Below are 461,373 nucleotides of genomic sequence, written 5' to 3' on the forward strand. Positions count from 1 at the left end.
GATGGTGCTTTTGGTCGCCTGTATTGGGTTGACGTTTTACGCCCAGTTTAAGGTGAAAAGAAACTACAAAAAATGGTCTGAAGTGGCGGCTTCTTCCGGGTTGACCGGCGAACAAGTAGCGCGGCAAATTTTAGATCAAAATGGGCTGTACGACGTGCCAGTCGAACCGGTGAAAGGCACGTTATCGGACCACTACGATCCGCTCAACCGTGCCGTTCGGTTGTCCGAAGATAACTTTTACGGCCATTCGATCGCGGCGATCTCTGTCGCTGCACACGAAGTTGGACACGCCATTCAGCATAAAGAAGATTACAGCATGCTCGTTTTGCGACATCGCATGTTCCCGCTCGTGAACTTCACGTCGGGAATTGCCCCGTACTTAATTCTTGCTGGATTTATTTTCAGCTACTTTAAGTTAGCGACCGTCGGCGTGGTATTTTTCTCCTTTGCCGTTGCCTTCCAATTGGTGACTCTGCCGGTAGAATTTAACGCCAGCAGTCGGGCAAAAACGATCATGGTAAAGAACGGTTTTATTCGCAATAACGAGGAGTACGGTGTCAATAAGGTGTTAGGTGCAGCCGCTTTTACGTACGTCGCTGCGGCATTACTCGCCGTTGTCGAATTGCTGCGCTTTATCCTCATGCTCGTGCTCTCGAGTGACGATTGATTCGCTCACGCTTTAACCCCCCTTAGCTCAGCTGAGGGGGGTTTTTTGTATAATTCCTCCGCATTCGCTCACACTAACAGCGACATTCACTAAAGGAGGAATGCACCTATGAATAGCAGGAAATATGTGTGGCTCTGTTTCGCACTCGCAATTGTCTTTGTCGCTACCACGGTTGCTGGGTGTGGGATGACCAATCGACCGAATCGCTCCGTAACCCCGGCGCCAGCGCCGACGCGGACGCCTGATGGCAATTTAGGCGTCAGCGATTACCGGGCGAATGACAACCGCAATCTTAACCGCAATTTCGGTATGAACCGTGCCCGTCCGAGCAACACGATGCGCTTGGCTGACGATGTCGCTGACAAAGTGGCAGACATGCGTGAAGTGAAGTCGGCGACGGTCATGTTGATGGGTAACACCGCATATGTCGCTGTCGATATGCCGGCTCGAGAGCAAGGGCGCTTGACGAACCGGTTGAAAGACCGCATCGGCGACGTCGTACGCCGTGCAGACAGCCGCATTGACAACGTCTACGTGTCTGCGGACGCAGATTTCTTCCAGCGCATGGGCGGTTATGCGCGCGACATTCGCGGTGGCAAACCGATCCGCGGTATGGTGAACGAAATCACGGAGACGTTTCGTCGCACCTTTCCAACCGCGCATTAACACATCCCACACTAAACATAGTCACCATTTCGGGGGTTCACAAAAAGCCCCCTTTTTTTGTGCTTTAAATGGACAAATATGTGAACTTATACGATATAATTAAATAAGGAAAAGACAGTTCCGTTTACGTTAAGGGGGGTACTGGATGAAACGGTTAACGCCAATCGATATATTCAATAAAGACTTTAAATATGCGCTTCGTGGCTACGAGGTCGACGAAGTGAACGAGTTTTTGGACTTAGTCATTAAAAATTTCGAGGCGCTCATCGAAGAGAACCGGCAGTTAAAAGAACAGTTGAAGACGGTTCAGGAAGCAGCTGTTTCCGATACTGGTGACGATGCAGTACTGAAGGACATCATGCGTCGCATCGAGCGGCTAGAAGAGCGCGTATACCGTAACCATTCGTAAAAGTGGACCTACAATGTAACGATACAGGATGGGAGAGTTGGCTTTTTTATGTCGGCTTTTAAACGTTTTTTTAGTGGGGTAACCGACACCGGGGATAAAGTGAGGGACAAACGATTCCGCACGCGTTATTATCGAGCAGAGCGCAAAAAGGTGTGCAGCGAACTGGCTAAATTTTTTCAGCGAGAAAAAGATATAGAGCTCGTTCACGAAAGTTTAGAACGCGGTGAGATCATGATCGAGTATCGCAACGGGATCGGCATGACTCACGATCTCGTCGTCACGGTCTTACCGGTTACGCCTGTACAGGCTTCGGTCGATATGCACGCAGCTGTACGCAGCCGCTTCTTCGATTTTGGCACGAACGGCAAAATGATTACGCGTATTTATCGTTTTTTGGATAAACAGTTTACGACTGTGGAATGAAAAGACAGTGGAGGGAAGGACTTCCGCTAACGAACGGAATGGCCCGGGTGAGCGGAAAGTCCTTCTTTGTTATTTTGTACGCGAGAGAGAACGCGCTTTGTACACGCGGTAACCGACATACGCAAGGATGATCGCTACGACGAGCGCGATCGAGACGACGCCGAGATACTCGTCGATCAGTTTCACGGCGTACTGGCCAAAGGCGAGGATGGCTACTGCCTCTAACATAAAGCGCGCACCGCGGCCGAGCAAGGACCACCAAATGAGGTCGTTTAGTTTCACTTTCGACATTCCGGAAGCGATTGTAAACACTTTGTACGGAATAGGCGTAAAGCCGGCAATGGCTAACGCGGCACCGCCGTATTTCTGAAAGTACTGCTCCACTTTTTCGATTTTATCGGCGGAAAAAAATTTATTCATTAACGGGCGTCCCGCTCTTTTACCGATCCACCATCCGAATACTGCGCCTAATACGGAAGAGGCGGTCGTTAAGACGCCGTACCAGAGCGCCAACTCCCGATTGGCCAACGCAAGTGGAATGAGTAGCACATCCGGTATGACCGGGAAAAAGGAACTTTCGATAAAGGAGACGATGATTAGTCCCCAGACCCCGTACTGTAGAAAAAAATCTGCTAACGCCGCAATCATTTCGCGAATGAGATCCATATTGTGTGTGTTCCCCTTACTGTTTATTGTGAGCTTATCGCTGGAATAATGTCCTAATCATCTTATCACGATGTGAACGACATCGCCATGATTTTTCCATTTAGATCATCTCAAATGGCTTAGATCATACATATGCGTAAACAGGATATACTCATGCATGAGGTGGTCAAAACTGCCAATATAGATCTTACCCGAGAGACCATACTAACGGTACACCTTTGTAAAGGAGGGTTGCCGTGTGGCGGAAGACGAACGGCGCGATCTCGGAAACGATCGAGGGCAAGGGAGTGGACGAAAAGTCGTCCCGTATACGCAAAGGACCGGCCTGACAAATAAACGAACGGCCGCTGATGTGACGGAAAAACGCATGGCCACTGAATGGGGGCCGGCAAATGCCAAGATCGACGACCCGATTGAAGGAGGCGATGACGCGCCTCTTCGTAACCTCGATGCGAACGATATTTGGGCGAGTGCGAATGACGTCCGCGGATACGGGACGCCGGCTACTCGTGATGAAAACGACCGAAGCGATGACAACAATCGCCACCCTTTAGACGATGTCGGTCTAAGTAAAGACGATTTTAGGTCACTTGTGAGCGATGTCGACGATGTTGAAACTGCACAAGAGTTAACGGCGAACGATGCACCCGTCGACGGGACAGAGGAAAAAACAGGCGGGAACGGCCTAGGCGTAACTGGGCTTATCCTTTCGCTCGTTAGCATCTTTATCTATCCCATCATTTTTGCTCCGGCAGGGATGATTGTCGGTTATTTCGCGTTCCGCTCGGGCGCGCGAACGAGTGGCATGTGGGCGATCGCCATCAGCGCGCTCGCACTGCTAATGGCCGTCTGGATCTTACCCGCATTTTACCGCTAACGACTGTTATTGTTTTGAATCGCAATCAGGAAATAGGAGATCCCGCGCGGGGTCTCCTTTGTCAATGCGAATGGCTCGTTTTTGACAACAGTCGTTTATTTCCTTCCCGTCGCGTCACACCTTCTCGGTCCATCAGTTCGAGTAACGGCACTAAATGTTTGCGCGACAAGTGTAGTAAGTCGCGTGCATCTTGTAATGTCAGTTCACCGTGTGTCGTTAAAAAGTCGACGATCTTTCGCTCGGCGTCGCGGAAATAGGCTGAGTGAATGACCTGATTGCCGTCAGTCGTGTACAACGTGCCGTTATTAACGAAATAGGTGAGCAGGTCGACGCTCGTTTGTTCGTCGAGCTGTACGTCGTCAGAGGTGGTGAGTTCCCGCCAAGGGGTCGCTTCTCCCCCGCGTTGTTTAACGGCGGCGAGTAGCTGTTCGCTTTTTTTCTGTAAATTTTTCGGAATAGCTGTCTGGAAGGAACGAGTCGCAATGTGTTCCCCGCGCGCTGTCAAGTGGTCGGACCACAGCTGAAAGAGTGCCGCAACTGTCTTTGGCGGCGTCTGAGGTAAAAAGCGGGTGACCCATTCGGCGCGTGACGGCCCCTGACGCAGCGGGAAGTCGTCGTGATAGCGCGCCACCCACGCCTGGCCCTCCCGGAGGACGCGTGCCAACCGTTCCGTCAAAGCGATCTCTGAAGGTAACACCTCTTGAATTTCGCGCTTTTTACTTAGGAGGGACAGGGCGTGGCGAACGTTGGCCTCGGACTCGCCGAGTCGTTGCGCGATGTAGGCGATGCTCTGCACGATGGGCCCTTTAGTCAACACATCGCGTAGGCGCTCTGCGTCATCCCCGGTGTGGAGTTGTTGCAAATAGGTCGCTGAGGCGGCCGCATATTTCATTTTTTGGCCATAAGGACGGATCACTTCGCCCCCTCCGAGTGTCGTCGCCGGACTCGGGCGACGAAAAATAAAGCGATCGTCGCGGCTAGCTACCGTACGTTCTCGCAAGCGAAACGTCACATATGCCTCGTCATCTGCACGCAGGACGGAACGGTCGTACAAAATAATCTGTGCGGTACATTCGGCACTTCCGATGTATACGTTAACAGACGCTTGGTGTTTCACGTCGGGCGCATCTGGTAAGGTGCGAATGAAGGCGTCAATGCGGTCGGTCGGAAACAAGTGCCCACGAGCAGCGAGGACGGAGCCGCGCGCGAGGTCACTCTTCTTAACTTGTGCTAAGTTGAGCGCGGCTCGCTCGCCAGCGTAAGCTGTGTCGACGTCTGTTCCGTGCACTTGGACGTGCCGCACTTTTGCCGTTTGTCCGTCAGGCAAAAGATCGACCTCGTCTCCAGGTTGGACGTGCCCTGCATAAACCGTTCCAGTGACGACTGTGCCAACGCCTTTGAGCGAAAAGACGCGGTCGACCGGTAAGCGAAAAGGTGCATCGTGAGAGCGGGCGGGAACGGTCGCGAGTTGCCGCTCAATTTCGCGTTTTAAGTTCGGGATTCCTTCCCCGGTAACAGTAGATGTTTCGCATATGGGGGCATTTGCTAAAAACGTGCCGCGCACCGTTTGCGCGACGTCTTCCCGCACTAGGGTGAGAAATAGTTCGTCGACGAGGTCGGTTTTTGTGAGCACGATTATTCCGCGGGAAATACCGAGCAAGCTTAATATGTGCAAATGTTCCACCGTTTGTGGCATGACACCTTCATCCGCAGCTACGACGAACAGTACGAGGTCGATGCCAGCGACGCCGGCGACCATTTGGCGAATAAACCGTTCGTGCCCAGGTACGTCGATGAGCGATATGTGCGCGCCCGAAGGGAGGAAAAAGGGAGCAAACCCGGGTTCGATCGAAATGTTGCGCGCTTTTTCTTCTTGTAGGCGGTCCGTATCTACATTTGTTAAGCATTTTGTCAACGACGTTTTTCCGTGGTCGATGTGACCGGCAGTGCCTATCGTGTAATAACTCATCGATAAACGTCCTTCCCCAAACGATTTAATGATTTGTATGTATTTATCATAGCGAACGGGGCGTGCTGTCGGCAAGTCGGTGCCGGTCCATCTCCAGAGGCTGCCGCGGATCCTTGGCATGGTGCCTACATGTGGTCTCATGTGATATTGTGCACAAGTTATTATATAATAGAATGTGGTTACGTAGTAAAGAAAACGAATAGCGTTCGTGTGGTAGAAGAGGAGAACGACTAATGATTAAATGTATTGTCACTGATCTCGACGGCACGTTATTGAATGAGCGCATCGAGATTCAACCCAGCGATATAACAGCGTTACTGTCAGCAGCGCAAGCTGGTTTCGAACTTTGCTTCGCGACGGGCAGGGCATACGGGGAAATTCAGCAGATTATGCAAAAAGTCGGGGTGAGTGGTTACGCAGTCAGTCAAAACGGTGCATGGACGTATACGAAGGACGGTGCTTTACTGCATGCCGCGACGTTCGCCGCGGAAACCGCGCAGCAAATCATTGACATACTGTCCTCTTACGACGTCGTCACGCTGTTATGTGATGCGGATCGCTACTATATTGCAGAGAAAACGGATCGTTCGCGCGAGTACGTCGAGCGGCTCATCATTCCGTGTGAACAAGTAGGGCCGTTGCGCGAGGCTGTCGGTGGACGGATCCAGACGAGTAAAATTAACGCGTTCGGAAAACCGGAGCGGTTAAAGGAGGCTACAGACGCGATCGCGCATGCACTCAGTGATGTCGTCGATACGTATATAGTGAACGAGGATTGTTTAGATATTATGCCGACAGGTGTGACAAAGGGGAAGGGATTGTCACAGTTGTTGGACCATATTGGGATGCAAGTAGACGAGATGGCGTGTATCGGGGACTCGTATAACGATGTACCGATGTTCGCTTTGACTCCGCACAGCTTTGCCATGGCGAACGGCCCCGAGGACGTACGGAAAAAGGCGGCTCACACCGTCGCCTCCGTCGCCGAAGCAGTCGAACGCATCGTCGATCAATGTCGGGCTCGCTGAACGTGTGTCTGGCGTACTAAATGAATGGATCGATATCATGGATCGATCACAAGGTGAATGTACGGAAATTGTGTAGGGGGACGCTATTCTCTCAAGTGGGATGGGAATGTTTGTCCCCCCGCCCATATGTAAACTGCGTATGCGAAGTTATGCTTCGCGGTACGTCGCACGCTTCTCTGCAGAGAAGTTCGTTGCGGCACGATGACAATCGTATGTGTAACATTTCTCTCGAAGGGTTTTAGCAGGAATTTGGAGGGAGAATATAGAAAAGGAAGACCTAAATAGTACTCCTAACCACCACGAAAGGAGAGGTCTTCCTTGAAAACCATTATACCAGAAATCGCTACTATCTTGGAACAGTCTACAGATATGTTGTCGTTTTGGGAAAGCTTACGTATTCGCCTGATGGAAGTGATGGCTGATCTGTTCGGAGAATTTTTGGAGCAGCTCGATCAGATGATGACGACGCATTACAAGGAAAAATACGGTTGGAAAAGTGAGCGATTGGACAGCCGGGAGTTCACCAGTTTTTTTGGGACAGTGTCCTATAAACGCCACTTGATGTACGACCGAAACGGAAACGCACATTACCCTGTCGATGAGGCAATCGGTTTAAAACGCCGTAAAAGATACAGCCCAGACCTTATGATGCTCGGAGCAGAGTTAGCTGCAGCGCCGGGAATGACCTACCGCCTCGCCTCAGAGGTCACGCAAAAACTTGCCGGTATAACGATCAGCCATACGACGTTTCAGCGCTTAGTAAAAGAAGCAGGTGAAGCTCAAGCTGTCATGGATGCTGAAAAAAGGGATCGAATTTTTGAGGATACGGTAATTCCTAACTCTCCGTCCGTTAAGCACTTATATTGCGAAGCAGATGGCTTATACGTCAAAGGGAGAGGCAAAGGAATAGAGATCAAAAATATGCTTGCCTATACCGGGTGGGAGCAAAACGGACAGCGTGTCTCGTTAACAGATCGTCACGTCTTTTCTACCGTTGAATCGGTGGATGACTTTTGGGAAATAGGTTATGCAGCGATTCGACATCGTTGGGATCTCTCACATACACATGTGGCGACTAATGCGGATGCGGCTTCATGGATCTCTGAGGAACGCGTTCAAAATACCTTTTCTGAAGCGACATCGGTTGTCCGCCAATTGGATCCTTTTCACGTAAAGAGGAGTATTCGTCGCGGGTTGAGCCGCCAGCCAAGGCTCATTCCTCAAATTGAAAAGGCAATATCCGAAAAAAATAAGGATAGGTTTAAAGCGGTGATTGATACGGCACAGGGAAATGCAGAGACGGAGCGAGAGGAAAAGCGTATCGAGAACATGCAGAAGTATCTTGAAGGGCACTGGGAGATCCTCTGCGACTGGCGTGAGGTTAGTCCAGACGTGCCAAAAAATGCTCGTAGGATGGGATGCATGGAATCGAACCAGAGACGTCTGGCATACCGCATGAAACGTCGTGGCATGTACTGGAGTGAAGAAGGGGCTCAAGCCATCGCCAAAGTACAACAAGGCGTTACCAATGGGACGTTGAGACAGGCATTATTAACTGTCTGGCCCAACCGCCAAGTGACACAAAAACTAAAACGCCATGCGAGGCGAATAGGTAAGTCGGATCACATTGGGGTTCAAGTTGGCAGGATTCAAGTAGGTGCCGCATCAGCTTCAAGTGCAATTGGGTATTTGGATAAGGTGGTTAATCGCCGTCCTTGAAATTCCTCAAGGGCGAACAACAAGTGAACGTTAGGGAATGACATATTTAGGTCCTTAAATCCTTGATCCTGTAAGGTCGTCGAGTAAAGCTTGACACATACATGACAATCGCAACGCTTGTCAAAGTTGGGTCGATGTGCTATACTAGTTATTGTAGTGAACAACGTCGTACGCGCGCGTTATATTTTGCGGATGTAGTTCAATGGTAGAACGCTAGCTTCCCAAGCTCGTAATGCGGGTTCGATTCCCGTCATCCGCTCCAAACGTAACTCCTTGCACAGCAAGGGGTTTTTTGTTTTTTTGATCCTTTTTCAACTGACCTTCGTCTATTAGGTGAAACAAGTTGGCTACCAGATCCATTGAGTCGCTCGTCTGAAAGAATGAACGGAATGGGTTGCGGTGCTTAATGGACCTAATAAATTATTTGGGGTTCCTTAATACTTTTTAAACAGGTTTTGAAAAGGATTTGAGGATTGCGTTGTAGTGTAAAGGTATTAGGTTGTCAGACAACCCCAAAACGACACTAGGAGGCTACTTATGAAGAAGAATTTGTTGATCCTATACGGAGGAAAGTCGGCAGAACACGAAGTATCTTTGACGACAGCGACAACCGTCATAAACGCCGTCGACAAAGCGAAGTATAATATTTTTCCCGTTTACATTACAAAACAGGGAACGTGGCGCAGTTGCGGTCAACTACGCGGGGACGCGTGTCAATTGCAATTTGACGGCGAGAGTGAAGACATTGCGCAATCGCTTGGCGACATCTTGTTGCGTTACTTTTCTACAACCGAAAAGACGGTCGTCTTTCCCGTCATTCACGGTCCGAACGGTGAAGATGGGACGTTGCAAGGGTTACTAGAGCTGTTGAATGTACCTTATGTCGGGAACGGCGTGCAAGCGTCCGCGATCGGCATTGACAAAGTAACGACGAAAGAGTTATTTACTACAGCAGGGCTGCCACAATGCGATTACGTCGCGTTCAAACACCACGAATGGGAGGCGGATGAGGAGGCAGTAGAGGTACGAATCGAGCAGACGATTGGCTACCCTTGTTACGTCAAACCGGCGCAAATGGGTTCCAGTGTCGGTATCAACTGGTGCGCCGATCGCGCCGCGCTAAGGCGAGCTATTCGCGAGGCGTTCCTGTACGACCGCAAAATCGTCGTTGAGCAAGAAGTCGTTGGGCGCGAGGTTCAAGTGGCCGTCATCGGCAATGACCACCCGATCAGTTCGATTGCTGGTGAGTTTGTAAAAGAAAAAGCGTTTTTTGACTACGGGACGAAGTATGGTCAAGGGAAGTTATTTAAACAAATTCCGGCAAACATTACGGAGGATACACATAGCGCCGTGCGGGAATTAGCTGTAAAAGCATTTCAAACGATTAACGGCTCCGGACTCATGCGCGTCGACTTCTTTGTGACCGACGCGGGCGACATTTTTCTAAATGAGGTGAACACGTTGCCGGGATGTACCGCATTCAGTATGTTTCCCGTCCTGTGGGAACAAACGAACGGCACCACCTACCCGCAGCTCATCGACCGCTTAATCGAGCTCGCGCTGGAACGTCACGCCCAAAAACAACAAATTTGTCATACGAGGGTCACCGTATGATTAGGCGCACGTTCACGCAAATTGCACACATGGTGGGCGGAATCGGGCGGCACGTGGACGAGAGCGAGCGACACATAGACGAGAGCGGGCGGCACGTGGACGAGGGTGAATGCCTTGCGGGCGAGGAAGGACCGCAGGCTGGTGGGTCTGGCCGACACGATGGCGTTCGCGACAGCGAGCAGGTGCTTGAGGTGCACGGCGTTTCGATCGATACGCGCACGATTCAACCTGGCAACTTGTTTATCCCGATCGTCGGAGAGCGGTTTAACGGGCACGCCTTTGTGCGTCAAGCGCTGGCAAGCGGCGCGGTGGCGGCGTTGTGGAACAAGCGAGAGCCGGAGCCGCCGCCGAATGTCCCGCTCATTTTCGTCGACGACACGACCGCTGCGCTCCAACGGTTGGCACAGGCATACCGGCAACAGCTAGGCGTAAAAGTTATCGGTATTACCGGGAGTAACGGGAAAACGTCGACGAAAGACATTTTAGCCGCCTTGTTAGCCACGACATATAATACCCAGAAAACGCGTGGTAATTTAAACAACCATTTTGGCGTGCCTTTGACGTTATTAGCGTTAGCCGAACATACGGAGGTCGCTGTCGTGGAGATGGGGATGTCTGGCCTAGGTGAAATCGAACAGTTGACATCGCTCGCCCGTCCAGATGTCGCGGTGATTACGAACGTCGGTGAATGCCACTTGTCCGATCTCGGGTCGCGTGAGCGGATTGCGCAAGCGAAAATGGAGATTTTAACGGGCTTGAGCGAAGACGGACTCTTCGTTTACAACGGTGACGATGCGCGTCTAATACAACATGTGCAGAGGGTCAGGCGTAGCGGGATGTTACCGTACCAAACCGTGACATTTGGCCAGTCGTCGTTTAATTCCTTCTATCCACAGCGATTTACTTGGACGGAATCGGGTATTTCTTTCACCCTTGCTCATGCTAATTGCCCGCCGTTATTTCTGCCGCTACTCGGTCAGCACCAACTGATGAATGGGATTTGTGCCATCACCGTTGCTGCCCACCTGGGCGTTCCATACACGCGGATGGTGCAAGGGCTGTTACAGGTAGAAGCTTCGCATATGCGCAACGAGCTTACGCGGGTCGGCAATGTAACGATTATGAACGACACATACAAATCGAATCCGACGAGTCTGCGCGCTGCCTTAGACACGATGTACGGGTTGAAAAAGTATCAGAAAAAAATCGCTGTTCTCGGCGACATGCTCGACATGGGTGACGAGGCGGTTCGTCTGCATCAAGAGATTGGCTCACAGATTGACTTAGAGCAAATTGATGCCTTATTGACGATTGGTCCGTTAGCAGCTCACATCGCAGCGGCTGCGAAGCAGCGCGCTCCCGGGCGTCAAATAATGGCTTTCACGACAAAAGAGGATCTCATTTCGGCACTTAAGGAGGTGGCTGAAGACGGATGTCTTATTTTGGTCAAAGGTTCGCGCGACTTACGACTAGAGGAAGTGGTCGCTGCGTTAGCTCCTTAATCCACCGGCACACGTGGGCGGAAGTGCGTTTGGATCGCATCGCACATAACATTAAGCAAATTCGCCAACGAATCGGTCCAAGGGTCCAATTTATGGCTGCGGTAAAAGCTGACGCCTACGGACACGGTGACGTGCAAGTCGCCGAAGTGGCCCTAAAAAGCGGTGTCGATGCTTTTGCCGTCGCTCTGTTAAGTGAAGCGATCCATTTGCGCCAGAACGGCATTCGGGCACCGATTTTAGTGCTCACTCCAATCGTGCCTCAAGATATTGACATAGCGGTCGCTAACGACCTTGCCTTAACCGTTAGCGACGCCACTTGGTTACAGGAGATGCGGAGGTACAAAACGTCGAAAGATCGCGTGCGCGTGCACGTGAAGTGTGACACGGGATTAGGGCGGCTAGGCCTTCGCGAGCGCGCGGAGTTGGGGGCACTTGCGCCACTATTGCGCGCGGACGATATCGCCGTCGAAGGGCTGTACACCCATTTCGCGTCGGCAAATCAGCCAGATACGACTTATTACAACGAGCAGTATCAGCGCTTTTTGGCGATGCAGGAATCGTTTAAGGCCGAAGGGTTTCCCGATGTGACCGTGCATTGTGCCAATAGTGCGGCGGCGCTGCGAGATCCGGACAACACCTTTGACATGGTTAGAATCGGGGCAGCCCTATACGGGATAGACCCTGTCCCGGGGGAGGTCAGCCGTGTTTCCTTACAACCTGCTCTCTCGCTACACACGCGAGTGACGCACGTCAAACGATTGAAAAAAGGGTGTTTCGTCGGTTACGACATGTCCTACCGAACCGTAGGAGACGAATGGATCGCAACCGTTCCGATCGGTTATGCCGACGGCTGGTCCCATTGTTTTCAAGGTTTTCACACACTGGTCGGTGGGCGAGAAGCGCCGATCGTCGGTAAAATATGTATGGATCAACAGATGATTTGCTTACCCGCATATTACCCTCCAGGCACGAAGGTCACATTGCTCGGCGCACAAGGTAAACGGCGGATTCTCCTGTCCGATTTAGGCCAGCATGTCGGTGGTGCACCGCAAGAAGTATCGACGATGATTACGGACCGCGTACCGCGCGTGTACTTGTACGATGGTGAAGTCGTCGGGGTCTACGAAGAACGTTCGCGAATGGCAGCGAGGGATCCGGTAGTCGTCGGTTAGTATCACAGACATCCTGTATCATTCGTATAAAGAACGTGCAGTACCATTTGCGTGGCATACATGCTATACCCGCTCATAAAAGGACGTTGTGTACCACTTGCCTAACGGATCGTTGAACGGACTGTAGGATATCCCGAATGCGTTCGGGATATCCTTATTTGGCGTTGAAACGCGATCCTTACTATTCTAGCAATTACTGCCTGAAAATCGTACGCTAGTATTGTACGTTGTTAAAGGTAGTAGTGAAGGCGCTCCTCCAACTCACGTCCGCGTTCTATTGCTATTTGTTTTAGTAGTCGTTCTTTTTTCCAAGCACGGTGCAATTCCGCTGCCTTTAGGCAGTGGCGCGAAATTGTCACGCAAAACGGTCCGATTCTCAACATCATTCGATATCCTCCCACTATAAATTAGTTTTATCTCGTGTTTCCTCACTCATTCACCGTATTTCAGCCCTTGACATTTGAGTGTGATGGATAATAAGTGCATAACTGTGTTTTTATGGGATCGGGGTTTGGTGCGGGAACAGAGAAATAACACTAAATTCCATATTCCCCCAGTCATTATGCGATGATCGCACCCTGGATCTCCACTTTCACCCTTGCGGTTTACCCTCCCATGTCACACGGGGTCTATTGCCCTTACATTCCTTCGTTCTACCTCTCAAGGGGTGGAGGCCGCTTCTTGCTCCCTTACTGGGTCGTTGCCCTTATGGAAATTGTACTGCGGCTACTCCGTGCTTCAGTTGTCTTTGCCTTCCCTACGGAAAAACTTAAGGTCACACGACGATTGGCTAATTCGTTTTAAGCAGCCATCTGTAACTGTTGCTGGCGCACTGGACCCAGAACATCCTTCGCATCATACGCAATCTGCCTCGTACCGAGCGTATGCAGAACTTTGATCAGTTTGCAGCATAGGGCAATAAGCGATTGCTTCTTTTTCAGGGGATTGTGACGACGTGTCGTGTAGTAACGATGCATCGCTTTAAACTCGGCATTTTTAGCGACCATCGGGAGGACACATCGGAATAGCAGGGCACGTAACCTTGCACGTCCTCGTTTACTAATACTCGCTTTCCCCTTCTTCTTGCCTGAGCTATTCTCTTTGAGATTCAACCCCGCCAAGCGGATGATTTGTTGCCCGTGGTCGTAGTCATTTAAATCACCCACTTCTGCTAGAAAACCAGCGAGTGTGACAATGCCCACACCGGGAATGGTCATCATTGCTTCGGTACCGGGGATTTTCTCAAGCAGTTGCTCCACTTGCCGCATGATCTCTTCTAGTTGGTCAGCTAACAAGGTGTACTGATCTAGCAGCATCGAACATTCAATCTTCGCGGCATACATGCCTTCTGTAAGCCCGATAGAAGTTGTCGCTACTTTCACCAACTTCTCGGCGCGCTTTATCCCGACAGCCCGCTTCACTTCCGATTTCCAATGCTTGAGAATGGCTTCGGCGCCTAAAGCGACAATCTCATTGGGCATTGGAAATTCACGCAAGGTCATTAGCGATGCTTTGCCTTCCCAGTCTTTAAACACTTGATGGTACTCAGGGAAGAAGCGGTCTAGCCAGTTCTGAATACGCAGTTTTGCTTGATTAAAGTTCACCATTACTTTTTCTCGCAGGTTCATGATGATCCGTAAATCGGCATAAACCTGTGTCGGGAACTTCGGTTCAGCGTAGTGACCGTTGCGGATAAGATCCGCGATCACTTTGGCATCTTTGTAGTCGTTTTTCGTCGGTGAGTTGTCTTCCAACTCTTTACTTCGGTTGACATGATGTGGGTTAACCACAACGACTTTGATGCCTTCTTCTTTTAAAAATGCCGCTAAAGGAAACCAATAGTGTCCAGTTGGTTCAACGCCAAACAGCACATCTGTTTTGTTGTGAACCTGTTTTAAGTCCTTCATCCACTTCACCAGTTTGGTTAGCCCTTGGTGCGTATTCTCGAACACGCAGTCTTTTCCGAGTTCGATCCCCCGAAAGTCGATCGCACGAGCGACGTGTGTCTGCTTGGCAATGTCTGCCCCAACGATTAAGGTTTTTTCGGTCATGCGTAAAATGCGTTGATTTTTCTTCTGTTTCATCTTATACTTCATGTGAGTGTCTCCTTTTGCCTTGGGATGAATGAGTGTAGCGCTACATTCTAACCCAAGCTTACTGGAGGCACTTTTTTTGTGCAAACCTCAAATTAATTCATTACAGGAATGGCTCCTTAAGACATTCTTTCTAGCATATGAATGTGACAATGAAAATGCGACAACGGTTTTCATGGATCGACACCTCCTTAGCATATGAGTGCTCTTGCTTTTTATGATAAAAAGAATGGTGAAGACCGTTCGACATCTTGTGGTATGATGTGATATAAACGAATGTAAGCGCTATATTACAGAATTAATTTTCTTGTGAAAGGGCGGATGTGTATGTTGAAGCGGTTAGCAGCAGCAGCGAACAAAATGATGCAACGTTATTTGCCGGATCCGTTTTTATTCGCCGTTATTTTATCCCTCGTTGTCTTTGTGGCGGCAATTGTCGTGACGAGGAGTACACCGCAAGACGTTGTCGCCTATTGGGGAAATGGCTTTTGGGGGCTATTAGAGTTTACGATGCAAATGGTGCTCATTCTCGTCACTGGCCACGTCATGGCCAGTAGCTCTTTTTTTGAGCGCTTACTTGCGAGGTTGGCGCGGAGTGCGAAGACAGGCGGTCAGGCAATCCTACTCGTGACACTCATTTCGCTTCTTGCCAGTTGGATCAACTGGGGGTTCGGCCTCGTCATCGGGGCACTGTTTGCAAAGCAACTGGCGCGGTACGTGCAAAAAATTGATTACCGCCTACTGATTGCAAGTGCGTACAGTGGCTTTATCGTCTGGCACGGGGGTTTGGCGGGCTCTGTGCCGTTGACAATCGCCACGGAGGGACATTTTGCCCAAAACCTCATTGGCGTCATTCCGACGGATGACACCATTTTTGCTCCGTTTAACTTAGTGATCGTCGCGACCCTTTTTGTTGTCGTGCCGATCGTGAACCGTCTCATGTTAAACCCGCAAGAAGCGGTCTACGTCGACCCGCAGTTGTTAACTGGTTCAATGGAAGCGGCTACAGTGGAAGATGAGCCGATGACGCCAGCAACGCGCCTCGAAAACAGTCAGTGGCTGTCTCTCGTCGTCGGACTGTTAGGGATCGCTTATATTATGTATTATTTGTGGACGAACGGATTTAATTTGAACCTAAATATCGTCAACTTTACGTTCTTATTTGTAGGTATTCTTTTGCACCGCACGCCGCGCCGTTTTCTCGTCGCTGTGCAGCAAGCAGTTAAAGGAGCAGGTGGCATTATTATTCAGTTCCCTTTTTACGCCGGTTTAATGGGAATTATGGTCGACTCTGGGTTGGCGAAGGTCGTGTCGGAAGCGTTCGTCGCCATCTCGAACGAAGTGACGTTTCCGCTATTCTCATTCTTAAGTGCGGGATTCGTCAACATTTTTGTCCCTTCGGGCGGCGGTCAGTGGGCCGTACAGGGACCAATTATGTTGGCGGCGGGCAACGAACTCGGAGTGAGTGCGGCAAAGACGGCGATGGCTGTCGCTTGGGGGGACGCTTGGACGAACATGATCCAGCCGTTTTGGGCGTTGCCGGCCCTGGCGATCGCCGGTTTAAAAGCGCGGGACATTATGGGCTTTTGTCTCATTACGTTGTTTATTAGCGGGGCGATTATTGGCCTGGGGTTGCTGTTGCTGTAGCTTACGGCTATGTCGTGGCCATGTCATCTAGACTTTCATATGGCCACGCTTTGGCTTTGTCATGTCTATGTCCTATCGCGTTAACTGATATAAGAGGTGTTTTGTTGCAAGAGATTTCATGAGGTTATAGAAAGAAATGTGGTTGGGGGCGATCGTTATTTCTCGTGCCAAATTGGAAACATGTTTAAGTGAAGCAGCGCGGCGGTACGGTGGTGACAGGTGTGGGATGCGGTTGTTAGGCGGTTTCTCCAACAATGTTTACGGGTTGGAACGAAACGGTGAGACGATTGTCCTTAAGTTTACACCGGCGTCCGCGAGCAACGAAGAACTTCTTACGAGTGAACGCGAGTGGGTGGACTATTTGGCGGCAAACGGGGTGAACGTCACGCGAGCGGTTACCTCTTCCCGCGGGGAGTGGTTGGAACGAATCGCGGCAGACGGGGAAGGTGACTATTTCGTCGTCGCGTATGAGCAGGCCGCGGGAAATATCGTTGCCGTAACGGATCGCGAACAGTTTAACGACCGGTTGTTTCGAAAATGGGGCGCAGTCATGGGAAAGATGCACGCGCTTGCGAAAGTTTACCAGCCTGTAAGGGCGGTGCAGCATAGGCAGTGGGACGAGGAGGACATGTTTCGACACTTCCCTGACCACGTCAGTCGTGCGGTTAAGGAGAGGTGGCGCGATTACACACAAACATTGTGTGAGTTGCCCAAAGATCGGGAGTGTTACGGGATCGTACATCACGACCTTCATCCCGGGAATTTTTTTATCCATAAGGGCGACCTCGTTTTGTTTGATTTTGGTGATTCGCTGTATCATTGGTTTGCGTACGACATTGCCATTTCGCTTTACCACGCGGTACAAACGGTTCCGCGAAGTGAGCCAGGGCGACGGCAGGCGTTTGCCAAACGTTTTTTCGTGGCCTTTTTTGAAGGGTATGCTAGGGAAAACACGATTGGCCGTGAATGGATCGAGAAACTGCCATTCTTTTTGTCTTACCGACAGCTCTATTCATACGTATACTTCGAAACGTTTTTGAATGTGAATGAGCTAAGCGAAAACGAAAGAGGAGCCATCAGGCGCATGAGGGAAAGTGTGGAACAGGGCGTCCCGTTTATTGACGGCATTGATGTGATAACTGCTTTAACATAGGCGGCAGTGAAAAAAAGATGTCGACAGGGAGTATATTATTGTATTTGCTGGTAAACTAATATATACTTACACTAGGATGAAAAAAGGGGGAGTTTGTACCCATGTCTTCCCGAATCGACGTTTGCGACTTTTGCGATGAATTAAAGGAAGTAACGCCACATGGTTTTTCGGGCAGGGACGAAAGTGAAGGGACAGCTTCCTTGATATGTAAAGAATGTCTCGAATTGAAAATTAACGAGTACACGCAAATGTTAAAGGAATTTGATCAGATGTATTAAGCTGCGTGGGGGCGGGTGAGTAGCTGGTGCGCTCCCTGGTCTTCAAAACCATGCGAGGGGCCGGTTCGGTCCTTGGTGGGTTCGATTCCCACACGCTCCCGCCAATATGTACTTGCGAATGCAGCTCAATCTGATCGTAAATGTGCTCGCGAATGTACGAATGTGCAAAAAACAGGACCCGGTTGCGGGTCTTTTTTTATCGTGCGACATTTTTATAAAAACTGCAGCTTCAGCCATGCGTAGTATCAAAAGTTTCATGCGCAGTATCAAAGTTTTCGTAGTTAAGGGATGTTAGGGGGATACCACGTGTTTTCCGGTAAAGTGATCGTCATTACAGGTGCGAGTAGCGGCATTGGCGCTGAGCTAGCGAAGAGTTGTGCAGCACGCGGGGCAAAGGTCGTGCTCGTCGCGCGTTCGCATCAGAAGTTGGCCACCGCCAGGCTTGCGCTCGAGGTGGAGTGCAAAGATCGTGTACCTCTTGCGGGTTGTGTGGATGGCGCGAGCAGCTTAGTCATTCCTACCGATGTGACACAAGAAAATGACGTACAGGCGATGGTCGCGCGGGTCATCGGGACGTACGGGCGGATCGACGTCCTCGTCAACAATGCCGGATACGGCGTGTTTGACCGCTTCGCTGAAGCTGAAATCGCGGACATGCGCGGGATGATGGACGTTAACTACATGGGGACCGTGTTGTGTACGAAGTACGTATTGCCACATATGCTCGCACAGGGTGAAGGGCACGTCATTAACATCGCTTCTGTGGCGGGAAAAATTGCGACTGCCAAGTCCACGGGCTATGCCGCCTCCAAGTTTGCCGTGATCGGGTTCACCGACAGTTTGCGCTTGGAACTCACGAATACAGGGGTGTTTGTGACGGCGGTTTGCCCCGGCCCGGTCGACACGCCGTTTTTCGAGCGTGCAGACCGCAGCGGGGACTACGTGCGCAATGTAAAGAAGTTCATGATTAAGCCACAAGATGTCGTACGAGCAGTCGTAAATGTGATCCGCCGTCCGCGCGACGAGGTCGTCCTGCCGTCTTTTATGCGCGCGGCGGTAAGGTTACAACAGTTGTTTCCACGCCTGATTAAAAAAGTGGGGAAGAAGTGGTTTACGCAAAAATGACGGGCTGTGCACCGCATGAACCGTTCGGTATACGGTGGTTCATGAAATATTCCTGTGACAACAGGTGATCCATCATACGTGACAACTCTCTTGCATACGTGACAACTCTCTTGCGTTCTATTTGTAATAACTGGTCAACACGAAATTGAGAAATAGATGGTGGAAATAGATGGGACAGCTGTGAGGCTGTCCCTGGGTGCATTGTGTTACAGTGAACCATCCATTATTTACTCTGTTCCTGCTTATGTGCATTGATCGGAGTAGGGCACCGATCTCCGGCAAACGCTATTAATGGTATAACTAAAAGAGCGACGACGATGACTGAAGCAAACAGTTTTTTCAACGGCAATTACCTCCTACGAGTAATGGACTCTATGTTAAACATATTTTCTGTTTCATGGAGAAATGCTTCACGGTCGCCGATTCTATTGTGGTAATTCGCCAGCACGAAATGAAAGTCCTTCTTTTTGTTGAGCAACTTGCTCCTTTCGGCTAACTGCATTCCTTTTTCGCAAATTGCCTTTACCTCATCGGAATTCTTCCCTGACGCGATCTGTGCCCTTAGTAACAACAGCGGTAAATATTCTGAGGTTAGGTTGAACTTTTGCGCAAGCTTGGTTGCTTTGTTTGCATACTCCTCTGCCTTATCATACTGCTTAGTCTCGTAGTAAACTTCGCCGTATGAATAATACAAGGTTGCCCGCTGATGTTCATCATTCGTTTTCCGACACAAATTATACGATATGTCGTAATAACGCAAGGCCTGATCGTACATTTTTTTGTGAAAGTGAGCATCTCCCAAATTGAGATACAGCACACTCCCTATCCACGGTTCGGCACAGCACTTGCGTGCTAGGTCAACCGCTTGTTGAAACACTGTAAACGCCTGATCGTACAAGTGTTGGCGCTTGAGGACGAGCGCCTCTAAGTTGTAGGTTAACAGAAGATTTTTGACGTCGTGGCTCGATTCACACGCTTCTCTTGCCTCCATCGCATACCGAAACGCCTCGGCGTATTGTTCAAGGTAAAAGTAGTAGGCACCTTTACCGTATAGAATTTGTCCTTTAAGATGCGTTTCCTCGCCGTCCTCGCAAAATTCTGCCAGCGCCTTGTCAGAGTATGCAATGCCTTGTTCATAGTCTTGGTCACCGAGGACGAATATAAGCGCCAAGTTGAAATACGCCTCGGCAGCAAGGTTGGTCGCATCATCGAGGTCATCTTCCTGCAGTAGCCGCAACACTTGGTGTAGTGCTTTCTTGGCACGATCCCACTGCCCTTGTTTCCGTAACACAATCCCTTTAAGTAGCTGGGCAGTCGCCGCAAAAAGCGGAAACTCGTTCAGTCTCTCGTCCCGTTCGAGTGCGCTCACCTCTTTGCGCGCCTCATCGTACAGCTCCAGTTCGCCCAAGTGGCGGATGAACGATATCTGACGGGCGAAACACTCCTGCTCGACTTCCGTCTTTTGCAACATTTTTTCTACCATCTCGTCAGTTAAGCCGAGTTTCTCGCGAATGTAGGCAACCTTATCGCTAATGACGTTGCCAGTGATGCCGCGTTCGATGTTGCTGATCGTCGGCACCGAGATGTTTTCGTTGGCCAAGTCGTTCAAGGTCAAACCAAGCTCCTTGCGGCGTTGACGGATGAGTGACCCGAGTAAAATAGGATCGAGTGTCATGTTAATTCCCCTCCCTCTTTTGATCTGCGATCTCTGTCGTCGTCTAAGTTGTTATGGAAGTTATTCTACAGAAATTGCCGAATTCCTGCTAAGTGAGCAAAATTTTTTTATGATTTATTTGAGGCCGTGTCGTGGCGATTCGCGCGGTTGTCATTACAACGGTCGCGTTGGTTTACTTATGGATAAAAAAAGATAGGGGAATCATTCGGGTGTGATCGTTTACGCATAAAATAAAGGACAAAAGGATACACAACTGATGCGGTGCACCCTTTTGTCCGTTGACTAGATTTTAGCGACTAAGCCTTTAAACTTCGCGTGATTGACCTTCACCCCGTCGTCGAGTTCAATCACGATCTGCTGTTCGGCCATGTTGTGCAACAGCTCGTCGTATGCCTTCAGCTCATCGATTGTTAGGTGCGCGCTTCCCCGTGTGGCACGGGTGAGCGGCGTTCAGAAACGAGAATGCCGCATAAGATTAGGGCAACGCCGACCCATTGCCAGCCTGTCACCTGTTCGTGTAGTATGAGCCGGGAAGCGATCACGGCGACAGGCAGTTCGGCCGAGCCAAGGATGGTCGCTAAGCCCGATCCGATCTGCGGAATGCCAGCTGTGAAGCATAAAATCGGGATAAATGACCCGAACAGTCCAGTAAGAAGCCCGTATGGCCACAATCCGTTTGTGAGCGATCCGTCGAACAAAAAAGTGGGCGGATAGACGCAAAAGATGAGCACGAGGGAGCCGGTTACCATCAGCGGGCTGCGAATCCACGGACTCACTTCGGTCGCGATGCGGCCGCTGAAGAAAAGAAACAGCGCGTAACTGAGCGCGGACCCCAAACCAAACAACAGGCCGATTGGCGACACGTTTTCACTGAACATGGTGGACACGTCGGCTGCGAGTACGGTTCCGATGAGGACGATGACGAGCGCGATCACTTTATAGCGGTGAGGTGGCTTGCGCTCGGCGATCCACTCGATTAAAATGCCGATCCACACGAACTGGAACAAGAGGACGATGGCGAAAGAAGCGGGCAAGTAGGACGCCGCCATATAATAAAAAATGCCCGTTAAGCCGGAAAAAGAGCCGAAGAGCAGCAGTTTCCCGAACGATTTTAACGTTAAGGTACGAAACTTACGCAAGTGGAACAACGCGGGGATCCAAAGCAAAACGGTGCCAAAGGCGATCTGCGCGCCGGTTAACTGCGCCGGGGTAAAGCCGCTCGCATACCCTAGTTTGACAAAAATGACGGGTAGCCCGAAGCTCGCCCCGCCGAGAAATACGAGAAGTATTGAAAGCCAATAGTTCATGAAATAGCCCTTCCTACAGTTAAAAGTAAGCGTGTAAAGCACAACTATTATAGCACAAAAGTAGCTGTTACGGCCGATGTGCGCGATAGAGAAACGCGTGTTTTGAAAGCCCTGACGACGCACATGCAGTGAAGCTCTAGCGGTAAAGGAGTGGGACAGTCTACAAATATCCGGAGGATGTGTACGACTGTACCTGTTAATGTGGACAATATTTTGGTATTGTTAGACGAAAAGGAGGCGGTACGAGACGATGTCCAACGAAACGACGCGCATTCTCGCCATATCCGACATTCACGGGCAGTATAACATGCTCACTCGGTTACTCAACAAAGTAAAGTACCGTCCAGAAACCGACAAACTCGTTTTTTTAGGTGATTACATTGATCGCGGCAAGTGTTCCAAAGAGGTCGTTGCGACTGTCAAGCGGTTGGTTGAAGAGGATGGAGCGATCGCGATTCGCGGCAACCACGATCAAATATTGCTTAGTATGTTGGACGATGACTGGTCTTGGAACAATTGGGTCATTAACGGTGGTATGGCGACGTTGGAAAGTTATCTCGGGCGGACGGTGACTGCAGAAGACGACGTGGCTAATCATTTGCAAGCGATGCGCGAACAGTATCACGATCACCTCGATTTTCTGGCCTCGTTGCCCCTTTATTGGGAAGATGAGCGGCACATTTTTATTCACGCAGGCATCGACCCCGAATTGGACGACTGGAGACAAACGCCGGCGAAAACGATGCTGTGGATTCGGGAGAAATTTTATCGCGCCCAGCTAGACACGGGAAAAACGGTCGTCTTTGGGCATACGCCGACGGCGAAATTACACGTCATGCGCGCGTCAATCGGCGTGTGCGGTGAAGACGACATGCACAGGTTAAACGGTAGGGGTGGGTTACACGGTTTAGAGAGGTTAAACGGTAGGGATGGGTTACACGGTATAGAGAGGATAAACGGTAGGGATGGGTCACACGGTGTAAACAGGATAAACGGTAGGGATGGGTCACACGGTGTAAACAGGATAAACGATAAGGATGGGACACACGGTGTGCACGAGGTAGGCGGTAGGGACGATCTGCGCGAGGTTGAAGAAATGTTTGCCCCGTGGTTTGAGCGGGACAACTCTGGCGCGTTCACTAAAATCGGCATTGACGGCGGCGCGGCTTACGGTCGCCAATTAAACTGTCTGATCATCACAGGTGGTACGTACGATTATGTGTATGTAACGAATGATGTGAACGGTGCGTCGGGCGATTCCTTAGAGGCCGTTCGTACGATAACGTCATCCATACGGTAACGTTAGCCGATGGCGAAGCATCGAGCGGATGAGTGACAGGGTGAAAGGATAGAGGTGAAAGAGGGGCGTCGTAACGGTTAGGCGCAAAAGGTGAAAAGTGGGCAAAATCGAAAGACACGCTATGGATCATATAGCGTGTCGCCGACCGTTCGGATTTGTGCGTTCGGATTGGTGTAGGAAGAAACGCAACTTTTTTAGCGTTACAGTTCGCTCATCGTTTCCGCTAGTTTCTGTAATTCCTCAAGGGTGACTTTTGGATCTTCCAGCATGATCGAGTAAGTCATGCCGTTTTCTTCCCACGATAAGAAGCGGAATCCTTCTTCATCGACGAACTCACCTTCGTGGCTGCGAACTTTCACCTTTTTTGTGTTCATGCCGAGGTCGCTGGCGCCGCCTTTGTCCTCGTCACTTGCCTTGAGGACAGTTAGGCTGATGTACGGTTGGTCTTCTTTCGCGTAAGAAATAATCAATTCCTTATGCTCGAAGGCAGTTGCTTCTACTTTTTCCACCTTTTCGACCTTGAGCCCATCTTGTTCCGGGAAGTACATAACTGGCTTGTCAAACAGCTTCCGCGCTTCGTCGATCGTCACCTTTTCACCGACATCGTCCGTGTCGATTGTCTTCATCTTTACGTTGTCCGGTAAATCGAGCACAAATAGCGACTGTTCGAGCGGCTTGTTCACCTCGACTTTTTTATATTCCATTTCGGAACGGATATCCCCTGTGTGGCTAATGCTTTTGAGCACGATCCAGTTCTTCTTATCGATCCAGATGTCCATATCACCACCGAAAGAATTTTTCCTTTTTGCTTTTGCCTCGATGTGGAAGGCGTCGCGATTCGCCACTTTTTCTTCACCGACAAGTTCTGCATCGTGCGTTTTTTTAATGTGCTGCAGCAGTGTTTGCGACGAATCTTGCGGCGATTGTTCGCTCAGTGAGAGCAACTCGGGATCGTCAATAACGTGTGCGGTATCGTCACCTTTCGTATAGGAAATGATTTTCTTCCCGTCCTTTACCGACGTCACTTGTTCGTCCTTACTATCGATTTCAGTACGACGCTTGTTTTCCTTAAAATCGACCCATTCTTTAATCGCGAATTGCTCCGACTTTTTGTCGTTCACATACGTCACTAAGTCTGCTTCGCCATACAAAGTGTCAATGCTTTTACTCTGTTCCAGCGTCTTTTGCACGATCGTCTCCGGACTGTACGCGTTAGCTTCTTGCATCGAACATCCGGCAGCGATTAACGAAAATGCACTGAGCGAGAGAATAAACCCGTGAACTTTACCCGATTTTTTTTCCTGCGCACTTGCTTGGTTAGTTTGTCGTTTCACGATAAAACCCTCCTTATGGTCATTTCTAACATTTTACTAGTGATCATTTCCTTGAACCGTGTATTCGCTAGAAATTAGTGGTATTCCGGAAAGGTACAGACGACACATGTGCCGCTTTCCGGTGCGGAAGAAAGGCGGATGGAACCGTCGTGTTTTTCCATAATGCGTTTGGCGATACTGAGTCCGAGTCCAGTGCCCGTGTCGCCGCGCCGACTGCGCGCATCGTCCGTTTGATACAGTGGTTGAAAAACCCGCTGAAGTTGTTCTTCGTTCAAACCAGGCCCTTCGTTTTGCACGAGGAGGACGATTCCGCTCGCTGGCCAGACGATGTGTGGTCGCAAAGCTGGGAGGATCCACGCGGGAAGTCCGAAACTGGCGTCGATGGCCGCGAGCCAAATCTGCCCCTCTTCGGGTGTATGGCGAATGGCGTTGTGCATCAAATTGTCGACGACGCGAATAAGTTGCTTAGCATTGACGCGGCACGCGGCAGTCACTTCATTAGTGACAGCTAGCTGTATGTGCTTTGCTTGACACATTTCTTCGTACCCAGACAGCAACATCTCAAAAAATTCACTGCCGTCAACCTCGACTAACGCCATCTCATACGTCGGCGACTGCAACAGCGTGTACGTCGTTAAATCGTCCAACATGCTGTGCATGTAGTCGATTTTGTCAAAAATGACCGATTGGTATTCTTGTTTTTCTTGTGCCGTTAACGCGCGCTCTGCGCTTAGTGCTTCACTATAGGCGCGGATCGACGTCAGCGGTGTCTTTAAATCGTGAGAGATCGTCGCCACCATGTATTCTTTCTCACGTTGTTGCTGCGCGATTTCTCGTTGTGCGCGCTCGATTTGCTGCTTCATTGTTTCAAAGCGGGTCGTTAATTCGCCAATTTCATCGTTGCGCTGGGGAAGCTTTTTACTCTTTTTACCTTTAGCGAAGGCACTCATGTTCTCCATAAGCTGTTTGAGCGGTCGGTTCAGTTTGCGGTTCAACAGCGAGACGACGACGCCGTACGTGGCGATGAAAACGGCTAACCATACGACTAGCGTAAGTGCGCTGCGCTGTTTAACACCTTGATCCCAATCGGTGCGCAGCGCTGTAATCTCGTAAAAACCAAGCAACTCGCTGTCTTGAAAAACCGGTTTTTTCAGCGTGTACGTTTTGTAGCCAACCTGTAAGTCGTACAAGTCTTTGTACAGCTGTTCTTTACCGATTGAGCGGATGGTTAATGTCTCCGGTAAGGAGTTGTACAACATGAGGCCATCGGGTGAGTACAAGACGAGGGCGAGCTGTTCGTTCGTCCACTTGTCGAGTTGTTTGCGCGCAGTTTCCGACTGAAAAAAGGCCGGGCGGTCGATCTTTTGTTCAAGTTTGTGCATGTCGTTCGTCTTTTGCACGTAGTCGGTGACGCTCCGTTGTTCGTCGTATTGACTAACCCAGAGGAACAGGCCATAGCCGGCGACGAGCGGTAAACACATGACGACAAAGTAGGAAATAATTAACCACGTTTTCAGTTTCATCGGATGCGTTCACCTATGAAGCGGTACCCTTGACCCCACACCGTTTGGATAAAGCGAGGCTCTTTCGTGCGATCGCCGAGTTTTTGGCGCAAGCTTTTAATGTGGACAGTAACGGTGTTGTTGCCACCTAAGTCTCTCTGCTGCCAGATGTGTTCGTACAGCTCTGTCTTGGAAAAAGTGTGCAGCGGGTTTTCCGCGAGCACTTGCAACAGATCGAGCTCTTTGCCAGTAAGTGCCACGTCTTCGCCGTGTAAGGTGACGATGCGCTTTTCCCAATCAGTCGCTAAACCGTGCGCGTAATGCATGACGGCGGGCTGGCGATTCCCTTGCGCGTACCAGTAGGAGCGGCGGATTAACGAGTTGACCCGTGCCGTTAATTCGCCTAGGCTGAACGGCTTGGCGAGGTAGTCGTCGGCTCCGATATTTAAGCCGTGCACTTTATCGCGATCCTCTTGTTTGGCGCTAATGATGAGGAGCGGGACGTTGCTCTTCAAGCGAATGTTTTTACACAAGGTGTAACCGTCCATTTCCGGTAACATTAAGTCGACGAGGACGAGGGCGTACGTGTCAATGCCCTCCGCGCAAAAGTCTTCCCACCCTTCCTGACCAGTCGAGGCCCAACTGACGGTGTAACCTTCTTCCTGCAACGTCCGTTGAATGACGCGCGCAATTTCCGGGTCGTCTTCGACAAGTAACAAACGGCGATTCACTTTCCAAACCTCCTACACGTTCAGCATACTATTTGCCGGATGTTAGACGTGTTTTTTAATAGTTTCTTTATAAACGTTAGTTAGTCGTTACCTAGCGGTGCGTATAAGGAAGCGTACTTGTTGTTCTTAGAAAAAGGAGACCCTGGCGAGTTCACCATTTTAGGTGTGTACCAGGGTAAGATCCCCTTATCGTCGAAAGGGTTCCAGTTTAAGGCTGAAGACGATGATGAACTCAAGGAGTACGAGCATTTCGTCCAAGAAGCCAAACAGAAGTACAAGTAACGAAACAAACGTTTATAACGTTAACGCAACGCTTGCATCGCTTCTCGTAACAAGGGAGCGATTTTTTCTCGTTCACCTGCTTGCAGTGTGCGCGGGTCGAGCCACAAGGCGTCGTCGAACAGGCGCCCGATGAGCGGCTTCGAGGTGAAGCGTAAGGCGCGCTCTAAATGGTGCGCTTTTCCGGTGCGCGGTACGAGGCGTACGCTGTAACTCGGCAGTTCCACGCCGGGCAAGGAGCCGCCGCCGACTTCGGCCGTCGTCGGGTGGACAGACGCGTCGAGCGCTGGGGCTAACTTAGAGCGAATGTCCGCCGCTAAAGCTTCCGCCTCCCGTCGCACCTCTTGTTCCTCCATTAAAATGGCGCGGAGCACGGGGATTTCCTCGCGGGCGCGTTCCGGCTGTAAATACGTCTCGAGCGTACTCGTCAGCGCGGCGATGGACAACTTGTCGATGCGGACGGCGCGGGCGAGTTGGTTTTTTTTCAACCGTTCGATATAGCGCTTTTTGCCGACGATCAGTCCTGCCTGCGGTCCGCCAAGCAGTTTGTCGCCGCTGAAGCTGACGACGTCGACGCCTGCGCGCACGCTTTCGGCGACGGTCGGTTCGTTGCCGATGTGGTGCCGTTTCAAATCGTACAGCATACCGCTTCCTAAATCTTCGTAGAGCGGGATGTCGTGCGTTGTGGCTAAAGTCGCCAGCTCCTCCCGCGACACTTCGTGGTGAAAACCGACGAAAGCGAAGTTACTCGTGTGCACTTTTAGGAGTAACGCGGTATCTTCGTCAATCGCACGACTGTAGTCGTGGAGGTGGGTTTTGTTCGTCGTGCCGACTTCGCGTAACAGTGCCCCGCTTTCGGCCATAATTTCCGAGACGCGAAAGGAGCCACCGATTTCGACGAGTTGACCCCGTGAAACGACGACTTCTTTGCCTCGTGCCAACTCGCGCAAGGTGAGCCAGACGGCTGCTGCATTGTTGTTAACGACCATCGCTGCTTCGGCGCCGGTGAGACGGCAGAGCAACTGTTCGACGTACGTATGGCGGGAACCGCGTGCACCGGAGGCGAGGTCGTATTCGAGGTTGGAGTATGTGGCAGCTGTGTCGCGCATGCGCGTAACCGCTGCGTCACTTAAGACGGCGCGGCCTAAGTTCGTATGTAAGACGACTCCTGTCGCATTGATGACCGGTTGCAAGCGGAGCCGCTCCCACGCCTCGAGAGCAGCGACGACGCGCGCGGCGATTTCGGTGGGTGAAAGTACCTGAGGTGTAGCAGCCTGACGGTAGTTAATCCGTATTTGTGCCAGCGTGTCTTGTACGATTTTTGTTAACAAAGACTGCGGAAAACGGCCTGCGTACAGCTTCAGTTCTGGACTGTGTAATAGTTGGTCTACGGCAGGGAGGCTGCGCAGCGCTTCCTCCTTAGTAACAGACATAATGATCGACCTTTCATCTTTAAATAAAAACGTAATGTATTCATTGTACCGTCTGGCGGCGCGCGTCACAAATAAATGCAAACTTCGTCCAAGTTGATCGACAGACTAATGCTAGCTGTTTATAGAAATTTCGTGCAGTTGGGCGGTTTGCCAAATATTACCCGATTGGAGAAACGGCTCCTTCGCATATTTTGTCCGCTACCACCCAATTGTGGTATGATCGAAAATGACCTTTATAACCACCATTTTCTCACGGGTGCACAAGCACCATTTCCAAGGGAGCAAACTTGCGATGATTTACTTAGATAACAGTGCGACGACGGCGCCGTTTAAAGAAGTGGTCGACGTCGCGGCCGACGTGATGACAAACGTTTACGGCAATCCGTCAGCCGAACATGGGCTCGGGCTGAAAGCGGAGCGGCTACTCAGTCAAGCCCGCCATGTCGCCGCTACACAGTTAGGGGTGCAGGACGAGGAAGTGATCTTCACCTCCGGCGGCACGGAAAGTATTAACTTAGCGATAAAAGGGGCGGCGTGGCAATACCGCACGCGGGGCCGCCATATTGTGACGACGGCGGTTGAGCACGCCGCTGCTTATGAGGCGTTCAAGCAGTTGCAGGGATGTGGTTTTTCCGTCACGTACGTACCGACGGATGCTACGGGACGAGTGCCAACGGAACGAATTGCCACGGCACTACGCGACGATACGATTCTCGTGTCGGTCATTTATGTGAACAACGAAGTGGGGACGATCCAGCCGCTAGAACCCCTCCTCCGCTTGCTGCAGAATCGACCGAAAACATTGTTGCACGTCGATGCGGTACAAGCTTTTGCCAAAGTGCCGTTACCCCACGCGTTAGACGGGATCGATCTGTTATCGCTATCCGGCCACAAGTTTCACGCGCCGAAAGGGACTGGTCTGCTCTTCGTTCGCGAAGGGGTAACCCTTCATCCACTGCTCGCTGGCGGAGGACAGGAAAATGGACGGCGCGCGGGTACGGAAAACGTACCGGGCGCGGTCGGCTTAGCGCGGGCGATGCAGCTCAGCTTGCGGCAAATGGACGCCAAGCGGCAACAGTGGGCGCAGTGGAAGCAGTTGTTTGTCGACGAGTTAAGCAAGCTCCCCGCGGTAAAAATAAACGGTGACACGACGCCGGAAGGCGGGGCGCCGCACATCGTCAGCGTATCCTTCAGCGGATTAAAAGGGGAAGTGCTGATGAACGCACTCGGAGAACGAGGCGTGTACGTCTCGACGAAATCGGCGTGCTCGACGAAGCGCCACGTAGCGAGCCGCGTGCTGGCGGCCTGTGGACTGAACGAGGAGGAAGCAGAAGGGACGATCCGCATCAGCATGGGCATCTATACGAGGGAGCAGGACGTGCAGCGGGCGATCGATATCATTAGCGAGACGGCGACGAAGTTGCGCCGCGACACAGGGTGGTACGAAAAATGACCTACGATATTTTACTCATTAAATACGGGGAATTAACGTTAAAAGGACGTAACCGTAACGTCTTTGTCGACCAACTCATTAGGAACATACGCCATAAATTGGCCGCTTTTCCGAGCGTTAAGTTTGAAAAGACGCACGGACGGCTGTTTATCCATTTGCACGACGCTGCTGCCGAACCGGTCATCGAGGCATTGCAACAAGTGTTTGGCATCGTCGGCATTAGTCCAGTCCTGCGCACCGAGCTGCAGATGCAGGAAATCGAGGCAGCTGCTGCGGCGTTGATGGCGACGCAGGACAAGGTGGGGCGGACGTTTAAAGTGGAGACGAAGCGGCCGAACAAGCGGTTCCCGCTCACGTCGCAAGACATTAACCGCCAAGTCGGCAGTTTCGTGTTGCGCCAGAGCGAGTACCTCAGTGTCGACGTTCACCAGCCAGACGTGTGGTTGTCGGTTGAAGTGCGCGCACACGGCGCCTATGTGTACTGTGAGAGCTACCCCGGGTTAGGCGGGTTTCCCGTCGGGGTGAGTGGCAAAGTGATGCTGTTGTTGTCGGGCGGCATCGATAGTCCGGTGGCCGGCTACTTAACGATGAAGCGGGGCGTTGAAGTTGAAGCGGTCCACTTTCACAGTTATCCGTACACGAGTGAGCGCGCCTTACAAAAAGTGGAAGACTTAGCGGAACAGTTGTCTGCGTACAGTGGGCGCATTGCGTTACACGTCGTGCCGTTTACTGAGATTCAGACGAAAATTCGCGAAACGTGCCAAGACAGTTACTCGATTACGGTGATGCGGCGCTTTATGTTGCGGATTGCTGAGGCATTGGCGGAAAAACGCGGCGCGTTAGCGCTGGCGACCGGGGAAAGTTTGGGTCAAGTTGCCAGTCAGACACTGGAAAGTATGCGGGCGATTAACGACGTCGTGGCACTTCCCGTACTGCGCCCACTGATCAGTATGGACAAGCAAGAAATTATTGCTGTGGCGAAGCAAATCGATACGTATGAGACGTCGATTTTGCCTTACGAAGACTGCTGCACCGTCTTCGTCCCGAAGTCGCCGCAGACGCGCCCTAACTTAGAGCGGACGCGGGCCCAAGAAAAAGGGCTCGACATTGACGCTCTCGTCGCAGCAGCCGTAGCCGATACGGAAACGAAGATGTTGTCACTCGGTTCCAAGGAGGAATTTGCGTCTTACTTCGATTGAGTCGCGATAGAGCTTACTTTACTGGCGCATCCTTGGAACCTTACTGAAGAACCGTATCCACCGTCAGCACCCTTTCGCCATTACAATGGGCGGCACTTTTGCCATAAGTCTATAAGTTTAATCGACGGCATATGCCAACAAACTTCTTGACCATTAATTCCCGCCTCATACGTCTATTTACGTTGGAGGCGGGTTTTCTTTATCTTTTTTGGCATATGTCCGGCGTCCTCAAACGTAAGATGTATGATAAGGACACTCGTTTTAAATAATAAAGATCAACAGCACATTAAAGTTTGGTATGAACGATTAGAGGTGACACTAATAAATGAACGAAGCCTTATTGATGGCGTGGCGTACGTGGGATTTTTTATACTACCACTGCACGCGCCTTCATTACGTCGATAAGGAAAACAATAACATTTTTCGCATCGTCGTAAAAAAATATCGGGGAAATCCGCTAACGATTGGCGAGGAAACGATTGTTGCTCCCGGGGATTACTATGTAAAACTACACATTCACAACTATCAGTTAGCGTATTGTTTACGTGGCAAGACGGGTGACTTACGCTTAGGGCTCTTAGCGCTAAAGCAAGTAAAAACTTCCCTTCCCGCCTTAGCGCGCGCCGTCGCCGCACACCCGTACGCCGACCGCATTAAAGGGGTTGTCGGCACGACCATTTTACACCAAGGGGCCGAACGCTTAGGATTTAGCGTACAAGCTATCGATACGGCCATTTTTCGTGTGTTTAAAACGGTCTTTTTTAAATGGATTTTATGTTTATGCCATCCTGAAGGAATTAAACGCGTGCGCCGACACTCGCGTAAAAAAATTACGGCTAAGCGCGTCTTTATGTCAAAAGAGCAATTATTGCGTGCGTATCAAGGGGACTAACCATGAACAAAGTGATGATCTTTACCGAGACGATTGCCGGAGACGGCCATTACAGTGCTGCTAGATCTTTAGAAAAAGCGATAAAAACGTTAGCTCCTTCTGTCGAGGTTACCCTCGTCTGTGGGATTGCGCACATTAGCAGTAAATTGGAACGCGCCATACGTCTGGCGTATTTACAGGCATTGCGCTACACCCCAAAGTTGTGGGGAAAAGCGTACGCACAAGAAAGTAAATGGAGTGTCTGGCTGCAGCAGCCACTCGGGGCACTGTTCGCGAATTACTTACACAAAATAGTTTGCAGCGAAAAGCCCGACGTCGTCGTCTGCACGCACGCGTTCTGTTTAAGTGCCGTTGCCCGCTTGAAGGAGATATTTTCGTTTCGATTAGGGGCTATTATTACTGATTTTTCAATTAACAGTTTTTGGATAAATCCGGCGGTCGAATTTTACTTTGTCGGTCACGAGGCGTTGCGGGACAAGCTTAAGCAGATGGGGGTGCAGCGTGCCAATGTCTTCGCTACGGGCATCCCCATCGATCCCTTGTTTGCCGAAGTGGTACACCTTCCGAAACGAGAAGCTAAGCGTTCCGTCGGTGTCGATGACGGGCGACCGTCGATTTTACTCATGGGCGGCGGGCTGGGACACGGTCCGATCAAACAAGTGATCGAGCACATTGACGCGGCCTTCGGCGATGCGGTTCAGCTAACGGTCGTCACCGGTAATAACGAATTACTGCGCAATAAGTGCGAGCAAATGTTTGGTGAGGCACCCCATATCCGTATTCTAGGCTATGTCGATCATTTGGGCCGATATTTAGCCTCCGCCGACCTCCTCATTACAAAACCTGGCGGCTTGACGACATCGGAAGCGCTCGCCTTAGGTATCCCGATGCTCATCGTGGCACCGATCCCCGGGCACGAAGAACGGAACAGCCATTTTCTCGAGTCGCAACAACTCGCGCTTAGGGCACACGATTTAGATGACATCGTACGTGTTGTCCGGCCACTGTTGCACAATCTAAGTTATTATGAACGCCTCGCCGAACGCGCCAAGCTGTGCGGAAAGCCTGAAGCAGCGACAGCAGCAGCCTCCCACATATTGCAGATGCTATCTTACGCCTACGACTAAACGCATAGTTGTCTTAAAGCATACATACAGTTGTTGCAAATCGCTGCAACCGCTAACTCCATGCACCTAGCGGTCATCTGTGGTGACTGTTACATTTTTGTTACCTAAGACAACTTGGTAAATGGTATACTTTACGTATAAACGGAAGCTAGTTGCAAAAGCACAGCGACACTTTTCTACATACACGACGGAAAGAAAAAATTTAGGCGGTTTTTCTAGAGAGGAAGCGTCACGGCGGGTAGGTGGTTGACAATATGGGGAAAATACTCGTCCTCGAAGACGAGGAGTCGATTCGCAGTTTTATCGTCATTAATTTGAAACGGGCCGGTTACGACGTCGTCGAAGCAGTCACGGGGGAGGAAGCGATCGCGCTTACCGACGCCGAGCGGATCGATGTCGCGTTGCTCGATGTGATGCTCCCGGGGATTGACGGCTTTGGCGTGTGTCGGCACATTCGCGAACATCACGACAACGTCGGAATTATTATGTTAACGGCTAAAGCGCAAGAAGCGGATAAAGTACACGGTTTGACGATCGGCGCGGACGACTACGTATTGAAGCCGTTCAGTCCAGTAGAGCTCGTTGCGAGAGTCGGTTCGCTCATGCGGCGCATCGGGCGTACAGTCCGGGATACACAAAAAGAAGCGGTGATCGAGGCTGAACCGTTCCGGCTTTTTCTAGATAAAGAGTGTATTACGAAAGACGGAGTCGTTCTCGAATTGACACCACTCGAATATTCCTTGGCCAAACATATGCTCATGCACAAAAACACGCCACTTTCACGCCATGAGTTGCTCGATAACGTCTGGGGAGAAACATACGTCGGCGATCCGAAAATTGTCGATGTGAATATCCGCCGCTTGCGGCGCAAAGTTGAAGATAATCCCTCTAAACCGAAATATATTGAGACGTTTTGGGGGCGTGGTTATATGTGGCACGTCGGGGAAAAGTAAAATCTTATACACATCGCCAACACATCGTACGCGAAAAAAGTTGAACGAGAGAGCAGGCGCGCGTAAGAACTCTTGCGAATAACGGTCACTCACATCGCAAAACCTGCTTAACTGGCGCGCCTGACTGCTCCTAACGTGTGTACGGTAATTTCCGGCCGCGAGCGCAACCGAATGTTGATCCCCGTTTGTCCTAATCCCTCACTAATATAAAATGCTTTCCGATCGTAAAAATGCAAGCCTTTAATTATTTTTTGCTTCGGCAAGTCACTCATTCGGTTCAAATGGTAAGCTTTCGGGTACAAAATTTGTCCCCCGTGGAAGTGTCCCGAGAGCAAGTAATCAAAATTGTACGCATGCATTTTTAAGACAATTGTCGGGTCGTGTGTGAGTACTAAGTTAACCCCGTCTCCGACGTTGCGATACGCTCGTGCGAGATCGCTGTGTCCGCTGTAATAGTCGTCAATACCGATAATGTTGAGCTTTTTCCCCGCGACTTTAATCGTGTGGTGGTCGTTGACGAGTACGTGGCAACCGCGTGTTTCCATTTCTCGCTTTAGCTGAGGCAAGTGTGGTTCAATGCAATAATCGTGGTTACCAAACACGGCGTAAACGCCGTAACGCGGTTTTAGCTGCACGATTTCGTCCAAGTAGTTTAAAAACGGCTCAATACTTTCCACCCGATCGAGAAAATCTCCGGTTAGGGCGATAAGATCGATTGGCTTGCCGTTCACTTTCGCCAGTAGATCGTCGGCTGAAATAGACAAGCGTTCCACGTGCAAGTCTGACAGGTGCAAAATGGAAAGGCCGTTGTCGCCTAACGAATCTTTTAAATCGAGGTTGATCTCGTTTAAAACAGCGCGGTACGTATTGCGCCTCGCCATACGCCAAAGGGCGAACAGCGCCAAACTAACCACGCAGGCAAATATCCATAGCATTGTTTCACCTCTTTCCAAAAAAGTACGCAAAAAAGCACGCAAAAAAGTACGCGACATTATTAATCCTAACGAAGAAAACAGAAAAAGTCCATGCCAATATATAGTATGTCCATACGATTTACTATGCGATCACACACTAGAAATAGTATATCGGTAACATAAACATCAATGAATGCGCTATCCTAGCGGTTACGGGAACGTATACAGAAATACAGAATCCCTGTCCTCACACATTCATTAATTTTAGTGACGACTTCCGGTACGAGAAGTGTGGACTTCCAGCACCACTAATTCAGAAAAAAATGAGCAGCCGTAGTATCATATTTACGACCGATGTGTCTAACCGATAGGACTTCTTAATTTAAAAAAGACGATTAATGTCACTTATAGTAACGAAAACTAAAAAGGTAATGAACAGAAAATGTCGAATGGTGTAGTCGAATGGTGTTTACTGTGGGAATTACTGTGGGAAAAGAAGTTAACAATGGAGGAGGTTGCTGTGAACGGGACGACTTTCGTTCCTAATATGTTGAAAAGGGCAGTCGAGGCTAGAGCGAGTGACATTCACATCGAACCTGGACAGGAGGGACTTTGTATCCGGTTTCGCGTTGATGGACAGTTGCAACTTTACCGTACGCTGCCGAGCGGACGCCATGCGAATTTATTATCGCAACTAAAATTAATGGCAAACTTGGACATCGGAGAGAAGCGTTTGCCGCAAGATGGGCGAATGAGTGGGGAACAATTCGAAGCGAGAGTAGCGACGATCCCGACGGTCAATGGCGAGAAGATGGTCGTACGCATTCTTCAGTCACAAAATCCTTTTTCTAACGTACGCGAGCTCGGGATGCAGCCAGAGCAAGGCGAGGAAGTAGGGGAGTGGATACAGCAACCGACGGGACTTCTCCTCGTCACTGGCCCGACCGGATCAGGGAAAACGACAACCGTTTACGTGCTAATAAACGAGCTAAACAATGTGGCACGAAATATCGTCACTTTGGAAGATCCGGTCGAAATCCGCTTACCCGGCGTCAACCAAGTACAAATTAACGAAAAAACAGGGTTGACGTTCGCGCGCGGCCTGCGCGCTGTCGTGCGCCAAGATCCGGATGTGATTATGATTGGAGAAATTAGGGATAAAGAGACGGCGGATATGGCGGTGCGCGCCGCGTTAACTGGCCACCTCGTTCTGACGAGTTTGCACACGGGCGATGCCGCAAGTGCACTGACGCGGCTGTTGGACATGGGGATTCCTCCGTATTTGCTCGCCTCTTCGGTCACGGGGATTGTGGCTCAGCGGTTGGTGCGGAAGTTATGTTATCGCTGTCGCGGCGCAGGCGGGACGTGTTCGACGTGTCGGGGCAGCGGCTATTACGGGCGGGTCGGTGTGTTTGAAGTGTTGACGGTCGACGAGGAATTGCAAGCACTCGTCACACAGCGGCCGTCAGTCAATCAGTTGCGGCAACATATTTACAGGCGGGGGCTGCTTCCACTGCGCGAGCGGATCGAGGCGCTAACGGCGTCGCCAAGGCGTGCGTTAGTGGAGGGTGAACGGGCGGTGGGACGCGATGCTTAAACGGCTGAAGCGGGGTGCGAAGTTACGGGCAAAAGATTACGCGCTGTTTTGTCGTCAGCTGGTCCGCTTACTCGAACGGGGTGTGACGCTGCGCCCAGCCTTGTTACTCCTGAGTGAAGCAGAACAGAACGGCTTAAGTAAGCGACTCGTCGGTATCGTCACGCTGCTCGACCGAGGGACAAGCTTAGGGGAGGCATTGTCTTACCACCGCTTTCCACCTTTACTCACATCGTTTGTCATTGCCGGGGAGCAGCATGACGGTTTAGTGCACGCTTTAAGAAAGTGCGAGCGCTACTATCGGCACAAACACGACGTGCGACAGAAGTTGTTGAAAGCGCTCACTTACCCGCTGCTCGTCGCGACGCTAATGGCAATCGCTCTAATCGTGTTACAGACGACTGTACTGCCGCGGTTTGCCGCACTGTACGAAGGGATGGGTATGTCATTGCCGTGGTATACGCAGTTGATCTTAACGTTCAACGTCGCGAGTTTAAAATTTGCGGCTCTTGGGCTATGCGTCGGTGCGGCGTTACTGTTTTTCATAGTAAAAAAACGATGGGGCGTTTGGTCGCGGCTCGCGCGGTTCAGTTTACGGTTTCCGTTCGTGCGTGAGGCGTTGCAGTTGCGGACGACGGCAGTTTTTTCGTGGCAGCTAGGCTTGTTACTCCAAGCGGGGATCCCATTGCTACAAGCGTTCGAAACAATTTTGGCATCGTGGCCGTGGGAAGGCGGGAGGCGCGCCATGTTGCGCATTCAAGACCGCTTAGAAAGCGGTTTTGGCTTGGAGGCGTCGTTTGCACCGGAAGCGGGGAAGAGTTTTCATACGTTTTTACCGCAGCAGTTAGCCGTGGGCGAAACGAGCGGTTTAGTTGCTGAAACGCTATTGTACAGCGGGGAAATAGCTGACGAAGAGCTGCAAGAACGCCTTCAGTGGCTCACACAATTGTGGGAGCCTCTCTTAATCGTATGCGTTGGCGGGGCGCTCGCTGTCATCGTCTTAACGCTGTTCATGCCGATGCTGTCCATCGTTCAGGGAATTTGAGGCAACGGTGTGCCAAGCATTTAAGGCAATCGTGTTCCGCCAATTTGAGGAAACAGCATATAGAAGATTTAAGGTAACGAACGGTAGGAGGGCAGGGGAACGTTTTTTTAAAACGTCATAAGGGGAGTGTGCATAGTGATGGAAAAAACAGTAAGCTACTTGAGGAAACATGACGTAGGCGGAGCAGCGAGAAGCGTTCTCCGCAGTGACAAAGGATTCACCTTAATCGAGATGTTAGTCGTCTTGTTCGTCATCGGGGTCATTATCGCGATCGTGCTGCCGAACTTGTCGAAAACAGGGACGGCCGCGCAGGAGAAAGCAGAGGAAGCGAATAAGCGCATGCTACTGTCACAGGCGGAAAATTATCGCCTGGCCGAAAACAGCTATCCGCGAACGGTCGCCCAGTTGAAGGAAAAAGGTTACATTACTGAGATCCCTAAGTGCCGGGACAAAGACAAACAATTTACGTTTCGCGAAGAGGGTGGCACACTAACCGTCACCTGCGAGTAGTGACTAATGACTTATGACTTTAGGGGATGACGTATTGTGATTGAAAGTGAGGGGGCTTGAGTGGCATGGGGGATTAGAGCGAGGCGTTGGCGGTCGAACGGTACGGCAAGGGAACAACGTATAGAGAACAGTCTTCGCACCGAGAGGGAACACAGTTATTTAAGAGACGCGTCTGGGTTTACGCTCATTGAACTGCTCGTTACGCTGTTTATGATCGTCACGCTAACGGGGGTTGTGCTTCCGGTGGCAGGGGACGCGGTGGCCAAGATCGCGGACCGGTCGCTCGTGCAAGAGATGGAGGCAGACGTTGTATACGCGCAAAAACGTGCCGTGGCGACAGAGCGAACGGTGCAGTTGGACATACCTGCTCGTGGGCGCACTTATAAAATTGTTGAGCAGCAAGGGAGTGGCTCGCGAGAACTGAAAGCCGTTTCCGTCCCTGAACGGCTCGCGATCACGGAAGGTGTCGTCCTAACGTTTCATCCGGATCAGTCGTTTCCCGGCCACGCGAACGGTGGCACGGTTAGCATCCAACGAAACGGTGTAGCATTTGCCGAGTTGATCATTACGCCAATTTCCGTACGGACGCGGGTCGTATGGCATGAGTAGTCGATCGCTTACGCGGGTGGGAAGGTGGCTAGACTCGCAACGTAAGTGGCTATACCCGATCAGAGGGCAAGACGGATGGACGTACGTTGAATTGATCGTCGCTATGGCCATTTTTACGTTATTGATCGCTGCCGTCTATCCGGTACTGACGGTATTTAAGACGGCGGATGTTGAAAAGAAAGCGCGACTTTACGCTCTGTGGCTCGGGCAGGACGTGATAGAGCGGCACATTGCCGACGTACCGGGCGAACAGACGGGAGAAGAGACGGTACAAGCGGAACAGATCACTTTTAACGTCAAATGGGAGCGAACGCCGACAAAAGGCGATGTCGAAAAAGTGGATGTGACGGTTTCATGGAAAATTGCCGAAAAAAAAGAGCGCATGCTATTTTTCGAACGGTACGTCGTACCGTAGCGCGGGCTGACGGGTTTACTTACATTGAGTTGTTAGTGAGCTTTAGTTTGACTGTTTTCATTCTCGGAACTGTCGTGGCTCTTGCTGGGGAAATGGTGCACAACAGTGCCAAAAGCAGCGATGAACGCGATTTACAGCGGGAAGCGAGTGCCCTCCAGTTTATGTTGCTGAACGAACTAAAACGTGGCTACGATTTTCACCTACGGGACAGTGACTTGCTATTCCGAGTAAGTGCCGCAGAAGTGATCCGTCTCAACGAGCAGCAACGGCAACTCGGGCGCCGTGTTAAACGGGGGAACGGCACCTACAAAGGGTACGTGTTACTTAGCCGTTACGTCGAACAAGCCGTTTTTACACCAGACAGCGACGGACAAGGGGTTGCGATACAAATCCAGCTGCAGAAAGGTGAGGCGAAGTTATCGGTTCAAACATACGTGCGGAGCCGCATTGAGCGAAAAGAAGAAGTGTCGCAAACGGAGCTAAGGCACCGGTCGGAAAAGTTGTCGCAGACGGGGGATAAGGGCAGAGCGAAAGTCAAATCGCATGTAGGCGAAAGTCGACAAGGCGATCGGCGACGAACGGGTGATGTGTCGTGAAAAAAGGGTACACACAGGACGAGCGCGGGGCGGCGTACATTTCCGTCATTTTAACCATTTCGCTGTTGTTCGTCTGGCTGACCTTCCAACTGGAACAGCTTATCCAAAATCAACAAACGATTGCGTACGACGAAAAGTTAGTGCAGGCGCAGTATTTAGCCGAGAGTGGCATTGAAAGGTGGCGTGCCGCAAGGCGGGTAGATGATGCGTTTGCCGGTCGACTCGCATTTCACTTACAGACTGGGAGCGTAGAAGTAAAAGTCGTCCGTCGAAGGCCGCTACAGGTGCAAGCGATCGGAAAAGTTGCACCGGACGTCCAGCAGACGATCGTCGTCGAACTCGATACCGACACGCTACAGACGCTAAAGTGGTCGCGGCGCCAACTGCCGTAAGGTGCGCGAGTGTGTACGAGAGGATGCCCTCTCTTTAGTACCGCCCCACCGATTTGATATAATCGGACCAAAACGTCTGAAGGAAGGGATCGCGGTGCAGCGGCACATTGTATTAATAGGGTTTATGGGTACGGGGAAGTCGACGGTCGGTAAGCTGATAGCCGAACGGTTACAGTGGGAAACGGTCGATACCGACGATTATGTCGAAGGACGGTACGGTATGCGAATTGCAGACATGTTTCGGGTGCGCGGTGAACGATATTTTCGCGAGCGGGAGCATGAAGCGCTCATGCAACTTATGCAGCGTGAGCGCCCCCTCGTCGTGACGACTGGAGGCGGAATCGTCTTGCGCGCCGACAATGTCGCCCAAATGATGGACAACGGGTGGGTCGTCGCTTTAACCGCCACACGGGACGTTCTCGTGCAGCGCTTAAAAAACGATACAACGCGTCCGCTGCTCGCCGGCGACGTCGAAGCGAAAGTTACGGCAATATGGGGCGAGCGTCGTACGGCTTACGACTTTGCCCATTTAAAGGTCGATACGTCGCACAGATCGCCGGAAGCAATTGCGGCACACATCGTTACGACATTCAAAGCATCGTGCGCAGATTTCGAGTAACTCATTAAAAAACCTCCTGTTTATTTTGGACTTGAACCGTTAACACTACGGTTAAGGATCAAAGGATCACGTCTTGTTTGGCGAAAAAAGGGGGGTAACAGAGGTGTCTGCGGACGATTACGTGCAATATTTGACGAAGCGTTTTATGACGTATTTAGATACGCCGAAAGAAGAGCGAATCAAACGGCGGTCAGCGAAGGGAAAAGAACCGTGGCACATTCACTGGTTTGGCGACGCGGCCCTCAGTATGCAAATATTTTGGAGACGACAAAAAGAACGGTATGGGTCGCGGTTTAAACACAAAATGTAATTTTTTCGAACTTGTAAACCATAAGAGTAAGGAGGGAAGTCGTTTGCCTAAGCGGATTGCTGTAGAAGAAGGATTAACGCCGGTACGCGAATACTTACAAGAGAACGGCTACGATGTCGTCGATTTAAATGAGCGCGTACAAGCTGAGGACTGCGATTGCTGCGTCGTCTCCGGCGGGGATGTCAACGTGATGGGCATGCAGGACATAGTGACTGACGTGCCAATCATCGATGCCCGTGGCATGACATCGGAAGAAGTGTACCAAAAAGTGCAGGAACGGATTGGTTATTAAACGTTTACTGTGTGACACGTCGCACGCACCCCTTTTTGGCAAAGGTGCGTGCTATTTACTGTGAATACCGATGAATATACAGAGGACACCACATACAACCCAAGTGATTTTTCCGAAGGAAACGCGGTCGACTAGTCCGGTTAAGCCGATCGTCATCGTTGTAATGAGGACGAGCGGACCGATTAAAGCGAGTGACGCATTAATGAGGATGGATTTTTCTAAATCGTTGTACCGCAACATTAAGAGACCAGCCATCATTTCGATAAATCCAGATAAAAGCCTGAGGACAGCCATCGCTAAGACGGCTTTTTCAAAAATAAACCACATGCTGCCGTTCCTCCCTGCGTTGAGGTGAATCCGTAAGAGACAAAAGGTCTGTCCTTAAGAAAATATGTATGCGAGAGGGGCAGCAGTTTGTACACTTTTTTCTCACCTTCGTAGGCTCATGCTAAGTAGAACAGCCCGGCATTGACGGTGGTGATGTCGATGCGCGGTTCGTATTGCCACTTTGCTTCCCGCACGCGTTGCGCATACTCTTCGTCGATTGTCGTGCTTTCTGTACGTGTGACGCGGCGGTCGTTCGGTTGCTCGTCACGTGCAACTTGTAGGGGATTTGTAGACGTATCTGCTTCCTTCCGCTTATGGCCTACTTCTTCGTAGTAAAGGGCGAGGCGGGCGAGTTCTTCTTCCATGCGGGCCCGCGCCTTTTGTGCCCACGCGTCATCGTGGGTGTCTAAGTAACCTTGCAAGTAAAACTCTAGCTGAGCGATCGCGTCCGGTAGCGACAGTTTTGCTTGTGTGACGAAGCGGTGATTTGGCAGGCGCGGTGTCCATTTACGCGGAGCAAGTTGTTGGTGATAAAAGTTGTTCTCGATCGTCCCGTCGATTAGTTGTATACCGAGTGAATGCACTTCACTGCGCGACTGTTCACACAACCATTCAATTTTGTAGGTGATTGCAAGCCACGGGGTATACGGGCGCGAACCGCGCGGGCTGCTGAGCGACAACGGGACATTTTCGTACAAACGCACAAACTGTCCATGGCGTCGTGCCGAGTGAAAAATTTGCTGCAGGCGAGGAGATCCGAACGTCACGTGTTCACCCCGCACATCGGCGGGTACAAGTTCGCTGTTAAAAACGAGCGACAACGTGACTGGCTGCGGTTCGATGCCGAGCTGCTCGACATACGACCAATAATACGGGCGATTCACCAAATCTTTATCCGCCTGTTCAGATAAGCGTACTTCGATATGGCCATCGCTCGCGGTTATGATGTGACATTCCATCGCTTGTAAAAACGTGTTGACGTAGTTCTGCACTTCTACTTGATCCATCTGTTGCCGCTCCTTTAGCTGCATCGATCGGTCGGGCGGTTACTAACGACAATATGTCGCGAACGGGGATGAGTCGGCTTCCTTTTAAAACGGAAGAGACGCCGCATCGGAAGAGGCGTTACTTCAGGATACTGTCTAACAGATTAGCTCCCTGTGCCGTTCGCTGCCGTGCCGTGGACAACGATTCCCCTAAGTGGGAAAGGCGCTCCTCCACTTCGCGATCGTCGCCCGCTTCTAAGACGATTCGCATAATCTTCTTTTCGAGCGCACCTGCAGACGATTTACCTTGTTCCAAAATCGTGTCTAGTTCCCCGACGACGAGCTGGAACAAGTTGATTTTTTCGTGCAGCAGACGAATAATGTGTGCTTCGATCGTCCCTTCGGTACACAAATTGTAGATAGTGACGTCGTTTTGCTGTCCGAGGCGGTGCACGCGTCCGATCCGTTGCTCCACGCGCATCGGGTTCCACGGCATGTCGTAGTTGATGACGTGATGGCAAAACTGCAAGTTGATCCCTTCGCCTCCCGCTTCCGTTGCGACCATCACTTGTGCGCGCCGCTGAAACAACTCGCGCATCCAATCTTTCTTATTGCGTCCGAAGTTACCCCGGTACGGTACGGCAGTGATGCCGTTTTGTTGCAACGTTTTAAGGAGCATGTCTTGTGTGGCGCGGTATTCGGTGAAGACGATCACTTTGGCGTCGTCGATGCCGCGAATGAGATCGAGCGTTTGCTCTGCCTTCGTCTGCCGCTTAATCTGTTTCAAAAGGGCAATCACATGTTGAACGTCCGGCGGTAACTGCTGTTTGCCGCCCGCTTCTTTTTTAAACATTTTAAACAAAGTGAGAAACGTCGCTTCCCGACTGCTGCACGCTTCCCGTTGCAACGTGACGAGTGAAAGCAAGCTTTTAAGTGTGCCGTCCCCCATGCGGTAACGCGTGCGGACAAAATCGGTGATGCCGTCGTACAAGGCGCGTTCCTCTGGCGTTAACTGTAAGGTGACGGTGTGCACGTGGCGCTCAGGAAAGGTGATGGGGCTCGACTTACGCTCGTTGCGGATCATCACTTTGCGGATTTCTTCTTTGAGCAGCGCTTCGTTTTTCACTTGCCGCTTACCAGCGACGTATTGGTTCGCAAACGTGTGCTTACCGCCGAGCTGGCCGGGCTTCAGCAAGGTGACGAGATTGTACAGCTCTTTAATGTCGTTTTGCATAGGTGTCGCTGTGAGCAGTAAACAATATTTTTTACGCAATTGGTTGACGAACTGCCAATTGCGCGTGCGGCGGTTTTTTAGTTTGTGTGCTTCGTCGATGATTAAGAGATCGTAGTCGCGGCTGAGCACTTGATCGCGGTGCGGGTCACGCTTGGCCGTATCGAGCGAGGCGACGAGAATATCGTATTTTCCCCACATCCACTCTTTTTTTTGCGCCATGGCCGGGATGGCAAATTTCTCGTTTAGTTCCCGCGTCCACTGGGAAACGAGCGAAGCGGGAACGAGGATTAAGGCGCTAGTGACGAGGCCGCGCAACATATATTCTTTTAAAATGAGTCCAGCTTCAATCGTTTTGCCGAGACCGACTTCGTCGGCGAGAATGGCGCGGCCGTGCAATTCGGTTAACACAGTGCGCGCCGTATCCATTTGGTGCGGGAGCGGTTCGAACGCGGTCAATTGCGACAAGCAGCGCAAGTCGTCAAAGCGCGGGACAGCTAGCCGTTCTTCCGCCTCTATGGCGAGGCAAAACAACTCCCACGCATCCCACGGGCCATCTTGTTCGACTTTCTCAGAAAAATCGTTCCACCAGTTGCGTGCGAAGTGGATGGGGATGTCACTCATGATCATACTCCTCTCAAAAGCGAAGAAGGACGTCGCTTCGCGATGATCGCTACTTGCTAGTATGGACGGAAGCGGGCTAGAATATGAAGAACGACGAAGCGCTACTTGGTGCGGCAATGTCGTGAACGCCAGCCGCCGCCGTAGATACATTTGCTAAAACAGCTACATATTAGTTACAATAGTACTGCTCGAATAATCGTGGATACATAATTGACATCACAAGTGGATGAAGGCAAGGGGAGAGACTGTCGCGAGTGACAGCGCCGAAGGAGCAAGCCGAAGGGGTGAATCTCTCAGGCAAAAAGACTCTTGCTCGACACAACTCTGGAGAGTGTCACGAGAGTGACCACCCAAGGGGTAACTTTCTTCACGGCAAAGCTGCAAGTGGCAGTGGTCGCAAGTGGAAGGGAAACTCTCAGGTTAAAGGACAGAGCAAAGCCGTGAGGACGGATTGTCTGTCCTTTTGTCGTCTTATTGTTCTCTGTCGTTTTTTTACGATTCTCAATAGGAGGTGAGGAGCATGGCTTCTCTAAAACGGACACCGCTTTACCCGCTGTACAAAGGCGAAGCAAAACTCATTCCGTTCGGCGGGTGGGAGTTGCCTGTCCAGTTCACAAGTATTAAGGAAGAACATCGGGCTGTGCGCGAAGCGGCCGGGCTGTTCGATGTGTCACATATGGGCGAAGTGACGGTCAGCGGACCAGATGCGACGGATTATTTACAGCGGCTGACGACGAACGACGTCAGTAAGCTTAACGTTAACCAGGCGCACTACACGACGATGTGTTATCCGGACGGCGGGACGGTCGACGATTTTCTCCTGTACAAAAAAGGAGACAACGACTACTTGCTCGTCGTGAACGCGGCGAACACGGAAAAAGACGTCGAGTGGATGCACAAACAAACAGTGGGCGACGTACACATTGCAGACGTATCGGATGAGACGGCGCTCCTGGCCCTGCAAGGGCCGCGGGCGACGCACATTTTACAGCAACTGACGGATTGTGATTTGTCGGACATTCGCTTCTTCCGCTTCCTCCCGGACGTGGAAGTTGCCGGGGTGAAGGTGTTAGTTTCGCGCAGCGGCTACACGGGTGAAAACGGGTTTGAACTGTATTTAGCGCCGGAAGACGCGCCGACGTTGTGGCGCGAATTACTCGCGGCAGGGGAGGCGGACGGTTTAAAACCGTGCGGACTCGGCGCGCGCGATACGTTGCGTTTCGAAGCGGGGCTGCTCTTGTACGGACAAGAACTGTCGGCGAGCGTCAGTCCGTTAGAGGCGGGGATCAGTTTTGCCGTGAAGTTGAATAAAAGTGACTTTATTGGGAAAAGTGTCCTTGTCGCGCAAAAAGAAGGCGGTCTCAAGCGACGTCTCGTCGGCATAGAGATGGTCGGACGGGGCATCCCGCGCACGCACTATCCAGTATATGCTGGAGGCGAAGAGATCGGCGAAGTGACGAGCGGTACACAGTCGCCGACGCTGGGCAAAAACCTCGGGCTCGCGCTCGTCGCGAGTGATTACAGCGCGTTAGGACAAGAAGTAGAAATCGACATTCGCGGCCGCCGCGTGGCGGCGAAAGTGGTGACGACGCCTTTTTACAAGCGGTCATAACCACGTTGCAAACTGAACCGAGCGCTTTAACCGCTATGCTCCTAACAGCACGTCAATAAACCGAATGCGACGCAATAGCACGCCAATTAACAAAGTGTGCTGTCAATAGCACGTCAACCGTGCGAATAAGAAGAGCAAAGTGATCAAGGGATGTCACAAGGGATGTCACAAGAGATGTCACAAGAGATGTAACAAGAGATGTAACAAGAGATGTAAAATGAGGAGGTGCGTTAGCGCCATGACATTTCGTTATTTACCGATGACTGACGCCGATCGGCAAGCGATGTTACAGGCGTTAGGGTGCGGCAGTGTCGACGAACTGTTCGCTGACATACCGGAAAGTGTGCGCTTTAATGGGGAATTAAATATTCCTGAGGGAATGTCCGAACTGGAGCTTTCTCGCCACATGCAACGCTTAGCAAACGAAAACAAAAACTTGCAACAAGTTGTGTCGTTTTTAGGGGCGGGAACGTACGAACACTATATTCCGAGTGTCGTCGGTCACGTCATCGGTCGATCGGAGTTTTTTACGGCTTACACGCCGTACCAACCGGAAATTAGTCAAGGTGAATTGCAGGCGATTTTTGAATTTCAGTCGATGATTTGTGAGCTTACGGGGATGGATGTCGCCAACTCGTCGATGTACGACGGCCCAACTGCGCTCGCCGAAGCGGCCACACTCGCCGCTGCCGCAAGCCGTAAGCAGAAAGTGCTCGTCTCTCGTGCCGTACATCCGGAAGCGCGCGACATTTTGCGCACGTATGCGCGCGGCGGGCAAGGGATTGAAGTCGTAGAAGTTGCCGCGGACGCCGGGGTGACGGACGTGGAGAAGTTAGCGGAGTTAGCTGATACCGATACGGCGGCCGTGATCGTGCAGTCGCCTAACTTCTTCGGTAACCTCGAAGACTTAGCAGCGATCGAAAAGATTGCCCACCGACACAAAGGGCTATTCGTCGTCAGTACGAACCCACTGTCGCTCGGGATTGTCCAGCCACCGGGGGCATTCGGCGCCGACATCGTCGTCGGGGACGCGCAGCCGCTCGGCATTCCGACACAGTTCGGTGGCCCGCACTGCGGCTTTTTTGCTACGACGAAAAAACTGATGCGTCGCATTCCGGGACGCATCGTCGGACAGACAGTCGACGAGGAAGGAACGCGCGGTTTTGTGCTGACGCTGCAAGCGCGGGAGCAACACATTCGCCGCGAAAAAGCGACGTCTAACATTTGCTCCAACCAAGCGCTGAACGCGTTAGCCGCAGGAGTATACATGAGTGCGATGGGCAAGCAGGGGCTCACCGACGTAGCGCAGCAAAACGTACAAAAAGCACACTACGCCCAGCGGCAGTTGCGTAAGCTCCCCGGCGTGGAACCGCTGTTTGACGCACCGTTTTTCAACGAATTCGCTTTGCGCTTGCCGCGACCTGCCAGCGAGCTGCAAGCGGCGCTGCTCGAAAAAGGAATGCTAGCCGGTTACGATTTGTCGCGGGACTATCCGGAACTGGGGAACGCCGTGCTGCTCGCAGTGACGGAAATGCGCACGCGCACAGAAATTGACCAGTTAGTACAAGCTGTGGAGGGATGGTTATGAGCCGGGAACAAGCACTCATTTTTGAAATTAGTCGGCCGGGACGCGTCGCTTATAGCCTTCCAGCACTCGACGTGGAAGAACAATCGGTTGCGGAAATGCTGCCGGAAGGGATGGTGCGCACGGATGCGGCTGACCTGCCGGAAGTGTCGGAACTCGACCTCGTGCGCCACTACACGGCGTTGTCGCGGCGCAACCACGGGGTCGATTCCGGATTTTATCCGCTCGGGTCGTGCACGATGAAATACAACCCGAAAATTAACGAAGACGTGGCGCGTTACCCCGGCTTACAACACATTCATCCGTATCAGCCGGAGGAGACAGTGCAAGGGGCGTTACAGTTGTTGTACGAACTGCAGCGCGATTTGGCAGAAATTACGGGAATGGACGAAGTGACGCTGCAATCGGCCGCCGGGGCGCAAGGTGAGTGGGCCGGCCTAATGATTATTCGCGCTTACCACGAAAGCCGCGGCGAGCAACAGCGCACGAAAGTGATCATTCCCGATTCGGCACACGGGACGAACCCGGCGAGTGCTGCGGTCGCGGGGTTAGACGTTGTAACGGTCGGGTCAAATGCAGACGGACTCGTCGACGTCGAAGCGCTGCGGGGACTCGTCGGCGGCGACACGGCGGCACTCATGTTGACGAACCCGAACACGCTCGGCTTGTTTGAAGAACAAATCGCGGAAATGGCCGACATCGTACATGAAGCGGGCGGCTTGTTGTACTACGACGGAGCGAACGCTAACGCCATTTTGGGCAAAACGCGGCCCGGGGACATGGGCTTTGACGTCGTGCACCTCAACTTACACAAAACGTTCAGCACGCCGCACGGCGGCGGTGGACCAGGAGCCGGCCCCGTCGGCGTCAAACGGAATTTGGCCCAGTTTTTGCCGCATCCGATGGTACGGCACGAGGAAGCGGACGACCGGTACTATCTCGATGCCGACATGCCGCAGTCGATCGGGCGGATTAAAGGGTACTACGGGAACTTCGGTATTCTCGTGCGCGCGTACACCTATATTCGCACGATGGGACCAGATGGCTTGAAACGCGTGTCGGAAGACGCCGTCCTCAATGCAAACTACTTGTTCAAACGGTTAGCGCCGTACTTCGACGTGCCCTTTGCCGATTGGTGTAAACACGAATTTGTCCTTTCCGGGAAGCGGCAGAAGAAACTCGGGGTACGCACACTCGACATCGCCAAGCGGTTACTAGACTTCGGTGTGCATCCGCCCACGATTTACTTCCCGCTCATCGTCGAGGAGTGCCTCATGATCGAACCGACGGAAACGGAGAGTAAAGAGACGTTGGACGCCTTTGCGGACGTGCTCATTCGTATCGCCAAAGAAGTAGAAGAAGATCCCGAACAGGTGCAAGAAGCGCCACACCATACGGTCGTCAAGCGGATGGACGAAGTTACCGCAGCGCGCAAGCCGGTGCTGCGCTACGAACGAGGCGAGTAAACAAATACGGTACTTTGCTGTGTACACAAAAACACCCTCGCATGTGGCGGAGGGTGTTTTTGTGTACCGTATGTAGTCCTAAATATAATAAGAACCCAGTGCGTATTGAGCGACGGAGCCCTTAATGCTTGTCATTGTAACAGACGCAAAACGAGCGGTGAACGACAATATTCGACAAATTTGTGACGGTTTAATGACAGGCTCCCGTGGACTTGCTAATGTGTGCGCATTTTGCTAAAAATAGAAACATCACACAAGTGATTCCCGCTTTAATCCTACGAGATACGGAAAGGACGGATCGCAAAATGGCAACGATTGACGATTGGAACAAACTCGACATTCGCGTCGGCGAAGTGATCGACGTGAAAGATTTTCCGGAAGCGCGGAAGCCAGCGTTTCAGTTGTGGGTCGACTTCGGCCCAGAGCTCGGGGTCAAACAGTCAAGTGCCCAGCTGACAGAACTGTATACGAAAGATACGCTCCTTGGACGACAAGTAGTCGCTGTCGTCAACTTTCCGCCGCTCCGGGTAGCCGGTTTTAAGTCGGAAATCCTCGTGCTCGGCATTTATGCAGAAGAAGGAGTTGTGTTACTACAGCCGGATCGCCCCGTACAAAAAGGCGACAAGATCGGATAAGATCGGTTGACACCCTCTGGCGGAAATGTCGGCTCCCGGCCCCTGTTTCTGTACGACAGTACTATTTCCATATTGGGAATGATTGCATCTGTGTGAATACGAGTACACATTGTGTCGGTGATGGTTTTTATTGTCAAGGATAGTTATAATTATCCTTGAAGAACAATTGTCGGCCCGACACGTTATTAATATTGAAGGGCTAGCCCTTTATTTTTTTATGGCACACTCACGCAAAACAATGTCGTTTTTATGGGGGATCTGACATGCTCAAATCTGGAGAAAAGAAATTCATTGATGAAACAGGCATCTTTTACGAACAGGTCGGATTGCCGCGGGCAGCGGGACGCATCTTCATGTACTTGTTAATCGCCGATCAGCCCGTTCACTCCACGCACGAGATTATGCAAGCTCTGTACTTAAGTAAAGGTTCGGTACATACGACGACGCGACTTTTGATGCAGAAAAAACTGATTGAGAAGGTTGAAGCCACGGAGACGGGGCAGGAGTGCTACCGGATTAAACCGGGTGTCGGCAAACGCATTGTCGAGATGCAAATGCCACTGCTCCAAGCGGTGATTCAATTGACGACGCGAAGTTTAGAGTTAGTGGAGGATACGCACGCAGCAGACGAGCCGCGCATGCACGACTTACACGCTTTCTACCGCCTAGTGGCGCAAGATTTGCCGGCAATGCTCGCGCGCTGGGAACAAGACTGTTACGATACGTCGCACAGTGACGCGGAGATGGCGGAGAATGAGGCGGACGTCGATCAGTGAGTTAAAGCCCGAAAGCATACACACTTTCGGGCTTTAACATTGCGATATATTTGTTTAAGTGTTACATTTTGGAGTATGGTCGTCACGGGTAATCGCAACAGGACGCATTCGCACAAACTATGGCGGAGAAACTATCATGTAAACGGAGATGAAGATTAGTGGACAGTGGCACAAATTTTCGCGTAGAGAAAGACTTTTTAGGAGAAAAACAGGTACCGCAAGCGGCGTATTACGGCGTACAGACGCTACGGGCCGTCGACAACTTCCCGATTACGGGCTACCGTTTAGAACCAGCGTTAATTAAAGCAATTGCGATCGTAAAAAAAGCGGCGGCGCTCGCCAACCGCGAAGTCGGTCAGCTTGCGCCGCATTTGGCAGAGGTAATCGTCGCTGCCGCCGACGAAGTAATCGCCGGCCAGCTGCACGATCAGTTTATCGTCGATCCGATCCAAGGGGGAGCCGGCACATCGATTAACATGAATGCGAACGAAGTGCTCGCTAACCGGGCGTTGGAACTATTAGGAGAGGAAAAAGGCGACTATTTGAAGTTGAGCCCGAACACACACGTCAATATGTCCCAGTCGACGAACGATGCGTTTCCGACAGCGGTCCGCATCGCCGTGTTGCACGCCTTGGACGACTTACTGGAGGAAATGGACGAGTTAGCAGCATCTTTTGCTAACAAAGCGAAGCAGTTTGACGGACTGATCAAAATGGGGCGGACCCACTTGCAAGATGCAGTGCCGATCCGGCTCGGGCAAGAGTTTGCGGCGTACGAGCGCGTACTAAGGCGCGATCTCGTGCGGGTGCGGGAGTCGCGCAAGCACTTGTACACGGTAAACATGGGGGCGACCGCTGTCGGTACCGGTTTGAACGCCGACCCGGCGTACATCGAACACGTCGTGGCACATTTGCAAGTCATTAGCGGTTATCCTTTGGAACGAGCTGCTCACCTCGTCGACGCGACGCAAAACACAGACGGTTTGCTCGAAGTGTCGGCGACACTAAAAATATGTATGATGAACATGTCGAAAATGGCGAACGACTTGCGCTTGATGGCGTCTGGCCCGCGGACCGGACTGGGCGAACTGTTACTGCCGGCGCGGCAGCCTGGTTCGTCGATCATGCCGGGCAAAGTGAATCCGGTCATGGCGGAAGTACTTAACCAAGTCGCCTTCCAAGTGATCGGCAACGACCATACGATATGTTTAGCTTCCGAAGCTGGACAATTTGAACTAAACGTAATGGAGCCGGTACTCGTCTTTAACTTATTGCAATCGATAAAAATTATGACGAACGTGTTTCACGTGTTCCGGAAGCACTGTTTAGACGGTATCGAAGCGAATGCCGCGAAAATGAAGCAGTACGTCGAAAACAGTGTTGGCATTATTACGGCGATCAATCCACACGTCGGTTACGAAGTGGCCTCGTCGATCGCGGGCGAAGCACTCGCGACTGGCAAGACAGTACGCGAAATTTGCTTAGAGCGGAACGTGTTGACGGAGGAAGAGTTAGACCTCATTTTAGACCCGTATGAAATGACCGACCCCGGTATTTCGGGTAAGGAATTGTTAGGGAAATAAAGTGAAGGTTGCATGGCCACTCTTACATGGCTCCCCTGTTGGAACGCTAGCAGCGCCTCCTCTCCCGTTAAGTGGCGTATAAGTTGTGAATAAGTTGCGAATAAGTTGCGCTTCTTTCCTTGACCGTACTATTAGAAACACGTATACTCTGGGGGAGCGCACCATAACCAATACATGCGAGGGGAGCAAAACGATGCGCAAACGAAAGCTGGTCACTCTGACGAGTGCGGTCTTGATCTTACTTCTTACGGTCACAGCGTGCGGCAAGTTGGAAGCATCCGACGTCATCGAACAATCCGCAGAAACAATGAAAGAAATGAAAGGGTACAAATGGAAGATGGACGTCAAGAACAAGATGACGCTTCCGGAAGAAAAGATGACGGTGTCGTCAAAAATGGACGTCGAATACATAAATAATAAGACGTTTGCGGCTAATGCCGACACGAAGATGGACGGAATGGAAGATGTTCAGAAGATAGCCATTTACTTTTTAGATGATACGCTGTACATACACGAGCAGTCGGTAGATGAGTGGGTTAAATTGAAGGCTGACAGTGATTCGATTCCCGAGGCCGCACAAGTCGATCAACAAGTTGTCGATCCGAAGAATACGTTCAAGGCGCTGAAAAAAGCAGGCGACAAAGTAAAAATGAATGAAGAAGACGGTAAATACCTGTTAGAAGTGTCGTTGTCCGATGCGAAAGACATTAAGCCGTTCATGAAATATGCGCTGCAAAGTTTAGAACAGACGCCGATGAATGCCGATGAAGTAACGTTTAAAAAATTGAACATAAAGATTTGGGTAGACAAAAAGTCACTTGAATATGAAAAATTGGAGCAAACGGTGACGATGGAGATGCCGTTTCAAGAAGATGCGACGATGAAAGTTCAGACAACGACGAAGATGACGTTTAATGGTGAAGTGAAAGAGATTAAGCTGCCAAAAGAGGCGAAAGAAGCAGAAGAAATAGAACGTTAATGATTGTTGCGATGGAGAGGTTGGCCATACGGTTAACCTCTTTTTTTAAATAATTTATAAAAATGTGAGTGGGGTTATTTCGGATGAATTCATACGAACGACTAATGACATACGCCGAGCGGCGGGAGCATTTACTCATCGGCTTAATGTCGGGGACGTCGCTCGACGGCATCGATGCCGCTTTAGTCGCCATTGCAACGAACGAGGCTGGGGAAATTGCTGACGTTTCATTGAAACACTTTTGTTACTTGCCGTATTCGGATGAACTGAGGGAGCGCATCTTGTCGCTATGTGCGGTAGAAACAGCGACGCTCGATCAGCTCGTGCTGGCGAACGCCGGCTTGTCGGAATGGTATGCCGCTGCGGTGGCCCGAGTCCTTGCCGAGGCGGGCGTGAGGGCGGAACAAGTCGATGCGGTCTGTTCCCACGGGCAAACCGTTTGGCACGCGCCACACGAAGCAGCGTTTCCCGGTCCAGACGGTGAGCTCCGCGTGCGTTCCACGCTGCAAATTGGGGAATTGTCGGTACTGGCGGAGCGGTGCGGCATCCCGGTCGTCGGAAACTTCCGCCCGCGCGATTTGGCAGCTGGCGGGGAAGGTGCGCCGCTCGTGCCGTACGTTGACTACATGCTGTTTAAGTCGCCGCACAAAGGGCGCATCTTACAAAACATCGGCGGGATCGGCAATGCGACGGTCGTGCCGAAAGGTAGGGCGATCGACGATGTGTACGCCTTCGATACGGGGCCGGGCAACATGATTATGGATGCGCTCGTTAAACAGGAAACGAATGGGGCGGAGCGGTTTGACGAAGGGGGTAAACGGGCGGCGGCCGGACGGGTGAGCGAAGAACTGTTGCAACTGTATTTGCAAGATCCGTATTACAGGCGCAAGCCACCGAAGAGTACGGGGCGCGAAGTTTACGGGCTCTCCTTTACCGAGCAGTTTCGCGCCGACGGGGAGCAGAGGCAGTTGTCGTTTGCCGATATTTTGGCGACGGCGACGATGCTGACGGCGCGGACGATCGTGCAAGCGTACGAACACTTTATTTTTCCGACGGCAGCGATCGACGAAGTGATCGCCTCAGGGGGCGGTGCGCACAACGAGACGCTGCTGGCGATGATTCGCCAGCAGTTGCCGGACGGGGTAAAGCTTACGACGGCCGAAGCGTTCGGTATCCCCGATGACGCCAAAGAAGCACTTGCCTTTACTGTCCTCGGACACGAGACGCTCATGGGCCGCCCGAGCAACGTACCGGCCGTGACCGGTGCTTCTAAGCCAGTTGTTTTAGGTAACGTCTGCTGGTAAGGATGAGCGGTGAGTTGCCAGGGAATGCCGGTCATGCGCGTGAATGCTGCTAATGCGCGTGAATGCTGTGAATATCAGTGGATGATTATAGAATGAAGCGGAAGATCTAAAAAAATCCTACCGGGGAGAGTGCTCCCGGTAGGAGAAGACGACACAAAAAAACGGACTCCTCTTTTACCGCTGTTATGTAAACGGTTGGCAACCTTTTTTGGCAATCTTGTATGCAAAATGCCCCTAACTATGTTATTATTGTGAATGTAATCGGATACATTCGAGCGATTGAGGAGGGGTAGCGTTGAGTCCATGGTTAACGACAGTTGGTGCACTCCTTTTGTTCTATTTAGGGTACCGTTTTTATGCCAATTTTTTAGCGGTGAAAGTATTTAAGCTCGATTCCGGGTTTCGGACACCAGCACACGAATTTCGCGACGGGGTCGACTACGTGGCGACGAATAAGTTCGTGCTGTGGGGACACCACTTTAGTTCAATCGCCGGTGCAGCGCCGATCGTCGGACCGGCGATCGCGATGATTTGGGGCTGGGGGCCAGCGCTCATCTGGGTCGTGTTCGGGACGATCTTTTTTGCCGGGATGCACGACTTTGGCACGTTGTGGGCGTCGATTCGCCATAAAGGGCGTTCGGTCGGGGTCATTACGAACAGCGTGATCGGGACACGGGCGAAAGGATTGTTTTTGCTCGTTATCTTTTTCTTGTTACTGTTAGTGAACGCCGTCTTCGCGGTCACGATCGCGAATTTGTTTACGGCGTTTCCGGAAAGTGTGCTGCCGTACTGGTTGCAAATCCCGGTCGCCATCGCCATCGGCTGTCTCGTGTACAAGCGGGGCGTCGGTCTGTTTTGGCCGTCGATTATCGGATTGGTACTTTTATTTTCGTTTATTTTTATTGGGGCAAACGCACCGATTTCGTTGCCCGATTCGATGGGCGGATTGTCGGCGACGGCTTGGTGGGTCATTATTATGCTCGTTTACGGCGCCGTCGCTTCGCGGCTTCCGGTGTGGACGTTATTGCAGCCGCGCGACTACATTAACTCGCACATGTTGTTTCTAGGGTTGATTGTCCTATACGTCGGGATGTTTATCGGACGGCCGGAATTTGTGGCGCCGATGTTTAATACGAATGTACCCGCTGGCACACCGCCGCTACTCCCGCTCCTGTTCGTCACGGTAGCGTGCGGTGCCATTTCCGGTTTTCACGGGCTCGTCGGTTCGGGGACGTCGGCGAAGCAAATCGATAAGGAGACGGACGCTAAATTTGTCGGCTACTTTGGGGCAGTTGGCGAAGGAATGCTAGCTCTCGTCGCGGTTATGGCCACTGCAGCAGGTTTTGCTAACTTTAGCGAATGGCGCGCTCATTATGACTCGTGGGCAGCAGCGAGCGCAGGTGGGACACCGGCGTTTGTGAAAGGTGCAGGGAGCTTTTTGAGCAACTTGGATATTCCGGAAGTCGTCGGGACGACGTTCATTTCGATTATGGTCGTCGCCTTCGCCGCGACGACGCTCGATACGTCGATGCGCTTGCAACGGTTTATCTTAGCGGAAATTGGGGAGCAGTACCGCGTATCTGCGTTGAAAAACGTCGATTTTAGTACGGTTATTGCCTTTTTATCGTGTGTTGCCTTGGCGTTTTTGGCCGACCCGGCCAATCCGGGCGCCGGTGGGATGGTGTTGTGGCCGCTGTTCGGCACAACGAACCAGTTGACGGCTGGTTTGTCGCTCCTCGTGTTGACGTTACTTTTGTGGCGTTGGGGGCGCAATTACGTGTACGCACTCATTCCGCTCCTGTTCGTCGTCACGATGACGACGTGGAGTATGGTGCTGAACATTATCGACTACTTTAAACAGGGCAATACGATGTTAGTCATCGTCGGGACTTTGGTTCTCGCTTTGAATGTGTGGCTTATTTTAGAAGGCTTGCTAGCGGTGCGACGGGTTAAGAGAAACCCGGACTTATCGAAAGGACATTCGGCCTAACGTGACGGGACACGCCGTCTAATTTAAACCAACAAGGAGCATACCACTCGCTTCGGTACCTTAAACAATGTCAAGGGTCGTATGTGAATATGAATAGCGTCCGATTCATCTGACAAGAAGCGGCGCACGACTAAAGCGAAGGAGGCATGCGCATGGACCGTCAACTGCGGGAATTCGTACAGCAGGCGAAACGCGTCTGGCAACAGGTACAACAATTTTACGATGAGATGTACTTTGTCCCTTACCGGCAAACGATGCGGCGGAACATTCAAAACGAAGAAGATGTGTTTAAACTGCTGGCGCTGTCAGAAATGCTCGGCATTCCGAACCCTGTCGCTTACTACACACTCGAACTGTTGCCGTTTATGCTAGAAGACTTTCATGAGTGGCACGTTCGGATGGGCATGGAAAAATCGCCGTTGGACGGGTTTCGATGCTGTTAAAAAAGTGGCTGCGTCCTTCGCGCGATGCACATGTGAGGAAAGGGAAGGGCGACGTTGCGGGGATCGAGGCAGCGGCGACGGAAGCCGGACGGCAGGGTAAATTGCGCATCACTTTTTTCGGCGGCAAAGGGGGCGTCGGTAAAACGACGTGTTCGAGTGCGTACGCGTTAGCATTGGCGCAAGCCGGCTATCGGACGCTACTCGTTTCGACGGACCCCGCCCATTCGGTGGGCGATCTGTTGCAGTTGGCGTTAAAGAAAAAAGAACAGTTCGTCCGGGAAAACTTATACGTGACAGAGATCGATCCGGAAGCGGCCGCCGAACGGTATATGCAAGAAGTGAAAACGAACGTACGCGGCTTGGTCGCCCCTAACTTGTGGAAAGAAGTGGAGCGGCAAATGCACATTGCCGCTGCTTCTCCCGGAGCAGATAAGGCGGCTCTGTTTGATGAAATGGTGGCGACGATGCTACGCGCCCAAACGGCTTACGACCACCTCGTGTTCGATACGGCGCCGACCGGTCATACGTTGCGCTTGTTGTCGTTACCGGAACTGATGGGCGTGTGGATTGAAGGGATGATCGCGCGGCGCGAGAAGACACAAGAGATGCATCGAATGCTACACAACATCGTCGGCACGACGGACCGGCCGCGCGATCAGGTGTACGACATTTTGCAACGGCGCAAAAACCGCTTCGCCGCAGCGCGTACGCTCTTGCTGGACGATTCGGTTACATCGTTTTACTTTGTCCTGAATCCGGAGCGGCTGCCGATCGTCGAAACGGCGAAAGCGGTCGACGCATTAACGGCGCACGATATCCCGATCGGCGGCTTTGTCGTCAACCGCGTACTCCCGCCGGACGCGGACGGGAACTTCCTGCAAGAACGTCGGGAACAGGAACAACAATACTTGCGCGACATTGCGGAACGATTTGCCGCGTGGAATCGTTTGTACATCCCACTAAAACCACACGACATTCGCGGTTTAAGCGGCTTGGCGACGATTGTGCCGCTTTTTAGAGAAATTGCGTTAAAAGAAGTTAAAAGAATCGGTTAGTCGGTTAAAGGGGTAATTCAAAGGTGAAGAAGGAAAATTAATCAAGCAGCCTTCGTCCGGAGGGCTACTTTTCTTTTCACTTGTATATATTTTCACCACACTTTTTGTGGTAAACTACAAATATGAGTGTTTATCCCCGCATAATCGGTTTGCGGTATTTTTTTCGGCTTATATCAGCCCATATCAGCCCGTATCGGTTCATATCGACGGTATAAATTAAGATGTCATCTCATCTTGGGTAGGGACGACTCGCGAGGGCACGACTTGTGAGGGTAGGTGTTGGTTTGCCTTTTTTTTCAGATAGTGCGATCTTGTTGTTTGCAGTTCTCTTGATTATCGGTGTGTTGGCCGCTAAGTTTTCGCTGCGGATCGGGTTACCTTCTTTGACTTTTTTTATTGCCGTCGGGATGATCCTCAATCGTTTCATTTATTTTGACAATGCATCACTGACGCAATTCTTCGGTACGATTGCCTTGACGATTATTTTGTTTGAAGGTGGCTTGCAAACGAAGTGGGTGGACATGCGCCCGGTGCTAAAGCCGTCCGCTACACTGGCGACAGTCGGCGTCGCACTGACGACGGTCGTTACCGGCGTGTGTGCCAAGTTTATTCTCGGTGTCTCTTGGCTCGAGGGGATGCTGTTCGGGGCGATTGTCGGTTCGACGGACGCGGCCGCCGTATTTATGGTTTTGGGCGAGATGAATATTAAAAAGAGGCTCACCTCTACGTTGGAGGCGGAATCTGGCTCTAACGACCCGATGGCCGTCATTTTGACCATTTCGTTCATCCAACTGATCCAAACGCCTGACGCAAGTTATTGGTCCCTCCTGTTGACGTTTGTCTTGCAAATGGGCATCGGACTAGCTTTAGGGTTCGTCATCGGCAAACTGTCGGTGTGGGCAATTAATAAAATTAATCTCGATTCCTCGGGACTATACCCGGTGCTGTCACTCGCTTGTGCCATTTTGACGTACAGTTTTACCGCGCTCGTCGGGGGCAGTGGGTTTCTCGCCGTGTACATTGCCGGAATTATCGTCGGCAATGCCGATTTAACGTTTCGGCAGCCGATTTTGCGCTTTAACGAAGGTTTGGCTTGGATGATGCAAATCCTGATGTTTATTTTGCTCGGTTTGCTCGTCTTCCCGCAAGATTTGCTGGAAGTGACGTGGCACGGGCTAGCGTTGTCTGCCCTCCTCATGTTCGTCGCCCGGCCGATCGCCGTCTATTTGAGTACGCTACGGATGGGATTTTCGTTCAAGGAGAAGGTCGTACTATCGTGGGCCGGGTTGCGCGGTGCAGTGCCCGTCGTATTAGGTACATATCCACTCGCCGCTGGACTGGAACACGGGCAGCTGTTTTTTAATGTCGTCTTTTTTGTCGTGTTTACGTCCGCTCTCGTGCAAGGGGCTTCTTTGTCCAAAGTTGCGGCGAAGTTAGGACTCGTGGAAGATAAAAAACCGACCGCGCCACACAGTCTCGAGCTCGTGTCGATCGGGCAAACGAATGCGGAAATGATGCAGATTCACCTCGATGAAGGGAGGGCAGTTAGTGAAAAAACGCTCAGTGAGTTGGATTTATCGGAAAACACGCTCGTGACGGCAGTCGTTCGCGGCGAGCGCCTTATTACGCCGCACGGGAATACGACGCTTAAAGCAGGAGATATTTTATATGTACTCGTCGCTAAAGATCAGCGCGAGCGGGTGAAAAATATTTTTTTAGCGGAAAAGGAAGAGCGAGAAGTAGTAGAAGAGCCGACTTGATGCGAAATAATGCAAAAAATAATTCTTCCTTTTGGTAGCAAATCTGGTAGAATGTCATTAATCAACTGTTGATTAACATATAGCGAATATAGCGAGTGGAGAAAAACAATGCTGAAGGAGTGACCGTCATGCGGGAAGTGAAAAAGTTTAACAAAATACTCGTCGCCAACCGCGGAGAAATAGCGATCCGCATTTTCCGCGCTTGTACCGAGCTCGGCATTCGCACGGTGGCGATTTACGCTGACGAAGACAAGACGTCGCTGCATCGTTTCAAAGCGGATGAAGCGTATCTCGTCGGCGAAGGAAAAGGGCCGATCCAAGCGTATTTAGATATTGAAGGCATTATTGACCTCGCGAAGCGGCACGACGTCGACGCGATTCACCCCGGGTACGGGTTTCTGGCGGAGAACGCCCAGTTTGCTCGCCGTTGTCGCGAGGAAGGGATTGTGTTTATCGGTCCGGACGCGGAGCAAATCGACACGTTCGGCGATAAAGTGAACGCGCGCCAGTTGGCGATTCGCGCCGGTATTCCCGTCGTGCCCGGGACGGAAGACCCGACAGATCATTTGCAAGACGTGATGCGCTTCACGAAAGCACACGGCTACCCGATCATCATTAAGGCGGCGGCTGGCGGCGGCGGACGGGGGATGCGCATCGTGCGCTCCGCGGAGGAACTGGAAGAAATGTTTAACCGCGCCCGTTCGGAAGCTCTGTCCGCCTTCGGCGACGCGAAAGTATACGTGGAAAAGCTCATCGAAAATCCGAAGCACGTCGAGGTGCAAGTGTTGGCCGACCGCTACGGAAAAGCGGTGCATTTGTACGAACGCGACTGTTCGGTACAGCGGCGGCACCAAAAGGTGGTCGAAGTCGCTCCGAGCTTATCACTGACGGAACAGTTCCGGCAAGACATTTGTCAGGCGGCACTCCGATTGATGCAAGAGGCCAATTACGTCAATGCGGGAACGGTCGAATTTCTCGTCACACCGGACAATCAGTTTTACTTCATCGAAGTGAACCCGCGCATTCAGGTGGAACATACGATTACAGAACTCATTACCGGCATCGACATCGTTCAGGCGCAAATCGGCATCGCGCAAGGTTATGCGCTAAGTGACCTAGAAGTGGGGATCCCGGCACAGGAGGAGATCGAGCGGCGCGGTTACGCCATTCAGTGCCGCATCACGACCGAAGATCCGTTGAACGGCTTTATGCCTGACACCGGACGCATTCTCGCCTACCGCACGGGCGGCGGCTTCGGGATTCGCCTCGACGCGGGCAACGGGTTCGCCGGAGCGACGATTACGCCGCACTACGATTCGATGTTAGTGAAGGTGTCGTCGTGGGCGATGACGTTCGAAAAAGCGGCGACGAAGATGATCCGCACGTTAAAAGAATTCCGCATCCGCGGCGTGAAAACGAACATACCTTTCCTGGAAAAAGTCGTCGACCATCCGCGCTTTTTAAGCGGCGATTACGACACGTCGTTTATCGACACGACGCCGGAGTTGTTCAAGTTCCCGAAAAAGCACGACCGCGGCACAAAGTTGCTCACTTATATCGGTAATAGGGTCGTCAACGGTTTTCCCGATTTGCCACACAGGGAGAAAAAACCGTGTTTCGATAAGCCGCGCCTGCCGCAAACCCCGTACGACACGCCGTATGCGAACGGGACAAAACAGTTGCTGAACGAGCTTGGCGCAGAAGGACTGGCGAAATGGGTGCAGGAACAGCAAAACGTGCTCGTCACCGATACGACGTTCCGCGACGCGCACCAATCGCTGTTTGCGACGCGGGTCAGAACGTACGATCTCCTGCAAATTGCCGAAGCGGTTGGCAAGCTGGCGCCGGAGTTGTTCTCTTTAGAAATGTGGGGCGGGGCGACGTTTGACACGAGCATGCGCTTTTTAAAAGAGTGTCCGTGGGAACGGCTAGCCAAATTGCGGCAGCAAGTGCCGAACGTGCTTTTTCAAATGTTGTTGCGCGGCGCAAACGCCGTCGGCTACACAAACTACCCCGACAACGTCATTAAAGAGTTTGTAAAGACGTCGGCGGAGGCGGGGATTGACGTGTTCCGCATTTTCGACAGTTTAAACTGGCTCGACGGGATGAAAGTGGCCATCGAAGCGGTGCGCGAGAGTGGCAAAGTTGCCGAAGCGGCCATTTGCTACACGGGCGACATTCTCGATCCGTCCCGCCCGAAGTACAACCTCGACTACTACGTCCGCCTCGCACGCGACTTGGAGAGCGCCGGCGCTCACATTTTAGGTATTAAAGACATGGCTGGCCTACTCAAGCCTTACGCCGCATACGAGCTCATCTCGGCGTTAAAACAAGAGGTGAACATCCCGATTCACTTGCACACACACGATACGAGCGGCAACGGGGGCGCGATGTTGCTAAAGGCGATCGAAGCGGGCGTCGACATCGTCGATGCGGCAATTGGCGCCATGTCGGGGCAGACGTCGCAGCCGAGTTTGAATGCCCTCGTCGCGGCGACAGAACAAAGTGAGCGTCCGACCGGGCTCGACTTAAACAACTTGCAAAAACTGAACGATTACTGGGAAGACGTGCGCAAATATTACGCGGGCTTTGAAAGCGGCTTGTTAGGCAGTAGTGCGGAAATATATACGCACGAGATGCCCGGGGGACAGTACAGTAACTTACAGCAGCAAGCGAAAGCGGTCGGACTCGGCGAGCGTTGGGAAGAAGTTAAAAACATGTACAGTACCGTGAACCGGATGTTCGGCGACATCGTCAAAGTGACGCCGTCGTCGAAAGTCGTCGGCGACATGGCGCTGTTCATGGTGCAGAACGATTTAGATGAAACGAATATATACGAGCGGGGCAAATCGATAAACTTCCCCGATTCGGTCACACAGTTTTTCCAAGGGTACTTAGGGCAACCGTACCGAGGTTTTCCGCAAAAGTTGCAGGAAGTTATTTTGAAAGGGCGCGAGCCACTCACGTGCCGCCCAGGTGAATTGCTGCCTTCGGTCGACTTGGCGGCGACGGCCGAGGAGCTGTACGAAAAAATTAAGCGGCCGGTGACGAAGTGGGACGTCATGTCGTACATTATGTACCCGCAAGTGTTTTTAGATAAATCTAAGCACCGCGCCGAGTACGGCGACGTTTCTGTGCTCGACACGCCGACTTTCTTTTACGGGTTGCGCCCGGGCGAAGAAATTGCTGTCGAAATCGAGCAAGGCAAAACGTTAATTGTGAAGCTCGTTTCCGTTGGACCGATCCGCTCGGACGGGACGCGCACCGTTTATTTTGAATTGAACGGGCAACCGCGCGAAGTGGCCATTCCGGACGAAGAGGCACAAGTGACGCTCGTGAAAAAAGCGAAGGCGGAGGCGGGGAACGAGAACCACATCGGGGCGACAATGCCGGGCAAAGTGTTGAAAGTGATGGTCGCGGCGGGCGACCGCATCGCGAAGGGCGAACATTTAATCGTCACCGAGGCGATGAAGATGGAAACGACGATTCAGGCGCCGTGCGACGCGACGGTGAAACACGTGTACGTCCACGAAGGCGAGACGATCGAGACGAACGATTTACTCGTCGAATTGGAGTAGCGGGGATGGCGTCGCGTATGCGGCGCCGCGTGAGCACCCGTGAAGACGTTAAGTGGATGCAACGGCAATGTGCAGAGGGGACGTCTAGCGAGCGGGGAGTCCTTCGTCACTGTATAGCGCGCGCAGTGCGTCTTCGCACTGCGCGCGCAACACGTGTGCTTCGATTTGGCACTCTGTCATCTGTCCGCGATGTCGGTACAAGATGTAGTAGTGGTGCTTCCCGACGGCCCGTTCGCTTAAGATGCGACAACGTTCGCGGTGTAGCGCTTCGAGTACTGGCCCCAGGGCGTCTGTAACGCGGCGCACGGCGTCGGCGAGGACAAACGGGTAGGCTCGCCGCAGTTTTAAGGTGCTACTCTCGACTGCGCGCTGGTCGTACAGTAGCGACTTGTACACGTTTTGTAAGACGGCGTAGCGGCAGACGAGGTCGTAAACGTCACTGTCGCGCATCGCTAGCTACTTCTCACTCGTCTGGCGCGATGTGTAACACGGTGTCTAGCGGCAGTGATCGACTAGCTACTTCCCCGTGCGCGCGCAGTTGTAAGGTGCGGTTGAGCTGATCGACGTGTAGCAACTGACCCCTCGCTTCGACGGTGCCTTGCGGGTGCCACAGAACGATTCGCGCACGGCGGTGCGGGTCTTGCAAAATGTGTCCTAAGGCCCGCTCCATCTGTTCGTACTGTTGTTCGTCTAACGTCGGTTTGGCGATGTGCGCGTCGGCCGCCATGCGTTCGCATAGTAGTTGGCGGTGTTCCGGAAGTATCATGCGCGAGCCGGCGAACAGTTTGTTTCCGCGTGCTTTCATTTATAGTGACCTCCAATTTTGGCGGTGCGGTCGTAAACCATACCAGCGTCGGTTAGCGAAGCGGCACGGATGACGGCGGCACCGCCGAAGCGATTTTTTAGTTGGTCGACGGTATGTGCGAGTGCGCGCTGCTTCACTTTGTCCTGAAACAGTTCGAGCTGCAGCCGATCCGGCGCGAGGTTGGACAGTCCGATAGAGACAGCGCGCACCGGTTGACCGTTCCAATGTTCGTCGAACAGCGCAAACGCCGTCTCACAGACGTCTTCCGACAAGTTGGAAGGGTGCGCGATCGAGCGAGAACGGTGAAAACCGGAATTTAAGTCGAAATGGCGTACGCTAAGGGAAACGGTGCGCCCCGCTTTGCCTTGCGTGCGGGCGCGGCGGCACACTTCGTCGCCCAGTTCACGGATGACGACAGCGATGCTGCGCCGGTCGCGGTAGTCTTGTGGCAAAGTCATTCCGTGGCTGATGCCCTTCATTTCCTCTTGAAACGTCCCAGGACAGACTGGGCTGTCGTCGATGCCGTTGGCGAGCTCGTGATACACTCGACCCATAATGCCGAAGTGGCGTTCGAGCCACTCGACCGGGTAGTGCGCCAAATCGCCGATCGTGTAAATGCCTAACCGCTGAAAATTGCGCGTCATACGCGAGGCAACCATGTACATTTTTTCGATCGGCATCGGCCACATTTTACGCTTGACGTCAGCCGGATGCCAGGCGGCGATTTGTTGCGGCGCTTTTTTAGCTTCGTGGTCGAGGCACATTTTACTCATAAATTTGTTGTGCGAAATAGCGATACAGCACTCGACGCCGACCTCGCGTTTGATTCGCTGCCGCAGTTTGCGGGCGATTTCCCACGGCGAGCCGAACAGTGCTTTACATCCGGAGACGTCGAGCCACATTTCGTCGATGGAAAACACTTCGACGAGAGGGGTAAAGGAGTAGGCAATGTCGCGGATGCGCAGCGCAAAGTCGATATACGTCTGCATTTGCGGCCGCACGATGACGGCTTCCGGACAAGCTTCCAGTACCTGCCAGCAAGCCATTGCCGTCTTCACGCCTCGCCGCTTCGCTTCGGGACTCGCGGCGAGGCAAATACCGCTCCGCCGCGTCGGATCGCCGCAGACCGCGACGGGCAGGCCGCGCAACTTCGGGTTTAAGGCGATTTCCACTGAAGCGTAAAAGCTGCGCATGTCGGCCATGAGGATCGTTTGCGCCATCCAGACACCTCCTGTTTCAGTTTAAGAACTATACAGTTTGCGAGTCATACGTTCGCCGGAAACGTATGTTCGCATCACTATTATACATAATCAGCCGCAAAAGAAACATGGTATTTCGCGGAAAAAGAAAAAACCACCGGATCAGGTGGTCGCCAGTCACTTAATGAATGACAGATATGAATGGCTTGCATTTACTTGCGCGGGAAGAAGAACATGACACGGCCGTTAAACAGGTGCAATTCGGCTTGGAACTGCTTCGCTAAATACTTGGCGAACTCGTTGCCTTTCGCCTTGTCGCCGTGCAAAGCGCCATCAGGGAGGACGATTTGGATAAAGTGGCGCACGTTTTGCGGCGGTTGTTCCATTTCCGCCTGTTCCCGTTTGGTCGACGTTACAGCTTCGGTGTTAGTCACGTCGTCCACGTCGAGGGGTTCGCTGCCGATGCCGACGATCATTCCTTTGTACAACTGAGGGTCTTTACCTTTTAAGTAAAACCACACCCCTTCTCCTTCCGGCTTGTGTTCGATCGTGTAAGGGAAGGCGTGGTCCGAGTAGTCCCAGTTTAACTGCTTGCCGGTATGGCCGGTTTGCTCGATATAGCGGGAAAATTTTTGTTCGACATCGTCTAACGTGAGTGACTGTTGCGTCGATTGGGCAACTAATTTAACATAAGCACTTTGTGGCAAAATATTCACTCCCACACCGAGTATCGTATGTCGCCATCTTAGCACGTTGAAAGCGGTTTTTCAACTAACCCGCCTTTGGCGATTCGACGGGGGCAAGGGACGGGGTGAAGTCGCTTTTCTTAAGTGGACGAACGGCAGTGAGAATGATAGGATGAACAGCAGAGGAGGTAATGGCTACACGATGATAGACGTACAAAATGTTGCAGCTCGCGTAGCTGATCATATAGCGTATACGGACCTGAACTTTCACGTCGCTTCCGGGGAAGCGTACGGCATATTGGGGGACGCAGGTTCAGGAAAAACAGAACTTATTCAACTGTTGTCCGGTGTGCGTTCTCCCGAGAGCGGTAAGGTAACAGTCGCTAATAACCGCGTGTACCCGAATATTTTGGAAGCACAGCAATACATTGGCGTCGTCACCCGTTCGCTTGCCCTTTTTCGCTCGATGACTGTGGAGGATAATTTGATGTTCTGGGGGCGGTTGCTCGATTTAAAAGCACGCCACTCGAGTGAGAGGATCGAGCAGCGGCTGGAACAAGTGGGCTTTACGGGGAAACGCGACGACACCGTTAAGTCGCTTCCGTTATTAGAGCAAAAAAAAGTGCACCTCGCCGCGGCACTGTTACACGATCCAAAAGTGCTTATGTTGGATCAACCGACTGAGCGCATGCGACCGAAAGAGAGGGAGTCCTTCTTACAGGTCGTATCCACCTTGCAGCAAGGAGGCTTGACGTTACTGTACGCCACTGACCGCGTCGACGAAGTGCAGCGGGTTGCAAGGCGCGTCGCTATTATGGACGGCGGGAAAATTTTGGCGGAAGGCACAGTAGAGGAGTTGCGCGGCTCGTTAGGCGGGCAGTCGCAAGTGATCGTCCGCAGTCGCCCGCTGGAAGCGTTAATTAGTTATGTCGAGCAACAGGCACTCGTACACACGGTCGACCGCGAGGAGGATGCGATACGCATTTGGACAAGCCAACCGAAGCAATTGCTGTTACAAATGTTTTCCGAGTGGCAGCAAACGGGCGTAGTTACCGAATCGGTGAAAGTGGTTGAGCCAACGCTGGCAGGGGTCTACTTACACTTGACAGGCAAGTCGCTCGACGGCTGTTGACAAAACTATTTTTGTCAGCAGTCATTTTTTTATGGTCATTTAGTCATTTCTTTAGTCGTTTTTTGATCTAAGTCAAAGAAACATAACGGGCGAACGCTTATGATGAAAGTGAACCAAAAAACGAGGAGGTTTCACTCATGCTGAAAAAAACATTTCAATTAGAAGCGTTGACGTGCCCGAGTTGTATCCAAAACATTGAAACGGTGTTAGCGCGAACGAAAGGTGTACGAGAAGTAAAGGTGCTATTCCACTCCAGCAAAGTAAAGGTTTCATTCGACGAACATGTCGTCTCTGGGGACACTATCAAACAAACGCTAGGTGACCTCGGCTATGAAGTAATAGGCGTCCCGTCTTAAACGAATCGCATCGGGAGGTAAACGACGTGTTGAATCGAAAACAGATAGTCATTCTCTCCGGAAGTGCTATCGTCCTAGCGCTCGCACTGCGTTACTTTGAGATTACCCCGTTAGTGGCTGATGGGCTCTTCGTCTTCGCGACTGTTCTCGCCGGTGATCCGATCGCCCGCAAAGCGATCCAGCTCGTGCGCTTTAAAGTAGTCGGGATCGAAGCGCTAGTAACCGGCGCCGTGACAGGGGCGCTCTTCATCGGAGAATTTTGGGAAGCGGCAGCCGTTACCTTTTTGTTTATCTTCGGGTCTTACCTCGAAGAGCGTTCACTAGAAAAAACGCGGTCGTCCTTACAAAATTTATTAGCCCTCTCTCCTACCGAGGCTAGAGTCATACGCGACGGTGTCGAGCAAAACATCTCCCCCTCTGAAGTCGTCAAGGGGGAGAATGTATTCATTCGTCCAGGGGAAAAGATCCCGATCGACGGAACAGTCGTTGCCGGGCATGCTTCCGTCAACCAAGCTGCCATTACTGGAGAATCCGAACCTGTTCGCTGTGAGCCCGGAGACGACGTGTACAGCGGTACGGTACTTGAAACCGGCTATTTAGAAGTGCAAGCCGAACAAGTTGGGGAAGACACGACTTTCGCCCGCATCGTGCAAATGGTGGAAGAAGCGCAAGAAACGAAAGCGTCGTCCCAGCGGTTTCTCGAACGCTTCTCCCGCTACTACACCCCGGCAATTATGGTGTTGGCCGTGCTCGTTTACTTTGTCACTTGGGATGTTAGACTGACATTGACCTTGCTCGTCATTTCCTGTCCGGGGGCACTCGTCATTTCCGTTCCCGTGTCGATCGTCGCCGGGATCGGAAATGCGGCGAAGAACGGCATCCTCATCAAAGGTGGCGACTATTTAGAAAAGGCGGGGAAAGTGGACGTCGTCGCTTTTGACAAGACGGGGACGTTGACGGTAGGCAAACCGCATGTTACAGGGGTTCGCGCCTACGAAGGAACAGAAGCGCACATTCTCGCTTTGGCCGCTGGGGCGGAGACGCACTCTGAGCACCACTTGGCGCGAGCGATCATCACCAAAGCGCGGGACGAGCTGGAAGACAGTGACATTCCTGCGGCAAAAGACTTTCAAGTTTTTCCCGGTCAAGGGGTGAAAGCAGTCCTTCAAGGGCGACACATATTGCTAGGGAACCGTACCTTGATGAAAAATAACGGTGTGGCCATTTCCACGGCGATCGAGGATGATTTACAGAGAGAAGAAAGGCGTAGACAGACAGCTGTCCTTCTCGCTGACGAGAGCAGGGGCATTATCGGGCGCCTGTCGATCGCCGACGTCGTCCGCGATGACGCGGCTCACATCGTGCAGCAATTAAAACGCGAAGGTATTGCGAAAGTCGTCATGCTCACGGGAGACAATCAGCGCACGGCTGACGCTGTCGCTGAACAACTAGGAGTTACGACTGTGTATGCCGATTTAATGCCTGAAGATAAGGTGCGCGTCATCGAACAACTGCAACAGCGCGGGAAAACTGTGGCGATGGCGGGGGACGGTATTAACGACGCGCCTGCCTTGGCGACAGCGGACCTCGGCATCGCGATGGGAGTTGCCGGTACGGACGTCGCCATGGAAACGGCCGATGTCGTCTTAATGACAGACAATTTGCGGCAAATACAGTACGCCTTCGCACTGAGCCGTGCGGCAGTGCGCAATATTCGCCAGAACATCGTCTTCTCCGTCAGTGTCGTTATCCTTCTCATGCTCGGGGTGTTGTTCAATAAAATATTTATGGCCTCAGGGATGCTAATCCATGAATTAAGCGTGATCCTCGTAATCCTTAATGCAATCCGCTTACTAAGGATTAAACCAGAACAGAAAAGGTTAAAGCCATCTTCTAAAGTCAAGGCGGAAAGAATGTTAAACGTTGGAAACTAGTGCATGTCGCCATAACAGTAGCGCTGCTTTGTGCGTTAGCAAAGTGCCGATTTTTAACCATTTGACAGCCGACGAGATGGCGACAATCGCCACTTGTACACACTATGCATCTGTAAATAAAGGTGAATCGTTAGCGACAGCGGGTGAGCTCCTCGATCAATTGTTTATCGTTCACCGCGGGAAAGTGAAAATTTACCGTTTATCGCCAATAGGAAAAGAACAAATTGTACGCATATTGACGCCGGGGGATTTTTTCGGGGAATACGGTCTGTTTGACGATCAACCGCAAGACAACTATGCGGAAGCTTTGGAGCAGACCGAGGTGTGTGTGATCCGCGGCGAGGACTTTCAACGCTTGCTGGAGCAGTTTCCGCAAATGGCGCTCAAGCTGTTACGGGAAATGAGTAAGCGGCTCGCCATGAGTGAACGCTTAATCGAACAACTTAGCTTGCACAGTGTCGAGCAACGTCTCGCAGCGACATTGCTGGAATTAGCGCACACGACGGCAGACACGGGACAAACATTGACGCTAGACATTAGTAAAGGAGAACTGTCCAACTACTTAGGTATGTCCCAAGAAACGCTAAGTCGCACGTTGTCTTCTTTCCAACAGCGAGGCTGGATTCAATTAGTCGGCAGGCGCCAAATGGTCATCCTTAATGAGGAGCGGCTAAAAGAGGTGATCCACGCTTCCTAAGGAACGGGTGGGAGTACGGGGTGGTCATTAAGGAGGATCGGGGGGCACGGGTGTACTGTGCCCCGTGCGTCGTTTTAGGGCTTTTCTCCATCTGTTAACGTCTCACTGTGTGTCCCTTTCGCTTCGTAAGCGATGAGTACAATGTCCCGCGACGCACTTGCGCGCAGTTCCCGCTCGAGCGATTGCACTTTATGCAACAGCTCAGAGCTTAAGTTCGCTGTTTCGTAGTTTTGGGAGATCACGATTAGACATCCTCCAATTTTTGTTTATCATCTTGCCCATTATTGGACAACTTTATGTCACTAACATGTCACGTGCACGTTGTGTCTAACCCACGTTGTGTCACATTGCTTCTATTTCACATTTGTGTTACAATAAATATTTATAAGATAAAGGAAAATAAGGATTAGGGCAAAAAAGGACGAGGAGGATGAAACAGATGGCAGCTTACGAGCGATTGTACGATGAATCCGAACAAGCACACGTGCGATACGTCGGTTTTTTGACGGAAAAGAATCGTTACGATTTAGGGATCGTGTACACGAGTATGTTTTTCGGAAAGACGTTAGTGGTCGACATGCAAACTGGGCGCTCGGCACTTTTGTGCGAAGAAGAAGTTGACCAGCTGTCGCAGCTGCAGAAGCTATTTAACCTCGACGATTTACAGGAGGCAGAACAACTTGCGAGTTTTCTCAAAGTTGCCCTGCCGAAACAAACGCCGGAAAATCAGTATTAATTGTATTATTGTATTCCTTTACAAGTATGGCCTTCTAATCAACGGTTATCGCACAATAATATGACACAATCATACCCATTGACATAAACAGTATGGCGCATTAAAATAAATACAACACAATAATTGAAGCGCTTAAATAGGAGGCGTATGACAGTGGGGATCATTTTGTGCCAGTTTTGCGGTGAAGTGATTGAGTACGTGCAACAGGAGAAAGTGGCAAAAGTATACGCGTCATGCCACGAATGCGCCGATGGTGCAACCTGTCAAGGCGAGGAAGACTAAACGCCACGGCGAAAAGCGGAACGGAACAAAAAGAAAAATGACGAAAAACCGCCTAGCGACCAGGCGGTTTTTTGGTGTAGCTATTTGACAACCTGTAGGTGACGCATTGTCTCGTCTTCCGGACCTTGTACGGGCAAGCCAGCGTCGAGGTGCTTCTCGATGTAGGCTAAATTGTCTGCTGTTACCACCTCGCCGGGCAATAAGACGGGAATACCCGGTGGGTAAATCATCACGAATTCGGCGGTGACACGACCTGCGGCCTCGCGGAACGGTACCGACTCTTTAGGTGCGTAAAACGCTTCGCGCGGCGACAGGGCGAGCTGCGGAATTTGCGGTACTTGCACGGTAATCGGGCTTTTGACGCGCGGTGAGTAGTAATGGTTGGACAGTTTCGTTAATCCTTGCACGAGTGCCGCGATCGACTGCGCGTCGTCCCCAGTCGTCACGAGGCACAACACGTTGTACAGATCACTTAGCTCGACCTCGATGTTACACTGTTCGCGCAACCACGTTTCCGCTTGGAAACCGCTAATTCCTAATTCTTTGACGTGAATAATTAATTTACTCTCATCCATATCGTACGTCGCTTCCGTACGCAAAATTTCTCGCCCGACGCAAGACAATCCGGGGAGTTCGTTAATGCGGCGCCGTGCTTTTTCCGCTAATTGCAGCGTGTCGGCGATGCGCGCGTGCCCCGACGTCGCCAAATAGCGGCGCGCGGCGTCGAGTGAGGCGAGCAGCACGTACGACGTCGACGTCGTTGTCAACATACTAATCGCCGTCTGCACGCGGCCGAGGTCGATCCGGTCGGTGCGGACGTTGAGCACAGACGATTGCGTGAGCGAGCCGCCCAATTTGTGTACACTCGTCGCCGCCATGTCGGCGCCAGCTTGCATCGCTGACAGCGGCAACGACTCGTGAAAGTGCGTATGGACGCCGTGAGCTTCGTCGACGAGGACCGGTATGTCAAAGCGGTGTGTGAGGCGTACGATCTCCTCTAAATTGGCGGCGATGCCGTAATATGTTGGATTAATGACGAGAACGGCGCGCACGTCCGGGTGTTTGCGTAACACTTTTTCCACGGCGGATACGGTGATGCCGTGCGCGATGCCGATGTTTTCATCCATTTCCGGATGGAGAAATAGCGGGTGTGCCCCGGCATAAATGATCGCTGTCAACACTGATTTATGCACGTTGCGCGGCACGACAATTTTGTCGCCCGGTTTGCATACAGCCATGACCATCGTCATAATTGCGCCGCTCGTTCCTTGCACCGAAAAAAAAGTCGCATCGGCCCCGAACGCTTCTGCTGCGAGTTGCTGCGCCTCGTAGATGGCGCCGTGTGGATGGTGCAAGTCATCCAGTGGCGCGATGTTAATTAAATCGATCGCGAGCGCATTGCGACCGATAAAAGCGGCAAATTCAGGATCCATGCCGGCGCCTTTTTTATGCCCGGGAATGTGAAATTGCCACGGGTCGCGGGCAGCATGGCGTTTGAGGCAATCGAATAAGGGCGTTCGCTTTTGCCGTTCGTTCATTGTCGTCAACTCTTCTCTAAAAGATCGTATCCGAGGCTGAGTATAGCAGAAAATGTACGAAATGGGAATGTGTTGAAAGCGGTAACACTGTTATATATCAGGGTGATAGTATAATTATAACAAAAATAATAAAGCGCTTTATCATATATGTTAATAGCTTATTTATGATTATAACAGATAAAAAAATACGCAGGAACAGTTTTCATTTCCCAACGTTGTTGGTACAATGTTTTTATATGGAGGAACCATAACGGCTAAGGTCGATCTCATGAGGTGGGGTGAGTAGTGTGTTTGACAGTTTAACGTGGAAGGTTGGGGGGACCCAAGGAGAAGGTATTGACAGTACAGGGGAGATTTTTGCGACGACTCTCAATCGCCGCGGCCACTATATATTCGCGTACCGCCATTTCATGTCCTTAATTAAAGGGGGACATACGAATTTCAAAGTGCGCGTCAGTACACATAAAGTTGGCTATCACGGAGACGGTCTCGACGTCTTAATCGCCTTTGACCAGACGACGATTGATCACAATTGGCACGAACTGAATGAAGATGCTGTCCTTATTTACGATGCGAGCAAATTGAAAAAACCAGTGATTCCGACGGACAAACCAGGTGTTCATTTATGTCCGGTGCCAGTGACGGATATGGCGAAAGACGTCGGCAGTGCGATTATGAAAAACATGGTCGCCTGCGGGGTGTCGGCGGCAATCGTCGGGCTGTCTAGTGACATTTTTAATACGCTCATTGAAGAGCGTTTTGAGAAAAAAGGGGAAAAAGTGGTCGCAAGCAACAAGGCAGCGATTCAAGCAGGTTTTGACTATGCGCTCGAGGCGTATGGAGTCTTAAAGTCGGTACCGGCGCCCGCGTCGGAAACGGACGCAGGCGGACACGTGTACATTTCGGGCAACGAAGCCGTCAGTATGGGGGCGCTGTTCGCCGGGTGTCGCCTCCTCGCCGCCTACCCGATTACGCCCGCGACAGAAATCATGTATTGGGCGCTCGCCAACTGGCCGAAGTACGGCGGCAAAGTCGTGCAAGCCGAAGATGAGATCGCCGCGTGCATGATGGCGATCGGTGCTAACTACGCAGGGACACGGGCGATGACGTCGACGTCTGGACCGGGGTTTTCGCTCATGCAAGAAGCGATCGGCTTGGCCGGCATTTCCGAAACGCCACTCGTCGTCGTCGATGTCATGCGCGGCGGGCCGGCGACTGGTTTGCCGACGAAGACGGAACAATCCGACCTAAACGAACTGCTGTACGGGTCACATGGGGAGATCCCGCGCATCGTGCTCGCCCCGTCGACGGTTGAAGAATGTTTTTACTACACGATCGAAGCGTTCAACTTGGCGGAGCAGTACCAATGTCCGGTCATCGTCGCCTCCGACTTGTTCCTCGGCATGTCCAAACAGTCACTCGCCCTCGGCGACATCGATCCGGATAAAGTAACGATCGACCGCGGTGCCCTGCTCAGCGACGACGCGCTCGCTGAACTACCGGCACGGACGTATGCGCGGTATAAAGTGACGGATTCGGGCGTTTCGCCACGCGCGATCCCCGGGCAGAAAAACGGTATGTTTACCGCCCTGTCGAACGAGCACGGGGAAAGCAGTCCAGTCGAGATCGAAGACCCGGAAACGCGCGTGCTCATGATGGATAAGCGGATGAAAAAGTTAACGACCTTCGATTTCGGCGAGCGGGCCTACGCGTACGACGGTCCGGTAGAGACGGACATCACGTTAGCTGGCTTCGGTTCGACCGTGTCGCAAATGAAAGAAGTGGCCGCCGTGCTGCGGGCACAAGGCGTGAAGGTCGGCGTCCTCACCGTCAAAGTACTGACGCCGTTCCCGGATGCCCCCGTCAGCGACATTCTCGCTGGCGCCGGAAAAATCGTCGTCGTCGAAAATAACGCGACGGGACAGTTTGCCGCTTTACTGAAACAGCGGGTCGGTTTCCACAGCAAAATGTCGTCCTGCCTCAAATACAGCGGTGATCCGTTCACCGTGCAAGAAATTCTCGCGCATTGTGCGCAAGTGAAAGGGGTGGCAATCTAATGGCGACGATCAAGGACTTTCGCGTAACGGAAAGACCGACGTGGTGCCCCGGCTGCGGCGATTTCGCCGTCCTCGCCGCACTGCAGAAGGCGTGTGCCAATTTAGGCCTCGAGCCGGAAAACGTCGCACTCATCACCGGCATCGGCTGCTCGGGAAAACTCGTGCAACACTTCGGCGCTTACGGCTTCCACACGTTACACGGCCGTTCGCTGCCGCTGGCACAAGGGGTGAAGTTGGGCAACCAAGATCTCACCGTTATCGCCGCCGGCGGAGACGGCGACGGCTACGGGATCGGTATGGGACACCTCGTGCACAGCATCCGGCGCAACGTCGACATGACGTACATCGTGATGGACAACCACATTTACGGCCTGACGACGGGACAAATGTCGCCGACGAGTAAACGCGGCTTCAAATCGAAAACATCGCCGCAAGGTTCGGCAGAGGAACCGGTGAGGGCAGTAGAAACGGCGATCGTCAACGGCGCCAGCTTCGTCGCGCAAGGTTTTTCCGGCGACGTCAAGCACTTGACGCAGCTTTATGAACAGGCGATTGCGCACAAAGGGTTTGCCCTCGTAAACACCTTCAGCCCTTGCGTCACTTTTAACAAGGTAAACACGTACGACTGGTTCCGCGAAGGGTTAGTCAAACTGGACGGACAGGGCGACTATGACCCGACCGACCGCCAAGCAGCACTGCACGCGCTGCACGAGGCGGACGGGATGGTTTACGGAGTTATTTACAAAAAAGAGCGCCCCGTCTACAACGAAGTCGTGTTAGGCGCTTCGGAGACGGCGGCGGCGAAGATGGACCTCCACATCGCGGGCGAAGAGAAACGTACCCTCCTCGCCAATTTTCGCTAAGTGAATAAATACTAGAGAAGCGAGCGGTTGTTTAATGCTAGAGAGCGTTAAGACCGCTCATTTTTTTGTCCACTATTTTTACCCTTGGGCGCATTTTTTGTCCCTTCTGACGGCGCATTCGTGTTATGATAGAAACACGTTGGGTAAATTGCCTAGTAATTAAAACTTTTCGTCGTTCCCTCAATAAAAATAAGACGAATATGCTAAAGACTACATAGGAGAATACGGGAGGGGATATCGGTTTGACCAGAGCGGCAAGACGAAGTACAACGCTCGTGCTCGCGGTGATCTTTTTGTTTGGAGTAGGTATTTCTACCGCGTATGCCGACGTCCGCATCGCCGATCAGGCGGAGCTGTTCGACGATGAGACTGTCGAAGAGATAAGATCGAAATTATCATCTATAGATGTTGATTTTTACATATTAACGGTTAAGAGCACGAAGGGTGAAGACATCGACGAGATCGGTGTGCGCACCTTTCGAGAGCACGAGTTCAATGAAGGCGACGTCTTATTGACGATCGCTGTCAAAGAGCGCCAGGCGGATCTAATTGCTCCGTCAAAGATCGACGATCCGCAAAAAGTGCTCGAGGAGCACTTTTCGCCTCACGCTGAGAACGACGACTATGTGACTGGCATCGTGAAAGTAGCGGAATACATTGACGAATATAATACTATTGGGGGTTACATTTTAGAAGGGATATTTGATTTCATATTATTATTAATTATTAATGCGCCAGCAGTCCTCGCCATCGTCTTTATTATATTGCTTTTATTGCACCCTACTGGACAATCTTTGCTCCTCATTCTTTTTAGCCCGATTATTTGGGGTGTGCCAGCGATGATCCGCCGCGGGAAGATGAGAAAACAGCGCAACACCTTGCTCACGTCCAGTCGGGAAGCGTTAACAGACATTAACCGCTTAAAGCGGAAGGTCCAGAAACGCCTGGCGAAAAGTGACGGACAGACGGCGAAAGCACTCGCCAAAATCGAAAAGGAAGTCGCGCCGCTACAAGAAAAGCTGGGAACACTTACGAAAGCGATCTTTGGAATGAAGATCCCGGTGCGAAAAAAAAAGAAACCGACCTTCGACAAGTTGCACAAAAAGTACAAGGCGGAATTAAAAAAGCACCGCACGGCAATAAAAAAACAGACAGAGGCGTGGCAAAAAATCGTCAGCGCCGACAAAGCCGTGCGTACGACGACGGCACAGCTAGAGAAACAGTTAGCTGAAACGCGGCATAACTTTCAAGCTCTCCAGAACGACTTTTTATACACTTTTGAAAAACTTGCCCAGCGCGTCGAAGCGGTGCCGACAGCGCTCGCACAAGCTAACGCCTTGCAGACATCTGACCCGCTCACTGCACATAAACGGCTGAAAGATGTCGCGAAAATGTTGCAAGACATTTCCCAGTCGTTTGCGCTCGTTCCGGCTCACGAAGCGGCGCTCAACGAATGGGCGCAAAAGATCGCGCAGCAGCGCGAAGAGCTCGCCGCAATCGCAAAGCGCGAGAAGTTGCAACTTGTTGACAGCGCGCCATTTGCCAACTTTGACCGTGCGCTTGAGCAGCTTAAGCCGTTAGCAGAGGCGATTCAAGCCGGCGATACGAAAGCGTCGCTCGCGACGTTGGAAGCCATCGACGCACGCGTCACCGATGCGTTTCGCCAAGTGGAGACTCTCGTTCGTTTGCGCGAGCAGAACCGTGATGCTTTAGGCGAAATTGAACAGACGCTCTTCGCATATACGTCCGGCGTCGACGATGCGTTTACGGAAGTGATGCAGCGAACGGAAGCTTTATTCGTAGAAACTCATTGGCGACACGTGCCGGAGCTGTTTAAGCAAATGAAGCGAAAAACGGCCGACGTGCGGGAAATGTTGCTTCAAGTGAAACGGGCAAACGATCCGGACGTACAACAGTATAAAAAGGCAGAGGAACAAATTGTCGCGATGCGGGCGGCGCTTAAAGAAGCGGCCACACTTAAAGACGAATGTCTATCGATTTACGGGACGCTCATCGAGCGACGGGACAGCCTACAAATCGCGCGGGCAAACAGCCTACAGAAGTACCGCGCCGCACAGAAAAAACTCGACTCCGGCGGCATCTTGAGCAGCGGGATCCCGCAGCCGGAAAAACTAGCAGAAAAGAAAAAACTCATTCAATTGGGCAGCGAAGAGACTGAGGCGCTACTCGACACGGTACCGTACGACCTCGACACTGCAGAAGAGGCGGTACAGCGTCTCGCTTCCCGTGTGACCTCGTTCACAAAAGAAGCGAAACGGTTGACCGAGGCAAAGCAAAAGAGGCGAAAAAAAGAGTCAGAAGACGAACGAGAAGAGTGAGTAGAAGTAGAGTGAGTAGAAGTAGAATGAGTAGAAGTAGCATGCGCAAAAGAAATGTAGCTAGACCAATGAAAAGAAACGTGAGAGGGGGAGGGCGTTGACAGTTAACTTACGCCGCCTGACAACAGTCCTTATTTTTTTGTGTGTGTTGTTAAGCAGTACGACCGCGTTTGCCCACGTCGTCGTGGAAGATGCAGCCAAAATGTTCGACAAAGAGGACGTTGCGCATATTAAAGCTGAGTTGAAGAATAAAAAGTACAATTATTACATCGTGACGCTGAAACAGTTGAAAGGGGAAAACATCGACAGCGTCGGGAAGCGCATCGCGAGCAAAAAGCGGCTCGGCAAAAGCGACGTCTTACTGACACTGGCCAAAGAAGAGCGCGAGGTCAACTTAAACGTCCCGCCGGCGCTCGACATTAATCCGAAAAGCGTGCTCGACGAATATTTCGTGCCCCACGCGGCGGACGGCGACTTTGTTGCTGGCGTCGTCGATGTCGCTGCCTATTTACACGAACCGCCCGGCTTTTGGGGAAGAGCGTTAAAGTCGATCACAGAAATCGTAAAGGAAAATTTGTTCGTCGTTATCGCTTTAGCTTTTTTCACCCTTCCGGTCGTGTTCGTTGTTGTCTCCAAGTTTTTCAAACTTATTTTCAGCCCCGTTACGGGGACGATTGGCCTCTTTAAACGGCACCGTCTGGCGCGGCAGAAGCACGCGCAATTACTCGCTGCCAGCCGCGAGCAGTTGGCGAAAACAGGCCGCGCCAGCGACAAGCTGGCGAAACGTTTAATTTACAGTGACGGGGAGACGAAAACGAAGCTCACCGATATCGAACAGCAACTGACACAGCTGCTGGAAAAAAACGTTGCACTAACGGAAGCGATCGCGAAGCTGTCGATCCCTTGGCGCAAAAAAAATCAAACGTTTGACAAACTGTATAAAAAGTACAATGAAAACTTGAAAAAGTTGCGCAAATCGTTAAAGAAACAGACGACCGCTTTGCAAAAAATTGTCGCCGTCGACGACGCCATCCGCCCGGCGATTGATCAGTCGGAGCAGCAGTTAGCACAGATCAAGCAAAGTTTTCGCGACTTGCGCGCCAACTATTTGTTCTCATTCGACAGTCTTGAACAGCGCATTCGCGCGGCACAAACGCTCATCGCTAAGGCCGATGACTTAGAAGAATTTGACCCGCTCGCAGCTGAGAAGCCGCTCAAAGAAGTGGCTGGCATGTTGCAAGAAATTGAACAATCGCTGTCGCTCGTCACCGCCCACGAAACGGCGTACACCACATTGCCGCAAAAAGTCGAGCAGCGGCGGGCACAAATTAGGGACATTGTGCAGCGTGAGCAGTTGAAACTCGTCGACATCGCGCCCTTTGCGAACATTTCCCGCGCCGAAGAGCAGTTACAATCACTGGAGCACTATATTCAAATTGGGGATACAAAAGCGTCGACCGATACATTGGAAAATATCGACTCCTTGCTCGAAGACGCGCTCGCCCAAGTACGGGACGTCATTCGCACGCGGGAGGCGAACGGCGCGGCGCTGCACGAAATCGAACAATCATTGACGACGTATTCACCGGCTGTCGACGCTGCGTTTGCGGAAGAGATACGGCGGGTAGAAGGTGTTTTTGCGGAAAAGCATTGGCGACACATCCCCGAGCAGTATGAACAAATGAAGCAAAAAGTAGAGGATGTTTACACCGCGTTACCTCCAGCGAAAACAGCGAACGATCCGGAAGTGCAAGAGTATAAGCAGGCGAAAGCACAAGTTACTGCGATGCAGACGGCACTCAAAGAAGCCGCGGAACTACAAGATCACTGTTTATCGCTTTACGGGATGCTCATGAAGCGGCGGGACGGCCTGCAAATCGCACGTGAAAATACGTTGGCGAAATACCGCAAGGCGAAGAAAAGTTTGGAAGTTAACGACATCTCCCTCACGAAAAAATTAAAAGAGATGCAAACTGCAGTTGAAACGAGCGACGAAGAGGCAAAGTCATTACTTGCCGCCGTGCCGTACGACCTCGACGCCTCAGAAGAACAGCTAAAGCGACTCGAGCCGCACGTGGCAACGTTCGCGAAGGAAGCGAAACGGCTTACTGAGGAAAAGAAGAAGGTGGAAAAACAGTGGCGAGAGGCGCAAGCGAAATTTGCTAACGCGCGTACGCGTTACGGTAAAAAAATTAAACTTAAGACATATACGGCGAAGTATAACGCGCTCGACAAAGAGATTGCGGCGTTCATTAAAGCTGTCTCGTTCAAAAAGGCGGCCGACAAGGTGAAGGAGATGAAGAAGCTAGCCAGTGAGATGAAAAAAGCGTACAACCGCGTCCTCGAAGCGGAGCGCAGGGCAGAAGAGCGCAAACGCGAACGGTACGAATACTCTAGTAGTAGTCGCAGTAGCGGCAGTTCGTCTTGGGGCGGGAGCAGTAGCAGCTCGTCGTACGACCGCAACAGCGGTAGCTCTTCATGGTAGCCCCGTGACACAAACGCTCGCTTAGAAACCCATTGATACGGACGGATCCTCATCAAATAGAGTGGAGATTCCTCACAGTAGATCTGTGGGCCTATGGTCAGTTGTTTAACAATCTTGTGAGCGAAGAAACTTTATTGTCGCTCGCGCGTATTAAACGGTAGGGTCTTGCGAAGGGTTGTGCGCTATTTGTTACATACAACTCGCTTTACGCAGACGAAGGGAGATCTTACGTTGTTAAAAAAATCTATCGTCGGGCTTTTGTGCGCACTCATTTTTTTCATAAGCGCGCCGGTCGTCTTCGCCGATGCGATTGTATCCGACTCCGCGAATATATTTTCCGTCGCCGACGTCGAGCGCATGACGAAACAATTGGCCGATCAAACGTACAATTTCCACGTCGTTACCGTCCGCAGTTTGGACGGGGAAGCGATCGAGGACGTTTCTGACAGGCTGTTAACGCAAAAGAGGCTCGGGAAAAAAGATATATTACTTACGATTGCCGCCGATGAGCGGGAAGTGTTTTTGGAAGTACCACGTGGTTCGGCATTGGATCGGGCGATTACTGAGCCAATACGGTCGCTGTTAGATGACTTTTTTATCCTTTATGCGGCTGATGGAGATTTTGCCGGCGGCGTGTTGGCGTTGGCTGATCATTTGTTAGCACGTGATGCCGAACAGGCGAAGGAACATAAAAAGGCGCACGCACCGCCAGCCTCTGACCCCGGCCATTCCACAGCTGCTGCGGCAGAAAGCATAGACGTTGAGGACAGTGGGTGGATCGGCGGCTTAATTGCGCTACTAGTCATCGCGGCCCCGGTTGTCTTCTTTTTGCGGCGCAAAGCGCGCACGAGCCATCGACGGGTTGTCGTTTTAAGTGAAAATCTGCTCAAATCGATCGCTGCGGCGATGGAACAATTAAACGAGTACTTGCCGTACAGTCAAGGGACGACAGGCGAGATGTTGCAAGAAGTGGAGCAATCGCTCAACGAGCTAATTCAACAGGCGAATGACCTAGAGCAGCAAATTTTAGCCGTTAAGCTGCCGCGATTTGGTATGAACAAAAAGCTCAAACAGCAGTTAAAGCAGCAGTATGCGCACATTAAAACGCTCGGAGAGCAGCTGACGAAAAATAAGGAAACAATCACTCGCGTCGCCGAAGTCGATCGACAGATGAAACAGTCGTTACAAACGGCTAGGGCGCGCTGGGAGCAGGTTACAGCTCAATTTAAAAAACTGTGTGGCGATTACATGTTTTCATTCGCCCATTTGCGGGAGCAAATCGACGAGATTGGCGTGCTCATCGAAACGTCCGACGACTTAGAGGAGTTTGACCCGATCGAAGCAAAGAAGGACTTAGACGAAGGGGTGCAAATTCTCGAGCGCGTCGAACAGTCGATGCAGCTCGTCCAACAACACATTGACGTATATGCGGCGCTGCCGGAAAAAATCGCAAGCAGACAACGGCAAATCGACGCGATCGTCACGGACGAAAACTTGAAACTCGTCGATACAGACCCTTATAAAAATTTCGCGCAAGGGAATGAGCTGTTAGCCGAGATGCATCAAGCGATCAAGTTGGGGCGCACCGACGCGTCGACCAAAGCACTCAACGACATTGACGCATTGCTCGAAGACGCCCTCGATCAAGTGCGGGAGTTAATCGAGATTAGGGACGGCAACCGAAAAAACATTCACACGCTCGAGGAAGGATTAGAGACTTATACGGCGCGTTTAGACGAAGCGTTCGCGCGCGCCTTGCAGCGGGCGGAAATGTCCTTCCCGGAAAAACATTGGCGTCACTTGCCGCGCGACTTTGCCGCGATGCAACAAAAAATAGAGACGATCCGTGCGGAGTTGCCGGAAGTTAAGACGATGAACGACGATGGCGTGCAGGAGTACAAACGCGCTCAACCGCAAATCGACACCTTACTTTCCTTACTCGCGGAAGCTGACGAGACGAAGAATGCATGCCTCGACGTATTCGAACGACTCATGGCGCAGAGGGCTGCCCTCGCCGACCGCCTGCGCAGCCTAGATAACGAGAACGTTAAACTGAGGACGAGTTTGGAGCATCATCGCATCCCGTTAACCGACTCGTTACACGACGCGTATTCCCGCATACAGGTGTGTATAGCGACCGTTTACGAGCTGCTCGACAAGGAGCCGTACGCGCTCGACTTCATCGACGGCGAGTTACGGGACCTCGATGCGCGCGTTAAAGCGTTCGCCCGCGATGTCGAGCAAACGATTGCGAGGAAGCGAGAGGTAGAGCGGTTATTCAGGGATGCGCAATCGGATTTTTCACGCAGTCATACCCGCTATGAGCGGCTCATAAGTACGTCACATTACCGGCGTCAGTTTCGCGATTCCGGTAGTGAGGTCGAGCGGCTGATCGCCCGCGGCTTATTTGTGGAAGCTGCCGCGCAAATTACCGGTTTACGGCGCCTCATGGAGGAAATGGCTCACGACTACAGGCGTGCCCGCGATGCGGAAGAAGAGCAAATGCGACGGCGAGCAGCGGCGCGTCAGAACAGTGATAACGATTCGTTTTGGGGCGGTCGGTCGTCGTGGGGTGGCGGTCACCGCAGGGGCGACTCCTCGTGGGGCGGCGGACACCGGGGCGGACGTTCGTCGTGGGGCGGCGGACAGCGTAGTCGTAGTCACCGCGGGAGCGGGTCGCGGTGGGGAGGTAGCGGGAATTTATAGCGGCGCGGAAGCGGATGTCGTAGTCACCGCGGAAGTGGGTCGTCGTGGGGAGGTAGCGGGAATTCATCGCGGCGCGGAAGCGGATCGTCCCGGCGCGGCGGGGGCTCCTCTCACCGCGGTGGCGGAAGCAAGTGGTAACCCTTTAGATGAGGCGACTTGGGCGACAAGCGTCGTTTAGTGACAAAAACAGATCAAACGGGAAGAAGGAGAGAAATCATTCGTGGAAATAACGAATCACCCGAACAACCATAGGGAAGTGAGCTTGCCGAGCGGGCAATTGCACGTGTTTGCCAACGACGAAGTGTTTGACTCACTCGGAGAGCGCGTCTTCGCGATGGCGGAGAACAATTTGCGCATTCCGCGCAATCGGTATATGAGCTACACGCCGGACGCGCACGTCGGCATCGGCACGTGTATCGGCACGACAGCCGTGTGGGAGATGAAGGACGGTTTCGTCTCGCCGTCGATCGTCGGCGTCGACATCGGGTGCGGTATGCGCGTCCACCTGACGAACGTGCACAAAGACGACTTGCGCGATAAGTCGCTAAAGAGAAGTATCATCGAGGCGATTGAACGGTACGTGCCGACGAATGAACGCGTCAACTCGCACTATGCGGACATTGCGCTGGAAGACGTCGTCACGGACGGCATCGAAGGGCTCCCGAAGCAATACGTCGAAGATTACCGCTCGGTGACCCACGTCGAACAGGCGAAGTTTAAGTTCGACACAACACAACTCGAACATTTGCGGCGCAAAATATGGCGGACCGCGCACGGGCAGCTAGGGACACTCGGCGGCGGGAACCACTTTATCGAAGTGCAACACCTCGCGATCGATGAAGGGAAGCGCGACGTCGCGGAGCAGTGGGGCTTGTTCGACGGACAAGTCGTCGTCATGATTCACAGTGGCAGCCGTGCCTGGGGAGCGATGTTGGGTCAAGTGTACACGAAAAGTATTAAACAGGCGATGTACAATTGGGGCGTGCAAACTGCTGATCCAAACCTCGTGTATGCCCCGATTAATAGCCCGGAAGGGCAGCAGTACTTGCACTTAATGCACTCGGCCTTAAACTTTGCCGTTGTGAACCGGCACATGATCGCTTACGGTGTGCAGGAAGGGTTTCGCGACGTATTCGGGAGCGATTTTGTCATGCCGGTGCTGTACGACCTCATGCACAATTACGCGTTAACCGAATTTCACCAAAACAAAGGCATGCTCGTCCACCGCAAAGGCGCGACAAAAGCACTGCCGCGGAAGCACTTTGCCAATCCAGTGCCGTATAAAAATACCGGTCACCCGGCGCTCATTCCCGGCAGTATGGGGACGTCGTCATACATTATGGTTGGAGAAAAACAAGGAGCGAAAAACTACTACTCAATCTGCCACGGCGCCGGTCGCGTGCGTTCGCGGCGAGCGACGAAGGAACTCGTCAGTGTGGACGAATTTTCCAGCGCGCTCAAGGTCGGCGAGGAAGATGAAATATTAGTGAACCACCGCACGCTCAATAAAATTCTCGACGAGTGCCCGCAGGCGTACAAAGACGTGGACCAAGTGATCGACAGCGTCGTCGGTGCTGGCTTAGCTTCGGTCGTCGCTAAATGCCACCCAATGATGGTCGTTAAAGGGGTGTGAACGGGAAGGGGGCGTCACCCCTTCCAATCACCTCGGCAAACATAAAATCGATACATGCCTCAAAATGTTGTACCGTAAGGCGCAAAACTTCGACAACTATTCGACAACTATTCGACAACGAAGGGGAGGTGCCGTGACAACAAGTAATAGGTGCGAGTATTGTATAGAAAGCATCAATCGCCTTCCGTCCTGATGACATTTACGCGTTGCAATTTTGAATGGGTAGCAATTATTTTATGGGTTTAAGTCATTTCGTAAAAGGGCATGCTGTGATTATACATTCTTTCGCAACCAAATATTGGCTACATCGGTTTACTATGGAAAATGCGGAAGATCATTTAGGGAAAGAGGTGCAGCGTGACCGTGGAAGACGTCATTAAAGCCTTTAAGTCGAAGGATTCAGAAAAGAGGATCCCGGTGTTGAGGATGGAAATTGACTACGAATTGGCCGAACTGTATGAGGCGATCCAAGAAAAAAACACACATCGCATCGACCAGTGTAAAGCGCGTCTAACCGAATTACGGCGGGAAATGTTGTTATTAGAGGCGATTTAACGTGTACACATTAACTGATCTGACAATGTAGCATCTACCGTCGTGTAGATTCTTAAAGAGTGTATCCTTAAAGAAGGATACATTTTTTTTGTGAAAAAAGACGTGCGGCTGCTCGGAACATTGCACAGTTTGTAAAACGCGTGATAAGATAAGACACAGTACTTTTACGATAGAGGAGTCGTTTTACCGTGGAGTGGATTTATGAAACGTTGGATCGTTTTTGGCTCGCCTACGCTGTCATTTTTATTTTGACAGGCATTGTATACAAAGTCGCGTTTGCGCGGCGCTTACCCGTGTTAAAAGCACTGATCATATATTTATTTCTCGCTGCCGGCTGTTATCTTTTTACAATTATGCACTTTTTGCGCTTCCCCGTCGTACTCGCGCTGGCAGGGACCGTCGTGCTAATCATCATTGCCCGCTTACGCATGACCGCTACAAACCGCAAGCGCGAAGACGCATCATAATTTTCTGCTGCTTTATATTTCCAATTGTGTAAGGGGGGACGGACCGTGCGTATGGAAGATGCGCTGTTTAACTGGTTACAAATACATATCGTGGCGAAAGCGCGTCCAGAAGACAGGGCGGCACAAGAGACGGCTGATTTTTTTTACGAGATTGTAAGCGAAGACCATTTGCTGAAAGAACTCACTTACGAGGTGGACGATACGTCGTACACCGTCAAGTACACGCTTGACGGGACGTCGCATGGCAAGCGCTTTGATCGGATCGCGGTAGAACAGTTGTTGCGGCAGATCGAATCTGAACCACGCTACAACCAGTAGTTGTGCTGTACAATGAGTTGTGCTGGACAATGTGTATTGATCGTCCGTATGTGTAAGGGTACACCTACACCGCCTTTTAGTATTTACAGAATTGCCGCTGAAATCCCACGGATTTAATCGCAGCAGCTAGCCCAGACGAAAAGCGTCTGGGCTTTTTAGCGACTTGTTACCGCTGTTTTGGCGCTTTTCGGCGCGGCTCTTGCGGGTTAGGCGTCTGATTGATCCGTTGCTGTTCGGTTTTACTCGGTGGTTGCTCCTTTTTTTCCACGCCGCGCGAAGGTTGCGGTGCGAGGCGTCCCGTAAGAGCGGCAAGTTCATCCATAAAACCGTTAATCGGTCGGCCACGGCGAATGTCGGCGTTTATTTCGCGCAGACGCTGCACGATGTCCGCGTCGGCTGTTACTAACACGTTGGCGCCGTGCGGATCTTTTTTGACTGCTTGTGCGACCGTGTATTTAATCGTGCCGACGCGGCTGCGATCGAGTTCCGCACCGACGTCAATGCCGATAAAAGCGACCTTACCGGCGACGACCGCCGTCGCGTCGCGTACGTTTGGTACTTGTGTCGCCAAATTTGCCAAACGATCCGCTTTTTCCTGCGCCGAGAGTGTTTGTCGCGGTTCCGGCGTTGTCTGCTGGACTTTTGGGGCGGTTCGCCTAGCCGGTGTCGGTGCTGCTTCGTTAGCGGGCGGTTTGTTCGCCGTCTGACAACCTAACAACAGTAAAAAGCCGAACAAAACGATGACTATTTTTCGCATTGTACACCTTTCCTTCCTTTCCGTAAGTCGTTTCGTTACGATAGTGTAACCGCCCCTAGTGCACATCATGCGCGTGTTTTTGTTTTCAATAACAAAATCGAATCTACCAAAATGGGGGTTATGTGTTGAATTTTAGTAGGCTGTATGTCATGATAGACTCATATATACATAAAACTTGGGGAATGGAGGAATTGTACGTTTGCGAAAAAAACTACTACCGATCGTCCTGTCTGGCGCATTGACGTTGACACTGGCGCTGCCGCCGTACACGGCCCATGCGAATGCAGACATTGACTTGCAAATCTCGGAACTGCGGGAGAAAATTAGGCAGGGAGAGGGAAAGCAAGTTGAAGCGCAGAAGAAGTTAGACGAAAACCGAAGCAAACAAGAGGCGGAGAAGCAAGAGCTTTCGCGCATAGAAGGCGAATTGAAGAAGACGAAAGAAAAAATTCGCGAATTAAACGATAAGATTTCTAAGACTGAGAAGAATTTGGAAAAGGCGAAGCGCGACTTAGCGGCGGCAAAAAAACGCGTCGCCGAGCGCGAGCAGTTTTTGAACGAACGCGTGCGGCTCATTTACGAAAAAGGGGAAGTCTCTTATTTAGAAGTGTTGCTGCAATCGACAAGTTTTAGCGATTTTTTAGCGCGATTTGAAGCGTTACGCGCCGTTTCAGAACAAGATTACCAGATGTTAGAAGATAACCGGCGCGATCATGAAAAAATTAAAACGGCAAAAGCTAAAATCGAAAAGTCGTTAGTCGCTTTAGGCGAATTGCGTAAAGAAGTGAAGGCGGAACGCAGTATACTCGCCAAACAAGAAAAAGAGCACCAAGCGACGCTCGCTTCCTTGCAGAAAGAAGGGCGACACCTCGATCATATGAATGCTCAAGAAGCTGCGGCGATGAGCCAGCTAGTCGATCAACTGGCTAAGGCGGAAGCGGCGAAAGCAGAGTGGCAACAGCGCGAAGAGCAGCGCAAACGCGAAGAGGCCGAACAAAAGCGGCAAGAAGCTGAGCGGCAAAAACGTGGGGCTGAACAGCCGCAACAACAAGAACAGCAACAAGATAAACAGGAGCAACCACAGCAGGAGCAACAGCAGCAACCACAGCAAGAGCAACAGCAGCCGAACAAAAAAGTGGCGAAGAACCCACCGGCTAACCCGCCTCAACAAGCGCCGTCCAAACCTGCGCCGTCAAAACCAGCTCCGGCACCAGCTCCGGCACCGAAGCCGAGCCCACCAGCGGGAGGACAGTTTGGTTGGGCAGTGCCGGGATACCACCACGTCAGTTCGGGATTTGGCTGGCGTTGGGGAGCACCGCACAATGGGATTGACATTCCCGCGCCGATCGGTACGCCGATCGTAGCGATTGCCGACGGTACAGTGACGGCAGCGGGACCGGCGAGCGGTTTCGGCAACTGGGTTGTCATTTACCACGGTAACGGCTACTCAAGTGTGTACGGGCATATGAGGGGTTCATCGATCAAAGTGCGCGCCGGCCAGCGCGTCTCGCGCGGGCAACATATCGCCGGTGTCGGGAACGAAGGGTTTTCGACCGGGCCGCACTTACACTTGGAGATTCACCAAAACGGTAGGCCTCTTAACCCCATGCGGTTCTATTAAGGACAACGAAAGCGAAAATATCGAGCCAGTGAGCAAATGAACGCTCCTGGCTCGTTTTTTTATGTGTTACCGCGCGCGCCAAGCGACAGGGGCGATGTGCGCTTTGGCCGTCAACAAAATAAAAATGACAATCATCGCCATCGTGATGAGAAAGGCGACGAAATAAGGGGAGACGAGTGTACGCAACGATCCCGCGATGAGCGGTCCGATGACGAAACCGCTTGACATGAGTGCGGAGTGTACGCCGAAGACGGTGCCGTATCGATCGCGACCGGCGCCGCCGAGCATGATCGTCGTCTTCGCTGGAAATAATAGCCCGTGGGCGGCACCTTTTAAAAACAGAAGCAAGGCGAGCGGGAGCGCGAGCTTGAGCGCGAGGGTGTAGAATACGGCTGCGATCGCCAGTAAGCCGAAAAAACAGCGGTCGTACGGAGAGTAGCGGTTCAACCAGCCTTGGCTTAAGGTCGTCAATTGGCCCAGTCCCATCATTGTTAGCAAGAAGCCGGTGGCCGTGCTCGATTCGCCCTGTTGCACCATCGTATACGGCACTTCGTACATTAAAATGCCTTGCCCTAGTGTCGTCGTAAGCGCAGTAAATAGCGCGGGTAACAACGCGGGACTCGTCAAAATGGCGGCAACCGTCCGCATGCCGTCTGAGGCGGTCAACGACTGTCGCCTGCTCTGCGCGTTGCGGCGTTTGCGGTGCGGTGTTTGCCGTAGACTCCGTTCTGTCGTCGCTACGCGTTGACCGAGTGCTGCCGTTCGCTCGCCTTCGACGCACTGCCAACCGATGAACGCGCCGAAGACGAGAACGGTGCCGAGAATCCAGAACGTGACGTTAAACCCGAATTTGTCGGCGAGTACGCCGCCGACGAGGGGCGAAATGAGCGAAGCGAGCGTCAGCATCATCCCGTTTTTGGCCATAATGCGCCCTTGTTCTTCGATCCCTTCCCCTTGCTTTCCGAGTAGGGCAAAGCAAGCCGGGGTGAGGAAGGCGATGGCGAAGCCCGTCGTGAGGCGTAAGGAAAAAACGACTGCCAGATCTGCTACGAGACCTTGCAGAAACAGTAACAAACCGGCCAATAACAAACTGATGACGATAAACGGTTTGCTGCCAAAGCGGTCGATGAGTGGGCCGGCAACGATGTTTCCGCCCATACTCGCTGCCGAGTAACCGGATAAAATGAATCCGAGCATGGCGGCAGACGAGCCTAGCGACACTAAAAAAGAGGGGAGAATCGGATTGAGTGCGTGTAAGTCAAAAAAAGCCAAAAAAAGCAACGGATACAGCCAGTTGATGCGTTTTTTCACGTCATAACTACCCTTTCTAAAGCCTTGTGCGGCGATAAGCTAAGGCATCGCAGAGGTTCCGTGTCAACAGACAGAGGCGTCGAAACTGGAATAACGGACGTCGTTGCCAACGTATGTGCGCCCAAGTTGGCGCCTGAGCCGCGATAACTCTATTATGCGCGGTAAGGATTTGCCAGTTGAACGAGACGCTGTTATACCAATATACGGGACAGGTTCACGTTCTAGAACGGCACAAAAAAAAGGGACACTACGTCGTTGTCGTGTCCTTATTTAGTCGCTCAGCGTTCTAATAGCACGAACAATTCTTTTGCCGCGTTGCGGCTCAGCGGAATTTTCGTCTTTATAGGAGCTTTAAGCAATAAATTGTAGGCGCCGTTAAACCACGGCGTAATTTCTTGGACGTATTCGAGATTGACCAAATAGCTGCGGTGTGGGCGAAAAAAGGGGTAGCCGACTAATTTTTGTTCCAGTTGCCGCAGAGCCATTTTCGCTTTGACGACGTCGTCAGCTGTCGTATGAATGTGCACAAAGCGATCGTTGCGGACGGCGTAGACGATGTTGTTAGGGTCGAGGATGACCATTTTTTCTCCCTCTTCGATGAGTAAGCGCCCTTTCGGCCTAGGGGTGGTCGTTCCGGCGACTGCTGGTGCCGCCAGCATCCGCGCCTGCGCGCCTATTTTGGCCTCAACTCCTCTCACCCGTGTCTTTGCGTTAACGCCTTCAACATCAACTTCTCCTATGTCAACTTCTGTCGCCGAGTCCGGGTCTCCTGGCGAACGCGCGACTGAAGGTGAGTCTGCGGAAACAGGGGCGATCGCCTGTGTCTGTGCCAATTGTTTGCGCACTCGGGTGAGAGCGGTGCGGAAACGGGCGGCATCGTACGGCTTTAACAAGTAATCGACTGCCTCTAAACCGAACGCGTCGACGGCATATTCATCGTAAGCTGTGGTAAAGACGAATAGTGGGGCGTGCGCCTCCTGCGCCATTTTTTGTGCTGCGTCCATGCCGGAGAGGATTGGCATGTCGATATCTAAAAAAATGACGTCCGGCAAGTGCTGTTTAGCGAGACTTAGCAATTGTTCGCCGTTTTCAGCATGCGGACAGAAGGTGACGTCTGCTTCTTGTGCCAGTAAGTAGGCGAGCTCGTCGCGGGCGAGGCGTTCATCTTCGGCGATCATCACACGAATGTTCACGACACATCTCTCCTTTCTGTTGCTAACGGGATTTGAAAGGTCACGGTACAGCCACCGCCCGGCTTATTTTGAAAGTGCAGCTGGGCGCTAGTACCGAAGAAGCCGGTGAGGCGCTGATTGACATTGTATACACCGATACCGTTACCTTTGTCCCGCTGTAGCGGTTCCTGGCCGAGCTTGGCGAGCAGCTGCTCCGGAATACCGCAGCCGTTATCGGAAATCGCACAGTGGATCGCCGTAGCGCGCTGCGTGATTGCGATTTCGAGCCGACCGTTGCCCGCGGTACGCCTTAAGCCGTGCTTAAGGCTATTTTCGGCGAGCGGTTGCAACGTAAACGGGGGGATGAGTGCGGTTCCAATCCCGTCGTCACACGCAAATGACACTGTTAGTCGATCGGTAAATCGCACCTTGACGATTTCTAAATACGCGTTAAAATGTTCGATCTCTTGTGTAAGCGGAATGAGCGGTTCGTCTGTCATTTTCAAATTCATGCGCATTAAATGCCCCAGTTGCACGGTAATGTGACGCGCTAAACGGGGGTTCACGCGAATTAAGGCTGCAATGAGGTGTAACGTGTTAAAGAGGAAGTGTGGATTAATTTGCGCTTGCAAATGGCGCATTTCCGCTTCCTGCAACAACTGTTTCATCTTTTCGGCGGCGATGACGTCCAATTGGTCAGACATCAGTTTGCCGATGCCTTGGGCTAAGGCAATTTCGACGGTGCGAATTTGTTGGGCGCGCCGAAAAAAGAGCGTAATTAAGCCGATTGCTTCACCCGACTGGCAGAGCGGGATGGCAATCGCCGTTTGCAGCGGACATTTTTTATATCGGCACTGAATGTGTTCGCGGCTATACGCAACTTGCACCCGATTCGTCTGTAGCGCTAGCTTAGCGACGCGCGTCAACAGTGGTTCGCGCGGGCGGTGATGTTCTGTCCCGAGGCCGATGTGGGCGAGTACGCAGTCTTTGTTTGCAATTGACACGGCAGCAATGTGTAATTCTGCGTACAGCAGCCCAGCGATTGCTCGCGCTGTTTGAGCGTTCATCCCACGGCGCAAGTGGGGGAGGGCTTGTTCGGCAATTTTAAGGGCGCGTTCAGTTGCGAGCGCCGCTTCTCGTTCTCTTTCCCCTAAAGCGATGCGGATCATCGTCGTAAATATGGCGATGCCGACGCTGTTCGTCAAAACTAGGGGGATCCCGACCGCGTTGACGAGTTTGATCGTCTCTTCCGGCCCATCGGTAAACATAAGGAGCAAACACATGTGCAAAATAGGGGCAAACATGCCGATAAACAGCGCTTTTGTCGGAGCAATGACGCGCTCGTGTGAGAAAAAACGCGCCGTAAAGCCAGCGAGTAAGCCTGTCAGGAGAACGGTCAGGACGTTGGCGACAACTGCCTCGCCGCCTAACGTGTACGCGTAAGCGCCGGTAATGATGCCTGCACCTAAGCCGACATAAGGGCCACCTAACAAACCGGCGATGACGACCGCGACTAATCCGGATCCGACGAGCGTCTCTCCCGGTGCCAGCTGTGCCACCCATATGTGGGGTACAATCTGTCCCCCGCTAACGAGGACGCCTGCTTGCGTGGCGGCGATGCCGTAGAGCCCGAAAAAACAGGCGTACGCCGCGACCGAACGTACACTTAACTCTCGGTCTAACAGGTGGCGAAACGTCGGTAGACGAGTCATGAGAAAGGCGATTAACAACAGCAGGCCAAGTCGTTCAAACAGTTGAATCGTCAATACTTCCATCCTGTCACCTCTTTGTTCAGGTCCGGCGGGTACATCCCCGTTTGCCCCTGCAGCGCCAACGTGTCAAAGTGTGCTTCGTCCACTTGGCCGCGGGACAGCCACGCCCCGAGGGCGGCGCCGAGAAAACCGCAGGGGATGGCGACGATGCCGGGGTTGTACAACGGAATCTTCCCGAGTAAGTGTGGCCCGTACAGGACAAAAAGTAAGGAGACGCACAGCCCGCTCAGCATGCCCGTGACGACGCCGGTAGCGGTAAAACGCTTCCAGTAAAAGGTCATTAACAATACCGGTAAGTTCGTCGAGGCGGCGACGACGAATGTTAGCCCGACGAGAAAGGCGACGTTCACACTTTCTAGCCCGAGCGAAAGTACCGTTGACACAAAACCGATCGTCACTGCGGTCAGCTTAGCTACCCGCAGTTGCTCGCGTTCTGTGGCGGAACCGTTTTTCAGGACGCAATTGTACACATCGTGTGCAAACGACGACGTCGCCGATAGGAGTAGCCCTGTGACGACTGCTAAAATCGTCGTAAACGCCACGGCGGCGATAAAGGCCATCAGGAAGTCGCCACCGACCGTTAACGCGAGTAGGGGGGCGGTTAAGTTGCCCGTCGGGTCGACGGAGACGATCTGTTGCCAACCGACGAGTGCGACCGCGCCAAAACCTAAAAGGAGCGTGAGCAAGTAAAAAGAACCGATAATGCCGATCGCCGTGACGACTGACTGCCGCACGGCCGGGGCGTCTTTAACCGTAAAAAAGCGGATGAGGATGTGTGGTAAGCCTGCCGTACCTAAAATGAGTGCCAAGCTTAACGAAAACGCTTCGAGTGGATCGGTAAATAAGTTTCCCGGGTAAAAAAAATGGTCCTTAAGCGGGGTCCCCCGACTGACCGTTTCTAACAGCGACGGCAAGTGCCACTGGAAGCGGGCGAGGACGATGAGTGTCAGTAGCAGGGTACCTGCCATGAGTAGCACCGTTTTCACGATTTGCACCCACGATGTGGCAATCATGCCCCCAAAGACGACATACACCGTCATGAGGCTGCCGATGACGAATACGGAAGCCGCGTAGTCGGTCCCTAACAAGAGCCGGATGAGTAGCCCCGAGGCGACGAGTTGCGGGATAATATAGAGGATCGTAATAATTAACGTACTCGACGCAATGAAGAGGCGCATTTTTTTGCCGGGAAAGCGACGGGCGATCACATCGCCGAGCGTAAACTGTCCTAAGTTGCGGACCGGTTCAGCGATGACGAATAATAGTAACAAATACGAGACGAGGAAACCAATCGAATAAAGGAAACCGTCGAAACCTCGCAAGGCAATTGCCCCCGTCGTCCCTAAAAAGGAGGCGGCGCTCATATAGTCGCCAGAGATGGCTAACCCGTTTTGAAAACCGGTTAATTGCCCTGCGGCCGAATAGTATTGGTGTGTCGTCGTCCCCCGTTTGGCTGCCCAATGAGTAATAATGAGCGTACCGGACAAAATTGCTAGAAAAAAGATGAAGTAAGTGAAGTTCATCGCCCGCCTCCTCAAGCGTATGTTTATCGGATCGGCTCTTCCAACGTACCCGAGAAACGACCGCGAAACGCGTTTAGCTCAACTATCTTCCTTCTTGTCACGTAGGAGGGTACGGATCCGCCAATCAAACCGTTTCGCCACGCGCACGTAAATGAGCGCAAGTGCCCCCGTCATCACGAATTGCGCAAAGGCGAACAACCATCCGACATTTAAAAAGACGAGGACGGGTGTACTTACCACCCGCGGAAAAAAGGTAATAGAAAGCGGTAACAATAAGTAGAAACAAATAAAAAATGCGCACGACACCCATATAAACTGCTGTTTTTGTTGCAGTAGCCGCCTTAGTGCCGCATCCGTTGCCGCCTGCTGCTGCATGGGAAGCCCACCTTCGTAAAAGCATACTTATTTGTTGCTTATATTACAACAACTATACCATTATTACCAACTCTATTTTTTAACAGGGGGAGTTCGCGATTTTGCCACACGTGTGCGTTTGTCAATTTGCACAAAACTGTGCTATCCTTGCATAAGGTTATCTTTGCAAACGCCCTCGTTTAAGGATGAGGTTACTTGAACCCTCAGTGTGCTAAAGTGTCATAGAAGGAGTTATTTTAGAATGAAGAATAGAAGGTTCCGCTATTGGTTGCGCACGAGTATTCTTACCGTAGTAGTTGTGTTACTCGGTTTTACCCTCTATAAAACATTTGTTAGCAGCAGCGAAAAAGTACTGCACGAAGGTGAACAAGCTGCTGACTTTACCTTGGAATCCCTTGAAGGTAAAAAGGTGCGACTGTCGGAGGAGCTGCAAGGGAAGGCCGTCATGCTCAACTTTTGGGGGACGTGGTGCGTGCCGTGTAAAACGGAAATGCCCGCCATCGAACGGCGCTATCAAAAATATAAGGACCAAGGCTTTACGGTGTTAGCAATCAACGCCGCCGGCGAATCGAAGCTCGCTGTGCACAGCTTTGTCGAAGACTATGAACTGACGTTTCCCGTGTTGCTCGATCCGGAGAAAGAAGTGACGCGAGACTTGTACAAAGTGATCCCGCTGCCGACGTCCGTGTTCATTAAGCCGGACGGCACAATACACAAAATCGCGCAGTATGAACTTAACGATACTTCCTTGGAGACGTTCATTAAAGAAATAATGCCATAACTACCACTTACTTCGTCAGCCGTTTGACGACTTCCATCAGTTCGGCGATCGCTTCTTCCGCGCCGTTCGTCTGCACGGCGCGGCTGACGCAGTGGCGGGTATGGTCTTCCATTAAGGCGATGGCGACAGCGTTCATCGCCGACTTCACAGCAGCAACTTGAAATAAAATGTCGACACAGTAGCGATCTTCTTCGATCATACGTTGAATGCCTCGCACCTGGCCTTCAATGCGCTTTAAGCGGTTCTGTAATTTTTCTTTGTTCGGTTGGACGACTTTTTTATTATTGTGTGTCACGAGCATGCCTCACTTTCTCGTTAAAAATACGTATACCGGGTATTTGACCTATCAATATTTTAGCAATGCCGAATACGTTCGTCAACCAGTTGGACAGGTCACCGCCGACCGCGAAGGACGAGCTATTGGCGAACGGAATGGGTAAAAAAAGCCACCCTAGAGCGAATGGCTCGGGTGGCTTTTTTAATGGGGCGCAGCGGGCACGATACAGGGAAGTCGCCATGACGCGTCGCCACGCTTGGTTTAACTTTCCTTAGTCACGCGTTAAGCGTTTTTTAGGAAGTTGCGTAAGACGAGTTGCAAGATGCCGCCATTGCGGTAGTAGTCGATTTCGACTTGGCTGTCGAGACGAGCGAGTACGTCGAATGCGAAGGTGGAACCGTCCGCTTTCGTCGCCTTCACTTTTAGCGTCGCGCCAGGCTGAATATCGTCGCTCAAGCCGACGATATCAAACGTTTCTTCGCCCGTAATACCGAGGTTTTTCCAGCTGTCCGCGTCGGCGAACTGCAGCGGCAGTACACCCATGCCGACGAGGTTGCTGCGGTGGATCCGTTCGAAGCTTTCGGCGATGACCGCTTTTACCCCGAGCAAGTTCGTACCTTTGGCTGCCCAGTCGCGCGAGCTACCGGTGCCGTACTCTTTACCGGCAAAGACGACGAGCGGTTGCTCCGCTTCTCCGTACTTCATGGCCGCATCGTAAATCGGCATCACTTCGCCGTCTGCCAAGTACTTCGTCACGCCGCCTTCCGTGCCCGGAGCCATTTGGTTGCGGATGCGGATGTTGGCGAACGTGCCGCGCATCATCACTTCGTGGTTACCGCGGCGGGAACCGTAAGAGTTGAAGTCTTTCAGCGCAACTCCGTGATCGAGTAAATATTTTCCTGCCGGGCTATTCTTGGCGATCGCACCAGCGGGGGAGATATGGTCCGTCGTCACCGAATCGCCGAGCAGCGCTAACACTTTTGCCTCAATAATATCATCGATCGTTCCTGCTTCGGCTGCGAGACCTTGGAAGAAGGGCGGCTCTTGAATGTACGTCGAGTCTGCATCCCATTCGTACAGTTCGCCTTGCGGTACTTCCATGGCGTTCCATTGTTCGTTGCTGTCAAATACGCGGGCGTATTCTTCTTTAAACGCTTCTGGTGTCACCGCTTGCGCAATCGCGTCTTCCACTTCTTGCGACGACGGCCAAATGTCGTGCAAATAAACCGGTTGGCCTTTGTCGTCGTGGCCGAGCGGGTCGTTCTTCAGGTCGATGTTCACTGTACCCGCGAGTGCGTAAGCGATGACGAGTGGCGGTGAGGCCAAGTAGTTCGCCTTCACGAGCGGGTGGATGCGTCCTTCGAAGTTACGGTTACCGCTTAGGACGGAAGCGACGGTTAAGTTGTTTTCGTCAATCGCTTTTTCAAACTCGTCCTTCAGCGGGCCGCTGTTGCCGATACACGTCGTGCAGCCATAACCGACGAGGCTAAAGCCGAGCTGTTCCAGTGCAGGCATTAAGCCAGCTTTCTCCAAGTATTGTGTGACGACTTTGGAACCAGGAGCTAAGCTCGTTTTGACGAACGCCGGTGTTTTTAGTCCGCGTTCGACTGCTTTTTTCGCCACGAGGCCTGCGCCGATCATGACCGACGGGTTCGACGTGTTCGTACAACTCGTAATCGCGGCAATCGCTACGGCACCCGTGCCCATTTCCGTCTTCGTCCCGTCGGCGAGAGTTACGTCTACTTTTCGGTCTAACTCTGCGGCAGGAAGGCCAAAACCGCCTTTGTCGACAGGTGTTTGAATGACTTGTTGGAACGCTTGTTGCATGTTTGTCAGTTCGATGCGGTCTTGCGGGCGCTTCGGACCTGCAAGCGACGGGGTGACCGTGCTGAGATCCAACTCGATCGTATCGGTAAATTCGAGTTCCGGTGTGTCTGCCGTACGGAACAGACCTTGTGCTTTCAAATATTTTTCAACGCGCTCGATTTGTTCTTCGTCGCGTCCGGTTAACCGCAAGTATTTGAGCGTTTCGTCGTCGACGGGGAAGAAGCCCATCGTCGCACCGTATTCTGGCGCCATGTTCGCCACCGTCGCGCGGTCTGCGAGACTGATGTTGTCCAAACCTGAACCGTAAAACTCGACGAATTTACCGACGACGCCTTTTTTGCGCAACATGTTCGTGACGGTTAACGCCAAGTCCGTCGCGGTTGCCCCTTCGGCGAGCTTTCCGGTTAATTTGAAGCCGATCACTTCCGGTTCCAACATGTAGAGTGGTTGTCCGAGCATACCAGCTTCTGCTTCGATTCCACCGACGCCCCAGCCGACGACTCCGATGCCGTTAATCATCGTCGTGTGCGAGTCTGTACCGACGAGCGAATCGGGGAACAGGTACGTTTCGCCGTCTACTTGTTTTTGCTGCACGACGCTTGCCAAGTACTCCAAGTTTACTTGGTGTACAATCCCGGTTGCAGGAGGGACAACTTGGAAGTTTTCGAATGCCTGTTCCGCCCACTTCAGTAAGCGGTAGCGTTCCGCGTTTCGTTCAAACTCCAAGTTCATGTTAAACTCCAGTGCTTCCTTCGACGCGTAGCGGTCGACTTGTACCGAGTGGTCTATGACGAGGTCGACCGGTACGAGCGGGTTAATGCGATCCGGGTTGCCGTTCATGCGCTGGATCGCGCTGCGCAGGGCGGCTAAGTCGACGACAGCGGGGACGCCGGTAAAGTCTTGGAGGACGATCCGTGCCGGTTTGAAAGGAACTTCCTTCTTGGCCGGTGCTTTGGCGTTCCAGTTAGCCAACTGTTTCACGTGTTCGTCTGTGATCGCGCGCCCGTCCCACTGCCTGAGGACAGCTTCGAGCAGCACGCGAATCGAGAAGGGGAGGCGCGAGATGTTGGCGATCCCTTGCTCTTCCAGTGCTTGCAAACGGTGATAGTAGTACGTTTTGTTGCCGATTGTTAGCGGCGTCTTTGTTTGAAATGGATGTTGATTAGTCAAGTTTGCTTCACCTCACAAATAATCTCCTCAATACTTTATTTTACCACGCCATTTAATACTCTACCACTTTTTGCGCTTTTTGGGTATGGGCTAGTCGTCGTTCACGTTTTTCGCCTTTACTTTTGATAAGCGGCGCCACCACTGCCACGCGAGTAGGGAGATGGCGACTAAGGCGATCACAACCCATAGCGAGTTATAAACGACGGCGGTGAAGGCGCGCCAATGTTGTCCCAAAAAAACCCCCAGCGTTAAAAAGGTCGCGACCCAAATGAAGCCTCCCGGAATCGCGTACAGGAGGAACGTGCCGAACGACCATTTGCTAATCGCCGCCAAATAGGCCGTCACATGGCGAAAACCGGGAAAAAAATAACCGACAGTGACGGTCATTTTCCCGAAACGGTGGAACCACGCTTCCATTTTATGTAACTTTTCCGGGGTTATATGTACCTTTTTTCCATACTTAACTAAAAAGGGCAATCCGAGCTTACGCCCGACAAAAAAACTGACGGACATACCCGTAATGCTCCCTAAAAAAGCGATAATCAGAGTGTATAAGTATTGAAAACTGCCTTTTGAAACTAGGAATCCCGCAAACGCCATCAACACTTCGTCTGGTATGGGAATGCCTATAATGCCGAGCATGAGTGCTAAATATATGCCGACATACCCGTACTGGGCGATGTATTGTAGAATAGTATCTTCCAAAAGCGGGTTCCTCCTTAAAAATGCACACAAAAACTCGTCCAGTTCAGCTAGGTGGCTCACGGCTCCCGGTTGCCTGTCGTTGTTGGCCGAGTATATACAGTGTAAAATAACGGTGACACCATTGCAAACCGAGAGAGGAAGGATCATTATGCCTATCAAACGACAATCATTCGTTCTCGGACCGGTTATGACGAACGCGTACGTGTTGTGGAACGAGGAGACGTCACACGGTATCGTCGTCGATCCCGGCAGCAACCCCGCGCCACTGACGGCGGCGATTAACGATAAGGGGCTGACGATTGAAGCGATTTTACTGACGCACGCGCATTTTGACCATATCGGTGGCGTCGAGGAGGTGCGTAAGCTAACCGGGGCGCCAGTGTACGTGCACGAGAACGAAGCGGACTGGTTGACAGACCCTCGTGCGAACGGCTCGCTGCGCTTCGGTATCGGAGACATTCGCACTGCGGCAGCGGAAAAGACGCTATCCGGGGGCGAGACGCTAATACTCTGCGGGAAGAAGTGTCAAGTCATTTTTACTCCCGGACATTCGCCCGGGAGTGTGAGTTACTATTTTGCCGACGAAGAGTTGCTGCTCAGTGGCGACGTATTATTCCAAGGTTCGATCGGCCGAACCGACTTGACCGGCGGCGACTATGCGACGCTTATGGCCAGTATCGACACGCTGCTCGAACTGCCCGCCGAGACGCGAGTATGCGCCGGGCACGGTCCAGAGACGACGTTAGCGCGGGAGCAGCAAAGCAATCCGTTCATTAGCGGGCGGTAACAGCGTGTCCAAAGGCACAAATGAACAGGTGGTGACAGGCGGCTCCCTGCCATTTTATTAGCAGCGGTAACGGTCTAACCGTTAACTTGGGTGACTTACATCGGTGCTGCAGATTGACTATCGTCTTTGTCAAAAGAAAGGTCCACTTGTTCGCGCTGCGGCTTAGTTTCGCCGACAGGTACGGCGTTCTTGTTCGTTTTTACCGACTGTACGAATTGTTCGTGCCAGCGGGAAAAAATGTAGAGTGCCCAAATCTTGCGGCTGTGGTCGAACTTGCCGGCTTTATGCTCGTCGAGAAGACGGGTGGCGGCGCTTTGGTCGATCCACGTCGCAATGGCGGTACTCGCGAGGACGTCGCGGACCGGTTCGTAGAGCGGACCGGTCAACCATTTTTTCAGGGGTACCGGGAAACCGAGTTTCGGGCGGTTCACGACGGAATCGGGAATGATCCCTTTCATCGCCTCGCGCAGCACGTACTTCGTCGTATGTTTCGTCACACGCATATGGGCCGGGATTTTCGCAGCAAACTCTGCGATTTTCACGTCTAAGATCGGCATGCGTACTTCTAGCGAATGGGCCATACTCATTTTGTCCGCCTTGAGCAAAATGTTGCCCGGCATCCAGTGCATAATGTCCGTATACTGCATTTGGCTGAGTGGGTCCCACGTCTTACTTTCTTCGTACGCCCCGGCGACGACGTCAAACGGCGTGCGGTAATGGGCGAGCGTTTCGCCGGACAGCGAGACGATACGCCGTTTTTCTGCCTCGTCAAATAAAAAGGCATTCCCGACGAAGCGCTCGTTCAGCGGCGTATTCGCTCGCAGCAAGTAACTGCGTCCGTACATACCGACAGGTAGTTTAGCGGCGAAGCCGCGGATCACTTTTTTTAAACCGGCGGGGACGTGGCGGAATGGGGCAATCGCCCGCGTTTCGCCGTAAATCGGGTAACCGCCGAACAGTTCGTCCGCTCCTTCGCCTGAGAGCGCCATTGTGACGTGTTCCCGTGCGAGTTGCATTAAGTAGTACAACGGGATGGCAGACGGGTCGGCCATAGGCTCGTCCATATGTCTGACGACGTGCGGAATGGCGGCTAAGTAATCGTCAGCCGTCAGCGCGCGCGAGAAAAAGTTGATCCCGATTTCGTCGGCTGTCTGTTTTGCATGCTCGACTTCGTTCACCGGGTAATCGGCAAACCCGACACTGAACGAAGAGAGCGGTTTGGCGCTTTTGGCGGCGACGAGGCTCGTTACGGCGGTCGAGTCGATGCCGCTCGAAAGAAACGTGCCGTACGGTACGTCGCATTGTAAATGTAGGTCGACCGACTCGCGAAACTGTTCGCGCAGCTCTTCGATAAACGAGTCGAGCGAGCGATTTTCTTCTGGCTCGAACGACAGCTGCCAATAGCGCTCGATGTGGCACTCGCCGTTTGCCGCTACCGTCATGCAGTGTGCGGGGAGCAGTTTATGGATGTTTTGGAACATGGTCATTTCTTGTGGCGGGTACTGAAACGTTAAGTAATTTAGGAAAGCCGTTGAATCAACGGACGCATTGACCGCGCCACTGGCCAATAGTGCTTTAATTTCCGAGGAGAAAACGAACGAGTTTTTTTGTTTTGTGTAATAAAAAGGTTTCATGCCAAAGTGATCGCGGGCGCAAAACAGTTCTTGCCGCTTCCGATCCCAAATTGCGAAAGCGAACATCCCGCGAAATTTTTGCACACACGCCTTGCCCCATTCTTCGTAGGCGTGGACGATCACTTCGCTATCTGTTTTCGTGTAAAACGTATGTCCGCGCGCCGTTAGTTCGTCTAGCAGTTCGCGGTAGTTGTATATTTCACCGTTAAAAATTAACCAACACGTTTTATCTTCATTGTGCAGCGGTTGGCGACCCGTCTCTAAATCGATCATCGCGAGGCGGCGGAAGCCGAGGGCTAGTCGCTCTTCTTCGTGCACGCCGTCACTATCTGGGCCACGGTGCGCGATCGCTTCGTTCATCTGCCGAATGCGACCTAGTTCTATCGGACTGTCATCCCAAGTTAAAATACCGTTGATTCCACACATGTGTCAACTATCCTCTCCCAAGTGGTCTAACGATGCGGTGTTCAGCTTTATTTGTATTTTAAGCCATTCTTGCCATCCGTATAAGGGGTGCACGGAAAAAACACCGTTACATTGTACCAGAATTACGGTACCTGTGGTACGTAGCATGCAAGATAAAGGTGAGGCATGCTTTTTTCATTCGGCTACGGTACAATGAGTGCGAGTAAGTAAACCGCCAACAACGCAATCATGCGATGACGAGGAGGAGGTCACTTGACGACGGCTACACCGCTAGCAAAGTGGATTCGCGCGCAGTTACAGAACCGCGCGAGTAAGCGCGTCACCTTCGCACAGTTTATGGCATGGACTTTATACCATCCTACATTAGGTTATTATACACGACCCGTTACAAAGATAGGAAGAAAAGGTGACTTTTTTACTAACTCGTCTGTCAGCACAGTGTTTGGGGAAACGTTAGCACCGTTTTTGCAAAAACTTAGCAAGACGTTCGCTAGCGACAGTTGGGCCATTCTCGAAGTAGGTGGCGGCGACGGCAAGCTCGCTAGCGATTTGTTGCGCGCGCTGCCTGTACGAGGCACGTTACCCCGCGAAGGAGAGCAACTTGCGCCAGACGCGTTACAAGGACAAAAGACGTTCCCCCCGCAGCGTTGTGCGAAACCGTTACAGACGTATTATATGCTGGAGGCGAGCCCGTACCACCGCGCTCGCGTACGAGAGCGAGTCGGCAGTGACGCGAGACTGCACTTTATCGAGAAGCTTGACGAACTTGACGCGGTTGACACCTTCACGCGGCAGGAGCCGGTGATTGTCCTCGCGAATGAACTGTTTGATGCGCTACCGGTACACCGCCTCCGCTATTCCGACGGGAAGTGGCAAGAAATTTACGTCGCGTGGGATGGGCGAACAGACGCCTTTACCGAATGTTTGGACGACGTTTCGGTGTCGCGGCTGGCGCAATATGTGCGGGAAGAACAGCCGCCCGAACGACAGGGACAAACGATTGAAGTTAACTTAGAGGCCGAACGCATGCTCCAGCGTCTCGCGGCAGTCATCCCGCGGGGCTACCTACTGACGATCGATTACGGGGACGTCAGTGACACCTTGTGGGAACCGGCACGCAGGGATGGCACGCTCCGCTGTTATTATCGGCACGGTGCGCACGACGATCCTTACGTTCGTGTGGGCGAGCAAGATCTAACGGCGCACGTCAATTTTACTTCGTTACAGCGTTGGGGGGGTGCGTGTGGTTGGGAGACGCAACTGTTTGCACCGCAAGGAGAGTTTTTACAGCAGATCGGTATTTTGCAGCAGCTCGTGGCGCACAGCGATCCGAACCCGTTTAGCGCCGCCTCGAAGCGCAATCGAGCGATCCGCCAACTGATTGCGCCAGGAGGCATGGGTAGTACGTTTAACGTGCTCCTGCAGGCGCGGGGAAACGGGGCGGCCGATGTACAAGCAAAAACAATGTCGTCGATGTGACAGCAGTGGCGTAGGAGAAGAAGAGCGACCGCTGCCTAGGGTGCTATTTAAGATAGCAAAAAAAAAGGCACCGAATGACCGGTGCCTTTTTTCCTACAGTGCGGGTCGCTTATGTACCCGTGCAGCAGCCTGCTTATGCAGCAGCACCGCCGCCGACGCCAACGAAAAACGACCAAAAAACGATGCCGACGAATGCTACGACCATGTACCCGCCGAATATGTACATGTAGCCCCGCTCGGTAATGGGGAGGTAGCTAACGATTAAGAAGAATGCTGTTTGCGCGAAAAATAGCATGGCAGTAACAGTCATTCCGCCAGCTAAAAACATGAGCGCGATGATGAACACCCAGAATGCTAATACGCGGAACATGCGATCCATTCCCATATCGACAAACATTCCTTTCTCTACAACGTAAGTGCTGCGCGTACAGTTTTAACGTATCCCACGACTAAGGATTCCATACTTTATTATAAACAAACACCTCTAAACTGTAAATGTCTGATTGGCTAGTCTACATAATTTTGTTGACGTTTGCAGCGCAAAGCATACGTTGAGTAAAAAATGCTCAAAACGGGTTGCCTCTTAAATGTGACCGCGGGAAGTGTCACGTTTTTATTTCTGCACGTATAATATCATACGAAATGGGTTATACAAGATTCTATGAAGTCTATGAGTTGCATACAGATAGATCAAGTTAGTTATTTCTGTAGCTATTTTGGACAGGAGGGAAGAAAATGACAACGTTACGCCAAGACGCGTGGACAGAAGATGACGATTTGTTATTGGCTGAAGTAACGCTTCGCCATATTCGGGAAGGAAGTACTCAGTTGGCGGCGTTTGAAGAAGTCGGCGAAAAACTTGGCCGAACCCCGGCGGCTTGCGGTTTTAGATGGAACAGTGTCGTGCGAAAAAATTACATCCCAGCGATTCAAATCGCCAAATCGCAGCGGCAAGGAAACAAAAAAAGGAGAAACACCCCTGTTACTTTGAACGAAGACTTGGATAAACAAGGTGATTCTACCGTCTCACTGACAGCGGTGATCCGTTTCTTAAGGCAGCACAAGCACGAATACAGTGAGATGAGCAAACAGGTGCGACATTTGGAAAAAAAGCTAGCCGAACGCGATGCGGAATATTTGCGGCTCGAGGCCGAGTACAACGAATTAAAAAAGCGCGTCGATCATACGCAAGCTGACTACCAAACAATTAACGACGATTATAAAACGCTCATAAAGATTATGGATCGTGCGAGAAAGTTAGCTATACTTAACGAGGACGAAGTAGAAGAAAAGCCGAAATTCAAAATGGACATAAACGGCAACTTAGAGCGCGTCGATAAGTAGAGAAAAACCCCCATCAGGGGGTTTTTCTCCTCTATATACTAACTACAATCACGCGCCGTTAAGATTCTTTACTCTTGCAACGAAATCCCCTCCGGCATCCACACGTACGGGTTTTCCCCGCGGTCGCGGGTCGGGTTGTACGTGACAGGACTGAAACCCATTTTTAACCAAAACTCGTCGGCGCGGCAGCGAGAGTTCGTTTTAATAGGCAACCCCAAACTTTTTGCGTAGTTGACGAGCGCCGTGCCGTAATCGCGATTGCGGTACTGCGGCAGAACTTCTAACTTCCACAGTTCATAGTAATCTTGAGCAGGTGCAAAATAGTGGTCGTATTTCGAGTCGATGCGGTACAAACTCATGCGTGCGATGAGCGCACCGTCGACATAAATACCATAAAAAGGTGAATTGCTATCGTTTTCGATTATATTTTCCCGTAGGTCGTCAAGCATCGAAAGCTCTTCAAGGCCGTATTCGCGGAACTTCTGAAACTCCTCTAACGTTTTATAGTTAATTTGTAAGCGCTCAATATTCGGCTCAGGCATGCTTTGTATCCCCTTTCATTACACACTTACACCCATTATACAACAAACGCAGTGCATGTGTGGGGCGATTTTTTCGCTAATCTTTAAGGAAGCTAAATCTCATTATTTCAGTTATACTACATGTATAGGAACTGGAAAATTAAGCTTCTGAAAACAAATGTGTGAAACACAATAATTATATCGTATGACGATGTCACATTCATACACATTAGAAAGGGGCATGTGACATGCGGAGACGCTCTCCCAAAAAGTTAACCGTCGCATTATTAATCGCGCTGTTATTGTGCGGGCTCGATCCGTTTATGACAGTTACTGCCTTGACGAGTATTATTCAAGAGTGGCGATTGCCTTATCAGCTGGCGGTCTGGATCATGACCTTATATTTCCTAGCGTTCGGTGTCAGCATCCCGGTGATGAAACATTTATCCGAACGCTTCGGACGACAGTACATAATAGCCGTCTCTCTGGCTGTATGCGGCACTGGCGCGCTCGTCAGCAGCATAGCGCCGAACTATCTTCTCCTTTTTGCCGGTCGCTTGCTACAAGGGGTCGGTGCGGGGGGATTGTTTCCGCCAGTTGTCGCTGTCATAAAAAACTATAACGGGTGGAAAAAAACGTTACTCATCGTCGGGTCGGCGCTCGCACCGCTTATTGCTAGCTTCGGTGTCAGTGCTGTCCATTGGCGCAGCGTCTTCTTTATGCAAGTGCCGTTCGCCTTTTTCGCTTGCCTGCTCCTTTACCGCCGCCCGTACCAACAGCGGCAACCTGTTGCACCGTTCGATGTGCTCGGTATTCTACTGTTCACAGGCATTGCGGTCAACTTAATGACCGGGTTAATATACGTTGAACCGGAACGGTTTTGGCAGTCGTTTTTAGGGCCGGAAGTGTTTCCGTTCGTCGTGGTGGCGAGTGGCTTAATCGTGCCGCTGGCGATGGTCGAACGGCAGCATCGCGCACCGCTCGTTCCGCCGCGCAACTTTCTCACGCAGCGCACCGTATACCCGCTGTTGACGCGCACATTTGCCGGCATGTGCTGGGCGACACTCATGTTTGTCCCGACGTTCGCCGAAGTGTTGTTGCGGCATCAAACAGGCAGTGGTGGTTATTTAGCCGCGTTACTTGCGGTTACTGCGATTGTCGCGATTTTCCTGTCGCGCGATCTCATCGAGCGGTACGGTGAGCAAGTCGTCACTGCAGCAGGCTTCTTGCTCATCGCCTGTGGATATTTGTTGTTAGCGACAGTTGCACTGCGACAGTGGAGTTTTGTGTTAGTCGTAGCCTTGCTCGGGTTAGGCCTTGGGCTGACCCTCATCGCACCGATCGGGGACGCGTTCACTCTCGCTTCCAGAGAAGATAAAGCGAAACCGCGCGTCCTACAGGAAAATTTATTTCAGATGGTCGGCATGGCGGTGGGACCGTCGTTAGTCGTCACTTTTTTAACGCAGCGCGTGGCAGAGCTTCCGGCGCGCGTTAGCGAATCGCTAATGGTGGCGCCGACGGGGGCTGGGGAGCTTGCGGGCGGTACGTTTGCCGAGTTAGTGCAAGGTATTGCCGAGTTGCCGATCGTCGACGAAGTCGCGCTGCGTGAGCTTATTCCCGACGATATTGCGGTGACGACGCAAGAACTCATTTTGCGCCAAACGATGAATGTGATGCGGAACGGACTCGTCGAGGGGTATCAAGATTTGTTTTTAGCGGCGACTGTCTTTGCCTTGTGCGGCTTTACGTTTCTACTGGCGATGTGGCGTTTGGAACAGGACGAGCGATTAAAGCAGTAAACCATATGGCACGCCTTTCGTCAGGAAGGCCCCCGCTTTACGAGGTAGTGCAAGTGTGCGAATCAATCTTTCGCCGCACGAAACAGTCGTGTATACTAAGGGGGAGGTACGATCGCTATTGAAGTGGCCTTTCGATGCGAGGTAGCTACTTAAAGCAGATCGAATCTTACAAGGTGGAAAGTATGCACCGCTACTAGAGCGGCCGAAGGTAAAAAAGGGGATCGAATAGAGTTGAACAATATTCATGCGCTCGAGATACATTCGCAAGGGACGATTGCCGATACGTACATAACATCGTACGGCGAAGTGTCGTCGCTGTACGCCTATCCCCCGTATGAACAAAACAGCTATGCCGCGCGTTTACGGGACCTACAAGCAGTAGACAACGCGCTCGACCGCGACGTGTTGACGACAGCGTTATCCGCTTATAACGAACGGGTGAATCCTCACGAGGCCGTAAGAGACAACATTGCGCTACTTAAGAGAAAAGACAGTGTCGTCGTCATCGGAGGGCAGCAGGCAGGGATTTTGACGGGGCCGCTGTACACGATTCATAAAGCGATTTCGATCTTGCAATTGGCCCGCGAACAACAAGAAAAATTAGGTGTGCCCGTCGTGCCCGTCTTTTGGATTGCTGGCGAAGACCACGATTTAGCGGAAGTGAACCACTTGTGGATCCCGAGTGGAGCGGGACAACCGCGTAAATTGGCACTAGGACGAGACGACGGGCGCAAGCTGTCGATTGGCCGGCGCCCGCTGGCTGAAGACGACGTCGCCACGTTTATGCGGCACGTCGCCGACGCACACCCCGACACAACGTATAAGGGCAAGTGGACTGCACACGTCCAACAGCTCGCGGTGGGCGCTGAGACGTGGAGCGATTGGTTTGCGCGTATTTTTCACGCGTTGTTTGCGCGCGAAGGACTCGTGCTCATCGATCTAGCAGCAGCGGAGTTTAACGGTGTAGCGGCACCGTTGTATACGCAAATCATCGCACAAAACGAAGCACTGGACGAGGCGGTATGCGCCGGGACAAACCGGCTAACCAGCCACGGCTACGAGCCGCTCGTCGACGTTTTTCCGGGGCAAGCGCACTTGTTTATCGAGCGGGAGGGCGAGCGGTCGCTGCTTTTGCGCGAAGGGGATACGTTCGTCACGAAAGACGGGCAAGCGTCCTACTCACCGAGTGAACTCATTGACATCGCCCACAGCGGCGAGCCGCGGCTTAGCAGTAACGTCGTGACGCGCCCACTCGTGCAGGAGTACTTATTTCCCGTATTGGCGGCGGTGCTCGGTCCGGGAGAAATCGCCTATTGGGGGCAATATAGCGCCGCATTTTCCCTATTCAATTGGCGGATGCCGATCTTGTACCCGCGGCTCGGCTTTACGCTCGTCGAACGGGACGTCGCAAAATATATCGAGGACTTTCACTTATCGCCGGAAGAGGCGATGTTCCGGATGGCTGACAAGCGCACGAACTGGTTACGCGCCCAAGACGTGCTCGATTTAGATTCGTTGTTTCGCGCCTTTAAGCGCGAGCTGGCGACACTTCACGAACAGAAGCTGCAGCAACTTGCACCGCTCTTCGGAGACGCCACACACATTGTCGAAAAAAACCGCACGCGGATGTTGCGCGAAGTGGATTACTTGGAGCGTCAGGCCCACCGCTTGTTCCGCCGTAAACACGACGTGCCGCTCAAGCAGCTTAAGCGCATCGAAGCGAGCCTCACCCCGCAAGGATTCTTGCAGGAACGCGTGCACAATGTCTTTTCGTATGTGAATCAGTACGGCTGGCAATGGCTTCATTCGTTAGTGAACGAACCGTTAGATTTAACGCAGCAGCATTATATGGTACATTTGTAACGAATATTTGCATTAAAAAGGAGGCGTCACTGTGAACGTCCAGCAAAAGAGTGAAATCTTCGATATCGGTTTAGCAAAAGAAGGGCATCAAAAAATCGACTGGGTACGCGCGCACATGCCCGTGTTAAACCGCGTGCGCGAAAAATTTGCCGCGGAAAAGCCGTTTGCCGGTTTAAAAGTGGCCATCTCGCTACATTTGGAGGCAAAAACGGCTTATTTAGCGAAAGTTGTGCAAGCGGGTGGGGCTGACGTGACGATTACGGGGAGTAATCCGCTGTCTACGCAAGACGACGTCTGCGCGGCGCTCGTCGAAGACGGGATTACTGTATTTGCCCGCTACAACCCGCGTCCGGACGAGTACAAAGAGCACCTCATCCAAACGTTGGAGACGAAGCCGGAGTTAATCATCGACGACGGCGGCGACTTAGTGTCGATCTTGCACGCCGAGCGCCCCGATTTGCTGGCACAAGTGCGCGGTGGCGCCGAAGAGACGACGACGGGCATTTTACGCCTGAAAGCATTGGAAAAAAGCGGCCAGCTCGCTTTTCCAATGGTTGCTGTCAACGATGCCTACTGTAAATATTTGTTTGACAACCGTTACGGTACCGGTCAGTCGGTTTGGGACGGGATTAACCGTACGACGAACCTCGTCGTCGCTGGCAAAACAGTCGTCGTCACCGGGTACGGCTGGTGTGGCCGCGGGGTGGCGATGCGGGCGAAAGGGCTCGGCGCCGACGTGATCGTGACGGAAGTGGACGCAATTAAAGCGGTGGAAGCGCACATGGACGGGTTTGCGGTCATGTCGATGGAGGACGCAGCGGCGCACGGTGATTATTTCATTACCGTCACAGGTAACCACGGAGTGATTGATAGGGATCATTTTGCGCGCATGAAGAACGGCGCTATTCTCGCTAATGCCGGGCACTTCGACGTCGAAATCGATAAAGTTGCGTTAGAAGAGATGGCCACATCCAAACGGACGGTACGCAAAAATATCGAGGAGTATACGCTAGAAGATGGCCGCAAGTTGTACCTGTTAGCTGAAGGGCGCCTCGTCAACTTAGCCGCTGGAGACGGACACCCGGCAGAAATTATGGACATGACGTTTGCCTTGCAGGCGCTGTCACTAGCGTACGTCAATAAAAACGACGAGACGCTTGCGAACGCTGTGCACTCCGTGCCGTACGACTTGGACGAACAAGTCGCCCGCTACAAACTTGAAGCGTTAGGCATCGGCATCGATACGTTGAACGAGGAGCAACGAAAGTATTTAGATAGCTGGAAGTGGTAGCGTCGATTCAAAGGATGAAATGGCTCCTCGTCGTATTTCACGTGTACGATACGAGAAGCACACGATGAAAAAGCGTTCTACCTTCCTGGCCGTTGAAGTAGAACGCTTTTTTTTTCATACCAAAAAAATAGATCGTTAATCGAACAATCGTTAAGTCCGGATGCTCGAAAACCGATGTAAATTCTGCTAAGATGAAACCGATTAATTGATCGACAAGGAGGATGTTTACTATGACAAATAGTGCAGAAAAACGCGTCATTCGCGCACCTCGAGGCAATCAATTAACTTGTAAAGGTTGGCAGCAAGAAGCAGCCCTTCGCATGCTCATGAACAACTTAGATCCAGAAGTCGCAGAAGATCCGGACAACCTAGTCGTTTACGGTGGAATCGGGAAAGCAGCGCGCAACTGGGCAGCGTACGATGCGATTGTCGCGTCATTAAAGGAATTGGAAAACGACGAAACATTACTCGTTCAGTCAGGCAAACCTGTCGGCGTATTCCGTACCCATGAGATGGCACCACGCGTCTTACTGGCGAACTCAAACATTGTTCCAGCGTGGGCGAACTGGGATACATTTTATGACCTTGAAGAAAAGGGCCTAATGATGTACGGTCAAATGACAGCGGGAAGCTGGATTTACATCGGAGCACAAGGTATTCTACAAGGCACGTACTTAAGTTTCGTTGAAGCAGGTAAAAAAGTGTTTGGAACGCCAGACTTAACAGGCAAATTAATCGTCACAGGTGGAATGGGCGGTATGAGTGGCGCTCAACCACTAGCAGGTAAAATGGCGAAAGCAGTCATCTTAGTTGTAGAAGTCGACCGTCGCCGGATCGAACGTAAAATCGAGGAAGGTTACTGCGACTACATCGCCGAAAACTTAGACGAAGCGTTAGCAATGGTCGATAAGTTCCGCAAAGAAGGAACGCCTGCATCGATCGGTCTCGTTGGCAACTGTGCTGCAGTATACCCAGAAATGTTAAAACGCAACATCATTCCAGACATCGTCACAGACCAAACGAGTGCGCACGACCCGTTGAACGGATACGTGCCACACGGCATGACCTTTGAAGCAGCACTTGAATTACGCAAATCAGATCCAGCGACATACGAGCGTAAAGCAAAAGAGTCCATGGCTGTACATGTACAAGCGATGCTCGCCTTCCAAGGGAAAGGTGCAGAAACATTTGACTACGGGAACAACATCCGTAAATACGCGAAAGAAATGGGTGTTGAAAACGCCTTCGACTTCCCGGGGTTTGTTCCCGCCTACTTACGTCCACTTTTCTGTGAAGGAAAAGGCCCTTTCCGTTGGGCAGCACTTTCCGGCGATCCAGAGGATATTTACAAAACAGACGCACTAGCGAAAGAAATGTTCGGTCACGACGAAGCCCTCGTCAACTGGATCGACATGGCACAAGCAGTGGTCAAATGGCAAGGTCTACCGTCACGTATTTTCTGGCTCGGTTACGGCGAGCGACATAAATTCGCGAGCCGCGTCAACGAAATGGTCGCAAGCGGCGACATTTCCGCGCCGATCGTCTTCGGTCGCGACCATTTAGACTCAGGGTCAGTCGCCTCACCGAACCGTGAGACAGAAGCGATGAAAGACGGTTCAGATGCGATCGCAGACTGGCCGATCTTAAACGCCCTCATCAATACAGCAGGTGGAGCGAGCTGGGTGAGTGTTCACCACGGCGGTGGAGTGGGGATGGGTTACTCATTACATGCGGGTCAAGTGCTCGTCGCCGACGGTTCAGATGAAGCGAGACAGCGTATTGAACGCGTGTTAATTTCTGATCCGGGAATGGGTGTGATTCGTCACGCGGATGCAGGATATGAGCGTGCCATCGAAGTTGCGAAAGAGCGTCGCATACGCATGCCTATGCTTGAGCAATGAGGAAGATAAACGATGACAACACTATTCATTAAAAACGCATCACAACTTGCAACCCTCGCATCAGGTACGAAAGGCCCACGCAAAAAAGAGCAAATGTCACAATTAAACATTATCGAAAATGGGGCAGTGTACGTTGAAGACGGCAAAATTCGCGATGTCGGGACGACAGATGAACTCGCCTCCCGTTACGAGGCGGACACGGATGAAGTCGTCGACGCCGAGGGGCGACTCGTCACACCGGGACTCGTCGATGCGCATACGCACGTCGTTTTCGGTGGAAGCCGTGCGCATGAATTTGAACGTCGTTTACAAGGTGCGACGTATATGGAAATTATGAACGAAGGCGGGGGCATTCACGCGACGACTCGCATGACGCGTGAAGCGACAGAAGAAGAGCTGATCGCTCAAACGAAGCGCCGTCTCGATTCATTTTTAAAACATGGGGTAACGACAGTAGAAAGTAAAAGTGGATACGGCATGAACTGGGAAACAGAATTGAAACAGCTTCGCGTCATGCAAGAGTTGCAAAAAGAACACCCGATCGACCTCGTGCCGACATTTATGGGGGCACACGCGGTGCCACCGGAGTATAAAGGACGCGAAGAGGTATTCGTCCAACACGTTATCGACGATATGTTACCGATCGTCGCAGAAGAAAAATTAGCGAAATTTAACGATGTCTTTTGTGAAAAAGATGTGTTTACACCTGATCAGTCGGAACGCATTTTAGAAGCGGGTAAACGATTAGGCCTCGTGCCGAAAATTCACGCGGACGAAATCGAATCGTACGGCGGTGCAGAACTCGCGGCGAAAGTGGAAGCTGTATCTGCAGAACATTTATTGAAAGCGTCAGACGAAGGGATTAAAGCGATGGCAGCAGCGAATGTCATTGCATGCTTACTCCCAGCGACAGCGCTTTACTTACGCGAAGATGCGGCGCGAGGACGTAAAATGATCGACGCAGGAGTCGCAGTAGCGATTTCAACGGACAACAACCCAGGTTCGTCACCGACGACGTCGCTGCCACTCGTCATGAACTTAGCGTGCATTTTGATGCGTATGACGCCAGCAGAAGCGTTAACAGCGGCGACATACAACGGTGCATGTGCCATTCAAATGGAAGACGAAGTCGGCTCGATCGAAGTCGGCAAAAAAGGCGACATCGTTTTATGGGATGTCCAGTCGTATCAAGAATTACAATATTTATTCGGCGTCAATCACGTCGCATCTGTTTGGAAAGAAGGCGTAAAAGTCGTATAAGGAGGCGCATTTAATGAAGTGAGGGCTAACATACAGTGACTGCGTGAGGAAACTCAAGGGAATCTAACGTTATAGTCGGAGGCGATGAAAGCCATGTCTGGAACAGCATTTTGTTGGGAAGGACGAAGGGATAGTACGACGGATCGATCGGCTTTTCGATACCATCAAGTCGTCAACCGAGAACGACGGCAACCATCATTCGTACAACTGATCGGCTTCGAAAGTGATGAAGGGGTACGACGGAATTGCGGTCGCCTCGGCGCGAAAGAAGCACCGAATGCTATCCGTCGTCAATTGTCGAGTATTCCGTGGAAATTGCGTGGCGTGTCGATCGAAGACTACGGCAATCTTGCGTGCATCGGAACAGACTTAGAACGCGCACAAGAGCAACTAGGGCAAGCCGTTGCGAATGTGCTGAAAGAAGACGGGCTCGTCATCGTACTCGGTGGGGGACATGAAACGACGTACGGACACTATTTAGGTGTGCGTGAAGCGCTCGGTCCAGATGCGAAGCTCGGCATCATTAATATCGACGCCCATTTCGACATGAGGCCATACGATAAACAACGCTCTTCTGGGACGATGTTTTTACAAATTAAAGAACAAGACCTTCATGCATCTTATTTTGCCCTCGGCATTCAGCCCTTCGGCAATACGATCGCACTGTATGAAACTGCTGCAAGTCACGACGTGAAGGTGCTAGAAGCAGAGGAAGTAGCCGTTCACAATTGGACGACGATACGAGAACAATTACGTCATTTTATCGATGCAAACGATGCGGTCTATTTAACATTGTGTACCGATGTACTGAATACAGCATACGCGCCTGGTGTGAGTGCAACGACACCATTTGGGATCGATCCACTTATTACGAGAAAGATCATTCAGTTGGTCATGGGCGACGCAAAAGCAACCTCTTTTGATATTTGTGAAGTGAACCCATCCCTAGATATTGATGAGAGAACAGCGAAACTCGGCGCATACTTTGTGAATGAAGCTATTTATGCACATTTTAACGCATGAAATCATTTGAGAAGGCGCTTTGGCATTGGTCAAGGAGTTTATAGCAAGCAATCCCCTGTAAAAATTTCCTGCACATTTGTGCAGGATTTTTTTTGTCGTTGTTGTATACTATAAGTGTGGTGGAAAGTGGGGGATAGTGGGGGGAAGGGGGACGATTGGTATGTTCATGGGAGAATATCGCCACACGATCGACGATAAAGGGCGTATCATTATCCCGGCTAAGTTTCGCGACGACTTAGGTGAGACGTTCGTTGTGACGCGTGGCTTAGACAACTGCCTTTTCGTTTACCCTGCAACAGAATGGACCCAGCTTGAGCAGAAACTGAAAACACTGCCGTTTACGCGCAGTGATGCGAGAGCTTTTACGCGTTTTTTCTTCTCCGGTGCGACTGAAGTCGGATTGGACAAGCAAGGGCGTATCCACTTGCCTCTTAATTTGCGCACATACGCCAAACTGAGCAAGGAGTGCGTCGTGATCGGCGTATCTAACCGAGTAGAGGTTTGGGACAAGCACATTTGGGAAAACTATTTTGCCGCCTCGGAACAATCGTTTAACGATATTGCCGAAAAGATCGTCGATTTCGATTTGTAAGAGGGGTAGTAGAGGAAGCCTAAAAAGGACTGAACAGACGTGAGTGACGAATTTCGACATATTCCCGTGTTGTTGGAGGAAACAATGACTGGGCTACACATTCGTGAGGATGGGACCTACGTCGATTGTACGCTAGGCGGTGGCGGGCACAGTGCACGCATCGCCGAGGCACTCGGCCCGACAGGAACGCTCGTCGGCCTCGACCAAGACGACACAGCGCTCGCCGCAGCAACGACACGGTTAGCGCCATACCCGTGCCGCAAGCACTTCGTGCGCAGCAACTTCCGCCATTTAGCTGACGTGTTAGACGACTTGCGCATTGAGAAAGTAGATGGTGTGCTTTTTGATATCGGGGTCTCCTCGCCGCAATTAGACGAGGCGTCGCGCGGCTTTAGTTACCACCACGACGCCCCGCTCGATATGCGCATGGACCGTTCCCAGTCGCTAACAGCGTACGACGTCGTGAACGCGTGGGACACAAAGGCGTTAGCCCGCATGATTCGCACGTACGGCGAAGAGCGGTTTGCGCAAAAAATTGCCCGGGCAATTGTACAAAGTCGGGCCGCGCAGCCGATTGAAAGGACCGTGCAGCTAGCAGCGATTATAAAAGAGGCGATTCCCGCCCCCGCGCGGCGCGAAGGACCCCATCCGGCGAAACGTACCTTTCAGGCGATTCGCATCGCCGTGAACGACGAGCTCGGCGCCCTAGAACAAGGTCTAGCCGCAGCGATTGCACGCACTGCCCGCGGTGGGCGCATCGCCGTCATTACGTTTCACTCGTTAGAGGATCGTATCGTCAAGCAAATGTTTAAACGGGAAGCAGAGACGTGTACGTGCCCCCCGGATTTTCCGGTCTGCGTCTGTGGGAACGAGCGCTCGCTCAAACTGGTAACCCGCAAACCTGTCAAGGCGTCGACGCAGGAATTGACATATAATCCACGGGCGCGGTCAGCCAAATTGCGGGTGGCCGAAAAAATGGTCGAGTAAATGGAGGTGGAGTAAGTTGCGGAACTACGGAAATCTCGCCACGACTCTCGGAAGAAAACCGAAGCAGCGACAGGTGAAGCGGACATTCATTCGCCGCAGGGGACTCCCGCCGAAGGAAAAACTGTTGTACTTAGGGACGGTACTCCTGTTTGCGGTTATTGCCACCTTTATCATTATGCAGCACGTGAAACTGTCAGAGATTAACCAGCAAGTACACGCAGTCGAACGACAAGTTACGAAGATGGATGAGAAAAACAGCTCCTTGCAGTTAAAAATAACGGAACTAAAAGATCCCGAACGGATCAAACGCGAAGCGGAAAAGATGGGACTTAAAGAAGACCCAAACCGCGTACGCAAACAAACGTTAGGCGAATAAAGAATGATTAATTGAGTAGGGAGAGAACCGATCATGAGGCGTCCTACGAAAGAAGCCCGCTTGCGTTCACTACTTATCGGGTTGGTTCTCACCGTCTTATTGACCGTCATCGTCCTGCGCCTATTTTGGATCCAAGGGGTAAAAGCCGAGGAATACACGAAACGGGCGAAACAGATGTGGGAACGAGAAGAAGTGTTAAAACCGAAGCGCGGCAACATATTAGACCGCAACAACAAATTGCTGGCAATGGACGGCCCAGCTTTTACGATCGCGGTTTATTTGCCGACATTTCGCCAAGGGGCGGTGACACCAAAACAGGCGGCGGAAAAGTTGGCTCCACTTTTAAAAATGGAAAAAAAAGATCTCGTTAAGCGGCTGTCACAAAAAGACGTCGAACAAGTTGAACTAAAAACGTCCGGTTATAGTTATAAAATAACCGAAGAAGTGAAAGACAAAGTGATCGCTTTAAATATTCCGGGCGTACACGCAATTCCGACGACGAAACGGCTGTATTTAGACGGCACGCTAGCCGCCCACGTGCTCGGGTTTTTAAACAACGAAAGTAACCCGATCAAAGGTGTGGAGGCGACGTTCAACGATGAACTTCACGGGAAATCGGGGGAACTCCATTTCAGCCAAGACGGCGGTGGGACTGCTGTGCCGAACCGCGATAAATTGTTTAAACCGCCCAAACCGGGTAAAGATATCGTGTTAACGATCGATTGGCGCTTGCAGAAAGTCATCGAGAACGTGCTGGATCAAGCAGTGAAGACGCAAACGTTCAAAGGTGCTACCGCCATCATCATGAACCCGAAGAACGGAGATATTTTGGCACTGGCCAATCGACCGACCTTCGACCCAAACGCTTTTTACGACGCGACCGAAAAACAACTGACGAACTTTGCGACAGAAAGTGCGTTTGAACCGGGTTCGACATTCAAGACGCTGATGCTCGCAGCGGCGATCGAGGAAGGGAAGTTTCATCCGGATGAACGCTTTAAGTCGGGCAAGATCAAAGTCTCTGACCAGATGTTATACGACTGGGACCGAAACGGTTGGGGAACGATCAGTTACGCTGAGGGCGTCCAGTTGTCCAGTAACGTTTTATTTGTGAAGCTAGAGCAACAGTTAGGCAAAGAAATGGATCGCTACATCGAACGCTTCGGTTTCGGCAAGTACGGGAAAGCGGTCGAAGGCACCCCGACAGGGATTGAACTGCCGGAAGCAAAAGGTTTGCTCCCTAACCCGGACAAATTAGGCGATATTGAACGCGCGACGACCTCTTACGGACACGGCTTTGCGGTGACGCCCATCCAACTCATAACGGCTACCTCGGCGGCAATCAATGGAGGCACGCTCTATCGGCCACAGTTAATTAAAGAAGTACGCGATGCAGAGACAGGGGAAGTCGTGGAAAAACGGGAACCGTCCGTTACGCGCAAGCACGTCATCTCCGAAGAAACGTCGCGGCAAGTGCGCGATCTATTGCACAGTGTCGTCGCCGGTAAGAAAGGGACGGGACGCGCGGCGCAAGTACCGGGGTACAGCATCGGCGGTAAAACCGGAACGGCAACGAAGTACGACTCACCATACTCATACGTTTCTTTCGTCGGCTTCGCTCCCGTCGACGACCCGGAAGTCGTCCTTTTACTCGCCGTCGATGAGCCAGTAAGTCGAGATGCGACAGGCGGGCAGTCCGTAGCGCCGATGGCTGGTGACATGCTCGCGCAAATTTTGCCACTCTTACATGTGGAGAAAAATGAGAAAAGCGATCCGGAGGAAGAACGTGATGCTACCAAAATAAACGAAACTGAACAGATGCGTATCACGTTGCCGAATCTCGTCGATGCCTCGGCTGTTACAGCTGAGCGAACGTTAGCCGATCAATCGCTCCACACTGTCGTCCTCGGTGCAGGTGAACGGGTCATCGACCAACTGCCGCAACCGGGGAAAGTCGACGCGGAGCAAACGGTATACTTGTTAACAGAAAAGGCGTCCGCCGTGCCGATGCCCGATTTACGCTCGTTGTCGATGCGAGAAGCATGGGCGTTGTGTGACATGCTCGGGCTCGATGTCCAGCTCGAAGGGGAAGGGTATGTGTACGCACAAAGTATCGCACCGGGTGAGCGTCTATTCGATGTGAAGGAAGTCAAACTGGTGCTAAAGCCAGGTAAAGCGCCAGACAGAAGAAAAAAGACACCTAATGAAGCCACTCAAGATCGCACGGCACAAGGCGAGGAGGAGAACGAAGCTGATGCGGCTGGCGATCCGGCGACTCAGTCGACCGATGGGAGCGGGGCCGAATCTAATGGAGCCGATCACTGAGCAGACGAAGAAGACAATTAACATAGCAGCCCGCCCCTAGCAAGTAGCCAACTGCAACGTGTCCCGCTCCGCGAAGAAGCGCGGACGCGTTGCCCGCCTTTCGTGCGACGAAACCGCGAGATGACACCGGGTGCGGCTAGACGTTGCCAGCAGTGCACTGAGGCGGCCACCTGAGTGAGAGCTACGCATGTTGTGGCCGTCCCGCGCTACCGCCTTGCTCTACCGCGTTGCGCGGCCGCCTTGCTCTACCGTGTTGCACGGCCGCTTTGTTCTAATAGGCGGACAAGGTGAATAGGGTGTTTGTAAGAAGGAACACCTTATTTTAGCTGGTAGCTAGGGGGAGAACGAGCATGCGATTTTCTACCGTAACTGTTAGGAAACGCATTTTTTTTACGTTTTGTGTGGCGGTGTTATTTTTCGCCGCCCTGGTCGGTCGTCTCGCTTATGTGCAACTCGTACAAGGCGAGTGGCTGGCGGAGCAAGCGGACGATTTGTGGTCGCGCAACATTCCGTTCGAAGGGAAGCGCGGGGAAATTCTCGATCGGCACGGCAAACGGTTGGCGTATAACATTTCTGCCCCTTCCGTTATGGCTGTCCCGAGTCAAGTGAAAGACCCGAAGCAGACAGCGGAAACACTCGCAACTGTTTTACAGGCCGATGCAAAAAAAATATATAAACAGTTGACTAAAAAAGAGTACATCGTTCGCATCACACCAGAAGGGCGTAAAATATCGGAAAAGCTTGCGCGCGAGATTTACACGCGCGATTTGCCTGGCGTGTACATTGCTGAAGACAGTAAGCGGCACTATCCGAAAGGGGCGTTCGCGGCGCACGTGCTCGGTTTTACCGGCATCGACAACCAAGGGCTTAGCGGCTTAGAAAGTGTGTACGACAAAAAAATGCGCGGGACGCGCGGTCACGTGTCGTTTGAAGCGAAGGCGAGCGGGGAGAAAATACCTGGTGGCATCGAGCGCTTTACCCCGCCAAAGGACGGGTTAACGCTGAAGACGACGATCGACGCCGAGTTGCAAGCAATTATGGAGCGCGAATTGGATCAGGCACAGGCACAATTCCAACCGGAAGGCATCATCGCGATCGCTATGGATCCGAAGACAGGTGAAGTACTGGCGATGGCGAGCCGCCCGACGTACAATCCGGAAAAGTTTCGCGATTACGACCCAGACATTTACAATCGAAACACGCCGATTTGGCGTACGTATGAACCCGGTTCGACGTTTAAAATAATTACTCTGGCTGCGGCGCTGGAAGAAAAAGCGATCTCGCTTGACGACCACTTTCACGACCCTGGGTATATCGAAGTGAGCGGTGTGCATTTGCACTGCTGGCGGCGCGGTGGGCACGGGTCAGAGACAATGCTCGAGGTCGTGCAAAATTCGTGTAACCCCGGGTTCGTGAAAATGGGGCAAGTACTCGGCGAGGAGAAGCTGTTCAAGTACATTCGCGCCTTCGGGTTTGGCGACAAGACGGGGATTGACTTACCGGGAGAGGCGACTGGCATTCTGTTTAAACCGGAACAAGTCGGCCCGGTAGAATTAGGCACGACATCTTTCGGGCAAGGTGTGTCGGTGACACCGCTACAACAAGTCGCCGCCGTCTCCTCTGCCGTAAACGGCGGTAAAAAGGTGCAACCGCACGTGGCCAAAGAATGGGTTCATCCGGAGACGGGGAAAACGGTTGAACGCGTGCAATTAGCGCAGAAAAAACGCGTCATTTCCGAAGAGACGTCAGCGAAAGTGCGCCACGCGCTAGAAAGTGTCGTCGCGCAAGGGACAGGGCGGCGTGCCTTTATCGACGGATACCGCATGGGCGGCAAGACGGGAACAGCGCAAAAAGTTGGGCCAAACGGACGCTACTTAGAAAACAACCACATCGTGTCATTCGTCGGGTTCGCGCCAGCCGACGACCCAGAGCTCGTCGTCTACGTCGCGGTCGACAACCCGCAAGGCGTACAGTTCGGCGGGGTCGTGTCCGCGCCGATCGTCAAGCGCATCATGGCCGATAGCTTACGTAGCTTAGGCGTAAAACCGCGCAAAGACCAATTGGAGCCGGAAGTGCTTTATCCGGAGCAGCCGTTAGTGGAAGTGCCAAACTTAGTGAACTTAAAACCGAGCGAACTGCAAACTAGCCTGTACAGTTTCCAACTGCACGCGGTCGGGAAGGGCAACCGCGTCGTAGAACAGTCGCCTGCTCCCGGTACGCGGGTGAAACAAGGTGCGACAATCCGCGTTTACTTAGGTGAGGAAACGCCGTGACGGTCGTACTATTTTTGCAAAAGATTGTATAAGACGCGCGTCTTTAAGATGTGGTAAAATAAGAGAGGTTTACGTGTGCCAGGGAAACCTGGCATTTCGATTTTGACTGTGTGTTGCACGCCGAGTCGCTGGAAATAATGCGGGCTAAAGCTGCATAAAAAAGCTAGTGCCATACAACAATGGTTCTAGTGCCCATACAACAACGGTTTTTGTTTATTTTTCTTAGGGGGAGATGTTTGGTGCGACTGTCTGACATCAGCGAATGGCTTGTCCCCGTGCACGTAGTGGGCGAGCAAGATATAAAAATAGAAAACATCGCGTGTGATTCGCGGAAAGTGTCTGCCGGCGACTTGTTCATTTGTTTGCGCGGTTTTACGGTCGACGGGCACGATTTTGCCGCACAAGCGGTGGCACAAGGGGCGGTGGCGCTCGTCGTCGAAGAGAAACTAGCCGTAGACGTGCCGCAACTTGTCGTTCCAGATACGCGACGAGCGATGGCTGTCATTAGCAGCCGCTTTTTCGATTTTCCAAGCAATAAATTTAAGCTCATTGGCGTAACAGGAACGAACGGAAAGACAACAACCACTCACCTTATTTATCATATAATGACAGCGTGGGGAAAAAAGGCGGGGTTAATTGGCACAATTAACCGACGCATCGGCGATCAAGTCGTAGAAATGAAAAACACGACACCGGAAGCACTCGATTTGCAACGTTATTTGCACGACATGCACAGAGAGGGCGCTGATTACGTGGCGATGGAAGTTTCTTCGCACGCGCTCGATCTCGGTCGCGTGCGCGGGTGCCAGTTTCGTACCGCTGTCTTTACAAACTTGACCCAGGATCACCTCGACTACCACGAGACGATGGAAAACTACCTAGCGGCAAAAGAGCTTTTGTTTACTCAGTTAGGGAACACTTACAGCTGTAAGCAGGCAGCGTACGCTGTGTTAAACGCCGACGATGCGGCGAGCGATTATTTGTTGAAGCGGACAGCGGCGCAAGTTGTTACATACGGGATTGACCAAGCGGCTGACGTGCGGGCGACGAACATTCGCTTTAGCGGACAAGGTGTTTCTTTTGATGTGGAGACATTCCGCGGTAACGGGCACCTCGACCTGCAGTTGACAGGCAAGTTCAGTGTGTACAACGCACTCGCTGCCCTTGCGACCTGCTTGCTGGAAGGTGTACCGTTCACTGTTATTAAGGACAGTCTCGAACAGGTCGCGGGTGTCGACGGACGGTTTGAACGCGTCAACGCGGGGCAACCGTTCACCGTGCTCGTCGATTATGCCCACACACCGGACAGTTTAGAAAATGTGCTGAAGACGGTGCAAGAATTTGTGAGCGGACGCGTTTACTGTGTCGTCGGCTGCGGCGGCGACCGCGACCGTGCAAAACGCCCGCTCATGGCACAAATCGCTGTGCAGCACAGTGACGTTGCCGTGTTGACGTCCGACAATCCGCGCACGGAAGATCCGGAGCGCATTTTGCAAGATATGGTGGATGGCGTCAGCGGCGTCGACCGTGCACGCTTCACGGAAATTATCGATCGGCGCGAGGCTATTCAATTTGCGATTGACGCTGCGGAGCCGGGCGACGTCGTGCTAATCGCTGGTAAAGGGCACGAAACGTATCAAGAAATTAACGGCAAACGGTACGATTTTGACGACCGTTCGGTGGCGCGCGCGGCAATTGCGGCGAACGGGTTCGCAAAGGAAAGAGAGAGGATTGAGTAGACAGATGCGGACGACTTTTGATCAAGTAGTGACATGGCTAGGTGAGGAAGTAACGGACGTACGCGGGGTAGGCACTTACAGTGGCGGGGGAGATAGTCACAATAACGAAGCGGGCATTAGCGATCGCACGGGGGGCACTTACGGTAGCGAAGGGGGCGCCAACGGTGCTACGGACGCTACGGACGCTACGGGCGCTAACGGCAGAGAGGTGACCATTGACGGCGTCTCGACCGATACGCGCACACTCGCCCCGGGGAACTTGTACATTCCGATCGTCGGGGAACGGTTCGACGGACACGCCTTTATCGAGCAAGCGGTACAGGCGGGAGCGGCAGCGGTCGTCTGTCAGTCCGACCACACCGCAGTTGACGTGCCGCTCGGATGTCCAGTCGTTTACGTCGGCGACACACTCCGCGCCTTGCAGAAGCTCGCTCACGCGTATCGGCGTCATACCGACGCGCGTATCGTGGCCGTTACCGGTTCGAACGGGAAGACGACGACGAAAGATTTACTCGCCGCCGTCTTACGTACGACGTTTAACGTACATAAGACAGCGGGCAACTTAAACAACCACATCGGGTTGCCCCTCACAATACTTGCGATGCCGGAGGAGACAGACGTCGCTGTGTTAGAGATGGGGATGAATCACCCGGGCGAAATCTCCTTGCTCTCGCGACTGGCGGAACCCGACATCGCCGTCATTACGAATATCGGCGATGCCCACATCGAGTTTTTGGGCGAGCGGCGGGGGATTGCGCGCGCGAAGTTAGAAATCGTGGATGGGTTGGCGGCTGGTGGCGTACTCTTTATTAACGGCGATGACGACTTGTTGCCGGAAGAGACGGCGGAGCTCAAGAACCCTGTCTATAAAGTCGGTCTAGAAGAGCAGTCGAAGGTGTCAGCTTCCGAGACAGAGGAGACAGAGGAGACGGTGGAGTCCGACGCGGGGACAGCTTATGGAGAAGCTCCTATAACGAATGAGAGGAGACGTTTTGGCGCAGGTACCCAAAAACAGGGCGGCGGTTTCGCATGGACGGCGCGAGAGCTGGAGACGTTAGGTACGCGTGGGACGCGCTTCACGACGAGTGACGGCTGTCACTATGAGCTGCCGCTACTCGGCGCGCACAACGTGCGTAACGCGTTACTCGCCTTAGCCGTCGGACGCTATATGGGCGTGACGCGCGAGGCGCTGCAGGAAGGGCTCAGGACGGCGAGCACTAGCGGCGGGAGGCTGCAGTTAGTGGAAAGTACGAGTGGCATGTGGGTCATCGACGATTCGTATAACGCGAATCCGACCGCCGTGCGGGCGGCGATCGACACGTTAGTCGGCCTGCCGGGGAAAGAGGAAAAATGGGCGTTACTCGGCGATATATTTGAACTCGGGGCACACGAAGAAGCGTTGCACCGCGAACTTGGCGCCTACGCGTGTGACAGAGGCGTGGATCGCCTGTTTACCGTCGGTATGCGCGGTCGCTGGATTTACGATGCGGCGAAAGAGGCAAAGGGAGATTCGACGATGATTGCGCATTTTGATACAGTAGACGAAGCGATCCACGCGATCAGCGAGTTACAAAGTGCGCGTGCTGCGTTGCTCGTGAAAGCGTCGCGCGGTATGGCACTCGAACGAGTCGTGAAGCAGCTGTGCAATCCGGCTACATCGCGATAGAAAGGGGGAGTTTTTGTATGGAAATTAGAGAAATTGTTATTCCGATTATCGTTGCTTTTTTAATGACCGTCATTATTGCGCCGTTGTTCATTCCCGTCTTGAAGCGAATGAAATTTGGGCAAGAAATTCGCGAAGAAGGTCCGAAAGCGCACTACAAAAAAGCGGGTACGCCGACGATGGGCGGCATCATTTTTTTGTTGTCTTTAACGCTAGTCAGTGTGACGTTCGCCCCGCGCAATGTGGAACTGTTTATGCTTCTGTTTGCAACGCTCGGCTACGGCTTGCTCGGTTTTTTGGACGATTTTATTAAAGTAGCCTACAAGCGGAACCTCGGGCTGACTGCGAAACAAAAACTGTTTGGGCAACTCGTCATCGCTGGCGTGTTGTACTGGGTACTCGTCCAAAGCGGTCTGTCGACGACGCTCCACGTGCCCGGCACGAATTGGTCTGTCGACCTCGGATGGCTCTACTTGCCGTTCCTCATTCTCATTATGTTAGCTTCGACGAATGCCACTAACTTGACCGACGGAATCGACGGCTTACTGTCGGGGACCGCATCGATCGCCTTCGGCGCTTTTGCGCTTATCGGGCTGTACTACAGCAACTATACGGTCACGCTGTTCTCGGTCGCAGTGATCGGCGCCCTGCTCGGTTTTCTCGTCTTTAACGCGCATCCGGCGCGCGTCTTTATGGGTGACACCGGCTCGCTCGCCCTCGGCGGCGGCTTGGCCATGGCGGCCGTACTCACGAAGACGGAGCTAGCGCTCGTCGTCATAGGCGGCGTGTTCGTGATCGAGACACTATCCGTTATGCTGCAGGTGCTGTCGTTCAAACTGCGCGGTAAACGCATTTTCCGCATGAGCCCGATTCATCACCACTTTGAGCTCGTCGGGTGGTCAGAATGGCGCGTCGTAACGACGTTCTGGTCGATCGGATTCCTATTTGCCGCGCTCGGCTTGCTGTGGATTGGGGTGAGAATGTAATGGATGGAACGTTGCGCGATGCCCCTCGCGATCCCACCGCGTGGACAGGTAAACGCGTGCTCGTGCTCGGGTTGGCTAAAAGTGGCGTCGCCGTGGCGAAGTTGTTGCACCGCCTCGGCGCACACGTGACAGTGAACGACCGGAAACCGCGCGAGGAAGCGCCGGAAGCAGCTGTTCTGGAAGCGCTCGGGATCCGCGTCGTCTGTGGCGGTCACCCGGAAGGCATCGTAAACGACAGCCTTGACCTCGTCGTCAAAAACCCGGGTATTCCGTACCGCGTCGTGCCGGTACAAGCAGCGATTGCTCTTAACTTGCCGATCGTGACCGAGGTGGAGATCGCCTACCGCTTGAGCAAAGCGCCGTTCGTCGGTATTACTGGCTCCAACGGAAAGACGACGACAACGACGTTAGTGGGGCAAATGCTCGCGGCGGGAAAAGTGCCGAATGTCGTCGCCGGCAACATCGGGCGGGCACTCACTGACGTCGCTGCCTCCCTCGACCGCTCGTCTTGGCTCGTAGCCGAACTGAGCAGCTTTCAATTGAAAGGGACGGTGGCGTTTCGTCCGCGCGTGGCGGCGCTACTGAACATTATTCCTGCTCATTTGGACTATCACGAGACGATGGACGACTACGTCCAGTCAAAGCAAAAGCTGCTCAGCAATCAGACGGCGGACGAGATTGCGATCGTCAATGCCGACTGCGCGCACAGTATGCGCCTTGCGGCCGAGGCGAAGAGCCGCGTGTGGCGGTTTTCGCGTACGCAAGAGGTGGCTGTCGGCACCGATGTCAGAGATGGCTGGATTTGCTTCCACGGGAAGGTGGGTCAGACAGAGCAAATCGTACCTGTCGCCGAAATTGCCCTCATCGGACAACACAACTTGGAGAATGCCTTAGCTGCGGTGGCGATCGCCAAAGCGTGTGGCGTTCAGACAGCGGCGATTGCCGACGTCTTGCGCCAGTTCCCGGGCATCGAACACCGGCTCGAGTTCGTGCGGGAGCTCGATGGCGTCCGCTATTACAATGACTCGAAAGCGACGAATCCGGTTGCGCTCGCACGCGCCCTCGAATCGTTTACGGCGCCCGTCGTACTAATCGCCGGTGGTCTGGACCGCGGCATCGATTTTCGCGAACTCGTGCCGCTGTTTAAGGAACGGCTGCACGGATTAGTCGTTTACGGACAAGTGCGGGACGTGTTAGCGCAGCGGGGACGCGAAGCGGGAGTACCAGTTGTCGCCGCGGCCGCACATTTGCGCGATGCCGTCGTCAAGGCGCGGGGCATGGCTCGCACTTCCGACGTCGTGCTCCTTTCGCCGGCTTGTGCCAGTTGGGATCAATTTGCTTCTTTTGAAGAGCGGGGAGGTATTTTTAAACAAGCCGTGCATAGCTTGTAACAAGGACGTTCACCCGGTGAAGGGGGCCTTGTTATGGCGAAGGACAGAGGGGCGGCAGATCCGTGGCTGACTGCTGCCGTCTGGCTACTATTGTGCGTGGGCGTGCTGATGGTGTACAGCGCAAGCGCCGTGCTTTCTTACCACAAGTTTGACGACTCGCTCTACTACGCAAAACGGCAGCTGCTGTTTGCCGTATTGGGCGTGTTTTTAATGTTGTGGCTGGCGCGCCTCGATTACGACACGTGGCAGAAATGGTCGCGCACCGGTCTCATTGCTTGTTTCGTCTTACTCGCCGTCGTGCTCATTCCCGGCGCCGGTATTTTGCGCAACGGGGCGCGCAGTTGGCTCGGCCTCGGCGCGTTCAGCATTCAACCATCCGAGTTTACAAAATTAGCGCTGATCGTCTTTTTAGCGCATTGGCTACCTACCCGCAAACAAAACTTAACCCGGTTCACGACTGGATTATTGCCGCCGCTCGCGCTTTTAGCCGCAGCGTTTGGACTCATTATGGCGCAACCCGACTTAGGGACGGGGACCGTTTTGTTTGCGACCGGTATGTTGATTATTTTTGTCGCCGGGATGCGCATCAAGCACTTAATGGCGATGGTTGCTTTAGGCTTGGCGGGTTTTACTGCGCTCGTCGCTTCGGCACCGTATCGGATCGACCGCATTACTGCGTTTCTCGATCCGTGGCAAGATCGGCTCGGTTCGGGATACCAGATCATCCAGTCACTGTTTGCGATTGGCCCGGGCCGCTTAATGGGGGTTGGCTACGGCTTAAGTAAACAAAAACATTTGTACTTGCCTGAGCCACAGACGGACTTTATCTTTTCGGTAACGGCGGAGGAGCTCGGTTTTATCGGAGCAGCAACGGTCGTCGTCCTCTTTCTCATTGTCGTCTGGCGCGGCGTGCATATCGCCTTTCGCGCGCCGGATTTGCCGGGGACACTCATGGCGGTCGGAATTACCGGGATGATCGGCATTCAGGCGTTGATGAATATCGGTGTCGTTACCGGGATGCTGCCGGTGACCGGGATTACGTTACCTTTTTTAAGTTACGGCGGCTCCTCGCTCACGCTCACACTTGTCGCAGTCGGTATTTTATTGAACATTTCCCGCTACGCCCGCTAACGCAGTTGGGCGATTGTCACGTTCTAAAAGCAGCGGGCATAAACTATGTTATACGTCGCCAAATATCGCACAACCGGTAGAGAAGATGGAGGTTCCAGCCGATGCAAACCATTAAACGACAATTACAGCAAGCGGGTGTCTCGCACGTACTAACCGACGAACCGCTCGTAAAGTATACGACGTGGCGGGTCGGCGGTTCGGCCGACTTGTTTGTATATCCGAAAAGCAAGCGCGAGCTGCAGCAGACGATGACCGTGCTCCACCGGGAAGGTATTCCGTGGCACGCGATCGGACGCGGTTCTAACCTATTAGTGCGCGATAACGGCATTCGCGGCGCTGTCATCAAAGTCGGGGAAGGGTTGGATCACCTGACGATCGAGGGGACGAGAGTAACGGCCGGAGGGGGGTACTCCTTCGTCCGCTTGGCGGGCAAGACGGCAAAAGCAGGTCTCTCCGGTTTGGAATTTGCGAGCGGCATTCCGGGAAACGTCGGCGGGGCGGTGTTTATGAACGCGGGCGCTCACGGTTCCGACGTGTCGCGGACGCTCGTGTCGGCAGAAGTGATTCTCGAAGACGGTTCTTTCAAGACGCTGTCAGCGGCTGACTTAAACTTTCGCTACCGTACGACCGCGTTACAAGAGCACGTGCACGGAGTCGTGGCGGAAGCGACATTTGCTCTAAAAAAAGGGAACCCTGCACAAATTATGGCTGACGTGCGCGCGTTTAAACAGCGGCGCAATCGGACGCAACCGCTGAACCACCCGTGTGCCGGAAGTGTGTTCCGCAATCCCCCTGGCGATCATGCCGGGCGCTTGATCGAAGCTGCGGGCTTAAAAGGTTATCGCGTCGGAGATGCCGAAGTGTCTACGCTGCACGCGAATTTTATCGTGAACAACGGTAAGGCGACAGCGGCTGACATCTTGACGCTGATCGGCGATGTACAAAAGACAGTACTAGAAACGTACGGCATCGTTTTACACCCGGAAGTGAGAGTCGTGGGCGAGGAGTAAACGGGGGTGTAAGTTTGGAGCAATTTATCGTTGAAGGGGGTCGTCCACTGTGTGGCGCCGTCCGCGTGCACGGTGCGAAAAATGCGGCGCTCCCTATATTGGCGGCAACGGTTCTCGCCGCCGGGGAGCACGAAATAGACGATGTCCCCGACTTGCTCGACATAAAGGTGATGGTAGACATTCTACGCGCGTTAGGGGCACGCGTCAACCGTTTCGGCGACCGCATCGTCATCGATACAACGGCGCTCGGCGCAACGCATATACCTGACGACTTGATGGGTCAAATGCGCTCTTCGATCTTTCTTATGGGGCCGCTCCTCGCACGCTTTCGCGAAGTGAGCATGACGCGACCTGGGGGCTGTGCCATCGGCGCCCGCCCGATCGATCTCCACTTGCGCGGCTTGCGTGCGCTCGGCGCATCGATTCAGGCGGTTAACGGCGTGCTTTCGTGTTACACCCGCCGCTTGACGGGTAATACGGTCATTCTCGATTTCCCTAGCGTCGGGGCGACGGAAAACATCATGATGGCCGCGACCCTCGCACAGGGGGTTACGGAAATAGTCGGGGCGGCGAAAGAACCGGAAGTCGTCGACCTACAAAACTTCCTCAACCGGATGGGGGCCCGCATTCGAGGGGCTGGTACTGAGACGATCACCGTGCGCGGGGTGCACGAGTTACACCCTGTCTCTTACACGATTATTCCCGACCGCATCGTCGCCGGCACACTGTGTATCGGCGCCGCCATAACCCGCGGGAGCGTGCTGCTTAAAAATGTGGAACCCAACCATTTAAAAGCGCTCATCCATTTTTTACGGCAGACGGGCACAAAGGTTGAGGTGACCGGCGATACATTGCGCGTTGCGCGAAGTGGTCCGCTTAAGCGAATCGCCAAACTAGCGACGGCGCCGCACCCCGGATTTCCGACAGACATGCAGGCGCAAATGACAGCACTCATGACGATTGCCGACGGTACGAGTATTATTTCTGAGACGGTGTTTGACGGACGGTTTAAGCACGTTAACGAATTGATGCGCATGGGGGCAGATATCGTCGTCGACTTACAGTCCGCATTTGTGCGCGGCGTGCCGTATTTATCGGGGGCATACGTCGAGGCGCCCGATTTGCGCGCCGGTGCCTCCCTCATATTAGCAGGTTTGGCTGCCGAGGGAACGACAGTCGTCCAAGAGATCCAGCACGTCGACCGCGGCTACGAGCAGTTAGAAAACTTGTTGTCACAGCTAGGTGCCAAAATCGAACGCGTGTCAGCGCAGCCCGTGACTAAGTCGTTAAAGTAGTCGCGGGCATTTCGTGTCCGCGATAACGCGATAAAGATAACGCGAAAAATGGTACTGAAAAACAAACAGTTTTATAAAATCTTTGTTCGATTTCTTCGGTATGTGTAACATTTCTCTCGAAGGGTTTTAGCAGGAATTTGGAGGGAGAATATAGAAAAGGAAGACCTAAATAGTACTCCTAACCACCACGAAAGGAGAGGTCTTCCTTGAAAACCATTATACCAGAAATCGCTACTATCTTGGAACAGTCTACAGATATGTTGTCGTTTTGGGAAAGCTTACGTATTCGCCTGATGGAAGTGATGGCTGATCTGTTCGGAGAATTTTTGGAGCAGCTCGATCAGATGATGACGACGCATTACAAGGAAAAATACGGTTGGAAAAGTGAGCGATTGGACAGCCGGGAGTTCACCAGTTTTTTTGGGACAGTGTCCTATAAACGCCACTTGATGTACGACCGAAACGGAAACGCACATTACCCTGTCGATGAGGCAATCGGTTTAAAACGCCGTAAAAGATACAGCCCAGACCTTATGATGCTCGGAGCAGAGTTAGCTGCAGCGCCGGGAATGACCTACCGCCTCGCCTCAGAGGTCACGCAAAAACTTGCCGGTATAACGATCAGCCATACGACGTTTCAGCGCTTAGTAAAAGAAGCAGGTGAAGCTCAAGCTGTCATGGATGCTGAAAAAAGGGATCGAATTTTTGAGGATACGGTAATTCCTAACTCTCCGTCCGTTAAGCACTTATATTGCGAAGCAGATGGCTTATACGTCAAAGGGAGAGGCAAAGGAATAGAGATCAAAAATATGCTTGCCTATACCGGGTGGGAGCAAAACGGACAGCGTGTCTCGTTAACAGATCGTCACGTCTTTTCTACCGTTGAATCGGTGGATGACTTTTGGGAAATAGGTTATGCAGCGATTCGACATCGTTGGGATCTCTCACATACACATGTGGCGACTAATGCGGATGCGGCTTCATGGATCTCTGAGGAACGCGTTCAAAATACCTTTTCTGAAGCGACATCGGTTGTCCGCCAATTGGATCCTTTTCACGTAAAGAGGAGTATTCGTCGCGGGTTGAGCCGCCAGCCAAGGCTCATTCCTCAAATTGAAAAGGCAATATCCGAAAAAAATAAGGATAGGTTTAAAGCGGTGATTGATACGGCACAGGGAAATGCAGAGACGGAGCGAGAGGAAAAGCGTATCGAGAACATGCAGAAGTATCTTGAAGGGCACTGGGAGATCCTCTGCGACTGGCGTGAGGTTAGTCCAGACGTGCCAAAAAATGCTCGTAGGATGGGATGCATGGAATCGAACCAGAGACGTCTGGCATACCGCATGAAACGTCGTGGCATGTACTGGAGTGAAGAAGGGGCTCAAGCCATCGCCAAAGTACAACAAGGCGTTACCAATGGGACGTTGAGACAGGCATTATTAACTGTCTGGCCCAACCGCCAAGTGACACAAAAACTAAAACGCCATGCGAGGCGAATAGGTAAGTCGGATCACATTGGGGTTCAAGTTGGCAGGATCCAAGTAGGTGCCGCATCAGCTTCAAGTGCTATTGGGTATTTGGATAAGGTGGTTAATCGCCGTCCTTGAAGAGTTAACTCCTCAAGGGCGGACAACAAGTGAACGTTAGGGAATGACATATTTAGGTCTTTAAATCCTTGATCCTGTAAGGTCGTCGAGTAAAGCTTGACACATACATTTCTTCGCAACACCTTTTGTGAGCAGTGAAGATTTGTTAGAATAGAAGAGTATGCAGTATTTTATTAGGAGCCGGTGTGTATGCGTGACTCCATGCCTATTTATCGGGAAAAGGAAAAAAACAAGAGGCGGCCAAACCGGCTTGCTCTCGTGTTTATCGTGTTGTTTTTTCTTTCCCTACTCGTGCTGTTATTTTTTCAATCGCCGCTCAGCAAAATTAGCACGATCGACATTAGCGGCAACCGCACGTTAAAAGATGCAGACGTGTTAAAACAAGCATCGCTAAAGAAAGGCAAGCAATTTTTTTCGTGGGATCCACAAGCTGCGAAAAAACAGTTAATGCAGAACGAACAAGTAAAAGACGTTAAAATCACCAAACGCTTTCCTGGAAAAGTAACGATTAAGTTCGAGGAATGGCCACGAGTTGCCTTTTGGTTAAAAAAGGATAAGGACGGGAACGCTCAGTTGCGTCCGGTGTTGGCCAACGGAGTCATCGTGGACAAGCAGTGGAAAGGGACAGTAGACCGACCGCTCCTCCGCGGCTGGTCTGATGAGTCGGCGGTAGCGAAACTGAGTAAGCAACTGGAACGTGTCGAGCGGGTCACGCTGCGTTCGCTTTCGGAAGTTCACCCGCAACCGAGCGATATTTACAAGGATCAAGTTCGCGTTTATACGGATGACGGCTATGAGGTAATTACGCGCCTTTCTACGTTTCATGAAAATATGAATCAATACCGCAACTACGTCGATCCAGACAAAAAAGGGATCGTTCATATGACTTACGGACGAAACTTTGGCTGGTTTGAACCGTATGAAGAGATAGAAGCGAAAGAGTGATGTACGCGCTGATAAAAGTTGGAAGGAAACTTGTCTGTAAGAGGGAACGTTATGCCGTAATAGCGGACGTTTTCACTTAATGTACATACAACCTGTTTTGTACGCGCCTCTTTTCATTTTCTTGTACATGCGTTAAAGTTTAACTGGATACTACGGGTACAAAATAGTGGGGCTACAAAAAAGAGGAATTCGCCTGTTTTCGTAGAAAGTAACTATTATGTCCTCATTCAAATGAGAAGAGGGATAGCTAGGAGGTGCCACCGGTTGCATAGTGACTATATAGTTAGTCTCGACATTGGAAGCGCCAAGGTTCGCGCGATTGTCGGGGAAATAAACAATGGAACCCTTCAAATTGTCGGTGTGGGCACTGCTGAATCCCAGGGAATTAAAAAAGGGGCAATTGTCGATATAGATCAAACCGTACAGTCGATTAGCGAGGCTGTGGAACAAGCTGGGCAAATCGTCGGGATCGACATCGGACAAGTTATCGTCGGTATTAATGGAAACCACATCGAATTACACGCGAGTCACGGTGTCGTCGCCGTGTCTAGCGAAGATCGCGAAATTGGACAAGAAGACATTTCGCGCGTGTTACAAGCGTCATGCGTCATCGCTACCCCCCCCGAACGGGAGATTATCGATGTCGTCCCCAAACAATACATGGTTGACGGGTTGAGCGGCATTACCGATCCGCGCGGAATGATCGGTGTTCGTTTGGAAGTGGAAACAACGATTGTCACCGGGTCAAAGACGATTTTACACAATACGATTCGTTGTGTGGAGAAAGCGGGACTAGGAATTGCCGCTGTTTACTTGTTGCCACTCGCTTGTAGTGAAGTCGCACTGTCTAAAGATGAGAAGCAACTCGGCGTCGTGCTCGCAGATATTGGGGCTGGGGCGACGACGATCGCGGTGTTTGAACGCGGCAAACTGGTGGCGACGCGGGTATTGCCGGTTGGCGGAGAGTATATTACGAATGACTTGGCAATCGGCTTCCGCACACATTTTGACGTCGCGGAGAAAATTAAACTCACACACGGTTGCGCCGATCTTGATGAAGCGTCGTCTGACACGACGTTTAAAGTTCCGACCATCGGCAGTGACAAAGAATACGAATTTAGCCAACTCGACTTAGCTGAAATCGTCGAGCCGCGCGTCGAGGAGATCTTTCATTTAATTGCACTGGAAGTCGAACAGATGGGGTACTCGGAAACGTTTGCCGGCGGCTATGTCCTTACCGGTGGCGTTATGTCCTTACCCGGTGCGCTCACGGTGGCGCGTTCGGTACTCGGTTCGTCCGTTCGCAGGGCAGAACCGGACGACGTCGGCGTGAAGGACCCATCTTATACGAGCGGAGTCGGCCTTATTCGCTTCGCCCTAAAAAAACAACCGGGTCTCACGCGGGTGTCGCCCACTGCAAACTCGGCAAAAAAGAAACGTCCCGGACGCAAACAGCCTTTTTTTCAGCGCATAAAAGATTGGTTTAACGAAATGGTTTAAGCATTATTTTAGTCAGCTTTGTGACTTCGAGGGGGAGCGACGATGTTAGAATTTGATATTGAAACAGAACAAATTGCGTGTATTAAAGTAATCGGTGTCGGTGGTGGCGGCGGCAACGCCGTCAACCGCATGATCGAAAGCGGCATTCAAGGGGTCGAGTTTATCGCAGTCAATACTGATGCACAAGCGTTAAATAGTTCACTCGCCGACACGAAACTGCGCATCGGGGATAAATTGACACGCGGCTTAGGGGCAGGTGCTGATCCAGAAGTAGGTAAAAAAGCTGCCGAAGAGTCGCGGGAAATGATTGAGCACGCGCTCAACGGTGCCGATATGGTGTTTGTGACGGCAGGCATGGGCGGTGGGACCGGGACAGGAGCGGCGCCAACCATCGCTGAAATCGCGCGCGAGCAAGGCGCACTAACTGTAGGGGTCGTGACGCGCCCGTTTACGTTTGAAGGACGGCGCCGTTCGCAACAAGCAATCAACGGGATCAGTGTACTTAAAGAGAAAGTCGATACGCTTATTGTCATTCCGAACGACCGATTGTTAGAAATTGTCGACAAGAACACCCCGATGTTAGAAGCGTTTCAGGAGGCGGACAACGTGTTGCGCCAAGGGGTACAAGGTATTTCTGACCTCATCGCCGTCCCAGGTCTCATTAACCTCGACTTCGCCGACGTGAAGACGATTATGACGGAACGCGGTTCGGCACTAATGGGGATTGGCATGGCGACGGGTGAGAACCGCGCGGCCGAAGCAGCGAAAAAGGCGATTTCGAGCCCGCTACTCGAAACGTCGATCGACGGTGCGCGCGGCGTGCTGATGAACATTACGGGCGGGACGAATTTGAGCTTATACGAAGTGAACGAAGCCGCTGATATCGTCGCTTCTGCCTCCGACCAAGAAGTGAACATGATTTTTGGGGCGGTCATCCGCGAAGATTTGAAGGACGAATTACTCGTGACCGTTATTGCGACCGGATTTGAACACCGCGAGCAAGAGCAGCAGGCTAAGCCGACGCGACCGCAAATGCAGCGCAACCGGGTGGCGAATCGGAAAGAGACGAACAAACTCGATATTAAGCCGTTCGGCTCCGGGGACAAAGACAACCTAGATATCCCGACTTTTTTGCGCCGACCGAGGTAATTCCTTGCTTCAGACGAGGCGATGGAATTGACGGTGGAAAAAGTTGAATGAGGGAAGACACGACAGTCCGGTAACGTGTGCCGTTACCGGACTGTTTGTCGTTCGTCAAAAAGATCGGACGGCGGAGCGTGACTCGCTCTCGGGCAAAGGGTTACAAGTGGCACGAGTGTAAGCCGCGCTTGGCTAAGTACTTCTGATGGTATTCTTCGGCGGGGTAAAACGTCTGTGCCGGCGTTATCTCAGTAACGATCGGTTTTTTGTACACTCCCGACTGCGCTAAAGCCTTTTTCGACGCTATGGCAGTCGCTTTTTGAGCCTCGCTATGGTAAAAAATTGCCGATCGATATTGTGTTCCGACATCGGGACCTTGCCGATTGAGCGTCGTCGGATCGTGGTTTTTCCAAAACAGTTGCAACAGCTCGTCGTACGAAATGACCGCCTTATCAAAGACGATCTGCACGACTTCAGCGTGCCCCGTCTGATCGGTACAGACGTCTTCGTAGGTTGGGTTAGGTACGGTGCCCCCCATGTAACCGACGGCCGTTTCACGCACACCTTCTGTATTCATAAACAGTGCTTCCACACCCCAAAAACAACCTGCGCCAAATGTGGCTGTTTCTAGCGTTTTCGCTCGTTCTACTGTTTTCATGTGCAACACACCCTCGATTTGTTTTTCGCCTGTTTCGTTTTTCTTATTATACCAATTTCTTATGATGCCAAACAGACATAAAAAGATCTCCACCTTAGTTTTTGCAACTAAAGTGGAGACATTAGGACATCGCGACTCCATACGGTTTTAACCGTGTGAGTTTGTCGGTGCGCCCAGCATGGGCGCAGTCTAATAGGGTGCAAGTCCCGAACTGTGAAGGCAGAAGTAACAGTTAGCCTTCTAACAATAGCGATTCCGGATCTTCGAGCATTTGTTTTACTTTTACTAAGAAGCTCACCGCTTCTTTGCCGTCGACGATGCGGTGATCGTACGAGAGGGCGATGTACATCATCGGGCGCAATTCGATGTCGTCTCCGACGGCAACTGGCCGTTTCTGGATCGTGTGCATGCCGAGAATACCGACTTGCGGGCCGTTCAAGATCGGCGTCGACAACAAGGAGCCGAAAATGCCGCCGTTCGTAATCGTAAACGTGCCGCCTTGTAGGTCTTGTAAGCTCAATTTGTTGCTGCGCGCTTTTTCGGCGAGCGAGGCAATATCGCTTTCGATTTCTGCGAACGAGCGCCGATCAGCGTCGCGCACGACGGGAACGACGAGTCCAGCGTCTGAGGCGACGGCAATTCCGATATCGTAGTATTTTTTAATTAACATGTCCTGTCCGTCAATTTCGGCGTTCAGTAGCGGGAATTGCTTTAGCGCGCCGACGACGGCTTTCGTAAAGAAGGACATGAACCCTAGTTTGACGCCGTGCTGTTTAAGGAAAGGCTCTTTCCACCGTTTGCGGACGTCGAGGATCGCCGTCATGTCGACTTCGTTAAATGTCGTTAACATGGCCGCCGTTTGTTGTACTTCGACGAGGCGGTTGGCGATCGTTTGCCGACGGCGGGACATGCGTTCGCGCACGACCGGCTTGCCAGCTTCGCCTTCAACTTGCGGCGCGTTTGCCTGGACTGCTTTTGGCGCAGACGGTGCCGGTTGCGGCGCAGCCGCTTGTGCCGGTGCATTTGCATGCGCGGCGACGTCTTCCGGAGTGATACGGCCAATGCCTTGCACTTGATTTAAATCGATGCCGCGTTCACGTGCTAAGCGACGTGTGGCTGGCGAGGCCACTGGCGGTACGCCTGGGCGAGCGGGTTCGGTTACAGTCGGCATCTCGCCTGACAGTCCTTCTGCCGACGTGGCGAGCGGTGCATCTTGTGCGTCTTGGGCAGCTGGGGCGGGGGTAGGGGTAGCCGTAGGATCTGCAGTTTTAGCGGGTGCGGCGTCACCTGTTGGAGCTTCTCCGCCCGCAGCGAGAATGGCGATCGTTTCGCCAACTTCCACCGTATCCCCGATTTGTTTTACAATTTTTTGTAACACGCCGTCCGCAGGCGCATTGACTTCAATGTTCACTTTGTCTGTTTCCAGCTCGGCGACCGGTTCATCTTGTGCGACAGTTTCCCCTTCGCTTTTTAGCCAGTTCGCAATCGTTCCTTCTGTAATAGACTCGGCGAGTTCTGGTACCTTAATTTCACTCACGGTTTTATTCCCTCCAAAGTTGTCGTAAACGAACGGTCGGTTGGACTTTAATCGAACGGTCCACCATCCGCTAGCTATATGGCTCGATTGTCGTTTATGATTCGTTGTTCAATGAGTCCTGTTCACGTTGCGATAAGGGATCCGGTAAGGGATCCGTTTATCGCTCGACGCGCAAGGCCTCCGTCACGATACGCTCTTGCTCGACGGTGTGGATGTCCGGTAGGCCTTCGGCCGTGCTCGCCCGTTCTGGACGTCCGACGTAGCGAACCGGGATGCGCGCGTGAACGAGGGCGCGCAATTTGGGCTCGATGTACATCCAGGCCCCCATGTTTTGCGGTTCTTCTTGCACCCAAACAATTTCCTCTAGCTGGTGGAAACGGCGTACCACTTTTGCCAGTTCTTGTTCAGGGAATGGATACAGTTGTTCCACGCGTGCGATATGCAGCTGTTCACTGTCGTACGCTCCCGTCTCAAGAGCGGTTTCCAGGTCGATCGCCACTTTCCCGCTACACAAAATTAACCGTTTCGTTTTCTCCGGCGCTGTGCCGAGCCCCGTTTGTTCCAAGATCGGCTGGAACTGTCCGTTACCGAGCATCGCACTCGAAGCGGCGACGCGCGGGTTGCGCAGCAAGCTTTTCGGCGACATGAGGACGAGCGGGCGAACGTTACCTTCGCGAATGGCAGCTGCTTGGCGACGCAACAGGTGGAAGTACTGCGCCGCACTCGACAAGTTGGCGACCACCCAGTTGTTTTCCGCAGCAAGCTGCAAAAAGCGCTCTAGGCGAGCACTCGAGTGCTCAGGACCTTGCCCTTCGTAACCGTGGGGTAATAACATGACAAGGCCAGAATCTTGTCCCCATTTGGCTCGACCGGCCGAAATAAATTGGTCGAACATGACTTGTGCCGCGTTCGCAAAGTCACCGAACTGCGCTTCCCAGAGAACGAGTGTTTCCGGAGCGAACACGTTATAGCCGTATTCAAACCCGATTACCGCCGCTTCGGAGAGGGGACTGTTGTAAATGTCGAACGACGCCTTAGCTTGTGGCATCGCTTGTAAGGGGCAATACGTTTCCCCTGTTTCGATATCGTGCACGACGAGGTGGCGGTGGGCGAACGTACCGCGCTCCGAATCTTGTCCCGTCAGGCGGATCGGTGTGCCGTCGGCAAGGATGGAGGCGAAGGCTAGTGCTTCCGCTAACGCCCAGTCGATTTTTCCGTCTTCATCCAAAGCAGTCGCACGTCGCTGCAAAATGCGGTCTAGTTTCGGATACGGTGTAAAGTGTTCTGGGCGTTTTAGCAATTCCGCATTCAATTCCCGTAACTGATCGAGCGGAACAGCTGTTTCAACATCTATCGCCGCATCGTCACTCATATCAGGTACGTCGATGCTGTTCTCGTCGCTCGACGTGACCTCATCGTAGGCGGTTTGCAACCGACTGTGTACTTCTTTATCGATCTCAGCGATTTTTTCTGCCGAAATGAGTCCTTTTTCGCTAAGCTGATCAGCATACTGTTTGCGTACCGTCGGGTGGTTGCGAATGGTCGCATACGTCAACGGTTGCGTCACAGTCGGATCGTCCATCTCGTTATGACCCCAGCGGCGGTAACCGACGAGGTCAATCAGAAAGTCTTTATGGAACCGCGCGCGATATTCGTAAGCGAGTCGCGCTGCCGCGAGACACGCTTCCGGATCGTCGGCGTTCACGTGGACGATCGGAATTTCGAACCCTTTGGCCAAGTCACTCGCGTATTGCGTCGAGCGGCCGTCCGTCCGTTCGGTCGTGAAACCGATGCGGTTGTTGGCGATGACGTGGATCGTACCACCCGTATGATAACCGGGTAAGCGGCTTAAGTTCAACGTCTCTGCTACGACGCCTTCCCCGATAAAGGCAGCGTCGCCGTGTACGAGAATACCGAACGCTTCGCGAACGTTTTGTTTCGGACGACCCGCTGATTGCCGGTTTTCTTGAGCCGCGCGCGTAAAACCTTCGACGACGGCGTTGACGAACTCGAGGTGGCTCGGGTTGTTCGCCAGAGTAACGCGTGCCGGGGTGGCGTTTCCGTTGCGAACGGATAAGTCGGCACCGAGGTGATACTTCACGTCACCGGTCCAACCGTAGTTAATCCCCATTGAACCTTCCGACGGAACGAGTTCTTTATTCGGTGCACGGTGGAATTCGCTAAAAATAATTTTCAAGTCTTTATTGAGGACGTGAGCGAGCACGTTTAGTCGTCCGCGGTGCGCCATGCCGACGAGGACGTTGTGCGCGCCGTCTTGCACGCCGGCGTGAATGATTTCGTCGAGCATCGGCACGAGCATGTCGAGCCCTTCGATCGAGAAACGCTTTTGCCCAACGAACGTCCGGTGTAAAAACGTCTCGAACTGCTCGACCTCAGTCAACCGCTTTAACAACTCGATGCGCTCGACGGCAGGCAAAGAACGGTGGATCGCGCCGGATTCGACCATGTGGTTTAACCAAAGGCGCTCATCGACGTCATGGACGTGGGTGAACTCATAAGCGAGTGATTGCGTATAAATGCGTTTTAACAGTTCAAGTGCTTCGCGCGCCGTCTGAATCGTGTCCGGTGCGTCCGACCATACCATTTTGGCCGGTATTTTATCTAAATCCGCTTCCTTTAGTTGATAGCGGGATAGGTCAAATATACGCGTGTCTACCGCGCGTTTTTCTAGCGGATAGATCTGGGCGGCTAAGTGGCCATACGTGCGTATGTTGCGTACTAACCGTTCGGCGGCGACGACGTGTTTCACGTTGAGGCCGTCAGTCGTATGAGTAGTCGCTACGGTGTCTGTAGTCGTTGCCTCAGCCTGAGCACCGTCGATTGGTGGGGAACCCCACTGTTCGAACAGCGCGCGCACCGATTCATCGACAGATTGCGCATCCGCCACGTACTGTTCGTATAATTCCATTATGTAGCCAAGGTTAGGACCGTAATATTTGTACCACGGCGACTGTTTGTCCGGGATACTGTCAGTCGTCATTCGACTTATACCTCCAACACATTTGTTTTAGTATGTGACACTGTCTTTAATATACTCATTACCAATTGCGACGATTTACACAACAAAAAAACCCCATCCGCTGTCGTTGGAGTTCTAAAACGGCACCGTAACGCTCATTAGCCCATATGAACGCTCCTTATTTAAGTTGTATACAAGCAGACACATTTGTCTTCCCTGTCTCCTAGTTAAGCTGTGATGTTAGCGTTGTCTACGAATGTACAGCCGCTTGTTGCAGCGCAGTACATCGTTACAGCTCTAATGATAAAACAAATTATCTACATTAGCAAGGGACAAGTCTTTATTGTTTCTATTCCGCTAATTGGAGGCGCTTACTGAGGGTAACGATGTCCATATAGGCGTCTCGTTTCTACCTTAGAACGAGGTTTATTCATAGTGTGCGCAGCTTTTCGTAAAAGGTTTTAAAAAAACAGCGGAGCAAAGATCGATCCGCAATTTTTCGTGTGAGATCCTTGCTCCGGAATTGTACGACAAACGCTTTCGTTTTGGCACCACTGTTTAGGCACCACTATTAATAAGGTAATTTTATTTTCGTTTATATATTTTTGGCCAACGAAAGCGGGTGACGTGCGTTTGCATCGTCTGGAAGACGATGCGCCACTGTCGTTCGTTCAACGTACCGATCGGTGCCTCCTGCGCAACGTCGAGCTGCCTGACCAACCGGGTTACCTGGGGTGGGGTAAACACGCCGTCCAACGCCATATGCAGCGGAGCGTGCGGAGCCGTTAGGCCGTATGCAGCGAGCGCGGCAAACTGGCGATGATGACGCGCATCGATGGGCGGTGTCTCCTTTCGCCGGATGACGAGGACGGCTGAATCGACGCGCGGCGGCGGTGAAAAATTGTTAGGAGAGATCGAGCGTCCCCGTTCCAGATGAAACCACATGCGCCATGTCAAAATGCGCGGATCGGTGATCGGCGTTGCCGTAAAGCGGATCGCAGCGCCCTTTTCGACGACTAATACGGCGCGTTGCAGCGAGTTTGTCGGACGATCGAGTAGTTTCCCGAGAATTGGGGTCGTAATACTGTACGGAATATTGGCTACGACACAAAATGGCTGCCGCGGCAAACCGATCTCCAAAAAATTTCGTTCGATGACATGAATATTGCTATCTTCGGTCGCCCGCCTCAGTTTGTTTGCGAAGTGGGGATCGTTTTCCACAGCGAGTACTTTTGCCGCTTTTTTCGCGAGGGGAAGTGTTAGCGCGCCGGTACCCGCGCCAATTTCTAATACGACATCCTCCGGTGTTATATCGGCCATGCCGATTAAATCGGCAATTAACCGCTTATTGTGCATGAGGTGTTGTCCCGGAAAATTGGTTCTTTTCGTTCCTTTAGTTCCTGCTCTATGCTTGCGAATGCGCCGATGGCGCTTGTTTTGTTTGCTCACTTTTTTTGCCTCCGTTACTTTTTCGTCGTTGAGAAAACAACCATAAAAAAACCACAGTTCACCCGTGGTTCGAGTAATCGGAAGCAGACAAAAGCGACAACGGTGGCGTGGAAAAATGTTGATCGCCACAGCAAGCCGCCCTTACCGAATGTTTATGCAGAAAAAAACGAAAAGAAGGGAGACAGATTCGTCCCCCTTCAAGTATTAACGATTTTAGGGTTACCCCGATTTTAGGCAGACTGATCCCGCATACTCTACCCACGAGTAGAGCCTTTGTGCACTATAAAGTTTGCTGCGCAAAACTTATTGTGCGGAATCGTCCTGCCATCATCGGTTGCAACCCTCCGTCCATTAAAAGTATCACAATTTTAACATGGAGTGGTTGCTGTTGTCAACGATAAAAAAACGGTTTCATCGATTGCGACATAGCATATGATAGGGTGAAGAAGTCGTAAGCTTTTGGGGGAACATCGCTATTACTTGCCAATTACACGAACCCGCTAATCGGCAATTTGAGCGACACCGTCGTCGGCGAATTGCGGGCTGAGTTTCAATTGGTAGCGGGGCACTAAGATTCGATGACAATGAACACCTTGATTATAATGATTATAATTTAGTATTGACTTTCATATGATTTTTATTATAATGTGTGTAGGAAGGCGTAGTTATTGAAGAGAGGGGATTCACATTGGATAATCGAAAAAGATTGACCACTGCTTCAGGCATTCCTGTGGGAGACAACCAAAATTCTATCACGGCAGGTCGACGGGGACCCGTATTGATCCAGGACTTCCACTTACTTGAAAAATTGGCCCACTTCAACAGAGAGCGCATTCCGGAGCGTGTCGTTCATGCAAAGGGTGCTGGAGCCTATGGGTATTTTGAAGTTACCAATGATGAAATATCGAAATACACCAAGGCCGATTTTCTGAGTGAAAAAGGGAAACGAACTGAGATGTTTGCCCGCTTTTCAACCGTAGCCGGGGAATTGGGCTCGGCTGATACGGTTCGGGACCCCCGGGGGTTTGCACTGAAGTTTTATACCGATGAGGGGAACTATGATCTGGTCGGTAACAATACCCCCATATTTTTTATCCGGGATGCGATCAAGTTCCCCGATTTCATCCATACCCAAAAACGCCACCCGAAAACCGGCCTAAAAGATCCGAACATGGTTTGGGATTTCTGGTCCCTGTCACCGGAATCGTTGCACCAGATCACTTATCTGCACGGGGATCGCGGCATTCCGGCAACATACCGTCACATGAACGGTTACGGCAGCCACACTTTTAAATGGGTCAATGATCAAGGGGAAACCTTCTGGGTGAAGTATCACTTCATCAGTGACCAAGGGGTGAAAGGGCTGGACGTGGACCTGGCTGCCAAACTGGCCGGTGAGCAACCCGATTATCACAGGGCGGACCTGTTCAATGCGATTGAGGAGGGTAATCACCCCTCCTGGACGTTGTATGTTCAGATCATCCCTTACGAAGATTATAAAACCTATAAGTGGGATTTGTTTGATGTGACCAAGACGGTGTCGAAAAAGGATTATCCGCGGATCGAAGTCGGCAAAATGATCCTTAACCGCAATCCGGAGAATCATTTTGCTGAGGTGGAACAAGCCGCATTCACTCCGGGTAATCTCGTCCCCGGAATCGAAGCATCGCCGGATAAAATGTTGCAAGGCCGAATCTTCAGCTATGGCGATACCCACCGTTACCGCCTGGGGGTCAATCATCAACAAATTCCGGTCAACCGCCCGAAAGCGGATGTCAACCATATGCAGCGCGACGGTTCTATGGCGGTGAACGGAAACGGCGGCGGTGAACCCAATTATGAGCCGAACAGTTTAAATGGACCGGTGGAAGATCGCCAAAAGAATCTCACGCCATTTGAAGTGTACGGTGAGGCGGACAGCGTAGCCTATGATAGCGATGATCACTACACACAACCCGGGGATCTCTATCGTCTGATGAGCGAAAACGAAAGAGAACGTCTGGTGAAAAACTTCGCCGATCATATGAGACCCGTCAAAAGTGACGAGATTAAACTTCGTCAGATCGGCCACTTCTACAAGGCCGACCCGGAATGGGGAGAGAGAATCGCCAAACTGCTGGGCTTATCTATCCCGGCCGGTGTAAAGTGAATGATCTATAAGAGCCGATTGGATCCCGTTTAGGATCCAGCCGGCTTTTTTCTTGCCGGTAACCCGCCTTCTTCATCCAATATAATTGTTCAAAAAGGGTGGACGCGCTTTCGAGACGAGGGAATCGCGCGAGGGATTTAGGGCTATGAGGGGGGAGGGATTTCTTTGTCAGACTAGAAACCCTCCATAACAGTCAACCTGTAACGGTCAAACTGTAACAGTCAAAACTGTAACGGTCAAATTGTAACGATCAATCCACAGTGGTCAACCTGTAACAGTTAACCCGCCAGATCGTGCAGCTATCCCCCCAAAAAAAAACGTGCAATCTCAAAATCGGTGTCACGTCGTCAGGAGTGTTAACTGGGGGCGTTCGCGCTGCAATAGCTACCATAGACGGCCAAACAGACTGCCAAACAGGAGGCAAAACTTTTTTCAATGATAAAATCCCCCTCTCATCGAAGACTCAAGCTGTAAAAGGGCCTTCATCGTTTCATAGTGCTTTTCCTTGTCACCGATCGTGTGGTAATAGTCGATCAACAGGTGGTAAAATTCTTTCGCCTGACTATAAAGATCGTGTTCGTACGCTAGATTTACGCCTTGCTCACACGTCTCGACGAGACCCGACGAGTCGGTGTGTCGTTCGACGCGCGCTTGAAATAGGAGCAACTGCAGGCGATCTTTAAAGGTCGTCAGTGCGTCTTGCAAACGCAATGCGCTGTCTAACTGTTGTTTCGCAGCCGCCCAGTGCTCCCTCGCGAGAGACAGTTCGCCTAAGGCCAAATAAGCTAAAGCCTGACGCCGCTCGTTGCGCGTCAGGTGGCAGATGTCGTGCACGATGTCAAAGGCGAGTGCCGCTTCTGCACAAGTTGCTTCGTCCCCTTTACTCATTGCCAAATACGTGTACCCTAAGTTTAAATATACTTGACTCGCTAACTCGCGATCGTGGCGACACAACTCGAGCGCTTGTTTGAAGGCGCCAACGGCGTCATTGTACACGCCCTGTCGTTTTAGAATCGTTCCTTCCAAATTGTACGCAAGCACCATTGTTTGTATGTCGTAATATCGTTCGTCTAACTTTTTTAACTCAAGTAGAGAAGCGTAAGCGACAGTGTCCTTACCCAAGTGGAACCAGTATACACTCTTGTTAAAAAGCGCATCCCCTTTTAAATACGGTTTATAACCCGCAGGGTCAAAGGCAGCAAGCGCCTTGTCCGCATACGCAATTGCCTTCGTACAATCTTGGTTCCCGTAAAACGCACAGGCGGATAGTCGATTGTATGTCATGGGAAGCACGTTCAGCTTAGGATCGATCGGCTTAACACGTTGTGCCGAATCGACAACTTCTAGTAATGCGGCATAAGCCTGTTTCCATTGCTGCTGCCGGCACAATAGGGAGGCAAACGCCAACTGCAGCCTCATTTGTAAACTCTCATCTTCTAGCACGTCGTCGTCTTGTTCGAGCTCGGCGATCATTTTTTCCGCACGATCATAGAGACCGTTTTCGATCAAATGTTCAATTAAAGATAATCGCTCTTCGAGAAAAGACCGTCTGTTGTCTTCAGAAGCGATCATCTTTAGTAGCGTGTCATCATCCAGCTTAAGCGCACCTTTTAAATATTGGACTTTGTCGTTGTTTATATGGTGTACAATCCCCCTTTCGATGTTACTAATGGCAGGGATTGAGATCGTGTCATCAGCTAAATCACTCAACGTTAAGCCGAGTTCCTTCCTACGCTTCCGCAAGATACTACCTAATTCGATGCTATTTATTTTCTTCACCTCTAAACTCCCCCTCAAAACGGATGATATACAGTGCATTCGGCTTATATCAAAAAAAGTCCTGCCTATATTCCGAAAAAACCTTATCTACATGTTCATCATAAGCGTTAGAGCTTCGAAATCTGTCATCGTAGGCCTCACCCCCTTCCAAATGGGGATGAGTTCTCAACTCGCCTGATTGGGAGTTGAGCCCATGAGAAGAAGCCGATCTATCGATTTTCCGATTATATTATAGCTTCCTATTGAACAATAGCATTTGTGGGAAAAATCTTTTATTCTTTCCGATGCAGAACACCATCTTCCTAACGCTTTTTTTATTTGTTCACCTATAGACCGATCTGGTCGACTCGTGTTATAGTCGAATAGACCAGATCGGTCTATACGTTTAATCCGTCGGAGATGCTCTCGATGATCGCCGACGTGTCTGAAGAAATCCCCACTACATAGGGAAAACGGAATGGAGAAAACGGAAAACAGCAGTCCATGTAGACAAAGTCAGCAGAGATGGTTCTGTATAGACAAAGGAGGTGGAAAGATGCAATCGTTTGAAACGTTGGAGGAAGAAAAACGACAGCGCATATTGAACGCAGCGATGCACGAGTTTGCGGAAAAAGGGTTTGCGCAAGCATCGACGAACGCGATCGTGAAACAGGCGAACATCGGGAAGGGAATGCTTTTTTATTACTTCAATAACAAACAAACGCTATTCAACTACTTAGTCGGTTATGCGCTTACCGTTGTCGATGAACAGTTTATGCAAAAAATTGACATGAATAACCGCGATTTTATCGATCGGCTGTACGATGCAGCGAAGAAAAAACTTGCATGTTACCACGCCTATCCGCACGTGTTTACTTTTTTAACAACGGTGATCTTAAAGGAAACGGCGTTGCTGGATGAAGACTTACAACAACGGATTGTCGCCTTGCAACATGATGGAGAACGTAAACTATACGAAAACATCGATACGACACTGTTTCGCGACGGGATCGATGTTGACAAAGCGTTGCAACTCATTAAGTGGGCGTTCGAAGGATACCAACAACATCTCATTCAAACGATGGAGACTGAGGTAATTACGACGATTGACTTTGATCCGTATTGGAAGGAGTTTGAAGAGTATTTGGCAGTTTTAAAAACTTGTTTTTACGCATAGGGGGGAACGGAGATGGCGGTTGTAGAAGCGACTGGTATTGTGAAGACGTTTGGCAAGGTAAGGGCGTTAAGCGGCGTGAACATGAAGGTTGAAGAAGGTGAAGTGTACGGGTTTATCGGCCCGAACGGCGCGGGGAAGTCGACGACGATTCGCATTTTGCTCGGCATGTTAAAGGCGGATCAAGGCTCGGCGACGATTTTTGGTCGCGACGTTTGGCGCGAGGCGGTGGCGATTCACGAAGGGCTCGCCTACGTGCCGGGAGATGTCAACTTATGGCCCAACTTAACTGGCGGTGAAGTGCTCGATTTATTCGCCGCGATGAAAAAGCGTTACAGTAAAGAGCGGGAGCGGTCCCTCATCGAACAATTCGCCTTAGACGTCTCGAAAAAGTGCGGCACCTATTCCAAAGGGAACCGCCAAAAAGTTGCCCTCGTTGCGGCCTTTGCTTCCGAGGCAGATCTGTATATTTTGGATGAACCGACGTCAGGTCTCGATCCGTTAATGGAGCACACGTTTCAACAATGTGTCTTAGAGGCGAAGGCGCAGGGCAAAAGCGTTCTCCTGTCGAGCCATATTTTGTCGGAAGTCGAAAAGTTGTGTGACCGCGTCGGTATTATCCGCAGTGGGGAAATCATTGAAACGGGGACGCTTCACGAATTGCGGCATTTAACGCGAACGAACCTGCGCCTTAAGACGATGAAGCCGATCGATCGCTTGGAACAGCTGCAAGGTGTGCACGAAGTGAGCAAAGACGGTGACGTCCTCACCCTCCAAGTCGATACAGAACACCTCGCCGACGTCGTAGCGCACGTCAGTTCCTACGGCGTCACCTCCCTCGAAAGTGCACCGCCGACGTTAGAAGACTTGTTTATGCGTCATTACGAAGGAAGTGAGCGGCGATGAACGCACGTACACGGATGAGGTCACCGGACGCCCACGCGGGGACGAAAGCGCAATACGCACACACGGGGACGATGTCGCGGTTCATCGTTAGGCGCGACCGCCTGCGCCTCGTCATTTGGATCGTCGCCCTCGCCGCGTTTACGTGGTCGGTCGCCCTCTCTTTTACAGAAATATATGCGACGGAGGCGGAGCGCCAGGCGATCGCGGAGACGATGAAAAATCCGGCGATGACCGCGATGGTCGGCAAAGGGTACGGCCTCGCCAATTACACAATCGGGGCGATGATGGCGCATCAAATGCTGCTGTTTACCGCACTTGCCGTCGCGGTGATGAATATTTTGCTCGTCGCCCGCCATACGCGCGCGGATGAAGAAGACGGCACGATGGAAATGCTACTCGCCTTGCCGCTAGGGCGACAAGCGAGTTTGGCGGCGACGCTGCTCGTCTATGTCGGTGTGAACACACTTGTAGCCCTCGTCATCGGCGGCGGGTTGTATGCGCTTGGCATCGAAAGCCTCGATTTGTCAGGGTCACTTTTATACGGGGCGGCAGTCGGTGCCGTAGGGTTATTCTTCGCTGCACTCACGGCATTTTTTGCACAGTTGTCGGATAATTTGCGCGGTACGATTGGCTTGTCGCTCGTCGTGCTAGGCGCCGCTTACGTCCTTCGCGCGGTAGGGGATTTAGGCGGGGGAGAATTAAGCGCGGGTGGCTTAAGTGAAGGTAGTTTAAGTGTAGGGAGTCGTTTTGGCAATGAAGCGTTAACGGCAATGTCGCCACTCGGCTTAGCGACCTTGACAAAAGTGTACGTACACAACGAATGGTGGGCGCTTGCGCTATTGGTTGGCAGTGCCGTCGTTCTTGCCGCCCTGGCGTTTTTCTTCCATCGAAAGCGGGACATGGGTGCCGGTTTGTTGCCACACAAAAAAGGTCGCAGCAATGCGTCCGTCTTTTTACGAGGTCCGCTCGGACTTTTCGCACGCTTGCAGCGGACGGCGATCGCGTCGTGGGCGATCGGGTTATGTTTATTAGGAGCCGCATACGGTTCCGTGCTCGGAGATATGGAATCTTTTTTTGCAAAAAATGAGTTACTCGCGCAAATGGTACGATCGACAAACGGCGCAGACGACGTGTCCTTGACGATGACGTTCGTGACGATGATTTTATCTGTGTTGGCGATGCTCTGTACTGTGCCCGTCATCACAACTGTGTATAAATTGAAAAGTGAAGAGAAAAAAGGTCGCTTGGAACATATGTTTAGTCGTCCGCTGTCGCGCACGCGCATCTTCGGGAGTGTCATCTTGCTCGCGTGTTTCGTCGCTCTCATCACAATGACGCTGGCAGCGATCGGCCTCGGCGCTGTCGGCACTGCGGTGATGGCAGAAGAGATGTCGCTCGGGACATTTTTGCATGCGGGCATCGTTTACCTCCCGGCAATGCTCGTCATGATGGGCGTCGCTGTGTTATTCGTCGGGGCACTCCCGAAAGGGACGAATGTGCTGTGGATTTACTTGCTGTATTCGTTCATCGTCGTCTATATGGGAGGGATGTTGCAACTGCCCGATTGGATGGCGAAACTGTCACCGTTCGGCCACGTGGCACAAGTGCCGGTGGAAGAAATGGACTGGGTAGCGACGAGTGTGTTGCTTCTCGTTGCTGCCGGGTGTACGGCGATTGGGATGTTCGGGTATCAGAGGCGGGATGTGGGTTAGCGGAAAACGATCTCGGCCCAATCTCCTTAAAATAAGAAAAAGACGCCCATGCGTTCATTGCCCGCTTTACCCCTGCGTTTACCGTGCTGGAGCACATCCAATCTGTACCGAAGCGCGCCTTGCGCACGTATGTGATTGCATAAAGGAAATTGAACTCGAACACGCCGCTGTAGAGGACGTCGCTGCGATCGTGGAATGGACGCGGAAAAAACGCAAATGCCAAGCATAAGGGGGAGTTACCCCCTTGTGCTTTTTTGTTTGTAATTGGCGTGTGATGTTCGGGAAGCAAAAAAAGTAACAGTGAACCCAATTTTTTAAAAACTGACTTTATCGCGTTTCCGAAGTATGGTAGTATAAATGAATACAAAGGAGAACGAGGGAGAACTAAGGAGATCCGTTTATGAGACGGCTGAGAATTCCTTCGTTAAGTCGGGTAAGGGAAGAGAAAGTGAAGAGTGAGCGAGCGGGCGAGAAATTCTGGAATGAGTAGGGGAAGAGCGGGTGTGTAGGGCATGAGCCTGCAAGAAGTAGTAAGGAGGGGATTTTTTGGAGACTTTCCAAATTACAAGTGTAGTTGTTTACTTTATTTCAATGCTGTTGGGGTCAATAGTATTAGTCAATAGACGACCAATTGAACGCGTTTTTTTGAGCGATATTCAGAATGCAATGTACTATCCGGCAATGTACCTCATTCTTACGATCATTATTGTCCCAATCGTTTTTTTTGTATCTTTCTTGATGTGGTTGATAGAAGGAGAGCCGACAATTCCTCTACAATTGTTATTACTACCACTAGCAATTGGAGCAATATGTTCATATATAATTTGCATGATGATCGCAATCTTTAGGGAATTATTTAGGCCTAGCTATCATTATTATATACATCACGAGAAACACGGGAAGCTGTACTTGATTAAATCGCATGATAAAGAAAAAATGTTATTATCTAACCGGAGTAGCATCACTAATAACAAGGGTGACTTCGAACTACTCGAAACGAGACAAAATTTACTTTCTAGGAAAATATACCGTGAAACAGAAAGAAAAAATTGTAAATTGCGAGATTGGATAGGAATAATTATAATGTGGAAGAAATAGCGTCAAGTATTGATCTGGTCCCTTTCAAACCTAGGGAGTTTTCTGTATTTATTGCCAGGTAGGTGAGGCTTATGAGGATAGTTATTTATAACGATATTACCGTCAGGAAGCTGGCGGAAGACGACGCACATTTGCTAGTGAAGTGGCTGAGTGATCCGCGCGTGTTACAATATTACGAAGGTCGCGATCGCCCACATGACCTCGACATGGTGCGACGGCATTTTTATGATCGAACACGAGAAGTTACATCGTGTGTTGTTGAATGCGATAGTCTTGCAATCGGATACATCCAGTATTATTTAATAACTGAGAAAGAAAGACAGTTGTACGGGTTTAATGACTTTGTCGGGGCAATATACGGTATGGACCAGTTCATCGGCGAGGTTACCTACTGGAATAAAGGAATCGGTACCGTGCTCGTACAATCGATGGTCGACTTCTTACTAACGAAGCAAAAAGCAGATAAAATCGTGATGGATCCGCAAACGTGGGATACGAGGGCGTTGCATGTGTACGAGAAGTGTGGGTTTGTAAGGAAGAAGTTGTTACCGGAACACGAGTGGCACGAAGGGCAGTACCGGGACTGCTGGGTAGTCGTTTATGAGGCGGATGAGAATTCCTTCGTTAAGTCGGGTAAGAGAAGAGAAAGTAAAGAGTGAGCGAACGGGCGAGAAATTGTGGAAAAAGTAGGGGAAGAGCGGGTGTGTAGGGCATAAGCCTGCAAGAAGTAGTAAGTAGGAAATAGAAAAGCAATGCGAGGTGGAAACAAAGTAGGTGGAAACGATGGACGGCGATATTAAAAACAGCTTACAAAAAAGCTACGACGCCCATGCACAGTTACGAAATCAACAGCAACTGGAGACATGGAAAACGCAGGAGCTAGACACATTTTTATCGCTTTTTAAAGGGAAAGACAGCGTCAACGTGCTAGACGTCGGTGCCGGTCCTGGAAAGCAGGCGCGCTATTTGCAACAACGTGGGCTTCAGGTGAGTTGTATCGACATGAGTCCGGAAATGGTTCGCCTTTGTGAGGACAAGGGACTCGCGGCGTATGTGATGGATGTTAACCATTTGACATTTCCGGCGCACACGTTCGACGCCGTATGGTCAATGAATGCTCTTTTACACGTTCCGAAGCAAACGTTTGACCGTGCGCTAACGAGAATAAAAAAGGTGCTCAAACCGGGGGGCTTGTTCTATCTCGGCATGTACGGCGGTTTTGACAGTGAGGGGGTGTGGGAAGAGGACTTTTACGAGCCAAAGCGATTTTTTTCCTTTTACGAACACGAGGAGATTCAAAAAGTCGTCAGTCGCTATTTTGAGTTGGTCGATTTTCGCGTGGTGGACATCGAAGGATCGACATTGGATTACCAAGCGCTGCTGTTAAAAAAGTAAGAATGAGTAAAAACGGGACTGCTCTATGGTGCTTGCAGCCTACTTGGGCGGGGGTCATCAATAGGCATTTCATCGGTTGTCACTAACTTATATTGAGCTGTGGAGGGATGAGATGTGTTCAACGCAAGCGAAGATTTATACGACCTCATTTACAGTTTTAAAGATTATGAGCGTGAAGCACAGGAGATACGAAATTTTATTTCGCGACATAAGCCGGATGCCGAGTCCGTGCTAGACGTCGCCTGTGGAACGGGCAAGCATCTCGAATTTTTGACAAAGCACTATGCGGTTGACGGGATTGACCTCAATGAAAGGTTTGTGCAGATCGCCGCAGAACGAAATCCGTCGTCGAACTTTTGGGTCGCGGATATGACCGCTTTCGATCTACAGAAAACATATGATGTCGTGATGTGTTTGTTTAGTTCCATCGGTTACGTAAGAACGCACGAGGCAGTCAAACAAACGGTCAAACAATTCAAAAGTCACTTAAACGACGGTGGCATTGTCATCGTCGAACCGTGGTTCACCCCCGATCAGTGGCAGGCCGGATACGTTTCTGTACTAAATGCGGAACGCGACGATGTAAAAGTTTGCCGGATGTCGCATGCGGAACGGGAAGGAAACCTTTCGGTATTGAATTTCGAATACTTGGTAGGCACGGAGTCGGGCATTCAGCATTTTCAAGAACGGCATGAACTCGGGCTCTTTTCCCATGAGGAACTGCTACAAATATTTCAAGCGAGCGGGTTGAATGTGGTTTTTGATTCTAAGGGGATTAGTGGCAGGGGTGTATATATATGCTTCATCTGACGTTCCCTAAAATGTAGATTGAAACATGGAGTTGTGGAGGTAATCAGTCGATCGACGAACGCATTATTCCTTTTTTGGATAGAAAAACGATGCCATGTTGTTGTACATTTGTTAGTTACTTTCGATGGATGAGGGATCAGCATGGAAGATATGTTTGATATACAAGTTAATCATCCATTTAACGCCTACGGTCCGTCCCATTTGGTCGCACTCTCGATTTTTGTCGCGGCGGTCGTCCTCTTGTTCGCATGCCGCAGGTGGTTTCAGCAAGGAGAGCGGCACACCTATGGGCGGTTGGTGCTCGCTGTCGTGCTCATTGTTAGCGAACTGTCGCTGAACGTCTGGTTCGCGTGGACCGGTAGTTTCAAAATTCGCGACGTGCTTCCGTTGGAATTGTGCACCGTGTCGCTATATGTATGTGTCGTTATGCTTCTCTTTAGAAGCAGGGCAGTGTTCCAGATCGTATACTTTACCGGGATTGGCGGGGCGCTACAGGCGTTGCTTACACCAGCACTCGACTATGCGTTTCCCCATTTTCGCTTTTGGCAATTTTTTATCGCACACGGCGCGATCATTTTAGCGGTTATGTATATGGTATGGGTGGAGAAGCACCGCCCAACGTTAAAATCAGTTGCGGTGACGATGGGTTTTTTGAACGTGCTCGCTGCCTTTGTTTGGGTCGTCGACGTGTTAACGGATCGGAATTACATGTTTTTGCTGCGCAAACCGGATACGGCTTCGCTGTTGGACGTGTTGGGGCCGTACCCGTGGTATATTCTCGCCTTGGAAGGCATCGCCTTGCTTACCTTTTTGCTGCTGTATGTGCCGTTTGCCTTGGCCGCGCGATGGGGTCGAAAAGTGCCGCGTGAGGTACCGTCGGCAACGTATCGCCCGGATTAGGAGGCATCTTCATACGAAAATATTGAGGCAGAATAGTATTGAGGCAGGATCGCGGCGGAATCGTGGCATCGTAAGAACGGGTCATCCCGTTGCTCCAAATTGGAGCGAACAACGAATTATGTAACGTTGTAGATGATGTCGCGTATGACGGTGTCACTCTTTTACATCTTGTGCGATGTTACACGGTGCAACTCTTATACTCCTCATCCGTCTAAATTGTAACGATGTGAGCGTGCTGGTCACGACATACTTCGTGACGATCGACTCTTAGGACGGTACAGTGTCGCTAGCGGCGTAACACAATTTCTGTTTGGACGGCATGCGATCGTGACGGCATACAATCGTCAGGATAAAAGGGGGCACTCGGATGATGAAGAACGCTCTACTTATTGTCGGCGGTTTGGCACTGCTATTCGTTTCGGCCTGCGGAACGGTCGATCACCGTTCCGGGACAGGCAGTGGTGCGCCGGCTGACGGCCAGTCTAGCGGAAACGGGCCTGAAAGTGAACAACCCAGTGGGCAGAAAAACGAAAAGGCCATCGTCAGCGCAAAAAATATCGACAAACGCCTGCTGGAGGCCAACAATGCGTTTGCTTTTCGGTTGTATGAAAACGTGTGGCGGGAGGATGCCGGGAAGAATGTGTTTCTCTCACCGGTGAGTGTGTCGCTCGCGCTTGCCATGACGTATAACGGGGCAGACGCGGAGACAAAACGGGCAATGGCCGAGACACTCGGCGTGAAAGATGTAACTGTCGCGAAAGTTAATCGGGGGTATAACGGCTTGCTCAACGTCCTCGCACACGCGGATCCTAGCGTCCAGTTAAGCATTGCCAATTCACTATGGGGGCGGGAAGGGACGCCGTTTAAAAAAGATTTTCTCAAACGTGCCGAACAGTTTTACGAAGCAAAAGTGACAGCGTTAGATTTTGACCAGCCACAAGCGGCAGAGACGATTAACGAATGGGTGAGCGAGCGCACAAAGGGCAAAATAAAAGAGATGATCGACAGTGACATCGATCCGGAAACGATTCTCTTTTTAATTAACGCTATATATTTTAAAGGGTCGTGGACTGAAGCCTTTGACGAGAAAGAAACGAGCGACGATCTGTTTTACCTGTCGGGCGGAGGACGGAAAACGGTGCCGATGATGGGGCAGTCGGGAATGTTTCCTTATTACAAGGGCGCTGATTTTGCGGCGGTGCAATTGCCTTACGGCAACAAACGATTTAGTATGACCGTCGTACTTCCCGACGAGTCTTCGAGTTTGGACAAGTTGCACAAAAAGTTAAATGGGAAAAATTGGCGCCAGTGGCAAACGCATTTGAAGTTAACGCAGGGACAGGTGCAACTGCCGCGTTTCCAAGTGACGTATGAGAAGCAGTTAAATGACGTGCTTAAAGCGCTCGGGATGGAAGTGGCGTTTGACAAAAATCGCGCGAATTTTTCCCGCATTGCAGACATACCACCTAACATTTTCGTCAAAGAAGTGAAACATAAAGCGGTTATTGAAGTAAATGAAAAAGGTACTGAAGCAGTAGCTGCCACTTCGGTAGAAATGCAAACCGAATCAGCGCCAGTCGATGCGTTTACGATGAAAGTCGACCGCCCGTTTTTGTTTACCATTCAGGAAAATGAAACGGGAACGGTGCTGTTTATCGGGGCGGTCGGCGATCCGCAGCAATCTTATCAGGCTGCGGTTCAGCGTTAGGCTGAGCCTTGCACGTTACAGTGTGGGTTCCACTTTGCCTGTTTCGCTTCGCCTGCTTCACTTCGCCCGTTTCACTACTGCCTATTTCACTGCGCCTCCCTTTGAAAAGCTATTGGCGTACGTTCTCTTTGAGCCCGTGGAGCAAAACAGCTTTCAGGCAAAAGGTGTGCGGATTGCCGTCCCCATCGAAGGAGAGACAGAATGTTTCGCGGCACTGCGGTGGCATGTCGCTTTTGAACAATGTAACAACTTGCTGGCGGCGCTCGGACGGTGTGCGCGCCCGTGCGAGCCAGTCGGAAACGTTCAGCGGCAAATCCCACTTGGCAACTTCTCGGTACGCAAAACTGCCCGTGGCAAACAGTGCCCGCCATTCGGAAAGGGTGTACTCGCGGATGTGAGACGGATCGCGCAGCTTATCTAACGTGTTAATAAAGCGGTCGAGGAGCGGCGCTTCCGGCGCATAGTGGTCGACGAGCAAAAAGTGGCCACCGGGCTTTAGTACGCGAGAAATTTCGCGTACCGCTTTTTCGACTTGCGGAAAGTGGTGTGCAGCCATGCGACATGTGACGATGTCGAAGGTTGCATCGGGAAAAGGCAGTTGTTCGGCGTCACCTTGTCGGAAGGTGACGTTCGCCGTACCGTCTGTTTTGGCGTACGCTGTCGCGACGCGCACCATCTCCTCGGTAATGTCGAGACCGATCCCTTCGGCGACAAAAGGGGCAAAGGCGAGTGCCGTATGTCCTGCCCCGGTGCCGATGTCGAGCAGTTTTTCATTGCCTGTTAAGGGAACGGCTTTTACCATCATTTGTAGGTCGTCTCCGGAAGCAAAAAATTTCTCGTCGCGATAGTCGGTTGCGTTTTTGGCAAATTGGCGTTGTACGGCTTGTTTTTCTTCAGACATTTAGGTAGCTCCTCTTCATTTTGTTCAAGACACGCGAATTGAAAGGTGAAAAAAGTTAAAGTTAAAAAACTTTAATGGATCACGGACCGATTACACGTATGAGTATGTGTAACATTTCTCTCGAAGGGTTTTAGCAGGAATTTGGAGGGAGAATATAGAAAAGGAAGACCTAAATAGTACTCCTAACCACCACGAAAGGAGAGGTCTTCCTTGAAAACCATTATACCAGAAATCGCTACTATCTTGGAACAGTCTACAGATATGTTGTCGTTTTGGGAAAGCTTACGTATTCGCCTGATGGAAGTGATGGCTGATCTGTTCGGAGAATTTTTGGAGCAGCTCGATCAGATGATGACGACGCATTACAAGGAAAAATACGGTTGGAAAAGTGAGCGATTGGACAGCCGGGAGTTCACCAGTTTTTTTGGGACAGTGTCCTATAAACGCCACTTGATGTACGACCGAAACGGAAACGCACATTACCCTGTCGATGAGGCAATCGGTTTAAAACGCCGTAAAAGATACAGCCCAGACCTTATGATGCTCGGAGCAGAGTTAGCTGCAGCGCCGGGAATGACCTACCGCCTCGCCTCAGAGGTCACGCAAAAACTTGCCGGTATAACGATCAGCCATACGACGTTTCAGCGCTTAGTAAAAGAAGCAGGTGAAGCTCAAGCTGTCATGGATGCTGAAAAAAGGGATCGAATTTTTGAGGATACGGTAATTCCTAACTCTCCGTCCGTTAAGCACTTATATTGCGAAGCAGATGGCTTATACGTCAAAGGGAGAGGCAAAGGAATAGAGATCAAAAATATGCTTGCCTATACCGGGTGGGAGCAAAACGGACAGCGTGTCTCGTTAACAGATCGTCACGTCTTTTCTACCGTTGAATCGGTGGATGACTTTTGGGAAATAGGTTATGCAGCGATTCGACATCGTTGGGATCTCTCACATACACATGTGGCGACTAATGCGGATGCGGCTTCATGGATCTCTGAGGAACGCGTTCAAAATACCTTTTCTGAAGCGACATCGGTTGTCCGCCAATTGGATCCTTTTCACGTAAAGAGGAGTATTCGTCGCGGGTTGAGCCGCCAGCCAAGGCTCATTCCTCAAATTGAAAAGGCAATATCCGAAAAAAATAAGGATAGGTTTAAAGCGGTGATTGATACGGCACAGGGAAATGCAGAGACGGAGCGAGAGGAAAAGCGTATCGAGAACATGCAGAAGTATCTTGAAGGGCACTGGGAGATCCTCTGCGACTGGCGTGAGGTTAGTCCAGACGTGCCAAAAAATGCTCGTAGGATGGGATGCATGGAATCGAACCAGAGACGTCTGGCATACCGCATGAAACGTCGTGGCATGTACTGGAGTGAAGAAGGGGCTCAAGCCATCGCCAAAGTACAACAAGGCGTTACCAATGGGACGTTGAGACAGGCATTATTAACTGTCTGGCCCAACCGCCAAGTGACACAAAAACTAAAACGCCATGCGAGGCGAATAGGTAAGTCGGATCACATTGGGGTTCAAGTTGGCAGGATCCAAGTAGGTGCCGCATCAGCTTCAAGTGCTATTGGGTATTTGGATAAGGTGGTTAATCGCCGTCCTTGAAGAGTTAACTCCTCAAGGGCGGACAACAAGTGAACGTTAGGGAATGACATATTTAGGTCTTTAAATCCTTGATCCTGTAAGGTCGTCGAGTAAAGCTTGACACATACGACTTCACAAAACAGCTCATACTATATATAGTATTGTATATTACATAACCAACCATATATGGCGCTGATTATACCTACTTATGATATAATAGTTGTCCTACTACAACGTTGTCCTACTACAACGTGACTAACGAATCTGTTCATACATGTATGGTGCGAGGGGGATTTATGTTGCGGATTAGGCGTTATTACACGCAAAAAGGGATGGATCCGTATGCGACGGTGACGTACGAGGCGCGCGATTCGCGCATCGTCAATCCAGATGGCTCGGTCGTCTTTGAAATGAAAGGGGCCGAAATTCCGGAGCAGTGGTCACAAGTTGCCGCGGACATTATGATTTCAAAATACTTTCGTAAAGCGGGTGTGCCACAGTTTGACGAAGACGGTGCACCGCTTTTGGACGAGAATGGGGAACCGGTCACCGGTCCGGAAAAAAGTGTCAAACAAGTCGTACACCGCTTAGTCGGTTGCTGGCGCGAGTGGGGCGAGCGGCACGGTTACTTTGATGGTGAAGAAGACGCCGCAGCGTTTTACGACGAACTCGTCTATATGTTGTTGCACCAAATGGCGGCGCCTAACTCGCCACAGTGGTTTAATACTGGGCTCGCTTACGCTTACGGTATTACCGGCAAAGCGCAAGGTCACTATTACGTGGACCCGGAGACGGAAAAAATCGAGCGCGGCGAAGATGCGTATACACGACCGCAACCGCACGCCTGCTTCATTCAGTCGATTAACGATGACCTCGTAAACGAGGGCGGCATTATGGATTTGTGGGTAAGAGAAGCACGGCTGTTTAAGTACGGCAGCGGCACGGGGACGAACTTTTCTAACATTCGCGGCAAAGGGGAGCCACTCTCTGGCGGGGGCAGCTCGTCTGGGTTGCTGTCGTTTTTGAAAATTGGCGACCGTGCGGCCGGGGCGATCAAGTCGGGGGGGACGACGCGCCGCGCGGCAAAAATGGTTTGCCTCGACTTAGATCATCCGGATGTTGAAGAATTCGTCAACTGGAAGTCTAACGAAGAGAAAAAAGTACGTGCCCTCGTTGCGGCTGGATATGACCCGTCGTTTAACGGCGAAGCGTATGAAACGGTATCGGGACAAAACTCGAATAACTCGGTACGGGTGCCGAATGCCTTTTTCAATGCCGTTGAACAAGACGGGGAGTGGGCACTAAAGCGGCGCACCGACGGCAAGACGAGTAAAGTGCTCGCCGCACGGGATTTGTGGGAGCAAATTGCCCAAGCGGCGTGGGAGTGCGCCGACCCTGGCATACAGTGTGACGATACGATTAACGAGTGGCACACGTGTCCCGCGGGTAGCGACGGCGCGTACGGGGCGAAACATAACCGCATTAATGCGTCGAACCCGTGTTCGGAGTACATGTTTCTCGACAATACGGCGTGTAACTTAGCCTCGTTGAATTTAGTCAAGTTTTTTGACGCTACGACTCGTACCTTCGACATCGACGGGTTAGCGCATAGCGCGCGCTTGTGGACGATCGTGCTAGAAATATCCGTATTAATGGCGCAGTTCCCCTCGCAGGAGATCGCGCGCTTGTCGTACGAGTTCCGCACGCTCGGGCTCGGCTACGCGAACATCGGGACGGTACTGATGCTGTCCGGCATTCCGTACGATTCGCCTGAGGCAGTGGCGATTACCGGCGCCGTGACGGCGATCATCACCGGTAACGCCTATGCTGCGTCGGCGGAAATGGCGCGTGAGTTAGGCGCGTTTAAAGGATATGCACACAATAAGGAACACATGCTACGCGTCATTCGCAACCACCGTCGCGCCAGCTACAACGTGCCGGACGACGACTACGAAGGGCTGACGATTAAGCCGCTCGGTATCGATGACGCGTATTGTCCGCAAGATTTACTCACCGCCGCGCGCGAGAGTTGGGACCGCGCGCTCGATCTTGGCGAACAGTACGGTTATCGGAATGCGCAAGTGACGGTACTCGCTCCGACAGGGACGATCGGCTTGCTCATGGATTGTGACACGACGGGGGTGGAGCCCGATTTCGCGCTCGTCAAGTTTAAAAAGCTCGCCGGCGGTGGCTACTTTAAAATCGCCAACCAGTCGATACGTCCCGCACTGCAAAACTTAGGCTACAGCGACGCACAAATTACCGACATTTTGACGTACGTAACGGGAACATTGCACTTAGACGGCGCGCCGCACATTAACCGCGAATCGCTTAGCGCCCGCGGCTTTACGGAAGAAGACTTAGCGGCGATCGAACAAACGTTGCCGTCTGTGTTTGAATTGCCGTTCGCATTTAACGTTTGGACACTCGGGGAGTCGTGTTTAGACCGGCTCGGCTTTACCGCAGCGCAGTACGAGGCGCCCGACTTTGACTTGTTACGAGAACTCGGCTTTACGCGGGCGCAAATCGAGGAGGCTAACGATCACATTTGCGGCATGTTGACGACGGAAGGGGCACCGCATTTGCGGGAAGAACATTACCCGGTGTTTGACACGGCAAACAAGTGTGGCAAGCACGGCACGCGCTACATTCATTACATGGGGCACGTACGCATGATGGCAGCAGCCCAGCCGTTTTTAAGCGGCGCGATTTCCAAGACAATTAACATGCCGCACGAGGCGACCGTCGCCGACATTCAACACGCTTATTGGGAAAGTTGGAAGCACGGCTTGAAGGCAATGGCGCTCTACCGCGACGGGTCGAAAAGCTCTCAACCGCTCAATACGACAGGAGACAGCGATGGAGGGGAAACGGACGCGACAGATCCAGAGGGAGCAGAAGACAACTCGGAGGCAGAAGGTGCTGACATCGCTGCACGTACCACAGGCGAAGGTGATGCTGCCGTCGCGGCGGCGAGTGACGGCGACGGTACGGGTGCCCCTGTCGGCGCTCGAAGTGCCGCGGTGAACATGACGCCGGACCAAGTCGCAAAGCTGTTATCGGGTGAAATATTTGCCGATCATGAGCAAAAACAGCCCATCGAATCGATCGCTGCAGGGAAACCGGGCAGTAGCCGGCGCCGTTTACCGCGGAAGCGGGAGGGCTTCACGCAAGAAGCGCGCGTGGCGGGACACAAAATTTTCGTGCGCACCGGGGAATACGACGACGGGTCGCTCGGCGAGCTGTTCATCGACATGCACAAAGCGGGCACGACGATGCGCGGTATGTTAGACTCGTTCGCTATTGCCGTATCATATGGCTTGCAACACGGTGTGCCGTTGGAGAAGTTTGTGGACGCCTTTACGTTTACCCGGTTTGAACCGGCTGGCGTCGTCGACCACCCAAACATTAAAATGGCGATGTCGGTCATCGACTACGTGTTCCGCTTGGTCGGCATGGAGTATTTGGGACGTACCGATTTTGCCCAAGTGCCACCGGCCAAAGATGAACTGCGCGTATACCAAAACCGAGCAAAGCGCAAGCAGACGGCGGCTGCGGAACTTACACCAACTGCAGGGACAGGGAGTGCCGCACCAAGCGAAGACATGGCGGTGTATCGCGGAGAAGTGACACTAACCGATCAGCAGCGTCAGTTACAAGATCAGCTGGCTGAACGGCAACCTTCGCGAAAAAATGATGGTCGCGTCGGCGACGCGAGTGGGCAGCTACCCAGCGACCAACAGCCAGCCCCGAGTGCGCTGCCGCTTAAAGGGCCGCTTGGGATGCAAGCGAGTAACGGCGCCCCGCTCTGTCCCGATTGCGGTGGCCTGACCAAGCAAAACGGCACGTGCTACGTCTGTCTTGACTGCGGCTCGACCACCGGTTGTTCTTAAATCTTCAATCGTGTCTGTGGCAATGTACGTAAGCGTTGGTCGCGCCGTTGGCCGTTTAATATCGTTTTGTATATCGTAAATTGTTTGTGGCGCTCCTTTACTTAGGGGCGTCACTTTTCTGTTAGGAAAGTGACGCGTTTATATGTTTGCCTACGGGAATATTGTTTTCATATCGTTTTTAGAGGTAAGTTCTGTGAAAAATGTTGCAAACAGACAGCATATAGGACACAATAATATAAGTGAAGGTAAGACAGGAGACAATCGTGTATGCGTATTTTTGCCATTTCCGACCTACATTTGTCGTTCAATAAAGACGTGTCTCTGTACGGAATTGACGCCGCGGAAGACCAGACGAAGCCGATGGACGTTTTCGGGTGGGAGCGCCACTTTGACCGCATTCGCGATGCGTGGCTCGCCCAAGTGACGGCGGACGATGTCGTCCTCATTCCAGGAGATATTAGTTGGGCGATGAACTTAAAGCAGGCACGGCACGATTTTCAGTGGATTGCAGAGCTCCCCGGACAGAAGGTGTTGTCTCCGGGAAACCACTGTTACTACGTGTCGAGTAAAAAGAAAGTGCGCGCCGCGCTGCCAGAAGGGATGTTCTGGCTAGACGGCGACAGTATGGTTGTCGGGGAGTACGCCGTCGTGGCGACGCGCGGCTGGAGTTTACCGCAAGATAGAAGTTGGGACGAAGCAAGTGATCGGCGTATATACGAGCGTCAAGTCGAGCGCCTCAAACTGGCGCTAGAAGATGCTGTCCAAAAAAGTCCCGAGCGCCCACTCATCGCGATGTTACACTTCCCCCCCATCACGACATACGCTAAAACGAGTGGTTTTTTCGAACTGCTCAAAACTTACGGGGTTGAATTGTGCGTCTACGGCCATCTACACGGCAATGCCCACCAAGTAGCAGTGAACGAAGTTGTGAGCGGCGTCGAACTACGGCTCGTCGCTTGCGACTACCTCGACTTTTCGCCACTTCGTCTGCGTTAGGGGAAACGGGGCGTGGAGGACGATTCTCATTGGACTGATAAGCGAAAAATAGTATATCCTTTTAATAAGGAATGCCGTTTATGACTGTAAGAAGATAAAGGAGGATCTCAACCATGCCGACTCCGAGTATGGAAGACTATTTAGAACGTATTTACCAGTTAATTGAAGAAAAAGGATACGCTCGCGTATCCGATATCGCTGAATATTTAGATGTGCACCCTTCTTCTGTGACGAAAATGGTGCAAAAACTGGACCAAGAGAAGTTTTTAATTTATGAAAAGTACCGTGGCCTCGTGTTGACAGCAAAAGGCAAACGGATCGGTAAACGGTTAGTGGAGCGGCATGAACTGTTGGAAGAATTCCTCCGCGTGATCGGCGTCGATGAAAGCTTAATATACGACGACGTCGAAGGGATTGAACACCATCTCAGCTGGGAGACGATCGCCCACTTGGAATATTTAGTACAGTACTTTCAGGAAGACTCACAGCGTGTCCACGACTTGCTTGCGTTAAAAGCTGAAGCTGAAGCACAAGAGGGAAAGGACAGGCAAATAACGGCGGACAAAGAAGTAAAGGAGTAGCAGAAGAAGTAAATAGTAACAGGAGGGAAGAGGAAGTAACAAAAATAGTGAAGGAGTAATAAAAGAAGTAAAAGAGTAACTAAAGAATAATGGAGTAACTAAAGAAGTAAAAGAGTAACTAAAGAAGTAAAAGAGTAACTAAAGAAGTGAAGGTGTTAGACACACTGGCCACGCATAAACTGTAACACACACCTTACTGAGGAGGTGCTTGTGTGTGGGCCGATGCAGTATTTGAAGGAGGGGGAGTCAAGGCAATCGGCTTAGTCGGGGCGCTAACAGTCGCCGAGCAACAAGGGTATCGCTGGAAACGGCTGGCGGGGACGTCAGCCGGTGCAATTATTGCCGCGTTACTGGCGGCCGGGTATAAAGCGAGCGAACTTACGAACATTATGGGCAAAGTAAACTACGCCTCCTTCGTGAGGCCGACGTGGTGGCACCGACTGCCTCTCGTCGGTCCGACGATTCGCTTATGGGTAAAAAGAGGCTTACACCCCGGCAAAAGCATTGAATGCTGGATTGAGTCGTTACTGCGTAAAAAAGGGGTTCGTACGTTTGCCGATTTGGCGGATGACAAACTGTACATTGTCGCTTCTGACATTACGCGCGGCCGTTTACTCGTGTTGCCGCGAGACTTAGAACAGTACGGGTTAAAGCCTCGCGACGTAACGGTCGCCAAAGCCGTACTCATGAGTTGCAGCATTCCTTTTTTCTTCGATCCCGTCCTCCTGCACAGCCGTACCGAACCACAAGTGAACGTCATCGTGGACGGTAGCGTGCTCAGTAACTTTCCTGTCTGGCTGTTTGACAAACAATCGCCGCGCTGGCCGACACTCGGTTTTCGCCTCGTCGCCAAGACATCAGCCGCGCCGCGCCGCATTGGCGGCCCGCTGTCACTGTTTTTAGCACTTTTCCAAACGATGATGGACGCACACGATACGCGCCACATGGAAGAGCAAGATCGGGTGCGGACGATTCTCGTACCGTCTCAAGGTGTAAAGACGACTGACTTCCACATAAGTCCGCAAAAAAGCGAGGCGCTCTATACGAAAGGCGTTGATGCGGCGGAACAGTTTTTCAAAAATTGGGACTTCCCGCAATACGTCCGTACGTTTCGGCAATCGATGGCGGTGAACATTCGGACGCAACTATAACGTTAACGTCCCAATAAAAAACCCAGTACACTGAAGTTACTGGGTTTTTCGGCGCAGTGGGGGATCTTTTTTTTGTCCGTCGATGACGCGTAAGTGCGGGTGTTTCCGTCGTTTTCGCCGGGGTGCTTTGCGCTCCGGCGAACGGGCGCTCGACTGTGGGCGTTGCGGTTGCTGTGAGCGGTTGCGGTAGCTACTCTGCCTGTACGCCTGCCGCGGTGGTTGCCCGGTCAAGCGAAGCAGCCAGCGGGGGGGAAACTTATATAAGTAGAAGATCGCCCCGAAGATGATGAGGGGAAGGACAAGCCGCGCCGGATTAGTGATTAGCATAGAGATCATCCCAATTGCCAGAAAAACGAAAACGGCATACATCCAACCGTGTGCACGATGTCGCATAAAGATGCCTCCCTTTCAAGTAGTTATGCTAAAAGTCCGGTTAACGGCGTCGCTGCCGAAGCTTTCACGGTTTTATCTGTCCGTGTATCCACTGATCTAACAAAGTGCAAGGTTAGTTGATATGTGCCAAATGCGACGTAAGTCTCAAGGTCAGTCGGTGTTGTACGAATGTAAACCATCGAGTTAGCCAGTGTGTGCTAAGGAAGAGGTGGAGGAAGCTGACAATTTTTCCTCTATTTCCTCGTCTAAAGCTCTCATTTTATTAAAGGCGGCGATGGCGACTTCGACCTGATCGTCGTCTGGTTCCACCGTCGTTAGCTTTTGAAGCCACAAGCCGGGATACCCTAAATACGTCAAAATCGGTATATCGCGTACAGCATTGGTCAAACGCAAGATTTCGTAAGACAGTCCGATGACGACAGGCAACAGTAAAATACGTAAATAGACACGCGTCCAAATACTGCCGTCGTATTGAAAAAAGGAGTACAAAATGACGCCGACAATAATTGAGAGAACGATAAAGCTGCTGCCACACCGGTAGTGTAGGCGGGAAAACTTTTGCACGTTACTTGCGGTGAGTTCGACCCTGTTTTCGTAGGCGTTAATCACTTTATGTTCGGCACCGTGGTATTGGAACAGCCGTTTCACGAGCGGTGCGCGGGAGATGGCGTACAAGTAGCCGAGAAGTAAAACGGTTTTAATGACTCCTTCGAGCAAGTTGTTCACTATTTCGTTAGGGACGATGCGGTCGAACAGTAAGCTTGCCAAAATGGCAGGAACGACTGTAAAAATGAGTTTTCCGACGATGAATGACAGCACGCTGACGATGGCGACGGCTAAGACGAGTAGCCAGTTGGACGATTTTTCCTCAGGTTCGTCAGCGGTCGGTTCCTCAGCGTCTGGGTCGCGGTCATACTGTTCAGTGGCGTAATTCAAATGTTTAGCCCCGACGGCACTCGCTTCCACTAACCCGACGACACCGCGAACGAGGGGGATTTTTTTTACCCAGCGCGGCGTTTTGATTGGTCGTTCGGTCATTTCATAATAATCGATACTTTCGTCTTTGCAGCGAATTGCCGTGACATTGACGTGTTTACCGCCGAACATGACCCCCTCGATGACGGCTTGCCCGCCATACAGTGGCTGTCGTTTCGTTGACATCGGCAACACCTACCCTTTCTGCTCGTTCGATTAAAGCGCGATCGTTGGCGCGAGCTCTGTTCGGTTTGCTTTTTATTTGTGATCGTAAGCACGGTCAATGCGCCACTGCCGGTTCAGTGCATACGATATTAGATTACCCATTTGTTAACGTATTGTACGAACTAATCTTTTCCTTATTGTACCCCATCTTTACGTTCGGTGCTACATATGTGTTTAAAATATAGTCGTATTTAGTTGTACACATGCCCCGATCCACAAAAAAATGCAAAAAGTATCGCGCATCGAGGGGTGCGGCGGCGGTACGGATGTGATAAAATGTGCAAAGGATGAGGTGGGGGGGATTGGCATGAAAGATGTGCTCGTGTTGCACGGTCCGAACCTCAATTTGTTAGGGACGCGGGAACCAGAGGTGTACGGGACAACGACGCTTAAGCAACTTGACGCGCACTTAAAACAGGTAGGGGAAGCGTGGCAGCTCAGGGTGCACACTTTTCAAAGTAATAGCGAAGGTGAACTGGTCGACCGCATTCACGCGGCTAATGGCCATTTCGATTACATATTGCTTAACGCTGGCGCCTACACGCATTACAGTTACGCACTCCACGACGCGCTGCGCGCCATCGACGTGCCAGCAATCGAAGTACACCTTTCCAACATTCACGCGCGTGAATCGTTTCGCGGCAAATCGGTGATCGCCCCGGCTGTCGTCGGGCAAATATCCGGTTTTGGCTGCGATAGTTACGAACTAGGTCTTTATTTTATTAAAAAACAGCTAGCGACATCATAAAAAGGAGAGACAAATCGGTGCAACGATTACAACGTTTGCAACAGCTACTCGCACAAGAGCAGTTAGATGCTTTATTGATTACGAATGCAACTAACCGGCGTTATATGACCGGTTTTACCGGAACGGCTGGGTTTGCACTCGTCACGCCGCACACTGCCCACTTGATTACGGATTTTCGCTATGTGTCGCAAGCGGGGGAACAAGCACCACAGTACGAAATTGTGGAACACCGCGAAAGTATCTTCAAATCGGTGGCCGAGCTGTGCGCCAAACTAAAGGTGGAGACGCTAGCTTTTGAAGCGCCGCACACGACGTATCAACAGTACGAGGAATTACGTGAACGCACGGCGCAGGTGACGTTAAAAGCGACAAGCGGTCTCGTCGAACAGTTGCGCATCGTTAAGGATGAAAATGAGCTGCAAATTATGGAACAGGCAGCTGCCATCGCTGACCGTACATACGCACATATGTTGACCGTTCTCCGTCCGGGAATTACGGAGCGGGACGTCGCCCTAGAAATCGAGTTTTTTATGCGCAAACAAGGAGCGACGTCGTCGTCATTCGACACGATTGTTGCTTCGGGGGCTAGGGGTGCCCTGCCGCACGGTGTGGCGAGTGATAAACGCATCGAGAGCGGGGATCTCGTGACGATGGACTTCGGCGCGCTCTATAACGGTTACTGTTCCGATATTACGCGCACAGTCGCTGTCGGCGAACCGTCAGCGAAGCAGCGCGAGCTTTACGAGATTGTACTGGAGGCGCAATTGCGCGGTGTGGCCGGTTTAAAACCGGGGATCACGGGACGAGAAGCGGATGCGCTGGCGCGCGACGTTATTAAAGCAAAAGGTTATGGGGAATACTTCGGTCACAGTACTGGTCACGGGCTCGGCATGGAAGTACACGAAGAACCGCGCCTTGCGGCAAAAAGTGACACCGTGCTCAGACCGGGAATGGTCGTAACGGTTGAACCGGGTATTTATCTCGATGGTTTTGGCGGGGTGCGCATTGAAGACGACGTCGTCATCACCGAGACAGGCGCTCGCCGCTTGACGAAGAGTGACAAACAGTTAACTGTGCTGTAAGTATCATTTCGCACGACCGCTTTCATACGATAGCTCGGTCCCGGAACGCGTTCGTTCGTTAAAGACCACGGTTATGTACAGGAAAACACTTCACAGTAACAGTATGCTTGACAGTATAGGAGGAGTAGCGCATGATTTCATCAAACGACTTTCGCCCGGGATTGACCATTGAATTAGATGGCGATCCGTGGCAAGTGTTGGAATTCCAACACGTGAAGCCGGGTAAAGGGAGTGCCTTCGTACGCACAAAAATAAAAAATTTGAAACACGGCAACACGCAGGAGCGGACATTTCGCGCAGGAGAAAAAGTACCGCGCGCTCACGTCGAAACGCGGCAAATGCAATACTTGTACAACAGCGGGGACGAGTACACGTTTATGGATAACGAAACGTTTGATCAGGTTAACTTGCCCGCCGCCAACCTGGCGCGCGAAATTAAGTTTTTGAAAGAGAATATGAATGTCTCGCTAATGATCGTCAAAGGAGAAACGCTCGGCGTCGTCTTGCCGAACACGGTCGAACTCGAAGTCGTCGATACTGAACCAGGCATTAAAGGGGATACGGCTTCCGGTGGCTCCAAACCGGCGACGATGGAAACCGGATTGATCGTACACGTCCCGTTTTTTATCAATATTGGGGATAAACTGGTCATCGATACGCGCAGCGGCGATTACGTCTCTCGTGCGTAACGCGGGTGCGTTGTTGTAACGCTCTTTCATTTAGCGAAGAGGGGAGTCGCAGCGGCGGCTCCCTTATTTATTCACTTATACTTTACTTTTTCACTTTTACTGCGGAAACGGGCGATTACGGATAGACAGAAACTGGAATAAAAGCGTCAAGACAACCGTCACAAAAAAAGTCTGAACAAGAAGGAAAACAGTTTTAAGAAGAAGGCTGTGATACCGGCGGCCATGAGCGGACCGACGGGTATGCCTCGCATAAAGAGAATGCCAAAAATGGAGCCGATGACGAGCCCGACGATTAATTCGGGATCGATTTTTAATAAGTCTAACCCTTTGCCGTTCATATAAGTGGCTAGAGCGCCGCCGACGAGGGATAAAATACCCTGCCAACTCGTAAAGACGGAGAACACGTCTTTAATCGTAATTTGGCCACTGGCGAACGGGACGAGGACGGCGATCGTCAAAAACAGCAGCCCAATTTCCAGTCCACGGCGCTCGATCGACGGGAAGTATCGTTCGAGATGAGTCAGTTTTAATATGAGCAGAAAGCTGGCGGCGGTCGCAATAATGGGCGAGCGGCCGACGATGCCGACGACGATCAATACGACAAGTAAAATTTCTCCGTACATGACAAATCCCCTGTCCGGTTTGGTATTACCACTGTATGTGGACAAGGGGGCGAATATTATTTTATTAAATAGGAACTTCTGCTCGGAAATTAAGACTAAACGTATCGGCGCGCAGGCCGCGGCGCAATGCCTCGACCGCGAGCGTACTCCCAGTCGACACATTGCCTAAGTTGACATCGGGACCGAACAGGCGAATGAGATCGACTTGTTGCGATTTGAGCGGTGCCTCCCACAACAATTTCTTCCCCGTCTCTTTGCGCGCGGCGAGGACGAACTGCGGATCCAAGCGGCCGTCCGCGTCGTAAATGCCGACGTCCTTGCCTGATTCGCGCCCTTCGACGATGACGTACGACGCCCCGCAGGCGATGTCGCTCGCGTACGTTTGCGCCAGTTCTTCTAGTGTCACGTGTGACCCTTTCGTTTTTTTTCCGACTTCCGTTAAGACGTGAAACGACTGACTCGCCGCGCGCACTATTTGTTCGCGCATCGTCTCAGGGAGGGACAATGTGCCTTCCGATATTTCCACGGCTGGAAAGCCGAGCGCCTCCATTTTTTCTAGATACGTCTCCCACTGTCCTTTGGCATACGCTAATTCAAAAAAGGTACCACCGGGAAAGAGGAGTACGTCGTGTTTTTTCGCCAGTTCGAGTTTTTGTTGTAAAATGTGCGGGGCGGTCAGTGCGGTCGTGCCAAACCCTAATTTTACAAAATCGATATAACGGCCAGCGGACTCGAGTAAATCGGCAAATATTCGTGGGCCAATTCCAGTATCGATGACCATTGTGACGCCGCTAACACGCGGTTTTTCAGCGCGGCGGTTGACCCAATTCCAATCCATTCGCACACTCCTTTCCAGTGCCGCCACTAGGAGCACCTGTTTACAATATATGCTGGCGCGAATGGGTGAGTGCCTATCTCGAGAAATTCCATGTTACATGTTACGGATGCTGCACATGTGGACGCGTGAAAGTACGTTCGTGTCCGTTGTTGCTTTTTAGGCGGTGGGGGCGTTTGATGAACGCGAGCGCAGAGACGCAACTAATCGCACTCACACCGCTAAGTGTGAGAAATAGGGCGGTTTTCGCATCCATGAACGCCCCGAATACTGGAGGACCTAAGGCGACGCCAAAAAAGCGCACACTGTTGTATAGTGACGTAATAATCCCCCGTTCTGCCAGCCTCACAGATGACGTAATGAGTGTGTTTAAACATGGTAACACAAGTCCACTACCGATACCGCCGACGACGAGTAGCGCTATGAGGAGCACGTTTTGCTTAATAAACGGCACGAGGCCCATGACGATCGTGAGTAGGGCGAGGCCGAAGACGACAAACGGTTTGACGAAGCGGATATGTTTTTGAATAAAACTGCCGCACCAGTACGACGTCCCACTCATCGCCAGCAGCGGGATCGCTAACACAAGCCCTTTTTTGATGCCGTCTATTTTGTAAGTCTTCTCTAAAATATCCGAGAGGTAAAACAAGACGCCGAAGAGGAGAAACAGTGTCACCGCACCGGCGAGAAAAGCCGCTGTTAACCACTTCCCCTCACTTTTCCAAATGTTTACGATGCGTTCTTTGTATTGGTTCAGCGGCGGCGGTTTTTGTCCTGCCGTCGGTTCGCGAATGAACCACCAGACGAACAGGATCGCTGGCAGGCACAACAGTGGAAAAGCGAAAAAGAGCGCGTACCACGTAATGAGCGCCAAGAGGGAGCCGAGGATTGGGCTTAACACTTTCCCCACCCCGTTAGACGCTTCGATAATACCGAGGGCTTTGCTGCGCTGCTTGCGATCGTACAAATCGCCGACGAGAGTCATCGCAATCGGTGCCGTTCCAGCGGCGCCAATCCCTTGCACGATGCGCCCGCCGAGTAAGAGGGCGTACGACCCGTCACCGACTGCTGCCGCGAGACCGGCAATAATGCCGCCTAGTCCGTACAAAAACAAGCCAGGGATGATCACTTTTTTGCGCCCGATGCGGTCAGCGAGAATGCCAGCGAAGATGATGGCAATGCCGGCGGGAACCGAAAAGAGCGTAATTAACAGGCTCACTTGAAACTGACTAATGTCGAGCGCTTTTTTCGCTTGTGGCAACACGGGGACGATCATCGAGTTTCCGAGTACCATAATGAGCGGAATGAGACTGAGCGTGAGAATGACGCGTGTTTTCGGCTGTTCGTGTGTGGCGTTCGCTGCGGATGACGGTCCAGAGGTGTCCGGTGACGATACGGCGGAATAATCGTTTGCCGGTTGCTCGTTATTCGCCCGCTCTGTTTGTTTTGCGGGGCGATTCGTTTGCTCGTTCATGACGTGCCTCCTTATTCAGTAGCGATAGTCATTGCTTGTGTAGCGTGTGATACGTGACAATGTGTGTCGTTGTATGCTAGATTGGTCATCTAGATTGTCGTACAGAGGTGTTCGCGTTTTTTGGGCACACCTTATTCACCTGTATAGCGTAACCGATGCGCGCGGAAAGTATGAGCTCCGGGTCGGTTTTCTCGTTCCTATATACTCTTTCCTTTAAGGCATAAATGGGCCAAGCGTGCATAATTATGGAGTAAAACGGAGAGGGACAGGAGGTTCTTTCGTTGCGAGCAGAAATCGAAGCGATCTTGCCACCGCCGCTGCGCGACTTCATTCAAGCGATTCCGCCCCGCCTCGCGTATCGAGTCGAAGAGATCCGCATCCGTTTAGGCAGGCCGTTAGAGCTCGTCACTTCTGAGGAAGTGCGCTACGTGCTGCCGAACGGCGCGGTGTCTAAATATTACGAAGCGGCCTACCTCCCGACTGCGTCCGACTGTGAAAAGTTGCTCAGCCTAATAAGCAACCACTCACTGTACGCGTTAGAGGAAGAGCTGAGGCGAGGATTTGTCACCGTACGCGGCGGACATCGCGTCGGCCTCGTCGGCAAGGCGGTCGTCGAAGGGGGGCGCGTCAAACATTTAGGGGCGATTAGCGGCTTCAACATTCGCATTGCCCGCGAAGTGAAAGGTGTGGCACAGCACGTGCTGCCGTTCGTCGTGGACGAGCAAGGGACATGCTGTAACACGCTGATCATCTCCCCGCCGCAGTGCGGGAAAACGACGCTATTGCGCGACTTGGCCCGCGCGTTCAGTTACGGGAACGAACAGGTGAGACCGCAAAAAGTCGGTATCGTCGACGAGCGCTCCGAACTCGCCGGTTCGCTCGACGGGCAGCCGCAGCACGACGTCGGACCGCGTACAGACGTCCTCGACGCTTGCCCGAAAGCGGAAGGGATGATGATGATGATCCGCTCGATGTCGCCGGATATTTTAGTCGTCGACGAAATTGGGCGCCCGGAAGACGCGGCGGCGATCGATGAAGCGATCCACGCCGGAGTACAGCTGATCACGACGGTGCACGGGCGCGACATTCGGGACATCTCACGGCGGACGACCTTGTCGCGGTTGCTCGCGCAAGCGGTGTTTACGCGTTTTATCGTGTTGAGCAAAAGTCGTGGCACTGGGACCGTCGAAGGGGTTTACGGATCTGACGGGCAGGTCGTTAACAGCGGGCGAATCGGGCAGACAAGTAACAGTGGGCGCCGTGAGCAGGTGGTTCCGCTGTGAAGTTGTTAGGTGCCGTGCTACTGTTTTTCGTCTGTGCGTGTACGGGATTAATTGTCGCGAATCTACTGACGCGGCGTCCGCAAGAATTGCGACAACTGCGAGGCGCGCTCCACGTTCTCGAAACGGAGATCGCCTACGGGTCACAGCCGCTCGATTCCGCACTACAGCAAATCGGGGCACGGGAGAACGGGCCCGTCGGGCGTTTTTTCAGCCGCGCAGCCCATTACTTGCAACGAAAGGACGGCACGGCGGCGTATGAGTGTTGGCGGCAAGCGCTCGCCGATGTGAAGACGGACTTAGCGCTGCGCGAACAGGACCGACACATTTTACTCCGGCTAGGGAGCAAGATCGGTTTGTCCGATCGCCACGATCAAGTTAACCATTTGCGCCTTGCGCAAGCGACCTTGGAAGCGGAAGAAGCTAAGGCTGTGCACGATCAAGAAAAATACGCAAAAATGTCTCGCAGTTTAGGCGTGCTCCTCGGGGCGTTACTAGTCATTTTGCTGTATTGATTGCCGTACGGATCGCTGTTCTGACGGGAGGGGAGAAGGTGAGCATCGACGTCAACGCCATCTTTCAAATCGCGGGGATCGGCATCATCGTCGCGATGATCCACACCATTCTCAAACAGATGGGAAAAGAGGATTGGGCGCACTGGGTCACTCTGATCGGCTTTATCGTCGTGTTGTACATGGTTGCCAGCCTAATTAACGAACTGTTTCAAACGATAAAAAACGTGTTTCTGTTTCGGTCTTAAGGCGGGGGTGGCGGCGTGGATATTTTGCAAATTATCGGTCTCGGGTTAATCACCACCTTCCTCGTCCTCGTCATTAAAGAGCGGCAACCGCTATTTGCTTTGCTGCTCGCGACGTTCGTCGGCGCGGCCATCTTCTTGAGTCTCATCGGCGAGGTCGGCAAAGTGATTACCTTACTGCAAGATTTGGCGAACAAGGCCAACGTAGATACTGTCTATTTGGCGACGATCTTAAAAATTATCGGCATCGCCTATATCGTCGAATTCGCAGTACAAATCATGCGTGACGCCGGGCAAGGGGCCATCGCGCAAAAGGTGGAGTTGGCAGGGAAAATCGTCATTTTGGTTATGGCGATCCCGATCTTGACCGTCCTCGTCGAAACGATCATCCAACTATTCCCACAGTGAAGGGCCAGTGGCAGTGAAGGATCATCGCAAGTGAAGGGTCTGTCACAGTGAAGATCAGCCGTAGCGAAAAAAAAGGGGGGCCGACAATGCCGCTGCACAAACTGAGACAAATAATGGCGCTATGCCTCATAAGTCTCCTTAGCTTGCTCTTAAGTTTTTGTTTCGGACGAGTGGCAGTGGCGGAGGCGGAAAAGGCGCCGGAAAGAGGTGCAAGGGTAGCTCCAGAAGTGGTGGCTGAAACGGCTCAAAGCAAAGAGGACGGTGAGCGGGAGACATCCAGACACGAAGAACAAACGCCGCAAGCATCACTACAAAACGAATGGGTAAAAAAACAGTTAGAGGCGCTCGATACAGGACCGATCGAGTCGTTTTGGCAACAAATTTACGATAACTACGATGAATTTTTGCCCGAAAACAGTGGGCCAAGCTTGGTCGACCTCGTCCTTAGACCAGGGGAAGGGTTTTCCTTCAAAGAAGCGCTGACTGGCTTTATTAAATACTTTTTTTACGAAATTGCCCACAGCGGCAAACTGTTGACGTCGATTGCGATGCTGGCACTGTTTTGTACCGTTTTACAGCACATGCAGGCGGCGTTTGAACAGAATGCCGTCAGTAAAGTCGCTTACGCCGTCGCTTATTTGGTACTCATCATTTTGGCCGTCAACAGTTTTACGGTAGCCTTTCAGGCGGCGCAAGGGGCGATCAGCGCGATGGTCAACTTCATGTTGGCGCTCGTGCCACTCGTATTAACGTTGCTCGGCGCGATGGGCGGCATCGCGACTGTCGCCGTCATGCACCCGATCGTCGTCTTTTTGGTGCACTTTATCGGCACCGCTGTGTATACCGTGCTGTTTCCACTGCTATTTTTTTCCGCAGTGCTCGGGATCGTCAGCGCCTATACGGACAAGTTCCCGCTGACGAATTTGGCGAAGTTGCTGCGCAATGTCAGTATGAGTGCGCTCGGTATTTTTCTCACCGTGTTTCTCGGCGTCGTCTCGGTGCAAGGGACGGCGACCGCAGTGACGGACGGCGTGACGATTCGCACCGCCAAGTACGTCACCGGCACATTTGTCCCGGTTGTCGGGGGAATGTTTGCCGACGCGGCAGATACGGTCGTCGGCGCCTCGCTGTTAGTGAAAAACGCACTCGGCATGACTGGGGTCATTATTTTGCTGCTCATTTGCGCCTTTCCCGCGATCAAAATTTTAGTGCTGGCACTCGTGTACAACGTGACGGGGGCGGTGATGCAACCGCTCGGCGACAGTCCGATCATCAACTGCCTAGATGTGATCGGCAAAAGCCTCATTTTAATCTTTGCGGCGATGGCCACAGTGGGGCTGATGTTTTTTATCGCACTAACTATCATTATTGCTTCTGGCAACGTCTCAGTGATGATGCGGTAGGTGATACGAAAATGGCGTTTTTAGCGTCTTGGATCAAGCAACTCGTGCTCGTCGTCATTTTGGCGACATTCGTCGATTTGCTGTTGCCGGATAATAAAATGAAACGGTACGCCCGCCTAGTCGTCGGACTACTCATTTTACTGCTCATCCTTTCTCCGGTGTTGACGCTGTTCAAGGGCGACTGGTCACCAGAAAGACTGCTCGCGGCAGAAAACGGCGCTGTGGAGGGGGAACTGGCGAGCTTAGAGGAAATCGAACGACAGACAGAATCGCTGCATGAGAAGCAGCGCCAGCTCGTTGCAAACAATGCTGCAGAACGGCTCGAGCAAGCGCTCTCCGCGGGGATCGAACAGCAGTTTTCCGTGGCGGTAGCGGACGTCGAAGTGACATTAAACCGCGGCGAAAGTGACAGCCAGGCCCATGGGACACTAGGCATCGCGCACGTCGCCATTGCGCTCGCGGACCGTTCCGCGTCACAGGCGCGAGGAGCAGGAGAACGCGAAGCGACTGGAGACGCAGCAAGTGACCGTGCAGTTGGGCAAAGTACAGCAGAACAAAGCCGAGAAACCGCGAAAAACCGAACAGTCGATGCGGTGAAAGTCGTCGAACCGGTGACGATCGGCGACAGCGGAAGAAAAGGGGATGTAGATTACAAAAAAAATACAACGCATCCACCGTTCACTGAGGTGGCGCAAGACGTGCAGCAGTGGGTGGCGGCACAGTGGCAACTAGACGAAGCGCAAGTTGTCGTACGCACAGCAGGCGAGGAGGGGTGAACATGTTCAAATCGTTGTGGGAACGCATGGAAGAAGAATGGAAGAAAGGCGCCAAAGGGGCAAAAGGGGCGAAAAAAATGCGCACCTTTCAGTGGCTGTTACTTATCGCCAGTGCAGGTGTCGCCCTAATCCTCTTCTCCTCCTTTCTCAGTGTGCGTACGGAAGGAATTCCGCCGCGCGACCCGCCCGCCACCGGGCAGGATACCGCGGCAAGTGCCGCTGAGGCGCGGGAGCCAGAGGCGATGTCGATCGAAGCGTACGAGCAGAAGATCGCTGCCGATTTAAGTGAGTTGTTAGAAAAAGTGGTCGGTCTCGAGCAAGTGTCCGTGCAGGTGAACTTAAAGTCGACGGAAATGGTCATTTTAGAAAAAAACGTCAATAAAAAACAGCAGGTGACGGAGGAGGCAGATAAACAAGGCGGCAAGCGGAAAGTAACGGATACGACCGAAGAGAGTCAAGTCGTCGTCATCCCGGGAAAGCACGGCGATCAACCCGTTGTACTTCAACGACTTAAGCCCGATGTGAAAGGAATCATTATCGTCGCCCGCGGCGTTGAAAATTTGCAAGTCAAGTCCGCCGTTCTGCAGGCGGTACGAGCATATCTTGACGTGCCCCCACATAAAATTGCGATACTACCGAAAGGTTAAGGAGGAAGAAACATGAGTAAACAAACCATTTGGCTAATCACGATGTTGTCGTTAATGGTCGTCCTATCTGCTTATTACATCGTCAGTGGTCCAACCGATCCGGTTGATCAAGCGTCGGAAAACGGTGCGGGTGACAAGGCGGGTCAACGTGCGAAAGGGGAGCCGAAGACGACGACGAAAGAAGTTAATCCGCTCGATACTTCACTGTTCGGAGCGAACACCGACGACAAGGGCAAGAAAGACGATGAAAAGGCGGACGAGCATCGGAATGACGGCGGCAAAGAGAAGAAAAACAAAGGTCAAGAGGTCGATCAGAGTAACGCTGACGCAAGTGGCAAGAATGCGAGTGGGGACGACGTAAGTGATGCGGATGCAAGTAGCAGTGCGGACAAGAGCGGCGCGACTGACGCGACGAAAGGTGAGGGTGCGGATGATCTACAGCAAGATGACGGTAAAAAAAGCGGGGAAAAAGACAAACCGGCCCTTAGCGGCGGCAGCGACTTTTTCCTAGCGACGAAAACGGAGCGCGCCGCCATCGAAAACCAACTAGCAGCTAAGTATTTAGAAATTACGACGAACCCGAACGCGGACAAGAAAGAGACGGAAGCCGCGAAAGCCGATTTGGAAAAGCTGTACGCCTCGATTGAACTCGTCAACCAAATCGAAGAAATGTTAGCGGATCGCTTCGGCGACGCCCTCGTCAAACACGACAGCGGCAAGTTTGACATCATGGTTCAAGCAGAAAGTTTAACGAAAAAACAAGTGATCGAGATTATGGAGCTCGTGCAAAAAGAAGCCGAAGTACCAGCGACAAAACTGACGGTGTCTTACCACCCGTAACCACCAGGAACGATCCATTCAATAATGCCGGAAACGCGTGCCCTTACGCTATCATCAGGCAAAATGATGCACCATCCCTCTTTGGCGAGAGGGTTTTTTGTTTGTCGGTTATAGGCGGCTTTGTGCTTTAAAAATTGTTTTGCCGACATCGGCACGGCACTCTTACCGCTCGTTCCCCGGATGTGTTACAATACCGTTAGCGTATTGTGCCAACTTGGCGAAAGCGTTTTTTGGACTAACCTCAAAAAAGTGTTAATATACAGAAGAGGTATTTTTAGGAGTGATGTCAAAGTGAAATTGGAAGATATACGCGAGCTCGTGCAACTGTTAGAAGCGTCGCAACTAGAAGAATTAGAACTGGAGAAAGAAGGCGCACGGCTTCGTTTGAAGAAAACGGGTGTGACCAGCACACTGCAAGCGCCGCTTGCCGGGCCGCAGTCGATCGCTCCTGCACAGCCGCTCGCCGCGCAGACAACTTCCGCCGTGACCGGGTGTGACCAGCACACTGCAAGCGCCGCTTGCCGGGCCGCAGTCGATCGCTCCTGCACAGCCGCTCGCCGCGCAGACAACTTCCGCCGTGACCGCGGCAGAGGCGCCAGCCGCAGAGTCCACATCGACGACCGATACGGTAGCCGAACAACGCGAGGAAGGCGTCCTCGACGAAGAAAATTTACATAAAATTGTCGCCCCGATGGTCGGAACGTTTTATCAAGCATCTGCGCCAGACGCTGAGCCGTACGTGCGCATCGGCGACCACGTCGACGAGAAGACGGTCGTCTGTATCGTCGAAGCGATGAAACTAATGAACGAAATAGAAGCGGAAGTGAACGGGGAAATTGTAAAAGTTCTCGTGGAAAACGGACAGCTCGTCGAATACGGGCAACCGTTGTTTTTAGTGAAGACGAACTAGAGGGGGGACGACCGTGTTCGAAAAAATACTCATTGCAAACCGCGGTGAAATCGCCGTACGCATTATACGCGCCTGTCGCGAGCTAGGAATTTATACTGTCGCTGTTTACTCCGAGGCAGACCGCGACGCGTTGCACGTCACGTTGGCGGACGAAGCGTATTGTATCGGACCGACGCTTTCCCGCGACAGCTACTTAAATTTCGCCAACATTATGAGTGTGGCGACGTTGACCGAGGCGGACGCCATTCATCCCGGATACGGGTTCTTGGCAGAAAACAGTGATTTTGCCGAAATTTGCGCAGCGTGTGGGATCAAGTTTATTGGGCCGGGCCCGGACGCGATTCAAACGATGGGGGAAAAATCGACAGCGCGGGAGACGATGAGGCGTGCGGGCGTTCCGATCGTGCCCGGCAGCGAAGGGCTCGTCGGCAGTAAAGAAGAGGCGCTCGAGACCGCAGAGGCGATCGGCTACCCAGTACTCGTGAAAGCGACTGCCGGCGGCGGCGGCAGAGGGATTCGCATCGTTAACAGTGAAGCGGAGTTAACGAAGGCTCTCGTCACGGCGCAACGGGAAGCAGAAGCTAACTTTGGAAATGCTGGCGTCTATTTGGAAAAGTACTTGCAAAATCCGCGTCACATTGAAGTGCAAGTCATTGCCGACCAGCACGGACACGCGATCCATCTCGGGGAGCGCGATTGCTCCGTACAGCGGCGCATGCAAAAATTGATTGAAGAAGCACCGTCTCCCGCACTCGACGAAACGCTGCGCGTACAGATGGGACAGGCGGCCGTACGCGCAGCAGAGGCAGTTAATTACGAAGGTGCGGGAACGGTCGAGTTTTTATTCGAAGACGGGAAGTTCTATTTTATGGAAATGAACACGCGTATCCAAGTAGAGCACCCTGTGACCGAGATGATCACCGGGATCGATTTGATTAAAGAACAAATTCGCGTCGCAGCCGGCGAACCGCTGTCGTACAAACAAGAGGATGTCCAAATTAACGGCTGGGCGATCGAGTGCCGCATTAATGCGGAAAATCCGGCGAAAGACTTTCGCCCGTCGCCGGGGACAGTCGATTTTTATTTGCCGCCGGGAGGCACGGGCGTCCGCGTCGACAGCTCGGCGTATGCGGGCCTTAAGATCACGCCTTTTTACGACTCGATGATTGCGAAACTGATCGTCTGGGGAAACGACCGCGAAGAAGCAATTGCCCGCATGAGACGCGCCTTAGACGAATTCGTCATCGAGGGGATCGACACGACGATTCCGTTTCACATCGATGTGTTAAACGACGAACGCTTTATGTGCGGCGATGTGACGACGAAATTTTTAGATGGAATGAAGGGAAGAATGGACTAGGAGGGTTATTGTATGGAACATGCATGGACGCAGTCTGAAGAAACGGTGCTCGGTACGATCGAAATTGCGCCGGAAGTGGTCGAGTTGATCGCTAGCCTCGCTGCGGTCGAAATCGAAGGGATTCGTGCGATGAGTGGCAGCTTTGTCGGTGACCTTACGGAAAAGATCGGTCGCAAGAATTTGCGCAAAGGTGTGCGCGTCCACGTAAACGAAGAAGGGGTCGCCGTCGATGTGTCAGTGATCGTCCATTACGGCACATCAATTCCCGATGTCGCGCGAGAACTACAATATAGCGTGCAAGAGGCGATTGAAGCGATGACTTCTTTACCAGTTAAGCACGTGCGCGTATTCGTCACTGGCGTGGATGTACCGAAGTAAAAGTAGGTAGTAAGGTTAACATCATGTTACGTTAACATTTAGGAAGTAACGTCAACACTTAGTAGGAGACGATCGAAATGTCGCGGAAATCTCGCTTAATCTTACTCGGCTTAGGTGTGGTCGGCGGTTCGGTAGCCGTATACTGCGCAGCGGAAAAGCGCCGGCAGATGTGCACCGTCCCACTCGACTCGCACACTACAAGCGATGCGGACGATGCACACACTGTCGGTTCGGTTCACCTCACGGCCGGAACGATCGAAAAAATGCTTTATCAATGCTTGGAGGAGATGCGCTACGTACGGCCGCGCCGCGTGCGCGTGCGGTTTACTAGCGACCGACTCACAGCTGTCTCGTGTGCGTTCGCGATTGAACGTTCGCGGTTTGCCCCAGAGCCGTTAGAAATAGAGCGTCGACTACGTCAAAATCTCGCCGCGTGGACGATGATCGATCCTGAACCGATCGCTTGGCATTTAGAAGTCACCGCATCATAATAGAACAACGGAGAGAAATATTGTATACATTTATTGCACGTTGCAATGAAAAAAGGATGGTTACAGCATGAGTCGACGGGACGCACGCGAAAAACTTATACAAGCGTTATATCAACATGAATTTCATACGGAAGATGAAGCGGGGAGCATTATTCCCGAAGATTGGTTAGCGGGGCTGGGCGAACGGGATCGGCGTTTTTACAAGCAAATGTTGGAAGGAGTCGCGCGCGAGCAGCACGCGGTCGACGCACTGCTTTCGGCGTCGTTACAAGGCTGGTCACTCGGTCGGTTGAACGCAGTCGATCGCGCCATCTTGCGTTTAGGGGTGTATGAACTGTGTTACGTCGAGGACATCCCTGCCGCCGTGACGATCAACGAGGCGGTCGAATTGGCAAAACTGTTCAGCACCGACAAGTCGGCGCGCTACATAAACGGTGTACTCAGTGACGTGCGCCGGACGCAAACGAATAAAACGGGTGAGAAGGCAGGCGAATGAACGGCTACATACTAGGGATCGATACGAGCAACTACTGTACGTCACTCTGTTTGTTAGATGCAGCAGGCGACATCGTCGCCGAGCGGCGGAAGTGGCTTCCCGTCCCGCGCGGTGCACGCGGCTTGCGACAAGGTGAAGGGGTGTTTCACCACGTGCAGCAACTCGGCGAGCTTTGGTGTAGCATCGACTTGCCAGTTGAAGGAGCACTCGTCGGCGTTTGTGCGAGTACGGCGCCGCGCCCTTCCGAAAAGTCGTACATGCCTGTCTTTACTGTCGGGCGGAACTGGGGGCAGTCGCTTGCCCACCTACAGCGCGTGCCGTTTTTTGAGACGACGCACCAGGAGGGGCATATTGCCGCGGCGCTCGGAACGGCCGACCGCCCGCTGGACCGTATACAGTCTTTCACCGCGCTGCACTTGTCTGGGGGCACGTCGGACATGCTGTACGTGGAGCGAACAGGCGACGGTTATGCGATTGAGAAAGTCGGCGGATCGACCGATTCATACGCTGGACAACTCGTTGACCGGGTCGGGGTGGCTCTCGGGTTGCCCTTTCCCGCGGGAGGCGCCTTAGAAAAGTTGGCCCGCAATTGTAGCGGAAGGCTTTCGGTTCCGACAGCAGTGGACGGCACGACATTTTCGTTTTCCGGACCGGAAACGGCTCTGTTGCGGCTGATCGCAAGTGATGAAGCACCGCAAGACATCGCACGAGCTGCGGAAAACGCCATCGCAAAAACAGTGGAAAAGGCGCTGCTGAACGCCTTTGCCCACGGATTGCCGAAACGAGTACTACTCGTCGGCGGCGTCGCAGCGAACGTGTACATTCGCCAGCGGCTCAAACACCGCTTAGAACATCGCGCCGTCGGGGCCGCGTTATCTTTTGCAGACGTGCGCTACTCCGGCGACAACGCCTACGGTGTGGCTGCAATAGGTTGGGCTAAGCATAAACGAAGGAGTATCAGTGAACGATGACAGCAACGATTATTGACGGCAAACAGCTTGCCGCCCAAAAACGGAAACAACTAACCACCCGGGTAGAAGCGCTTGTACAACGAGGAGTAACGCCCGGATTGACCGTCATTCTCGTCGGCGACGATCCAGCGTCGGCGACGTACGTACGCGGGAAGGAGAAAGCGTGTCAAGCGGTCGGGATCAACTCCCGCGTCGTTCGCCTGCCGGCAGCGACGAGTGAAGCAGAGCTGCTCGCCCACGTGCATGCGTGTAACGAAGACGCATCTGTCGACGGTATTCTCGTGCAGCTACCCCTCCCGCGACACATCGATGAGCGGAAAATTATTCAAGCGATCGATCCGGCGAAGGACGTCGACGGGTTTCACCCGGTCAACATGGGAAACTTGGTGATCGGCACACCAGGTTTTCTGCCGTGTACCCCTTACGGCATTATGGAAATGTTTAAAGCGTACGACATTTCCCTTGCCGGCAAACACGCCGTCGTGATTGGGCGTAGCAACATCGTCGGCAAGCCGATCGCTTTGCTCATGCAGCGCGAACACGCGACGGTGACAATGTGTCATTCGCGTACACAAGACTTGGCCGAAGTGACGCGCACGGCGGATGTCGTCGTCGCTGCTGTCGGCCGAGCCCACCTCGTCACCGGCGACTTTATTAAACCGGGCGCCGTCGTCATCGACGTCGGCATGAACCGCCTACCGAACGGTAAACTGACAGGCGACGTCGCTTACGACGATGTAAAGGAGACCGCGGCATACATGACACCTGTTCCCGGCGGGGTCGGTCCGATGACGATTGCGATGTTGTTGTACAATACGGTGCAAAGTGCGGAGCAGCGGCTATAAGTGGCAGCGCTGAGCAAATAACTTCACATTTTGCGGAGAGGAGAAGAGGTGTGACACAAGTGACTGTCGATGAGCGAAACGTGTGGACGATTGCCAACTTGAACCGCTACATTCGCGAGACACTCGACCGCGAGGTGCCGCTACAGTCGCTGTGGGTACGCGGCGAAATTTCTAACTTTAAACACCACGCGCGCGGTCACATGTATTTTACGTTAAAGGACGAAAGCAGCCGCATCAATGCCGTCATGTTTATGCGACAAAACCGTTTCCTCAAATTTAGGCCGAAAAATGGGGACAACGTTCTCGTCCGCTGTAGCGTTTCCATGTATGAAATTGGCGGGCACGTGCAGCTGTACGTACAGGAGATGCAACCGGACGGTGTCGGCAGCTTATTCCTCGCCTTTGAGCAATTGAAGGAACGGTTGGCGCAAGAAGGGTTATTCGCTAGCGAGCGAAAGCGGGCACTCCCGCTGCACCCGCGGACGATCGGTGTCGTCACGTCTGCCACTGGGGCGGTCGTGCGCGACATCGTCACGACGACGCGCCGCCGCTCGCCGCATACGAACATTTTGCTGTTTCCGGCCGTCGTGCAAGGGGAGTATGCACCGCAGTCGATCGTGCAGGCGATCGCTCGTGCGAACGCAGACTACGGCGAGGAAATCGACGTGCTCATCGTCGGGCGCGGCGGTGGCTCGCTCGAAGAGTTGTGGGCGTTTAACGAAGAAATTGTCGCCCGCAGCATTTACGAATCGCACATCCCCGTCATTTCCGCTGTCGGCCATGAAACGGACGTGACGATTGCCGACTTTGTGGCGGACGTGCGCGCGGCGACGCCTACCGCTGCGGCAGAACTAGCCGTCCCGTCAGCGCGGGAACTTAAGGAACGCGTCAACCGCGCGACAGGGCAGCTGCACGTCACTGTGGAACGGCGCCTTAGCGAGGCGCGCGAGCGACTGATGCGCTATCAGCAGTCGCCGGTTCTCAAGCGGCCGCTGACGAGTTTGCGAGAATACGAACAGCGAGTCGACCACTTACATACTGCACTGCTACGGGTAGCGGCGACAGGCGTACAGCAGCGGCGAGCCGAACTCGCGCGCTGGCGAGACCGCCTGCAAGTGACGCGCCTTTACGCGCGGCAGCGCGTGCTGCAAAAAGAGTACGTCCGCCTACAAAATCGCTTACAGCAGCGAGTTGCGGACATTGCGCGGCAAAAGCGGATCTTCTTCGAAGCGAAGCTCGCACAGTTAGACGCGCTCAGTCCGCTGAAGGTGATGCAGCGCGGCTATTCGATCGCGTATCGGGAAAGCGATGGCCACATCGTCAAGCAACTGAACGACGTACAGCTAGGTGATATTGTACACGTCCACGTCGCCGACGGAAAATTAGATTGTCAAGTGTGGGGAATGGAGGAGATCGCGCATGACGGAAAACACACGGGAAAAAATTGAGCAGTTAACGTTTGAAGAAGCGATTGAGCGGTTAGAAACAGTCGTGCACCAATTGGAGGACGGCGAAGTGCCGCTGGAGCAAGCGATCGAACTGTTTCAGGAAGGAATGACGTTGTCCAAGCAGTGTAGTGAAAAACTAGACAGCGTCGAGAGCCGCATCGAAATGTTAATCGAAGAGAATGGGGAATGGGTGAAGAAACCACTTGCTCCTGAGGAGGACTAGCCGTCATTGAATAATGATCTTCGTTTATTTTTACAAGAGCAGCGCACGCTCGTCGAGCGGGCGTTACAACAAGAAATCGCATCGCAGCGGGACGTGCCGACGATTTTACAAGAGGCGATGACATATTCCCTCTTAGGGGGAGGGAAACGGCTGCGCGCGATTCTCACCATCGCTACAGCGGAGGCGTTAGGTGCGGCGCCGACGGACGTCCTTCCGTTTGCTTGTGCCATCGAAATGATTCATACCTATTCGCTGATCCACGACGATTTGCCGGCCATGGACGACGACGACATGCGGCGCGGCAAACCGACAAACCACCGCGTGTACGGCGAAGCGACGGCAATTTTGGCCGGGGATGCGTTGCTGACAAAAGCGTTCGGCCTTATGAGTAAAAGTGTGCACACGTCTAAAGTAACGGCGGAAGATCTATTGTATCTGATTGACGAAGCAGCGCGTGCTGCGGGAGCAGAGGGGATGGTCGGCGGGCAAGTCGACGACTTACTCGGCGAGAAGCGACAACTTGTGTTAGACGAACTCGTCCACATCCACCGGCGCAAAACAGGGGCGCTCCTTAAGCTGTCAGTGCGTGCGGGTGCGATTTTGGCAGCCGCGAGCGAGGTGCAGCTGGCTGCGCTCAGTCGTTACGCGGAAAATGTCGGGCTCGCGTTTCAAATTCAAGACGACATTCTCGACGTCGTCGGCGACCAACAAGTGATCGGCAAACCGGTCGGCAGTGACGCTGCGCGAGAAAAAGCGACGTTCCCTGCCTTGCTCGGTTTGGAACAATCGCGGCAAAAAGTGTTGGCACTCGTCTCCGAAGCGAAAGAAGGGATTCGTAACGTGTCGGGGATTGCCGCTGACCGCCTTTGCGACCTCGCCGACTACGTCATTACACGTAACTACTAATTACGCGTAACTACTAAATGGAGCTGTGTTAATTTTGTGTCATTATTCCAGCTATCCCCGATTGAAAGGGCGATTTAACTTGTGTTATAATTGCCCTAATGCGATGGTGGAGTGGTGCATTATCCTAGTCAGTCTAACCCTGTCGAAGACGGGGCTAAAAATCCGTTAAGGGCACATCGATGAAGTTCCTGGTGTTGGCTTGAGGCGCCCAGCTTTGGGCTGATGCTGGGAGTTAAGGTTGAAGGGCGATCCACAAGGGCATGTGGGCGACGACCCTTCTTCCGTGGAGACTCATGTTTGTCGCGCGAGGCCACCGCGCCGAAGGCGACGACTTGGGAATGAACCTGCATGCGGGGATTAAAACTTGTGTGTAGCGTAGCCTGCCTTGAGTGGGCGCGGAGGGGATTATCTTATTAAAAACGATGACTTCTCGGCCAAGAAGCGACTCGTTGATCGAGATATGAAATCCGCCCTGCAAAAGAGGCTAGAAGGTTTGTTAGACTGTTGAGGAAAACTCCTAGGCTGTCTGCTTTAGCAGGATTGTGCGAGGATTATAGTGCGGACTAAGTGGCAATCCAGTCCGACGCGGGGAAACCCCGTCGAGTAATGCTTAAAGGGAAACCGTCCAGGACGGCGACGCCTGGGTGCATTGCTGGGAAAACCTACTGGACCTAAGCCGTAATTTTTACTTGCGCAATTACCACTCCCCAAATGTACTTAATCTCGGCTCTTGTACCGAACCGTCTAAGGGACTGTTGTATATTATGGCCTTACAGGCCACAGAATATAACCATTGTACACGTTTTGCACAGACGACGGAGGCCTATTTAATGATCCAACTATTTCGCGGATCGTTTCGTTGGACGGTCATCGTCACAGCTGTGACGTTTGTATTGGCCGCTATTTTCTCGGTAACGTCAAGCGTTTTTTTAAACGGGCTCCCATGGGGAATCGCTTTGTTACTGTTGTTCGTCATTGTCTCCTTTGGCATCGTCTTCGACGTCATCGGCATTGCGGCGACTGCGGCGGAGGAGAAACCGTTTCACTCGATGGCCGCGCAGAAAGTGCCGGGCGCTAAGCAAGCGATCGGGATCATCCGCAAGGCGGACCAAGTTGCCAACTTTTGTAACGACGTCGTCGGCGACGTCAGCGGGATCATTAGCGGTGCCGTGGCGCTTGCCGTTGTCACACAAATGGTAAGCTCGCTCCAACATCCGACAAGTACCGTACAAGTTCTCATTAATACACTTTTAACGGCGATCGTCGCCGCGGTGACCGTCGGTGGCAAAGCGCTCGGAAAAACGTTTGCGATCCGCTATGCGAATGAAATCGTCTTCCGCGTGGCCAAAATCTTTCACCTTTTAGACGTGCAGTTTAACATTAAACTGTTTGACATTCGTGCGCAAAAGCGCAAAAAAAAGAAACAGAAAGCGGGAAGTTAAAGAGTGTTCACTAATCAAATCGACTCACCCGACAAGTTAAAACAGCTGTCCCCCGAGGAGTTACCACAGGTAGCCACCGAAATCCGCGAGTTTATCGTTGAACAGCTCAAATTTACCGGTGGACATTTGGGGGCCAATCTCGGTGTAGTTGAACTGACACTTGCGATGCACTACGTATTTGACAGTCCCCGCGACAAGTTTATTTGGGACGTCGGTCACCAAGCTTACGTTCATAAAATACTGACCGGACGCGCCGACCAGTTCGATACGCTGCGTCAGTATAAAGGGCTTTGCGGCTTTCCGAAACGATCGGAAAGTGAGCACGACGTATGGGAAACGGGGCACAGTAGTACGTCCTTGTCTGCAGCGATGGGGATGGCGGTAGCCCGCGACCTGAAAGGTGACGATTACAACATCGTCGCAGTCATCGGCGACGGTGCGATGACTGGTGGCATGGCGTTCGAAGCGCTCAACAACATCGGTCACGAACAGAAAGACGTCATGATCGTCCTCAACGACAACGAAATGTCTATTGAGCAAAACGTCGGCGCGATGCACCACTATTTAGGGAAACTGCGCACCGACAAGCATTACAAAAAAGTAAAAGAAGAAGTCGAAACGTTGCTCAAACGCATTCCAGCGATTGGCGGACGAGTGGCGAAAACGATGGAGCGCCTTAAAGACAGTATCAAGTATATGCTCGTCTCTGGCGTTATTTTTGAAGAGTTAGGATTTACGTATTTAGGGCCGATCGACGGGCACAACGTGAAAGACGTCATAAAAACGTTAAAGCAGGGTGCCGATACGAAAGGGCCGGTACTCGTGCACGTCGTAACAAAAAAAGGCAAAGGGTATAAACCTGCCGAAGAAGCGACAGACAACATGCATGGCATCGGCGCCATTAAAGTTGAATCGGGTGCACTTAAAAGCACTCCGAAAGGCCCTAACTACAAAAACGTGTTCACCGATACACTGATGGAACTGGCGGCAAAAGACGAACGCATCGTGGCGCTTACCCCGGCGATGCTCGGCGGCAGCGGACTGACGAAGTTTGCGAAGCGCTTTCCGGACCGTTGCTTCGACGTCGGCATTGCCGAACAGCATGCGGTGACGATGGCCGGCGGCATTGCCACGCAAGGGCTGAAACCGGTCGTCGCCATCTACTCGACTTTTTTGCAACGCGGCTACGACCAAGTTATTCACGATATCGTGCGTCAAAACTTAAACGTGTTTTTCGCGATTGACCGGGCGGGGTTCGTCGGTGCTGACGGCGAAACGCACCAAGGGGTGTACGACATCGCCTTTTTGCGCTGTCTGCCAAACATTACGATTATGGCTCCGAAAGACGAAAATGAATTCCGGCACATGATTTACACCGCGATCGAAGCGGATGGACCGACCGCCGTACGTTATCCGCGCGGCGAAGGGCTAGGCATACCGCTCGACGAGACGCTACAGGCGATTCCGGTTGGACAGTCAGAAGTGTTGCGCGAAGGGCGCGATGTCGCGTTAGTCGCCCTCGGCACGATGGTCCCGCTCGCTGTCGAAGCTGCGGAACTGCTTCAGCGCGAAGGAATTAGTGCACGCGTCATTAACGCCCGCTTCGTCAAGCCGCTCGACGAGCAAATGATACTGAAGCAAGCGCGCGACAACATGCCGATCGTGACGATCGAAGAAGGGGTGCGACAAGGCGGATTCGGCAGTGCCGTCTTAGAGTTTCTCGCCGAGCGCCACATTCGCCACCTTGCGGTAGAGGTGATTGGGACACCGGACTATTTCGTCGAACACGGCAGCGTGTCCGACTTGTATCGCGAAGTCGGTCTCACGCCAGAAAACATTGCTGCGCGGGCGCGCACGATAGCTTTAAAACGAGGGCGGCGAGCGCGAATTGCAGCAAAATAAGCAGCGCATCGACACGTTACTCGTAGAAAAAGGTTTGTTTGCGACGCGGGAAAAAGCGAAAGCGGCGCTCATGGCAGGTCTCGTCCGCGTAGGCGGGGAACTCGTCGACAAGGCGGGGACGAAAGTGCCCGTACATGCCGATGTGCAAGTGACGGGAGCGCCTCATCCGTACGTCAGTCGTGGCGGGCTTAAATTGGAAGAGGCGTTGCGCGCCTTTGCGTACGACATGACGGGACGCGTCGTCATCGACGTCGGCGCGTCGACTGGCGGCTTTACCGACTGTGCCCTGCAGCACGGCGCCACCCACGTGTACGCGGTCGACGTCGGCTACGGTCAACTCGACTGGAAGCTGCGGCAAGATGAACGTGTCACAGTGATGGAGCGAACGAACTTTCGCCATGTCGACCCCGACTGTTTTTCCGATCCCCGGCCCGACGTCGCCCTCATCGACGTCTCTTTTATATCTTTAGATAAAATTTTACCGAAATTGGGTGAGATTTTGCCGGAAGGCGGGACGATTCTCTCGTTAGTTAAACCGCAGTTTGAGGCCGGGCGAGAAAGCGTCGGCAAAAAAGGGATCGTGCGCGATCCCGCGGTGCATCGGGAAGTGTTAGCGCGCACCGTGCACATGGCGGAGACGCACGGCTTCCGCATGAGCGACGTGGCGTTTTCCCCAATTACCGGCAGCGAAGGGAACATCGAGTTTTTAGTCGCATGGCGCAAAGTAGCGCGAGCGTTACTGTCTGTAGACGACATCGCGCACCGCGTCGAGGAAACGGTCTCCCGTGCGCACCGCGAATTATCGCACTAATTTATGAACAGCTCCCACCGCGAGGAGGGGGCTGTTGGTGTGTCTCGGCGTGTCTAATCGGAATGCCGGCGAGGGATAAGACGAACGTGAGCGCGTGTCTCAGCGTGTCTTAGCATGTCTTTAATTAGGGAAGGGAGAAATTGTGATGGATTACAAACCGTTAGTTGAGGCGTATCGGGGCGGTACTTTGGAGAATGTGCACCACGGTGTCATTTGCGGTGTGTCCGATCGCGGTGAAGTCATTTATTCTGTCGGGGATGAAAATCATTTGACGTTTCTGCGCTCCGCTGCGAAACCGTTACAGGCGATTCCTGCAATCACGCACGGTGTAGACAAAAAATTTGCTTTGTCCGCTCGCGAAGCGGCGCTGTTTGCCGCCTCGCACAGAGGTGAAACGTATCATATCGAAGCGCTCGATCGGATGGCGCAAAAAATGGGCATTGACGAAGCGGAGCTGCACTGTTTGCCGACATACCCGCTAAACGACGAACCGAAAGCAGCGTGTATTTACAATCACTTACCTAAACGGCGGATGTATCACAACTGTTCGGGTAAACATTTAGGCATGATCGGCTTGTGTAAACTGTTAGGGTACAGCGTCGACGGCTACTGGGAACAGGAACATCCCGTACAGAAAAAAATATTGCAGGTACTCGCAGCAATGGCTGACTTCCCGCAACAGTCGATTAAACAAGGGATTGACGGATGTGGCGTACCAGTTTTTGCCCTGCCGCTCAAGCATTTAGCGCTTGCCTATATGAAAATGGCCTGTCCGGACTTAATAGCCGACGAGGCGATGCGTTCGGCAGTGCAACGGATCGTTTCACTCATGAACGATCATCCTGAGATGATCGCGAGTTGGGGGTTTACATGTACAGCCCTCTTACTTGACGACAACATCGTCGCGAAAGGCGGCGCTCAAGGTGTATACTGCTTCGGATTGAAGAGAGAACGGCTCAGTTTTGCCCTAAAGGTGCTGGATGGCTCGGAGACAGTATGGCCACTGATCCTCGCCACGATGTTGGAACAAATCGGCTATAGCAATCGAGAGACGATCGACCGGCTACACGAATTACTGCCACGTGACATCCGTAACGACAACGGCCGTATCGTTGGCGAATACAAGGCCGTGTTTACCCTATGATTCGGGTTAAAGACGAGAGAGAATGAGAGGCTTGAGGGGCTGGGGCGCATGTTGCTTAATACATACTTAGTACGCGCATAACGCGTAAGGAGTGGATCTTGTGAAAGTAGAAGTTATAGCTACAACGTTGACAGATGCGAAGATTGCCGCCCGGTACGGCGCAGATCGCCTCGAGTTAGTCACGGGCATACAAGAAGGTGGGTTGACCCCGAGTTACGGTTTAATAGAGCAAGTCGTTCAAAGTGTCGATATTCCGGTGAACGTCATGGTTCGGCCGCACAGTCAATCGTTTTATTACAACGAAGACGATCTACAGACGATGTTAAAGGATATTCACGCGATCCAGCAGATTGGAGCGAATGGTATCGTCATCGGGGCGTTGACGGTAGACGATAATATCGATCGCGGCGCGTTGCAACGTTTACTGACTGCAGCAGGCGGCTTAGATGTGACCTTTCACCGGGCATTTGACAATGTCCCGGATCAACGAGAGGCGTTAAACGTCTTATTGGCATTCCCACAAATCACGCGGGTGTTAACTTCCGGCGGAAAAGAAAAAGCGATCCATTCACAGCCACAAATTAAAGAACTCGTTCGTTTTACTAAAGATACGCATCTCTCTATTTTGGCGGGTCACGGTTTAACGATTGAGTCATTGCACGAGTTCGTGTTGGCGACAGGCGTAACTGAAGTACATTTCGGTTCAGCTGTAAGAATCGACAACGACAACCGTAAACGTGTGCAAGGCGAAAAGTTGGTGGCTATTCGCAACGTATTCGAGGAAATTCGCCGTTAACGTCGGCAATTACTTGATATGTTGAACCGTGTGTGATCCGTGTCTGTTATTGAATGAGAGAGTTACAATGTGCTAAAATCGTTATAAAAAAACAAGTGTCTTACCTTTTTTGTCATTCACTTGAAACTCTTCTCCCGTTCGCACGTATAACAAAATAAGCATCAAACGGACAGGAGGTGTCGCTTTTTAGAAGTTGAATCAGCAAATGTTGTGAAATAGTTCGTCATAGAGACGTAAGAAAGGAAGAGATAGTATGACTACCGCCTTAATCGCAATATTCGTGTTTCTCGCACTGATTATTGTGACGGTCGTTTATTTTATTGCTACATACAACGGATTAATCAAGTACCGCAACTGGGTGAAAGAGTCGTGGAGCCAAATTGACGTGCAACTGCAACTGAGACACGATCTCATTCCGAACTTGGTCAATACGGTAAAAGCCTATGCCAAACACGAGCAAGACACATTGGAAAAAGTGATTCAAGCACGTAACCAGTTAGTGCAAGGAAGTCCGCAGGAGCGGATCGACGCCGACCATCAACTGCAAGGCGCGCTAAAATCGATTTTCGCCTTGTCTGAATCGTATCCAGAATTAAAAGCAAACACGAATTTCCTTCGCTTGCAAGAAGATTTACGCGCAACAGAAGATAAAGTTGCCTATGCGCGCCAGCTCTACAACAAAACGGTCGCCGATTACAACATAAAGCGGGAATCTTTCCCTTCCAACCTCATTGCCGGCATGTTTAATTTTAGAGCAGAGGAACAACTGCAAATTCCAGACGCGCATCGCGAAGCACCGAAAGTAACGTTCTAATCCGCGCAGGAGCGTGCGTAGACAATAAAAAGATATCACGCACCGGCGTGTCAGTACGCCCTCACACGCAACAAAAAAATTGGGAGAGTTAAACATGCTTTTTAAGCAAATTGAGCAGAATAAACGAAAAACAGCTGTCTTAATGGTATTGTTTTCTCTTCTCGTCTTGGCGCTCGGGTGGGCCGTCGGCTATGTGCTAAACGGGGACCACTTTTCTGGAATCGGTATTGCAGGCGCCATTCTCGCAGTATACTTACCGCTCACGTTCATGACGGCGACGAGTCAAGTGCTGCAAATGGCGGGGGCGCGGGAGATTGCGCGCGAGGATCACCCGATGTTGTTTAACATCGTGGAAAACCTTTGCATCCCCGCCCGCATCCCGATGCCGAAAATATACGTGATCGACGATCCGGCCCCGAACGCGTTTGCCACTGGCATAAAGCCGGAAAACGGTGCCGTGGCATTTACGACGGGATTGTTAGAGCAGTTGAATCGCGATGAACTCGAAGGAGTTGCCGCGCATGAAATCGCACACATCCGCAATTACGACATCCGCCTCATGACGATTTGCATTGCCCTAGTCGGAGTCGTGGCTCTCATCGGCGATTTTGCGTCGCGGACGTTGTACTACCGCGGGAGCAGCAGGCGGGGACGCGACGAGAAGTCACACCCCGCAATCGCGATCATTGCCATTCTCTTTATCGTGTTAGCCCCGCTTGCGGCGCGTTTCGTCCACTTAGCCGTTTCGCGCAACCGCGAGTATTACGCCGATGCGACGGCGGTCGAATTGACGCGAAACCCGAACGGGCTAAAAAACGCACTCATCAAAATTAGTGAAAGCCCGCTCGACGTCAAACGCGCCAAAGATGCGACGGCCGCGTTGTACATTTCTAATCCGTACCGGCGGCAGCGACGGCGCCGCGCGAGAAGCTGGATGGCGACCCACCCACCGACTGCAGAGCGCATTGCGCGGATCGAGGCCATGTAATGTGGGATGCAGGACAAATGTGATGAGAAAATGACAAAAAAGAAGCTTCCCGTCACTACCGTATAGACTGGTAGCTTCTTTTTTTATGTGAGGAATGTTGGCAATATGGCGCGCGCTCACGTTCGCGCGGCCTCCGTGTGAATGCGACGCGCAAATGGCCATAGGCGCGCAAATAACCATAGTAGGAACGTAGGTTCCCTTCGGCTGCATTGTGTGTTACAATGGTGCTACATTAAGGGACAGTTTTGTACATATATAAAATGAGGAAACGGTTATTGAAGCAGGAAATCGCACGTTGTACCGCGAATTACCTCAGTTGAGGTGATTGGCATGCTGCGAAATGGCGACGAATTCGTCTTTCTGATCATCGGGCTGTTAGGCGCTATTTTTTTGTGGCGTTTTTGGAAACAACGGCGCCAAGAACCGGCAGCTGATGTCCCCACCTCGGGGAAAGTGGTACAATTGTTACAGAGTGAAGGTTATGACATCGTAGCGGGCCGTACGGCATTCCCGCTGCGGATGGCGTATGGAAATAAAGAGTCGACTGTAAAAATGACGGCGGACTATATCGTAAAAAAGAGGAATCGTACGTACGCTGTAAAAACAGAGCGAGAAGACGGAGAGGCAGTCAGTTTAAAGCGCGTGCGCGAACGTTACTTGCCGATCTGCTTAGCGTTTCAAGCAGATGGCGTCGTCATCGTCAGCAAAGATCGGACGAAGGCGCACTGCGTAACTATCGCGCGGGGACCGCGTCGGACGGCAGCTTCCCGCCTTTCTTGGGTTGTTGGCGCCTTTTTGCTCGGGGCAGGGGTTACTTTTTTTTGGCTATACTGACACTGTACAGACGTGAGTGTCGTCTACGACGCGCGTCGTGTACAATCGCGAGGTGGGATGATTTTGACGACGATTGGTTTGGCAGTGAACCGCAGTAAACCGAATGCGCGCGTCGTGGCGCGCGAACTCATTCAGTTATTAGAACAGCGAGACGCGAAGGTGCTCATTGAAGATAAAGTCGCGGTAGAGTTGGGGCGGACGGATCTCGGCGTGACACTGGCGCAAATGGCGGAGCGCGTGAAGATGGTGTTTGTCCTCGGAGGGGACGGTACACTGCTTGGGATTGCGCGTCGCTTTGCAAGCAGAAATGTCCCGATACTTGGCATAAATTTAGGATACTTGGGCTTTCTGTCCGAAGCAGAGCCGGATAGTTTAGAGAATGCCGTTGAAAAGGTGCTGGACGGCGATTACATTATCGAAGAGCGAATGATGATCGAAACGGAAGTGATCCGCGGTGGGCGCCGGCTTGAACAAGGCGTTGCTTTAAACGATGTCGGTATTGCCAAAGGGTCGTTTAGTCGCATGATTACGAGTACGATTTACGTCGACGACATGTATTTAGGGACGTACTCTGGCGACGGGGTCATCGTCTCTAGCCCGACGGGTTCGACTGCGTACTCGCTTGCTGCTGGCGGACCGATCGTCAGTCCGAACGTCAACGTGTTGTTACTTACCCCGATTTGCCCGCACACGTTGAATGCCCGTTCGATCATTTTGTCGGCCAAAGATAAGTTACATATTCGCGTCAGTGCAACCCACGAAGACATCGGGTTAACGATCGACGGGCAGCTCGGCTTTAAATTAAAAGTCGACGACGTCATTCAATTGCAGCGTGCGCCGTACAATACATTGCTCGTGAAATGGAAAGAAAGTTCTTTTTTTGAAGTTGTACGCAAAAAACTGCAAGGGGAAAGGGAAGACGTGCCTAACTGGAGGTAAAAGATGAAAGGGCGACGACATATAAAAATTCGCGATTTAATTACGAAAAATGAAATCGAGACGCAAGACGAGCTCGTCGAGCTGTTGCGCGCTGCCGGTTACAACGTGACGCAGGCGACTGTCTCGCGCGACATCAAGGAGCTACACCTCGTAAAAGTGCCAATGGCAGACGGACGGTACAAATATTCGCTGCCAGCCGATCGGCGGTTTGATCCGTTACAAAAATTAGGGAGGCTCCTCGCTGAAAGTTTTATCGGGATTGACAACAGCAACAATTTAGTCGTCATGAAGACAATGCCGGGCAACGCGCAGGCGGTGGCGGCGCTGTTAGACCATTTAGACTGGGAAGAAATTATTGGGACGATTGCTGGCGACGATACAATTCTAATCATTTGCCGGGAAAACGAACAAGGCTCTAAAGTCGTCGAACGTTTCTTAAGTATGTTGTAGGACGGAGGTGAGGGCGGGTGATCCGGGAGTTATCGATACGCAACTTGGCCGTCGTCGAAGCGGTCGACGTCTCGTTTGCCGAAGGACTACACGTCCTTACCGGGGAGACCGGCGCAGGGAAGTCGATCGTCGTCGACGCCATCGGACTCGTGCTCGGGGCGAGGGGCTCCGCCGACTTCGTGCGCCACCGAGCGAAAAAGGCAGAAATAACCGCACTGTTCGACTTTGATAAGGCGCATCCCGTATGGGATAAACTGCGCCACTTTGGCTTCGATGTCGACGGGGAACAGACGCTTCTGCTCAAGCGAGACATTTCCCGCTCTGGAAAAAGCACGTGCCGCGTCAACGGACAAATCGTCACCTTGGCGATGCTAAAACAAATTGCGGAAAAAATCGTCGATATCCACGGACAGCACGACCAACAATCGCTTTTGAGCGAGGAAGATCATTTGCACTGGCTGGACGCGTTTGCCGGGGAGGCGATCGAGCCGGCGAAGCGCGCTTACGGCGACGTGTACCGGGAATATCGGCAGGTGGAAGCTGAGCTCAAGGCGCTGACGAAAGACGAGCGGCTCACCGCACAACGAATCGATTTGTTACAGTTCCAAGTGCGGGAAATTGCGGCAGCGTCACTCGAAGTGGGAGAAGACGGGCGATTAACGGAACGCCACAAGCAACTGGCACACGCCGAACGGCTTTCCGCGCACTTGCAAGAGGCTTACTTCCGCTTACAAGGGGAGGGTGGCGCACTGGACGACGTCGGCGAAGCACTGACGCAAATCGAAGCGGCGATTTCGTACGATACAGCATTGCAAAGCGAGTTAGAGCCGATAAAAAATGCCTTTTATTTACTGGAAGATGCAATCCTTTCTTTGCGGCGCAAAGTGGACGCGTACGTATTCGATCCGAAAGAGTTAAACGAAGTCGAGTTACGCCTTTCCCTCATTGATCAATTGAAACGGAAATACGCCGCTACGCTTGAGGAAATTGTGGCCTACGGCGAAGAGGCGGAACGCGAGCTAGGCGTACTACAAAACAAGGAAACGCACCAACATGCACTCGGCGAACGTTTGGAGGCGCTGCGGCGCGAATTGGCGGTTAAGGCGCGCCAGCTGACAGCGATTCGCGAACAGGCTGCCGCGGTGTTGGAGCGAGAGGTGGAGGGGCAGCTTCGCGATTTGCGGATGAAAAACACGCAATTCCGCATTGTCTTTACGTCGCCGGAGGAAGAAGCTGCGCGCGCGTTTGGTGTGGATGGGTGGGATCAGTTACTGTTTGCCCTGTCGACGAACCCGGGTGAACCGGTGAAGCCGCTGGCAAAAATCGCTTCCGGCGGTGAATTGGCCCGCGTCATGTTGGCATTGAAGACCGTATTTAATGAAGTCGATGCCGTCGAGACGCTTATTTTTGACGAAGTAGATACCGGTGTGAGCGGACGGGCTGCCCAGGCGATTGCTGAGAAAATGGTTCACGTCGCGTCGGGTCGGCAAGTGTTGTGTGTGACACATTTACCGCAAGTCGCTTGCATGGCTGACCGGCATTACTACATTGAGAAACAAGTTGCAGAAGACAGTACAGTGACACGCGTACAGCCGCTTAAGAAACAGGGGCGCGTCGACGAACTAGCCCGCATGCTCGGCGGTGTGGAAGTGACGCGGAAAACGAAACAACACGCGGCGGAAATGCTGCGTCTCGCCGCTGCGCGGAAACAAGAGAAGGCCCACGACACATAAGATCCACAGTTGACCACATAAGATCCACAGTTCGTTTAAACACGTCGCACGATGTATATTTTTCCACATGAGCTGCCATATTACCCGTTAGCGGAAGGCAGTTTTTTTGTGCCATCATTTACGCCGTATGACAGCTTCATTCGAGGGTAGCTTATGAATACGGTGCGTGGTCATCAAGGGAAGGCATTTAGGTAGGTACGGAACGGAGTGTGGTGTCTTGGACCGGAGACAAATAAAGAAGCTAATCGGTCTTGCCTTGGTGGTCTTAATTGTATGTGCGAGTGCGACGCCCACTTTTAGACAGTTTTTTTCGCTACCCCATCACTTCCGCATGCTGGACGGATCTGAAAAAAAGTGGCAAATAGGTTTGCCCACCACAGTCACAGCGTCAGTTGCCGATCCGAACGTCGTACAACTTAACGGCGTACAGGCAGATCGCGTACGTGTTAAACCTTCGCGGGCGCTGCAGATTCTTCCCCGGCAATTAGGGCAAACCGAAGTGCGGTTAAAACTGTTTGGGGCGTTGCCGATCAAAACGTTCAAGGTGCAAGTCGTCCCAAATATTAAAGTGATTCCCGGAGGGCAGTCAATTGGAGTGAAATTGACGTCTGACGGCATGCTCGTCGTCGGGCACCACCGGGTGAAAGGTGAAACGGGCGACTCCTCGCCCGGGCAACAAGCGGACATTCGCATTGGCGATCGCATTTTAAACATTGAAGGGACCACAATTACATCGCCAGAACAAATGAACCGCCTCATTCAAGTACACGGTAAGAAACAAGAGGGTATCGTCGCCCGCGTCGCCCGCGGCGAGAAGCAGTTTGACGTGACGATTCACCCGCTGTACGACAAAGCCAACCGCAGTTACCGCATCGGCCTGTATGTAAAAAATGCGACCTCCGGTGTCGGGACGCTTACGTTTTATGCGCCAGATACGCATTTGTACGGGGCGCTCGGACACGTTATTTCCGATCTCGATACAGGATCGCCGATCGTCGTCGGCAAGGGGCAAATCGTACAATCAAACGTCACGGCGGTTGAAAAAGGCATTTCCGGAAAACCGGGTGAAAAGCGTGCCATTTTTTTTAACGAAAAAGATATTCTCGGGACCATTAAGAAAAACACTCGCTTCGGCATTTTTGGCGAAATGGATCAGTTTCCGGAAAATGGCTACACAAACGAAGCCATCCCGATCGGTTTAATGGAAGACGTGAAAACAGGACCCGCACACATATATACGGTCGTCGAGGGACGTAAGGTGGAAAAATACAATATCGAAATCGTCAACGTCATTAAACAGCCGTACGCGGCTACGAAAGGCCTCATCATCAAAGTGACGGACGAACGCCTCCTACAAAAAACGGGCGGCATCGTCCAAGGCATGAGCGGGAGTCCGATTATTCAAGACGGGAAACTCGTCGGCGCAGTGACACACGTATTCGTCAACGACCCAACGTCAGGGTACGGGACGTACATCGAGTGGATGTTGCAAGAAGTAGGAATAAAATTAAGCGCAGTAGATGTAGGTAGACAGAGAAAACCCCATATATATGGGGTTTTCTCCATATATATGGTTTTTTCCATATAGAATACTAGGAAATCGTCGAGCTACAATGGTACCGCTTATTACTCGCCTGCTGAATCGACGTTTTTGTCGAATTTTATCGTAAAATATTTACCAAAAAAATTGCTCGTCGTTGCAGGAAATTACTATCTGATGTCGAAAGTATGTGGTATAAAGAAAGTTCGGAAAGGCACAGCAGCCTTACGCTTACACAAAAAATTTAAAGCGGGTGTTGTGTTTTTTCTTAAATAGGGTCTAGGAGGTTTTTTACTTGCAAACGATTCAGGTCGCTTTAGCTGATGACAATAAGGAATTTGCAGAACTAATGTGTACGTTTATTTCTGAACAGGAAGACATGGAAATTGTCGGTGTCGCGTACAACGGGAACGACGTATTGGATCTCGTACGCTCGACGCAGCCTGACGTGTTAATATTAGACATTATTATGCCCCATCTGGACGGGTTGGGGGTGCTAGAAAAAATGAAAACGCTCACGTTAAATCCAGCGCCGAAAGTGATCATGCTCACGGCGTTCGGTCATGAGACCATTACGCAACGGGCAGTTGAACTCGGCGCATCGTATTACATTTTGAAACCGTTTGATATGGATGCCTTAATCGCGCGCGTCCGGCAGACCCTAAGCAGTCCGTTTAGCCGCAAAAAAATGCCTGACATGCCAAAGAAAGATTACAACTTGGATTCCAACATTACGAGTATCATTCACGAAGTCGGCGTTCCCGCCCATATTAAAGGGTACATGTATTTGCGCGACGCGATTGCGATGGTTTACAATGATGTTGAAATTTTAGGTTCAATAACTAAAGTTCTCTATCCTAGTATTGCCGATAAGTATAAGACGACTCCGAGTCGCGTCGAGCGGGCCATTCGCCACGCGATCGAAGTCGCTTGGAACCGGGGCAACGTCGATTCGATTAGCGCTTTGTTCGGCTATACGGTTAGCGCCAGCAAAGCAAAGCCGACAAACAGCGAGTTTATCGCCATGATCGCCGACAAATTGCGCGTCGCGCACAAGGTGGGATAAGCGGCTAACGGTAAGTGTATCCATCGGTTTTGATCGTTTTTCAACCGTCGCTAACTAAGCAGCTAACATCTTCTAAACCAACTAATATTTTAAAGCTAAGCCAACTAATTACCTTTATTTATCGGGTCAAAAAAACCTGTAAATGGGGGTAATTTTTTTGACAGATTTTGACTTTCAACTGGATATTTCGATGTTTTGCACCCATTTGTTCAGTTGCTTCTCCGGAAAGTAAATGGTCCCGTTTAATTTAATGTGTGGGATGTCCGGATATTGATAGAGCAGCGCTTTTGCATCGTCCTTCTTTATTCCGAGGTAGTTGTGTACCTCACTTTCACTAATTAACTGATGATCGTCATTCTCATCTGTAAATATGAAATCGTCGGGGTTGTTGAAATTTCTCAACCCGGCACCGATAAAATAACCCGCGAGCGCAATCCCTCCCCCTAGTATAAGAGACGGTGTAATAAGGTCATTCAAATCCATTGACTGTCATCCTTTTCCTGGTTTTATTTCTGTTGTCGTTAGCGGCGAAATCGCGTGGTGCAAAAAAGTTTATCACAACTAGTTTACCGCACTAGCACCCCGCCGTTGCGAAGTTAATGATTCGTTTATTTTTCCACCTATGCGTTGTGCCGCTGTATGGACGGGCACGAGAATACACATACTAATCGCGGACGGCCGATGGTCGCTGTCACTGTAACGTGTCGTTAGCTCCAAGTGCCGTTTTAGCTCCAAGTGTCCTAGACGCTGTTCGAATCGTACGGGAGATTAGTTGTCAAACCGTGTGAGAGGGGGAATTGTCGTGTTCGCATGGGCGCAGCCGCTCGGCAAACGGGAACGCGTACTTAAAGGGACGGCAATTGTTGACACGAGTACAAAAAACCTAATTCGGCGCATTCGCTCGGGCGAAATCGCCGTCATTGACCACCGCGATTTGGACGAAGTCGCTGCGGGTGGCTTAATTGCCGGAAAGGTTCGGGCTGTCCTCAACTGTGCGGAAACGATGAGTGGCACATATCCGACACCGGGGCCGGAACGGCTGTTGGCGGCGGGCATCCCCGTATTAGACGGGATCGACCGTCGGTGGGCCAGTCAGCTGGCGGCGGGTACGCCTGTCTGGGTGGAAGGGGCGACGTACGGCTATTTTGACACGGACGGAAACGCAATAGCCGTCGGTGAAGGAAAACAGCTGACGCCCACACGGCTCGCGCGTTTAAAAAAGCTAGCTCGCGCAAATTTGGAGCCGGCCCTCGATCAGTTTATCGATAATACGCTGGCGTTTGCCGCGCGGGAAAAGCACTTTGTAACGCAGCCGCTACAACTTCCGCCACTGGCGACAAAAATTAAAGGGCGGCACGTCGTCGTCGTCGTGCGCGGGGCGAATTACACAGCCGATTTATACGCCATTCGCACATACATTCGCGACTACCGTCCGGTGTTAGTCGGGGTCGATGGCGGTGCAGATGCACTGCTACAAAACAATTACACCCCCGACCTCATTGTCGGCGACATGGATTCTGTGTCTGACGAAGCGCTTCGTTCGGGAGCTGAGTTAATCGTGCACGCGTATCCGAACGGGGAAGCGCCGGGATTAAAGCGCCTCGCCGCGCTCGGGTTGGCAGCGCGCGCCCGCGTATTGCCAGCACCTGGGACGAGTGAGGACGTGGCGATGTTAGTCGCGTTCGAACAGCAAGCGAAATTGATCGTCGCTTTAGGGACGCATACGCACATGGTCGATTTTTTGGAAAAAGGGCGAAAAGGGATGGCTAGTACGATGCTCGTGCGCATGAAAATTGGCACGAAATTAGTCGATGCCAAAGGTGTCAGCTTGTTGTACACGGGCCGCTATCGCGGCAAGGAACTTACTTGGTTAGTGCTCAGTTCGGTATTGCCGCTGCTCTCCTTGTTTGGGATTAATCCGGAATTCCGTTCGCTGCTCCGCTTGTTGTGGTTGAATGTGCGCCTGATGTTCTCGTAAGGAGGTTTATCGTGATTTCCACCCGTTATCATCTTTTTACGGTTATGGCCATTTTTTTATCGCTCGGCGTCGGCATTTTATTAGGCGGTTCGCTCGGGCAGAAGTGGTTGTCGGAGCAAAAACAGTCGTTAATGGCGCAACTGGAACGCCGTTACGAGGAGCAAGTGACACGCAATCGGCAATTAGTTAAAGAAAAAAAAGCAGCGCACACGCTTTATGCTCGTGAACGACAACACATGGCGCAAATTCTGCAACTGTCGCTCGCCCGCAAGTTGCAGGACCGCTTTTTTGTCGTATTTTCAGCCAATCCCACGCGCGCGGCACGTTTAGAACGAATGATTCGTTGGGCGGGCGGACGGGTGCAAGTGCGCGACTCGCTAAGCTACACACCGGTCAAAGCAGACGGCGTCATTGTGTTGGGTGACGACTTCGCCGACCAAATGACGCCTGACGTCCTACAACATTTACAAGTTTTATACCGGGGGCCCCTCGTCGTGCATCGGACGACGTTTGCGCACGCGACGTCGCTCACTGCTGAACGACCTAGTCGGCACGTGTATTTTTTTGAAGGACCACTGTCCGAAGTTGTCGACGCGTACAAGTTACTAAATTTTTTACACGAACTATCTAGCGAACAGGGGGAACAGGGCGATGGAGATGAGCGTCGCAGTCGTCGTACCGGCGTATAACGAAGCTGAGCGCATCGAGCAAACGTTACGAGCCCTAACAGGACTAAGCGAGGTACACGAATTGATCGTCGTCGACGACGGCAGTAGGGACGACACGGCCCTTCGCGCCCGCAATTTTACCGACAGCGTCATTCGTTTACCGCAAAACTGTGGCAAAGGGTACGCACTAGACGTCGGTTGGCGGCAAGCGCAAAGCGATGTGATCGCGTTGATCGACGCCGATTTAGCGGACACAGCCGTACATACGCGCACATTAGTGCAGCCGGTGTTAGCCGGTGCGTGTGACATGGCAATCGCCGCGCTTCCCGCCGCCGAGAAGCGGGGCGGGTTCGGACTAGTGAGGGGATTAGCGCGGCAAGGGGTTAAGCGTTTGACGGGACGACACGTCCGTGCGACTCTTTCGGGTCAACGGGCGCTGCGGCGCGATATACTAGCCGCGTTACCGTTCGTGACGGACGACTTCGGAATCGAGGTCAACTTGACAGTCGAGGCGCTGCGCCGCGGCTTTCGCCTCGCCGAAGTACCTGTCCCGTTTAAACATCGCGAGAGTGGGCGCGACTGGTCCGGCTTCGTCCACCGAGGCCGCCAGTTTATGCACATTTCGCGTACGCTGTACCGCTTGTGGAGGACGAATTAATGGTTAGTGCGACAACGTTATTTATGCTCGGACTCACACTCCTCTCGTGGAGCGCGGGGCGCCTTTTACTGCCGCTCAGCCTTACCTTTTTGCGTCGACGCGGCTTCGTCAGTGAAAACTACCGAACAGAAAGAGTACCGACGAGTTACGGGATCGTGTTGTTGGCTGCACTGCTAGCCATTTACTTAGTGCTAGTGCCATTTGTCGTCGGAAAAATGGCATTCGGGGGCGACGATCGGCTGTTTTGGGTAGTGACAGCAGCGAGTGTGTGGATCGCTTTGTTCGGATGGCTCGATGACTGGCGCGGTAATCACGAGGCGAAAGGGTTTAAAGGACACTGGAAAAAATTGTGGCGGGAACGAGTTGTGACGACGGGATTGTGGAAAGCGATCGGCGGGGCAATTGCTGCAGGTTCCGTGGCGGCGGTGACGAGCAGGAGTACGTTAGAATGGGTTGTGCACAGCGCGTTAATTGCACTGGCGACGAACTGGTTGAATTTACTCGACTTGCGCCCGGGGCGTGCCGCGAAGTTCTATTTAGTAGCGGCAGCGGTATTGTTCGCCGCCGCTTCTTTTCAAGTGGTCGTCGCATTGTTTTTGCCATTATGGTTGATCGTCGCGGCAACAGTAAAAGCCGATTTGGACGGGCAACTGATGTTGGGCGACAGTGGCGCCAACTTGCTCGGCATGCAGTTAGGCATTTTGGCTGCGCGGGTGTTACCACTTCCAATTTGTGTGCTGTTGACAGCGCTGCTCGCCGCTGTGCACGTATACGCGGAAAGGCATTCACTCACCGCCTTAATCGACAAGGTCAGTTGGTTAAGGAAAATCGACGAGTGGGGCCGTACGAACTGATGCGTTAAGCCCGACTTAACCACGCCATATCAATGTGTCGCGACCGTTGTGCGTTGTCCGCACGGTCGAGCTTCATCACGATGCGCTGCCGTCGTGATCTTTGTTGCGGCGCAGTTTCGGCTGCACGCGATTGCGTTTCGCATCGCGGTGAAAGATGAAGCCCCCGATGAAGACGAGCGCTAACAGTAAGAAAATAAATCCGGCGTACAAGTGCCAGTCGCTGAAGAGGCGGCTGAAAAAAACGCCCCACTGAAAGGTTTGCTGCCCCATCGCGGTATAAATGGCGTCTTTCATCCACTTCCACCCGAGGACGCCGAACGCTCCAGGGACGGCAATGAGCAAGATGGCGACGACTCGCTCGAGACGCATTTTGTTTTCGACGTTCACGTTGTTCACCTCACACTATCATGTTAAACGATTGCGGACCGTTTTGCCAAATGAAAACACAATTGTGAATATATCCTGGGCAGTAGCATTTAGCAACAAATACGTTACAATAGTATTAGGCTGCGCGATGAACAGTTTTGTGACAGATCGTCAAACAGTTCTGTGACAGTTCACCCTGACGGTTAAACGTGTCCACAAAAAAAGATATAATAAATAAGACATCAAGTTGATTACATTACATATGAAGGGTTGGATTTTACGTGGAACAACTTAAAAAATTCTCTCAAATAATAGAAAAAGCGCAACAAGTGTCAGGGGTGACTGTGGCCGTAGCTGCAGCGGCGGACCACGAAGTTTTGGAAGCGGTTTCTAAAGCGGACGCGTTGGGCCTCGCACGCTTCATATTATTCGGAGATGAAAAAGAGATTCGCCGTTTGCAACAGATGCATGAGTTGACGTTTGCGCACGTCGACATCGTCCACGCAGCGACCGACCGTGCGGCTTGTCAAGCTGCAGTGCAAACAGTGAGCTCTGGGGAAGCGGACATCGTCATGAAAGGGATGGTGTCGACGGCCGATATTTTGCGCGCCGCCTTAAATAAAGAAACGGGCATCCGCAACGGCAAACGGGTGCTCAGTCATATCGTTCTCTTTGAAGTGCCGCACTACGATCGCCTCATTTACGTGACCGATACGGGAATGAACTTGGCGCCAGAGCTAAAGGAAAAGGTGCAAATCGTCGAAAACGCAGTCGAACTCGCGCACGTTCTCGGAAATACCGAGCCAAAAGTGGCGGCACTCACGGCACTCGAAGTCGTCAATCCGAGTATGCCTGCGACGGTAGACGCTGCAGCTTTAGCAAAAATGTCTGAACGGGGTCAAATAAAAGGGTGTATCCTCGACGGTCCGTTCGCGCTCGACAACGCCGTTTCTAAACGGGCAGCCGAGCACAAAGGGATCGCCAGTCCCGTTGCCGGCGAAGCGGACGTTTTGCTCGTGGATAACATTGAAGCGGGGAACAGTCTGTACAAATCGCTCGTTTACTTTGCGCAAAGTCAAATGGGCGGGGTCATTCTCGGCGGACGTGCACCGATTGTGCTCACCTCCCGCGCGGATACGAGTGACGCTAAATTAAATTCGATCGCGTTGGCCGTGTTATATGCGGCCAAAAAATAACAAGGGGGAAACTGTATGGGGATTTTTACCCAGTTAGTTGAATTCGACTACGAGCAACTCGTGTTTTGCCAAGATAAAAATTCCGGCCTCCGCGCCATGATCGCCGTTCACGATACAACCCTCGGGCCAGCGCTCGGGGGTGCGCGGATGTGGATGTACGATACGGAAGAAGACGCGATTCGCGACGTCCTTAGGCTCTCGCGCGGCATGACTTATAAAAACGCAGCCGCTGGGCTAAACTTAGGCGGAGGTAAGGCTGTCATTATCGGCGATCCGAAAAAAGATAAATCGGAAGAGTTGTTTCGCGCCTTCGGCCGGTTTGTTCAAGGGCTTAACGGCCGTTATATTACGGCGGAAGACGTCGGTACGAGTGTCGAAGATATGGACTTCATTTATCAAGAGACCGATTATGTCACCGGGAAGTCGCCCGCCTTCGGTTCGAGCGGTAACCCTTCACCGGTGACGGCGTACGGCGTTTACCGCGGGATGAAGGCAGCGGCCAAAGTCGCTTTCGGCAGCGACGATTTAAGTGACAAGACGATTGCTGTGCAGGGGCTCGGTAACGTGGCCTACAATTTGTGCACCCATTTGCACAAAGAAGGAGCCACACTGGTCGTTACCGACATTAACGAGCAGCGGGTGAAACAGGCGGTGGAACAATTTGGCGCAAAAGCCGTCGATCCTAGCGACATTTACGACGCTCAATGCGACATTTTTTCGCCGAACGCCCTCGGTGGGATTATTAACGACGACAACATTCCGCGCTTAAAATGCCGCCTCATCGCCGGTGCGGCGAACAACCAATTGCAGACGGCGCGCCACGGCGAAATTGTCGAAGCGAACGACATCGTCTACGCACCGGATTACGTCCTTAACGCCGGCGGTGTCATTAACGTCGCCGACGAGTTAATGGGCTACAACAGAGAGCGCGCGTTGAAAAAAGTAGAGACGATTTACGATAACGTGCTAAAAGTTTTCGCGATTGCCGAGAGGGACAGCATCCCGAGTTACCTCGCTGCCGACCGGATGGCCGAAGAGCGCATCGCTTCCATCGGGCGCTCCCGCAAGCAGTTTTTGACGAACGGAAAAAACGTCTACGATTTTTAAGTATATAACAGGGCTGTTCGTACTCATTACATAAATAACCGATAACTAAGTAGGGACGAAATTACGGGAAAACGCGGGTCTACGGACACCGCTCCCGTATGACCTGTCATTTGTCTGACTATGCCATAAGTCGCGATACGAGGATATGAGCGCCGTGAGCGCCGTGACACGCGTTTTTAGGGTGAGGCGAGAACGTTTATCGGAGTGGCGTTGTAAAACGTACAGGTCGTTACAGGTCGTAACACTTATTATCAGACTCGACCTGTTAAAACGAGGGGGAGGTATGCGCGTGGCCGATCAGTACGATTTAGTTGTTCTCGGCGCGGGGCCGGGAGGTTACGTCGCCGCGATTCGCGCGGCGCAGTTAGGCATGCGTGTCGCCGTTGTCGAGCGGGAACACGTGGGCGGCGTTTGCTTGCACAAAGGGTGTGTGCCGAGTAAAACGTTGCTCCGCAGCGCAGAGGTGTACCGGACGGTGCGCCGGGCGGACGAGTTTGGGATTGCGGCAAACAACCTAGCAATCGACGTCGGCAAAATAATGGCGCGAAAAACGAGCGTCGTTCAGCAGTTACATAAAGGTGTTGAGCACCTATTATCAAAACATAAGGTAGATATCGTTCACGGCATCGGACGGATTATGGGGCCGTCGATTTTTGCACCGCAAGCGGGGACGATCGCCGTAGAACAGTCGGACGGTGAAAGTGTGACGCTCGTCCCAAAACACGTCGTAATTGCAACCGGTTCAAAGCCGAGACAGCTTGCGGGACTTACGGTGGATGGCGTGCGTGTCCTCCATTCGGATCACGCCTTAAAGCTCGAGAAGTTTCCCCGTTCGATGCTCATCGTCGGCGGTGGCGCGATCGGTATTGAGTGGGCTTCGCTGTTGAGTGATTTCGGCGTCGAAGTGACGATTATCGAAGCGGCTGACCGCATCTTACCTACGGAAGACGCCGATATTAGTCGCGAGATGGCGCGGCTGCTCAAAAAGCGCAAAGTAAAGCTTCTCACGCGTGCGGAGATAATGACCGAGGCGACAACGGTCAGTGAGACTGAAGTGGCGCTAACCGTGACGCAAGGAGAGGTGCAGAAACAACTAGTAGCTGAGCAAGTGCTGTTGTGCGTCGGCCGCGAACCGCGCATCGACGATATCGGCTTAGCTAATACGGACATCCAAGTGGAAGGCGGCGCGATCGCGGTCAACGCCTTCATGCAGACGGCGGAAAGTCACATTTACGCCATTGGCGATGTCGTCGGCGGCATGCAGCTCGCACACGTCGCCTCGCGCGAGGGCATCATTGCCGTCGAACATATGGCTGGGCGCGATCCCCTCCCGCTCGACGAGCGGCAATTGCCTCGCTGTACGTACAGTCACCCGGAAGTGGCGTCAGTCGGCTTAAGTGAGCAGCAGGCGAAGGCGCAAGGGTTTAAAGTGACTGTCGGCAAAATACCGTTCCGCGCGATCGGCAAAGCTGTCGTCGGCGGCGACGTCGACGGGTTTGTGAAAGTGGTCGCCGACCGCGAGACGGACGACGTGTTAGGGGTGCATGCCATCGGACCGCACGTGACCGACATGATCGCCGAAGCGGGCTTTGGCTTGCTATTAAATGCAACGCCGTGGGAAATGTCGCAAGTGATCCATCCGCATCCAACGTTGTCAGAAGCGATCGGAGAGGCGGCGTTGGCGGCCATCGGGCGCCCTATTCACGGCATATAACGAACCCATCATTTTTTGAGGAACCGTTGTTAACGGAAAAGGAGGGAAATCAGGTGAGCCATACACAACACGAGTTACTCGGTTTATCGGATAACGACGTTTTAGACATGTACCGTTACATGCTGCTGGCGCGCAAATTGGACGAGCGCGTGTGGCTGTTAAATCGGGCGGGGAAAGTGCCTTTCGCCGTTTCGTGCCAAGGGCAAGAAGGGGCGCAAGTAGGAGCCGCCTTCGCTTTGGATCGCGAAGTCGATTACTTATGCCCGTACTACCGCGACTTGGCGATGGTGCTCATCTTCGGTCAAACGGCGCGCGACACGATGCTAGCCGCGTTTGCAAAGGCGGAAGATCCGAACAGCGGGGGGAGGCAAATGCCGAGTCACTTCGGCAGCCGCAAGCATCGCATCTTTTCCGGCTCAAGTCCGGTGACGACGCAACTGCCACACGCGACGGGCTTTGCCTTAGCGGCAAAAATGGAAGGGAAACCGATCGTCACGTTGACGTCACTTGGCGAAGGTTCGACGAACCAAGGCGATTTTCACGAAGCGTGTAACTTCGCCGGCGTGCACCGCTTGCCAGTCATTTTTTTCTGTGAAAACAACCGCTATGCCATTTCGGTACCGATCAGTAAACAGCTCGCCGTGCAGAGCGTTGCCGAGCGGGCACAGGCGTACGGTTTTCCTGGCGTCTCGGTGGACGGCAACGACCCGCTCGCCGTGTACAAGGCGGTAAAAGAAGCTGCGGAGCGAGCACGACGCGGCGATGGTCCGAGTTTGATTGAAGCGAATGTGTACCGCTTAGCGCCGCACTCGACGGACGATGACGACAAAAGTTACCGCAGTGCGGCAGAAGTGGCGGAGGCGCGCAAGAACGATTCGCTGCAGCGCTTTAGCTCCTATTTACGGGAAGTAGGCTTATTGACGGATGAGCGCGAAGCCGCACTCGTGGACGCGATTCAAAAGGAAGTCGACGAAGCGATGCGCGACGCAGAAGCAGCGCCGTACGCCGCTGCCGATAGTTTACTTAAATACGTTTACGAAGAACGTGAAGCCGTTGATTAACTTTAAGTCGATGGTGAAGAGCGAAAATAGTGGGCAACCGCACGTAAAGCGCGTGAATACAGTTAAGTCGTTACGTTGTAAGGGGGGTACCGAATGGCTCAATTATCGTATATCGAAGCGGTGACGAAAGCGATGCGCGACGCGATGCACCGCGATGAAAAAGTATTTATCCTCGGCGAAGACGTCGGCGTGCGCGGCGGCGTGTTCCGCGCGACGGCGGGACTGATCGAGGCGTTCGGCGAGAAACGCGTCATCGATTCGCCGCTGTCGGAGTCGCTTATCGTCGGCGCGTCGATCGGGGCGGCCGCTTACGGCATGCGTCCGATTGCCGAAATTCAATTTGCCGATTTTATTATGCCCGCCGTCAACCAAATTATTAGTGAAGCGGCAAAGCTGCGCTACCGATCGAACAACGACTGGCACTGTCCTCTCGTCATCCGTACACCTTACGGCGGCGGCGTGCACGGCGGCCTGTATCACTCGCAAAGCATCGAGTCGCTATTTGCGAGTGTCGCTGGGCTGAAAATCGTCATGCCGGCCACGCCGTACGATGCGTATGGCTTGCTCGCCGCGTCGATCGAAGACAACGATCCGGTGCTCTTTTTGGAACATAAGCGGTGCTATCGCCTCATTAAAGGGGAAGTGCCGGACGAACCGTACACGCTGCCGATTGGGAAAGCGGACGTGAAGCGGGAAGGGACCGACGTCACCGTTATCAGCTACGGTTTAAGCTTGCATTTTGCCTTAGAAGCTGCCGACAAGTTAGCCCGCGAGGGCATTAGTGCGCACGTGCTAGATTTGCGCACGGTACGCCCGCTAGACAAAGAGGCTATTTTGGAGGCGACAGCGAAAACCGGTAAGGTGCTCATCGTACACGAAGACAATAAAACAGGGGGCATAGGCGGCGAAGTTTCGGCATTGATCGCCGAGGAGGCGCTGTTTGAACTGGATGCGCCAATTGTGCGTCTAGGTGGCCCGGACATACCGGCGATGCCGTATAGCTCGCCGCTGGAAAAGGAATACATGTTAAATGCGCGAAAAGTGGAACAGGCGATGCGCGATTTAGCCGAATTTTAAGGTCGTGGAGGTGAGACGAGAGGCATGATCGAAAAAGTAGCGATGCCCCAACTGGGGGAAAGTGTGACAGAAGGGACAATTGCCTCATGGTTAAAGCAGCCGGGCGATCCGGTCAACTTGTATGAACCGATGTGCGAAGTAGTGACCGATAAAGTGAACGCGGAAGTGCCTGCGACCGTCGCCGGGACACTCGTCGAGATCGTCGCTTCTGAAGGGACAACGATCGCTGTCGGGGATATCATCTGTGTGATTGAAACGGCGTCAGGAGGGGAGACGCCTGGTAGGGCAACGGGTGACGCAGTGGCTGACGGAAAAGCACCGCATGAAGCACCGAACGCAGCGGCTGCCAAAACAGCACCAGAAACAGCTCCTACAACAGCTTCTAACGAAGCTACAGGTGCTGCAGCGGTAGACCGTACAGTCGTTCCAGGCGCGGGAAAAAAGCCAAAGATGCGTTATTCGCCTGCCGTACTTAAATTAGCGCAAGAAAATGGGATCGACCTTAACGTACTAACTGGCAGCGGCCGCGGAGGGCGCATCACGCGCAAAGACGTGCTCACTTACATGGCCCAGCGCGAACAAGGTGCGGTGAACGCAGCATCCGATCGGCAAGAGGAGACGCAAGTAGCGGGACAGGAACAGGCTGTACGGGCTGAACACACACCGTCACCGCAAACAGGTGTACCCACATCCGCACCGGCACCAGAATCTGTGCATGGGCAAACCGGACACAAAGCGCCGCCAATCACAACCGTCGGTACGCCGGACAAGATCGAAGGTACAGCAGCTCAACCGTTGTCGGACGGGGAGCGCGCCATCCCCCTCACACCTGTACGGCGAGCCATTGCCGAGCGGATGGTGACGAGTAAACGGGAAGCGCCGCATGCGTGGCTGACCGTTGAAGCGGACGTGACCGCACTTGTGCGCTTGCGGGAGCGGCTGAAAGAGCCGTTTGCCGCGCGTGAAGGGATCAAGTTGACATATTTACCATTTTTTATAAAGGCAGTCGTCGAGTCGCTGAAGGACTATCCACGGCTAAACGCGACGTGGGCTGGCGATAAAATCGTCGAAAAGCGCGAGATCAACGTATCGGTCGCCGTCGCCAAAGAGGACGAACTATACGTACCCGTCGTGCGCCGCGCCGATCAGCTGAGCATTTTCGGCATTGCCGCAGCGGTGGACGAACTCGTGCGCAAGACAGCTGCGGGAGAGTTAGCGGTACAAGACATTGCCGGCGGTACGTTTACGGTGAACAATACGGGCACCTTCGGGTCGATCGCTTCGGCACCGATTATTAATTACCCACAAGCGGCGATTATTAGTATCGAAAGCATCGTCAAGCGTCCCGTCGTCATCGGTGACGGGATTGCCATTCGCGATATGGTCAACTTCTGTCTCTCCTTTGACCACCGCGTGTTAGACGGCCTCATCGCGGGGCGGTTTATGCAAAGTGTCAAAGCGAAGATGGAGGCGTACGGGGAACAAACGGCGATTTACTAACTCGTTGCCGTGTACAGGTTGACACAAATAACCGATTGCCGCCGCAAATAGCGAATCATGTGGCGGAAAGATTTTTGTCCTAGGCCAATCCCTCGTACTCAGGGCGGTCTAGGCATTTTTTATAACGTTCACATACTCGTGCACGGGGTACGTCACCGGTCAAAACGTCGCCATAAAAAAAGCCGCCGCACCAACGGTAAGCAGTTGGCAGGCGGTCGGCCTCTGAAACAGATCGCGATACGTTACATTTGAACAATGCCAAAGGTGATCAGCGAGGCTAACACCGTTACGCCAGCTAACGTCACGCTGAACAGGCCGCCGACGACGACGCCGAACTTGTTGCCGAGGCGGCGGTTTTTAATCGTTCCCCAAAAGGAGAGAATCATAACTAAAAATAAAATTGTTAACATCATTTGCAATCACCACTTTACCGTTTTCAATAATAACTAATACAACTAGTATATACGAAAAGTAACGTATGTAGGCGCACCTATGCGTGCCGACTTTGTGACGGTTTGTTGACAGTCGGGTCGGTTAAAAAATAAAAACGAGCCCCATCATAATGGTTGAAAAGAGCATGGCGATGGCCAAAACGAGTGAAACGATACGAACGAGCTTTTTGTTCATCGGGACGATCACCTCGATTGTATTGTAGCAAAAACGCCTAGTGATGTCTATGTCATTCAGTGTGGCTCACAACTTGTTCGACCATACCGTTTGTGTAAAAATAATGAATGAATGTAAACGATGAGGAGGCCGACGAGTGATTCAATCACAACGGTTACTAGAGGAATTTATGGAATTAGTGCAAATCGATAGTGAGACGAAGCACGAGCGGGAAATATGCGATGTGTTGAAACAAAAACTGACGGCGTTAGGTTTCGCGGTGATCGAAGATGATTCCAGGGCGGAAACCGGGCATGGCGCCGGAAATATTATCGCTACGTTAGAAGGGACGACTGACGCAGTGCCGATCTTTTTTACGGCGCACATGGATACAGTCGCTCCGGGGCAATCGATTAAACCGCAAGTAAAGGACGGGTACATTGTCTCCGACGGCACGACAATTTTAGGGAGTGACGATAAAGCAGGGGTTGCCGCGTTAATCGAAGCGGCGCGGGTGCTGCAAGAACGGGGGCTCCCGCACGGACGTATTCAGTTTATTATAACCGCGGGTGAAGAATCCGGGCTGGCCGGCTCGCGGGCGCTAAAGCGCGAGCACATCCGCGCTGATTACGGATTCGCTTTCGACTCAGACGGGCCTGTCGGCGATCTGATTACCGGCGCGCCGACACAAGCAAAAATGCAAGTTACAGTTACTGGAAAAGCGGCCCACGCCGGCGTCAATCCGGAAGATGGTATTAGTGCGATTCGCGTCGCCAGCCTAGCAGTAGCAAAAATGCCGCTTGGGCGCGTCGACAGAGAGACGACTGCGAATATTGGACACTTTGCCGGCGGCGGGGCGACGAATGTCGTCTGTGATCAAGTAGAAATTCTAGCCGAAGCACGCAGCTTGCGCAAGCCTAAGTTGGAACGACAACTTGCCAAGATGGAAGAGGCGTTTAGAGCAGCTGCAGCCGAAACAGGCGGACACGTACAGATTGAGACGCGCAAAATGTACGACGCCTTTTATTTCACTGACGAGGATCCCGTCGTTCAGCACGCACAGCGCGCGGTTAAAAAAATCGGCCGAACGAGCCGTCTGCTGACGAGTGGCGGCGGCAGTGATGCCAACAATTTTGCCGGCAAAGGGGTGCCGACGATCAATTTAGGGATCGGCTACGAGAACATTCACACGACGAAAGAACGTATCCCTGTCGCTGAACTAGAAAAAGCTGCCGAGTTCGTCCTTGCCCTCGTCGACGAGGCAAGGCATAGTTAATCGTTAACCGTTAGCTGCCAGTCGTCAATCGTGCCACACATGTCGCGCCATCCGAAGCAAACATACATTAATCTATTATGGACGGTTAAGCCTTAGGCGCAAGAGCCATACTGAAAAAAAGTGTGTAGCTGGGGGGATGGTTATGATTCATTGGGCGGAAGGAACAGTTGTAGAAGAGCTTGAACGCCGTCCCGGCTTACAATATGTCGCGGTGCGGAAACGGGAGGAAGGTCGTTCGGCACGCGTTGTGCCGGCGATTCATTTTACGGATTGGCAACCTCCGCTCGGCATCGGCGACCGCGTCGTCTTAAATACGACGGCAACCGATCTTCGGCTCGGTAGTGGAGGATACGATTTCGTCGCTTGGCGTGAAGGGGAACCGATCGATCGACAACCGTTTCCCGGACACATTGTAAAGTTGCGTTACACCCCTTGGCAGCTAGCGGTGCGCACTGTCGAAGAACAAGGTTCTCCCGCGCACGAACAGTTACAAGGGGCGTCCCACATCGCGGGGATGCCTGTTCTTGTTGGGGAACTACATAGCATGTTGCCGATCCTCGCCACCTCGCTGCGCCACCTGACGCGCGCGGCAGGGTACGACTTGCGTCTCGCTTACGTGATGACCGACGGGGCCGCACTGCCGATCAAACTGAGCCGACACGTGCAATGGTTGCGCGAAAACGACTGGCTCGTCGGCACCGTCACTGTCGGTCACGCGTTCGGCGGAGATTTAGAGGCGGTTAACGTATACAGCGGTCTGTTGGCGGCTAAACACGTGTTACAGGCGGACATTACCATCGTCCTCATGGGACCGGGAATTGTCGGCACGGGTACAATGTACGGATTTTCCGGCGTCGAACAAGGACAAATCGTAAATGCGGTGCACACGCTTGGCGGGATGCCGATCGTCGTACCGCGCATGAGTTTTGCTGACCGGCGCGCGCGGCATCATGGCCTCAGTCACCACACGAAAACGAACATCGCCCATACGATTTTACAACCGGCGTACATCGCGTTACCGCACATACAACAAGATGAGTGGCGTGCACATTGCGAGGCGCAAGTGAAGGCCATTCAGCGCGAGATGGAAAAGCGAAACAAACCGTCCCACCATTGGCGACGCATTCGGTTAAGCGACGCGGCGTTAAAGCAGCGGCTAAGCCTTTACCCGCAGCGCTTGACGACAATGGGCCGCGGTTGGGAAGAAGATCCTATATTTTTTTACGGCGTCGCTTGCGCGGCGGATGTCGCTTGGTCGCTGTTCCGAGATTCAGGCGGAAGCGTACCCGGAACGGGGGCTAGCGGCGAGAACGGCAGATGAAAGAATGCGCCGTCAGCGCGCTTCGCCGTCGCGAAGCAACCGTAAGTGCGGATCGGGCGGCAATTGGCGCTGCAACCATTCATGTACCGTTAGTTGTGAAGCGGCGAGAAGTCTCAATTTTGCCCGTATTTCCCAGCACTTCCCGCTGATTCGCAAGCGATTTTGCTCACAGTATATGTTCATTTTCGTCCTCCTGCGTTACAATTTTTATAGCTTGTCCTTTTTTCCATCGTATGCCGACTGCGGCGCGCTTATACGCATAAAAAAACGACCTTGATCTGTTGCTTCAGGTCGTTAAAGATCGAGTGACACGATCGAGAGGAGACTATACATGTCGACATTAAACGAACCGACGATTAAGAGCGAGACGATCTTTGAAGGAAAAATTATTACGGTGCAAGTGGATGACGTACAGTTGCCGAACGGCAAGACGGCGACACGCGAACTCGTCAAACATTCGGGAGCAGTTGCGGTACTACCTTTAACGAAGGATCAGCGCCTCGTACTCGTCGAGCAATTTCGCAAGCCACTCGAACGAGTGACGGTGGAAATTCCGGCAGGAAAATTAGAGCCAGGCGAAGATCCACTCGCTTGTGCACAGCGGGAACTGGCCGAGGAGACCGGGTTTACGGCGCGCAAGTGGTCCCCCCTCGTCTCCTTTTTTACGTCGCCAGGCTTTGCCGATGAAAAGATTCACTTGTACGTCGCTGAGCAATTAGAGGCAGGGAAAGCTGCGCCAGATGAGGACGAGTTTGTGCACGCGATGCAAGTGACGTTCGAAGAAGCACAACAACTAATCGCGCAGGGGCGCATTTGCGACGCCAAAACGGTCACGGCTGTATACGCGTGGCACAATCGCCTGTTAACCGCCGGGAGGGACTGACGACTACGTGGGGGAACGAAAGAATATTTTTGGCGATTTTCATATCCATATCGGACGCACCGAAGCGGGAGAGGCAGTGAAAATAACTGGAGCGCGCAATTTGACCTTCGCGAATGTAATTGCTCATGGGAGTGGCGATAAAGGGATCGACATGATCGGTATTATTGACGCGGCTTCGCGCGGCGTTCAGCGAGAAATCGCAGCGCTGCTCGATGCCGGGACGGTCACCCCTGTCGACGGCGGCGGTTTACGTTATGAACGTACGACGATCGTGCTCGGGTGTGAGCTAGAGATTATGCCGCCAGGGCATGGGCCGATGCATTTGTTATGTTACTTTCCGACGTTCGACGACATTCGGGCGTTTCGCGCATTTTTAGAGCGGTATATGAAAAATACGCAGTTGTCGACACAGCGCTTTCACGGGGGCGTCAGCGAGTTATTCAGCGCCGTCCACGAGTTAAACGGGATCGTCATTCCAGCGCACGTCTTTACACCGTTCAAAAGTTTGTACGGAAGTTGTGCCGACCGTCTCACCGACGTCCTGCCCGCGGAGCAAATTATCGCCGTCGAACTCGGCTTGAGCTCGGACTCGCTCATGGCCGACCAACTGGCAGAGTTACACTCGCTTGCGTTTCTCAGTAACTCGGACGCCCACTCGCTACCGAAAATCGGACGCGAATATAACGAACTCGCCGTGAACAGTGTGAGTTTTCACGGGTGGGTAGAGGCGTTAAAGCGAGAAAACGGCGCACGAGTCGTCGCCAACTACGGGCTTGACCCGCGCCTCGGCAAATACCACCGCACGCTGTGCAAAACATGCGAGCGCCAGCTAGCGGAGGTTGCCGCCGTCTGCCCGTACTGTGGCAGTCGCCACGTGATTCAAGGCGTTCGCGACCGGATTGCGGCGCTCGGGCAGCATCACGGGGACAGTCCGCGAGATCGCCCGCCTTACATTTACCAAGTGCCGCTTGAATTTATTCCTGGCGTCGGGCCGCGGGCTTTGCAGAAGCTGCTCGACCAATTTGGGACGGAGATGAACATTATCCACCGGGCGACGGAAGAAGAATTGGCAGGCGTCGTCGGTGAAAAAATCGCGCGTCGCATTGTGCGCGCTCGCTATTCGGAGCTCGCCATTGAAGACGGCGGCGGGGGTGTATACGGAAAAGTAAACGTGTGACGGGCCTACGGTCGATGCCTAAGATCACAGAGGTTACGGGTGCGGCTGGCGAGACGAAACAATGTTTGAGGGCGGTTCTAACAGCCTACTTGTCCACATAAGATGCAACTAAAGACTGTCTTGTACACGGTGTTCGACGACTGCAAGACGACTGCAATTAGGTCGGTACAAACGCGTCGGACACGCTGTGCAGCGGACAAAGCGGACGAGCAGCCAGCGGACAAGGGAGGCCAGCGCATGCGGAAACAATCGTGGAATCAGACCGTACAACATCACATGGAAGACCACTTAGCACTATACGTGTTTACAACCGTCTTATTTATTGTCGGGGTCGTCTTCGGCTCACTCGTCGTCGGGGCGCTATCGGTCGAGCAGCGGCAAGATTTACTCGGCTATTTGCAGCATTTTTTTAACGACTTAGATCAAGGGGCGAGTGCTGATTCGCAAGTCGCTTTGCGCTACGCGATTAGTCACCATTTAATGACAATCGGGCTACTTGGCCTTTTAGGCTTATCGATTATCGGCGTGCCGTTAGTACTGGTCCTCCTCTTTCTCAAAGGACTCGTCATCGGCTTTACGGTCGGTTTCTTCGTCCACGAATTGTCTTGGAACGGATTGTGGTTCGCTTTTTTATCCGTTGTCCCGCAAAACTTGCTCATCGTGCCAGCAACGGTCATCGTCAGTGTCGCCAGTATCGGTTTTTCACTCATGTTACTGCGCAATCGGTTCATGCAAAGGCGCGGGACGATTTATCCACACTTTTTGTCGTATACCTTTCTCGTCTTGCTCATGGCGGGTCTGCTATTTTTTGCTTCCGTATTTGAAGCGTTCGTCTCACCGCAGCTCATGCAAGCAGCGATGCCTAACGTGAAAGGGTTTTGGCCGTAGCACCTCGAGCGTCAATGATAATCATTTTTATGTGATACTCTTTTTTATCTGTTTGACTTACCGTTTCTGTCTCCCCTATAATGGAATTAACAGAAGGTGAGGCGGGGAGGGTATTCGATTTTGAAAAAGAGAATTGAAAAAATTAAGCGGCAATTGCATGCGCAAAACTATAAATTGACCCCGCAAAGGGAAGCGACCGTGCAAGTGCTCTTAGAAAATGAAGCCGATCATCTAAGTGCTGAAGACGTGTATTTGTTAGTGAAAGAAAAAGCACCGGAGATTGGCCTAGCGACCGTTTACCGGACGCTCGAACTACTTAGTGACTTGCACATCGTCCATAAACTAAATTTTGGTGACGGCGTGGCGCGATACGAGTTTCGTTCCGAAAATGCCCAGCATCACCACCACCACCTCATATGCCTGAACTGTGGTACTGTCGATGAGATTATGGAAGATTGGTTGGAACCAATTGAAAGACGGGTAGAGAAACAGTTTGATTTTAAAATTTTGGATCACCATTTAATGTTTCACGGTATTTGTCACCAATGCAAAGACAAAGTAAAAAACGTAAAAGAACTTTTGACAAACAAAATCACATAAAGGGCGGCGAAACGAAGGAAGGTCAGTTGGCCTTTCTTTTTTTATAGCTATTCCGGTTTGCGAATGAGCCTGATACAATGAGGAAAGGACGAAATTGTTCATAATGTGTGCGTCAGTAGGGAAAAATGGTTATTAGTATTTTAAAAAATGAAGCAGACGGAGGAAGCAGTATTGGGTAAGCAGTATGTCGTAGGTGTACCGAAGGAATTATTAAATAACGAAAATCGGGTAGCGATGACGCCCGCCGGGGTAGAAGTACTCGTACAAAGTGGACACCGGATTGTGGTCGAACGAGGAGCAGGTGCCGGCAGCGGCTTTACTGACAGCGAGTACGAAGAGGCTGGCGCGGAACTGGTACCAAGTGCCGCTGATGCGTGGCGCGCGGACATCGTGCTTAAAGTGAAGGAGCCGCTACAGGAAGAGTTTGCTTATTTTCGTAAGGGGCTTATTATATTTACATACTTACACTTAGCAGCCGAACCGACCTTAACCGAGTCGCTCGTCGCGCACGGTGTAAGCGCACTGGCGTATGAGACAGTGCAACTTGCGAACGGCTCTTTACCACTATTGACGCCGATGAGTGAAGTAGCGGGGCGCATGGCAGTACAGCTCGGGGCGCGGTATTTAGAGAAACCTCATGGCGGTAGAGGAGTGCTCTTAGGCGGTATTCCCGGCGTTCCACCAGGAAACGTCGTCGTCATTGGCGGGGGCGCGGTCGGGACGAACGCCGCTAAAGTCGCGCTAGGTCTCGGCGCGAACGTGGTGGTTCTCGACGTCAATGCGGAGCGCCTGCGTCAGTTAGAAGATATTCTCGAAGGGCGCATCAATTTAGTCATGTCGAATCGCGCGCACATCGCCGAGGCGGTACGCGCTGCCGATTTACTCGTCGGTGCGGTCTTAATCCCGGGGGCGCGGGCACCGAAGCTCGTCACGGAAGAGATGGTACGCGAGATGTCACCCGGATCGGTTATTGTCGACGTCGCCGTCGACCAAGGAGGAACAATCGAAACAGTCGACCGCGTCACGTCGCACAGTGAGCCGACGTACGTCAAGCACGGTGTCATCCACTATGCGGTGCCAAACATTCCTGGTGCTGTGCCGCGCACGTCGACGATTGCGCTGACGAACGTGACGATGCCGTACGTCGAGCAGCTGCTCGCGCACGGTCTGGAAGCGGCGGTACGAAAAAACGAGGCACTCGCAAAAGGAGTTAACGTGTACGACGGCAGCGTCACATACAAAGCGGTCGCTGACGAACTCGGTATGCCGTACGTGCCCCTCGAACAAAAACTGTCACGCAGCTGACATAGCAGCAGGCGGTATTATATGGTATCGTTATGAATACATTGAAAGTGACGATACAAGCCCGAAAGGAACGAACGTGATGATCGTTTATTTGCGTCACCTGTGGGGTTGGACGAAGCTTTTAATGCTCTTTATAGCGTTTACCCTGATTGGGTATGCAGCCATCAGCGCCCTCGCTGACTGGTTAAAACCGTCGTACCGCTTTGAAGAACCGGGCGGACGGGCGGTAAAAGTTTTTCTCCACGAACGCCCGGTGCAACTCATGCCAGAAATGAACGATTGGGAGAGGTTTAAACTTTTTATGTGGACAGGAGAGTAACCTCTCAGCCATGTGCATCGCGTGAGCTGTAGGTTGACGATCGTACAGCGGCACGGTGGCACTCCTTTTTTTTTGCTTTCTACACACATTTGTTTTCTTTGAGAAGGGGGATCGTATACATGCCAAAATTCGAACGAATCGCCTGTATCGTGTTAGACAGTGTCGGCATTGGCGCCCTCCCAGACGCTCCTGCATTCGGTGACGAAGGTGTCCATACGCTCGGACACATCGCCGAACACCGCGGCGGGCTTAATATGCCAAACTTTGCGAAGCTCGGGTTGGGAAATATTTCCCCGCTCCAAGGCGTCCCGGCAGCGGAACGGCCAGCTGCTTCTTACGGGAAAATGGCGGAGGTATCTGCGGGGAAAGATACGACAGTCGGGCACTGGGAACTGATGGGAATTTTCACGGAAGAGCCGTTTAAAACATACCCGCACGGCTTTCCCAGGGCACTCATCGAGGCGTTTTCCAAGCGGATCGGCCGCGGCGTCCTCGGGAATAAGCCGGCGTCGGGGACAGCGATTATCGACGAATTAGGAAAACAGCACATGGAAACCGGCGACGTCATCGTCTACACGTCGGCGGATAGTGTGTTCCAAATTGCCGCGCACGAAGACGTCGTCCCACTGGAGGAATTGTACGACATCTGTAAAGTCGCCCGCGAATTGACGATGGCGCCACAATTTTCCGTCGTACGCGTCATTGCCCGCCCGTTCGTCGGGAAGCCGGGGGCGTTTGAGCGAACGGCGAACCGACGCGACTACTCCGTGAAACCGCCGGAGCCGACGGTGCTCAATCACTTGAAGGATGCTGGCTTGGACGTCGTATCGATCGGAAAAATATGGGACATCTTTGACGGGGAGGGCATTACGCGCTCGCTAAAGACGAAAGACAACATGGACGGGGTCGATCAACTGATTGCGACGCTCAAACAGCCGTACAACGGCTTTGCCTTTTTGAACCTCGTCGATTTCGACGCGAAATACGGCCACCGGCGCAACCCGGACGGCTATGCCGACGCGCTAGAAGCGGTGGACGAGCGGTTGCCGGAGATTTTAGCGACCGTCGGGGAACGCGATCTGTTATTGATTACGGCAGATCACGGGAATGACCCGACGCATACGGGGACAGACCATACGCGCGAGTACGTGCCGCTACTCGTGTACAACCCGTTACATAAGGAAACGGTGCCGCTCGGTATACGAGAGACGTTCGCCGACCTCGGGGCGACGATTGCCGATAACTTCGGGGTGAAAGCGCCGCGGGGCACGAGCTTTTTGGCGGAACTGCCAACGTTATCACCGTAGGTCCACTCATTTATATGCGTCACTGTATTTTGAATGCGTCACTGTATCGCGGCAATCGAACGCTGTATGCAGCTTGGCTGTATGCTGTCACGCGACATGCCGCTTAACTGCATCTAGTCGAGTGGCATGCGGTGATGTCCATTGATTGAGGAGAGGTGTTTATGTCGTATAAAGAAAAAGTGGCGGAAGCAGCACAGTACATCCAGCAACTCGTACCAGAAAAACCACAAATTGCCCTAATCCTCGGTTCCGGGTTAGGGGTGCTCGCAGAGCAAATCGACAACGAGACGGCAATTCCGTACGAACGCATCCCGCACTTCCCGACGTCGACGGTCGCTGGACACGCGGGACAATTCGTATTCGGCGAGTTGGAAGGGGTACGCGTGGCGGCGATGCAAGGCCGTTTCCACTATTACGAAGGCTATTCGCTGCAAGAAGTGACTTTCCCGTTGCGCGTGATGAAAGCGCTCGGCGTGGAGACGGTGTTTGTGACAAATGCGGCTGGCGGCATTAACGAATCGTTCAACCCGGGCGATTTAATGCTTATTAGCGACCACTTGAACTTTACCTTCCGCAACCCGCTCATCGGGGCGAACGAAGATGAGTGGGGTCCGCGCTTCCCAGACATGTCGGAGCCGTACGACGGGCAGTTGCGCGAGGTAGCGCGGCAAGTCGCGGCGGCAATCGGGATCTCACTTCGCGAAGGGGTATATGCAGGCGTGTTAGGCCCTTGCTATGAAACGCCAGCGGAAATACGCATGCTGCGCACGATCGGCGGCGATGCGGTCGGCATGTCAACTGTACCAGAAGTGATCGTTGCGCGGCACATGGGGCTGCGCGTGCTCGGTATTTCCTGCATTACAAACATGGCCGCCGGCATTTTAGAACAGCCGTTGAACCACGATGAAGTGATGGAAACAGCGGCGCGCGTGCGGGAAACGTTTTTGACACTCGTCAGACAGATCGTGAAAAGAGTCGGGGAGGAGGCGTAACGATGAACACATCTTTGAAGCAAAAAATTGCGGCAGCGGTCGCAAAAATTGAACACACTGCTAAGGTCAAGCCGACTGTCGGTCTCATTCTCGGTTCGGGGCTAGGGGTGTTGGCGGACGAAGTGGAAGATGCCGTACGCATTCCGTATGACCAAATTCCGCATTTTCCTAAATCGACAGTCGAAGGGCACGCCGGGCAACTCGTACTCGGTACGCTCAGCGGCGTCGATGTCGTGCTCATGCAAGGGCGCTTTCATTTTTACGAAGGGTATGAGCAGCGTGAAGTGACGTTTCCCGTCTACGTTATGGCCGCACTAGGTATTCAAACACTCGTCGTCACGAATGCGGCGGGCGGCATGAACGAGCAGTTTGCCGCAGGAGATTTGATGATCATTGACGACCACATTAACTTTACCGGCGCCAACCCGCTCATCGGGGAGAACGACGATACGCTCGGCCCGCGCTTTCCAGACATGTCTGCGGCATACACACCGCGGCTGCGGCAATTGGCGCACGACGTCGCGGCTGCGGAAGACATTCCCGTACAGTCTGGGGTGTACGTCAGCATTAGCGGCCCAACGTACAACACGCCACACGAGCTGATGATGCTCAGAAAGCTCGGCGGCGACGCGGTCGGCATGTCTACTGTGCCGGAAGTGATCGTCGCCCGCTACTTAGGGCTCGACGTGCTCGGCATTACGTGCATTACGGACATGGCGATCGGCGAACAGTTGGAGCCGCTCACGCACGAACAAGTGGTAGAGGTCGCCAACCGCACGCGGCCGCGCTTTATCCAGCTCGTCAAAGCAATATTAGCGAAGGCACAAAGTTGACGGCAGTCGATAAAAAGCATATAAGCTCTATATGAGCAGAAAAACGGCGATTTTCGACATGTTGTCCGGAAATACGCCGTTTTTCTACATAAACCTCCGTTTGCCAAACGGTGGACTTGTTCGATAAGGTGACATGGGAGGGGTGGATTCTTTGAAGAAATGGCTAATCGGCATTGGAGTCGCCATCGTCGTGCTCGGCATCGTCGTGTTTGCCGGCTATAAGTGGTTAATGTTTCAAATCCATGGATCGACGGCAGAAAAAGACTTCCAAGTGATGATTGAAGAAGGTGCAACACTCAAAGACGTGTTAAAAAAGCTTGAAGATGAAAATATGCTCGGAAATGCGAACTACCGTTCGTTATACATGCGTTTTTACGAAGCTGATTATACGTATCAAGCTGGGGAGTACGAAATTAAACGAGGGATGACGTTGGAGCAAACGCTCGCGAAATTCCAAAAAGGGGAAGTCGTCAAGCCAAAAACGGTGAAAGTGACAATTCCTGAAGGATGGAACGTGAAGCAAATTGCGCGCCGCTTAGCGGAGAACAACTTAGGTGACGAGAAGAAGTATATGCAACTTTTTTCTGACCGCAGCTATTATTTTAAGAAGCAAAAAGAGTTTGCGTTTCTGCCACCCTTGAAAAAGCGAACGAAATACCCCTTTGAAGGCTATTTGTTCCCGGCCACGTATGAGTTTGTGCTTGATGCGAAGGAAGAAGACGTCATCGAAAGAATGTTGCAGCAAATGCAAGTCGTCGTCGACAAGCTAGCTGAACAGTATCCGCAAGTTCAAACGAATACGTTAAGGGTATTTACACTCGCTTCGATTATTGAAAAGGAAACGGCAGTCGTCAAGGAACGCCCGCGCGTCGCTGGCGTCTTTGCCAATCGTTTAAAAGTGGGGCAAATCTTACAGTCCGATGCGACAGTTGAGTACGCCCACGGAAAGTATTTGAAGAAGGTTTTGTATAAACATTTGGAAATCGATGACCTATATAATACGTACCGCTATGAAGGTTTACCGCCAGGGCCGATTGCCGCTCCTTCCCTTAGCGCACTCTCGGCGGCAGTGTCCCCGGAAAAACACAATTATTACTATTTTGTCACGAAAAAGGACGGCAGTAGGACGCACTATTTCGCCGAGACGTTAGCGGAACACGAGTCGAATATTGCGAAAAGTGAACAGACGGGGAAAGAGTAAACGAAGCAGCGCGTCCTGTAAACAGCCGAACATTTCTTTTCTTACAGAGCATGTCATACAATGGTATAAATTTTCTAGCGCTAGCCCAAAATAACGTAATAAAAGGAGGCTAGCGCGCAATGAAAAAATGGGTAGCAACAGCGCTATCTTTTGTTATCGTTCTATCGTTCGTTCCGATGCCCCTTCATGCGGCTACTGTCGACTTGGCGCCGCACGCGAAATCAGCCGTGTTGATGGATATGGATACCGGAACCGTTTTGTATGAGAAAGACAGTCATCAACCTTTACCTCCGGCTAGTATTACGAAAATTATGACAATGCTTCTTCTGATGGAGGCGGTCGCGCAAGGGAAGACGTCGCTTGACGAGCGCGTACGCGTGAGTGACTACGCGGCCTCAATGGGCGGGTCACAAATATATCTCGAAGTCGGCGAGGAAATGTCAATCAGTGATTTGTTGAAAGGGATTGCGATCGCCTCAGGGAACGACGCATCGGTCGCCATAGCCGAACATCTCGCCGGTACGGAAGAACAGTTTGTGCAACTGATGAACGAACGGGCGGAAGAGCTCGGGATGAAAGATACGCGTTTCGTCAACTCGAACGGCTTGCCGGCTGACGAACAGCGTACCTCGGCGCACGACATTGCCATCATGTCGCGGGAATTGCTGAAGCACGAAGGAATTACGAAGTTTACGAAGCTGTATCAAGACTATTTGCGGCAAGAGACGGATCGCCCGTTTTGGCTCGTCAACACGAATAAGCTGGTCAAGTTTTACGACGGCGTCGACGGGCTGAAAACGGGCTATACGTCGGAGGCGAAGTTTTGTTTGTCAGCGACGGCGAAGCGCGGCGATTTTCGCGTCATCGCGGTCGTCATGGGCGAACCGAACACAAAAACCCGCAATGCGGAAGTGAGCCGCATGCTCGACTACGCTTTTAACCAGTTTACGAACCACGTACTCGTCCGCTCCGGTGAACGACTCGGCCACGTGCGCGTCGACAAAGGTGAACCGGCGCAATTGACGGTAAAAGCGCCACACCAATTTAGTATTTTGGCAAAAAAAGGGAGTAAGCGCGAAGACTTTCAAACGAACGTCAGATGGAAAAAGGCGTTAAAGGCGCCCCTCAAGGCCGGCGATGCGATCGGCGAATTCGAAGTGACGCGCGGCGACGAAACAGTGAACAAAATTGTATTGACAGCGAACAAAGACGTCCCCCGCGCGACGTGGTGGACGATGACGAAGCGCACGCTGAAAAAAATGTTGTTCATTGATAGCGACGCGCGCGATCCGGAGCAGGAAAAGGATTAGCGCCAAATGAAGGCGGCGGTTTGTGGCTATTCTTTGCAGGTAACTTTGTGAACTCGAGGCGGATCTTGCCGAATTTCCTCGAGTTTTTTCTTCTTTTGTCGACGGGCAGGATTTCCCCTCACAAATACCGAACAGCTAGTCTAATGGCACGCATGCAACCGCTCGCCTCGCTAAACGCGTACGACGAGCAATCGTTAGGTCGAGGAGAGTCTGCATGTACGCAAAGCAGTCAGGCTTTGGGCGAGCCGGGCTTTGTGCAGGTTGCATGGACGCAATTGCTTGCATCGGCGCATGCGTGGAAGGTGACAAAACTATTCGGTACATGTTAAAGGAGTGAGTGACAGTGAGTTTGCAGATTGAACTTAAACCGCGCCGCGACATTTTAGTCGTCCGCCTTTCTGGTGAATTGGATCACCATACGGCGGACGGGGTGCGCCGGCAAATTGACGAAGCGATAGTGCGGGACGGCTATACCCACCTCGTCTTCAGTTTGCGCGAGCTGACGTTTATGGACAGTTCCGGTCTCGGGGTCATTCTCGGACGCTATAAACGCATTAACCAGCAAAACGGCACCTTAGCCGTTTGCGCCCTGTCACCGGCTGTGAAAAAACTGTTTGATTTATCGGGTATGCACAAAATTTTAAGGGCTTACGAGCGAGAGGAAGAGGCACTCGCTTCGTTAGGGGTGGCATCATGAGCGAGATGACGAAAAATTACATGCGCTTAGAGTTTGCGAGTGTGTCCGCCAATGAAGCGTTTGCGCGCGTCGCCGTCGCGTCGTTCATCTCCCAACTCGACCCGACGCTGGAAGAGTTGACCGACATTAAAACAGTTGTGTCGGAAGCAGTTACGAACGCGATTATCCACGGCTACGGAAGCAACCCGGGGAAGACGGTCGTCATCGAGACGGCAATCGCCGACAACCGCGTCGAAATCGCGATTCAAGATCACGGCGTCGGAATCGAAAATGTGGATGAGGCGAGGCAGCCGCTGTACACGTCGAAACCGGAGCTGGAGCGGTCGGGAATGGGCTTTACGATAATGGAAAATTTTATGGATAGTTGTGAAATTATGTCAGCGCCAAACGCGGGGACGACGGTTAAACTCGTCAAATACTTACAAGCTAGCCCGCTACTTAAGCGGTAGGGGATGCCAATGGATACGGACGTACGCAATGCACGGCATCCTTATTTGTCGGATGAAGAAGTAAAGAGGCTCATTAAGCAAAGCCAAGTAGGTGACGGGGAAGCGCGCGAACGGCTCATCCACCATAACATACGGTTAGTATGGTCGGTCGTGCAGCGATTTATTAACCGCGGTTACGAAGCGGACGATTTGTTTCAAATCGGTTGCATCGGCCTCCTTAAGGCGGTCGATAAATTTGACCTTTCGTACGACGTCAAATTTTCGACGTATGCCGTGCCGATGATTATCGGGGAAATACAGCGTTTCCTACGCGACGACGGCGCCATTAAAGTGAGTCGCTCGCTGAAGGAGACGGCCAACCGCATCCGCAAAACGAAGGATGAGTTATCCAAAAAACTCGGGCGACTGCCGACGATTAGCGAAATTGCGGAAGCGATGGAAATTGCGCCGGAAGAAGTCGTCTTTGCACAAGAGGCGAACCGCGCGCCGTCGTCGATCCACGAAAAAGTGTACGAAAACGACGGTGACCCGATTACGCTCATGGATCAAATTGCCGATGAGCAAGGGGGCGGCTGGTTCGACAAAGTCGTGCTGCGCGAAGCGATCGCCCGCTTGAACGAGCGGGAGAAGCTCATCGTCTACTTGCGTTATTACAAAGATCAGACGCAAGCGGAAGTTGCCGAGCGTTTAGGCATTTCCCAAGTGCAAGTGTCGCGGTTAGAGAAAAAAATATTGCTACAAATGCGGGATCATATGGAGGCGTGAAGCGCCTCGTTTTTTTTCGCTCCAACCACACATACTACTGACACACGCGTTGCGCGCACACGTTGCGAGCGGCGTGAGGAATTGGCCTCTCATACGTTGTGAGCACCGCGGAGACACATCTGTACAGATCGCATATCTGTATAGATGAAGACACGCGAGCGCGCCAAAAAGGTGTGAGGCTATGTGAGGGTGCAGGTGAGGACATGATGTCGCAATCACAAGAAAAAGTGTACATTCGCCTCAAAAAACGTCAGACGGTCACGGCCGGCGAGACGGTTACACTGGGCGATATTGCCAACGTGCTCGCCCTAGAGGAGCAGCAGGGCCTACGCGAACTACCTCTGTTGCGCGTCCCTTCCGGTGAGCACTTTATCGTCGTCGACGCATTGGACGTAATTGCACAAATCCTCCGCGTCCATCCGGCGCTTCACGTGGAGGCGGTCGGCGCTACAGACACGATCTTGGAGGTAAAAAAGAAGCGTTACGTACCGTCGTACGCAGCACTCGTCGCCGTCTGGTTACTCCTGTTTGTCGGTTCTGGCCTTGCCATTATGAATTTCCATGCCGACGTGAGTATGTTGGACGTACACCGGCGGCTCTACTATTTACTCACGGGGGAACAGTCTGCCCGCCCGCTAATTTTACAAATCCCGTATTCTGTCGGCGTAGGGATCGGCATGATCGTGTTTTTCAATCGGCTGTTCAAACGGCGCTTTAACGAAGAACCGTCGCCGTTAGAAGTGGAAATGTTTTTGTACCAGGAGAGTATCGATCAATACGTCGTACAGCGCGAACGCGAGCAAGGGCAGGGTAGTGAATCCCAGGAACAAGGCGGCAGGGGTATATGACGGTCGTCTTAATTTTTATAGGATTAGCGGGCGGCATCGCTGTCGGCAGCGCGTTCGTCGCTTTGCTAACTGTTTTAGACATCGTTCCCCGTTTACACCAACTGACGTGCACGACGCGCCACGTCGGCTGGTCCGAACAGGCGATTGCCGTCGGGGCAGTTTTTTGGACGTGTGCCGATTTTTTTGACTGGCAGTGGACGATTCCCGCGGCTGGGCTCGTCCTCGTCGGCTTACTAGCAGGTTGTTTTGTCGGCATGCTCGCCGCAGCTTTAACGGAAGTGCTCAACGTCTTGCCCATTTTAAGTAAGCGGCTGGCAATGGAACGGTGGTTGTTTTATTTGCTCATGGCGATGGTGTTAGGAAAAGTGTGTGGCTCCCTCCTACAGTGGCTCCTCGTGGAGTAACGTGTTCACTCGCACAGTGGCGCCCAGCCGATCAGCCTTTAATTTGCTGTACAAGGACAGAATACGGCCGTGCACTGTTGTTAGATTCCACCGCATATGCTATCATTCTTAATAATTTTAAAAAGCGCTGCTAGAGGGGAGACCCGTGACACCGATGAAATTACACGGAACGAGTCACATTAACGAAAAAGGCCATTTAACGATCGGCGGTTGTGATACGGTCGAGTTGGCCGCACAATTTGGTACACCGCTTTACGTATTAGACGAACAACTGATCAGGGAGCGCTGCCGCGCCTACGTGGCCGCGTTTCGCCAAGCGAATGTTGACTTTCAAGTCGCTTACGCGAGTAAGGCGATGAGTACGTTGGCCATATGCCGTTTAATAGAGGAGGAAGGGTTGGCGCTCGATGTCGTATCCGACGGCGAGTTGTACACGGCATTACAAGCGGGCTTTCCACCGGAGCGCATCCACTTTCACGGAAACAATAAATCGCTTGCCGAACTGACGATGGCCCTCGATGCGAACATCGGAGGCATTGTCGTCGATAACTTTACCGAATTGCACATGTTACGTACATTAGCGAGCGAACGACAGCAGCATGTGCACATATTGTTGCGCTTATCGCCCGGCGTCGAGGCGCATACGCACGCGTACATTCAAACCGGGCAGGAGGATTCGAAGTTCGGGTTTGACCTCGCTAGCGGGCAAGCGGCCAAAGCGGTAGAGATCTGCCAGCGTTCGCCAGAGATCAGCCTGTTAGGGTTTCACAGTCACATCGGGTCACAAATTTTTGACGTGCAGGGGTATCGCATGACAATCCGAAAACTGGCGCAATTCTCGCAAGAGTGCTACGAGTCGTACGGTCATGTGAGTGAAGTGGTCAATATCGGGGGAGGCTTCGGTATTCACTACTGTGAAGGCGACAAACCGCTAACGGCGGAACGGTATATCGAGGCGATTGTCGCTGAGGTGCGCGCTTCGTTTACCCATCAGCCGCTGCCGGCGATTTGGATCGAGCCGGGTCGCAGCATCGTCGGAGAAGCGGGAACGACGCTTTACCGCGTCGGTACAGAAAAACGCATCCCAGGCATTCGTCATTACGTCGCAGTCGACGGCGGCATGGCGGACAATCCGCGCCCCGCGCTGTATCAAGCAAAATATGCGGCGCTCGTCGCGAACAAGGCAGGGAAGCCAGCGACACAAACCGTCTCGATCGCCGGAAAATGCTGTGAAAGCGGCGATATGCTCATTTGGGACGTCGCACTGCCCGACCTCGCACAAGGGGACGTACTAGCTGTCCTCAGTACGGGAGCGTACAACTACTCGATGGCGAGCAACTACAACCGCCTGCGCCGTCCGGCTGCGGTGTTAGTGAACGACGGCAACGCCGACGTGATCGTACAGCGGGAGACGTTTGCCGATTTGACGCGCCACGACGTCATCCCAGCGCGTCTGCAGAAGCCGACGACGGTGTCGCCGGAAGTGGCCGATATCAAGTAGCAGATGCCGCCGGAAGACGGGTCGGAATGTCGGCCGGAATATACTAAGACTAGAACGAGTGCCGCAGAAGCTACCGGCACTCGTTCCTAGTTTTGGCCTTCCTGCCCCGTTAGATTGCTTGTTTTTGCCCCCTTTTGGTATAATATCACCATTAGTAGGTGATTAGCCCGTGCAAATAGAGTTGAAATTAGAGGCGTTCGAAGGCCCGCTCGATTTGTTGCTCTACTTAATCGAGCGGGCCGAAATTGACGTGTTCGACATCCCCATTAGCGCTGTGACAGAGCAGTATATGGAAGTACTCACTGAGATGCAGCGGCTAGAGTTGGAGGTTGCGAGTGAGTTTTTAGTGATGGCGGCAACGCTGTTAGCGATGAAGAGCCGCATGCTTCTGCCGCAGCCGGAACCGGACCCGCTCAGCGACTTGTACGACGAAGAAGAAGAGCTGATCGACCCGCGCGAACAGTTAATTATGCGCCTCATCGAATATAAGCGGTTCAAAATGTTAGCCGAAAAGCTAAAAGCGCGCGGCAGTGAGCGCGCCCAAGTTTTTTCCCGTTTGCCGGCCGATCTCGGTCGGTTTATGCCGCCGGAAGAGCCGCCCCGCGTACAGGACGTTTCCGTCTACCAGCTTATCGACGCGTTTCAAACCGTGCTACAAAAAACGAAGCCTGCTCAGCCGCGGGTAAGAAGCGTCCAACGGGAGGAGCTGTCGATTCAAGAGCAGATCGATGCGTTGCGCGCCCAGTTGCAGCAGAACGAGCAACTCTTTTTTTCCGAGTTGTTCGAAGAGATGCCGACGCGGGAGGCGGTGATCGTCACCTTTCTCGCGCTGCTCGAATTAATGAAAAAGCGAGAAGTGACGTGTTGGCAAGACGGTCGCTTCGCAGAGATTGTCATTAGCGCGTATGCGAAGTGAGTGAACACTCGTGCACGGGCATACGATTAGGACGTACGAGGTGGAATGTTTGCATGGATGATGTCTGCATGGATGATACGGAACTAAAAGCAGTGTTGGAAGGGTTGTTGTTTATCGCCGGAGACGAAGGATTAACTGTCAAGCAGTTGGCTAACGTCCTCGAGATGACGAAGGAAGAAGCAAAAGATTTGGCCGACGACTTGCAAGCCGATTACGAGCGGCAGCGGAGGGGGCTAAAGATCGCAGTCGTCGCCGGGGCGTATCAATTGACGACTCGTCCAGAGCACGCGCCTTATTTTACGGCATTCGCGGTGTCCCCGAACGCGTCGACATTGTCCCAGGCCGCGTTAGAGACGCTGGCGATCGTCGCTTATAAACAGCCAATTACGCGGGCGGAAATCGAAGATATTCGCGGGGTAAAAAGTGAACGTCCGCTACATACGCTCAGTGCGAAACGTCTCATTAAAGAAGTCGGACGGGCGGAAGGGATAGGCCGTCCCATTTTGTACGGAACGACCGAGGAGTTCTTGACGAGCTTCGGGTTACAAAGTCTCGAGGCGCTGCCGCCGCTCGACGAAACGGTCGACCGCGAGGACGTCGAAGCGGAGCACGAGGAACTGTTCGCTAAACTGGCTCCGCCGTCTCGGGAGGAGTAAACAATCGTTTGCCAATCGAATGCCGTCAACATTAATTCTGACAATAATAAACGAAAGCTGGCGGTATGTTGAGGGGCACCATTTTTATGTCGATATTAGCAAAACGCGATTTAAGCTGTTTTTTCATTTGCAACGAGTATTGAAAGGCGATAAACTGTCCCCCCGGTTTCAACGTCTGCACAACGCCGTCTAAAATTTTGTTGCGTACGCTTTGCGGGAAGTTAGCAAAGGGCAATCCGGAAAGAATGTAATCGGCGTGACGTATTCCCGCTGCCTGCATCTCGGCGTGAATATGTTCCGCATTTTGACAAAAGTGGAGGTTGGCGTACTCGCTCTGTAGCCGCTGCCGCATCTCGCCATCTTGTTCAAACACGAGCACCGTACAACCGTCAGGTTTTGCTTCGTGAAGATAGCTGGTAAAAACGCCGGTACCCGCCCCTAGCTCGATGACACAATTGCTTTCCTCCCAAGTGATCCGCTCGGTCATCGCTCGCGCCAAGTAGAGTGAACTCGGGGTGATACTCCCGATTTTTTTAGGCGATACAAAAAATTTCTTCAAAAATAGCATTTTATCGACTAATGTACCTGTCGTTTTTTCCACTTCATCCACTCCCAGTCGTGTATCAGACTTTTTTTGTAAAAAACAGCTACATGTGACTATGTGTCGACGAAAACGATATGTCAACTGCAAGACGCGCAATGTTAGATAACATAACGATAAGTGACCGTTATTAAGAAAATTAGCCGAGCAACCTTAATTTTTAAAAAAAATGAACGATGCATAAGCCCGGACGATTTAGGGAAAAATTTCTAACGTTGTAAAGGGGTGGGGCTTATCGTTTGGGTTGTCTCTGGGTTTATCTGCTTATTAATAGTGTTAGTCATTTTACACTTTTTGATAATAAAAGTCGAGCTCACTTACGAGCGCGAACGAAAAAATGATGTGTTCGTCCTAACAGTTACAACGCTTGGCGGGCTCATAAAGTTGCGGCGGAACATTTCGCTCGTCGACCTTGAATTAAAAGACCTCAGTGTAGAGCTACGCGAACAAAAGCGTGGAGCGTCCCCGTCTGACCAGCCGACTAAGAAGCGGCTAACTGTTGCGGAGATCGTGCAGCGCTATAAACGTTGGCAGCAGTGGGTGTCGCGCATTACCGGCTTATATGCAATTGCGCAGGCATTTTTAAAAAAGGTGCGTTGCAAAAAGCTCGTATGGCATACGACGATTGGCACGGAGGACGCTGCGGTTACTGGTGCGCTTACTGGGATGATCTGGGGTTTGCAAACCGCAGCGGCCAGCTTTGGCTGCCACTCTTTGCGCATGGAGACGGAACCTCAAATCGCGGTGAGCCCAAATTTTAGTCTGCCGGCCTTCGAGGTGCATTTTTGCTGCATACTTCAATTTCGCCTCGGGCAGGCTATATTTGCTGGGACGCGTATTTTCCTTCATCTAAAGAAGAGTGGAAGGAGTGAACAGAAGTGGCGGAACACCCCATCCAAAGCTTAATGAAGACCTCGATGGAAAACATTAAAGAAATGATCGATGTCAATACGATCGTCGGCGATCCGGTGGAGACGCCAGACGGCAGTGTCATTTTACCCGTGTCGAAAGTCGGGTTTGGCTTCGCAGCCGGCGGTAGCGAATTCCCGCCGCCAGAGCGCAATAAAGGGGCAGGCGACTCGCTAGATAGTGAACAAAAGTTGCCGTTTGGCGGCGGCAGCGGGGGCGGTGTGTCGATTACACCGATCGCCTTTCTCATCGTCAATGCACAAGGGGTTAAAGTGCTCAGTTTGGACCACGCGACACACCTGTACGATCGCTTACTCGACATGGCGCCGACCGTCGTGGAAAAAATTCAACACATGGCGAAGGGTAAACGCGGGCAGGCAGGGCAAATGGGGTCTGCGGGGCAAAATTGTAGGCCGAACGAATTTGGCGCAAATTGACAGAGAGTTCCGTTCAGTGCGGGTTGTCGTCTAGAACCGTTCCAATGGGGACGGTTTTTTTTATGTTGCTCATACGCTTATTTGTGCGCCATGCGTGTGCAGTTGCCGTGGTGCGGGCATATGCGTAGCTTGTACTCATATACATATATAAACGAACGACGGGACAAGGGGAGACGACGTGTGAAGTGGAGTGTGCGGAGGGCAGTGTGGTTGCGGTGCGTTTGCTGTTTTGCACTGACGGGGGCGGTGGCGTTCGCGGACGTCAATCTGTCCGGAGGGAGTGCAAAAGCAACAGTGGACACTGCTGCTGTGCAAGCGAGGGCGGGGCATGCAAACACGGAAGAGAGCGAAAAGGTTGACCGCGAGAATACAGTGGCAGACACGGACGTGGCCCAACCGGAAGTGAGTGCGAAAGCAGCAGTGTTAGTCGACGTAAACAGCGGACGCGTGCTGTATGAGAAAAACGCCGATGAACAGCTACCGATCGCCAGCATTACGAAAATTATGACGGCTATTGTCGCAATCGAGCACGGTAACTTAGACGACATCGTAACGGTGAGCCCTCGTGCGACCCGCAAGGAAGGGTCGTCTGTCTATTTGAAAAAAGGCGAGCGTATTTCCTTGCGCCACTTGCTGTACGGGCTCATGCTCCGTTCGGGCAACGACACCGCTGTGGCAATCGCCGAGTTCATCGGGAAATCGGAGGAAGGTTTCGTCACGCTCATGAATGAAAAGGCGGAGTATTTGGGAATGACACATAGCCATTTTGCGAATCCGCACGGTTTAGACGCGGCGGGGCACTATTCGTCAGCGCGCGACATGGCGACGCTAACGCGTTATGCGCTCGCTAACGAGGAGTTTCAAAAAATTGTGGCGACACATGCGATTCAAGTGCCCGATCCCGGAGAGAAATGGAACCGCAAGTGGTACAACAAAAACAAAATGCTCAGCCTGTTCCCGGGAGCGGACGGAGTGAAAACAGGTTATACGTCGAAAGCGAGACGGACGCTCGTCGCTTCGGCGACGCAGAGTGGGCAACAGCTCGTCACAGTGACGTTGAACGCGCCGGACGACTGGCGCGATTCGAGTGAGATGCTCGCCTACGGCTTTCGTCAGTACCCGCTGCGTGCAGTCGTTAAGCGCGGGGAAGTCGTCCATATGGTGCCGCAAGCGGACAAAGGCGAACCGACCGTCAATATCGTGGCGGCTCAAGATTTTCAATACCCCCTTACCGAGACAGAAAGGACGGCGGTGGCGCAACAAGTACACGTGGATGAGCGCTTAGTCGCCAAAGTGTCTGCTGGCGCGCACGTCGGCACGTTGTCTCTTTCGTTACACGGGAAAGTGATCGGCTCGGTGCCGCTCACTGTACAGTCGAACGGACAGCGTACTAGTCAAGGAAACAGTCAAGGAAAGAGTCGGGGAGGCAGACAGGAAAACAGTGACGCAAACGGTACGCGGCGTGCGGGAGAGGAACAGTCGTTTTTTGTGCGTTGGTTGTCGCTCATTTCGCCCGTGTGGGGAGGCAGAAATTAAGTTAAGCGATGAGACAAACGGGTGTCGACGTATTTTTTTAGGGATGGGTCGAACGGGTATCGACGTATTTTTTTGTGGAAGCGCACGGTGGGTCATGTTTACTTCTAGCAGGAAGTGAGCCTTCGGATCAGGTGAATGCCTTTAGAGGTTAAGGGAGGAGGGGCGATATGCTTCCTTACATATGGACGTTTTTTATCGTTTCCGGAGTGATTGCCGCGGCGGCACAAGGAAAAATCGACAGTGTCTTTCCCGCCGTGCTCACAGGAGCGAAAGAGTCCCTACTACTTTGTGCCGGATTAGTGACAGTAATGGCTTTTTGGCTCGGGCTAATGAAAATCGCGGAAGAGGCGGGACTCGTACGATTGCTGGCGCGGCTCATTTCTCCGCTGATGCCATTCCTTTTTCCCGACGTGCCGCGGAAGCATCCGGCGGTCGGTTACATCGTATCGAACATTTCTGCCAACTTGTTCGGCCTCGGTAATGCGGCGACGCCAATGGGGATCAAAGCGATGCAGGCGTTGCAAGAGTTAAATCCAAATAAAGAGACGGCTACTCCGGCGATGTGTACGCTACTCGCGATTAATACGGCGGGGGTGACGCTCATTCCGACGATGGTGCTCGGTATTCGCATGCAGTACGGTTCGGCGGCGCCAGCGGAAATTATCGGGCCGACGCTAATCGCTACGTGCTGTGGTACGCTGGCGGCACTCGCGTTGGATCGGTGGTTCCGCTTTCGCTCACACGTGCGGCAATAGCATTAAGCGCGAGGACGACCACAGGCAGCTTGGCGAGGAAGTTTGTACACATGACGCTCGTACGACGCTGGTCTCGCCAAGCCGATCGTGCGAACCTGAATACAACAGACGTCGCGATCACAACCGCGCGCAGGATGAAGTAGCGAGCGGTTGCGGTTGGGAGCGAAAGCGGTGTCGGTGCTGGCACGTGGAGCGGCGTTTGCCGGGACAAGGTTACGTAGTCTAAAGAGAAAGCAGGTGGGATGTTGTTAGCTACAATGGAATTAATCTCAAGTTGGCTGTTGCCAGCACTCATCGCTTTCGTACCAGTCTACGGCTTGGCGCGGCGAGTGAATGTGTTTGACAGTTTCGTCAGCGGTGCCAAAGAGAGCATTCCGACGATGCTTAGCATTTTTCCTAACTTGCTCGGGATGATGGTCAGTATTCACGTGTTTCGCGAATCGGGGGCGATGGATCTCGTGATTGCCGCGCTCTCTCCGTTGTTACAGTGGATGAATTTTCCTGAAGAAGTCGTGCCACTGGCGATGATGCGACCCATTTCCGGCTCGGGTTCACTCGCGCTCGCGGCGGAATTAATCCGCGACTACGGCCCAGACACTTTCCTCGGGCGCCTCGCTTCGACGATGCAAGGGAGTACCGATACGACGTTGTACGTGCTCACCGTCTACTTCGGCGCCGTTAGTATTCGCAACAGCCGCTACGCGTTAAAGGTCGGTTTACTCGCCGATGCGGTCGGCTTGCTGTCCGCGTGGCTGTTAGTGACCGTTATGTTTGCCTAATAGAAAGCGCCACCGCCGCTGTACCGCCTGGCGAGGGGGCTTTTTTTGTGAAGGTGTATAGGAAGGTGTTATAATATGTGATAACGTTGTCGGCTGGCTACTGTCCAGTCGTTTTTCTTGTGTGTATGCCGAAAGACCGTTAAGATGGGAAGGTGAGGTGGTACGGTGCAAGAACGTTTGCAAAAAGTCATTGCCGGCGCCGGCATTGCGTCGCGCCGTAAAGCGGAACAACTCATTGCTGCCGGACGGGTGCAAGTGAACGGGGAGACGGTGACGACACTCGGAACAAAAGTCGATGTGAACAGTGACGAAGTGACTGTCGACGGCCGGACCATCGGGCAGGAAACGTTTCACTATTACATGTTTTATAAACCGACCGGCGTCATTACGAGTGTGGAAGACCAGTTTGCGCGCAAGGTCGTCACAGATTACTTTAAACGCGTGCCGGCGAGGATGTACCCAGTCGGGCGCTTGGATTACGACACGGAAGGGCTCTTATTAATGACGAACGACGGGGAGCTCACACATCGCTTAACGCACCCTAGCTATGAAATCGAAAAGAGTTACCTCGCACGCGTCAAGGGGGTGCCAAATGACGCCGCACTTATGCAGTTGCGCCGCGGCGTGGCGCTCGATGACGGTCTAACGGCGCCGGCGCGCGCCTCGCTCGTCCGCGTCGAAGGAGAAAACGCGTGGCTACGGCTCGTCATTCACGAAGGGAGAAACCGACAAGTACGGCGCATGTGTGCGGCGGTCGGTTTTCCGGTACTTACTTTAAAGCGGGACGGCCTCGGCTGTCTAACCCTCGGTAAACTGACAGCGGGACAATATCGTCCCTTGCAGAAGAGAGAATTGGACAAGTTGCGGCAGTTAGTCGGGCTAAACAGTTAAGAGGTTCACACAATAGTCAAAGGTACAATCTAAGCATTTTTGTTATCAAAGTTATAATAATGTGGAGAGTGTGCGTAAGTAGAGTGGGGGCTGGTGTAACAAAAATGGTTGAAAATACGAAGTGTGCGTGCGGACACAACAACCCAGTCGGAACTGTTTTGTGCGAGCACTGCGGGCGTCCGCTCGACGTTGAAGTTGAGAATATCGCGCAAGGAAAGTTAGACATGCGCTACGAAGGGAAAGCGCGGCGTTCACAAAAACGACATAAGTCGCTCGTCGACCGCGTATGGACGTTTTTTTCTTCTGTTAAAGTCGCGATCGTCTTGATTGCCATTACCCTTCTCGCTTCCATCATCGGCACGATTTTTCCCCAAGAGCGAAACATTTCGGCCGTCGACGTCGAAGCTTGGTACGAACAGGAGTACGGCGTATGGGGTGAAATATACTACAACCTCGGATTAGGCGATTTGTATGGTTCGTGGTGGTACGTGCTGTTAGTGTTTCTCATCGGCACATCGCTCGTCATCTGTAGCCTCGACCGCATTATCCCGCTGTATAAGGCGCTCAAATATCAGCGCGTCAAAAAAGACGTCGGCTTTATTGAGAAACAGCGCGTCGCCGGCAAGCGCGACATTGCAAACGAAGACGGCGGAGCACTGCTCGACAGGCTCGCCTTGAAACTGTCGGAGCGGCGGTATAACGTGAGGCGCGAAGGCAACGCCTTGCTAGCGGAGAAAGGAAGAATTAGCCGCTGGGGACCGTACATTAACCATATCGGACTCATTATTTTCTTGATCGGCATGTTAATGCGGTTGTTGCCCGGCTGGTATTTGGACGAGATGACGTGGGTTGTCGAAGGTGAGACGAACAAACTGCGCGGCACGGAATATTACCTCAAAAATAATGGTTTCAAGGTCGAATACTACGACCCGGAAGAAGCGGGGCAACAAAAGATCGAAAAGAAATTTGAGACGAAAGCGGTGTTGTATGAAAAAGATTTAGCGAGCGGCAAAATGACTGAAGTAGCTGAAAAAGCGATCAACGTGAACGACCCGCTGCAGTACAACGGTGTAAATATTTATCAAGCGCTATATCAAGAACAAGCGTTAACCGCGATGACTTTGGCTGTCACCGATAAAAAAACTGGTGAGGCTGTCGGGGAAATAGATATTGATTTGCGCGATCCGGACACGATGTACGAATTGCCAGGAGGGGTTAAGATCGAAGCGCTGCGGTACTATCCGTCTTTCGCGCTCGAAGAGACAACAGGTGTGGACGGAGAAGTGAAAACGCGTGCGGCGACTCGTTCGCGCGATCCGGATCAACCAGGCTTGCAGTTCAAAATTACGTCGCCTAAAGTACCGGATGGTGAGGAAATATGGGTGATTGCAGGTGGAAATCTCGACGAACAGTTTAAAGACAACCGCTACAAACTGAAATTGTCTAACATCGAGTTCGCCTATTCGAGTGGGCTGCAGGTGCGCATCGATAAAGCGTTGCCGATCGTTTTGGTCGGTGCGGTCATTTTTCTCATCGGCGTGGTGATGGGCTTTCACTGGCAACATCGCCGCGTATGGGTCAACATTAAGGACGACATGCTCTACTTCGGCGCCCATACGAATAAAAACTGGTACGGACTGAAAAACGATGTGCGGCCCGCCGCGGAGGCCGCCGACATACACATCGGGGACGATGCGAAATCGTAACGGAGTAATTGCTTGGGTTAATCCCAAATTGTAGGAGGAATAAGGCATGAACCTTTTGTTAGTCGCGTTTTTTCTATATTTATTCGCGGCAATTGCGTTCATCGTATCGATCACGGGCCAGAAGTGGCGTTCTAAAGGCACAGATGTCGGCAAACGGCTCGGAACCGTCGGCATTGTGTTAACGCTGTTGGCACTTTTGTGCCACGCGAGCTTTATTGTCTACCGCATTTTCGTCGGTGGTTTTTTTCCGACGAGTAACATGTTTGAGTTCATGTCGTTTCTCGGTTTTTGTATTGCCGTCGCCTTCGTGCTCATTTACAAATTGTACAAAGTACGAGTCATCGGCGCGTTCGCGCTACCGCTCGTACTCGTCTTAATCGGGTACGCTTCCGTGTTCCCGACGGAAATTAAGCCGCTCGTGCCGTCGTTACAAAGTTCCTGGCTGTATATCCACGTGACGTTAGTCGCCCTCGGCAACGGGGCGTTTGGCGTTGCCTTTGTCGCCGGGCTCATTTATTTGATTCGTACCGTCGACCGCAAAACGCAGCGCGCGAGTGCCTTTTTTCTCGAAGCGATTCTCGCCATGGTCATTATGGTCATCGCTTTTGTCGGGCTGTCGTTTGCGTTTGAAGGGCTAGTCGGTTACGAGGCGTCGTATGAGCACACGGTCGTCGACGCGAATACGCAAAAAGAGCGAGTCGTCGTCGATCGCTATGACTTACCTCCGATTTTCATTCAGAAAGACGCGAAAGCAATCGAAACGCAGCCGTTTTTAGGAATGGAAATGGGTTGGATTGAGACATCCTTTTTGAATGCGCGCAAGTTGAATTCCCTCGTTTGGTCAATCGCCGTCGGGCTCCTTTTGTACGGGCTCATCCGCTTAATCGCGCGCAAACCGCTTGGGGAAGCGCTGAAGAAGGGGCTAGTCAAAGGGATTGATGCGGAAACGGCCGAAGAAATTAGTTACCGCGCCATCGCGATTGGCTATCCGATCTTTATTCTCGGCGGCCTCATCTTTGCGTCTATTTGGGCGCACTACGCGTGGGGGCGCTTCTGGGGTTGGGATCCGAAAGAGGTTTGGGCGCTTATTACGTTTTTATTTTACAGTTTGTATTTGCACCTCCGGCTTTCCCGTGGTTGGCATGGCAAAAAATCTGCCTGGTTTGCCGTCGCCGGGTTTGTCGTCGTCATGTTTAACTTAGTTGTCGTCAATTTGGTCATCGCCGGCTTACATTCATACGCATAACCGATCTAGGGGCACCTTGGCGGTTAGACGTTCAGAAGTTAATCTGCGATTTTTAGGGCGGTTACCACGCATTCATACACTTGACCGATAACGTGGTATACTAACAAGAGTAGTGAAGGAGCTAGCACAGTGGCGGCAGACGGTGTGCCGTAAGCCGCCAGCTAGTATATAAATATTAATTAAAGTTGCAACGATGTTGAGGAAGGTGTATTCAAGTGGCTGAAAAAGAACGTATTCTCGTTGTCGATGATGAGGATCGCATTAGACGTCTGCTTCGGATGTATTTGGAGAGGGAGGATTACCTCATCGAGGAGGCAGCGGACGGCGATACCGCCTTACGCATGGCGTTAGAAACGGACTACGACCTCATCTTGCTCGACTTAATGTTACCTGGGATGGATGGGATCGAAGTTTGTGAGGAACTGCGCAAAAAGAAGGCGACTCCTGTCATCATGTTGACGGCGCGCGGTGAGGAAAGTAACCGGGTACAAGGGTTTGAAGTCGGTGCCGACGACTACGTCGTCAAACCGTTCAGTCCGCGCGAGATCGCCTATCGGGTAAAGGCGCTTCTTAGACGCTCGTCGACGACGGCATATTTATCAATGGAACCGAACGCGAGCAACACAATCGTCTTTCCGGACTTAACGATTGACCACGATGCGCATCGCGTCACCGCCGGCGGCCATGAAGTGAATTTAACGCCGAAGGAGTACGAGTTATTGCACTATTTGGCACAATCTCCGGATAAAGTGTTCTCGCGTGAACAATTGCTAAAAGACGTGTGGAACTATGAGTTTTTCGGCGATTTGCGCACGGTAGACACACACATTAAGCGGTTGCGGGAAAAATTAAACAAAGTATCCCCGCCAACGGCGAGCATGATTGCCACAGTGTGGGGTGTAGGATATAAATTAGAGGTTCCGAAAGAGTGATTTGGCGCAGTGTAGTCGGGAAGCTATGGATGACGATTATCGGTTTGGTCAGTGTCGTCTTGCTGATCCTTGTCGGGTTGTTGATGCAGTTTTTAGATCAGTTTTACCAACAACAACAAGAGCATGAATTGACGCGCTTGTCGCGTGACGTGTCGGACATGATCGAGTCGTACGGTAAAACCGACAGTTTAGAGTCGCGACATCACGTGTTGGAGATGGCGCAGCAACTGCTTCCCGCATATGAAACACATATGGTCGTGTTGACGAAAGAAGACGGCAAAATCAAACAAATGCCGTTCCTTAAACACACCGACTATCCGACGATCCCACTCGAAACACTTTTAGACCGCAAAAATTTCGATATTGAGAAAGTATTTGCCGGGGAAGAGCAAAAATTGCGCGGCCCGTTAAATGTGAAAGAAAACGGACACGACGAAAGTATTCCTCATTTAACGATTGCCGAGCCGATTCACGGGACGACTGGCGTGATCGGGGCACTCGTGCTTTATCAGCCGCTGTCCCAGTTGGAGGAGACGATGCAGCGGACGAAGGAGCTCGTCTTTTACGCGGCGCTCATCGGCATTTTCATGACGACTATTTTTGCTTTCTTTTTGTCGTCACGCGTTTCCCAGCCGCTCATGCAAATGAAGCAAGCGGCGGACAAAGTTGCGAAAGGGAACTTCAATTACCGCATCCCGATTCGTACGAACGACGAGATCGGCGACTTGGCGCAGACGTTTAACCGGATGGGCTCTAAGTTGGAGGAAACGATTCACGCCCTTTCACAAGAAAAAGAGCAACTTTCCTCCGTGCTAAAAAGTATGGCCGACGCTGTCATTACGGCCGACGCGAAAGGGCAAGTGATCATTACGAACCCGCCAGCACAGCATTTGCTCGAGACGTGGTCGAGCGACCACAAGGAGGAAACGCATAAGCTGCTCCCTAACGCGCCCCTGCCGGAGCCGCTCGCGGAGACGTTCAATCAAGTGGTGCGCGGGGAAAAAGAGTACATGACAGATATCGTCGTGCACGGCCGCACGTGGGCCGTCGTGATGGCTCCCCTGTATGCAGGTGAGCAACTGCGCGGCGTCGTCGCCGTGTTGCGCGATGTGACGGAAGAACGACGGACGGACAAGTTGCGTAAAGACTTTGTCGCTAATGTATCGCACGAATTGCGCACGCCGCTGGCGATGTTGCAAGGGTATAGTGAAGCGCTGCTCGACGAGATCGCGCAATCGCCGGAAGACCGTAAAGAGTTAACGCAAATCATTCACGACGAGTCGTTGCGCATGGGGCGGTTAGTGAAAGAGCTGTTAGATTTGGCGTTAATGGAAGCGGGCACGGTGCGCATTCAGCCGCACGAAATGACCGCTCAAGAGCTCGTCCTGCGCGTCGTACGCAAGTTCCAAGGACTCGCACAAGAAAAAGGGCTGACGGTTGAGGCGAAGGTAACAGAGGAACCGCTGCGCGTTCGGCTAGACGAAGACAGTATCGAGCAAGTGTGTATTAATCTAATCGAAAATGCGATTCGCCATACGCCGGAAGGCGGGACGATTACGCTGTCGGTCGATCCGTCGAAAGAAGGGGTCGTCTTCAAAGTGCGCGACACGGGAAGCGGCATTCCGGAACAAGACTTGCCCTTCGTCTTTGAACGGTTTTATAAAGCGGATAAGGCGCGCACGCGCAGTCGCTCCGGCACGGGGTTAGGACTGTCGATCGCCAAACACATCGTGGAAGCGCACGGCGGTACGATCTCGGTCGAAAGTACAGTAGGCGAAGGGACGACATTTACACTGCGCATACCGAATGTTAGCGAGGGTGAGTGAGGCGCGATAGGCGAACCGTGAGGGCGAGCTGCAAAGGACGGCGCAGTATAACAACCGTTGAGTAACCGCGCAGCGAGAGATGTGCGACGCAGGTCGTTGTGTCGCAGGTCGTGGTGTCAAGCAACCACCGTGACGTTGACCTTGAATGGGCGATCTGTGAATGACGTTTGTGAATGGTTTGGTGTTAGTTGTAGTGTAGTTTAGTTGTACTGTAGTTTAGGTGTATGTGGTGACGCGTATAAAGGCGCTTATAAATAGCACGAGATGAAGAGGCGAGCTCTGATTGGCGGGAGCTCGCCTTTTTTGGGTGCGCCCAAGGTGAAAGTCTCGCAGAATGCACACTGTTGCCGCTAGTTGGATAATGGGGCAGATATGTAGTATAGGTGTGGAAAGATAGCACCCTTATATAGGAAACTAAAAAGTAAGCAAGGTGACATTGTATGCGAAATCTCCTTTTGTGAGATTTTTTGGTCAGAAGTGCAAAAAAGGTATTGAAAGGTCAGTACAATAGCTTATATTAGACTTATGGGTTAATAATGCGTAATTAAATGATTAATAATTGATTTGTATAGAGACAATGGTCTACGAAGGAGGGCGGGTGCTAATGGGTAATGAGACAACCACATCGAATGACACATTAAAGGCTCATGAGGTGTCTGAGGCTATAGCTGATGAAACAAAACTAAACGCGTTAGAAAAATCGCTTTTGGAAGCGTATCAACAACCCGAGAAAATAGCGGATTTTTATCGGCTATTGGCCGAGTCCGAGTTGTGCGTCTTAGGCACTCTCGAGGAAGGGACGGGAGCCACAGGAGAAAGTGAGATGCTCCTTCACCTGCAATACGTGGAAGAAGGCGGGAAGCTGCTGCTGCCGATTTTTTCTTCTCTGCACGCGCTCGAGCAATTTATTGCCGAAGACTCGCCGTACGTGGAGCTGCCTGCTCGTGAGTTGTTGCAAGTGGTAGACGATGAGGCGATCGTCGTCATGAATCCAGGGACCGTCCTTTCGAAAATATTCGTGCCGGAGGAAATGGCGCGTATCTTAAGCGGTGAGATTCTAGAGTTGTTTGCACCGGAGAATATGACGCTTGCACCGGAGCAAATGACGTCAGAGGCACTTGGGAACCCACCGGATGAGCCGCAAGAGAATCGCCGCTGAAGCATAATTGGTAGTGAGTAATCACTAGGGATAACCGCTGGGATTAATTGCCAAAGGTCATTACTAGAAAGCAATCGTAAACAAATAAATTACCGAAACAAGGTAATTACCGAAAATAATCGTTGTCCACGAGATACATCGACGCCGAAAGAGGTGAACGCCGATGAGTTATGATTCACGTATCAATCATCTACAACAAGTGATTGCCGAGCTGACACATGCCCCAAAAGTTGAGGCTGTCGACCTTTCCCCTGCCGATGCATCGAATTGGGACAATAGTTTGTCGCAAGGGGCCTACCGCCAACTCACGCGGGAGCTAGACGACTACTTCTCGTTGTGCGAGGACTACGTCGGTTATTGTGTCCAAGCGTTAAGGCGACGATTGGCACAAGTCGAACAGCAAAAACAGGATGAATATACGCGACATCAAGCGATTTTGTCGGCAAAAACGAATGCAAAGGAACGCAGTGACTATCTCGCGAATACACCGATGGATCCGAGTGTGAAGGCGATGCTTTCGGGTGCTATGTGGTAGGGAAGGGAAAAAACCTATTCTATAGTGGGAGGCGATGTCAGTGGAAACTGTCATTAGCGGTGGGGCTAGTCGAGGCGCGGCCACCATCCTATACGATGCGACTGCTTCAAGGGGAGGCATCCGTAAGGTTCAAAGTGCCTTAGCGAACTATCGCACGTCGACGGAACAGCTGAGTGTCACGTTTAACCGTGTGTTAGAAGAGTTGAAAGGTGAGACGGCCCAATCGTTCAAAAGTACCGCCCAGGATTACATCCAAACCGCACAAATGGCGGAAGAATACTTGCAGGTTTTTATTGATCTGATGTATTTAGTCGATGACCAGCTGAGCCAGTCCGAACAGGAAAGTCAACACATGATGAATCGCATCTCTCTATAAAATTGGCACCGCCCCTCTAGAAAACAGCATCTTTCTTAGGGACAGTTGCGATACTTGTAGGATTTGAACAAAAGTTAAAAGGGGTAGGGGCACAGCAATGGATGTAAGCCCTTTATTTGGGGGTTTACTGGTTGGGAAGCTTACAGTGGTCTGAAAGACTGACAGTGGGGAGGGGGATTCGCGTGGCGGAACAAATCCTAATCAGTCCGGCACGGATGAAAGAACTGCATACGGCAATTGAACGGGGAACGACGGATGTGCAGCAAATGATCGATGGGCTCGTCGACTACAAAGGGCTACTCGACGCCCAAGGCATCAGTGAAAGCAGCCTTGTGTCTACATACAACTATTGCGACGCGCTCATTAGTATGATGGAGCTTTTGTCCGACAGTTTACAGCTACTAGGGGAAAACGCTACGCAAATTAGCGAAACCTTTCGCGCGACCGATGAAGACCTGGCGATGGTCCCTTGTCGTGACGGGTAGCGATTAGCGTGGTGGAATGTGCCCACCGAATGTGTTGATTGAATGTGTCGTCAACAGAAACGAAAAAGTAATTGCTCGCTTAAAATCGACAGCATTAAAGACTCAACAGGACACCCAGAAACGGCCAACAGGATGAGCCGACGGAGAAGAAGCGAGTGAAACCTTTCATTAAGAATCAGGTAACTACGTAAAGAGGTGATCCTATGAGTCGACTTGTCGTTCGCACCGCGCCAATTGGGGACTATTTGCGGGAAGGGTATAATAAATACTCGCGGCAAGGAGATATTCTTGCAGAGTACTTAACGATCTTAAAGCGCGCGCGAAAAGTTCTTGCTCCAGAAGATTTAGCCGTGGTAGACTATGAAATAAGCACCCTAGAAAAGAAGGCAGCCCACTACATCGACGACATCTTCCCCCAACTCCACCAGCTGCCAATCGCCACCAAGCCGATCGAACCTTACGAAGAAGCCGTGAGCCGTATCCAGCAGTTCGTCTACGACCATCAAATCCCGACATTCATCACCGAAATTAACAAGATCCATCCGATCAACCGAACGAGAGCGCCGGAAGGTGTCGGCGAATTCGGTGAAGACGGTTTAGAAGTGGAAGCGGTTGACGGGGAGGGAGAGGTGGACGACGCTTCACTGCTCGAGAGTATTCTAGCCGGGATTTGGGACGGCGTCAAAAACGTGCTGATCGACACGTGGGAAGGCCTGATCGCTCTATTTGACCCTGACACATGGCGCGCCATCGCAGAAGCCCTCGCGGATCCAATTGCTACGTTAGAGAACATTTGGGAGACTATTTCCGACTCATTCCAGGAGATGGTCATTGACGGCGATGCGCGCAGTCGGGCAGAGTGGTTTACGTATGCCGTAGGGACAGTCGTAGCGTCTGTGATCGGGACGAAGGGTGCAGATAAGGTTGCAGCAGCGACTAAACTTGTTACTAAATCGACAAAGCTACCGGAATTAGCTTCTAAAGCTAAAGTGAAAACGGGGATTGCCAAGCAGAAAGTTGCGCATCATGTGAGGAAGTCTTTGGAGCAGTCGCGACAAAAGTTCGGGGAGTTAAAACACGCCATTTGTGATTTGAAGAATTCTAGGCGCTTTGTAACGCCCGATGGACAGGTTTATCGAATTTCTCCTCGGGATGTGGATCCACCAAATCCTAGTAGATCGAATACAAGAAAAAGAGGAAGAAATAAACCTAAGGAATATGGGATTCCTGATTCTACTGAAGTTATTTGGGATAAAAGTGGTAAAATAATTAAATACATTACATATGGATCTGACGGAAAAATAATAAAGGAGGTTAGAATCGTAGGAAAGGATCACGGTTCAATTCCAAGACCAAATGTAAAGGAGCCAAATTACAATATCAACCCTATAACGGGGGAAAAATTTCAAAATGACTATAAGGTAAGAGCTGTACGACCAGACGAATTGCCCAGGAATATCAGGAAATAAGGGGGTAAGGAAATGTTTAAAGATGAATTAATCAAGGAATTTGTCGATTGGAAAAATGCAAATCCACAAGGATTTAACTGGTGGAACTATGTAAATATAAAGGCGGATTTACAAACCGCGCTGGCATTTGCACGATTTTTTTACCCTGATATCATTGAGATCGATGGTCTATTTTTATTAAAGGATAAGTTTTCCCAGAAAAATTATGAGTCATGGCGCAACGAGTGCAAGGGAGATAAAAAATGTATAGAAAAGATGATGAATCTATATCAGGTCGATGACTTTTTCCACATCAATACCGATGATGACGGGAATATAGAAGAACAGGTTAGGGTCCTTGGAAATATATTAAAGACTTTTTGGTCCATGAGCTTCAAAGACAGATTTCCGGATAGATGTATTAAAGTTATGGTTTTTGAAGATGGTGGAGATTATTTCATTACCGTGTTTGAAGGCTCTTAAACCCTTGACACATAGGTGTGTTGATGAACTTGACTTGCCTACGCAAGCCCCCTTCTGAAATCTCTCGGAGCTGGCAAGGGAAAATTGTATTTCGAAAACGGGTGTCTGAAATGGATTGATCTATCAGAGAAATCATCAGTTCAGTCATGGGCCTGTTTTTACTAACCGAACTTTGATAGGCCTGCCCAAAGATTCGGTTATTTTTCCTTGATAATAAGCACCCCAGAAAATAAGGCAGCCCACTACATCAACGACATTTTCCCCCAACTACACCAGGTGCCGATTGAAGGTTCTTCTCAATACTTGGAAGGGACTTATCGGTCTACTCGATTTGGACACGTGGCGGGCAATTGCAGAAGCGCTTGCGGATCCATGGCAAGCATTAAAGGATATTTGGGAGACCATTTCAGACTCGTTTTAAGAGATGGTCATTAACGCCGACGCGCGTAGTCGGGCGGAATGGTTTACTTATGCTGTAGGTAGTGTAGTGGCATCGATTATTGGGACTAAAGGACTCGATAAGGTTGCGGCAGCCGCAAAACTCGTTACCAAAACGACAAAAATCTCAGAATTAGCTTCTAAAGCTAAGGTTAAAACGGGGATTGCCAATCAAAAGGTTGCACATCAAATATTTACAATTCCCTTGATGGGAAATCACTGAATTAAGGAGGAGTAGGAATTGGATTTAGAATTGAGTCCTGAGATAAGAAAAGCTTTAGAAGCCCGGTGAAAAAGTCGTCATCGAAGTTATAATCGTATAAAATAGAGTGAGTGACAAGATCTTGTGAAATGAGCGTGAGAGCCTTGAAAGCACAAAAATCATCCGCAACCCAACCGCAACTGTTTCAATTCATCGATATGGAAGCACTCATACCCAAAAGTCATATTTTACGACAATTAAATGAAGCGATCGATTTCTCCTGCGTTTACGACTGGGTGGCTCCGTTATATACGGAACGAAGTGGACGACCGGCTGCCGACCCGGAACGCATCGTGCGATTGATCCTACTTTCCTATTTATTTAACCACTCCGAACGCGGCCTGTATGAGATACTTCCTATGCATGCGGGATACTTGTGGTTCTGTGGGCTCGATTTTGAATCAATTCAACATCCTGATCCCTCCCGCCCATCGCTACCGGATCGGACGACGCTTGTCAAGACTCGGAAACTTTGGCGGCAACACGGTATATTTGAAAAGCTTATGGTTCATGTAATCAATCAATGTATTGCAGCAGGATTGGTCAAGCCCGATGTTCACGTTGGCGTCGACGGGACTCAGGTGCGGGCTAACGCTTCGATTCACAGCTTAAAAGAAATGACTTGTACACCCGTAGAGTCCATTGAGGACTATTTGGCGAGAATCGCTCAACAAGACGGTCAAGCTGAACCGTCTTCATCGCCTCATGACACCGACGATGACCCGCCATCGTCTCCCGGTTCAGCCGACAAAGCATCGAGAAAAAAACAGGGACTGCAGGAAGAAGCCACACATGAGAACTTTCACGGAAAGACTTTTTCTAACGCGACACACCGCAGTAAAACAGACCCTGATGCACGGTTGTATAAAAAGGCAAAGGGGCAAGAGGCTCACCTACGGTATTTAATACACAATGTAACAGATGTCACATCGGGCGTCATTTTGTCGACACAAGCCAGCATAGCATCTGGAGTGGCTGAACGTGAAACGAGCATGCAACAACTTGCGGCGATTCGTTTTTGTCATCCGACCATTCGTGTGTGCACCCTTTCAGCCGATAAAGCATACGGTACGCCAGACTACTTGAATGCCCTGTTCGAACAGGGGATGATCCCCTTGGTTTCTTTGCGAAATCTAACATTAGAGGACGTCCCTACATGGAAACGCCAAACGCGAAACCCTAAATTACAACGCAAACGGCTGGCCAAAGTCAAGGCCGTTCAGGTTAAGAATAAAGCGAGACTTATTCAGCTATCTAGTAAGTATCGCCACCTCCAAAAGCTACGCACGCGATGCGAGCATATATTTGCCGAGAGTAAATGTGATCACGGACTCGACCGCGCACGCAGCCGGGGACTAGACTGCATGCAAGAACAAGCGCTATTGACAGCAATGGTTCAGAACCTCAAAAGACTTTGCCGGTTCCGGTTTAAGAAAAAACCAACTCAAACCGGGATTTTGGCATGCCAAAATCCAACTCGCAGGACAATAGGGACAAAGGTTTCCATGTTTTTTTCGTCACTATTATCGTTAATCGCTTCGCTTCACTTACAGGTAAGGCGGTTTAGTTGATTTAAATCACCGGGCTTTTAGAAGGTATTGGTTTTATTGAACGGTATTCAGATCTGTCAAAGGAATATTCTTTTGATCTAGACGATTCCTTTGAAGATTATTCTAATGAGAAGGTATTAGGGGTCATTAATGAACTGGGCTATAATGCAAGGTATTATAAGGGGGAGGATTTCTTTAAGATCGTTGATAAACATCCCCCTTATAAGTTTAATCTTAATCTTAGATTCAAATACGGAGTTGTGGAATTTGTATGGTCCATTTGGAAGGATGATGAGATACAAATAGGAATGCCTTGGGGTTTCTTAAAGGACTTACTGGATGGTAAGGATGAAAGAGTGAGCAAGCCCATTTCTATTAAGCCCCTATAGTAACTTGGACATCACTAAACACTTTAAGTTATACTAGTGATGAAAGGGGCAGAATCAAATGAAACGCCGTCAGTTCACCAAGGAATTTAAAATCCAAGTCGCAAAGGAAGCCATGGAGGTTGGTAACCAAGCGCTAGTTGCTCGCCGCTATGATCTCGGTTCTAACTTGCTTAACCGATGGGTTCGCGAATATAAGGACGGGCACTACGGGGACGTCCCGATCGAATCCGCCCAACCACGCGAATTCAGTGATCTTGCTCAGGAAAATGATCAGCTAAAACGGTTGTTGGGCGAAAAGGATTTAGAAATTGCCATTTTGCGTGATCTTGTAAAAAAGCAGCACCCTCACTTGCTGAAAAGATTGAAGTAGCGGACAAGTGGATTTCTAAGGGATACCCGATCCAAACCGTTTTACGGATTGTCCACGTACCGCGTTCCACCTATTACTATCAGAAACACTATCGGGTGAAGGAGAAGAAAGTAAGTGGGGGGAGACCGGCACCAGGTTACTCCTTCACAAACAGCGGGCAAAAAGTGTCCGACGAACAAATTAAAGAATGGCTTATGGAGCTCGTCTCGGGTGATGGCTACGCGTATGGGTACCGAAAATTAACGGTGGCGCTCCGTTCGACGTACGATTTAGTCATTAATAAGAAAAAAGTGTACCGTCTCTGCAAACGGTTAGGCATCTTACTGCCGCAGCGACGGAAGCGAATCCGCCACCCTAGGCGCCTTGCACGTAACCGCCTCGTTGAGCGATCGAATGAGCTGTGGGAAACAGACATCAAGTATGGGTACATTGCCGGAGAAAACCGCTTTTTCTTCCTGCTTTCCTACATTGACGTTTATGACCGTTCGATTATTGACTATCATGTTGGATTAGCTTGCGAAGGTCAAGACGCTGTTCAGGTGCTACAACGAGCGCTTTCGACACGCGGGCTTCAGGAGGCACAAGAAAAGCCGATCATCCGGACGGACAATGGTCCACAGTTCGTATCTAAAGTATTCGAAGAAGCTTGTGAACACTACGGTTGTGAGCACGAACGTATTCCGCCGAACACACCGAATAAAAATGCCCATATTGAGGCGTTTCATCGGATCGTTGAGGACGAATGCTTCAACAAGTATTCCTTTGAGACGTACGAGGAAGCATATCGTACCGTCATAGGCTTTATGGACTTTTATAACAACCGCCGCATACACGGTAGTATTGGGGACATGAGCCCCGCGCAGTTTTTCCATGCGCATCAAACATCTTCGTTGCGCACGAAAGCCGTTCGACTCTGATCCTTCCCTTTCGTCTTCCAAGCCAACAGCCGCTGTAAGACGTGACGTCAAGGGCGAGCGAAAGCGAGGGCGTAGCCTTTACCCTTGACGGAAGGTCTGAAGCGACTACACTTCTATTGACGAAAGGAAGCGAGAACCAGAGATAACGTGAGCTTGTAGTTATGTATGTCCAGTTTTAAGGGGTTTATCCGATTTTCCGAAACTACGATGATTTAAAGGAAATATTGACAAAGGCATTTAGTATGTATGAGGATTTTAAGCGAAAGTTAATCGCCACGGGGGATATATAATCCTCAGAAACATATGATGACCCTTTTTATAACCGAGCTTTGGTAAGCTTCAATCACTCAAGGTTCGGTTATTTTGTCTGAATAATAACAGACGTCCTGAGAAGAAGGCAGATGCCATGGGAAGCAAAATCATTGACTAGGAGGATGATGGCATGGATAAGTTTCCTTACTTTAAATGTTCTGTTCCAATAATCTCTGAGAAGGACATCCATGGAGTAGCCCAAATAATCTCCGACAAATTATTTAAAGGGTTTCTTTTGGAGGTTTGGAAAATTATATTTACGAAGAAGTGCCCGCAATATATATTGATGGGTCCATTTTGGGATTAGAGGTAGTCATTCAAGGTTTTGGAGGAGAGCACGGTTATGTTTTGGAAGTTAATAATTTTCCGGATATAGAACCCGAGGATGTAGCTGAAAAAGACATCGATATTACGGGATATGTAGCTTCCTTGTTAGAAGGAACTAACGGTATCGAGATTGTGTATCAACAAATTAAAGAGAAAGGTTATATTAAAATAACTGAGTAACATGGTCAGTTGAAGTGGAATAAGGGAAAATCAGATGATTCCACCTTATTTATATTAAACACCTATTATGCATTGTATTATATTTGTGGTTTGTTCCCAAACAGGTGGGGTTCACCGAAAACATCCAATGAGAACACGATATAAAGAGCGCCTCCTGTATGCTGGGTTCCGAGTTTCCCCTTATCACTTCCCCGCGATCCCTGTAGACGGCGGATCGCGGGGAATGTTAGCATTGGCAGTACTTATTTTTGCAACTCTGGCGGAACCTGCGGGCGCATGACCACTTGGTTGAGAATGACTCCTTCTGGAGCAGTCACCATATCGTACGCAACTTTTGCCACGTGTTCCGGTTTGAGTGAGTACGACTTTGCCGGTGTACCTGCAAAGTCCGTTTGGATCGAACCCGGACAAATGACGGACACGCGTACTTGGTGTGGCTTTAGCTCCTCGGTCAACACATCGGTGAGCGCCATAAGTCCGAATTTAGACGCGCAGTAGCCGCCTCCGCCTTTAAATGTCACCGTACCGGCAACGCTGGAAATGTTGACGATGTGGCCCGCTTGGCGCTCGATGAAGTGCGGGATGGCGTATTTGCACGTTAAGTACGGCGCTTTTAAGTTGACGGCCATCATCGTGTCCCAATCTTCTTCCGCAATCTCGTGCACAGGTGCATAGCTGCCGACGCCAGCGTTGTTGATAAGCACGTCGATTTGCCCGTACTTGTCGAGAGTGAAACGGATTAAATCTTCTACTTCATTTGCGACGGTCAAATCACAGGCGTGAGGGACGATCGTGCCACTCCCTAAGACACCGTTTTCTGTATCGTTTGTTTTGCAATTATGCCATTCGTCGGCCAACTGTTGTAAGGCGTCTTTGCTGCGGGCGGTGGCAATGACCGTTGCCCCTCCATCAGCGAAGCGGGTGGCGATGCTCCGCCCGAGGCCGCGGCTCGCTCCAGTGACGATGACGACTTTATTCGCAAGTGGCTGCATAGGGCATGCTCCTTTCAGGTAAAACAGGATTAATTTGTACGTATCTCCCTTAGCGTATCAAAGCTGAGCGCTGCCGTCTAACGGTCTACGTCACACGGTCGCCTTTAGATACCCGAGGGGGTACACTGAATATAATTGCTGGATAGTTGTGCTGAATAGTTCCACTGGATCGCTTTGCTGGTATTGTAACCCTAGATCGTAACCCTCGATTGTTCTGCCGAATAGTTCCACTGGATTTTTCTGCTGGGTAGTATCCCTCGATTGTTCTGCTGGATAGTGTCTCTCAATTGTTCTGCTGGATAGTACCCCTAGATAGTTCTTCTCGATGGTTTCGCTGGATCGTTCTGCTTGATTCCCATGTCATGTCCATCGTTCTTGGGGGGAAAGTGACGTAGGGACGAGGAGTAGCATCCCGTCCCTACTTTTAAATGTGCGTGAGAAGTACATAAAAAAGGCAGTGCGTTTACAGCAAGTCAATCTCGGTGACAGAGTCGATTCCCTCGATGTCGCTCAGCGTTGCCAGTAAGTCTTCCGGGACTTGCTTGTCGACGCTCAAGAGCATGATTGCCTGTCCACCGATGTCGCGCCGGCCGACTTGCATCGTGGCGATGTTTATGCCGAGATTGCCGAGCGCGGTGCCGACGCGGCCGATCGCCCCGGGGCGGTCTTGGTGTTTGACGTACAGCAAGTGGCCGTCCGGTAGCAAGTCGATGCTGTAGTCGTTAATTTTTACGATGCGTGCCCCGAATCCGTTCACGAGGGTGCCAGCGACGCGATGTTCTTCGCGCGACGTGCGGATGTGGACGGTAATTAAGTTCGTAAAAGCGCGACTAGCGGAGGAGCGCTGTTCCGTGACGTCGAGGCCACGCGCTTTTGCCAGTAGCGGTGCATTGACGTAATTGACGTCTTGCAAGTAGCACGATAACGCCCCTTTGAGGATCATGCGCGTCAGTGGCGACGTGTCGAATTCGTTCAGGTCGCCGGCGTACGTAATCGTCATTTGTTCTAATGCGCCATTCGTCGCTTGGACGACAAAACTGCCGAGCTTTTCTGCTAATTGTTGGTATGGCTCGATTTGCGCCTGTAGTTCGGCTGGCACGGACGGTAAGTTGACCGCGTTTTTAAACGTTTCCCCGCGCAGGACGTGTAACACTTCTTCCGAGACGTCGATAGCGACATTTTCTTGTGCTTCGACGGTGGATGCGCCTAAGTGCGGCGTGACGATAACACGGGGGTGGGCGAGCAGCGGATTCGTTTCTGGCGTGGCCGGTTCACTCTCGAATACGTCGAGGGCGGCGCCGGCGACTTTGCCCGCTTCGAGTGCCGCGAGCAGCGCCTGTTCGTCGACGATGCCGCCGCGGGCGCAGTTGAGAATGCGTACACCGTCTTTCATTTGCGCAAAAGCTTGCTCGTCGATTAAGTGGCGCGTTTCTTTAATTAACGGCGTATGCACCGTAATAAAGTCGCTCTCGCGATATAACTGGGCAAGATCCGTTTTCGCAATGCCGAGCTGTTTAGCCCGCTCCTTCGTCAAATACGGGTCAAAGCCGAGGATGGTCATACCGAACGCTTTTGCCCGTTTCGACACTTCGGTGCCGATGCGACCCATGCCGACGACGCCAAGCGTTTTGCCACGCAATTCGACGCCGACGTACGCTTTGCGATCCCACTTCCCGCCTGTAAGGGAATGGTACGCTTGCGGGATGTTGCGCGCTAAGGCGAGCAGCATGGCAAACGTGTGCTCTGATGTGGAGACGGTGTTGCCGTCGGGGGCGTTGAGGACAATGACGCCGTGCTCGGTGGCGGCGCGCACGTCGATGTTGTCGACGCCGACGCCGGCGCGTCCGACGACTTTTAAGTTTTTTCCTGCTTCAAGTACGGCGGCGGTCACTTGCGTCTGACTGCGCACGAGCAACGCGTCGAAAGGGGCGATCACTTCGAGCAGTTCCTCTTCGCTGAGGCCGATTTTTTTCACTAAGTTGACGTCTTCTGCCTTGATCAGTTGCTGAATGCCGTGTTCACTTAACGGATCTGTCATGAGGACGTTATACATGTGCCCATACCTCCTCGGCTGCTTGTACACCACGTCCCAGTTCAATCGGGACGTGCAATTTTTTTAGTGCGACTTCGAGTGTGGCGATGACGGCGAGAATGTCGCCCGGTTCACAGTAACCCATATGCCCGATGCGGAAGATTTTTCCTTTCAAATGTTGTTGTCCACCGGCGACGACGACGTTTAGTTGGCGCAGTGTTTGCCGCAATGTTTCGACGTCAAAAGCGTCCGTGCCGTACAGCGACGTGACGGTCGGCGACGCTGCTTCGTCCGTCGTCATGAGCGGCAGCTCGAGCGCGCGGGCGGCGGCACGCGTCATGTTCATCATCAGATTGTGGCGGGCGATCACTTGCGCAAGGCCTTGTTCTTCGAACATATCTAGCACTTCCCCCAACCCGAACAACAGTGAGACAGCGGGTGTGTACGGGGTAGTGTGCTTGGCAAGACTTTTTCTGTAGGTGCGTAAGTCTAAGTAGAAGCGAGGGGTGTCGTTTTGTTCGATCACTTGCCACGCTTTCTCACTGACGGCGACTAAGGCGAGACCGGCGGGTAGCATGAGTGCTTTCTGCGAGCCGGTGACGACGATGTCGATGCCCCAATTGTCCATCTCGAGCGGGACGGCGCCTAGGCAGCTGACAGCGTCGACGATGCTGAGTGCGTCCGTTTCTTCTCGGATCACTTTCGCGAGTTCCTGTACCGGGTTGAGCACGCCAGTTGACGTTTCACAGTACGTCATAAAAACAGCTTTACTCTGCGGGTGTTGTTGCAAATGCGTGCGCAATGTATCCGGTGTGCAGGCTTCGCCCCATGGAATGTCGAGGCGGTGCACGGTACAGCCGTACGTTTCTGTCAGTTTAGCGAAGCGGTCGCCGAAGGCGCCGGTAACGACGACGGTCACTTTGTCGCCGGCAGCCACCGTATTTGCGACAGCGGCTTCGAGCGCGGATGTGCCGCTCCCCGTTAAGATGAGGACGTCCTGTGCCGTGCCAAATAGCGGGCGCAACTTAGCGCTACACTCGGCGATGAGCGCGGAGCAGTCGGCGCTGCGGTGGCCGATCATCGGTCGGTTCATCGCTTGTTGGACGCGCGGTGGAATCGGCGTCGGACCTGGGGTGTGTAAGCGAAATTTGTCTTTGAACAGCATAGTTTCTATCCCTCCACAGTAATAATAAAGTAATAAAAAAACCGCCCCACACTACGTCTGTAGTGAGGGGCGGGGGACCGCGGTACCACCCTCGTGCGTTGCGCGTTCACACGCGCAACCTCTTAAGGTTCGTTAACCTAAGCGATAACGGGGCTACCGAGTAAACTTACTGCCAAATGTTCGGGTTCAACTTACTGGCTCGGGAGTGCTCCGCGTGAAGTAAGCACCGGTTTTCACCAGCCACCGGTTCTCTACGCCTTACGGGACACGCTTGGCTCCGTCACGGCCTCTCAAACAGTTCTTGAAGTTGAATAGAACTGTAACACGAATGTTTGGCAACTGTCAAGGGAAATAATTCGTTTTTTTTATTGTTCGTTTTTGAAGCGGGCGACGCACTCCTCGTACAGCTTCCGTGCCGTCGGACCGTTTTCCCAACGCTCAATCTTCGTCTCTTTATTTTCTAAGTCCTTGTATACTTGGAAAAAGTGTTCGATTTCTTTGAGCGTATGTGCCGGAATATCTTCTAATTTTTGTACCTCGCTCCAACGCGGATCGTCGACGGGAACGGCGAGTAATTTTTCGTCTTTCCCTTTGTCGTCGGACATGATGAGCACGCCGATTACGCGTGACGTCACGATGCAACCCGGAAATGTCGGGAATGTCGTCAAAACGAGAATGTCCAATGGGTCGCCGTCGAGGGCGAGGGTGTCTTTTAAGAAACCGTAATCTGCCGGATAGTGCATCGGCGAATACAGGACGCGGTCCAAGCGAAACGCTTGCAGTTCCTCGTCGTATTCGTATTTGTTTTGGCTTCCGCGCGGAATTTCGATAAAGGCATCGACAACTAAGCTGCTGTCTGCCATGTGAATCACCTCGAAGTGGTTTGAATTTCGATAAATAGTTACCGATGACAGCTACCATTATAACAATTCGTACGTGCAATGGAAATGTGTGATACAATTAATTTACAATTTATACACGGTCGTTGATAGTTTTGGGAAGGTAGCGGTGAGGGAACGTGCAAGAGGTCGACGCGAAACAGTTTGTACAAAAATATTGCAAGGGTGCACTGGGCGACGCCCTGTTACTCGACGTGCGCGAATGGGAAGAGTGGGAAGACTACCATCTCGAAGAGGCAGTCCTCATTCCGCTCGGCAATTTGCCGGCGGAGTCAGGACAACTCGATCGACAACGTAAGATTTATGTATTGTGCGCGCACGGCGTACGAAGTCAATACGCGTGTCACTTTTTAATGAATGCCGGTTTTAACGATGTCGTCAACGTCCAGAACGGACTTGCGACAGTGCGCCACTATTTGGAGGAGCACGTAGATGTAGAAGGAGAGCCGAGTGAAGGGGGAGGTGCCCCGTGATTGCCCGTATCGCACTAGGACTTCTGTTTAGTGCGCTCATCGCGTTACTCGCTTACTTAAAAAAGTCGCTCTCCATAAGCGGTGTCGTCGCAGCGATCGGCGTCGGCACGGTGTTGTACGCGATGGGAGACGCGTTTTGGTACGTCTTGCTGTTGCTCTTTTTTATTTCCTCTAGCATTTGGTCGCATTATAAACGGCGGTTAAAAAAAGAGGTAGAACAGCAGTTTGCTAAAGGTGGCCGTCGCGATTACTTGCAGGTGCTCGCGAACGGTGGTGGGGCGACCGCCTTCGCCTTATTGTATGCGTGGACGTCTCATCCGCTGTGGCTGTGGGGGTTTGTCGGTTCACTGGCGACAGTGACGGCAGACACGTGGGCGACGGAATTAGGTGTGCTCAGCAAAAGTCCGCCAAGGTCTATTTTAACGGGTAAACTGGTGAGTCGCGGGACATCTGGAGGTGTTTCTCTGTGGGGGACGCTTGCTGCGGCGAGCGGCGCGGCGCTAATCGGAGCTGCCGGTTACTTGCTTTGGCCGATTACGGGGGAAGGGTTGCCGGGGTGGGTGTTTATTAGTCTCGCCACCGTGTCTGGCGTCTTCGGCGGTGCGGTCGACAGCATCCTCGGTGCGACGTGGCAACAGCAGTTCCGCTGTGTCCGCTGTGAGTTGACAGTCGAACGAATGGCACATTGCGGGCAAAAGACGACGGTCGTTCGAGGGGTGCGTTGGATGACGAACGACGCCGTCAACGCGCTGAGCGCCCTTTGCGGCGGCATCGCCTGTATTGCACTCGCCTATTTGGTCAGTTGAGCCCTCCGGTCAACAGTAAATCATTATACAGTCAATAAAAACGTCACTCAACGACGTGAGTTAAGTTCAACAGCCGACACATATCGTGAAACACGAAAGTGTTATACAGTTTGTTTTCAAAAACATTTTAGGAGGGGATCTGGATATGCAATCCGGTATTTATATCGGTGGGAATTGGCGTGAAGGAAGTGGCGAAGTGACCGTTGTCGATCCGGCGACGGGCGAAACGGTGGACGTCGTCGCATACGGCGATACCGTGCAGGCGACGGAAGCGGTCGACGCCGCGAGCGAGGCGTTTCCACGGTGGGCGCAGCTTCCGGCGGAGACGCGCGCCGACTACTTGTACAAGCTGTATGAAAAAATGATGGAACGGCGAGAATTCCTCGCACAGCTCATGACGGCTGAGCAAGGGAAACCGCTGCGCGAGGCGAAAGGCGAAGTCGCCTATGCCGCCAGTTTTGTCAAATGGTACGCGGAAGAGGCTAAGCGCGTGTACGGAGAGACGATTCCCGCCTCCACACCGAACAAGCGGCTGTTAGTGATGAAACAGCCCGTTGGAGTCGCAGCGATTATTACCCCGTGGAACTTTCCGAGTGCGATGATTACGCGCAAAATCGCTCCCGCACTCGCGGCCGGATGTACGGTCGTCATTAAACCGCCGTTTGAGACCCCGCTCAGCGCCATTGAACTCGTGAAACTGACGGAGGAAGTCGGATTTCCGCCTGGGGTCGTCAACTTGCTGCTCGGACCGTCGCGCGACGTGGCAGAAACGTGGCTGAGTGATGCACGCGTGCGTAAACTGTCGTTCACGGGCTCGACCGAAGTGGGGCGGGAACTGATGGGGAAAGCGGCGCAAAACGTGACGCGGCTGTCGCTCGAACTCGGCGGGCATGCGCCGTTTATCATTTTTGACGATGCCGACCTCGATCTGGCTGTCACGGGATTAATTAACAGCAAGTTCCGCAACACGGGGCAGACGTGTATTTGCGCTAACCGCGCCTACGTGCAGCGATCGGTCTACGACGACGTGATACAAAAGTTGCAACAGCGCGTCGGGAGAATGACCGTCGGCAACGGGAGCGACAATCCAGATGTCGGACCGCTCATCAACAAAGCAGCTTACGAAAAAGTGCAGGAGCATATCGACGACGCGGTGCAAAAAGGGGCGCGGCTCATTGTCGGAGGGAATCGGCTGCGCGGCGAAGCGTACGACCGCGGCTATTTCGTCGAACCGACGGTATTAGGCGAAGCGACGGCAGAGATGCGCGTACTTGCGGAAGAGACGTTCGGTCCAGTCATTCCCCTCGTCCCGTTTGAACGGGAAGAAGAGGCGATTGCACAGGCAAACGATACGATTTACGGTTTGGCCGCTTATTTTTTCACCAAAAACTTAGCGCGTGCATACCGGGTGGCCGAGCAGCTCGCGTACGGGATCGTCGGCTTAAACGATGCGGTTCCTTCGACTGCGCAAGCGCCGTTCGGCGGGATGAAACAGAGCGGTCTCGGGCGCGAAGGTGGCCAGGCGGGCATCGAGGCGTTTCTCGAAACGAAGTTCGTCTCCATCGGACTTTGGGATCGCCGATGAAACGCCTCGACGTCGCACGAATTAGCGACCGCGTGCTTTTGTTAAACTTGTACCTCACACAGGCGCTCGTTTTGGCGGTCGCCTGTGTCCTTTTGTGGTGGCAAGGATTCCCAGGGGGCGACCTGTGGCACAGCGATACGTGGACGGTGTGGCTATGGGGAATCGCCGCCGGGCTAACCGTCGTTAGTATCGATTTGACGCTCACTTACTTTTTTCCTAAGCATATGATCGACGACAGCGGGATCAACGAAAAGCTGTTCCAAGGTCGGCCCTATTGGCACATCTTCGTCATCGCTGCTGTCGTCGCCTTTTGTGAGGAGCTGTTATTTCGCGGAGCGCTCCAGCCGCTCATCGGCATTTGGGGGACAAGCCTCGTCTTTACGTTGATTCACTTCCGCTATTTGAAACGGTGGGCAATGACTGGATATTTATTTTTCGTCAGTATGGTGCTTGGGTGGCTCGCCCAATGGACCGGGTCGCTCGTCGCTTCGATGGCTGCGCACTTTACGATCGATTTTGTGCTCGCGCTAATCTTGAAGGCGGGGTGGTTGGATCCGCTCGTGCGCCGTGTGGAACAACGTGAAAAAAATAGCAGCGTCTAGAAGTTATCCCCGACCGCATATACATATGTTTATAGTTAAAAACGTGGGACGGGGGTCTCGCATCGTGTTTATGTTGTACACGTTTTTATACCCGCTCGGCGCGTTGGCACTTTGTGCGCTAGCTGTGGCACTGTTTCCATTCGCGGGTGCGGCAGATGGGCGCGATCCGGCGAAATGGTTGTATTGGCTTTACGACACGGTCGATTATTTGTTTGCCCTTCTACTGTTTGTAGCGAGTATGCTCATTTTGCGCCGCGTCGTCGTCCGCGCAGCATCGCTCATTCTATTACTAGAACGGCCACTGTGGCGTTGGGGCCGTTTGAAGCACGTGGCGACGTTACTGTGTGCAGGCATCGTCCTCTCGTACGCGTTTGCGCATCTATTTTTACACACGCTTGCGTTTGTCGGTTTTTTCTCCATTCACCGCTTCGTGCAGTGGACGAATAGGCTTAAGGAAGAGGAACGCGAAGGCACACACCAACGCGAAGTGGACGAAAAAAACGAGTTAGCTCGCTGGGAAATTGAGGATTAATACAACTGCCATACTTCATCCGATAAACCCCTATTATTAGCATTACATTTATGTCATACTTAGATTGTGAACAGATAAACATACTTCTTTAGGGGGAGACAGCAATGGCACAAGAGACATTTAAAGCAACAGCTAAATATACAGGAGAAGGGTTGGCTGTAGAAACAGAATCGCGTGGTTTTAAACTTATTTTAGACGAACCGAAAGAACTCGGTGGGACGAACAAAGGGATGAACCCGGTAGAAGTGTTACTGTGCGGCCTCGGCGCTTGCCAAACGATCGTGGCAAAAGCATTCGCTCCAAAATTCGGCATTGACTTACGTGGATTTTGGATCGAATTAGAGGGGGACCTCGATACACGCGGCTTCAAGGGAAAAGCAGGGGTTAAACCGGGGTTCAGTGAAATTCGCTATAAAATGCATATGGCAACCGATGCAGCACCTGAGAAAGTTGAAGAATTTGCAGCATTTATCGAGAAAACGTGCCCCGTAGGCGACACGATCGCAACGCCTGTGCCAATGGTGTCTACAGGGGTAGTGATCGAGAACTAATTGTAGGGGGGGGAACGTAAATCGTATCATCCTCCTGCCTCCATTTTTCCGTTAGTTGGAGTGGAGGCAGGGGGAGCGCGTCGACAGTTTACTAGCGTAACAAACATTCGGCGAAAAAAAGTGTTGACAAGCTGCATGAGCCAATGTAGAATGTAATTTGTTGACTCAATACAACCGTGAGTAAACGAATATACGGCGGTGTAGCTCAGCTGGCTAGAGCGTACGGTTCATACCCGTGAGGTCGGGGGTTCGATCCCCTCCGCCGCTACCAACGGAATCCTTACGAAAAGATTGACGGAAGTCGGTCTTTTTTTTTGAGACAAACCCCTTTACTTACATACTGTATATAGGTATCATTGCATTGTAAATAATACAGCAGGGGAATGAATCGCATTGCGCATCATCGGAAAAAACGTGTGCGTCGCCCTATGTGTGCTAGCGCTTAGTATAACGAGCCTTGCCGCTTGTCAAACAGAGGAACGTACGGACAGTGCCGACAAAAGCGGCGAGCAGTCGGCTAGTGCTGTGCGTGGGCAGGCAGCTGCACACGAGGCAAGCGGGGATATCATTGAAACGACCGCGAGTCGTGACGAGCTTCCTTCGTTTCTAGACGACGTTGACCCGCTGATCGCCGATGTGTACGAAGTTGCAGCGAAAAACGACAACATCGTCAAGCATATGGCGTGTTATTGTGGCTGTGGGGATAGCGTCGGCCATAAGAGTAACCTCGATTGTTTCATTAGCGAAATAAAAGAGACGGGAGAAGTCGAGTGGAACTCCCATGCGATCACCTGTATGAATTGCTTGGAAATAGCGGCTGAATCCGTATCTTTAACGCAAAAAGGAAAAAGTTTGTCCGACGTGCGCGCGCACATCGACGACAAGTATCGCGAAGGGTACGCGGAACCAACGCCGACACCGCTACCGGACGATTCAAACTAAGCGTTTAGCTTGTGCGGCTCTAGCTAGCAATTGAGACGCTTGCTGTATTTGCCGGAACTTGTCACATTTTATTAGCTGCAAAAAAGAGACAAGATGTGTATAGTATGAGTTATAATAAAAATAAAAACAAGTCGTTACCGTAACGCACCTTTTTTCTCGCACATAATCTGTGAGTAACACGTAATTGAAGCAAGGGAGGGTGAACAACTGTGCGCGTTGAACGTTTAGGACAAGACAAAATACGGGTTTTCTTATCTTTCGACGACTTAATGGAACGGGGAATCGAAAAAGAGGACATGTGGCGCGACATACCAAGAGTCCACCAATTGTTTAACGAAATGATGGAACAAGCGTATGAAGAGCTCGGCTTTGAAGTGTTTGGTCCAGTAGCTGTAGAAGTTTTTGCCCTTCCCGCTCAAGGTATGGTCGTCGTCGTAACTCGCAGCAAATCGCAAGAACACGATCTTGACGATGACGACGCACTATACGCCCTGGAAGTGACGTTGGCCGAGAGCGAGAGCGTCGTGTTCGCTTTTTCACATTTAGAACCGCTTATACAGCTGGCTCATCGGATTGAACCATTAGTTGTCGCAGAAGGTGGTCGCGTTTACGCGTATAATGACAGCTACTACCTCGTCTTCGACAACGGGGCGGGGGAAGAGCCGTTTGACAATTTGCTGGCCGTTGTAAGTGAATACGGCGAGCTGGCGACGGTGACAGAGGCTGTACTCGTCGAGTACGGGAAAACGGTATTTGCGACAGACGGCGTCCGCCAGCTGTGTCAGCATTTTCCCTTGTGAACTGTTTACGACAAAGCATCCGAAAGGGTATCCACCTTCTTTAACAAGGGCGGATACCCTCTTTATTAGGGAGGAGTACGTATCCCTGTTGAGAGGGCGACCACTCCCATTAGCGAGCAAACCGATTGTGTATTTTACAAAGTTTACATATTTTATGTTAGCCCTTCTCATAATTCACTTTGAGGTGTATACTAAAGGACGAACAGAATGGTTGAGGTGAATAAAGCAAATGGCCAATGAAGTAAACGCTTCCGATGAGAAAACGCAGCAGTCGGAAAGCACCGACATTATGCGTTCGACGCAGTCTGTGATTAAGGAGGCGCTCGAAAAACTCGGTTACTCCGAAGAAGTGTTCGAATTGCTGAAAGAACCGCTCCGGATGATGACAGTAAGAATTCCGGTGCGGATGGACGACGGTAAGGTGCAAGTATTTACCGGCTACCGCGCGCAACATAACGACGCTGTCGGCCCGACGAAAGGCGGGGTACGCTTTCATCCAGACGTCACTTACGACGAAGTGCAAGCCCTGTCACTCTGGATGAGTTTAAAGGCGGGTATTGTCGACCTTCCGTACGGCGGTGGTAAAGGTGGCGTCGTCTGCGAACCGCGCAACATGTCGTTCCGCGAGTTGGAAGGGCTAAGCCGCGGGTACGTGCGCGCCATCAGTCAAATCGTCGGACCGTCGAAAGACATCCCGGCCCCCGACGTGTTTACGAACTCGCAAATTATGGCGTGGATGATGGACGAGTACAGTCTCATGCGCGAATTTGATTCGCCGGGATTCATAACGGGTAAGCCGGTCGTCTTAGGAGGGTCCTTCGGACGTGAATCGGCGACAGCTAAAGGGGTGACGATCGTCATCCGCGAAGCGGCGAAAAAGCGGGGACTCGACCTTAAAGGGGCGCGCGTCATCGTCCAAGGGTTCGGCAATGCGGGCAGTTTCTTGTCTAAGTTTTTACACGACGCCGGGGCTAAAATTGTGGCGATCTCCGACGTAAACGGGGCGTTGTACGATAAAAACGGTTTAGATATTGATTATTTGCTCGACCGACGCGACTCGTTTGGCAGTGTGACGAACTTATTCGAAAATACGATTTCTAACAAAGAAATGCTTGAGTTAGATTGCGATATTCTCGTGCCGGCGGCGATTCAAAACCAAATTACCGCAGACAATGCGCACAACATTCGCGCTGATATCGTCGTCGAAGCGGCGAACGGGCCGACGACACTCGAAGCGACGCGTATTTTGACCGAGCGGGGCATTTTGCTCGTCCCGGACGTTTTAGCTAGCTGCGGCGGCGTCACTGTGTCGTACTTCGAATGGGTCCAAAACAACCAAGGGTATTACTGGACAGAAGAAGAAGTAAGTGATAAGCTTGAAAAGATGCTTGTAAAGGCTTTTGACAACGTCTACAATACATCGCAAAGTCGCCAAGTGAACATGCGGCTGGCAGCGTACATGGTCGGGGTTCGCAAAATGGCGGAAGCCGCCCGGTTTCGTGGATGGGTGTAAGGCTTTTTACAACGATATGCGGCAAAAAACCCTATTGTCAGTCGATAATAGGGTTTTTCTATACGTCTAGGGGGAGTTTACCGTGGAGAAAGTAGAGAAAAAGGAGTGGATCGTCGTCGGAGGTGGCCCGTGCGGGCTGTCAGCGGCGGTCGAGTTAAAAAAACGCGGCATAGACGCGCTCGTACTCGAAAAAGGGTGCGTCGTCAATTCGATTTATGGGTATCCGACGTTTATGCAGTTTTTTAGCACGCCCGAGTTGCTAGAACTTGGTGAATTGCCGTTTATTACGCAAGGCGACAAGGCGTCACGCCACGAAGCGTTAAAGTATTACCGAGCCGTCGTCAACCACTTCGATCTCGACGTACACCAATACGAAAAAGTGGCGCACATCGCGCGGAAGGGCGAAACGTTCGTCGTCTCAACTGAGAAGCGCGACGAGCAGACGGCACAGTATGAAGCAAAGCACATTGTCATCGCAACCGGTTATTTTGACACGCCGAATTTAATAGGCATTCCAGGGGAAAATTTAGAAAAGGTGCACCATTACTTCAAGGACGCACACCCGTACAACAAGCAAAAGGCGGTCGTGATCGGCGGCAAAAACTCCGCTGTCGAAGCGGCAATGGAGCTTTCAAAAACGGGGGCAGAAGTGACGATGGTGTACCGGCGCGAGTCGTTCACGAAAAGTGTCAAACCGTGGGTTCGGCCGGTCATCGACAGCGTAATCGAAAAAGGGCGTATTCGCATGTACTGGAAGGCGGAAGTGACTGAGATCACACCGACGACCGTCGTTATCGAACAAGATGGCGAGCGTATCGAAATCGAAAACGACGTCGTCTTTGCCCTCACAGGTTATCGTCCGGACACGTCAATGTTAGAAGGACTCGGAGTGACTGTCGACCGCGAGACGGGTGTGCCGGCGCACAATCCGGAGACGATGGAGACGAACGTGCCTGGCGTGTACATTGCTGGCGTGATAGCCGCCGGTTTTGACGCCAACCGCATTTTTATCGAAAACGGTCGTTTTCACGGTCACGCCATCGCGAAGGGTGCCGTCCTAAAGTAGAAATGGTCCCAAACGCAGAACCCATAGTCGTACGCTATTAGTAAGACTAAAGGAAAAGCTTTTACGGTGCCACTTGCAGGAAGCCGAACGAAAAAACGAGCTCCCCGCCCTGCCACAGATTTCCTTGCGGTAGTAGCGGGGATTTTTTTGCATCCAGTTTCGTGGTAGGATAAGAACGGATGGAAGGCAAAGGAGAACAGTCATGAACGTATTATCGTATATTGTCGCCGGTTTCGCACCGGGAATTGCACTTTTATGCTACTTTTATTTACGGGATCAGTACCGACCGGAACCGATTAAATACGTGTTAAAAATGTTCATCGCCGGCTTATTCCTCGTTTTTCCGACAATGGCGCTGCAACATGCGTTTCGGCAAGGGTTCGGTGAACCGATGTTGTTCGATTCGTTTGTGACAATCGCTTTTTTAGAGGAAGCGCTGAAATGCTTTTTCCTATACCAAATGGCGTATAAGTTTCCCGGCTTTGAAGAACCGTACGACGGGATCGTTTACGGGGTGGCGATCGCCCTCGGTTTTGCGACGGCAGAAAACATGTTTTACATATTCATCAACGGGATTCACGTCGCTTGGCTGCGCGCGTTAGTGCCCGTGTCCGGACACGCACTGTTCGGAGTGTTAATGGGATTTTACCTAGCAAAGGCGCGCTTTGCCGAAACGCGCAAAAGGTGGGTTAAGTGGACGGCGTGGGCTGTATGTATACCGGTGGCGGCCCACGGTTGTTTGGACTTTATTTTGTTGTATACGGATGTATTTTGGAAGTGGATCATCGGGCCGTTTATGATCGTGTTGTGGTTCATCGCGCTCAGGCGGGCAAAAATCGCTCTCGAACGTTCGCCGTTCGCTAAAGCTGGCGAAGTGGGCTATTATTCGACGTAGCTCAGGTGGGCGAATGAAACAGAGTGCAGAGGCAATAATGAAAGAATAACAGAAAGAAAGGAAGGTTCCCTTTGCAAAAAGAACGTTTTCGCGTGACCATACAGTGCAACCGCTGCGGCGAGAAATATTTTTTGCGGGGGCGGAAGCACAAAGACCACATCGAAACAGGTTTTCGCCGCTGTTTATGTGACAACGATGAAGATTTAGAGGTCAAGTCGGAGAAGATGTAACGTGAGCAAAACCGTGCATAATCGTGCGCACATGTACTCAAACTAGTGATACAAATGCGCGTAAGGAGTGATACGGTATGTACAAACGTTTTGCGGCGGTCGCTTTTCCCTTCGCTCTCGTCGCCCTCATCGGAATGGGTGTGTGGGGGTTTCAAGAAAACCAAGAGAAAAACTCACTCTTAATTAAAGCGGAAAACCAGTATCAGAGAGCCTTTCACGACCTCAATTTTCACATGGATCAACTGCAAGACGAAATCGGTAAAACGCTAGCGGTCAATTCGCGCCGCCAGTTGACGCCAAGCCTTGCGAACGTGTGGCGCTTGTCGTACTCGGCGCAAAGCGATGTCGGTCAATTGCCGCTGACGCTTATGCCATTCAACAAAACAGAAAGCTTTTTGTCTGATATCGGTAATTTTGCCCACCGAGTGGCGGTACGCGATTTACAGAAAGAGCCACTGTCAAAAAAGGAATACAAGACGCTACAGACGCTTTATAAACGGTCGAACAGCTTGCAAGAGGAACTGCAGAAGGTGCAAAGCACGGTCATTAACCGCAATTTACGCTGGATGGACGTCGAACTCGCCCTTGCAGCGGACGATAAAAAAACGGACAACACGATTGTCGACGGCTTGCGTTCGATCGATAAAAAAGCTGAGTCATACGCCGAAGTCGACTGGGGTCCAGGAGTGAACGACGCCGCACAGCGTAAGCGAGAAACGGTTCAACGCATCAAAGGACACAATATTTCTGCCGAGGAAGCGAAGCAGCGCGTGGCTAACTTTCTAGGGATGAAGCACGCGGCTGGCGTACAAGTGACGAAAAGTAAAGAAAAAAACTTCCCCGTGTACAGCGCATCGGTACGGAAGCAGGGAGACGACGATCGGTTGCATGTCGATGTGACGAAAAAAGGTGGGCACGTCATTTGGATGGTCAACAACCGCGACGTGAAAAAGCGAAAGTTGTCTCTCCGAGAAGGAGAGGCGAGCGCGGAAAAATATTTGCGGCAGCACGGTTTCCACTCGATGCAATCGATCACTTACGACGACTACGGTGACGAAGCGGCGTACACGTTCGTCTACAATGAAGGCGGCGTCACGATGTATCCCGATTTAGTGACAGTGAAGGTGGCGCTCGACAACGGCGAGGTGATGGCGTTCGAAAGTTCCCAGTACGTCGCCAACCACAAGGAACGGCACCTGGCCCCGCCGAAGTTGTCTCAGAAGGAGGCACTCACACGTGTGAATCCGAACTTGAAGGTGCAAGAGATGTCGCGCGCGCTCATCAACCGCGAAGACGGTACCGAAGTGTTATGTTACGAAGTGCTCGGTTACCTCGGCAAGACACAGTACCGCATTTTTGTTAACGCGGATACAGGTGACGAAGAAAAGGTAGAAAAAATCAAAAACGTCGACTTACCGCATACGACTGCATCGTGACAAGCGATTAGCGGTATTGGTCGTGTGAGGGGCAGACTGCATCACAGTGACTCGGCTAGCGGTGAACGCGCGGCAGCTTTTTTTCCAGTAATAGAATAAAAAGCTGCCGGGCGGGAGCCTGCTGACAAATTTGTCCGATTTGCAAACAAATGTGTACAGGTGTGCAAGAAATATTGCTAACGCTTGCGTAACGATTGCAACGGATGCCGCTTTGTGTTACGATTAGTGCGTAATAATTTAATTACATATGCCGCCACTGGCTCTTGCTGTCCGTGTTGTCGTTCCCGTAATTGGTCACACTTCGTTTGCACATGCGGAATTTAATAAACGTACGCACGTTTTTACAAGCAGGCGGCGCCTGCTTGTTGTTGTATAGAAGGGAAGGGCTCATGAACACGTTTAACATTGCGATCGACGGCCCAGCAGGGGCAGGAAAGAGTACTGTTGCACGACTAACAGCGAACCGCTTACATTTCCAGTATATCGACACTGGCGCAATGTACCGGGCTGTCACTTGGCTTGCGCTGCAGCGGCAGTTGCCGCTCGACGACAGCGAGCGAATGGCGGCGGCGGCTATGGAGATGGATCTCGTCCTCGAGACAACACCGGAAGGGACAAGGGTGTATGTCGGCGGTGTCGAAATTACGGAAGATATTCGCACGCCACAAGTGACCTCACACGTGTCTGCCGTAGCTAAAATTGCCGCCGTCCGCGATATTTTAGTGAAAAAACAGCAGCAAATGGCAGCACGCGGCGGTGTGGTCATGGATGGGCGCGACATTGGGACGAAGGTGTTGCCACATGCTGAAGTTAAAGTCTTTTTGACGGCTTCCATCGAAGAACGGGCCAGGCGACGTTTTGCAGAAATGCAGGCGAAAGGGATTGACACGAGTTTAAGCGAATTGACGAAAGACATCGCTAGACGGGATGAGTTGGACAGTCAGCGTGTCGTTTCTCCGCTAAAAAAGGCTAATGACGCTACCGTTCTCGATACGACGGGGCTTGACGTAGCAGAAGTCGTGGAAAAGATTTTAGCACTTTGTCGCACGAAGGTAGCAAGACCGTAATGAAACGCGCATGTGGTAGCAGTAAGCAGTTATGCGGTGTCACTGTATCAACTTTTCGCGTTTAGTGAAAAGGGTTGTCCGCAACACTTTTTTCATTAAACCCGGCGCAATAAGCCGGTATAGATGGTAGTGACTGCACGGTTTAAAACCTTGCGGTCAATCAAGGAGGTTGTCTGAATTGGTAGAGGAAATGAACACAGAACTAGACAATGTGCAAGTTTTGCAACCTGGCGACATTGTCAAAGGTAAGGTAACAAAAGTGGAAGACAAACAGGCTCTCGTCGATGTCGGGTATAAGACGGATGGAATCGTTCCGATTTCCGAACTGTCGAGCCTGCACGTCGAAAAAGTGTCTGACGTACTCAGTGAAGGGGATGAAATTGAGCTCAAAGTCCTTCGCGTCAACCACGATGAAGACGAGTTGATCCTCTCCAAGCGGGTCGTCGAGGCAGATCGTGCGTGGGGCGAATTGCGCGACAAAATGGCTACGGGCGAAATCGTTGAAGCGGACGTCGCCGAAGTAGTGAAAGGAGGTCTCGTCGTCGACCTCGGTGTGCGCGGGTTTATTCCAGCATCACTCGTCGAACGCCATTTTGTAGAAGACTTTTCTGACTACAAAGGGCGGACATTGCGGCTTAAAGTAATCGAACTCGATGAAGATAAAAATAAATTAATCCTCTCGCAAAAAGTGGTGTTGGAGGAAGAGGCGGAAGCGCAGAAACAAGAGACGTTGGATCGTTTGGAGGTTGGCCAAGTCATCGAAGGAACCGTACAACGGCTAACCGATTTCGGTGCATTCGTCGATGTCGGCGGCGTTGACGGCCTCGTGCACATTTCTGAACTCGCGTGGCACCGGGTAGAAAAACCTTCTGACGTCGTAAACGAAGGGGATACGGTGCAAGTAAAAGTGTTGAAAGTCGATCGCGACAACGAGCGCATCAGCTTGAGCATTAAGGAAACCGAACCGGGTCCGTGGGATCGCGTCGGTGAGGAAATGAACACCGGGGAAGTCGTTACCGGTACGGTGAAGCGGCTAGTTTCCTTCGGTGCATTTGTCGAAGTGTACCCGGGCGTTGAAGGGTTAGTCCACATTTCGCAAATTTCGCACCGCCACATCGGGACTCCTAGCGAAGTGTTAAAAGAAGGGGAAGAAGTACAAGTGAAAATCTTGGACATGAACCCCGCCGATCAACGCATTAGTTTGAGCATTAAAGAAGTGGAAGAGTTGCCGAAGCGGGAAAGCAAACCGCAACATGAGGAGCAATCGACCGACAGCGGAATGAATGTGACGCTCGGTGACATGTTCGGCGACGAACTGCGAAAACTTAAGTAAGACGAAGGGCAAAGCCGGTGATCGTAAGCAGTCGCCGGTTTTCTTTTTTACTTTGATTTTCTTTTGATTCCGTCGTCGATACTAAGTGCATCCCACAACGAAAGGTGGAGATGCAATGAACGAGGGTGTGGCAAGTGTCATTTTATTTGCGATTGTCGTTACGCTCGTCTGTAGCGGTTGGTGTGAACGCTTGTTGCTACAACTAAACGTGCGCACATACGGACTTGTCCTCTGGCTCGCGCTGTGCATTGCGGCCACCCAGCTGTCCGTACCCGTTCTCGCCCTGCCAATGCGTCCCATTTCCGTCAATGTCGGCTTTTTGTTCCTGTTGGCAAGCGGATTGTTTTGTCTCGCAAAAATTGCGGACAGGCGGCGTCCACTCGTATTGGCCACTGTGCTACTCGCCGGAGCAACTTGTTTTTTTGTGCGTGAAATGGGGGCGTTTCAGCCGCGGCTTGCTGTCATTTCGAGCCAGTGGTTACAAGTAGCCACATTGCTGTCGCTCGCGGTGACGTCTCTCGTCGGCGTTTGGGAACGGTTTACACTTTTAACAGGCGGGGTGACTCTCGCGTACGGCTTGTCCTTTTCTACCCACCTGCGGGAGCTTACCGAATGGCTGATCGTTCCGCTGGAGGAACTAGACCTGCTCTGGACGGCCATTGCTTGTTTGGCGCTCCTCGAGAGCGTGCCGTGGGGAGATAGCTGGCAGAAGGTGTGGCTATTCTTAAAAAGGGTGAACCATCGACTTTAACGCCCTAGCGTGTGATAATATATATGCATTGGCGTGCAACTTTTGCAGAACGACTATTGCGGTGCGGCGGAAATGCTTATATGATAATAGCGGCAGTCGGATCGTTGGAAAGTGAGGACACATCATGAGTTTACCAGTAGTAGCGATTGTTGGACAACCGAATGTCGGAAAATCGACGCTATTCAACCGCATCGTCGGTGAGCGCGTCGCCATCGTCGAAGACAAACCGGGCGTGACGCGCGACCGCATCTACAGTAAGGCCGATTGGTCGGGCCGCGACTTTCACCTCATCGACACGGGGGGGATCGCCACAGGTGACGACGAGGCGATTCCGTCGTCAGTACGCGCGCAGGCGGAGCTGGCGATGGAGGAGGCCGATGTGATCGTCTTTGTCACGAGTGTCGAGACAGGGGTGACGGCGGCGGATCGAGAAATTGCGACGCTGCTGTTAAAGACGCACAAACCGGTCATCGTCGCTGTGAACAAAGTAGACAACCCGGAACGGCAAACGGCAGCGTACGAGTTTTACAGTTTAGGGTTTGCCGAAGTGTTTGGCATCTCGAGTGCGCACGGTAGAGGAACTGGCGATTTGTTAGACGCGATCGTCTCCGAACTTCCGGACGACGTGCCAGAAACGGACGATGAGGACGTCATCAAAGTGTCGCTCATCGGGCGTCCGAATGTCGGAAAATCGTCGCTCGTGAATGCGTTGCTCGGCGAAGAGCGCGTCATCGTGAGCGATGTAGCTGGTACGACGCGCGATGCGATCGATACGACGGTTCAAGCGGAGGGCGATACGTACACGCTCATCGATACAGCCGGTATGCGTCGGCGGGGCAAAGTATATGAGAAAACGGAAAAGTACAGCGTATTGCGCGCGATGCGGGCAATCGAACGTTCCCACGTCGCACTCGTCGTCTTAGACGGCGGCCAAGGCGTGATCGAACAGGACAAAAAGATTGCCGGTTACGCGAAAGACGCCGGACTCGCCACCGTGATTGTCGTCAACAAATGGGACATCGTCGACAAGGATGAAAAGACGATGTACAGGTTTGCGGAAGAGATTCGCTCGCACTTCGCCTTTATCGACTATGCGCCGATCGTGTTCGTCTCCGCAAAAACGGGAAGACGCGTCGCGAACATTCTTCCCGTCGTGAAGCAAGTGGCGGAAAACCACGCCATGCGCGTACAGACGTCGACGTTAAACAACGTGTTGCGCGAGGCGGTGGCGATGACACCGCCACCGACGGACAAGGGGCGCCGCTTACGGGTGAATTACATGACGCAAGTCGGGGTCAAACCACCCGCTTTCGCCGTGTTTGTCAACGATCGCGAGCTGATGCACTTCAGTTATGAACGTTATCTCGAAAACCAGTTGCGCGAGGCGTTCGACTTTACAGGGAGCCCGATTAAACTGTTTATTCGCGGCGGCAAGTCTCCGCGAGAAAAATAGGGGGAGTAGTATGGAATGGAGCGCACTTGTTGTAGGGTATTTACTAGGTTCGATCAGTTTTAGCTTTATTGTCGTGAAAAAAGTAGCCGGGATCGATATTCGCGACCATGGGAGCGGGAACGCTGGGGCGACGAACACGCTGCGCGTCGTCGGAAAGCGGACGGCGCTAATCGTCTTCGCCCTCGACGTCTTAAAGGCGATGGCCGCTGTCGGTGTCGGGCTTTGGTTGTCACACGATTGGACGATCGCATTCGCGAGCGGGTTTGCAGCAATTATTGGCCACAATTGGCCCATCTTCTTTCAATTTCGCGGAGGAAAAGGCGTCGCAGCGACGATTGGCGTAACGGCACTCGTCACGTTCGTACCGGCGCTTATCACCGGGGTCATTGCGATCCTGTCCATCGTTTTTACGCGTTACGTCTCACTCGGGTCACTCATATTCACGGTGTTACTGCCGTTTGCGGTGTGGTTATACGGTGAACCGACTTCTTTTATATGGATTAGTGCCGGCATTGCCGTATTAACCGTACTGCGGCATTGGACGAACATCGGGCGCTTGTTGAAGGGCACAGAGAGTCGCCTCGGCCAGTCGTCAAAATCGTAGGGGGTTATAACAGTGAAAGCAGCAGTGTTAGGTGCAGGAAGTTGGGGGACGGCGCTAGCGATGGTGCTAACTGCAAACGGCGACGACGTCGCGTTATGGTCGCGTAGCGAGGCTCACGTCGCTGAGATGGAAGCGACACGGAAAAACGAGAAATATTTGCCGCAGGCGACATTGCCCCGCAATATTCGCGTGACGTCGTCGCTAAGAGAGGCGGTTTCTGATGCCGCACTCGTACTATTCGTCGTGCCATCGCAAGCGATGCGCGACGTTGCGGGCGAGGCGGCAGCGGTAATTAGGGACGATCAACTCGTCATCCACGCGGCGAAAGGATTCGAACAAGGAACGTTTAAGCGGATGTCCGAAGTGTTGGCCGAACAACTGCAAACGCACGACTCAGCGCAAATCGTCGTCCTCTCCGGTCCTAGTCACGCGGAAGAGGTGGCGGAACAGTCGCCGACGACTGTCGTCGTCTCTGCAGAAGAAATCGCTTATGCCGAACAAGCGCAAGATTATTTGATCAATCCGTTTTTTCGCGTGTACACGAACCCAGACGTGGTCGGGACGGAGATCGGCGGTGCGCTAAAAAACATTATTGCGCTCAGCGCGGGCATGTCTGACGGGCTCGGGTACGGCGACAACGCGAAAGCGGCGCTACTCACGCGCGGGCTCGCGGAAATTGTCCGCTTAGGGGCGCGCATGGGAGCCGATCCGCGCACGTTCGCCGGACTGGCCGGTTTCGGCGACTTGGTCGTCACGTGTACAAGTAAACATAGTCGCAATTGGCAGGCGGGCTATTTATTGGGACAAGGCAAACCGTTGGGCGATGTGCTTCGGCAAATGGGTATGGTCGTCGAAGGGGTGAAGACGACGCAGACGGCGCACGCGCTCGCTAAGCAGTATCAGGTGGAGATGCCGATCACGGCTGAGCTGTACAATGTCTTGTTCGCGGACAAAAATCCGCGACTCGCTGTCGAACATTTGATGGGCCGGGTGAAGCGGCACGAAACGGAAGACGTTTTACGCGAGTTGTAGGATTGGGCGCGTTGCGAGTTGCCGTTTTTACTTGCGTAACATACGATGTAGTATGTCTCACCCAAAAAACGCATGGGCTTATCATTCAGTGCAAGGCGGGGTGCAGTTATCGACAACATTTCGCTGATGAAAAAGCTTGCGAAGTGAGGGTGGGACAATAAAAGGGTGGCGCAGTGGATGCGTCACCCATTTTTTACTTTGCCCGCGAACCACCTAAGCCCTGTTGAAACATTTGTTTCACAAACCCTTGTATGAACGGCGATTGTAACATCGACATCAGTTGCCCGATGTCGACTTGATCAAAAATACCGGCGAAGGGTGCAGCATCGTTCACTTGATTGCTGCCCGGCGAACGCTTACTGCTCGTGGGCGGGCGACTGCGGCCCCGTTTACTGTTTGACGGGGGGACGAGCTGCAATTGTGGCCGGCTTCTTTCTGCGGCCCCACTTTTTACGAATCCGCGTGCAATCTCGAATATTTGGTAGGCGGAATCCATCGCATCGTCTAGCCGCTCTAACGACGTTCGAATGTCTTTAACCGTTGAGCGAATCGTATAGAACGAATTTAAAACACCTACCAAATTGAGCGCCCCGAGCGATTTTGCGTGCGGGGTCGATTCATCGAACGTCTGACCTTGACCGCTCCGTTTTTGTGTCTCTGACCGTGGCGTATAACCCGAGCGGTTAGGCACTCTCGCATATTGACTATTTGCGCGGGTGCGCTTGTTCGCATACGTATAGCGGCTGCTGCTATGCGTTCGCTGACTTGGGCGGTATGTGGGCGTGCGCTTAGGCGATCGACTGCGCGTGCGAATGTAGGTGTTGGACGGGATTCGTCTTCTAGCGTTATAACTATAATAGTCCGTCTGTTTCATGCCATCCCTCCTAGACGTAAAACATCTCCTAAGTATGTTATGCCAGCGCTTATGCATAGGTTACTTCCTATGATATAATGTGCATAGGAGGGTGATAACCGTGCTCGACGCAATGATTGCCATCGGCTTACTCGTCGTGGCAAACTTTTTAATTATGCTTTCGCGGCAAAGAAAGCGCCGTTTCTTCCGCTTTATCCTTTCGGGCGCTGCGGTGTGTGCACTGCTCCCAGCCTTTTTATTTGCAGTGCGCGCCCTTATATAACAACAGTGTAGAAAGTTGGCGACGGTAGAGATGCCCGATCAGTTACAACAGGTGCAACCGCACCGCCTATTGCACAATGTTTACACGCCGCTCGCATCTGTGTGCGGCCGACTGGCTAGCACGAGTGCCCCGTGGCTCGTTGCCGGTAGTACGAGCTGTCTCTTGCAAGGGGTGCACCTCGAGACGGAGCCGAACGATATAGACCTTTATACGGATCGCGGACAACTCGTCCCGCTCGAGCAAGCTTTAGCCGACTGGATGACCGTGCCGACGCGTTTTAGCGAAACGACACAGTATGCGAGTTTTTTAAGTCGATACGACGTGCAGGCGAAGCCGGTAGAGCTCGTGGCCGATTTGCGCGTCCGTACCGCCTGGGGCACGTATACGGTCGAAGTTGCTCAACTACTGTACCGCTTTGCGAAGGCGGTGGCGCTCGCCGAACATACGGTGAGGCTCGTACCGTTGGAGCATGAATACATATTCAACTTATTGCGCGAGCGGAAGGATCGTTATGCCCCGATCGCCGCTCATTTGCGCCTGTACGGTGTGAACAGGCGGTTATGGCACCAGCTGCAAGCGCGTAATACGTTGTCGGCGGCGTTTTGGCAACGGGCTGCCAGCCTCGTCGACCATTCGCCACAGGAGGGGAGTGCACCGTGCGGATCCTAAATGTTTCGAAGCGGGTGCTCGGCTTCTGTCTCTGCTTTACGGTCTTCTTCACCGCTGGCTGTATGTATCCTGGGGAACGGAAGACGGGTGGAATGGAGGCGCTACCGGCACACGTGGACGACGTACAGCGTGCGGTGGAACGCTACCGCGACGACACGTCCGTACTGCCGATCAAGACGGTGGAGGCCGATACGCCGCTCTATCAAAAATATGTCGTCGACTTTGGGCGACTCATCCCGCAATACGTGAGTGACGCCCCCCCAAGTGCGTTTGAAAAAGGGGGCAGTTTTATGTATGTGTTACTCGAAGTGGAAAATAACCCGACTGTTAAATTGTTCGACTTGCGCGTGAGCGATGCGGTCCAGAAGGTGCAACAAGAAGTTGACCGTTACCGCGACAAACAGAACCGTTTGCCGCAAGGGGGAGAATTGTCACCGGGCGTGTTTGTACTTGACGACGCGGCGGTGCGAGCTGCGCGGCAACCGATTCCGAGCCCGTATAGTGAAGAGCTCACGCTTCCTTTTCTCATCGACTCGAGCGGCACTGTTTACGTCGATTACCGCGGCGATTTAACGCGGCTCGTGCAAAAGCTAGACACGCAGCCGCCCGCAAAAAAAGACATTCGCTATTTGTTGACGAACGATTCTTTGTTTGTGCCTGCACATTCGCTGCCGTACAAGGTGGAACAGGGTGAGGTCGTTCCGTACAGCCAGTAGTAGCTACTGGCTGTTTTTTCTCGTTTGGGCGTCATAACCGCGTATTCCTCTCATATATTTATAGTGTCCAATTTGACTAGTACGAGCAAAAGAAGAAATGGTTGTAGACAGTAGGTACTACTGTATGGGGCTTGATTTACGAAGGAGGGAATCACGTGGAAAAGGTCGATATCTTCAAAGATATTGCCGAGCGGACGGGGGGCGATATTTACCTCGGTGTCGTCGGGGCCGTACGCACCGGGAAGTCCACATTTATTAAGCGATTTATGGAAATGATGGTGTTGCCGAATATCGACGACGAGGCAGACCGGGTACGCGCGCAAGACGAGTTGCCGCAAAGCGGCGCCGGAAAGACAATCACGACAATCGAACCGAAATTCGTGCCGAATCAGGCCGTCAATATTCACGTCGCCGAAGGCTTAAATATGAACGTGCGCATGGTCGACTGTGTCGGTTACGCCATTGACGGGGCGAAAGGATACGAAGACGAAAGCGGGCCGCGCATGATTAATACGCCGTGGTACGACGAACCGGTCCCGTTTCAAGAGGCGGCTGAAATCGGCACGCGCAAGGTGATCCAAGAGCATTCGACACTCGGCGTCGTAGTGACGACCGACGGCTCGATTACCGACCTGCCGCGGGCGGCTTACCTCGAAATGGAAGAACGCGTCATTAACGAAATGAAAGAAGTCGGCAAGCCGTTTGTCGTCGTGATCAACTCAGTAAAGCCGTACAGCGAGGAAGCAAAATATTTGAAAGAGGAGTTGGCAGAAAAGTACGATGTTCCCGTGCTCGCGGTCAGTGCGGCCACGATGGACGAACCGGACATTTTAAATGTTTTGAAAGAAGTGTTGTTCGAATTCCCGGTGCACGAAGTGAACGTGAACTTACCGAGTTGGGTCATGGTGCTGGACGAAGATCACTGGTTACGCCACCACTTTGAGGACTCGGTACGCGAAACAGTGAAAGACATTCGCCGCTTGCGCGATGTCAATCGCGTCGTCGACAGTTTCGATACTTACGATTTCATCGACCGCGCCTCACTCGCCGACATGAACATGGGGCAAGGGGTCGCCGAAATCGACCTGTACGCGCCTGACGAATTGTACGACCAAATTTTAACGGAAGTCGTCGGCGTGGAAATTCAAGGGAAGGACCACTTGCTACAAATTATGCAAGACTTCAGTAAGGCGAAAAAAGAGTACGACAAAGTCGGCGAGGCGCTCAAAATGGTGAAGACGACCGGTTACGGCGTCGCGGCGCCGACGTTAGAAGAAATGACGTTAGACGAACCGGAACTCATTCGCCAAGGGTCACGTTTCGGGGTGCGCCTAAAGGCGACGGCGCCGTCCATTCACATGATTAAAGTGGATGTCCACTCCGAGTTTGCCCCGATTATCGGCAGTGAACGGCAGAGTGAAGAATTAGTGAATTTCTTAATGCGCGATTTTGAAAGTGATCCGTTAAAAATTTGGGAATCGGACATTTTTGGCCGCTCCCTCAACTCGATCGTGCGCGAAGGGATTCAGGCGAAGCTGTCGATGATGCCGGAAAACGCGCGCTACAAATTGCAAGAAACGTTGCAGCGCATCATCAACGAAGGTTCCGGCGGTTTGATCGCGATTATTTTATAACGCGCAATAAAAACGAACCAAATGTTAAAATTTACGACTTTTCACTAAAAGATTTATGTTTAAAGACGGTGAAGCTGAAGCACTCGGCGCGAGTGCTTTTTGCTTTTTCGCCTCTAAGACAAAAAAAGACTTGAATTTCTTGAACGACGTATATTATGATAAAGCGTGCAAGTTGCTTAGGAGGTGACATCGTGAACAAGTCGGAGTTAATTACACATGTTGCGGAAAAGTGCAACCTTACGAAGAAAGACGCGACGCAAGCAGTAGATGTCGTTTTTGATTCGATTGCCGAAGCGTTAAAAGCCGGTGAGAAAGTCCAACTTTTTGGATTCGGTAACTTCGAGGTGCGGGAGCGCGCTGCCCGTAAAGGGCGGAACCCGAAAACAGGTGAAGAAATCGATATTGCGGCGAGCAAAGTACCTGCGTTCAAACCGGGGAAGGCGCTTAAGGACATGGTACAGTAAGTGCTTGCTTAAGTTACGCTTACATAAGCGCATGCTTTAAAGGGAGTCTCCGGACTCCCGGTTTTATTTAGAAAACGACGTATGGTATTATAAAACGTGTAGGCTTTGTGGAGGTGGCAAAATTGGCAGTCGATCACGAAAAGATTGAAGCAGCTGTGCGGATGATGCTGGAAGCGATCGGTGAAGATCCGGACCGCGAAGGGCTCGTCGACACCCCGAAACGCGTCGCCCGGATGTACGAAGAACTATTCGTCGGTTTATCCATCGATCCTAGTGAATATTTTTCGGTCATTTTTAGCGAAGAACACGAAGAGCTCGTCCTCCTTAAAGATATCCCGTTTTTCTCATTGTGCGAACACCACTTAGTACCGTTTTTCGGGAAGGCGCACGTCGCTTACATTCCGCGTGGCGGTCGCGTGACTGGCTTAAGCAAGTTGGCGCGGGCTGTCGAAGCTGTCGCCCGGCGCCCACAACTGCAGGAGCGCATTACGGCGACGGTCGCCGATACGATCATGCGTAAATTAGACCCGCACGGGGTCGTCGTCGTATTAGAAGCGGAACATATGTGTATGACGATGCGCGGTGTGAAGAAGCCCGGTTCAAAGACGATCACCTCTGCTGTACGCGGTAGCTTTCGCGAAGATGCGGCTTCGCGCGCCGAAGTATTTAGTTTGATCAACAGCCGTTGAGGCAGTAACGGTTAACCATACGACTGATCTTCAAGCGACTGGCAAAGCCACTGATCGCACAAAATAATGGTTGACTTTCCTGTTAATGTGCGGTAAATTATTTAGTGTGGCTTTTATCGGGCTATGGCGCAGCTTGGTAGCGCGCTTGCATGGGGCGCAAGAGGCCGTCGGTTCAAATCCGGCTAGCCCGACCAGTAACAAATCCTCCGCTTCGATTCGAGGCGGAGGATTTAACTTATGAGCTAACTTATTAAGGGGGTGCGGCGGATGAACCCTTATCACAATGGCGATTATGTCATCATTAAAGCGAAAGAAAACGGTGTGAACGTCATCGGCTTAACGCGTGGGCGCGATACGCGCTTCCACCATTCGGAAAAGCTAGATGAAGGCGAAGTGATGATCTGCCAGTTTACGGAGCATACGTCAGCAATTAAAATACGCGGCAAAGCGTTCATCCAGACGTGTCACGGCGAGGTCGAGACAGAATAAACGCCTAGCGGTGCGCATGTTAGACCTCTTTGTTCGATACAATAGGACAAAGGGGGAAGCGCGATGGTACGCACATTCGGTTCGACGCTCGTCGCCGCGCTCGCGCTGGCGATCGCTTTGTCCTATTTGCCACAAGTTGAGTTAAGTGGGCATGAGGACGTGGCCGTCTTTAAACGGGAGCGCCCGACAGCACTAAGCGAGGCGACGTTAGTCGATTTTTTAACCTTGCAAAAACCGCGTTTTACTTATTTGAGAGCGTATTGGGACGACGTGGAGTCCGCGTTGTACGTCGATTTTCAGGCCACGGCAGCGAGAGCCAAGGCCGATGTGGCCGCTGGTTGGCTGCCGTTCTTAGAAAGTGTGTTCAGGCGGACGAGCAACGTACAGACGTTGACCTGTCGCCTATACGGTGCCGACGGAGCCGTACGCGCCACGCTTACGGCGCAAAAAAAAGCATACACGCCACCAAGAGCGAACGATTCGGCGTTGCACTATTTGGAACGCCATTTTCACTTTCAAGTGAATGAATGAGGAAAAATGCGTGTGGCGACTACTTTTTTATGTTATACTGTACACGAATCATCGACCCTTTAAGTCGGGAACGAACTGTTGGAGGCTCCCTCATGACGTTTTTAAATGGCACCTACAAAAGTGAACTAGAAACAATAGCCGCTGATATTTACGATCAGGCCAACCACTTTATGTTCGAACGCGTAATCGGGCCACCTGATATTCCACAACTGTCGTTAGCGCTTCAATACTTATACTTTAAACAACACAATTATTCACAGGAAAATATTCAGGCGTATTGCGTCAGCACGATTTTAGTGCAGATGGGACTTGAGATACACAACAGGGTCTCACAGGAAGAAGCCCCGGCCTTTTCGGATGAAAATCGCGAACGGCAAATGCAAGTGTTAGCGGGTGATTTGTACAGTGGGAAGTTTTACCGACTACTCGCCCGCCACGGTGCAGTTCGCGTCATATATTTTTTGTCAGACGCCATTTGTCACATTAATCAAGCACGGGCAAATGTGTACAAACTACTACAAGAAGTGCAAGTCCCGCTTAAGCAATATCTCGCGGAAATGGAACGGCTCAGTACGTCGCTGTTTAAGGCGTGGTTACATAATGAGCGCAGTACGTTTGGTGCCAAATGGGAAGTGCTTGCCACGAATTTGTTGACTGCGGAAAGCTTGTCGCAAGAGATTGAGCGGCCGTCGACCAAATGGCCGCAAAGCATGCTGGCGCAAATGAAACACAAAATGCAGCGGATGGTGGCGAACGCAAGTCACGTGCTTAACGAATGGCACTGTGCGGATACGAAGCGCGAACTTGTGCATTTGATTGACGTTCATTTTCCTAACCTAGCGGGTTGGGGGCGAACGGCGGAGGAATATTAAGCATGGAAAACAAGACGAGACAACCGACGAACGAAGCATTTATTCACGATGTGTTTGAAAGCATCGCCCCGAAGTACGACCGCATGAATTCGCTGCTCAGTTTTCGGCGGCATAAAGCGTGGCGCAAGAAGGCGATGCGCGAAATGAACGTGCAGGCGGGTGATGAAGCGATCGACGTCTGCTGCGGAACTGCCGACTGGGCGCTGAGCATCGCCGCAGCGTCTGGCACGGGAAAGGTAGTCGGCTTAGATTTTAGTGGGGAGATGCTTCGTTACGGACAAAATAAAGTTGACGCGCACGGCATGGCGGACAGGGTTAGCCTCGTCCAAGGCAATGCGATGGCGCTGCCGTTCGAAGACAACTCGTTCGATTACGCGACGATTGGTTTTGCGTTGCGCAATGTGCCCGACTTTCGCCAAGTTCTCCAAGAGATGCAGCGAGTCGTACGTCCCGGTGGACAAGTTGTATCGCTGGAGTTGTCCAAGCCGGCGTGGCCGCCTTTCCGTAAATTGTACTATTTTTATTTCCAAAAGATCCTCCCGCTCTTAGGAAAAATGTTTGCTGATCGGTATGAACAATACCGCTGGTTACCGGAGTCGCTTGTCCATTTTCCAGATTACCGGGAGCTGGCAGACATCTTTCGCGAAAGCGGACTTCAGGACGTACGTGTGTACCCGTTAACAGGGGGCATTGCGGCGCTGCACATCGGGACGAAAGAGGCGTAAGGGGCGTAAGGTAATTCCCATGAATAGAATAAGGCGTTGCACGTGCGACGCGATCGATTGAGAAAGACGGTGGGCGTGTGAATTTAGCAGACGTATATTTCGATTTAAAGGGCGATTTGGAGGAATTGGAACGCGAACTTTCCTCCGCGATTGCTACAGACCACCCGGTGCTCAATGAGGCATCGCATCATTTACTACGTGCAGGAGGGAAGCGGATTCGCCCAGTTTTCGTCCTCCTGGCAGGGAAATTTGGCAACTATTCGTTAGAGCGGTTGAAGCTTGTCGCGGCTCCTTTAGAACTGATCCATATGGCGACGCTCGTTCACGACGACGTGATCGACGATGCGGAGACGCGGCGCGGACGCAAGACGGTGAGGGCCGAATGGGATAACCGCATCGCCATGTATACGGGGGACTACATCTTCGCTCGCTCGTTAAAAATGATTGCTCACTTGCCGGATCCGAAAATCCATCGGGCGCTTTCTAATGTCGTCGTCCAAGTATGTGAAGGCGAGATCGAACAAATTCGCGACTTTTATAATTGGCAACAAAACTTGCGCAACTATTTACGCCGTATCAAGCGCAAGACGGCCCTATTAATCGCAGTTAGTTGTGAGTTAGGGGCGATGGTGAGCGAGGCGCAACCGCAGGACGTGCGCGCGCTGCGCGATTTCGGTTACTATGTCGGAATGGCGTTCCAGGTGATCGACGACATTTTAGACTTTACTGGAACGGAGAAACAGTTGGGCAAGCCGGCGGGCAGCGATTTACGGCAAGGAAACATCACCCTTCCGGTTCTTTATTTGCTCGCACACGCCGATGAGGCGACGCGACAACCAATTATTAACTACATCCAGTCGGAAGGGGCTGCGCATCCGGCGGAAGAAATTGTCCAGTTAATTAAGGAGAGCGAGGGCATTACATTCGCGCAGTCGCTCGCGGATAAGTATTTAAATAAAGGGCTACATGCGCTGTATAAACTGCCGCACAATGAGGCGCGCGATGCGCTGGAGCAGCTCGCCTTGTTTGTCGGCAAACGCTCTTATTAGTGACGGGTTCGTGTGAGGCCAGTGTATTTAGCAACATATTGCTATGTTATGTAGTTTCTAGTAAAATATAACGGTAACATGAAGTGGAGGATTTACGTCTTCCTATAAATACATATGTGAATAACGGAGGCAAGAGAAGTGGAACAAACGTTTCTAATGGTAAAACCGGATGGCGTTCAACGCGGTCTGATCGGTGAGATCGTCGCTCGCTTTGAACATAAAGGATTTCAACTCGTCGGCGCCAAGTTGATGACGATTGCGCCCTCCTTGGCGGAACAACACTACGCCGAGCATAAGGACAAGCCGTTTTTCGGCGAATTAGTCGATTTTATTACGTCTGGCCCCGTCTTTGCCATGGTGTGGCAAGGCGAGAACGTCATTCGTGTCGCGCGGGCGATGATGGGCAAGACAAACCCAGCGGAAGCTGCGGCAGGAACGGTACGCGGCGACTACGGCCAAACGGTCGGCATGAATATCATTCACGGCTCGGATTCACCGGAAAGTGCCGCACGTGAAATTAAGTTGTTCTTCAACGACGATGAATTGACCACTTATGAAAAAACGATTAACAAGTGGATTGTGTGACGTCTGTTTACCACTGCTACCTTATTTTAACCGCTTATTCTCTTTTAGTTGAGGGAAGGCGGTTTTTTTATGGCTTTTTATGCCAAACATTTACGCCTGCTTAACATCGTCTTTACGAAGGCGCGATACAATTAGAGCGTGCTGTTGAAGGGCGCTGCGTGACACGATTAATTCTGGACACAAGGTGGTGGTAGTAACACTATTCATTAAAAAATACGTTTATGAGTTGACTGATGTTACGCGCTGTAGTAACTTTCTGTTGAAAGCGTTTTTACTTACAGTGTGTGAGGCGAATTACTTACAGTGTGGGTGAGGCGGACTCCGCTGAAACGAGGTGATGTACATGAAGTGATGTACATGAGTTGATGTACATATTAAGTGGCGCATGAATTGCTATGCAACAACCGTGCACTGCGCGTAAGTACGGCTTTTGTATAAGGGGTAAAAAAATGACGTAAAGGGAGAGAGCGTTGGTGAGATTAAACAAAATATGGCTGTCTGCACTTGTCTTCTTGTTACTTATGTCTACAGTGTTAGGTTGTAGTTCCAGCAATACGGATGGTGGCAAAGAAGGAAAGACAAAAGATGTCGTCAAAGAAGACGGTAAAGTCGTGATCGATTTTTGGCATTCGATGGGTGGTACACCCGGGGATGCGTTAACTGAGCTCGTCGATCAGTTTAACGATCGCCAAGATAAAATCAAAGTGTCACTCGAGTTCCAAGGGGATTACGAAGAGGCGATCAACAAACTGAAAAACGTGGCCGGTACCGATAAGGCACCTGCAATCATGCAAATTTACGAAATAGGTACCCGTTTCATGATTGACAGCGGCTATGTTAAACCGATGCAGGCGTTCATCGACGCCGACAACTACGATATTAGTGCACTGGAAGAAAATATTTTAGGTTACTACACGGTCGACGACAAATTGTACTCGATGCCGTTTAACTCTTCGAACGCGGTAATGTTTTACAATAAAGACGCCTTTAAGGAGGCAGGGCTCGATCCGGAAAAACCGCCGCATACGTTTAGCGAGATTGAAGAAGCGGCGAAAAAGTTGACGACGAATGACCGTTCTGGATTCGCGATTCTCATTTACGGCTGGTTTTTTGAGCAGTTGATGGCCAACCAAGGGGCTCCGATGGTGAACAACGACAACGGGCGAGCTGAACCGGCGACGGAGGCTCTTGTAAACAGCAAGGAAGGTGAGCACGTCTTCGCCTGGTTACAAAAGATGCACAAAGACGGGGTGCTCGGTAATTTTGGCCGCAAGTGGGACGACATTCGCGCCGCTTTCCAAGCGGAAAAAGTAGCGATGTACCTCGACTCGACCGCTTCGACGGCAGCGAACATTAAGGATGCGTCCTTCGAAGTCGGTACCGCTTATATTCCCGTACCGGACGGCACGGACCCGCAAGGGGTCATCGTCGGCGGTGGGTCGCTATGGATGATGGACGGCATCGCCGAAGAGTCGCAGCAGGCGGCGTGGGAGTTCATCAAGTTTTTGACTCAGCCGGAACAGCAAGCGTTTTGGGCGGTCAATACGGGCTATTTCCCAGTAACGAAAAAAGCGTACGACGAACCGCTTATGAAGGAGAACTTGAAGGAATACCCACAGTTCCAAACGTCGATCGACCAGTTGCACAACACAAAGTTGAGTCCGGTCACCCAAGGGGCGTTAATCGGCGTTTTTCCAGAGGTTCGGGCGAACATCGAGGATCAAATTGAACGGCTTTACGAAGGAAGTGTCGAGCCGCAGGAGGCGCTTGACTCCGTCGTGCAGAAGGTGAACAAAGCGCTCGAAGTGTACAACAAGACGAACAGCAAGAAATAAAATAATTAGCACTAGACGGGAAATAAGCGCCCGATGTGACGGCAACCACCCGCGTGAGGCGATGGTTGCCGTCAGGGGCGCGTGTCAGTTTGTAAATAAGAACGTCCGCCGTTGTTTGCGTACATGAGTCGGTTGCGAGCAGTGGATGGCTGCTCGGAAAAGGAGTGACTTTTGACGAGGCGAAGTGGCGCCTTCTGGCGTTCCTTCGCTTGTTCGTGGGTCGAAAAAATGACAGACAGTGGTGCGGTTTGCCCCCTATTTCCGTTACCGTCGATTACCGTGAGGCGACGTTTCATGCGGCGGCGCCTATACACAGGTCCGGTGAACAGCAGTCGCACGCCATACGCGGTGAGGATCGCATTGCCGACAAAAAAGAAGATGTAAAGGAAGTGAACGTACGTCCCTAAGTTAGTGGAAAAACTGATGGTGTAAGCGACCCACATGGCAGTTATGAACGGTAGTTGGACTAAAGCTAGTTGCTGGTTTTCGATCCACAACAAGAACGGTGCCGCGCAGCTGGCGATCAATAGGCATACGATCAAGACGTCCATCGATTCGTCCCCCTCATACGAAATTGCGATGTTTGCAAACGCGCGATTGTGGCAAACTAAGTAACGATTTGTGAACGTTATGTTACAATTAGTATACCACAAGCACCACACAATGACACGTCGATTCGTATAAGTTAGAGCGTTATACAAAAAAGTTGACCAGCAGGATGGCGGTAAACGGCATGCACGAAGGACTTCCAACACGAATGACTCGCCAACCGCAAACAAAAAATCCCGTAACGAGGGCGAGTTACGGGATTGTTGGCGATGAAAAGGTGTATTGGCGATGAGAAGGTGTATACGTAGGACACTCGTACACGTAGCGTGGTCGCAGCGGAAACCGATGTTCACGGTACGTACTTTTGTAACAACTGCTCAATTTCGCGGTTGATGGAGGCGACGCCGACACGATCGACCGGTAAATCCGTTATGCGATACGCGCGTTTTAACGCCAAAATACGGTACACGCTTTCGTCGATGCGCTGTTCAGAAAGCGTACGATCTGCTACTGCTTTCCGTAACGCTTCGATGACTGCGACGGTGTTGTCGTACTCGTGGCACACTAACAATAGATCGGTACCAGCGGCGACGGCAGTCACTGCTGCTTCTCCGATGTCATACTGTTCCACAATCGCCCCCATCGTCAAATCGTCACTGACGACGACACCGCCAAATGTTAGTTGTTCGCGCAGCAAATCGGTGATGACTGCTTTCGATAACGAGGCGGGATGGTCAGGGTCGAGTTGCGGCAGTAAAATGTGGGCGATCATGACAGCGTCGGCCCCTTGTGCGATCGCCTGCTTAAACGGTACGAGCTCGAATGCGTCGAGGCGTTCCACATCGTGAGTGACGACGGGCAAGCCGACGTGGGAATCGACGGACGTGTCGCCGTGCCCGGGAAAGTGTTTCACGACGGGAATGACGCGTTCGGCCTTCATTCCTTGTAGCGTTGCAAGCCCTAGTTTGCTGACGACTTTAGCGGTTGCACCGAACGAGCGGTCACCGATGACCGGATTATCCGGATTGCTGTTAATGTCTAACACGGGCGCAAAGTTTGTGTTAAAGCCGAGTGTTTTTATTTCTCGCGCAATGACGCGTCCAATTTCATACGAAAACGTGCGGTCGTTCACGGTGCCGATCCGTTCGCTCGTCGGCAGTGGTACAAACGAGTCCGGCATGCGACTAACCGTCCCACCTTCTTCGTCCACACCGAAAAAGAGGGGCACCTTATTTTTGGCATTCAACTTTTTTAACGCATTGAGCAGCGTACGCGTTTGTTCCGCATCTTGTATGTTGCGCTCGAACAAAATAATGCCGCCGACGCGGTACGTTTGGATCAGCTGTTTGGCGTGTTCATCGCTCGTGTAGCCGTCTACGCCAGTGAAGACTAGTTGGCCGATCTTTTCCTCGAGCGACATCTTGCTAATTTGTGCTTTGAGCGGATCAGCGGGCGGTTTCGGTTTCGATTGCGATGGTTGCTTCTGTTGTCGCTCGCTTTGCTCCTTCCTACCTTGCGTCTGTTTTTGATCGTCCGTACGATTCGCGCCTGTAGAATTCGTTCCCTTCGTTTGCTTCGCGTCTGCGGCGCGGTTTTCTGCACGTTCATCGGTCTTGTCGCCGTCTGCTTGGCAGCCAAACAGTAAACTAAACGCTATTAAACTAATGAACCACAAGTAGACAACGTTTTTTACACCTTGATTGTGTCTCTTATGCATGTTTCACATCCTTCGTGGACAATTTTATCTATAGACTAACAAAAAACGCGTGTTGCGTCTCCTATGAAATAGCAGACTACTTAATCGGTCATCGCCAGTATCATTTCCACGTCACGAATAATGGGCGAATTTTTTCGTATGTAGCGCGCGACGCGCGGCCGCGGAGCGGTCATGTCGTTTGTCAAAAAATGCGCGCTATACTATAATACACAAAAGCGCTAAAGTACGCCTGAACGTATTCCGTGCAATTGTGCTATGATAGAACAATATTTATGTGAGAGGAAGACGAGCATGCGTTATCTTACTGCAGGTGAATCACACGGGCCACAGTTGACGGCCATTATCGAAGGGCTGCCGAGTAACGTACCGCTTTCCGCGGAACAGATCAACGAACAGATGGCGCGGCGACAAAAAGGTTACGGCCGCGGCAACCGCATGAATATCGAAAAAGACCGCGCGCAAATCGTGTCCGGTGTGCGTTTTGGCAAAACGACGGGAGCGCCGCTCACGCTCGTCATCGAAAATAAAGATTGGAAGCGTTGGACCGACGTGATGCAGATCGAAGCAGGTGGCGTCGACGAAAGTAAGCGCCGCGTGTCGCGTCCAAGGCCAGGACACGCCGATTTAAACGGTGCGATCAAATACGGGCACCGCGACATGCGCAACGTACTCGAGCGCTCGAGTGCGCGTGAAACGGCGGCGCGGGTAGCGGTCGGGGCGGTAGCGCGGCAGTTGCTCGCGCACCTCGGCATCGAGATCGCCGGTCACGTCGTGCGCATCGGGGCCGCGGGGACGGTACCGACTCCGGATGTGCCTGTAAGCGAGTTGCGCGAACGGTCGGAGGCGTCGCCGGTGCGCTGCATCGACGAACAACTGGAACAGCAAATGATCGCCGCCATCGACAAAGCGAAAAAGGAAGGCGACACAGTTGGCGGGGTCGTCGAAGTGATCGCCAGCGGCGTGCCGGTCGGCCTGGGCAGCCACGTCCATTGGGACCGCAAATTGGACGCGCGCCTCGCACAAGCGGTCATGAGTGTGCAGGCGTTTAAAGGGGTCGAGTTCGGCATCGGCTTCCGCGCCGGCGAGCGGATGGGTTCGGAAGTGCACGACGAAATTGCTTGGACAGCTGAACGTGGCTATTACCGTAAGACGAATCGCCTCGGTGGGTTTGAAGGCGGCATGACGTCAGGGGCGCCGATCGTCGTCCGCGGCGTGATGAAGCCGATTCCGACGTTGTACAAACCGCTGCAAAGTGTGGATATCGACACGAAAGAGCCGTTTGCAGCAAGTATCGAGCGCTCAGACAACTGTGCCGTACCAGCAGCGAGCGTCGTCGTCGAAGGGGTTGTCGCGTGGGAAATTGCACGCACCGTTTGCGAGACGTTCAGCAGTGACACGTTCGCTTCGCTTCAGCGGGAGATCGCCGCGTACGCACAGCACGCAAAGGAGTTTTAGCGATGGCAAACGGCGCAACGCTACACGTCGATTTAGGAGAGCGGTCGTATCCGATCCACATCGCTGCCGATTTACTGTCCAACTTGCCTTCCCTACTCGCTGCGCGCGATGTCACGACGCAGCATCCACTGTTTGTCGTGACGGACGAAAACGTCGACGCTCATTACGGATCGGACGTGCTTCTGTCGCTGCGGCTGGCAGGTTACCGCGTGCACAAAAGTGTCGTACCACCCGGCGACCGCTCGAAGTCGCTCACCGTATTGGAGCGGCTCGTCGCGGAAGCGTTAGAGGCGGGGTTAGACCGGAGCGGCGTCGTCCTCGCGCTCGGGGGAGGCATGATCGGCGACTTGGCCGGTTTTTTTGCCGCTAGTTTCATGCGCGGCATTCGCTATGTGCAACTGCCGACGACGTTACTTGCCCACGACAGCAGTGTTGGCGGTAAAGTCGCGGTCAACCACCCATTGGCGAAAAACGTCATCGGCGCCTTCCACCAACCGCTAGCCGTCATTTATGACATTGCTACGCTACAGACGCTTTCAACGCGGGAGCGACGGTCCGGTTTTGCCGAACTTCTGAAGCACGGATTTATTCGCGACGCAGCGCTGCTCGACGACGTGAGCGAAAATCGCGAGTCGCTGTTGGCTGTAAAGTCGCCGTACATCGAAGAGGCGATTTTACGCGGCTGTCGCATTAAGGCCAACGTCGTTGCCAACGACGAACGCGAGCAAGGCTTGCGCGCGATATTAAACTACGGGCACACGATCGGGCATGCGATCGAAGCGTTAGGCGGCTTTAGTCGCTTTACGCACGGCGAAGCGATTGCGATCGGCATGGTCGGGGCGGCGATGGTAGGGGAAAAACTCGGCACGGTGCGCGAAGACGTCGTCACGCCGACGCGCAAGCTACTTGCCGCTTACGGGCTACCGACCGCCTTGCCGGAGTCATTTGCCGAGGACGACATCGTCGCCCGCATGAAACACGACAAAAAGAATCGCGCAGCGGAACTCGTCATGGTGCTTCCGACGAAGTGGGGCGACGTCGATATTTTTTCCGGCATTTCTGAAGCTGTCGTACGCGACGTACTGACAGCGTTAAAAAATCCTGCGGAGGAGGGGTAAGATGAAGGTGCGAGGTATTCGCGGTGCGACGACCGTCGAACACAACCGGACAGAGGACATTTTGCGCGAGACAGCGGCGTTGCTCGAAGAGATCGTCGCTCGCAACGGCATTGAGGCGGATGAGATCGCTAGCGTGTTTATTACAGTGACGCCTGATCTGAATGCGACGTTTCCGGCGCGGGCGATTCGCTCGATGGCTGGGTGGAAGCACGTCCCACTCATGTGTGGACAGGAGATTGCCGTCCCGGACAGTTTGCCGAAGTGCATTCGCCTCATGCTCCTCGTCAATACGGAGCTCACGGCGCAAGAGGTCGCGCACGTGTACTTGAAAGGTGCTGTCGCGCTGCGGCCCGATTTAGCGCAAGTGAACGGGTGAAACCGATTCGTAAGGTAGCGTTGAGGTTGCATGCAGCAAGACGATATTGATCATCCCGACGAGCAACAGCAACCAAAGTCACACGATCCCTTCACCTCCTTCTTTTACAACGAATAGTTTTCCCCCTTGTACTTACAACATAGCGGAATACTTAGCAAATATTCGACTAGTAGCCTGCGCTCCCTGCTCTTTACTGAATCGGGGGGAAACTTTTTTAGCTCCAAATATGGGCTACCTCTGGGGGATCACCTTGCCTATAATAAGGGGAATCCCTCATACCGTTAGGAAGGGAAAATCTTTATAATGGTAGGTGAAGGGGGGAAGGCCATGCGTGCGTTTTTACAGGTGAGTAACGAACGGACAGCGGCTCGCATTTTGCGTTTTTTACAGTTAGATCCGGAGCAGGCAAAGCTTACCGATGTGTGTCGGCAGGCGCAGTTTTTTCTCGACACTCTAAAAGAAGAAGCCACCCCCATCTTGTACGGAAAGGTACTCGCCGTTAACGACATCGGCTTAACGCTCGAATTTAACGACCGCGTCGCCCGTTACGTCAGCTTTATTCCGTGGCATGCGGTGCACGAATTTAAAATGTCTACTATCTTAAGTTTGCAAAAATAAGCCTCCCACGATGCGGTTGTGGGAGGCTTTTACATTCGTTTTAGTTGGTGGGTTGGGTGGTGAAGACTGGGGTAGCGGAGATGGCGCGACAGAAACTGCCGCGGGTAGAGATAAATCGTCGGTGCTAGTAATAGTGTATACTGATGCATAAAACCTCGTACGCTAGGAGGGTCAGCAAGTGTTACTGCGTTATTTTTATAACGAAAAATTGGCGCACGCGTCGTACCTCGTCGGGTGTCAACAGACGGGGGAAGCGATCGTGATCGATCCGGCGCGGGACGTCACACCGTATCAGCGAGTGGCACAAGCGGAAGGTCTGCAAATCGTGGCAGCGACGGAAACGCACATTCACGCTGATTTTGTCTCGGGCGCGCGTGAATTGGCTGAGCAGTGGCAAGCGAAGCTCTATTTGTCTGCCGAGGGGGGTAAGGATTGGCAGTATCGCTATGTGGGACAACTGGGGCACAGGCAGTGCGGCGGAAGTGACAACTACGAGCTGGTACGTGACGGTGATCGCTTTACAGTCGGGAACGTCGCGTTCGACGTGATGCACACGCCCGGGCATACACCGGAAAGCATGTCGCTCTTACTCACCGACTGCGGTGGGCAGGCGGAGCGGCCGATGGGTATTTTTACTGGCGATTTCGTGTTTGTCGGCGACGTCGGTCGGCCAGATTTGCTAGAAAAAGTAGGCGGCGCGGCAGGGAGCGCCGTCTCCGGGGCGCGGGCGATGTTTCGTTCGCTGCAAACATTCAAGCAGCTGCCCGATTACGTGCAAGTGTGGCCTGCGCACGGTGCCGGTAGTGCCTGCGGAAAGGCGCTTGGGGCTGTACCGTCTTCAACAGTCGGTTACGAGAAATTGTACAACTGGGCCCTTGCGCACACTGACGAAACAGCGTTTGTCACGGCGTTACTCAGTGGCCAGCCGGAGGCGCCAACATATTTCGCAGCGATGAAACAGGTGAACAAAGATGGGCCGCCATTGTTGAAAGAGTTACCGCAACCGGAACGGATCCAGACGGGTGAGCGACTGCGCGAGCTACTCCCGTCACGTGCCCGCATCGTCGATACGCGTCCGTGCGACGCGTTCGCGAAACGGCATGTGGCGGGGACGATCAACATACCGTACAACCGCTCGTTTACGAACTGGGCCGGTTGGTTAATCGACGACACAAGACCGCTTTACTTTTTAGTTGCTGCTGAAGCTGTCCCTGACATGTTACGCGATTTACGCGCGATAGGTATCGACCGCGTCGCCGGATACATGCATCTCGACGACGCGTTTACCCAATGCGCGGACTTATTTAATGAGTCGTACCGCGAAGCGGAACCGGCGGAAATGTGCGAGCCGATCGCCGTAGGCGATGTCACGCTCATCGACGTGCGCAACAGGGACGAGTGGCAGGAGGGGCACATCGCCGGCGCCCATCATATGATGCTTGGCACATTGCCCGAGGGGCTAGATGAAGTGGATGAACTGATTGAACGAACGAGCGGGAAGCCACTCCTGTTGCAGTGCCGCTCGGGAGCCCGTTCCGCGATCGCAGCTAGCATTTTGCAAGCGTATGGCGTGAAAGAGGTCGTTAACTTGCAAGGTGGCATCGATGACTGGCAAGCGAAGGGATTGCCAGTCGTGCGCCCGTCTGTGCAAAAGTTCCCTTGCGAACGCAAGTAGAGAATCGGAGGAGCGGGCAGGCGGCAAAAACTCGCGAGTTTAGCACACTGTCAGTCACTTTCCAAATCGCGGACCGTCTCGCTGCGGGCGGTCTTTTTTTCGTCTTCGTATGGTGATCGTAATGAAGGCGCTTTAATATTTTTAAAAAGAATACGTGTTCAACGATGTGTCCAAATAGCGCGTCCTCCTTCTAAACGCCTCTCATTTTAAACACTTTGTTTAAGGTGAATTTTGGCATGTATTCGCGATATTGTCAAGAAGTTGCCAGGTTTCAAGCGACAAGAAAAGTGTCACATAACTGTAACCTAGAAGGTGTTGGTCCTTTATGATCTCACCTATAATAGACATGAAAGGTATCAATTGGAAAAGGGGACATCGTAATGGCACGGATTGTTAATTCACCCGGAAAATATATTCAAGGTAAAGGCGAATTAGCGAAAATAAAAGACCACCTTGCCGGCGTGGGGAAGTCGCCGCTCGTCATTGCCGACGAGTTTGTGCAGTCGATCACGAAGGATATAGTGGAAGGAAGCTATGCTGACAGTGACGCTTCTGTCGCTTTTGAAACGTTCGGCGGCGAATGCTCCAAGCCCGAAATTAATCGGTTGCGCGACGTTGTAGAAGCGGGTGGTCACGATGTCGTCGTCGGCATCGGCGGTGGGAAGACGCACGATACAGCGAAGGCAGTCGCGTATTACACACACAAACCTGTCGTCGTCGTACCGACGATCGCTTCGACCGACGCTCCGTGTAGTGCGTTGTCTGTCGTATATACGGAGGACGGTATGTTTGACGAATACTTACTGCTTCCGAAAAACCCCGACATCGTGTTAGTCGATACGCAAATCGTCGCTAACGCACCGGCGCGCTTGCTTGTAGCCGGGATCGGCGATGCGTTGGCGACACTGTTTGAGGCGAGAGCTTGCGAAGCGGCAAACGGTGTGCCGATGGCGGGAGGACAAGTGTCGAAGGCGGCGATGGCGCTAGCTGAACTGTGTTATGACACGTTACTGGAGGACGGTCTAAAAGCTAAGTTAGCCGTCGAGCAAAACGTCGTCACTGAAGCAGTGGAAAATATCGTCGAAGCGAATACGTATTTGAGCGGTATCGGCTTTGAAAGCGGTGGTCTCGCAGCAGCGCACGCGATCCACAACGGCTTTACCGTCATCGACGATTGTCATCAGTTGTACCACGGCGAAAAAGTCGCTTTCGGTACGCTTGTACAACTGGTGTTGGAGAACAGTCCGCTCGAGGAAATGGACGAAGTGATCGAGTTGTGCCTGGGCTTAGGACTACCCGTCACGTTAGAAGAGATGGGCATCAAGGAAAATATTGCAGATAAAATGCGCCAAGTGGCTGAAGCATCTTGTGCGGAAGGTGAAACGATTCACAATATGCCATTTCCGGTGACCCCGGACGACGTCTACGCGGCAATTCTCACCGCAGATGCATTAGGGCGGCAGTACCGGGCGTAAGGCCACGTACAAACATAGGATCACGTACAAACATAGGGCCAAACAAACATACGCTATAAATTCGAAACAGGGCGGAATCGCAGGGACGGAAATGTCCTCCCTGTACATGAGTAAAACTGAGCGAAACCGAGTGAGTGCTCCCGGCCTTGACCGCAGGGGTCGTCCTCGGTTTTTTGTCGCACATTTTTGTACAAGGCGGTTCTGTCGGCGAGGCGGTCAATACGTTACTAGGCGAGAAAAAAAACAGACCCGTGCATTCGAGGGATCGACATCATATGGACACGTTCCTTAACCCCGTACGTTTGTGCGGGGTTTTTCGTCGCAGCGAATGGCACGGCGTGAACGCGACGTGTAATCGTTACAAATTTATTAATGTTTGTCGTCGGCTTTGTGAAACATGACATTCACAACTTAAACGTTTAGGAAAGTTGTGATACGATAAATATACACGACATTTGAACGGGCTAAGGGAAAGGAAGACTTGCTGTGGAGATTAGTGGAGAGCGTTTACAGCTAAACGGCGAGGATACGCTGCGGGAAGGGTGGGGTGACGTTTTCACCCGCATGAGTAACCCGTGGAGTCCCTTATTGAACGTGTTTGCATATATGACCGACGGCATCCTTATTATGAACCACTTCCGACAAATCGTCGGGATCAACCGCGCAGCAGAAGAGATGTTAGGTTGGACGAACGAAGACTTACTTAATAGCGTCGCCTTTTGCCAATTGTGCGACGGGGTTGTGTCGAATCGGGAAGACACGCTGGCGACGTGCTTAAACTGCCAGGTGTTTACAGAGAATTCCCCGTACGTAGAACTGGTACTTAAGGCTAAGGATGGGCGCGAAGTGACGGTGACGGCGAGTAGTACAATTATGGCAGCCACGGCCGACGTACCAGCTTGTACGATCGTCGCGATCCGCGATATTTCGGCACAAAAGCGGCAGGCGAAAGCGCGCATGTCTCGTCTGTTATCTAATAAAATGATGCAAACGCTCGAAGAGGAACGGAAGCGCGTCTCGAAAGAGTTACACGACGGGATCGGACAAAACGTGTTTAGTATGCAAATGATGTTAGATCTGCTACTCTGCCAATTAGACGGTCACCCGTCAGCTGAAATGTGTGGCAACGTGCGGCAGATGACGGCGCAAGTGCTCGAAGAAGTACGCAATTTATCGGTCGAACTGCGGCCGTCCATTCTCGACGATTTAGGGTTAATACCGGCGATTCGCTCAACTGTGAAGCGAATGGAAGCAGCTGCTCCCTTCGAAATGACGTTTACGTATAACCGCAACCGCCGATTGTCAGCCGAGCGAGAGTTGGCGCTGTACCGCATTTTTCAAGAAGCACTCAATAACGCGTTGAAGTATTCCGAGGCAGAGCACTTCCAAGTCGATGTCTTGTTTGAAGAAGGAGATTGTGCGCCTGTCATGCTAACGGTGATCGATGACGGAAAAGGTTTCCTCCCCGATCAGCTCGGGGAAAGCGGACGCGGCTTAGGTCTGTTTAGTATGCGGGAACGAGTGGCCCAATTGAACGGAAAAATACATATCGACTCACGTGTGGGTGAGGGGACTCACATCCGCGTATGGCTGCCACAAGGAGGAGAGAACTGTGAATAAGATCCGCGTGTTAATCGCCGACGATCATGCGATCGTACGCTCCGGCGTCAACATGTTACTGTCATCGCAACCTGACATTGTCGTCGTCGGCGAAGCGAGCGATGGGCGGGAAGCGGTGCAGAAGGCGCTAGAGTTGCAACCGGATGTCGTGATGATGGATTTAAGTATGCCGCCGGGCCTCGACGGCATTGCGGCGACGACCGAACTGAAAAAAGAGGCACCCGACATACACGTCCTCGTATTGACGATGTACGACGACGAAGAGTATTTGTTTCGCGTATTAAATGCAGGGGCGTCGGGATACATTATAAAAAACGCACACGACTCGGAGCTCGTCGCTGCCGTTCGCGCCGTTTACGAAGGGCAGGCGTACTTGTACCCGACAGCGGCTAAACGATTAGTGGAGAGCTTTCTCCACCGGGTCGAAGAAGGGGAAAACGTCGATATTTACCACCTGCTGACAGACCGCGAACGGGAAGTACTCACCTTGATCGCTAAAGGTTACGGCAATAAGGAAATGGCGGAACAACTGTTTATTAGTGTGAAGACGGTGGAGAGCCACAAAGCGCGCGTCATGAATAAACTCGGCTTGTACACGCGCCACGAACTCGTCGATTACGCCATCAGAAAAGGATTGCTCGATTTAGAATACAGTCGCGAGGGGACGATTAGCTAAAGCGGCTAGCTTAAGGAGGCTAGCGAAGGCGGCGACTTGCGAATGAACTTCGCAGTGGTGCGATGGCAGCAAAAAAGAATAATGTACACCTTAACGACTCCGCACGGACAAGGTGCGGAGTTTTTTGCTCTTACGATAACGACGTCAATCCGAACAGCAGGATGAAAAAGACGATGCCATTAGCGATCTCGATCAGACCAATTTTTAGCGGTGCTAACCGTTTCCCGCGTGGGGTGAACCAATCTTTCACAGTCCCCGGCAAGTAGGCCCACGCGACCGTTCCGTATCCCGTAAGGAGCGGAAGTGCGAGTAGTACGGCGTGAAAGATGTGCGACTTTTTACGAAAGGTGTCGTTTTTGCGCTCCCGAATGAGCGATTTCACATAAAAAGACGTCCCGACGAAATACAAGGTGACGATCGCGAATAGCTGCCAAGCTTGCCCCGTCAGTGCCCCGCGGCCGACTGTGTACGCCGCGACACTCCCGAGGGAGAAAATAGCGACGCCGCAGATGTCGTTTAGCATGTGGCGTTCATTTTTTTTCCGCAAAAAGGTCAAGTTGACGGCAAAGCAAGGGAGGGCGACGACAGTTAACCATAACAGCTCCGGGAAAAACGCGACGACCGGTAAGGCAAAGGCGAGGCCGATCGCCGTATAGGAGAGTGCCCACGGACGCATCTCTCGCACGAGGCTCGAATTGCGCAACTGGGCGAGCCACGGCGTCATACTCAAATATATGAAAAACCAACCGATGAATAAGGGCAGATGGATCCACTTCGGACCGGAAAAAGCCATTCCTAACACGTACGGGAGCAAGAACATCATCCACGTGCCGTGTTCTTTCGGCAAAACGAGCTTCACTAGTATTCTCTCCTCTATTTGCGCGATTTGCGCGCACCGTATGTGCGCGTCCGCTTTTTTATCGTATAACACCTCCTTCATTATAAGCGAAACAAGGTGCGCGTTGTCTATGACACACGTCACAGAGGTGAAAAAACGCGTACAATACGTTTACAAGCCAAACAAAGCGTTCACGATGACGGGCAAACGGTTGTAAAATTTATGCAATAAAACGGGCTAAATCAATCAAACCGCAACACATAACATCACTCGTTAACAAACAATCACAGCAATTTATACTAGAAATTAGAGTTAGGGAAATCCCCGCATGTTATAAGGGGATTCCCCGATAGGCACCTGGCGTCCATTCACTTATGATGAAGCTAAACATCAGGAGGTGAGAGCATGGCGGAATTATCGCGAAGGGATGAAACGGTCCGTACAGAGCGCGCACATACGCAACAGACGGAGGAAGAGGAACATTCGTTCAAAGGCACGTTCGTCTCCGTGTTAATGGTCGGTGGCGTCATCATTGTCTCTTGGTTTGCCGTGTTCTTTCTATTTTTGTCACGTCAGTAGGACGAGGGGGAATAAAACATGCATTTGCATCGCTATGAACGTATTTGGCTGACCATCGGTAGTGTCACGTTAGCCGTTTTTTTAGCCATTTTAGCTTTTCAATCGTTTGCACTCGGCATGGGGCCGCCAAGTAACACGGAGGTGATCGATGCGAAGGCGGTCGAAACGACGCCGCCGTTCGATCAACCGGGGATACACAAAATAGGAGATAAACAATACGAGGCGGTCATCGTCGGACTCGCCTTCGGCTACAACCCGAACGAGATTAAGATCCCCGCTGGCTCGACAGTCCATTTTACGATGACGAGTAAAGACGTCGTCCACGGCTTTCAAATTGCCGGCACGAACGTTAACGCGATGTTGACACCAGGGTATATTAGTAAAATTAGCCACACGTTCAAAAAACCCGGCGAATATCTCATTTTATGTAACGAGTATTGCGGGACTGGCCACCAAGTCATGATGGCGAAAGTGATCGTACAATGAGCAATGTTGGAGGGAAGAGGTCATGAGAGACTCAGTACAGTCGAGTGAGCAGTTTCAAGGGTTTGAACGTCAGGACGCGCGCCTCGGTAGCGCACACCTCGTCGTCGCCTTCACTGCATTGTTAATCGGCGGCATCTGTGGTTTATTGCAAGCGCTAGACCAAGGCGGAATGGTCAATATGCCGTCCTGGATCGGCTACTACCAGTTGTTGACCGCTCACGGCGTCTTGTTAGCACTCGTAACGACGACATTTTTCATTATCGGTTTTATTTACGCCGGATTAGCGCGCGTTTTAGGAGGAAAGCTCATCCCAGCGACGCGGCGTTACGGCTGGATCGGCTTCGTTTTAATGACGGTCGGCACGATCATGGCGACGGTGATGATTCTCGCGAACAAAGCGACGGTATTGTACACGTTTTACGCCCCGATGCAGGCGTCGCCGTGGTTTTACATCGGCTTGGCCCTACTTGTCGTCGGATCGTGGAGTAGTGGCATCGGCGTGTTTTTGAACTATCGGCATTATCGCCACACGCATCCAGGTAAAACGTCTCCCTTGCTTTCATTTATGGCTGTGGCGACGTTCATTATGTGGTTCGTCGCTTCCATTGGCGTGGCGATCGAAGTGGTCGTACAACTTATCCCGTGGTCGTTCGGTTGGGTTGAAACGGTTAACGTCTTGCTCAGTCGTACGCTGTTCTGGTTTTTCGGTCACCCGCTCGTCTATTTTTGGTTGTTGCCGGCGTACATGATTTGGTACGTCTGTCTCCCCAAAATTGTCGGCGGCAAAATTTTCAGTGACGCGTTGGCACGGCTCGCGTTCGTATTGTTCATTATGTTTTCCATTCCGGTCGGTTTTCACCACCAGCTAACTGAACCGGGTGTGGCACAAGGTTGGAAGTTCCTGCAAGTGTCTCTGACGATGGCCGTTGTCGTGCCGTCGCTAATGACCGCCTTTTCGATGTTCGCGACGTTCGAAAGTGTCGGACGGGCAAAAGGGGCGCGTGGCCTATTCGGTTGGTTGAAGGTGTTGCCGTGGAACGATGTGCGCTTCTTGGCGCCGTTTATCGCGATGCTCCTGTTTATTCCCGGGGGTGCCGGCGGAATTATTAACGCTAGTAACCAGATGAACCAAGTCGTGCACAACACGATGTTCATTACCGGGCACTTCCACTTAGCAGTCGCTACGACGGTACTGCTCACATTTTTCGGAGCAGCTTACTGGCTCATTCCGGCGCTGACAAACCGCCGCTTGACGCCAGCGATCAACAAGCTCGGCATCGTGCAGACGATCTTGTGGACGGTCGGGATGTTGATCATGTCCGGGGCGATGCACATCGTCGGCTTACTCGGGGCACCGCGGCGCACGTCGTTTACCGATTACCAAGGATCCGCTGTCGCGGCCGACTGGGTACCGTACAAAATAGCGATGGGCGTTGGCGGAGCGATTCTGTTCGTCGCTATCATCTTGATGGTGTACATCGTTATTCACCTGTTTTTGTTTGCGCCGAAAGGAAAGACCGACTTTGTCGTCAGTGAAGTCGCAGAAGGCGCGCAAAAGACGCCGATGTGGTTGGAACACTGGCCCGTTTGGGTTGGTCTGATCGCAACGTTAATCCTCATTGCGTATGTCAGTCCAGTCATCCACATTATTGAACAATCGCCGCCAGGCTCGCTCCCGTTTGTGACGTGGTAAGTGTCTCGCCGCTCGCTCATCGGGCGCAGTAGAAAAAAGGTGCTGGATCAGGCATGGCAGTTTGACGAAGGTTTAACTGCTCGCTTGATTTTCAGCACCTTTTCTACTACTCTCTAAAAGAGGATGCCGTCTTTAGGCAACTCGACTGTAAGATTTTTTGGGAGGTTATTGGCGGATGGCAGACGAACAACTGACCCACTTTAATCGTCAACAGCGAGCGAAGATGGTCGATGTTTCCCATAAACAGACGACGAAGCGCGTTGCAGTAGCCAAAAGCCGCGTGACGATGGCTCCGGCGACGCTGAAGCGCGTGCAAGATGGGACGATGGGTAAAGGGGATGTGCTCGCCGTCGCGCAAGTAGCGGGGATTATGGCGGCCAAACAGACGTCAGAGCTCGTTCCGATGTGCCACCCGCTGCCGCTCACTGGGGTCGATATTTTCTTTGACACGACTGCAGACGACGCCATCGCCATCGAAGCGCAAGTGAAGACGGTCGGCGTCACCGGGGTGGAAATGGAAGCTCTTACGGCAGCGAGTGTCGCCGCACTCACCATTTACGATATGTGTAAAGCGATTGACAAGGAGATGACGCTCGGTCCGACATACGTGGCAGCCAAATCGGGTGGAAAAAGCGGCGACTACGTGCGCGAACAACCAGTCGACGTACCCGATGTACGGTGATAGTCCGCGACTTTAGCTTGTGAAAATTGTAATAGACATAGTTTCAGTACGAACAGGAGGCTTTACTCATGCGGTTTGGGCGTACAGCGATTAAAGTTGCAGAAGCACAGGCACGCATTGCACCGTTCATTCACCCCGGTGATACAGAACAAATTGCACTCGCGGACAGTAGTGGGCGCTACCTTGCTGAGGACGTAACTGCGACGCACGACGTGCCACACTTTCGCCGCTCCGGCATGGACGGGTTCGCCATTCGCGCTGCGGATACACGCGGGGCGACGCGGGAACGGCCAGTGTTGTTAGAAGTGATCGAGACAGTACCGTGCGGGGACGTGCCGACGACTGAAGTGGCGACAGGGCAGGCGACGCGCATTATGACTGGCGCAGCAGTGCCGGAAGGAGCCGACGCTGTCGTCATGTTTGAAATGACAGATGCGGTCGAACGCGAGGGAAAAGTGTACACGGCTGTAAAGAAAGAAATTGCGCCTGGAGACAACGTGACAGCGATCGGCCAAGAAGTGCAAAAAGGGACGATGCTACTGGAAAAAGGACGGCGCATTAACGCCGGAGAAGCGGCGTTGCTAGCGACATTCGGTTATGATACGCTTAGCGTATACCGCCAGCCGACAGTAGCTATTTTTGCGACGGGCTCGGAATTGCTCCCGGTAGGTGAAGCGATCCGGCCAGGTAAAATTCGCAACAGCAACAGTTACATGTTGGCGAATCAAGTAGAAAATGCGGGTGGCACCCCGTACGTGCAACAAATTTTGCCCGACGTCGTCGACGAAGCGGAAGAGGCGATTTTTAATGCCCTACAGACGGCTGACATGGTGATTACGACTGGTGGCGTCTCCGTCGGAGATTACGACATTCTCGTCGACATTTTAGCAAAATGGGACGGCGACGTATTGTTCAATAAATTAATGATGCGCCCTGGCAGTCCGACGACCGTCGGTAGGTGGCGCGACACGTTTTTGTTCGCCCTCTCCGGTAATCCGGGTGCGTGTTTCGTCGGTTTTGAACTGTTCGTGCGGCCGGTAATCGCCGGGATGCTCGGCAAGCGAGAGCGCGAGCTCCAGCCGTTTACCGCGATTCTCGGCGCAGACTTTCGCAAACCGGGCGCGTTTCCGCGTTACGTGCGCGGCAAAATGTCGAGCGAGGACGGCCAAGTCGTCGTACGCCCGAACGGCGTCGACAAGTCGAGCATTACCGTCTCCATCGTAGACGCCGATTGCTTAATCGTCATACCGCCCGGCGGACAAGGTGTGCGCGCCGGTGAGCGCGTGACGGCGCTGAAGTTAAATGTCGTAGATTGAGGTAGTATGCGAATGAAGACGGAGCAATTGGTAGTCAATTCACCGGCAGTTTTTCATATCGTCGGTTATAAAAATAGCGGCAAAACGACGCTCGTCTGTCGCTTAGTCGAGCGTTTGCGCAGGCGCGGCTACCGCGTCGGGACGGTAAAAAGCGACGCGCACCAGTTCGAGATGGACCACCCGGGGAGAGACACGTGGCAGCATCGCGAGGCCGGTGCCGAAGTCGTAGCAATTACGTCGCGCACGCGTACGGCCATTCTCGAAGAGCAGCCTCGCACGCTGTCGGATCTACTCGCACACATGCGGGAAATGGACATCGTGCTCGTCGAAGGGATGAAAGCAGGGTCTTATCCGAAGGTCGTACTCCTGCGGCACGAGGACGATCGCGCGTTGATCGACCAATTGGAACGGGTGATCGCTGTCGCGACGTGGCTTCCGGCGGACACAATTAACGCTGAGTGGGGATCAGCGGAACACGTCTCTTCCACCCCCAAAGTTTACCACATCGACGACGTCGAACGGATTGCCAACTTGTTGGTAAAAGCGATGGGAGCGGAAAAAGATGACATACTGTGCGATAACGAATGAGCGCATTCGCATCGAGGACGTCGTGGCTGCGGTGAGCAACCCGCTAGCCGGTGCCGTCTGTACGTTTATCGGTACGGTGCGAGAATTGACTGGCGACAAAAAAACACTGTACTTACAGTATGAAGCATATACAGAAATGGCGGAGCGGAAGCTCAAGCAAATCGCTGCGGAAATAAAGGAACAGCACGCCGGTGCCAAAGTGGCAATTGTCCACCGCATCGGCCGCCTCGACATTGAAGACGTCGCCGTAGCGATTGCCGTGGCGACCCCGCATCGGCCAGAGGCGTTCGCCGCCTGTCGCTATGCGATTGAGCGGCTTAAAGAAATCGTCCCTATTTGGAAAAAGGAACATTGGGCCGACGGTTCGTTTTGGGTCGGCGATCAGCAAGAACGCGTGGCTTATCCGACTGGCAAGCCACCCCGCGAGGGGAGTGAGTAGCATTGAAGGTACAATTGTTTGCCGGATTGGCAGAACGGGTAGGGCAGCGCGAGCTCGAATTGCCCGTCACTAAGGAAGTGACGGTGCAAACAGTGCGCGAACTAATCGGAACACATTACCCTAACTTGCGCGAAGCAGTCGCGTCATGCATGGTCGCGGTCAACCAAGAGTACGCGGCGGACGAGGAACGCGTCTCTGCACGCGACGACGTCGTCCTAATTCCCCCCGTGAGCGGGGGCTAATTAAGAAGGGGGCGCGGATCTCCACCCGCCCCTTGATCCCGCCTTAAGGTGCGTTGCGTGCGAAGAATGCCCGAGCGGGAAAGAATGTGTGAAGGACCCCGTCGATGGACGGTAATCGTCGAGTGGTATGTTATCGCATGGGTTATAGCATTTTGAGTGGGCAGCCGTTGTCGATACGATATGTTGCGCTTGATGCGAAAGGGCGCGGGATTAGAGGAAGGTGTATCCATCATGACAAACGAAAAAGTAACAGACATCTGGAATCGGCCGCTCAGCGACTTGCGCATCTCGGTGACCGACCGCTGCAACTTCCGCTGCACGTACTGTATGCCGGAGGAAACTTTCGGGCCGGATTATCGGTTTATGCCAAAAGAACAGTTGTTATCATTCGCGGAAATTGCACGCCTCGCGCGTATTTTTAACGTGCTCGGCGTAAAAAAAATTCGCCTCACCGGCGGGGAACCGCTGTTGCGCAAAGACCTGCCTGACTTAATCCGCACGATTAGCGCCATCGACGACAACCTAGACATCGCGCTGACGACGAACGGCACGTTGCTCAAACGATTGGCAGGACCGCTGCGGGAAGCGGGATTACAACGCGTCAACGTCAGTTTAGACACGTTGGACGAGGACTTGTTTCATCGTTTAAACAGTCGACACACGACGGTTAAACAAGTGCTCGCCGGCATAGAAGCCGCTGCGCAAGCGGGGCTGAAGGTAAAAATTAATACCGTCGTGCAAAAAGGAGTCAACGAAGACAGTATCGTGCCGCTAGCGCGTCATTTCCGCGGTAGTGGGCACGTCCTACGCTTTATCGAATATATGGACGTCGGCAATTCGAACGGCTGGGACTTACAACAAGTCGTGCCGAAAAAAGACATCGTCGCCCGCATCGACGCGGAGATGCCGCTCGAACCGATCGCCGCCAACTATTACGGTGAAGTCGCGTCGCGTTACCGCTACGTCGGCTCGGACGAAGAAATCGGCGTCATTTCTTCAGTGTCTGACACGTTTTGCGGGTCATGTACGCGGGCGCGCCTCTCGGCAGACGGGCGGCTGTACACCTGTTTATTCGCAACGGAGGGCACGGACATTAAAGCGCTGTTACGTTCGGGTGCAAGCGACGACGAATTGGAACGCGCCATTCGCGACGTATGGCAAAAGCGGAACGATCGTTACTCCGACGAACGCGCCGCGCAAACCAATCCCGCGAAGCAACGGAAAATTGAGATGTCGTACATCGGGGGGTAGCGAACGACCGCGCTATAAAAAATTGGGGGAGAACTTTTGAACAAAAAGAAAGTACGGGGATGGAAGCGACAGTAGTTGACCGCCTCACCCCTGCGCGTTTACTTTTCTTAATTTTGGTTAAATATCTATAGTTTCTGCAGTTTCTACGAAATAGTAACGCATACATCAATGAGGGCCACTGCCAATTCATGTTTATGGGAAAACGATTGAAGCCGCGTTGCATCGAGAAGTATTCGAAGAAACCGGATTAAAAGTGACGGAAATATTGCATGAGACGAACCGCCATGTGTATACGTATAACCATACTGCAATCGAGGGGCTAACGCCGTTTTTCGTGTATCAAACGATGGAGGGCCCTGTCGATTCAATCGGTTTCCCGAGACATTCGATTGGTTGACGCAAGGGATTTTGGATAATTACTTGAAGTGGCGGAAAGGTGGAAGGAAGGGGGAACTTTAGCGCATGTACTATCGGCGTAAAACGTATAAAATTAAACCTGACAAACTAGAGACGTTTAACGCGTTTTTTCACGAGTATTTGTTGCCGAACCAACTGAAGCACGGGACGGAGCTGATCGGTCGTTGGGTGACAGAAGACGGTTCAGAAATCGTCGCCATCTGGAAGTATAAAGATAAAGAAAGTTATGAGCAAATCGAAGCGCGAATCCGACGAGATCCACTCCACCGACGCGCACAACAAAAACTCCAACAGCTGGGGCAGCTGTTCGAGGAGAGCAAACAAGATTTTTTGCGACCGACAGGCGATTACGTCGGGGATTCCGTTAAACGGCCCTTTAAAATGTCCGTGTCGGTTTTGGTAACGAATGACGCTGGAGAAGTGTTGTTAGTAAAAGATTGTGCGCGGACGGATACGTGGGAGCTGCCCGGTGGAAAAGTTGAGAGTGGGGAGCGGCTCGACCTCGCCGTGCAACGGGAAGTGCTGGAAGAGACGGGGGCCACCATTCGCCTTAAAGGTGTCTCAGCCGTCTATCAAAAACTGAGTGATAGTGGTAAGGTGACGGTTACGATAACGTTTCAAGCCGACTACGTTTCGGGTCACATACAACCGCATGACCCGGAGATTGTAGCTGCGGACTTTATCGTCCTTGACGAAGACAACCTTGGGCAGTACGTCACGCGCCCCCATTTGCAACTTCGCGTGTTAGACGCGATGCGCCTGCCGGTCGTGACGTTCTCCTCGTACCAGGTGACTCCGTTCGAGCTCGTCAGCCGCTTAAATGTGCGCACCGAATAACGGGTTGCGCCCATGTTAGCCGTGCAATTAATTCACCAACACAATCTATTGAAAAACACGTGCCGACGGCGGAAGTTCTCCAGGACGCAAAAGTGCTTGTCATTCCATTGCGCGATTTTAACGAGTTGCTGTTGCAATACCCACACACGGCGATCAACTTAATGCACACAATGGAGCAAAAAATTGTAGAATTGCAAGCGCGGTTGCAAAAATTAATCGCTGGAGACGTACAGCGGCGCGTCGTTCATTTTTTAACGTATTTAGCGAAGGAATTTGGTGAAAAAACTGCTGTAGGTACTATGATCGACGTGCCGGTGACGAACGAAGATATCGCCAATGTCGTCGGGACGTCGCGCGAGTCGGTCAATCGCATCTTAAACCATTTGAAAAGAGAGCATCTACTTGACATTGGGCGGCAAAAAATGTGTATTTACGATATCGAGGCGCTGCAGTAAAGAGTGAGCTAACTTTATTTTATAAAAAAAAGGGTTATACAATACAAAGCAAATGTGTTCGGTTAGCGTCTCCAAAAGACAATGCTATGATATTTGTCACAACCTGTACTTGATTGAAGAGGTAAGATATAGATTACAATACACATAAAAGAAGTGTTTGCGGGAGGACGCGTCGGTACACGATAGCATGCAATTAATGATTGGACTAGAAAAAAGGAGACGGTAACGGTGCAACTGACGAATATAAAGGCGGGACAAGAGTGGAGCGAGGAACGGTTTACGAAACGGATGTTATTTACGAACGGGGACAGTAGCTGTGCCTTCGTGTTGAATTTTCAGCCGGGGCAGGAACTGCCCGCACACCGCCACCCGGGAAGTGACGTTTACTTACTCGCACTGCAAGGGAATGGCACGTGTGAAGTTGACGGACAATCGCAACCGTTTGCGCAAGGGGATGTGCTTTACTGCAACGGCGAGGAAAAATTGCGGCTCGCAAACGACGGGGACGAGCCCTTTAGTGTGTACGTCGTGTTGAGTCAAGTGCCCGATCCCGCTTATGCGAAAAACGTTTAGTTAATTAAGCGAAAAAATCAAAGGAAAATCGGAGGTGTTGACGGTGCGAGTGCGGCGACGGCTCCGCCATGAGCGGGTAAAGATTTTGCGTCACGAAGGGTTACACCGGTTAAGCGGTCATCACCACCACGCGTTAGTGATCGCACACCGACTCATGAAGGCGGGAGGGGGCGACAGTCAATGGACGCCCCTAGAGTTGCAACAAAAGCTCCGCGATTTTTGGGATAACGGCGGCAACGAGCACTTTCGCGAGGAAGAAGAAATCTTGCTCCCGACGTACGTGCGCTACGCGGACATCGAGCGGCCAGAAGTTGTCGAGATGTTGCTTGACCATGTGGAGTTGCGCAGTATGGTGCAACTAATACTTGCCGCGGAGACGCCGCGAGTAGAAGATTTGCGCACGCTCGGGGAGTTGCTTGAAGACCACGTGCGCAAAGAAGAGCGAGTCATTTTTCCGCTGATCGAAAAGGCGATCCCGGAGGACGTACTCCGCGAACTCGGGGATGAATTTACGGATTTAACGCCAGAGAGATGAACAAATCCCTCGCACTGCCTAACTCGAAGGGCTGTGCGAGGGATTTGTTATTGTTGACAGCTGCGTACGTCAATCCCGTGGGTAGGTCTAAGCAACGCGTACAGAAAGGATGCCCCAAAGCACGGATACGTCGTGTACATACGTGTGTCTGCTAAATCGTTAGCAACTGCTGCAGGGCGTCATCCGTCAACCGCTCACCGACGAAAAACGAGCCGAATTCGGCGTAGCGTGCACTCACTTCGTCGAAGCGCATTTCGTAGATCAATTTTTTAAACTGTAGCGGGTCGTCGGCGTACAAGGTGACGCCCCACTCCCAGTCGTCGAGCCCGACGGATCCGGTAATAATTTGTTTCACCTTACCAGCGTAGGAGCGGCCGATTTTGCCGTGGCTCATCATCATGCGCTGTCTTTCTTCCATCGACAGCATGTACCAGTTGTCTTCGCCGTCGCGCTTTTTGTTCATCGGATAAAAACAGACGTGTTTCGCTTCGGGTAGAACTGGTTTCAACCGCGACTGCAAGTAGGCGTCCGTTTCCGGATCGACTTCGCCACCTTTGGCTAAATAGCTGCTCAGTTCGACGACGGAAAAATATGAGTAAGGTGAAACGGTGAAGTCGGCGAAACGCGTTTTGTTAAACTTCGTCTTAACCGCAGTCAGTTCTTCCACGGTCGGGCGCATATGTATAAACAGTACGTCGGCCTTATTTCCGACGATCGCGTATTGACCGTAACTGCCTGTTCGTTCCGGGGTGACGGCGGCAAACTGCACGGTCAGATCGCGCAACTCAGTGAGCGCTCGTTCGCGTTCAGCTGGCTCAGCAGCTTTCCACGCTTGCCAGTCGATGAGGCGAAAATCGTGGTAGGCGTACCATCCGTCTAATGTCATTACGGCTTCATTCATGTTAATCCTCCTGCTCTTCGTGTTCGCTAGTTGTCAGCTTTATCATAATACAGTCGGCTATCGATAACAAATGTCACTACTAATGTTAGCATACATACGACATAAATTTGTTGCGGAACCGTGAACGAACGTATTGACAGGGACGAAAGGGGCGGGTACAGTATACAATATAGTGAGCAGAGTTGAGATGAGAACGTGAGACGAGTGGTGTAAGAGTTGAGCCGAGCCGAGCCTTCCTATTTGTGGTGTGCATATTTTCATGTACGCCGTTCACTTTCCTTTTGTGAAGACAAACCAGGGCCGGTACGATGCCTATGGTTTTTTTATTTTTTCCACTCCATCCTTTTCATCTCTCCTCTTAGCATAAAGCAAAAGGAGGAGAAGCGCGTGATTCATCCCCAGGTGAGTGAGGTTGTCCACTTAGCACGCACGTACAACGCCATTCCCATTTGTCGCACCGTACTCGCCGATACAGAGACACCCATCGGTCTGTTTCAAAAAGTGAAGCGCTCCCGTTACGCTTTTCTGTTAGAGAGTGTCGAAAGGGGCGAAAAATGGGGGCGTTATTCGTTTATCGGCAGTGAGCCGTTTTTAGTGTTTAAAGCGAAAGACAGTCGCGTGACGGTGCGTACAGCGGCTGGCGCATCGGCCTCGACACATCAGACGGATCGCACACGCACAGCGGTTGGTGCCGCCGGCCGAACAAACGAGGTAAATCGTGCCGCGGAGCAGACAGTCCTATGCACTGATCCGATCGGCGAATTAGAGCGCATCGTCGAACAGTATAGAAGTCCGGAATACGAAGGGTATCCCCCATTTCTCGGCGGTGCGATCGGGGCACTTTCGTATGAAGCGCTTTGTTACGCCAAGAACATTCCCGTCCCCGCGGCCGATCCGCTCGCTGTGCCAGACGTGCACGTCATGTTGTGTAGACGGATGCTCGCCTTTGACCATCTGACGAACCACGTCATCGCGATGCAATTGCTCCACGTGCCGCCTGCGGCGGACGACGCGCGTATGGCGCAGCTTTATGAAGAAACCGTAAGTGAGTTAGTAGCGTGGAGTGACGGTGTGCTCCAGTCACAGCGACGGGGGGCGCACGCTTTCCCGTCAGGCCGTGCGGCGCAAACCTCTGTACAAGCGCCACTTTCGTATCGGTCAAACGTGACGAAACAGACGTTTATGGACAACGTCGTGCGCGCAAAGCAGCACATTGCGCGAGGCGAGGCCGGGCAAATTGTGCTCTCACAGCGGCTCGAAGCAGCGGTGGAGGCGGCGCCGTTTGACGTCTACCGGGTGTTGCGCACGATTAACCCTTCCCCGTACATGTATTTTTTAGCGCTAGATGAAGAAACGGTCGTCGGAGCTTCGCCGGAGTCGCTCGTCAAAGTGAGCGGGGGGGTCGTCGAAACGCGGCCGATTGCCGGGACGCGCAAACGGGCGGCGGATCGCGACGAAGATGAGCGGTTGGCCCGAGAACTTTTGCAAGACGCGAAAGAATTGGCCGAACACGCGATGCTCGTCGACTTAGGAAAAGGTGATCTCAGCCGCGTGTGTGATGCGGAAACAGTAGAAGTCACGCAATCGATGGCTGTGGAGCGGTATTCACACGTGATGCACCTCGTATCGCGCGTGAGCGGTCGTCTGAAGAGCGATCTTGGTCCTTTTGCCGCGCTGACGGCGTGCATTCCGGCTGGGACTGTCTCGGGGGCGCCACGCGAGCGGGCGATGCAAATCATCGCTGACATCGAGGGGGAACGGCGTGGCATTTACAGCGGCGGTATCGGTTATTTGGCGTTTTCCGGCAACATCGACTTGTGCATCGCAATCCGCACGATCGTTTTTAAACATGGCAAAGCGTACATCCAAGCAGGAAGCGGGATTGTCGCTGGCTCCGTCCCGGAAAACGAGTATGAGGAAAGTTTAAATAAGGCGCGGGCGCTGTTGGCGGCATTGGCACAGGCGGAACAGATGTACCAACGAGAAAAGGTCTAGCCCCGTTCTACCCATTACGCGAAGTACCGGTATACGGACGGTAGCTTGCCGAACGTCAAGCAGGAGCGAGTGTTTTAGTACTTATAGAGGTGAATTTTTTAGAGGAGCTGAGCTGAGATGATCCATACGTATTTAAGGCGAGTGATTGCGGGGGAACATTTGACCCGCGTCGAGGCAGCAGAAGTCATGCGACAATTAATGGAAGGAACTGTTACTCCTGCCCAACAAGGGGCCTTACTGACGGCACTACACATGAAAGGCGAAACGGTCGAGGAACTGACGGGATTTGCGGAAGTGATGCGTCAACACGCTGTGCCCGTATCGCTCGGCGAAGACGAGGCGGTAGACACGTGTGGCACAGGCGGCGACGGTGGCAAAACATTTAACGTATCGACGGCGACGGCCATCGTCGCCGCGAGCCTCAGCGTGAAAGTGGCCAAACACGGCAACCGTTCGGTGTCGAGCAGGAGTGGCAGTAGCGACGTGTTGGAAGCGCTCGGCGTCGAAGTGCAACAGACGGCTACAGAAGCCGCGGCAACCTTGCGGCAACTCGGCATTTGCTTCATGTTTGCCCCGCAGTTTCACCAATCGATGCGACACGTCATGTCGACGCGCCAACAGTTAGGATTTCGCACCGTCTTTAATTTGCTCGGACCGCTGACGAATCCGGCTGGGGTGAAGCGGCAGTTGCTCGGTGTTTACGACCGCGCACTGACCGAACCGCTCGCCCGCGTGTTACAAGCGTTAGGCAGTGAACGTGCGCTCGTCGTCGCGAGTGAGGACGGGTTAGACGAAATATCGGTTAGTGCGACGACGCAAGTGAGTGAGTTGTGTGACGGGCAGGTCCAAACGTACCACCTAGAGCCTGCGCACTTCGGTTTGCCACAGCATGAGCTAACTGACGTCGCTGGCGGCGACCCCACAGTAAATGCAGCTAGTATACGGGCCGTTTTTGCGGGAAAAAAAGGGGCGGCGCGCGATATCGTCGTCGCCAATACAGCAGCGGTGCTGTATCTGGCAGAGCGTGCCAATAGTTTGCGCGAAGGCGCGCGGTTGGCGGAACAGGCGCTCGACGACGGGGCAGCTGCCGCCAAATTGAACGAAATGACTGCGTATACGGGAGGAGAACGCCATGTTTCTTGAACGGATTCTTGCAGTAAAAGCGCAAGAAGTCGCTCAGCTAAGGGGCGATTCCGCGTTAGTACAGGACAGCGCGCCCGCTAGCGATCCCGCGTCTGCACACAGTCCAGCGTTTATCCGTTCATTCGAGAGTACTGCCACCTCCGAGAGTACTGCCGCCCGAGCAAAGCGACCTAGCTTGGCAGAAGCACTTGCTCAAGGGCCGGACGGATTCGGGTTAATCGCCGAAGTAAAAAAAGCGTCGCCGTCAAAAGGGGTGATCCGACCCGACTTCGATCCAGTCGCCCTCGCCCGCGCGTACGAGGCTGCAGGGGCGCAAGCGATTTCGGTGTTGACGGACCGTCACTTTTTTCAAGGGGACATCGGCGATCTCGTCGCGATCCGCGAACACGTCCGTGTACCGCTCTTGCGCAAAGATTTTATTATCGACCGTTTGCAAATCGACGAGAGTGTGCGGGCAGGGGCAGACGCCATATTACTCATTGCTGCAGCGCTTGGCGATGCGCAGCTCGCCGACTTGTGCCAGTATGCGAGGCGGTGTGGGTTGGACGTGTTGTTGGAAGTGCACACCGCACGCGAGGTGGCGGCAGCGCTGCGGGCGAAACCGAACGTCATCGGCATCAATAACCGCGATTTACACACGTTTGACGTGTCGCTCGCAGTAACCGCCGAGCTGGCACCACTCATAACGACCGGAATCCCGGTCATAAGCGAAAGCGGCATCAGCCGTCCAGAAGATGTTGCCGCATTGAAAGATCTAGGGGTATCCGGCATGCTCGTCGGGGAATTTTTCATGCGGCAGTCGGATGTCACAGGCGGCGTACGGGCGTTGTGTGGCCCTTCCACTACAAGTGCGAACGCGAGTTTTACTAGTGCCAGCACAAATGTGAAAGGGGGGGCGGCGAGTGGTGGCAAGTGAACAGGCGAAAAACGCGGCAACTGTTCAGAAGGCCGTGCCGGCGCTCGGGCAAGTGAACCGAACGACGATTAAACTTTGCGGCTTCCAGACAGAGGAGGACGTCGCCGCCGTACACGGCCTATCGGTGCAATACGCCGGTTTTGTCCTCGCCCCGAGTAAGCGGCAAGTGACAGTCGAGACGCTCAGCAGGTTAGTTGTGGCCTTGCCGCCAGCGGTTATCCCCGTCGCCGTCACGGTTAACGCGAGTGACGCCCACATCGAGGCGGTCATAGAACAGGCGGACGTCCGAGCGTTACAGCTGCACGGCGACGAATCTCCGGCCAGGTGCCAAGAACTGCGCGCCCGTTACGGGTGTGAGGTGCAGCTCATTAAGGCGCTGCCAGCGCGTGGACCGGAGACAGTTACGGCGATCGCGGCTTACAGTAGGGTCGTCGAAAAAGTTCTCGTCGACGCGTACCAGCTACACGCACGCGGTGGGACGGGACGCACGTTTCAGTGGGGGACAATTCCGCTGTACAAAGAGGCGTGCCAGCGTGCGGGGAGCCAGCTGTTGATCGCCGGCGGCCTCCACGCGGACAACGTGCGGGCGTTAGTGCGACAGTATGCGCCGGATGGGGTGGACGTGTCGAGCGGCATCGAAAGTAGCGGGCGCAAATCGGCAGCGCGGATGAAACAGTTTGTCGAAACGGTACGTAAAGCCGAACGAGCGGGTGCGTTTTAACTTTGGTTTGTTTTAAACGTCGGCTTGTTTTAATGGATTTGTTTTTAATCGGAAGCTTATATTTTGTACGGGAAAGGTGAGGCGACGATGACAGCGAAGATGACGGAAACGGCAACGAACAAGACGACGGCAACTTCAACGATAACGGAAACCCCTGACGCCCACGGCCGCTTCGGCCGTTTCGGCGGGCGCTACGTTCCGGAAACACTGATGAATGCGCTCGCGGAGTTGGAACGCGGGTTTCGCCAAGCACAGCAGGACGATGCCTTTCAGCGGACGTTACACGATTTGCGCCGCCACTATTCCGGACGACCGACTCCGCTCTACTGCGCACGCCGCCTGACGGAGATGTACGGCGGGGCACAAATATATTTGAAGCGTGAAGATTTAAACCATACCGGTGCCCATAAATTGAATAACACACTCGGGCAAGGGCTTCTAGCACAGCGGATGGGCAAACGGAAAATTATTGCCGAGACGGGAGCGGGACAGCACGGCGTCGCCTCGGCGACGGTGGCGGCGCGCCTCGGCATGTCGTGCAAAGTGTTTATGGGCGCCGAAGACATTGAACGGCAAGCGCTCAACGTGTTTCGTATGGAACTGTTAGGCGCCGAGGTGATTCCTGTCCACTCGGGGACGGCAACGCTCAAAGACGCGACGAACGAGGCGATTCGCTATTGGGTCAGTCACGTCGATGACACGTTTTACTTGATCGGGTCGGTCGTCGGCCCCCATCCGTACCCGCAAATCGTGCATGAGTTCCAGCGCGTCATCGGCCAAGAAACGCGGGCGCAATGTTTGGAACAGCTCGGGCGCTTGCCCGACCACGTGTGTGCGTGCGTCGGGGGCGGGAGTAACGCGATCGGTATGTTTTCGGCATTCATTGGCGACGATGTCGCCTTGCACGGCGTCGAGGCAGCAGGGAAGGGGATTGAGAGTGGGGCGCACGGCGCGGCCTTGTCTGAAGGGACCCTCGGCGTCATCCACGGTTCGCTAACGTATCTCTTGCAAGACGCACACGGCCAAATTCAGCCGGCCTACTCGATTTCCGCCGGATTAGATTATCCGGGCGTCGGACCGGAACACGCGTATTTGAAAGATAATGGCCGTGTACGCTATACGGCGGCAACCGACGCTGCTGCGCTTGCGGCAGTGCGCGCCTTGTGTGAGACGGAAGGCATTCTCCCGGCACTCGAATCGGCGCACGCCGTGGCGGAAGCACTCCGCCTAGCACCTGAACTGTCGCCGGAGGACGTCATTGTCGTCTGTCTTTCCGGGCGCGGGGACAAAGACGTGCACACGATTCACACGGCACTGACAGAAGGAGGTGGGGGACAATGAACCGATTGGGTGAGAACCGCATCGCACGCGCCTTTCGCATTCATGCGGGAAGCACACGTGTCCGCCCGCAGCCGCTGTTAATTCCGTACGTGACCGCGGGCGATCCGACGCCTGAAGTGACCGTTGAATTAATTGAAACGTTTGCCGGAGCGGGGGCAGACATCATCGAACTCGGCGTGCCGTATTCCGATCCGCTCGCCGACGGCCCAGTCATTCAAGCAGCCTCGGCGCGCGCTCTCGCCGCAGGGACGACACTCAGCCGCGTCCTCGACATCGGAGCTGAAGTACGCCGCCGCGGGGGTCGCGCCGAGCAAATACCGCTTATTTTATTTACGTACGTCAATCCGGTGCTAGCTATGGGGATCGGACAACTGTGTGAACGCGCGGCGGCGGCTGGCTTTGACGGCTTGATCGTCCCCGATTTACCGCTCGAAGAGGACGACGAGTTGCGGCAAGCTGCCGTGGCTAGTCATCTCGCGCTCATCCCGCTCGTCGCGCCGACGTCTCGGCAGCGGGTAGAGCAGATCGTCGCTCGAGCAGAAGGGTTCGTCTACTGTGTGTCTTCTCTCGGGACGACGGGCGCGCGCGAATCGTTCGCCCCGGAAGTTAGCCGATTTTTGCAAGACGTGCGCCGCTTAAGTGCCGTTCCTACCGCTGTCGGCTTCGGTATATCCAAGCCAGCACACGTACGTGCGTTTGCGCCGCATGCGGACGCCGTCATCGTCGGCAGTGCGATCGTGCGCGAAATCGAGCGCCTCGGCGATGCCTTACGCGATCCCGACGATAAAAAACAGGCACACGAACAGCTCGCGGCATTTGTCAGATCGCTAAAAAGTGAGGTAAACTAGATAAAAAGACTAGAGGAGACGACAAATGCAACCAAAACGTTCTGTACGCGGCTTACCTGTGTATCGCCCGGGGAAGTCGATCGACGAAGTAAAAAGAGAATACGGTTTGCGGCACGTCATTAAGATGGCCTCAAACGAAAACCCCGCCGGCTGTTCGCCGTACGTCGTGGAAAATTTGCTGCCGTCCAGTAATAGCGGCCAACAGCTAGCATTATATCCAGACGGTGAGATGCGCGAATTGCGTCAGACGGCGGCGCGGCATTTACGAGTTGAACCTGAGCAGCTCATTTTTGGAAATGGATCTGACGAAATCATTCAAATTATCGCCCGTTGTTTTCTAGAGCCGGGGATGAATACCGTCATGGCGCAGACGACGTTTCCCCGCTATAAAACGAATGTGCAGATCGAAAATGTCGACGTCGTAGAAATACCGCTCACAGGCGGCACGCACGACCTCGAGGCAATGGCCGCCGCTGTTAATGAGCGGACGAAAATCGTTTGGGTGTGCAATCCGAACAACCCGACGGGAACGATCGTCACACACGACGCGCTCGTCCAGTTTATCGATCGTATCCCTTCGTCGACGCTCGTCGTCCTCGACGAAGCGTATGCCGAGTACGTCGCCGACGAACACTATCCGCGCACAGCCGAGTTACTGGCGAACTACCCGAACGTCATCGCGTTACGGACGTTTTCCAAAATATACGGGCTCGCCGCGCTACGCGTCGGCTACGGAATCGCCCAGCCAGAAATTGTTAGTGAGTTGAACCGCGTGCGCGAACCGTTTAACGTCAACGCGTTAGCCCAGCGTGCCGCCCATTTGGCGCTGCGCGATCAGTCGTTCGTGCAAGCGTGCCACCGCGCCAACCTCGCCGGTCTCGAACAGTTGACGACGGCTTTTACGCGGCTGGGACTATCGTTTTATCCGCCACACGGCAACTTCGTGTTCGTCGATACGGGCCATCCGGCGAGCGACGTCTATACGTCTTTGTTACAACAAGGGATCATCGTCCGCGCGGACGATTCGTGGGGTTGTCCGACGGCGATTCGAGTCACCGTCGGGAACGAAGCGGAAAATGCGGCCTTTTTGAACGCATTTGAACAATTTTTACAGGAACGAGGCCAAGAAAAAAGTAGATGAAGGCAATGGATCAAGTAACCGTCATCGGAGTCGGACTGATCGGCGCATCGCTCGCCCTCGCGTGGCGCGAGCACGGGCTGTGCGTCGTCGGTTACGACCAAAACGAACAAAGTGTTAGACAAGCTGTGGCGCGCGGCGCCATCGACCGCGGGGAAACAGAGCTCGAGCGTGCGGTGGCCGATGCCGACGTCATCGTTTTGAGTACGCCGGTACATACGATTCGCGCTTACCTCGCCCAGCTAGCAGCACTTCCACTCAAGCCGGGGGCGATTGTCACCGACACGGGTAGTACAAAGGCGGAACTCGTTCGTTTCGCCACACAGCTTAAATGGGGCGATGCCGTCTACATCGGTGGCCATCCGATGGCCGGCTCCCACCGTTCCGGCGTTAAGGCGGCCCGCGCGCATTTGTTTGAAAACGCGTATTACGTGTTAACGCCGACTGCGGATACGCCGCGCGAAGCGGTACAGCGCCTGAGCGACTTGTGCGCGTTGACACGGGCAAAAGTGATGCTGCTGGACGCTGTGACTCACGACCGGGTGATGGCGGCGATTAGTCATTTCCCACATGTGTTAGCGGCGCTTCTCGTCCGGCAGGTTGGGGAGTACAACGAAGCAAACGACGTGTACCACCGCTTAGCGGCAGGGGGCTTTCGCGACTTGACGCGCATCGCCTCCAGCGACCCGGTCATGTGGCGCGATATTACGTTATCGAATCGGGAGATGCTACTCGAACTGTTGGACGATTGGGAACGGGGGATCGCGCAGTTTCGCCACTTGCTTACGCTAAGAGAAAACGATCAACAGCGCGAGATCGAAGCGTTTTTCCGCAGTGCGAAACGATATCGCGATGAACTACCGCAGCGTAAACACGGTTCACTGCCACGCGTGTACGAGTGTTACGTCGACGTAGAAGATACGCCCGGCATTATTGGCCAAGTAGCCACCCTGCTCGGAGAGGCGGATATTAGCCTCGCCAACATCGGCATTGTCGAGAACCGGGAAAATATCTCCGGTGTCCTACGCCTTTCCTTTCAACAATCGGCCGATTTTACACAGGCGGTGGCGGTACTAAAATCGCATGGCTATACTGTGTACGAACCGGATGCAGAAGTAGTGGAAAAAGGACGTGAGCTGTAGGTGTGGAGGGATGTACGGGACGATGCAGGAAAATGTTTGTCTCGAATCGTGGCATAACAGGAGGCGCTCTTGTCACGATTGCGGACCACATACGGCTCGCCAGCGCGATCCGCGGCCAAAACGTGTTGAAAGGACCGTTTTGGCCGCGTTTTGATTGGATGAATAACTTTTGTCTCCAAAAAAACTAGTAACTTTAAAAAATTGTGTTGACAACGTGATAGCGCTTACGTATACTTAAATCACAGTATGGTTTCTCTCCACTCCTATCTACTAATGTTTTACGTTTCAGCCACCACGACATGTGGTGGTTCTTTTTTTTGTCTTGGGACATACGTTGGAAAAAGAGAGCTTCTGGCTTATAGGTGAAGGGGGCATCGCCGTGCTGACGAAGCAACAATTACACTGGTGCGGAGAGTACTTATTTGTCTTTACAGCACTCCTCATATTAAAAGTGGTTCTTTTTCCTCTCGTCCTCTGGTGGTGGTTTACGCCAGGCGATTTGCCAGCGACGTTGCAAGAAATGACGTTGCTCATTTTTAGTGTCATTGGCATCGTACTATTAGTCGCACTCGGTTCGATTAGCCGTCATCGCTACCGTCTAACCTTCCTGCAGCTCGTAACGGCGTTCTTTGTTTTGAACGCGCCACTTTTACTCGCCTCGTTTATCCCTGCCACCGCGATATACGCTGTCTGGTGGTGGCGCGTCATCGGCGACGGTGTCCAGCTGTGGTGGCCCGACGTGACCACTGTCGTCGCACCCTTCATGTGCCTCGTGAGTGTTGTTGTCGTCTGCGCTGGGCGGCACGTGTATGTGCGAGACGAGCGAATCGCGCCATTGCGCGTGCGCGACGAGCGTGTTCGATCGGTACGTGAACGCAACCGTTGACGCCATTATTCGTTATCCGGGGGCAGTATATTTGTTACAATAGACGTGAGGGCGGACACATCGCCCGATCTGCGCTTTACTGTCAGGGGGAAATACTTTTGGGACAATGGGAACAGACAATGCAACAAATTGAGAGCCTCTTAGCGGAAGGCGAATATGAAGACGCGTTACATAAATTAGCGACTTGTGAGCACTTGGCAGCTGGTTCAGTGGACAAGCTGCTTGCGTTAGGGGAACTGTACGTCGAATTAGGGCACGTCGAACAGGGTGAACGATTGGCTGAAGACGTTCTCGCACGCGATGATACGTGTGCCGCCGCGTTGGCGCTAAAAGGTGACATCGCCTTACAGCGCGGAGACGGTTTTGCCGCCGTGCACGTGTTGGAACAAGCGCACGCTCTCGCTCCGCACGATGCGATGATCGTCGTCGCCCTGGCGGACGCTTACCTTGCGGTCGACATGGCAGATGCCGCCTGTGCGCACTTAACGGAGCTAGTGCAGCAAAATCCGGGCTCCCCTTACTACTTACTCGCACTCGGGACTGCCCAGCTGGCGAGTGGGCAAGCTACGGCAGCGGTGGAAACTTTAACAGCCGCCTACGCGTTAGAAGAAGGAGAAGGAGATCCTGATGTACTGGCGATGTTAGCTGAGGCACTCGTTGCAGCGGGAGAATGGGAAGCAAGCATTCCTTATTTGGCAGAGGCCGAGCGGCTGCAGCCGGAAAATAGCGAACATGCGTTAAAACGGGCGTCGCTCCTCTTTCACCTCGGCGAGTTAGAGGAAGCGGTTGAACTGCTGACTCGCCTCGTAGCGAAAGACGGCGACAACGTCGACGCGTTAACGGCATTAGGCGAAGCGAACTTAGCTTTAGCGCGCTTTAGTGAGGCAAAAAAAGCGTGGCGCCGCGTGTACGAGCTCAACCCCCATCATACGGACGCCCTATTTGCACTCGGTCGGATCGCGACGCATGAACAGCAGTACGAAAAAGCGATCGATTACTACGAACGGGCGCAATTCGAAGGCGACGAGCGCGTCGATCTCCTACTCGGTATGGCGGAAGCGTATCAAGGGATGGAAGAGTGGTCAGAGGCGCTCCGCTACTACAAGCAAATTAGCAGCGACCGAGCGGGTGGAACTGAAACACTTCCCGCAGGCATTTACCGGGAAATGGCACACTGCTACAAACAGTTAGAGGCGTTTGCCGAAGCGGTTAGCTGTTTGCAAAAAGAAGCTGCACAAACAGACATTCCCGACACCTCGCTACTCAACGAGCTCGCGGATGCACACTTGTTAAACGGCGAGCGGCGCGAAGCGTGTAACTGCTGGCAGCGATCGCTCGCTCAAGATCCGACCCAGTGGGATATTGCCGACTTGTACGAACGCAACTGTGATGACGTATAGGGAGATTCGCACGAAACCCATTGTACATTCACGTACAACTTTAATATATAATAAAATCTACCCGTAACAGTTGTAAAAGTAAAACAGAGAGTAGACAACGGGATTGTACACGTATGACTAATGGGAGGAAGTGAGCGTATGGAAGAAGAAATTTTATGGGAAGGGAAGCCGTTTAACTTCGGGATCCCGAGCTTTACCAAATATAAGATTACGAATGCCCGCATTATTATCGAGAAAGGGATCTTCACGAAACGGCGGGACGAAATTAGGCTGTTCCGAATTCGCGACGTATCGACGAAGCGCAACTTGTTTGAGCGGATGATCGGCATCGGTGACGTGAATATCGTGTCTACCGACGCAAGTTTGCCGAAGTACCAGTTACGTAACATTCGCGACTCGACAGACGTCGCAGATTTACTCGGGTTCCAGGCCGAACAGGCGCGACTAAAGCACCGTACATCGGTTGAAGTTTCCGAAATAAGGGGTGACGTGAGCGAGTGGTGAGCCGCCTGTCGCCATAGTATTTTAACGGGATCTTATAAAGTAGAGGCACAGGCAGAAACTTATGGTGTGAGAAGACACTTATGGTGTAGAAAATAAATAAGGCGAAGTAGAAGTAGACGAAAGGGAATCGACGCAACGTTCGTTAATACGTTCGTTCCTTTTTCGTCTTTTTTATGTTGTCCGCTGTACATTATCCGTGTATATAGTGCACGTAGCACATGTTTTACAACGTTAGTTTCAGCGTATACTTTCCCCCCACATTTCTCATAATAACGGTAAATGTTGGGAGGAATGCCGCATGAACTTACCGGACGTACTCAGCTATGCCGACATCGCCCAACTGCAGACGATCGCTACACACGCACGCATCGACGTCACTTCGAACTCGAAACACGACCTAATGCAGCGGTTACTGCGCGACATGCAACACCCGCGTTGGTGGCGCGAGCAGACGGAGGCGTTAGCTGCGGCAGAGAAACGGTTTTGGCAATTGTTGCTGCTAGATTCGCGCGATACGTTCAACGTGGAAGAACTCGTCGGGAAGGGGCGGCAAGCGCTAGCCGGGAAAGAAGGTAATCCGCGCACGCTCGTCGCCCAGGCGATGCGCGCTGGGCTCTTATTTCCGTGCGTTTCCCGTACGGATCGTTCGCTATATCGCGTACCGCGCGACGTGCAAACATATGTCGTGCGCGCGTTACGCGACGGGCTACTGAGCAGAGCCGTCCATACGGAGCAGCCCGCCGCTTACCGCGACGAGCAGCTACTGTTTGTCCATGATCTCGTCACCTTCTTAACGTACGTCGGTCAAAACGACGTGCGCCTCACAGCGGGAAGCGCCATTTACCGCCGCGATTTACAGGCGCTTCTGGCGCAAATGCACGTCAGCGAGCAACCGATTGTAAAAACGCGCTGGCGCTTTGGATTCGGACGCCGCTACCACCAGTACCCGGATCGGTTCTCACTTCTGTACGATTACGCCTACTATCGCGGCTATATTGCCGAGTTGGAACAAATGCTCGCGTTGACCGTCAGCTTGCGCGAAGGGCAGCTCGCCGTGGAGACGGAGGCAGAACGCGTATACAATTTTTGGCTGCGCCTGTACCGCAAGGCGATCCCGACATTGCCCTTAATCGTGAAATGGCTATACGTGTTGGCGCGCGAGGAGTGGGTTTTGCTAGCGAAAGTGCGGCCGCACTTTCGCGAGTGGTTGACCCCGTTTTACTATATGAGCGCGGACGACCTACTGGCGTTAGTCGTAAAAATGTTGGTACACCTTGGCGTGATCCGCCTAGGTTTCACGCAGCAGCTGACGGTTCCGGACGGTTCGTTGCCGACAACGGAAAGCTTGACGCCCACTGCTCCAGACGATGCCTTCGTACGCATGACTGACTACGGTTCAGCGTGGGTCGCGCGAAGTGCAGGCTGGGATTTGCGCGAATTGGACTCGCGCTTCACGACAGTGTAGGAACATTTTTTTTTGCACATTAGCAGGGGATTTCCGGCGCTGTGGTGAATAAATTATATCATATATCCGACTTTTCCTTTTTGGGAGGGATATGATGAATGAATGTGTGACAACGACGGAGAAGAAGGCGTTTATCAAATGGTTTTTGCACAACTACGAGTTACAAAAAAAAGAGGCCGCTTGGCTCTTATCGTATTTAGCGTCCGACGGCCAACTGTTGGCGCGCGTTCATTTCATTGACAGTTTCCGCCACCTTCCAAAAATAGTTTTAATGGCAACTAAGTGCACACAAATGACACCGTTCAAGTTTTACAAACACAAACGGGTCACGCGAGAGGTAGAAAGGGCGTTCTACGACATTCGCGCCAACCCTCACGAGGACATTTATATCGGCTTGTTCTTTAAGGACCGGGCGACATGTCCGGAATACGCTGCTGTATTGGAGGGGAATCCGATGGAGAGACAGAACGTCGTTCAAGATTCACTACTGAGCTTGCTAGCGGAAATCACGTTAGAACAGTCGCTAAAGTCGTACAGAAAAAAGAAGCTGTACGAGCAAATTGACGCAGCGCTCGCCGAGGGAGACGAAGAAGCGTTTTTGACACTGACGGAAGAGCTGAGAGCGTTACTAGCATACGAGCAGTAAATGCGTTATAATGTCCAGCGAATGCTGGACATTATAACGTGATAGGGGATTGCGATGATTTGGAATCAGTTAAAGGAAGATGAGTGGCGGAAAGCCGCGCCCTACGTCGACACGGCACTCGTGCCCGTACTCGACATTTACGGGCTGGGGAAAGAGGCGTTACCCGTGTACGGGCGACACGTTGGACGGGCCACCGAAGTGTTGGAGCGCCAGTTGACTGGGCGCGTCCTATGCATGCCGCCACTCCCGTTCACCGTCGACGACACAGCCTTTTCAGAACATGTGGCGCTCGTGCGCAAACGTTTTAACGAGGCAGGGTTTCGCTTTATCTTTTTTGTGATGGACGAGGCGACCGTAAAGGCGACAGGACAGGTCGATTGGGGCATGCTTTTGCAAGTTAGTGAGACGCCGGAATCGCAAGACGAAGCGGAGGAGGAAATTCGACAGTTGTGTGAACAAATTGTACGCGAGTGGCAAAAAGATGTATAACTTTTCCTCCGAAAGTACATCTTACAATAGCGCGATTTCCTCAGTTTTTCGCGGAAATCACTCGTTTTTCACTCCTTTTTAGGCGTAAGGGACAAGTTGTCAAGCGTATAAAGAACAGTTAACCACTTTTGTGGCGAATCCTTGACAGCGTGATACGCCTCGCCTATGATGGAAATGTCCTAGTATATGTTGATTATTTTGTCTGGAATGTATGGTGTGTACATATGTGTACATAGAGGAGGTTAGAAAAAGACGTGAGTGATGAACAACCGCAATTGCAAAACTCAGACGGCATGCAGCCGGAACGCATCTCGCGACGCAAGTTTTTGACGTACACAATTGCGAGCGTCGGCGGGTTCCTCGTCTCCGGAACTGTGTTTCCGATGGTGCGGATGGCGATCGATCCGATGCTGAAGCACGGGGAAGAATCCGATTTCGTCGAAGTATGTAAGCTCGATGATTTAAGCGAGGCACCTAAGAAATTTGGTTTCGATCGACAATTGAAGGACGCTTGGTACGACTCGGTGCAAAAGTTTGAGGCTTGGATTACGAAAGATAAGGACGGCAACATTTTGGCGCTCTCGCCGATTTGTAAGCACTTAGGTTGCACGGTCGACTGGGAGGGCGGTGGGAACAAGAACCGCTACTTCTGTCCGTGTCATTTCGGCTTCTACTACAGTAACGGGCTGAACGTGCCGAATACGCCGCCGCCGGCACCGCTCGACAAGTACGAAGTGAAGGTGAAAGGGAACAAAGTTTTCCTTGGCCCGCTGCAACCGAATAACGTCACAGAAAAACCGAAGGGTGAGTAACGATGATGCAAAAAGTTTACGCTTGGATAGACGAACGCGTCGATCTGTCGCCACTGTGGCGCGACCTCGCCGATCACGAGGTGCCAGAACACGTGAACCCTGCTCACCACTTTTCGGCCTTCGTGTACTGTTTCGGCGGTTTGACTTTTTTCGTCGTCCTGATTCAAATTTTATCGGGTATGTTCCTTGCACTCAACTATACCCCTGACATTATTAATGCCCACGCGAGTGTCAGCTTCATTCAAAACGAGTTGGCCTTCGGCGACGTCGTACGCGGTATGCACCATTGGGGCGCGAGTGTCGTCATCGTGATGCTCTTCTTGCACACGTTGCGCGTGTTCTTCCAAGGGGCGTACAAAAAACCGCGGGAATTGAACTGGGTCGTCGGCATGCTCGTCTTTTTCGTCATGCTCGGGCTCGGTTTGACCGGTTACTTACTACCGTGGGACGAAAAAGCGTACTTCGCAACGAAAGTTACCGTTGAAATTGCCGGTTCTGTACCGGTTCTCGGGCCGTACATTTCCGCCTTTTTGATGGGTGGTTCCGGTGTCGTCGGCGCCGAAACGTTGACGCGCTTTTTCGCTATCCATGTCTTCTTCCTGCCGGGCGCGCTGTTAGCACTGCTCGCTGTTCACTTTATTTTAATCCGGCGTCAAGGGATTTCCGGACCACTATAAACCGATAAGGAGGAGGGAGACAAACAATGGCACATTCGAACGGAAAACCAGAACGCATTCACTACGTCGGCGATTCGCGTATACCCGCGAAAGAAGATAGAATGTACCCGAAAGACTATACGGATTACCCAGGGAAGACGGAAGCGTTTTTTCCCGACTTCTTGTTGCGGGAGTGGATGGTCGGCGTCGTCTTTTTAGTCGGCTTTATGGCTCTTGTCTTAACAGAACCGGCACCGCTCGGGAACATTGCCGACCCGACGAATACCGGGTTTATCCCGATGCCGGACTGGTACTTCATGTTTTTGTATCAATTGCTTAAGTACGAATGGTCGTCTGGCGTGTTGACGCCGATCGGTACACTCGTCATCCCCGGGGTCGCCTTCACGGCAATGATTCTCGCCCCGTGGCTCGACCGCGGCAAAGAGCGTCGCCCGTCGAAGCGACCGGTCGCTGTCGGTTCGATGCTGATCGCGCTCGTCGCCGTCTTTTACTTGACGTGGGCGGCTGTCGACCAGCACGCGAAAAACGAATTAGCTCAAAACGGTGCCGGCGCCGGTGGTGGCGGTGGCGGCGGAGATGTAGCCATCGTCAACGAAGACAGCGAAGGGTACGAAATTTACAAAGGGCAGTCGTGTGTCGGCTGTCACGCAACTGATTTGTCGGGTGGCAATGCGCCTGCCTTGTTAGGTGTCGGTGACAGACGAACGAAAGATGAAATTATCGATATCATCGACAACGGGGTCGGGACCATGCCTGCCCAACCGATGGAGAACGATAAGGAAAAAGAAAAACTGGCCGCTTGGTTAGCTGAACAAAAAGCGGACGGCGGTGAAGAAGGCGACAAAAAGGGCGAAGAAGATAAAGAAGAGGGCGGTAAATAACGCCACCTCGCGCGTGTCGCGAACGATATTTGGACAGAATTGAGACTGACTGCGATCTACAAGCAGTCAGTCTCAATCGTTATGGCGATTTTCTGTTAACAGGGATCTTTCCCGTTTACGAATATACCATGCGGATACCGTGCAAACAGCATGCGAATACCGTGCGAAATTACAAATTGATGGTGGTCATACGGTTCGTTTGTTTATCGGTCTGTCTGATTCAATCGCGTCCCGCGGCTGTTTTTGGTAAAATAAACGGGAAATGGAGGTGTCCAAAGCTGCGACTATTAGTGGAGTCGGCACGACAGTTGTTGACGAAACGATCGGTGCTATTATCCCTCTTTATCGTTAATTTTCTTGGGTCGATTTACGGTTTTTACTGGTATAAAAACCAACTGATCTCTGTCGGCAGTTGGCTAAACATTTTCGTCCCTGACAGCCCGACCGCGAGTGCTGCTTTTACACTCGTCCTGGCGTTGTACTTACTGAAAAAACGGTCGCCACTAGCGGAAGCGTTTGCCATTGTCACTTTGTTTAAGTACGGCGTGTGGGCGATCGCGATGATCGTATGCGGCGCAGCGGAAAATGCGCGGCTGTTCGGTGGCAGTATGTTCGCTTATTTTCACTGGACTGATTGGATGCTGATGGTCTCGCACGGTGGGATGGCGCTAGAAGGCTTATTGTTTGCCCGCTTTTATACATATCGTTGGCAACATCTCGCAATCGTCGGGGCGTGGACACTGCTTAACGATTACATGGATTACATCGTCGGCTTGCATCCGTGGCTACCGGTTTCACTCGATCCGTACGTCGGGACGATCGGTTGGTACACCGCCTTACTCAGTATCATTTCTCTCGCGATCGCGGCGTATGTCGTGCATCGCTCGCAACGCCAGGGCCCGATTGAATTGTAATAACAAACAGGCAACTACTCAAGCGGATCGAGTTGCCATTTAACAACGGCAACCAGTTCGGATCGCGTTGCCATATATAACAACGGCAACGGTTCAAACGGTTAGTGTCGCAACTGATAACGGCAACGACTCTAGCGGTTCTAGCGTGCAGTAACGGCGGATCTGGAGCGGTCTAAAAAAGACCCCTTGTCCATATAGATGGATTGGGGGGGGTTTTTATGGGTACAATCGCTGTTTACGCAATTCGCTGCGCCGTGATTGCCGTTGCTGCGCCTTTTTTGGTGTTTGTTAACGGGCTTATCGACACGGAAGTGGCCTCTACACCGAAGGCTCCAGCGCAGGTGGCGTCGGCAGTGACGACGTCTTTGGAGACGGCACCATCTCTTACCGCGCGCTCACAGGCGGTAGTGAGGGCGCCGGCGACACCGGGGGATTTATCTGGGATGTCGCGGCAGGTGCTGACCTACGCTAAAAAAGGTGACTGGTTAGCCGCGCGGGCGGAACTGTGGAACTTGTCGACGGCGTTTAGCCAATACAACTGGAAAGATGCTGCCGTCTCTGTCGAAGGAATACACGCTTTAGCCGATACGCTCGTGCGGGCGCGGCAGGCACTTACAAAAGCGGCGATCGAAGCGGAAGACGTCCGGCTGCACGCCGTCCGACTGCGCTTGGCGTTCGATGCGTTGGAACGGCGCGAGCAACCGCTCTGGCACGCGTATTACGATGTACTCACACGGGATGCCGCCCATTTAAGGCGCGTGCTACCTAAAGGCCGCAAGGCAGACATTGTCGCAGCTGTCGATCGGCTTCACAGCCATTACACATTGATCGAACCGGCGCTGTACGTTGCCCGTACACCTGGAGTCGTTCAACAAGTAAACGCGCTGTTTGCGGCGACAGAGACGCACATCCGCGATACGGGCATCAACCGGGAGCCGCTCATCCAACTGGCGGACCATTGGCAGAAAATATGGCACCCTCTGTTTTACGGGACAGACGAAGAAGTCATGGCTGTGAAGGTTTGGTCCGTTTCACCGCTATATCCGGTCGCTTGGCTGCTCGCGGGCTTAATCGGTTCTGTGCTCGCTTTTGTCGCTTGGTCAAAAGCACAGCAACAGCGCGAGACAGACGGCGTGTGAGCCGCTACAGGATGACTACAGGACGCTCAGTTTCACATGCGGTCGTCGGCTTTAGTTGTTTTTTGTTCCATCTGCTTTCGTTCCTCTTCGGTAAAAGAAAACCCTTCCCCCAGTACTTCGTGCACGTTGTTGACGACGACGAACGCATATGGGTCGATGCGGTGGACGATTTCCTTCAGCCGCGTCAATTCGGTGCGGTTCACCACACAGTACAAGACGTCTCTGTCGATGCCCGTGTACCCGCCTTTCCCTTTTAGGAGAGTGGCTCCACGCCCCATTTCCCTTGTCAACGCTTCACCGATTGCCGCGTCTTTTTGCGAGATGATTAAAGCGGCACGCACGGCATACGCCCCTTCTTGGACGAAGTCGATGACGCGCGAAGCGATGAAGACGGCGATGAGCGTGTACATCGCTTTTTCACGCCCGAGAAAGTAGGCAGACGCCGAAATAACGATGAAGTCGCACACAAACATCGTGCGCCCGATCGGCCAGCGGAAGTGTTTTTGCAACACGCGGACGACAATGTCGATGCCGCCTGTCGTACCGCCGAAGCGAAAAATGATGCCGAGCCCCAATCCGATACACGCCCCTGCGTACAACGCCGCTAACAGCATGTCGTTGCCGATTGGCACGCCGATGTCTTCTAACAGCCACAAAAAAAGCGAGAAGGCGGTCGTCCCGAAGATCGTATACCCCATAGCCGCGCGGCCGAGCTCTCGCCAACCGATGACAAACAGCGGAATGTTGATCATCATCGTCACGAGTGCGGGGGACCAATTTAACGAGTATTTTAACAATAAAGTAATTCCGGTGACGCCACCTTCCGCTAAGCGGTTCGGGATGGCGAAGTAGTTGATCCCGAAGGCGAAGATGAGTGCCCCGAGTAAAATCATTACACCGTTTTTAATGTGTGGTCGGATGTCGCGCTGTCGCATATGTTATCACCTTATTTAATAGTAGTCCTTACCAATGACAGCTATATCCAATTATAGCGAGATTGCCTACGAGTGGGCAAACGATGGCGTGACGTATGTGTAACATTTCTCTCGAAGGGTTTTAGCAGGAATTTGGAGGGAGAATATAGAAAAGGAAGACCTAAATAGTACTCCTAACCACCACGAAAGGAGAGGTCTTCCTTGAAAACCATTATACCAGAAATCGCTACTATCTTGGAACAGTCTACAGATATGTTGTCGTTTTGGGAAAGCTTACGTATTCGCCTGATGGAAGTGATGGCTGATCTGTTCGGAGAATTTTTGGAGCAGCTCGATCAGATGATGACGACGCATTACAAGGAAAAATACGGTTGGAAAAGTGAGCGATTGGACAGCCGGGAGTTCACCAGTTTTTTTGGGACAGTGTCCTATAAACGCCACTTGATGTACGACCGAAACGGAAACGCACATTACCCTGTCGATGAGGCAATCGGTTTAAAACGCCGTAAAAGATACAGCCCAGACCTTATGATGCTCGGAGCAGAGTTAGCTGCAGCGCCGGGAATGACCTACCGCCTCGCCTCAGAGGTCACGCAAAAACTTGCCGGTATAACGATCAGCCATACGACGTTTCAGCGCTTAGTAAAAGAAGCAGGTGAAGCTCAAGCTGTCATGGATGCTGAAAAAAGGGATCGAATTTTTGAGGATACGGTAATTCCTAACTCTCCGTCCGTTAAGCACTTATATTGCGAAGCAGATGGCTTATACGTCAAAGGGAGAGGCAAAGGAATAGAGATCAAAAATATGCTTGCCTATACCGGGTGGGAGCAAAACGGACAGCGTGTCTCGTTAACAGATCGTCACGTCTTTTCTACCGTTGAATCGGTGGATGACTTTTGGGAAATAGGTTATGCAGCGATTCGACATCGTTGGGATCTCTCACATACACATGTGGCGACTAATGCGGATGCGGCTTCATGGATCTCTGAGGAACGCGTTCAAAATACCTTTTCTGAAGCGACATCGGTTGTCCGCCAATTGGATCCTTTTCACGTAAAGAGGAGTATTCGTCGCGGGTTGAGCCGCCAGCCAAGGCTCATTCCTCAAATTGAAAAGGCAATATCCGAAAAAAATAAGGATAGGTTTAAAGCGGTGATTGATACGGCACAGGGAAATGCAGAGACGGAGCGAGAGGAAAAGCGTATCGAGAACATGCAGAAGTATCTTGAAGGGCACTGGGAGATCCTCTGCGACTGGCGTGAGGTTAGTCCAGACGTGCCAAAAAATGCTCGTAGGATGGGATGCATGGAATCGAACCAGAGACGTCTGGCATACCGCATGAAACGTCGTGGCATGTACTGGAGTGAAGAAGGGGCTCAAGCCATCGCCAAAGTACAACAAGGCGTTACCAATGGGACGTTGAGACAGGCATTATTAACTGTCTGGCCCAACCGCCAAGTGACACAAAAACTAAAACGCCATGCGAGGCGAATAGGTAAGTCGGATCACATTGGGGTTCAAGTTGGCAGGATCCAAGTAGGTGCCGCATCAGCTTCAAGTGCTATTGGGTATTTGGATAAGGTGGTTAATCGCCGTCCTTGAAGAGTTAACTCCTCAAGGGCGGACAACAAGTGAACGTTAGGGAATGACATATTTAGGTCTTTAAATCCTTGATCCTGTAAGGTCGTCGAGTAAAGCTTGACACATACTGGCGTGACGGATTTGTTGCACGTAGGTAACGATTTAAGGTAACATAAAGTTAATTTGCGTGTGCTTCATTTAACCGATCCTCAATAAGCACGCAATCAATTCCTTACCATTTATTTGAGACTGTTTCGAGACGATTTGAGACGAGGTGTAAACGAGTGAACGACCCGTTGACGTTGCAGGCGATGCAACGCGAAGTGGACGATTATATTTCACAGTTTAAAGAAGGTTATTTCTCCCCATTGGCGATGTTGGCGCGCCTTTCGGAAGAAGTGGGGGAACTTGCGCGAGAAGTGAATGACCGTTTCGGGGAAAAACCGAAAAAAGCGGAGGAAGCTGCGGGAAGCGTCGAGATGGAGCTGGGGGACATTTTGTTCGTCCTCGCCTGTTTCGCGAACTCTTTACATATCGATTTAGAAGAGGTGTTTGGCGATGTCATGCACAAGTTCCGCACCCGCGACGCCGATCGCTGGACGAAAATTGACGAAGACTGACGAAGACGATATATGATGGAAGGATGACTGTTAAGATGGGGAAAATTCGTGTAGCAGTAGCAGGTGCTAAAGGGCGAATGGGCCGCGAAGCGGTGAAAATGATCTTAGACGATGAGGCGCTCGCCTTCGTACGTGGGATCGACCGCACCGAGAACGGCGTCGACGTCGGTGAGGCGATCGGCATTGGAACGATCGGCGTCACGTTTTCTAATGCGATAGAAGATGTGTTGTTAAAGGATAAACCTGATGTACTGATCGATCTTACCCATCCTGACGCGGGGAAGCGCCATACGCGGTTAGCCCTCGAATACGGCGTGCGGCCAGTCGTCGGGACGACGGGTTGGACGCCGCAGGAAATTGCCGATGTGGACAAGCTGAGCCGCGATAGACATATCGGTGCGGTCATCGCACCAAACTTTGCGATCGGAGCCGTGTTAATGATGAAATTTGCGCAAACAGCGGCTAAATATATGCCTCATGTTGAAATTATTGAGATGCATCACGATCAGAAACTGGACGCGCCGTCGGGGACGGCGATGAAAACGGCGGAATTGATCGCGCAAAATCGGCGAGAGCTCAAACAAGGCCACCCGAATGAAGTGGAACAGCTCGAGGGAGCGCGCGGCGGCTATTACGACGGCTTGCGCGTGCACAGTGTACGGTTACCCGGCCTAGTCGCGCACCAACAAGTGTTGTTCGGGGGACCGGGTCAAACGCTGACGCTGCGTCACGATTCGCTTGATCGGCAGTCGTTCATGCCTGGCGTTAACTTAGCCGTTAAAAAAGTGATGCAGCTGGGTCACCTCGTTTACGGGTTGGAGCACTTGCTCGACGATTGAGGGCGATTCAATCGTTTTTTCGTCCAAGGCTTCCATTTATGGGGCTATAGTTAGAATGGTTTTATTGGTGTTTTACTTGTCGCTTTGTTTTAAGGAAGGTGGAGGTTAGACATGAATATCGCGTTTATCGCCCACGACCGCAAAAAAGAGGCGATCGTTAACTTAGCCGTCGCCTATCGCGAGTTGTTGCGTGGCCATACGTTGTACGCGACGGGGACGACGGGGAAGCGGATCGCGGAAGCGACGTCACTTCCGGTGCACCGCTTCCGCTCGGGGCCGCTCGGCGGCGATCAACAAATCGGTGCGCTCGTGGCAGAAAACGCGCTCGACTGCGTCATTTTTTTACGCGATCCACTCACGGCGCAACCACATGAACCGGACATTATTGCCTTGTTGCGCCTGTGCGACGTGTACGACATCCCGCTGGCCACGAATATCGCTACGGCAGAACTGTTAATCCGCGCGGTGGCAGAAGGCGAACTGGCGTGGCGGGAAACGGTGCGCGGCAGCAGTGCAGGAAAGGCGGTGTGGTCCAATGACTAAAACTGACGGTATTCACGTATTGGCGATCGGCGCTCACGCTGACGACGTCGAACTCGGGATGGGCGCGACGTTAGCCAAACACGCAGCAGCGGGACAACGCGCGGTTATTTGTGATTTAACCGAGGCTGAGTTATCTTCGAACGGCACGGTAGAGGGACGGCGCGAGGAAGCGGAAGCCGCTGCACGCATACTGGGCGTCTCGCGCGTGAACTTACAGTATCCAGATCGCGGTTTCGGGGTGAGCGACGCGTTTATTCGCCCGCTCGTCGCGCTCATCCGCAAACTCAAGCCACGAGTCGTTTGCGCGCCGTATTGGGAGGATCGCCATCCGGATCACGTGACGTGTTCAAGCCTAGTGACCGAAGCGGTTTTTAATGCGAAGATTCGCAAGTACGATGCGGAGGGTTTGCCGGCGCATACCGTTTCGCACCTTTACTATTACTATATAAACGGCGTCGGCGAAGCGTCATTCGTCGTCCCTGTCAGCGACGTGTATGAGCAAAAGGTAGAGGCACTCGTCGCGTATGCGTCTCAGTTTTCCCTGCAAAAAAATGCCGTTGCTACTCCGCTGAACGAAACGAATTACATGGGCATGATTCGCGGGCGCGATCAAATATGGGGGCAGCAAATCGGTACGGCGTACGGAGAAGGGTTCGTGACGCGCACGCCGGTTAGCCGCGCGTATTTAATCGATTAAGGTGGAGCAGTGGTGCAGCCGCCCTTTACATCGCTGGGTCCGTCGCTCTTCGTCAACGTGAAGGGCCCATTGGGGTATTTTATAGTAGAAGGAAGGTGTTTTTTTTATGTATCGGATTGGGATTACGTGTTATCCGACGCACGGCGGCTCGGGCGTCGTCGCAACCGAACTCGGCAAGTTGCTAGCGGATCGCGGGCACGAAATTCACTTTATTACGTATAACATGCCCTTTCGCTTAGGGCAGTTTCACCGCAATATTTATTACCACGAAGTTGAAGTTAACCATTATGCGTTGTTTCAATACCCGCCGTACGACCTCAGTTTAGCGAGCAAAATGGCGCAAGTGGCGAAAACGGAGTCGCTCGATTTGTTGCACGTGCACTATGCCGTGCCCCACGCGGTCTGCGCGTATTTGGCGAAACAGATGGTCGGCGAGCACTTGAAAGTCGTGACGACGTTGCACGGGACAGATATTACCGTTCTCGGATATGACCGTTCGTTGAGAGACATTATTTTATTCGGGATCGAGTCTAGCGACGCCGTCACTGCGGTGTCGGACAGTTTAATCGAAGAGACTGTGCGCATGTTCCCGGTGAAAAAACCGCTCAGACGTATTTACAATTTCGTCGACAATCGCGTCTATTACCCGCGCGACGTGCGTCACATGCGGCGCGATTATGCTAGAGACGACGAGAAAATTGTATTGCACATCTCAAATTTTCGCGCGGTAAAAAGAGTGCCAGACGTCGTCAAAACGTTTCAGCGCATCCGTGAACGCGTACCCGCCAAACTGCTACTCATCGGCGACGGGCCTGAGTGGTCGACCGTGTGTCAATTAGTCAAGCAACTCGGCTTAGAGGAACACGTACTTTGTCTAGGGAAGCAAGACGAAGTGGTAAAGATAATTTCCCTCGCCGACTTATTGTTGTTGCCTTCGGAGCGGGAAAGTTTCGGACTCGTCGCCTTGGAAGCGATGGCTTGTGGCGTGCCGACGGTCGCTTCGCGCGCCGGCGGGTTAGGGGAAGTGATTGCCCACGGTGAAACGGGCTATTTGTGCGCAGTCGGCGATACGGAGGCGATGGCGCGCCACGCAGTTGAGTTGTTGACCGATAAAGCCAAATACGAACAGTTTCGCCGGCGCGGGATCGAACGGGCCAAGACAGTTTTTTCTGCGAAAAAAATTGCTGCCGCATATGAGGAAGTGTATCGCGATGTGTTACGCGGCTGAACGGATCCAGCAGTTATTGCAAATGCCGCGGGTAGTCGTCGCTAAAGGCGTGATGGCGCAGTTAGAACGCGCGGGATTTCAAGCGTACCTCGTCGGTGGCGCGGTACGCGACGCCTTGCTCGGGCGGGCAATCGGCGACATCGATCTAGCGACGTCGGCGACCCCAGACGAGGTGCAAGCGTTGTTTCCGCACGCCGTGCCGACTGGACTCGCTCACGGGACAGTGACAGTCGTCGCCCGAGGCGAACCTTTCGAAGTGACGACCTTTCGCCAAGAAGGCCCGTACGTCGATAAGCGGCACCCCGCTTACGTCCATTATGTGCGCGACATCACGGACGACCTCGCGCGGCGCGATTTCACGATTAATGCGCTCGCCTGCGACAGCCGTGGCCACTTGGTCGACCCGTTTGGCGGGTTGGCCGATTTACAGGCAGGCATCGTCCGCGCTGTCGGTCAGCCGCGCGACCGCTTTCGCGAAGATGCGCTGCGCCTGTTGCGCGCCTTGCGCTTCGCCGCACAATTGGATTTCACTATTGACAGAGAGACAGTAGCAGCGATGCGAGACGAAGCCGCTAGTCTCGGCGCGCTCGCCGCGGAACGCGTCCGCACAGAACTGCACAAATTACTCGCTGCACCGCAACCGGGCAGGGTGCTCCAATTGTTGTGGACAGAGGAGCTCCTACCCCACATTGCGCCGCTCACTGATTCGCTAGAAGGTGTTGTCCCTGATGCCGATGCGCGCCTAGGAGCAAATGGCAGCGGTACAGGTAACGGCACAAGGGCATTCTCTTCTGTCAACTGGAGACCCTCTAGCGACCAGTTAGCGCAAATTGAAAACGAATTAGATGTGGCGTTACGCTGGATATTATTTCTGCGGTTGTGCGGGGCGACTGCTGGGCAGGCGCGGTCACTCGCACGCGCCTTGCGCATGTCGCGGCAACAAATGGACGAACTGGCGTACATATGGCAGGCAGCAGACAGCTGGCAGCGTACGCTGTTATCGCCGCGAGAGGCGCGTGCAGCTGCATTCGCGCACGGGTTGGCGCCAGCCCTCCGCATCGTCCGCCTCGCGCACTATTTTGGGCAGGTGACGGCAGTTGAACGACAGTTGCTCGAGCGGCAACTGTGTCACGCCGACTGGGAACTCGCTGTCGAACAGGTGACTCAGCTGGCGTTAGACAGTGCGGCGATGATCCGACTCGCCGGGCGCCGCCCTGGCCCGTGGCTCGGCCGGGTGCGGCAGGCACTGCTCGAGAAGGTCGTCGCCGGAGAAGTTGTCAATGACGCGCATCGTTTAGAAAGGGAGTGGCGCTTACATGGACCTGACGCTCCGTGAAGCCGTCTTACGTTATTTTACACAGTCGAACGCGTACGTTTCTGGGGAGCGCCTCAGCGAGGCGCTCGGCTGTACGCGGACAGCCGTTTGGAAGCAAATCGAGGAGTTGCGCGCACTCGGTTACGTTTTTGACGCTAAGCCGCGCAAAGGATACCGCTTAGTGTCTCGTCCCGACGTCGTGCTCGCCGAAGAAATTAAGTGTTTTAACGAGGCCGCGCATATCGGGCAGGAGGTGCGCTACGTGGATACGACTCCTTCGACACAACAGATCGCCCACAAATGGGCGCGTGAAGGGGCTGCGCACGGTGCGCTCGTCGTTGCCGACGAACAGACAGCGGGCAAAGGGCGGATGGGACGGTTTTGGCATTCGCCGCCGGGCAGCGGCATTTGGATGAGTTTCATTTTGCGGCCGGCGATCCCGCTCGTTTATACGCCACACTTGACGATCTTAGTCGCTGTCGCAGTGACGCGAGCGCTGCGTCGCGCCGCCTCTGTTGACGCCCTCATTAAGTGGCCGAACGATTTGTTCATCGCTGGCCGAAAAGTGTGCGGCGTCTTAACCGAAGTGCGTGCAGAAGCGGATCGGATTCATTACGTCGTCGCCGGCGTCGGCATTAACGTACATACGACGAAGGAAGATTGGCCGCCGGAGTTGCGCCCGATCGCGACATCACTCACGCAGGAAATCGCGCATGTGGAGGGACAGTCTATTACCGGCGGAGCCGTAGAAGACGGCGATTACGGCGAAGAAAAGCCGCACCTGTCCCGTGCGCGCATTATTGCCGCTTGTTGCGAGGAACTCGAACAACTGCTCAACATGTATGAGAAAAATGGTTTTTCTCCGATCCGCTCCCTTTGGGAGAGTTACGCCTTCATGCTAGGACAAACGGTGACTGTGCGCGCGTCCGATGGAACGAAGCGGGGAAAGGCACTCGGGTTGGACGAGAGTGGCGCCTTGCTTTTGCAGACGTCGCAGGGCGTCGAGCCGATTTTTTCGGCAGACGTCTTAGTATAGCGGGTCAAAAAAGTTACACAACGTCTGCTCCTACTGTGCTATACTGAGGGCGAAGGAACGGCTGTATCCGCAAGGAACGGCACGCATCCCTTTTTTGCATTTACGAACTTAAACAGATGCACGTCTGCACTCGTGCAAAAGACGTTAAACGGTTAGCTGCTCTTATCCGCATGGAAAGAGACGGTTGTTGTACCGCATGCAAAAAAATGGGATTAAGACGAGTCGGACCTTCCGTATGCCTTTTTGGCTGGAAGGTTTTTTTAGTACAGTCGCTTCTGAAACGCTAAAAACGTAAAGGAGTGGCAAACGATGCAACGAGTGACAGTAGGGCGCTTACAAAAAATGAAGCGCGAAGGAAAACCGATCGCGATGGTGACGGCGTATGACTTTCCGACAGCCCAGCTCGCAGAAAAAAGCGGTGTCGACGTCGTCCTCGTCGGCGATTCGCTCGGCATGGTCGTACTCGGTTACGAGTCGACCGTTCCGGTGACAATCGCGGACATGGTACACCATACGCGGGCGGTGCGGCGCGGGTTGGCGCGTCCGCTCTTAGTTGCCGACTTACCGTTTCTAACGTACCACCAAGGAGAGCAGGCGGCACTTACTGCAGCCGGGCGCTTAATGCAAGAAGGAGGGGCGACGGCAGTAAAAATGGAAGGCGGCCGCGAGCTCGCCCCGACCGTTGCCGCATGTGTCGCAGCAGGCATTCCGGTGATGGGACACATCGGTCTTTTGCCGCAAGCGGTTCATCAGACCGGTTACCGCATTCGCGGGAAATCGGTTCACGAAGTGGAGCAGTTGCAACAGGATGCCGAGGCGCTCGCCGCGGCAGGCGCGTTTGCGCTCGTCCTCGAATGCGTCACCGAGGAAGTGGCGCGCGCCGTGTCCGAAGCAGTGGCGATCCCGACGATCGGCATCGGCTCTGGCCGTTACTGTGACGGACAAGTGCTCGTATTTCACGACCTCGTCCGCTTCAGTGCCGGCGATTTTCTCCCGTCTTTCGCCAAAACGTATGCCGATGTCGGTACGGCGGTGCGCGAAGGGCTCACCCAGTACGTCAAAGACGTGAAAAGCAAGCGATTTCCCGACAGCGAGCATACGTTTCGCGCATCGGATGAACTCGTGCAACAGTTGTACGGCGGTGAACGCGTGTGAGTATGAGGACTCAGCCTCGTCAACAGAGCGAGCCGTTTAACGAAAGCCCACCACGTAACCGACGGATGCAAGTGGTGTCGACGATTGCCGCCTTGCGCGACGCGTTACGACAGATCCGACAGCAGCGAAACCATCATGTGACAGTCGGTTTCGTGCCGACGATGGGATATTTGCACGAGGGGCACATCAGTTTGTTTCAGGAGGCGCGGCGTAGGTGTCATGTCGTCGTCGCTTCTGTCTTCGTCAATCCGCTACAGTTCGGCCCGTGCGAAGACTTTGCCACCTACCCGCGGGACTGTGAACGGGATCGGGCCCTGGCGGAGCGAGGGGGCGTCGACCTACTGTTTACACCGGCAGTTGAGGAGATATATCCGCAGGTGCCGCTGAAGCGACAGACCCCATCGCCGCGATCGAGTTCGACCCAATCGTCGCAACGGCTACTGCTGACGACTGTCTCCGTCGCGCAAGTAGGCGACGGGTTGTGCGGGGCGTCACGGCCCGGACACTTTGACGGCGTAACGACCGTCGTGGCGAAACTGTTTAACATCGTGCAGCCGGACAAAGCGTTTTTTGGGTTAAAAGATGTGCAACAAGTGGCGGTCATTACGCAGATGGTGACAGATTTGAACATGCCCGTCGACATCGTCGCCTGTCCGACGTTGCGCGAGACAGACGGTTTGGCGATTAGTTCGCGCAACGTTTATCTTACTTCGCCAGAACGGCGCCAAGCGCCTATTTTGTACCGTACACTTCGTGAGGCGGCACGCCGCGTACGCGAAGGGCAGTGGCGGACGGCTGCGGAAGTGACCGAATGGGTACGCACGACGCTTGCCACCGCACCGCTCGCGCGAGTCGACTACGTCGAGCTGCGTACCTTTCCCGAGTTACGGCCGGTCGACCTTCTCGCATATAGCAGCGATTGCTCCGACGACTTTGCGCGGCGTGAATCGGACGGGGTAGATGAACCGGACAGGTCGATCGATTCGGACGAGTTGGGCAAGTTGTGCGAATCGTACGTGCTCGCCGTTGCCGTTTACTTTGGACGCACGCGTCTAATCGACAACGTCGTGATCGACGGTGAGGGGGCGCTGCCGTGAAACAGCGGTTAGCGAGGCAAGACCTTACGAATAAGACCTTACGTAGGATCGTCCATGGGCCGGACATAACGACGAGAGGGGCTGTGCATACGTGTTCCGAACGATGATGAAAAGTAAACTCCACAATGCGACGGTGACTGAGGCGAATTTGCACTACGTCGGCAGTATTACGATCGATGCCGATTTACTTCGTTTAGTCGATATGTTGCCGCACGAAAAAGTGCAAGTCGTCAACAACACTAACGGCGCGCGGTTTGAGACGTATGTGATCGCCGGCGAGCGGGGGAGCGGAACGATCTGTTTAAACGGGGCGGCCGCACGCTTAGTACAACCTGGGGATCGCGTCATCATTATTGCGTATGCGTCGATGGCGGATGCGGAAGCGCGACAACATTGCCCGCAAGTGGCTGTACTCGACGAGCAAAACCGCGTCGTGCAGACGTTTACTTCCGAACCCGCAGCACACATCGTATAAACTCTCGGGACTATTACGATAATTTTGCTATTGGGCGCACATTTTCCGACAGCACATAAAACCCGTCTGTGTAACAAACAATGCATAACAAATACAGACGACGGGTGTGAGTGGCCATGATGCACGAATGGTTTGACTGGGCAGAAGCGACGCTAACGCAGATCGAACAAGTGTGGACATACTGTCCTGATGAAGTGAAGCGAGAAATCGCCAGTCGTTTTCAGGCGTTGCGAGAAATGAGCGATGCGTGGCTCGACGAGTGGTTGCTTTTACAAGAGCGGCTAGACGAATTAGCGATGAAATATCCAGGGTTAAACGGAGCCTGGGAAAATGGGGGCGGCGGTGAAACTACCTACGATCCCCAATTGCCGTCCTCGTTACTTGAGTTGCTACTCGGCGAAAATACGCCCGGCGGCGACGGAGTAAATCTCGCATCCGGCGCATCCAACCCGAACAGCGAGGATCCCGCTAACGAAGATCCCGCTAACGGAGTCGGCAATGCTAAAAAAAGTGACGGTGTCGACAGTGAGGACGATGTGCTCGAGTTTTGGATCGATGAACACGCGTTGCGCCAATTTCGGGAAGGACAAGGATATTACAACTTATGGATGCTGCCGGAAGCGATGCAGCACTTTAACGAAGTCGTCGCGGTAGAACCGGACTTTATTCTCGGCCGCTTGTATTTAGCGTTAACGTACTACGAGCGGCGGGAATTGGATGAAGCGGAACGGCAACTGCGGCTTGTGCTCGAAACGGCGCCTCACGACGAGTTTCGTCGCATTGCGAACCACATGTTAGGGTGTGTCGCCGTTAAGCGGGGGCGCGATCCAGAAGCGGTGCGCCATTTTTCTGCGGCATTACAATTCGACGACAGCGACAGCGATACGTTGTTTAATCTGGGGGCTTGCCACATTCGGCTTCGCGCGGTCCGCCTAGCTATCCCGTTTTTTGAACAAGTCATCTTGCAGCGGAACGACGACTGGGAGAGCATGCTGTATTTGGCGCGCGCGTTTGCGGCACTCGGACAGGCAGAATTGGCAGCGTATTGGCGGCGCGTCGCGTACGAGGCGTCGCAAAAGCCACACATCGCAACCGAGATTGCCGACTCATACGAACAACAGGGACAGTTAGACGTCGCCTGCGCTTGGAATATGTATTGTGTACGCAAACACCCGGAATGGGCGGAAGGGTATCACGGCGTGGCGTGGATCTTGTGGAAGCGGGACCGCGACCCACGGGCGATCGTTTGGTTAAAAAAGGCGCTTGCGTTAAAACGGGACGATGTCAACATTTTATTTTCATACTGGTGGATCGTACAAGCAGAAGGGACGGCGCGAGAGAAGCAGCGCGTCGAACAGTTTCTCGCGTCCCGTCTAGAGGAATACCATTTGTGGCAACTGGCACGCGGTAATCAGTACCGCCTAAGTGGCGATGCCGAGCAAGCGCGGTCGGCCTTAACCCCATTGCTAAATGCAAAAGCGCTAGGTATGCAAGGGGCGGCACACTATCAATTGGCTCACTTGTACATGGCGGAACAAAAGTGGCTGAAGGCGGTGCAACATTTTCACGCCGCGAGAGATCGCGATGTATACTTGAACGATACGTGGCTGTTCGAGGGTATTTGCCACTATTTAGCCGGTGACATCGATACGTCACGCCGTTGTTTACAACTGTACCAGACGCAAGCGTCGGGGGAGGTTTGACGCTTCCGCTGCCAATACTTACCGCGTCTGAACATCGCTTCGTTCTCTCATCTTACAGATGAGGTGATCGTTATGCATACCGTATGGAAAGGGGCGATCAGTTTTGGGTTGGTGAACATTCCGGTACGCCTATTCACCGCCACTGACGAAAAAACGGTTCGCTTCCGGCAGCTTCACGACGCGTGTCACACACCCATTCAGTACCGCCGCACGTGTCCACATTGCGAACGCGAAGTGAGTCACGACGAAATTGTAAAAGGGTATGAAATCGATGACGGCCGCTTCGTTGTCGTCACGGAGGAAGATATCGCGGCGATCGAACCAGAAAAAAGCAGGGCGATCGACATTGTCGATTTTGTCGATCTTCAAGACATCGATCCCGTATACTTTAACAAAACGTATTTCCTTTCTCCCCAAGAGACGGGCGAGCGCGCTTACGCGTTATTGCGGCAAGCGATGTTCGACACGAACAAAATCGGAATTGCCCAGTTCACGCTGCGCACGAAACAGACGTTAGCTGCTGTGCGCGTATACGAAAACGCCCTCGTCTTAGAGACGATTTTTTATCCCGATGAAGTGAGACGCGCGAGCGACGTGCCTGGTTTACCTGAACAACTGACCTTACCCGCACGCGAACTGACGATGGCACAACAATTAATCGGGCAACTGGCGACGACATTTAACCCCGAACAGTATGAAGACGACTACCGTAAAGCAGTGCTCGAAATTATTGAAAAAAAGGCAGCGGGGCAAGAAGTGCGCGAAGCGCCAGCGGTTAAACCGCATAAAGTGGTCGATTTAATGGAGGCACTAAAAGCGAGTTTAGACCAAACGAGTGAAAAGAGGCGCCGCAGCTAGCCAGTAGGCCGCTCGGCGCCATTCGTGTGAACGCGAAGATGGTTGAACGCACCTTACAATGATGTGGGAGCGCCTGCAAAATAAATCCTCATCCGACAGGCCAATCCTACTCGCCCACCCAGTATTTAAGATTTTCAGTCTGTTCGGTCGGTCTCTTTTTTAATACGTGACCTTTCGCGTTTACCGTTAGTTCATACTGCTGATAATGTTCAATCCGCCATCCGTCCGTGTAAGAAACGTTATCTAACGTGTATTCGTAGACGAGGTGTGTGTTCACACTGCTCTCTTCGCCAGCTTTAAAATTAGCGTCAAATGTTGGATTGGTGCCAGGTGCTGCATTAGGATCACTTGTATTTGTTACCGAATCGTTGTGAAACCCCGCATCAAAGGCTGAATCCCTCAAAAGCGCGGAATCGCTAGTGGGCTTTGAATCTGCTTCGGGCGTTTCAGCGCTAGGGGGAATGACTACGGTGCTTTTGGCGATAATGAGGGCGAGAATCATCGTGTTTATGAAAGCGGTACAATAAAAAGCGATTTGTTTCCACGACAGTTTGCCTTCCATTTTAACCCCTCCGAACTGTTTACCGATATATATACGTATGTCCATTTTTGGCTGAGCATGAATCGTGAATCGGCGATGTTGGACAGCGACCTCGTTTCCGGGTTATAATTAATTTGAATTTTTAACGTACCTTATGGTTATACCGTAGTAACGTAAAGTAGGTGCCCTAATATGAAACAGAGAAAATTGCAAATAGGTTCGGTGCAAACGGAGAACAACGTCGTCCTCGCACCGATGGCTGGCGTCTGTAACCCGGCATTTCGCTTGATCGCTAAAGAGTTCGGCTGCGGACTCGTCTGTGCCGAAATGGTTAGCGATAAAGCGATTTTACACGGGAATGAGCGGACGATGCACATGTTGTACGTCGATGAGCGGGAAAAGCCGCTTTCGCTGCAAATTTTTGGCGGAGATAAAGCGACGTTAGTAGAAGCGGCGCGCATCGTTGACCGCCAGACGAACGCCGACATTATCGACATAAATATGGGTTGCCCCGCCCCTAAAGTGACGAAGTGCGATGCGGGTGCTCGCTGGCTGTTAGATCCGCGTAAAGTTGAAGAGATGGTTGCTGCCGTCGTGGCTGTCGTCGACAAGCCGGTGACCGTAAAGATGCGCATGGGTTGGGACGACGCACACATTTTTGCAGTGGAAAACGCGCGGGCAGTGGAGCGGGCCGGAGGGCAGGCAGTCTCGCTGCACGGGCGTACGCGCGAGCAGAAATATACGGGGAAAGCGAATTGGGACATTATTCGCGAAGTGAAAGAAGCAGTTTCGATTCCGGTCATCGGCAACGGCGACATTAAGACGCCGCAAGACGCAAAACGCATGCTCGATACGACCGGTTGTGACGGGGTGATGATCGGTCGCGCTGCCTTAGGCAACCCGTGGATGCTGTACCGTACGATACGTTACTTGTCTACTGGGGAACTGCTCCCCGAACCTAAGTCGCAAGAAAAAGTGGACATCGCCATTTTGCACATGGATCGGCTCATCGCCCTGCGCGGGGAAGAAGTGGCGGTGCGCGAAATGCGTAAGCACGCTGCCTGGTATTTGCGCGGGTTGCGCGGCGGTGCCCGCGTGAAGGACTTAGTCAACGAGCAGACGACGAGGGACGGAATGGCGCGCGTCCTTACCGACTTCGTCGCTCAGTTGGAAGAAAAGCGGGCGCAGTCTAAAGCAAGTACGTCTGAGTTGGAAGCTGTCTAGTGGTCGTTGCTGTGGCAGGTGATCGTGCGGTAAGTAATCGTGTCACGATGGTTGAGAGAGCTTCCTGCAGACGAGGATCGGCGAGAATCAGAGAACAGAGTGGTTTGTGTAACAGGCTATGTATTCAAAGGTTAAAGAAAAGGGGAGGCTGCAATGGTCGCTAGTAGCAAGCGGATCGGGTTTATCGGTACAGGTGTGATGGGGAGAAGTATGGCTGCCAACTTGCTGCAAGCCGGTTTTAAGCTAGCGGTGTACAACCGGACGAAAGAGAAAGCGGAAGAGCTAGTAGCACAAGGCGCGACGTGGAAAGAGAGCCCGGCAGACGTCGCTGCCTCGTCAGACATCGTCATTACGATCGTCGGTTATCCGCGCGATGTGGCGGACGTTTATTTAGGTGAGCAAGGCATTGTGCGCCATGCGCACCGCGGAACGACAGTGATCGATATGACGACGTCGAAACCGTCTTTAGCGAAGCGCATCGCCGAAGAAGCCGGGCGGCACGGCATGTACGCCTTAGATGCTCCCGTTTCCGGGGGCGACATCGGGGCACGCGAAGGGACGTTGTCAATTATGGTCGGGGGCGAACGCGCGGCGTTTGACGCGGTGAAACACGTGTTAGAAGTCATGGGCACCGGCGTCGTCTACCAAGGGCCTGCAGGCGCGGGCCAACATACGAAAATGTGCAACCAGATCGCCATAGCCGCTAACATGATGGGCGTTTGTGAAGCGGTCGCCTACGCCGAACGGGCGGGGCTCGATCCGGCCACCGTGTTGAGCAGCATCGCCTCTGGCGCAGCCGGCAGTTGGTCGCTCAGCAACTTAGCGCCGCGCATGCTCGCGGGAGACTTTGCGCCGGGCTTTTTCATTAAGCATTTCATTAAAGACATGCAAATCGCTCTCGAGTCGGCAGAGGAAATCGGGCTCAAGACACCGGCGCTTGCACTGGCGAAGTCGCTGTACGATCAGCTAGCCACTGCCGGGGAAGAGGACAGTGGTACGCAAGCACTCATTAAATGGTACTTGCATTCATTGGGTTAACGTGGATATAAATGTGCTAACGTAGATATAAAAGCTGTTCTTGTTGGCCCTCGTCTTTTCTTGGAAAAAAATGAGGTCCTTACCGTTTAATGTGTCGTGGCGCGCGACACGCGTCATCGATTACGGCCTGTCTACTCTATTTGCGTTCTTTTTTGCCGCCGTCAGTGTACTCACGCTTACTCGTTACACGGTGAAGGACAAGGCGGTCGAGCTTGCGTTTCCGCTTAAGGACGGGACTGATCTGCCCGATTTAATTCCGCCTAAAGCCGATCCGGGGCACGCTGCCGGCAATCACGTGCTCCTGCGCTGTGGGGGGGGGGATGTGCAGGTACTCGTCGCGCATATGCAGCAAGGCAGCGTCGCCGTGTAAAAAGGCGATAACGTGCAAGTAGGGCAATTCATCGGGCATGTCGGTAATTCGGGGAACACGAGCGAACCGCACCTGCACATTTACGCAGAAAAAGCGGGGAAAGAGGTGCCGATCCGCTTTGAAGGGCGTTTTCTCGTGCGCAATAGCCTGATCACTGCGAGTGATTAGTCTTCTAAACTGATCGCTTGACTGCCCATCTGTTTCCACGCTTTTTCAAAGTTTTTGCGGTCGACTTTTTTGTTCGCTTTGTCGGCGAGCGGGTCGTTAAGGTACACGTGATCCGTGTCGTAGCCGGTAATGACGGCGCTGTGCATATGGTATGTAATTTTCATGTCTCCGTTCGTGGTGTGCCACGTCTGAAATTCACTGTTTGCTAGTGGTTTGTACGTGGCGTTAATGATGATCCACACTGGTATGCCTCGATCGATTTTTTGATAAATGTCGGAAATGTCTTTTCCACTCAAGTTTACGAGTTGACCCGGTAAATAGCGGTTACCTAACTCGTATATTGGATCCGCGTAAACGCCAATACCGGGCGTTTCGAACGAATACATGTCTCCGACGAACCCTTTGTTCATATTGCCGCGCTTCCCGTCTTTTTCAAACGGGACTTTATGTATTTCTTCGGAGAGGGTCATTTTATCGACGTCGACTCCGGCGTGGTTTAGGAGCATCGCTAAGCTCGTTACTTCACAGCCCCGTGGCAACTCCGGCATTTGCTGCACGAACGCCACGTCAAGCGGTTCCTGATAGTTTTTGAACAGATCGCCGTGCGACGTGTTGAACAGCGGGTATTTCTTGTAAAACACAAAATATACGAGTCCCAAAATAACGACGATAATGATAAGACGCCTCATAAACTTTTTCATAGATTTCGTTCCTCGATTCCCTTCCTCTATTCTTGTCGTGTACAATCGTCGCCTAATCTATCGCGAAACACGTACATTCATAGTGTAGACAACTAATGTAGGGCTGGCAAGCATTATTCGCGTGACGTACAATAGATGCATATAGGTACCCCACCTTTTTCCACAGAAACGTATATTTGCTGACAGGAAGTGACACATTGTATGCGTATAATGGGAGGTGGACAACATCGAGCGGAGTCGGTGAGGAGGGTCAAGTATGAAAAAACGGCACGGCGTAACGACCGATCGAGAGAAAAGTGCGTTGGAGCGCAAGGACAATATTACTCACTTCAAAGGAGAAAATTCTGCAGAAGAGTGGTATCGTCTAATGGTTTGCGCAAAAAATTTAGGGCTGTCCCCAGCCGAGGTTCGCCATTTTTTACAACAAAACACGACGGGCGAAAATGCGGGAGAACAATAAAGGACTGTGACCAAAAATTTGTTAAAACAACTATACTTGTGAGACTTTAAAAAATAAAGGTGTTGCTAATGAACTTTAAACGGATTGTACCGATGGCACATGACTTACTGGCCGCCCGCGTGCAAGTCGGCGATGCCGTCGTCGACGCAACGGCGGGCAACGGTCACGACACAGTGTTTCTCGCCCAGCGAGTAGGGGAGACGGGGCAAGTTTACACTTTTGACATTCAGCATAAGGCTATTGAGAACACGCGAAATAAACTCGAGGCAGCCGGATTGTCCGCGCGCGCGAAACTATGTCTACGATGCCACTCGGAGATCGCACACACGGTCGCAGAGCCGATCCAAGCTGCGGTGTTCAATCTCGGTTATTTACCAGGGTCCGATAAGCGAGTGGCGACTAAGCCCGACACGACAGTTGAAGCGATTTCCGCTGCACTGTCAATACTTAACGTCGGAGGCATCGTCGTTATCGTCCTTTATCGCGGGCACAGAGGCGGGCGCGAAGAAGCGGCTGCCGTCGAACAATATGTGCGTACGCTTTCTCCGGCTCGCTACACCGTCCTCAAATATGAGTATATCAATTTACTAAACGACCCGCCGTATATTCTTGCCGTGGAGTCGCACTGAGCGGAAATGTGCGTTATTTATTGTATTTTTTCGTTCAGTCGGTTAAACTATTAGTAAGGAGTCGCTACGCGGAGACGCTAACTGTTACGGTCTCCCGGTTACGAGTGACTGAAAAGGCGACTCTTTTTACATTTGTGAACGGGAAAACTAGCTAGATGTTTGTAGTGCACGTCGCGTGTCGCTAAAACATTGATCCCGCTGGGGGAATGATTTCTTGTTAAAAGAGGAACGGTATCAAAAAATATTAGCAATGATCGACAGCGAAGGCATTGTGAAGACGAGCGAAGTGACGAAGCAGCTGGGCGTGACGGAAATGACTGTACGGCGCGATTTGAAGGCGCTTGAAGAACGAGGGTTACTCATGCGCATCCACGGCGGCGCCAAAAGAAAAAGTGAAATTTTAGTCGCCGAGTTGTCGCACGTAGAAAAAAAACAACTGAACATCGACGAAAAAAAGTACGTCGCGAAACAGGCTGCCGCTTTAGTAAGTGAAAACGATTCAGTGTTTATCGGACACGGCACGACGAACGAATTCATTTACGATTACTTGAACGTGCCTTACGCGAGAATTATTACGAACTCTTTACCCGTATTCACGAAATTTAAAGGTGACGAACGGTTTGAGTTGTTGCTTGTCGGTGGACGGCTGCGTGCGCGCTCGGACGTGTTCATTGGCAGCTTTACGAACCACTTACTTGAGAAAATTAGCGTTAAAATTGCTTTCATCGGCACGAATGGCATTTACGGCCACCAGGTGACTAATTACAACGAAGAAGAAGGGACGTCACAAAAAATTATCCTCGACAACGCTTCGGAGCGCTATATTTTGTGTGACAGCAGCAAGCTAGACAAGCAAGATTTCTTTAGCTTTTACCGGCTAGAAGATGTGACGGCGATGATTACAGACAACAAATTGGAAGCGAAAGTGAAGGAACGCTACGAGCGGATCGTTAAAGTGATTAACTGAGTAGCAGAAAAGAAGTATCTAGGAACTAGGAATATGGAATTAGGAACTGGGAATTAGAAATATGGAAAGAGGCTGTTGCCGCGCTCACTGAGCGCATTGGCAACAGCCTCTTTATCAGGTGTAAGGTCACAGTTGCTGTTTGTTATTTTTCTTTTACTTCAGCGTATTGTTCGTTCCGTTTTTTCATCTGTTTGGCGTACCAGACGAAGAGAAGAATGTAGGCCGCGAGAGCGCCGAGCGCGAGCAAAATATTCACGACGTCTCCACCTGTGACCTTCCCGACAGCAATCGCGATAAATTTTTCCACCGGACCTTCTAACGTCGAGTGTGTAATTAAGGCCGATTGGGCGATGTTGCTCGGAAACGCGCCGACTTTTTGCGCTGTTTCAGTGACGAATGTCGCAATGGCTGTGCCGGACCATAAGAATACGGGCAACATGAATGTACCAATGATGATCATGCGCAAAATTTTCCCCCGGGTGACGACTAACAGTGCCGGGGTTAGACCGATCGCGATAATACCGCCGAGCGGAAGAATGTTGTTCCCCGGTAAAATGAGCGCCATGCCGAGCATAATCGGAGCTAAAATGTTCGCTGCGACCCACATTTCTGGACGCGAAGCGATAAATGGCCAGTCGATCCCGATATTAAACGTTCTTCCGTCAAATTTCTTACTCATGAAGTTGGTAATTCCTTGGGATAGCGGTTCGACTGAGGCGATAAACCATGTACCAACAATAGAGAACAATTCCAAACAGACACCGCCCGTAAAGGCAAGGGTAAAGATTTGCGCCGGCGGTTGTCCGCCTAACAGCCCGATAAATACGCCTAAGTACGTCCCGATCGCAAATTTGCTACCCCAAAACCCAATTTTACTGTTAAGTGTCGCCGCGTCAAAGTCGTACTTATCGATAAAAGGCAGGAACTTATCGAACAGCTTATCGAACACCATAATGACTGGGTTGAGCATAAAATTTAAGTGCGTCGTCGTGGTCGGGTTAACGTCGGGCATATTCAGCAAATCGTTGAACGTCGGTTTCATTAAATCGGCGTTAATAAACTTCATTACCCCGATCACCGCGACTAGCGCCGTCGCTAAAAACAAGTTGTTGTCGGAGTAGTACATGACGATTAAGCCGATAATCGACAGATGCCACACGTTGAAAATGTCGACATCTAATGTGTCCGTTTTCTTTATGATGAGCATGACGATGTTGATCACGATCAAAATAAATAGGAAATACAGTGTGTACATCGAGCCCCACGTAATCGTGGCGAGCGGAGCCCAACCGACGTCGATGATCGATAACTCGATGCCAGTCGATTTGACGAAGTCCTGTAAAGCAGGACTGAATTCCCCGGTTAGTATACCGATAATGGCCCCCATACCGGTGAGCGCGATGGCAAGTTTAATGCCACCCTCCAGCGCTTTGGAGAACTTCACTTTCATCAGTACGGCCATTAACGTCAGCACGATTAGCATCATCGCTGGCGCACCTAGGTTAATAATCGGTCCAAACATGTTGTTGGATAGATTAATGAGCCAATCCAACGCGATCATCTCCTTTAGTTATTCGCTGACCGTTATTTGTGAATGCCCTTAATAACTTCTTCCAACTGGTCGAAGACAGGTTGGGCCATCGCCGGGATGCGGTACAAGATCGGGCCAGCCTCCACGACGGGAATCGGAATGTCGAAGCCGAAGTCCGGTTTAGAGATGGGCGTTAAAATATCGTACTGGGACAGCATCTCCGCGGTAATGTCTTTAATGACGACCGCGTCGACCGACACTTGATACCCCCTATTCGCCATTTCCGCTTCAATCGCATGTTTGATTTGGTGACTGGAGTTAATCCCTGCCCCACAAGCAGCTAAAATTTTTATCACTGTAAAGGCCTCCTTATAGTGGTTCGCAATAATGGTACGTACAGTTGTCTGCACGTTGGGCATCGTGACAGTTTGCGCGATCGTGTGATTCGATTGTCGAGCTGATCGGGAAACGATTGTCAAAGTAGTTGCAGTTTCAAGTGTCGTTACCCGACAGGATTAAACAGTCGCCGAATGTCACCTGCGTCGCTTGTTTCGAGAAGCGCAAGTATTTTTTGTTTGTCGTTCGCGAAGTCCATAATGTTGGCTAGAATGTTGACCTGTGCATCTTGTTCGTCATTCAAAATTATAAACAAAAAGCGAACGGCGACCTTTTGCTCTGGGTTAATCATGTTTTTAAATGGGACCGCGTGTTTTAACTGTACGAGCACGACGTTTTTCGTGTGGCAATAGGCTGCTTCCGCGTGCGGAATGGCAATGTTCGGCACGCGCGGGTCGTTGTGTACGACGAACAAATCCATCCCCGTCGGATAATTTTTCTCCCTCTCGATTAAGGCGTCGGAAAAGTCCGCTGTAACCATCTCTTTGTCGTAAAGTTTTTTTGCCACGCTCTTAAAAATGTCTACGCATTCTTTTCCATCCTCAAAAAAGATGAGATCCTCTTGAATAAGGTCGATCACGTGATTCCCTCCTATTCCGTGTTTTTTGTGTGGCCTTTTTTTACATGGTGCGTAGCCAGTCACTCCTTGTTTGTTTTCTTTTGTTTTTAATTGTCATCTTCATTTTACTTTTAAGTGGGTAGGCTGTCAATAAAGAACAGATATGAAAACGAAAAAATAAATGAACATCTCGTGAAATCGCTGTCTCCCTCATTTCTCGCGGGGGTCATTAGCCGCTTTATGCTTGTATTTTCAACGCAATGATGACAAAACGTCCATTTTTTAGGCTGTCAGTTTACAAAGTGCTGCCATCCTGTTAATATCATATATGCAAACAAAATAAAACAATATAAGTAAAAATAGAACTGTCATTCCCAAACAAGGTGTCACTACAAAGAAATTGTCGGTGCAAAGAAAACGACAGTTCTAAAAAGAAGACCGTTCTAAGTCTGGAAGAAACGATTCTTACTAAGGAGGTAATAGGAATGAAGATTGTAATAGGAGCCGATCAAAAAGGTACTGGGCTGAAGCGCCATCTCATTACTTACCTTGAACGATCAGGTCACGAGGTCATCGATTGTACGCCTCTCGATGACGCCGATTTTGTCACATCCGCCTCGGCCGTCGCACAGGCAATACTTAACGGCGATGCGCAACGCGGCATTGCCATCGATGAATACGGTGCGGGCTCTTTTATGGTAGCGAGCAAACATAAGGGCATCATTTGCGCGGAAGTGAGCGATGAGCATTCGGCGCGCATGACGAGAGATCATAACAACGCTTCAATGATCGCACTCGGCTCGGGGATTGTCGGTGAAACGCTGGCGGAAAAAATCGTCGAGCAATTCGTCGATAACGATTACTCCGGGGGTAGACATCAAATTCGCGTCGATATGCTCAATAAAATGTGTTAAGCGGAGGAGAGACGATGATCATTTCGATCGGTTGCGACCATATTGTAACAGACATTAAAGACCATCTTGTGCGTTACTTGGAAGAAAAAGGTCATGAAGTCATCGATAACGGCACGTACGACCGCGAACGGACGCATTATCCGATTTACGGCAAAAAAACGGCGGAAGCGGTCGTTACCGGAAAAGCGGACTTAGGGATCGTCCTGTGCGGGACAGGCGTCGGCATTACGAACAGCGCGAATAAAGTGAAAGGAGCGCGCGTCGCTCTCGTGCGCGACGTCGTCACCGCGCGTCACGCGAAAGAGGCGTTGAACGCGAACATGATCGGTGTCGGTGGCCGTATCACCGGCATCGGCCTCATCGAAAACATCGTCGACGTCTTTTTGGAAACCGAATATAAAGAGACAGAAGCAAATAAGCGTTTCGTTGCGCAAATCGATGCGCTCATCGCCGACGACGCATCGCTCGGGGACGAACACTTTTTTGACGAATTTCTCGCAAAGTGGCAATGCAGCGGCTACCCTACAGAATAGGTTGTTCCCACGGAAATTAGCCGATAATTTGTGGATCGAGAAACGGGTGACCGCGAGCAAGCTACAATCCTACATTAAACCCGAACAAACCCGAATCTATTGATCCGAACCTACTGATCCGAACCTACTAACGAAAAGGGGAAAAACGATGCAAACAAAGGGTCCATCGTTAGTTAATACGAAAGAAATGCTGTTAAACGCACAAAAAGGAGGTTACGCCGTACCGGCGTTTAACATCCACAATTTAGAGACTGTGCAGGCGGTCGTCGAAACAGCGGTTTCGCGGCGGTCACCCGTTATTTTAGCGGCGACGCCGGGGACGTTTGCGTACGCCGGGCGGGACTACATGCAAGCGATCGCCGAAGTGTCGGCAACGCGCTACGCGATCCCGATTGCGCTGCACTTGGATCATCACGAAACGTTTGAGGATATTAAGGCGTCGGTCGATCTCGGCACGAAATCGGTTATGATCGACGCGTCACACCACCCGTTCGAAGAGAACGTCCGCCTCGTCAAGCAAGTTGTCGACTATGCGCATGCTCGCGGGGCGACGGTAGAAGCGGAATTAGGGCGTCTCGGCGGGCAAGAAGACGACCTCGTCGTCGACGCAAAAGACGCAGCGTACACTGACCCACAAGCGGCACAGGAGTTTGTCGCTCGCACCGGCATCGACTCGCTCGCGGTGGCGATCGGTACGGCGCACGGTATGTACCAGGCGGAACCGAAACTCGACTTTGAGCGCTTGGCACAAATTAAAGCGTTAGTCGACGTGCCGCTCGTGTTACACGGCGCTTCCGGCATTCCCGTACAAGATGTGCAAAAATGCATCGCTTTAGGGTGCGCGAAGGTTAACATTTCTACTGAGTTGAAGTTGCCTTTCTCCGCTGCACTTCGCGAACATTTCGCGTCACACCCGGAAGAGAGCGACCCGCGTAAGTACATGACGCCGGCTAAAGAAGCGATGAGCCGCGCGGTAAACGACAAAATCGACATGTGTCTCAGTTTTGACCGCTATTGACCGCTATTAATAAAAGACTCCCGTCGTTCACTGTAGGTTTACACAGTAGGCGGCGGGAGTTTTTATTCCGCGGCGAAACGGATCGAGTAGCGGCAGCTTTGTCAGAAAGAGCGTGCACATGAAGCGTACCATGTCGGACAAATCGCTATGTTAGCGCGTGCGAGCGCGTGCGCTTGGACTTAAGCCACTGCATTTTTAGTTCACCGCTGTCCTATTCGGAAAACAATCCGCGACGCTGCTGCAACTGCTCGTACAGCTCGCGCAGTGTGCCGCGGGCGTCGATGCGGTATTGTGGCGAGCCCCGGTCGATCGCGCAGTCCGTCACCAAAAATGTGCGCATGCCGACCTCACTCGCTACCATATCTTCTTGTGCGTCATTGCCGATCATGACACAATCTGCAGGGTCGCAGCCTAGCTCGCGGCAAATTTCGACATAATACGCCGGGTTCGGCTTACAAAAATGTGCCGTTTCATAAGAAGTGACCAAAGCGAACGGCAAGTCGGCAACGCCGGCCCACTTCAGGCGCTCGACAATGGCGGTGCGGGGGAACACGGCGTTCGTCGCTACGACGAGGTGATATCGTTGTGCGAGCGCTTCTTCTGAAATCGCGCGGGCGAGTGGCGTCGGCTGCGTAAACCTCTGCAGCAGGGGAAAACTGTCGCGGTAAAAACGGTCGAACACTGGCCCGACCGTTTCGTAAGAGAGTTCTGCGCGCCGGACAAAATCGTTCCGGAACACTTCTTCATTCGTTAAGGTTGCGTCGTTATTTTTGACCATCGTCTCTGTGGCGGCAAAAATATGTTTAACGAGCGCTTCCGCGGGGAGCAGCGCTTGCTTTTCCATGGCAATTTGTTTTACGTACGCCTTAATAAACGTCTCTTGATCCATCGGGAGCAACGTACCGTCTAAGTCAAAACAGAGCACCTTCAACTCGCCTTCTCCTCTCAGTGCTTTTCTACTTACAAGAATGCCAACTATATTGCTTGTTTACGAGCGAACGTTCCATTTGTCGAAAAGGCACTTCCTGGGCCCTTATGACAGCTCGTGTCGATAAATGTAACATTTTTGTTACCTATCTTTCGCGCCCCTTCGATATACTTAATAACAGATGATACTTTGTGCAAAAAATGGGGGATGCACGGTGAAACGTAAGACGCTGCTAGTTGTATTAAGTGTGCTTGTCGGAGGGGGAGTGTTGCTTTACCAACAGTTTGGTTATTCTAGTACAAACCGAGCGGCGAGTCAAGGACACTCTGCTGACAAAACTGGGGACAATGCTAACAAAACCGTAGACAGTAAAACGACAGTAGACGACAAGTATACATACAAATCTAGCAAATCGGTGCCGGTAGAAGGTAAAGATCGTGCCAAACAAGATAGTAAGGCCGGCGACAAACCGGATGTACAACAGAAAGAAGCGGATGAGACACAATCTAGTGGCAAGCAAGAAAAAGAGAGAGGCGTCACCGCCGAGCGCGCAAAGGGATCATTGTCGTTAACGACGGGGATAGTGTTACCGGGCGTAGCAGAAATTAAGCAGAAGAAAGGGAAAAAAGTCGCTTACCTTACGTTTGACGACGGTCCAACACCTCAGTCGCACGAAATACTAGACATATTGAAAGAATTCGATGCGCATGCGACGTTCTTTATGCTCGAACCGGCAATGAAAGAGTACCCGAAAGCCGTCAAGCGGATGGTGGAGGAAGGCCATGCAGTCGGTATGCACGGCGTGACGCACGATCAGCGGGCGTTTTATGCCTCAGTGGCATCGGTTGTCGGGGAGATGAGTGCCGGTCGCGAGACAATCAAGAAGCTCACCGGAGTCGATACAGGGCTCATCCGCGTTCCGTACGGCAGTTATCCGCACATGACTCCCGTCTACAAGCAAGCGGTCGCGAGCCACGGCTTCACGATGTGGGATTGGAACGTCGACAGTAACGATTGGCGCTTTCGCGACGGCCGCTTCTTAGAGACGACCATCGCCCAAGTGAACGAATTGGAAAAAAAAGGCGAAACCCCGGTTATCTTGTTGCACGATCGTGCTGAAACCGTCCCGCATTTACGGGAGTTGCTTTCCTTTCTAAAGGAGAAAGGCTATGAATTAGAGGCGCTCGACGCCACAGTGGCTCCAGTTCAGTTTGTGCAATAGGCAATACCGCGGGGTGCCATTTGCTGGGAGGTAGAAGATGAAACGCGCCATGCTCACCATCTGCTTATGCTCGATCATCGTTTCTTTCGTCGGCTGTGGGTTGTCGCCGGAGGAACTGATCCAACCACCGAAATTCGAGCAGAACAAGGCGGATCTCAAAACAGAGGTTGAACGCAGCTTGCCGCACGGTGCCGTTATGGTCGCGCCGCTAAATGGAAAAAAGAAGCAACTGTTCTCGCTCGTCGACTTAGGTCGAGACGAGCGAGAAGCAGTTGTTTTTTACAAAGAAAAAGAAGAGGATGCCGCGATCTATTTAGCTGTTTTTACGAAACGAAACGGCGTGTGGAAGAAGGCGGACCAAATTAAAGCGGCAGGCAGCGAAGTCGATTTATTGGCAATTGAAGACGTTACAAACGACGGACGCAAAAATATTATCGTCGGTTATGCGAACGGCGACGCGTTGAATAAGGGGTTAGTCGTGTACAATTATAAGGACGGGAAGTTAAAAAATATCTTCGAAAAGGGTTATAGTTACGCTGTGATCGAAGACCTTAACCGAGATGGCATTAAAGATATTTCCCTTATTACGTTAGAGCGCGACGTAACCGCCAATGTGGTTCTTTACCAAACGAACCGTAAGAATCGGCTCGAGAAAGCATCTGAATTGGCCATCGGGACGCATCTAATCGAAAAAACGTCTGAGTTAGCGCTCGGACCGTTCGTAAAAGGCTACGACAACATCATATCAGGAAAAGTGAGCAAAACGAAGCGGGGCATTTTGATCGATGCGGCATTCCGCGGGCGATCGGCTTTTACCGAACTCATCGTGGTGGAAAAAGGAAAGTTAAAATCCGTCTTTGGACTGCAAACAGAGCGATTGCTATTTAAAGAGAGACAAGTTTTCAGTAAGGATATTGATGGCGACGGCATTTTAGAGATTGGCTTAACGACGACTCCAAAAGGTTGGGGGAAAGAGCCGACGACCGATACACCTTATTTCGAGACGTATTACGAATGGGACGGCAAAAAAGATCTCAAGTTGAAGCATGAACGGTACGCCGATTACGAGAACGGTTTTTATGTCGACTTTCCGCCGGAGTGGTACGAACGCGTGACGATTGAAAAAGTTGATGGGGGAAATTGGATAAGGTTAGTCTCTACGAAGACAGGTGACAACCTGTTGGAAGTTCGCTATATTAAAAAAGGAAAATGGAAGAACAGCCGGAAAGGTAACAACGAATTGATCCAGATCCATCAGAGCGATAAGTTCATTTATGCCATTCCTGCGGCGCAAGCGGCGTTAGCGCCACACGTTCACCTCATTGCCGAAGATGTCGGGCGATAAACTGTAGGTAGTTAGGGACTGAACGATCAAGGCGAAATCCATATAAAATAGTTCGGAATTATTAGATGACCGAAACGATGAGTGATTTACATCGATCTTACTTGCTTTGGCGGGAGTTTAGTACATGAAACGACGCGTCATTTTTCGCTTTATGGCTGTTATTTTACTTACGCTCCTCCTAGTGGAAGCCATTTTTTTTATCGGCGTCTATCGGTACTACTATTACGGGATCGCGCAGCGATTGACGAGCCACGCCGAAATTTCGACCGCTTTTTATAATAAATACAACGACGACTTGCAAGGTAGTATTAAGCGGAAAGCGCAAGACATTATAAAGTCCTTTGCCTACCCTGGCACGTATTTGGAGTTGCTCGACCGGCAGGGGACGCTCATCATGTCGTCCAACGGTTTTAACGGTAAAAATCGAGTGCCGTTGAGTAAGCAAGTGTTAGACGGGGAGACCGATTCGCACATTGACCGTATGCCTGGGACGGGCGAGCGCGTGCTGTTTGTGGAAAGTCCACTCAAAAACGGCGGGCAGACGGTGGCGATCCTGCGCTATACGACATCGCTCGTAGCGGTCGATCGCACGGTCCAGTCCATTGTAGCGATTGCCTTAATGTCTGGCTTCTTCGTGCTCGTGTTTGTGTTTTTGCTCAGCTTAAAGCTCGCTAATTCGATCGTCAACCCGTTAAAGGATATCATTAATATTTCTTCCGAAATGGCGAAAGGGCAGTTCGGTATCCGCATGGACGAGACGTACGAGAAGGAACTGGGTGAACTCGCGCGCACACTCAATTACATGGCCGATGAAATCGTCAAAAACGACCGTTTAAAAAACGAGTTTATCTCGTCTATTTCACACGAACTGCGCACCCCGCTGACAGCGATCAAGGGGTGGGCGGAAACGATGTACGTCGGCGAGCAGTTAAGTAAGGAAGAAATGAATCAGGGGATAGGGATTATTCGTGCGGAAACGAATCGCATGATTATGTTAGTGGAAGAGCTACTCGATTTCTCCAAATTTATGGCTAATCGCGTGCAACTATATCGAGAAGATGTGCGCATCGATCGACTCGTGGAAGAAGTCGCCCTCGAGTTTAAGATGAAGGCGGAAGAGAAGCAATGTACCATTGCTGTACACGGCCTACAGCCAGTGACAATCTTTGTTGACGAATTGCGCCTAAAGCAAGTTCTCATCAACATCGTCGACAACGCGATCAAGTTTTCCCACCAAGGTGGCGAAGTGACTGTGTCGCTGGACGAGAGCGCCGCCGACGTCGTCGTAAAAGTAAGTGATCGCGGTTGCGGCATTGCTGCGGACCACTTGCCCCACTTAACGAAATCTTTCTATCAGGTTGCCCCGCAGGGGGCGGGTGCAGGGATTGGTTTGGCGATTAGCGACGAGATCGTGCGGCTGCACGGTGGCACGTTACACATAGCGAGTATTTACGGCGAAGGCACGTGTGTCTCGCTACAAATCCCCAGAACTGACAAAAGAAAAAACGTGTAAGGGCTTTTCTCTCCTCGCGGGTGTGTGGTATAATACTGTCCGTGCAGGAGGGATACATACGTCATGGGGAAAGTAAAGGGCTTATGGTTAGCTATGTCACTCGCGCTTTTATTCGCTAGTGCATGTTCTAACAAAGCAGCCAGTTCGAAAGAACAGGTACAAACAATTATCGACAATATGGTGGAGAACTCGTTTGATTTCACCAGCGCCTTACATGCAGAGGCAGATAGTAAAAAGATGGAACGCCTCTTCGCCTTAGACGGTTCGTACGTCGCCGGTCGCGGTTACATCGCAGAGGCGAAAGTGCGACTGTCAGGTTTTAAGAGTGAAAGTAACATTTTGGCTGCTGACGATCAACTGTACTATAAATTAGCAAACGATCGACGCTGGAAACCGACGACTGCGCAAGATTTGCAGATGTTCGGCATTTCGTATAAAGAGAGTCCGGCCACGATGCTACAAGAAATGAAGGAAAGCGTCGTTAATATTGAGCAGAAGAGTAAGAATAGTTTTCGTATCACACTCGATCGAAACAAGTATGCGCAGCAGGCGGGAGCAAAAACGTTGCAATTGCCGCAAGTCGACAACAGTAACAACGTGTCCATCGAACTGTTAGGGAATCCGAGTGTCGACGTCGAAATCGACGTACAGCGACAACTCGTCCGCACGCTCACGTTGCATTACAAGGCAAAAATGACTGGGGTTGACGGCGAGGACGAGACAGTGAATATGACATATGAAGTGACGATGCGCAACTTCAACAACGGTCAAACGCTGCCGAAGTTGTGAATAGTTCAACTCTTACCAAAACTAGCTGTCGAGACGTTCTCGACAGCTTGCTCGTTGATGCGTACGTGTACAGTATTTTAGACCGCGAGTGGCCGCAAGTGCAAGGAAGACTAGAAGGTTTTTTAGCTTAACATTTAGCATACGAAATGCCGCTGCACGATAGGGTGCCGCCGGCACACCCGCCGCATTATGTCATGTAGCCGTTAAAAGGTGAATCCCTTCCGGGAAAAACGCACTGTCTTAGCGGCACGTCGACGACACTTTGCACACTCGGCTGCCGGAGTGCGCCTCCGGGAGTCCATTCGATGTAAGTCACTTTCACCGCGACTGTAGGACGTACCCAGTAGGCGTCGCGATGTCGTTCCGGTCGGTTTGCGAACGGTTGTTCCGTCGTTACAGTCGGGTGTAACAGGGCGGTGAGGGTGCGCCATTCCGCCTGTGATAACTTCCCTGTCCCAGCGTGTCCGATGTACCACAGGCGGCCATCCGCATCGTATAGTCCTAGCAGCAAGGCATTAACGACTTGGTCGCGCACAGTAAAACCGCCGATGACCGCGATTAAGTCGTGGTAATTTTTTATTTTGAGCCAGCGATCGCTTTTCGTCCCGGCGACGTACGGCGACTCGCGCTGCTTCATGACGATGCCTTCCATGTCGTTTTCCTTCATTACATTGAATAGCGACACACCGTCGGCATAAGAAGAGACGAGTTGTACGCATTCGTTTGGTGTGACCAGCGTCTCCAACAATTCTAGGCGCTTGTGCAGCGGGAGGCGACAAAGTGAGGAGCCGTCCGCGTACAACAGATCGAATATCATGAATGTGACGGGGACGAGCTGTCGCATGCGCGGGACCCGCTCGAGGCGGCGAATGCCGTCGCGCCGCATCACTTCGTGAAAGGATGGCTTGCCATCCGGACCGAGCGCGATCACTTCTCCGTCAAGAATGACCGATTTGGCGCGGCAATAGTTGCGAATGTCGGTCAGTTCGGGGTAGTGCTGTGTCCGTTCGCGCTTTTTGCGGTTGAACAACTGCAGGCGTGCACCGTCGTAATACGTCAAGAGGCGTACGCCATCCCATTTTATTTGTGCGATCCAATCGGAGCCGGAAGGGATGATCTCCCCGCGTTTTGGTTCCATCGGTGCTAATGGCTGCACGTCGTTTCACCTCTTTTTTCTACATACACATAGTTTGCACCGCGTAGCTGATAATAATTTTAACTCGGCGAAAGTGGAAGTGAAGCGATTGTCTGACAAAATCGTACGGATCGAAAACAAAGAAATTACGGTAACGCACCCGGACAAATTACTGTTTACCGAGGCGGCGATTACGAAGTGGGACTTCGTCGTACACGTGACGCGGCTCGCGCCGTTCATCTTGCCGTATGCGCGTGACCGACTGCTCACAGTCATTCGCTCTCCGGACGGTACAGGGGGAAAATCGTTTTATCAAAAAAACGTGCCCGCCCACGCCCCCGCCTGGGTACAGACCGCAGAATGGCAAGGGACGACGTATGTTTTACTGCAAAATACAGCGACGCTCGTATGGTTGGCGACACAAGCGGCGCTCGAGTTGCACACATCGTTTCACTTCGCGCACAGTGAAGCGCCAGCGGAACTCGTTTTCGATTTAGACCCGACGGTGGAAGGGTTTGCCGCCGTAGTCGAGGTGTCACTCACACTGCACAATGTGCTTCAATCGCTCGGCCTTACCGCCGTTCCAAAAACGTCTGGCGCGACTGGCCTGCAAGTGTACGTGCCGATCGCGCGTCGCTATTCGTTTGCGGAAACGCGGCTCGTCGGCGCCTTTATTGCGAAGTACTTACACGAAAAGCTGCCTCGTCTCGTCACGTTGGAACGGTTAAAGCGAAACCGCGGCGACAAAGTGTACATCGATTATTTGCAGCACTGGCTCGGCAAAACGTTGATCACTCCGTACTCGCCCCGCGCCCGCAACGTCGCGACCGTATCGACACCTGTCTTATGGCAGGAGCTGGCCCGCGGCGTGCAGCCGGAAGATTTTACGCTTCACACCATTCACGCGCGACTGGAAAAGATAGGGGATATATTTTCGCCATTACAACACGTGGAACAACGACTTGCCTTGGACGACATTTTGACTTTTATCCGCAAAAAAGTGTCCCTCTCTTGACGATCGTTCCCGCTGTCTGTTTCAATAAATAGAGTGAGAATGGAAAACTTTTATGAGGGGCGAACAGTGTGAAACGGTTATTTATTAATGCCGCGATTGCGACCGTTAACGAAGGGAATGACGTTATTCACGGCGCGCTAGCGACTTGCGACGACAAGATTACATACATTGGCAAGACACCGGAAAACATTTGGGCGTACGACGACGTCGTCGACATGCGCGGGAAAATGCTGCTGCCCGGATTCGTCAATACGCACGGCCACGCAGCAATGACACTGCTGCGCGGATATGCTGACGACTTGCCGCTGCAGAAGTGGCTTGAGACAAAAATGTGGCCGGTTGAAGAAAAGTTCGGGCCGCAACAAGTGAAGTGGGGGACAAATCTCGCCCTGTTAGAAATGGTGAAGAGCGGCACGACGACGTTCGCCGACATGTACGACTACATGGACGAAGTGGCGCAAGCGGTTGTTCTGTCAGGCATGCGCGCCAGCTTGTGCCGCGGGATGACGGGACTCGGTTCGGAAGAGGAACGCCGCTATAAGCTGCGGGAAGCGACGCAGTTTGTGCAAGATTGGCACGGGCAAGCGGGAGGGCGGATTACGACGATGATGGCGCCACACGCCCCGTATACGTGCCCGCCGGATTTCATCCGCCAGACGGTAGAACAGGCGACAGCGTTAAACGTGCCCGTTCACATCCACATGTCGGAAACGGCGCGCGAAGTAGAGCAGAATGTCGCCGATTACGGGAAGCGCCCTGTGGCGCACTTGCTCGAACTAGGCGTCTTTGACCGGCCGACGTTAGTCGCACACGCCGTGCACGTCAACGACGAAGAAATTAACATTTTGGCGCAAAAAGAAGTTAAGGTATCACATAATCCAGGGAGTAACCTAAAGCTCGGCAGCGGTATTGCGCCAATCCCGACGATGTTGGAAAAAGGACTCTGCCCATCGCTCGGCACCGACAGCGCTGCGAGCAACAATAACTTACATATGATGGAAGAAATGCGGTTAGCGGCACTCATCCATAAAGGACACTGGGAAGATTCGCTCGCCGTTCCAGCGGAAACCGCACTGCGGATGGCGACTCGTTACGGGGCAGAAGCACTGTTTTTAACGGAAATCGGGTCGCTCGAAGTCGGGAAAAAAGCTGACTTTATTTCCGTGCGTACTGACGGCCCACACTGGCAACCCGTGCATGACGTCGTCTCCAACCTCGTGTACAGTGCGATGAGCAGTGACGTGCAAGACGTGTACGTGAACGGACGTCCGCTCATGCGCAACCGCGAGTGCTTGACGCTGGACGAGGAACGCATTCGTTACCAAGTAAAAAAAGTGTGGGGTCAGTTAGATTTATGATAGGTAATCATTGTGTGACAACCGTTTGCCGCGCGAAAGCGCGCAAGGTGTTGTAACGGACAGTGATGGCGCAGTGACGGCGCAGTGATGGCGGTGCCCGCTAGAGTTAAGCGACTGCGGGCACCGCCCGCCTGTGAATCCGTCCGTTAACTAAACATAGACAACGGCGCTACGTTACCATATAATATATGGTAACGCTTACTAGGTGCTCTCTATTGGCTGTTTACAATTTTGTGTATAGCTCGTTTTGTAACGCGAATGACACAATAATTTTCCTTTGGGCAATCTGATCCGACTCTGCCTGCTAGTTCTCAAACTAGCGATGGTGGCGTACAGAATAATACACGAGCCATGCGAGTCACGACGGACGCCTCCGTAAGCGCATACAGTAAAAGACGACAGGAGGGAGAGGAATCGCGATGGATTTTAGTTTGACGAAAGAACAGCGCCTCATACGCGACACGGTGCGCGCCTTTGCGGAAAAAGAGATCGCCCCTAAGGCAGAGCACCTCGATCAGACGAGTCAATTTCCGCTGGACACGTTTAAAAAAATGGGCGAACTGGGCCTACTGGGCATCCCGTTCCCGGAGGCGTACGGCGGTGTCGGTGCCGATACGATTTCATACGCACTCGCCGTTGAAGAAGTCGGGCGCGCCTGCGGCAGTACCGGCTTAAGTTATGCGGCGGCGGTATCGCTCGGGGCAAGTCCGATTTATTATTTTGGCACGGAGGAACAAAAACAGAAGTACCTCGTACCGCTCGCTTCGGGAGTCGCACTCGGCTCCTTCGGTCTCACGGAAGCGGGGGCGGGGTCTGACGCGGGGGGCACAGCGACGCGAGCCGTTTGCGAAGGAGACGCGTATGTCATCAACGGCAGCAAATGTTTTATTACGAATGCGAGCTATGCACAGACAGTTATTGTAACCGCTGTCACGCATAAAAGCCCTAACGGAAAAAACGTCGTCTCCGCCTTTATCGTCCCGACGGAGACGCCGGGTTTTCGCGTGAGCAAGCAGTACGACAAGATGGGGTTGCGCGGCTCGAATACGGCCGAGCTAATTTTGGAAGACGTCCGCGTGCCACAGGAAAACTTACTCGGTGACCCGGAAAAAGGGTTCAGTCAATTTTTGTACACACTCGACGGCGGACGCATCTCGATCGGCGCCCTGTCAGTCGGCATTGCCCAGGCGGCCTTTGAAGCAGCGCTGACGTATGCGAAGGAGCGAGTCCAATTCGCTCAAGCGATCTCCAAATTTCAAGCGATTCAGTTCAAATTGGCGGACATGGCGACGCAAATCGAGTTGGCGCGCAATATGGTACTAAAGGCGGCATGGCTCAAAGATGCCGGGCGCCCCTTTACGAAAGAGTCGGCGATGGCTAAACTGCATGCGTCCGAAATATGCATGCGCGTCTGTGATCAAGCGGTACAAATTCACGGTGGTTATGGCTACATCAAAGAATATCCAGTCGAACGCTATTTGCGCGACGCTAAGTTAATGGAAATTGGTGAAGGAACGTCAGAAATTCAGCGCCTCGTCATTGCCCGGCAACTCGGTTGTTAGTTGTACCGAATAAATACGAGTGACACGGCCGCGGTACTGTGCGGTACGATCAGAAGTTATTTAGGAATTAAAAGTTAGCAGTTAGTGGAGTTATTGATAGCTATTAGTCGATAAAAGTGGAGTGGCTTAAGGGCGTAACGGCGCGCCCACTTGTGCAAGTACGGATTAAGGGGGTCTAAGGGGGGATTTTTTGTATGGCAGAGCTGTTAAACGTTTCGGTCGGACGGTTGCTAGAAAACGTCGCTACGGCACAGCCCGAGCACGAGGCAGTCGTTTACCCGGAGCGGAACTTGCGCTATACGTACCGCCAGTTCGACGACGTGTGTCGGCAAGTGGCGAAGGGGTTGATGCACCTCGGCATCGAGAAGGGTGAGCACGTGGCGATTTGGGCGACGAACCAGCCAGAATGGCTCGTCTCCCAGTTTGCGACAGGGAAAATGGGTGCTGTCCTCGTCACGGTAAACACGAATTACCGCACGGCAGAGCTAGAGTATTTATTAAAGCAATCGGATGCGACGACGCTCATTTTAATGGAGTCATACCGCGGTGCTTCGTACATTGACATGTTATACGAAATCGTACCGGAATTGCGTACGTCCGAGCTAGGCGCATTGTCGTCGGAGCGGTTGCCTTACTTAAAGAACGTCATCGTGCTCGGTGAGAAGCGCTATCCGGGCATGTATCTCTGGGACGACCTCGTGCAGATGGGAGAGGCGGTGGGCGACGGTGCACTCGACCGACGCACGGATGAACTCGCGCCGGACGACGTCATTAACATGCAATATACGTCGGGTACGACCGGTTTTCCGAAAGGCGTCATGCTCACGCACAACAACATCGTCAACAACGGGGCACACATTGCGGCATCGATGCGCTTGACAGCTGCCGATCGGCTGTGTATTCCGGTCCCCTTTTTCCACTGTTTCGGCTGTGTGTTGGGGACGATGGCGTGTGTGTCCGTCGGGGCGACGATGGTGCCTGTCGAGTCGTTTGAGCCGCTCACGGTGTTGAAAGCGGTCGAGGTGGAACGTTGTACCGCACTACACGGTGTGCCTACGATGTTTATCGCCGAGTTAAACCATCCTGAGTTTGACCGGTTTGACTTGTCGTCGCTGCGCACCGGCATTATGGCTGGCTCGACCTGTCCGATGGAAGTGATGAAAGCCGTCATGGGAAAAATGGGCGCGGCACAAATTACGATTGCTTACGGGCAAACGGAGGCGTCTCCCGTCATTACGCAGACGCGCGCCGACGACCCGATCGACTTAAAAGTGTCTTCCGTCGGACGTAAAATACCGCACGTAGAAGTAAAAATTATCGATCCAACTACGAGGGAAGAGGTACCGACCGGAGAGCAAGGGGAACTGTGTACGCGCGGTTATCACGTCATGAAGGGGTACTACAAAAATCCGGAAGCGACGGCAGAAGTGATCGATGCCGACGGTTGGCTGCACACGGGTGATTTGGCGACGATGGATGGGGACGGGTACGTGCAAATAACGGGTCGTTTAAAAGATATGATCATTCGCGGCGGCGAAAACATATATCCGCGGGAAGTGGAAGAATTTTTGTACACGCATCCACAAATTCTCGACGTACAAATCGTCGGTGTGCCCGATGAGCTGTTCGGTGAAGAAGTGATGGCGTGGATCATTTTAAAGGAAGACGCAACGTTAACGGCTGAAGACATTCGCGACTACTGTCGCGGTAAAATTGCCCGGCACAAAATACCGCGCTACATCGAATTTTGTCGCGAATACCCGATGACGGCGTCGGGTAAGATCCAGAAGTTCAAACTACGGCAAATGGCGCATGAGTTACTCGGGCTGGGGATTGAAGAAGCTACGAAATGACGAAGAAGGACATAGGAGGAGAGGACATGAAACAGATTAAAGCGACGATGGCTGGAAGTGTGTGGAAAATGCTCGTTAGCGAAGGTGAACAAGTGACCGCGGGACAAGAAGTCGTTATTTTGGAATCGATGAAAATGGAAATTCCGATTACGGCGGAGACGAGCGGTACGGTGAAAAAGGTGCGCATCGAGGAGGGCGGGTTCGTCAACGAAGACGACATCTTGATCGAGCTCGCGTAACGTGCGTCTGTGTAAGAAAATGGTTTGCTACCGTTTTGTCATTGTGCGATTAACCACTCCTGATCGTAAGTAGTGACCACTGTCGATGGCCGGCGACTTAAGGCGTTAAATGGAGAGACACTTGCGACAGGCACTTAAATGGGGTGAAAAAAGTCGTGAAATGGCCGCAAGCTGTGACACTAAAAGAAGTTGGACCGCGCGACGGGTTACAAAATGAGCAGCAATTTTTGGAGACTGAGCATAAAGTTGCATGGATTAACGCCTTGTCTCAAACGGGTTTAACGTACGTTGAGATCACGTCCTTTGTCCATCCGCGTTGGATGCCGGCTCTTTCGGACGGCGAGTCGGTCGCTAAACAAATTGTGCGCGTCCCCGGCGTGACGTACGCCGCACTCGTGCCGAACCGCCGTGGGCTCGTACGGGCATTGTCCGCCGATGTGGACGAAGTGGCCGTGTTTATGTCCGCGAGCGAGACCCATAACCGTAAAAATATTAACAAATCGTGTGCGGACACACTACCTATTTTACGCGAAGTCGTCCGCGAGGCAACGCAAGCGGGCAAGCGCGTCCGCGGCTACCTTTCGACTGTCTTCGGTTGTCCTTACGAAGGGGAAGTCGCGCACCGTGACGTCTTGCGCCTCGCCGACGCGTTGTTTGAAATGGGCGTGTACGAAGTGTCGTTCGGCGACACGATTGGTGTCGCCAACCCGCGTCAAGTGCAAATCGTACTGAGCGAGCTGTTGTCTTACTATCCTGCGGAAAAACTGGCGCTCCACTTTCACGACACGCGGGGGACAGCAATCGCTAACGTCCTCGCCGCGCTCGATTTAGGGATTACTGTGTTTGACGGCTCAGTCGGCGGGCTCGGCGGTTGTCCCTATGCGCCGGGGGCATCGGGTAACATCGCGACCGACGATTTGTTGTACATGCTCGCCGAAATGGGGATTTCCACCGGAATCGACCGCGACAAACTGCACGAGGCTGCACGCTTCATTCAAGAAAAAATTGGCCGTCAGCTGCCGAGTCACCAGTTGCGAGCGCTTTCTGGGACGATGAGTAAATAAAGCATATATTTTATCTGTCGGTTCATTGTCGGATGCAACATCGGTTAACGATGAGCTTTCGTGTGTGTTTCTAATAAATGTGTTGCCAAGCGGGGGAGGTAAGGGACATGTCTACCGTGGAGCATACGGTAACTGTAGCGAAAGAGGCGACAGGCGTTGTCACTGTGACGTTAAACCGCCCGCAAGCGGCTAACGCGATGTCGCTGAAGTTACTACACGAATTGAACGAAGCGGTACAAAGTATGACGTACGACCGCACCGTGCGCTGTGTCATCGTCACGGGGGCCGGCGACAAAGCGTTTTGCGCAGGTGCGGATCTAAAAGAGCGCGCCGGAATGAATGCGACCGAAGTGCGGCAAACAGTCGCATTAATTCGCAGCAACATGGATCGTCTAGCCGAATTGCCGCAACCGGTCATCGCCGCTGTCAACGGGACGGCTTTTGGCGGGGGAACGGAGCTGGCACTCGCGTGCGACATTCGCTTAGCCGCTGAGCATGCGTCGTTTGCCCTAACAGAAACGTCGCTCGGGATCATTCCCGGCGCAGGTGGTACGCAGCGGTTGGCGCGCCTGGTGGGGCTCGGGCGGGCGAAGGAGCTCATCTTCACGGCGCGGCGCGTACAAGCGGAAGAGGCGGCGCGCATCGGCCTCGTCGAATACGTTACGCCGGCAGCATCACTAATGGAAAGAGCGCAAGCGTTGGCCACCCAAATTGCGAGTAACGCGCCGATCGCTGTCGCGCAGGCGAAATTTGCGATTGACAAAGGGTATGACAGCGACCTTCATACCGGGCTGGCGATCGAAAAAAGTGCGTACGAAGTGACAATTCCGACAGAGGACCGCATGGAAGGGTTACGTGCCTTTAAAGAGAAGCGCCGCCCGAGATTTAAAGGCGAGTAATGCAGCGACGTGTAACGCTGCTGCTTAACTCGGCAGCGACAGCTGGAGGGCAGCGTAGATGTGTTCGTCGCGGGTGCCGGTTCGAAGTAGCGACGGGAAAGTAGCAGGATGAAGGTGCGCAAGTCGCATGGTGCAGGCAGGTAGGCAGTATCATAACAAGCAGCAGGATAAATAGGAGAAGTGGGGGAGACCGATGACTGAAAAAAACTTGCAAGTTTACATAGACCGTATCACTCGCGGAGGGGCAGCCAAGTATCACGAAAAAAACGCGGAAAAAGGAAAGATGTTCGTGCGCGAGCGGCTAAGCCTATTGTTTGACGACGATGTCGAATTAGAGGATGCGTTGTTCGCCAACTGCTTGGCTGACGATTTACCGGCCGACGGCGTCGTTACCGCGATCGGCAAAGTGAACGGGCAGACCGTCTGCGTCATGGCCAACGATTCGACGGTGAAGGCGGGGTCGTGGGGTTGGCGCACCGTGGAAAAGATCATCCGCATCCAAGAGACGGCGGAAAAGCTATCTGTGCCACTCGTTTATTTAGTCGACTCAGCCGGCGCGCGCATTACCGATCAGATCGAGATGTTTCCGGGACGGCGCGGAGCTGGACGCATTTTTTACAACCAAGTGAAACTGTCCGGACAGATCCCGCAAATATGTTTGTTGTTCGGACCGTCAGCCGCTGGAGGCGCATACATTCCCGCGTTTTGCGACGTGGTCATTATGGTCGAAGGAAACGCTTCGATGTATCTCGGCTCGCCGCGCATGGCGGAAATGGTCATCGGGGAGAAAGTGTCGTTAGAGGAAATGGGTGGCGGGCGCATGCATTGTTCCGTCTCTGGGTGCGGCGACTTTTTAGCGGCTAACGAAGAAGAAGCGATCGCGACAGCGCGCACGTACTTGTCGTACTTTCCGGTCAATTACACGGCGCATCCGCCGCAGCAGACGCCACAAGCTCCGCCGGCCTTCGACCGTGCGATAGAAGAGATCATCCCCGCCAATCAAAACGCACCGTTCAACATGATCGACCTCGTTGAACGCCTCGTCGATCAGGATTCGTTTTTAGAAATAAAGAAGCTGTTCGCACCAGAACTCATCACTGGATTGGCCCGGCTCGACGGGAGGCCGATTGGAATCGTCGCCAACCAGCCGCGCGTCAAAGGGGGAGTTCTCTTCGCCGATTCTGCCGACAAAGCGGCGCGATTCATTACGTTATGTGACGCGTTCAACATCCCGCTGCTTTTTCTCGCTGACGTCCCCGGGTTTATGATCGGGACAAAAGTAGAAAGGGCAGGTATCATTCGCCACGGGGCGAAAATGATCGCCGCGATGTCGGAAGTGACCGTTCCGAAAATTTCCGTCATCGTGCGCAAAGCGTACGGTGCTGGCCTGTACGCAATGGCCGGGCCGGCGTTTGAGCCCGATTGCTGTCTCGCGCTTCCGACGGCACAAATAGCCGTCATGGGACCGGAAGCCGCCGTTAACGCCGTGTACGCCAACAAAATTGCCGCCTTACCGCCAGAAGAGCGCGCTACCTTCATTGACCAAAAGCGCACCGAGTACCGCGAAGACATCGATCTTTACCGTCTCGCCTCAGAGATGGTCATCGACGGCATCATTCCGGCACACCGTTTGCGCGACGAACTGAGCAAACGGTTCGCCACCTATGCTTCCAAGAACGTTTCGTTTGCGGCGCGCAAACATCCGGTGTATCCCGTATGAAATAATGTTGAACCTTTTTGTTTCCCGCTTCGTCATTATAAGTGAACGGATGTTGACGGTGGGGCGACGATCAAAAAAAAGCCCGGTCAAGCACCGGGCTTTAAGGCATAGGTAGGTGAAATTGGGATATAATACGACACATAGTCATCATTTTGCGTCAAGTAGTAAAGTGAACCGCGGCCCAACTGTCTCAGCGTGTAACACGTCTTCTGTTAAGCGATGACGGTAAGCGAGTTGGCCTAAACAGTGTTCACTGCGCCTCGCTTCGACCATTTCCGGGGCAATACCGTGCGCGCGTAAATGGTCTAACAAAGACGGATCGAGGGAATGTAACCAGTTAGTCAGGACCGTCACCTCCCTTCTCACCTGTACAACGTAGTATGGCTTAGCATCTGTCGCGCTATGTCTGCCAGTATTTATTTTGCCCATAGCCGTTATAAACGCCCCGCCCTGTGCATACGTTTAAAAGCATACGATGCATAGGGTGGTATCCACATGTATATACAACGGTGGCGCAAAACCTTTACTGTCCTGTTGATCGTTGTAGCGGCTCTCGGATGCGGCTTACTCGGCATGATGCACGACCGTGTCGAGCGTGTAACAAAACAGCTTGCTCCGGCGGATGAAATCCTACCCGACGAAAATGTCGTCACACGCGTGATCAATCACTTTTTAGAAAAAAAAGGGCAAGTGTCCTTTCGCTTGCACGTCGTTGAGGATGGAAAAATAACCGCCAATATGACCGGTACTTTCCGCCAGCAGCAGTGGAAAACGTGCAGGGAAAGGCAATCCTTGCAATTGTCCGGCAGAAATGAGCAAATCCGAGAAATAAAAAAGGGGGAAAAGCAAGCACCTATTAAAGATCCACTGCAAGGGCTCGTCTCTCCCCGCGATCACCTCCGGCAACTGCAAGCGGCGCATTATCGACCGATTTACGCTGCCGAGAACCGCAGCGCAGCAGCGACGTCAGCCGTACAACTGTCGTTAACCGAAGAGCAAATTGTCAATACGTTAAAAAGTATTTTGGGTGATACATTCACATCGGAAAATGTGCTACAGCAGCTGGCGCACAATGTAGAAATTCGTTATGTACTCGTTTACGATAAGAAAATCTTTGACCTTAAGCAATTAAAAATGGAAATCAGACACAAAGATGCATCTATACGCGGGTTAACTTACTTATTTGAGGAGACGTCTGAGTGAAACGTTGGGCGATCATACTTGGGATTGTCACCTTGCTAATCGTTTGGCAATTACTACTTGTTTACAATAATTTTAAGGGATCAGAATTAGATTTAACTAACGAAGGTTTGACGGTGGCGAAAGAAAAGGCGGCTGTCGTTACTGCTCAGTCGGTGACGTATTATCCCGGCGACGGAGGATACGTTGTCATCAATGGGAAACAAAAGGACGGCGCGGACGTCATCGTCTGGGTACAAAATGGCGACGTCTGGTCCGAACGACTGGCAAATAGCGTGGATCAAAAACAACTGCGCGCGCAACTGTCGGAGGCGGTCATTAAACGTATCACCCCGGGGATGATGACCGTGCCACGCGGTCAAAACGGCGCCAAAGGAAAGAAAGATGAACAAGGTGAAAAACGCCCGCTCTGGGAAGTGTATTACGAAACAGCGACGGGCGAATCGTATTACGAGTGCTTCGATTATAAAAGCGGAAAAAGCGTCAAAAAGATCGAACTGTAATTCGCAGGGAACTTTAAGAGAATCCACATCAGGTGAGAAAACCGCTCCGACCGTCTATGTCGGCTAGCGGTTTTTTTTTACTGCTTGCTCAATACTTCCAGCTAAAAAGTATAACTCGTATGATATACTAATAGTGTTGCTTATGCGAAGGAACGTGAGTAAAAAAAGGAACACAAGGAGGCGTAACGATTGAAAAAAATACGTCTACTTCCCGCCGTCCTAAGCCTTGTCATTACAGGTTCTGTCTTGTTCGGCGGATGGTTTTTTTATGAAGTGAAAACGGTGAAACAGCCGCTACGCGAACTGCTTGTGCAAGAAAAGTACGTGACTCATTACGAGATTGATGTCACACCGAAAACCGTAGCGATCGAATTAAATGTTACGCCTTCTTTTTTACTTTCTCAAGATTATATCCGTTTACTCGAACAGGCTAAAGAGATGAGTGGGCGTGAGCACGTGACGATCACTTTAAAGGACAAGCCAAACGCACGCTTGTACGGGGCGTGGAGTGAACTTTATTTTCTGTTAGCTGAAGGTGTAGAAACGAGTGACTACTATACGATGCAGGAGAGAATCGAAAAACATCCAGCGACAAAATCGGTAGAGACACAAGTTGCGCTGGACGCTGACCACTTGTATGTGTGGCTGCAAGATGCGTCCGGAACCGGAAAGCACTCACTGTTTCGGACACTTCCGATGACTGTCGGCGAGAACAGGGGGGGAGGAAATGGTTAAAGAAATAGCGATCGGGGTAACAGTAGCGCTACTCGCCTTTTGTGCCTTCCTCGGTGTCAACGTCATTCCTATTGTGTTAGTCGGATTGCTCGCGACAGCTTTTTACGTGTTGCTGTCGCTGAAGGGGACGTCTTTACCTATCGGAAAAAACAGGCGGCTCAATGTGAAGGAGACCGTGCCCAAGACGTCGTTTAACGATGTCGGGGGCCATAAGCGGACGAAGCAAGAGCTCATGGAAGCCTTAAATTTTTTGATTGAGCGCGAAAAAATTGAAGCGTACGGTATTCGTCCGATCAAAGGGTTGCTACTGTCCGGACCGCCAGGTACCGGGAAAACGCTAATGGCGAAAGCGGCGGCACACTACACGAACTCTGTGTTTGTCGCCGCGTCGGGCAGTGAGTTCGTCGAGATGTATGTCGGCGTCGGCGCGCAGCGTATCCGCAACGTGTTTAAACAAGCGCGCGAACTGGCGCAAAAAAACGATAAAAAGAGCGCCATCGTCTTTATCGACGAAATTGACGTGATCGGGGGGAAACGCGACGGCGCGCAAAACCGAGAGTACGACCAGACGTTAAACCAATTGCTGACGGAGATGGACGGGATCCAGTCGTCACACGACGTACAAATACTCGTCATCGCCGCCACGAACCGCCCTGACATGCTCGACGCGGCTCTGCTCCGACCAGGTCGTTTCGACCGTCACATACTTGTCGATTTGCCGGATAAAAAAGCACGGGAACATATATTAAAATTATATTTAGGAAACAAACCGCTGGCGAACGACGTCCAGATCGCGCAAGTAGCCGAGGAAACCTTCGGTTTTTCCGGCGCGCAGTTAGAAAGTTTAGCGAACGAAGCGGCGATCTACGCCTTGCGCGAACAATCGGAAGCCATTCGCCCCACCCATCTCGCCAGTGCGATCGATAAAGTGATGATGGGGGAGAAAACGGATCGCGAAGCGACGAAGCAAGAACGCGAACGCGTCGCTGTCCACGAATTGGGGCATGCGCTCGTTTCTGAGTTAGTGCGCCCGCAGTCTGTTTCCCAAGTCGCCCTCAGCCCGCGTGGCAAAGCGCTCGGCTATGTGCGGCAAAACCCGGCAGGGGACAAATATTTGTATACAAAAAAAGATATCGAAAACGAGATTAAGGTCACTTTGGCCGGAGCTGTCGCCGAAGAAATGATTTACGGTAATCGTAGTACTGGGTCGCGCAACGACTTTGAACAGGCAAACGAGCGGACAGTTTTGTTGATCGAGACAGGATTGTCGAATTTGGGTATAATTAATAAGGAGCTCGCCAACAAAGATGCTATGCAGGAAGAATCGTCACGCATTTTGGAGCGCTTGTTACGAGAGACGCGCACCCTATTGGAACAGCATCGCGAGTTGTTTTCTTCCGCGCTCGCCATTTTGTTACGGGAAGAAGTGTTGTCCGGCGACTATTTCCGGCAGAAGGTTTCCCCAGAGCGGGATTGTCATTGCGGTTAAGTTCGGGCTAGGGCTGATGGCAACAGGTAATCGGTCGGAAGGTCAGCACAATGAATGAATCGTAGCAAGCTCTGCCGTGGGCTTGCTTTTTTATTGACCTCCTGTTGCTCATAACGAGTGGAGAAAGGAAGAAGCATCATGACTAACATTCACGACGTGGCGGTGATCGGCGGAGGCACGATGGGCTGTGGGATTGCCGAAACGTTTGCTAAAAACGGTTTTAACGTCGCTGTTATCGAAAAGTCGCAGGCAGACGTCGCGCGCGTGGAGCTCGCGATCGATTTATCTCTCAAAAAACAGTTGGAAAAGTGGCGCATTACCGAAGCGGAGAAAAAGATTACGTTATCCCATCTCGAGGTAACGACCGATTTTGAGCGTGTAAAAAATGTCGACCTCGTCATTGAAAGTGTTTATGAAGATTTCGTGACAAAAAAAGAGGTGCTGCAACGATGCGACCGTCTCGCCCGGCCAGGCGTCATCTTTGCGAGTAACACGTCGGCACTCAGTTTGACGGAACTAGCAGCTGCAACTGAGCGACCGGACAAAGTGATCGGGCTTCACTTTCTGTACCCGGTCGGCACGCGTAACCTCGTCGAAATCGTGCGCGCGTTAAAAACGTCCGACGAAACGGTAGCTGCCGCGAAGGAGATTGTGGACCAGTTAGCAAAGGTGAGCGTCGAAGTGTACGAATCGCCCGGCTTTGTTACGACGCGACTGATGATGACAGTTATTAACGAAGCGTTACGCGTGTTGATGGAAGGGGTCGCGACGGCGCGGGAAATCGACATCGCGATGAAACTCGGGTACGACTTCCAGTACGGCCCGTTAGAGGCAGCGGACCGCTTTGGTCTGGATGCCGTGCTGGCGGCGATGGAGCATTTATACCGCGAATTCGGTGAACCGAAATACCGTCCCGCGCCACTTTTGAAAAAAATGGTGCGTGCCAACCAACTCGGGGTGAAAACAGGAGAAGGTTTTTTCCGCTACAACGAAGATGGTGAACGCATCTTAGAGGAGGAAACTGGACAATGATTATTCTCGTGTTAAATTCAGGCAGCTCTTCGGTAAAGTATCAGTTATTCGACATGAACGGTGAGCGCGTCCTCGCTTCTGGCAATGTGGAACGCATCGGGATGGAAGATGCCATCGTCACCTACCGACCGGAGGGGAAAGATAAAATTGTCGAAGTGATGGAAATACTGGAACACTACTCTGCGGTTGAGATCATCTTGGAAAAACTCGTCGACAAGGCACACGGCGTATTGTCCGATATTCGCGATGTGCAAGCGGTCGGCCACCGCATCGTCCACGGCGGCGAGTTTTTTTCACAGTCCGTCATCGTGACCGAAGACGTGAAGCAGAAACTGCGCGATCTCATCTCGCTGGCACCGTTACACAGTGTACCGAACGTGAAAGGGATCGAGGCGGCAGAGCACGCACTCCCTGAGGTGCCGCACGTCGTCGTCTTCGATACCGCGTTCCACCAAACGATGCCGCCACATGCCTACATGTACCCAGTGCCGCGCATTTTGTACAAAAAACATAAAGTACGCCGCTACGGGTTCCACGGGACATCGCACCATTACGTATCAAACCTAGCAGCGCAAACGCTCGGACAACCATATGAGCAGTTAAAAATTATTACGTGTCACATTGGCAACGGGGCGAGTGTGACTGCGGTCGAAAACGGCAAATCGGTTGATACGAGTATGGGCTTGACGCCGCTCGAAGGTTTAATGATGGGGACGCGCTGTGGGGATATTGATCCTGCTGCGGTCACATTCATTATGGCCCAGGAAGATTTGACGCTCGGCGATGTCAATTCGATGATGAACAAACATAGTGGGCTACTCGGTATTTCCGGCGTGAGCAGCGATATGCGCGACATTGAAAAAGCGATGTCCGAAGGCGATGCAAACGCAAAACTCGCCCACGACATGTACGTGTATCGCGTACAAAAATATATCGGAGCCTTTACGGCGGCGATGAACGGGGTTGACGCGATCGTCTTTACCGCAGGGGTCGGGGAAAATTCGTCCCTGCTCCGCCAGCGCGTGTGTGAGAAACTCACCTATCTCGGCTTGTCGTTAGACGAAGCGAAAAACGAGGTGCGCTCCGACGAACCGCGTACAATTAGTTCGGACGACTCGCGCGTCCAAGTGCTCGTCGTGCCGACGAACGAGGAATTAATGATCGCCCGCGAAACGAAAACGACTGTTGCAACGACAAACGCGTAGCGTTTGTGTTAATATATTTCCTATACGCTTAACGTTGCATCCCATCTACGTGTCGGATGAGGATTGAAACAAACGCGCGGAGCGTGCGAGGAGGAGGAACGGAAGTTGAAGTTGCAACTGTCGGAACGCGCCCAGCAGCTGACCCCTTCGGCGACACTCGCCATAACGGCGGCAGCGAAAGCGATGAAAACACGCGGTTTAGATGTGATTGGTCTAGGTGCGGGGGAACCCGATTTTAACACGCCACAGCCGATAATTGATGCGGCTGTGCGCGCGGCACAAGCAGGTTTTACGAAGTATACGCCGTCGGGAGGTACCGCGGAGCTGAAAGAAGCGATCGCCGCGAAGTTTCAGCGAGAAAACGGCCTTTCGTATACACCGGAACAAATCGTCGTCACGACCGGGGCTAAGCATGCCTTGTACAATTTGTTTCAAGTACTGATCGATCCGGGCGACGAGGTCGTGATCCCGGCTCCGTATTGGGTCAGCTACGTCGAACAGGTGAAGTTGGCTGGCGGACAGCCCGTCATCATCGATACGACCGAAGCGGACGGCTTTAAAGTTCAGCCGGAACAGTTAGAGAAGGCGATCACAGACCGGACGAAACTATTTTTGCTCAACAGCCCGTCCAATCCGACAGGCGCCGTTTACAGCCGAGACGAATTGGCTGCTGTCGGCGACGTCTGTTTGCGCCATGGCATCGGGATCGTTTCAGATGAAATATATGAGAGACTCATATACGACGGGGTCGAACATACGAGTATCGCTGCGATAAGCGACGACCTGTACGCGAATACGTTCGTCGTTAACGGCGTGTCCAAAACGTATAGCATGACCGGTTGGCGCATTGGCTATGCAGCAGGCGACGCGAAGGTCATGAAAGCAATGACCAGCATTTCCAGCCACAGCACGTCCAATCCGACCTCAATTGCGCAGTATGCGGCACTGGCTGCTCTCAGTGGCTCACAAGACGCCGTCGCGCAAATGAAGCGCGCCTTTGTCGCGCGGCGCGACTACGTCGTCGAGCGGATTAATGAGCTTCCAGGGATGCGTGCCGCGACGCCGCAAGGCGCATTTTACGTGTTCGCCAATGTCGCCGAAGCGATCGGAGCCTCGAACGGGCGTTACCGCGATGCGGGCGAGTGGAGTCAGGCACTGTTAGAGGAAGCACACGTCGCCGTCGTCCCCGGCGCTGCGTTCGGGGCGGAGAACTACGTGCGCCTGTCGTACGCGACATCGCTGGAACAGTTGCAAGAAGCGATGGTGCGTATCAAGCGCTTTTTGCGCAAGTAAAGCTGTCTAACTACCCTGTCACGTGTCTTCTTAATTTATGTAACTTTATGACGTGTAACATGATGAGTGGAAAAACGTAAAATCGTTCCTCTTAAATCGGTCGCCAGTTTGTGACGGGGATGGGGGGGTATCCCCCACCCTCTAGCGATCCATTCCCGTCACTACATATTTTCCTATCCTTACGCGGTGGATACTTATACCCCTAATCCATATTCTATACGTGGTCACCTATTTCCCCGTATCCTTACGTCGGCACTTATTTACTCTATCTCGACGTCGTTACATATTCCGTGTGCGGACGATGTCGTAGTTTTACTTATATGTCACGTGATACGTTGCTAGCGTCTTATTCTCCAAGTACTTTTAACGCCTCATCGACTTTGCGCGCGAAGACGATCGGGTTTTCTACCGACTCGAAGTGGATGTAGAACAGCCGCGGTTCATCGAATAGCCAGTGGTTGTGTAAGGCGGTGACGAGGATTCCCCGCTTGCGCAAGGCGGAAATGAACGGGTTGATCTCTCGCTGTAAAATAACAGTCTCACCTAAGTTAAGTGCCCGGCCGCGTCGGTCGATTGATTCGAAAGAGAAGAACGTCGGTAATACAAGTGGCGAACGCGCCCGCCGCCCTAAAATAGTCACGTCGATGTTGCGGAACTTTTGAATGAGGCACGTGCCGTTGACGACACTCGGCATCCCTCCTACGATCCGTGCAAATTGTTGACACAGTTGTTCTAATGTACTCATTAACCGTATCCTCCTTATTTTTGTCGTGTTCAAAAATGACAGGGATTATTTTGAACACTTTTATAACAAGTAATGGTATATTGTATGGCAATACATAAGATTGGAAACGGCAGCTATAACAGAATAATAGATTGTGTGTACAAACTAGGAAAATAGCGGCTATACTCGTCGAGTGGCAGTTAACCTCCGCCGTTAACGAGTTACGAGTGTCGTTGTTATGCTTGACCCGTCGAGCAGCAATTGGGCCGTTTTTTTGGCTAAGCGATCCGCTTGTACAAAAACGTCGGGTTTGTATTGGAAGCGGAATTGTGCTTTTATAGTCGGAGGTTACTTATTATCACCACATTGTCGTCGGTAACGAGCCACAAGCGGCTGATTTGAAGATCGTCAACATATTGGAACGGGATGATGTATGTGTGACGCAAGACTGGGGCTTAGCCGCAGTTGCCCTCGGTAAACACGCGGACGTGTTGCATCCGGACGGGTGGCAATTTCGCCCCAAGACAATTGATTTCAAACTGGAGGAGCGGGACGCCAAAGCGAAGTTGCGCCGCAGCGGCGGTCGTACGAAAGGCCCGAAAAAAAAGAGGCAGTAAGGACGATCGCCGCTTTGCTGAACGTTTGGAAAATGTACTTGTGCATAACATAAAAAGAGCCGACGAGGCGAGTGAATAGCCATTTAAGGTTACATCAAAGGGAATCCCCTAACGCGAGCCCGATACGCGCGTTAGGGAAATAGTTTTGATAGGCAGTCGGTCGTCATGTTGGGTAGAGACGCGATTCAATAACGGCAGCGGCGCCAGCTACAGCGAGGACGACGAGTAGTGGAAAGGAAGCCGGGAGGAGGGCGTATAAGGCCACGGTGAAAAGAGAGGACCAAACGCCGACACACCAGTGACAGCTTAGTATAAGCCCGACTTTGTAACGCCAACCGCGCCCTTTTATATCGATTTTGCGCACGATCTGGCCTGTGTCGTCAGGCTCATATGTGACGGATAAAAACGGGGCTCGCAAAAAAGACGTAATTTCGTCAAACACAATTAAGTGTGTGAGACGAAAAGAAGCGAGTACGAGTACCGTTAAGTGTAACCACGATATGTCTAACATGGTACGCCTCCAATACTAAAAAGTAATCGCTACCGCGTTATGAGCCGGAAACTTTAGCTGTTGCTCGCGAAAGTAGACCATTCCGCGAATCGTGACCGCCCCTCCTTCTGCCGGCTTACTAATGGCGAACTGAAAATTGCGGACTGCTTCCGACTGCTGCGGAGGGATCTGCGTGGCGCGGGTAGGCTTTAGCCAGTACTCTCCGCGCGTTTTTGCTTGTTTGAACCAATCTTCATCAAGGAATTGCCAACCAGTCACGCCATCGCCGTCGTGAACGCCGGTTGTCGCAACTATGTTTGGGGGGAGTATTTGCCCACCGAGCTGTGCGTTATCTGGTGGCGAGACGAGGAGACAGATGACAGGATCGTGCAAGTCGATCGTTCCGCTGTTTTTAATGTAGAGATTGCCGAGGATCAGGTACTCATTTTCAGACGCATCGGTCACGAAGACGTTGTAGTCGAAAAAAACTTCTGTTTGTGCCGTCGGTGCCGGCGTCGGGTCTCCCATTGCAGATATTGGATTGGTAGTTGCGGGTATGTGGTCAGTTGCTGTGGAAAGACGATCCACAGTGTCACTAACGGTTTCGGAAGCCTCGGGAATAGGGTCAGTAGTCGTAGCAGTGCGTGACATGTAATGTGGTACGAGAAGAAAAAGTGCAGACAACGGGTTACCTCCGTGAAAGTAGCGTAAAATAGCTGTCGTCGTTGCAACTGCTATTTTTTGTTGGAGAACGTCTATCATACGGTCGGTTTCGTTAATTGGAAGCATGCATTGGACGTGTAGAACAGGGACTTGACTCTGTGCCTGTGTAGGTTCACCTTCCATTTTTTTTAATTGTACACGCCATCCCGATTCTGTTAACTCCTGTAGAAACGCATGAGCCAGTCGTTTATGGTGAACAGCGGAATCGTGGAAAATCGTCACTTGCGGAGAATGACTCCCATCGTCAAGATTTAGCTCATAACGCACGTAGAGATCGCAATCGGGGGGAAGGTCGTCATCTTCCTTTAGAACGGCGGCCTTTGCTCCTAAATGAGCGAGATGTTTGGCGACTTCATGCCCATACAACCTGTTTGTCGGTGTGGATCTATCGGCAGTGGAAGCTTGTAGAACAATCTTTTTCCCGAACAAGCCTGTCGTTATGTACAGGTTACGATTTTCCGCCTCCCAGTGCATGCCGACACCCCCTTGTTTACATAGTTGACGAAGGAGGGGGAGGTGGGCGTCTGGTACCGTCCCACTTGCTTTGTCATTGACGTATACGCGTGTATTCATATCATGAATGACCTCCCAGGCAATTTCGAGTATTGTATGACTGGCTAGAAAAAATGGTGACATTGTTCGCGGCGCATGTCGCGATCGAGCACTGAAAGAGGATATCGGCAGAATTATATAATAGATACAACGTGTTGTGGTCAACCTATCGCGCGTACTGATACCGCAACAATTATCGCGGTTCGCCTATTGGGAAAAGAGATTGTTTTATCAATCGAAGGGCTCTTTCCCAGGCAAACCTCTGCTTTCTACCATAGAGTATAAGTAGAAGTTCAAACAAAGAGGTATGATAGTGGAAAAAATCGTTAAAACACGGCGGTCATTCAGACGTCATTCGACTCTAACAATGCGCACATTGAGGTCGCCAATTTAGATGTTTTTTTGGTTCTAACGGCACGACGTGCGTTCGGCTCTTCTAGTTACTCACACAATTCCTTCCGAATAAGCTATTCGACTAAGACAAATCCACTTTTCCCTTCGTAATATATTTTGCGGTGAAATATAAGATCAGGAGGTTTACAGATGAGTAAAGTTAAACCTATAAGCGGTGCTCAACAACCATTACCGCCGTTGCCGCCTAACGACGTGCAAGAGGAATGTATTTGCGTTCCAAAGGTATACGATTGGGTGCTCGACGTCAGCCAAGCCACAAATAAATTCCCAGTTCCCGATGATTGTCTGGCTGCGGTAGAAGAAGCGATTGCAAACGGGCAAGCGATTGATGTAACGTGTACATCGCCGGCTGTCCCACCAGTATTTCCGATTAGCTGCGCATCGACCCCGCCGACGCCGGGCCAACCGAACTGTCGCGTTATTCGCATTACCCGTACGACTATTACGGTCAATGGCACCCAGGTGCCAGTGGCGGTTGTTCGCTTAAGCTTCACCTTTACGGTCACAGTGGAGATTTTTGCCGACGGCGTGTCTATTTGCGCACCGTTCCCGGTAAATATTAGCGTCCCAACCCAAGTCGTTCTCTGCCTGCCCGAACCGTTAGACGAGAACAACATCATTTGCCGCATCACCCAAATAACGTGTGATTCGACAGGGGAAATTTTCGACGGACTAGTAGAACTAGAAGTGACGGTCTGTGCGGAGATTCAAGTTGAAGCAGAAGTGAAGTTGGCCGTACTCGCGAAGTTTTGCCAGCCGCGTCCGCCGATTCCCGTGCCGACACCAGCCGTTCCTTGTCCGACGATCGACTTCCCGCCACAGTGCCCAGAGCTTTTCCCCCGTCCAAACTGCGAATGTCAAGGGGAAGTTGTCGCTACGTCGGTCGGTGTAGGGGTCACGTTGAACCTTGGAGCAGGCGCAGTGACGGAATTTGGCGACCTCATTATTAACGCCAACATTTGTCCTGCTTGTACGCTTTCCCGCAGTGCGCTCACGTTGCAGTTTAACCAAATTACGACTCCGCCCTACACACCGCCACCGACAGAGAATAACAGTTTCACCTTTACTGCGACGTCCTTTAACGAACCAGCCCCTTGTGTCGACAATTTAGAACTAACAGTGACCGGTATGGGGTTAGTCAGCTTTTCGAACGGTACGCAGCAACAAGTTGCGTTTACACTTGTCCTCGTTCAGACGCCCTTAGGTTTGCCTGACACGTACGCGATCACGCTCGTAAACACGATCACTGGCGTGACGCTCTTCGCTAGCGGTTCCGTTACCGTTCCCGCTGGGCAATTAGTTGTTCGCCACTGTGCACAGTTTCCGCCGACCACCTAATAAGATTGAAGCGAGGGACGTAAATGTTTTTGAAAAAGCTGTTGACTGTTCATTTAAGTTGACAGCTTATTTTGTGTACCTACTGAGCGGTGACTTAAGTGGCCAAAGGAGGGAGAGGGCGTGAACGAACGGAAATTTTTGTTCGTCACTTGTGTCAACGATGAAGCGATGTATGCACGGTGCTTAAAGCATTTGGATCAGTTGACCGTTCCGGACGGGTACGCACTCGAACGACTGCCGATTCGCAGGGCAGCGAGTATGGCCGCGGGGTACAACGCGGCGCTCGCCAACGACGCCAAGTACAAAATTTATTTGCATCAAGATGTGTTTGTGTTGCGGCCATCTTTTTTACACGATCTGTTAACGTTGTTTCAAGGGAATGAGGCGCTCGGGTTATTGGGAATGGTCGGCTGTAAACAGCTCCCTCCGAACGGTATGTGGTGGGCAGGCAACGATCTGTTCGGTAAAGTGATTGGTTATCAGCGCGACACGTACTATCATCATAAGTTTCGCGAGGTTCGGGGCAGTTGGGAGTCCGTAGCGGCGGTCGACGGGTTACTCATGGCTACGCAGTACGATGTGCCATGGCGTGACGACATCTTTACCGGGTTTCACTTTTACGACGTGTCGCAAGCACAGGAGTTTATAAACCGCGGCTTTGCGGTAGGCGTGCCGCAGCAACGCGATCCGTGGTGCTTGCATTACCATAAAAACCACCAGCTCGACCACGTGTACCACCAATACCGACAGCTATTTATTGAACACTACCGATCGTAAGAAAAATAGGCGATGTAACTTTAAGGACGTAAAATCTCTAACGAAGAGCGCAAGCATAACGTTTATAGGAGGCGAACACCATGTCGAAACAGAGCGATATAGGACTGAATTTATATGAACAAAAGAATAAATACTATTATTCGGGGAGTAACCCGCTCATTTTAAAAAGAATCAAGCCCGGGGCGACGACAGTCCTCGACGTCGGATGCGCCGAAGGCAATTTAGGCGCGGCTATTCGGAAACAGGGCGTTCGCGTCTACGGCCTCGAGCTGTTTCCGGCAGCAGCCGAAGAAGCGGCCAAAAAACTAGACCACGTGTTGTGCGGCGACATTGAGACGATCGACTTACCGTACAAAGAACAGCAGTTTGACCACATTACGTTTGGGGACGTCCTTGAACATTTGAAAGATCCTTGGGCTGTGTTGCGTAAAGTCAAACCCTTTCTAAAACCATCCGGTTCGATTGTCGCCTGTATTCCGAATGTCGGGCACGTATCGATTATTGCCGAGCTATTGGCTGGGAATTGGACGTATGTCGAGGCGGGGTTGCTCGACCAAACGCATTACCGTTTTTTCACATTAAACGGAGTCAAGGAACTATTTCGTGCCGCTGGGTACCAACTGACCGACATTGAGCGCATTCCACAGTCGACCCCGGTTTACGATCACTTGCTCCACTATTTAGAAGCTGTACGTCAAACGTTTCATTTAGGATCTGCTCAATTCCCTGTTGAAGCAAAGACGTTTCAATACGTCGTCGAGGCGATTAAAGGGGCGGACGGGTAGATGAACGACCGTAAGTTTTTGTTTGTCACGTGTGTGAACGATGAACAACTGTATGCTAGGTGTGTCAAGCACATTCAGCAGCTAGACGTTCCATCCGGCTACGCCGTGGAACTACTTCCGGTACGCGGGGCGGTGAGCATGTGCCAAGGATACAATCACGCCTTGTGGAAAGATGCCAAATACAAAATTTTCCTACACCAAGATACGTTCATTTTACACAAACAATTTTTGCACGATATTTTGCAACTGTTTATAGCAAATCCGCTGTTAGGCATGCTCGGAATGGTCGGTTGTAAAGTGCTCCCCTCACACGGAAGTTGGTTCGGTGGATCGGATTTGGTTGGCAAATTTATTTCTTGTGAGAACGGGGTACATTCGTTGGAACTGTGGCGAGAACCGGATGGCCCCTTTGAAGCAGTAGAAGGGGTTGACGGTTTTATGATTGTGACGCAGTACGATGTGACGTGGCGCGCCGATTTATTTCGCAGGTTCCATTTTTACGATGCGTCGCAAGCAGCCGAGTTTTTGCGCCGTGGCCTCATTGTCGGTATTCCGAGGCAAGCGGAGCCGTGGTGCCTCCATTTTTACGAAAACCACAATATTAACTGGCACGACTATACGAAGGAACAGAAAGTATTTCTAACGCATTACAAGGGGAGAGATGAGTGAACGAGCGGAAAGTTTTGTTCGTCACGTGTGTGAACGATGAGGCGATGTATGCCGCGTGTGTGAGCCACATTTCGCGGTTAGTCGTTCCGGATCAGTATATAGTTGACTTGTTACCGATTCGCGGCGCAAGTAGTATGGCTGCTGGGTATAATCTCGCCTTACGTCACGAGGCGAAATACAAAATATATCTTCACCAAGATACGTTTATCGTTCATCCGAACTTTTTAGAAGATGTACTCTCTCTCTTTCAGGCACATCCATCCCTCGGCATGCTTGGGATGATCGGTTGTCAAGTCGCTCCTCCCCACGGGACGTGGTGGAATGGGACGGATTTAGTTGGTAAAGTGATTTGGTACGTTAACCAAACATATTTGTTGTTAACACACGGTGTTATTAGTGAACCGTTCGCTGCGGTACAGTCGGTAGACGGGCTATTACTAGCGACGCAGTACGATATCCCGTGGCGGGAGGATTTGTTTAAGGGGTTCCACTTTTACGATGCCTCCCAGTGCCGTGAATTTTTGAGACATGGTTTTGTTGTCGGAGTCCCCCGGCAAAATGAACCTTGGTGTCTGCACGTTAGTAAGGACGGTTATTCCCTTGATACACAAGCGTATGACGCGTACCGGCAGGTGTACATCGCCCACTATGGCGGGGGAAGTTAAATGTTTCGCTGAATAGCAATAGATTGTTTAAATGTTAAAAGAGCCAAGGGCGCCATAGCCCAAAGAAACTAGCCCAAGGAACAGGCTTGTCGAAGGAGGGAACGATGGTGGATGCGAGAAAGATTTTGTTTGTGACGTGCGTGAACGACGATGAGCTGTATACAATGTGTGTCCAACACATTCGCCGGTTGCGCGTGCCGGAAGGATATACCTTAGAAACGTTGCCGATTCGCGGCGCGAAAAGTATGGCCGCCGCTTACAATATGGCGCTCCAACACAATGCCAAGTACAAAATATATTTGCATCAAGACACATTTATTGTTAATCCCGACTTTTTACAAGACACATTAGCGGTGTTTCAAGAAGATGACTCCCTCGGGCTGCTCGGAATGATCGGGTGCAAGGTGGCGCCGCCGAGCGGGACGTGGTGGGAGGGGGAGAAGTTAATCGGGAAGATGATCGGCTACCACAACAAAACATACTTGCTGTTCAAATTCGGGCAAATAAGGGCACCCATTGAAGCGGTACAGTCGGTCGATGGGTTTATGATGGCGACGCAGTACGACTTGCCGTGGCGCGACGATTTATTTACCGGTTTTCACTTTTACGACGCCTCCCAGTGTGCCGAGTTCATAAAAAAAGGTTACACGATTGGTATCCCTAAGCAATGTGAGCCGTGGTGCCTTCACGTAAATCGGGATGGTCACACCATCGACGAGACGGCGTACAATTATTATCGGCACGTATACATGCAGCACTATACGCAAAAGTAAGCGTGTCGTGTAGCAGATTCTACTGGTACTTATAACTTAATGTGTAACAGTTTCTCCGATTACTTATGTGGATCAAGTTACCGATGTAGCCGTTCACCTGCCTTCGAGCATAGCAATTACTGACGAGGTGAGAAAGTTGGACGACCACAAGTTCTTGTTCGTTACTTGCGTTAATGACGACGAGTTGTACGATCGTTGTGGGCGGCACCTACGGAAACTCATTGTTCCCCAGGGCTACAAAGTGGAAATGTTACCAGTTTACGGTGCCAAAAGTATGGTAGCGGGGTACAATACCGCTTTGCGGCATGAGGCGAAGTACAAAATATACTTACACCAAGACACGTTTATCGTGCATAAAACATTTTTACAGGAACTGTTAACGTTATTTCAAAGTCACAACTCGCTAGGATTATTAGGAATGATCGGTTGTAAAAAATTCCCACGAGGCGGCACGTGGTGGGATGGGGAGGAGCGCATCGGCAAGGTGATCGGCTACCACGATAAAACGTATCTGCTCATCAAATATAAAGAAGCGACAGCGCCCTTTGAATCCGTTGTTTCGTTAGATGGCCTACTCATGGCGACGCAATACGATTTACCGTGGCGCGATGACCTGTTTACTGGTTTTCATTTTTACGACGCCTCCCAATGCGCGGAATTTATTAAGCGCGGTTATCTTGTCGGCGTCCCGCATCAACGGGAACCGTGGTGCCTGCACGTCAACCGTGAGGACCATACGTTTGATAAAGCTGCCTATGCTGAACAGAGACGCATTTTTTGCGAACACTATGCGTATGAGTGAACACTAATTCTCTTCGCTACGCCATTTCGTGCGACATAGCGGTTCACCTGAAGGAGGCATAAGCTCATTTTCCTCCCGTCGAGGGAGGATTTTTTTGTGTAACTATTTGCGTAACTATTTGTGTAACTAAATGTGTACGCTTAAAGCGGACGATGAGCTCGTTAACGTTCGTATACGTTTTGCATAAACTACTTTGGAGATAAACGTTAACACATTAGAGGAGGCTTAGGTGCGGTGAAAAAAAAAGCGATGCGCCAAAAGGGGCGTCAACGCACGATACTCTCAAAACCCGAGCAATTGTCCAAACCGTATATACAACCGAGCCCACAGGGCATAAAGCTTAAACAGCTCCTTGCGGAACAAGAACGCAACCTACGGCTAATGCGGGAGAGGGAGCAGAAATACCGTCAAGAATTAAAGGAAAAAGATGCGCTATGCCACCAATTGCGTCAAAGCGAAAGTAAATCCCGCGAAAAACTGAAACAACAAGACCAGATGATCGGGCAGTTGCGACTTCAAGCGAATACAAGTGGGCAGGCGCTTGCGCAGTTAGAATTGGACGTAGCTACGTACGAGAAGGAACTAACGGGGAAGGCGCGCGATCTAGAGCGTCTCGCACAACAACTCGAACAACATGGCAAGGAATCAAAGCACCGTAATGCAGAACTTGCCAAAGTGACGCGTGAACAAGAGGGCCTTACAAAGCAACTTAAAGAACACGAACAGGAAGCACGGCGCCGTAAAGCAGAGCTTGCCCGTACGATAGAGGAAAAGGAACGCCTCGTGAAACAACTGGAACAACGCGAGCAGCAAACAGCGGCGAAGGAAGAGGAACTTCGCCAGATCGTTGCGGAAAATGAACGAATAGGGGGTATGCTTCATCAACTCGAGCAGCGCTACGAAACGTCGGAAAAAGAGAAAGAGCGAACGCAAAAGCAATTACAGGCGCAACAAGAAGCAGCTGCAAAAACGAAAGCGGAAATGAGTGGCGTTCTGCAACGATTGAAGCAGCTGGAACGGGAAAAGGCAACATTACAAGAAACAGTGCAAACAAAGGACGAAACACTCACACAGTTGAAGGGAAAAATAGCTACGCACGAACATACGTTAGCGGAGAAGAAGGGTGATATACGGCGTCTGCAACGTAACGAAGAGCAACTCGAGCAGGCAGTAGGTCGCCTAAGGAAAGAACTCGCTAGAAAGACAGAGAAACAAGACGGTCTCGCAGAGCAACAAGAGGATCTTACCAAACGACTCGAACAACAAGAGCGAGAATCTCTGCGCCGTAAAGCAGAACTTGCGCGTACGATAGAGGAAAAGGAACGCCTCGTGAAACAACTGGAACAACGCGAGCAGCAAGCAGCGGCGAGGAAAGAGGAACATCGGCAGATCGTTGCAGAAAATGAAAGCATGAAGCGCCAATTGCAACAACTCCAGCAGCGCTACGAAGAGTCGGAAAGAGAGAGGGAGGGAATACAAGAGCAATTACAGGTGCAACAAGAAGCAGCAGAAAGAATCGAGGCAGAAAAACATGACTTACAGCAACAGTTGGAGATACAAAAAAGAACGTTAAGAGAAACAAAACAAGCTAAAAATAAAATGACCGCACGGTTGAAAGAACAGCATGAGCAGGAGGTACAGCGCCTCACCCAACAACTGCACGGCATGGAACAACAAAATCGACTCTTGTCCGTCGAGCGGGATAAGGTCAGACGTCAAACAAATGATCTAGAGCAAATACGCAATCAACTCCAGCACGAAAAAACAACTTTATCGCAGCGGCTAAAGGATGCGGAGCAAAAATATGCGCGGCAGTTAGATGAACTAAACAACACACTTTCAGCAAATGCAGGCGATCATGACGACAATGACACTGCAGTGCTTTTCGAACAGAAGGAAAAAATGATCGCGTTGTACAAACAATTAGCCGAAGAACACATTGCAGGCGGGGAACAACAAGAAATGACAATCAAGCACTTGCAGCAACAGGTGGAACACTATCGTAGCGCGCTAGCGGAAAAAGAAAAAACAACGCCGCAGTTCGGCGAAAACATTAGGGGTAAATCGGAGCAACTCTTTTTACGAGCCCACGAGGTGACGTCGCAGGTTGCCGTGGATCCACTTAACAAGTTGCATTCGCCTACACCGCATAACAAACAAGGGACAACTATTAACCCCTTTAAAAATAATTCTTTTAAAAAGTGACTGTTACGGGGTTTCCTAGTAAAAATAAGAAACCCTATTTATTTGTGTTAGAACCCTTTTTTTACATCAATCCAGACATTATAGCATAAAATGCATATATTTATATATTATACACTTACTTTATTTAACAAGGAAGGGATCGCAATGAATGTTGACCCGCGTTGGCAGCAGTACCACCTCTATCGCATGCGACCGATTCATACTCAACCGACCGTAGCACCACACAGTGACAAAGCTTATGAACAACCTGCCCATGCACACGGTGAAAAGCTTGTGCGTCCGGTAGCTCCTTCAAAGTTGAAGTACCAAAGGCCACTCCCTAGAAGAAGGTGTTGCGGGAGATAAAGACCTTCTGCCGCTAATCATTAGCGGGCTCGTTTGGCGCGAGATGACTCACCATTGTCAGCAAATGTTACCTTGTGAAGCGTGCGGTCTACTGTCGGGCTCCGATGGTCAGGCGACGACAGTTTGGCCAATGGTCAATATTATGCAGAGCGCTCATCAGTTCGCGATGGATCTAGCACAGATCAACCAAACGTTTACCGCGATCGCACAACGAAACGAGAAACTCGTGGCAATTTACCATTCACATCCTACGGCGACGGCATACCCCTCCGAAAGAGACATTTTACATGCGAACTACCCGGAGGTGGTTTACGTCATTGTATCGCTGACTAAACAGCAACCGGTACTCGGTTGTTTTCGCATTGCCCACGGACGTGTCCATCCGCAGCCCTTTCACATCACAGCCGAGTAGGAAGGTACTACTCGGCTTCACGTTGTCCAACCTGATGCCCGCATCAGAGTGTTACCCTAGATGCCATCATATCTCGTCGATTGATTGATGTCCGTCGCTCTGACAGGAGGATGGCGAGACTAATATATTGCACAAAGTGGTTTTTAGAGGCATTCGTGTGAAACGGCACCTTTTTCCCGAAATCTTCCGGGACCTAACGGCAAAGGATAGCATTGTACCGGATTACGACCTCAATGTCATGAAGGTATTTTTTTGCTGTTTTTTGCATACATTATGTACAAAATGATCATAATGTGTTAAAGTGGAGGTGAAGGAGGGGTTGTTGATGCAATCTGTGATCAGTGTTTCCGACGCACGTCGGGAATTCAGTAAGTTTCTAAACGGGGTCATTTATGAGCGGCCTCGTGCCATTCAACGGCATAACCGTGACACTGTTTTAGCGTTGTCTCACGCCCAAGCTTTAGCGTTGCTTTCCGGCTACCGCTTTAGCGTGGAGTATGAACAAGAAGACGACGGTACTTTCTCTGGCTCGTTACGAGAGATCAGTGATATTGTGGCGAATGCAGCTTCTGTTGACGAGCTGAAGCTAGCTTTAGCTGAAGAGTTAGTTGAATACGCACAGGAGTACGAAAAAGATTTCCTTCTGTACTTTAACTCCCCGAACCGGAAAGATCATTTTCCGTATGTGTACCATGTGTTGATGCATGAGGATGTTCAGGAAGTGGCGGGGTTGATTGATGCCTAGCTGGAAAGATTTGAAGCGTTTCTGTGATCGGGATGGCTGGGAATTATACAGGGATACCGATCACTATTTTTACCGCAAAATTACGGATGGACACATCCGCCGGACGAAGGTTTCAAAAGGCACTGGAGAGATTCCACGGGGCTTGTGGAAACGAATCCTGAAGCAGCAATTACAAGTCACTGAAAACTACTTCAACAAGAAAAAATAGGTTCTTCGCTACTACGCATAAGACAACCCCCTACTATTACATCAATGATGGAAAAACAACGTTTGTTAGATCCTTGTGCCCCCTTACATAACCTTTCGTCTAATAGAATCGTTTAACGCGAGGTCATTGTTTAACTCCAATTAAAGAACGTGCGTTGCGTTTTTAGAAAGTCGCGAACAGGATTGGCCGAGGAATAAAAGAGAAGGCATATATAACGAGGTATCGGAAAGAAATAAAAGTGGAAGTAGAGATAAGACAATTGCCACAAATAAACGTGTGCGAGCAAGACAGGGGGAGAAACTGTGCTTGTCGATGTCGACGTGTCGCTTAGCGACATCCGTGCAGCGCACGAGCGCCTACAAGGTGTCGTGCATCAAACGCCGGTGATGACGTCTCGTACGTTAAATGAAATCGTCGGTTGTGACGTCTATTTGAAGTGTGAAAGTTTACAGCGAGCGGGTGCGTTTAAACTGCGGGGCGCATATAATCTCATCTCGCAACTACCGCTAGATGTGCGCCGACGCGGTGTGGTCGCCTATTCGTCGGGCAATCATGCACAAGGGGTGGCACTCGCAGCGAAGTTACTTCACGTCCCCGCGGTGATTTTCATGCCGCAAGACGCACCCAAAGTAAAAGTCGCCGCGACAGAGGGGTACGGTGCTGAAGTCGTTTTTTACGATCGGCAACGCGAGGATCGGGAAGCGCTGGCCGCCGCCTTGGCTGAACGACGGGATATGACTCTCGTCCCGCCTTACGACCACCCGCACATTATTGCCGGGGCTGGGACGGCGGCACTTGAGCTGTGGGAGGAAGTTCCGCAGCTCGACGCGGTCATCGCGCCGATTGGCGGTGGCGGGCTCATCTCGGGGACAGCGATTGCAACGCACGGTGTAAGCAAAGAGGCAACTGTTTTTGGTGCGGAGCCAGCTATGGCCGACGATACGGTGCAGTCGCTCGCTGCTGGGGAGCGGGTCAGCATTGCCCCGCCAAATACCGTTGCCGACGGCCTTCGCTCGCCGACGCCCGGCGCCATAACTTTTCCCTTCGTTCAGCGGTACGTGGCGCGCGTGTTTACGGTGACGGAGGAACAAATTTTAGATGCGTTGCGCTTCGCCTTGTTGCGGCTAAAGCTCGTTATCGAACCGTCGGCTGCCGTACCGCTGGCGGCGCTACTCGCCGGCTACGTGCCGTCGTCACTAGAACGCGTCGGCGTCATCGTTAGCGGGGGAAATGTCGAACCAGAATTGCTCAAGCGGTTGTGGGACTAAATGTGTCGGTGCCGAACGTCGAAACGTTGAAAACACCGAGCGAGAAGACGCTACCGACTCTTACTACCGCAACGGTCTTCGTACGGAGCTGTGTGGCCGCATCGCGATGTTCGACGTTCACTATATTGCCACTTATGCTGTGACTTATGTCACAGCTTTTTTCATTAGAACATCCTAGATTTATATATATAGTAACTTGTTCTACCATAAGAAAAAGGTGGTCTTAGTTATGTTAAGTGCACGTACGATTGAGATCGTGAAAGCGACAGCACCAGTTTTAGAAGAACGCGGTAAGGAGATTACGACCTGCTTTTACAAGTTAATGTTCGCGAATCATCCGGAATTGCTAAATATTTTTAACCATACAAACCAAAAACTTGGTCGACAACAGACAGCACTTGCTAACGCTGTGTTTGCAGCGGCGGCCAACATCGACCAGCTAGAAGCGATCCTGCCGGTAGTTAAACAAGTCGGACATAAGCACCGCAGCCTTGGCGTGCTTCCAGAGCATTACCCGATAGTTGGAAAACATTTACTGTTGGCGATGGAAGAAGTATTAGGCGGGGCGGCGTCAGACGAAGTGATCGCCGCGTGGACGGAGGCGTACGACGTCATTGCGGGGGCGTTTATCGAGGTGGAGCGCGACATGTACCGTCAAGCAGCTGAGCAAAGTGGCGGTTGGGCCGACTTCAGACTGTTTGTCGTCGAGAAAAAGGTTCCAGAAAGCGACGTCATTACCTCCTTCTATTTAAAACCGAAAGATGGCAAAGCGATCGCACACTACGAGCCAGGCCAATACATTAGCGTAAAGTTAAACATCGAAGGCGAGAAGTATACGCACATTCGTCAATACAGCCTCTCCGCCGCACCGGGACACGACTATTACCGTATAAGCGTCAAACGGGAAGACGGGGGCGATGTCGCCGACGGGGTTGTCTCTAACTATTTACACGAACAGGTGCAAGAAGGTGACGAACTACTTCTCAGTGCACCTGCAGGCGACTTTGTCCTCGACCTCGAAAGTGAACGTCCACTTGTCCTCTTAAGCGGTGGGGTGGGATTGACGCCGCTCGTCAGTATGTTGCATACAGTCGTGGCACGACAACCTGAGCGTCCGGTCACATTCGTCCATGCCGCGTTAAACGGAGACGTGCACGCCTTGCACGAGGAAGTATCCCAGCTTGCAGCAGCGCACGACAACGTCAGCTACTACGTCTGTTACGAAAAGCCGACGGCATCTGACCGGGAAGCACAAAATTACGACAAAGAAGGGTTCGTCGATCTCCCGTGGCTACAGTCGATTATACGTGATAACGAAGCAGACTTTTACTTTTGTGGACCGGTGCCGTTTATGCAGGCGATGAACAGTGCGCTCAAAGCGTGGGGTGTGCCCGAAGAACGCCGCCGCTTTGAATTTTTCGGCCCAGCGGACGACTTGGAAAAAGAACGTGTAACGGCTTAAAAGTTTGAAAAAGTATAACTTATGGCGTAAAAAAAGCACAGGCTGTCGCACTATTTAGCGGCAGCTTGTTATTATTTTCTGGCTCAGATATTTTCCACGGGTACATCACGGGAACATATCGGGGGAAGCGACGTATACGTTTGTCGTCAAGGTGAAGTGAATAGGGTCTTGTACTTAAAAGAGGTAAAGGTAAGACGATCCGATTTGTCAAGTCTGTTAAAGTCGCCGATCAGTTGATATGATGAAGGTGAGGTGGATGCAACATGAACCGTGATCACTTTCGCGAACTGACGATAACGACCCTACAGTCCGGCACTGTGAATATCCCGCATGGCTTGTTAAAGTTTTATAAAAAACTGCAGTTGTCCGACGTAGAAGCAATGCTACTCATTCACATCTTTTCTTTTCAAGCGAACGAAGGAAAAAGCTTTCCTACTATACACGAGTTACAAGAGCGTATGACTGTTCCCGAACACGAGTTAGTCCAGTCTTTGCAACAACTCGTTAGCAAACGTTACATAGGGATCGTCAATGACACCGACGCACAAGGGCTGCGCACAGAGCGGTACGACTTACAACCGCTGTATGAAAAATTAGCGGATTGTTATACCGCAGAAGGGAGTAAACAGCTCGCAGAGGCGCAAGAAGCGCGCGAAACGGGAATATTGACGACATTCGAGGCGGAGTTTGGCCGCCCCTTATCCCCAATGGAATGTGAGACGTTAGTTAAATGGTTAGACGAAGACGGGCTGCCCGACGAGTTGATTTTGGCTGCTTTAAAAGAAGCGGTCTTTGCTGGAAAATTAAACTTTCGTTACATTGACCGCATTTTGCTAGAGTGGAAGCGGAACCGCGTGCACACCGTCGAACAGGCGCAACAGTACGCCCGCAATTTCCGCAAAAAAGGGGCGATCTACCAAGGCGTTACGCCGCGGCGAGAAACGGACGATTTTCCGTTTTACAATTGGGTGAAATCATAAAAACTACCTCTCCTGAGGCGATAATAGCCAGCTGTACCCGTGACCAAACTTAAATCAGGCCATACAATTATATGAGAGTACCTAGCGTAGTAACCTCTCTGGTCTAGTATCTAACTCACGGGTCATTCAGGAGTGGTTCTATGAAGCAAAATGTCGGCATTTTACTTAGTGCAACGAACTTAAAGGCGTGTTTAGCGGGCAAAAAAACGTACGAAGTTCTCGCACTGTATGAAAAATACGCACAGGAACACGCGATGCACCCCGTCTTTTTCTCCTTGTACGATATAGATTTTGATCGTTTGCTCGTGAACGTCGCCTCGCGCCGCGGCTACCATTACGTCCGCCACACCGTGCCGCTCCCGTCAGTCATACACAACCGCACCCGTTTAAGCCCGCGGTATGACGGGCTACTCAAGCGGCTGCTCGCCGTCCCACAAACCGACGTATTTAACGGTAGCAATTACTTTAACAAGTGGCACGTCTATCGCACGCTATGCACCAGTCGGGAATTGTGTCCGCACCTGCCGCAAACGTCTCGTCTGACTCCCGAAAACGTCGAACGGATGCTGAAGGAATATGCGGCAGTTTATGTGAAGCCGTTCGCCAAAAGTTTAGGGCAAGGGATCGTTAAATGTATGCTGCTTAACGATGAGAACGTGCAACTCAGTTGGCAAAAAAGCGGTGCCATTCACGAGCGAGTCCTCCCGCAAGAAGACGTCCTCGCGCTTTTACAAAAAAAGTGTGGCAGCCGCTACGTCATACAACGCGCAGTCCCGCTCATTCAGCTTGCGGAGCGGCCGGTCGATTTTCGCGTGTCCGTACAAAAAGGGGTTGACGGCAAATGGGGCTTATCAGGTATAGTCGCCCGGCGCGGCATCGCGCAAGCGATCGTGACGAATGTCGCCGCCGGCGGCACGTGTTGTCGTGCACTTCCGGTACTCGAACAGCTTTTCCCGAAGCGGGCGGTGGGAATTTATGAACAAATGGGGCAGCTCGGCATCCGCATCGCGACCCACTTAGCGCAAGGTGATCGGCGCTGTGCCGATCTCGGGTTGGATCTCGCTGTCGACGAGAAAGGACACATTTGGTTTCTCGAAGTGAACGGGCGCGATTTGCGCATTACGTTCCGGCACGCCGCGGAGTGGGAGATGTGGCATAACACGTTTCGCCGTCCACTGGCGTACGCGTCGTTTTTATTGCAGCAGCAGCTGCAAACCCGGGCAGGCGCCGCGCGGGCAGCGAGCAGCAAATCCACGGTTATAGGCGAGTTGAGCGGCGGTGATGGGCCATGCACGAGTGGCCAGGCCGCAGCGGCAAGCGACGAGCAACGCATGAGCGACGAGTGGCAGACGAGTAAAGAGCAACGTAACGGTGACGAAAAGCGCATCAGTGTAGAGCGACGTACGAGTGACGAAAAGCACACCGACGAAGAGCGATGTACAGGTGATAAGAGGCGCTCCAATGTAGAGCGACGTATCGGGGGCGAACGACGTGCCCGTGATGTCGGTGAGGAGATGGCGGTCACTATTTTAACTCCCGGTGCCTTTCCTGTCCCTGCGGGCCGCGGGGGATCGGTGGAGACTGTCGCCACCCGGCTAGCCGAACAACTATTTGCGCGCGGCATCCATGTACAAACGGTTGGAACGTCCGATGTTCCTGGGCACGAAGGCGGTGCCGCACACGAGGACGACTCTGCGCACGAGGACGGTACCGCGAACGGGTCTCCGATCGGCTTAATCCGTGTGCCCCGGAAAGCGAACTATTTGCTGCACGCCATTGGCCAAATGCGCCGTTTTCCGACATCGATTGTGCAAGTGGAAAATAGGCCGAAATACGTTCCCGCGTTACGGCGAGCGTTTCCTCACGCCCGCATCATTCTTTCGCTGCACTCACTGACGTATTGCCGTCCGGCGGTGCTTTCGCCACGCCAGCTACAGCGCATTTTTGCCGCCTGTGATCGCGTCGTTGCTAACAGCCGCTTTTTACAACGAGAACTGCAAAAATTAGCACCCCGCTACGAACGAATCGTCACCCACATCCATTTGGGGGTCGCGCAGGACACGTTCAGACCCATCGACGAGACGCAGACCGAGCGGCAAGCCGAACGGCGACGTTTGCGGAAGACGCTTTCGCTCGCGAACGAACCGACAGTCCTGTTCGTCGGGCGCCTCATCCCGCAAAAAGGTGTCCACCGTCTCATCGCCGCCATGGAACGCGTTCTTGTGCAAGTGCCCAACGTCATGTTAGTCGTCGTCGGCGGGAGCTTTTACGGTAGAAATACAGTAACGCCTTACGTGCACAAGCTAAAGCAGATGGCCGAGAAGCTAAACGGACGCATTCGCTGGGTGCCGTTCGTCTCCGCAGAGGACATTCATCACTATTATACGGTCGCCGACGTCGTCGTGACACCGTCGCTCGGCAGTGAAGCGTTCGGCCTTGTGAACGTCGAAGCGATGGCCAGCGGTTTACCGGTCATCACTTACGACCGCGGGGGCATTAGCGAAGTCGTCGTACACGGAGAGTCTGGTTATGTACTCCCCGCCAGGTCGTCGGTCGGCCAGTTGGCGGAGCGGATCGCGGCACTGCTAACCGATGGCACGTTGCGGAAACGGCTCGGGATGGCAGGGCGTCAGCGCACCCTAGACATGTTTACTTGGGAACGTGTCGCTGCCGATTACGAACAATTGTACCGAGATGTCCTCCAGCACGCGGCCGATCGGAAGTGTGCCTCCGCTAGTATTAGTTAAAAAAATGAGATAACTGCCTACAGGTAACTGGTGTTCACACACAATCTTTAAACGACACGTCTAAACGACACGTCGTCACGTTGTGAACACTTACCGGTAGGCAGTTTTTTTGTGTGCAAAAAAGGCAAAAAAATAAAAGCTGTTAGCGGTCAACAGCTCATTTGTATTCATTCGTTACTTTTTAATGCTTTCACCAATTTTTCGAAGTGCCATTTTCGCGATGCTTTAAAATAAATGATACTGTTAGGCGGTGCGTTTTTTAAATAGTGGAGAGCACTGTCCCGCGTGGAAAAGTTGGCTACCTTCTGCTTGCTATAACCTTTAGCGATCGCGGTGCCAGCAATCTCCTTCGCTTTCGATCCGACGGTGACTAATTGGTCGACGGGATGGTTGGCGATGTATTCCCCGACGCGCTCGTGGGCGCGGTGGGAATAACTGCCGAGCTCCAACATATCGCCGAGGACGGCAATCGAGTAGCGCTTTTTCGCGACGGCGGTTAGCACTTGCAGACCGGCAATCATCGCTGTCGGATTAGCGTTCCACGCGTCATTAATGAGCAGAGTACCCTTTTTCCCTCGCACGAATTGTAGCCGCATGCTCGGCTGCTTATATTCGGCTAAACCGCGTTGAATAAGAGCCGGATCAATGCCCATCGTGTAACACATTCCGATGGCAGCAAGCGCATTGTACACGTTGTGCACGCCAAAGACCGGAATGCTGAAGGCGTACGGTTTGTTATTAAAACTGACTTGAAAGGTCATGCCGTTAGACGCGTAGCGCACATTCGATGCCACAATGTGCGCGGAACGGTGCATCCCAAAGCGGAAAACTCTTGCCTCGGTGCGTTCAATGCGTAATTGCCTAGAGCGCGCGTCGTCCGCGTTTAGGAACAGTACACCGCCGGCACGCATCCCGTCGACGAGTTCTTGTTTTGCGCGCAAAATGTTTTGTGATCCGCCGAGACTGCCGAAGTGGGCCTCGCCGACATTCGTCACCGCACCGAACTGGGGACGGACGACGCGGCACTGGCGGGCAATGTTGTTCAACGATTTCATGCCCATTTCTAATAACAAGACGTTGTGACCCGGAGAAAGTCGGCACAAATATGTCGGTAAAAAACTAACTGTATTCAAGTTGTTCGTCGTCGCTACAATCCGGTATTTCTTTTTTAAAACCGAAGCGATCATCGCGATCGTCGTCGATTTTCCCGCACTGCCGGTAACGGCAGCGACCTTAACTGGGATCTGCCGAAAATTCCACAGTCCTAACCGCCAAAAAGCGAGATAGGGATCTTTCGTTTCTATAACCGCACACTCTTTCGGAAAGGCAAGGCGGCTATAATGACTCGGAACGACGACAGCGACGGGAACAGCCTGTCTTACAGCAGCCAGTTGTTGGTCGACTGCCGTTTTTTTACCGAAGAAATACACTTGCCGCCGGCTAATGTACTTCGGTTTGCCGTAATTGACGACAGATACGGTGCGATTTTCGTCACCGCGAATCATCTTGCCGCTTATGACGCGACACAGATGGCGGAGTGATATCGATTTCAGGAGAAACGCCCCCCTCACACGCTTTGTGGCGTGAACGTTTACTACTCAACTTATAATATGGTTTTTTTGGAAAGGCAGTGTTAGGTCCTACGCCCATCTTCGCGCAGCGCATGGGGTCACGTGCGGAAATTAAGCCGTACAAAACGCGCGCAGCCATCCACCCGCATACGATAATAGCGATCTTGACGAGGGGGATACAGTGATGAAAGGGGTCATTTTGGCGGGTGGGACCGGTTCGCGGCTTTACCCGCTGACAAAAGTAACGAATAAGCACTTGCTCCCGGTAGGTAAGTACCCGATGATTTATCACCCGATTGCAAAGCTCGTCGCCGCGGACATTCGCGACATTATGATTATTACGGGCACCCGGCACATCGGTGACGTCGTCCGCTTACTCGGCAGTGGGCAGGCGTTTTCGGCTCAGTTTACGTATCGCGTTCAGGACAAGCCGCAAGGCATTGCTCAAGCGCTGAGTATGGCCCGGACGTTTGTCGGTGGAGAGCGGTCGGTCGTGTTGTTGGGGGACAACGTGTTTGCAGACGATTTGCGACCTTACGTCGACAAGTTTCGCACCCAAGCGCGCGGCGCGAAGTTGTTGCTTAAAAAAGTGGATCACCCCGAGCGGTTCGGAGTGGCAGAGCTCGCACAAGGGCGGGTCGTTTCGATTGAGGAAAAACCGTCCCAACCGAAAAGTTCTTACTGTGTGACTGGTATTTACATGTTCGATGCGCAAGTGTTCGAGATGTTCGACACACTCGAGCCTTCAGCGCGCGGAGAATACGAAGTGACAGACATCAATAATTTATACATTAAGCAAAACGCGTTAACGTACGATATTTTGTCTGGCTGGTGGTCGGATGCTGGGACCCACGAGTCGCTCTTGGCTGCGAATGCATACGCGGCAAAGACGGAATTACCGTTTCCTGCTGCCGAGTGACTAGCGTTATCTATAAATTAACAGTGGGAGGGTGACCGTGAAAATATTAGTAAACGGCGCCGGTGGGCAGCTCGGACGGGAAATCGCTAAGAGGCTAAGTTCGGTGCATTGTGTGCGCCCTTTTACGCGAGCAATGTGGGATGTAACCGACGAGGCGGCGACACGGCAGATTGTCGAACGGGAAGCGCCGGACGTCGTCGTGCACTGCGCCGCCTATACGGCAGTCGATCAGTGTGAGAAAGATGCGGCGACGGCGTTTGCCGTCAACGCATACGGCACGCGCAACGTTGCGGCAGTGTGTGGCGAATGCGGCATTGCACTCGCCTACATTAGTACCGACTACGTCTTCGACGGAGAAAAAGAGGCGGGTTATGACGAGTGGGACACGACGAGGCCGCTTAACGTCTACGGACGCTCAAAAGAAGCGGGGGAGCAGTTCGTGCGCCAGTTATGTCGCTCGCATTTTATTTTGCGCACCGCCTGGCTGTACGGCGTTCACGGTAACAACTTCGTAAAAACGATTGTCGCCAAGGCGCGGAAAGGCGGGGATATCGCCGTCGTCAATGACCAGACCGGTTCCCCGACATATGCCGGACACCTTGCGGCCAAAATCGGTGAGCTCGTAGCTACACGCTATTACGGTACGTACCATCTCGCGAATCGTGGCTCGTGTACGTGGTATGAGTTCGCACAAAGTATCGTCGAGCGGTTACGACTGAAGGCTCGCATCTTACCAATTTCGTCACAGGAACTGGGGCGCAGCGCACGCCGTCCGCGTTTTTCTACGCTGCAGTCGCTAAGTCTAGCAGCGCAATGCATCGCTTCGTTGCCGCACTGGCGGGAAGGGATGAGCGCCTTTTTGCAAGAATGGGAAGGAAAAAGCGGGGAGTGTCATATAAAATAACATAAACTTCTTTGGATTTAGGTGAAAAGCCGTGCACATTATTCGCGTTGTCTCTTCTAGGGACAAACAAAACTCATCGGTTCTTACACCGAAGGAAATACAACGAATACAAGCGGTTACTCGAACGAGACAATCGCCGAAAACGCACCTTTCTGGGGAAACCGTCGTTGCAGATGAACAAACGGCAACTACTGGCACTGCACGCGTATGGGAGAACTTGCGTACAGCATTGCAGAAAAAAGTAGCTACGCGGGCTTGCGACGGGCCTGTCGTCCTGCAGTGGGAACGTATGTTGCCACAGACATGTTACAGCGAAAAAAATGTCGTAGCCTGCGCTCACAACGTGTACCACGTGTACGTCATGTGCCACTTGCGCGACTTACCGCGCGATTTTCCGCAGCGAACGCCTGCTTCACACGTCGTCGTCCCGAATTATTTTTCACGCGAAACGTTACGTCGACGCGGTTTACGACGGGTAACGACCATTTTTCCGACCGTTAGCCGCCAGGTGGCACGGGTAAATCGTAGCGAGGTGCTGTCCGAGTCGCGAGAGACTACCCGGGAGACAGGCGAACAGGGAGGGAAGGGACTCTGCGGCTCGCTCACGATCTTGTTGCCCTTAGTCGCGACGACGAACCGCTTGTGGAACGGTGTAGGCGAGCTGTCCCGTTACCGTCATAAATTTCATTGGTTACTCGCCACTGGCGCGCATGGGTCGACTTGGCACGATTCGTCTCCAGTAGCGGGCGCTTCGCATCTGTTCGCAGCAAAGGCACAAATACGTTCCGAGGCTAGTCGCGTGCCAGCTGCACTGCGCAAAAACGTGCGACGGACGGTGTGGCGGCTGCGGCAAGCGGGGCATACGGTTACATACGTTGCGGCGTCTGACGTCGCGGCTTGGAATCGTGCGGACGTCGTCATAACCGACCAAGTGCCCGACGTTTCGCTCAACCGGTTACACCTCCATGCGATGGCGTTACGCATACCGATCGTAACGACCATGTGTGGCGATCACCCGGAATTGGTCAAACATATGCATTCGGGCTGCTTGCTATCTTGCGAACGTTTACAATCGGACTTAAGTGCCTATTTACGTCTGCTGGCCAAAGAGCGGCAGATGTTGCATCAGTTCGGGTGCAACGCCTTTGCCTTATACGATACGTATTACCGTGACACGCATATTGCGGCACAGTGGCTCGCCTTGTACGAATCACTCACATAAAATCCCGAGTTACTCATTGCCAAGTTTTTCGGCATAAATTTCTATTACTTAGTTTGGCATAATGTTTTATGTCATTTAGTAGTGGGAGTGTAGAAATAAATGAGGCGAAGGAGGGCGCACCATGGTCAGAACGCTCGTCAGTATCGTTATTTTGACACACAATGAATGGAAATACACGAGCTTGTGCTTGCGCAGCTTGCAGCAACACACCGATGCCGCACACGAAGTGATCGTCGTAGACAACGGCTCCACCGATGAGTCGCTTGCCCATTTACGGCAGTTACGAGATCGCGGGCGGATTCGCCTACTAGAAAACGACGTTAACCGGGGATTTGCCGCAGGGGTAAACTGCGGCATGGACGCAGCTAAAGGGACCTACATCGCGCTGTTAAATAACGATACCGTTCCTTCGCACCGATGGCTGGACAATCAGTTGCAACTGTTGCAGCAGCGGGAAGGCGCCGGGATCGTCGGTCCGCTGTCTAACCGCGTGCTCAAACGGCAAAAGTTGCGCACAGATCTGACGTCGCTAAGTGAAATTCACCGTTTTAGTCAGCAGCACAACCGTCCCGATCCGGCCAAGTGGCGCAAAACGCCATTACTGTCCGGGTTTTGCATGGTGTTGACGCAAGAGCTCGTCCGGAGCATCGGTTTGTTCGACGAGCGTTTCGGTGCAGGGACGTATGAGGACAACGATTACTGTCGGCGTGCGCTGGGAGCGGGTTTTACATGTTGGATCGCGGGGGACACGTATGTGCACCACTTCGGCAACAAAAGTTTTAGCCGACGCGGTCGGGCCGAATTCCAAAAAATACTGCGCCAAAACCGACAGTATTATTCGTATAAGTGGAGGAGGAAGTGAGTCGGTTCAGGTTTTAAACGCGTAGCGCAGTGACGAGTTGATTTAAACCGGTTGCGTGGGAAGCTTTGAAATAGACGACCGTCCGCTGAGGCATGTGCTGCCTAAGAAAGTTGTGTGCTTGTCTGACCGTTTCGAACGAATAAATGCGCGCAGCTGGCATGCCTTTTTTTTGTGCGCCGACGGCGACTTGGCGCGCCTGTTTGCCGATCGTGACGAGTGTGCCGATCTTTTTTTTCGCGATAAATTTGCCGACGCGACGGTGGCCTTGTTGACTGAGCTGTCCGAGCACGAGCATGTCGCCGATGACCGCCACCGTCGGTCGCCCGTTGGCCACGTGGTTTAAAACGCGCAACCCTTGAATCGCAGCCGTCGGATTCGCGTTGTACGTATCGTTAATGAGCAAAGATTGCTTAATACCGCGCATTTGTTGCAAGCGACGGTACGGTCTCTCGTAGTGGCGCAGTCCATGTTGAATCAGATTGTCGGGAACGCCGAGCTGTCTCGCCGCTGCGATGACGGCTAAGGCGTTGTACACGTTGTGCCGCCCAAAACTCGGAATGAAAAACGGTGTTCGCCCGACGGTAAACGCCATGCCACTCTGGACGTAGCGCACGTCGGTCGCGCGAACGTGTGCTGGCTTGCGGATGCCGTAGCGAATAATCGTGCCGCGAAACGACTGCGTCGACAGTTTTTGTGTGCCGCGATCGTCGGCGTTTAACAGGAGCGTTCCTCCCGCAACGACTCCGTCGACCATTTCTTGCTTCGCTTTCACTACCCCGGCGAGTGAACTGCCTAAATTGCCGGCGTGCGCTTCCCCGACATTCGTAATGATCCCCATCTGTGGGCGTACGACACGACACTGTGCGCGAATATTGCCGAAACTGCCCATTCCCATTTCCAGCACGGCCATTCGATGGCTCGGCGCGAGGCGCAGCAAGTGGTGAGGCACATAGGCGAATACATTCATGTTACTGTACGATTTCAAGGTGCGGTATTTACGAATGAGTACGGAGGCGAGCATTTCTTTCGTCGTCGTTTTGCCTGCGCTGCCAGTAATTCCGATGAAGAAGGCGGATGACCTGGCGCGCTGCCATTTTACTAATCGCCAGAACGCCTCATACGGGTTGCCGACGGCGATGACGGCACAGCGCTGCGGCATGCGTGCCACGAACGCACGAGTGGTGACGACGACCGTACAGCGCTCGTTATGCAGTGCCGTCAGCTGCTCTTGCACGCGTCCGGACAGTTGCATGAAAAAAGCGATCCCCGGGCGCAGCTCTTTCACACGCCCGTATAGAGCGCCGTTAATCGGTGCTACAGCGTTTCCGCGCAGCAGTCTTCCTCCCACGATGTTGGCTAACGAATGCACGTTTAACGGAAACATGTGCTTCACCCCACCAAAAAATGGTCATGTATCAACATATGTCGGCCGGTTTTGGCTGGTGTTAGATGCATATCTCGATTGGAGCGAGATCCTTCTTAAAGCAAACGTATTTGGGAAGGAGCAAATAGACGGTCGTCCCGGCGCAAAAAAGAGTTCCTGCGAATACATAGTAATAAGCCTGTAAAGGCGAGGAGGGGAGACGGTTTGCGAGGTATTGTCGTTCCATCGGGCATTAAACGTCCGTTTGCCCCGATCGACCGAGCAGTGTTGCGCGCGTTCCAAAAGTTACAAGTGGAAGTGACGCCACTCGCAGCGGAAGAGTCCTTTCGGGAGCGACTCCCGTCGTTAGTTGCTGACACAAATCCGGATTTCATCCTCGTGTTAATGGGCTGGCGTCTCGGCGCGGACAATTGGCAGCAGCTTAAACGCGTGCCGCGCATTCCGAAAATCGCTTGGATGACAGACGATCCGTATTACAGCGACTGGTCGCGCACCGTCGGGAAATACGTTGACGTCGTCTTTACGAATGAGTCGGCCGCGGTTCCCGTCTACCGTGCACACGGCTGTCAGTGCGTGCACCATCTGCCTCTCGGCGTCGATCCAACCGATTTTTTTCCTCGCCAAACCGTTCCGGCGCGGTACCACAGTGACGTTTTAGTGTTAGGGACCGCTTTTAACAACCGCCGCCGCTGGGTACGACAGTTACTGCCCTACCTGACTCGTACAAAGCTCTGCCTCGTCGGCCCGGGATGGGACCGTGCCGACGTGTTCCTTAAGTCGCCTGCGCGGGGGTGCGTGCGAAAACGCGTCGTTGTGCGCCCGCACTGGGTGTCGGTTGCCGAAGCGAATAACTACTACAACGGCGCCAAAATCGTCCTCAACTTAAACCGCTCGCCGCGGGACGAGTATTTAAAGCTTAACCGGGCCGGGGTGGCAGCGAATACTCCGAACAACCGGACGTTCGAAGTCGCCGCTTGTGCCGCTTTCCAACTCGTGCAATACCGACCCGATTTATCTTCTCTTTATCCAGCGCAAGATCGTAGTGGAAAGTCACGTATACTTTCGTTTCGTTCGGTCGGTGACGCGATTCGCTTAATGACGTACTACTTGCCGCGAATTAAACGCCGAGTGGCAATCGCTACGGACGTTTACCGGGAAACGTTACAGGCGCATCAGTACGTGCATCGCATCGAGAAACTTTGTGCCGTTTTAAAAAAATTTCACCGCAGCGATCAGCATGATGTAACAGTAACCGGTGAAACAACGCCTTTATAACCGACATGGGGTAACAACTATAAAAAAAACGTTTTTTTGGGTGAAAAGGTGGGCGAGGGACGTTCCTGCCGCCTCCTGTCCACCGTAAATTGTTTCTAGATGACGTTTAAATATTTTGAACGCATATAAAGGAGACAACAGCTGTGAAACAATGCGGAGTTACTTTGTGGTTGACCGGTTTGTCCGGGGCAGGTAAAACGACGATCACTCAACAGGTTGAAGTCATTCTTCGAGAACGCGGCGTTGCTGTGGAACGGTTAGACGGCGATGTCGTCAGGCAGTATTTGACGAAAGATCTCGGGTTTAGCCGCCAGGACCGTTTGACGAATGTCGAACGTTCAGCGTTTGTCGCAGATTTGCTCTGTAAACACGACATTATCGTTCTCGCCGCCTTCATTTCACCGTACCGAGAAATGCGGGACAGAGCACGGGCAATCATTCGCAGTTTTCGCGAAGTATACGTCAGTTGTCCGTTAGAGACGTGCGTCGACCGCGACGTTAAAGGACTGTACAAAAAGGCGTTAAACGGGGAAATCTCCCAGTTTACGGGGATTAGCGATCCGTATGAGCCACCGTTAAACCCCGATCTCGCGCTTCAGACCGACCGTGAGACGGCCGTGGAGAGTGCCTTAAACGTCGTGCGCTATTTGGAGGAAAACGGCTTTATTCCGAGGGAAGACGCCTAGAAAAAAACATGAGGGAACGTTGTAGCTACAACTTGATCGAATGACATTGAAATAGGTGGTACGTATGCGAAAAAAAGTAGTCGTTATCGGCTTAGACTGCGCCGCCCCCGACCTCGTGTTTAACGAGTGGACAAAGAACCTGCCCCATTTACGGCGCCTGATGGCGCACGGTGTTTACGGGAGGCTACGTAGTACGAATCCGCCAATAACTGTTCCGGCGTGGGCGTCGATGGTAACGAGTCAAGACCCCGGGCAACTCGGGATTTACGGCTTCCGCAACCGCGGCAGTTACGATTACGCGAATGAGACGATCGTCGACAGTCGTTCATTGAAGGCACCGGCAATTTGGGACATCCTCGGGCGGCGTGGCTATAAGTCGATCGTCCTCGGCGTGCCACCGTCATTTCCACCGAAATCGCTCAACGGCTGTGCGGTTTCTTGTTTTTTGACACCAGGTACGCACACGACGTACACGTATCCTAAAGAGCTTGCGGCCGAAGTCGTCCGTGTCGTCGGCGACTACGCATTCGACGTCGAAAACTTCCGTACCTCTGATACGTCCCATATACTAAAGCAAATTTACGCAATGACCGAAAAGCGCTTTCGGCTCGCGTCACATCTCGTGCGTACGAAGCCGTGGGACTTTTTTATGATGGTCGAGATGGGGACGGATCGTATTCATCATGCCTTTTGGCACTATATGGATGAAAAACACGTCCTTCACGTCCCACACTCGTCTTACCGCCATGCGATCTACGACTACTACAAATTTGTCGACGGACAAATCGGCCAGTTGCTGTCACACTTCCCGCCGGACACGCTCGTGCTCGTCGTTTCCGATCACGGGGCAAAGCGGATGGACGGGGGGTTCTGCTTGAATGAGTGGCTCATACGCGAACGGTTGCTCGTCTTGAAACAGCCTGTGCAAACAGTGACCCCGCTTACGGCGGACATGGTCGATTGGCGCAAGACGCGCGCCTGGGGACAAGGTGGCTATTACGGACGCTTAAACTTGAACGTGAAAGGACGAGAACCGCACGGGATTATACCGTCAAACCGCTACGAAGTTGTACGCAACACGCTTATTGAGAAATTGCGCGGCCTAGAGACGGAAAACGGGAAACCGCTACCGACAAAAGTGTTTAAGCCGAGTAAAATATATCGGCGCACGAGAAATATTCCACCCGATTTACTCGTTTACTTCGGCGATCTGTATTGGCGCGCAATCGGCAGTGTCGGGCATAACACGTTGGACGTTTACAAAAACGACATCGGGCCAGACGGGGCTAATCACGATTATGAGGGGATCGTCATCGGTACTTATTTAAAGCGACTGCAGAGCCAGTCTCAGCAACGATCGCAGCGACCCACACGCACAAACAGGAGTAGCCTCCTGCAAAAGGCCAGCATTTACGACATCGCGCCAACTGTGTTGCGTCAGTTCGGCATCGCGGCGACGCGAGCGATGCGCGGAAAAGTGCTGCCGCTTCTCGCAAATAGTGTGTAATCTGTACCACATTTAGCAGCCTCTACTAAAAAAACCGTCGCCTAGGGAGGGTGCCTAGGCGACGGTTGCTTGCGTATGCGTCCTGTAGCATACGGGTGAGTTTAATCGAACTCCGTTGAATTTAAAACTGAATCACCTTAAAGCCGATTAATACGACGAGTACTAATACGATAATAAAGAGGAGCCACGGAACACCCATTTTTGCCCCGGGTTGTCGTTTCACGCGTCCGAGCGTCGCTTCCATGATCGCGATGAGTACAACAGCTAACAGTCCTTTAATGACAAAGACGAAGGAGAAATTGTAACGGTATAACATAACCGCACCAGAAATTAGCATCACTAAGTATAAAAGGCGCAAAATCATAGACGTTACTTTGGCACCGGACTGGCTGTCTTTTTTGATCAACGCGTAAGAAACGATGAACATGATGACCATGAGCAGCCAGCCGCTTTTATGTAGGGTTAAAAACAAATCTCCAGACATGTACTCTTTCCTCCTGTGATCGATTGTTTAAATTATTTTTCTTGCCATTGAACGTCTGATCGTCGTATAGTGGTCCTCTACATTCCGGCATGATCCACCTTCCATATCGTAACATCATTATACATAGAAAGCTATGTCATATGAAACAATCACAACAAAAATGTTGAATAATAGTCACATAAACAGAACCGATTAATACCCCATGTCACTGAGCCGCTGTTTCACTCGCTCCTCTTCAGCGACAGTTAGCGGATGCAACTGTGTTTTTTGCCCCCTGGCGAGCGGATCGCCGGTCTTATGTTTTCGCCGTAACCGCATGACCTCCGCTTCCAGCTGCCGATTCAAGCGCTTGACGAGTTGCGGCTGTTTCCTAGCGAGATTGTGTGTTTCTCCTGGGTCGCGTGCTAAGTCGTACAGCTCGTACTTCGGATTGCCGTACACGTCTTTAGCTAGCGACTTGATTAACTTCCACTCCTGCGTACGGATCGCGCGCTTCAGCTGCCAGTTGGCTTCACACGAGAGGGTAAACGGACGCAACTCCTTGCGCTCGCCGCGGACGAGTGGCAAGAGCGATTTTCCGTCAAGGCGCAAGGCGTATTTCCCCAATTTGATTCCAGCGATGTCTAAAATTGTGGGCAAAATGTCGGCGTGTTGTGCGAGACCTTTCACGCGTTTATTGGGCGGAAGCTTGCCCGGAAGGGCGAGAATAAACGGGACGTGCACCGTCGCCTCGTACAACCCGTGGTGGTCAAAATAAATGTGGTGTTCCCCCAGGCTTTCGCCGTGATCGGCGACGATCGCGATCAGTGTATTTTCAAGTAAGTGTAATTCATCCATCACGCCGAGCAACCGTCCGATGTTGTCGTCGAGGTAGTTAATTTCCGCATCGTATAAGGCGCGAATGTACTCGGGGTTGTTTGTGCTGTTCGACCATTTGTCAAACCAACTGTAGAGCGGTTCGCGCATGACTGTTTTCAGCTCCGGGCCGTCTATGCGCAGCGGCACATCTTTGGTGAACAGTTTTTGCCAAGCTTGCGGCGGGTTATACGGAAAATGAGGATCCCAATAGTGGAGGAATAAGAAAAACTTCTCGTTTTGATGCCGTTTTAACCACGGGATTGCTAGTTTGTTCACGTCCTCGGCTGTCGCCAAAAAATGAATGTTGCGCTGTTTGCCGGGGTCGACATACGTATCGTACCCGCGGGCAAACCAACGGTTGACCTTCGTCGTTAAGCGGTGGTTGTTATCGACAGCGCCCGTCGTATAGCCGTGGCGGTTGAGAATTTGACTAAGCGCGATGAGGCGATGACTAATTTTTTGCGGCTTCATGTTGACGACACCGTGCGCAATTGGGTTTTTCCCAGTTGTCATCGTGACGAACGAGCTTTGCGTGACGTTGTTTTCCGCGATCATATTTTCGAATAGCACACCTTTTGCCGCTAGCGCGTCGATGTGTGGTGTCGTCTGTTGACCGTAACCGTAACAGCTCATATGGTCAGCGCGCAACGTGTCTAGGGCAATCAAGACAATATTCATTCCATGTCACCTGCCTATTAGAGATACGACATGCCCAATTTGTTAGGCATTTCCCTCATGCATTGTATGCACCTATTTTAGCTGGCGTTCAACACGTCACCACACAGCTGCGAAACGATGGCGATCGATTCCGCGTGGTCAGATGACGGTTTTTCCTCGCCGGCGAACTCCTAAAAACGACAGGGAATAGGATGAGATAGAAGACACAGAGAGACAGGAGGAGTGCCATGCGCCTTTTTTATATCTCTTCTGGCTGCGGGTTTTCCTTCAGTCCGACTTTGACAGCCGAAGACGATAGCATTATTCGCGCGTTTCGCCAATTAGAAAAGGAGCGCGCAGGGTTTAAACTACAGACGTTTTTGCTGAAACGAGAACCTCTAAACCAATTGTTGCCACGCATTCGCGCGTTCCGCCCCGACGTCGTGCTAGTGTTAAAAGGCTTCCGCTTTTCCTACACACTCGTGCAAGCCATCCGCCAAAGCGGTTACCGGATCGGTGTTTGGTTAGTCGATGACCCGTACCGCCTACAAACGCATCAAAAAATTACTGCACCATATCATTTTGTCCTGACGCAAGAAGCGAGTTGTGTACCCGTTTACCGGCAGAGCGGAAAGGTGAGCCTACACATGCCGCTTGCCGTCGACCCGCAGAAGTACTATGCGAAAAAGATCGTACCGAAAAAATACACGTCAGATATTTGCTTTGTCGGCAGTGGCTTCCCCGCGCGGATCGCCTTGTTCGATAAGTTAGCCCCTTTTTTGCGAGAAAAAAAGACGATCATTATCGGGCAATGGTGGAAGAGGTTGCGGACGTACCGTGCACTTAAGCAGTGCATCCTCAATCGTCCCGTACCGCCTTCAGAAGTGACGAACTATTACAACGGGGCGAAAATTGTGCTCAATATTCATCGGACCGCAAACGACCGGGGGGAGAACGTTCGCCACGTTCCAGCTGTGACGCCGAACCACCGCGCGTTCGAAATTGCCGCTTGCGGCGCTTTTCAACTCGCCTCGCACCGCAAAGAAACGTTTCGCTATTTTAAACGAGGGGAGCTCGTCACCTTTAACGATTGGCGCGACTTACAGCAAAAAATCGACTATTACTTGCAGCATTCCGAGAAGCGCACAGCCGTCGCCAGTCGCGGCTGGATCCGCGCGCGCACTGATCATACGTACAAAAAGCGGCTCACCGATTTAATTGAACATCTGAACGCCTACGTACTCGCCGAAACAGGGAGAGGGGAGCGAGAGTAAGGCGCGAAAAAAGAACCCGACCTGCGTTGTGGCAGGAGGGTTCTTTTACATGTTTGGCAATCACCTGCTCCCTTTCGTTTACAGGCGGCGTCCTTACGTGCCTCAATAAAGCTTGCCGATCTGGTGTTCGTCGTGGTGAAAGTCAGACCCGCCGGTGACGAAAAGCGCGTACATTTCTGCTAAACGGAGGAACGCGCGCGTATGTTGGGGGGTGTGGTTGCGGTGCCACACTTCAATGCCGTCGAAGCCGAGGCGCAGCAGGCGGTGTAACAACTGTTCATCGCCAATATAGACGGGATGGGCTAACACGGCCTGGCCGCCCGCTTCGCGAATCAGGCGAATCCCTTCCGCTGTCGTCATTTCTTTCTTAGCGACAGCCGCCGGTTTTCCATCGCCTAAATACGTATCAAACGCTTGCTGTACACTGGTAACGTATCCTTTTTTTACGAGTGCTTGCGCAATGTGGGGGCGGGCGACGACGCCGTCCCCACTAAACGCCTTTACTTCAGACGAGGTGAGCGGCATGTTAAGAGCCGCGAGTTTTTCGATGATTTGCTGTGCGCGCGTTTCGCGAAAGCGGCGAAATTCGCCGAGCGCCTCGTGCAACTCGCGATCGCGCGTCATGTTGTAACCTAAGATGTCGACGTTCCTCCCGTTATACGTCGTACTAATTTCTACTCCGGGGACAACGTCGACGCCGAGTGCGCGTCCGGCGCGTCGCGCTTCGTCAACGCCAGCTAACGTATCGTGGTCTGTGAGCGCGATCGTCTGTACACGCGCCTTTTTAGCTAATTGTACGACCTCTGACGGCGCGTATACGCCGTCGGAAGCCGTACTGTGCAAGTGGAGATCGAACGTGCCAAGTGTCAAACCGCCGATAATGTTCATCTTTTATTCACCCTATCCGCGTGTTCATCGTACGAATCCCAACCGAAATCGATGCCTAGTGTTTCGTACAGTTTCTCGTTGTACGGTTTAAAATAACGCTGTAGCTGCTTTTTTATGTTCGGAGGGAGGGGCGCTTCGTAGTTTCCTTTTTGGTGCACTTTGTCCGTGCGAAAGCGGCATTTCGGCAAACCAAGAAAGGATGTCACTTTTGCTAGCGTTTCCTGCGGCCGACAAAAGAAAGTTTCACTTTTAATAAACAAAAATTGCTCGCGCGGAAACAACTCAAGCCACGGCTTTAGTAACGTGATGTATTTCCCGCGCTGCAAATAAGAGTAACGCCGGTAATTGACGCTTTGGTAGTCGTGATCGTTAACCATCCTTTTTCTTTCGCCGCGCAAGCGCTCCTTTTCACGCGTAATCGCTTCGCGAAAAGAGAGCGGCTCATGTTTTCGCTTAACTTCATGATAATAGTGGGAATACGCTCTGTCGACAGGGTTTCGTAGCAATACGATCAATTTGACGTGCGGCGCGGTTTCCTTTATTCTGGCAGCTGTATGCGGATACGCCATGTAATACGGAGTCGCTTCGCCAGCCAAGACTCGTCGCTTGTTTTTATTAGACGGCACTTTAAACTGCTTTCGATACCAATCCATCCCTTTTTTAAACTGGTAGTCAAAAAAGTGCATTTCTTTTTTGGGGGCAGGTACGATGCGCGGATGTTGCGATAAATAACGGTAAAGGGAGGTCGTTCCTCCTTTTTGTACACCGATGATGAGAAAATCGGGGATCGTCTGATTCATGCGTCATCCTCCATCTTAAGGAGACTAAAATTACTATACTGTACGTCGGCAGTCTGTCAGGCGATTGCACGTTCAACTAGGGAAATATCCTTTTAGGCGGGGAAAATAACCGTTTTGGGTATGCCTAAATACATTGACCTATCACTAGTTTTATAGTGCGAACATAACTTAAGATTAAGTAATGGGATGTCGGGAGGTCTACGCTTTAATGGCACAAAAAACTAGGGCTATTTGTATATTAGGTATGCATCGCAGCGGGACATCGATGATTACTCGTGCTATCAATTTGCTCGGAGTCTATTTAGGTCAGCCTCGCGACCTTTTGTCTCCGGCCCAAAGCAATCCCGAAGGATTTTGGGAGCATAAAGGTGTTGTAGAAATAAATAAGAAAATATTAAAGAGGCTGTCGACGTCATGGGATACGACGCAACCTCTTCCGAAAAGATGGTGGGATAATCGAGACATCCGTCCACTGCGTATACAACTCGCTCACCTCGTACGGCGCAAACTTGCGATAAAACCTCTTTGGGGGTGGAAAGATCCGCGTACTTGTCTGTTGTTACCGCTGTGGAAAGCTGTCTTAGCCGATCAAAACGTCGATCTAAGTTACATCATCATTGTGCGCAATCCACTTGACGTCGCAGCATCCCTTTGGAAAAGGAATAAATTCCCTATAAAAAAGTCACTCGACATTTGGACCTTATATACGCTATCTTCGCTCGTTAGAACGGAGGGAACACCTCGCGTCGTCGTACACTACGACCGCTTCTTGGAAAATTGGGAGACGGAATTGCGCAACGTCACGGACGCCTTGCACATTCGCTGGCCACACCGAGAAGAGCACCTGCGGCGAACGATGAACAACTTTTTACAGCCGTGTTTGCGCCACAGCAAAACGTCGATCGATCGACTAGAAAAAGGTAAAAACGTACCTAATCTCGTCGTCAAGACGTATCGTCTGTGCCTGGAGGTCGAACAGTCGGCCGCTACTCTCGATTCGAAAGATTTTTCTCACGATGTCAGCAAACTGTACAGTCGCATTAAAAAATAAGCGAAGGAGGGGAGGGGTCGTCCGTGCGGCTGTTATTTATCACTTCCGGGAGAACGTCGCTCTCCCATCTCGATCCAAACATGATTGACGCGTTTCGTCAACTGAGCCAAGAAATGGGTCGGTTTCAATGCGACGTCTTTCATTACAAGGCAGAGTCGCTTAAGTGGCTTACGGAAAAAGTGCGGTGCAAGCGACCAGACGTTATTCTCGTATCGCGGGGCTACTGGCTGCCGTCGTCCATCGTTTCCCACTTGCGGACGTTCGGGATTCCGCTAGGGCTGTGGGTCGTCGATGACCCGTACAACATCCGCATCCACGAACGCCTCGCTCAGCCATATCACTTCGTCGTTACCCAAGAGGCGAGTTGCCTATCGCATTACCGCCAAAAGAACAAACGCTGCTTATATCTTCCGCTAGCTGTCAACCCGAAAAAGTACGCTCCCGCGCGCGTGTCGGCAAAATATCGTTCAGACGTTTGTTTTGTCGGCAGCGGCTTGCCGGAGCGCATCCGCGTGATCGATCGCCTTGCACCGTTTTTGCTACAAAAAAAGTTCATCCTCATCGGCCGGTGGTGGGAGCGGCTCACTCGTTACGAGCAACTGAAACGACATATCGTCAACCATCCGATCGCGCCGCGAGAAGCCGCCTACTACTATAACGGGGCGAAAATTGTCCTCAACATTCACCGTACGGACAACGACGTCGGCGACAATCCGACGCGCATTCCTTCCTTTACGCCGAACAACCGTACGTTTGACATTGCCGCGTGCCAGGCGTTTCAACTCGTTTCTCACCGCCGCCATCTCAATCGCTTTTACGAGCTAGAAAAAGAAATTGTCTCTTTTAAAAACTTGCCTGAGTTAAAGCGGAAAATCGACTATTATTTGGCACACGACGACGCGCGCGAAACAATTGCCGCCAGAGCTTACGGGCGCACCATCGCGGAGCATACGTACGTCGAGCGGCTGCGTCCGTTCGTGCGAGCACTTGAACGCATCTTTGTAACAAACAGTAACGGCTCAACGAAAGCTGATCGGTGAGCCGTCATCTGTCCTCGTTGTGGAAAATAACGCTTTCGTCTATAGCACCTCGTGCAGTCGCACCATATGATGTGGCAAAGCATACAGGCGTTGCAGAGAGGATCGGTTTTTGACGGTACGGAGGAATGTTATGCGATTACTATATATAGCCGCCGGATCTAAGACGCTGTCTGAAGTAGACCCGAACATGATTAGCGCGTTCCAGCAGCTCCAAAAAGAGCGCCCATCGTTTGCTTTCAAAGCTGTTTCTTCTCGCCGCGAGCCGCTGCAGCGCTTGCAGGCGACGATCGACTCTTTTCGTCCCGATGTCGTCATTGCCTTTAAAGGGGCCTCTTCTCCTGTGATTGTCGAACGGTTGAAGTCGAAAGGAATCCCCGTCGGCCTGTTTGTCGTCGACGACCCGCACAATTTGAAAAAACACAAGCAAAAAGCGCGGTCCTTTGACTTCGTCATGACGCAAGAAGCGAGTTGCGTCCCGTTTTATCGCCGGCACAAAAAACCGGCCCTACACTTGCCGCTCGCCGTGAACCCGGAAAAATACTACCCGCGCGCAGTAGCGAAAAAATACGAGTCAGACATTTGCTTTGTCGGCAGCGCCCTACCCGTTAGGCTCGCGCTGTTCGACAAATTAGCACCCTTTTTGCAAAAGAAAAAGTTTGTCATCGTCGGGCGCTGGTGGGAGCAGCTAAAAAAATATGCCCAGTTGCAGCGGCACATTCGCAACGAGACGATCCCGCCAGACGAAGTTGCCAAATACTACAACGGCGCCAAAATTGTCCTCAACATACACCGCGACAACAACGACGCAGTGCCGAAGACACACCGTAACGGCAACAGCTACAATTTACCGACGTACACGCCGAACAACCGCACGTTTGACATCGCTGCGTGCCGGGCATTTCAACTGACGAGTGCGCGTCGGGATATAAAAAACTTTTATGCACCTAATGAGGAAATCGTCTGCTTCGATGGAATCGCCGACTTAAAGCAAAAAATAAACTATTATCTCGCCCACGAACAGGAAAGGAAGCGCGTGGCAGCCCTCGCTTACGAACGGACGATGCGCGAACACACGTATGTCAACCGACTGCGCGAGTTTGTCAAACAGTTGGAGGTGACGGTCGTTAAGAAGAGAAACTGAGCGCTCGATATCCCGAGGATCGTTAGAAAACGCAAAGGAGTGTCAGGAAGGGGAACTCAAGTGGTGCTATCGAGAAGGAACGCACGAATTGCCATACGCCACGGGAAGGGGGACGGGACCTGTGCGCCTCTTTTACGTGTCTTCCGGCAAAACGACGTTATCTCACCTTAGTCCGAATATTATCGGCGCGTTTAAACAGCTCGCACGCAAAGAACGACAGTTTCATTTTGACAGTTTGATGCTCAAAGACGGCAAACAGTCTTTGGCGCGCAAACTCGTGCAATTTCGCCCGAACGTCATTCTCGTCTTTGGCCACGATACGCACTCGCCGCAGCTCATCCATCAATTGCGAGCCGCCAAGGTGCCGATCGGTCTATGGGTCGTAAACGACCCGTACAATTTAACGAATTACGAACAAAAAGTACGCTTTTACGATTTTGTCGTTACGCAAGAGGCGAGTTGCGTGTCGTTTTATGAGCAGCGGAACAAACCGTGTATTCACCTCGCGTTAGCGACTAATCCAGCGAACTACTACCCAGCAGAAGTGCCGAGAAAATACGTATCCGACATTTGCTTTATCGGGAACGCTTGGCCAGGGCGCATAAAATTTTTTAACCGGCTGGCACCTTTTCTGTTGCAGAGGCACTTTGTCATTGTCGGTAAGTGGTGGGAAGGACTCGCCCAGTTCAAAAAAATGCACGCACACATTGTCAGTCGGACGATTCCGCCGCAAGAAGTATTAAAATATTATAACGGGGCAAAGATCGTGCTCAATATTCACCGAGACGCTAACGATATCGATAAAAATCCGTACAATATCCCTGCACACACACCGAACAACCGCACGTTCGATATCGCCGCTTGCCGCGCCTTTCAATTGTCGACCGCGCGGGAAGATTTCGCCCAATTTTACGAAATCGGTCGAGAAATGGTCTGCTATCATCACGTCAAAGATTTACAACAGAAAATTGGTTACTATTTACAGCACGGCAACGAACGAAGGCGCATCGCACAGCGGGCGTACAGGCGAACCTTAAGTGACCACACGTATGTCGCCCGGTTACAGCAACTGTTACGATCGTTAGAAGTAAAAGTGCTGCCGCTGAGCCGATAAAACGATGTCGCGCGAACAGCCCCGACTAACTGGATGGATTAACTTTAAAGGTGCTTTATGCATAACATGCACATGAGAAGGCCGATGTGGACATACTAACCTGTTTGTCTATCGTCAATATTGGATATTTTTGGGCGAAGGAGGTTCATAAGGGTGAGAAACAATCGCTTGACGCGAGATAAATACAAAAAGCTTCTTCAACAAAAAGACTTCCTAGACGAACAGCTATCCATATGGAAAGATAAATGCAAACAATTGACGACCGATCACAATCACGTTCAGGAGCAATTGCGACTTTGTGAGAACAAGTACCGCGAAGACGTCGCCGCAAAAGACGAACTCATAAACAGCATGCAAGAGCAACTACAAGTAAAAGAAGCAGCGTGCGAGCAACTGGCGGAAGAGAAAGCGCACGCTCTGGAACAACTGGAAGTCGAGAGACAACAAGGCGCGACTCTTCAGCTCGAAAAAGAACGACTCGCTGAACAACTCGCGAGTAGTGAGGCGAAGTGCACACAATTATTAGCGGAAAAGAAGGAAGCAAACGTAAAAATACGGGAATTTAAACAAGAGGTTCAGCGGACGCGTGCAGAGGAGCGGCAGGAGTACGAGCAGCAGCGACGCGACGTTGCACAACTCGCGGAAGAGAAGGCGGCACTTGAAGCAGAAATAGAACGTCACGCCGAACAGTTACAGACCGCTGAACAGCAATACGGAGAAGCGTTAGAGCGAGCGCGAGCGGAAACGAGCGCGGTGCGCGTCCAGTTAGAAGAAGCGTTAGCGAATCTTGAACGAGTAGCGACGGAAAGAGGACAGCTAGCGGAACAAATAGAGGCGTTAAGGGCGCAATTAGATCACTTGAACGAACGACTCGCAGAGCGCGACGCGCAAAACCGCACACAGTCCGCAGCGAAAGAACAACTGGCGGAGCAACTAAAAGCTAAGGAAACAGCCTACAGGCATTTAACGGAACAACTTCGTCAACAAGAAACATTGAGCGAACAACTAAGGGCAGAGCTCCGTCAAACGCACAAGCGCGCGAACGAGCACAAGCGGAAAAAACAGCAATCGGCGATCAGTTAAAGGAGGCGCACGCTGCGTACGACCAAATCGCGCAGGAAAGAGAGCAGCAGGCAGAGCAACTTCAAGCGAAAGAAGACGCGTATGTGCAGCTGACGACCGAAAAGGAAGACATCGCCAAACAGTTGCAGCAGCAATAGCAAAAAGTGGCGACCGTCGCGCAAGAAAAAGAGCGACTCGCTTCGCTACTTGCCAGTAACGAAGCGGAGTATAGAGAGCGACTAACAGAAAAAGAGCAGACTGTCGCACAGCTACAACGCGAGAAGGAACAGATCATTGGAGAGCAGCAACGCGACCGCGAGCAGCTTACAGAAGAAAAAGCGGCGTGGCAAGCGGAAAACGAGCGCATCGGTGAACAACTGCAAGCTGCTAAAGAGATTTACGAACGAACACTCGAGCAAGCGCAAACGGAACTCAAAGCAGTTAGCGAGCAGATGGAGGAAGCGCGAGTTAAACATGATCAATTAGCGGTGGAAAAAGACCAGCTGATAGAACAGCTTAAACAGTTAACCGATCAGCTTACCCAGAAAGAAGAGCAGTTCCGTGCAGAGCACACAGCCAAAGAACAACTCGCCGAACAACTCGTAGAAAAAGAGACAGAATACGCGCAATTGCTCGCGGAAAAAGAGCAAGCTCTTGCACAGCGGCAACTTTACATCGAGCAACTCACAGAAGAACAGGTGGCTTGGCAAGAGGAAAAACAGCGTATAGACGAACAGTTGCAAATTTGTGAACATAAGTTTGAATTTACGTTAGAACAGGCGCAAGCAGAGAACCAAGAGGTGTACGCTCAGCTAAAGGAAGAGCAGGGCAACTACAAGCGCCTTGCGGGAGAAAAAGAGGCGCTGACGGAAAGGATTGAACAGCTCACGGATCGCATTGAACAATTGAGCAAACGAGTAGAACAGTTGACCGATCGGCTCGCCCAGCAAGAAGAACAGTATCATACAGAAAGCACAGCCAAAGTGCAACTCGCCGAGCAACTAAAAGCTAAAGAAACAGCATATGAGCAACTGGCTGCAGAAAAGGTACGCATCGAAAAACAATTACAAGAGCAGCAGCAAAAAACGGCTGTCACCGCACAAGAAAAAGAGCAGCTCGTCGAACAACTCGTGAGTAACGAAGCGAAGTACACACGCCTGTTAAAAGAAAAGGAGCACATGCTGCTAAACATACAAGAGCTGAACCAAGACATCCAACAGGCGTTACAGCAACTGAAAGAGGACGTCGACGAACATCGCCGGGCGTTAGACGAGAAGGAGCAGGCCCTCAGAGAGCAGCAACGCGATATCCAGTTGCTTGAAGCAGAAAGGGAGAGACTGCTCGCTGAAAAACAGCGTGTCGCCGAACAGTTGCAAACCGCCGAACAAAAATACGAGCGCGCGCAGTCGGAAAAGGTAGAGATGCTCACCAAGTTAGAGAAAAAGGAAAAAGTTTATAGACTTTCCTTGGAAAAACAAGAGAAAAACAAACAAAACTTCGCACCAGAAAAGATGGAACCGGATGAGATCACCGATAAACTAGAAAGATACGAACAACAGTTCCAACAAACCGTCACAGAGAATAAAAAACTCATCGAGAGAATCGAACAAATAGAACAAGCGCTGCAGCACACGCGTGACTTGGAGAACAAACTTCGGGAACAGTTGGAGAAAGAAGAACAGCAGTCGCAACAAGCTAAAGATCGCGAGCTCGACGAACTTAAACAGGAGATCGAGGGCTACCAGCAACAAATACAAGGCCTGAAACAAGAATACAGCGAATCCCTCGCGGAAAAGGAAAGGGACTATGCGGAACTACTCAAGGAGACAGAGCGCATTCGCAAAGACTTGAAAAAGAGTAAACGCTAACCCCCTTTCGATGCTATGAGAGCTGCCCCGAAAACATCCCGTTCTGCTTCTAATAGACGCAGTCGATCGGGATGTTTTCCGATGTCAGGGTGCAGCTCTGTTTCCACTACCCAAGCGCCGTTCGCGTTTGTCTCACCTTACCCATAATATTTGTGTCCGACATGAGTAGCCACTCATCGTTTCGTAAGCGGTAGTTAAAGCGATGGATGCGCGCTTGGACGAAGGGGCTATTCGCGACGTTGGCGATGCTACCGTCCGCGTTCACGCGGTGACGGTAATGAATAATCACCGGGTCACAGTCACAGTGTGCCTGAACGATGGGAGATTGCGGCGTGCGCAGCGTGCGCTTGCGAAGTAGGGGAAAGTTCATCGCGATCGGGAGTTCCGCAAAAGGAAGCGGCGCTTCGGCATAAGCGAGCGTAAGGGTGACCTGCTCGAGGAATTTGGCGTTGTCCATCAATAACGCTTTATGCGCGATCAAGTCTTGTGTATACTTTTTCCACCGCGGATACAAGTCGCGCAGCAGCGGAGTAGGAAAGATTAGGACACCTGTATTGCAATACCATATCGTCGGCTGACCGGAGATTGCCGTCAAATAGTCGCACGGCGGCAATGGCAGGTTGTAATAAATAAATATATCTTCAAACGTTGTCAAGGGAACCGATTGATGGTTCTCTATTTTTGCTTGGAAGTTTTCTCCGGAAATGTAAGCGGACGGGTCGCGCATGACGAGCGTGTCGCAATCTAAAAACATGACCGTGTCGTAGGCGTATATTTCCGGTAATTCGAAGAAACGCAATTTATTCGCGTATGGATATGCGCGGCTGAACCGTTTGACCGTGCGAATGGTAACTTCCCACCGCTCGAGTGCAGCGACAAATGGGGCGTTGCTCCCCTCGACTAAGCAGACGACGATGTCTACGTTCGCGAGACTGCCAGCGAACCAGCGAATAGATTGAATTAAGCGCAAAGCTTCTTGGCGATATTTCGGTTTGTTGTCGACCACGCATCCGATGAGCAACCGCCCGAAAGCCGAAGTTGGTTGTGTTATATGACATTCCCCTTTCTAGCACACGATTCACTTACTGTTATTGTATGAACGTTGTCTCGTTCCGGTACATACCTTTTGGCATACGAGACTAGTACAAAACGTTGAATTTACAAAAAAATAGTCTTTAAAACCGTGGCAAATCTAACTTCTGTACATAGATTAATAGACAAGTATAGTAAAAAAATCCTCTCACGGATCCACTCTATTTTTCGCCGGGTAACTGACGCCCGAAAGGAGGGGTATTGTGGGGCACATACGAGGGATTGGTCGCTTATTAATCGGTTGCGTCACGGAGAACAACACGCGTTACCGCTCGCAAGCGTTACGATTGGTACAGTCGATTCGCTGGTTCGGCGGCAGTCTCAATACAGCCGATGTGATCGTCTGTGTCGTCGAGCAAGCGGACCCGCAGTTCGTGGCCAAGGTTGAGGAATGGGGAGCAAGTGTGCGCATCGTGAAGCGCTTTAGTAAGCGCCATCCGCATTCCAACAAGTTACGTTTCTTCGAGATCCCCGAAATTGATAATTACGATGTCGTGATGTTACTGGATTGCGATACGATTATCGTGCAAGACCCGACAAAATATATTGACGGCAAACATTTACAAGCGGAGATGGCGATGGGAGAGTCGGTGCCGCATCACGTCTTTTTAAAAGTGTTTCAACATTACGACATGAAGATGCCGAATCGCATCTTCGAAACGGCCGTGAACAAACGGCCGATCATCTGGTACTGCAACGCCGGCGTATTAATCTTTCCGCGGACAATCGTGCAATCGTTCTATCCGATCTGGAAGGACTATACGGTGGACATTACGAAAAAGAAAGGTTTACTCGGTGAACACTATTTGTTTTGCGAACAAGTGTCGCTTAGTCTAGCTTATGCAAAACACCCCGTGCCATTTAAAAAACTCCCACTCAGTATGAATTTTCCGCTCACGAACAAGTCGTATAGTAACGTCGTCCAATGCGATCCGGTGATCATTCATTACCATCGGAAGGTCAACAAGTTTGGGTTCATTAAAAATATGACGAAAAGCCCCTCTGCGCAAGACAGAATTGCCGCGTTTAACAGGCAAGCGAGATTGCAGCGCAAAGAAGCGACTGCGCGTTATGGCACTGAAAAGAGCGCTGCAAAAAAAGAAAAACCATCATCATAAGTCGGATGCCTTCCTAGCAAATGCTCATTTTTCTCTCTGGCGTGTAGCATAACTATACCGAAGACGTCGCTACTCCATAGAATGAATTAGAAAGCGAAAGGGAGGTGAGGTGAATGGGACGCTGCCGTAACAACAACCACGATCGGAATCGCTGCCGCCGCAAAATTCGCTGCATCCGTCGCTGTCTCCGCAGATTCCGTGGTCGCTGTAACTGATGCTAACAGAGAAAATCCGCAGTAACTAGCACCCATTACCGGGTGCTTTTTTTAGTCTATTTCTAATTAGTCTATTTCAAAAAAGAAGCGTGCCATACGCCGTACCATTTTCATAGTTTTAATCATAAATTGAGGCAACAGGAGGGTTAAAGTGAATGAAAGGATTAATCTTATGCGCAGGAAAAGGAAGAAGGCTTCAACCGTTGTCGTTTTCGCAAACGAAAGTGATGCTTCCCGTCGCCAACCGACCTGTGCTTTATAACTGCATCGATCAGTTGTTAGAACTAGGGATTCGCGAGATTGGCATTGTCGTCAACCGCGCGCACAAAAGAGAATTAGTTGAAAGATTAGATGACAGCGAGCATGTAGGAGTGACATTTACGTTTATTGAGCAAGCCGAGCCAAGGGGCATCGCCGACGCTGTCAAACAAGCGGAAGCGTTTATCGATCGAGACCCTTTTTTATTGTTGCTAGGTGATAATTTAATACAAGAATCTTTGTTAGCGTTGAAAGAGTCGCTAACCGCTACAAAAAATAACGCTGCCATTCTATTAGCAAAAATGAGATCCCCACAAGATTACGGCATCGCAGAAATTGTCGGGCAAAAAATCGTTCGCCTGGAAGAAAAACCACGCCATCCGAAGTCAGACCTCGCAGTGATCGGCGCTTACGCTTTTGACGAAAACATTTTTCACGCCGTGCACGCGATCGCCCCTTCCAATCGCGGAGAATACGAAATAACGGACGCTTTACAATGGTTAATCGATCGAGGACACGCCGTCACGTATTCCGTAACGAACAAAAAGTATTCCGACGTAGGAACCGTGGAACGGTGGTTGGAAGCGAACCGTTGGATGCTCGATGCGGCTGCCAGTGGCGGGCAAGCTGACCGATATGACACTTCCGAAGGTTGCACAATCATTCCGCCCATAAGTATTGGAAAAGGTTGTCAACTGAAAAATAGTGTCATCGGCCCGTACGTCTCCATAGCCGCCAACGCCAAAATTGAACAGTGCGTTATTGAAAACAGTATCGTACTCGAAAATGTTGAGCTGCAAAATATTCCTCACCCGATCAAAAACAGCGTGTTTGGCGCCAATTCGACTTTGCGTCATCTCAACGCGGAAACGCGCACAGCGAACGTATCCGTCAACGAATGTGTGAGTGAATACGTCTTAGGCAATAAGACGTCCATCATTACTAAAACGAAGCGTGGCGAGCAATAAATGAACATTTTAGTCATTGGTACGGGATATGTCGGCTTAACGACGGGGGTTGTTTTTGCAGCGCAAGGGTTCCAAGTGACAGGACTAGACCTCGATACAGCGAAAATTGCGGCACTCTCTCAAGGGAAACTCTATTTTTACGAAGAAGGGCTAGAAAAATTATTAAAGACGGCACTGCAGGCAGGTAAGATTGCGTTTACGACTGACGCGGAACGGGCAGTGACAGAAAATGACGTCATTTTCCTTTGCGTCGGTACCCCGCAGAATCCTGACGGCAGCGCCAACTTAGATAGTGTTCAACAAGTGGCTCGCGACATTGGGCGCTATATGAACGGCGATAAAATTGTCGCGATCAAAAGCACAGTACCGGTCGGCACGCAGGAGAAAGTCGCGCAGTGGATTTCTGCTGCGCAACAGCAGAAACACACCTTCAGCGTCGCTTCTGTTCCGGAATTTTTCGCGAAGGGAGTGCGCTTCAAGATGCGCTCCATCCCGATCGCGTCGTCATCGGGAGTGCCGATGAACGGGCAACCGTTACACTTAAAAAAATTTATCGCGGGATGAACTGTCCTGTACTCGTCACGAAACCTCGCGCCGCCGAGTTAATCAAGTACACATCTAATGCCTTGTTAGCCACAAAAATTTCTTTTATAAACGAAATCGCGAGGTTATGTGAAAAGTTAGGCGTATCGGTTGAAGAAGTCGCGCGAGGGGTCGCACTCGATCGCCGTATTGGTCCCCACTTTTTACGGGCAGGAATCGGCTTCGGCGGCTCTTGCTTCCCTAAGGATACAGCAGCTTTATTGGACGTCGCTAAGCAACATAACGCCACAGTGGAGATAGTAGAAAAAGCGATCCACGTCAATCAAACACAATACGTGTACTTTCTAGAGAACGCACGGAAAATACTAAGAACGTTTCGTCATAAAAGATTGGCTATATTCGGATTGTCTTTTAAACCGGGAACAGACGATTTGCGAGAGTCTCGCGCACTGTTGCTCATCCAAAAGTTACTCGCTGAGGGCGCTTATGTGAGCGTGCACGACCCGGTAGCTAAGCTGCCGCCAGCGTTACACTCAAGTAACATCGTACAACACGATACAGCGCAACGTACGGCAGCGCACGCGCACGCGATCATCATCTGTACGGAATGGCCCCAATATGAACAGCTAGACTGGCAAAAAATTAGGAAAACGATGGAAACAGCTTACGTATTCGACGGACGCAATATGCTCGATGGCGAAGCGATGAGAGCGATAGGGTTTTACTATCGAGGTATCGGGTGAGAATCGTCTCGGCACGGCGGCATGCGCACGCTGTGCCATAGGAAGTTTTTAACGGTCTGTCGTACGTAGCGTGTGAACGCAAATTTAGTGTAAGGTAAGGTGTTACGAGTGAAGATTATCGTTACCGGTGCGGCCGGTTTCATCGGCTCCCATCTATGTGAAAGGTTACTGGAAGAGGAAGCGAACATCGTCATAGGGATTGACGCATTTGTTAACTCGGCTGAACGATGGATGAAGGAACGGAATATAAATAGGTTAAGGAGTCACCCGCGCTTTTCTTTTTATAACCAAAACTTACTGACGATCGACTGGCAGCGCGTACTGACCGGGGGAGAGGTCGTTTATCACTTGGCGGGCATACCGGGTGTACGCGCCAGCTGGGGACCGAATTTCCACGCGTATGTCACTAACAATATCGTTGTGACACAGAAACTATTAGAAGCTTGCCGGGACCATCCGATTCATAAGTTAATTTATGCATCGACTTCTTCCGTATACGGAGAAAAAAAAGGAATGGTTGCCGAAGACGACACAACAATTCCGCTTTCTCCTTACGGGGTCAGTAAGTTGACTGGCGAACACTTATGTCGCGTCTATAGCGAAAATGAGGGTGTTCCCACCGTGGTCCTGCGCTATTTTACCGTCTTTGGCCCGAGACAGCGCTCCGACATGGCCTTCCATCGCTTTATTATGCAAATGATGGAAAGTAAACCGATCACCGTTTTTGGCGACGGACAACAGACGCGAGACTTTACGTATATTAGTGACTGTGTGGCAGCGACCGCTGCCGTGTTACACGCCGATGACGCGGTTGGGCAAACGATAAATGTCGGTGGAAAAGCGCGCGCTTCGGTCTTAGAGGTCATCCGGCTTATCGAACATCTGATGCAACAAAAAGCTTCTCTCGACTTTCTCGCGACTTCTCGCGGCGAGCCGAAACACACTTGGGCCAACATTGCGAAAGCCGAACGGCTGCTAAACTATGAGCCAAAAATAGACTTAAAAACCGGCTTGGAAAAAGAGATTTCTTATGTTTATCAACTATATAACGGAGGAAAACAATGAAAATCGCCTTTATTTGTACGAACATGCTTCCTGTTCCGTCGATACGCGGAGGGGCGATTCAAATATTAATCGACGGCGTAACGCCGTACATTAGCCGAAAACACGAGCTAACGATTTTTTCAGTGAGCGACCCGGATCTCCCTGAGGAAGAGATTCGGGACGGCGTTCACTATATTCGCCTCCCCCGCGAGGAGTATGTTTCCTGTGTCGCTAAAAAGTTAAGCAGGCGGTCATTCGATGTCATTCACGTCTTTAACCGTCCTGCTGCTGTCCGCGTGTATAAAACTGTTGCGCCAAACAGTCGATTTGTCATCAGCCTGCACAACGAAATGTTCGCCGAGAAAAAAATACAGTACGATCTAGGCCAGGCAACGATCAAAATGGTCAATCAAATCATGACTGTGAGCGATTATATTGGGGAGACGATCAACACGCGGTTTCCTTCCGCGGAAAAAAAAGTGCGAACAGTTTATTCCGGCGTCGATTTGCGCAAATACAAACCGATTTGGACTGACGAGGCGCAACGTGTACGCGAGGAGCTAAGGCGCTCGTACGGGATCGAAAATAAAAAGGTCATTTTATTTACGGGACGCCTAAGCAAAGTGAAAGGTCCAGATGTTTTAATTCAAGCAATGAAACGCGTGATCCAGACGCACGAGGATGCAGTTCTCGTCATTATCGGTGGCAAGTGGTTTAGTGACGACAGCGTGAACGATTATGTCCGATCGCTCCACGAACTCGCGCGACCACTCGGGAACGCGGTTAAGTTCACCAATTATGTGCCCGCTAGTCAAATTCCGTCTCATTTCCTACTCGGAGACGTTTTCGTTTGCAGTTCCCAATGGCAAGAACCGTTGGCCAGAGTGCATTATGAGGCAATGGCGGCCGGACTTCCCGTCATTACGACCAATCGCGGCGGGAACGGCGAAATCGTGAAGCACGGTGAAACAGGGTTTTTAGTGGACGATTACAGCAATCCGCGCGCGTTTGCCGCAGCGATCAACCACGTCTTCTCAAACCCGCAAACAGCGCGTCGGATCGCCGAACAAGGGAGGAGACTGATTGAAAGTAACTTTGATTTTGAGCACGTCGCTAAGCGGTTGGAAGATGTTTATGTCGATGCGATAGGAGCTCGTGTTAAAAAAACAAAGGCGGGTTCTCTGTTATCCGTGTATAAAATGTATGAGTCGATCGAAAAAGCTCCTTCTGACCAAAAATCGCATGACCGCAAAGGAAATAAACCTTCTTCGCGGAAGAATGAGTCGCGTGGAGAAATTCCCGCCGTCGAAAAAACGCATCACCATAAAAGAAATAAGCCTTCTTCGCGGAAGAATGAGTCGCGTCGAGCAACTCCCGCCGTCGAAAAACCGCATCAGCGTAAAAGAAATAAGCCTCTTTCGCGGAAGAGAGCAACTCCCGCTGTTGAAAAACTGCATCACCGTAATAGAAACAATCCTCCTTATGGAAAAAGAGGATGGGGTAAAAAAAAAGAAGGCGAAACCGCGGCCAGAGGAACAAAAGATAATCGCTATACGAACAGTGATCACCTGAAGCAGTCGAAGAGTACTTACTCGGATTCACGCGAGAGGTTGGACGCTTTACAAAAGCGTATCGAAGCGTCACTGAGAGCGATCCGCGACATGAGCAAACAGTAAACAATCGTCGGCAAACACTAGCAATGTGACACACCTCTGTCCGTTTCACCGTTTTATCTGTTTGATCTGTAGCGAAGTTTTGTAAGTGATGATAAGTGAGGGAAAAGCGATATGACTAAGCATACGAAACGACCGAAGCGCACCGACCCGATAGATGAACAGCGACACCTTGCGGAAGTCTTGCAGGCGTACCCTTTAAAAATTAAAGCAATAAATCTCATATCGGATAAAGGGAAAAAAGCGGTTTGGGAGATTGTCACGACAAAAGGGTCGATGATCTTAAAAAAATCGCCTGCGCTCGAAAATCGATTAATTTTTATTAACGCAGCAACCCGCCATTTGCTTGCCAACAATGTCCTCGTTCCCGATGTGATCTTAACCTCTTCAGGGAGCGACTACGCGGCGGCTAACGAGAATTTGTATGTGATGACAAAATATGTGACTGGTTCGCGCCTTAATTATGAATCGCCGCACGATCTAAAGGCAATGATGCAAGGATTGGCTCTGTTTCATAAGGGATCGCGGCATTTCTCGCCGCCTCCTGAATCGCGTATACGCAGTCACCTCGGATTGTGGGAAAAGTCGTATCTAAAAAAGCTAGATAAGTTAGAGCAGTACAAGATTTTGGCCGGCAGCGACAGCGGCTCGTTTTCAAAGAAGTTCCTTTCTGCCGTAGATCACTTCATTGAACAAGGGCGGCGCACGCTAGAAATCATCCGCAGCCCGGTTTACGAGGAATGGGTTGAGAAAGTAAAAGAGACCGGCAACCTCTGCCACCAAGATTACGCGGAAGGCAACTTGCTGCTCACAAAGAAAGGCGTCGTCGCTTTTGATATGGATAGCATTACGATCGATGTCCCCGCAAGAGATTTAAGGAAAATCCTCAATAAAGTTATGAAGAAACACGATTGGGATCTCGAGCGAACGATCCACATGTTAGCGGCTTACCAAGAGATCCACCCGTTAACTGCCGATGAATACGACGTACTGTACGCCGATGTGCTCTTTCCGAATTTATTTTACGGCATCGGGAGTAAATACTATAACCTCAGAGCGACGGATTGGGGTATGGCTAAGATCGTCGAGAAGTTAGAAATGATCGTCAAGATCGAAACACAGAAAGAGGCGGTGCTCGCAAAGTGGAAGAAAATCGTCAAAAAGGTCAGCGGATGAGTACGACAGCCGCTGACCTTTTTGTTGTTTTTTTTGCGCCTCGTCGATCGTCCATACGCGTTCCAGCGGCGCTGAATACAATACGGTATATTGTGTAGGGGAGATGCTCAAGATGACTCAATTGAAAGGGCCTGTCGTCGTCGGGGGGGTAGGGGGAAGCGGGACGCGAGTCGTTGCCGAAGTGTTAAAGGCACTCGGTTTTTATATGGGAAACTTAAACACCGCTAACGACAATAAACAGTTTGCCACGCTGTTCCGCAGACCCAAATGGTTTAAGCGGCAAGCAAAGCAGAATGCTCAAGCGATCTATCAGGCGTTGCAAACGTTTGAACAGGAAATGGACATCGCCCGTTTAGATCGGTCGTCCTATGTCGGGTGGGGATGGAAAAACCCTGTCACCCATATTTATTTGCCATACTTAAACAATTACTTCCCTGAGTTGAAGTACATTCACGTCATTAGACACGGGTTGGATATGGCGTTTAGCGGTAATAAAAAGCAACTACAACTTTGGGGTAAACTGTACAATGTGAACGCGCCGAAGACGAAGGATGACGCGCCAGCAAGAGCTCTCGACTACTGGATCACTTCTAACAATAAAGCGATTCAGCGCGGCAACAAGCTGTTAGGTGAGCGCTTTTTGATCGTAAAATACGACGACTTGTGCCACAACCCCGAGCGCGTCATCAAGGAAATCGTCGCCTTCGTAGAAGTCGATCGTCCACGCGTCAACATCGAAAACTTATGTAAGCTAGTCAAAGCGCCGAATTCGATCGGTCGGTATAAACAGCACGACTTGCGCGTGATTGAGCAACGTCAAATTGACGCTGTACGGAAATTAGGTTTTGACGTCAAACAGTAATAGGGTGAGTGTCATCACCACTTACTGCGTGACTGACGCATTCACCCATAGGAAAGCAAGAAAGCATTCAGCGCACTTGTACGAGTCCAGAACCTGTCCAGGGATCTTTGCAGCGGGGGAGCAAGTCGATTGCGCGAGCTTGTAATACTTTTTTAACGAGGGCCACCGACGCTGTCGGGTAGGTCCGTTTTAAAATGGCGGCAGCGCCAGTGACATGAGGAGCAGCCATTGACGTCCCGCTCAATATGGCGTAGCGACTTCCAGTGTACGTACTTAAAATGTTCACTCCTGGCGCGGCAAGATCGACGGCAGGGCCGGTCGCAGAAAAAGGGGCGCGCGCATTTTTGTAATCGAGCGCTGCTACGGCAATCACTGTCGGCAGTCGGCCGGGAATGACGACGGTATCGCCTCGTCCCGACACCGTACCCGAGTTGCCCGCCGCTGCGACGACGATCATCCCACGATTCACCGCTGCCGCGATCGTTCTCGAAAGGATGGGGGGAACTACTTTGCCGCCGCTAACACTAATATTGATGATGTCCATACGGTTGCGGATGGCCCACTCAATCCCTTTGATGAGCGTCGCTAAAGTGCCTGTACCTCTTTCGTTTAACACTTTAATTGCATAAAGGGATACAGCGGGAGCGACGCCTACCGGATGGTTGTAAGCACCGATAATGCCGGCGACGTGTGTGCCGTGTCCGTTGTCGTCTTGCGGTGGTTTGGACGGGTATAAAAGGTTGATGCCTCCCTTTATGTTGACCCGTAAATCCGGGTGATTAAGGTCAATGCCAGTATCAATCACACCGATGCGAATGCGCTCGCCTTTGTTCGGACGCATCCGCCCACCCAGGACACGGGCGATGTTCCAAGTCGTCCATTGGCCGTGGGCCTTTTTTTTTGTTTTAAGTAATCCGTAGGAGAGTACTGTTTTTATTTTCGGAGATGGAAGCGAAACTGGGCGATCGCATTCAAACGCGGCAATGTGTGGATCGGCCACGATGTGTACCAGTTGTTTGTTAGAAAGATTGTACCTCATATGCATCACCTCTTATTGGTAGTGTATGAGGTAATTAATAGAAGAGATTGGACGAAGCTCGCATTGTCAACTATTTTTTTGTAAAAGGGGCGAAGAAAGGGATATAAAATTCCGGATACCTTCATATAATATTAGAAAATGGAAACGACAAGAACTAGCAGTGATCAACGGATTTATCTAGTTTTAATCACGTTCAAAAAGGGTCGAACCAATTTTTGCAGAGGGTAAAGTTCTCAAAAAGAATGAAAAGGGGAGAAAAAGCAATGACGAAAATCGTGATTGACCCCGGGCACGGCGGTACAGATCCGGGGGCGACAAACGGTAGTCACCAGGAGAAAACATTCACACTGGCGATTGCACTTAAGGTGCGCGATTATTTACAGAGTCGCTACCGAGCAACGGTGCTCATGACACGGACGACCGACAAAACTGTCTCATTGCCCGAACGGAGCAACTTTGCAAACCGGGAGCGGGCGGATTACTTCTGTTCCATCCACATCAACTCGGGTCGGGGGACAGGGTGGGAAAGTTTCATTTACAATGGCACAGTTAATAACGCCACGATCCAAGCGCAACAAACGATTCACCAATACGTCATGAGCGTTCTATCTGGCAAATACGGAGTACGCGATCGAGGCAAAAAGCGGGATAATTTTCACGTGTTGCGCGAGACGACGATGCCAGCGATCTTATTGGAAAACTTATTCATCGACACGACGGAAGACTTAAACCTGTTGAATAACCATACGTTTATCGCTGATCTGGCTAACGCGATCGGCGAAGGCCTCGCCCGTGCCCTCTCGTTAGCCCCAGCGAATCCAAAGATGTACAAAGTGATTGCCGGATCTTTTAAAAATAAACAAAACGCGCTCGACCGGGTACAACATTTGCAAAAACACGGCATTTCATCGTTCGTGGTCGAAGTGACGATTTCCGGTGAGAAATGGTACCGCGTGCAAGCTGGTGCTTTTCGCGATCGAAGCAATGCCGAAGCACGGCTGCGGGAAGTGCAAAAAACTGGCGTCACAGACGCTTTCATATTGGAGTAATAGAACTATTGAGTGGTACGAGTAAATGATGGGTGTCGTGCGATGTGTTATCGATTGGTGGCTAAGCCGCAGCAGTCTATACCGCCGATGAATGGTACAGGTCCAATAATGTCGCGGTTAGACATTATTGGACCGATCGACAACATTTATAACGCTAATGTCACTTAAAAAATTGGAAGTCTTTTCCGATCTAGGTCTTTTTACATCTACTTCACCAAGTGTTTATACGTCCGTATCGGTTTCTTCGCTAGGTGTCATCTGCTCGGATGCCTCTAACGGCTGTTCTTGTGATTCACATCTTTGGTTCGCTTTTCCGCGTCTCGTTTTTGTTGTCGTGTGTGTCGCTTGCTTTTTCGCGGTGCGCCTTTTTTTGCGGCGCTTTTTTTTCGTATCCATATTTCTCACCTCTCTTACGACGTAGGTAAATTAACGGCATACTAAATCTTATGCTATCTAACATAAACGGATTGGACGTCTACTACCGTGGCTTTCGCGGATTATATGTACAAAAATACGGTGCCCTCAAAAAAGACGATATGTGCTTATGACATACCGTTTATCACACATTTGATTGCGTGTGACATACGATATAACAGGAGTTTACCTACCTGTTTTAATGAGGAGGAAGATGATGACACACATCGTCCCACACGGGGGACAATTAATCGACCGGTTAGCTTCGAAAGATATGAAACGTACGCTTTTAGGAGAAGCGAACAAGTACAAACGGCTGACGATTGACGCGTGGACGTATGCCGATTTGGAGTGTATCGGCATCGGCGCTTTTTCGCCGCTCACCGGCTTTTTACCGGAGAGAGACTATGTAAGTGTCGTTAACGACATGCGCTTAGTGAGCGGGGACGTGTGGACGATCCCGATCACCCTTGCTGTGGCCGACGATGTAGCGTCTGGGTTGCAGTTAGGCGAGAAAGTGTGTCTCGTTTACGGAGGTGTACCCGTCGCAATTTTGCAAGTCGACGATCGCTATCGACCGGACAAAGAACGCGAAGCAACCCGTGTTTACGGTACGAGGGACTGCAATCACCCTGGGGTGAAACGACTGCTTTCACAGCCAAACACATATTTAGGGGGACCTATTACGCTGTTAGAGCGGCAACCGCATCGTTTTCCGGCGTACAATTTTACCCCGCGCGAAACGCGGGCGATGTTTCAAGCGCGCGGTTGGGGACAAGTCGTCGGCTTTCAAACGAGAAATCCGATTCACCGCGCACACGAGTACATTCAAAAAACGGCTCTCGAGACGGTTGACGGGTTGTTTATTCAACCGTTAATCGGCGAGACGAAAGTGGGCGATATCCCAGCCTCCGTCAGGATGAGGAGTTATGAAGCGTTGCTCAACAATTATTATCCGGCGGATCGAGTGATCCTCGGCGTCTATCCGGCAGCGATGCGCTACGCGGGGCCGCGGGAGGCGGTCTTTCATGCCTTAGTACGAAAAAATTACGGGTGTACGCGCTTTATCGTCGGGAGAGATCACGCCGGCGTGGGGAATTATTACGGCACATACGATTCGCAACACATTTTTCGCACGTTTCGCGCAGACGAAATCGGGATCGAACCGATGTGTTTCGAAAACAGCTTTTACTGCCTGAAATGCGCGGGAATGGCTTCGGAAAAAACGTGCCCACACAAGGAAGAAGAGCGAGTCATCTTATCCGGGACGAAAGTGCGGCGTATGTTGCAAATGGGAAAAATGCCCCCGACCGAGTTTAGCCGCCCCGAAGTGGTAAAAATTTTAATCAAAGGGTATCGGCAGCCAGGAGAGTAAATACATCCTGCTGCCGTATCCGCTTTTTCATTTCCAGTTCCCCCATATTACTTGTTCTACCACTCATAAAGACGAATGAAAACGTGGGATGACTGTTAGTAGTTGTAGCATCAATCCACTTCTAGCTTTTTCATACTGACATTGTCGAGATCGATATGTGCGGCATTGATGGCACTGTTATTATAAATTCCTAGGGTGAGCATACGTCTTCCCGACGCGACACTGAGTACGCGCATCGTAAACTTCGTATAAAATTTCGTAGAGATGGTCGTCCCAGTTAAGGACATACTGCTCGGATAAAAACTAGCGACGAATACCATTTCCTTCGACGTACCGCCACGCCGCCGCAAATAGCCTTGTACTTCGTACAAACCGGCTTTAACGAGTGGGAGGGTCTGCGATAAGTACGTCACGTCTTTTGCTGGCGTCGTAAAAGCAAAACTATAGTTGCCGGACATCTGGTGGACAATCGGGCGATGTTCGACTGCGCCACTCCCTTTGAGACGCCAAGGATACAGTGCCCCTGTTTCAAAACCTCCGTTTCTCACAATGTTTTCCTCGGGGACCGATTCTATTTTTGAAACGTGCAAGACGTTTATCATTCGCTTTGCACCACCTTTTTTATTGACGCTATATCGTATGCCAGGCCCGGCGTAAGGTGATAGGTTTGGGGAGTAAGAAAGGGCGTCTGCCGCAAGGGCTGTTTAGAAGGGGATTGTTCATTTGTAAGCAACAAATGTAAGCAACAAAAAAAGGTGGCTCACGTCGATCAGGGCTGACAGCTGGAGCCACCTTACGTCCGCACGCTTTGCCTCTTTATTAGGGTTGCTGCTTTATTAGGAGCTACTCGAAGAACTGCTAGACGAACTGCTACTACTAGATGAGCTCTCCCACCAGCCGTAGCGGTGGTGGTGACCGTGGTGATGGTGGTGGTAGTGACCTTTTAGCATATGTTTCATCATTCTTCTCTCCATTTTATGGCACATTTTCATATAATGATACATTTCGCGTAAGGTGTGCTTATCGTGCGGCATATCATACGGTGCGTAATGTTCGGGCATGTACCCATGGTAGTGTTCCACACAAGTTCCTCCTTTTTTGCGTAGTCCTCATGACCGTTTCACAGTATCGTATGAATGACTAACGGCTTTTGTCACCGTGGGGGCAGCCTATTTGTCAATTGGTGGAGCACGTGCGAGACAGCTGCGCGAGAAGGTGTTCCTTGATGAGTTCTTGTTGAATTGTTTCTGTAAGTTTTGCAAACTGCGGGCCTCGGTCGCCTTTTTTGTCGAGGTAGCGCCTGGTACGGTTGTACAGACGTCGTGGAAACGCCAAGTAAGAAACGAACATTGTCCACTCTGCGTCGGTGAGTGAACGCGGTAGGCACGAGAGGTACGCTTTCAAAAATGTATAGGCGACATGCGGGTGCCATTTGTACCGAGGCGCGTGGTACTGTAGGAGCTGTGCGAGATCCATCACGCGGTCGGTGTAAACAAATGTTTCAAAATCGATCAACCAAATGCGCTTTTTTTTGTCTAACATAATATTTTTCCGGTGCAAGCCGCCGTGGCACCACGTCGCCGCATCTGGCTCCATTTGTAGTAAGCGCTGTGGGGAAAGGTGTTTGATCGTTTGATAGGCGAGAGAACAGCGGTTGAGTAAAAAGTTCACTTGCCCCGGTGCTAAAATGTGGGGGGAGAGGGCTTGTTTACCAGCTACTTGCATCTGTTTCATTCGCAATATATTTTTGTAGATTTCCTGCAACAATGCGTGGCGCGTTCCCCAGAGGAAGCGGTCACTGTTCGCTGTAGGCGGTCCGATGTGACGCGACGCGCGGTGGAAGTCAGCTAGCGCGATGCCTATTTTTTCTAGGTAGGGAAAACTATTGCGCGGTACTTCACGTAAGTCGAGCCACTCTTCCATAAAATACGCCTCACCACCGTGGTGCATGAGTAGCTCACCAGCTTGCGTGAGGGTGAGACCGGGTACGCGCGTGAAGCCGTTTTGTTTTATCTGTTGCAAACAGCTGGCGATGAACGGGAGATCTAACAGTTCTTCGGCATTTTTGAAGCCGTATACGCCTTGAGACGTCGTCACTTTGTATACGGCGCGTACTTTTTCCAATGAGTAGACGTCCAGCTGGTAGTGTTTGCCGATCAGTGTGCGCACGAGGTCTGGACTGATGCGGACGTCCGCTTTAACTTTAATCATATGTGTCACCCTTTTTGGTATGGGCCGCATAAATACGCCTTGTATTGGGACAACAGTTCCATGTACGGAGGTTTTGGCTGTAAGTCAGGTTTTTTCGCGCGGGCCACAGCTAATGCTTGCTCTCTATTCCAACCGAATCGCTGCATGTAAAAGGCCGCCAAGATAAAGCCGAGGCGGTTAATTCCTCCAGTCTCGTGTACGTGCATGACGTATCCCATGTCAAAAAACGTGTTCATCGTTTGCATGAGTGTCACGACCCACTGCACGTGTGGCGCCTGTTTATCTAAAAGAGGTGCCCAAAGAAAGAGTTTGCCGGGGATCGCTCGAGGCGGGTGGTCCTGAGCGGTACGTACGTTCAAGATGACGTCCATGTGCTCCAAGATAAAGGCCCAGCTTTTGTCGTCGTCTATTTTTCCACCCGCATAGAGGGCGTGTGGGATCATTTCGACGATACGCATCGTAAGTGGTCCCCTCTATTTGCGGGGCGCGTACACTCCGAGATAGCCGTGGGTGATCAGGTGATCGACGACGTTGACAGCGGCTTCCTCGGAGGAACATTTATTCGTCTCGATGGTCAATTCTGCTGCGGCCGGTTCCTCGTAATAGTGAATCGTTGCTGGGTGGCGCCGGTACTTTTCCCGCGTATCGCGGTCGAGCCGTACGTCGAGTGGACATTTTAAGTACACTTCGACAAAGTCGGCGATTTCGTTGCGAGCGACGTCCCGCATTTTTTGCAAACGCCCGACAGAAGAAATGAGGACAATGACGTCGTATTTATACAGTAGTTTGGCGATATAAATGAGGTTCGTACACTTTTGCACTTGTCTCGTTTCCCAGTCCGGACTTAAATCTTTCGTCAATGAACGCGGCAATTCATCGCTGTCAAGAATTTCTACGGCGTGGCCGCTTTGTTCGATGTATCGCGCAACGAGTTTGCTAATTGTCGTTTTTCCGGCGTTCGGAAAGCCGGTGAACCAGATGACAAATCCTTTTCCCACCGCCAATCCTCCTTCGCAAGGCTTTTATCTTAGCGTATTCAAGTGGCATTCGTCCGCTTGGACGAAAGTCATTTTTATTTTGGTTTTTGCGGGACGGATCGAGCTACGACGGGTTGATGTATTCCCGCGAGAGTAGTTCGCGCAAAATGTACTGCGCGCTGTCGTCTGGAGTCGTCTTATTTGTTTCGATCGTCAAATCAGGTTGCAAGGGCTGTTCGTAATAGTGGAAGTAGTCGCCGTGACGGCTGTATTTTTTCCCGACATCACGAGCGATGCGCACACCTAGCGGACACTGCAAGTATATTTCTAAGTAGTTCGGAATGCGCTGGCGCATGAGGTCGCGGTATTTGCGAAAGCGTCCGACCGAGGCAATTAAGACGACCGACTCCCGTTCGTAAAAGAGCTGTGCTAACTGGAGGAGGTGTTCGTTTTTTAAACGCTGCCTTTCGTGCCAACTGGGCGCCTGCGGTTTGATGAGGGAGAGCGGCATTGTATCGCTGTCGAGGCGAACGACGCGGCAACCCAGGTGTTGCAACTGTTGGCTTAACGTTTTCGTCAATGTCGTTTTTCCGGCATTGGACAGGCCAGTGAACCAGAGCACGGCACGGTTTTGCATAGTTGATCCTCCTCGCTGATGCCAATCGTAACGAGATGTCGTACACTTTAGTTTATGCGTGAGGACGGAAGGGCTGTGTGTCGAACAACAAAAATAGGCATCGCCTCTTGAGTGGATGGCTTTACCTGTGATAAGCTAAAAGTTATCGTATTGAGGGGCACCGATGATGTCTCTTTACGGCTTTTACATACGTGGCTTTGACTTATGTTGAATGTATTGGAGGAAGAGACGATATGGACAAACAACTGGAACTGTTTCGAGCACTGACAGAAGCGCCGGGAGCACCGGGCTTTGAGGGAGACATTCGGCACATGATGCGTCAGTACATGGCGCGTTATACAGACGAAATTGTGCAAGACAATTTAGGCAGCGTGTTTGGCGTCATGCGCGGCAACGAAGCGGGGCCGACCATTATGGCTGCGGCGCACATGGACGAAGTCGCCTTCATGGTAACGCGTGTTACGGATGAAGGGTTTGTCAAGTTTCAGACGTTAGGCGGCTGGTGGAGTCAAGTGCTGCTGGCGCAGCGCGTGGAAATTATAACGAAAACAGGAACGAAAATCCCCGGTGTCATCGGTTCGCAGCCGCCACACATTTTGACGGAAGAGGCGCGCAACAAGCCGGTCGACATTAAGGACATGTTCATCGATGTCGGCGCCGATTCGCGCGCTGACGCTGAGGCGATGGGCGTCCGTCCGGGGATGCCGATCGTCCCCGTGTGCCCGTTTACCGTGATGGGGAACAAGAAGAAATTAATGGCAAAAGCGTGGGACAACCGCTTCGGCTGTGCACTCGCGATTGAACTGTTGGAGGAATTGAGCAAGAGCAGTCATCCGAACGTCGTTTATGCTGGCGCCCACGTGCAAGAAGAAGTCGGACTGCGCGGCGCGGCGACGTCGGCACATATGATTGAGCCGGACATTTTCTTTGCTCTCGATGCAGGGCCGGCGAACGACATTCCCGGCGTCGCCGATCAGTTCGCCAAACTAGGGGAAGGGACGACGATTCGCCTGTACGACCGCTCGATGGTCGCTCACCGCGGGTTGCGCGACTTTATGCTCGACATTGCGGAAAGCAACGACATTAAATATCAATTTTACATGTCGCCAGGCGGTGGCACGGACGCCGGACGTGTGCACATGACGGGGAGTGGCGTGCCGTCATCCGTCATCGGTATCGTCTCCCGCTACATTCACAGCCACGCTTCGATTATGCACATCGACGATTACGAGCAGGCGAAGGCATTGTTGACGGCCGTCGTCAAATCGCTCGATAAAAGTGCGGTTGAAACGATTAAGAACAGTTAATTTTACCCAGATGCCATCATATTAAAAAGCTGGCGCGAACGGTTCAGTCTCCTTTCGGCCAGCTATTTTTGTTACGTATTTTTATTAGACGATTTGAAAGGCTGGGCTCGCGTAACTCGAGCGAAACCTGCCTAGAAATGATTGTAACCGCTCGGTTTTTGGGTTTTCTATAAGGTTGCGGGGAGCGCCTTGTTCGACGATGTGGCCCCCGTCTACAAAAATAATGCGATCCGCGACTTCAATAGCGAAATCCATTTCATGTGTCACTAATAACATCGTCATCTGGCTACTCGCGGCTAAATCTTTAATGACTGCTAGCACTTCTCCGACGAGCTCTGGATCGAGTGCGGACGTCACTTCGTCAAACAACATCACCTTCGGTTGTAACACAACGGCGCGGGCGATCGCTACGCGCTGTTGTTGCCCGCCGGAAAGCTGCCGCGGGTAACATGTTGCTTTGTCTGCGAGCCCGACCTTTTCGAGCATGTCGAAAGCTCTTTTTTGTGCTTCCTGTTTGGACAGTCCTAACACGCGGGTAAGTGCAGCGGTAATATTGTGTTGGACAGTCATATGGGGGAATAAGTTATATTGCTGAAAGACCATCCCGATTTTACTGCGCATCGCGCGTAAGTGCTTCTCATTAGCGGGGGCGGGCTTACCGTCGGCCGGTCGGTGCCACAATCGTTCACCATCTACTTCAATCGTTCCGGAAGTCGGTTGCTCCAACGTCATTAGCATGCGGATGAGCGTCGTTTTTCCAGAACCGCTCGGCCCGATAATCGCTACTTTCTCACCTGTAGCAACCTCTAAATTGACGCCTTTCAGCACTTCTGTTTCACCGAATGTCTTCTTGACGTGAGTATAGCGAACCATCGGACGCCTTTTATTTGCTTTGTTTACCTCACTTTGGGCAAAACTTGCCGTATTTCTTCCTTCTTGCATCACGTCACCACACCTTTCTGAGCAGATTTCCCTTTTAGTTGCATACGCTGCTCGACTTTACGCACGAGAATAGCCGACGGATAACTGAGAACGAAAAACAACAGTCCGACGATCGTCATCGGTTCAAGATAGCGGAACGTTTCCGAGCCAATAATTTTTGCTGTCTGTAGCATTTCTACGACTGTAATTGCCGATAGCAAGGGGGTTTCTTTGAACATGACGATTAAGTAGTTTCCTAACATCGGGATAACCGGCGGTATCGCCTGTGGCAACACGATGTGCGTCCACGTTTGCACCCGTGAAAAGTTAAGAGCTTTACTCGCTTCCCACTGACCTTTCGGCACAGCTTCGATCCCGGAGCGATAAACTTCCGACATGTACGTGCTGTAGTGCAAGCCGAGGCCGATCGCCCCCGCCGTAAACGGGGAAAGCGACATGCCGATGTAAGGTAGCTGCGGCCAGGCGTAAAACAAGAAGAACAGTTGAACGAGCGGCGGTGTACTCCGCACAAACTCGATGAAACCGATCGTCGGCCACGCGATTAGTTTCCACTTGCAACGCCTGCCGAAGGCGAGAACGAGTCCGAATACGAGGGCGATCGCATAGGCCGCGACCGTCGCCGCCAATGTAATCCCCATCGCTTGAAACAATGTAGGGAAGATAGAGAGGGCAAATTCCCAATCCCAGGTCATCGCGTCGCCACCCCCTTCGAAGCGCGTTTTTCAAGCCACCGGGCGGTCAAAATGAGTGGCAAGGCGATGACAAAATAGAGCACGAGCAACAGGAAGAAAATTTCTCCTTGTTGGGAAGTGTAGCTGTTCCGAAGCATCATCGCTTGATAGGTCAAATCACCTAACGTAATGAGGGAAACGAGAGAAGTCCCTTTTAACAGCTCGATTGACGTATTGCAAAACCCGGGCAACATGATCGTTAACGCTTGTGGCAATATGACAAAGCGCATCCGTTGCCACCGCGTCATATTAAGGGCGATCGCCGCTTCAGTCTGCCCGTGCGGGACTGCCTGGATGGCTCCGCGCACAATTTCTGACGCATAGGCACCGTAGTTGAGACTCAAGGCGATCACACCGGCAAGTAAAGGGGAGAGTTCGAGTCCGAACGCAGGTAAGGCGAAGAAGATCCAAAACATCTGTACTAAAAGCGACGTCCCGCGAAACAGCTCCACATACACCGCCGTTATACGACGCACGATCCGCGAGCGCGACAGTCGCCCGAAACCGGCGACAAAGGCGATCACAAACGTGAAGATCGCGGACAGTACGAGAATTTGCACGGTGATTCCGGTACCTCGCAATAATTCAGGTAAAAAGGTTGAAGATGAGATAGTACTTACACCCCTTTGATTTACATGCCATTTAGTGACATGCGGAACGCTTTTTTAAAAATACGTCCTTTAGACGTCTAGACGTCTTATGATGTGATGTGTTCCATTTCCGATGGGTTACTTTTCACTGCACAACTGTTTGGTCGTCATGTCATCAGGTAGATTGTCTTCTGTGAACCCAAATTGTTCGATAATCTCGAGTAGCTTACCGGATTCTTTTAGTTTTTTTAATTCTTCGTTGTACTTTTTCCGTAGTTCGTCATCTTCTTTCCGGAAGGCGGCTGCACCGTAGTTTACGACGCTCTTCCCGTCAATAATCGGTTGCTTAAAATCGTCGACAATTTCTACTTTCGACGACTCTTCAGACTGAAGCGCGCTGCGAAGTGTTAAATCGGTCATCGTCGTCGCATCGACACGCCCGGACTCCACGGCGGAAATGTTAGCCGGAATATCTGGCGCGATGACGATTTGCTCCTCTTTTACACCGAGCTTTTTCAAATAGCCGACTTGGTTGGCGCCTGCCATGACCGAAACTTTGACGTCTGGATTTTTTGCGATATCCTCATAACCGTGTAAATTTTTTGGATTACCCTTTTTTACGGCTAGCGCTTCGCCATACTTTACTTCCGGTTCGGCAAACGCGACTTCTTTACACCTTTCTGGCGCAATATACATTCCCGCTGTAATGACGTCAAACCGCTCGGCTTGTAAACCGGGAATGAGTGAGCCGAATTCGGTCACGTGCCCTTCCATTTCTTCAACCCCGATTTCCTTAAAAATCGCGCGGGCAACTTCAACGGCTTCACCCGTAATTTTACCATCCGAAGTTTTATAACCGTACGGTTTCTCATTGGCAAAACCGATCGTCACTTTGCCTTTACTTTTAATCCGTTCAAGTGTTTTCCCGTTGTTGTCACCTTCTGAACCACAAGCGACAACCCACATCGAAAGTAATAAAACGATCGACAAGGAAATAAATTTCTTCACCGTTTTCCTCCTTAAAAGTCTTGTAATTATAAAAAAAGAGTAATGTCTCATAACCCTTAGTTGTTATGGTAGCATAATGACATCTTGCGACAACTGATCGATGCTGCACTATCTCCGTACGATTGACAGCGATCGAGAGTATACCGTTAGCAGACCGGTCGTGTCGATTCGAGAGCGCAAATAATTCGCGTTAATTCGCGTTAAAGGCATAAATAAAAAAATAGTGTTGTCGAGACCTGTTTCGGTGCGACAAAGGAGTAACGCAAGGAAGGAGGCATGCAAAGAAGAGGAAGAAGAGGATGAAAGGGATGAAGGGGACGAACTTACAGACTAATCGAAGTGCGGACCTTTAAGGATCGGGTACCTTAAGGTCCGCTTTTTGTTGTGACGACATCTAAATATGCAGTTGCAGTTACGACAGGAAAGATAAACGGTGTAAACTTACGCTTGTCGCTGAAAAAAAGTGGCGAGTGGCGTTTTTTGTAAATAGCGAACGATGATGACGCCGATGACAGCGCCGCATACACTACTGACGAGAAAACTAGGGACGAAGGCGAGGACGGCCTTTTCTTCCCCGAATACGAGGCGAGCTATCGGCACGCTCGCGATGGCCCCGATCATTCCCGTCCCGATGATCTCACCGCCCGCGGCAAGTAACTGGGAGCGCCACTGCTTGAACAGCCACCCGGCTAAGCACGCGCCGACGACACTACCCGGAAAGGAAAAAATCGTTCCTACTCCGAGGAGATTGCGTAGCAAACTGACGAGAAAGGCGATGGTGACTGCTGGCAAGGGGCCGAACAAGACCGCAGCTAAGACGTTAATGGCGTGTTGTACAGGGTACGCCTTAACGAGCCCTAACGGTAGTGACAAAAATTGTACGCTCATCGTGCCGATCGCGACCAAAACGGCCATCGTCGTCAGTTGCCGCACGGTGAAAGTTTTTGTCGTCTTGTCGGCGTCAAGCATGCGGGATTTCCCCTTGTGCGCTTACTATCGTATGACGCAGCGTGGCTGCTGCTCGCTCTGGATCGGCTTGCGCGGCGATCGCCGAGATGACGGACACGCCACAGACGCCGGTACGGATCACCTCGCTGGCGTTCGCTGCCGTGATACCGCCGATGGCGACGATCGGAACGGATCTGGGCAACTGTGCAATGAACCGCTCTAATCCGACCGGAGTGAGAGGTTCTTTTGCATCCTGCTTCGTTTTGGTCGGAAAAACGGGGCCGACGCCGAGATAATCCGCACCGTCTGTAATCGCTCGCTCGGCTTCCGCCACCGTATGAGCAGAAACACCGAGAGACATTTTATCGCCGATCCGTTTCCGTGCCTCTTTCGCCGGCGTGTCGCTTTGTCCGACGTGTACGCCGTCCGCATTCAGTAAGAGGGCTAATTCGACATCGTCATTGACGATAAACGGAATGCCGGCCCGGCGGCACTCGGCGCGTAACGCCTTTCCTAAAGTAAGCGTATCGCGCACGGAATAGGCAGTGTTTTTTTCTCGAAATTGAAAACACGTAACCCCGCCGCGAATCGCCTGTTGTAGGACGTCGAGAGGTGAAGTCGTGGGACATTGTTCACTGCCTAAAATAAAGTATAGTTGCAAATCGTCCTTAGAGAGCATCGTGTATCTTCCTTTCACGTCGCGTCTTCATCGCCTTATTTGACGCATTCGATTTGTGCGTTTTCCACCAGTGCCATTGGCTTGAGAAAATAAAGTTCATCGAGCAAGCGCCAATTGAGCTCGCCCGGTCCGATCGCAGCAACTGCTTCGGTTCCCGAAGTGGTCGTTTTTGATGGATCCGTATTTGGACCCGTATGTTGTAACGCGTGTTGTGGCGTCGTTTTTTCCGCCACCGCCTTAGCCGCGGCCCGCTCGGCTGCCAGACCGAGTGAACATAACCCGGCGATTGCTGCGAGCGCGCCGTCATCTGTTACAGCGGCATACGCACCGATGAGTGCCGTCGCTAAACAACCAGATCCGGTAATGTAAGGGAGCAGGGGATGGCCGTTCGCGACTGTCACGAGGCGACTCTCGTCGGCAATGATGTCTACTTTTCCCGTAATCGCGACCGGGAGGTGGTAGCGCCGCACGAACGTCTCGGCGAGCATGAGTGGATCGCCGCCGTCCGTAGCTGCATCGACGCCTTTTTGTTGCCACGGCATTTGGCAGAGTGCGGCGATTTCCGCAGCGTTCCCGCGTACAACAGATACAGTCACTTCCCGCATGATACGGTCGATCGCCGCGTTGCGGTAGCTCGTTGTGCCATAACCTACCGGGTCGAGGACGACCGGTACGCCTAGCCGATTGGCCGCTTGTCCCGCTAATAGCATCGCCTGTAAACTGTACGTCGTGAGTGTGCCTGCGTTTAATACGAGGGCGTCGGCGTGGGCGACCATTTCCGCCACTTCGTCCGGTTCCGAGGACATCACTGGCGAAGCGCCGATCGCTAACGTGCCGTTAGCGGTAAAGTTCGTCACGACGTCGTTCGTAATGTTGTGTATGAGTGGTTTCTCGGCACGTAACGCTTGGCGGAGTTGTTGCAATTGCCCGCGTATGCGTTGCTCACGCGTTTCGCGCATTTCACGCATTAGGAACACCTCGCCCGGTAGCTGGTTGCTCCTTACGGCTCCGCGCAACTTGTCGTTCCTCTCGCGGTTCGTTTTGTCGCTCGTTTTGCTGTTCACTGTACGCCCAGTGGTTGACAGGGCCTTGTCCGTGTCCGATGGCGAGTGGGGAAGCGATCGCCGCAGTAATGAACGCTTTCGCCGTTTCGATCGCCTGATGCGGCGATGCGCCTTTGGCAAGTTCGGCCGTAATGGCGGCAGAGAGCGTGCAGCCTGTGCCGTGCGTATGTTTGGTCGCGACACGCGGGGACGCGAATTCGGAGAACGTGTGTCCGTCGTAAAAAATGTCGCGAGCCTCACCTGCGAGGTGTCCACCTTTTACTAACGCGGATGTTGCCCCGCACACCTCGACGATGTACTTGGCCGCATCTTTCATTCCTTCGATGGACACAACGCGCCGTCCCGTAATGACTTCCGCCTCCGGAATGTTCGGAGTGACGACGGCAGTGAGGGGGAGTAAATGTTGCACGAGCGCGTCGCGTGCATTTTCCGCCAGTAAAGCGTCCCCGCTTTTCGCCACCATGACCGGATCCATCACATAATGCGCCACGTCGTACTGCTTAATTTTGTGGGCGAGCAACTGAATGACGGCAATTTGCGATAACATCCCCGTTTTTATCGCCTCCGGGCGAATGTCTTCAAAAACAGCGTCTAGTTGGTCTTCGATGAGTGGTAACGGCATGTCTAAAAACGTCCGCACTCCGAGCGTGTTTTGGCTCACGACAGCCGTGATGACGGACATACCGTAAACGTGTAGTTGTTGAAACGTTTTTAAATCTGCTTGGATACCGGCTCCTCCCGACGGATCGGTGCCAGCAATCGTTAACGCTTTGTAAACGTGTGGCATAGTAAAAGTCCTCCTTCTTCTGTTTGACACCAATTAAATAACACCGCGGCAATGTGCGCGGTGTTCGTTCCAGTGCGAGTTTTAAAGTTGCGTAACGTTTACCGATTGTCACTCGGACGGCCTACTAGGCCGAAACCTTGCACCAATAGCAAGAGCCGAGAAAAATCGGTAGACGCGAGCGTACGACTCGTCTAATCCCTCCGCTGGCATTACCCAGATCAGGTGAAGCAGTCGACGTCGGCCCTCGCGGTTATACGTCCTCTCAGCCTAGTTAGCCCTAAGCTCCCGCACTTCGATACAATTGTTTGCAGTGATATGTGTGCTTCGCTTTCAGTATACATGGGTAGGCGCGAAATTGTCAAACCATACTGATAGTGAAGGGATAATCGGGTAAAGGAGCTAGCTAAGTCTTTCATGCTTGGTCTAGTTCCGTATTCCCCGTATAATAGACATGTTCACTAGATCCGAAAAAAACGCCATCGAATACGATGCGTCTCAAGATTACTCACTATAATTAGCCGGACGACAGCCATGCGATGATCGTTTGCGACTTTTTTTAATCAGATGAAGCGAGAAGTCGATGCGTCGCTCGGGGAGATTGAGACACTGCTCGCACTAGGTGCTACGGCGCGGCAAGCCGTACAAGAGCCGCTCAAACGCAGGCGTTATTGTGAATCGTAACAAGCTGCTGACACACATTAATTTAAAGGAAATAAAACATAAATCAACGTATTGCCTATGGTATAAATATGGTATACAATACAGTTTGTGTAAGCGCTTGTTATAGGCTAAATACGTCATGAACTATGTGAAGGGAAGGAGTGTTGGGTATCAAAGTGACCAGATCTGTCGTTCACTTTTGCCGACGTTGGTCATCTTTCTTTTTTTCTAACGCTACTTTACGGAAGGGAATGTGCTGTCCGGCATGAAATAGGTACAAAATAGGTATTTATTGGAAAATTGTAGCTAACATAACTATAATGATAGGTAACGATGTGAATAGTGAGTGGATCGTTATGAGTGAAAAACCGAGTAGGGCGACGTTTCGCGCACGCTTAGACTATATGGTTAATACGTTGCGCCAAGAAATTATTAGTGGGCAGCTTAAGGCAGGGGACTACTTGCCGTCTGAGCTAGATTTGGGCGAGCAGTTTTCGCTGAGCAAAGTTTCAGTGCGTAAAGGACTGGACATTCTCGTCTCCGAAGGGTTGATTGAAAAACAGTCGCGTATCGGCAACATGGTCAAGCAGGTGAGTGAGGATGAACGGTTAACCGTGCGTTTCGGTTACTATCCGTCTTTAATCGACGAGGCGCGGATCGACGAGTTGCTGGAGATGTTTCACGCGCGACATCCGCGCATTTACGTGCAAACGCTACCGCTCCCGTACGACAATTACAGTGAAGTTGTCGGCGGCCTGTTAGAAAATGACATGCTCGATGTCGTGACGATCAACTACGGCGATTACGATCAAGTAATGGAAGCTTACGGCAGTGACTGTTTTGCACTTACCGAGTCACGGCAAGGAGTTTATACGTTTTTACAGCAAGCGTTTACCGATGCGAAAGGCAAGCAAAGGGTTATCCCGTTCATTTTTTCGCCAGTCATTCTTTGCTACAATTTACAGCACTTAGCGGAACGAGGCGCAGAAACGCCGGACAGTAGTTGGACGTGGCGCCGTTTGAGGGAAGAAGCGGCAAAACTAGCAACTGAAACGCGGCAAGGGTTTTATTTTCATTTTCTGTCGTACAACCGTTGGCCAATTTTTTTATTACAAAGTGGGTTTGCGGTGACGACCGATGAAAACGGTAGGCGGCGCATTGGGAGAGAATCAATCGCGCGGTTGCGCGCAATCCGCGATACGTTTTCCGCCCTCGACTTTCCAGGGATTTTGTCCGAAAGCGACTACGATATCGAGGCGCTGTTTGCCGCGGAAAAAGTGTCGCTCATCATGACGACTTATTTCGGGTTGAACCAGTTAACGAAAAATGACGTCGGGTTTGTATACGACATTTCGTCGCTTCCTTATTTGACTGATCCGCGCACGCTGCTGCTCGTCATCGGATTAGCCGTGAACAGAAGGAGTCGCAATCAACAAGCGGCAAAATTGTTGTGCGACTTTTTGCTGTCGGATGAAGCGCAACGTTACATTCGCAAACATACGTTAAGTTTGCCTGCAGTGAAGCATGTGGCAGAGGAAGTTGTCGCCGAAGACAGCGAGCCGCACCGCTTCCTCATGTTTCGCGAAACAATTCCGAGCTTTAAACTACACACCGACGTGCAGATGACGTACCGGGAACTGGGAGAGATTCGCGATCCGTTCAAGCTATATTGGTCGGGAATGGAAGATGAGCAAACGTTTTGCGCGAAAGTGGAAGAGATCTTAAATCGCGAACGCTAATGATAAACACTAAATAAGCTAGATATATACCAAGTGGGGGACCGCATATAACGCATATAAAAGGAAGGGGAGACTATAGGCAGGGGAACCGCGCGACAGTTATCGCTCGCGGTTCCCCTGCCTCTTTTTAATGCACAGATGCCCTGCCTCTTCTTCATGCACATAATGCACATGGCAGTCATACGGATCCTGCATTAACATTCCCTATGTGACACCCTCGACGCCCCCCATGTAACGTGCTCGTAAGGTTACTCAATATGCCTCTTATACCGCAACTTATACCGCAACTTGCAAACCGTCCTATAGCTCGCCATAAGATCCTCGTCTTTACACGGGTTTTCGTGCCTAGAGCATAGTAATTTATCACTGAACAACGCAAATGACCTCGTAATAGAAATATAAATTTATCACATAGTACATATTAATTATTATTAAAGGCAATAAAAACACAGCTTCATAATTTTATCATAAAAATTAATAAAACAACCAGTAAGCAGCAATGTTTCGATTGATGTTTACACATATGGTAATAAAATTAAAAAAAATTTAGTTGGCGGTTAACGAGAGGGGAGACCACAATAAAAAGGAGGTTTAACCGATAAAGGTATATATTATAAAATATGTAGTGTCCATATAAAATACAATAATAATATGTATAATCCATTTATAATGGTGTAAATAAAATAATAAAGGTGTAGTTATATTACTAAAAACGACAGAAATAAGGAGGGGTGAGGCGGCTGAATCAACGCAAGCCATGTAAGTAACAGTTTTATAAAAGTCACGAGCCGATCGCGAGGGGCAAACAACGTTTAAGGTTTCAACAACGCATTTCGCTTGTCCCAGCTCTAAAGATCGGAGAGAATCAACAAGGTATTAACGACAGTTTATCTTTAATTATGTAATTAATAACTGGTGTTATATATTTTTACGGTATAAACCACATATAACATCTTTAAATAAAAAATAACCATTATGCCCAAGTGGGCTTAAGACAACAGTAAAAACAGTTCCTTTATATTGACTAGACGTTATATTTATCTATGCATACACTTCGATTTTAACAGCACATCTTATTGGTTATTTTAAGATCGTGTAATTTATTTATGGGTAATTAACAGATATACTTGCCGTACAAGAAAATTATAAATGAGCATAATTATAGTCGATACTACTATAATAATGTCATTATACTATCTGAGATAGAGGGTGTTGTTTATGACTGTTAACATAACAAAATAGATATTTTGTAACCCTATATATTCAGGTGAGGATGAAGTGAATGTGGTAATGTAGTTATGATGTGTTGATGAGGATGAAGTGAATGTGGTTTGAATGTGGTTGTGGTGTGGTTGTGGTTAGGGTTAAATGAGGATGAAGTCGGATCGATGTTTTTGTAAGCCAGCTGAGAGTGCCGGCTATTTTGATGAAATGTCATAACCGTATACGGTTCCGTACGATCAGCTGGATTAACACTACAAAAGACGCGCGGCTCACCTACTTCCTCTTTTATCTAGTTTTATCTAGGCAAGCCGCGCACCATTCACGCGCCATTGCTGAAGTACCTCGATATCTACTTAAGAGCAATAAACATAGCCTCAGAGGATTGATCTCCTCCCCTGCATCCGTTTCAGTCCTGTCACGTACACTTTTTTGCTTGCCGGAAACTGCAACTTCAGTTGGAATTCTATGCTGATCCCTCCTTGTCATCCCTTCCCTGTCGATCGTACGATTCACGGGGCCCAAGGGACACCGGAAATGCGAACGGTCGTCTACCTTCATCACGGTGTAACCCCACCGGACAGGTCCGCCTTCCGGCGCACAGTTTTTCGTTATCCGAACCGCCAGCGCGCGGCGATCCTTTGGTACCGATCATACACTTGGCATTACTCGGCTGAACATTTACGCCGGTCTGGCAGGTTTTTATTTGCTACGCGATCGAGAAGAACGCGCACTGCCCTTGGCTCGTGGTAAATATGAAGTTCCCTTGGTCATACAGGACCGTTCTTTTAATGAGGATGGCTCGCTCTTTTATCCGTTTATGGCGTTATGGCGGCTCACGTCACGCCTTTTTGCGTCTACCTACCCCTCCCATCGTGCCTGAGTTTTTCGGTGATACGATTGTAGTCAACGGAAGGTGTGGCCTTTTTTTGATGCGGATTCATAGCGCCAATTATTGGTCGGTACAGCCGTCCTATCTTCTCCCCTTCTTTTTTTCTAAACGTTGTGATACGGTTGACACATATTTCACGTACACCGTAATTTCGACTTCACACTTACACCTTAATCATTTAAGGGAAGCTAATTTTAGGAAGGATCGTATGGCAAATATTAAGGATATAGCTAAAAGAGCTGGCGTGTCAGTTTCCACTGTGTCAAGAGTTTTAAACAACCACAAGTACGTATCTAGTGAGAAAAGAGCTGCCGTACAAAAAGCGATCGCTGAAATGAATTACACCCCTAACAAAAATGCCGTCGATTTAATTCGCGGCGAAACGAGAATGATCGGCGTCATCATCCCTTACAACAACAATCAAGCATTCGATCAAATGTTACACGGGGTGCTCAACAAATCTGTAGAAATGGACTACTCGGTGACGGTCCTCCCTACGAAATACGATAAACAGAAAGAGCTCGAGTATTTTTCACTGCTAAAAAATAAATTACTCGATAGCATCATCATAACTTCCAGAGCGAACAATTGGGAGGCCATCATACCGTACACGCATTACGGTACCGTCATTGCCTGTGAATATACGGATCATCCGGAAATAGGTTGCGCCTATGTCGATCGCTATGCCTCATACGTCGATGCGTTTCAATACCTTAAAAATAAAGGGAATCAAAGGGTTGCCTTTACTACGGCTAGAGGTGTTGAAAGTAAAAGCACGCTCCAAGCGATCGCAGCTTACAAAAAAGTGTTTGGGGAACTCCCTCCCGACTATTTTATCGCGGGTTGTTATTCTCTTAAGGATGGCTACCGTGCTGGGAAAAAGTTGTTACATCTAAAGGCGCAACCAATGGCCGTTTATGCTAACGGTGATCAAGTTGCCGGCGGCATTTATCAGTATGCTACATCGATCAACTTAAAAGTTCCGGACGATCTCGCGATCTTAGGACAAGAAAACCAACAGATCGGGATCGGTATGGGCATATCTACGGTCAATCACCAGTTAATTAAGGTCGGTGAACGAGCTTTCGATCTTTCCACACATAAATCGCAACAGAAGATTGAAATACCGTATACAATCATCGAGCGATCATCCGTTTAAGTGCTGATTTAATCGATTGATGTATTGACATGAAATGCATTTCATCCTTTACCATGGGCGTAAGCGCGTGCAAGGCAATTAAGAAAGGGTGGTTTTCATGTCGTATGATGCTTTTATTTTTGATTTAGACGGAACAATTATCGACTCTGAGCTCATCGGCCTAAAAACGTTGCAAGCCACTTTAAGTGAACAAGGTATCGACAAAAGTCTGGATGAACTCCGATTTTCCATAGGTATCCCCGGATTAAGTACATTGGAAGTATTAAATGTCGCCGATATTCCAACGACACTTGCCTTATGGATCCGGAAGCAAAAACCGCTAATGAAAGAAGTACCTATATTTGCCGATATGATCGAAGTGATCGAGCAGCTGCCCAAAACAGGGATTGTCACCTCGCAAACAGGAGCAGAATTACGGTGCGGCTTCAATTTATTAAAAGTCGATCATCACTTTCAAGCCATCGTTTGTGCCGACGACACCGAAAGGCATAAACCGAATCCAGAGCCGTTAGAACTCGGGTTAAAGTTGTTGCGATGTCGTGCTGACGAAGCTATTTATATTGGCGATTCTGTGTATGATTTGCAATGTGCGCAATCAGCTGGTGTCGATTTCGGGCTAGCGTTATGGGGCGCAAAAACGACAGACGGTTTTGAGAGCGCCGATTACATTTTTGAAACGCCTAGAGATATTCTTAATTTGTGTTCCCACGAGGAGCACGTATGATATAGTGAAAACATATCGACTAAAATAGAAGTGAGACTAAAATAGAAGTGACAGTAGCAATCACGAGCTACTTCGTACGCTTCCAAAATGCCGAACGATCCTATAATTGAAAGATTCCCGAATGTAGAGGTGTTGGATGACAATGGACGCTTTACAAGACATTTTTGATTTTCACACGCATCACGAACGGTGTGGCCACGCCGAAGGGTGCATTCGCGACTACATCGAGGCCGCGATCGAGAACGGCCTCGCCATGATCGGTATTTCTGACCACTCCCCGTATTTTTATAGCGAGGAAGATCAGCTTTACCCGCACATCGCGATGGCCAAAAGCGAATTTCCGCGCTATGTGCAAGAAGTTTTAACACTAAAAGAAGAGTATAAGGAGAAGATTGACGTCCTACTAGGAGTCGAATCGGATTTCTTCCCCGAGTACTGGAAGCTATATCGCAAGGAGTACGCCAAGTACCCGTTTGACTACATCATTGGGTCGGTCCATTTTGTCGACGGGATTAACATTTTCAAGCGTGACCGCTGGGAGGGGCTGACGAAACGTCAACAAGTAGAAACGAAGGACACGTACTACCATCTCATTCAGCAGTCAGCTAAGTGTGGTCTGTTCCAAATTCTCGGCCATATCGATGCGATGAAAGGTTTTTATCCACAGTTTTCAGCGATTCAAACCGACGCGATTGAGCAGACGTTACAAGTGATCGCCGAAGAAAACATCGCCATTGAAATCAACACGTCCGGCAAAACGAAAGACTGTGGCGGTTGGTACCCTGCCGACGACATTTTGGAACGCGCGTTGCACTACGGAGTCGATGTGACCTTCGGGTCAGATGCGCACACGCCGGAAAGAGTCGGTGACGACTTCGCCCAAGTCCAAGAACGGTTGCGGGCGATTGGCTTTAAAAAGTGGTGCTTCTTCAAGCAAAAGCAGAAGTTTTACGTCCTGTTGTAAAGAAGACATCTACATTTACTTCAATCAACTTAGAACATATGAAAGTGGCTCGCCTTAAAAAGGTGTTGGCCGAGTAATCGTTTGTCGCAAGAGCAATCGGGGGCGGAGGACCAGCCGCCCCCCGATACGATTACTTATGAGATTGCTTGGAAAAGTTTAGCTCCCAGGTTACGCCGTATGGGTCGGTTACAATACCGTATTTTGCATTCCAGAAAGTATCTTGCAGTTCCATCTTCACTTCCCCATCTTTGGCGAGTGAGGCGTATAACCTTGTGATTTCCGCATCATCTTCTAGGTCCAATGTTAACTGGATATGGTTTCCTTTCGTAATATTGTTTTGGAAAATATCAGCAAAGTATAGGACACATTGTTCATTGACATGCAACTCGGACATGCAACTCGGCGTGAATATACTTACCTTCCTGTCCTTTAAACATCTCTATGCCGTCCGACAGTTGAACATTTTTTATTTCCCCGCCAAATAACCCGTGATAATACGTTACGGCTTCTTTGCAATTTTCGATCATGATGTGTGGGATGATTTGTCGCATTAGTTTTCTTCCTCCTTGACACTTGTTCTCTGTCCATTAAACCAGCAATGTACCATACAAATCAATTCAGTATTCTTTCGTGTGTCCAACGGGCACACAAAAAAGCATCCGTTTTGGATGCCGGGCTCTCTAACCACGAGGAAACCGCGAGGAGCCTTTAGTGCTTGAGTACTTTATAAGCCGATGGTTTTTCCTTCTTTGTGTCCCAACTACGTCGTTGTCGCTCTGGCATTAAAACCGTCCAATGTGGGGTGTACACAAATCGGCACCCTATACGGATGCCGATTCGCCGATCCTCCCCCTCTCCCTTCTCACTTACACAAACTACTTTCTACTCACACGAACTGCCGCGTGTCGTTGTTGTAGCTGAAGCGATAAATGGCGATGAGCGCGAAAGCGACGGCGAAGGCGAGCAAAATCGCAAGATTTAACGCGATACTGCCGTATGCTCCCCCCTGCTGCAAGCCATTGACCGTATTGAGTAGCCAGCGTTGCGGAAAAAGGTGTGCGATTTTTAGCACCGGTTCGGGCATGATTTCGATTGGAAAATAACAGCCCGACAAAATACAAGTTGGCGTCACGACGAATGTGTTCATCGCGCCAGAAGCAGCACTGCTATTAGCAAAGGCGATCACGAGTAGCGATAGGCTAATCGACGTCAGGGCGAATAGGAATAGTGTCGCCACCATCTGTGCAAACGGAACACCAACGTCGATGTGAAAGACGTACCGCATGCAAAGCAGTGTCACGACAATTTGCGCTAACAGGACGAGGGAATTAATCGTCACGTTAGACAGAACGTACGTTTTAGACGACACAGGCGACGACAACAGGCGTAAAAAGGTGCGGCCTTGTTTGTCTTCTAAGATGAGCTCCGACTGATTGAAGGCGGAAATCATCATAAAGGTAATAAGAAAACCGATTGATTGATATGTCATTGCTTTCAACTTAGACGTGTCTTTCAGCTTAGCGACATCCATTTTAAAACTATTATTCCGATAAGATGTATACAGCTTATCAAAAGCGGCACGGTCGTCTCCCGTCGCCTTACCGATCGCCGCGACGTTGGCCACGTCGTTTTGCAGCATCGCTTTGACGTACGCGGTCACTTGGATCCCCTTGAGAGAAGTAATTGTCATGCCGTCAGGCGTTCCTTCACGTACCCCCTTCGCAAAACCGGGTGCGAACGCAATCCCTACATCTTTCTTCCCTGCCGCAATGTCGGCGCGCATCGTCGCTTCATCCTGCTCGCTCACTTCAACGTCTTGTAGTTGCCGGACGAAGTGAATGGCATCTCGCACGATATCGTTGTTGCCGTCTTCGTTGACAATCGCTACGCGGAGCACGGGGCTTTCCGCACTTCCGTATATCATCATCGTTAGTAGCACGCCGACAATGGGCAACCCGAAGTTGATAAACCAAGTTTGCGGCTTACGAGCGATGCGGCGAAGCGAGTGGCCTACGAGCCATAACCAATCTTTCATTTACAACGCCTCCCTTCTGCGTAAAATGACGGCGGCAAGGAACAGAAACGCCGCGGAGATGGCAATGTTCCAGGCGACGAGCGGCAGAGCAACTTGCAAGTTGCTCGAGTAGATGACTTCCATTAGCGCCTGATTCGTCCAACGCAACGGCGACATGTTTGTGAGCATTGCCATAAACCCTTGGAACTCGCCGATAGGAAAATACGCGCCACCGAGAAACGACGCGATTTGTACGAAAAAAAAGACGGCCGCGTTCGCTTTTGTTACTCCGAGTAGACAGCTGAGTCCGAGCCCAAAACTAACCGCGAGTAACACTTCTGTTACTAAGATGAAGAACACGATACCGACGTGGTCCCCCCACTCAGCTTTAAAGATGTATTTGCTAAACAAGACAACGGTAACGACAAAGCACACATTGATCGCCGTGCAGCCAATCACTTTGCCCAAAAATATTTCCCACTGTCCAATGGGCGCGGCGGACAAACGAATAGCGGTTCGGCGTGACCTTTCCCGTTCAAATAACGCGCTACCGCTGAAGGCGGCGTACAGGGCGATCATCGTCGACATGACGACTGCGTAGTAGTCGAGTGAACCGGGACTTTTGTCCGCTATGAGCGACGTTTCGCGAATGAAATCGCTGGACGGTGTCGCATGGGCCGCGAGAACCGGTATGACTTCCGGTTGTTCTTTGGCTGCAGCCGCAGCTAATGAGTATTTATCGGCAAAAACCGACATCATCCCTTGCACGATGTTACTTTCAATCGTTTGTTTGCTACTCCCGTAATAGGTGATCCCGCGATCGGTTAACTCGGCGTATCCGGTTGCACGGTCGGCACGTACCCTAGTTTGCCCGTCCTTTCCAGTGCTTACTTTTTGGAAATGGATGCCGTGTTTCTGCACCTCCTCGATAAACCCTTTCCAGTTTGCAGCAATCTGTTCGTCCGTCGTTTTATCCGTGTAAAGTAGCGTCACGTTTTCCAGCTTCACCTCGTTTTCAAACGCATTCGTTAGCGCGGTCCCGAGAATGAGCATAAGTGCGATCGGAAAGGCCAACATGAATAAAAACGAGCGTTTATCCCGCAAGTCACTGCGGATTTCTTTCCAGGCGATGCGCCATACATTCACCGTTCACTATCCTCCTATGGAAAAGGAACATTCCTTTTATTCCCCAATAGTTTTTTTCGTAACTTTCACTACTCCAGCGATTAACGGTCAATCGCGCAAGTTTCGGCCCGTCAACGTAAGGAACACCGTCTCTAAATTGGGAGCCATCTCTTGGACGGAACGTATTTCTACGCCATCCCTGATTAGTTGCTGGACGATGCGGTTTAAGTTATTCACTTCTGCCTGCGATTGGATGCGCAGCGCTTGCTCTTCTTTTTGTACACCGACGACGCCGCTAATTTGAGTTAACGCCTCGGCCTCGAACGGTTCGTCGGTCTTCACCGCGATGCGGATCTCCTTCGTATCGTCAATGAGTGCCTTCAACTGCTCCTTCGTTCCAAAGGCGATGATCTTTCCGTTATCGATAATCGCGATGCGCGTACAAATTTCTTCGACTTCTTCCATATAGTGGCTCGTGTAAATAATCGTACTGCCCATCGCGTTTAACTGACGCACTGAGTTTAAAATGTAACGCCGCGACTGCGGATCGATCCCGACCGTCGGTTCGTCCATAATGATTAACTTGGGTCGGTGAGCAATGGCACAGGCAATGTTTAGACGTCGCTTCATGCCGCCGGAAAAGTTTTTCGGAAAGCTTTTTTGCTTGTCGGTAAGGTCGACGAAAGCGAGCGCTTCAGCGACCCGTTCTTTGAGCAAAGCCCCTCTTAGCCCGTACAATCCGGCAAAAAAACTGACGTTCTCATAGGCGGTCATATCTTCGTAAATAGCGATGTCCTGCGGAACGATGCCGATGTTCCTTTTGGCAAACTTGCTGTTGCGGGCGATGTTTTTCCCGAACAGGTCGATTTCCCCTTTTGTGCAGCGCAATAAGGAGGCAATCATATTAATCGTCGTACTTTTGCCCGCGCCGTTCGGGCCGAGGAAGCCGAATATTTCACCTTCCCCTATGCTAAGGGACAAATTGTCCACGGCGACAAAATCGCCAAACGTTTTCGTAAGATGGCGAATGTCGAGGACGTTCACGTTGAGTCACTCCCTTTTTTATAGATCTTATAACGCCGTTTTTGTAGCTCGTTTATTTCTGTACAATTATTGTAAAAGAAAAAGGTGAACCTGCGTTAGTAGCAAAGTTCACCTTTTTCGTATGAAAATCTTCACAATCAATTCGTGTCTCATATGCGCATAAAGAGGAAAAGCTTCACGTTTGCGATCCCGCGTATGCAGAATCTCATGGAAAATATTATGTGTGTGAAGACAAATGATGCGCATGCCTTGTTGCTATTTTAGCACGTTAAACTGAATCACGACAATCCTACGCGCCTACGCGCCATCGTACGGTAATAGCGTCGTTACGCTAAACCCATTCGAGCCGTCGACGATGACAGTGCCTCCTGCGGCTGCGGCTCGCTCTTCCATGCCGATGATGCCGAGCCCTTTCAACACTTTAGCCGCACCGACCCCGTCGTCGATAACGACCGCCTTAATAACACGTCCAAGTACTTCAATCTCAAAATGAATGGCGGTCGCTCTGCCGTACTTCAACGTGTTCGTAACCGCCTCCACGGCGTTTTCTTGAATAATGCGCCACTGTAGTGGCGTTATGACATCGAGATTTCCAGAGTGGGTCAACGTCGTTGTCACGTCCTGGTTCGCTGACAGCTCGTCCACGAGCAGGCGTAGTTTGTTTATGCCGATTTCTTCCGGCCGCGGTTTTAAGTTTTTCAGCGTTAACCGAATGCGTTCCAGTCCGTCCTGGGAAATGGCAATTGCGTTGCCGAGTAGCTCCGACGCTTTGTCGTGGTCAGTCGCCAGCAGTCGCCGCGCCGCTTCCATTTGAATTAGCGCGCCGGCCATCGCGTGTCCTACCTCGTCGTGAATTTGCTGTGACAACCGGTGCCGTTCCTCTAGTTTACCGGTATACGTCGACTGCCGAAGGAATGCCTTGTTCTCGGCTACTGTTTTGTTCAGTTTGTATATGTCTTCTTGCAACTGGTCATTTTCAGTCGTCAGTCGCGCCACTTTTTCTTCGTACGTACTGGCAGCCGCGTGCAGCGCGAAACCGAGTAGTGCCGTTAGTATGTAAAGGGGTACAAGAGTGGCCGGAATGAGTATACTCGGTAAAAGTGTTAACAGTAGGGCAGTCTTTTTGCTATTACTACTACCGCTGCCATTACTACTACCGCTTAGGAGTGCCGCCAGCTCATACCCGTGTACAGCGAGAAGGAGGAAAAAAAGCGCATCTAAATAGTAGCCACACGCGAGAACGAATGCTGCCGACCCGACGACGAGCACGACTTTCAAGCGACTAGACTTAAAAATAGGAATGGCCGTATTCAAGCATATGTATGAGAGCAAAGCGAGCGTAAACCACGCCGTATCCGTTGTCGGAAGAAAATAGCCTGTCGCAACTACGTAAACGAGCACCACCGCTTTGTTGGCAATTGTCCAAAGATCCATCGTCCATTTCATCGCTCGTAACTACTCCTATATTCTGTTGTTCTATTTTTCTGTTCTATCGTTCGTGTTCCGTAGTTTCGGTAGCGCGAATTTCACCCGTCAAATAGTAAATCGCGATTTGCGTGCGATGCGATAGCCCCGTCTTGTTCAGGATTGATGTGATATAATTGGCCGTCGTCCCGGCGGATAGGAACAGTTTCTGTGAAATTTCTTTATTCGTCAAGCCGTTTGCGATCTCTGCCATAATTTGCAGCTCGCGTTCGGTGAATAGGCTGCGGTCGATTTTTGTCGAAGGAGCGGTGAGAGTAGACTGGGTCTGAGTGGTCGTACGCGCATCGTCTGGGCGGCGTGTCTGCCCGTTATTCACCCTGTCATCTGCCGCTGGATCTGCTAGCATTGACGCACCAGCTGATTTAGCTGGTTCACGCATGGGCGTAGGAGCTAATTCACCCGCTGCTGAACCACTGGCGCGCATAATTTTTTCCAGGGCGACGTCTTGCAGCACGTGATGATCGTTGTACACGCTTTTGATCGCGTCCCGTAACCGCTCGGGATCGTTATTTTTAAGCAAATACCCTTTCGCGCCAGACTGAATCGCCTCCACGATGTATTCGTCATCGTCAAACGTCGTCAAAATGAGTGGCTTTACCTTTGTCTCTTTCGTTAGCAGGCGAGTCGCTGCCACGCCGTTCATATGTGGCATGCGCACGTCTAACAAGGCAATGTCTACGTCGTTGCCCTTACAGTATGCGACTGCCTCTGCCCCGTCGCCGACAGCAGCAACAACTTCGAATTCGGGGAAACTGTTTAAAATGATTTTTAACCCTTCCCGGATGAAAGAATTGTCGTCGGCGATTAACACTTTTATTTTCACTGTAGACAACCTCCTCTCCATTGCTTTCATCTTATCTTATGGAAGCATATAATTGCGGTTCTTTCAATTTTACCACAGGATCGCTTGGTATTAGCAGCAAGATACGGTGACATGTAGTGTAAAAAAGAGCTGCCGACTGTGCGGCAGCTAATACTTCTTTTAAATCGACTTGAATTTGCGCATGTTCTCGGTAA

Annotated in this window: 447 protein-coding genes, 4 tRNA genes, 1 pseudogene and 1 riboswitch (2 of these 453 only partly in view); of the genes and pseudogenes, 350 read left to right on the top strand and 102 right to left on the bottom strand. The window is 51.8% G+C overall.

Features of this window, described 5'->3' with window-relative positions:
- The 4 genes from BN1247_RS04850 to BN1247_RS04865 form a co-directional block, all read left to right on the top strand.
- A protein-coding gene (locus BN1247_RS04850) for a zinc metallopeptidase (protein WP_054949381.1) crosses the window boundary here: on the top strand, window positions 1–667 show its 3' portion. Its footprint begins 20 nt before the window's first position; 667 of the gene's 687 nt are visible here — the last part of the coding sequence; its start codon lies beyond the left edge, outside the window; its stop codon occupies window positions 665–667.
- 108 nt (window positions 668–775) lie between these two features.
- Window positions 776–1,333, top strand: a complete 558-nt coding sequence (locus BN1247_RS04855; protein WP_054949382.1) for a YhcN/YlaJ family sporulation lipoprotein — start codon at window positions 776–778, stop codon at window positions 1,331–1,333.
- Between the two features lie 145 nt (window positions 1,334–1,478).
- Window positions 1,479–1,742: a DivIVA domain-containing protein gene (locus BN1247_RS18380; protein WP_054949383.1), complete on the top strand. Its 264-nt coding sequence runs from the start codon at window positions 1,479–1,481 to the stop codon at window positions 1,740–1,742.
- 48 nt (window positions 1,743–1,790) lie between these two features.
- Window positions 1,791–2,165 (top strand): hypothetical protein, encoded by a 375-nt coding sequence (locus BN1247_RS04865; RefSeq protein WP_054949384.1) that lies wholly within the window; start codon window positions 1,791–1,793, stop codon window positions 2,163–2,165.
- 69 nt (window positions 2,166–2,234) lie between these two features.
- On the opposite strand, the gene BN1247_RS04870 is transcribed toward BN1247_RS04865, so the two are convergent.
- The gene (locus BN1247_RS04870; protein WP_187119726.1) at window positions 2,235–2,831 is read right to left on the bottom strand and encodes a YqaA family protein; all 597 of its coding nucleotides are present in this window, start codon (window positions 2,829–2,831) and stop codon (window positions 2,235–2,237) included.
- Window positions 2,832–3,069: 238 nt separating this feature from the next.
- On the opposite strand from BN1247_RS04870, the gene BN1247_RS17395 reads away from it, so the two are divergent.
- The gene (locus BN1247_RS17395; protein WP_054949385.1) at window positions 3,070–3,708 is read left to right on the top strand and encodes a DUF308 domain-containing protein; all 639 of its coding nucleotides are present in this window, start codon (window positions 3,070–3,072) and stop codon (window positions 3,706–3,708) included.
- A gap of 61 nt (window positions 3,709–3,769) precedes the next feature.
- On the opposite strand, the gene selB is transcribed toward BN1247_RS17395, so the two are convergent.
- Entirely contained in the window at window positions 3,770–5,677 is a 1,908-nt protein-coding gene (gene selB, locus BN1247_RS04880; protein WP_074011255.1) for a selenocysteine-specific translation elongation factor, read from the bottom strand.
- 233 nt (window positions 5,678–5,910) lie between these two features.
- Here selB and BN1247_RS04885 point away from each other — a divergent pair, with 233 nt between their 5' ends.
- From BN1247_RS04885 to alr, 6 genes are all read left to right on the top strand, one after another.
- On the top strand, window positions 5,911–6,705 hold the full coding sequence (locus BN1247_RS04885; protein WP_054949387.1) for a Cof-type HAD-IIB family hydrolase: 795 nt from the start codon (window positions 5,911–5,913) through the stop codon (window positions 6,703–6,705).
- 369 nt (window positions 6,706–7,074) lie between these two features.
- Window positions 7,075–8,424, top strand: coding sequence for an ISLre2 family transposase (locus BN1247_RS04890; protein WP_187119684.1), 1,350 nt, complete (start codon window positions 7,075–7,077; stop codon window positions 8,422–8,424).
- 188 nt (window positions 8,425–8,612) lie between these two features.
- Window positions 8,613–8,686: transfer RNA gene (locus tag BN1247_RS04895), tRNA-Gly, on the top strand.
- A gap of 275 nt (window positions 8,687–8,961) precedes the next feature.
- Window positions 8,962–10,038: a D-alanine--D-alanine ligase gene (locus BN1247_RS04900; protein WP_054949388.1), complete on the top strand. Its 1,077-nt coding sequence runs from the start codon at window positions 8,962–8,964 to the stop codon at window positions 10,036–10,038.
- A complete protein-coding gene (locus tag BN1247_RS04905) occupies window positions 10,035–11,540 on the top strand; it encodes a UDP-N-acetylmuramoyl-tripeptide--D-alanyl-D-alanine ligase (RefSeq protein WP_231633142.1) in 1,506 nt (501 codons plus the stop codon). The genes BN1247_RS04900 and BN1247_RS04905 overlap by 4 nt, the downstream gene beginning before the upstream one ends.
- On the top strand, window positions 11,540–12,712 hold the full coding sequence (gene alr / locus BN1247_RS04910) for an alanine racemase (protein WP_074011257.1): 1,173 nt from the start codon (window positions 11,540–11,542) through the stop codon (window positions 12,710–12,712). Before BN1247_RS04905 ends, alr begins: the two co-directional genes overlap by 1 nt.
- A 230-nt stretch (window positions 12,713–12,942) precedes the next feature.
- Here the strand turns inward: alr and BN1247_RS17600 are convergent, their stop codons facing one another.
- On the bottom strand, window positions 12,943–13,098 hold the full coding sequence (locus BN1247_RS17600) for a hypothetical protein (protein WP_157360847.1): 156 nt from the start codon (window positions 13,096–13,098) through the stop codon (window positions 12,943–12,945).
- Between the two features lie 414 nt (window positions 13,099–13,512).
- Window positions 13,513–14,808: an IS110 family RNA-guided transposase gene (locus tag BN1247_RS04915; RefSeq protein ID WP_054948550.1), complete on the bottom strand. Its 1,296-nt coding sequence runs from the start codon at window positions 14,806–14,808 to the stop codon at window positions 13,513–13,515.
- Between the two features lie 327 nt (window positions 14,809–15,135).
- Between BN1247_RS04915 and BN1247_RS04920 the strand changes: the two genes are divergently transcribed.
- From BN1247_RS04920 to BN1247_RS04940, 4 genes are all read left to right on the top strand, one after another.
- Window positions 15,136–16,452, top strand: a complete 1,317-nt coding sequence (locus BN1247_RS04920; RefSeq protein WP_054951500.1) for a short-chain fatty acid transporter — start codon at window positions 15,136–15,138, stop codon at window positions 16,450–16,452.
- Window positions 16,453–16,624: 172 nt separating this feature from the next.
- Window positions 16,625–17,605, top strand: coding sequence for a phosphotransferase enzyme family protein (locus tag BN1247_RS04925; RefSeq protein WP_187119727.1), 981 nt, complete (start codon window positions 16,625–16,627; stop codon window positions 17,603–17,605).
- Window positions 17,606–17,890: 285 nt separating this feature from the next.
- A tRNA-Sec gene (locus BN1247_RS04930) sits at window positions 17,891–17,987 on the top strand.
- Between the two features lie 202 nt (window positions 17,988–18,189).
- Window positions 18,190–19,008 carry an SDR family oxidoreductase gene (locus BN1247_RS04940; RefSeq protein ID WP_231633145.1) on the top strand — a complete coding sequence of 273 codons (819 nt, stop codon included), beginning with the start codon at window positions 18,190–18,192 and terminating at the stop codon, window positions 19,006–19,008.
- A gap of 349 nt (window positions 19,009–19,357) precedes the next feature.
- On the opposite strand, the gene BN1247_RS04945 is transcribed toward BN1247_RS04940, so the two are convergent.
- The 3 genes from BN1247_RS04945 to BN1247_RS04950 all read right to left on the bottom strand — a co-directional run bounded on the left by BN1247_RS04945 (window position 19,358) and on the right by BN1247_RS04950 (window position 21,990).
- Window positions 19,358–20,683: a helix-turn-helix domain-containing protein gene (locus tag BN1247_RS04945; RefSeq protein WP_054949393.1), complete on the bottom strand. Its 1,326-nt coding sequence runs from the start codon at window positions 20,681–20,683 to the stop codon at window positions 19,358–19,360.
- A 282-nt stretch (window positions 20,684–20,965) separates the two neighbouring features.
- Window positions 20,966–21,061, bottom strand: a complete 96-nt coding sequence (locus BN1247_RS17935) for a restriction endonuclease (protein WP_390622027.1) — start codon at window positions 21,059–21,061, stop codon at window positions 20,966–20,968.
- Between the two features lie 32 nt (window positions 21,062–21,093).
- Complete coding sequence (locus BN1247_RS04950; RefSeq protein ID WP_054949394.1) at window positions 21,094–21,990, bottom strand: EamA family transporter; 897 nt, start codon at window positions 21,988–21,990, stop codon at window positions 21,094–21,096.
- Window positions 21,991–22,240: 250 nt separating this feature from the next.
- On the opposite strand from BN1247_RS04950, the gene BN1247_RS04955 reads away from it, so the two are divergent.
- The gene (locus BN1247_RS04955; protein WP_054949395.1) at window positions 22,241–23,290 is read left to right on the top strand and encodes a metallophosphoesterase family protein; all 1,050 of its coding nucleotides are present in this window, start codon (window positions 22,241–22,243) and stop codon (window positions 23,288–23,290) included.
- 200 nt (window positions 23,291–23,490) lie between these two features.
- Here the strand turns inward: BN1247_RS04955 and BN1247_RS04960 are convergent, their stop codons facing one another.
- The 3 genes from BN1247_RS04960 to BN1247_RS04970 all read right to left on the bottom strand — a co-directional run bounded on the left by BN1247_RS04960 (window position 23,491) and on the right by BN1247_RS04970 (window position 26,857).
- Window positions 23,491–24,624 (bottom strand): LolA family protein, encoded by a 1,134-nt coding sequence (locus BN1247_RS04960; RefSeq protein WP_054949396.1) that lies wholly within the window; start codon window positions 24,622–24,624, stop codon window positions 23,491–23,493.
- Between the two features lie 74 nt (window positions 24,625–24,698).
- The gene (locus tag BN1247_RS04965; protein ID WP_054949397.1) at window positions 24,699–26,147 is read right to left on the bottom strand and encodes a HAMP domain-containing sensor histidine kinase; all 1,449 of its coding nucleotides are present in this window, start codon (window positions 26,145–26,147) and stop codon (window positions 24,699–24,701) included.
- A complete protein-coding gene (locus BN1247_RS04970) occupies window positions 26,144–26,857 on the bottom strand; it encodes a response regulator transcription factor (RefSeq protein WP_054949398.1) in 714 nt (237 codons plus the stop codon). Before BN1247_RS04970 ends, BN1247_RS04965 begins: the two co-directional genes overlap by 4 nt.
- 117 nt (window positions 26,858–26,974) lie before the next feature.
- Between BN1247_RS04970 and BN1247_RS17605 the strand changes: the two genes are divergently transcribed.
- Complete coding sequence (locus tag BN1247_RS17605) at window positions 26,975–27,139, top strand: hypothetical protein (protein WP_187119728.1); 165 nt, start codon at window positions 26,975–26,977, stop codon at window positions 27,137–27,139.
- A 20-nt stretch (window positions 27,140–27,159) separates the two neighbouring features.
- Here the strand turns inward: BN1247_RS17605 and selA are convergent, their stop codons facing one another.
- Window positions 27,160–28,638, bottom strand: coding sequence for an L-seryl-tRNA(Sec) selenium transferase (gene selA, locus BN1247_RS04975; protein ID WP_231633147.1), 1,479 nt, complete (start codon window positions 28,636–28,638; stop codon window positions 27,160–27,162).
- Between the two features lie 223 nt (window positions 28,639–28,861).
- Between selA and BN1247_RS04980 the strand changes: the two genes are divergently transcribed.
- The 5 genes from BN1247_RS04980 (at window position 28,862) to BN1247_RS05000 (ending at window position 34,193) form a co-directional block, all read left to right on the top strand.
- Window positions 28,862–30,022, top strand: coding sequence for a cysteine desulfurase family protein (locus tag BN1247_RS04980; RefSeq protein WP_054949399.1), 1,161 nt, complete (start codon window positions 28,862–28,864; stop codon window positions 30,020–30,022).
- On the top strand, window positions 30,019–31,221 hold the full coding sequence (gene thiI, locus BN1247_RS04985) for a tRNA uracil 4-sulfurtransferase ThiI (RefSeq protein ID WP_054949400.1): 1,203 nt from the start codon (window positions 30,019–30,021) through the stop codon (window positions 31,219–31,221). Before BN1247_RS04980 ends, thiI begins: the two co-directional genes overlap by 4 nt.
- A gap of 325 nt (window positions 31,222–31,546) precedes the next feature.
- Complete coding sequence (locus BN1247_RS04990) at window positions 31,547–32,113, top strand: YkoP family protein (RefSeq protein WP_054949401.1); 567 nt, start codon at window positions 31,547–31,549, stop codon at window positions 32,111–32,113.
- Between the two features lie 2 nt (window positions 32,114–32,115).
- Window positions 32,116–33,240 (top strand): MGDG synthase family glycosyltransferase, encoded by a 1,125-nt coding sequence (locus BN1247_RS04995; RefSeq protein ID WP_054949402.1) that lies wholly within the window; start codon window positions 32,116–32,118, stop codon window positions 33,238–33,240.
- A 254-nt stretch (window positions 33,241–33,494) separates the two neighbouring features.
- Window positions 33,495–34,193 (top strand): response regulator transcription factor, encoded by a 699-nt coding sequence (locus tag BN1247_RS05000; protein WP_054949403.1) that lies wholly within the window; start codon window positions 33,495–33,497, stop codon window positions 34,191–34,193.
- A gap of 107 nt (window positions 34,194–34,300) precedes the next feature.
- Here the strand turns inward: BN1247_RS05000 and BN1247_RS05005 are convergent, their stop codons facing one another.
- Entirely contained in the window at window positions 34,301–35,128 is an 828-nt protein-coding gene (locus tag BN1247_RS05005; protein WP_054949404.1) for a metallophosphoesterase, read from the bottom strand.
- A gap of 499 nt (window positions 35,129–35,627) precedes the next feature.
- Here BN1247_RS05005 and BN1247_RS05010 point away from each other — a divergent pair, with 499 nt between their 5' ends.
- The 10 genes from BN1247_RS05010 (at window position 35,628) to BN1247_RS05055 (ending at window position 41,489) form a co-directional block, all read left to right on the top strand.
- The gene (locus BN1247_RS05010; protein WP_054949405.1) at window positions 35,628–36,704 is read left to right on the top strand and encodes a GspE/PulE family protein; all 1,077 of its coding nucleotides are present in this window, start codon (window positions 35,628–35,630) and stop codon (window positions 36,702–36,704) included.
- Complete coding sequence (locus BN1247_RS05015) at window positions 36,676–37,746, top strand: type II secretion system F family protein (RefSeq protein ID WP_054949406.1); 1,071 nt, start codon at window positions 36,676–36,678, stop codon at window positions 37,744–37,746. The genes BN1247_RS05010 and BN1247_RS05015 overlap by 29 nt, the downstream gene beginning before the upstream one ends.
- A 138-nt stretch (window positions 37,747–37,884) precedes the next feature.
- On the top strand, window positions 37,885–38,256 hold the full coding sequence (gene comGC / locus BN1247_RS05020; RefSeq protein WP_074011259.1) for a competence type IV pilus major pilin ComGC: 372 nt from the start codon (window positions 37,885–37,887) through the stop codon (window positions 38,254–38,256).
- 60 nt (window positions 38,257–38,316) lie between these two features.
- A complete protein-coding gene (locus tag BN1247_RS05025; RefSeq protein ID WP_054949408.1) occupies window positions 38,317–38,865 on the top strand; it encodes a prepilin-type N-terminal cleavage/methylation domain-containing protein in 549 nt (182 codons plus the stop codon).
- Window positions 38,858–39,280, top strand: coding sequence for a type II secretion system protein (locus BN1247_RS05030; RefSeq protein WP_147675182.1), 423 nt, complete (start codon window positions 38,858–38,860; stop codon window positions 39,278–39,280). Before BN1247_RS05025 ends, BN1247_RS05030 begins: the two co-directional genes overlap by 8 nt.
- The gene (locus BN1247_RS05035) at window positions 39,220–39,876 is read left to right on the top strand and encodes a hypothetical protein (RefSeq protein ID WP_147675183.1); all 657 of its coding nucleotides are present in this window, start codon (window positions 39,220–39,222) and stop codon (window positions 39,874–39,876) included. The genes BN1247_RS05030 and BN1247_RS05035 overlap by 61 nt, the downstream gene beginning before the upstream one ends.
- Entirely contained in the window at window positions 39,873–40,268 is a 396-nt protein-coding gene (locus BN1247_RS05040) for a hypothetical protein (RefSeq protein ID WP_054949411.1), read from the top strand. Before BN1247_RS05035 ends, BN1247_RS05040 begins: the two co-directional genes overlap by 4 nt.
- 94 nt (window positions 40,269–40,362) lie before the next feature.
- Entirely contained in the window at window positions 40,363–40,887 is a 525-nt protein-coding gene (locus BN1247_RS05045) for a shikimate kinase (RefSeq protein ID WP_054949412.1), read from the top strand.
- A gap of 103 nt (window positions 40,888–40,990) precedes the next feature.
- Complete coding sequence (locus tag BN1247_RS05050) at window positions 40,991–41,197, top strand: YqzE family protein (protein ID WP_054949413.1); 207 nt, start codon at window positions 40,991–40,993, stop codon at window positions 41,195–41,197.
- Window positions 41,198–41,240: 43 nt separating this feature from the next.
- The gene (locus BN1247_RS05055; RefSeq protein ID WP_054949414.1) at window positions 41,241–41,489 is read left to right on the top strand and encodes a YkuS family protein; all 249 of its coding nucleotides are present in this window, start codon (window positions 41,241–41,243) and stop codon (window positions 41,487–41,489) included.
- A 51-nt stretch (window positions 41,490–41,540) separates the two neighbouring features.
- Here the strand turns inward: BN1247_RS05055 and BN1247_RS05060 are convergent, their stop codons facing one another.
- The 3 genes from BN1247_RS05060 to BN1247_RS05070 all read right to left on the bottom strand — a co-directional run bounded on the left by BN1247_RS05060 (window position 41,541) and on the right by BN1247_RS05070 (window position 44,807).
- Entirely contained in the window at window positions 41,541–41,816 is a 276-nt protein-coding gene (locus BN1247_RS05060; protein WP_054949415.1) for a YqhV family protein, read from the bottom strand.
- Between the two features lie 116 nt (window positions 41,817–41,932).
- On the bottom strand, window positions 41,933–42,847 hold the full coding sequence (locus tag BN1247_RS05065; protein WP_082415795.1) for a YqhG family protein: 915 nt from the start codon (window positions 42,845–42,847) through the stop codon (window positions 41,933–41,935).
- Window positions 42,848–42,941: 94 nt separating this feature from the next.
- A complete protein-coding gene (locus tag BN1247_RS05070; RefSeq protein WP_390622028.1) occupies window positions 42,942–44,807 on the bottom strand; it encodes a DEAD/DEAH box helicase in 1,866 nt (621 codons plus the stop codon).
- A gap of 76 nt (window positions 44,808–44,883) precedes the next feature.
- Window positions 44,884–44,976: riboswitch (glycine riboswitch) on the top strand.
- A gap of 201 nt (window positions 44,977–45,177) precedes the next feature.
- On the opposite strand from BN1247_RS05070, the gene gcvT reads away from it, so the two are divergent.
- The 13 genes from gcvT (at window position 45,178) to pyc (ending at window position 63,423) form a co-directional block, all read left to right on the top strand.
- Window positions 45,178–46,269: a glycine cleavage system aminomethyltransferase GcvT gene (gene gcvT / locus BN1247_RS05075; protein ID WP_054949418.1), complete on the top strand. Its 1,092-nt coding sequence runs from the start codon at window positions 45,178–45,180 to the stop codon at window positions 46,267–46,269.
- Between the two features lie 238 nt (window positions 46,270–46,507).
- Window positions 46,508–47,857, top strand: coding sequence for an aminomethyl-transferring glycine dehydrogenase subunit GcvPA (gene gcvPA / locus BN1247_RS05080; RefSeq protein ID WP_054949419.1), 1,350 nt, complete (start codon window positions 46,508–46,510; stop codon window positions 47,855–47,857).
- Window positions 47,854–49,320: an aminomethyl-transferring glycine dehydrogenase subunit GcvPB gene (gene gcvPB / locus BN1247_RS05085; protein ID WP_054949420.1), complete on the top strand. Its 1,467-nt coding sequence runs from the start codon at window positions 47,854–47,856 to the stop codon at window positions 49,318–49,320. The genes gcvPA and gcvPB overlap by 4 nt, the downstream gene beginning before the upstream one ends.
- Before the next feature lie 305 nt (window positions 49,321–49,625).
- Window positions 49,626–49,955, top strand: coding sequence for a tRNA-binding protein (locus BN1247_RS05090; RefSeq protein WP_054949421.1), 330 nt, complete (start codon window positions 49,626–49,628; stop codon window positions 49,953–49,955).
- A gap of 263 nt (window positions 49,956–50,218) precedes the next feature.
- A complete protein-coding gene (locus BN1247_RS05095) occupies window positions 50,219–50,731 on the top strand; it encodes a GbsR/MarR family transcriptional regulator (protein ID WP_054949422.1) in 513 nt (170 codons plus the stop codon).
- A 158-nt stretch (window positions 50,732–50,889) separates the two neighbouring features.
- A complete protein-coding gene (gene aspA / locus BN1247_RS05100) occupies window positions 50,890–52,314 on the top strand; it encodes an aspartate ammonia-lyase (RefSeq protein WP_054949423.1) in 1,425 nt (474 codons plus the stop codon).
- Between the two features lie 193 nt (window positions 52,315–52,507).
- Window positions 52,508–53,293, top strand: a complete 786-nt coding sequence (locus BN1247_RS05105; RefSeq protein ID WP_054949424.1) for a DUF6612 family protein — start codon at window positions 52,508–52,510, stop codon at window positions 53,291–53,293.
- A gap of 83 nt (window positions 53,294–53,376) precedes the next feature.
- Window positions 53,377–54,597 (top strand): anhydro-N-acetylmuramic acid kinase, encoded by a 1,221-nt coding sequence (locus BN1247_RS05110; protein ID WP_054949425.1) that lies wholly within the window; start codon window positions 53,377–53,379, stop codon window positions 54,595–54,597.
- A gap of 295 nt (window positions 54,598–54,892) precedes the next feature.
- Window positions 54,893–56,587: a carbon starvation CstA family protein gene (locus BN1247_RS05115; protein WP_054949426.1), complete on the top strand. Its 1,695-nt coding sequence runs from the start codon at window positions 54,893–54,895 to the stop codon at window positions 56,585–56,587.
- A gap of 152 nt (window positions 56,588–56,739) precedes the next feature.
- Window positions 56,740–57,030: a cory-CC-star protein gene (locus tag BN1247_RS05120; protein WP_054949427.1), complete on the top strand. Its 291-nt coding sequence runs from the start codon at window positions 56,740–56,742 to the stop codon at window positions 57,028–57,030.
- Window positions 57,021–58,085, top strand: a complete 1,065-nt coding sequence (locus BN1247_RS05125) for an ArsA family ATPase (RefSeq protein WP_074011051.1) — start codon at window positions 57,021–57,023, stop codon at window positions 58,083–58,085. Before BN1247_RS05120 ends, BN1247_RS05125 begins: the two co-directional genes overlap by 10 nt.
- A gap of 284 nt (window positions 58,086–58,369) precedes the next feature.
- Complete coding sequence (locus BN1247_RS05130) at window positions 58,370–59,845, top strand: potassium/proton antiporter (RefSeq protein WP_054949428.1); 1,476 nt, start codon at window positions 58,370–58,372, stop codon at window positions 59,843–59,845.
- Between the two features lie 128 nt (window positions 59,846–59,973).
- The gene (gene pyc, locus BN1247_RS05135) at window positions 59,974–63,423 is read left to right on the top strand and encodes a pyruvate carboxylase (RefSeq protein WP_054949429.1); all 3,450 of its coding nucleotides are present in this window, start codon (window positions 59,974–59,976) and stop codon (window positions 63,421–63,423) included.
- An 84-nt stretch (window positions 63,424–63,507) separates the two neighbouring features.
- Here pyc and BN1247_RS05140 read toward each other — a convergent pair whose 3' ends face one another.
- From BN1247_RS05140 to BN1247_RS05155, 4 genes are all read right to left on the bottom strand, one after another.
- Window positions 63,508–63,873, bottom strand: a complete 366-nt coding sequence (locus tag BN1247_RS05140; RefSeq protein WP_054949430.1) for a YhjD family protein — start codon at window positions 63,871–63,873, stop codon at window positions 63,508–63,510.
- Between the two features lie 13 nt (window positions 63,874–63,886).
- On the bottom strand, window positions 63,887–64,228 hold the full coding sequence (locus tag BN1247_RS05145; RefSeq protein WP_054949431.1) for a YolD-like family protein: 342 nt from the start codon (window positions 64,226–64,228) through the stop codon (window positions 63,887–63,889).
- Window positions 64,225–65,448, bottom strand: a complete 1,224-nt coding sequence (locus BN1247_RS05150; RefSeq protein ID WP_054949432.1) for a DNA polymerase IV — start codon at window positions 65,446–65,448, stop codon at window positions 64,225–64,227. Before BN1247_RS05150 ends, BN1247_RS05145 begins: the two co-directional genes overlap by 4 nt.
- Window positions 65,449–65,639: 191 nt before the next feature.
- Window positions 65,640–66,143 (bottom strand): DUF1885 family protein, encoded by a 504-nt coding sequence (locus tag BN1247_RS05155; RefSeq protein ID WP_390622060.1) that lies wholly within the window; start codon window positions 66,141–66,143, stop codon window positions 65,640–65,642.
- A 172-nt stretch (window positions 66,144–66,315) separates the two neighbouring features.
- Here BN1247_RS05155 and BN1247_RS05160 point away from each other — a divergent pair, with 172 nt between their 5' ends.
- From BN1247_RS05160 to BN1247_RS05175, 4 genes are all read left to right on the top strand, one after another.
- Window positions 66,316–67,245: an ATP-binding cassette domain-containing protein gene (locus BN1247_RS05160; RefSeq protein ID WP_054949434.1), complete on the top strand. Its 930-nt coding sequence runs from the start codon at window positions 66,316–66,318 to the stop codon at window positions 67,243–67,245.
- A 137-nt stretch (window positions 67,246–67,382) separates the two neighbouring features.
- The gene (locus BN1247_RS05165) at window positions 67,383–67,601 is read left to right on the top strand and encodes a heavy-metal-associated domain-containing protein (protein ID WP_054949435.1); all 219 of its coding nucleotides are present in this window, start codon (window positions 67,383–67,385) and stop codon (window positions 67,599–67,601) included.
- Window positions 67,602–67,627: 26 nt separating this feature from the next.
- Window positions 67,628–69,535, top strand: a complete 1,908-nt coding sequence (locus BN1247_RS05170) for a heavy metal translocating P-type ATPase (RefSeq protein WP_054949436.1) — start codon at window positions 67,628–67,630, stop codon at window positions 69,533–69,535.
- Between the two features lie 43 nt (window positions 69,536–69,578).
- Window positions 69,579–70,232, top strand: a complete 654-nt coding sequence (locus tag BN1247_RS05175; RefSeq protein WP_187119730.1) for a Crp/Fnr family transcriptional regulator — start codon at window positions 69,579–69,581, stop codon at window positions 70,230–70,232.
- Window positions 70,233–70,306: 74 nt separating this feature from the next.
- Here the strand turns inward: BN1247_RS05175 and BN1247_RS17610 are convergent, their stop codons facing one another.
- The gene (locus BN1247_RS17610) at window positions 70,307–70,474 is read right to left on the bottom strand and encodes a hypothetical protein (RefSeq protein WP_157360849.1); all 168 of its coding nucleotides are present in this window, start codon (window positions 70,472–70,474) and stop codon (window positions 70,307–70,309) included.
- Window positions 70,475–70,671: 197 nt separating this feature from the next.
- Between BN1247_RS17610 and BN1247_RS05180 the strand changes: the two genes are divergently transcribed.
- Together BN1247_RS05180 and BN1247_RS17615 are read left to right on the top strand one after the other, a co-directional pair.
- Window positions 70,672–70,968 (top strand): DUF3055 domain-containing protein, encoded by a 297-nt coding sequence (locus BN1247_RS05180; RefSeq protein ID WP_054949438.1) that lies wholly within the window; start codon window positions 70,672–70,674, stop codon window positions 70,966–70,968.
- Between the two features lie 153 nt (window positions 70,969–71,121).
- Entirely contained in the window at window positions 71,122–71,250 is a 129-nt protein-coding gene (locus BN1247_RS17615; protein WP_147675185.1) for a GapA-binding peptide SR1P, read from the top strand.
- Window positions 71,251–71,330: 80 nt separating this feature from the next.
- Here BN1247_RS17615 and BN1247_RS05185 read toward each other — a convergent pair whose 3' ends face one another.
- Window positions 71,331–72,788 carry an aminotransferase class I/II-fold pyridoxal phosphate-dependent enzyme gene (locus BN1247_RS05185; RefSeq protein ID WP_054949439.1) on the bottom strand — a complete coding sequence of 486 codons (1,458 nt, stop codon included), beginning with the start codon at window positions 72,786–72,788 and terminating at the stop codon, window positions 71,331–71,333.
- A gap of 287 nt (window positions 72,789–73,075) precedes the next feature.
- Between BN1247_RS05185 and BN1247_RS05190 the strand changes: the two genes are divergently transcribed.
- The 9 genes from BN1247_RS05190 to BN1247_RS05230 all read left to right on the top strand — a co-directional run bounded on the left by BN1247_RS05190 (window position 73,076) and on the right by BN1247_RS05230 (window position 86,211).
- Entirely contained in the window at window positions 73,076–74,845 is a 1,770-nt protein-coding gene (locus tag BN1247_RS05190; protein WP_054949440.1) for a 2-oxoacid:acceptor oxidoreductase subunit alpha, read from the top strand.
- Window positions 74,845–75,708 (top strand): 2-oxoacid:ferredoxin oxidoreductase subunit beta, encoded by an 864-nt coding sequence (locus BN1247_RS05195; protein ID WP_054949441.1) that lies wholly within the window; start codon window positions 74,845–74,847, stop codon window positions 75,706–75,708. Before BN1247_RS05190 ends, BN1247_RS05195 begins: the two co-directional genes overlap by 1 nt.
- A gap of 242 nt (window positions 75,709–75,950) precedes the next feature.
- A complete protein-coding gene (locus BN1247_RS05200; protein WP_054949442.1) occupies window positions 75,951–78,047 on the top strand; it encodes a TPM domain-containing protein in 2,097 nt (698 codons plus the stop codon).
- A gap of 97 nt (window positions 78,048–78,144) precedes the next feature.
- On the top strand, window positions 78,145–80,532 hold the full coding sequence (locus BN1247_RS05205) for a TPM domain-containing protein (protein ID WP_054949443.1): 2,388 nt from the start codon (window positions 78,145–78,147) through the stop codon (window positions 80,530–80,532).
- A 231-nt stretch (window positions 80,533–80,763) separates the two neighbouring features.
- On the top strand, window positions 80,764–83,238 hold the full coding sequence (locus BN1247_RS17940; RefSeq protein WP_054949444.1) for a TPM domain-containing protein: 2,475 nt from the start codon (window positions 80,764–80,766) through the stop codon (window positions 83,236–83,238).
- A 220-nt stretch (window positions 83,239–83,458) separates the two neighbouring features.
- Window positions 83,459–84,871 (top strand): RtcB family protein, encoded by a 1,413-nt coding sequence (locus BN1247_RS05215; RefSeq protein ID WP_054949445.1) that lies wholly within the window; start codon window positions 83,459–83,461, stop codon window positions 84,869–84,871.
- A 357-nt stretch (window positions 84,872–85,228) separates the two neighbouring features.
- Window positions 85,229–85,426: a hypothetical protein gene (locus BN1247_RS05220; protein ID WP_231633151.1), complete on the top strand. Its 198-nt coding sequence runs from the start codon at window positions 85,229–85,231 to the stop codon at window positions 85,424–85,426.
- Window positions 85,427–85,614: 188 nt separating this feature from the next.
- Complete coding sequence (locus tag BN1247_RS05225) at window positions 85,615–85,893, top strand: YlaH-like family protein (protein ID WP_054949446.1); 279 nt, start codon at window positions 85,615–85,617, stop codon at window positions 85,891–85,893.
- A gap of 51 nt (window positions 85,894–85,944) precedes the next feature.
- Window positions 85,945–86,211: a hypothetical protein gene (locus BN1247_RS05230; RefSeq protein WP_074011265.1), complete on the top strand. Its 267-nt coding sequence runs from the start codon at window positions 85,945–85,947 to the stop codon at window positions 86,209–86,211.
- Between the two features lie 166 nt (window positions 86,212–86,377).
- Here BN1247_RS05230 and BN1247_RS05235 read toward each other — a convergent pair whose 3' ends face one another.
- Entirely contained in the window at window positions 86,378–86,968 is a 591-nt protein-coding gene (locus BN1247_RS05235) for a YhcN/YlaJ family sporulation lipoprotein (protein WP_054949448.1), read from the bottom strand.
- Between the two features lie 199 nt (window positions 86,969–87,167).
- Here BN1247_RS05235 and BN1247_RS05240 point away from each other — a divergent pair, with 199 nt between their 5' ends.
- The gene (locus BN1247_RS05240) at window positions 87,168–88,589 is read left to right on the top strand and encodes a murein hydrolase activator EnvC family protein (protein ID WP_054949449.1); all 1,422 of its coding nucleotides are present in this window, start codon (window positions 87,168–87,170) and stop codon (window positions 88,587–88,589) included.
- A gap of 66 nt (window positions 88,590–88,655) precedes the next feature.
- On the opposite strand, the gene BN1247_RS05245 is transcribed toward BN1247_RS05240, so the two are convergent.
- From BN1247_RS05245 to BN1247_RS05265, 5 genes are all read right to left on the bottom strand, one after another.
- Entirely contained in the window at window positions 88,656–89,900 is a 1,245-nt protein-coding gene (locus BN1247_RS05245; RefSeq protein WP_054949450.1) for an MFS transporter, read from the bottom strand.
- 278 nt (window positions 89,901–90,178) lie between these two features.
- Entirely contained in the window at window positions 90,179–91,093 is a 915-nt protein-coding gene (locus BN1247_RS18130) for a LytR/AlgR family response regulator transcription factor (protein WP_054949451.1), read from the bottom strand.
- Window positions 91,090–92,847: a LytS/YhcK type 5TM receptor domain-containing protein gene (locus BN1247_RS05255; RefSeq protein WP_054949452.1), complete on the bottom strand. Its 1,758-nt coding sequence runs from the start codon at window positions 92,845–92,847 to the stop codon at window positions 91,090–91,092. Before BN1247_RS05255 ends, BN1247_RS18130 begins: the two co-directional genes overlap by 4 nt.
- Window positions 92,835–94,367 carry a solute symporter family protein gene (locus tag BN1247_RS05260; RefSeq protein ID WP_054949453.1) on the bottom strand — a complete coding sequence of 511 codons (1,533 nt, stop codon included), beginning with the start codon at window positions 94,365–94,367 and terminating at the stop codon, window positions 92,835–92,837. Before BN1247_RS05260 ends, BN1247_RS05255 begins: the two co-directional genes overlap by 13 nt.
- Before the next feature lie 78 nt (window positions 94,368–94,445).
- The gene (locus BN1247_RS05265) at window positions 94,446–94,742 is read right to left on the bottom strand and encodes a DUF485 domain-containing protein (RefSeq protein WP_054949454.1); all 297 of its coding nucleotides are present in this window, start codon (window positions 94,740–94,742) and stop codon (window positions 94,446–94,448) included.
- Between the two features lie 241 nt (window positions 94,743–94,983).
- Between BN1247_RS05265 and resA the strand changes: the two genes are divergently transcribed.
- Window positions 94,984–95,523, top strand: a complete 540-nt coding sequence (resA, locus tag BN1247_RS05270; RefSeq protein WP_054949455.1) for a thiol-disulfide oxidoreductase ResA — start codon at window positions 94,984–94,986, stop codon at window positions 95,521–95,523.
- 7 nt (window positions 95,524–95,530) lie between these two features.
- On the opposite strand, the gene BN1247_RS05275 is transcribed toward resA, so the two are convergent.
- On the bottom strand, window positions 95,531–95,824 hold the full coding sequence (locus BN1247_RS05275; protein WP_054949456.1) for a metal-sensitive transcriptional regulator: 294 nt from the start codon (window positions 95,822–95,824) through the stop codon (window positions 95,531–95,533).
- Window positions 95,825–95,883: 59 nt separating this feature from the next.
- Between BN1247_RS05275 and BN1247_RS17945 the strand changes: the two genes are divergently transcribed.
- Window positions 95,884–96,075 carry a hypothetical protein gene (locus BN1247_RS17945; RefSeq protein ID WP_187119731.1) on the top strand — a complete coding sequence of 64 codons (192 nt, stop codon included), beginning with the start codon at window positions 95,884–95,886 and terminating at the stop codon, window positions 96,073–96,075.
- Window positions 96,076–96,082: 7 nt separating this feature from the next.
- On the opposite strand, the gene acnA is transcribed toward BN1247_RS17945, so the two are convergent.
- Together acnA and BN1247_RS05285 are read right to left on the bottom strand one after the other, a co-directional pair.
- A complete protein-coding gene (gene acnA / locus BN1247_RS05280) occupies window positions 96,083–98,797 on the bottom strand; it encodes an aconitate hydratase AcnA (RefSeq protein WP_054949457.1) in 2,715 nt (904 codons plus the stop codon).
- 90 nt (window positions 98,798–98,887) lie between these two features.
- Window positions 98,888–99,502: a DedA family protein gene (locus BN1247_RS05285; protein ID WP_074011052.1), complete on the bottom strand. Its 615-nt coding sequence runs from the start codon at window positions 99,500–99,502 to the stop codon at window positions 98,888–98,890.
- Window positions 99,503–99,650: 148 nt separating this feature from the next.
- On the opposite strand from BN1247_RS05285, the gene BN1247_RS05290 reads away from it, so the two are divergent.
- Window positions 99,651–100,289, top strand: a complete 639-nt coding sequence (locus tag BN1247_RS05290) for an MBL fold metallo-hydrolase (RefSeq protein WP_082415800.1) — start codon at window positions 99,651–99,653, stop codon at window positions 100,287–100,289.
- Between the two features lie 95 nt (window positions 100,290–100,384).
- Here the strand turns inward: BN1247_RS05290 and asnB are convergent, their stop codons facing one another.
- Window positions 100,385–102,349 (bottom strand): asparagine synthase (glutamine-hydrolyzing), encoded by a 1,965-nt coding sequence (gene asnB / locus BN1247_RS05295; protein WP_074011053.1) that lies wholly within the window; start codon window positions 102,347–102,349, stop codon window positions 100,385–100,387.
- Window positions 102,350–102,601: 252 nt separating this feature from the next.
- Here asnB and BN1247_RS05300 point away from each other — a divergent pair, with 252 nt between their 5' ends.
- Window positions 102,602–103,828: a class I SAM-dependent methyltransferase gene (locus tag BN1247_RS05300; RefSeq protein WP_054949458.1), complete on the top strand. Its 1,227-nt coding sequence runs from the start codon at window positions 102,602–102,604 to the stop codon at window positions 103,826–103,828.
- A 133-nt stretch (window positions 103,829–103,961) separates the two neighbouring features.
- Here BN1247_RS05300 and BN1247_RS05305 read toward each other — a convergent pair whose 3' ends face one another.
- Window positions 103,962–104,207, bottom strand: a complete 246-nt coding sequence (locus BN1247_RS05305) for a DUF2626 family protein (RefSeq protein WP_054951505.1) — start codon at window positions 104,205–104,207, stop codon at window positions 103,962–103,964.
- 356 nt (window positions 104,208–104,563) lie between these two features.
- Between BN1247_RS05305 and BN1247_RS05310 the strand changes: the two genes are divergently transcribed.
- Window positions 104,564–105,172 carry an RsfA family transcriptional regulator gene (locus BN1247_RS05310; RefSeq protein WP_054949459.1) on the top strand — a complete coding sequence of 203 codons (609 nt, stop codon included), beginning with the start codon at window positions 104,564–104,566 and terminating at the stop codon, window positions 105,170–105,172.
- Between the two features lie 68 nt (window positions 105,173–105,240).
- Here the strand turns inward: BN1247_RS05310 and BN1247_RS05315 are convergent, their stop codons facing one another.
- Window positions 105,241–105,714: an N-acetyltransferase gene (locus tag BN1247_RS05315; protein WP_054949460.1), complete on the bottom strand. Its 474-nt coding sequence runs from the start codon at window positions 105,712–105,714 to the stop codon at window positions 105,241–105,243.
- A 227-nt stretch (window positions 105,715–105,941) separates the two neighbouring features.
- On the opposite strand from BN1247_RS05315, the gene BN1247_RS05320 reads away from it, so the two are divergent.
- The 23 genes from BN1247_RS05320 (at window position 105,942) to BN1247_RS18385 (ending at window position 135,971) form a co-directional block, all read left to right on the top strand.
- A complete protein-coding gene (locus BN1247_RS05320; RefSeq protein WP_054949461.1) occupies window positions 105,942–107,492 on the top strand; it encodes an MFS transporter in 1,551 nt (516 codons plus the stop codon).
- Between the two features lie 231 nt (window positions 107,493–107,723).
- Window positions 107,724–109,355: a bacillithiol biosynthesis cysteine-adding enzyme BshC gene (bshC, locus tag BN1247_RS05325; RefSeq protein WP_054949462.1), complete on the top strand. Its 1,632-nt coding sequence runs from the start codon at window positions 107,724–107,726 to the stop codon at window positions 109,353–109,355.
- A gap of 31 nt (window positions 109,356–109,386) precedes the next feature.
- Entirely contained in the window at window positions 109,387–110,646 is a 1,260-nt protein-coding gene (locus tag BN1247_RS05330; protein ID WP_054949463.1) for an adenosylhomocysteinase, read from the top strand.
- Between the two features lie 230 nt (window positions 110,647–110,876).
- A complete protein-coding gene (hutU, locus tag BN1247_RS05340; protein WP_054949465.1) occupies window positions 110,877–112,547 on the top strand; it encodes a urocanate hydratase in 1,671 nt (556 codons plus the stop codon).
- A 12-nt stretch (window positions 112,548–112,559) separates the two neighbouring features.
- On the top strand, window positions 112,560–113,807 hold the full coding sequence (hutI, locus tag BN1247_RS05345; protein WP_054949466.1) for an imidazolonepropionase: 1,248 nt from the start codon (window positions 112,560–112,562) through the stop codon (window positions 113,805–113,807).
- 93 nt (window positions 113,808–113,900) lie between these two features.
- Complete coding sequence (gene hutG, locus BN1247_RS05350; protein WP_390622029.1) at window positions 113,901–114,830, top strand: formimidoylglutamase; 930 nt, start codon at window positions 113,901–113,903, stop codon at window positions 114,828–114,830.
- Window positions 114,831–114,990: 160 nt separating this feature from the next.
- A complete protein-coding gene (gene mraZ, locus BN1247_RS05355) occupies window positions 114,991–115,422 on the top strand; it encodes a division/cell wall cluster transcriptional repressor MraZ (protein WP_054949468.1) in 432 nt (143 codons plus the stop codon).
- 39 nt (window positions 115,423–115,461) lie between these two features.
- Window positions 115,462–116,409: a 16S rRNA (cytosine(1402)-N(4))-methyltransferase RsmH gene (rsmH, locus tag BN1247_RS05360; protein ID WP_074011054.1), complete on the top strand. Its 948-nt coding sequence runs from the start codon at window positions 115,462–115,464 to the stop codon at window positions 116,407–116,409.
- A 16-nt stretch (window positions 116,410–116,425) separates the two neighbouring features.
- On the top strand, window positions 116,426–116,785 hold the full coding sequence (gene ftsL, locus BN1247_RS05365) for a cell division protein FtsL (protein WP_054949470.1): 360 nt from the start codon (window positions 116,426–116,428) through the stop codon (window positions 116,783–116,785).
- Window positions 116,786–116,818: 33 nt separating this feature from the next.
- A complete protein-coding gene (locus BN1247_RS05370) occupies window positions 116,819–119,110 on the top strand; it encodes a PASTA domain-containing penicillin-binding protein (protein ID WP_054949471.1) in 2,292 nt (763 codons plus the stop codon).
- Window positions 119,111–119,460: 350 nt separating this feature from the next.
- The gene (locus BN1247_RS05375; RefSeq protein WP_054949472.1) at window positions 119,461–121,383 is read left to right on the top strand and encodes a stage V sporulation protein D; all 1,923 of its coding nucleotides are present in this window, start codon (window positions 119,461–119,463) and stop codon (window positions 121,381–121,383) included.
- Window positions 121,384–121,622: 239 nt separating this feature from the next.
- Window positions 121,623–123,122 carry a UDP-N-acetylmuramoyl-L-alanyl-D-glutamate--2,6-diaminopimelate ligase gene (locus BN1247_RS05380; RefSeq protein WP_054951506.1) on the top strand — a complete coding sequence of 500 codons (1,500 nt, stop codon included), beginning with the start codon at window positions 121,623–121,625 and terminating at the stop codon, window positions 123,120–123,122.
- Window positions 123,115–124,788 (top strand): UDP-N-acetylmuramoyl-tripeptide--D-alanyl-D-alanine ligase, encoded by a 1,674-nt coding sequence (locus tag BN1247_RS05385; RefSeq protein ID WP_147675188.1) that lies wholly within the window; start codon window positions 123,115–123,117, stop codon window positions 124,786–124,788. The genes BN1247_RS05380 and BN1247_RS05385 overlap by 8 nt, the downstream gene beginning before the upstream one ends.
- A 17-nt stretch (window positions 124,789–124,805) precedes the next feature.
- On the top strand, window positions 124,806–125,771 hold the full coding sequence (gene mraY / locus BN1247_RS05390; RefSeq protein ID WP_054949474.1) for a phospho-N-acetylmuramoyl-pentapeptide-transferase: 966 nt from the start codon (window positions 124,806–124,808) through the stop codon (window positions 125,769–125,771).
- Entirely contained in the window at window positions 125,771–127,162 is a 1,392-nt protein-coding gene (gene murD / locus BN1247_RS05395; RefSeq protein ID WP_054949475.1) for a UDP-N-acetylmuramoyl-L-alanine--D-glutamate ligase, read from the top strand. The genes mraY and murD overlap by 1 nt, the downstream gene beginning before the upstream one ends.
- A 33-nt stretch (window positions 127,163–127,195) precedes the next feature.
- Window positions 127,196–128,293, top strand: a complete 1,098-nt coding sequence (gene spoVE / locus BN1247_RS05400; RefSeq protein WP_054949476.1) for a stage V sporulation protein E — start codon at window positions 127,196–127,198, stop codon at window positions 128,291–128,293.
- Between the two features lie 101 nt (window positions 128,294–128,394).
- Complete coding sequence (gene murB, locus BN1247_RS05405; RefSeq protein WP_054949477.1) at window positions 128,395–129,303, top strand: UDP-N-acetylmuramate dehydrogenase; 909 nt, start codon at window positions 128,395–128,397, stop codon at window positions 129,301–129,303.
- Between the two features lie 14 nt (window positions 129,304–129,317).
- The gene (gene murA / locus BN1247_RS05410) at window positions 129,318–130,598 is read left to right on the top strand and encodes a UDP-N-acetylglucosamine 1-carboxyvinyltransferase (protein ID WP_054949478.1); all 1,281 of its coding nucleotides are present in this window, start codon (window positions 129,318–129,320) and stop codon (window positions 130,596–130,598) included.
- A 257-nt stretch (window positions 130,599–130,855) separates the two neighbouring features.
- Window positions 130,856–132,205, top strand: coding sequence for an ISLre2 family transposase (locus BN1247_RS05415; RefSeq protein WP_187119684.1), 1,350 nt, complete (start codon window positions 130,856–130,858; stop codon window positions 132,203–132,205).
- 189 nt (window positions 132,206–132,394) lie between these two features.
- The gene (locus tag BN1247_RS05420) at window positions 132,395–133,150 is read left to right on the top strand and encodes a cell division protein FtsQ/DivIB (RefSeq protein WP_054949479.1); all 756 of its coding nucleotides are present in this window, start codon (window positions 132,395–132,397) and stop codon (window positions 133,148–133,150) included.
- 231 nt (window positions 133,151–133,381) lie between these two features.
- Window positions 133,382–134,650, top strand: coding sequence for a cell division protein FtsA (ftsA, locus tag BN1247_RS05425; RefSeq protein WP_054949480.1), 1,269 nt, complete (start codon window positions 133,382–133,384; stop codon window positions 134,648–134,650).
- A 42-nt stretch (window positions 134,651–134,692) separates the two neighbouring features.
- A complete protein-coding gene (gene ftsZ, locus BN1247_RS05430) occupies window positions 134,693–135,799 on the top strand; it encodes a cell division protein FtsZ (RefSeq protein WP_054949481.1) in 1,107 nt (368 codons plus the stop codon).
- 43 nt (window positions 135,800–135,842) lie between these two features.
- Window positions 135,843–135,971 carry a hypothetical protein gene (locus BN1247_RS18385; RefSeq protein ID WP_261796030.1) on the top strand — a complete coding sequence of 43 codons (129 nt, stop codon included), beginning with the start codon at window positions 135,843–135,845 and terminating at the stop codon, window positions 135,969–135,971.
- On the opposite strand, the gene msrA is transcribed toward BN1247_RS18385, so the two are convergent.
- The 4 genes from msrA to erm form a co-directional block, all read right to left on the bottom strand.
- Window positions 135,951–136,448 carry a peptide-methionine (S)-S-oxide reductase MsrA gene (msrA, locus tag BN1247_RS05435; protein WP_054951507.1) on the bottom strand — a complete coding sequence of 166 codons (498 nt, stop codon included), beginning with the start codon at window positions 136,446–136,448 and terminating at the stop codon, window positions 135,951–135,953. The genes BN1247_RS18385 and msrA overlap by 21 nt on opposite strands.
- 232 nt (window positions 136,449–136,680) lie before the next feature.
- On the bottom strand, window positions 136,681–137,985 hold the full coding sequence (gene odhB / locus BN1247_RS05440; RefSeq protein ID WP_054949482.1) for a 2-oxoglutarate dehydrogenase complex dihydrolipoyllysine-residue succinyltransferase: 1,305 nt from the start codon (window positions 137,983–137,985) through the stop codon (window positions 136,681–136,683).
- A 157-nt stretch (window positions 137,986–138,142) separates the two neighbouring features.
- A complete protein-coding gene (locus BN1247_RS05445; RefSeq protein WP_054949483.1) occupies window positions 138,143–140,986 on the bottom strand; it encodes a 2-oxoglutarate dehydrogenase E1 component in 2,844 nt (947 codons plus the stop codon).
- Window positions 140,987–141,550: 564 nt separating this feature from the next.
- Window positions 141,551–142,414: a 23S ribosomal RNA methyltransferase Erm gene (erm, locus tag BN1247_RS05450; RefSeq protein ID WP_054951508.1), complete on the bottom strand. Its 864-nt coding sequence runs from the start codon at window positions 142,412–142,414 to the stop codon at window positions 141,551–141,553.
- A gap of 688 nt (window positions 142,415–143,102) precedes the next feature.
- On the opposite strand from erm, the gene BN1247_RS05455 reads away from it, so the two are divergent.
- Window positions 143,103–144,563: a catalase gene (locus BN1247_RS05455; RefSeq protein ID WP_054949484.1), complete on the top strand. Its 1,461-nt coding sequence runs from the start codon at window positions 143,103–143,105 to the stop codon at window positions 144,561–144,563.
- A gap of 432 nt (window positions 144,564–144,995) precedes the next feature.
- On the opposite strand, the gene BN1247_RS05460 is transcribed toward BN1247_RS05455, so the two are convergent.
- Entirely contained in the window at window positions 144,996–146,342 is a 1,347-nt protein-coding gene (locus BN1247_RS05460; protein ID WP_054949485.1) for a helix-turn-helix domain-containing protein, read from the bottom strand.
- Window positions 146,343–146,877: 535 nt separating this feature from the next.
- Here BN1247_RS05460 and BN1247_RS05465 point away from each other — a divergent pair.
- The 8 genes from BN1247_RS05465 to BN1247_RS05505 all read left to right on the top strand — a co-directional run bounded on the left by BN1247_RS05465 (window position 146,878) and on the right by BN1247_RS05505 (window position 156,024).
- Window positions 146,878–147,498 carry a TetR/AcrR family transcriptional regulator gene (locus BN1247_RS05465; protein WP_054949486.1) on the top strand — a complete coding sequence of 207 codons (621 nt, stop codon included), beginning with the start codon at window positions 146,878–146,880 and terminating at the stop codon, window positions 147,496–147,498.
- Window positions 147,499–147,510: 12 nt separating this feature from the next.
- Window positions 147,511–148,401 (top strand): ABC transporter ATP-binding protein, encoded by an 891-nt coding sequence (locus tag BN1247_RS05470; RefSeq protein ID WP_054949487.1) that lies wholly within the window; start codon window positions 147,511–147,513, stop codon window positions 148,399–148,401.
- A complete protein-coding gene (locus BN1247_RS05475) occupies window positions 148,398–150,113 on the top strand; it encodes an ABC transporter permease (protein WP_231633155.1) in 1,716 nt (571 codons plus the stop codon). The genes BN1247_RS05470 and BN1247_RS05475 overlap by 4 nt, the downstream gene beginning before the upstream one ends.
- A gap of 1,169 nt (window positions 150,114–151,282) precedes the next feature.
- The gene (locus BN1247_RS05485) at window positions 151,283–151,870 is read left to right on the top strand and encodes a GNAT family N-acetyltransferase (RefSeq protein ID WP_054949489.1); all 588 of its coding nucleotides are present in this window, start codon (window positions 151,283–151,285) and stop codon (window positions 151,868–151,870) included.
- A gap of 124 nt (window positions 151,871–151,994) precedes the next feature.
- Entirely contained in the window at window positions 151,995–152,606 is a 612-nt protein-coding gene (locus BN1247_RS05490) for a class I SAM-dependent methyltransferase (protein WP_054951510.1), read from the top strand.
- Window positions 152,607–152,720: 114 nt separating this feature from the next.
- Entirely contained in the window at window positions 152,721–153,416 is a 696-nt protein-coding gene (locus BN1247_RS05495; RefSeq protein WP_054949490.1) for a class I SAM-dependent methyltransferase, read from the top strand.
- A gap of 141 nt (window positions 153,417–153,557) precedes the next feature.
- Window positions 153,558–154,316, top strand: coding sequence for a YwaF family protein (locus BN1247_RS05500; protein ID WP_054949491.1), 759 nt, complete (start codon window positions 153,558–153,560; stop codon window positions 154,314–154,316).
- 367 nt (window positions 154,317–154,683) lie between these two features.
- Complete coding sequence (locus BN1247_RS05505; protein WP_054949492.1) at window positions 154,684–156,024, top strand: serpin family protein; 1,341 nt, start codon at window positions 154,684–154,686, stop codon at window positions 156,022–156,024.
- Window positions 156,025–156,133: 109 nt separating this feature from the next.
- On the opposite strand, the gene BN1247_RS05510 is transcribed toward BN1247_RS05505, so the two are convergent.
- Window positions 156,134–156,925 (bottom strand): class I SAM-dependent methyltransferase, encoded by a 792-nt coding sequence (locus BN1247_RS05510; protein WP_054949493.1) that lies wholly within the window; start codon window positions 156,923–156,925, stop codon window positions 156,134–156,136.
- 261 nt (window positions 156,926–157,186) lie between these two features.
- On the opposite strand from BN1247_RS05510, the gene BN1247_RS05515 reads away from it, so the two are divergent.
- The 5 genes from BN1247_RS05515 (at window position 157,187) to BN1247_RS05535 (ending at window position 165,136) form a co-directional block, all read left to right on the top strand.
- Complete coding sequence (locus tag BN1247_RS05515) at window positions 157,187–158,536, top strand: ISLre2 family transposase (protein ID WP_187119684.1); 1,350 nt, start codon at window positions 157,187–157,189, stop codon at window positions 158,534–158,536.
- A gap of 278 nt (window positions 158,537–158,814) precedes the next feature.
- Window positions 158,815–162,408 (top strand): vitamin B12-dependent ribonucleotide reductase, encoded by a 3,594-nt coding sequence (locus BN1247_RS05520; RefSeq protein ID WP_390622030.1) that lies wholly within the window; start codon window positions 158,815–158,817, stop codon window positions 162,406–162,408.
- A 267-nt stretch (window positions 162,409–162,675) separates the two neighbouring features.
- The gene (locus BN1247_RS05525; protein WP_054949495.1) at window positions 162,676–163,404 is read left to right on the top strand and encodes a metallophosphoesterase; all 729 of its coding nucleotides are present in this window, start codon (window positions 162,676–162,678) and stop codon (window positions 163,402–163,404) included.
- A gap of 113 nt (window positions 163,405–163,517) precedes the next feature.
- Entirely contained in the window at window positions 163,518–163,985 is a 468-nt protein-coding gene (gene mntR / locus BN1247_RS05530; RefSeq protein WP_054949496.1) for a transcriptional regulator MntR, read from the top strand.
- 212 nt (window positions 163,986–164,197) lie between these two features.
- Window positions 164,198–165,136 carry a patatin-like phospholipase family protein gene (locus BN1247_RS05535; RefSeq protein ID WP_054949497.1) on the top strand — a complete coding sequence of 313 codons (939 nt, stop codon included), beginning with the start codon at window positions 164,198–164,200 and terminating at the stop codon, window positions 165,134–165,136.
- A 36-nt stretch (window positions 165,137–165,172) separates the two neighbouring features.
- On the opposite strand, the gene BN1247_RS05540 is transcribed toward BN1247_RS05535, so the two are convergent.
- Window positions 165,173–165,529: a hypothetical protein gene (locus BN1247_RS05540; protein ID WP_054949498.1), complete on the bottom strand. Its 357-nt coding sequence runs from the start codon at window positions 165,527–165,529 to the stop codon at window positions 165,173–165,175.
- A 183-nt stretch (window positions 165,530–165,712) separates the two neighbouring features.
- Window positions 165,713–166,690, bottom strand: a complete 978-nt coding sequence (locus BN1247_RS05545; protein ID WP_054951511.1) for a DUF1385 domain-containing protein — start codon at window positions 166,688–166,690, stop codon at window positions 165,713–165,715.
- Between the two features lie 262 nt (window positions 166,691–166,952).
- On the opposite strand from BN1247_RS05545, the gene aroQ reads away from it, so the two are divergent.
- The 3 genes from aroQ (at window position 166,953) to efp (ending at window position 169,248) form a co-directional block, all read left to right on the top strand.
- Entirely contained in the window at window positions 166,953–167,477 is a 525-nt protein-coding gene (gene aroQ, locus BN1247_RS05550; protein ID WP_315969589.1) for a type II 3-dehydroquinate dehydratase, read from the top strand.
- Between the two features lie 17 nt (window positions 167,478–167,494).
- Complete coding sequence (locus BN1247_RS05555; protein WP_054949500.1) at window positions 167,495–168,559, top strand: M24 family metallopeptidase; 1,065 nt, start codon at window positions 167,495–167,497, stop codon at window positions 168,557–168,559.
- A gap of 131 nt (window positions 168,560–168,690) precedes the next feature.
- On the top strand, window positions 168,691–169,248 hold the full coding sequence (gene efp / locus BN1247_RS05560; RefSeq protein WP_054949501.1) for an elongation factor P: 558 nt from the start codon (window positions 168,691–168,693) through the stop codon (window positions 169,246–169,248).
- A gap of 158 nt (window positions 169,249–169,406) precedes the next feature.
- Here the strand turns inward: efp and BN1247_RS05565 are convergent, their stop codons facing one another.
- The 3 genes from BN1247_RS05565 to BN1247_RS05575 all read right to left on the bottom strand — a co-directional run bounded on the left by BN1247_RS05565 (window position 169,407) and on the right by BN1247_RS05575 (window position 172,180).
- Window positions 169,407–169,871, bottom strand: coding sequence for a DUF441 domain-containing protein (locus BN1247_RS05565; protein WP_054949502.1), 465 nt, complete (start codon window positions 169,869–169,871; stop codon window positions 169,407–169,409).
- A 64-nt stretch (window positions 169,872–169,935) separates the two neighbouring features.
- A complete protein-coding gene (gene comA, locus BN1247_RS05570) occupies window positions 169,936–170,709 on the bottom strand; it encodes a phosphosulfolactate synthase (protein WP_054949503.1) in 774 nt (257 codons plus the stop codon).
- Window positions 170,710–170,809: 100 nt separating this feature from the next.
- Window positions 170,810–172,180, bottom strand: coding sequence for an MFS transporter (locus tag BN1247_RS05575; protein WP_082415804.1), 1,371 nt, complete (start codon window positions 172,178–172,180; stop codon window positions 170,810–170,812).
- A 281-nt stretch (window positions 172,181–172,461) separates the two neighbouring features.
- On the opposite strand from BN1247_RS05575, the gene spoIIIAA reads away from it, so the two are divergent.
- The 31 genes from spoIIIAA (at window position 172,462) to spo0A (ending at window position 200,778) form a co-directional block, all read left to right on the top strand.
- A complete protein-coding gene (gene spoIIIAA / locus BN1247_RS05580) occupies window positions 172,462–173,463 on the top strand; it encodes a stage III sporulation protein AA (protein WP_054949504.1) in 1,002 nt (333 codons plus the stop codon).
- On the top strand, window positions 173,460–173,975 hold the full coding sequence (gene spoIIIAB, locus BN1247_RS05585) for a stage III sporulation protein SpoIIIAB (protein WP_054949505.1): 516 nt from the start codon (window positions 173,460–173,462) through the stop codon (window positions 173,973–173,975). Before spoIIIAA ends, spoIIIAB begins: the two co-directional genes overlap by 4 nt.
- A 38-nt stretch (window positions 173,976–174,013) precedes the next feature.
- Window positions 174,014–174,220, top strand: coding sequence for a stage III sporulation protein AC (gene spoIIIAC / locus BN1247_RS05590; RefSeq protein WP_054949506.1), 207 nt, complete (start codon window positions 174,014–174,016; stop codon window positions 174,218–174,220).
- Window positions 174,221–174,235: 15 nt separating this feature from the next.
- Entirely contained in the window at window positions 174,236–174,625 is a 390-nt protein-coding gene (gene spoIIIAD / locus BN1247_RS05595) for a stage III sporulation protein AD (protein ID WP_054949507.1), read from the top strand.
- Between the two features lie 86 nt (window positions 174,626–174,711).
- Window positions 174,712–176,028, top strand: a complete 1,317-nt coding sequence (gene spoIIIAE, locus BN1247_RS05600; protein ID WP_074011055.1) for a stage III sporulation protein AE — start codon at window positions 174,712–174,714, stop codon at window positions 176,026–176,028.
- A gap of 11 nt (window positions 176,029–176,039) precedes the next feature.
- Window positions 176,040–176,804 (top strand): stage III sporulation protein AF, encoded by a 765-nt coding sequence (gene spoIIIAF, locus BN1247_RS05605; protein WP_054949508.1) that lies wholly within the window; start codon window positions 176,040–176,042, stop codon window positions 176,802–176,804.
- Between the two features lie 2 nt (window positions 176,805–176,806).
- On the top strand, window positions 176,807–177,451 hold the full coding sequence (spoIIIAG, locus tag BN1247_RS05610; RefSeq protein ID WP_054949509.1) for a stage III sporulation protein AG: 645 nt from the start codon (window positions 176,807–176,809) through the stop codon (window positions 177,449–177,451).
- A 12-nt stretch (window positions 177,452–177,463) separates the two neighbouring features.
- The gene (locus tag BN1247_RS05615; RefSeq protein ID WP_054949510.1) at window positions 177,464–178,291 is read left to right on the top strand and encodes a SpoIIIAH-like family protein; all 828 of its coding nucleotides are present in this window, start codon (window positions 177,464–177,466) and stop codon (window positions 178,289–178,291) included.
- A gap of 493 nt (window positions 178,292–178,784) precedes the next feature.
- Window positions 178,785–179,201 (top strand): acetyl-CoA carboxylase biotin carboxyl carrier protein, encoded by a 417-nt coding sequence (gene accB / locus BN1247_RS17040; RefSeq protein WP_082415805.1) that lies wholly within the window; start codon window positions 178,785–178,787, stop codon window positions 179,199–179,201.
- A gap of 13 nt (window positions 179,202–179,214) precedes the next feature.
- On the top strand, window positions 179,215–180,561 hold the full coding sequence (accC, locus tag BN1247_RS05625; RefSeq protein ID WP_054949511.1) for an acetyl-CoA carboxylase biotin carboxylase subunit: 1,347 nt from the start codon (window positions 179,215–179,217) through the stop codon (window positions 180,559–180,561).
- Window positions 180,562–180,573: 12 nt separating this feature from the next.
- Window positions 180,574–180,939, top strand: coding sequence for an Asp23/Gls24 family envelope stress response protein (locus BN1247_RS05630; RefSeq protein WP_054949512.1), 366 nt, complete (start codon window positions 180,574–180,576; stop codon window positions 180,937–180,939).
- Between the two features lie 77 nt (window positions 180,940–181,016).
- Window positions 181,017–181,430 carry a hypothetical protein gene (locus tag BN1247_RS05635; RefSeq protein ID WP_054949513.1) on the top strand — a complete coding sequence of 138 codons (414 nt, stop codon included), beginning with the start codon at window positions 181,017–181,019 and terminating at the stop codon, window positions 181,428–181,430.
- A 67-nt stretch (window positions 181,431–181,497) separates the two neighbouring features.
- Window positions 181,498–181,926: a transcription antitermination factor NusB gene (nusB, locus tag BN1247_RS05640; protein ID WP_054949514.1), complete on the top strand. Its 429-nt coding sequence runs from the start codon at window positions 181,498–181,500 to the stop codon at window positions 181,924–181,926.
- Window positions 181,923–182,897, top strand: coding sequence for a Kae1-like domain-containing protein (locus tag BN1247_RS05645; protein ID WP_054949515.1), 975 nt, complete (start codon window positions 181,923–181,925; stop codon window positions 182,895–182,897). Before nusB ends, BN1247_RS05645 begins: the two co-directional genes overlap by 4 nt.
- Window positions 182,894–183,742 carry a bifunctional methylenetetrahydrofolate dehydrogenase/methenyltetrahydrofolate cyclohydrolase FolD gene (gene folD, locus BN1247_RS05650; protein ID WP_054949516.1) on the top strand — a complete coding sequence of 283 codons (849 nt, stop codon included), beginning with the start codon at window positions 182,894–182,896 and terminating at the stop codon, window positions 183,740–183,742. Before BN1247_RS05645 ends, folD begins: the two co-directional genes overlap by 4 nt.
- 50 nt (window positions 183,743–183,792) lie before the next feature.
- Entirely contained in the window at window positions 183,793–185,190 is a 1,398-nt protein-coding gene (gene xseA, locus BN1247_RS05655) for an exodeoxyribonuclease VII large subunit (protein ID WP_231633159.1), read from the top strand.
- Window positions 185,162–185,413 (top strand): exodeoxyribonuclease VII small subunit, encoded by a 252-nt coding sequence (xseB, locus tag BN1247_RS05660; protein ID WP_054949517.1) that lies wholly within the window; start codon window positions 185,162–185,164, stop codon window positions 185,411–185,413. Before xseA ends, xseB begins: the two co-directional genes overlap by 29 nt.
- 6 nt (window positions 185,414–185,419) lie before the next feature.
- Window positions 185,420–186,319 (top strand): polyprenyl synthetase family protein, encoded by a 900-nt coding sequence (locus BN1247_RS05665; protein ID WP_054949518.1) that lies wholly within the window; start codon window positions 185,420–185,422, stop codon window positions 186,317–186,319.
- Between the two features lie 830 nt (window positions 186,320–187,149).
- Window positions 187,150–187,761 carry a hypothetical protein gene (locus BN1247_RS05670; protein WP_054949519.1) on the top strand — a complete coding sequence of 204 codons (612 nt, stop codon included), beginning with the start codon at window positions 187,150–187,152 and terminating at the stop codon, window positions 187,759–187,761.
- Window positions 187,762–187,764: 3 nt separating this feature from the next.
- Entirely contained in the window at window positions 187,765–189,663 is a 1,899-nt protein-coding gene (gene dxs / locus BN1247_RS05675; RefSeq protein WP_054949520.1) for a 1-deoxy-D-xylulose-5-phosphate synthase, read from the top strand.
- Window positions 189,650–190,474, top strand: coding sequence for a TlyA family RNA methyltransferase (locus BN1247_RS05680; RefSeq protein WP_054949521.1), 825 nt, complete (start codon window positions 189,650–189,652; stop codon window positions 190,472–190,474). The genes dxs and BN1247_RS05680 overlap by 14 nt, the downstream gene beginning before the upstream one ends.
- Window positions 190,475–190,619: 145 nt before the next feature.
- Window positions 190,620–191,618, top strand: a complete 999-nt coding sequence (locus tag BN1247_RS05685) for an asparaginase (RefSeq protein WP_054949522.1) — start codon at window positions 190,620–190,622, stop codon at window positions 191,616–191,618.
- Between the two features lie 100 nt (window positions 191,619–191,718).
- On the top strand, window positions 191,719–192,414 hold the full coding sequence (locus BN1247_RS05690; RefSeq protein WP_054949523.1) for a copper homeostasis protein CutC: 696 nt from the start codon (window positions 191,719–191,721) through the stop codon (window positions 192,412–192,414).
- A 253-nt stretch (window positions 192,415–192,667) separates the two neighbouring features.
- The gene (locus BN1247_RS05695) at window positions 192,668–193,228 is read left to right on the top strand and encodes a LemA family protein (RefSeq protein ID WP_054949524.1); all 561 of its coding nucleotides are present in this window, start codon (window positions 192,668–192,670) and stop codon (window positions 193,226–193,228) included.
- Window positions 193,229–193,322: 94 nt separating this feature from the next.
- Window positions 193,323–194,216 (top strand): zinc metalloprotease HtpX, encoded by an 894-nt coding sequence (gene htpX, locus BN1247_RS05700; protein WP_054949525.1) that lies wholly within the window; start codon window positions 193,323–193,325, stop codon window positions 194,214–194,216.
- Window positions 194,217–194,546: 330 nt separating this feature from the next.
- Entirely contained in the window at window positions 194,547–195,050 is a 504-nt protein-coding gene (locus BN1247_RS05705; protein ID WP_054949526.1) for a hypothetical protein, read from the top strand.
- Between the two features lie 63 nt (window positions 195,051–195,113).
- On the top strand, window positions 195,114–195,989 hold the full coding sequence (locus BN1247_RS05710; RefSeq protein ID WP_147675190.1) for an NAD(+)/NADH kinase: 876 nt from the start codon (window positions 195,114–195,116) through the stop codon (window positions 195,987–195,989).
- A gap of 3 nt (window positions 195,990–195,992) precedes the next feature.
- Window positions 195,993–196,439 (top strand): transcriptional regulator AhrC/ArgR, encoded by a 447-nt coding sequence (gene ahrC / locus BN1247_RS05715; protein WP_054949528.1) that lies wholly within the window; start codon window positions 195,993–195,995, stop codon window positions 196,437–196,439.
- A gap of 17 nt (window positions 196,440–196,456) precedes the next feature.
- Entirely contained in the window at window positions 196,457–198,172 is a 1,716-nt protein-coding gene (recN, locus tag BN1247_RS05720; RefSeq protein WP_054949529.1) for a DNA repair protein RecN, read from the top strand.
- A 217-nt stretch (window positions 198,173–198,389) separates the two neighbouring features.
- Complete coding sequence (gene spoIVB, locus BN1247_RS05725; RefSeq protein ID WP_054949530.1) at window positions 198,390–199,760, top strand: SpoIVB peptidase; 1,371 nt, start codon at window positions 198,390–198,392, stop codon at window positions 199,758–199,760.
- Between the two features lie 247 nt (window positions 199,761–200,007).
- Window positions 200,008–200,778 (top strand): sporulation transcription factor Spo0A, encoded by a 771-nt coding sequence (gene spo0A / locus BN1247_RS05730; protein WP_054949531.1) that lies wholly within the window; start codon window positions 200,008–200,010, stop codon window positions 200,776–200,778.
- Window positions 200,779–200,952: 174 nt separating this feature from the next.
- On the opposite strand, the gene BN1247_RS05735 is transcribed toward spo0A, so the two are convergent.
- Window positions 200,953–201,261: a MerR family transcriptional regulator gene (locus BN1247_RS05735; protein WP_054949532.1), complete on the bottom strand. Its 309-nt coding sequence runs from the start codon at window positions 201,259–201,261 to the stop codon at window positions 200,953–200,955.
- Window positions 201,262–201,580: 319 nt separating this feature from the next.
- Here BN1247_RS05735 and steA point away from each other — a divergent pair, with 319 nt between their 5' ends.
- The 4 genes from steA to BN1247_RS05755 are packed head-to-tail and all read left to right on the top strand — an operon-like array spanning window position 201,581 to window position 204,936.
- Window positions 201,581–202,756 carry a putative cytokinetic ring protein SteA gene (gene steA / locus BN1247_RS05740; RefSeq protein WP_054949533.1) on the top strand — a complete coding sequence of 392 codons (1,176 nt, stop codon included), beginning with the start codon at window positions 201,581–201,583 and terminating at the stop codon, window positions 202,754–202,756.
- 11 nt (window positions 202,757–202,767) lie between these two features.
- Window positions 202,768–203,445, top strand: a complete 678-nt coding sequence (locus BN1247_RS05745; protein WP_054949534.1) for a copper transporter — start codon at window positions 202,768–202,770, stop codon at window positions 203,443–203,445.
- Window positions 203,408–204,082, top strand: a complete 675-nt coding sequence (locus tag BN1247_RS05750; RefSeq protein ID WP_082415806.1) for a glycosyltransferase family 2 protein — start codon at window positions 203,408–203,410, stop codon at window positions 204,080–204,082. Before BN1247_RS05745 ends, BN1247_RS05750 begins: the two co-directional genes overlap by 38 nt.
- Window positions 204,067–204,936: a hypothetical protein gene (locus tag BN1247_RS05755; protein ID WP_187119732.1), complete on the top strand. Its 870-nt coding sequence runs from the start codon at window positions 204,067–204,069 to the stop codon at window positions 204,934–204,936. The genes BN1247_RS05750 and BN1247_RS05755 overlap by 16 nt, the downstream gene beginning before the upstream one ends.
- 75 nt (window positions 204,937–205,011) lie before the next feature.
- Here the strand turns inward: BN1247_RS05755 and BN1247_RS05760 are convergent, their stop codons facing one another.
- On the bottom strand, window positions 205,012–205,323 hold the full coding sequence (locus BN1247_RS05760; RefSeq protein WP_054949536.1) for a DUF2627 family protein: 312 nt from the start codon (window positions 205,321–205,323) through the stop codon (window positions 205,012–205,014).
- 260 nt (window positions 205,324–205,583) lie between these two features.
- Here BN1247_RS05760 and yqiS point away from each other — a divergent pair, with 260 nt between their 5' ends.
- The 6 genes from yqiS (at window position 205,584) to BN1247_RS05790 (ending at window position 212,957) form a co-directional block, all read left to right on the top strand.
- Window positions 205,584–206,498, top strand: coding sequence for a phosphate butyryltransferase (gene yqiS, locus BN1247_RS05765; RefSeq protein WP_074011056.1), 915 nt, complete (start codon window positions 205,584–205,586; stop codon window positions 206,496–206,498).
- A 15-nt stretch (window positions 206,499–206,513) separates the two neighbouring features.
- Window positions 206,514–207,605, top strand: coding sequence for a Glu/Leu/Phe/Val family dehydrogenase (locus BN1247_RS05770; RefSeq protein ID WP_054949537.1), 1,092 nt, complete (start codon window positions 206,514–206,516; stop codon window positions 207,603–207,605).
- Between the two features lie 289 nt (window positions 207,606–207,894).
- Window positions 207,895–209,319, top strand: coding sequence for a dihydrolipoyl dehydrogenase (gene lpdA, locus BN1247_RS05775; RefSeq protein ID WP_054951517.1), 1,425 nt, complete (start codon window positions 207,895–207,897; stop codon window positions 209,317–209,319).
- A 107-nt stretch (window positions 209,320–209,426) separates the two neighbouring features.
- Entirely contained in the window at window positions 209,427–210,380 is a 954-nt protein-coding gene (locus BN1247_RS05780; RefSeq protein ID WP_082416027.1) for a thiamine pyrophosphate-dependent dehydrogenase E1 component subunit alpha, read from the top strand.
- A 93-nt stretch (window positions 210,381–210,473) separates the two neighbouring features.
- On the top strand, window positions 210,474–211,457 hold the full coding sequence (locus tag BN1247_RS05785) for an alpha-ketoacid dehydrogenase subunit beta (RefSeq protein ID WP_054949539.1): 984 nt from the start codon (window positions 210,474–210,476) through the stop codon (window positions 211,455–211,457).
- Window positions 211,458–211,481: 24 nt separating this feature from the next.
- Window positions 211,482–212,957, top strand: coding sequence for a dihydrolipoamide acetyltransferase family protein (locus BN1247_RS05790; protein ID WP_054949540.1), 1,476 nt, complete (start codon window positions 211,482–211,484; stop codon window positions 212,955–212,957).
- Window positions 212,958–213,199: 242 nt separating this feature from the next.
- Here BN1247_RS05790 and BN1247_RS17625 read toward each other — a convergent pair whose 3' ends face one another.
- Window positions 213,200–213,370 carry a hypothetical protein gene (locus tag BN1247_RS17625; RefSeq protein WP_157360850.1) on the bottom strand — a complete coding sequence of 57 codons (171 nt, stop codon included), beginning with the start codon at window positions 213,368–213,370 and terminating at the stop codon, window positions 213,200–213,202.
- Window positions 213,371–213,720: 350 nt separating this feature from the next.
- Here BN1247_RS17625 and BN1247_RS05795 point away from each other — a divergent pair, with 350 nt between their 5' ends.
- On the top strand, window positions 213,721–214,839 hold the full coding sequence (locus tag BN1247_RS05795) for a M20/M25/M40 family metallo-hydrolase (protein ID WP_054949541.1): 1,119 nt from the start codon (window positions 213,721–213,723) through the stop codon (window positions 214,837–214,839).
- A gap of 142 nt (window positions 214,840–214,981) precedes the next feature.
- Window positions 214,982–216,160: a DUF3866 family protein gene (locus BN1247_RS05800; RefSeq protein ID WP_054949542.1), complete on the top strand. Its 1,179-nt coding sequence runs from the start codon at window positions 214,982–214,984 to the stop codon at window positions 216,158–216,160.
- Between the two features lie 12 nt (window positions 216,161–216,172).
- Here the strand turns inward: BN1247_RS05800 and mciZ are convergent, their stop codons facing one another.
- Window positions 216,173–216,343, bottom strand: a complete 171-nt coding sequence (mciZ, locus tag BN1247_RS17410; protein WP_082415808.1) for a Z-ring formation inhibitor MciZ — start codon at window positions 216,341–216,343, stop codon at window positions 216,173–216,175.
- Window positions 216,344–216,491: 148 nt separating this feature from the next.
- Between mciZ and BN1247_RS05805 the strand changes: the two genes are divergently transcribed.
- The 19 genes from BN1247_RS05805 to scpB all read left to right on the top strand — a co-directional run bounded on the left by BN1247_RS05805 (window position 216,492) and on the right by scpB (window position 233,211).
- Window positions 216,492–217,043, top strand: a complete 552-nt coding sequence (locus BN1247_RS05805; protein WP_054949543.1) for an NUDIX domain-containing protein — start codon at window positions 216,492–216,494, stop codon at window positions 217,041–217,043.
- Between the two features lie 7 nt (window positions 217,044–217,050).
- Window positions 217,051–218,220 (top strand): endonuclease Q family protein, encoded by a 1,170-nt coding sequence (locus BN1247_RS05810; RefSeq protein WP_082415809.1) that lies wholly within the window; start codon window positions 217,051–217,053, stop codon window positions 218,218–218,220.
- A gap of 102 nt (window positions 218,221–218,322) precedes the next feature.
- Window positions 218,323–219,108, top strand: coding sequence for a stage II sporulation protein M (gene spoIIM / locus BN1247_RS05815; protein WP_231633162.1), 786 nt, complete (start codon window positions 218,323–218,325; stop codon window positions 219,106–219,108).
- Window positions 219,109–219,228: 120 nt separating this feature from the next.
- A complete protein-coding gene (fur, locus tag BN1247_RS05820; RefSeq protein WP_054949544.1) occupies window positions 219,229–219,708 on the top strand; it encodes a ferric iron uptake transcriptional regulator in 480 nt (159 codons plus the stop codon).
- A gap of 171 nt (window positions 219,709–219,879) precedes the next feature.
- Window positions 219,880–221,013, top strand: coding sequence for an alanine dehydrogenase (gene ald / locus BN1247_RS05825; RefSeq protein WP_261796031.1), 1,134 nt, complete (start codon window positions 219,880–219,882; stop codon window positions 221,011–221,013).
- A gap of 79 nt (window positions 221,014–221,092) precedes the next feature.
- Window positions 221,093–221,332 (top strand): DUF4227 family protein, encoded by a 240-nt coding sequence (locus BN1247_RS05830; RefSeq protein ID WP_054949546.1) that lies wholly within the window; start codon window positions 221,093–221,095, stop codon window positions 221,330–221,332.
- Between the two features lie 119 nt (window positions 221,333–221,451).
- A complete protein-coding gene (deoB, locus tag BN1247_RS05835; protein ID WP_054949547.1) occupies window positions 221,452–222,639 on the top strand; it encodes a phosphopentomutase in 1,188 nt (395 codons plus the stop codon).
- Window positions 222,640–222,800: 161 nt separating this feature from the next.
- Window positions 222,801–223,631: a purine-nucleoside phosphorylase gene (locus BN1247_RS05840; protein WP_054949548.1), complete on the top strand. Its 831-nt coding sequence runs from the start codon at window positions 222,801–222,803 to the stop codon at window positions 223,629–223,631.
- A gap of 2 nt (window positions 223,632–223,633) precedes the next feature.
- Window positions 223,634–224,464: a purine-nucleoside phosphorylase gene (locus BN1247_RS05845; protein ID WP_054949549.1), complete on the top strand. Its 831-nt coding sequence runs from the start codon at window positions 223,634–223,636 to the stop codon at window positions 224,462–224,464.
- 151 nt (window positions 224,465–224,615) lie between these two features.
- A complete protein-coding gene (gene mltG / locus BN1247_RS05850; protein ID WP_054949550.1) occupies window positions 224,616–225,665 on the top strand; it encodes an endolytic transglycosylase MltG in 1,050 nt (349 codons plus the stop codon).
- Between the two features lie 119 nt (window positions 225,666–225,784).
- Window positions 225,785–226,975, top strand: coding sequence for a D-alanyl-D-alanine carboxypeptidase family protein (locus BN1247_RS05855; protein WP_054949551.1), 1,191 nt, complete (start codon window positions 225,785–225,787; stop codon window positions 226,973–226,975).
- Window positions 226,976–227,318: 343 nt separating this feature from the next.
- Window positions 227,319–227,672 carry an anti-sigma F factor antagonist gene (gene spoIIAA, locus BN1247_RS05860; protein ID WP_054949552.1) on the top strand — a complete coding sequence of 118 codons (354 nt, stop codon included), beginning with the start codon at window positions 227,319–227,321 and terminating at the stop codon, window positions 227,670–227,672.
- On the top strand, window positions 227,669–228,121 hold the full coding sequence (spoIIAB, locus tag BN1247_RS05865) for an anti-sigma F factor (RefSeq protein WP_054949553.1): 453 nt from the start codon (window positions 227,669–227,671) through the stop codon (window positions 228,119–228,121). Before spoIIAA ends, spoIIAB begins: the two co-directional genes overlap by 4 nt.
- A 9-nt stretch (window positions 228,122–228,130) precedes the next feature.
- Entirely contained in the window at window positions 228,131–228,886 is a 756-nt protein-coding gene (gene sigF, locus BN1247_RS05870; RefSeq protein WP_054949554.1) for an RNA polymerase sporulation sigma factor SigF, read from the top strand.
- A gap of 206 nt (window positions 228,887–229,092) precedes the next feature.
- Window positions 229,093–229,734, top strand: a complete 642-nt coding sequence (locus BN1247_RS05875) for a stage V sporulation protein AA (protein WP_231633164.1) — start codon at window positions 229,093–229,095, stop codon at window positions 229,732–229,734.
- Window positions 229,731–230,138: a stage V sporulation protein AB gene (locus BN1247_RS05880; protein ID WP_054949556.1), complete on the top strand. Its 408-nt coding sequence runs from the start codon at window positions 229,731–229,733 to the stop codon at window positions 230,136–230,138. Before BN1247_RS05875 ends, BN1247_RS05880 begins: the two co-directional genes overlap by 4 nt.
- A 154-nt stretch (window positions 230,139–230,292) precedes the next feature.
- Window positions 230,293–231,639 carry a diaminopimelate decarboxylase gene (gene lysA, locus BN1247_RS05885; RefSeq protein WP_054951520.1) on the top strand — a complete coding sequence of 449 codons (1,347 nt, stop codon included), beginning with the start codon at window positions 230,293–230,295 and terminating at the stop codon, window positions 231,637–231,639.
- Between the two features lie 169 nt (window positions 231,640–231,808).
- Window positions 231,809–232,555, top strand: a complete 747-nt coding sequence (locus BN1247_RS05890) for a segregation and condensation protein A (protein WP_054949557.1) — start codon at window positions 231,809–231,811, stop codon at window positions 232,553–232,555.
- A 68-nt stretch (window positions 232,556–232,623) separates the two neighbouring features.
- A complete protein-coding gene (scpB, locus tag BN1247_RS05895; RefSeq protein WP_054951521.1) occupies window positions 232,624–233,211 on the top strand; it encodes an SMC-Scp complex subunit ScpB in 588 nt (195 codons plus the stop codon).
- A 31-nt stretch (window positions 233,212–233,242) separates the two neighbouring features.
- Here scpB and BN1247_RS05900 read toward each other — a convergent pair whose 3' ends face one another.
- Window positions 233,243–233,812 (bottom strand): class I SAM-dependent methyltransferase, encoded by a 570-nt coding sequence (locus BN1247_RS05900; protein WP_231633166.1) that lies wholly within the window; start codon window positions 233,810–233,812, stop codon window positions 233,243–233,245.
- 273 nt (window positions 233,813–234,085) lie between these two features.
- Here BN1247_RS05900 and BN1247_RS05905 point away from each other — a divergent pair, with 273 nt between their 5' ends.
- The 21 genes from BN1247_RS05905 to BN1247_RS06005 all read left to right on the top strand — a co-directional run bounded on the left by BN1247_RS05905 (window position 234,086) and on the right by BN1247_RS06005 (window position 254,060).
- Window positions 234,086–234,718, top strand: coding sequence for a DUF2953 domain-containing protein (locus BN1247_RS05905; RefSeq protein WP_187119733.1), 633 nt, complete (start codon window positions 234,086–234,088; stop codon window positions 234,716–234,718).
- Window positions 234,691–235,158, top strand: a complete 468-nt coding sequence (ytfJ, locus tag BN1247_RS05910; protein WP_054949559.1) for a GerW family sporulation protein — start codon at window positions 234,691–234,693, stop codon at window positions 235,156–235,158. The genes BN1247_RS05905 and ytfJ overlap by 28 nt, the downstream gene beginning before the upstream one ends.
- Before the next feature lie 180 nt (window positions 235,159–235,338).
- Window positions 235,339–236,694 carry a D-alanyl-D-alanine carboxypeptidase family protein gene (locus BN1247_RS05915; protein ID WP_054949560.1) on the top strand — a complete coding sequence of 452 codons (1,356 nt, stop codon included), beginning with the start codon at window positions 235,339–235,341 and terminating at the stop codon, window positions 236,692–236,694.
- 167 nt (window positions 236,695–236,861) lie between these two features.
- A complete protein-coding gene (locus tag BN1247_RS05920; RefSeq protein WP_054949561.1) occupies window positions 236,862–237,449 on the top strand; it encodes a nucleoside recognition domain-containing protein in 588 nt (195 codons plus the stop codon).
- Between the two features lie 245 nt (window positions 237,450–237,694).
- Complete coding sequence (locus BN1247_RS05925; RefSeq protein ID WP_147675291.1) at window positions 237,695–238,228, top strand: spore maturation protein; 534 nt, start codon at window positions 237,695–237,697, stop codon at window positions 238,226–238,228.
- A gap of 165 nt (window positions 238,229–238,393) precedes the next feature.
- The gene (locus tag BN1247_RS05930; RefSeq protein WP_054949563.1) at window positions 238,394–239,119 is read left to right on the top strand and encodes a pseudouridine synthase; all 726 of its coding nucleotides are present in this window, start codon (window positions 238,394–238,396) and stop codon (window positions 239,117–239,119) included.
- Between the two features lie 104 nt (window positions 239,120–239,223).
- The gene (resB, locus tag BN1247_RS05935; RefSeq protein WP_054949564.1) at window positions 239,224–240,825 is read left to right on the top strand and encodes a cytochrome c biogenesis protein ResB; all 1,602 of its coding nucleotides are present in this window, start codon (window positions 239,224–239,226) and stop codon (window positions 240,823–240,825) included.
- A gap of 46 nt (window positions 240,826–240,871) precedes the next feature.
- Window positions 240,872–242,071 (top strand): cytochrome c biogenesis protein CcsA, encoded by a 1,200-nt coding sequence (gene ccsA / locus BN1247_RS05940; protein ID WP_054949565.1) that lies wholly within the window; start codon window positions 240,872–240,874, stop codon window positions 242,069–242,071.
- Between the two features lie 215 nt (window positions 242,072–242,286).
- Complete coding sequence (locus tag BN1247_RS05945; protein ID WP_054949566.1) at window positions 242,287–243,003, top strand: response regulator transcription factor; 717 nt, start codon at window positions 242,287–242,289, stop codon at window positions 243,001–243,003.
- Window positions 243,000–244,829: an ATP-binding protein gene (locus BN1247_RS05950; protein WP_390622031.1), complete on the top strand. Its 1,830-nt coding sequence runs from the start codon at window positions 243,000–243,002 to the stop codon at window positions 244,827–244,829. Before BN1247_RS05945 ends, BN1247_RS05950 begins: the two co-directional genes overlap by 4 nt.
- Window positions 244,830–245,433: 604 nt before the next feature.
- Entirely contained in the window at window positions 245,434–245,988 is a 555-nt protein-coding gene (locus BN1247_RS05955; protein WP_054949567.1) for an SseB family protein, read from the top strand.
- Window positions 245,989–246,151: 163 nt separating this feature from the next.
- A complete protein-coding gene (locus BN1247_RS05960; protein ID WP_054949568.1) occupies window positions 246,152–246,523 on the top strand; it encodes a hypothetical protein in 372 nt (123 codons plus the stop codon).
- A gap of 40 nt (window positions 246,524–246,563) precedes the next feature.
- Window positions 246,564–246,899, top strand: coding sequence for a hypothetical protein (locus BN1247_RS05965; protein ID WP_054949569.1), 336 nt, complete (start codon window positions 246,564–246,566; stop codon window positions 246,897–246,899).
- Between the two features lie 182 nt (window positions 246,900–247,081).
- The gene (locus BN1247_RS05970; protein ID WP_054949570.1) at window positions 247,082–247,384 is read left to right on the top strand and encodes a hypothetical protein; all 303 of its coding nucleotides are present in this window, start codon (window positions 247,082–247,084) and stop codon (window positions 247,382–247,384) included.
- Between the two features lie 203 nt (window positions 247,385–247,587).
- Entirely contained in the window at window positions 247,588–248,853 is a 1,266-nt protein-coding gene (locus tag BN1247_RS05975) for a polymorphic toxin type 24 domain-containing protein (protein ID WP_054949571.1), read from the top strand.
- A gap of 12 nt (window positions 248,854–248,865) precedes the next feature.
- Window positions 248,866–249,315, top strand: coding sequence for a hypothetical protein (locus BN1247_RS05980; RefSeq protein ID WP_054949572.1), 450 nt, complete (start codon window positions 248,866–248,868; stop codon window positions 249,313–249,315).
- 424 nt (window positions 249,316–249,739) lie between these two features.
- Window positions 249,740–249,976 (top strand): hypothetical protein, encoded by a 237-nt coding sequence (locus BN1247_RS05985; RefSeq protein WP_054949573.1) that lies wholly within the window; start codon window positions 249,740–249,742, stop codon window positions 249,974–249,976.
- A 128-nt stretch (window positions 249,977–250,104) separates the two neighbouring features.
- Window positions 250,105–251,586, top strand: coding sequence for an IS5 family transposase (locus BN1247_RS05990; RefSeq protein ID WP_054949221.1), 1,482 nt, complete (start codon window positions 250,105–250,107; stop codon window positions 251,584–251,586).
- A 426-nt stretch (window positions 251,587–252,012) separates the two neighbouring features.
- Window positions 252,013–252,324, top strand: a complete 312-nt coding sequence (locus BN1247_RS05995) for a transposase (RefSeq protein ID WP_054948915.1) — start codon at window positions 252,013–252,015, stop codon at window positions 252,322–252,324.
- A gap of 29 nt (window positions 252,325–252,353) precedes the next feature.
- A complete protein-coding gene (locus BN1247_RS06000; protein WP_231633368.1) occupies window positions 252,354–253,241 on the top strand; it encodes an IS3 family transposase in 888 nt (295 codons plus the stop codon).
- Between the two features lie 555 nt (window positions 253,242–253,796).
- Window positions 253,797–254,060 (top strand): hypothetical protein, encoded by a 264-nt coding sequence (locus tag BN1247_RS06005; RefSeq protein WP_231633168.1) that lies wholly within the window; start codon window positions 253,797–253,799, stop codon window positions 254,058–254,060.
- Window positions 254,061–254,302: 242 nt separating this feature from the next.
- Here BN1247_RS06005 and BN1247_RS06010 read toward each other — a convergent pair whose 3' ends face one another.
- From BN1247_RS06010 to BN1247_RS06025, 4 genes are all read right to left on the bottom strand, one after another.
- Window positions 254,303–255,052, bottom strand: coding sequence for an SDR family oxidoreductase (locus BN1247_RS06010; protein WP_054949574.1), 750 nt, complete (start codon window positions 255,050–255,052; stop codon window positions 254,303–254,305).
- A 463-nt stretch (window positions 255,053–255,515) separates the two neighbouring features.
- Window positions 255,516–257,105: a phosphoglycerate dehydrogenase gene (gene serA, locus BN1247_RS06015; protein ID WP_054949575.1), complete on the bottom strand. Its 1,590-nt coding sequence runs from the start codon at window positions 257,103–257,105 to the stop codon at window positions 255,516–255,518.
- Window positions 257,098–258,246, bottom strand: a complete 1,149-nt coding sequence (locus BN1247_RS06020) for a pyridoxal-phosphate-dependent aminotransferase family protein (RefSeq protein ID WP_054951524.1) — start codon at window positions 258,244–258,246, stop codon at window positions 257,098–257,100. The genes serA and BN1247_RS06020 overlap by 8 nt, the downstream gene beginning before the upstream one ends.
- A 368-nt stretch (window positions 258,247–258,614) precedes the next feature.
- On the bottom strand, window positions 258,615–259,112 hold the full coding sequence (locus tag BN1247_RS06025) for an inorganic diphosphatase (protein WP_054949576.1): 498 nt from the start codon (window positions 259,110–259,112) through the stop codon (window positions 258,615–258,617).
- A gap of 155 nt (window positions 259,113–259,267) precedes the next feature.
- Between BN1247_RS06025 and BN1247_RS06030 the strand changes: the two genes are divergently transcribed.
- The 20 genes from BN1247_RS06030 to BN1247_RS06120 all read left to right on the top strand — a co-directional run bounded on the left by BN1247_RS06030 (window position 259,268) and on the right by BN1247_RS06120 (window position 276,819).
- Window positions 259,268–259,621 carry a rhodanese-like domain-containing protein gene (locus BN1247_RS06030; RefSeq protein ID WP_074011058.1) on the top strand — a complete coding sequence of 118 codons (354 nt, stop codon included), beginning with the start codon at window positions 259,268–259,270 and terminating at the stop codon, window positions 259,619–259,621.
- On the top strand, window positions 259,618–260,427 hold the full coding sequence (locus tag BN1247_RS06035) for a DUF92 domain-containing protein (RefSeq protein WP_054949577.1): 810 nt from the start codon (window positions 259,618–259,620) through the stop codon (window positions 260,425–260,427). The genes BN1247_RS06030 and BN1247_RS06035 overlap by 4 nt, the downstream gene beginning before the upstream one ends.
- Window positions 260,428–260,584: 157 nt before the next feature.
- Window positions 260,585–262,012: an NAD-dependent succinate-semialdehyde dehydrogenase gene (locus BN1247_RS06040; protein WP_390622061.1), complete on the top strand. Its 1,428-nt coding sequence runs from the start codon at window positions 260,585–260,587 to the stop codon at window positions 262,010–262,012.
- Complete coding sequence (locus BN1247_RS06045) at window positions 262,009–262,614, top strand: CPBP family intramembrane glutamic endopeptidase (RefSeq protein WP_054949579.1); 606 nt, start codon at window positions 262,009–262,011, stop codon at window positions 262,612–262,614. The genes BN1247_RS06040 and BN1247_RS06045 overlap by 4 nt, the downstream gene beginning before the upstream one ends.
- 43 nt (window positions 262,615–262,657) lie before the next feature.
- A complete protein-coding gene (locus tag BN1247_RS06050; RefSeq protein WP_187119734.1) occupies window positions 262,658–263,146 on the top strand; it encodes a hypothetical protein in 489 nt (162 codons plus the stop codon).
- A gap of 104 nt (window positions 263,147–263,250) precedes the next feature.
- Complete coding sequence (locus BN1247_RS06055) at window positions 263,251–263,697, top strand: OsmC family protein (RefSeq protein WP_054949581.1); 447 nt, start codon at window positions 263,251–263,253, stop codon at window positions 263,695–263,697.
- A gap of 194 nt (window positions 263,698–263,891) precedes the next feature.
- A tRNA-Met gene (locus BN1247_RS06060) sits at window positions 263,892–263,968 on the top strand.
- A gap of 131 nt (window positions 263,969–264,099) precedes the next feature.
- Entirely contained in the window at window positions 264,100–264,639 is a 540-nt protein-coding gene (locus BN1247_RS06065; protein WP_390622062.1) for a PCYCGC motif-containing (lipo)protein, read from the top strand.
- Between the two features lie 209 nt (window positions 264,640–264,848).
- On the top strand, window positions 264,849–265,439 hold the full coding sequence (locus BN1247_RS06070) for a genetic competence negative regulator (RefSeq protein ID WP_054949582.1): 591 nt from the start codon (window positions 264,849–264,851) through the stop codon (window positions 265,437–265,439).
- A 229-nt stretch (window positions 265,440–265,668) separates the two neighbouring features.
- Entirely contained in the window at window positions 265,669–266,952 is a 1,284-nt protein-coding gene (locus BN1247_RS06075) for a Glu/Leu/Phe/Val family dehydrogenase (protein ID WP_054949583.1), read from the top strand.
- 82 nt (window positions 266,953–267,034) lie between these two features.
- Window positions 267,035–268,018: a YpdA family putative bacillithiol disulfide reductase gene (locus BN1247_RS06080; RefSeq protein ID WP_054949584.1), complete on the top strand. Its 984-nt coding sequence runs from the start codon at window positions 267,035–267,037 to the stop codon at window positions 268,016–268,018.
- 202 nt (window positions 268,019–268,220) lie between these two features.
- Complete coding sequence (gene prsW, locus BN1247_RS06085) at window positions 268,221–268,913, top strand: glutamic-type intramembrane protease PrsW (protein ID WP_054949585.1); 693 nt, start codon at window positions 268,221–268,223, stop codon at window positions 268,911–268,913.
- A 71-nt stretch (window positions 268,914–268,984) separates the two neighbouring features.
- A complete protein-coding gene (locus BN1247_RS17950; RefSeq protein ID WP_187119735.1) occupies window positions 268,985–269,143 on the top strand; it encodes a hypothetical protein in 159 nt (52 codons plus the stop codon).
- A 77-nt stretch (window positions 269,144–269,220) separates the two neighbouring features.
- Window positions 269,221–270,579 (top strand): germination protein YpeB, encoded by a 1,359-nt coding sequence (gene ypeB / locus BN1247_RS06090; RefSeq protein ID WP_054949586.1) that lies wholly within the window; start codon window positions 269,221–269,223, stop codon window positions 270,577–270,579.
- 389 nt (window positions 270,580–270,968) lie between these two features.
- Window positions 270,969–271,646 carry a (d)CMP kinase gene (cmk, locus tag BN1247_RS06095; protein ID WP_054949587.1) on the top strand — a complete coding sequence of 226 codons (678 nt, stop codon included), beginning with the start codon at window positions 270,969–270,971 and terminating at the stop codon, window positions 271,644–271,646.
- Between the two features lie 178 nt (window positions 271,647–271,824).
- Entirely contained in the window at window positions 271,825–272,979 is a 1,155-nt protein-coding gene (gene rpsA / locus BN1247_RS06100; RefSeq protein WP_054949588.1) for a 30S ribosomal protein S1, read from the top strand.
- 115 nt (window positions 272,980–273,094) lie between these two features.
- On the top strand, window positions 273,095–273,730 hold the full coding sequence (locus BN1247_RS06105; RefSeq protein WP_054949589.1) for a hypothetical protein: 636 nt from the start codon (window positions 273,095–273,097) through the stop codon (window positions 273,728–273,730).
- 124 nt (window positions 273,731–273,854) lie between these two features.
- Complete coding sequence (der, locus tag BN1247_RS06110) at window positions 273,855–275,183, top strand: ribosome biogenesis GTPase Der (RefSeq protein ID WP_054949590.1); 1,329 nt, start codon at window positions 273,855–273,857, stop codon at window positions 275,181–275,183.
- Between the two features lie 10 nt (window positions 275,184–275,193).
- A complete protein-coding gene (gene plsY, locus BN1247_RS06115; RefSeq protein ID WP_054949591.1) occupies window positions 275,194–275,787 on the top strand; it encodes a glycerol-3-phosphate 1-O-acyltransferase PlsY in 594 nt (197 codons plus the stop codon).
- Window positions 275,788–275,793: 6 nt separating this feature from the next.
- Window positions 275,794–276,819: an NAD(P)H-dependent glycerol-3-phosphate dehydrogenase gene (locus BN1247_RS06120; protein WP_054949592.1), complete on the top strand. Its 1,026-nt coding sequence runs from the start codon at window positions 275,794–275,796 to the stop codon at window positions 276,817–276,819.
- A 193-nt stretch (window positions 276,820–277,012) separates the two neighbouring features.
- Here BN1247_RS06120 and BN1247_RS06125 read toward each other — a convergent pair whose 3' ends face one another.
- Window positions 277,013–277,693, bottom strand: coding sequence for a hypothetical protein (locus BN1247_RS06125; protein WP_054949593.1), 681 nt, complete (start codon window positions 277,691–277,693; stop codon window positions 277,013–277,015).
- A 100-nt stretch (window positions 277,694–277,793) separates the two neighbouring features.
- Here BN1247_RS06125 and BN1247_RS17630 point away from each other — a divergent pair, with 100 nt between their 5' ends.
- The 14 genes from BN1247_RS17630 (at window position 277,794) to BN1247_RS06190 (ending at window position 288,213) form a co-directional block, all read left to right on the top strand.
- Window positions 277,794–277,955, top strand: coding sequence for a DUF2768 family protein (locus BN1247_RS17630; protein ID WP_147675192.1), 162 nt, complete (start codon window positions 277,794–277,796; stop codon window positions 277,953–277,955).
- A gap of 15 nt (window positions 277,956–277,970) precedes the next feature.
- Complete coding sequence (locus BN1247_RS06130) at window positions 277,971–278,624, top strand: nucleotidyltransferase family protein (RefSeq protein WP_147675193.1); 654 nt, start codon at window positions 277,971–277,973, stop codon at window positions 278,622–278,624.
- A complete protein-coding gene (locus BN1247_RS06135; protein WP_054949595.1) occupies window positions 278,612–279,340 on the top strand; it encodes a hypothetical protein in 729 nt (242 codons plus the stop codon). The genes BN1247_RS06130 and BN1247_RS06135 overlap by 13 nt, the downstream gene beginning before the upstream one ends.
- Before the next feature lie 155 nt (window positions 279,341–279,495).
- The gene (gene spoIVA, locus BN1247_RS06140; RefSeq protein ID WP_054949596.1) at window positions 279,496–280,974 is read left to right on the top strand and encodes a stage IV sporulation protein A; all 1,479 of its coding nucleotides are present in this window, start codon (window positions 279,496–279,498) and stop codon (window positions 280,972–280,974) included.
- 191 nt (window positions 280,975–281,165) lie between these two features.
- Window positions 281,166–281,438 (top strand): HU family DNA-binding protein, encoded by a 273-nt coding sequence (locus BN1247_RS06145; RefSeq protein ID WP_054949597.1) that lies wholly within the window; start codon window positions 281,166–281,168, stop codon window positions 281,436–281,438.
- Window positions 281,439–281,560: 122 nt separating this feature from the next.
- Window positions 281,561–282,127, top strand: a complete 567-nt coding sequence (folE, locus tag BN1247_RS06150; protein ID WP_054949598.1) for a GTP cyclohydrolase I FolE — start codon at window positions 281,561–281,563, stop codon at window positions 282,125–282,127.
- A 117-nt stretch (window positions 282,128–282,244) separates the two neighbouring features.
- Window positions 282,245–282,321: transfer RNA gene (locus tag BN1247_RS06155), tRNA-Pro, on the top strand.
- Between the two features lie 73 nt (window positions 282,322–282,394).
- A complete protein-coding gene (gene mtrB, locus BN1247_RS06160; protein WP_054949599.1) occupies window positions 282,395–282,616 on the top strand; it encodes a trp RNA-binding attenuation protein MtrB in 222 nt (73 codons plus the stop codon).
- Between the two features lie 63 nt (window positions 282,617–282,679).
- Complete coding sequence (locus tag BN1247_RS06165; RefSeq protein WP_054949600.1) at window positions 282,680–283,147, top strand: hypothetical protein; 468 nt, start codon at window positions 282,680–282,682, stop codon at window positions 283,145–283,147.
- 92 nt (window positions 283,148–283,239) lie between these two features.
- The gene (locus BN1247_RS06170; protein WP_054949601.1) at window positions 283,240–284,019 is read left to right on the top strand and encodes a heptaprenyl diphosphate synthase component 1; all 780 of its coding nucleotides are present in this window, start codon (window positions 283,240–283,242) and stop codon (window positions 284,017–284,019) included.
- A 2-nt stretch (window positions 284,020–284,021) separates the two neighbouring features.
- Window positions 284,022–284,744 carry a demethylmenaquinone methyltransferase gene (locus tag BN1247_RS06175; protein WP_054949602.1) on the top strand — a complete coding sequence of 241 codons (723 nt, stop codon included), beginning with the start codon at window positions 284,022–284,024 and terminating at the stop codon, window positions 284,742–284,744.
- Between the two features lie 77 nt (window positions 284,745–284,821).
- Window positions 284,822–285,793, top strand: coding sequence for a heptaprenyl diphosphate synthase component II (gene hepT, locus BN1247_RS06180; RefSeq protein ID WP_054949603.1), 972 nt, complete (start codon window positions 284,822–284,824; stop codon window positions 285,791–285,793).
- A gap of 138 nt (window positions 285,794–285,931) precedes the next feature.
- Window positions 285,932–286,378, top strand: a complete 447-nt coding sequence (gene ndk / locus BN1247_RS06185) for a nucleoside-diphosphate kinase (RefSeq protein WP_054949604.1) — start codon at window positions 285,932–285,934, stop codon at window positions 286,376–286,378.
- 473 nt (window positions 286,379–286,851) lie between these two features.
- On the top strand, window positions 286,852–288,213 hold the full coding sequence (locus BN1247_RS06190) for an ABC transporter substrate-binding protein (protein ID WP_231633170.1): 1,362 nt from the start codon (window positions 286,852–286,854) through the stop codon (window positions 288,211–288,213).
- 71 nt (window positions 288,214–288,284) lie between these two features.
- Here the strand turns inward: BN1247_RS06190 and BN1247_RS06195 are convergent, their stop codons facing one another.
- A complete protein-coding gene (locus BN1247_RS06195) occupies window positions 288,285–288,764 on the bottom strand; it encodes a spore morphogenesis/germination protein YwcE (RefSeq protein ID WP_054949605.1) in 480 nt (159 codons plus the stop codon).
- Window positions 288,765–289,111: 347 nt separating this feature from the next.
- Window positions 289,112–290,479, bottom strand: coding sequence for a beta-N-acetylhexosaminidase (gene nagZ / locus BN1247_RS06200; protein WP_054949606.1), 1,368 nt, complete (start codon window positions 290,477–290,479; stop codon window positions 289,112–289,114).
- 291 nt (window positions 290,480–290,770) lie between these two features.
- Here nagZ and aroC point away from each other — a divergent pair, with 291 nt between their 5' ends.
- The 8 genes from aroC to BN1247_RS06240 all read left to right on the top strand — a co-directional run bounded on the left by aroC (window position 290,771) and on the right by BN1247_RS06240 (window position 299,492).
- Window positions 290,771–291,934 (top strand): chorismate synthase, encoded by a 1,164-nt coding sequence (gene aroC / locus BN1247_RS06205; RefSeq protein ID WP_054949607.1) that lies wholly within the window; start codon window positions 290,771–290,773, stop codon window positions 291,932–291,934.
- 2 nt (window positions 291,935–291,936) lie between these two features.
- On the top strand, window positions 291,937–293,052 hold the full coding sequence (gene aroB, locus BN1247_RS06210; RefSeq protein WP_054949608.1) for a 3-dehydroquinate synthase: 1,116 nt from the start codon (window positions 291,937–291,939) through the stop codon (window positions 293,050–293,052).
- A gap of 1 nt (window position 293,053) precedes the next feature.
- On the top strand, window positions 293,054–293,428 hold the full coding sequence (gene aroH / locus BN1247_RS06215) for a chorismate mutase (protein WP_054949609.1): 375 nt from the start codon (window positions 293,054–293,056) through the stop codon (window positions 293,426–293,428).
- A 327-nt stretch (window positions 293,429–293,755) separates the two neighbouring features.
- Entirely contained in the window at window positions 293,756–294,046 is a 291-nt protein-coding gene (locus BN1247_RS06220; protein WP_054949610.1) for a hypothetical protein, read from the top strand.
- Window positions 294,047–294,224: 178 nt separating this feature from the next.
- A complete protein-coding gene (locus BN1247_RS06225; protein ID WP_054949611.1) occupies window positions 294,225–295,721 on the top strand; it encodes an MBL fold metallo-hydrolase in 1,497 nt (498 codons plus the stop codon).
- A gap of 380 nt (window positions 295,722–296,101) precedes the next feature.
- Window positions 296,102–297,196, top strand: coding sequence for a glycerol dehydrogenase (locus BN1247_RS06230; protein WP_054949612.1), 1,095 nt, complete (start codon window positions 296,102–296,104; stop codon window positions 297,194–297,196).
- A gap of 486 nt (window positions 297,197–297,682) precedes the next feature.
- On the top strand, window positions 297,683–298,816 hold the full coding sequence (locus BN1247_RS06235; RefSeq protein WP_054949613.1) for a sensor histidine kinase: 1,134 nt from the start codon (window positions 297,683–297,685) through the stop codon (window positions 298,814–298,816).
- Entirely contained in the window at window positions 298,809–299,492 is a 684-nt protein-coding gene (locus BN1247_RS06240; RefSeq protein ID WP_269432635.1) for a response regulator, read from the top strand. Before BN1247_RS06235 ends, BN1247_RS06240 begins: the two co-directional genes overlap by 8 nt.
- Before the next feature lie 130 nt (window positions 299,493–299,622).
- On the opposite strand, the gene BN1247_RS06245 is transcribed toward BN1247_RS06240, so the two are convergent.
- Window positions 299,623–300,432 carry a YwiC-like family protein gene (locus tag BN1247_RS06245; protein ID WP_082415814.1) on the bottom strand — a complete coding sequence of 270 codons (810 nt, stop codon included), beginning with the start codon at window positions 300,430–300,432 and terminating at the stop codon, window positions 299,623–299,625.
- A 303-nt stretch (window positions 300,433–300,735) separates the two neighbouring features.
- Between BN1247_RS06245 and BN1247_RS17635 the strand changes: the two genes are divergently transcribed.
- The 14 genes from BN1247_RS17635 to BN1247_RS06305 all read left to right on the top strand — a co-directional run bounded on the left by BN1247_RS17635 (window position 300,736) and on the right by BN1247_RS06305 (window position 310,423).
- Complete coding sequence (locus BN1247_RS17635) at window positions 300,736–300,909, top strand: cytochrome c oxidase subunit 2A (RefSeq protein WP_147675194.1); 174 nt, start codon at window positions 300,736–300,738, stop codon at window positions 300,907–300,909.
- Window positions 300,910–300,927: 18 nt separating this feature from the next.
- Window positions 300,928–301,395, top strand: a complete 468-nt coding sequence (locus BN1247_RS06250; RefSeq protein ID WP_054949615.1) for a cytochrome c oxidase subunit II — start codon at window positions 300,928–300,930, stop codon at window positions 301,393–301,395.
- 22 nt (window positions 301,396–301,417) lie between these two features.
- On the top strand, window positions 301,418–303,088 hold the full coding sequence (locus BN1247_RS06255) for a b(o/a)3-type cytochrome-c oxidase subunit 1 (protein ID WP_054949616.1): 1,671 nt from the start codon (window positions 301,418–301,420) through the stop codon (window positions 303,086–303,088).
- Window positions 303,089–303,263: 175 nt separating this feature from the next.
- Entirely contained in the window at window positions 303,264–303,770 is a 507-nt protein-coding gene (gene moaC, locus BN1247_RS06260; protein WP_054949617.1) for a cyclic pyranopterin monophosphate synthase MoaC, read from the top strand.
- A 68-nt stretch (window positions 303,771–303,838) separates the two neighbouring features.
- Window positions 303,839–305,086, top strand: coding sequence for a molybdopterin molybdotransferase MoeA (locus BN1247_RS06265; protein WP_054949618.1), 1,248 nt, complete (start codon window positions 303,839–303,841; stop codon window positions 305,084–305,086).
- A gap of 12 nt (window positions 305,087–305,098) precedes the next feature.
- The gene (gene mobB, locus BN1247_RS06270; protein WP_054949619.1) at window positions 305,099–305,674 is read left to right on the top strand and encodes a molybdopterin-guanine dinucleotide biosynthesis protein B; all 576 of its coding nucleotides are present in this window, start codon (window positions 305,099–305,101) and stop codon (window positions 305,672–305,674) included.
- The gene (locus BN1247_RS06275; RefSeq protein ID WP_054949620.1) at window positions 305,649–306,113 is read left to right on the top strand and encodes a molybdenum cofactor biosynthesis protein MoaE; all 465 of its coding nucleotides are present in this window, start codon (window positions 305,649–305,651) and stop codon (window positions 306,111–306,113) included. Before mobB ends, BN1247_RS06275 begins: the two co-directional genes overlap by 26 nt.
- Before the next feature lie 2 nt (window positions 306,114–306,115).
- Complete coding sequence (gene moaD / locus BN1247_RS06280; protein WP_054949621.1) at window positions 306,116–306,355, top strand: molybdopterin converting factor subunit 1; 240 nt, start codon at window positions 306,116–306,118, stop codon at window positions 306,353–306,355.
- Between the two features lie 231 nt (window positions 306,356–306,586).
- A complete protein-coding gene (gene moaA / locus BN1247_RS06285; protein WP_054949622.1) occupies window positions 306,587–307,606 on the top strand; it encodes a GTP 3',8-cyclase MoaA in 1,020 nt (339 codons plus the stop codon).
- Between the two features lie 205 nt (window positions 307,607–307,811).
- Window positions 307,812–308,003, top strand: coding sequence for an NUDIX hydrolase (locus tag BN1247_RS17055; protein ID WP_261796061.1), 192 nt, complete (start codon window positions 307,812–307,814; stop codon window positions 308,001–308,003).
- A 65-nt stretch (window positions 308,004–308,068) separates the two neighbouring features.
- Window positions 308,069–308,860, top strand: a complete 792-nt coding sequence (locus BN1247_RS06290; RefSeq protein WP_054949623.1) for an NUDIX domain-containing protein — start codon at window positions 308,069–308,071, stop codon at window positions 308,858–308,860.
- Window positions 308,861–308,952: 92 nt separating this feature from the next.
- Entirely contained in the window at window positions 308,953–309,315 is a 363-nt protein-coding gene (locus BN1247_RS06295) for a Crp/Fnr family transcriptional regulator (RefSeq protein WP_054949624.1), read from the top strand.
- A gap of 228 nt (window positions 309,316–309,543) precedes the next feature.
- Window positions 309,544–309,888: a cupin domain-containing protein gene (locus BN1247_RS06300; RefSeq protein ID WP_074011062.1), complete on the top strand. Its 345-nt coding sequence runs from the start codon at window positions 309,544–309,546 to the stop codon at window positions 309,886–309,888.
- A gap of 43 nt (window positions 309,889–309,931) precedes the next feature.
- Complete coding sequence (locus BN1247_RS06305; protein ID WP_231633172.1) at window positions 309,932–310,423, top strand: hemerythrin domain-containing protein; 492 nt, start codon at window positions 309,932–309,934, stop codon at window positions 310,421–310,423.
- Window positions 310,424–310,574: 151 nt separating this feature from the next.
- Here the strand turns inward: BN1247_RS06305 and hemQ are convergent, their stop codons facing one another.
- The gene (gene hemQ, locus BN1247_RS06310) at window positions 310,575–311,324 is read right to left on the bottom strand and encodes a hydrogen peroxide-dependent heme synthase (RefSeq protein WP_054949625.1); all 750 of its coding nucleotides are present in this window, start codon (window positions 311,322–311,324) and stop codon (window positions 310,575–310,577) included.
- Window positions 311,325–311,711: 387 nt separating this feature from the next.
- Between hemQ and BN1247_RS06315 the strand changes: the two genes are divergently transcribed.
- The 19 genes from BN1247_RS06315 (at window position 311,712) to BN1247_RS06405 (ending at window position 330,381) form a co-directional block, all read left to right on the top strand.
- Window positions 311,712–313,319, top strand: coding sequence for an anthranilate synthase component I family protein (locus BN1247_RS06315; RefSeq protein WP_054949626.1), 1,608 nt, complete (start codon window positions 311,712–311,714; stop codon window positions 313,317–313,319).
- A gap of 117 nt (window positions 313,320–313,436) precedes the next feature.
- Entirely contained in the window at window positions 313,437–314,462 is a 1,026-nt protein-coding gene (gene trpD / locus BN1247_RS06320; protein WP_054949627.1) for an anthranilate phosphoribosyltransferase, read from the top strand.
- Window positions 314,452–315,378: an indole-3-glycerol phosphate synthase TrpC gene (trpC, locus tag BN1247_RS06325; RefSeq protein WP_082415818.1), complete on the top strand. Its 927-nt coding sequence runs from the start codon at window positions 314,452–314,454 to the stop codon at window positions 315,376–315,378. The genes trpD and trpC overlap by 11 nt, the downstream gene beginning before the upstream one ends.
- On the top strand, window positions 315,368–316,099 hold the full coding sequence (locus BN1247_RS06330; protein WP_187119736.1) for a phosphoribosylanthranilate isomerase: 732 nt from the start codon (window positions 315,368–315,370) through the stop codon (window positions 316,097–316,099). The genes trpC and BN1247_RS06330 overlap by 11 nt, the downstream gene beginning before the upstream one ends.
- 99 nt (window positions 316,100–316,198) lie before the next feature.
- A complete protein-coding gene (trpB, locus tag BN1247_RS06335) occupies window positions 316,199–317,440 on the top strand; it encodes a tryptophan synthase subunit beta (RefSeq protein ID WP_054951530.1) in 1,242 nt (413 codons plus the stop codon).
- Window positions 317,437–318,288, top strand: a complete 852-nt coding sequence (trpA, locus tag BN1247_RS06340) for a tryptophan synthase subunit alpha (protein ID WP_082415819.1) — start codon at window positions 317,437–317,439, stop codon at window positions 318,286–318,288. The genes trpB and trpA overlap by 4 nt, the downstream gene beginning before the upstream one ends.
- 25 nt (window positions 318,289–318,313) lie before the next feature.
- Window positions 318,314–319,429: a histidinol-phosphate transaminase gene (hisC, locus tag BN1247_RS06345; protein WP_054949629.1), complete on the top strand. Its 1,116-nt coding sequence runs from the start codon at window positions 318,314–318,316 to the stop codon at window positions 319,427–319,429.
- A 5-nt stretch (window positions 319,430–319,434) separates the two neighbouring features.
- Window positions 319,435–320,568, top strand: coding sequence for a prephenate dehydrogenase (locus tag BN1247_RS06350; protein ID WP_074011288.1), 1,134 nt, complete (start codon window positions 319,435–319,437; stop codon window positions 320,566–320,568).
- Window positions 320,569–320,902: 334 nt separating this feature from the next.
- Window positions 320,903–321,454: a hypothetical protein gene (locus BN1247_RS06355; protein ID WP_187119737.1), complete on the top strand. Its 552-nt coding sequence runs from the start codon at window positions 320,903–320,905 to the stop codon at window positions 321,452–321,454.
- Window positions 321,455–321,552: 98 nt separating this feature from the next.
- Window positions 321,553–322,854: a tetratricopeptide repeat protein gene (locus tag BN1247_RS06360; protein ID WP_054949632.1), complete on the top strand. Its 1,302-nt coding sequence runs from the start codon at window positions 321,553–321,555 to the stop codon at window positions 322,852–322,854.
- Between the two features lie 138 nt (window positions 322,855–322,992).
- Window positions 322,993–323,358 carry a PH domain-containing protein gene (locus tag BN1247_RS06365; protein ID WP_054949633.1) on the top strand — a complete coding sequence of 122 codons (366 nt, stop codon included), beginning with the start codon at window positions 322,993–322,995 and terminating at the stop codon, window positions 323,356–323,358.
- A gap of 298 nt (window positions 323,359–323,656) precedes the next feature.
- Complete coding sequence (locus BN1247_RS06370; protein ID WP_054949634.1) at window positions 323,657–324,823, top strand: hypothetical protein; 1,167 nt, start codon at window positions 323,657–323,659, stop codon at window positions 324,821–324,823.
- Window positions 324,824–324,917: 94 nt separating this feature from the next.
- Window positions 324,918–325,469 (top strand): ReoY family proteolytic degradation factor, encoded by a 552-nt coding sequence (locus BN1247_RS06375; RefSeq protein ID WP_054949635.1) that lies wholly within the window; start codon window positions 324,918–324,920, stop codon window positions 325,467–325,469.
- A 54-nt stretch (window positions 325,470–325,523) separates the two neighbouring features.
- Window positions 325,524–325,958, top strand: a complete 435-nt coding sequence (locus BN1247_RS06380) for a DUF2487 family protein (RefSeq protein WP_054949636.1) — start codon at window positions 325,524–325,526, stop codon at window positions 325,956–325,958.
- Window positions 325,959–326,251: 293 nt separating this feature from the next.
- Entirely contained in the window at window positions 326,252–326,770 is a 519-nt protein-coding gene (locus BN1247_RS06385) for a Rieske (2Fe-2S) protein (RefSeq protein WP_054951532.1), read from the top strand.
- Between the two features lie 2 nt (window positions 326,771–326,772).
- Entirely contained in the window at window positions 326,773–327,447 is a 675-nt protein-coding gene (gene qcrB / locus BN1247_RS06390; RefSeq protein WP_054949637.1) for a menaquinol-cytochrome c reductase cytochrome b subunit, read from the top strand.
- Window positions 327,448–327,473: 26 nt separating this feature from the next.
- Entirely contained in the window at window positions 327,474–328,328 is an 855-nt protein-coding gene (locus BN1247_RS06395) for a menaquinol-cytochrome c reductase cytochrome b/c subunit (RefSeq protein ID WP_054949638.1), read from the top strand.
- Between the two features lie 290 nt (window positions 328,329–328,618).
- On the top strand, window positions 328,619–329,242 hold the full coding sequence (locus BN1247_RS06400) for a DUF1405 domain-containing protein (RefSeq protein ID WP_231633174.1): 624 nt from the start codon (window positions 328,619–328,621) through the stop codon (window positions 329,240–329,242).
- Window positions 329,243–329,460: 218 nt separating this feature from the next.
- Window positions 329,461–330,381: a sporulation protein YpjB gene (locus BN1247_RS06405; RefSeq protein ID WP_054949639.1), complete on the top strand. Its 921-nt coding sequence runs from the start codon at window positions 329,461–329,463 to the stop codon at window positions 330,379–330,381.
- Between the two features lie 32 nt (window positions 330,382–330,413).
- Here the strand turns inward: BN1247_RS06405 and BN1247_RS06410 are convergent, their stop codons facing one another.
- A complete protein-coding gene (locus tag BN1247_RS06410; RefSeq protein ID WP_054949640.1) occupies window positions 330,414–331,316 on the bottom strand; it encodes a YitT family protein in 903 nt (300 codons plus the stop codon).
- A 252-nt stretch (window positions 331,317–331,568) separates the two neighbouring features.
- On the opposite strand from BN1247_RS06410, the gene BN1247_RS06415 reads away from it, so the two are divergent.
- The 13 genes from BN1247_RS06415 to ku all read left to right on the top strand — a co-directional run bounded on the left by BN1247_RS06415 (window position 331,569) and on the right by ku (window position 344,463).
- The gene (locus BN1247_RS06415; RefSeq protein ID WP_187119684.1) at window positions 331,569–332,918 is read left to right on the top strand and encodes an ISLre2 family transposase; all 1,350 of its coding nucleotides are present in this window, start codon (window positions 331,569–331,571) and stop codon (window positions 332,916–332,918) included.
- 290 nt (window positions 332,919–333,208) lie between these two features.
- On the top strand, window positions 333,209–333,517 hold the full coding sequence (locus BN1247_RS06420; protein WP_054951534.1) for a nucleotide pyrophosphohydrolase: 309 nt from the start codon (window positions 333,209–333,211) through the stop codon (window positions 333,515–333,517).
- A gap of 35 nt (window positions 333,518–333,552) precedes the next feature.
- Entirely contained in the window at window positions 333,553–334,356 is an 804-nt protein-coding gene (gene dapB / locus BN1247_RS06425) for a 4-hydroxy-tetrahydrodipicolinate reductase (protein WP_054949641.1), read from the top strand.
- 111 nt (window positions 334,357–334,467) lie between these two features.
- Window positions 334,468–334,899, top strand: coding sequence for a methylglyoxal synthase (gene mgsA / locus BN1247_RS06430; RefSeq protein WP_054949642.1), 432 nt, complete (start codon window positions 334,468–334,470; stop codon window positions 334,897–334,899).
- The gene (gene bshB1, locus BN1247_RS06435; protein WP_054949643.1) at window positions 334,892–335,596 is read left to right on the top strand and encodes a bacillithiol biosynthesis deacetylase BshB1; all 705 of its coding nucleotides are present in this window, start codon (window positions 334,892–334,894) and stop codon (window positions 335,594–335,596) included. The genes mgsA and bshB1 overlap by 8 nt, the downstream gene beginning before the upstream one ends.
- Before the next feature lie 106 nt (window positions 335,597–335,702).
- Window positions 335,703–336,824, top strand: coding sequence for an N-acetyl-alpha-D-glucosaminyl L-malate synthase BshA (gene bshA / locus BN1247_RS06440; RefSeq protein ID WP_054949644.1), 1,122 nt, complete (start codon window positions 335,703–335,705; stop codon window positions 336,822–336,824).
- Window positions 336,808–338,160 (top strand): CCA tRNA nucleotidyltransferase, encoded by a 1,353-nt coding sequence (locus BN1247_RS06445; RefSeq protein ID WP_054949645.1) that lies wholly within the window; start codon window positions 336,808–336,810, stop codon window positions 338,158–338,160. Before bshA ends, BN1247_RS06445 begins: the two co-directional genes overlap by 17 nt.
- Window positions 338,141–339,175 carry a biotin--[acetyl-CoA-carboxylase] ligase gene (locus tag BN1247_RS06450; RefSeq protein WP_054949646.1) on the top strand — a complete coding sequence of 345 codons (1,035 nt, stop codon included), beginning with the start codon at window positions 338,141–338,143 and terminating at the stop codon, window positions 339,173–339,175. The genes BN1247_RS06445 and BN1247_RS06450 overlap by 20 nt, the downstream gene beginning before the upstream one ends.
- 309 nt (window positions 339,176–339,484) lie before the next feature.
- Complete coding sequence (panB, locus tag BN1247_RS06455) at window positions 339,485–340,330, top strand: 3-methyl-2-oxobutanoate hydroxymethyltransferase (RefSeq protein ID WP_054949647.1); 846 nt, start codon at window positions 339,485–339,487, stop codon at window positions 340,328–340,330.
- Window positions 340,331–340,395: 65 nt separating this feature from the next.
- Window positions 340,396–341,427: a pantoate--beta-alanine ligase gene (gene panC, locus BN1247_RS06460; protein WP_054949648.1), complete on the top strand. Its 1,032-nt coding sequence runs from the start codon at window positions 340,396–340,398 to the stop codon at window positions 341,425–341,427.
- 91 nt (window positions 341,428–341,518) lie between these two features.
- The gene (gene panD, locus BN1247_RS06465) at window positions 341,519–341,902 is read left to right on the top strand and encodes an aspartate 1-decarboxylase (protein ID WP_054949649.1); all 384 of its coding nucleotides are present in this window, start codon (window positions 341,519–341,521) and stop codon (window positions 341,900–341,902) included.
- Between the two features lie 116 nt (window positions 341,903–342,018).
- Window positions 342,019–343,605, top strand: a complete 1,587-nt coding sequence (locus BN1247_RS06470; RefSeq protein WP_054949650.1) for a tetratricopeptide repeat protein — start codon at window positions 342,019–342,021, stop codon at window positions 343,603–343,605.
- A gap of 72 nt (window positions 343,606–343,677) precedes the next feature.
- Window positions 343,678–344,463 (top strand): non-homologous end joining protein Ku, encoded by a 786-nt coding sequence (gene ku, locus BN1247_RS06475; RefSeq protein WP_054949651.1) that lies wholly within the window; start codon window positions 343,678–343,680, stop codon window positions 344,461–344,463.
- Window positions 344,464–344,569: 106 nt separating this feature from the next.
- On the opposite strand, the gene BN1247_RS06480 is transcribed toward ku, so the two are convergent.
- Complete coding sequence (locus tag BN1247_RS06480) at window positions 344,570–345,025, bottom strand: hypothetical protein (protein ID WP_054949652.1); 456 nt, start codon at window positions 345,023–345,025, stop codon at window positions 344,570–344,572.
- 171 nt (window positions 345,026–345,196) lie between these two features.
- Here BN1247_RS06480 and dusB point away from each other — a divergent pair, with 171 nt between their 5' ends.
- From dusB to BN1247_RS17415, 4 genes are all read left to right on the top strand, one after another.
- Window positions 345,197–346,228: a tRNA dihydrouridine synthase DusB gene (dusB, locus tag BN1247_RS06485; protein WP_054949653.1), complete on the top strand. Its 1,032-nt coding sequence runs from the start codon at window positions 345,197–345,199 to the stop codon at window positions 346,226–346,228.
- 153 nt (window positions 346,229–346,381) lie between these two features.
- On the top strand, window positions 346,382–347,266 hold the full coding sequence (locus BN1247_RS06490; RefSeq protein WP_054949654.1) for an NAD(P)-dependent oxidoreductase: 885 nt from the start codon (window positions 346,382–346,384) through the stop codon (window positions 347,264–347,266).
- A gap of 70 nt (window positions 347,267–347,336) precedes the next feature.
- Window positions 347,337–347,636 carry a hypothetical protein gene (locus BN1247_RS06495; RefSeq protein WP_147675196.1) on the top strand — a complete coding sequence of 100 codons (300 nt, stop codon included), beginning with the start codon at window positions 347,337–347,339 and terminating at the stop codon, window positions 347,634–347,636.
- A 12-nt stretch (window positions 347,637–347,648) separates the two neighbouring features.
- Window positions 347,649–347,804 (top strand): peptidoglycan DD-metalloendopeptidase family protein, encoded by a 156-nt coding sequence (locus BN1247_RS17415; protein WP_082415822.1) that lies wholly within the window; start codon window positions 347,649–347,651, stop codon window positions 347,802–347,804.
- On the opposite strand, the gene BN1247_RS06500 is transcribed toward BN1247_RS17415, so the two are convergent.
- Window positions 347,801–348,505, bottom strand: coding sequence for a C39 family peptidase (locus BN1247_RS06500; RefSeq protein ID WP_054949656.1), 705 nt, complete (start codon window positions 348,503–348,505; stop codon window positions 347,801–347,803). The genes BN1247_RS17415 and BN1247_RS06500 overlap by 4 nt on opposite strands.
- Before the next feature lie 256 nt (window positions 348,506–348,761).
- Between BN1247_RS06500 and BN1247_RS06505 the strand changes: the two genes are divergently transcribed.
- The 3 genes from BN1247_RS06505 (at window position 348,762) to BN1247_RS06515 (ending at window position 350,561) form a co-directional block, all read left to right on the top strand.
- Window positions 348,762–348,965, top strand: coding sequence for an anti-repressor SinI family protein (locus BN1247_RS06505; protein ID WP_054949657.1), 204 nt, complete (start codon window positions 348,762–348,764; stop codon window positions 348,963–348,965).
- Between the two features lie 68 nt (window positions 348,966–349,033).
- On the top strand, window positions 349,034–349,594 hold the full coding sequence (locus BN1247_RS06510) for a tRNA 5-(aminomethyl)-2-thiouridylate-methyltransferase MnmM (RefSeq protein ID WP_054949658.1): 561 nt from the start codon (window positions 349,034–349,036) through the stop codon (window positions 349,592–349,594).
- Between the two features lie 214 nt (window positions 349,595–349,808).
- The gene (locus tag BN1247_RS06515; RefSeq protein WP_054949659.1) at window positions 349,809–350,561 is read left to right on the top strand and encodes a DeoR/GlpR family DNA-binding transcription regulator; all 753 of its coding nucleotides are present in this window, start codon (window positions 349,809–349,811) and stop codon (window positions 350,559–350,561) included.
- A 142-nt stretch (window positions 350,562–350,703) separates the two neighbouring features.
- Here the strand turns inward: BN1247_RS06515 and BN1247_RS06520 are convergent, their stop codons facing one another.
- The 3 genes from BN1247_RS06520 to BN1247_RS06530 form a co-directional block, all read right to left on the bottom strand.
- A complete protein-coding gene (locus BN1247_RS06520; RefSeq protein WP_054949660.1) occupies window positions 350,704–352,113 on the bottom strand; it encodes a PTS galactitol transporter subunit IIC in 1,410 nt (469 codons plus the stop codon).
- Window positions 352,114–352,145: 32 nt separating this feature from the next.
- Complete coding sequence (locus tag BN1247_RS06525; protein ID WP_054949661.1) at window positions 352,146–352,448, bottom strand: PTS sugar transporter subunit IIB; 303 nt, start codon at window positions 352,446–352,448, stop codon at window positions 352,146–352,148.
- A 146-nt stretch (window positions 352,449–352,594) separates the two neighbouring features.
- A complete protein-coding gene (locus BN1247_RS06530; protein ID WP_054949662.1) occupies window positions 352,595–353,068 on the bottom strand; it encodes a PTS sugar transporter subunit IIA in 474 nt (157 codons plus the stop codon).
- Window positions 353,069–353,532: 464 nt separating this feature from the next.
- Between BN1247_RS06530 and lacA the strand changes: the two genes are divergently transcribed.
- From lacA to BN1247_RS06545, 3 genes are all read left to right on the top strand, one after another.
- Window positions 353,533–353,961, top strand: a complete 429-nt coding sequence (gene lacA / locus BN1247_RS06535) for a galactose-6-phosphate isomerase subunit LacA (RefSeq protein WP_054949663.1) — start codon at window positions 353,533–353,535, stop codon at window positions 353,959–353,961.
- A 14-nt stretch (window positions 353,962–353,975) separates the two neighbouring features.
- Window positions 353,976–354,494, top strand: coding sequence for a galactose-6-phosphate isomerase subunit LacB (gene lacB, locus BN1247_RS06540; protein ID WP_054949664.1), 519 nt, complete (start codon window positions 353,976–353,978; stop codon window positions 354,492–354,494).
- Between the two features lie 148 nt (window positions 354,495–354,642).
- Window positions 354,643–355,512 carry a tagatose bisphosphate family class II aldolase gene (locus BN1247_RS06545; RefSeq protein WP_054949665.1) on the top strand — a complete coding sequence of 290 codons (870 nt, stop codon included), beginning with the start codon at window positions 354,643–354,645 and terminating at the stop codon, window positions 355,510–355,512.
- Window positions 355,513–355,723: 211 nt separating this feature from the next.
- Here the strand turns inward: BN1247_RS06545 and BN1247_RS06550 are convergent, their stop codons facing one another.
- Window positions 355,724–356,437 carry an HAD family hydrolase gene (locus tag BN1247_RS06550; protein ID WP_231633399.1) on the bottom strand — a complete coding sequence of 238 codons (714 nt, stop codon included), beginning with the start codon at window positions 356,435–356,437 and terminating at the stop codon, window positions 355,724–355,726.
- A gap of 217 nt (window positions 356,438–356,654) precedes the next feature.
- Here BN1247_RS06550 and BN1247_RS17420 point away from each other — a divergent pair, with 217 nt between their 5' ends.
- The 4 genes from BN1247_RS17420 to BN1247_RS06570 all read left to right on the top strand — a co-directional run bounded on the left by BN1247_RS17420 (window position 356,655) and on the right by BN1247_RS06570 (window position 361,309).
- Complete coding sequence (locus BN1247_RS17420) at window positions 356,655–357,662, top strand: polysaccharide deacetylase family protein (protein WP_054949666.1); 1,008 nt, start codon at window positions 356,655–356,657, stop codon at window positions 357,660–357,662.
- Window positions 357,663–357,699: 37 nt separating this feature from the next.
- A complete protein-coding gene (locus BN1247_RS06560; protein WP_054949667.1) occupies window positions 357,700–359,007 on the top strand; it encodes an FG-GAP repeat domain-containing protein in 1,308 nt (435 codons plus the stop codon).
- Between the two features lie 124 nt (window positions 359,008–359,131).
- The gene (locus tag BN1247_RS06565) at window positions 359,132–360,520 is read left to right on the top strand and encodes a sensor histidine kinase (protein WP_054949668.1); all 1,389 of its coding nucleotides are present in this window, start codon (window positions 359,132–359,134) and stop codon (window positions 360,518–360,520) included.
- A gap of 63 nt (window positions 360,521–360,583) precedes the next feature.
- Entirely contained in the window at window positions 360,584–361,309 is a 726-nt protein-coding gene (locus BN1247_RS06570; RefSeq protein WP_054949669.1) for a hypothetical protein, read from the top strand.
- A gap of 187 nt (window positions 361,310–361,496) precedes the next feature.
- Here BN1247_RS06570 and BN1247_RS06575 read toward each other — a convergent pair whose 3' ends face one another.
- Window positions 361,497–362,465, bottom strand: a complete 969-nt coding sequence (locus tag BN1247_RS06575; RefSeq protein WP_082416029.1) for an ATP-dependent DNA ligase — start codon at window positions 362,463–362,465, stop codon at window positions 361,497–361,499.
- A gap of 73 nt (window positions 362,466–362,538) precedes the next feature.
- Here BN1247_RS06575 and ligD point away from each other — a divergent pair, with 73 nt between their 5' ends.
- From ligD to BN1247_RS06615, 8 genes are all read left to right on the top strand, one after another.
- Window positions 362,539–363,459, top strand: coding sequence for a non-homologous end-joining DNA ligase (gene ligD, locus BN1247_RS06580; RefSeq protein WP_231633178.1), 921 nt, complete (start codon window positions 362,539–362,541; stop codon window positions 363,457–363,459).
- A gap of 68 nt (window positions 363,460–363,527) precedes the next feature.
- Window positions 363,528–364,817 (top strand): amidohydrolase, encoded by a 1,290-nt coding sequence (locus tag BN1247_RS06585; protein ID WP_054949671.1) that lies wholly within the window; start codon window positions 363,528–363,530, stop codon window positions 364,815–364,817.
- A 419-nt stretch (window positions 364,818–365,236) separates the two neighbouring features.
- On the top strand, window positions 365,237–366,379 hold the full coding sequence (locus BN1247_RS06590) for an acyl-CoA dehydrogenase (protein ID WP_054949672.1): 1,143 nt from the start codon (window positions 365,237–365,239) through the stop codon (window positions 366,377–366,379).
- Window positions 366,380–366,573: 194 nt separating this feature from the next.
- Window positions 366,574–368,232, top strand: a complete 1,659-nt coding sequence (locus tag BN1247_RS06595; protein WP_054949673.1) for an AMP-binding protein — start codon at window positions 366,574–366,576, stop codon at window positions 368,230–368,232.
- A gap of 26 nt (window positions 368,233–368,258) precedes the next feature.
- The gene (locus BN1247_RS06600; protein WP_054949674.1) at window positions 368,259–368,471 is read left to right on the top strand and encodes an acetyl-CoA carboxylase biotin carboxyl carrier protein subunit; all 213 of its coding nucleotides are present in this window, start codon (window positions 368,259–368,261) and stop codon (window positions 368,469–368,471) included.
- A gap of 155 nt (window positions 368,472–368,626) precedes the next feature.
- Window positions 368,627–369,535, top strand: a complete 909-nt coding sequence (locus tag BN1247_RS06605; protein WP_082416030.1) for a hydroxymethylglutaryl-CoA lyase — start codon at window positions 368,627–368,629, stop codon at window positions 369,533–369,535.
- A 107-nt stretch (window positions 369,536–369,642) separates the two neighbouring features.
- On the top strand, window positions 369,643–370,434 hold the full coding sequence (locus BN1247_RS06610) for an enoyl-CoA hydratase (RefSeq protein WP_147675197.1): 792 nt from the start codon (window positions 369,643–369,645) through the stop codon (window positions 370,432–370,434).
- A 193-nt stretch (window positions 370,435–370,627) separates the two neighbouring features.
- Window positions 370,628–372,154 carry an acyl-CoA carboxylase subunit beta gene (locus BN1247_RS06615; protein ID WP_054949676.1) on the top strand — a complete coding sequence of 509 codons (1,527 nt, stop codon included), beginning with the start codon at window positions 370,628–370,630 and terminating at the stop codon, window positions 372,152–372,154.
- Window positions 372,155–372,301: 147 nt separating this feature from the next.
- Here the strand turns inward: BN1247_RS06615 and BN1247_RS06620 are convergent, their stop codons facing one another.
- Window positions 372,302–372,508, bottom strand: a complete 207-nt coding sequence (locus tag BN1247_RS06620; protein WP_054949677.1) for a hypothetical protein — start codon at window positions 372,506–372,508, stop codon at window positions 372,302–372,304.
- 141 nt (window positions 372,509–372,649) lie between these two features.
- On the opposite strand from BN1247_RS06620, the gene BN1247_RS06625 reads away from it, so the two are divergent.
- From BN1247_RS06625 to BN1247_RS06655, 7 genes are all read left to right on the top strand, one after another.
- A complete protein-coding gene (locus BN1247_RS06625) occupies window positions 372,650–373,357 on the top strand; it encodes a hypothetical protein (protein ID WP_054949678.1) in 708 nt (235 codons plus the stop codon).
- The gene (locus BN1247_RS06630) at window positions 373,354–373,857 is read left to right on the top strand and encodes a cell wall elongation regulator TseB-like domain-containing protein (RefSeq protein ID WP_054949679.1); all 504 of its coding nucleotides are present in this window, start codon (window positions 373,354–373,356) and stop codon (window positions 373,855–373,857) included. The genes BN1247_RS06625 and BN1247_RS06630 overlap by 4 nt, the downstream gene beginning before the upstream one ends.
- Before the next feature lie 189 nt (window positions 373,858–374,046).
- Entirely contained in the window at window positions 374,047–374,592 is a 546-nt protein-coding gene (locus BN1247_RS06635) for a hypothetical protein (RefSeq protein ID WP_054949680.1), read from the top strand.
- Window positions 374,585–376,081 (top strand): AAA family ATPase, encoded by a 1,497-nt coding sequence (locus BN1247_RS06640; protein ID WP_054949681.1) that lies wholly within the window; start codon window positions 374,585–374,587, stop codon window positions 376,079–376,081. Before BN1247_RS06635 ends, BN1247_RS06640 begins: the two co-directional genes overlap by 8 nt.
- A 138-nt stretch (window positions 376,082–376,219) precedes the next feature.
- Window positions 376,220–377,113 carry a 3-hydroxyacyl-CoA dehydrogenase family protein gene (locus tag BN1247_RS06645; protein WP_054949682.1) on the top strand — a complete coding sequence of 298 codons (894 nt, stop codon included), beginning with the start codon at window positions 376,220–376,222 and terminating at the stop codon, window positions 377,111–377,113.
- Entirely contained in the window at window positions 377,110–378,318 is a 1,209-nt protein-coding gene (locus BN1247_RS06650) for an acetate/propionate family kinase (protein WP_054949683.1), read from the top strand. The genes BN1247_RS06645 and BN1247_RS06650 overlap by 4 nt, the downstream gene beginning before the upstream one ends.
- 111 nt (window positions 378,319–378,429) lie before the next feature.
- Window positions 378,430–379,611, top strand: coding sequence for a pyridoxal phosphate-dependent aminotransferase (locus BN1247_RS06655; RefSeq protein ID WP_054951538.1), 1,182 nt, complete (start codon window positions 378,430–378,432; stop codon window positions 379,609–379,611).
- A gap of 346 nt (window positions 379,612–379,957) precedes the next feature.
- Here BN1247_RS06655 and BN1247_RS06660 read toward each other — a convergent pair whose 3' ends face one another.
- On the bottom strand, window positions 379,958–380,356 hold the full coding sequence (locus BN1247_RS06660) for a DUF1259 domain-containing protein (RefSeq protein ID WP_054949684.1): 399 nt from the start codon (window positions 380,354–380,356) through the stop codon (window positions 379,958–379,960).
- A gap of 341 nt (window positions 380,357–380,697) precedes the next feature.
- On the opposite strand from BN1247_RS06660, the pseudogene BN1247_RS06665 reads away from it, so the two are divergent.
- A pseudogene (locus BN1247_RS06665) lies at window positions 380,698–380,952 on the top strand (DUF188 domain-containing protein); the annotation flags it as partial.
- Between the two features lie 163 nt (window positions 380,953–381,115).
- Here BN1247_RS06665 and BN1247_RS06670 read toward each other — a convergent pair.
- Both BN1247_RS06670 and BN1247_RS06675 read right to left on the bottom strand, forming a co-directional pair.
- Entirely contained in the window at window positions 381,116–381,463 is a 348-nt protein-coding gene (locus BN1247_RS06670; RefSeq protein WP_054949686.1) for a DUF1360 domain-containing protein, read from the bottom strand.
- A 15-nt stretch (window positions 381,464–381,478) separates the two neighbouring features.
- Window positions 381,479–382,738 (bottom strand): hypothetical protein, encoded by a 1,260-nt coding sequence (locus BN1247_RS06675; protein WP_147675198.1) that lies wholly within the window; start codon window positions 382,736–382,738, stop codon window positions 381,479–381,481.
- A 522-nt stretch (window positions 382,739–383,260) separates the two neighbouring features.
- On the opposite strand from BN1247_RS06675, the gene BN1247_RS06680 reads away from it, so the two are divergent.
- From BN1247_RS06680 to BN1247_RS06750, 14 genes are all read left to right on the top strand, one after another.
- The gene (locus BN1247_RS06680; RefSeq protein ID WP_054949688.1) at window positions 383,261–384,469 is read left to right on the top strand and encodes a BMQ_0737 family morphogenetic spore coat protein; all 1,209 of its coding nucleotides are present in this window, start codon (window positions 383,261–383,263) and stop codon (window positions 384,467–384,469) included.
- Between the two features lie 120 nt (window positions 384,470–384,589).
- The gene (locus tag BN1247_RS06685; protein WP_074011064.1) at window positions 384,590–385,246 is read left to right on the top strand and encodes a glycosyltransferase family protein; all 657 of its coding nucleotides are present in this window, start codon (window positions 384,590–384,592) and stop codon (window positions 385,244–385,246) included.
- An 80-nt stretch (window positions 385,247–385,326) separates the two neighbouring features.
- Window positions 385,327–386,031, top strand: a complete 705-nt coding sequence (locus BN1247_RS06690) for a class I SAM-dependent methyltransferase (protein WP_054949689.1) — start codon at window positions 385,327–385,329, stop codon at window positions 386,029–386,031.
- Window positions 386,032–386,700, top strand: coding sequence for a glycosyltransferase family protein (locus BN1247_RS06695; RefSeq protein ID WP_054949690.1), 669 nt, complete (start codon window positions 386,032–386,034; stop codon window positions 386,698–386,700). It abuts the gene before it with no gap.
- Window positions 386,697–387,365, top strand: coding sequence for a glycosyltransferase family protein (locus tag BN1247_RS06700; protein WP_074011065.1), 669 nt, complete (start codon window positions 386,697–386,699; stop codon window positions 387,363–387,365). The genes BN1247_RS06695 and BN1247_RS06700 overlap by 4 nt, the downstream gene beginning before the upstream one ends.
- A 107-nt stretch (window positions 387,366–387,472) precedes the next feature.
- Complete coding sequence (locus BN1247_RS06705) at window positions 387,473–388,138, top strand: glycosyltransferase family protein (RefSeq protein WP_390622032.1); 666 nt, start codon at window positions 387,473–387,475, stop codon at window positions 388,136–388,138.
- A 136-nt stretch (window positions 388,139–388,274) separates the two neighbouring features.
- The gene (locus BN1247_RS06710) at window positions 388,275–388,940 is read left to right on the top strand and encodes a glycosyltransferase family protein (RefSeq protein WP_054949692.1); all 666 of its coding nucleotides are present in this window, start codon (window positions 388,275–388,277) and stop codon (window positions 388,938–388,940) included.
- Window positions 388,941–389,174: 234 nt separating this feature from the next.
- Window positions 389,175–391,145 (top strand): coiled-coil domain-containing protein, encoded by a 1,971-nt coding sequence (locus tag BN1247_RS06715; RefSeq protein ID WP_054949693.1) that lies wholly within the window; start codon window positions 389,175–389,177, stop codon window positions 391,143–391,145.
- A 364-nt stretch (window positions 391,146–391,509) separates the two neighbouring features.
- Window positions 391,510–391,902, top strand: coding sequence for a M67 family metallopeptidase (locus tag BN1247_RS06720; protein WP_054949694.1), 393 nt, complete (start codon window positions 391,510–391,512; stop codon window positions 391,900–391,902).
- A 325-nt stretch (window positions 391,903–392,227) separates the two neighbouring features.
- On the top strand, window positions 392,228–392,647 hold the full coding sequence (locus BN1247_RS06725) for a hypothetical protein (protein ID WP_054949695.1): 420 nt from the start codon (window positions 392,228–392,230) through the stop codon (window positions 392,645–392,647).
- 510 nt (window positions 392,648–393,157) lie between these two features.
- Window positions 393,158–394,123, top strand: a complete 966-nt coding sequence (locus BN1247_RS06735; RefSeq protein WP_054949697.1) for a pyridoxal-phosphate dependent enzyme — start codon at window positions 393,158–393,160, stop codon at window positions 394,121–394,123.
- Window positions 394,124–394,352: 229 nt separating this feature from the next.
- Complete coding sequence (gene hmpA, locus BN1247_RS06740; protein ID WP_054949698.1) at window positions 394,353–395,585, top strand: NO-inducible flavohemoprotein; 1,233 nt, start codon at window positions 394,353–394,355, stop codon at window positions 395,583–395,585.
- A gap of 263 nt (window positions 395,586–395,848) precedes the next feature.
- A complete protein-coding gene (locus BN1247_RS06745; RefSeq protein WP_074011067.1) occupies window positions 395,849–396,565 on the top strand; it encodes a DnaD domain-containing protein in 717 nt (238 codons plus the stop codon).
- A gap of 140 nt (window positions 396,566–396,705) precedes the next feature.
- Window positions 396,706–399,312 (top strand): YheC/YheD family protein, encoded by a 2,607-nt coding sequence (locus tag BN1247_RS06750; protein ID WP_054949699.1) that lies wholly within the window; start codon window positions 396,706–396,708, stop codon window positions 399,310–399,312.
- A 167-nt stretch (window positions 399,313–399,479) separates the two neighbouring features.
- Here BN1247_RS06750 and BN1247_RS06755 read toward each other — a convergent pair whose 3' ends face one another.
- The gene (locus BN1247_RS06755) at window positions 399,480–400,817 is read right to left on the bottom strand and encodes a UDP-N-acetylmuramoyl-tripeptide--D-alanyl-D-alanine ligase (protein ID WP_054949700.1); all 1,338 of its coding nucleotides are present in this window, start codon (window positions 400,815–400,817) and stop codon (window positions 399,480–399,482) included.
- Between the two features lie 250 nt (window positions 400,818–401,067).
- On the opposite strand from BN1247_RS06755, the gene BN1247_RS06760 reads away from it, so the two are divergent.
- The 4 genes from BN1247_RS06760 to BN1247_RS06775 all read left to right on the top strand — a co-directional run bounded on the left by BN1247_RS06760 (window position 401,068) and on the right by BN1247_RS06775 (window position 404,790).
- On the top strand, window positions 401,068–401,802 hold the full coding sequence (locus BN1247_RS06760; RefSeq protein ID WP_054949701.1) for a sugar phosphate nucleotidyltransferase: 735 nt from the start codon (window positions 401,068–401,070) through the stop codon (window positions 401,800–401,802).
- 37 nt (window positions 401,803–401,839) lie between these two features.
- Entirely contained in the window at window positions 401,840–402,706 is an 867-nt protein-coding gene (rfbD, locus tag BN1247_RS06765) for a dTDP-4-dehydrorhamnose reductase (RefSeq protein ID WP_054949702.1), read from the top strand.
- 31 nt (window positions 402,707–402,737) lie between these two features.
- Window positions 402,738–403,928 carry a glycosyltransferase gene (locus BN1247_RS06770; RefSeq protein ID WP_054949703.1) on the top strand — a complete coding sequence of 397 codons (1,191 nt, stop codon included), beginning with the start codon at window positions 402,738–402,740 and terminating at the stop codon, window positions 403,926–403,928.
- A 121-nt stretch (window positions 403,929–404,049) separates the two neighbouring features.
- The gene (locus tag BN1247_RS06775) at window positions 404,050–404,790 is read left to right on the top strand and encodes a glycosyltransferase family 2 protein (protein WP_054949704.1); all 741 of its coding nucleotides are present in this window, start codon (window positions 404,050–404,052) and stop codon (window positions 404,788–404,790) included.
- A gap of 13 nt (window positions 404,791–404,803) precedes the next feature.
- Here the strand turns inward: BN1247_RS06775 and BN1247_RS06780 are convergent, their stop codons facing one another.
- The gene (locus tag BN1247_RS06780) at window positions 404,804–406,174 is read right to left on the bottom strand and encodes a UDP-N-acetylmuramoyl-tripeptide--D-alanyl-D-alanine ligase (RefSeq protein WP_082415829.1); all 1,371 of its coding nucleotides are present in this window, start codon (window positions 406,172–406,174) and stop codon (window positions 404,804–404,806) included.
- 204 nt (window positions 406,175–406,378) lie between these two features.
- On the opposite strand from BN1247_RS06780, the gene BN1247_RS06785 reads away from it, so the two are divergent.
- The 3 genes from BN1247_RS06785 (at window position 406,379) to BN1247_RS06795 (ending at window position 409,642) form a co-directional block, all read left to right on the top strand.
- Window positions 406,379–407,449: a CgeB family protein gene (locus BN1247_RS06785; protein WP_054949705.1), complete on the top strand. Its 1,071-nt coding sequence runs from the start codon at window positions 406,379–406,381 to the stop codon at window positions 407,447–407,449.
- A 143-nt stretch (window positions 407,450–407,592) separates the two neighbouring features.
- Window positions 407,593–408,135, top strand: a complete 543-nt coding sequence (cysC, locus tag BN1247_RS06790) for an adenylyl-sulfate kinase (RefSeq protein ID WP_054949706.1) — start codon at window positions 407,593–407,595, stop codon at window positions 408,133–408,135.
- Window positions 408,136–408,199: 64 nt separating this feature from the next.
- On the top strand, window positions 408,200–409,642 hold the full coding sequence (locus BN1247_RS06795) for an alkaline phosphatase family protein (RefSeq protein WP_082415830.1): 1,443 nt from the start codon (window positions 408,200–408,202) through the stop codon (window positions 409,640–409,642).
- Window positions 409,643–409,763: 121 nt separating this feature from the next.
- Here BN1247_RS06795 and BN1247_RS06800 read toward each other — a convergent pair whose 3' ends face one another.
- On the bottom strand, window positions 409,764–410,126 hold the full coding sequence (locus tag BN1247_RS06800) for a DUF1516 family protein (protein ID WP_054949708.1): 363 nt from the start codon (window positions 410,124–410,126) through the stop codon (window positions 409,764–409,766).
- Between the two features lie 192 nt (window positions 410,127–410,318).
- On the bottom strand, window positions 410,319–411,662 hold the full coding sequence (locus tag BN1247_RS06805) for a sulfatase family protein (RefSeq protein ID WP_054949709.1): 1,344 nt from the start codon (window positions 411,660–411,662) through the stop codon (window positions 410,319–410,321).
- 227 nt (window positions 411,663–411,889) lie between these two features.
- On the opposite strand from BN1247_RS06805, the gene BN1247_RS06810 reads away from it, so the two are divergent.
- Complete coding sequence (locus BN1247_RS06810) at window positions 411,890–412,915, top strand: CgeB family protein (RefSeq protein WP_054949710.1); 1,026 nt, start codon at window positions 411,890–411,892, stop codon at window positions 412,913–412,915.
- A gap of 102 nt (window positions 412,916–413,017) precedes the next feature.
- On the opposite strand, the gene BN1247_RS06815 is transcribed toward BN1247_RS06810, so the two are convergent.
- Entirely contained in the window at window positions 413,018–413,803 is a 786-nt protein-coding gene (locus BN1247_RS06815; protein WP_054949711.1) for a PHP domain-containing protein, read from the bottom strand.
- A complete protein-coding gene (locus BN1247_RS06820; RefSeq protein ID WP_197278546.1) occupies window positions 413,800–414,603 on the bottom strand; it encodes a sulfotransferase domain-containing protein in 804 nt (267 codons plus the stop codon). Before BN1247_RS06820 ends, BN1247_RS06815 begins: the two co-directional genes overlap by 4 nt.
- Before the next feature lie 208 nt (window positions 414,604–414,811).
- Here BN1247_RS06820 and BN1247_RS17640 point away from each other — a divergent pair, with 208 nt between their 5' ends.
- The 5 genes from BN1247_RS17640 to BN1247_RS06845 all read left to right on the top strand — a co-directional run bounded on the left by BN1247_RS17640 (window position 414,812) and on the right by BN1247_RS06845 (window position 420,032).
- On the top strand, window positions 414,812–415,654 hold the full coding sequence (locus BN1247_RS17640; protein WP_147675199.1) for a sulfotransferase family protein: 843 nt from the start codon (window positions 414,812–414,814) through the stop codon (window positions 415,652–415,654).
- A 23-nt stretch (window positions 415,655–415,677) separates the two neighbouring features.
- Complete coding sequence (locus tag BN1247_RS06830) at window positions 415,678–416,694, top strand: CgeB family protein (RefSeq protein ID WP_054949713.1); 1,017 nt, start codon at window positions 415,678–415,680, stop codon at window positions 416,692–416,694.
- A gap of 130 nt (window positions 416,695–416,824) precedes the next feature.
- A complete protein-coding gene (locus BN1247_RS06835; protein ID WP_054949714.1) occupies window positions 416,825–417,835 on the top strand; it encodes a CgeB family protein in 1,011 nt (336 codons plus the stop codon).
- 121 nt (window positions 417,836–417,956) lie between these two features.
- Window positions 417,957–418,949: a CgeB family protein gene (locus BN1247_RS06840; protein ID WP_054949715.1), complete on the top strand. Its 993-nt coding sequence runs from the start codon at window positions 417,957–417,959 to the stop codon at window positions 418,947–418,949.
- Window positions 418,950–419,102: 153 nt separating this feature from the next.
- Entirely contained in the window at window positions 419,103–420,032 is a 930-nt protein-coding gene (locus BN1247_RS06845) for a coiled-coil domain-containing protein (RefSeq protein ID WP_054949716.1), read from the top strand.
- Here the strand turns inward: BN1247_RS06845 and BN1247_RS17955 are convergent.
- Window positions 420,029–420,193 carry a hypothetical protein gene (locus BN1247_RS17955; RefSeq protein WP_187119738.1) on the bottom strand — a complete coding sequence of 55 codons (165 nt, stop codon included), beginning with the start codon at window positions 420,191–420,193 and terminating at the stop codon, window positions 420,029–420,031. The genes BN1247_RS06845 and BN1247_RS17955 overlap by 4 nt on opposite strands.
- On the opposite strand from BN1247_RS17955, the gene BN1247_RS06850 reads away from it, so the two are divergent.
- The gene (locus tag BN1247_RS06850) at window positions 420,176–421,879 is read left to right on the top strand and encodes a coiled-coil domain-containing protein (protein WP_054949717.1); all 1,704 of its coding nucleotides are present in this window, start codon (window positions 420,176–420,178) and stop codon (window positions 421,877–421,879) included. The genes BN1247_RS17955 and BN1247_RS06850 overlap by 18 nt on opposite strands.
- A 106-nt stretch (window positions 421,880–421,985) precedes the next feature.
- Here the strand turns inward: BN1247_RS06850 and BN1247_RS06855 are convergent, their stop codons facing one another.
- The gene (locus BN1247_RS06855) at window positions 421,986–422,885 is read right to left on the bottom strand and encodes a glycosyltransferase family protein (protein WP_054949718.1); all 900 of its coding nucleotides are present in this window, start codon (window positions 422,883–422,885) and stop codon (window positions 421,986–421,988) included.
- 289 nt (window positions 422,886–423,174) lie between these two features.
- Here BN1247_RS06855 and BN1247_RS06860 point away from each other — a divergent pair, with 289 nt between their 5' ends.
- From BN1247_RS06860 to BN1247_RS06890, 8 genes are all read left to right on the top strand, one after another.
- Window positions 423,175–424,089 carry a glycosyltransferase family protein gene (locus BN1247_RS06860; RefSeq protein WP_054949719.1) on the top strand — a complete coding sequence of 305 codons (915 nt, stop codon included), beginning with the start codon at window positions 423,175–423,177 and terminating at the stop codon, window positions 424,087–424,089.
- A gap of 370 nt (window positions 424,090–424,459) precedes the next feature.
- Entirely contained in the window at window positions 424,460–425,530 is a 1,071-nt protein-coding gene (locus BN1247_RS06865; RefSeq protein WP_074011068.1) for a sugar phosphate nucleotidyltransferase, read from the top strand.
- On the top strand, window positions 425,531–426,094 hold the full coding sequence (locus BN1247_RS18495) for an NAD(P)-binding domain-containing protein (protein WP_315969591.1): 564 nt from the start codon (window positions 425,531–425,533) through the stop codon (window positions 426,092–426,094).
- Window positions 426,037–426,816 (top strand): nucleotide sugar dehydrogenase, encoded by a 780-nt coding sequence (locus BN1247_RS18500; RefSeq protein ID WP_315969687.1) that lies wholly within the window; start codon window positions 426,037–426,039, stop codon window positions 426,814–426,816. The genes BN1247_RS18495 and BN1247_RS18500 overlap by 58 nt, the downstream gene beginning before the upstream one ends.
- Before the next feature lie 108 nt (window positions 426,817–426,924).
- On the top strand, window positions 426,925–427,881 hold the full coding sequence (locus BN1247_RS06875) for an NAD-dependent epimerase/dehydratase family protein (RefSeq protein ID WP_054949720.1): 957 nt from the start codon (window positions 426,925–426,927) through the stop codon (window positions 427,879–427,881).
- Window positions 427,878–429,536 (top strand): glycosyltransferase family 4 protein, encoded by a 1,659-nt coding sequence (locus BN1247_RS06880; protein WP_074011070.1) that lies wholly within the window; start codon window positions 427,878–427,880, stop codon window positions 429,534–429,536. Before BN1247_RS06875 ends, BN1247_RS06880 begins: the two co-directional genes overlap by 4 nt.
- Window positions 429,537–429,647: 111 nt before the next feature.
- Entirely contained in the window at window positions 429,648–430,709 is a 1,062-nt protein-coding gene (locus BN1247_RS06885; RefSeq protein ID WP_054949721.1) for a CotS family spore coat protein, read from the top strand.
- Between the two features lie 112 nt (window positions 430,710–430,821).
- Window positions 430,822–431,571 (top strand): sulfotransferase family protein, encoded by a 750-nt coding sequence (locus BN1247_RS06890; protein ID WP_054949722.1) that lies wholly within the window; start codon window positions 430,822–430,824, stop codon window positions 431,569–431,571.
- A 67-nt stretch (window positions 431,572–431,638) separates the two neighbouring features.
- Here the strand turns inward: BN1247_RS06890 and BN1247_RS06895 are convergent, their stop codons facing one another.
- Window positions 431,639–432,610: a S8 family peptidase gene (locus tag BN1247_RS06895; protein ID WP_054949723.1), complete on the bottom strand. Its 972-nt coding sequence runs from the start codon at window positions 432,608–432,610 to the stop codon at window positions 431,639–431,641.
- A 263-nt stretch (window positions 432,611–432,873) separates the two neighbouring features.
- Between BN1247_RS06895 and BN1247_RS06900 the strand changes: the two genes are divergently transcribed.
- Window positions 432,874–433,659 carry an N-acetylmuramoyl-L-alanine amidase gene (locus BN1247_RS06900; protein ID WP_074011071.1) on the top strand — a complete coding sequence of 262 codons (786 nt, stop codon included), beginning with the start codon at window positions 432,874–432,876 and terminating at the stop codon, window positions 433,657–433,659.
- A 222-nt stretch (window positions 433,660–433,881) separates the two neighbouring features.
- On the opposite strand, the gene BN1247_RS17645 is transcribed toward BN1247_RS06900, so the two are convergent.
- Window positions 433,882–434,055, bottom strand: coding sequence for a hypothetical protein (locus BN1247_RS17645; protein ID WP_157360852.1), 174 nt, complete (start codon window positions 434,053–434,055; stop codon window positions 433,882–433,884).
- Window positions 434,056–434,290: 235 nt separating this feature from the next.
- Here BN1247_RS17645 and sat point away from each other — a divergent pair, with 235 nt between their 5' ends.
- Window positions 434,291–435,448: a sulfate adenylyltransferase gene (gene sat, locus BN1247_RS06905; protein ID WP_054949724.1), complete on the top strand. Its 1,158-nt coding sequence runs from the start codon at window positions 434,291–434,293 to the stop codon at window positions 435,446–435,448.
- 110 nt (window positions 435,449–435,558) lie between these two features.
- On the opposite strand, the gene BN1247_RS06910 is transcribed toward sat, so the two are convergent.
- The 6 genes from BN1247_RS06910 to BN1247_RS06930 all read right to left on the bottom strand — a co-directional run bounded on the left by BN1247_RS06910 (window position 435,559) and on the right by BN1247_RS06930 (window position 439,273).
- The gene (locus BN1247_RS06910; RefSeq protein WP_054949725.1) at window positions 435,559–436,050 is read right to left on the bottom strand and encodes a hypothetical protein; all 492 of its coding nucleotides are present in this window, start codon (window positions 436,048–436,050) and stop codon (window positions 435,559–435,561) included.
- Between the two features lie 234 nt (window positions 436,051–436,284).
- The gene (locus BN1247_RS17650) at window positions 436,285–436,530 is read right to left on the bottom strand and encodes a hypothetical protein (protein WP_147675200.1); all 246 of its coding nucleotides are present in this window, start codon (window positions 436,528–436,530) and stop codon (window positions 436,285–436,287) included.
- Window positions 436,531–436,624: 94 nt separating this feature from the next.
- Window positions 436,625–437,659, bottom strand: a complete 1,035-nt coding sequence (locus BN1247_RS06915; protein WP_054949726.1) for a phosphotransferase — start codon at window positions 437,657–437,659, stop codon at window positions 436,625–436,627.
- A gap of 5 nt (window positions 437,660–437,664) precedes the next feature.
- Window positions 437,665–438,117 (bottom strand): dual specificity protein phosphatase family protein, encoded by a 453-nt coding sequence (locus BN1247_RS06920; protein ID WP_054949727.1) that lies wholly within the window; start codon window positions 438,115–438,117, stop codon window positions 437,665–437,667.
- 15 nt (window positions 438,118–438,132) lie between these two features.
- Window positions 438,133–438,657 (bottom strand): adenylyl-sulfate kinase, encoded by a 525-nt coding sequence (locus BN1247_RS06925; RefSeq protein ID WP_054949728.1) that lies wholly within the window; start codon window positions 438,655–438,657, stop codon window positions 438,133–438,135.
- Between the two features lie 103 nt (window positions 438,658–438,760).
- Complete coding sequence (locus tag BN1247_RS06930) at window positions 438,761–439,273, bottom strand: adenylyl-sulfate kinase (RefSeq protein ID WP_054949729.1); 513 nt, start codon at window positions 439,271–439,273, stop codon at window positions 438,761–438,763.
- Between the two features lie 233 nt (window positions 439,274–439,506).
- On the opposite strand from BN1247_RS06930, the gene BN1247_RS06935 reads away from it, so the two are divergent.
- The gene (locus BN1247_RS06935; RefSeq protein ID WP_054949730.1) at window positions 439,507–440,580 is read left to right on the top strand and encodes a M42 family metallopeptidase; all 1,074 of its coding nucleotides are present in this window, start codon (window positions 439,507–439,509) and stop codon (window positions 440,578–440,580) included.
- A gap of 84 nt (window positions 440,581–440,664) precedes the next feature.
- On the opposite strand, the gene ehuA is transcribed toward BN1247_RS06935, so the two are convergent.
- The 8 genes from ehuA to thiD all read right to left on the bottom strand — a co-directional run bounded on the left by ehuA (window position 440,665) and on the right by thiD (window position 447,329).
- Window positions 440,665–441,453, bottom strand: coding sequence for an ectoine/hydroxyectoine ABC transporter ATP-binding protein EhuA (gene ehuA / locus BN1247_RS06940; protein WP_054951543.1), 789 nt, complete (start codon window positions 441,451–441,453; stop codon window positions 440,665–440,667).
- Between the two features lie 68 nt (window positions 441,454–441,521).
- Entirely contained in the window at window positions 441,522–442,214 is a 693-nt protein-coding gene (gene ehuD, locus BN1247_RS06945; protein ID WP_054949731.1) for an ectoine/hydroxyectoine ABC transporter permease subunit EhuD, read from the bottom strand.
- Complete coding sequence (ehuC, locus tag BN1247_RS06950; protein ID WP_054949732.1) at window positions 442,211–442,864, bottom strand: ectoine/hydroxyectoine ABC transporter permease subunit EhuC; 654 nt, start codon at window positions 442,862–442,864, stop codon at window positions 442,211–442,213. Before ehuC ends, ehuD begins: the two co-directional genes overlap by 4 nt.
- A gap of 117 nt (window positions 442,865–442,981) precedes the next feature.
- A complete protein-coding gene (gene ehuB / locus BN1247_RS06955) occupies window positions 442,982–443,851 on the bottom strand; it encodes an ectoine/hydroxyectoine ABC transporter substrate-binding protein EhuB (RefSeq protein WP_054949733.1) in 870 nt (289 codons plus the stop codon).
- 441 nt (window positions 443,852–444,292) lie between these two features.
- Window positions 444,293–444,820 (bottom strand): energy coupling factor transporter S component ThiW, encoded by a 528-nt coding sequence (gene thiW, locus BN1247_RS06960; protein WP_054949734.1) that lies wholly within the window; start codon window positions 444,818–444,820, stop codon window positions 444,293–444,295.
- Complete coding sequence (gene thiE / locus BN1247_RS06965; protein ID WP_054949735.1) at window positions 444,813–445,478, bottom strand: thiamine phosphate synthase; 666 nt, start codon at window positions 445,476–445,478, stop codon at window positions 444,813–444,815. Before thiE ends, thiW begins: the two co-directional genes overlap by 8 nt.
- A 35-nt stretch (window positions 445,479–445,513) precedes the next feature.
- Complete coding sequence (gene thiM, locus BN1247_RS06970; RefSeq protein WP_054949736.1) at window positions 445,514–446,446, bottom strand: hydroxyethylthiazole kinase; 933 nt, start codon at window positions 446,444–446,446, stop codon at window positions 445,514–445,516.
- Window positions 446,439–447,329, bottom strand: coding sequence for a bifunctional hydroxymethylpyrimidine kinase/phosphomethylpyrimidine kinase (gene thiD, locus BN1247_RS06975; RefSeq protein ID WP_074011072.1), 891 nt, complete (start codon window positions 447,327–447,329; stop codon window positions 446,439–446,441). The genes thiM and thiD overlap by 8 nt, the downstream gene beginning before the upstream one ends.
- Window positions 447,330–448,309: 980 nt before the next feature.
- Between thiD and BN1247_RS06980 the strand changes: the two genes are divergently transcribed.
- The 4 genes from BN1247_RS06980 to BN1247_RS06995 all read left to right on the top strand — a co-directional run bounded on the left by BN1247_RS06980 (window position 448,310) and on the right by BN1247_RS06995 (window position 454,688).
- Window positions 448,310–449,728, top strand: coding sequence for an extracellular solute-binding protein (locus BN1247_RS06980; RefSeq protein ID WP_082415836.1), 1,419 nt, complete (start codon window positions 448,310–448,312; stop codon window positions 449,726–449,728).
- 2,321 nt (window positions 449,729–452,049) lie between these two features.
- Window positions 452,050–453,000, top strand: a complete 951-nt coding sequence (locus BN1247_RS06985) for a LacI family DNA-binding transcriptional regulator (RefSeq protein ID WP_054949738.1) — start codon at window positions 452,050–452,052, stop codon at window positions 452,998–453,000.
- A 97-nt stretch (window positions 453,001–453,097) separates the two neighbouring features.
- Complete coding sequence (locus tag BN1247_RS06990) at window positions 453,098–453,724, top strand: HAD family hydrolase (protein WP_054949739.1); 627 nt, start codon at window positions 453,098–453,100, stop codon at window positions 453,722–453,724.
- A 142-nt stretch (window positions 453,725–453,866) separates the two neighbouring features.
- Entirely contained in the window at window positions 453,867–454,688 is an 822-nt protein-coding gene (locus BN1247_RS06995) for a histidinol-phosphatase (RefSeq protein ID WP_054949740.1), read from the top strand.
- Window positions 454,689–454,818: 130 nt separating this feature from the next.
- On the opposite strand, the gene BN1247_RS18140 is transcribed toward BN1247_RS06995, so the two are convergent.
- The 8 genes from BN1247_RS18140 to BN1247_RS07030 form a co-directional block, all read right to left on the bottom strand.
- Window positions 454,819–455,082, bottom strand: coding sequence for a VOC family protein (locus BN1247_RS18140; protein WP_231633183.1), 264 nt, complete (start codon window positions 455,080–455,082; stop codon window positions 454,819–454,821).
- A complete protein-coding gene (locus BN1247_RS18145) occupies window positions 455,060–455,239 on the bottom strand; it encodes a VOC family protein (RefSeq protein ID WP_231633185.1) in 180 nt (59 codons plus the stop codon). The genes BN1247_RS18140 and BN1247_RS18145 overlap by 23 nt, the downstream gene beginning before the upstream one ends.
- 335 nt (window positions 455,240–455,574) lie before the next feature.
- A complete protein-coding gene (locus tag BN1247_RS07005; RefSeq protein WP_054949741.1) occupies window positions 455,575–456,723 on the bottom strand; it encodes an ABC transporter permease in 1,149 nt (382 codons plus the stop codon).
- A complete protein-coding gene (locus BN1247_RS07010; RefSeq protein WP_054949742.1) occupies window positions 456,724–457,848 on the bottom strand; it encodes an ABC transporter permease in 1,125 nt (374 codons plus the stop codon).
- 87 nt (window positions 457,849–457,935) lie between these two features.
- Window positions 457,936–458,871 (bottom strand): ABC transporter ATP-binding protein, encoded by a 936-nt coding sequence (locus tag BN1247_RS07015; protein WP_054949743.1) that lies wholly within the window; start codon window positions 458,869–458,871, stop codon window positions 457,936–457,938.
- Between the two features lie 297 nt (window positions 458,872–459,168).
- Window positions 459,169–460,317: a sensor histidine kinase gene (locus BN1247_RS07020; protein ID WP_231633187.1), complete on the bottom strand. Its 1,149-nt coding sequence runs from the start codon at window positions 460,315–460,317 to the stop codon at window positions 459,169–459,171.
- Window positions 460,318–460,360: 43 nt separating this feature from the next.
- Window positions 460,361–461,179 (bottom strand): response regulator transcription factor, encoded by an 819-nt coding sequence (locus BN1247_RS07025; protein WP_074011073.1) that lies wholly within the window; start codon window positions 461,177–461,179, stop codon window positions 460,361–460,363.
- 159 nt (window positions 461,180–461,338) lie between these two features.
- Window positions 461,339–461,373: the 3' end of a phosphoenolpyruvate hydrolase family protein gene (locus tag BN1247_RS07030; protein ID WP_054949745.1), read on the bottom strand. 784 nt of this gene lie beyond the right edge of the window; only the last 35 of its 819 coding nucleotides appear in the window; its start codon lies off the right edge, out of view — the gene reads right to left on this strand; its stop codon occupies window positions 461,339–461,341.

The organism is Numidum massiliense (genome assembly GCF_001375555.1).
Lineage (GTDB): Bacteria > Bacillota > Bacilli > Thermoactinomycetales > Novibacillaceae > Numidum > Numidum massiliense.

Bases quoted from the DNA above. Each gene is read 5' to 3' on its own strand.
- BN1247_RS06395 (WP_054949638.1), top strand. From the start codon at position 327,474: ATGGCACATTCGAACGGAAAACCAGAACGCATTCACTACGTCGGCGAT.
- BN1247_RS06165 (WP_054949600.1), top strand. From the start codon at position 282,680: ATGGTACGCACATTCGGTTCGACGCTCGTCGCCGCGCTCGCGCTGGCG.
- BN1247_RS06025 (WP_054949576.1), bottom strand. From the start codon at position 259,112: ATGGCAGACAGCAGCTTAGTTGTCGATGCCTTTATCGAAATTCCGCGC.
- BN1247_RS06480 (WP_054949652.1), bottom strand. From the start codon at position 345,025: ATGGAAGGCAAACTGTCGTGGAAACAAATCGCTTTTTATTGTACCGCT.
- BN1247_RS05260 (WP_054949453.1), bottom strand. From the start codon at position 94,367: ATGAACTTCACTTACTTCATCTTTTTTCTAGCAATTTTGTCCGGTACG.
- mgsA (WP_054949642.1), top strand. From the start codon at position 334,468: ATGAATATCGCGTTTATCGCCCACGACCGCAAAAAAGAGGCGATCGTT.
- folD (WP_054949516.1), top strand. From the start codon at position 182,894: ATGACAGCAACGATTATTGACGGCAAACAGCTTGCCGCCCAAAAACGG.
- BN1247_RS05785 (WP_054949539.1), top strand. From the start codon at position 210,474: ATGGCTCAATTATCGTATATCGAAGCGGTGACGAAAGCGATGCGCGAC.
- BN1247_RS04900 (WP_054949388.1), top strand. From the start codon at position 8,962: ATGAAGAAGAATTTGTTGATCCTATACGGAGGAAAGTCGGCAGAACAC.
- asnB (WP_074011053.1), bottom strand. From the start codon at position 102,349: ATGTGTGGAATCAACGGTATTTTAACTTGGGATGACAGTCCGATAGAA.
- BN1247_RS06760 (WP_054949701.1), top strand. From the start codon at position 401,068: ATGAAAGGGGTCATTTTGGCGGGTGGGACCGGTTCGCGGCTTTACCCG.
- BN1247_RS06600 (WP_054949674.1), top strand. From the start codon at position 368,259: ATGAAACAGATTAAAGCGACGATGGCTGGAAGTGTGTGGAAAATGCTC.
- BN1247_RS06610 (WP_147675197.1), top strand. From the start codon at position 369,643: ATGTCTACCGTGGAGCATACGGTAACTGTAGCGAAAGAGGCGACAGGC.
- BN1247_RS06595 (WP_054949673.1), top strand. From the start codon at position 366,574: ATGGCAGAGCTGTTAAACGTTTCGGTCGGACGGTTGCTAGAAAACGTC.
- scpB (WP_054951521.1), top strand. From the start codon at position 232,624: ATGGATGATACGGAACTAAAAGCAGTGTTGGAAGGGTTGTTGTTTATC.
- BN1247_RS06920 (WP_054949727.1), bottom strand. From the start codon at position 438,117: ATGCGTATCGTCGAAATGATCCCACACGCCCTCTATGCGGGTGGAAAA.
- BN1247_RS05150 (WP_054949432.1), bottom strand. From the start codon at position 65,448: ATGGCGCAAACGATCCTCATGGCCGACATGCGCAGCTTTTACGCTTCA.
- BN1247_RS06290 (WP_054949623.1), top strand. From the start codon at position 308,069: ATGTACTATCGGCGTAAAACGTATAAAATTAAACCTGACAAACTAGAG.
- BN1247_RS06815 (WP_054949711.1), bottom strand. From the start codon at position 413,803: ATGAACATTATCGGCGGTTTGACACTTGGCACGTTCGATCTCCACTTG.
- spoIIIAG (WP_054949509.1), top strand. From the start codon at position 176,807: ATGTTCAAATCGTTGTGGGAACGCATGGAAGAAGAATGGAAGAAAGGC.
- BN1247_RS05420 (WP_054949479.1), top strand. From the start codon at position 132,395: ATGCGTGACTCCATGCCTATTTATCGGGAAAAGGAAAAAAACAAGAGG.
- BN1247_RS06220 (WP_054949610.1), top strand. From the start codon at position 293,756: ATGCGTGCGTTTTTACAGGTGAGTAACGAACGGACAGCGGCTCGCATT.
- BN1247_RS05145 (WP_054949431.1), bottom strand. From the start codon at position 64,228: ATGAAAGCACGCGGAAACAAACTGTTCGCCGGCTCGCGCATGATACTT.
- ccsA (WP_054949565.1), top strand. From the start codon at position 240,872: ATGAACCTTTTGTTAGTCGCGTTTTTTCTATATTTATTCGCGGCAATT.
- BN1247_RS05035 (WP_147675183.1), top strand. From the start codon at position 39,220: ATGGAAAATTGCCGAAAAAAAAGAGCGCATGCTATTTTTCGAACGGTA.
- BN1247_RS06835 (WP_054949714.1), top strand. From the start codon at position 416,825: ATGCGATTACTATATATAGCCGCCGGATCTAAGACGCTGTCTGAAGTA.
- gcvT (WP_054949418.1), top strand. From the start codon at position 45,178: ATGGCTTCTCTAAAACGGACACCGCTTTACCCGCTGTACAAAGGCGAA.
- resA (WP_054949455.1), top strand. From the start codon at position 94,984: ATGAAGAATAGAAGGTTCCGCTATTGGTTGCGCACGAGTATTCTTACC.
- mraY (WP_054949474.1), top strand. From the start codon at position 124,806: ATGGAAATTAGAGAAATTGTTATTCCGATTATCGTTGCTTTTTTAATG.
- BN1247_RS05545 (WP_054951511.1), bottom strand. From the start codon at position 166,690: ATGTCAACGAAACGACAGCCACTGTATGGCGGGCAAGCCGTCATCGAG.
- BN1247_RS06010 (WP_054949574.1), bottom strand. From the start codon at position 255,052: ATGCAGCCACTTGCGAATAAAGTCGTCATCGTCACTGGAGCGAGCCGC.
- BN1247_RS05515 (WP_187119684.1), top strand. From the start codon at position 157,187: ATGTTGTCGTTTTGGGAAAGCTTACGTATTCGCCTGATGGAAGTGATG.
- BN1247_RS06640 (WP_054949681.1), top strand. From the start codon at position 374,585: ATGGTTAAAGAAATAGCGATCGGGGTAACAGTAGCGCTACTCGCCTTT.
- BN1247_RS05920 (WP_054949561.1), top strand. From the start codon at position 236,862: ATGCTTCCTTACATATGGACGTTTTTTATCGTTTCCGGAGTGATTGCC.
- BN1247_RS05635 (WP_054949513.1), top strand. From the start codon at position 181,017: ATGTCGCGGAAATCTCGCTTAATCTTACTCGGCTTAGGTGTGGTCGGC.
- BN1247_RS06895 (WP_054949723.1), bottom strand. From the start codon at position 432,610: ATGAGGTACAATCTTTCTAACAAACAACTGGTACACATCGTGGCCGAT.
- BN1247_RS07005 (WP_054949741.1), bottom strand. From the start codon at position 456,723: ATGAAAGATTGGTTATGGCTCGTAGGCCACTCGCTTCGCCGCATCGCT.
- comA (WP_054949503.1), bottom strand. From the start codon at position 170,709: ATGGATTGGAATTGGGTCAACCGCCGCGCTGAAAAACCGCGTGTTAGC.
- BN1247_RS05320 (WP_054949461.1), top strand. From the start codon at position 105,942: ATGCGGAGACGCTCTCCCAAAAAGTTAACCGTCGCATTATTAATCGCG.
- BN1247_RS05370 (WP_054949471.1), top strand. From the start codon at position 116,819: ATGAGGCGTCCTACGAAAGAAGCCCGCTTGCGTTCACTACTTATCGGG.
- BN1247_RS18140 (WP_231633183.1), bottom strand. From the start codon at position 455,082: ATGTCCGAGTTGCATGTCAATGAACAATGTGTCCTATACTTTGCTGAT.
- BN1247_RS06490 (WP_054949654.1), top strand. From the start codon at position 346,382: ATGGTCGCTAGTAGCAAGCGGATCGGGTTTATCGGTACAGGTGTGATG.
- BN1247_RS05180 (WP_054949438.1), top strand. From the start codon at position 70,672: ATGGCAGCTTACGAGCGATTGTACGATGAATCCGAACAAGCACACGTG.
- BN1247_RS05805 (WP_054949543.1), top strand. From the start codon at position 216,492: ATGTCGACATTAAACGAACCGACGATTAAGAGCGAGACGATCTTTGAA.
- BN1247_RS05845 (WP_054949549.1), top strand. From the start codon at position 223,634: ATGAACACATCTTTGAAGCAAAAAATTGCGGCAGCGGTCGCAAAAATT.
- BN1247_RS05855 (WP_054949551.1), top strand. From the start codon at position 225,785: ATGAAAAAATGGGTAGCAACAGCGCTATCTTTTGTTATCGTTCTATCG.
- BN1247_RS18145 (WP_231633185.1), bottom strand. From the start codon at position 455,239: ATGCGACAAATCATCCCACACATCATGATCGAAAATTGCAAAGAAGCC.
- BN1247_RS05065 (WP_082415795.1), bottom strand. From the start codon at position 42,847: ATGCAGCTAAAGGAGCGGCAACAGATGGATCAAGTAGAAGTGCAGAAC.
- BN1247_RS06690 (WP_054949689.1), top strand. From the start codon at position 385,327: ATGTCGAAACAGAGCGATATAGGACTGAATTTATATGAACAAAAGAAT.
- BN1247_RS04885 (WP_054949387.1), top strand. From the start codon at position 5,911: ATGATTAAATGTATTGTCACTGATCTCGACGGCACGTTATTGAATGAG.
- BN1247_RS05290 (WP_082415800.1), top strand. From the start codon at position 99,651: ATGCCTATCAAACGACAATCATTCGTTCTCGGACCGGTTATGACGAAC.
- BN1247_RS04965 (WP_054949397.1), bottom strand. From the start codon at position 26,147: ATGAAACTGAAAACGTGGTTAATTATTTCCTACTTTGTCGTCATGTGT.
- gcvPA (WP_054949419.1), top strand. From the start codon at position 46,508: ATGACATTTCGTTATTTACCGATGACTGACGCCGATCGGCAAGCGATG.
- BN1247_RS05510 (WP_054949493.1), bottom strand. From the start codon at position 156,925: ATGTCTGAAGAAAAACAAGCCGTACAACGCCAATTTGCCAAAAACGCA.
- BN1247_RS05160 (WP_054949434.1), top strand. From the start codon at position 66,316: ATGATAGACGTACAAAATGTTGCAGCTCGCGTAGCTGATCATATAGCG.
- lacA (WP_054949663.1), top strand. From the start codon at position 353,533: ATGAAGATTGTAATAGGAGCCGATCAAAAAGGTACTGGGCTGAAGCGC.
- pyc (WP_054949429.1), top strand. From the start codon at position 59,974: ATGCGGGAAGTGAAAAAGTTTAACAAAATACTCGTCGCCAACCGCGGA.
- BN1247_RS05840 (WP_054949548.1), top strand. From the start codon at position 222,801: ATGTCGTATAAAGAAAAAGTGGCGGAAGCAGCACAGTACATCCAGCAA.
- BN1247_RS05780 (WP_082416027.1), top strand. From the start codon at position 209,427: ATGTACCGTTACATGCTGCTGGCGCGCAAATTGGACGAGCGCGTGTGG.
- BN1247_RS05500 (WP_054949491.1), top strand. From the start codon at position 153,558: ATGGAAGATATGTTTGATATACAAGTTAATCATCCATTTAACGCCTAC.
- BN1247_RS06565 (WP_054949668.1), top strand. From the start codon at position 359,132: ATGAAACGACGCGTCATTTTTCGCTTTATGGCTGTTATTTTACTTACG.
- BN1247_RS05165 (WP_054949435.1), top strand. From the start codon at position 67,383: ATGCTGAAAAAAACATTTCAATTAGAAGCGTTGACGTGCCCGAGTTGT.
- BN1247_RS06805 (WP_054949709.1), bottom strand. From the start codon at position 411,662: ATGAATATTGTCTTGATTGCCCTAGACACGTTGCGCGCTGACCATATG.
- moaA (WP_054949622.1), top strand. From the start codon at position 306,587: ATGACAAACGAAAAAGTAACAGACATCTGGAATCGGCCGCTCAGCGAC.
- BN1247_RS06450 (WP_054949646.1), top strand. From the start codon at position 338,141: ATGGACCTGACGCTCCGTGAAGCCGTCTTACGTTATTTTACACAGTCG.
- resB (WP_054949564.1), top strand. From the start codon at position 239,224: ATGGTTGAAAATACGAAGTGTGCGTGCGGACACAACAACCCAGTCGGA.
- BN1247_RS05540 (WP_054949498.1), bottom strand. From the start codon at position 165,529: ATGCGACATCGTGCACACGGTTGGATGTATGCCGTTTTCGTTTTTCTG.
- aroQ (WP_315969589.1), top strand. From the start codon at position 166,953: ATGCAAAAAGTATCGCGCATCGAGGGGTGCGGCGGCGGTACGGATGTG.
- BN1247_RS05975 (WP_054949571.1), top strand. From the start codon at position 247,588: ATGAGTCGACTTGTCGTTCGCACCGCGCCAATTGGGGACTATTTGCGG.
- BN1247_RS06230 (WP_054949612.1), top strand. From the start codon at position 296,102: ATGGCACGGATTGTTAATTCACCCGGAAAATATATTCAAGGTAAAGGC.
- murB (WP_054949477.1), top strand. From the start codon at position 128,395: ATGCAAACCATTAAACGACAATTACAGCAAGCGGGTGTCTCGCACGTA.
- BN1247_RS05880 (WP_054949556.1), top strand. From the start codon at position 229,731: ATGACGGTCGTCTTAATTTTTATAGGATTAGCGGGCGGCATCGCTGTC.
- ahrC (WP_054949528.1), top strand. From the start codon at position 195,993: ATGAAAGGGCGACGACATATAAAAATTCGCGATTTAATTACGAAAAAT.
- BN1247_RS05095 (WP_054949422.1), top strand. From the start codon at position 50,219: ATGCTCAAATCTGGAGAAAAGAAATTCATTGATGAAACAGGCATCTTT.
- BN1247_RS04950 (WP_054949394.1), bottom strand. From the start codon at position 21,990: ATGAACTATTGGCTTTCAATACTTCTCGTATTTCTCGGCGGGGCGAGC.
- BN1247_RS05060 (WP_054949415.1), bottom strand. From the start codon at position 41,816: ATGTGGTTTATTTTTGAAAAAGCCGTCTTAGCGATGGCTGTCCTCAGG.
- spoIIM (WP_231633162.1), top strand. From the start codon at position 218,323: ATGCAACTAAAGACTGTCTTGTACACGGTGTTCGACGACTGCAAGACG.
- lysA (WP_054951520.1), top strand. From the start codon at position 230,293: ATGAAATTACACGGAACGAGTCACATTAACGAAAAAGGCCATTTAACG.
- thiW (WP_054949734.1), bottom strand. From the start codon at position 444,820: ATGCTTGACGCCGACAAGACGACAAAAACTTTCACCGTGCGGCAACTG.
- BN1247_RS06570 (WP_054949669.1), top strand. From the start codon at position 360,584: ATGGGGAAAGTAAAGGGCTTATGGTTAGCTATGTCACTCGCGCTTTTA.
- BN1247_RS05685 (WP_054949522.1), top strand. From the start codon at position 190,620: ATGGATTACAAACCGTTAGTTGAGGCGTATCGGGGCGGTACTTTGGAG.
- panC (WP_054949648.1), top strand. From the start codon at position 340,396: ATGCAAGTGGTGTCGACGATTGCCGCCTTGCGCGACGCGTTACGACAG.
- BN1247_RS06915 (WP_054949726.1), bottom strand. From the start codon at position 437,659: ATGATTAAAGTTAAAGCGGACGTCCGCATCAGTCCAGACCTCGTGCGC.
- BN1247_RS05465 (WP_054949486.1), top strand. From the start codon at position 146,878: ATGCAATCGTTTGAAACGTTGGAGGAAGAAAAACGACAGCGCATATTG.
- BN1247_RS05575 (WP_082415804.1), bottom strand. From the start codon at position 172,180: ATGAACGAGCAAACGAATCGCCCCGCAAAACAAACAGAGCGGGCGAAT.
- BN1247_RS05800 (WP_054949542.1), top strand. From the start codon at position 214,982: ATGATTCATTGGGCGGAAGGAACAGTTGTAGAAGAGCTTGAACGCCGT.
- dapB (WP_054949641.1), top strand. From the start codon at position 333,553: ATGGGGAAAATTCGTGTAGCAGTAGCAGGTGCTAAAGGGCGAATGGGC.
- BN1247_RS18495 (WP_315969591.1), top strand. From the start codon at position 425,531: ATGAACATTTTAGTCATTGGTACGGGATATGTCGGCTTAACGACGGGG.
- serA (WP_054949575.1), bottom strand. From the start codon at position 257,105: ATGTATAACGTCCTCATGACAGATCCGTTAAGTGAACACGGCATTCAG.
- BN1247_RS05230 (WP_074011265.1), top strand. From the start codon at position 85,945: ATGGAAGATGCGCTGTTTAACTGGTTACAAATACATATCGTGGCGAAA.
- BN1247_RS05985 (WP_054949573.1), top strand. From the start codon at position 249,740: ATGGTCATTAACGCCGACGCGCGTAGTCGGGCGGAATGGTTTACTTAT.
- BN1247_RS05195 (WP_054949441.1), top strand. From the start codon at position 74,845: ATGGCGACGATCAAGGACTTTCGCGTAACGGAAAGACCGACGTGGTGC.
- BN1247_RS05995 (WP_054948915.1), top strand. From the start codon at position 252,013: ATGAAACGCCGTCAGTTCACCAAGGAATTTAAAATCCAAGTCGCAAAG.
- BN1247_RS06405 (WP_054949639.1), top strand. From the start codon at position 329,461: ATGGGTACAATCGCTGTTTACGCAATTCGCTGCGCCGTGATTGCCGTT.
- BN1247_RS05030 (WP_147675182.1), top strand. From the start codon at position 38,858: ATGAGTAGTCGATCGCTTACGCGGGTGGGAAGGTGGCTAGACTCGCAA.
- BN1247_RS06495 (WP_147675196.1), top strand. From the start codon at position 347,337: ATGAGGTCCTTACCGTTTAATGTGTCGTGGCGCGCGACACGCGTCATC.
- ftsZ (WP_054949481.1), top strand. From the start codon at position 134,693: ATGTTAGAATTTGATATTGAAACAGAACAAATTGCGTGTATTAAAGTA.
- murD (WP_054949475.1), top strand. From the start codon at position 125,771: ATGGATGGAACGTTGCGCGATGCCCCTCGCGATCCCACCGCGTGGACA.
- BN1247_RS05645 (WP_054949515.1), top strand. From the start codon at position 181,923: ATGAACGGCTACATACTAGGGATCGATACGAGCAACTACTGTACGTCA.
- BN1247_RS06880 (WP_074011070.1), top strand. From the start codon at position 427,878: ATGAAAATCGCCTTTATTTGTACGAACATGCTTCCTGTTCCGTCGATA.
- BN1247_RS06910 (WP_054949725.1), bottom strand. From the start codon at position 436,050: ATGATAAACGTCTTGCACGTTTCAAAAATAGAATCGGTCCCCGAGGAA.
- BN1247_RS06375 (WP_054949635.1), top strand. From the start codon at position 324,918: ATGAATGAATGTGTGACAACGACGGAGAAGAAGGCGTTTATCAAATGG.
- BN1247_RS06255 (WP_054949616.1), top strand. From the start codon at position 301,418: ATGAGAGACTCAGTACAGTCGAGTGAGCAGTTTCAAGGGTTTGAACGT.
- BN1247_RS04955 (WP_054949395.1), top strand. From the start codon at position 22,241: ATGTCCAACGAAACGACGCGCATTCTCGCCATATCCGACATTCACGGG.
- BN1247_RS05265 (WP_054949454.1), bottom strand. From the start codon at position 94,742: ATGCAGCAGCAGGCGGCAACGGATGCGGCACTAAGGCGGCTACTGCAA.
- BN1247_RS06755 (WP_054949700.1), bottom strand. From the start codon at position 400,817: ATGATTCGCGGTGACGAAAATCGCACCGTATCTGTCGTCAATTACGGC.
- comGC (WP_074011259.1), top strand. From the start codon at position 37,885: ATGGAAAAAACAGTAAGCTACTTGAGGAAACATGACGTAGGCGGAGCA.
- BN1247_RS04995 (WP_054949402.1), top strand. From the start codon at position 32,116: ATGAACAAAGTGATGATCTTTACCGAGACGATTGCCGGAGACGGCCAT.
- BN1247_RS17645 (WP_157360852.1), bottom strand. From the start codon at position 434,055: ATGGATACGAAAAAAAAGCGCCGCAAAAAAAGGCGCACCGCGAAAAAG.
- BN1247_RS04870 (WP_187119726.1), bottom strand. From the start codon at position 2,831: ATGGATCTCATTCGCGAAATGATTGCGGCGTTAGCAGATTTTTTTCTA.
- lacB (WP_054949664.1), top strand. From the start codon at position 353,976: ATGATCATTTCGATCGGTTGCGACCATATTGTAACAGACATTAAAGAC.
- trpD (WP_054949627.1), top strand. From the start codon at position 313,437: ATGATCCATACGTATTTAAGGCGAGTGATTGCGGGGGAACATTTGACC.
- BN1247_RS06800 (WP_054949708.1), bottom strand. From the start codon at position 410,126: ATGTCTGGAGATTTGTTTTTAACCCTACATAAAAGCGGCTGGCTGCTC.
- efp (WP_054949501.1), top strand. From the start codon at position 168,691: ATGATTTCATCAAACGACTTTCGCCCGGGATTGACCATTGAATTAGAT.
- der (WP_054949590.1), top strand. From the start codon at position 273,855: ATGAGTTTACCAGTAGTAGCGATTGTTGGACAACCGAATGTCGGAAAA.
- BN1247_RS06670 (WP_054949686.1), bottom strand. From the start codon at position 381,463: ATGTTAGACATATCGTGGTTACACTTAACGGTACTCGTACTCGCTTCT.
- hutU (WP_054949465.1), top strand. From the start codon at position 110,877: ATGACAAATAGTGCAGAAAAACGCGTCATTCGCGCACCTCGAGGCAAT.
- BN1247_RS04855 (WP_054949382.1), top strand. From the start codon at position 776: ATGAATAGCAGGAAATATGTGTGGCTCTGTTTCGCACTCGCAATTGTC.
- BN1247_RS06380 (WP_054949636.1), top strand. From the start codon at position 325,524: ATGATTTGGAATCAGTTAAAGGAAGATGAGTGGCGGAAAGCCGCGCCC.
- BN1247_RS05005 (WP_054949404.1), bottom strand. From the start codon at position 35,128: ATGCTATGGATATTTGCCTGCGTGGTTAGTTTGGCGCTGTTCGCCCTT.
- BN1247_RS05705 (WP_054949526.1), top strand. From the start codon at position 194,547: ATGCTGCGAAATGGCGACGAATTCGTCTTTCTGATCATCGGGCTGTTA.
- mraZ (WP_054949468.1), top strand. From the start codon at position 114,991: ATGTTCATGGGAGAATATCGCCACACGATCGACGATAAAGGGCGTATC.
- BN1247_RS06370 (WP_054949634.1), top strand. From the start codon at position 323,657: ATGAACTTACCGGACGTACTCAGCTATGCCGACATCGCCCAACTGCAG.
- BN1247_RS06775 (WP_054949704.1), top strand. From the start codon at position 404,050: ATGGTCAGAACGCTCGTCAGTATCGTTATTTTGACACACAATGAATGG.
- ehuD (WP_054949731.1), bottom strand. From the start codon at position 442,214: ATGACCTGGGATTGGGAATTTGCCCTCTCTATCTTCCCTACATTGTTT.
- bshB1 (WP_054949643.1), top strand. From the start codon at position 334,892: ATGACTAAAACTGACGGTATTCACGTATTGGCGATCGGCGCTCACGCT.
- hemQ (WP_054949625.1), bottom strand. From the start codon at position 311,324: ATGAATGAAGCCGTAATGACATTAGACGGATGGTACGCCTACCACGAT.
- prsW (WP_054949585.1), top strand. From the start codon at position 268,221: ATGAACGTATTATCGTATATTGTCGCCGGTTTCGCACCGGGAATTGCA.
- BN1247_RS06885 (WP_054949721.1), top strand. From the start codon at position 429,648: ATGACTAAGCATACGAAACGACCGAAGCGCACCGACCCGATAGATGAA.
- BN1247_RS05445 (WP_054949483.1), bottom strand. From the start codon at position 140,986: ATGACGACTGACAGTATCCCGGACAAACAGTCGCCGTGGTACAAATAT.
- BN1247_RS06470 (WP_054949650.1), top strand. From the start codon at position 342,019: ATGATGCACGAATGGTTTGACTGGGCAGAAGCGACGCTAACGCAGATC.
- thiD (WP_074011072.1), bottom strand. From the start codon at position 447,329: ATGCCACACGTTTACAAAGCGTTAACGATTGCTGGCACCGATCCGTCG.
- sigF (WP_054949554.1), top strand. From the start codon at position 228,131: ATGGATACGGACGTACGCAATGCACGGCATCCTTATTTGTCGGATGAA.
- BN1247_RS17640 (WP_147675199.1), top strand. From the start codon at position 414,812: ATGGCACAAAAAACTAGGGCTATTTGTATATTAGGTATGCATCGCAGC.
- htpX (WP_054949525.1), top strand. From the start codon at position 193,323: ATGCTTTTTAAGCAAATTGAGCAGAATAAACGAAAAACAGCTGTCTTA.
- BN1247_RS04865 (WP_054949384.1), top strand. From the start codon at position 1,791: ATGTCGGCTTTTAAACGTTTTTTTAGTGGGGTAACCGACACCGGGGAT.
- xseB (WP_054949517.1), top strand. From the start codon at position 185,162: ATGACGGAAAACACACGGGAAAAAATTGAGCAGTTAACGTTTGAAGAA.
- BN1247_RS05105 (WP_054949424.1), top strand. From the start codon at position 52,508: ATGCGCAAACGAAAGCTGGTCACTCTGACGAGTGCGGTCTTGATCTTA.
- BN1247_RS06645 (WP_054949682.1), top strand. From the start codon at position 376,220: ATGACTAACATTCACGACGTGGCGGTGATCGGCGGAGGCACGATGGGC.
- BN1247_RS06420 (WP_054951534.1), top strand. From the start codon at position 333,209: ATGCAACGCGAAGTGGACGATTATATTTCACAGTTTAAAGAAGGTTAT.
- BN1247_RS06660 (WP_054949684.1), bottom strand. From the start codon at position 380,356: ATGAGTACATTAGAACAACTGTGTCAACAATTTGCACGGATCGTAGGA.
- nusB (WP_054949514.1), top strand. From the start codon at position 181,498: ATGAGTCGACGGGACGCACGCGAAAAACTTATACAAGCGTTATATCAA.
- BN1247_RS06245 (WP_082415814.1), bottom strand. From the start codon at position 300,432: ATGAAGGAGGTGTTATACGATAAAAAAGCGGACGCGCACATACGGTGC.
- BN1247_RS05615 (WP_054949510.1), top strand. From the start codon at position 177,464: ATGAGTAAACAAACCATTTGGCTAATCACGATGTTGTCGTTAATGGTC.
- BN1247_RS05375 (WP_054949472.1), top strand. From the start codon at position 119,461: ATGCGATTTTCTACCGTAACTGTTAGGAAACGCATTTTTTTTACGTTT.
- BN1247_RS06250 (WP_054949615.1), top strand. From the start codon at position 300,928: ATGCATTTGCATCGCTATGAACGTATTTGGCTGACCATCGGTAGTGTC.
- BN1247_RS05670 (WP_054949519.1), top strand. From the start codon at position 187,150: ATGATCCAACTATTTCGCGGATCGTTTCGTTGGACGGTCATCGTCACA.
- BN1247_RS06590 (WP_054949672.1), top strand. From the start codon at position 365,237: ATGGATTTTAGTTTGACGAAAGAACAGCGCCTCATACGCGACACGGTG.
- BN1247_RS06990 (WP_054949739.1), top strand. From the start codon at position 453,098: ATGTCGTATGATGCTTTTATTTTTGATTTAGACGGAACAATTATCGAC.
- mntR (WP_054949496.1), top strand. From the start codon at position 163,518: ATGCCGACTCCGAGTATGGAAGACTATTTAGAACGTATTTACCAGTTA.
- BN1247_RS04945 (WP_054949393.1), bottom strand. From the start codon at position 20,683: ATGACACTCGATCCTATTTTACTCGGGTCACTCATCCGTCAACGCCGC.
- plsY (WP_054949591.1), top strand. From the start codon at position 275,194: ATGGAATGGAGCGCACTTGTTGTAGGGTATTTACTAGGTTCGATCAGT.
- BN1247_RS06795 (WP_082415830.1), top strand. From the start codon at position 408,200: ATGCGAAAAAAAGTAGTCGTTATCGGCTTAGACTGCGCCGCCCCCGAC.
- BN1247_RS06695 (WP_054949690.1), top strand. From the start codon at position 386,032: ATGAACGACCGTAAGTTTTTGTTTGTCACGTGTGTGAACGATGAACAA.
- BN1247_RS06625 (WP_054949678.1), top strand. From the start codon at position 372,650: ATGTATATACAACGGTGGCGCAAAACCTTTACTGTCCTGTTGATCGTT.
- aroC (WP_054949607.1), top strand. From the start codon at position 290,771: ATGCGTTATCTTACTGCAGGTGAATCACACGGGCCACAGTTGACGGCC.
- BN1247_RS17945 (WP_187119731.1), top strand. From the start codon at position 95,884: ATGCCGAATACGTTCGTCAACCAGTTGGACAGGTCACCGCCGACCGCG.
- cmk (WP_054949587.1), top strand. From the start codon at position 270,969: ATGAACACGTTTAACATTGCGATCGACGGCCCAGCAGGGGCAGGAAAG.
- thiI (WP_054949400.1), top strand. From the start codon at position 30,019: ATGACCTACGATATTTTACTCATTAAATACGGGGAATTAACGTTAAAA.
- BN1247_RS04915 (WP_054948550.1), bottom strand. From the start codon at position 14,808: ATGAAGTATAAGATGAAACAGAAGAAAAATCAACGCATTTTACGCATG.
- spoIIIAE (WP_074011055.1), top strand. From the start codon at position 174,712: ATGCCGCTGCACAAACTGAGACAAATAATGGCGCTATGCCTCATAAGT.
- BN1247_RS06650 (WP_054949683.1), top strand. From the start codon at position 377,110: ATGATTATTCTCGTGTTAAATTCAGGCAGCTCTTCGGTAAAGTATCAG.
- panB (WP_054949647.1), top strand. From the start codon at position 339,485: ATGCAACGAGTGACAGTAGGGCGCTTACAAAAAATGAAGCGCGAAGGA.
- BN1247_RS05980 (WP_054949572.1), top strand. From the start codon at position 248,866: ATGTTTAAAGATGAATTAATCAAGGAATTTGTCGATTGGAAAAATGCA.
- spoVE (WP_054949476.1), top strand. From the start codon at position 127,196: ATGGCGAAGGACAGAGGGGCGGCAGATCCGTGGCTGACTGCTGCCGTC.
- BN1247_RS05525 (WP_054949495.1), top strand. From the start codon at position 162,676: ATGCGTATTTTTGCCATTTCCGACCTACATTTGTCGTTCAATAAAGAC.
- mciZ (WP_082415808.1), bottom strand. From the start codon at position 216,343: ATGAACATATACTGTGAGCAAAATCGCTTGCGAATCAGCGGGAAGTGC.
- BN1247_RS05695 (WP_054949524.1), top strand. From the start codon at position 192,668: ATGACTACCGCCTTAATCGCAATATTCGTGTTTCTCGCACTGATTATT.
- BN1247_RS06560 (WP_054949667.1), top strand. From the start codon at position 357,700: ATGAAACGCGCCATGCTCACCATCTGCTTATGCTCGATCATCGTTTCT.
- trpB (WP_054951530.1), top strand. From the start codon at position 316,199: ATGACGGAAACGGCAACGAACAAGACGACGGCAACTTCAACGATAACG.
- BN1247_RS05470 (WP_054949487.1), top strand. From the start codon at position 147,511: ATGGCGGTTGTAGAAGCGACTGGTATTGTGAAGACGTTTGGCAAGGTA.
- BN1247_RS06385 (WP_054951532.1), top strand. From the start codon at position 326,252: ATGCAGCCGGAACGCATCTCGCGACGCAAGTTTTTGACGTACACAATT.
- BN1247_RS06125 (WP_054949593.1), bottom strand. From the start codon at position 277,693: ATGAAACAGACGGACTATTATAGTTATAACGCTAGAAGACGAATCCCG.
- BN1247_RS04890 (WP_187119684.1), top strand. From the start codon at position 7,075: ATGTTGTCGTTTTGGGAAAGCTTACGTATTCGCCTGATGGAAGTGATG.
- BN1247_RS06750 (WP_054949699.1), top strand. From the start codon at position 396,706: ATGAAGCAAAATGTCGGCATTTTACTTAGTGCAACGAACTTAAAGGCG.
- BN1247_RS05630 (WP_054949512.1), top strand. From the start codon at position 180,574: ATGGAACATGCATGGACGCAGTCTGAAGAAACGGTGCTCGGTACGATC.
- BN1247_RS05485 (WP_054949489.1), top strand. From the start codon at position 151,283: ATGAGGATAGTTATTTATAACGATATTACCGTCAGGAAGCTGGCGGAA.
- BN1247_RS06890 (WP_054949722.1), top strand. From the start codon at position 430,822: ATGACTCAATTGAAAGGGCCTGTCGTCGTCGGGGGGGTAGGGGGAAGC.
- mtrB (WP_054949599.1), top strand. From the start codon at position 282,395: ATGAACCCTTATCACAATGGCGATTATGTCATCATTAAAGCGAAAGAA.
- BN1247_RS05790 (WP_054949540.1), top strand. From the start codon at position 211,482: ATGATCGAAAAAGTAGCGATGCCCCAACTGGGGGAAAGTGTGACAGAA.
- hutG (WP_390622029.1), top strand. From the start codon at position 113,901: ATGTCTGGAACAGCATTTTGTTGGGAAGGACGAAGGGATAGTACGACG.
- BN1247_RS05875 (WP_231633164.1), top strand. From the start codon at position 229,093: ATGTCGCAATCACAAGAAAAAGTGTACATTCGCCTCAAAAAACGTCAG.
- spoIIAB (WP_054949553.1), top strand. From the start codon at position 227,669: ATGAGCGAGATGACGAAAAATTACATGCGCTTAGAGTTTGCGAGTGTG.
- BN1247_RS05235 (WP_054949448.1), bottom strand. From the start codon at position 86,968: ATGCGAAAAATAGTCATCGTTTTGTTCGGCTTTTTACTGTTGTTAGGT.
- BN1247_RS05955 (WP_054949567.1), top strand. From the start codon at position 245,434: ATGGGTAATGAGACAACCACATCGAATGACACATTAAAGGCTCATGAG.
- BN1247_RS06105 (WP_054949589.1), top strand. From the start codon at position 273,095: ATGAACGAGGGTGTGGCAAGTGTCATTTTATTTGCGATTGTCGTTACG.
- BN1247_RS04905 (WP_231633142.1), top strand. From the start codon at position 10,035: ATGATTAGGCGCACGTTCACGCAAATTGCACACATGGTGGGCGGAATC.
- trpC (WP_082415818.1), top strand. From the start codon at position 314,452: ATGTTTCTTGAACGGATTCTTGCAGTAAAAGCGCAAGAAGTCGCTCAG.
- BN1247_RS06810 (WP_054949710.1), top strand. From the start codon at position 411,890: ATGCGCCTTTTTTATATCTCTTCTGGCTGCGGGTTTTCCTTCAGTCCG.
- BN1247_RS18380 (WP_054949383.1), top strand. From the start codon at position 1,479: ATGAAACGGTTAACGCCAATCGATATATTCAATAAAGACTTTAAATAT.
- BN1247_RS05000 (WP_054949403.1), top strand. From the start codon at position 33,495: ATGGGGAAAATACTCGTCCTCGAAGACGAGGAGTCGATTCGCAGTTTT.
- BN1247_RS05475 (WP_231633155.1), top strand. From the start codon at position 148,398: ATGAACGCACGTACACGGATGAGGTCACCGGACGCCCACGCGGGGACG.
- BN1247_RS04980 (WP_054949399.1), top strand. From the start codon at position 28,862: ATGATTTACTTAGATAACAGTGCGACGACGGCGCCGTTTAAAGAAGTG.
- BN1247_RS05120 (WP_054949427.1), top strand. From the start codon at position 56,740: ATGGACCGTCAACTGCGGGAATTCGTACAGCAGGCGAAACGCGTCTGG.
- BN1247_RS05185 (WP_054949439.1), bottom strand. From the start codon at position 72,788: ATGAACGAACGGCAAAAGCGAACGCCCTTATTCGATTGCCTCAAACGC.
- ypeB (WP_054949586.1), top strand. From the start codon at position 269,221: ATGTACAAACGTTTTGCGGCGGTCGCTTTTCCCTTCGCTCTCGTCGCC.
- BN1247_RS06510 (WP_054949658.1), top strand. From the start codon at position 349,034: ATGAACTTTAAACGGATTGTACCGATGGCACATGACTTACTGGCCGCC.
- BN1247_RS05090 (WP_054949421.1), top strand. From the start codon at position 49,626: ATGGCAACGATTGACGATTGGAACAAACTCGACATTCGCGTCGGCGAA.
- BN1247_RS06175 (WP_054949602.1), top strand. From the start codon at position 284,022: ATGGAAAACAAGACGAGACAACCGACGAACGAAGCATTTATTCACGAT.
- msrA (WP_054951507.1), bottom strand. From the start codon at position 136,448: ATGAAAACAGTAGAACGAGCGAAAACGCTAGAAACAGCCACATTTGGC.
- dusB (WP_054949653.1), top strand. From the start codon at position 345,197: ATGAAACAGAGAAAATTGCAAATAGGTTCGGTGCAAACGGAGAACAAC.
- moaC (WP_054949617.1), top strand. From the start codon at position 303,264: ATGGCAGACGAACAACTGACCCACTTTAATCGTCAACAGCGAGCGAAG.
- BN1247_RS06935 (WP_054949730.1), top strand. From the start codon at position 439,507: ATGGACAAACAACTGGAACTGTTTCGAGCACTGACAGAAGCGCCGGGA.
- BN1247_RS04990 (WP_054949401.1), top strand. From the start codon at position 31,547: ATGAACGAAGCCTTATTGATGGCGTGGCGTACGTGGGATTTTTTATAC.
- BN1247_RS05505 (WP_054949492.1), top strand. From the start codon at position 154,684: ATGATGAAGAACGCTCTACTTATTGTCGGCGGTTTGGCACTGCTATTC.
- BN1247_RS06930 (WP_054949729.1), bottom strand. From the start codon at position 439,273: ATGCAAAACCGTGCCGTGCTCTGGTTCACTGGCCTGTCCAATGCCGGA.
- BN1247_RS06985 (WP_054949738.1), top strand. From the start codon at position 452,050: ATGGCAAATATTAAGGATATAGCTAAAAGAGCTGGCGTGTCAGTTTCC.
- ehuA (WP_054951543.1), bottom strand. From the start codon at position 441,453: ATGGTTCGCTATACTCACGTCAAGAAGACATTCGGTGAAACAGAAGTG.
- deoB (WP_054949547.1), top strand. From the start codon at position 221,452: ATGCCAAAATTCGAACGAATCGCCTGTATCGTGTTAGACAGTGTCGGC.
- BN1247_RS06445 (WP_054949645.1), top strand. From the start codon at position 336,808: ATGTGTTACGCGGCTGAACGGATCCAGCAGTTATTGCAAATGCCGCGG.
- BN1247_RS05070 (WP_390622028.1), bottom strand. From the start codon at position 44,807: ATGTATCTACGGCGGCGGCTGGCGTTCACGACATTGCCGCACCAAGTA.
- BN1247_RS06275 (WP_054949620.1), top strand. From the start codon at position 305,649: ATGACATACTGTGCGATAACGAATGAGCGCATTCGCATCGAGGACGTC.
- BN1247_RS05275 (WP_054949456.1), bottom strand. From the start codon at position 95,824: ATGCTCGTGACACACAATAATAAAAAAGTCGTCCAACCGAACAAAGAA.
- hutI (WP_054949466.1), top strand. From the start codon at position 112,560: ATGACAACACTATTCATTAAAAACGCATCACAACTTGCAACCCTCGCA.
- BN1247_RS06055 (WP_054949581.1), top strand. From the start codon at position 263,251: ATGGCACAAGAGACATTTAAAGCAACAGCTAAATATACAGGAGAAGGG.
- BN1247_RS05415 (WP_187119684.1), top strand. From the start codon at position 130,856: ATGTTGTCGTTTTGGGAAAGCTTACGTATTCGCCTGATGGAAGTGATG.
- hisC (WP_054949629.1), top strand. From the start codon at position 318,314: ATGCAACCAAAACGTTCTGTACGCGGCTTACCTGTGTATCGCCCGGGG.
- BN1247_RS06410 (WP_054949640.1), bottom strand. From the start codon at position 331,316: ATGCGACAGCGCGACATCCGACCACACATTAAAAACGGTGTAATGATT.
- aroH (WP_054949609.1), top strand. From the start codon at position 293,054: ATGAAGGTGCGAGGTATTCGCGGTGCGACGACCGTCGAACACAACCGG.
- ftsA (WP_054949480.1), top strand. From the start codon at position 133,382: ATGAGAAGAGGGATAGCTAGGAGGTGCCACCGGTTGCATAGTGACTAT.
- BN1247_RS05735 (WP_054949532.1), bottom strand. From the start codon at position 201,261: ATGGATTTGAATGACCTTATTACACCGTCTCTTATACTAGGGGGAGGG.
- BN1247_RS06365 (WP_054949633.1), top strand. From the start codon at position 322,993: ATGGAAGAAGAAATTTTATGGGAAGGGAAGCCGTTTAACTTCGGGATC.
- thiM (WP_054949736.1), bottom strand. From the start codon at position 446,446: ATGCGTGAAATGCGCGAAACGCGTGAGCAACGCATACGCGGGCAATTG.
- BN1247_RS06170 (WP_054949601.1), top strand. From the start codon at position 283,240: ATGACGTTTTTAAATGGCACCTACAAAAGTGAACTAGAAACAATAGCC.
- selB (WP_074011255.1), bottom strand. From the start codon at position 5,677: ATGAGTTATTACACGATAGGCACTGCCGGTCACATCGACCACGGAAAA.
- nagZ (WP_054949606.1), bottom strand. From the start codon at position 290,479: ATGCATAAGAGACACAATCAAGGTGTAAAAAACGTTGTCTACTTGTGG.
- BN1247_RS06675 (WP_147675198.1), bottom strand. From the start codon at position 382,738: ATGAATACACGCGTATACGTCAATGACAAAGCAAGTGGGACGGTACCA.
- aroB (WP_054949608.1), top strand. From the start codon at position 291,937: ATGGCAAACGGCGCAACGCTACACGTCGATTTAGGAGAGCGGTCGTAT.
- BN1247_RS05490 (WP_054951510.1), top strand. From the start codon at position 151,995: ATGGACGGCGATATTAAAAACAGCTTACAAAAAAGCTACGACGCCCAT.
- BN1247_RS05750 (WP_082415806.1), top strand. From the start codon at position 203,408: ATGGAGATGAGCGTCGCAGTCGTCGTACCGGCGTATAACGAAGCTGAG.
- BN1247_RS05125 (WP_074011051.1), top strand. From the start codon at position 57,021: ATGCTGTTAAAAAAGTGGCTGCGTCCTTCGCGCGATGCACATGTGAGG.
- mobB (WP_054949619.1), top strand. From the start codon at position 305,099: ATGAAGACGGAGCAATTGGTAGTCAATTCACCGGCAGTTTTTCATATC.
- BN1247_RS05960 (WP_054949568.1), top strand. From the start codon at position 246,152: ATGAGTTATGATTCACGTATCAATCATCTACAACAAGTGATTGCCGAG.
- BN1247_RS06745 (WP_074011067.1), top strand. From the start codon at position 395,849: ATGAACCGTGATCACTTTCGCGAACTGACGATAACGACCCTACAGTCC.
- BN1247_RS06615 (WP_054949676.1), top strand. From the start codon at position 370,628: ATGACTGAAAAAAACTTGCAAGTTTACATAGACCGTATCACTCGCGGA.
- qcrB (WP_054949637.1), top strand. From the start codon at position 326,773: ATGATGCAAAAAGTTTACGCTTGGATAGACGAACGCGTCGATCTGTCG.
- bshA (WP_054949644.1), top strand. From the start codon at position 335,703: ATGTATCGGATTGGGATTACGTGTTATCCGACGCACGGCGGCTCGGGC.
- BN1247_RS06865 (WP_074011068.1), top strand. From the start codon at position 424,460: ATGAAAGGATTAATCTTATGCGCAGGAAAAGGAAGAAGGCTTCAACCG.
- BN1247_RS06780 (WP_082415829.1), bottom strand. From the start codon at position 406,174: ATGTTTCCGTTAAACGTGCATTCGTTAGCCAACATCGTGGGAGGAAGA.
- BN1247_RS05110 (WP_054949425.1), top strand. From the start codon at position 53,377: ATGAATTCATACGAACGACTAATGACATACGCCGAGCGGCGGGAGCAT.
- thiE (WP_054949735.1), bottom strand. From the start codon at position 445,478: ATGCTCTCTAAGGACGATTTGCAACTATACTTTATTTTAGGCAGTGAA.
- BN1247_RS06415 (WP_187119684.1), top strand. From the start codon at position 331,569: ATGTTGTCGTTTTGGGAAAGCTTACGTATTCGCCTGATGGAAGTGATG.
- BN1247_RS05565 (WP_054949502.1), bottom strand. From the start codon at position 169,871: ATGTACGGAGAAATTTTACTTGTCGTATTGATCGTCGTCGGCATCGTC.
- sat (WP_054949724.1), top strand. From the start codon at position 434,291: ATGACACACATCGTCCCACACGGGGGACAATTAATCGACCGGTTAGCT.
- BN1247_RS06075 (WP_054949583.1), top strand. From the start codon at position 265,669: ATGGCCAATGAAGTAAACGCTTCCGATGAGAAAACGCAGCAGTCGGAA.
- BN1247_RS06505 (WP_054949657.1), top strand. From the start codon at position 348,762: ATGAAAAAACGGCACGGCGTAACGACCGATCGAGAGAAAAGTGCGTTG.
- spoIIIAF (WP_054949508.1), top strand. From the start codon at position 176,040: ATGGCGTTTTTAGCGTCTTGGATCAAGCAACTCGTGCTCGTCGTCATT.
- BN1247_RS06725 (WP_054949695.1), top strand. From the start codon at position 392,228: ATGCAATCTGTGATCAGTGTTTCCGACGCACGTCGGGAATTCAGTAAG.
- BN1247_RS17600 (WP_157360847.1), bottom strand. From the start codon at position 13,098: ATGATGTTGAGAATCGGACCGTTTTGCGTGACAATTTCGCGCCACTGC.
- BN1247_RS17635 (WP_147675194.1), top strand. From the start codon at position 300,736: ATGGCGGAATTATCGCGAAGGGATGAAACGGTCCGTACAGAGCGCGCA.
- BN1247_RS05770 (WP_054949537.1), top strand. From the start codon at position 206,514: ATGGGGATTTTTACCCAGTTAGTTGAATTCGACTACGAGCAACTCGTG.
- BN1247_RS17625 (WP_157360850.1), bottom strand. From the start codon at position 213,370: ATGATGTTAACAATTTTATTTTTAGTTATGATTCTCTCCTTTTGGGGA.
- BN1247_RS05140 (WP_054949430.1), bottom strand. From the start codon at position 63,873: ATGCGCGACAGTGACGTTTACGACCTCGTCTGCCGCTACGCCGTCTTA.
- BN1247_RS06545 (WP_054949665.1), top strand. From the start codon at position 354,643: ATGCAAACAAAGGGTCCATCGTTAGTTAATACGAAAGAAATGCTGTTA.
- BN1247_RS07020 (WP_231633187.1), bottom strand. From the start codon at position 460,317: ATGAAATGGACGATGGATCTTTGGACAATTGCCAACAAAGCGGTGGTG.
- BN1247_RS06900 (WP_074011071.1), top strand. From the start codon at position 432,874: ATGACGAAAATCGTGATTGACCCCGGGCACGGCGGTACAGATCCGGGG.
- BN1247_RS06045 (WP_054949579.1), top strand. From the start codon at position 262,009: ATGAAACGCCTCGACGTCGCACGAATTAGCGACCGCGTGCTTTTGTTA.
- BN1247_RS05305 (WP_054951505.1), bottom strand. From the start codon at position 104,207: ATGGATCGCATGTTCCGCGTATTAGCATTCTGGGTGTTCATCATCGCG.
- BN1247_RS05310 (WP_054949459.1), top strand. From the start codon at position 104,564: ATGACAACGTTACGCCAAGACGCGTGGACAGAAGATGACGATTTGTTA.
- BN1247_RS05255 (WP_054949452.1), bottom strand. From the start codon at position 92,847: ATGGAAGTATTGACGATTCAACTGTTTGAACGACTTGGCCTGCTGTTG.
- BN1247_RS06265 (WP_054949618.1), top strand. From the start codon at position 303,839: ATGCGGTTTGGGCGTACAGCGATTAAAGTTGCAGAAGCACAGGCACGC.
- BN1247_RS06350 (WP_074011288.1), top strand. From the start codon at position 319,435: ATGGATCAAGTAACCGTCATCGGAGTCGGACTGATCGGCGCATCGCTC.
- BN1247_RS05830 (WP_054949546.1), top strand. From the start codon at position 221,093: ATGATCGTTTATTTGCGTCACCTGTGGGGTTGGACGAAGCTTTTAATG.
- gcvPB (WP_054949420.1), top strand. From the start codon at position 47,854: ATGAGCCGGGAACAAGCACTCATTTTTGAAATTAGTCGGCCGGGACGC.
- hmpA (WP_054949698.1), top strand. From the start codon at position 394,353: ATGTTAAGTGCACGTACGATTGAGATCGTGAAAGCGACAGCACCAGTT.
- BN1247_RS05315 (WP_054949460.1), bottom strand. From the start codon at position 105,714: ATGCCTGAGCCGAATATTGAGCGCTTACAAATTAACTATAAAACGTTA.
- BN1247_RS06995 (WP_054949740.1), top strand. From the start codon at position 453,867: ATGGACGCTTTACAAGACATTTTTGATTTTCACACGCATCACGAACGG.
- ku (WP_054949651.1), top strand. From the start codon at position 343,678: ATGCATACCGTATGGAAAGGGGCGATCAGTTTTGGGTTGGTGAACATT.
- trpA (WP_082415819.1), top strand. From the start codon at position 317,437: ATGAACCGATTGGGTGAGAACCGCATCGCACGCGCCTTTCGCATTCAT.
- BN1247_RS06680 (WP_054949688.1), top strand. From the start codon at position 383,261: ATGAGTAAAGTTAAACCTATAAGCGGTGCTCAACAACCATTACCGCCG.
- BN1247_RS05990 (WP_054949221.1), top strand. From the start codon at position 250,105: ATGAGCGTGAGAGCCTTGAAAGCACAAAAATCATCCGCAACCCAACCG.
- BN1247_RS06195 (WP_054949605.1), bottom strand. From the start codon at position 288,764: ATGGACGTCTTGATCGTATGCCTATTGATCGCCAGCTGCGCGGCACCG.
- BN1247_RS06500 (WP_054949656.1), bottom strand. From the start codon at position 348,505: ATGAAAAAGTTTATGAGGCGTCTTATCATTATCGTCGTTATTTTGGGA.
- BN1247_RS06980 (WP_082415836.1), top strand. From the start codon at position 448,310: ATGATAGGTAACGATGTGAATAGTGAGTGGATCGTTATGAGTGAAAAA.
- BN1247_RS06820 (WP_197278546.1), bottom strand. From the start codon at position 414,603: ATGAATCAGACGATCCCCGATTTTCTCATCATCGGTGTACAAAAAGGA.